Here is a 461,373-nt window from a genome sequence, read left to right as displayed (position 1 = left end):
TCGCCGCCGGCGGGGTCGAAGCCGTCAGCGTGCGCACGGTGGCGGCGCGCGCCGGCGTCAGCCCCGGCTCCGTCCAGCACCACTACGGGACGAAGCAGCAGCTCCTGGTCGCCGCGGTGGAACTCGTCGGCCGACGCGTCCGGGCCCGTCTCGAGACCGCCGCCGCCGACGCGGACCCGACGGAGCGCCTGCGCACCCTGGCCCGGCAGCTGCTCCCCCTGGACGACCGGCGCCGCGACGAGGCCCGGGTGTGGCTGGCCTTCGTCGCCCGCGCCGCCGTCGACCCCGAGATCGCCGCCCTGCACAGCCGTGAGTGGGCGGCCCTGCAGGCGGTCTTCGCCGCCCTGCTCGCCGCCCGTCGCCCCGGCGCGGCCGCCGTCACCCCCGCCGACGACGACGCCGCTGCGCACCTGCTCGCGGTCCTCGACGGCCTGGCCGTCGCCGGCATCGCCGAGGACGGCCGCATGGGCCCCGACCGCACCTCGCGTCTGCTCGACGACCTGCTGGAACGCTGGCCACTATCGTGACGCGGTGATCCCACCCGTCTTCGACGTCCTCCGGCGCCGGCCCGACATCGAGGCGCCCGAACTCGTCGCGGTCGACGCGGCGGACCGGCTCCTGCTCGACGAGGCCGCCCCGGCGCTCGCGGGCGCCGACGTCGCGGTGATCGGCGACGACTACGGGGCCATCACCCTGGGGGCGCTCGCGGGCCACCACCCGGCGCGGGTCCGCGTCCACCAGGACCGGCTGTCGGGGGAGCTCGCGCTCGCCGCGAACGCCGCGACCCTCGGCCTGGACGGGTTCCGCTCCCACCCCGTGCCGAACGCCGCGCTGGTGGCCGGCGCGGGCGTGGTGCTGGTGAAGCTGCCGCGCAGCCTCGAAGCCCTCGACGCCACCGCACGGCTCATCGCCCGGCACGCCGCCCCGGACGTCCGCGTGTTCGCGGGTGGTCGGGTCAAGCACATGACGCGCGGGATGAACGACGTCCTCGGGTACGCGTTCACCGAGGTGGACGCGAGCCTCGGCCGGCAGAAGGCCCGGGTGCTGCGTGCGTCCGGGCCCCGCGCCGACGTCGCCGAGGCCGCGCCCCGCCGGGTCCACCACGACGACGTCGGGCTCTGGGCCTGCGCGGTGGGCGGGGCGTTCGCGGGCGCCGGCATCGACATCGGGACCCGGGTGCTGCTGGAGCACCTCCACGTCGTGGCCCGGTCGGATCCCGGCACCGTCCTCGACCTCGGCTGCGGTACCGGACTCCTCGCCGCCGCGGCCGCCCGGGCGTTCCCCGCGGCCCGGGTCCTCGCCACCGACGAGTCCGCGGACGCCGTCGCCAGCGCCGAGCTGACGGCCGCGGCCAACGGCGTCGCCGTCACCGTCACCCGTGACGACGCCGGTGCGTGCATCCCCGACGCCAGCGTCGACCTGGTGCTGCTGAACCCGCCCTTCCACGCGGGCGCGACGGTCCACGCGGCGATCGCCTCGAAGGTGTTCCGGGCGGCGGCCCGCGTGCTCGCGCCCGGTGGCACGTTGTTGACGGTCTGGAACTCCCACCTCACCTACCGCGGAGAGCTCGAGCGCGTCGTCGGACCGACCCGCCAGGTCGCCCGCACCCCGAAGTTCACCCTCACGCGCAGCACTCGGGTGGACTCGGCTCAATGAAGGGCCCCGGCCGGTCGAAGAGATCCCATGACGTGCACCGCGGTGGGTGAGGAGGCCTCCTCGACCCTGCTCTCCTTCGCCGAGGCCGCGTCCCGGGTGCTGGAGCACCTCGAGGCGCAGCTCCCGCTGGGGATGTGGGCGGTCACCCGTCGCGACGGGGAGGAACAGGTCCTCCTCGAGGTCCGCGACCACCTCCACGGTTCGGTCAACGGTGACCGGGTCCCCTGGCGGGGGTCGCTGTGCGAGGCGATGACGCAGGGAGAGGCCGGTTCCACCGGGGCGACCCTCCTCGTGCCCGCCTACGCGGACCGGCCCGCGGTCCGGGAGTGGGGCGTCCGCGCCTACGTGGGCGCGGCGATCCGCACCGACGTCGAGGTCTTCGGAACCGTCTGCGGCTTCCACCCGCAAGAGCTCGACCCGGCCACCGTACGGGGACTGCAGCCGTTGCTGGACCTGCTGGCGGCCCTGCTCGGTCAGATCCTGGTCGCCGAGAAGCTGCGCGAACGGGCCTTCGCGCGCGAGGCCGAACTGCGTCGCCTCGCCACCCGCGACCACCTGACCGGGTTGGCGACGCGGGCGGTGTTCGCCGACCGGCTCGAGCACGCCCTGGACCTGCACCGCAGCACCGGCCGGGCCCTGACCGTCCTGCTCTTCGACCTCGACGACTTCAAGAGCGTCAACGACACCCTCGGCCACGCCGCGGGCGACGAGGTGCTGGTGGCGCTGGCGCAGCACTGGCAGCCGATCATCCAGCCGGGGAACACCCTGGCCCGGTTGGGCGGTGACGAGTTCGCCCTGCTGGTCGAGAGCGGGCTCAGCGTGGGCGAGGTGTCGAAGCGGGCCGAGGCGGTGCTGGCCGGCCGGCACGAGATCGCCGGCACGGCGATCACCGTCGGGGTCAGCGTCGGGCTGGCGCACCTCCCGGGGCAGGCACCCACCCTCGACGCCAAGGAGTTCCTGGGTCGCGCCGACGCCGCGATGTACGCGGCCAAGCGGGCCGGCAAGGGACGCCTCGTCGACTACGACACCCTCAGTGCTCCGGTCCCGTCCGCGCGCAGCTCCCACAACCCGTAGCGCACGACGTAGGAGTACTCGTCGTGGCGCCAGGCCGGCACGAACCGGTACGACCACGGCGACAACCCCGCCGCGGTGATCGCCGCGAGCTGCGCGGTGGCGTCGTAGGCGTGCATGTCGATCCCGGGCAGCCCGTCCTCGGAGAACGCGCGCCGCGAACTGCCCGGCGTGGTGCGGTCCTCGACGATCCCGACCAGCACCCGCGCCCCGGGCGCGCACACGTCGGCGAGGTTGCCCAACGTCCCCGGCAGGTCGCGGCAGAACTCCAGGCAGCCCACGGCGACGACGACGTCGAAGCGTCCCCAGGAACCGGGCAAGGGGTCGTGGAAGTCGTGCTGCTCGTAGCGACCGTCGGGCCGGCCGAGGTTCGCCTCCGCGAGCATGCCGGGGGAGAGGTCGGTACCCGTGACGTGGACGTCGGGGGCGAGGTCGCGGGTCAGCTGCCCCGGCCCGCAGCCGACGTCGAGGACGCGGCACTCCGGCGTCACCTCACGCAGCAGGAAGTCCGCGACGAGCGGGCCGTAGTGCTCCAGCGACCGCCAGCCCGGCACGTAGTGCGGGGCGAAGTCGTCGTAGTAGAGCTCGATGGCTTCGCTGTCGTTCACCCCCCGACCATCCCAGGCCGCACCCGGATCAGCCCCACCCGAGGGCGCGCAACCCCGCCGCGGTCACGGCGGCGAGCACCACGACGACGATGAACGGCGCCCGGCAGACCAGGGCGACCACCGCGACGGCGAGCCCCGCGGCCCGGGCGTCGAGGACGAGGTGCGGTCCGGTCGTGAACGTCTGCAGCACGACGAGCGAGGCCAGCAACGCGGCGGGCAGCACCCCCGTGACCCGACGCACGCGGGGTTCCTCGAGGACCGCCGGCGGCACGACGTAGCCGGCGAACTTGGCGGCGAACGCGATCGCCGCGGCCGCGAGCACGGCCACCCAGACGCTCACGCGGCAGCCTTCCCGCGCCAGCACCACGCGAGCACGGAACCCGCGAGCGCCGCCGCGATCACCGGCAGCCCCGGCGGGACGACGGGGACGAGCGCGGTGGTGAGCAGGGCGCCCACGACGGCGATCGCGACGGGTTCCCGCGCGCGCAGCCGCGGCCAGAGCAGCCCGGCGAACGCCGCCGACGCGGCCGCGTCCAGGCCGAAGCGCTTCGGATCCCCGAGGGCGTTGCCGGCCAGGGCACCGACGAGGGTCATGACGTTCCACCCGACGTAGACGCCGAGCCCGGTCACCCAGAAACCGACCCGCCGCAGCGCGGGGGCAGTCTGCGCGACGGCGACCGCCGTGGACTCGTCGATCGTCAGCTGGGGCACGACGATCCGCTGCCAGCCGCGCGGTCGCAGCGTCGGGTTGAGCTGCAACCCGTACAGCGCGTTGCGCAGCCCCAGCAGTGACGACGCCGCGACCGCCGCCCCGACGCTGCCGCCACCCCCGAGCACCCCGACGAGCGCGAACTGCGACCCGCCGCTGAACAGCAGCAGCGAGAGCAGGCAGGTCTGCAGCACGCTCAGTCCGCTGGTGACGCTGAGGGCCCCGAAGCTGACGCCGTAGAGCCCGGTCGCGAGGGCGACGGAGAGGCCTTGCCGGACGACCGCCGGACGGTCGGGGGGCGCGGGGGCGACGTCGCTCACGGCACCAGGATGCCCGGCCCTCAGTCCTCCAGGTGCAGCAGCCGCGGGTCGGAGACCAACGCCCGCAACGACTCCACCGTCACCGGGGAGCCCGGGGACAGCGTCGTCCCGAGGGTGAGGGTGTCGATCGAGGCGTCTTTGGATCCGGCCGCGGAGACGCGAGTGCCGCTCGGGCTCGTGGCCGTGGCGAACGGCGAGACGACGCTCACCTGGTGGTCGTCGTTCTTGCCGTCGGTCCCGACCCAGACGGTGCTCGTGAGGACCCCGCTGTCGACGCGGGTTCCGTCCGCGAGCCGCTGCGTGGAGCAGGAGTCGATACTCAGGCCGCGGTCGTGGTCCGTGCTGGCGCAGGTGGGGAACAGGCCGGGAGGAACGTCGCGCGACGAGGTCACCTCCAGGTCGAGTCGTGTCGTCGGGGTCGCGATGTCGTCCAGGAAGGACGCCTGCCACCCGTTCGTCGGTCCGTTGCCGTCCCCCCAGACCGCCGGGGCGACCGCGCCGCCGAACCCCGGCAGCACGGCGGCGACCGCGCTGTCGTACGCGCTTTGGGCCCGCTGCTGCCGTTCCTCCGGGGTGAGGGCCGGGGTCGTCGGTCGGGTGCTGGGCGCGGGGTCGAGCGGGGGCGGCGACGTGGCGAGGACCGCGCCCGCGGCGACGACGACGGCCGCGACCCCACCGGCGAGCACGCCCCGGCGCCGGCGACGACTGCGGCGCTGCGCCCCGGCGCGCGCCCGGTCGATGAGGTCGTCGGGCGGCGACGACGGCCCGGCGGCGGCGCGGAGCGAGGCCCGGAACGCGTCCGGGTCCAGCAGGTCCTGGTTCATCGCGTGCTCCCGGGGTTGAGGGTGGCGGGCTCCAGCAGTCCGGCCGACCGGAGCCGGGTCAGGGCCCGCGCGGTCTGGCTCTTGACCGTGCCCACGCTGACGTCGAGGAGGTCGGCGACGTCGTGCTCGGTGCGGTCCTCGAGGTAGCGCAGGACGACGACGGCCCGTTGGCGGGCGGGCAGTTGCGCCAGCGCGGCCAGCAGGTCGAGGCGGTGCTCCACGGTCGCTGTCCCCGATCGGGCGTCGGCCACGTCGCGGTCGGTGTCCCACGCCGCCTCGGGACGACGCGCGCGGTAGCGCCACCGGGAGGTGACGGCGTGGGTGAGGGACCGCCGGGCGTAGGCGTCCGGGTCGTCGATGCGGCCCCACCGCGGGTACATCCGTTCCAGGACGTCCTGCACGAGGTCCTGACCGGCGTGCGCGTCCCCGGCGAGCAGCTGGGCGATGCGTTCCAGCTGCGGAACGGCACCCCGGGCCCACGCGGTGAAGGCGTCGTCACGTTCGTGGTGCACGTCCACCGCCCTGTTCGTCCCTGATCACACTGCCCCGACGCCGCAGCAGGGGGAAAGGTTGTCAGGCCGACGCCCGGGGACGCGGAAGCGCCCGCCGGTCCGGGGGACCGACGGGCGCTGCGGGGTGACTCAGCTGCGCGACTGCTTGGCCAGCTCGCTCAGCACGCTGCGTTCGAGCGCCTGCGCCGCGCCCTCCTCGAGCTCGACGAAGCGCACCACGGCCTCGCCGGACTCCTCGTCCACGCGCAGCACCTCGCCGCGGGCGTGCACCTCGAACCCGTCGCCGAGTTCCAGGGAGACGTCGACGTCGGTGTGGGCGGGCATGTCCATCGCGCCTTCGATGCGCATGCCGGTGCGGGAGTAGTCGATGGTGCGGACGTCGGCGACGCCTTCGGCCATCGTCAGGTGCGCGGGGACGGAGGCGGGGGCGCGGACGGCGCCTCGTCGGGTCTCGGAGGCGAGCAGCATGACGCCGGTGAGGGCGAGTTCGTCGTCGCGGTGGGCCTGGGCGACGGCCTGGAAGACGGCGTGGGGGGTGACGGAGCCGGAGTCGCCGGCGTCGGTGCTGACCCAGACGCGCTGGCCGTCGAGGGCTTCGACGGTGTCGGGGGTCGCGCTGACGTGGCTGGTGATGACGAGGCCGGCGGCTCCCGCCGTCCAGGAGCGCACGGTGCCGGTGTGCCAGACGGCCGCGGCACCGGACGTCGTCGTCGTGGGCATGAGCGTGACCGTGGTGTCCACCGCCGGTCCTTCGGTCATGAGCATGCCGCCCTGCGCGCCGTCCATGCGATCCCCCAGCTGTGTGCGAATGTGTAACCGACTCAGCACGCTACGTCACATCGAGGGCCCACTCGACCCGAACGTCGCAGGTCACCGCCGGTCGGAGCCACGCTGAGTCACAACCGTCACTCCGTTCTCAGGGGCCCCAGGTCGACCGGCGCGGGACTGTTCTCCTCCCACGCCGAGCGCAGCAGTTCCTCGACGTGGTCGGCGCTCGCCGTCGCCAGCTCGACGCGTGTCACCCCCTGCACGTGGACCTCGGCGACGCCCGCCGACAACCGCACCAGCCAGGCCCCGCCGGCGCGGCGGAACTCCGTCCGCCCCGTGGAGTCGACCAGTTCGACGACCTCCGGGAGGGCCAGCGCCAGGGCGCGGACGTCCGGTTCCAGCAGCGAGCCGGCCGGCCCCTCCAGGACGAGCTCGTAGCCAGCGGGGGTCTGCAGCCGCAGCGTCCACTCGCCGCCACGTCGCTGGGGTTCCTCGGCCACGACCAGCCCCGCCTCCAGGGCCAGCGCCAGCACGGCCGTGACGTCGTCCACCTCGAGCTGCCAGGACAGGCCCGGCGGCGGGACCGCCACCTCGACGGAGCGCAGGCCGAACAGCACCGCATCGCGCTGCAGGGCGACGAAGTCGTCCTCGCGGTGTTGCACGTGGAACATCAGGGCCTCGTAGAAGGCGATCTCGGCATCGAGGTCGTGCACGGGCAATACCGGGAGGGCGCGCAGGAACTCCATGGGGGTTAGCGTCCTCCTGTGCTGCAGATCCCCTCCGTCGCCCTGCTGGCGGGTCGCCGATCGGCCCAGGGTCCCGCCGATCCGGCGCTGCGCGCCTACCTCAACGAACAGCTCGCCGCCGTGACCGGCGTCGCCGAGCAGCTGCGTCGCGCCGCCGCCTCCGACGCGCTCATCGCCGAGCGCACGACCCTGCTCCGGGTACGCCGTGACGTGGCCGCCGACCGCGCCGCCCTGCGCACCGCCATGCGGCGCCTCGGTGCCTCGACCGACTGGGCCGTCGTCGGCTTCAGCTGGCTCTCCGCCTACGCGGGCCGCCTCAGCCCCCTGCTGCAGCGCGTCCCCGCCGTCGACCGGGTGGCGAGCGTCATCCCCACCCACCCGACCCGCGAGTCGGTCGTCGAAGGTCTGCTCGCCCTGGAGGACGTGCTCGGCAGCCTGCACCGGCGTGCCGTCGCCGCCCGCCTGCTCGGTGAGCTCGTCGCCGACGATCGGGCCGACTGGACCCACCCCGTCCGCGGGTTGGCCGACCGTGCCCAGGCGCAGCTCGACGAGGTCGAGGCGGCCCACCGCCGGTGCGCGGCCCCGTTGCTGCGCCGCACCTGACCTCGGGATCCTGACCGGCTGAGGTCAGTCCCGCGCCTTCGCCGTCGCCGCGTCGTTGGCCTTCCGGACCGCCTGCACCAGTTCGGCCTTCGTCATCGACGACCGCCCGCGGACGTCGAGCTCGCGGGCGATCCCCAGCAGGTGCTCCTTCGTCGCGTGCTCGTCGACCCCGCCCGAGGAGCGTCGGTGGGTGTCGACGTTCCCCTCGGACTGCGGGTCCGACGGGCCCTTCCGGCCGTCCTCCTTGGTCTGCCAGTGGTCCCCGACCTTCTCGTGGGTGTGCTTGACCGCACCCCACGCGACCCGGTTGGCCCGGGCGCCGTCGTGGTACTGCTCCTCGGCGGAGTCGTGGGCCTGGGCGAACGTGTCCTTGGCCTTCTGGTCCGAGCGCTGCAGCGTGCTCGGCAACTCGCTCTCGACGGGCTTGCCCGATCGCGTCGTCTTCGGCATGGTCCCGACGGTAGGACGGGGTCGTCGCGCCGACATCCCGAGGACTCAGCGCGTGAGGGTGGGGACCTCGGCGTGCGCGCGCGGCCGCAGCGAACGCCACACCACCAACGCGGCACCCGCGGTGAGCAGAGCCCCGGCCACCGCCGTCGCGTCCAGACCGTGGGCGAACGCCGTCCGCGCCGAGTCCAGCAGCACCGACCCGTCGGGCAGGGCCGCCGACACCTCGACCGCCCCGCCGAGGGTCTCCCGCGCGGCGGACACCTGCTCCGCGGACGCGCTCGCAGGCACCTCGATCCGGCTGCGGTAGACCGAGTTCAGCACGCTGCCCAGCACCGTCGTCCCGAGCACCGCACCGACCTCGTAGGCCGTCTCCGAGATCGCCGACGCCGCACCGGAACGTTCCGCGGGCGCCGCGGAGAGGATCGCGTCGTTGGTCAGCGTCTCGGCCAGACCCGCCCCCGCGCAGAGCACCACGAACGCGACGGCGAGCTGCAGCGCCGCACCCGAACCGGATCCCGACCCCAGGAACGCCATGATCACGTAGCCGAGCGTCCCCAGCAGCAGACCGGTCGCGATGAGCAGGTCGAGGCGCAGGCGACGGGCCAACCGCGCCGCGAGCAGCCCCGACCCGAAGGTCACCACGGCACCCGGCAGCAGCAGCAACCCCGCGGTCAGCGGCCGCAGCCCCAGGACCAGCTGCAGGTACTGCGAGACCGCGAACAGCATCCCCGTCATCCCGCAGATGCTCATGAGGTTGGCCAGCACCGAGCTGCGGAAGACCGGCAACCGGAACAGGTCGACGTCCAGCAACGGGTCCGCCAGCGTCAGCTGCCGGCGCACGAACACCACGCCCAACCCGACGCCCAGGGCGATCGTCGCGACCGGGGTCGTCTGGACGCCGTGCTCGGCGAGGGTCTTGATCCCGTAGACCAGCGCGGTCAGCGCCAGGATCGAGACGACCACGCTCAGCACGTCGATCCGGCCGTGCGTGGCGGCCGTGGGGCGCTCGCGGACGAGCAGCGGCACGAGCACCAGCAGCGCGACCATGAACGGCACGTTGAGCAGGAAGACCGAACCCCACCAGAAGTGCTCCAGCAGCCAGCCGCCGACGATCGGGCCCAGCGCGCCACCGGCGGCGAACCCGCCGGCCCACACGGCGAAGGCCGTCCGGCGCTGCTCGCGGTCGGTGAAGGTGCTGCGCAGCAGCGACAACGTCGACGGCATGAGCGTCGCGCCGAAGACGCCGAGGGCGATCCGGGCCGCGATGAGGGCCGTCGCGGTGTCCGCGAAGGCCGCGACGAAGGAGACGACGCCGAACCCGGCGCCACCGATGAGCAGCATCCGCCGCGCGCCGTAGCGGTCACCGAGCGTGCCCATCGTGACGAGCAGACCCGCGATCGCCAGCGAGTAGCCGTCGACGATCCAGAGCAGCTGGGTGCCGGTCGGGGCCATCGCCTCGCTGATGGCCGGCAGCGCGAAGCTCAGCACGGTCATGTCGATCGAGATCAGCAGCACGGGCAGGACCAGCACCGCGAGCGCCGCCCACTGCCGCCGCGTCGTCGCGGGCACGCCCGGGTCCACCGGGAGCTCGGCGGGACGGCGTGCGGAGTGCTGGGTGGGCGGGGTCATGCTCTCGTTCCTCGAGTCGATGGTCCTTCTACTGTACCGTCCGGACGGTACAGTGCAAAGTCGTTTACCCTGCTCCGAATGGCCCGTGACCCCGCCGCGACGCGCGACCGCCTCGTCGACGCCTTCGCCGAGATCGTCGTCGGCAGCGGTGCCCGCTCGGCCACGCTGGAGGCCGTCGCCGCCGCGGCCGGCGTCTCCAAGGGCGGGCTGCTCTACCACTTCGGGTCCAAGGACGCCCTCGTCGACGGTCTGCTGGAGCGGCTCCGGAAGCTGGCCGCCGAGGACCTCGAGCAGATGCGCACCGCCCCCGAGGGACCCGCCGTCTACTACGTGCGCACCTCCGCCACCGAGGGCCTGCAGGGCGACGAGGTGGTGGACCCGCTGAGCCGGGTGATCATCGCCACCATGCGGCTGGCCCAGGAGGGCGACACCCGCACGGTCTCGGCCTACGCGGCGATCAACGAGGCCTGGCGCGAGCTCATCGAGGTCCAGGTCGGCGGCGACCGCGTGCTCGCGCGCCTCGTGCAGTGCATCGGCGACGGCCTCTGGGCCTCCTCCTCGATGGGCATCCCCACCCCCGACCTCGACGACGTCGTCGCCCGCGTCCAGCAGCTCGTCGAGTCCAGCCAACACGCCGACGGCGGGGCCTGAGCCACCCGTTCAGCCCCTCGCGCCGCATCGCACCGCCGCCGAAGTTCCAGGGGTAGGGCCCCTCGGGGCCACGGACGGACTCCACGAGGGGGCGACGCGGTGCAGCTCGAGCAGCGGGACGTGGCGAGCCGCTTCCTCGACCGCTTCCCGGACCCCACCTGGTCGCTCGACCGCGACGGACTCCTCGTCGGCTGGAACACGGCCGCCGAGAACGTCTTCGGTCGCACCGCGGGCGAGGTCCTCGGCACTCCCGTGCTCGACGTCCTCGGGCAGGTCCCCCCGAGCACCGGTCCCGTCGAGCTGCACGACTCCCTCGGCCGGCTCGTCCACGGGGCCGTCGTCACCTGGGACGTCGACGAGGTCCGCCACACCGCGCTGCGCGTCTCGACGGGCGACGCCGGGGTCGTCAGCCGTCGCCTCCTGGAGGGGCTGCTGGAGCACGTCAGCGACGCGATCGTCACCATCGACGCCGAAGGTCTCGTCCTGTCCCTGAACAAGGGTGCCGAGAAGCTCTACGGGGTCACGGCCCACGACGCGACCGGTCGTTCGGCCCGCAGCCTCGCGCGCAGCGTGGGGAACCCCGGTGACCTCGACGCGATGCGGACGGCCCTCGTCGCGGGGGAACCCTGGTACGGCGTGGAGGTGCAGCTCACGACCCACGGCGGCCGCGAGATCGTCGTCGACAGCGCGGCGACCGCCGTCCTCGATCCCGGCGGCGGCTACGTCGGCGCGATCCTCGTCAGCCGCGACATCACCCCGGTCCGCGAGCTCGAGCAGTCGTTGCGCGCCGCGACCCGGGCCCTGCGGGACCGGGCCTCGCAGATCGCGAAGGCCACCCACCGCGACTCGCTCACCGGCGTCGCCGCCCGCAGCCTGCTGCAGGAACGTCTCGCCGCGGCCCTCACCGCCGCCGCCGAGAACGACGAGCCGGTCTGGGTGCTCGCCACGGACCTCGACGGCTTCCGCGCCGTCAACGACTCCTACGGCCTGGCCACCGGCGACGCCGTCCTCATCGCCTTCGCCGCGCACCTGCGCGCCGCGCTGCCGCCGAGCGCGACGGCCGGCCGCCTCGGCGCGGACGAGTTCGCCGTCGTGCTCCCCGGCCTCGACGAGGAGGAGGCCGCCCGCCTCGCCCGTGCGGTCACCGGCTGGACCCCGCCCACTCCGCTGCCCACCCGCGGTCGACGCGGCGACGACCCCGACGTCGGCGTCACCGTCGCCGTCGTGCGCGCCACGCCGCTGGAGTGCCGCTCACCCTTCGACACCGGCGTGCGTTCGTTGTTGCAGCGGGCCGAGGACGCCGTCGCGGCGGCCAAGCGCCCCACCTCCTGATCCGGGCACGGCGACGCCGAACGCGGGTCCGGCGTCGCCGTGCCCGGTGCGTTCACGCCGAGGCGCTGGTCTCGTCCGGGTCCCGGCGCCAGGCGTAGTCCATCTGGCGTGCGGTGGCCACGGCCAGGTCGTGACCGGCGAGTCGGGCCACCAGGTGCAGGGCGAGGTCGAGGGCGGCGCTGATGCCGGCGCTGGTGGCCAGGTCGCCGTGGTCGACGAAGCGCACGTCGTCCCGCACGTGCAGGTGGGGCCAGCGGGCGCGCAGGTCGTCGACGTCCTCCCAGTGGGTGGTGACGGGGCGGTGGTCGAGCAGGCCCGCGGCCGCGAGGACGAAGGCGCCGGTGCACACGGAAGCGATCACGCGGGCGTGGCTGCGGCTGCGCTGCAGCCACGCCAGCAGCTCCCGGTCCCGGGCCGCGTCGTCCACCACGCCGCCGGGGACCAGGACCACGTCACAGGTGGGGGCGTCGTCGAGGTGGTGGTCGGCGCCCAGTCGCAGCCCCCCGCGGGCCCGTGCTCCCGGAGGCGCGTCGACACGCCTTCCGGTGGCGATGAGGGCCAGCTCGAAGGGGGCGGGTCGCCCGGCGCGGGCGGCGAGGCGGTTGGCGACGCCGAACACCTCGAAGGGGCCGCAGGCGTCCAGCACCTCCACCTCGTCGAAGAGCACGATGCCCACGCGGATCGCTGCGTGGGCACCAGCGGCCGAGGTGGCCGGGAGGTCGGGTGCGGGTCGCGGGGTGGGGGAGGTCACGAGGTCAGCGTGGTGGACGGCGCCGGCGGGGAGGAGGGGCAGGAACGCCGTGTCCGGTCGATTTCCTGCCACGTCTTCCTGCACGTCGCGTCGTGCGCACCCTCGACGAGGGCGGCGCGGAGCCGGGGAGACCGCTCCCCGGGGCACCTCCTACTGGACCAGTTCCGCGCGCGCCTCGTCGGCGGCGACGAGTTCGGCGTAGCGCCCACCCGCGGCGAGCAGGTCCGCGTGCTTCCCGCGTTCGACGATGCGGCCGTGGTCGAGGACCACGATCTGGTCCGCGTCGCGGACGGTCGAGAGCCGGTGCGCGATCGTCACGGTGGTGCGTCCGCTCGACAACCGCTCCAGCGCGGCGGCCATCGCCCGCTCGGTCCGGGTGTCCAGCGCGGACGTCGCCTCGTCCAGCAGCAGCACCGGTGGGTCGCGCAACACGGTGCGGGCCAGCGCGATCCGCTGCTTCTCACCACCGGAGAACCGGTACCCCCGTTCCCCCACGACGGTGTCGTAGCCCTGCGGCAGCGCGCTGATGACGTCGTCGACCTGGGCGATCCGGGCCGCGTTCCGCAGCTCGTCGTCGGTCGCGTCGGGCTTCGCGAAGCGCAGGTTGTCGGCGACGCTGGCGTGCAGCAGGAACGTCTCCTGGGTGACGACGCCGACGGTGTCGGACAGCGAGCGCGCGGTGAGTTCCCGGACGTCGTGACCGTCGATCGTCACCGCGCCGGAGCCGACGTCGTACAACCGCGACAGCAGGTACCCGAGCGTCGTCTTCCCCGAACCGGTCGCGCCGACGACGGCCAGCGAGGAACCCGCCGGCACGTCCAGGTCGATCCCGGTCACGGTGTCGGTCTCGGCGCCGGGGTAGGCGAAGGTGACGTCGGAGAACCGCACGTGCCCGCGGGGGTCCTCGAGGGCGACGGCGTCGGGACGTTCGACGACCTCGGGCGGGGTGTCCAGGTACTCGAAGACCCGCGCGAACAACGCCATCGAGGCGTGCAGGCGCACGACGATCCGCAGCAGCGCCCCCAGCGGCCGGAACAGCTGCCCCTGCAACGTGACGAGGGCGACGAGGGTCCCGATGCTCAGGGCCGTGCCCGTTCCCCGGATCCAGCCGCCGAGGAGGTAGGTGAGGGCGGGGACGGCCGCCATGGTCAGGGTGATGAGCGACCACTGCCAGCGGCCGGCCATCTCCGACCCCACCTCGAGGGCGGCGACCTCGTCGGACTGCCGGGTGAACCGTTCGACGACCTCGGGGGTGCGCCCGGTCGTGCGGGTCAGCAGGATCCCGGAGATCGACAACGTCTCCTCGACGGTGGCCGACATCTCCGCGAGCTGGCGCTGGCGTCGGGCCGTGATGCGTCGGCGCAACCGACCGACGCGGCGGTTCAGCCACACCGAGAAGGGCAGCACGCAGAACGAGAACAGCGCGAGCCGCCAGTCCAGCGCGAGCATCGCGACGACGGTGACGACGACGGTCGCGAGGTTCTGGACGAGGTCCGCGCCCGTGGAGGTGACGACGGTCTGCATCGCGCCGATGTCGTTGGCGATGCGCGACTGGACCTCACCGGTGCGGGTGCGGGCGAAGAACCCCAGCGACATGCGCTGCAGGTGCGTGTAGAGCGCGGTCCGCAGACCGTGCATGACGGCCTGCCCGACCCGGGTGGTGAGCAGTCCCTGCACGACGTCGAGCGCGGTGCTGACCGCGACGATGCCGATGAGCCCGGCCGCGAGCCAGGCCAGCAGGTGCAGGTTCCCGTCCGGCAGGGCGACGTCGACGACCTCGCGGATGAGGAACGGTGACGCGACGCCGGTGACGGCGGAGAAGACGATGAGAACGCCGACGACGGCCAGCGTCCGGCGGTGCGGGTGGAAGAGCCGCAGGACCCGGCGCACCTCGTCGCGCTGGGGGCGGCCCGGGTCGGACGTGTCGGCCTTGCCGGGCCGGAAGGGATCGCGGTTGGGATCTCCGCGCACGGGCCCACCTCCAAACAGATCGTGTGGATACCTCACGATGAGGCTACCTCACGATCCGGTAGGGTGTCGACGTGGACGACCTGGACGGCGAACTCCTCGAGACGCTGCGCTCCGTGCAGTGGCGCCTGCGCCGACGCAGCCACGGCGACGTCGAGGACCTCGCCATCACCCCCGCCCAGGGCCGGGTCCTGCGCGTCGTCGGCCGCTGCGCCACCCCGCCCCGGATGGGCGAGGTCGCCGCCCGCCTGCACATCGCGCCGCGTTCGCTCACCGACCTCGTCGACCCGCTCGAGGAGGCCGGCCTGCTGCGCCGCGCCACCGACCCCGGGAACCGTCGCTCGCTGCTGCTGGAACTGACCCCCGCGGGCACCGGGGTCCTCGAGGAGCTGGGCCGGCGCTCGCGGGACAGCGCGGCCCGGGCCTTCGCGGTCCTCGAACCCCCGGACCGCCGTTCGCTGCTGCAGCTGCTCCGGCGGGTCGAGGAGGCGCTGGGCGAGGAGCCCGGGTCCGCGTGAGGACCCCGGGAGGAGCCCGTCCGGCCAGTACAGTCGGCAGGTCACGCGAACCGTGAGGGAGGTACGACGCCCGTGCTGGACCCGACCCGCGTCCGTCTCGACCTGGCCATGGAGGCCGCGGGAGTCGCGTCGTTCGAGTACGACCTCGGCGCGGCCCGGCTCGTGGCCGACGACGCCCTCGCCGCGTTGTTCGAGCACCCCGAGGACACCACGGCCCGGGGCTACGAGGCCCGGCTGCAGGACGTCGTCGTCGCCGGCGACCTCGTCGAGTTCCGCGACGCCGTCACCACCGCCGTGCGCACCGGTGAGCCGCTCCACCACGAGTTCCGGTTCCGTCGTCGCGACGGGAGCCTCGGCTGGATGGGGGTCCGCGCGCGCGTCCTGGTCGAGGGTGGTGTCCCGCAACGGTTGCTCGGTGTCGCCTACGACACCACCCGCGACCACGTCCTCGGTCTCGCGAGCGCCCTCGAGTCCCTGCCCGCCGCCTACTACGCCCTCGACGGCGACCGCGTCCTGCGCCACCTCAACGCCGAGGCCGAACGGCTGATCGGGCGACCGCGCTCGGAACTGCTCGGGCGGAACTTCGGGGACGTCTTCCCGCTCTCGGCCGGTTCCCAACTCGACGCCGTCCTCCTCGAGGTCGCGCGCACGGGGAACTCCGCGAGCCTGGAGCTCCTGCACCCCGACCCGCTGGCCGTGTGGTGCGAGCTGCGCGCCTGGCCCGACGGGGCCGGGACCAGCGTCCTGCTGCTGCCCGCCGCGGCCCGTCGTGCCGCCGAGGAGGCCGCGGAACGCGCTGCGCTGCAGGTGCAGCTCCTCGCCGGCGTCGGTGCGCACCTGTCCGGGACGCTGGACGCGGAGACGGCCGTCGCGCGGCTCTCCGGGGTCCTCGTCCCGGTGCTGGGGGACTGGTGCATCGTCACCCTCGTCGACGAGAACGGTGAGCTGCGCGACGTCGGGACCCAGCACGTCGACCCCGCCCGGCAGGGGCTCATCGAGGACTACGCGCGCACCCGGTTGCGGTCGCTGCGCGGTGCCGAGGGCACGTCCTACGTGCAGGACGCCATCCGCAGCGGCCGCCCCGTGGTGCTGCCCGAACCCGCGGTCGACGCGATCTGCGCCGTCCTCGGCCCCGGTGAGGCGCAGGACCACGCCCGGGCGCTGGACCCGCGGTCGGCGATCGTGCTGCCGTTGCGGGCCCGCGGCCGGACCGTCGGCCTGGTCACCCTCGCCCGGGGCCGGCAGCGACGGGGTTTCGACTCCGAGGACGTCGCCACGGCCTCCGGGGTCGCCGAACGCGCGGCGCTGGCCCTGGACAACGCCCGTCTCTACGGTCAGCAGCAGCGCATCGCCGAAGGCCTGCAACGGGACCTCCTCACCCCGCCCGCGCAGTCCCCGCACTGGCAGACCGCCGTCCGCTACCTGCCCGCCGCCCAGGCCGCGCAGGTCGGCGGCGACTGGTACGACGCGTTCCCCCAACCCGACGGGGCGACGACGTTGGTCATCGGGGACGTCGTCGGCCACGACATCGGGGCCGCCGCCGCGATGGGCCAGTTGCGCAACCTGTTGCGCGGCATCGCCTTCGCGGCTCCCGACGGACCGTCCGGGCTGCTCTCGCGGCTGGACGCGGCGATCGAGGGCCTCGGGGTCGAAACCCTGGCCACGGCCCTCGTCGGACGGCTCGAACCCCGACGCGACGGGGTGTTCCTGGAGTTCTCCAGCGCCGGTCACCCCAGCCCCGTGATGCTGCGCGCCGGTGGCGTCGTGGTGCCCCTCGTCGTCGCCGACGGCCGCGACGGCCCCGACCTGCTGCTCGGCATCGACCCCGCCACCGCCCGCCACGACGGTGAACTCCTGCTCCGCAGCGGCGACACGATCCTGTTCCACACCGACGGCCTCGTCGAACGCCGCGACCAGTCCGTCGAGGTCGGCACCGCCCGCCTCCTCGAAGCGGTCTCCCGTCACGTCGACCTGGGTCTGGAGGAGCTGTGCGACGTGCTGCTGCGCGAACTGCTCCCCGCCCACCCCGAGGACGACGTCGCCCTCGTCGCCGTCCGGATCCGCTGACCGCGTGGACCCCGGGGTCGTCCTGCGCGGGTTCCGCCTCGACGACGCCGCGATGGCGGTGGAACTCTCGAGCGACCCCTACGTCCCGCTGACCGGTTCGTTGCCCGCGAACGCCGACGAGGCGCAGGCCCGGGCGTGGGTCGAGCGCCAGCAGGGGCGGCTGGCCGAGGGGATCGGGTGGTCGTTCGCGATCGCGGACGTCTCCTCCGACCGGGCCCTCGGCTCGGCCGGACTGTGGTTCACGGATTCCCCCGGGGTCTTCACCGTCGGGTACGGGGTGGTCCCCTCGGCCCGTGGACGGGGAGTGGCGACCGAGGCGTTGGCGCTGCTCGTGGAGTTCGCGGGGAACCTCCCCGCGGCTCGCCGACTGCTCGCCCACGTCGAACCCTGGAACTCCGCGTCGATCCGAGTGGCGGAACGGGTCGGGTTCCGCCGGGAGGGGAGGACCCGGCACGAGATCGGCGGCGGGCTCCGGGAGGTCCTCGTGCTGGTCCGGGAACGCTGACCTCAGCGGACGAGCGCCTCCACGTCCCGGACGTGGTGCAGGACGCCGTGCCGGTTCCGCAGCGCGACGTCGTGCGCGGTGAGGGAACCCCGCGAGGCGTGGCGGACGAGAACTCCGGCGGCCTGCGCCGCGACGACCACGTCGCACCAGTCGGCGGTCGCCCGCCGCACCGTCCACAGCGCGGCGCCCGCGTCGAAGGACCCGTACCGGCGGGCCCGCGCGAGGTCGTCGGCGTCGTGCCCCGCAGGGACCCGCGCGTCCCCCGCGAGGGCGGCCGCCAGGCGTTCGGCCCACGAGCGCAACGTGTCGGCGGTGTGCACGACGTACTCCGTGGCCGACCACCCGTCGGCCGGCGGCCCGGCGCGGGGGAGCAGTTCCGCCAATCGTTCCGGAACTCCGGCGATGTGCTCGACGGCGACCTCGAACGGCACGACCCAGGACGTCCCGCACTCCCGGCACGGGTCGCCGTGCACGTCCTCCCACCACGGGGTCACCCCAGGACCCACGGGTCCTCGATCCGCGACGCCGGGACGAAACCGGCCGCCCCCGCGGCGTCCGCGGCCGCGGCGAAACCCGTTCCGACCGCCTCGGGGACGTGGGCGTCGCTGCCGAAGGTCAGCAGCCGCCCACCCTCCTCCGGCCACCAGCCCAGGATCGTGCGGTGCAGCGGCAACCTCGTGTTGAGTTCCAGGGCCCGTCCCCCTGCGGCGAGGGACCGCAGGGCAGTCCGAAGTCCCTCCTCGAACTCCCGCGGGTCGAACGCCCCGGGCCAGCTGCGCACCGGGTAGTCGATGTGCGCGAACGTCGCGAACGCGTCCGACCCCGCGACCATCCGCGGGATCTCGGCGAGGTACTCGCGGAACACCTCGACCGGCTCCCGGTGCTCGAACAGCAACCAGGGTTCGGCGTGGGAGTCCCCGTCGGGCAGGCAGTGCAGCGAGCCGACGACCCGGTCGAAGCGACCGCGGCGCAGCAGGCCGGCGACCTCGTCACGGTGCAGGTGCGGTTGCCCGACCTCCATCCCGGTGAGGATCGTGAGGTCGGGGAACCGGGCCCGGCACTCCTCGATCGCGGCGAGGTACCCGTCGACGTCCAAGGGCGGCGCGTGCAGGATCCCGTCGGTGACGAGGTCGGGGTGCTGGTCCACGAGGAACCCGGCCCGGAAGGGTGTGAAGTCGACGTGCTCGGTGAAGGCGAGCGACGGCAACCCGATCTCGACGGCGCGGGCGCAGGTCGCCGACATCGACCCGACCGTCCGCGCGTCCCAGGAGAACTGGCTGTGGACGTGACCGTCGGCGGGCAGCACCTCCTCATCCGACTCCCGGTGGGTGCCGGTGTCAAACCCCGCGCCGACGCTCCCGTGCGCGGCGTACCCAGGCCCCCGCACCGGCGACCCCCGCGACCACGGCGGCCGCCCGGAACGCGTCCGCGCTCCCACCGGACTCCACGAGGAGACCCGCACCCGCGGTGCCGAGGGACGCCCCGAGGTTGGTCGCGGCGTTCACCCAGCTCGTCGCCTCCGAACCACCGTCCTGCCCGCCCAACCGGTCGGCGGCGGTGTAGGTGACGACCGCGAGGGGCGCGCCGGCGGAACCCACCACGATCAGGGCCACCACGAGGAGCACCGACCCGGACCCGAGGGCCGCGACGACTGCCGCGAGCGCGGTCACCGTCGCCAGGACGGCCAGCACCGTCCAGTCCGCCGCCCGCCGCAGCGGGAACCAGCGGCCGACGACGTGACCCCACGTGAGACCGGAGACCGCCGCCGAGATCGACAGCACCGCCAGCAGCAGCCCCGCGGTCACGGCGGAACCTTCTTGTCCGCGTGCGACGACGGCGACCTCGAGGGGGTCGTTCGCGAGTCCGGTGCCGAACGTGAAGAGCAGCAGGACGGCGTACCCCGGCCGGGTCAGCGGGCCCAGGAGGTTCCGGGTGCGTGACGGCCGGGCGGTGGTCGCAGCGGGCGCCGCGACCCGGGTCAGCAGGGGAGAACGGGACATCAGCATCGACCCCAGCACGTGGGTCCCGGCGGTGACGGCGAGCGCCCCCGCCGGTCCGAGGGTCACCGCCGTCGCGCTGGCCACCACCGGACCGACGGCGAACAGCGCCGACTCCACGACGGCGTCCAGGGCGTAGGCCCGCTGCCGGGCGGGCGGTCGGGGCGTGAGCCGGGCCCACGCGGCCCGGACCGTGGGCCCGACGGGCGGGGCGGCCACGCCCGCGGCGACGGCGGCCGCGCAGCACAGGACCGGTGAGGACGTGCGGGTCAGCGACAGCACGGCCACGGCGAAGCCGACGCTCATCCACGGGAGCACCCGGCGGGCTCCGCGCCGGTCGAGGAACCGGGACTTCAGCGGCATGGCGAACCCGGTGACGCCGTACGCGCCGAGCGCGGTGCCGGCCACCGCGTAGGAGCCGGTGGCGGTCTGGACCGTCAGCAGCAGGGACAGGACGAGGGTGGCGTAGGACAGCCGGACGAGACTCGAGGCGACGAACACCAGCGGCACTCCGGGCAGGGCCAGGAGCGTGCGACGGTCCGCCACCCGTTCGGGGTGGGACACGGGGGAGATCTCCCTCAGGGCAGGCCGGAACGCCGGCGTGGCCGGTCGTCCCGACGGGGGTCGGATGGCTCGTGCGGCGAGCCCGACCTATCCCTGGAGCGTGATCACGCCTCCACGCTAACCGAGCAGCGCGCCGGCACCGTCGTGGAGTGAGCCGTCGGTGGGACGAACCGGTCGTGAGGACGCCACGATCGGCGCACCCAGACCTCAACCCACGTGGTGACACCGGTGGGTGCGACGTCGCGACCGCTCACCCGAGCACCAGCGCCAGGTGCAGCGCCAACCGGTCCCGCCCGTCGTCCAGGTCGTACCCGCTGACCGCCGCGATCCGCCGCAACCGGTGGTAGAGGGTCTGGCGGTGGATCGACAGCGCGGCGGCCGTGCGCTGCGCGCTGCCGGCCAGGTCGAGGTAGGTCCGGGCCGTCTCCACCAGCTCCGGTTCGGTGGCGAACAACCGCACGGCCCGTTCGTCGCGCACGACGGTGGACAGCGCGACCGGGTCGGCGAGCGCGTGGAGCCGCAACGCCCCCAGCCGTTCCCACTCGCGCACTCCAGCGCCCCCGGAGCGCAGCGCGGCGTCGGCCTGCTGCCACCCGGTGTGCGCCTGGGTCGCGTTGACGATCCCGGAGACCCCGACGGCGACCCCCGCGGGGTGCTGGGACGACAGCGCGCCCGCCGCGCGCGCCGCGATCCCCGCCCCGTCGAGCGTTCCGGGGACGACCAGCGCCGCGCGGTGCCCGACCGCCGACACGAGCACGGAGCGGGGCAGCAGCCACCCGTTGACCGTCCCGGTCGGGCCGCCGTCGGCGGGGGCGAGGGCCACGACGGTCACGACCGGGGGCAGCAGCCCGTCGCGCTGCAGCTCCTCCACGGCCTGGGCCCGCGAGCCCGCGTCGCTGGACAGCAGTTCCCCGACGGCCCACGTGGTGCGGTCGGCGGCGCGGGCCCGGGTCGCGAGGTGCGCCGCGACGAGGTCGAGGGCGTCCCGGACCCGCTCCAGGTGGGTGGCCCGCACCCGTTCGTGCGGGTCCAGCAGCCACAGGTAGCCGTAGGTCACGCCGCGCCAGCGCACCGGTACGCACCACCGGGGGAGGCGCCCGGCGTCGGGGTCGCCCGGGATGCGCAGCGGCCCGGTCGCCCGGGCGATGCCGAAGCCCGCGAACAGCTGCTGCACGACCGGGTCGGAGCGCCGGCGCAGGATCGAGCTGCGGCGCACGTCGTCGATGACCTCGTCGTGACCGGAGGAGGCCACCAGCAGCAGGTCCCGGTCCTCCAGGGTCACCGGCGCCCCCGTCTGCTCCGCGACGGAGTCGACGAGGTCCTGGAGCTGGTCGGCCGGGTTCACCCGGCCATCATCCACCTGTACGACGAGAACGGTCGAAGGTCTGACGATCGTCAGTGGCCCCGGAGCCCGTGGGGTCCTAGCGTCGAGGTGTGTTCGGACAACTCCTCCTCGGCGTCGCCGGCAACCGCGGCGTGCGGTCCCTGGTGACCGGCAGCAGCCTCAGCCGCCCCGTCGTCGCCCGCTTCATCGCCGGTGACGACGTCGCCGCCGCCACCGCGGCGGTGCGCGCCCTGCACGGCGACGGCATCGCCGTCAGCCTCGACCGCCTCGGGGAGGACATCACCGAGGCGAGCCAGGCCGACGAGACCGTCGCGGGGTACCGCGACGTCGTCGAACGCCTCGCGGCCGAGGGGTTGGCCGCGGGCAACGAGATCTCGATCAAGCTCTCCGCGCTCGGTCAGGGCCTCGGTCCGACCGGTCCGCGAGCGGCCACCGAACGGGCCCACGCCCTCGCCGAGCTCGCCCGCGCCCACGGTGTCGACGTCACCGTCGACATGGAGGACCACACCCGCGTCGACGACACCCTCGAGACCGTGCGCGCCCTGCGCCAGGACTTCCCCCGCACCGGCTGCGTCCTGCAGGCCATGCTGCGCCGCACCGAGGGCGACGCCCGCGACCTCGCCGTGCCCGGTTCCCGGGTCCGCCTCGTCAAGGGCGCCTACAACGAACCCCCCGAGGTCGCGTACCCGGCGAAGGCCGACGTCGACAAGGCCTACGTCCGCTCCCTGAAGGTCCTGCTCGACGGCGGTGCCTACCCGATGATCGCCACCCACGACCTGCGCCTCGTGAATCTCGCCGAGTCGCTCCTGCGGGGCCGTCCCGAGGGGACCGCCGAGTTCCAGATGCTCTACGGCATCCGGTCCGGGGAGCAGCTCCGCCTCGCGCGGGCCGGGCACACCGTCCGCGTCTACGTGCCCTACGGCACCGACTGGTACGGCTACTTCTCCCGTCGCCTCGCCGAACGACCCGCGAACCTCGCCTTCTTCGCCCGCTCCCTCGTCGCCGGCTGACCCCGGCCCGGAAGGAAACCAGACGTGCACTCCGTGACCGACGTCCCCGCCCCCCGCAACGAACCGATCCACGGCTACGCCCCCGGCAGCCCCGAGCGGAAGCTGCTGCTGGAGTCCCTCGCCGAGCAGGCGGGCAACCCCGTGGAACTCACCCAGACCATCGGGGGGAAGTCCGTCCTCGGCGGCGGCGAGAAGGTCGACGTCGTGCAGCCGCACCGGCACGCGAGCGTCCTCGGGACGTTCGGGACGGCCACCAGGGAACAGGCCCGGCAGGCGGTGGACGCGGCGCTGGCGGCCGGTCCGGCGTGGGCCGCGATGGACTACGACGACCGCGCCGCGGTGTTCCTGCGCGCGGCCGACCTGCTCTCCGGTCCGTGGCGCGAGAAGATCGCGGCCGCGACGATGCTCGGGCAGTCCAAGACCGCGCAGCAGGCCGAGATCGACGCGCCCTGCGAACTCGTCGACTTCTGGCGCTGGAACGTCTCCTTCGGGCGCCGGCTGCTCGCGGAGCAGCCGGTCAGTTCCCCCGGCGTCTGGAACCGGATGGACCACCGTCCGCTCGAGGGGTTCGTCTACGCGATCACCCCGTTCAACTTCACCGCCATCGCGGGGAACCTGCCGACCGCCCCCGCGCTCATGGGCAACACCGTCGTCTGGAAACCCTCCCCGACGCAGACGCTCTCGGCGTGGTGGACGCTCAAGCTGCTGGAGGCCGCGGGACTCCCCCCGGGGGTGATCAACCTGCTCACCGGTGACGGCCGGGACGTCTCCGAGGTCGTCCTCGCGGACCGCGACCTCGCCGGGATCCACTTCACGGGGTCCACGGCGACGTTCCAGCACCTGTGGCGTGCGGTGGGCGAGAACATCGCGAACTACCGCACCTACCCGCGACTCGTCGGTGAGACCGGGGGCAAGGACTTCGTGCTCGCCCACCCCTCGGCCGACCCGGCGATCCTGTCCAACGCCATGCTGCTCGGCGCCTTCGAGTACCAGGGGCAGAAGTGCTCCGCCGCGTCCCGCGCCTTCGTCCCGCAGTCGGTCTGGGACGTCATGGGGGAGGAGTTCCTCGCCAAGGTCGACTCGCTGCGCTTCGGCGACGTCAGCGACCTCTCGAACTTCGGCGGTGCCGTCATCGACGCCCGCAGCTACGCGAAGAACGTCGCCGCGATCGAGCGCGCGAAGGCGACACCCGGCCTGACCGTCGCCGCCGGCGGGACCTACGACGACTCCGAGGGCTACTTCGTCCGCCCCACCGTCGTCCTGGGGCAGGACCCCACCGACGACGCGTTCTGCACGGAGTACTTCGGTCCGGTCCTCGCCGTCCACGTGTTCGACGACGCGCGCCCCGGGGCCTGGGAGGAGACGCTGCGGACGGTCGACGCGGGTTCCCCCTACGGGTTGACCGGTTCGGTCATCGCGACCGACCGCGCCGCCGTGGCCCACGCCTCCGAGGCGCTGCGCTTCACCGCGGGCAACTTCTACGTCAACGACAAGCCGACCGGCGCGGTCGTCGGCCAGCAGCCCTTCGGTGGTTCCCGGGCCTCGGGCACCAACGACAAGGCGGGTTCGATCCTCAACCTGCAGCGCTGGACCAGTCCGCGGGCCCTCAAGGAGACGTTCGTGGCGCCGACGGACCACGTGTACCCGCACATGCGGTGAGCTTCGGGGTGTCGTCCGGGCCGAACACGGGTAGTCATGGGGCATGAGCCAACCCACGGGGTCCACCCGGAGCGACGACCTGAGCGTCTCGCACGGACCGGGACCGGTCCAGTCCCCGACGCGCGCGGACGAGACCGTCGGGCAGCTGATCGGTCAGCTGACCGAACAGGTGTCCCACCTCGTCCGTGACGAGGTCGCGCTCGCCAAGGTCGAGCTGACCGAGAAGGGCAAGAAGGCGGGTCTCGGCCTCGGGATGTTCTCGGGGGCGGGCCTGCTGGCCTTCTTCGGCTTCGGTGCCCTCGTGACCACCGCGATCCTGGCGCTGGCGATGGTGGTGAGCGCCTGGCTCGCGGCCCTGATCGTCGGGGTCGTGCTGTTCCTCGTCGCCGGCGCCCTGGCCCTGGTGGGCCGCAAGGAGTTCCAGCAGGTCACCCCGGCGCTTCCGCAGGCGACGGTGGACAGCGTCAAGCAGGACGTCAACGCCGTGAAGGAAGGGTTCCAGCGATGAGCGACAGCCTCCCGAACAGTGCCGTCCCGACCGACCGCGCGGGGCTCGAGCGCGACATCGCCGAGACCCGCGCCCGCCTGGCCTCCACCGCGGACGCGCTCGCGGCCAAGGCCGACGTGAAGGCGCAGGCGAGCGCCAAGGTCGAGGACGTCAAGGCGAAGGTCCACGAGGTCAGCGCCGGCGCCCCCGGCTCCGGCGCTCAGCAGAGCGGTGTGCTGATCGCCGGCATCGTGGTGGTCACTGCGCTGGCCGTGTGGTTGGTCGTGCGCAAGCGCTGACCTCGTGGACACGACCCCACCCGTGATCCCGCTGGGTCTCCCAGCGGGATCACGGGTCAGGGGGCGAGGGCCTTGCGGACCAGGGGGGCGACCTCGGTGCCCAGCAGTTCGATGGCCCGCAGGACGTCGGCGTGCGGCATCGTCCCGGCGCTGACGTGCAGCATGAACCGGTCGATCCCGAGCTGTTCGTGCTGCTTCACGATCTTCTCCGCGACCTCCTCCGGCGACCCGACGAGCAGGGCGCCACGGCGGCTGCGGGCCGCCTCGTAGCTGGTGCGGGAGAAGTGGTTCCAGCCGCGCTCACGGCCGAGTCCGTTCATGACGGCCTGGTAGGGCTTGAAGTGCACGTCGGTGGCCTGCTGCGTCGTCGGGGCCACGAACCCGTGGGAGTGGGTCGCGATCCGCAGCGTCGACGGGTCGTGGCCGGCCCGGGCGCCCGCTTCGCGGTAGAGGTCGGCCAGCGGCGCGAACTGCTCGGGCATCCCGCCGATGATGGCGATGGCCAGCGGCAGGCCGAGGGTTCCCGCGCGCACGACGGACTGCGGGTTCCCGCCGACCGCGATCCACACCGGCAGCGGCTGCTGCACGGGTAGCGGGTACACGCCGAGGCCGGGGACGTCGGCCCGGAACCTCCCGCCGGACCAGTTCACGCGTTCGGGGTTCTCGCGGATCCTCAGCAGGAGGTCGAGCTTCTCGGCGTAGAGGTCGTCGTAGTCCTCGAGGTCGTAGCCGAACAGCGGGAACGACTCGATGAAGGACCCGCGGCCGGCCATGATCTCGGCGCGGCCGTTCGAGAGCCCGTCGAGGGTCGCGAACTGCTGGAACACCCGGACGGGGTCCTCGGAGCTCAGCACGGTGACGGCGCTGGAGAGCCGGATCCGCGTGGTCCGGGTGGCCGCCGCGGCCAGCACGACGGCGGGGGCGGACGCGGCGTAGTCGGGACGGTGGTGCTCGCCGAGGCCGTAGACGTCGAGGCCGACCTGGTCGGCGACCTCGATCTCCTCGACGATCTCGCGCAGCCGTTCCGCGTGGCTGAGCAGGGCGCCCGTCTCCGGGTGCTCGGTGGTCTCCGCGAACGCGCTGACGCCGATCTCCACGACTTGCCTCCAGGTAAAGTGCTTGAAGGCTCAATCATACCGCACGAGCGTGCCGCCGTCGAGCACCAGCTCACCGCGACCCCGCGTCCCGGACAGGTCCACCACCAGTCGCGACGGCCGGGCCAGGTGGTCCCGCGTCGGGAACCAGGCCCGACCGGGCGTGACGAGCACCAGCAGCCCGTCGTCGTCGCCGACGGCGCTGAACGTCTCCGACCCCGGACCCCCGAACGGCGCCGCCCCCACCTCGCGCGCCAGTCGCCGCCGGGCCTCCGCCACCGACGCCACCGGGATCCCCACCTCGCTGATCGCCAGCAGGTGCCCGGGCCCGAAGTCGTCGCCGCCGAGACGTTCCGGCCGTCGCCGACGCGCGATCAGTTCCAGGACGGTCCCGTCGGCGCCGAGGAAGTAGCTGGAGCAGGCGTCCCAGGACGGTGGCGCCTCGAACAGGTCCTGCCCGTCGTGGCCGAGGAGCTCCACCCGCTGCGCCAGCCAGTCGTGCGCCGCGCGGCCCGCGTCGCCCGGCACCGAGAACGCCAGGTGCTGCGTCGCGGGGACCGCGTCGGCGGCGGGAACCAGCCGCAACCGGCTCCGGCCGACCTGGACGAGCCCCCCGTCGACGGGCAGGCCCAGCACGTCGCGGAAGAAGGCGGTGCCGGCGGAGACGTCCGGCACGGGGAACTGCACGTGGTCGATGCGCACGCCGACACGTCACCAGCTCAAGCGAGCTTGAGGTCAACCCCCTCGTGCCGGATGCTGCCCGGGTGAGCGTGCGAGACGACCTGCTGAGCATCGGCACCGTGGCCGAACGCGCCGGACTCAGCGTCCCCGCGTTGCGCTACTACGAGGAACGCGGGCTGCTCAGCCCGGTCCGCGACGCCGGGGGGCGACGCCGCTTCCCCCGTCACGTCCTGCGGCGCCTCGCCGTCATCGCCGCCGGACAGCGCGTCGGCCTCTCCCTGGCCGACATCGGCGAGGCCCTCGACACCCTGCCGTCCGACCGGGCCCCCTCCGCCCGGGAGTGGTCGCGGGTCGGGGAGGTCTGGCAGCGGCTCCTCGACGCCCGCATCCGGGAGCTGCAGGCCCTGCGCACGTCGCTGACCGGGTGCATCGGCTGCGGGTGCCTCTCGCTGACCCGCTGCACCTTGTTCAACCCCCACGACGCCGCCCGCGACGAGGGCAGCGGCTCGCGCTGGTTGCGCGACGCCGAGCACGGCCCGGCGAAGCTCGGGAGGGAACCCGGGCCCTAGATCGCCGTTACATTGCCAGGGTGGTGTTCAGTCTGCCCTTCGGCTCCGCGGCAGACCTGCGGTCGGCCTACGAGGCCGTCGACTGGTCCGCGACGACCCTGGGGACGCCGGACGAGTGGCCCCGCACCCTTCGCCGAGCCCTCGAGCTGGCGCTCGAGACGCGGTTCCCGGTCCTCATCGCCTGGGGCCCCGACCTCACGATGCTCTACAACCAGGTCTACGCCGACACGATCGGCCGCAAGCACCCCGCGCTGGGACGCCCCGTCCGCGAGGTCTTCGCCGAGACCTGGGCGGAGCTGGAACCCCTCTTCGCCCGGGCGATGACCGGGGACGCCGTCTGGTTCACCGACATGCCGGTGATGATGGACCGCAGCGGGTTCCTGGAGGAGACGTTCTTCACGTTCTCCTACTCCCCGGTCCGCGACGACGGCGGGGCCATCGCCGGGGTGGTGGACATCGCGGCGGAGACCACCCGACAGGTGCAGGACCACCGTCGCCTCGAACTCCTCAGCCGCCTCGGCGACCTCGCCACCGAGCTGCAGCCGCCGCTCGAACTGGCGAAGCGCGCCCTGGACGTGCTGACGACGCTGCCCGCGGACCTGCGGGCGGTCGACCTCCAGCTGCCCGGCCACGAGTCGACGTTGCCGCCCCCGCCGTCCGTGCTGAGCCCCCGCCAGGTCCTCGTGCAGGACGAACCGGGTGCGCCGAGACTCGCCTGGGTCCGCATCCCGGCGGCCCTCGGGGGCGAGTCCCAGGGGGTCCTGGCGGCCGTGCTCAGCGACCACATCGCCCTCGACGCCACCTACCGCGACTTCCTCCGCCTCGTCGCCGCCACCGTGGGCGACGCCCTGTCCGCCGCCGCGTCCTACGAGGCCGAACGTCGCCGCGCGGACCTGCAGCAGTGGCAGGCCCGGCGCCTCGCCGGTCTCGTCGCCGTCGCCCAGGCCATGCCCGACGCCCAGGACGAGCACGACGTCCTGCAGGTCCTCGGCCGCGGCGCGATCGGCCTGCTCGAGGCCGACGGCATCGTGCTCGGGGTCCTCCAGGACCGCAGCCTGCAGGTCCTGGGCGACGTCGACGACCCCGCGGCCGCCGCGCTCGCGGGAGCCCTCGGCGGGGCACCGGTCGTCCGCGACGACGGCCCCGGCACGAGCGCCGCCTGGCCGCTGCGCCTGACCGACCGCGTCGTCGGCGCCCTCGGCCTCTCCTGGCGCCGGGACCGCGTCCTCACCGCCGAGGACGACGACCTCCTCAACGCCCTCGCCGCCTCCACCGCGCAGGCGCTGGACCGGGTCCGGGCGCTGCGCTCCGAACGCAAGGCGGCCGCCGCCGTCCGCAGCCTGGCGGAGACGTTGCAGCGCAGCCTGTTGACGTCGGCGCCGCTGCCCCAGCACCTCGAGATCGCCGTCCGCTACCTCCCCGCCGCCGAGCACGCTCAGGTCGGTGGCGACTGGCACGACGCCTTCCTCACCGCCTCCGGCACCACCTGCCTGGTCATCGGCGACGTCACCGGTCACGACCAGGACGCCGCCGCCGCGATGGGTCAGGTCCGCAACCTGCTGCGCGGCATCGGCTACTCCCTGGAGGTCTCGCCCGCCGCGGCGCTCGCCGCCCTGGACCGGGCGATGCGCGACCTCGGGGTCGGTGCGCTGGCGACCGGCGTGCTCGCCACGATCGAACCCCTCGACGGGTCGCAGGACTGGCGGCTGCGCTGGTCCAACGCCGGCCACCCCCCGCCGCTGGTCGTCTCGCCGGACGGTTCGAGCCAGCTCCTGCGGACCCGGCCGGACCTGCTGCTGGGCCTGGAGGCGGAGTTCGTCCGGGCCGACCACGTCCACGGCCTCCCGCCGGGCGCGACGGTCCTGCTCTACACCGACGGGCTCGTGGAACGCCGCGGCGCCTCGATCGACGACGGCCTGCAGTGGCTCGCGGAGACCGCCGCGGGGTTCGCCGACCGCTCGCCCGCCGAGATCTGCGACGCCGTGCTGGAACACGTCGCCGGCCACGCCGAGGACGACGTCGCGGTCCTGGCGGTGCGGGTCCGCCCGGACCCCCTCGACGAGGCCGTCATCCCGTCCTGAGGTCCCGGTCCCGAGTCCGCTGCGGGTGTCGGTAGCCGCCGTCCTCGAGTCCCGCCCAGCGTTCGAAGACGTTGTGGTGCGGGCGGTTGCGGGTCACCAGCGCGTTCAGGCCGTAGAGGGCGAGGAACGGGGTGGTGCCGAGCAGCGCGTACTGGTCGGCGTGGCGGAGCTCGTGGCGCCGTCGCTGCGGCCCGCCCAGCCCGCCGTGCAACCAGACGTTGCCGAGCGTCGTCCCGCCCCGGCCGTAGCTCCCGCGCGGCATCCCGGAGCACTCGACGAACAGGTCGTCGCCGAGGGCGATCGTCGCGCCGTGCGCGCGGGCCCACAGGAGGGCGAGGGTGCTGACCGGCAGGTTCCGCCAGGCGCGGAAGGCGGTCCATAACGCAGAACGGCCCCTCATGAGAGGGACCGTACCTGCTGTGCTGCGTGAGAGCGGACGACGAGACTCGAACTCGCGACCCTAACCTTGGCAAGGTTATGCGCTACCAACTGCGCTACGTCCGCAACGTGCGTCACCGACTCTACACGGCTGAAAGCGCCAGGGCGTACTCCGGCCACCACTCCCCGGCTGCGGGTTCACCCGGTCGGCAGGCGCCGTCGGACTCCCCGGGACGCTTCACCCACAGCCACGCGTCGACGAGACGCTCGCCCGTGGAGGTGCTCGGAACCCGCCCGATCGTGGCCCCGGCGGGGTTGCACCACGCGAACTCGTCGCCCGTGTCGGAGGCTCCGGAGCCGTTGCGGCTGGTGTCGACGACGAAGTGCGCGCCGCCCGAGAGCTTCGACAACCGGCGACCGTAGGCGACGTTCGCGGCGGTGGTCTCGAAGTTCGACACGTTGAGCGAGAAGCCCGCGGCCCGGTCGATCCCGCTGGCCTGCAACGCCACCGCCAGGACCGGGAGGTCCTGCACCCAGTCCGGGTGCCCCGCGTCGAGGTAGACGTGGGTCTGCGGCAGGGCGGTGAGGACCTCGACGGCCTGACGCAGCAGGCCGTAGCGCGCCCGCGGGTCCAGGTGGGGGCACCCGGTGATCGAGAGCGGGATCGCGTCCGGCTCGAGGACGACGATGGCGGGCCGGTCCCCGATCCCGGCGGCCAGTTCGCGGATCCAGTCGAGGTAGGCCGCCCCGTCGGCGGCACCCCCGGCGGACTGCGACCCGCAGTCCCGGTCGGGGATGTCGTAGGCGACGAGGACGGGCAGGCTCCCCGTCGCCGCGGCCGCCGTCGTCAGCCGTTGCGCCGCCGCACGGGGCGGGTCGCCGGTGAACCAGGTCGCCGTGGGCTCCTGCGCGAGGGGCCGGAGCTGCTCGGCGAGCCCGGTCCGGCCCTCGGCCTCGTAGGCCGCGAGCTGGCGCCGCGCCGAGGAGTCCGGGTCCGCGTACAGGGACTGCCCGCTGAGGGGTCCCGTCATCTCACCGGTGCCGCCGCCCCCGCAGGTCAGGGCGACCAGCAGACCGCCGACCACCCCGAGCGCGCTCGTGCGACGACGAGCCACGACACCCCCAGCACGCACAGCGGCGGGGCCGTCCCGCGGTCCCAGTAGACCCGGACGACCCCGCCCTGTGACTCTCCGTCACCTGCACGGCCCTCACTCACCCCCCGAACAGCCCTCACGGGTGGGCTCAGGCGACGCGGGCCCCACGGTCGGCGCGGGCGACGCTGAGGCGCACCCGGCCCACGACGTCGGGCCGGCCGAGGACCTCGAGCAGCTGCCCACGGATCTCCGCGGCAGCGGCGGCGACCTCACCGAGGTCCGCGCGGGGTTCGACGGTCGCCGAGAGTTCCGCGACGAGGTTCCCGCGGTCGTGCACGAGGCGGCCACTGGCCGAGCGGACCCCGGGAACACCCGTGAGGACCTGCGCGGCGGCCCGGGTCGGACCGTCACCGTTGACCTGGAACGTGCCCCGGCCACCGGAACCGGGTAGCAGCACCGCCCCGATCCTGCGCTGCGGCAGGTGCGCGAGCAGCCACCACAGCGCCAGCAGCGCGAGGACGACCGCGACCGCCCCGCAGGCCGCGGGGAACCACCCGGCGTCGAGCGCCGAGGTGATCGAGCCGGTGTCGAGGGTGGTGTCGGGCAGCAGGTCACCCGTCCACCAGGCCAACCCGGCGACCCCACCGGCGAGCAGGACGAGACCGAGGAGGACGGCGAGCGTCCGGTCCAGGGCGAGGACTCCGCGTTTCACGACAGCACCTCCGGTGCGTTGACCCGCACCCGGACGCGGGGAGCGCGGGACAGGGGGGCGAGCTGGGCCGCCACGGCCCGGGCGACGTCCTCGCGGACGTCCGCGGACGTGGCCTGCACCGCGACCGACACGATCTTGCGCGACGCGGTGGTCTTGGCCTCAAGCACCCCGTCGCAGCGACGGGCGGCGCCGGAGGCGAGGCGGGCGACGTCACGGGTGGAGAGGTGGACCCCGGCCGCGCCGGCGACCGAGATCGCGCGGCGGGAGCGGCGACCGAACCCGGTCACCACCAGCCACGCGCCCAGCACGATCGCGACGCAGCACACCGCGACGAGGGCGCCGGACGGCGCGAGACCGTCCAGGGACTTCGCGAGGGACGGGAGCCAGCGGCCCCCGCCGAACCAGCCCAGGCCGATCCCGGCCTCCCGGCCCAGCACGACGGCCAGCGCCAGCAGCAGCACGGCCAGGACGGGACCCACGGCGCCGATGCGACCGGAGCCGGTGCGCGCGGCGGCCGCGCGTTCGGAGCTGCTCACAACACCCTCCTGGTGGTCTCGGGCTGGTCGGTCACGTAGGTGGCGACGACGACCGACACGTCGTCGACCGTCATCCCGGCGTAGTGGTCGAGGGCCTCGGTGACCGCCGCCTGGACGCGGGCCGCGACCTGCGGGGCGGGCACCGGCCACACGGCGGCGACCTCGACCTTCACCCGGGCCCGGTGACCGGCGACGGTGCAGTCGACGTCGGGGTAGGAGCGCCCGAGGACGCTGTCCACGACGCCGGAGACGGCCGCCGCCGCGGTGCGGGGGTTCGCGCTCGAGGTGCGTCGCGTGCCCGGTACGGCGGCCGCGGCCTCGACGATGCGGGACACCGCGCGCTCGGAGACGACGAGACGCCCCCGCTCACCCGCTTCGACGCGCTCCGGCGCGAGGGTGTCAGCCACGACGGCCCGGCAGCAACGACGTCAGGTCGACCCGCCCCTCCAGGTGGGCACCGATCAGGTAACCGATCGCACCGAGCAGGACGCCCAGCAGCAACCAGCCGAAACCGGCGGTCGCGCCGATGAGGGCCAGCAGCAGGCCGGCGATCAGGCCCGTGGTGGAGGAGGACATGACAGTTCCCTTCGAGGGGGTTTCAGAGGTTTTCACGCGAGGTCGTCCACGTGGACGCGGACCTCGGGGCGGGCGCCCGCCGCGGTGAGGAGTTCACCGGCGGCGACGTGCACGGCCTGGGCGACCGTGCGGAGCGGCACGTCCGGCTGGAGCACGACGTGCACCTCGGTCGGTGCCTCGGTGCTGCCCAGCCGGATGCCGGCGACGCGGCGACCCGGCAGGTAGGTGCCGATCTCACCGAGCGCTCCGGCGTTCAGCCGGACGACGCCCGGGACCTGGAGCACAGCGGCCGCGAGGGCGTCGGCCAGTTCCGGGACGTCGCTGGGATCGGCGGGTGTCACTGGACGCGCGTGGTGGTGGTGCGCACCGGGGTCTCCTCGGCGTCGTCCTCGTCGGGCAGGTGCACGTCGGAGACCTCGAGGTTGACCTCGGTGACCTCGAGCCCGGTCATGCGCTCGACGGAGTTGATGACGTTGCGGCGCACCGCGGTCGCGAGGTCGGCGATGGCGACGCCGTACTCGGCGATCAGCTCGATGTCGACGGCGGCCTGACGCTCGCCGACCTCGACGGACACGCCCTGGGAGTGGTTGGTGCGGCTGCCGGGGATGCGCTCGCGCAGGGCACCGACGGCGCGGGCGGCGCCGCCACCGAGGGCGTGGACACCGGAGACGTCCTTTGCGGCGAGCCCGGCGATCTTCGAGACCACGGTGTCGGCGATGGTCGTCACGCCGTGCGCGGAGGCCAGGCTGGAGGGAGCGGTGGAGGTGGCGGTCGCCCCGGTGGAGGTGATGGTCGACTTCTGGTCGGCGGTCTGGGTCATGGGTTTCTCCTCGTGTCGTCCCGCGGCGTGGTTGCCGCGTTCACAGGGGGTAGAGGGAGCCGCCGGGGAAACGTCACGCGACCTTGAGTGTGACCTGCACCACAGGTTTCAACGGGTGGTCCAGCGCCGCCCGTGCTCTGATGCGGCAGGACGGAACAGGGGGTCGGCAGGTCGATGCACGACGGATCCACGGACGGGACCAGGGACGACGCGACCCTCACCGCGCTCGCCACCATGGGCGACCGCGACGCCTTCGCCGAACTCGTCGAACGCCACGGCCCCTCCCTCTACCGCTACGCCGCACGGCTCCTCGACGACCGCAGCCAGAGCGACGACTGCGTCCAGGAGACCTTCCTCGCGGCCTGGCGCGGTCTGAAGAACTTCCGCGGCGACTCCTCCGTGCGCACCTGGCTGTTCACCATCTGCCGCCACGAGGTGTTCCGCCGTTCCCGGCGCAAGAACGACGACCTCGTCCTCGACGTCGAGCTCGACGAGGTCCGCGACCAGATCCGCGACCTGCGCGCCGACCCCGCCCGGACCAGCGAGGCGGCCGCGCTGCGGGAGGCGCTCGACCTGGCCCTGCAGCTGCTGCCCCCGCGACAACGCTCGGCCTGGATCCTGCGCGAGGTCGAGGAACTGAGCTACGAGGAGATCGCGGAGGTCCTCGGCACGACGAGCACCGCGGTCCGTGGTCTCCTCGAACGAGCGCGCACCGCGTTGGCGAGCACCCTGGAGGGATGGCAGTGAACCGCGAACCGCGATCTGGTGACGAGGCGTTGGCCCTCGCGACCGCCGCGCTGCGCGCCCACACCGAGACGGGCTGGGTGGCCGTGCGCGCCGCCGTCCTCGACCGCGTCCGTCGCGCCTTCCGCCCCGCCGACCCCGTCGTCGGCGCCCACGAGCTCAGCGAGTTCCTGCTCAGCGGCGACGTCCTCGTCACCCAGCTGCGGCCCGCCGTCGACGCGGTGACGGGGGTCTCGGCGCTCGCGATCAGCTGCGCCACCGACGAGGCGCAGCACCTCGAGACGGTCGTCGTCGACGTCTCCGCCGGCTACGGCGTGCACCTCCCGTCGCTGGGTCGCGAGGTCCGAAGCGCTGTGCTGCAACGACTCCGGACGGTCCTCGGCGACGCGGCCCCGCAGGCGGACCAGGTGCTCGTCGACGTCCACGTCGCCGACGTGTCGCGGGCCCTCAGCCGCGGAGGCGAGCGTTGAGCCGGGCGGCCCGGCGGATCAGGTGCTCGCGCTCGGCCAGGTTCCCGGCCGCGAGCGCTGCCTGGGCGTAGAGCCGCGCGGCGCCCGCGAGGTCGCCGTCGCGTTCGTGCAGGAACGCCGCCACGGCCGCGTGGCGGGGGGTCGCGGCGTCGACCTCGGCGAGGGCGGCCAACCCGGCCCGCGGCCCGTCGGCCTCCCCGAGCGCGACCGCCCGGTTCAGCCGCACGACGGGGGTGTCGGTGAGGCGCAGCAGTTCGTCGTACCACTCCACGACCTGGACCCAGTCGGTCGCCTCCGTGCTCGTCGCGTCGGCGTGCAGGGCGGCGATGGCGGCCTGGGCCTGGAACTCGCCCAGGCGGTCCCGGGCCAGGGCGGCCTGCAGGATCGCCACCGCCTCGGCGATCGCGCCCGTGTCCCAGCGCGAGCGGTCCTGCTCCGCCAGCGGCACCAGCGACCCGTCGGGGGCGGTCCGCGCGGCGCGGCGCGCGTGGTGCAGCAGCATCAGGGCCAGCAACCCGCGGACCTCGGGGTGCTCGACGGCGAGCGAGAGCCGACGCGTCAGCCGGATCGCCTCCGCGGCGAGGTCGACGTCGCCGGAGTACCCCTCGTTGAACACCAGGTACAGCACCCGCAGCACGGTCGCCACGTCGCCGGGGGTGTCGAACCGGACCCCGGCGACCGTGCGCTTCGCACGGCTGATGCGTTGCGCCATGGTCGTTTCCGGGACGAGGTAGGCCGCGGCGATCTGCCGGGTGGTCAGTCCGCCGACGGCGCGCAGCGTGAGCGCCACCGCCGAGCTCGGGGTCAGCGACGGGTGCGCGCAGAGGAAGTACAGCTGCAGCGAGTCGTCCCGCGACGTCGTCGGGCCGGTGGCGGGTTCCCGGTCCCGGCGTTCCTCCCGCCGCCGGCGGGAGGACTCGGCGCGGGTGGCGTCGAGGAACCTGCGCCAGGCCACCGTGACGAGCCACCCCTCCGGGTCCCGCGGGCGCTCGGACGGCCACACCCGCACCGCCTCGACCAGCGCTTCCTGCACCGCGTCCTCGGCCGCGGCGAAGTCGGCCCCGCGGCGGACGAGGACGGTCAGCACCCTCGGGGTGAGGGTCCGGAGCAGGTCCTCGTCCACCGCCGCGCTCAGTCCCCGGTCGTGGTCGGGTTGGCCAGGAACGGGCGGAGCTCGAGCCACTCGTGGATCGGCCGGCCCCCCGCGCCGGGGGCCGCGGACAGTTCCCCGGCGAGTTCGACGGCGCGGTCGTAGCTGTCGACGTCGATGACCATCCAGCCCGCGATGAGGTCCTTGGTCTCGGCGAACGGCCCGTCGGTGACCGGCGGCCGCCCCTCCCCGTCGTAGCGGACCCAGGCCCCCTCGGGCGCCAGGGCCTGACCCTCGACGAACTCGCCCGACCCCACGAGGCGTTCGGCGAAGTCGTTCATGTACGTCATGTGCGCCGAGACCTCCTCCGGCGTCCACCGGTCCATCGACACGTCGTTCACCGGGGCCGGGGCGCCGCGGTAGTGCTTGAGCAGCCGGTACTTCGCCATCGTGGGTCTCCTTCGTCGGCGTGACCTCCACCGGTCACGGTCACTGCGGGGACGGAGCCGGTCCCGCGTTCTCGACATCGTGCTCGACATCGTGGCGCACCTCCTCAGAACGCGGCGCGCTCGCGGCTGCGCGGGTCGTCCACGGGATCCGCGGTCGACGCCTGCCGGGCCACCCGGCGCCACGGCCGCGCCTTCGTCACCGCCACCTCGACGTCGGGGGCGCCCTCGTCGAGCTCGACGGTGACCAGGTCGGTGGCCAGGTCGGTGCCCGGGTCGGTGTCCGGCGAGCACTGCCCGAGCCACCGGCCCCCGGGGGCGACGACCCCCGAGCTCGCCGACGCCTCCGCCTGCGGCGGCACGGCGAAGCTCACCCAGAACCCGTTGGTGGCAGCGTGCCCCCGGCACTCCAGCGCGAACGTCGCCGCGTTCCCCGCGCCGTCGCCGGTGCTGGAGAACAGCACGCAGTCCACGTCGAGCCGTTCGTACTCCCCGAACACCTCGGGGAAGTGGCACTCGATCCCCAGGGCGCAGCCGAAGCGACGACCGTCGACCTCGAAGGTGACGGGTTCGCGGCCGGGGGAGTACATGAACGTCGTCTTCGTGTGCGACATGAACCGCTCGTCGTAGCGGGTGTGGACCGCACCGGCGGCGGAGAGGACGTAGAGGCTGTTGTGCGGACGCAGCGGCGGGGTGAGCCGGTGCGTCGAGCCGAGGACCGTCCAGAGCGACAGTTCGCCTGCGAGAGCAGCGGTCTGCTCGAGTTCGGCGTGGAGGACGTCCCACGCGGTGGTGCTCCAGTCGGCCGGCCCGGGAGCACCCGGGGTGCTGGACACGACGAGCTTGTCCGGGAAGCACGTCGCCCCTTCGGGCAGGTGCAGCAACCGGGCGCCGGTGCGGTGGGCCCGCCGCATGAGGTCGCGGATCCGGGTCCCGGCGTCGCGCAGGGCGGCGGCGTCGGTGGGGTCGCCGTGCACGGGCAGCTGCCCCACGGCGAGACGGAACGGGTGGTGGTCGGTCACGGTGGTCTCCTCGACGGTGGGGAGGAAGTGCCGCAGGGCAGCCGTGTAGGACTCGCCGGTGCGGGCGGCGCGCGCACGCACGAGGCGCTTGAAGTTCTTGCGGGCTGTCACGTGGGCCTTCCGCGCCTCGAACCGGTGCCCCCCAGCGACGCGGCCGAGACGGAACGGACCACGACAGCGGACCCGAGGCGCGAACCCCTTTGCCTCCGCGGTGGGCCGAGCTGGGGTCGGCCGAGGAGGTTGGGCGTGAGCCACGCCGTACCTCCACCCTGCCCCGTCGGGGGGAGGTCGTCAACGCTCTCCTCGCTCCAGTCCCAGGAGGGTGGCGAGGGAGCGGGTCATCACCTCCCGCGGGTCGGGGTCCTCGGAACCGGCCCACCGCACGAGGGACGTCGACACCGCGGCGAGGACGGCCCGCGCGACCGCCTGCGTGGCGACGTCGTCGGCCCCGGTCCCCCGACGTCGCGCGACGAAGGCGGCGACGACGTCGGCGGCGGCCTCCTGCTCCACCAGGAGGTGGGCCCGCAACGACGGCGTCCCGCCGATGACCCGGAGCCGCTGACGCAGCAGGGCGGTGTCGTCTCCGGGGTAGCGCAGCGTGCGCGGCAGCGTCTGCACCAGGGCCTCGCGCCAGGTGAGCTGTTCCGGAGCGGCCGCCAGGGCGTCCCGGATCGCGTCGTCGGCCTCCTTGCGGCCTTCCCAGACGATGGCGCTCTTGCCGGGGTAGTAGGTGAACAGGGTCCGTCGGGCGATGCCGACCCCGCGGGCGACGTCGTCCATCGTCGTGGCCTCGAAGCCCTGCTCGACGAACAGGGCCAGTGCCACGGCGGCGATCTCCGCGGCGGACGTCGCGGGGGGTCGGCCGGGGTTGCGCCGAGGGGGTGGGCTCCCCTCGGGCGGTTGATGCACTGAGTGCTTCAATGTGCTCACCACGTCCGATCGTCGAAGGAGACGCCATGTCCACCACGCCTGCCGGTGCCGCTGCCCCGGAGTTCCCGCCGCAGTCTGCAGCGTCCGCGCCCGTCCCCGCGCACGTGCCCGGACGCTTCGCGGGGAGGACCGCCATCGTCACCGGGGCCGGGTCGGGCATCGGCCGCGCCACGGCGCTGCGCCTGGCCGCCGAGGGCGCGCGGGTCGTCGCCGCGGACGTCGTCGCCGAGCGCCTCGACGCACTGGTCGCCGAGAACCCCGACCTGGACCTCGTCCCCGTCGTGGGCGACATCACCGGCGAGGACGGCGTGCGGTCCGTGGTCGACGCCGCGGGCGGCCGGATCGACGCGCTGGCCAACGTCGCCGGCATCATGGACGCCTTCCTGCCGCCCGCCGAGGTCGACGACGCCACCTGGGACCGCGTCCTCGCCGTCAACCTGACCGCCCCGATGCGGCTGATCCGCGCGGTGCTGCCGGTGATGCTCGAGGCCGGTCACGGCGCGATCGTCAACGTCTCCTCGGAGGCGAGCCTGCGCGCCTCGGCCTCCGGCGTGGCCTACACCGCCTCCAAGCACGCCGTGAACGGGCTCACCAAGAGCGTCGCCGTCTTCCACGGCAAGCAGGGCATCCGGTGCAACGCGGTCGCTCCCGGGGCGGTGGCCACGAACATCGAGGCCCCCATGAGGTCCGAGCACGCGGCGCGGGTCGTCGGCCCGATCATGCAGGCCATCGTGCCCGCCCCGGCCACGGCCGAGCAGCTGGCCGCGAGCATCACCTGGCTGCTCAGCGACGACGCGGCCAACGTCAACGGCGTCGTGCTGCCCTCCGACGGGGGCTGGTCCGCCATCTGAGCGGGCCGCCGGACCCGGGTTCAGACGGTGGCGAGGACCTTCTCGGCGAAGGCCGCCGCGCGCTCGCGCAGCGCGGCCTCGCGCTGGGAGATGCTCAGACCCGGGTCCGGCTTCAGCGTCGGCGTCGGGCGCAGCACCCGGACGTTGTCCGCGCAGGCGAGGTCGGTGCAGACGTAGGTGCCGACGGTGTTCAGCTTCCGGCCCGAGGCGCCCGCGCGGGCGGCGACGAACAGCGACACCTCGCCGGGGGCGCGGGTCGTGCGGCACAGGTCGCACATCGCGGTCGTGCGGACGCCCTTGCCCGGGGTGGCGCGCAGCGCCAGACCCACGACGGCCCGGCCGAGCGGGACGAGCATCCAGCCCCGCTCGGGCGACTTCGGGTCGCGCCAGCCGACGACGTCGTGCGCGGGGTCGCTCCCGTGCACCCACTCGGGGACGCGCATGCGGTGCGCCTCGCCGCGCGAGCAGTTCGTCATCGTCGAGCGGATCGCGTCGTCGGTCACGTGACCGGCGTCCAGGGCCGAACCGTTGTGCGGCAGAACTGACACGTCATCTCCCTCGGAGGAAAAACCTCCGCGAGAGTACGCCCGTCAGCTCGCCGTCTCGAACCGGCAGGTCTCGTCGAAGATGTCCTGGCAGCCGCGGACGGCTCCTTCGAGGCGGTCCGCCGGGACCGGGCGGGAGAAGTAGAAGCCCTGGACGGTGTCGCACCCGGTGGCCTGCAACGCGTGCACCTGCTCCGGCTGCTCGACGCCCTCGGCGACGACCCCGAGGCCGAAGCTGCGGGCGGCGCCGACGACGAGGCGCACGAGTTCGACCGTCCGGGGGTCGTCGGAGTCCACGAAGCTCTTGTCGATCTTCAGGACGTCGACGGGCACCCGGGCCAGCTGCCCGAACGAGGTGTAGCCCGTGCCGAAGTCGTCGATCGCGACGCGGACGCCGATCGCGCGCAGCTCCGCCAGGCGCGACCAGGCGCCCTGGTCCTCGACCATGACGGTCTCGGTGATCTCCAGCGTGAGGCGGTCGGGGGAGGCCCCGGCGAGCGCGAGCGCCTCCCGGACGTCGTCGACGAGGCGGGGCGAGCGCAGGTGCCGCCCGGACACGTTGACGGCCACGCGCAGTCCCGCGCACTTCCCGCCGGCGGCGTCGAAGGTCCGCAGCTGCTCCAGCGACGTCTTCAGCGCCCACCGGCCGAGGTCGCAGATGAGGTCGGAGCTCTCCGCGATCGGGATGAACCTGCCCGGCGGGACGAGTCCTTCACCGGGCTTCTCCCAGCGGACGAGGGCCTCGACGCTGCGGACGCGACCCGTCGCGAGGTCGGTCACCGGCTGGTAGTGCAGGACGAGCTCGTCGGCGACGAGGGCGTGGCGCAGTCCCTCCTCGACGGCGGCCTGGGTGGCCAGCGCCTGGCGCAGTTCGTCGTCGTAGACCTCGACGCGACCGCGTCCGGCGGCCTTGGCGCGGTAGGCGGCGGTGTGCGCCTCCTGCAGGAGGCGGTCCGCGCCCAGGGTGTCGTCGAGCGCCTCGTCGGGACGGCTCAACGCCACCCCGATGCTGGCCCCGACGCGGGCCTGGGTCTCGCTGGACCCGGCGAGGCCGATCGGTGCGGACACCGTCTCGATGAGGGCGTGCCCGAGGTCGAGCAGTCCCCTCTCGTCCGGGACGGGTTCCACGAGCACCAGGAACTCGTCGCCGCCGAGGCGGGCGACGACGTCGACGGCGCGGACGCGTTCCCGCAGCCGTTCGGCCACCGTGCGCAGCACGGCGTCGCCCGCGCCGTGACCGAGGGAGTCGTTGACCGCCTTGAACTGGTCGAGGTCGATGAACAGCAGTCCGACGCGCTCGCCGGTGCGTCGGGTGCGGCGCAGGGCCCGGTCGGTCTGGGCGAGGGCCTCGGCCCGGTTGGGCAGGGTCGTGAGGGCGTCGTGGGTCGCCTGGTGGGCCAGGTCCTCCTGCAGCTGCTCCCGTTCGTGCATCGCCCCGAGGATCTGCTGGACGGAGGCGTGCACGACGCGACCGAGCGGGCCGCCGACGGGACGTCGCAGGATCTCGTCGTCGAGGTCGCCGTCGGCGACGGCCTGGGCCTGGGCCTGCACGGAGCGCAGGCTGGCCACGGCCGCGCCGAGACCGCGGGCGACGGTGCGGGTCTCCGGCGGGCCCTCGACGACGACGTCGACGAGTTCCCCGAGGCTGATCGCCTCGGCCGCCCCGGCGAGGCGGGCCAGCGGCCCGCCGATCGAGCGGCTGGTGTAGAGCGTGCCGCCGACGGAGAGCACGAGCAGGACGGCGGTGATGAGGGCGTACTTCACGAGTTCCTCGTGGGCCTGCGTGCGGTAGGCCTCGGCGGTGGCGACGGCCTGGCCGGCGGCGATGTCCAGCGTCGCGCGCAGGGCGTCGTCGCGGCCGACGACGGCTCGGCTGAGGGTCAGCAGCACTTCGGCGTCGGGCACCGTGGCGGTCGGGCTGGCGACGGCGGCGGCCAGGGTCTGGTCGATGGTCCGGGCGTCGCCGTCCGCGAGCGCCTCGATCCACCCCGACCGGACCTTCGCCTGGGCGGCGTTCAGGACCTGGTCGGAGGCGAGGCGGAACCCGGCCCAGCTGCCGAGGAACAACTGCCGGGCGGGGCCTTCGCTGCCGACGGGGGCGGCGACCAGACCGAGGTAGTAGGGGATCTCCTCACCGGCGAGCGTCGTCGCCCGGGCCGTCCACTGCAGGTCGGCGACGGACTGCTGGATCTGCTGGTCGGCCCCCTCGTCGGCCGCGAGGGCCAGGTGGTGGTCCACGGCCGTGCTGAGCGCGTCGACGAGGTAGCGGTACTTGTCGAAGAGCTGACGGTTGTTCGTCGTGCGCTGGCTGGGGGTCTCGCCGGCGCCCCAGGAGGCGCGGACGGCGGCGAGGCGGCCCGCGGTGGAGTCGACGACGACGCGGACCAGGGCGTCCTGGCGTGCGGAGGTGACGGTGGCGTCCGTGCGGGCCGTGGCGCCGCTGTAGAGGGTGTGCAGGCTGATCGCGAGGTCGTTGCGTTCGTCGGTGGTGCCCTCGGGCGTGCTCAGGTCGAGCATCTCGACGCTGGAGACCAGCGGGATGGCCTCTTCCGCGATGCGGGCGCGCAACCCGTCCAGGGCCACGGCGGCGCGGACCTGGCGGACGGCGTCCTCGGCGGCCTGGACCCGCTGGAAGCGGTGGGTGACCAGGATGGAGGCGAAGGCCGAGAAGCCGATGAGGGGCACGAGGACGAGGACGAGGAGCCTGGTGCGCAGGCTGATCGTGCGCCGGTCGCGCTGCTCGGGAAGGTCCGCCACCTGACATGGATCGACCGGCACGGGCCTCGTCCTGAGTCCGATGCGTCGGGGTGCGTGATCCGTCGCCCGTTCGGCCCATCGGTGGCCCGGGTGGTTGCTCTGAGTGATGGAGCGAAAGCTGTGGGGAGTGGTGGCTCTGTAACGTTTGTGCCATGGCCCTCGAGGCGGCAGACTCGTCGATCAGCTGGATTCTTCTAGAAGATTCGGCGATGGGCTGCGGCCTCGAGGGGGTGTGCCGTGCAGGACGGATCGACGGGCGTGGACCTGGCCCAGGTGGTGATGTCCGCTGCCGTGGGGCTGGCGGTGACCGACCTGCGTGGCCGGCTGCTCCGGCTGAACGACGCCTTCGCCGAGCTGCTGCACCGCAGCGTCGACGACCTGCAGGGTCGTGCGACCGCCGAGGTCCTGTCCTCGCCCGAGGGCGCCCACGACGTCGACGGGACCGTGGAGCAGCTGCTCCAGGGGATCCCGACCGTCACCGGTGACGTCCTCGTCCACCGCCGCGACGGATCGGTCCTGCGCGGCCAGACGCTGTCCTCGCTCGCCACGACCGGTGCGGGGACCTCCGTCGTGCTCCTGCAGCTGCTCGACGCCGGCACCCGCGGTCGTCGTCGGCCCGTGGGCGACCACGACGCCCTGACGCACCTGCGCAGCCGCTCGGCCGTCCTCGCCGACCTCACCACCCGCTTGCCGGCCCGGTCAGGACTCGTCGGGGTCCTGACCTGCGACCTCGACCGCTTCCGCGTCGTCAACGAGAGCCTCGGCCACCGCGTCGGTGACGAGGTGCTCGTGGGCGTGGCCCGCCGGCTGCTGGCCGGGGTCCGTTGTGGCGACGTCGTCGGGCGCCTCGGCGACGACGAGTTCGTCGTGGTGCTGGGCGGGCTGACCGACGTGGCCGAGGCCGTCGACGTGGCCCACCGGCTGACCCGCAGCCTGGCCGCACCGCTGGAGATCGAGGGGACCGACGGGCCGCGCGAGATCCGCTGCGCCGTCAGCACCGGCCTCGTCGTCGTGGACCTCGGGGCGCCGCCCTGCCCGAAGGCCGGGCCCGGGGTGCCGGCCCTCGACGCCGCGGCCCTGCTGCGCGACGCCAATACCGCCCTCGACGCCGCGAAGGCGGCCGGGGGCGGGTGCTGCCGGGTCTTCACCGGGGCCATGCGGGAGGAGGTGATCCGTCGCCTCACGGTCGAGAACGACCTGCGCCGCGCCCTGGAACGGGGTGAGCTGCGGGTCCACTACCAACCCGTCGTCCGCCTCGCCGACCACCGGCGCACGGGGTTCGAGGCGCTCGTCCGCTGGCAGCACCCGGACCGCGGGTTGCTGCTCCCCGCGGAGTTCCTGGACGTGGCCGAGGACTGCGGGCTGGTCACGGCCATCGACGCCGTCGTCCTGGAGGAGGCGCTGGACTTCCTCGTCCGCCACCCCGGGGACCGCGTGGCCGTGAACACCTCCGCCCGCCGGCTCGACGGGACCTTCGCCACCGCCGTCGCGCGCGGCCTGCGGCGCCGCGGGCTGGCGCCGGAGCGGCTCGCGGTGGAACTCCTGGAGACCTCGCTCGTCTCCGGTGACGCCACCACGGACGGCGAACTCGCCGACCTGGCCCGGCTCGGCGTCGCGGTCCTGCTCGACGACTTCGGCACCGGCTACTCCGCGCTGTCCTACCTGCGTCGCCTGCCCGTCTCCGGGCTGAAGCTCGACCGCTCCTTCGTCTCCGACCTGCCCGACGACGTGACGTCGGACCGCATCGCGGCCGCCGTCGTCGGCCTCGCCGACAGCTTCGGGCTGAGTTCCATCTGCGAGGGGGTCGAGACCGCCGCCCAGGCCGCGCACCTCGCCGCCCAGGGGTGGGAGTCCGCCCAGGGTTTCCACTTCGGCGTCCCCGCTCCCGAGGAGAGCTGGTTCCCCCGCGTCGGCGCACCGGTCCCCACCGTCCAGGTCTCCGCCTGACCCGTCCCGCGGCTGTCGACGTGAGGTGACCGAGGGCACACCCGCCCCGTGGATGGCCCCACCGCCCGGTGGCGTTGAAACGGGTGATGGACACCGTCGCCCGCACGAAACCCGTCCTCTGGGTTCCCCGCCACGTCCTCGTCACGGCGTCCGCGCACGCCGAACCGCACGGCCGCGCGATCCTCGACCGGCTCGTCGCCGCCGGCGTCGAGGACGTCCGCGTCCTGACCGCCGACCGGTTGCCGCCGTTGCACGGCGACGACGAGCGAGCCACCTACGCCCGAGCGAAGCGCACGCTGGCGATCGTCACGAGTTCGCCCACGAAACGTCGCCCCACCCCCATCCCCCCCAGCGCGGACTTCTCGTTCCCGCTCGCCGAGGGGTGCCCCGGGCACTGCCAGTACTGCTACCTGGCGGGTTCGCTGTCCGGTCCGCCGATCACCCGCGTCTACGCCGACCTCCCGCGGATCCTCGCCGGTCTCGACGAGGTCGTCGGGCGGGGTGGGGTGACGTCCGGCACCGAGGAACGCGGTCACGAGGGGACGACGTTCGAGGCGTCCTGCTACACCGACCCCCTCGCCCTGGAACACGTCACCGGGTCGCTGGCCGCGACGATCACCCACTTCGGCACCCACGACTGGCCGGGTCCCGTGCAGCTGCGGCTGACGACGAAGTACGACGACGTCGAACCCCTCCTCGACCTCCCGCACGGGGGCCGGACCCGCATCCGCGCCTCGGTGAACGTCGCCGACGTGGAACGTTTCGAAGGCGGTACGGCGAAGGTTCCCGCCCGGTTGCACGCGCTGGGCCGACTCGCCCGCGCCGGGTACCCGGTGGGCCTGACCATCGCCCCGATCATGCCCGTCGAGGACTGGCCCGCCCGGTACGCGGAACTCCTCGACGCCGCCGCGGCGGAACTCCCCGCCGACGCCGACCTGACCGTCGAGTGCATCACCCACCGGTTCACACCGAAGAGCAAGGACGTCCAGCTCGACTGGTACCCCCGGACCAAGCTGGACCTCGAGGAGTCCACGCGGTCGCGCAAGCACGGGAAGTTCGGCGCGGTGAAGTACGTCTACGACCGCGACACCATGCGTTCGTTGCGCGGCTGGTTCGAGTCCGCGATCGCCGAGCGCCTGCCGGCGGCCCGGTACCTGTACTGGACCTGATCCTCGCGACCGTCGCTCAGCCGGTCCGCCGCGGCCGAGAGCTAGTGGTCTGGTGCGAAAGTTCATGATCACTGAACTGCCGCAACAGGTCCACAAGTCGCTACCCGGTCCGTGATCAACGACACGGCACCGTCGGTGTGCATGGGAATGCTTCTGCCGACGATGCCGCGCCTCGACGATGCTACGCGGGCAGCGTTGACGAAGATCGCCACCGGACCCACCAGCCAACAACGCCACGCAGACCGCGCCCGATGGGTCCTGGCCCTGCACGACAGCGGTGGTGAAGTCCGTACCGTCGCCGACACCTTCACCGTCAGCCCCACCACCGTCCGCAAGTGGACCCGCCGAGTCGCCGCGGCAGGCGTAGACGGCCTGCAGGACGCTGAACGCAGTGGCCGGCCACTGCTCTACGACGACACCGCCGTCCGCGACCTCATCACCCTGGCCACCTCTCAACCTCCCTCGCCGGCGGCCTTGTGGACCCACGCCGCCCTGGCGGCAGAGATGGGTGAACGCAACTGGGGCGTCACGGCCTCCTGGGTCACCCGCACCCTGACCCGACTGCAGCTGAAGGTCCACCAGGTTCGCGGCTGGATCCATCGGCGCACCGACCCTGACTTCGACACAAAAGTAGCTGCCGTACAGCACGTCGTCGCTAACGCAGCGCTCGACCCGTACCCGGTACTGAGTCTGGACGAGAAGACCGCGTTCTCCGTCCGAACCCCCGTCTGCGCCGACACCTGCGATCGGCAGGGACGCACCCGCCGCGAGTTCGAGTACGTCCGGCGCGGGACGATCTCCTGGTACGGCGTCCAGGACGTCGCCACCGGCGCTGTCTCGATGCGGCGCGCCACCGCGCGGATGGACTCCGCAGCGTTCACCGATCTGCTCAAGAACCTCCAGGCCGAGCACGGTCCGGTCTTCACCCTGGTCATGGACAACGGGTCCGCCCACACCAGCAAACACACCCGACAGTGGCTCACCGAGCATCCGGGGGTCACGGTCGTTCACACTCCCGTGCACGCCTCATGGGTCAATCCGATCGAATCAGTGTTCGGGATCTGCGTTCGCCAGGTCCTGCGTCACGGAGTCTTCGAGGGCACCGATGACTGCGACGCGATGGTTCAAGCCTGGGCTGAACGCCGCAACAGATCGCTTCGTCCGGTCACTTTCACCTGGCAGAGCACCCCTGCTTGATCACGAACTTTCACACCAGACCACTAGGTTGGCCCGGTGGAGTTCACCATCACACAGTTCCTCTCCCTCGACGGCGTGACCCAGGCGCCCGGGGACCCGGACGAGGACACCGCCGGTGGGTTCGACCGGGGCGGCTGGTTCGTCCCCCACGTCGACGACGAGTTCCTCGAGACCGCCGTCGAGTGGATCGGTGAGGCCGACGCCTTCCTCCTCGGGGCGCGCACCTACGCGGCGTTCGGCCAGGCCTGGCCGCACGTCGAACCGCCGGACCCGTTCGCGCCGTCGATGAACGGCCTGCCCAAGCACGTCGTGACCACCTCCGCCCTCGACACCGGCTGGGGCCCGGTCACCGTGCACCGCGACCTCTCCACCGTCGCCACGCTCAAGGCGGCACCGGGCCGGGAACTCCAGGTGCACGGCAGCACCACCCTGAGCTGGTCGTTGCTCCAGGCCGACCTCGTCGACCGGCTGCGGCTCGTCGTCGTGCCCGTCGTCCTCGGTGCTGGGCGGCGGTTCTTCCCCTCCGCGGGGCCCGTCAGCGGGTGGGACACCGTGAGTTCCCGGGTCACCTCGACCGGGGTCGTCCTCTCGGTCCTGGAACGCAGCGACACCGTCGAGTTCGGCCGCTACCCACCCGAGTCGTGACCCCCGCCCGCACCGATGACGCCGACGTGCTCGCGATCGTCGACAGGTCCGGCAGCGACGAGCAGTGGTGGGCCACCGCCGGTCCGCGCGCGGCGGCGGACGTTGGCACGAGGCCGCCGAACTGGGAGGGTGGGAACCCCGCCGAAGGAGCCGACGTGACCCGGCAGACCATCTCGACCCCGGACGCCCCGACCTCGCCGTTCTACAGCCAGGGGGTGAAGGCCGGACCTCAGGTCTTCGTCTCGGGGACGACCGGCATCGACCCGAGCACCGGTCACCTCGCCGGTGACACGATCCAGGCCCAGACCCGCCAGGCGCTGACCAACTGCCGGGCGGTGCTGGCGGCCGGCGGCGCGAGCCTCGACGACGTCGTCGAGGTGGGCGTGCTGCTCGCCGCTCCCGAGGACTTCGCGGGGATGAACGAGGAGTACGCGCGGTGGTTCCCCACGGACCCGCCCACCCGCTACGCGGCCAAGCTGGGCGTCGAGGTCCCGGGACTGCTGGTCTCGATCCGGATGACCGCGTTCACCGGCTGAGCCTCGGCCTGCGGGTTCTCCCGACCTCCGGTCAGCTCGCGTTCCGCACCGCGTGGCGCACCTGCACCACGCCGTTGCCGAACCGCCGGTGCTCCAGCAGTTCGAGGTCGACGCGCAGCTCCCGGGGCAGCGCCGGCTTGCCGCCGCCGACCACGACCGGGCACAGCAGCAGCACGACCTCGTCGACCAGACCGTGCCGGAACGCCTCCGCGGCCAGCGTCGCGCCCCCGATGCTCAGGTCCGCGCCGGAGGCTTCCTTGAGCGTCCGCACCGCGTCGGGGTCGAAACTCCGCTCGATCCTCGTCCGGGCCGTGGACACTTCCCCGAGGGTGGCGGAGTAGACGACCTTGTCGGTGTCGCGCCAGATCTCCGCGTACTCGCGGACGACGTCCGGTTCCCCCCGCAACCACTCGTCGTCCTCCCAGACGCGCATGGTCTCGTACATCCGCCGGCCGTAGAGCGAGGTCCCGATGCGGCGTTCGTGCTCGTTCCAGAAGGAGTGCACCTCCTCGTCGGGCACCGACCAGTCGAAGGCGCCGGTCTCGTCCTCGAGGTAGCCGTCGAGCGACGTGTTCGCCGCGTAGATGAGCTTGCCCACGGGTGCCTCCGCTCTGGGGGCTCACAGCGTCCCGCCTGCCGGAGTCACCGGCAAGGGGTCACGCGAGGCGCCGCGTCGGCCACCGCGCGAGGTCGGCTTCGAGCAACGCCGGGTCGCGGGCCGGCGGGACCTCGTCCAGGATCTCGAGCCGGGTGATCCGCTCGATGCGAAAACCGCGGATCGCCTCCCGCAGACGGCACCAGCCGACGAGCAGCCACGCGTCGCCCGCGCGCAGCAGGCCCATGGTCTCGACGTCGCGGACGGTGGCCGTAGCGCGGTCGTCCTCGCCCGCGTAGTCGAGCCGCACGACGCGTCGGGCGGCGATGACGTCGGCGAGCATCCCGAGCGGGACGGCCTCCCCCGCCGGGGCGACGGCGTCGACGACCTGCACCCTTTCCAGGACGTCCTGCACGGGCGCGCGGTGGTCCTCCGCCACGACCGCGGCGATCTTCGCCTTCGCGCGGCGCGCGGCCCCGCGGTACGGCGAGGAGTCCAGCAAGGCGAGCCCGGCGAGGACCGCCAGCGACTCGGCGGCCGAGAGGTTCAACGGGGGCAGCGAGTACTCCCTCAGGACCGAGTAGCCACCCCTGGCCCCGTGGTCCGCGTAGATCGGCACCCCGGCCAGCTGGAGCGAGGAGACGTCCCGTTCGATCGTGCGTGCGGACACCTCGAACTCCTCGGCGAGCCGGGCGGCGGACCACGGTCGACGCGCTCCGCGGAGCAGGTCGACGAGGGCGTACTGCCGCTCCGCTCGTTTCACCTCCCGAGTCTCGCAGGGTCAGCTGCGCATGCTCCGCTGGCCGCCGACCGACCAGACCCGGGCGACCCGCCCGTCCGCCGCGAAGTCGAAGACGTCGACGCCGCCCGCCTGCTGCCCGCCCGCCTCGACGTCCCACAGCAGCCGGCCGTGGTCGCCGTCGACGGCGTCGGCGACCCTGCTGAAGACGGTGCCGGGGTTCTGCCCGTGCCACCACGCGAGGTAGCGCACGAAGTCCTCGGCGGTGCGGATGTCGTCCGCCGGGGTCGACCCGTCGGGTTCGGTCACGGCGAAGTGGATGCGGAAGTCGTCCGCGCAGATCTCCCGCGCGATGTCGCCGTCGGTGTTCCACATGGTCAGCCACCGGTCGAGCGAGTGCCGGGCGGTGGTCGTGGGGTTCGTGGTCTCGGTCATGCGCCAGTCTTCGACCCCCCGCGCGACAGCGGTGTGTCGGTGTTCCGAGGATCCGGTCGCACGCCGAGCACGCTCAGCCGACCTGCCCGGTGGCGGCGGTCCAGGTCAGGACGCCGCCCTGGAACTGCTGGCGGACCCCACCGGGGAACCCCACCTCGTCACCGACGGGGAAGCCCAGCGACGACTGCTCGTAGCCGAGGCTCGCCCAGTGGTCCAGGATCGCGCCGCGGACGGCGAGGACGTTGAAGGTGCTGTCGAACCCGTAGAGCATGCCGCCCTGGAACTGCTGACCCCATCCGGTGGTCCCGAAGGAGTTCGCGCGCGGCGTCGGGAACGCCTCCCCGGCCGGGTACCCGAGCGGGCCGGTCTCCCACCCTCGCGCCGTCCAGTAGCCGCGGAACCCCGTCCGGTCGGAGACGACGTGGAACCCGGTGGCCCGGCTGCGGTAGATCGAACCGTCGGAGCCCTGGACGAACTCCCCGGCCCCGTCCGGCGTGCGCGTCGGGAAGGTCTCGGGAGTGCCGACGGTCCGCAGCGGCTGGTTCGTCGACCCACGCCACGCCGTGAGGAACTCGCCGTTGAGGACGACGACGCCGAGCGGCGCCGCCGGGGTGACCCGCGTCGTCGCGAACGCCGTGCCCCCCTCGAACCCGATGGAGGTCGTCGACATCGTGAGTTCCCTCGGGTAGCCCAGCGGTCCGTTCTCGTACCCCGTGGCGGCCCAGTAGTCCGGGATCGGGCCGTTCCACAGGACGAGGCAGCCCGACCCCGGCCGTTCCACGAGGGTGCCGCCCTCGTACTGCTGCCGCCACCCCCCACCCCGCAACGGTCCGACGGCTTCGGCCACCGGGAAGTCCGTCGACTGGGGGAAGTAGTACCGGTCGGGTTCACCGAGGTTCCAGTTCGTGCAGCTGTCGTCGAGGAAGGGCGCAGCGACCGAGTGCGTCCCGGTCACCCCGCTGGTCGCGATGTAGCCGCCGGCGAAGCCCGTCGACCAGCGGTCGCGGTAGGTCTGCATCCACGTGCTGTGCCGGACCGCGCCGAGGATCCCGCTGGGGCCACCCTTCGTGCGGTAGAGGCGGGCGGCCTCCCCCGGGACGGCGTGGGCGGTCCCGTCCGGCCCGACCCAGAGGTCCCCGGCGGTGCCCGCGTAGGAGGTCGACCCGTCCGGCCAAGGTTGCGGCGTGGCGGACACCGTCCCCAGGTAGAGCGGCCGTCCGATCTCGTCGGCGCCGCTCGCGAGGTACCCGTCGCGGCCGGCCCAGTCGTCGCAGGACGTGACGCGGACCGTTCGGGACGCGACGACCGTGCCGTCCTCGTCGTAGGCGGTCACCGTGGTGGACCCCGCGGGCTCGGCGAAGTCCAGGGGGTAGGCCCGGTGGGGCGCGGGGTGCGGCCCGGGGTAGTCGTAGGGCGGCGTCGTGTAGCTGAGTCCCGAGCTCGTCGTCCAGCGCACGGCGTAGCTGTCGACCATCCGGACGCGCAGCGTGTCGCCGTCGGACGTGCACACCGGGTCCACCCGCATCGACGCCACCGACCGCGTTCCGCGCTCGACCGGTGCCGCGGCGGCCGTGGGAACCGTCACCGCCGTCGCCAGGACCACCAGGGCAGCCGCTGCACCCCGGACGTGACGCTTCCCCACCTCGACCACTGCCTCTCCTGTGTCACTTGGTGATCACGTTAGGTGAGCGAGGTCCGCCGCGGGCCGGTTCCGACGGTTCAGCCGCCGAACAGTCGCCGCCGGAGCTCCTCCGCGTGCCGTTGGACGGCCTCAGCCAGCTCGACCCGGCGCTCGTCCGTGACCGCCGTCCCTTCGAACGTCACCGCCAGGCTCGTCACCGGCCACCCGGCGTGGTCGGTCACCGCGACCGCCACCGACGAGAACCCGGGGGTGATCTCGCCGTCCTCGACGGCGTACCCCCGGGCCCGGGTCCGGACCAGTTCGGCACGCAACCCCGCGTGCGTCTGCGTCGTCACCCCGCGCCGGGTGAACGCCGACGCGTCCGGGAACAGCGCCCGCACCTGCTCGCGCGGCAGGGCGGCCAGCAGCGCCCGACCGCTCGCCGTCAGGTGCGACGGCAACCGCACCCCGACGTCGGTGACCAGCGCGGGCCGCCGGGGCGCGCGTTCCTCCACCAGGTACACGACCTCCCGGCCGACGAGCACCGCCAGGTGGGCGCTCTCCCCGACCCGGTCGACCAGCGTCGCCAGCACCGGCCGCCCCAGCCGGGTGACCGGTTCCTGCCGGACGTAGCCCGAGCTCAGTTCGAAGGCGGCGATCCCCAGCCCGTAGCGCCGGGCCTCGGGGAAGTGCAGGACGAAACCCTGCTCGGACAGCGTGCTCAGCAGCCGGTAGACGCTGGAGCGCGGGAGACCCAGCGACCGGGCCAGCGTCGCCGCGGCCACCGGACCCTGCTGCGCGGCCATGAAGGACAGGATGCGGAGCGCCGCCGCGACGGTCGGGGCCTCCGCGCTGGTCACCACGCCGTGAAGTGTCCAGCATCCTGGACACCAGCGCCGCGCCGGGCGGCGACGCGTCCCGCGAACCGGTGTCTGATGGCGGGTGTGAACACCGTCATCGTGTCCTCCGGACCGGTCTCGCCGGGCGACGTCGTCGCCGTCGCCCGCCACGGCGCCCGGATCGAGCTCGACCCGGCGGCCCTGACCGAGGTCGGGGCCTCGCGGAAGCGGATCGAGGCGCTCGCCGACGACGTCGAACCGCACTACGGCATCTCGACGGGTTTCGGCGCGCTCGCGACGAAGCACATCCCCACCGAGCAGCGGGCCCAGTTGCAGCGCAGCCTTGTCCGTTCGCACGCGGCGGGTTCCGGCCCCGAGGTCGAGACCGAAGTCGTCCGCGCGACGATGCTGCTGCGCCTCTCCACCCTGATGACCGGCCGCACCGGCGTCCGCGTCGCCACCGCCGAGGCCTACGCCGCGCTGCTGAACGCCCACCTCACCCCCGTCGTGTTCGAGCACGGCTCGCTCGGCTGCTCCGGTGACCTCGCCCCGCTCGCGCACTGCGCGCTGGCCGTCATGGGCGAGGGCACCGTCCGCACCCGCGACGGCGAGGAACTCCCGGCCGCGCAGGCCCTCGCGGCTTCGGGTCTGGAACCCGTCGTCCTCGCCGAGAAGGAGGGCCTGGCCCTCATCAACGGCACCGACGGCATGCTCGGCCAGCTCGTCCTGGCCCTCGACACCCTCGAGAACCTGTTCGCGACCGCCGACCTCGCGGCCGCGATGAGCGTCGAGGCGCTGCTCGGCACCGACGCCGTGTTCGCCGACGACCTGCAGGCGCTGCGCCCGCAGACCGGTCAGCGCATCGCCGCCGGCAACATCCGCCGGGCGCTGGCGGGCTCGCCCATCGTCGCCAGCCACCGGGGCCCCGAGTGCACCCGCGTGCAGGACGCCTACTCGCTGCGTTGCGCCCCGCAGGTCCACGGCGCGGGTCGCGACACCGCCGCCCACGCCCGGAACGTCGCGACCGCGGAACTCGCCGCGGCCGTCGACAACCCCGTGGTCACCCTGGACGGCCGAGTGGAGTCGAACGGGAACTTCCACGGCGCCCCCGTCGGCTACGTCCTCGACTTCCTGGCCATCGCGGTCGCCGACCTCGCGAGCATCTCCGAACGTCGCACCGACCGGTTGTTGGACACCAAGCGCAGCCACGGCCTGCCCGCGTTCCTCGCTCACGACGCGGGGGTCGACTCGGGGTTGATGATCGCGCAGTACACCTCCGCGGGGATCGTCAGCGAGCTCAAGCGCCTCGCCGTTCCCGCCTCGGTCGACTCGATCCCGAGTTCGGCCATGCAGGAGGACCACGTCTCGATGGGCTGGTCCGCCGCCCGGAAGCTGCGTCGCGCCCTCGACGGCCTCACCCGCGTCCTGGCCATCGAGGTCATGACCGCCGCCCGCGGTCTGGACCTGCGGGCTCCCCTGAACCCGGGACCGGTCACGGGAGTTGTCCTCGCCCGTGTCCGCGAGACCACCGCGGGCCCCGGACCCGACCGCTTCCTCGCCCCCGAGATCGAGGCCGTCGTGGCCGCGGTCGTCTCGGGCGAACTGCTCGCCGCCGCCCGTTCCGTCACCGAGATCGCCTGAGGAGAACCGCTGTGGAACACCTTCCCCGCCCCGTCCGCGCCCAGCGCGGCAACGCACTGCAGGCCAAGAGCTGGCAGACCGAGGCGCCGCTGCGCATGCTGATGAACAACCTCGACGCCGAGGTCGCGGAACGCCCCGACGACCTCGTCGTCTACGGCGGCACCGGCAAGGCCGCCCGCTCCTGGGAGGCCTACGACGCGATCGTCCGCACCCTCGAGACCCTCGAGGACGACGAGACGTTGCTGGTCCAGTCCGGCAAACCCGTCGGGGTGTTCCGCACCCACGAGTGGGCACCCCGCGTCCTCATCGCGAACTCGAACCTCGTCGGCGACTGGGCGACCTGGCCGGAGTTCCGCAAGCTGGAACAGGCCGGGCTGACGATGTACGGCCAGATGACCGCGGGTTCCTGGATCTACATCGGGACCCAGGGCATCCTGCAGGGCACCTACGAGACGTTCGCCGCCGTCGCTGACAAGAAGTTCGGCGGAACCCTCGCCGGTACGATCACCCTCACCGGCGGGGCCGGCGGCATGGGCGGTGCGCAACCGCTCGCGGTGACCCTCAACGAGGGGGCGGTCCTCGTCGTCGACGTCGACCGCGCTCGGCTGCAGCGTCGCGTCGACCACGGCTACCTGGACGAGCTCGCCACCGACCTCGACGACGCGCTCGCCCGCGCCGTGGCGGCCCGCGACGAACGTCGCGGCCTCTCCGTCGGGGTCGTCGGCAACGCGGCGACCGTGTTCACCGAACTCCTCGACCGGGGCGCCCCGATCGACGTCGTCACCGACCAGACCTCCGCGCACGACCCGCTCAGCTACCTCCCCGAGGGGGTCAGCGTCGAGGAGTGGCACGACCTCGCCGCCAAGGACCCGGAGGGTTTCACCCTCATGGCCCGGGCGTCGATGGCCAAGCAGGTCAAGGCCATGGTCGACTTCCAGGACCGCGGGGCCGAGGTGTTCGACTACGGCAACTCGATCCGCCAGGAGGCCGTCCTCGGCGGCTACGACCGCGCGTTCGAGTTCCCCGGGTTCGTCCCGGCCTACATCCGCCCGCAGTTCGCCGAGGGGCGCGGGCCGTTCCGCTGGGTCGCGCTCTCGGGCGACCCGAAGGACATCGAGCGCACCGACCGGGCGATCCTCGAACTGTTCCCGCACGACGAGAAGCTCCGCCGCTGGATCACCGCCGCGGGGGAGAAGGTGCACTTCGAGGGCCTGCCCGCACGGATCTGCTGGCTCGGCTACAAGGAACGTCACCTCGCCGGGCTGAAGTTCAACGAACTCGTCGCGAACGGCGAGATCTCCGCGCCCATCGTCATCGGCCGCGACCACCTCGACTCCGGTTCCGTGGCCTCGCCCTACCGCGAGACCGAGGCCATGGCCGACGGTTCCGACGCCATCGCCGACTGGCCGCTGCTGAACGCCCTGCTGAACACCGCCTCCGGGGCCACCTGGGTCTCGTTGCACCACGGGGGCGGCGTCGGCATCGGCCGTTCCATCCACGCCGGGCAGGTCACCGTCGCCGACGGCACCGACCTCGCCGCGCAGAAGATCGAACGCGTCCTCACCAACGACCCGGGGACGGGCGTCATGCGCCACGTCGACGCCGGGTACGAACGCGCCGCAGAGGTCGCGCGGGAACGGGGTCTGCGCGTCCCCATGTGGGAACAGTGAGCTCCTTCTGGTGCGAGTCGGCGTGGCTCGACGGGGGCCCCGTCCGCGGGGTCCGCGTCGAGTTCACGAACGGCCGCACCACCTCAGTCACCCGCGAACCCCGGCCGCTCGACGGTGATCGGGAACTCCGGGGACTGGTGTTCCCGGGTTTCGCGAACGCGCACTCGCACGCGTTCCACCGCGGCCTGCGAGGGAGGACCCACGCTGACGGCGGGTCGTTCTGGACCTGGCGCACCGCCGTGTACGCCCTCGCCGGCCGCCTCGACCCCGACGGCTACCGGGAACTCGCGACGGCCGCGTTCACCGAGATGGTCCTCGCCGGCTGGACCGCCGTGGGGGAGTTCCACTACCTGCACCACCGCCCCGACGGAACCCCCTACGACGACCCGAACGCGTTCGCCCTGGCCCTGCGCGACGCCGCCCGCACGGCCGGGATCCGCCTCACCCTGCTCGACACGCTCTACCTGACCTCCGCCCCCGGGAAACCCCCGCTGGCGGAGCAGCGTCGGTTCTCCGACGGCACCGCCCAGGCCTGGGCCGCCCGTGTCCGGGCGATCCCCACCGACGAGTTCTTCCGGGTCGGGGTGGCTGCGCACTCGGTGCGGGCCGTCGGCCCGGCTGACCTCACCGTCGTCGCCGAGACGGGCTGGGACCTCGGGGTCCCCGTGCACGTCCACCTCTCCGAGCAACCCGCCGAGAACGAGGTCTGCCGGCAGGCCTACGGCTGCACGCCGACGGAACTCCTCGACCGCGCCGGGGCCCTCAGCCCGGCGCTCACCGTCGTGCACGCCAACCACGTCACCGACGCCGACGTCGCGTTGCTGGGTGCCCGCCAGGTCTCCGTCGCGGCCTGCCCCACGACCGAGGCCGACCTCGGCGACGGTGTGGGGCGCAACCGCGCGCTGGCCGACGCGGGGGCGGTCCTCGCCCTCGGCACCGACCAGCACGCCGTGGTCGACCCCTTCCTGGAGACCCGCGGTCTCGAGGCCGCCGCCCGGCTCGGGTCGTTGCGGCGCGGGGTGTTCGACCCCGCGGAACTCGTTGCCGCGCTCACCACCGGCGGCCACCGCAGCCTCGGCCTGGAGGGCGGTTCGATCGTCGTGGGCCAGCCCTGCGACCTCGTCGCCGTCGACACGGACTCGGTCCGCACGGCCGGTTCCGACCCGGCCCAGGTCCCGATGACGGCGACCGCGCAGGACGTCACCGACGTCGTCGTCGCGGGGGAGTTCCGCGTCCGCGGTGGGCAGCACGAGACCGTCCCCCGCGAGCGCGTCGCCGAGATCCTCCGGAGCCTGACGTGAGCACCGTCTACACGGGGATCGGCGAACTCACCACGAACGACCCCGAGGTCGGGGGGGAGGACCTGCTCGCCCGGGTCCCCGACGCCGCCCTCGTCGTCGAGGACGGCCGGGTCGCCTGGACCGGTCCTTCCGACCGGGCTCCCGCCGCCGACGAGCGCGTCGACCTCGGCGGCCGCGCCGTCCTGCCCGGCTGGGTCGACTCCCACTCCCACCTCGTCTTCGCCGGCGACCGCACGAGCGAGTTCGAGGCCCGGATGGCCGGGAAGCCCTACGCGGCGGGCGGTATCGCCACGACCGTCACCGCGACCCGCGCCGCCACCGACGACCAGCTGCGCGCGGGACTGCGCCGGCACGTCGCCGAGGCGCTCGCGCAGGGCACCACGACGCTGGAGACGAAGACCGGTTACGGGCTGACCGTGGCCGAGGAACTCCGCGCGGCGCGGCTGGCCGCCGAGTTCACCGACGAGGTCAGCTGGCTCGGCGCCCACATCGTGGCCCCCGGCGTCTCCCCCGAGGACTACCTCGCCGAACTCGTGGGCCCCCAGCTCGACGCCGTGGCGGGCCACGTCCGCTGGGCCGACGTGTTCTGCGAGACGGGCGCCTTCGACGAGGAGCAGTCCCGCGCCGTCCTGCTCGCCGCCCGGGCCGCGGGCCTCGGCCTGCGTGTCCACGGCAACCAGCTCACGCAGGGACCGGGGGTGCGGTTGGCCTGTGAACTCGACGCCGCCAGCGTCGACCACTGCAACCACCTCGCCCCGGCCGACGTCGACGCCCTCGCCGCCTCGGACACGGTGGCGACCGTCCTCCCCGCCTGCGACCTCTCGACCCGGCAACCCCTCGCGCCCGCGCGTCGGCTGCTGGACGCGGGCGCGCAGGTCGCGATCGCCGCGAACTGCAACCCCGGTTCCAGCTACACCAGTTCCGTCGCGTTCTGCGTCGCGACGGCCGTCCTGCAGATGCACCTCACCGTCGCCGAAGCCGTCCACGCCGCGACCTTCGGCGGCGCGCAGGCCCTGCGCCGCACCGACGTCGGCCGCCTGACGGTGGGGGCCCGGGCCGACCTGCACGTCCTCGACGCCCCCTCGGTGACCCACCTCGCCTACCGCCCCGGCGTCCCCCTCACCCACGCCGTCCACCGCGCTCACCGACCGGACTGACTTCGCCGAACCGGCAGACCTCAGCCCCCGCACCGGTCCATGCTGACCCCGTGACCGACGTGTTCGACGCCCCCGACGTCCTGCTCTACGAGCACCGGGGGGCCTTCGCGGTCCGGCACCGCTACGAGATCGTCCTGCCCGACGGCACCCCGGCCGCCGCCGTCGAGGAGACCCTCGGCGCCGGGGGTGCCTTCTTCGGGAGGGTGGTCTCCTCGCGCTACCTCGTCCAGGACGCGAGCGGGGTCCTGCTGGCGATCGAGCGTCCCGGCGGCCTCGGGAAGTCGGAGTTCTTCGCCACCTGGGCCGACGGTCGACCGCTGGGCCGGGTGCGGCAGGAGAACAGCTGGGCCGCGCCCCGTTTCGAGTTCGCCCTCGCTGACGGCCGCAGCGGCCGGATGACCGGCGGCGGGTGGGGGAGCCGCGACTGGGACGTCGCGCTGCACACCGACCCGCGCCCCGCCAGCCTGCGGAAACCCGACGACGAACCCCGCCGGATCGCCACCGTCCACCGCGAGCACCGCTCCTTCGACCGGGTCCTCGTCGACGCCGACGCCTTCGCCCTGTCCACCGACCCGACCCTCGACCGCGACCTGCGGGCCGTCCTGCTCGTCGGGGTCGTCGCCCTCGACGCCGTGCGCGACGCCCGGAAGAACTCCGGCGACTGACTCAGGCCGGGCCGTCCGGGTAGGCCTCGCGGTACTCCTGCAGCGTCATCCCCAGCTGCCGGGCGCTGGCGGTGTCCTCCTCATCGGCGAACGCGTTCCAGTCGTCGACGACACGCTGGGTCAACGGCGAGCCGTAGGTGCCGCAGAAGTACGTCCTGTCCTCGGGTACGTCCGGTGGCGGGGTGCACTGCGGCTCCTCCGTCCAGAAGTCGTCCGGGTCGAAGCAGCTCATCCACGTCAGGTCTGAGTACGCGAACTCGTCCTCGGGATCGGCCGTCGCGAGTTCCTCGTCGGTGGGCTCGTGGGTCACGCACGTCCGGGTGGGCATCGAGGTCGCCATCGGGCCACCGGTGAGCCACTCGTCGTAGTCCGCCCACTCCTGCTCCGAGGCGGACTCGGCGGGCCGTGTCGTGGGGGCCGACGTGGGCGCGGACGCAGTGGGCGCCGACTCCGTCCCGCAGGCCGTCAGCGTCAGCGCGAGGGCGAACAGGGGCAGGACGACACGACGCACCGCAGCACGCTCCCAGCCTCCGCACGGCTCGCAGGCCCCGGCCACCGCCGTCTCACCCGTTCGGACCACCGCAGGAGACCGTCCAGGCCCGGGAGAGTGGATGGGAGGATCGCCGGGTGCACCCCGACGCCCCGCCCTTCGGTCTCCTCCTCGACGTCGACGGGCCGATCGCCAGCCCGGTGACGCGTTCGATCAGCGCGGCGGGGTTGCTGGACAGCCTGCTCGAACTGCTGGCCGCGGGAGTCCCCGTCGTCTTCAACACCGGCCGCTCCGACGACTTCCTGCGCACGCAGGTCGTCGGCCCGATCCTCGCCGCCGGCCTGCCCGCGCGCGCCCGGCTGCACGCCGTCTGCGAGAAGGGCGCCGTCACCTTCACCGTCACCGCCGCCGGGATGGGCCCCGTCGAGGTCGACGAGCAGGTCGCCGTCCCGCGCCCCGCCGTCGAACGCCTCGAAGCTCTGGCCCGCGCGCACTACGCCGACGTCGTCTTCGTCGACGGCGGCAAGCGCGCCATGGTCTCCCTCGAGCAGCGCCTCGACGTCGACTCCGCGACCTACCTCGCCCGCCAGCCCGAGTTCGAGGCGGCGGCGCTCGCGGTCTTCGCCGACCTCGACCTCGGCGCGACCTGGAAGGGCATCGACCAGCCCGACTCCGCCGGCCGGGTCGACTGGCGCATCGACCCGACGATCATCTCCACCGACATCGAGTCCGTACTGCTCGGCAAGGACCGGGGGGCCGAGATGGCGCTGCGCCTGCTCGCCGCCGACGGCCTGCCGCCCACCGCCTGGCGCACCGTCGGCGACTCCCGCACCGACTACGCGATGGCCGACTGGCTGCACGCGCAGGGTCACGTCGTCGCCCACGTCGACGTCCGCCCCGCCGACGGCGTGCCCACCACCCCCTACCCGGTGCTGCAGCCCCGCCACACCGTCAACGACCTCGCCGGCGCAGCCTGGCTCGCGCGCCTGGCCGCCGTCGTCCGCGGCGACGCCCCCGACGACCGCGACTTCGACGCGCCCCGTCCGGGTGGGGTGGTCGCTTAGGCTTCCGCCGTGGCTGAGCAGCGGATCGACACCCAGTACGAGGACCTCCTGCGACACGTCCTCGCCACCGGCACCCCCAAGTCCGACCGCACCGGCACCGGGACGCGCAGCGTCTTCGGCCACCAGATGCGCTACGACCTCGCCGCCGGGTTCCCGCTGATCACCACCAAGCGCGTGCACTTCAAGTCCATCGCCCTGGAGCTCCTCTGGTTCCTGCGCGGCGACGGCAACGCCCGCTGGCTGCAGGAGCGCGGCGTGACGATCTGGGACGAGTGGGCCGACGAGAACGGTGACCTCGGTCCCGTCTACGGCGTGCAGTGGCGGTCCTGGCCGACCCCGGACGGTCGCCACGTCGACCAGATCACCGAGGTCCTCGACACCCTGCGGACCAACCCGGACTCCCGCCGCATGATCGTCTCGGCCTGGAACGTCGCCGAGCTCGACAAGATGGCCCTCGCCCCCTGCCACGCGTTCTTCCAGTTCCACGTCGCCGACGGCAAGCTGTCCTGCCAGCTCTACCAGCGCTCGGCCGACCTCTTCCTCGGCGTCCCGTTCAACATCGCCAGCTACGCCCTGCTGACGATGCTCGTCGCGCAGGAGGTCGGCCTCGCACCGGGCGACTTCGTCTGGACCGGCGGCGACTGCCACGTCTACGACAACCACGTCGAGCAGGTCGAGGAACAGCTCTCCCGGACGCCGTACCCGTTTCCGCAGCTGACGATCGCCCCCAAGGGCCTGTTCGAGGTCGCCTACGAGGACCTCGAGGTCGTGGACTACCAGCACCACCCCACGATCAAGGCTCCCGTGGCGGTGTGATCCGGTGATCGGCCTGGTGTGGGCCCAGAGCGCCAACGGCGTCATCGGTGCGGACGGCCGGATCCCCTGGCGGATCCCCGAGGACATGGACCACTTCTCGCAACTCACCGCCGGCTCCACCGTCGTCATGGGCCGCGCCACCTGGGAGTCCCTGCCGCCGAGGTTCCGGCCGCTGCCCGAGCGTCGCAACGTCGTCCTCTCCCGGGACGCGGACTACGTCGCCGACGGCGCCGAGGTCGTCCACGACCTGACCACGGCGCTCGCGGGCACCGGTCGGGCAGATGGCGACGTCTGGGTCATCGGTGGTCAGGCCGTCTACCAGGCCGCCCTCGGGCACGCCGACGTCCTCGTCGTCACCGAGGTGGACCTCGAGGTCGAGGGCGACACGCGTGCCCCGCGGATCGGGGAGGAGTGGTCGCAGACGGAGACGGGGGAGTGGCGCACCTCCACGAAGGGGCCGCGCTTCCGGATCTGCACCTGGCACCGATCGGGCTGAACCCCTCGCGCCGGGACGGACTTCGTGGCACCGTGAGGCATCGAGCCCCTACGGGGCTCCCGGCCGGAGGAGTGCCTCGTGACCCTCTTCGTCTCGTTCTTCGTGATCCTGCTGGTGGCGGCCGTCGTCGGTCGTGTCTGCTCCTCGTCGCGGCCGGGTGACCGTCCGGGCGTCGAGCCGGACCGGGTCCACCTCCCCGACACCGGCCACCACTCCGGCTGGGCCCACGCCCAGGACCGCCGCCGCGACTGACCTCAGTCGCTGAGGTCGTACACCGTCGTCGTACCGACGGTCATCGCCGTGTGCGCCGCGGCCGCCCACGCCACGACGTCCGACGTCGCCGCTGACCTCGACCCGTCGGGGACCAGCAGGTACCGCACCCGTCCGGTCGCCACGTAGGACTGGAACTGCGTCAGGCTCACCGTCGCGTCGCCGGTCCGGAGCGCCAGTACCGCGGTACCGCTGGCGAGCTCGAGCGTCGCCGCGTCCTGCGGGGAGGCGACCGTGGCCGCCGACCAGGTCGTGCCCGCGGCCTGGAGCAACGACGTCGTCGACGTGTCCGCCGGGATGGTCGACGCGTCGTGCGCCCGGGCGCCGGCGCCGAGACCCGCGGACAGCACCAGGGCCAGGACCAGCACGACCCGCGGAGCGCCCCGCCACCGTCGCCACAGCCACGTGCCACCGAGCGCGAGGGCCGTCGCGGCCAGCGGAGCCAGCACCCCGGCCCCTGGGCCGATCCACACCCCCGAGGAGACCGGCGGACCCCCCGGCCACCCGGGTGCGACGACGAACCAGACCCCGACGCAGGCCGCCGCCGTTCCGGTGAGGACGGCCACGTCGAGGACCGCCCGGTGCCGAGGCGTCCAGCGCAGGAGCAGGGTCCCCACGAGCAGCGCCACCCCGAGCGCAGCCCCCCACCCCCCGACGAGCACCGCGCCACCCCCGGCCAGTCCCGCGCCGAGCGACCAGCGGGCCGAGCCCCGGTGGCGGACGAGGAGGTACCCCGTGACGCCCAGCAGCAGCGCCGTCTGGGCCTCGTCCCCGGAGCGCAGCAGCAGGGCCAGCACCGCACCGGCCACCAGACCCGCTGAGGGACCGGCGATCCGCCGGACGGTCACGGTCAGGACCGCCACGGCCAGGACGGCCAGGACGGTCGCGAGCACGGCGAGGTCCGCGGAGGCGGAGATCCGCAGCACCAGTCCGGAGAGCCATCCCGCCGCAGGCGCCCCGACGGAGGTCGCCGCCTGCGGGTCGAGGGTCCCGAAGAACCACGCCTTCCAGCTCTGCGACCCCGACCACGCGACGGCCCGGTCGAGCACGTCGATGCGGTCCGGCCGGAGCGAACGGACCACCACGGTCGCCGCGAGCAGGGCGAGGACCCCGGCCCGACCCCGCCGCGGTCCGGCGAGCGCTCGGGTGGCCACGGGAACGGGGATCTCCCGGACGGTGAGCGCGGCGACTGGGGTCATGCCTCCACGGTCCGCCGCCCACCGCGGTGTCACACCGGTGTTCCCCGTGCGGTCCCTGTGAGGCTGACCCGACCAGGTGGCGGCACGGAACAGTCCCGTCCTGCCGGAGGTTGCCCACGGCGTGAAGGTGGAGATCTGGTCCGACGTCGTGTGTCCCTGGTGCTACATCGGCAAGCGCCGCTTCGAGAGCGCGCTGCGCGCCTTCGAGCACCGCGAGGACGTCGAGGTGGAGTGGAGGTCCTTCGAGCTGGACCCCACGACGCAGTCGGTGACGACCCGCGCCGACGGACCCAGCGACGCCCACGCGCGCAAGCTGTCGGCCAAGATCGGCCGGCCGGTGGAGGAGGTGCGGGAACTCATCGCCCACGTCGACGCCGTGGCCGCCGCCGAAGGCCTGGAGTTCCACCAGGACGTCTCCGTCCCCGCGAACACCGTCAACGCCCACCAGTTGCTGCACCTGGCCCGCGAGCACGGCGTCCAGGACGCCGTGAAGGAACGCTTCCTGCACGCCAACTTCTCGGAGGGCGAGCCCCTCGGTGACGACGACACCCTGGTCCGCCTGGCCGCCGAGGCCGGACTGGACGAGGCCGAGTCGCGCGCGGTGCTGGCCGAGGACCGCTACGTCGACGCCGTGCGCGCGGACGTCGCCGAGGCCCAGGCCCTCGGCGCCCGCGGGGTCCCGTTCTTCGTGATCGACCGCAAGTACGGCATCGCGGGCGCCCAGCCGACCGAGCAGTTCCTGCAGGTGCTGCAGCGGGCCTGGCAGGAGAGCCGCCCCCTCACCCTCGTCGGTGGCGACGACGCCGAGGCCTGCGGCCCCGAGGGCTGCGCGATCTGACGCGGGGCTCGCGGTGGGGGATCGTTGCCTCCCCGAGGACACTAGACGTCCTCGGGGAGGCAACGATCCCGCCGGGAACCCCCGTCAGGCGACGTCGACCCCGAAGTCCTGCGCGATCCCCCGCAGCCCGGAGGCGTACCCCTGCCCGACGGCGCGGAACTTCCACTCGCCGTTGTAGCGGTAGACCTCACCGAACACCATCGCGGTCTCGGTCGAGGCGTCCTCGGACAGGTCGTAGCGCACGACCTCGCTGCCGTCGGTCCGGTTGACCATGCGGATGAACGCGTTCATGACCTGACCGAAGCTCTGCCGGCGCGCCTCGGCGTCGTGGATCGAGACCGCGAAGACGATCTTGTCGACGTCCTGCGGCACGGAGTTCAGGTCGAGCTCGATGCTCTCGTCGTCGCCCTCACCCTCACCGGTCCGGTTGTCCCCGGTGTGGCGCACCGAGCCGTCGGGGCTGGCGAGCTGGTTGTAGAACACGAAGTGGGCGTCCGAGAGGACCTTCCCGTTCGGGCCGAGCAGCAGCGCGCTGGCGTCCAGGTCGAAGTCCATGCCGGTGGTGGTCCGCACGTCCCACCCGAGGCCGACGAGGGCCTCGTTCAGGTCCGGTGCCACCTTCGACAGCGAGACGTTTCCACCCTTGGCGAGAGTCACACCCATGGCGCGAACTTATCCGAGCCGGCTGGACACCGCCTGGGCGGTGCGGGGGGGAACGGTGAGACGTTCGACCAGCAGCTCGACCACGACGTCGACGGACGGGGCGGGCAGTCCGAACAGCGCCCGGAAGTAGATCGGCGCCACCAGGTGGTCGAGGACCCGCGTGGCGCTGGGAACCTCCTCGCCGCGCTGCGCCGCACGGTCCAGGATCTCCTCGGCCTGCGAGCTGCGACCGACCAGACAGGCCGAGCAGGCGGACTCGAACCCTTCCGGTGCACCGGAGCCGGCGCCCGGCGCCGGAGGATCCGCGGGTCCGGCGGCGACCGCGGCCCGCAGCAGGGCGAGTTCCGCCGGACGTCGCGACTCGGTGACCAGCGCGGTGGCCCAGGCGTGCAGGTCGCCCCGCAGGCTGCCGGTGTCGGGGACGGCCCCGCTGGTGCCGAAGCGGACGAGGGCGGTGTCGGCCAGCAGGGCGGGGACGTCACCCCACCGTCGGTACACGCTCGTCGCGTTGACCCCGGCGCGGGCGGCGACCTGGGGGATCGTCAACGGTTCGCCCTCGGCCAGCAGGTCGAGCACGGCCTGGTGGACGGCGGCCGTCACCTTGGCGCTGCGCCCTCCTGGACGCGTCATCGTCGGTGCCACCCGTCCACCCTAATGCAGTTCGCGTTGCCTTTGTGCACGGTGGGGAGTAGTTTCCCGAAGACACCTCCCCGAGTTCCTGGAGCACCCGTGTCCACCGACACCCCCACCCGGACGGGTTTCTCCGTCGTCACCGTCACGCTGGGCCTGCTCGTCGCCGCGAGTTCCGCGCCGTCCCCGATCTTCCCCGTCTACGAGGAACTGTGGGGGATCGGCGCCACCGCCGTCACCGTCGTCTTCGCGATCTACGCGGCCGCGCTGCTCGTCGCGCTGCTCACCGTCGGCTCGCTCTCCGACCACCTCGGCCGTCGCCGGGTCGTCCTGGTCGCGCTCGTCGGTGTCCTCGCCTCGATGCTGGTGTTCAGCCAGGCGGACTCCGTCGGCTGGCTCGTCCTCGGCCGCGTGGTGCAGGGGTTCTCCACCGGTTCCGCGATCGGCGCGCTGGGTGCCTGGTTGCTCGACCTCGCGGGTCCGGAGCGGGCCGCGACGGCGCAGCTGGTCAACGGTGCGACGCCACCCGTGGGCCTGATGGCCGGCGGCCTGGGCTCGGGCCTCCTCGTGCAGTTCGCACCGGCCCCCACCGAACTCGTCTACCTGGTGCTCGCCGGGCTGCTCGTCGTCGCGGCCGTCGGGATCGCTGTGACCGCCGACGTGGTCGACCGCGTCCCCGGCGCGCTGGCCTCGCTGCGACCCGTCGTCCGGTTGCCCGCCGCCTCGCGCGCAGCGTTCACGACCTACCTCCCCGGCTTCCTCGGCAGCTGGGGCCTGGGTGGGCTCTGCATGGGGCTGGGGCCCTCGGTCGTGGTCGGAGTCCTCGGGATCGCCAACCACGTCGCCGGCGGGCTCGTCGTCGCGGCCGTCGCCGGGGTGGGGGCGGCGACGGGGATCTTCACCCGTCACGTCGCCCCGGCCCGGGTCATGACGCTGGGCATGTCCGCGCTCGTCGTCGGGCCGGTCCTGCTCGCCCTCGGGGCCGACGCCGCCTCCACCCCGTGGTTCTTCGCCGGCGCCCTCGTCGCCGGGATCGGGTTCGGGGCCGGGTTCCAGGGTGCGCTGCGCGGGGTCCTCTCCACGGCTCCCGCCCACGAACGCGCCGGGGTCCTCGCCGCCGTCTACGTCGTGAGCTACCTGGTCTTCGGGGTCCCCGCCGTCGTCGCGGGTCTGCTGGCCCCGCACGTCGGCCTGACCGCCGTCGTCGACGGCTACGCGGTGCTCGTCGTCCTGGCCGGCCTCGCCGGCCTCGTCCTCGGCGGGGTCCAGCGCGCCCGCGGGACCGCGACCCTCCCGGCCCAGCGCCGTCGACAGGTGGCCCCGGACGACACCGGAGCCCCCTCGCAGTCCTGACCCGCCGCTACGGTGGAGCGGTGACGTCAAGCGAACGGTCCAACCTGTCGATCACGGACTCGTGACTCTCCACGCCGGTCAGCACATCGCCTTCAGCGGCCACTTCCTCGAACCCCGCGCGGCCCTCGCGGCCCGCGCCGAGGAAGCGGGGCTCCACGTCGACCCCGACGTCACCGAGCGCACGGACGTCCTCGTCGCCAACGACGCGGGGTCCGGTTCGTCGTCGGTCCGCGCGGCCATCGCCCACGGCATCCCGCTCCTGGACGAGTACTCCTTCGACGACCTGCTCAGCTCGGCCGTCGCCGGCTGACCCGTCCGCCCGAGGCGTGTCCGAGCACGCTCACCGCAGATGTGACACGCCCGAAACACCATGAGCATGCGCTCGTGACCCGGAAGTGGTTGCCTTCCCCAGTCCATCTCGCGATGTTGCACTGTGGAAGGGGACCCGCATGTCCGTCGAAAAGGACACCGGATCAGGGGTCGGCGTCCAGCGCGACTTCTCGCACGAGGACGGTGGGCTGCACAAGGGCCTGAAGAACCGTCAGCTCCAGATGATCGCCATCGGCGGCGCCATCGGCACGGGGCTCTTCCTGGGTGCGGGCGGTCGTCTCGTCACCGCCGGTCCCGGTCTCTTCATCATCTACGGGGTCTGCGGCTTCTTCGTCTTCCTCATGCTGCGGGCCCTCGGCGAGCTCGTCCTGCACCGGCCCTCGTCGGGCTCGTTCGTCTCCTACGCGCGTGAGTTCTACGGCGAGAAGGCCGCCTTCGTCGCCGGCTGGATGTACTGGTTCAACTGGGCCATGACCGCGATCGTCGACATCACCGCGATCGCGACGTACATGCACTACTGGCAGACGTTCTCCTCGGCGCCGCAGTGGCTGCTGGCCCTCATCGCCCTCGTCGTCGTCCTCAGCCTCAACCTCGTCTCGGTCAAGATCTTCGGCGAGATGGAGTTCTGGTTCGCGCTGATCAAGGTCGTCGCGCTGACCGCCTTCCTGCTCATCGGCATCGTCTTCCTCGCCGGTCGCTTCCCGATCGAGGGGCAGACCACGGGGCTCAGCGTCATCAGCGACAACGGTGGCTGGTTCCCCACCGGGGCCGTCCCGCTGATCGTCGTGATCTCCGGCGTGGTCTTCGCCTACGCCGCCGTCGAGCTCGTCGGCACCGCGGCCGGGGAGACGGAGAACCCCGAGAAGATCATGCCGCGGGCGATCAACACCGTCATCGTCCGCATCGTCGTCTTCTACTGCGGCTCGCTGATCCTGCTCGCGCTGCTGCTGCCCTACACCGCCTACTCCAAGGACACGAGCCCCTTCGTCACGTTCTTCTCCAAGATCGGCGTTCCCGGGGCCGGTGACGTCATGAACTTCGTCGTCCTGACCTCGGCGCTCTCCAGCCTCAACGCCGGGCTCTACTCCACCGGCCGCATCGTGCGGTCGATGGCGCAGAACGGCTCCGCGCCGAAGTTCGCGGCCAAGCTCAACAAGGGCGGGGTCCCCTTCGGCGGCATCGCCATCACCGGGGTCGTCGCGGTGCTCGGCGTCGTCCTCAACGCCGTCGCCCCGGGCCGGGCCTTCGAGATCGTCCTCAACGCCTCCGCGCTGGGCATCATCGCCAGCTGGGGCACGATCGTGCTCTGCCAGATGCGGCTGCACTCCTGGGCCAAGAAGGGGATCGTCACCCGCCCCGACTACCGCCTCTTCGGCGCCCCGTACACCGGCTACGCGGTGCTGGTCTTCCTCGTCGCCGTCCTCGGGATCATGGCCTACGACAAGGACAGCCGCCCCACGGTCTACGCCCTCGGCGTGATCATCCCGCTGCTGGTCGTCGGCTGGTTCTCCGTGCGCAAGCGCGTCCTGGCCGCGGCCGAGGAGCGCATGGGCTACACCGGTGAGTTCCCGGTCAAGGCCAACCGACCGGGCGACGGCGGCAAGAAGTAGGGACCTCGCCCCGGAACGAACAGGACGCCGTCGCCCCCCGCGCCTTACGCTGCGGGGGACGGCGGCGTCCTGCTGCGTCCTGCCCGCCCGGCGCTGTGCGGTGCACCCTCGACGAGGCCCCCTGAGGACACCCTGCGCATGACCGCGCCCACCACCCGGCCCACCACCAGGCCCGCCCCCGCGCGCGCCACCCCCCGCACCCCCTCCACGTTCGGACTCGTCGTCCTCCTCGGCGCCATGGCCGCCCTCGGTGCGGTGACGATCGACCTCTACCTCCCGTCGCTGCCCGAGGTGGCGATCGACCTCGGCACCACCGAGGCGCGCACCCAGCTGACGATCACCGGGGTCCTCGTCGGCTCCGCGCTCGGCCAGCTCGTCGTCGGCCCGCTCTCCGACGCGTTCGGTCGCCGGAAGCCCGCCGCCGTCGGGTTCTGCGTCTACGTCGTCGCCACCCTGCTCTGCGCGATCGCGCCGAACCTGCCCACCCTCGTCGCCTTCCGGGTCCTGTCCGGCGTCGGCGCCTCGGCCGGGGCGGTCATCGGCATGGCTGTGATCCGCGACCTCTTCGTCGGACCCGCCGCGGCGCGGCTGCAGTCCCGCCTCGTCCTCGTCATCGGCGTGGCCCCGCTCTTCGCCCCCACCGTCGGGGGCGCGATCGCCGCCCACACGGGCTGGCGTCCGGTGCTGGCGCTGCTCTCCGTCGCCGGTCTCGCGGTCCTCCTCGCCGTGTGGCTCCGACTCCCCGAGACCCGCCCCGAGCTCACCGACACCCCCGCCCAGGCCCTCGCCGAGGACGAGCGCGCCCCCGTCACCCCGCCGCGGCGCGGCCGGGTCCGGCGCACCTTCACCGGCTACGGCGTCCTGCTGCGCGACCGCCGGTTCCTGGCCTTCGCGGCCATGCCCGGGCTCGCGCTGGCCACGATCATGGCCTACGTCTCGACCTCGCCCTTCGTCCTCAAGGACGGGTTCGGCCTCTCGAGCACCGGGTTCGCGCTCTTCTTCGCGGTCAACGGCACGGCCCTCATCGGCGGCACGCAGCTCAACGCGGGCCTCGTCGAACGCTTCGGCTCGGCGAAGCTGCTCCGCGTCGGCGTGCTCGCCGCCCTCGTCTTCGGTCTCGCGCTGACGGTGTCGCTGCTCTCGGGCACCGACCAGCTGCTGCTCTTCGCCGTGCCGCTCTACCTGCTGCTGCTCGCGCTCGGCCTGATCATGCCCAACGCCGTGACCCTCGGCCTGGAGCCCTACGGCGACAGCGCAGGGGCCGCGGCGGCGCTGGTGACCGCCCTGCAGTCCGGCATCGGCGGGCTCGTCGGGGTCCTCGTGGGTGTCCTCGGTGGCGACGAGCACGCCATGGGTCTCGTCGTCGGGGCCGCCGTCGTCCTCAACGTGGCCCTCCTGCTCTCGGTCTCCCGGAGGATCCGCCCTAGTGTGAGGTCATGAGTTCGATCACGGACGCCCAGCCCGCGGGCAGCGACGTCGACCCCTCGGTCCGACCCCAGGACGACCTCTTCCGGCACGTCAACGGCCACTGGCTGGCGACGACCGAGATCCCGGACGACCGCGCCGTCGACGGCGCCTTCGTCCGCCTCCGCGACGAGTCCGAGGCCGAGTGCCGCGCCATCGTCGAGGCCGCCGCAGCGGCGGCCGCCACCGGTGAGGCCGAGGCGGGCAGCGTCCAGCAGAAGATCGGCGACCTCTACGCCAGCTTCATGGACACCGAACGCATCGAGGCCCTCGGCGCCACCCCGCTGGACCCGGAGCTCGCCGCGGTCGACGCCATCACCGACCACGCCGACCTGGTCCGCCGGCTGGGCGCCTTCGAGCGCTCCGGCGTCGGTGGCCCGTTCGCCTACTGGGTGGACACCGACAACGCGAAGTCCGACGAGTACGTCGTCTACCTCACCCAGTCCGGTCTCGGCCTGCCCGACGAGTCGTACTACCGCGAGGAGCAGTACGCGGCGATCCGCGAGGCCTACCTCGGCCACGTGGAGCGCATCCTCACCCTCGGCCACCGTCCCGACCCGGCCGGTTCCGCCCAGCGCATCCTCGCCCTGGAGACGGAGATCGCGAGCCACCACTGGGACCGCGTGAAGAACCGCGACGCGAACGCGACCTACAACAAGGTCGACCGCGCGGGCCTCGAGGCGCTGCTGCCCGGCATCGACCTGGCCGGCTGGCTCGAGGCCGCGCAGCTGCCCGACTCCGCCTTCGCCCAGGTCGTCGTCCGCCAGCCCAGCTACCTCACCGGCCTGGCCGAGGTCCTCCTCGCGACGCCGGTCGAGACCTGGCGCGAGTGGCTCGGCTGGCGCATCCTGCACGGCGGCGCGGTCTTCCTCTCCTCCGACTTCGTCGACGAGAACTTCGCCTTCTACGGCACGACCCTGACCGGTGCCCCGCAGCTGCGCGAGCGCTGGAAGCGCGGCGTCGGGCTCGTCGAGGGCAACCTGGGCGAGGCGCTGGGCGAGCTCTACGTCGCCGAGCACTTCCCGCCCGCCGCGAAGGCCCGGATGGAGGAGCTCGTCGCGAACCTGGTCGAGGCCTACCGCCTCGACATCGAGGCCCTGGACTGGATGACCCGGGAGACGAAGGACCGGGCGCTGGAGAAGCTCGGCCAGTTCACCCCCAAGATCGGCCACCCCGACACCTGGCGCGACTACGCGAAGCTGACCGTGGACCGCCACGACCTGCTGGGCAACGTCCGTCGCGCCTTCGCCTTCGAGGTCGAACGCGAGCTCGCCAAGCTCGGCTCCCCGGTGGACCGCAGCGAGTGGTTCATGACCCCGCAGACGGTCAACGCCTACTACAACCCGGGCATGAACGAGATCGTCTTCCCCGCGGCCATCCTCCGACCGCCGTTCTTCTCCCTCGAGGCCGACGACGCCGAGAACTACGGCGGCATCGGTGCGGTCATCGGTCACGAGATCGGTCACGGCTTCGACGACCAGGGCTCCAAGTACGACGGTCTGGGCAACCTCAACGACTGGTGGACCGACGCGGACCGCGAGGAGTTCGGCAAGCGCACGGACGCCCTCGTCGCGCAGTTCGACGCCCTCGAGCCGCCGGAGACCCCCGGCAAGAAGGTCAACGGCTCGCTGACGGTGGGCGAGAACATCGGCGACCTCGGCGGGCTGACGATCGCCCACAAGGCCTACGAGATCGCCCTGGAGGGCGAGCCCGCGCCGGTCGTCGACGGCCTCAACGGCTCCCAGCGGCTCTTCTTCGGGTGGGCCAAGGTGTGGTGCGGCAAGGTGCGCCCCGCCGAGGTCGAACGTCGCCTCGCCGTGGACCCGCACTCCCCGCCGGAGTTCCGCTGCAACGCCGTGGTGAAGAACCTCGTCGAGTTCCACGAGGCCTTCGACACCCAGCCCGGTGACGGGCTCTGGCTGGACCCGGCGGAACGCGTCCGGATCTGGTGAGCGGCAGGGCCTGAGGGGGTTCAGTCGGCGAGCGCGACCTGGTCGCGCCCGCCCTCCTTCGCCTCGTAGAGGGCGCGGTCGGCGCGCAGCAGCAGTTCGTCGGGCGTGCTCCCGTGGTCGGGGCTGGTGGCGACCCCCGCGCTGATCGTCACCCGCAGCCCCTCGACCGCGAAGGGGATCTCCGCGCACGCACGACGCAGCGCCTCGGCCCGCGCGCGGGCCGAGGCGGTGTCGAGCTGGGGGAGGATCACGACGAACTCCTCACCGCCGTAGCGGACGAGGTCCTCCGGCCGGGCGTGCCCGCCCAGCGCGCGGGCCACCGCGACGAGGACGTCGTCCCCGACGGCGTGGCCGTAGGTGTCGTTGATGGCCTTGAAGTGGTCGACGTCGAGCAGCACCAGCGACAGCGGCTGCCCTGCGGTCGCGGCGAGGTCGAGCCGGGTCGTGAGGTCGTCGACGAAGCGCCGCCGGTTGCGCAGCCCCGTGAGCGGGTCCTTGGCGGCTTCCTCGGCGAGGTCGGCCTGCAGCTTCTCGATGGTGGCGACCTGGGCGCGCAGGGTCTCGTTGGCCTCCTGCAGCGCCCGGGCCGCGGCCAGCTGCTCGGTGACGTCCCGGGCGACGACGACCCGGCCCAGCGCGTTGCCCCGGTGGTCGCGGATCCAGCGGGTGCGGACGTCGATCTGCACACCGCTCGCCAGGGCCACGACGCTCTGCCCCTCACCGTCGCCGACGGCTCGCACGAGCACCGGGTCGACGGTCTCCCCGAACGGTCGCCCGACGACGGCGGCCTGCGATGGGCACCCCTCCCCGGCCAGCATCGCGCGGCCGGCGACGTTCACGTCCACGAGGCGCAGGCGAGCGTCGACGACGTAGACCGCGTCGGACACGGTGTCCACGACGAGGGAGCGGGCGACGGGGACCAGCCGCAGCAGGTCCTGGTGCAGCACCGCGTAGGCGAAGAGGACCCCCGTCACCGCGAACGCGACCGGGGTGATGTCGACGTCGAGGCGCGCGAAGGGGGTGAAGACGACGGTGAGGTTCGCCGCGAACGGCGCGGCGATGGCGACGAGCATCGTGCTGGCCTGCCGGCGCAGCAGCCCGCTCGTGGTGCGCCGCAGGTGCCAGATGGTGAGGGCGGCCGAGACGATGACGAGGTAGCTGTAACCGGTGTGCACCCAGAACAGCGGGCCCGCGGTCGTGCTGAGCCGTTCCGGGTCCCCGACGTGCGTGACGCTGGCGTGGAACCAGTGCGTCCACGGGTCCAGGGCGACCGTGATGACCAGCAGCACCGGCTCGACGCACAGCAGCAGCGTCCGCCGTCGCCGGAACGGACGTCCGGTGACGGCGTCGACGAAGAGCCGGAGGCTGAGCACGGTGCCGGCGACGGCCGCGAACTGCGGGACGACGAGCAGGTCCAGCCACGGTCGCGGCGTCCCGCTGTTCATCAGGACGACCACCACGCCCCAGGCGGTGACGGAGGCGAGGGCTCCGGTCAGCGGGAGCGCGGCCGGTGTCTCGTCCCGTCGGCGGAACGTCAGGATGCCCGTCGCCGCCGTGATGACGGCGGCGAAGGCGACCAGCAGCGCGAGGGGTGCCATCGACGCCCGGTCCTCCCGGATTCAGCCCGACCTCGGTGGCCGGTGCCTTCCAAGAGTGGCATCGACCGCCGACTTCCGGGAGCGCAGCGGCCGACCGGGTGGTTCAGCTCGCAAGGACCTCAGCGACTCGGGGGGTTCGGCGGCAGCCGGGGGTGCAGCAGGTGGGCGACGAGCGCGGTCCACCCGGTCTGGTGGGTGGCCCCGAGCCCTTCACCGGTGTCTCCGTCGAAGTACTCGTTGAACGAGATGTGCTCCTGCCACAGCGGGTCCTGGGTGGCCTCGATGCGTCCGCCGTCGGCCGGGCGCCTGCCCTCCACGGGCCGGAACAGCGAGACCAGGCTGTCGTCGATGAGGTCGGCCGCCTGGACGAGGTTGATCTGGTTGCCGGAGCCCTTGGGCACCTCGACCGTGAGGTCGTCGCCGTAGAACCGTCCGAGCGTGCGCAGCTTGTCCGCCAGCAGCACGTTGACCGGGAACCAGATCGGTCCCCGCCAGTTGGAGTTGCCGCCGAACAGTCCGGTACGGGACTCCCCGGGTTCGTAGGTGATCGACGACGTCTGCCCCTCCAGCGACGTGGTGATCTCCTGCTTGACCGCGGCGGAGAGGGAGCGGATGCCGTAGGCGGAGAGGAACTGGTCCTCGTCGAACATCCGGTCGAGCAGGCGGACCAGGCGCGGCTTGTCCACGAGCGAGAGCAGCATCCGCCGTCCCTCGGGGGTCGAGCGGGTCAGCAGCGGCAGCGTGAGGTCGGGGCGACGTTTCTGCAGCCACCGCAGCCGGGCCGTGAGGTCGGGAGTCTCCTCGGCGATCCAGGCCGGGACGTCGGTCGCGCCCAGGATCGGCAGCAGTCCGACCATCGACGGGACGCGCATGGGCTCGACGGCGCCGTCCGGGTGCAGCAGGACGTCGTAGAAGAAGCCGTCCTCCTCGTCCCACAGCGACACGTCGTGGGAACCGAACGACGTCATCGCCTGCGCGATGGAGAGGAAGTGCTCGAGGAACTTCGTCGCCGCGTCCTCCCAGGCGGGGTCGTGCCGGGACAGCTCGAGGGCGATCTTGAACATCTGCTGGCAGTAGAACGCCATCCAGCTCGTCGCGTCGGACTGCTCCAGGCGGTACCCCGGGGGGAGCTTCGCGCTGCGGTCGAAGAGACCGATGTTGTCCATCCCGAGGAAGCCGCCCTCGAAGAGGTTCGACCCGCTGGAGTCCTTGCGGTTGACCCACCACGAGAAGTTCAGCAGCAGCTTGGTGAAGACCCGGACGAGGAAGCCCTGGTCGCGGTAGCCGTCGAGCCGGTACACGTGCCAGGCCGCCCAGGCGTGCACGGGGGGGTTGACGTCGCCGAAGGCCCACTCGTAGGCGGGGAGCTGGCCGTTGGGGTGCATCGACCACTCGCGGCACATCAGGACGAGCTGCTCCTTGGCGAACTCGGGGTCGACGTGCGCGAGCGGGATGACGTGGAAGGCGAGGTCCCACGCGGCGAACCACGGGTACTCCCACTCGTCCGGCATCGAGATGACGTCGGCGAGCGAGAGGTGCGACCAGCTGGTGTTGCGCGCCCCTCGCTGCTTGCGTGAGTCCGGCGCGGGTTCGGTCTCGGGGTCGCCGTTCAGCCACTGCCGCACGTCGTAGCGGTAGAGCTGCTTGGTCCACAGGAGCCCCGCGTAGGCGCGGCGCGCGATGTGGCGGTCGGAGTCGCTCAGGTCGGGGTGGATGACGGTGCCGTAGAACTCGTCGGCTTCGCGCTGCCGGTCCTGCACGACCGCGTCGAAGCCGGCGCCGAAGGTGCTCAGTCCGGGGGCGTTGGGTGACAGGCGAAGTCTCACCTCGACGGTCTCGCCCGGCGCCACGCTGTCGAAGCTGTACCAGAACGCGGCCTTGGTCCCCGTGTGCCGGGGGTTCACCGCGTCCAGCTCCCCTCGGACGATGTGCCGGTCGATGCCGTCCTTGGTGAACGCGGTCGGGTTGTGGTCGGCACCGAAGAGGTCGACGAGGTTCGTCTCGTTGTCGCAGAAGAGCACCTCGGGGTTGCCCTCGGCGGAGACGTGGTACCGACCGAGGTGCCCGTGCTCGCACTCGACGTCCTCGAGCCCGCCGACGGCGAGCGTCGGCGGGAGCACCTGGGTCATCGTCCCGCGGCGACGGTCCCAGCCCCACGTCCAGGTGTTGCGGAACCACACCTGGGGGATCAGGTCGAGCGGGGCGGCCTCCGGTCCGTGGTTGGTCGCCTGGACGACCATGCAGAGGTCGTCGGGGCCGGCCTTGGCGTAGGTGACGGTGACGTCGAAGAAGCGGTTCTCGTCCAGGACGCCGGTGTCCCCGAGCTCGTACTCCCGCTCGTCGCGTCCGCGCCGTCCGTTCTCCTCGCGCAGCTGCTGGTAGGGGAACTCGGCCTGCGGGTAGCGGTAGAGCCACTTCATCCAGCTGTGCGACGGCGTCCCGTCGAGGGACCACCAGTACTCCTTGGCGTCCTCGCCGTGGTTGCCCTCGCCGTTGGTGAGGCCGAACAGCCGTTCCTTGAGGATCGGGTCCTTGCGGTTCCACAGGGCGACGCCGAGGTTGAGGAACCCGAAGCGGTCGCAGACCGCCCCCAGACCGTCCTCGCCCCAGCGGTACGCACGTGCCCGGGCCTGGTCGAACGTGAAGGCCGACCAGGCGTCGGCGTTGTCGGAGTAGTCCTCGCGGACCGTGCCCCACTGCCGGCCGGAGACGTAGGGCCCCCACAGACGCCAGGGACCGTCCGCACCGGGCGATTCCGCCATCCGCGCGTGCTCCGCGCTCCGGTGTTCAGGGGCCTGCTCGTGGGACTCAGTGGCCTCGCTCACCCCGACAGTCTGGCAACAGATCACCGACGAGGGGGACCGGAGTGTGGGAAGCGAAGGAAGTCGTTGCGCCACAGCACATCACCCCGGACAGACGTGGGCGATTTGCCTTGCCGTCACCCACCCGTCTAATGTTCCTCATGTCGCCACGAGCAACGGGGCGGCCGCTGCGGGTCACAAGCTCACAGAGGCCGGACTGAAGCTCTAGCGGCGCCGGAAGCCTTGATGGTGACTGGGTTGCAGTTTGGCCTGGTTGGTGGTTAAGGTGGGAAAGTTGCCCCTCTTCGGGTGGCCCTCTGTGTGGGGGTTGTTGTGGGTGGGTGCGTCCGGTTCTTGAGAACTCAACAGTGTGCCAAAAATGTTGATGCCATATATGTATCAACCCCCAATCGACTGTCACTGCGCTGCGTTTTCTGCGTGGGTGGGTGATGGTTTGGGGTTCCTTTGGGATTGATCTCCGCCTCTTTCACGCCAGTGGGGGGTGGGGTTTTCGAGTCCAAGGGTCAACTATGAAGTGCTAAAGATCTTGGCTGTGCTGCTGCTTTTGGTGGTGGTGTGGTCGTAGGTTTTTCGACGGAGAGTTTGATCCTGGCTCAGGACGAACGCTGGCGGCGTGCTTAACACATGCAAGTCGAACGGTGAAGCCCTTCGGGGTGGATCAGTGGCGAACGGGTGAGTAACACGTGAGCAACCTGCCCCTGGCTCTGGGACAACCACTGGAAACGGTGGCTAATACCGGATACGACCTGCCTCGGCATCGAGTGTGGGTGGAAAGTTTTTCGGCTGGGGATGGGCTCGCGGCCTATCAGCTTGTTGGTGGGGTAATGGCCTACCAAGGCGACGACGGGTAGCCGGCCTGAGAGGGCGACCGGCCACACTGGGACTGAGACACGGCCCAGACTCCTACGGGAGGCAGCAGTGGGGAATATTGCACAATGGGCGAAAGCCTGATGCAGCGACGCCGCGTGAGGGATGACGGCCTTCGGGTTGTAAACCTCTTTCAGCTCCGAAGAAGCGAAAGTGACGGTAGGAGCAGAAGAAGCACCGGCTAACTACGTGCCAGCAGCCGCGGTAATACGTAGGGTGCAAGCGTTGTCCGGAATTATTGGGCGTAAAGAGCTCGTAGGCGGTGTGTCGCGTCTGCTGTGAAAACTCAGGGCTCAACTCTGAGCTTGCAGTGGGTACGGGCACACTAGAGTGCTGTAGGGGAGACTGGAATTCCTGGTGTAGCGGTGAAATGCGCAGATATCAGGAGGAACACCGGTGGCGAAGGCGGGTCTCTGGGCAGTTACTGACGCTGAGGAGCGAAAGCATGGGGAGCGAACAGGATTAGATACCCTGGTAGTCCATGCCGTAAACGTTGGGCGCTAGGTGTGGGGTCCATTCCACGGATTCCGTGCCGCAGCTAACGCATTAAGCGCCCCGCCTGGGGAGTACGGCCGCAAGGCTAAAACTCAAAGGAATTGACGGGGGCCCGCACAAGCGGCGGAGCATGCGGATTAATTCGATGCAACGCGAAGAACCTTACCAAGGCTTGACATGCGCGGTGGAATCCCAGAGATGGGGTGTCATTTAGTTGGTCGCGTACAGGTGGTGCATGGTTGTCGTCAGCTCGTGTCGTGAGATGTTGGGTTAAGTCCCGCAACGAGCGCAACCCTCGTTCCATGTTGCCAGCACGTTATGGTGGGGACTCATGGGAGACTGCCGGGGTCAACTCGGAGGAAGGTGGGGATGACGTCAAATCATCATGCCCCTTATGTCTTGGGCTTCACGCATGCTACAATGGCCAGTACAGAGGGCTGCGATACCGTGAGGTGGAGCGAATCCCAAAAAGCTGGTCTCAGTTCGGATCGGGGTCTGCAACTCGACCCCGTGAAGTCGGAGTCGCTAGTAATCGCAGATCAGCAACGCTGCGGTGAATACGTTCCCGGGCCTTGTACACACCGCCCGTCACGTCATGAAAGTCGGTAACACCCGAAGCCGGTGGCCCAACCCGTAAGGGGGGGAGCTGTCGAAGGTGGGACTGGCGATTGGGACGAAGTCGTAACAAGGTAGCCGTACCGGAAGGTGCGGCTGGATCACCTCCTTTCTAAGGAGCATCAACCCCGTCACTGAGTTGAATCTCAGGTCTCAGGCCTCCTTCGTGGGGTATGAGGTGTGGTGGGGATGGGCCAGTTTCGTCGGCGTATGTTCGGCGGCTGGTGCTCAAGGGTGGAACATCAACACGGCATCTCTTCGACGTCTCGCGTCGCTAGTACCCCGGGTTTCGATCTGGGTGGAACGTGGGGTGGGGGTCGGGGGGTGTCTGGCGCACTGTTGGGTCCTGAGGGACCGGCCGGCTGGCGTGCTTTCGGGCATGGCTGGTGGTTGGTGTCTTGGTCTGGGCCTGCCCTGATCGTTCACATCGGCTCGAGAGTTTTCTCGGGTGTCTGGTGTCGGTCTCTACGGGGTGGGTGCGGGTTGTCTGTTGAGAACTGCACAGTGGACGCGAGCATCAAGTAGCGCTCCTTTGAGGGGCGTGAAAGTAGTGATGTTCGTCGAGTGATAATCCTCTGATGAGCGGGCTGTCATCTCACTTCGGTGGGTGGTGGTCCGTACTGTCTTTGTGGTTTGGGTTTTTATTGCAGTTTCGCCTTGACCTGCATGTCTGCTCTGCTGCTGTTGTCCTGCTTTCGGGTGGGTTGGTGGTGGTGGGTGGTGTGTGGTGGTCAAGTGTGTAAGGGCGCATGGTGGATGCCTTGGCATCAGGAGCCGATGAAGGACGTGGGAGCCTGCGATAAGCCTCGGGGAGTTGGCAACCGAATGTTGATCCGAGGGTGTCCGAATGGGGAAACCCGGCCGTCGTCATGGGCGGTCACCCGCACCTGAATGTATAGGGTGTGTGGAGGGAACGTGGGGAAGTGAAACATCTCAGTACCCACAGGAAGAGAAAACAAATAGTGATTCCGTGAGTAGTGGCGAGCGAAAGCGGATGAGGCTAAACCAGTTCCGTGTGATACCTGGTAGGGGTTGCGGGGTTGGGGTTGTGGGAGTGTTCTGGACTGGGCTACCACCTGGTCGGGGAGTGAGAAAGTCGTGGTGTAGCCGAAGGGCCTGGGATGGTCCGGCGTAGTGGGTGAGACCCCCGTAGGCGAAACATTGCGGCCTCCTTGGGAGCATGTCCCGAGTAGCACGGGGCTCGTGGAATCTCGTGTGAATCTGCCAGGACCACCTGGTAAGCCTAAATACTTCCTGATGACCGATAGCGGACAAGTACCGTGAGGGAATGGTGAAAAGCACCCCGGGAGGGGAGTGAAATAGTACCTGAAACCGTGTGCCTACAATCCGTCGGAGCAGGCTTGTACCTGTGACGGCGTGCCTTTTGAAGAATGAGCCTGCGAGTTAGTGGTGCGTGGCGAGGTTAACCCGTGTGGGGTAGCCGTAGCGAAAGCGAGTCCGAATAGGGCGTCCTATAGTCGCGTGCTCTAGACCCGAAGCGGAGTGATCTACCCATGGCCAGGTTGAAGCGCGGGTAAGACCGCGTGGAGGACCGAACCCACCAGGGTTGAAAACCTGGGGGATGAGCTGTGGGTAGGGGTGAAAGGCCAATCAAACTCCGTGATAGCTGGTTCTCCCCGAAATGCATTTAGGTGCAGCGTCACGTGTTTCTTGCCGGAGGTAGAGCTACTGGATGGCTAATGGGCCCCACCGGGTTACTGACGTCAGCCAAACTCCGAATGCCGGTAAGTGAGAGCGTGGCAGTGAGACTGCGGGGGATAAGCTTCGTAGTCGAGAGGGAAACAGCCCAGATCATCAGCTAAGGCCCCTAAGCGTGTGCTAAGTGGGAAAGGATGTGGAGTTGCGCAGACAACCAGGAGGTTGGCTTAGAAGCAGCCACCCTTGAAAGAGTGCGTAATAGCTCACTGGTCAAGTGATTCCGCGCCGACAATGTAGCGGGGCTCAAGTACACCGCCGAAGCTGTGGCATTCACATATTAATCTCTCTTCAGCAGTGATCTTTGTCTGTGGCCTTCGGGTTGTGGGTGGGGGTTGGGTGTTGGTGGGCAGGTGTGTGGATGGGTAGGGGAGCGTCGTGTGTGGGGTGAAGCAGCCTGGTGATGGGTTGTGGACTGCACGCGAGTGAGAATGCAGGCATGAGTAGCGAATGACGGGTGAGAAACCCGTCCGCCGATTGACCAAGGGTTCCAGGGCTAGGTTCATCCGCCCTGGGTAAGTCGGGACCTAAGGCGAGGCCGACAGGCGTAGTCGATGGACAACGGGTTGATATTCCCGTACCGGCGTAGAACCGTCCATGGTGAGGCCGGGGATGCTAAGCACCCTAAGCCGCCGGCGCCTTCGGGTGGTGGTTGGTGGAGCGTGTGATCCGATCCGGTAGTAGTCAAGCGTATTAACAGGGGTGACGCAGGAGGGTAGCTTCCGCGTGGCGATGGTTGTCCACGTCCAAGGGTGTAGGGCGAGGTGTTGGTAAATCCGCACTTCTGACTTCAATGTCGTGTCTGAGACCTGATGGTGACCCTTTCGGGGGGAAGTAGGGTGATCCCATGCTGCCTAGAAAAGCCTCGGCGCGAGGTTCGAGCCGCCCGTACCCTAAACCGACTCAGGTGGTCAGGTAGAGAATACCGAGGCGTTCGAGTGAATCGTGGTTAAGGAACTCGGCAAAATGCCCCCGTAACTTCGGGAGAAGGGGGGCCTGAGACGTGAAGCTCCTTGCGGGCTAGCGTTTGAGGGCCGCAGAGACCAGGGGGAAGCGACTGTTTACTAAAAACACAGGTCCGTGCGAAGTCGCAAGACGATGTATACGGACTGACGCCTGCCCGGTGCTGGAACGTTAAGGGGACCGGTTACCCACGCAAGTGGGGACGCTGAGAACTTAAGCGCCAGTAAACGGCGGTGGTAACTATAACCATCCTAAGGTAGCGAAATTCCTTGTCGGGTAAGTTCCGACCTGCACGAATGGCGTAACGACTTCCCCGCTGTCTCAACCGCGAACTCGGCGAAATTGCACTACGAGTAAAGATGCTCGTTACGCGCAGCAGGACGGAAAGACCCCGGGACCTTCACTATAGTTTGGTATTGGTGTTCGGGACGGCTTGTGTAGGATAGGTGGGAGACTGTGAAGCGGTCACGCTAGTGATGGTGGAGTCATCGTTGAAATACCACTCTGGTCGTTCTGGATGTCTAACTTCGGTCCGTGATCCGGATCAGGGACAGTGCCTGATGGGTAGTTTAACTGGGGCGGTTGCCTCCTAAAGAGTAACGGAGGCGCCCAAAGGTTCCCTCAGCCTGGTTGGCAATCAGGTGTTGAGTGTAAGTGCACAAGGGAGCTTGACTGTGAGACCGACAGGTCGAGCAGGGACGAAAGTCGGGACTAGTGATCCGGCCGTGGAGTGTGGAATCGCGGTCGCTCAACGGATAAAAGGTACCCCGGGGATAACAGGCTGATCTTGCCCAAGAGTCCATATCGACGGCATGGTTTGGCACCTCGATGTCGGCTCGTCGCATCCTGGGGCTGGAGTAGGTCCCAAGGGTTGGGCTGTTCGCCCATTAAAGCGGTACGCGAGCTGGGTTTAGAACGTCGTGAGACAGTTCGGTCCCTATCCGCTGCGCGCGTTGGAAACTTGAGAAGGGCTGTCCCTAGTACGAGAGGACCGGGACGGACGAACCTCTGGTGTGCCAGTTGTTCCGCCAGGAGCATGGCTGGTTGGCTACGTTCGGAAGGGATAACCGCTGAAGGCATCTAAGCGGGAAGCCTGCTTCGAGATGAGGTTTCCGTGCCCTGTTGAAGGGGTGGGAGGCTCCCTGTAGATCACGGGGTTGATAGGCCGGGTGTGGAAGCAGCGACGAGAGAGCTGTGGAGCTGACCGGTACTAATAAGCCGATCACTTGTCTACCACGCACCAGCTGCCGCCGTGTCGACTCTTTGGGTTGATGGTGGTGGGTTTGGTGGGTCGGGGTGAGTGTGATAACAATCCAACTAACGATTTCACTGCTGTTGTGGTGTTCGCGTCCATTGTGTGGTTCTTGGGAGAGAACTCGAACACATGCTCCAGTCCTATTCGTGGGGGTGGGGGGTGTGGTTTGATCCTGGCCTTTGTGGTCCGGTGGTCATAGCGGTGGGGAAACGCCCGGTCTCATTCCGAACCCGGAAGCTAAGCCCACCTGCGCCGATGGTACTGCTCGGGAGACTGGGTGGGAGAGTAGGTCACCGCCGGCCACTCACTCTTGTAGTGGGTAAGCGTGTGGGGAGCAACCCTTCTGGGGGTTGCTCCCCACACGTGTTTCCGGGTGTAGTTGCGTCCTTCCCGCGATGTCGTGGGGGGAGGTTGTTCAGCGTGTGGGGGTCCACCCGAGGTGGGGGGCGACGTGCTCGGCGACGGCGCGCAGCACGCGCTGGTGGACGTCGAGGGAACCCTCAGCGGGGAGCACGATGACGAGACCGTCCGTCTCCTCCGTGACCTCGTCGGCGAGCAGGCTCTCGACGATGCTCTCCGGGTCTCCGCTGAGGATCGAGCTGAACCGCACGGGAAAGGGCGACGGCTCCTTGGGCAGACCGTCTTCGGTCATCCCGGAGGTGTACCCCTCGATGAACGTCCGGTGGTCCTCGGCGTCCCGACGGTCGAGGAAGGGCAGCACGATGCGTCCTGCCGAGACCCGCGGAGAGCGCCGGCCTGAGTGGCCCGCGTCGGCGAAGGCCTTGCGGTAGCTGCGGATCTGTCGTGCCTGCACGACGTCGAAGGGTTCACCGGTCTCTTCGCTGTTCAGGGTGGAGACCTGCAGGTCGAACCCCTGGGTGCCGGCGCGCACGGCTGTTCGCTCGCTGCCGGCGCCGTACCAGAGCCGTTCCGACAACCCGGCGGCGTGCGGCGTGCTGAGCATGTCCCCGCCCGCGGGAGTGCCCATGTACTGGGCGGCCGCCCGGGCGATGGGCTCGCCGCTGATCGCACGGCGCAGCACGTCGATGCGGTGCTGGGCCTCCCCGGCGAAACCTCGCTCCGAGGCGCCGTGGATGGGGTCGAGCGCAGCGGCGAGCGGCGGGATCCCGTTGCTCAACCCGAGTTCGAGACGGCCTCCGCTGAGGAGGTCGACCGTCGAGGCGTCCTCGGCCAGGCGCAGCGGGTCTTCGTAGCGCATCGGAATGACACCGGTGCCCAGGTGGATCCGTCGCGTCACCTGCGAAGCCGCCGCGAAGAACGTCATCGGCGAGGACAGGAACGGCTCGTGGTGCCGGACGCGGACCCACGCCGAGTCGTACCCGAGGTCTTCCGCGTACCGGATGAGTGACAGGCCGTCCTGGAGCGCTCCTGCGGGGCCGCCGGAGCCACCGTCCGCGACGAACGTCAGGAACCCGAGCTCGAGCCGTCGGCCGTTGCGGGACATCTCGCCTCCAAAGTGTTTGAGGCTTTAACTATACCTCGTCCCGCAGGTGCGGGAGCCTCTGAGACATCGGCGCCCCAGACGGCCCGCTTGATCGGTGCCTGTGGACGAGTCGACGCCTCCCCGCCCGCCTGCCGGTAGCGTCCCGACCTCACCGGTGGAGGAGGAAGCATGCAGTTCGGCGTTGCGACCGAGGAGCTCGAACAGTCGGCGGCGACGTTGCGCGCGGACGCCGACGACGTCGGCACCCTCCTGGGATCGTTGGAGGCGGCAGGTGCAGGCGCGGACGACTGGGTCGTCGGTCGGGCGCAGCGTGCGGCCCGAGCCTTCTTCGACACCCTGGCCCAGGCCGCCCGAGGCGCCGACAGCGGGCTGCGCGAACTCGGGAACCGTGCCGCGTCCGGAGCTGGTGAGTACGACTCCGTGGAGGGGCGCCTGTTCGCACGACCGTGAGAACGCGTCAGCCAACCGGGTGGTTCGAGGGTTCAACGCTTGATGCGGCTCTCCGGAAGGCCGAACTCCTTGTCGTGGAAGAAGGACGACATGCCGCCCCGGGGATGCCCCCGACAGCGCACAGCCCTGTCGTGGGACGGCGCGTTCGCGGGCTGCTGCACGGTCTCGCCGTCGGTGAGGCCATCGGGTCGGGAGTCTCGACGAGAGGTGTCCTGCGCCACGGGGTCGCTACCCAGCTGGCCTGCTTCACCGCCGCCGCGAGCATCCGCACCTCTCTGCGCCGGTCGGTGACCGGAGCGGCCGACCCCCGGGCCGACCTGCTCGCCGCCTACCGTCGGTGGGCGCGGGTCTGGTCCGCACCCGGACGTTCGAGCACCACCGGTGTCGCCTGGCTCGAGGAGGTTCCCCTCCTCGCCCAGTCCGCTGGTGACCCGGGGGACACCGTCCGTGGACTGGCTACCGGTTCCGGGGGGACCCGCCTCGACCCCGTGACAACGGCAGACGGATGGCACTCGCTCGCCCGCGCGTTGCCGCTCGCGGCGCAGGTCGCTCGTGACCCCGCTCAGGCGGTGGACACCGCGATCGACTCCGCTGCCCTCACCCACGGACCCCGGACCTTCGCCCCGACCGGGCTCGCCGTCCTGCTCGCGGGAGCGGCGCTGCGCACGGGCGACGCCGTGGAAGCGGTCGGCGAGGGGATCAGCGCAGCGATCATGCAGGGCATCGACTTCACCGCCGTCTCGGTGGTCGACGACGCCGTCCGGGCAGCCCGGGAGACCCCGGCGTCCCCGCTCGTCCTGCGGGCCGCTGCGGGCGACGGGAGTTCGTCGTCGACGCTGTGGGGAGCGGTGTACTGCCTGCTCAGCCACCCCGAGGTGACGGGTGCCCGTGCCGCCCTCGCCCTGGCGGCCGCGGCACCCCACCCGGTGGCGGTCTCCACGGTCACCGGTGCCCTGGTGGGAGCAGTCCACGGTGAGACCGCCCTCCCGCAGACCGTCCTCACCCGCATCGACCTCGCCTACGTCATCGACCGGTTGGCCCGGGACCTGGTGCGGGAGAACACGTCCAACCCCGACGGCAGCTGGGGTGCAGCCAGCGACCCGACGTGGCGCGCCCGCTACGGGATCAGCTGAACCCGATCCCGGGGACGCCGAGCGAGTGACTGCCCGACCGTGCTGAACTGCCCTCCGGTCGAGACGGGGCTCGACTGCCGGACACGGGAAGTCGACCGGTGGGGATCGCGATCGCGGGCATCGCTACCGAGACCAGCACCGCACCCGCCTCGAGGACTTCCACGTCGATGCGCTGACCCGGTGGTCGTCCGTTCGTCACCGGCCGAGGAGGTAGACCTTCCGGAGGGTCTCGCTGACCGTCCACGTGGTGCGGCTCCCGGCGGCCAGCCGGCCGACGGTCCCGGGAGCGAGCACGAGGGGCGCGGCGACACCCTCGATCAAGACCTCGGCGCGTCCGGCGACGACGACGAACACCTCGTCGGTCTCGACGTCGTGCATCGTGCCCGTGGTCATCTCCCACACCCCGAGTTCCACCCCTCCCACCGTCCCGAGGTCGAGGGAACCCGTGGTGGGTGATCCGTCGACGACCTGTTCGGCACCCAGGGCGGAGTTCTCCAGCACGAGTTCTCGGGTGTCCAGGGCGCTGCCCGCGGGGAGTTCCACGGTGCGAGCGTAGACGGGCGCGCGAGCGCCTGGCCGGAGCAGTTCCGGCCAGGCGCTCGCGGTCAGCGGATGAAGAGCATCTCCTGGTAGGTCGCGAGCGGCCAGAGGTCGTCGGCGACGAGGGTCTCGAGTTCGTCGGCGGCCTCGCGGACGGCGGCCATCGCCGGGAGCAGGACGTCCTTGGCGTGCATCGCGGCCTCGACCGGTGTGTGGCCGGCCTCCTCGAAGGCGACGGCCTTCAGGGTGACGAGGGCCTTGCGCAGCGCGGTGATGGGCGTCGTGACCGCCTGCAGCAGCGAGGCGTCCGCCTCGACCCCGGCGGCCGTGAGCGCGGCGACGTTCTGGGCGAGCTGCGTCTGGTAGCGGATCGCGGCGGGCAGGATGCTCGTCCCCGCGACCTCGACGGTCAGCTTCGCCTCGACAGCGATGGCGAGCTCGTACTGCTCGACGGCGATCTCGTAGCGCGAGTGCATCTCGCGCTCGGAGAAGATGCCGTACCTGCTGAACAGCTCCACGGCCTCGTCCGAGATCAGTTCGGGCAGGGCGTCCATCGTCGTGCGCAGGTTCTTCAGACCGCGCGCCTCGGCCTCGGTCTGCCAGTCGTCGGAGTACCCGTCACCGTTGAACACGACCGCGCCGTGGTCGGTGATGATCTGCTCGAGGACCTTCTGCACGGCGTGGTTGAAGTCCTCGCCGGCCGCGACCCGCTCCTCGAGGTCGGTCGCGATGAAGTCCAGCGCCTCCGTCACGATCGTGTTGATGGTGTAGACCGGCGAGGAGATCGACTGCATCGAACCCGGTGCGCGGAACTCGAAGCGGTTGCCGGTGAAGGCGAACGGGCTGGTGCGGTTGCGGTCGCCCGGGTCGGTCGGCAGCACGGGCAGGGTGTCCACGCCGATCGTCATGGTGCCCTTCTCCTTGGAGGAGGTGGCACCGCCCTTGGCGACCTGGTCGAAGACGTCGGCGAGCTGCTCGCCCAGGAAGATCGAGATGATCGCCGGCGGGGCCTCGTTGGCGCCGAGCCGGTGGTCGTTGGTCGCCGAGGCGACCGAGGCGCGCAGCAGGCCGCCGTACTTGTGGACGGCGCGGATGATCGCGGCGCAGAACACCAGGAACTGCGCGTTCTCGTGCGGCGTGTCACCGGGCAGCAGCAGGTTGCCGACGGTGGAGGAGCCGAACGAGAAGTTCACGTGCTTGCCGGACCCGTTGACGCCGACGAACGGCTTCTCGTGGAAGAGCAGTTCCATGCCGTGCTCGCGCGCGACGCGCTTCATGGTGACCATGAGCAGCTGCTGGTGGTCGGCGGCGAGGTTGGACCGCTCGAACATCGGCGCGATCTCGAACTGGCCGGGCGCGACCTCGTTGTGCCGGGTCTTGGCGGGGATCCCGACCTTGAAGAGCTCACGCTCGGCGTGGAGCATGAACGCCAGCACGCGGTCGGGGATGGCGCCGAAGTAGTGGTCGTCGAACTCCTGGCCCTTCGGCGGCTTCGCGCCGAACAGCGTCCGTCCCGCGTTCAGCAGGTCGGGGCGGGACAGGAAGAAGTGCCGGTCGATGAGGAAGTACTCCTGCTCCGGGCCGGCGTAGGAGACGATCGTGCCCGGGTCGTCGTGACCGAACAGCCGCAGCACGCGGGCGGCCTGGGTGGCCATCGCCTGCTGCGAACGCAGCAGCGGGGTCTTGTGGTCCAGTGCCTCACCGGTCATCGAGACGAACACCGTCGGGATGCACAACGTGTTCCCGTTGGGGTTCTCCAGCACGTAGGCGGGGCTGGTGACGTCCCACCCGGTGTACCCGCGGGCCTCGAACGTCGAGCGCAGACCGCCGTTGGGGAAGCTCGAGGCGTCCGGTTCGCCCTGGACGAGCGTCTTGCCGGCGAACTCGGCGATCGAGCCGCCGTCGTCGTCGGGCTCGAAGAAGCTGTCGTGCTTCTCGGCGGTGGAGTGCGTCAACGGGTAGAAGACGTGCGCGTAGTGCGTCGCGCCCTTCTCCAGCGCCCAGTCCTTCATCGCCGAGGCGACGGCGTCGGCGATCGCCGGGTCGAGGGGCATCTGCTTCTCGATGGTCGCCATGACCGACTTGAAGACCGCCTTCGGCAGCCGCTTCTGCATGACGGCCTTGCTGAAGACGTTCTGGCCGAAGACCTCGCCCGGCGCCTCGGCCGCGATGAGGCTCGGGGTGGGGGCTTCGAAGGCGATGACCGCGTCGATCGCTCGGAGTCGTGCTGCGCTGCCGCTCATGGAGGGCTCCAGTTGCTCGCCTCGGACCGTGCGGACCCAGAGGACCGCACTCTTGTCGCAGACGCTAGGGCCTTCGAGGACGCCGCAGGTTTCGTCCGTGTGACGAGCGTGTGGCCTGGTGCTGTGAGACCACCCGCTCGTCACTCCGCGTCGACGTGCGGTCAGGGGACGAGGATGGCCCGGCCCCTCACCCGGCCCCCGTCGAGGTCGTCGACCGCGGTCTGGAAGTCGTCGAGGGCGTACTTCACGGTGTGCAGCTTCACCAGACCGCGCGCGGCCAGGGCCATGAGTTCCGTCAGGTCGTTGTACGACCCGACCAGGTTGCCGATGACGTTGATCTCCGCGGAGATGATGTCGATGGTGGGGACGTCGATGTTCTCGCCGTACCCGACGACGTGGTAGTCGCCGGCCTCGCGCAGCATCCTGATCCCCGCTGCGGTCGAGCCGCCCTCGCCGACGAAGTCGACGACGACCTCCGCGCCGCGGCCGTCGGTGAGTTCCAGGACCTGCTCGACCTGGGTCCCGTCGGCCACGACCGCGTGGTGCGCGCCGATCGAGCGGGCCAGCTCCACCGCGTCGGGGTTGCGGTCGACGACGATGATCTCGGCCGCGGTCATCGCCGCCAGCACCTGGATCCCGATGTGGCCCAGGCCACCGGCCCCGATGACCACGCACCGGTCCACCGGCCGCAACCGCTGGGCCGCTTTGGCGCACGCGTGGTAAGCCGTCAGGCCGGCGTCGGCCAGGGCGGCGACGTCGGAGGGTTCGAGGGAGTCGTCGATCTTCACGACGCTGCGGGCGGAGGTCTTGAGGTGTTCCGCGTACCCGCCGTCCACGTCGATGCCCGGAAAACCCTTGGCGACGCAGTGGACGTCGTCGCCCGAACGGCACGCGCGGCACAGTCCGCAGGTGGTGTTCGGGTGCAGGATCACCTTGTCGCCCTCGGCGACGTTGGTCACCGCGGAACCGACCGCGCTGACCCAGCCCGCGTTCTCGTGCCCGATCGTGTACGGCAGGGTGACCCCGGACTTCTGCGCCCACTGCCCTTCGAGGATGTGCAGGTCGGTGCGGCAGACCCCGGCCCCGCCGATCTTCACCACGACGTCGAAGGGGCTCGTCACCTCGGGGGTGGGAACCTCCTGCATCTGCAGCGGCTGGTGGTACCCCACGACGCGGACGGCTCTCATGGTGCTCATGACGTCGCCTCCCGGCGGACGGTGAGGGGTAGCAGCGGGTGGTCGCCGGGTTCGGAACCCTCGGGCCGGGGAACCTGGTCGGCCGCCGAACCCGGGTAGCGGGTGGCGAGCAGGCCCCGGCAGAAGTGCGCGTTGCCGTCGATGGAGATGCGGGTCGAGCGGGCGCGGCGCAGTCGCAGCGGGACCTCCGCGCGGGGGTAGGAGTCGCCGTGCTCGTCGACGAGGACCTTGGCGCCGGGTTCCGAGGAGATCCCCAGGGCGACGCGACGACGCAACAACGCCAGCGTGGTCCGCTCGTCCCGGAGGTCGGCGAGCGTCACCTCGCCGAGGTCCTCCTCGCGCAGTTCGGGGTCGGCGCGCAGCAACAGGGTCAGGGCGCGTTCCATGGCCGCGGTGTGCGCCTTGCGGCGGAACGTCAGGCGCAGTTCCTCCAGGTCCTGCTCGGCCTCGTGCCCGAACGTCCCGCGGTAGCCCGCGTCGGCGGCCAGACCGGCGTTGATGAGGTCGGAGTCGTGGTGGTCGTCGAGCTCCACCACGACCCGCTCGACCCAGAACAGGTCCACCAGGGCGTCCTTGGCGTCGGAGGCCATGAGGTAGGCGAAGTTCGGCGAGCAGAACGACGTGGGCAGTCGCAGGTGGACGCTCACCGACGCGCCGTCGACGTCGACGGCGCGGACGAAACCCAGGTCGGTGATGGGTTCGTCGAGTTCCGGGTCCAGGACGACCGACAGCGCGTCGGTGACCTCCTGCCGCCGGTCGAGGGTGGTGAGCGTCATCAGGCCACCGCCACGGCCTGCGGCTCCGCCATCGCCGGCGGGTTCGCGACCTGCAGTTCGGCCGGGACGTCGATGCCGTAGACGGCGGCGGCGTTCAGACCGAGGATCTTCTTCTTCTGGTCCGTGGTCAGCGGCGCGTACTCCGACATGTCCTCGGGGATCTGGAAGTCCACGAACGTCTCGACCAGCCACTTCGGTGTCCACAGCGCGTAGTCGCTGGAGAAGAAGATCCGGTTCTCGTCGAGCCAGTAGAGGAGCTCCCCGATGATCTGCGCGAAGTAGCGCGGCCGGGTGTGCATGAACGGGATCGCCACCGCCAGTCCCGCGTAGACGTTGGGTTCCTGGGTCGCGATCCAGCAGAAGTCCTCGAGGCGCGGCAGCCCGCAGTGCTCGACTATGAAGTTCAGGTCGGTGAAGTCCGTCGCGGCGTGGTCGACGTCGGCGACGTCGAACGCGTCGCGGTCCAGGGGGCGGATCGTCGGGCCCTTGTGGACGTGGATGTTCTTGATCCCCAGTTCGCGGCAGACCTCGAGGTAGCGGTACGTCCACGGGTCGGAGAGCTTGTACCCGCGGGAGTCGCCGTGCCAGTCGGCGGTGTAGAGCTTGACGCCCTTCAGGTGCATCTCCTCCGCGTCCTGGCGCAGCTGGTCGAGGCCGCGTTCACCGTCGCGCGGGTCGAAGTAGTGGTTGTAGGTCAGCTTGTCCGGGTTGGCCCGGGTGATCGCGAGCGCCTCCTCGGTCTGACCGAAACCCTTCCGGTAGAACTCCCCGAGCCGGGCCGGCTGGAAGATCGCGTGGTCGACGTAGCCGACGTCGAAGAGGTCGTGCATCAGGCGGTCACCGCCCTGGTACAGGTACTCCTCGTAGGGCCACAGCTCCGAGGCCGGGCTGAGGTTGCGGTGGTAGTCGTAGAAGCAGTCGATGAACTGCTTGCCGTGGACGTTGCGCTGGTTCTCGGGGCGGGCGTCCCACAGCGCGACGTGCGCGTCGAGGATGAAGTACTTCTCGCCGTCCTTGGTGTACATGCTGCTCTCCATCTCCGGTGACGGGGCGGTGCGTGGGCACGACCGTAGGGACGCCGGGGGTCGCTGCGGTGGTTCCGGTGTCTCACTTTGAGACGGCGACCCTCGTGCGGGCGGGTGCCGAGGTCGTACGGTGGGCCCACCACGAGGGAGGTGGGCGTGAGCGACGAGGCTCGACGGCAGAGGACCGGACGCGCCGACCCGCGCCCGGTGCGCGGCGGGGTCCGGGTCGACGACCGGCTGGCTGCGTCCTGGCGTCGCAGCGAGGACTACGGCGTGCGCACCGGGGACGTCGAACCGGTCTTCTCCGGGACGTGGGAACGGGAGTCGCTGTTCTACGAGTGCGGCCGCGAGGTGCTGACCGAGCTGCACCGCACGCTCGTCGACGAACCCGTCAGCCTCATGCTCACCGACGCCGACGGCCTCGTGCTCAACCGGCTCTCGGGCGACACCTCGCTGCTGCGCAGCCTGGACGCCGTGCACCTCGCCCCGGGGTTCGCGTTCTCCGAGCGCGAGGCCGGGACCAGCGGGCTCGGACTCGCGCTCGCCGACCGGTTGCCGACCGTCGTCCGCGCCGACCAGCACTACAGCGCCAGCCTCGTCGGCTACACCTGCGCCGCCGTCCCCGTGCTCGACCCGCTGAGCGGCCGGCTCGAGGGCAGCGTCAACATCACCACCTGGGCCGAGCAGCCCGGGAAGCTGCTGCTCGCCCTCGCGCAGTCCGCGGCCGGCGCGACGTCGGCCCTCATGCTGGCGCGTTCGCGCGGCCGCACCCCGCGTCCCGCCCCGCGCGGGGAGGTGTTCCACGTGCAGCACGGAACCCTCGAGCCGGGCAGCGGGACGGTCGAGGGCCTCTCCCGGGCCTGGCGCGAGGCGTTGGTGCAGTGCGAACGCTCCGTGCGCGAGGGACGGGTCGTCGTGGCGGTCGGGGAACGCGGTGCCGGTCGCTCGACCCTGCTCGCCCAGGCGGTGCGCCGGGTCCGCCCGCGCGACCGGATCCTGTCGGCGAGCCCACCCGCCCCGCAGGACCTCGAACGGTGGCTGGCGCTGTGGTCACCGGAACTCGGCAAGGCCGACACCGCCGTCGTCGTGTGCGAGGTCGACCACCTCCCGGCCCGGGTGGCGGAGGAACTGCGCGCCCTCATCGCCGCCGCCCGCACGCTGCGACCGGACCTCCCCGTCGTCCTCACCGCCGAGGACCTCGCGGAGGTCCCCGCTCCGCTCGCCGTGCTCGTCGACGCCGTCGTGGCCGTCCCGCCGCTGCGCGAACGACCCTCCGACGTCCTCCCGCTCGCCGCGCACGTCGTCCGGCACACCCGCGGCCGCGACCTCGAGATCACCCCCGCGGCGGCTCGGGCCCTGGAGAGCTGCTCCTGGCCGGGCAACGTCGACCAGCTGCACACCGTGGTCAGGCGCGCCGCGCTGCAGGCGGACACGATCGACGTGCGGCACCTCCCCGCCGAGGTGTTCAGCGGGTCCTCGCACCGGCTGAGCCGGCTGGAGACCGTCGAACGCGAGGAGATCGTGCGCTGCCTCACCACGCCCGGGATGAGCGTGAAGCAGGCCGCCGAGGAACTCGGGATGAGCCGCGCGACGATCTACCGGAAGGTCGCCCAGTACGACCTGCACATCCCCCGCTGACGTCGCCGGTCTCCTGCGGGTGGGGCGTCCCGCGCTCTCGTGACAACCTGGGAGCGTCCTGGACGCACGTCCGGGGCGTCGACGACGGAAGGATCCCGCGCGTGAGCGGTGGACTCGTGGCCCTGCTGGACGACGTGGCGCTCATCGCCCGGGCGGCGGCCGCCTCGATGGACGACATCGGCGCCGCAGCCGCCAAGGCCGGCGCGAAGGCGGCCGGGGTCGTCGTCGACGACGCCGCCGTCACCCCCCAGTACGTCCGGGGTCTCACCCCCGACCGTGAACTGCCGATCATCAAGCGGATCGCCATCGGGTCGCTGCGCAACAAGCTGCTGATCATCCTGCCGGTGATCCTGCTGCTGAGTCAGTTCGCGGACTTCCTGCTCACCCCGATCCTCATGCTCGGGGGCGCCTACCTCAGCTTCGAGGGCGCGGAGAAGGTCTGGGCCAAGGTCAGCGGTCACGGCCACGGCGCGGACGAGGGACCCAAGGACGAGAAGACCGTCGTCGCGGGCGCCATCCGCACCGACCTCATCCTGTCCGCGGAGATCATGGTGATCTCGCTCAACGAGGTGGCCGACCAGCCGTTCTTCGCGCGCCTGGTCATCCTGATCATCGTCGGCGTGCTCATCACCCTGCTCGTCTACGGGGCGGTCGGGCTGATCGTGAAGATGGACGACGTCGGCCTGAACCTCGCGCGTCGCGACGGCGCCGGCACCGCCCGGTTCGGTCGCGGCCTGATCGCGGCGATGCCGAAGCTGCTGACGTTCCTCACCGTCGTCGGCACGGCCGCCATGCTGTGGGTCGGCGGGCACATCCTGCTCGTCGGGACCGACGAACTCGGCTGGCACCCCGTCTACTCCTTCGTGCACCACCTCGAGGAGGCCGCGCACGACGCGACCGGCGCCCTCGGCGGTGTCGTCGGCTGGTTGGTGAACACGTTCTCCAGCGCGGTGATCGGGCTCGTCGTGGGTGCGGTGATCGTGCTCGTCCTGTCCGTCACGGTGCACCGCAAGAAGGCGCACTGACGCGGACCGCCGCGACGGATCAGGCGAGCGAGACGACCCCGAGCCGGCGGGTGGAGCTCAACTGCCCGGACAGGGGCCCCTCGTAGGTCCCCGCGGTGGGGGCGACGTCGGCGTAGTCGCGGCCGGTCGCGATGGTCAGGTACCCCCGACCGGCGCGGCGGTCGTTGCAGGGGTCGAACGGGATCGCGACGACGCGGTCCCCGGCGTCGACGAGCACCTCGAACCAGGCGTGCGTCCCGCCCTGGCCCAGCAGGTGGCCCGAGACGTAGCGGGCGGGCAGACCCAGCTCGTGGCAGAGCGCCAGGGCGATGTGCGCGTAGTCCTGGCAGACACCCCGGCCACCGGCGAGGGCCTGCGCGGCGGTCGTCGAGGTCCCGGTGATCCCGAACTCGTAGGTCATCCGGGCGTGCACGGCCGAGCAGATCCGCTGCGCCGTGTCCTCGGGGCGCTCGCCGTCGCGGTGGAGCTCCGCGGCCCAGTCGCGCAGCGCGGCGTCGGGGGTCGTGAGGCGGGTCAGCTGCCGCCAGCGGGCGTCGCGCAGCGCCTTCGACGGCAGTTCCGCCAGGCGGCGGTCGCCGGCGCGCTCGACGTGGGCCGTGAGCCGGAACTCGATGAACTCCTCGACCCGGTCGGCGCTGACCCGCACCACGCTGCTGCTGTCGCTGCTGCCGCCGTGGTGGCGGATGGTCTTGCGCGAGACCGCGCCCAGCACGTCGAGGGAGTGGTGGACCAGCGTCGCGTCGCCGTGGCGGGCCGGCGGGACGATGACGAGGCGCTGGCGCACCGACGTGACGGGCTCGGTGTAGTCGTAGCGGAACGTCTGCTCCAGGCGGTACGTGACCCGCGCTGCCCCCTCGAGGTCGAGGGCGCGGTGGTCGAGGAGGCCCGGCCGGGTGGTCACTCCGGCTGTCAACGTCATGAGATCTCCTCGGCGTGAACGACCATCGACTCCAGCAACGGTGCCCCGAACGTCGTCAACATGGCGACGTCGGACGCGTCGCGGCCCCGTCCGATCAGAACACGGCCCTTCATCCGGGTGTTGTTGCGGGGGTCGAACGTCCACCAGCGATCGCCCAGCCAGACCTCCATCCAGGCCGCGAAGTCACTGGGGGCGTCGGTCGGCTCGATGTCGATCTCGGGCAGGTAGCCGAAGACGTAGCGGGCGGGGATGTTCAGGGCCCGGCAGAAGGTGATGGCCAGGTGGGTGAAGTCGCGGCAGACGCCGTAGCCGCTGGCGTTGACGTCGGCCGCCGTGGAGAGGGCGGTGCTGCTGCCGTACTGGAACTGCAGGTGCTTGTTGACGTGGTCGCAGATGGCCTGGACCCGTCGGTAGCCGCGCGGGGTCTCGGCGAACAGGGTCCACGCCTCGTCGGCCAGGACGTCCGGGACGACGTAGCGACTGGGCAGGGTGTAGAGCAGCACCTCGTCCGGCAGGTCGGTCGGGGCGATCTCGGGTGCGTCCTCGTCGGCGTCCTCGGGCGCGTCCGCGACCTCGGCGACGGCGTCGTAGCGCAGGACCGAACGGCCGGCCGGGAGCGTGAAGCGCACGCACTCGTTGCCGTAGACGTCGGTGTACGTCCGGCGCTCCATACCGGGCTCGGTCACCCACTGCTCGTCACTGATGGCGACGTCTTCGTCACGTCGAGGTGTGACCTGGGCGATGGCCGGGACACTCCACTGCGCAGAGTGAACGAACTCGCACCCGATGTGCACACGTCTCGTCGTCATGCCCCACCCTCTCCTACCCGGGTTTCGTCGGTGTTTCCGACGGGCGCGCGACCCGGCGGCGATCGGGTCACGGGTCGAACCGGTACCCCATCCCGGGCTCGGTGATGAGGTGGCGCGGACGCGCGGGATCGTCCTCGAGCTTGCGCCTCATCTGCGCGAGGTAGACCCGCAGGTAGTTCGTCTGGTGGCCGTAGGTCGGTCCCCACACCTCGCTCAGCAGGCGTTGCTGACCGACCAGCCGGCCGGCCTGCCCGAGCAGGACCCGCAGCAGCCGCCACTCGATGGGCGTGAGCTTCACCGTCGCCCCGTGCCGGGTGACCGACGGTGCGTCGAGGTCGATGCGCAGGGCCCCGGCCTCGAACAGGGTGTGCTGCCGGACCGGCCTCGCGTCCCGCCGCGTGGCGGCCCGCAACCGGGCGATGAGCACCTCGAAGCTGAACGGCTTGGTGACGTAGTCGTCGGCGCCGGCGTCGAGGGCGGCGACGGTGTCCGCGGTCGACGTGCGGGCCGTGAGCACCACGACGGGTGTCCTGCCGCGTTCCCGCAGCCGGCTCAGCACCTCGAGGCCGTCCATGTCGGGCAGCCCGAGGTCCAGGAGGACGACGTCCGGCTCCCGCTCGGCCAGGGTCAGCGCGGTCCGGCCGTCGGCGGCGGTCGAGACGTCCCAGCCGCGGGCGCTGAGGTGGATGTCGAGGGTCCGCCGCAGCCCGGGTTCGTCCTCCACGACGAGGACGCGGCTCACACCGTGCCGACCGGGGATCCGGTGTCCGAGCGCGACCCGGTCTCGGCCAGTTCGTGGGCGTTCCCGGCGAGAGGGAGGTCGAGCACCATGGTCAGCCCCCCTCCGGGGGTGTCCTCGGCCAGGAGGCGACCGCCGACGGCCTCGGCCAGGCCGCGGGCGACGGCGAGACCCAGGCCGAGGCCCGCGCCGGAACGGTCACCCAGACGCTGGAAGGGGGTGAAGGCCTGTTCCTTCGCCGCCGCGGGCAGACCGGGTCCGTGGTCGACCACGAGCAGGCGAACCCTCCGGTCGGAGTTCTCGACGCTCTCCTGGACGTGGATCTCGACCCCGCTCCCCGGGCGGTCCCCCGCGGCCCTCCCGTGGCGCAGCGCGTTCTGCACCAGGTTCGTGACGACCCGCTGCAGGAGGCCGGGATCGGTGGAGACGAGGGGCAGGTCCTCGGGGACGGTGACGCGGTCGACACCCGGACCGACCTCGGCGACGACGAGTTCGAGGACGTCGTGCAGGGAGACCACGAGCATGTGCGGTTCGACGATCCCGCTCCGCACGCGGGTGAGGTCGAGCAGGTCGTCGATGAGCGCCTGCAGCCGGTCGGCGGAGTCGGCGACCCCGGCGAGCAGCTCCGCACGGTCGGCCTCGCCGAGCTGGATGTCGACGGCTCGCAGGCTGTCCACGGACGCCTTCAGCGTCGCCAGCGGGGTGCGCAGGTCGTGGGAGACGGCGGTCAGCAGCGCACCGCGGACGGCGTCGCCCTCTTCCAGCCGGCGGACCTGGGCGGCCTCGGCGCGCAACCGCTGCCGTTGGCGCAGCGCGGCGATCTGGGCGGCGAAGGCCTCCAGGACGCGTCGGTCGTCGGCGCTGAGGAGGCGTCCGCGCAAGGCCAGGGAGAACGTGTCCTCGACGACGACCTCGGCGTCCCCCTCGGCGGGGGTCGTGCAGACCGGGGCCCCGGCGGTGGTGGTGATGCGCCAGGGCGCCGCGGCGTCGTCGCGTTCGAGGAGGGTGACGGAGTCGACCGCGAAGGTGCGACGGGTGTGCTCCATCGCCTCGTCGAGGGGGTGGGTGGCGACGAGCGCCGTGCGGGTCAGCACCGACAACGCCTCCGTCTCGGCGCGACTGCGGGTGGCCTCGACCGTGCGTCGGGCGGCGCGGTCGACGGTGTTCGAGACCGCGACGGCTACGAGCAGGAAGACGGCGAGGGCGACGGCGTTCGCGGGCTGGGCGATGGTCAGCTGGTGCACGGGTGGGGTGAAGAACCAGTTCACCGCCAGGCTCCCGAGGAACGCCGAGGCCAGCGCCGGCCAGACCCCGCCGGCGAGGGCGGAGACCACGACGACGACGAGGAAGGCCATGAGGTCGGTGGCGAGTTCCTGCTGCGGGACGGCCACCAGCAGCAGCGTGACCAGCGCCGGGCCGACGAGGGCCAGCACCCACCCCAGCATCCGACGGTTGCGGGAGAGGGCCGCACGGGCCGGGGCGGGTAGCCGCAACGCCTGACCCTGCTGGTCGTGGGTGACGACGAGGACGTCGATGGCACCGGAACCGCGGACGACGGCATCGCCGACCCCGGAGCGGAACAACGAGGACAGGCCCCCGTGCCGGCTCGCGCCGACCACGATCTGCGCGGCGTTCAGACCCTTCGCGAACCCGAGGACGGATTCGGCGACGTCGTCCCCGACGACCTGGTGGTAGGTGCCGCCGAGGTTCTCGACCAGCGTCCGCTGGGCGGCGAGGCGGGCGGGGGAGGTGCGGACGAGACCGTCGCCGCTGGCGACGTGGACGGCGTGCAGTTCCCCCCCGGCCCCCCGGCCGGCGATGCGGGCGGCGCGGCGGACCAGCGTCTCGCCCTCCGCGCCGCCGGTGAGGGCGACGACGACCCGCTCGCGGGTCGGCCAGCTCGTCGAGATGCCCTGCTGGGCGCGGTACCGCTCCAGCCCTTCGTCGACGCGGTCGGCCAGCCAGAGCAGGGCGAGTTCGCGCAGGGCCGTCAGGTTGCCGATGCGGAAGTAGTTCGACAGCGCCGCGTCGACCTTCTCCTCGGCGTAGACGTTACCGTGGGAGAGCCTGCGCTGCAGCGCCTCAGGCGTCATGTCGACGAGTTGTACCTGCTCGGCGCGGCGCAGCACCTCGTCGGGCAGGGTTTCCCGCTGCACCACGCCGGTGATGGACTCGACGACGTCGTTGAGGGATTCGAGGTGCTGGATGTTGACCGTGGAGACGACGTCGATCCCGGCGGCCAGGAGTTCCTGGACGTCCTGCCAGCGCTTCTCGTGGCGGGAACCGGGAGCGTTGGTGTGGGCGAGTTCGTCGACGACGGCCACCTCGGGCTGGCGGGCCAGGACGGCGTCGAGGTCCATCTCCTGCACGGCGACACCGCGGTGTTCGACGCTGCGGCGGGGGAGCACCTCGAGGGAACCCAGGGCCGCGGCGGTCTGCGGACGGCCGTGGGTCTCGACCACCGCGACCACGACGTCCACCCCGCGTTCGCAGCGTCGACGGGCCTCGTCCAGCATCGTGAACGTCTTGCCGACCCCGGGCGCCGCCCCGAGGAACACCCGCAACCGTCCCCGGCGCTCGTTCGCGTACCGCTCCCTCAGCACCGGCCGACTCAGCCCTGTGCCAGGCGCTTCAGGGCGAGGTTGAGCTCGAGCACGTTGACGTGGGGTTCACCGAGGAAACCCAGCGCCCGGTCCTGGGTGTGCTCGGCGACCAGGGTGGCGACGGCCTGGTCGGTGAGGCCGCGGGCGGCGGCGACGCGGGCGATCTGCTGCTGCGCGTACTCGGGGGAGATGTCGGGGTCGAGACCGCTGCCGGAGGCGGTGAGGGCGTCCGGGGCGACGTCGGCCGGGGCGATCCCGTCGGCGGCGGCGACGGCCGCCCGGCGTTCCTCGACGAGCTTCGCCAGGTCGGTGGACTCGGGGCCGAGGTTCGAGGCCGAGGAGGCCAGCGGGTCGTACCCGTCGCCGGCGGCGGAGGGACGGGAGGCGAACCACTCGTCGCCGTCGAAGGTCTGGCCGATGATCGCCGAGCCGACCGGGGTCCCGCCGACGCTGACGACCTGGCCGTCGGCGCGGCCGGGGACGAATCGGCCCACGCCGTAGACGGCGAGCGGGTAGATCACGCCGAGCAGGAGGGTGGCGCCCACGAGGAGGACCAGACCGGTGCGGGACTGGCGCAGCAGGTTCGAGATGGAGGCCGAGGGGCGCAGCGTGGTGGTGGACATGGTGATCAGCCGATCCCGGGGATGGTGGAGATGACGAGGTCGAGGAGCTTGATGCCGATGAACGGGACGACGATCCCGCCGAGGCCGTAGACCAGCAGGTTGCGACGCAGCAGGGCCGCCGCGCTGGAGGGCCGGTAACGCACCCCGCGCAGGGCCAACGGGATGAGCGCGACGATGACGAGGGCGTTGAACACGACGGCGGAGACGATGGCCGACTCCGGGGTCGAGAGCCGCATGATGTTCAGCGCGTCGAGCTGCGGGAACGTCGTGACGAACATCGCCGGGATGATGGCGAAGTACTTGGCGATGTCGTTGGCGATGGAGAACGTGGTCAGCGCGCCGCGGGTGATGAGCAGCTGCTTGCCGATCTCGACGATCTCGATGAGCTTCGTCGGGTTCGAGTCCAGGTCGACCATGTTCCCGGCCTCCTTCGCGGCGGAGGTACCGGTGTTCATCGCCACCCCGACGTCGGCCTGGGCCAGCGCCGGTGCGTCGTTCGTGCCGTCACCCATCATCGCGACGAGCCGCCCACCGGACTGCTCCCGGCGGATGAGTTCCAGCTTGTCCTCCGGGGTGGCCTCGGCCAGGACGTCGTCGACGCCGGCCTCGAGGGCGATGGCCTGCGCCGTGCGGGCGTTGTCCCCGGTCACCATGACGGTCCGGATGCCCATGGCGCGCAGCTGCTCGAAGCGTTCGCGCATGCCTTCCTTGACGACGTCCTTGAGGTGGATGACCCCGAGGACGCGGGCCCGGCCGTCGCGGTTCTCGGCGACGACGAGCGGGGTTCCGCCGGCGGTGGAGATGTCCTCGACGGCCTGGTCGACCTCACGGGCGACGTCACCGCCGAGTTCGCGGACCCAGCGGGTCGCGGCCGCGGCTGCGCCCTTGCGGACCTGGCGTTCACCCTCGTCGGTGACGAGGTCGACCCCGGACATGCGGGTCTGGGCGGTGAACGGGACGAAGGTCGCCCCGGGCAGTTCCCCGTCCGCCCGGCCCCGCAGGCCGTAGCGCTCCTTGACCAGGACGACGACGGAACGGCCCTCGGGAGTCGCGTCGGCGAGGCTGGACAACTGGGCGGCGTCGGCGAGTTCCGTGATGTCGATCCCCGGCGCGGCGACGAGTTCGTGGGCCTGCCGGTTCCCGAGGGTGATGGTGCCGGTCTTGTCGAGGAGCAGCGTCCCGACGTCCCCGGCGGCCTCGACGGCCCGCCCGGACATGGCCAGGACGTTGCGCTGCACCAACCGGTCCATACCGGCGATCCCGATCGCGGAGAGCAGCGCCCCGATCGTGGTCGGGATGAGGCAGACCAGCAGGGCCACCAGCACGATGAGGGACTGCGGGCGTCCGGAGTAGATGGCCATGGGCTGCAACGTGACCACGGCGAGCAGGAACACCAGGGTGAGGCTCGCCAGCAGGATGTTCAGGGCGATCTCGTTGGGCGTGCGCTGACGCGAGGAACCCTCGACGAGAGCGATCATCCGGTCGACGAAGCTCTCCCCGGGTTTCGCGGTGATCCGCACCACGATCCGGTCCGAGAGGACCGTCGTCCCACCGGTGACGGCGCTGCGGTCGCCGCCGGACTCGCGGATGACCGGAGCGGACTCGCCCGTGATGGCCGACTCGTCGACGCTGGCGACCCCGTCGACGACGTCGCCGTCACCGGGGACGGTCTGGCCCGCTTCGACGACCACGAGGTCACCGACCCGCAACTGGCTGGAGGGGACGTTGACCTCGTCGCCGTGGAACCCGGTGGGGTCCACCAGCCGACGCGCGGTGGTGTCCGAACTGACTTTGCGCAGGGACGCCGCCTGGGCGCGGCCGCGACCTTCGGCGACGGCCTCGGCGAGGTTGGCGAAGAGGACCGTGATCCACAGCCAGGCGACGATGACCCAGGCGAAGACCGACGGGTCGGTGATCGCCAGCACGGTGGAGAGCGCGGCACCGATGGCGACGACGAACATGACCGGCGTCCGCACGAGGTGGCGCGGGTCGAGCTTCCGGAACGCGTCCGGGAGGGAACTCACGAGCTGGCGCGGGCTGAAGGCACCGCTCGCGATCCGGTGCGGTCCCGCGCTCGCGGGGTTTCCCGCCGCGGCGGGGTTCGTGGTGTCGGGGAGGGTCGGGGTGCTCATGCGAGTGCCTCTGCGAGGGGTCCGAGGGCGAGGGCGGGGAAGAAGGTGAGACCGGTGACGACGACCACGACGGCCGCGTGCATGCCGGCGAACGTGACGGTCTGGGTGGGCAGGGTCCCGGCGGTGACGCTGGCGGGTCGCTGCCGGGCGAAGGTGCCGGCGAGGGCGATGACCAGCAGCATCGGGAGGAACCGGCCGACGTACATGCACAGTCCGAGGGCGACGTTGTAGAACGGCGTGTTGACGCTGACCCCGGCGAAGGCACTGCCGTTGTTGTTCGCCGTCGAGGCGAAGGCGTACAGCATCTCGCTGAGACCGTGCGGCCCGGAGTTCAGCATCATCGCGCGGGTGGACTCGCTCGAGAGCGCGATCGCCACGCCGACGAGCAGCGCGAACGGGGTGGCCAGGATGTAGAGCGCGGCCAGGGTGATCTCGCGCTGGCCGATCTTCTTGCCCAGGTACTCCGGGGTCCGTCCGACCATCAACCCGGCGACGAACACGGTGATGATCGCCAGGACGAGCATCCCGTAGAGGCCCGAACCGACGCCACCGGGGGTGACCTCGCCCAGCATCATGTTGACCAGCAGGGCGCCGCCGCCGAGGGCGGTGTAGCTGTCGTGAAAGGAGTTCACGGCCCCCGTCGACGTCGACGTCGTCGCCGTCGCGAACAGGGCCGAGGCCCACTCGCCGAACCGGGTCTCCTTGCCCTCCATGGCCGCGCCGACGGCCTGCGGGACGGTGCCCAGGGCGTGGGTCTCGGCGTAGAGCGTGACGGCGCTGGAGACGGCGAAGATGCCGGCCATCACGGCGAGGATCGCGCCCCCCTGGCGCTGGTTGCCGACCAGCGTCCCGAACGTGCGGGGCAGGCTGAAGGGGATCGCGAGGATGAGGAAGATCTCGAACAGGTTGGAGATCGCGGTCGGGTTCTCGAAGGGGTGCGCGGAGTTGGCGTTGAAGAACCCACCACCGTTGGTGCCGAGTTCCTTGATGGCCTCCTGCGAGGCGATCGGGCCCCCGACGATCGATTGCGTCCCGCCGGTCAGAGTCGTGTACGCGGTCGCGCCGGTGAAGTTCTGCACGACCCCGGTGAGGACGAGGACGATCGCGGCGAGGAAGGCCAGCGGCAGCAGGATGCGCAGGGTGCTGCGCACCAGGTCCACCCAGAAGTTGCCGATGGTGCCGGTCCCGACGCGGACCAGGCCCCGGACCAGGGCGACCGCGACGCAGAGGCCGACGGCGGCGGAGAGGAAGTTCTGGACCGCCAGGCCGCCCATCTGCACCAGGTGCCCCAGCGCGGACTCCCCGGAGTAGGACTGCCAGTTCGTGTTCGTCACGAACGACACCGCGGTGTTCCACGCCTGGGTCGGTTCCATGCCGCCGAAACCCAGCGACAGCGGGAGGTGGCCCTGCAGGCGCAGGAACGCGTACAGGAAGAGGATCGAGACGGTCGAGAAGCCGAGGACGGAGAGCGCGTAGACCGGCCACCGGGTGTCGGCGTCACCGTCGACGCGCAGGACGCGGTAGATCCCCCGTTCCACCCGCAGGTGCTTCGCGCTGGTGAGGGTGCGGGCCATGTAGTCGCCGAGAGGAACGTGGACCGCGGCGAGCAGGACGACGAGGAGGCCGATCTGGAGCAGGCCGGCGGTGCTGTCGGAGAGCGTCATCAGTGGTTCCCGTCAGAACTTCTCGGGGCGCAGCAGCGCGTAGAGCAGGTATCCGGCGACGAGGACCGACAGGACGAGTCCGGTGGCCCCCTCGAGGCTCATCGGCGCTCCAGCGCGCGGACCAGGAGGGTCGCGGCGAGGGCCAGGACGAGCGTGAGGGCGGTGAAGCCGACATCCAGCACGGGGACTCCAGAGAAGGTGTGTGGGGCACGTGTGTGCTCGATCAGAGAAGCACCCGCGACACCGTGATCAGGCGATCCTGACGCCCTCTTGACGCCCGTCCCCGGATCTTGACGGCATCTTGACGGCCCCCACTGCGCGAGCTCGCCCACCGGGCCGGCGGGGGGACCGACACTGGGCCCGTGGCCAGAGCGCACCGACACCCGACCGACGACGCCACCCGGCACGCCCCGGAGGCCGGTGCGTCGCTGGCGGCGCTGCCGGTCGTGGCCTGCAAGCTGTACCGCCCCGGGACGGCGCCGCAGGTCGTGCACGACGTGACGCAGGCCCTGCAGCAGGCGCAGTCCTCCGGCGGCTTCGTCTGGATCGGGTTGAACGCCGCCTCGGCGGCCGACGTCCACCGGCTCACGTCGATCTTCGACCTGCCGGCGCTGGCGGTGGAGGACGCCGTGAACGCGCACCAGCGGCCCAAGTTCGAGCGCTACGGCGGCCAGAGCTTCGCGGTGCTGAAACCCGTCCGCTACGTCGACCACGACGAGGTGGTCGACGTCAGCGAGATCGCCCTCTTCCTCGGCCGGAACTTCGTCGTCACCGTTCGCCACGGTGACTCCACCGTCGTCGCCGACGTCCGTGCCGACGTCGACCTCCTGGCCTCGGAGCCGGTGGGTCCGGCCTCGGTCCTCTACCGCCTGGTGGACCGCGTCGTGGACGGGTACCTCGACGCGGTCGACGGCATCGCCGTGGACGTCGAGGACATCGAGGAACGGGTCTTCGGCGGCGCCGACGACGAGCACGCCGAACGCATCTACAAGCTCAAGCGGGAGGTGCTGGAGTTCAAGCGCGCCGTCGTCCCCCTGTGCGCACCCCTCCAGCGGCTCGTCGAAGGAGAGGCGTTCGTCCCCGGCGAGGTTCCCGGCCACGAGGAGCAGCGTCAGCGTTCTGCCACCTACCGGGACGTCCTGGACCACCTCCTGCGGGCCGCGGACGCCATCGACGGGTACGACCGTCTCCTCACCGACGTCCTCCAGGCGCACCTGGCCCAGGTCAGCGTCCGTCAGAGCCGCGTCGCCGCACAGCAGAACGAGGACATGCGCCGGATCTCGGCGTGGGCGGCGATCGCTCTCGTCCCCACCGCGATCGCCGGCATCTACGGGATGAACTTCGACAACATGCCCGAACTGTCGACCCGCTACGGCTACTTCGTCGTGCTCGCGGTCATCGTCAGCATCTGCACGGCGTTGTACGCCGTCCTCAAGGCGAAGAAGTGGTTGTGAGCGTCGGCGCCGAGATCGCGTCGGTCAGGACCCGCTGCTGAGCGCCGCGCTCCCGGCGGGGCCTCCGTCGGGCACCGGCTCGTCGTACCCGTGACCGACCGCCCCCACGTTCGGAAGCCGTTCGAACGCAACGCCTCGCCCGTCCGGGGTCGTGTCGGACCCCTCTGTCATCGTCTGTCCTGTTCGACAGGCAAGGAGAGACCCGATGACCGTCATCGACCCCACCGCGCGCTTCCCCCGCGCGGTCACCCGGCGCTACCGGCACCGCTACGCCGTGCTGGACGTCGAGACGACGGGTCTGCGCCCGGACGCGGGGGACAGGGTCGTCCAGATCGCCGTGACGCTGCTGGACCACCACGGGGTCGTCGAACGGAGCTGGTCGACGCTGGTCGACCCGCAGCGCGATCCCGGACCCACCCACGTGCACGGCATCACCGCCGAACGGCTCGTCGGCGCCCCCACCTTCGGCGAGATCGCGCCGCAGGTCGCCCAACTCCTGGCCGGGCGGGTCTTCGTGGCCCACAACGCCCGGTTCGACTGGAAGTTCGTGACCGCCGAGATGCGGTCCGCCGGTGTGGACCTCCCGGTCCGGGAACGGCTGTGCACGTGGAAGCTGGCGCAGCGGCTCGACCTCCCGGTGGAGAACCTGAAGCTCGCGACGCTCGCCCGGCACTGGGGTGTGCAGCAGTTGCGCGCCCACGACGCCGAGGACGACACCCGGGTCCTGGTCGAGGTGCTGCGGGAGGCGCTCGTCACGGCCGCGGAGCAGCGCGTGCGGCTGCCGGTGGTCACGCCGCGGGGGGTCGCTCCGCTGTCCCGGTCCGGTCGGATCCGTGCTCGGCTGCGGGGTTGGCTGCGCCTGCCGTGAGGTGAGCCGTGCTCGTCGGGGGGCGGCTTCCGTGCGATGGTGGGGGCGGACGCCCCTCCAACGAAGCCGCTGTCCGGCGGTCCGGTCGGCGCGCCGGGGGCGAGTTCGTCGGCTCTTCTGCACCTCGTGCAGCGCTCGATGAGGCGAGGAGCCCATCCGTGGCCGACTTCATGTTCTGCACCAACTGCCAGGACGACGCGCAGATGCAGCTGCCCATGAGCGCCCCTGACGGCGGTGTGATCCACACCTGCCTCGACGACCACGGCGGTACCGGTCCCTGGGTCTTCACCGTCTACCCCGCGATCGAGTCCACCCGGATCGTGCGGCGCACGGCCGCCCGGGTGGAGAACGGCGGCGTGACCGCCGACCTCCTCGAACCCTTGTCGCAGGTCTTCGAGGTCGGCGGCCCCTGGCTGGAGTTCGGCGTGGTCGAGGCCCGCCTGCGTGAGCGCGCCCCCGAGGTCTTCGCCAAGCACGTCGCCGAAGCCGGTCACACGATGTTCGGTCCGACCTCCAACACCGCGTCCGGTCGGATCGCGATGGCGCTGAGCGCCCTGCGCGCCCGCGGCAAGGTCGCCGGTTTCGTCGGCAAGAGCACCGGGACCCCGTGGCGTGGGCGCACGATCAGCCACTGGTGCCTGGACGGGAACACCCCGCGCACCGAGGTCCTGTCCTGGGTCCAGCACCGCGAGGCCCTCGGGCTGAGCGAGGACTGGACCGACGAGGACCGCGCCGGGCTCACCCCCGCTGCGGTGACCGTCGGCGTCTGAGTCAGCGCACGACGACGAGCGACCCCTGCGGCATGAGGTCGCGCGACCAGATCACGTCCATCGCCGCGTTCGTGACGCGCGCGCAACCGTGCGAGGCCGGGTAACCCGGGACGCTGGCCGCCCCGTGCACCGCGATCCCCTGGCTGGGGTCGAAGTAGCGCGGCCGGTAGAGCCGTCCGAGTTCCGCGTTCCGGATCCCGTCGACGCTGCGGTAGACGTGGAAGCTCCCCGCGGGGGTGTCCGCGAGGTCCGTGTGACCACTCGGTGAGCGGTACGTCTGGTAGGTACCGGTCGAGGTGTGGAAGATCGCGGCGATGCGGCCGTCGTCGGCGACGGTGAGGGTTCCCGCCCCACGGTCGACCTCGACGACGTGACCGGTGCGGACCCCGACCGCGGGCTGCGCGCCGCGTGCCAGGGCGGCCCGGGTGGCGGGTCCGACGACACCGTCGCGGGTGAGGCCGGCCGCCCCCTGCAGGGCCATCACGGCCTGCTTCGTGTTCTCCCCGAAACTGCCGTCCGGGGTGCCCAGCCAGTAGTTCAGGCCGGCCAGCCGCTGCTGCAGCGCGAGGACCTCGGGCCCGCGTGCGCCGGCCTTCAGCGACGTCTGGGTGAACGCGACGGTCTGCACCGCAACGGTCGTGGTCTTCGGGGTGGTCGGTGCCGCCTCGGCGTGGGTGAGGACGGCCAGTCCGCACGCGGCGAGCGCCGCGGTGGCGAGGGCGAGGCGAACGGTGCGCCGCAGGCGGGTGCCCTGCGCGGTCCGGTCGGTCGACGTCTCGTGCTGCGGACGGTGGGTGGTCATCTCGGTGTCCAGTTCTCGAAGGTCTGCCTCGGGACCCGGTGGTCCGGGTTCCGACGAGGAGACGCGCGAGGAGGGCTCCGTGTTGCACGTGCCGGGCCACGAGTTCCGCCGGTGGTCTCACCAGTCGTGCACGGTCCCGTCCGCGAGCCGGTTCACGGGCAGGTAGGCGGCCTCGTAGGGGTGCGCGGCGGCCAGTTCCTCGTCGAGCTCGACCCCGATCCCCGGCGCGTCACCGGGGTGCAGGTGTCCGTCGGTGAACGTGTAGGCGTGCCGGAACACCTCGTTCGTGAGGTCGGTGTGCCCGGAGTACTCCTGGATCCCGAAGTTGTGGATCGCGAGGTCGAGGTGGATCGCGGCCGCCGTCCCGACGGGGGAGATGTCCTCGGGGCCGTGGACGGCGCTCTTGACCTGGTACACCGCGGCGAAGTCGAAGAGCTTCTTCAGCGGTGAGATCCCGCCGAAGTGCGTCACCGCGGACCGGGCGTAGTCGATGAGCTGCTCGGTGATGAGGGTCTGGTAGTCGTGGACGGAGTTGAACACCTCCCCGACGGCCAGCGGGGTCGTCGTGTGCCGGCGGACGGTGCGGAAACCCTCCTGGTTCTCCGCGGGGGTGCAGTCCTCGAGCCAGAACAGGTCGTAGCGCTCGACGTCCTTGCCGAGCTTGGCGGCCTGCACCGGGGTGAGGCGGTGGTGGGCGTCGTGCAGCAGCGGGAGTTCCGGACCGAACTCGTTCCGCACCGCCTCGAGGACGCTCGGCAGGTGCCGCAGGTACGCCGGGGTGTCCCAGTCCTCGACGACCGGGAGCGCACGGTGCGTCGGGCGAGCGATGGCCTCGCCGGTGTGCACGCCGTAGACCGTCCGCAGCCCGGGCACCCCGGTCTGCACCCGCACCGCCTGGTACCCCTCGGCCCGGCGCGCGCGGACGGAGTCGAGGAGTTCCGGGACGTCGCGACCGTTGGCGTGGCCGTAGGTGCGGACCCGTTCCCGGGAGGCGCCACCGAGCAGTTGGTACAGCGGCAGACCCGCGACCTTGGCCTTGACGTCCCACAGCGCGACGTCGACCGCGGCGATGGCCGCCATCGTCACCGGCCCGCGCCGCCAGTACGCGCCCCGGTACAACGACTGCCAGGTGTCCTCGATGCGGTGCGGGTCGGTGCCCAGCAGCAATGGGACGACGTGCTCGCGCAGGTAGGCGACGACCGCCTGTTCGCGGCCGTTGAGGGTGGCGTCACCGAGCCCGGTGAGACCCTCGTCGGTGGTGAGCTTCAGGGTGACGAAGTTCCGGCCCGGGCTGGTGACGACGACGTCGGCGGCGACGATCCTCACGAGGAGGCTCCCGTCCCGGATCGGCGGTTCGTGGGGAGGTGGGGCACGCCGGCCAGGCTAGGCGGCGGGCTGTGCCCGAGGAAGACTTAGCTCACGCGGTCTCGACGGTGGTCCGGAGGTGTCCGTCGGCGGCGAGGGCGTTCTGGGAAGTGGTCACACCCCTGCTTCGGCGCGACGGGCGGCGGCGCGGAGCCGAGTCACTCGGATGGGCGTCTCCGTTCGCCCGGGTGGCGCAGGGGGTGCACTCACCGGTGATCGCCTCGTGGTCCGCAGGACCGTGTGGGGCACGATGGACCCGTGACCAGCACGCCCGTCCGTCGTCCCCGTGTCCGTGCCCCGCAGCTGGTGGGCCGCCGTTGGCTCAACACCGAGGGCGACCTGTCGCTGGCCGACCTGCGCGGCAAGATCGTCCTGCTGGACTTCTGGACGAGCTGCTGCGTGAACTGCCTGCACGTCCTCGACGAGCTGCGGCCGCTGGAGGAGAAGTTCGCCGACGTCCTCGTGACCGTCGGGGTGCACTCGCCGAAGTTCGCCCACGAGGCCGAGCCCGCGACGCTGGACGCGGCCGTCGACCGCTACGCCGTCCACCACCCGGTGCTCGACGACCCCCAGCTCACGACCTGGCAGGCCTACGCGGCCCGTGCCTGGCCGACGCTCGTCGTCGTCGACCCCACCGGCTACGTCGTCGCGTCGATGTCCGGGGAGGGGCACGCCCACGGGTTGGACGTCCTGGTCTCCGAGCTCGTCGCCGAGCACGAGGCCGCCGGGACGTTGCGCCGGGGCGACAGCCCGTACGTGCCACCGGCGCCCGCGGGGTCCGCGTTGCGGTTCCCGTCGCGGGTCGTGCGGCTGCCCGACGGCGGGGCCCTCGTCGTCGACACCGGTCACCACCAGCTCGTCGAGCTCGACGCGGACCTGGAGACCGAACGTCGCCGGTTCGGGACCGGCGCTCGCGGGTTCACCCCCGACACGTTCGCGGAACCCCAGGGGGCGGTCGTGCTGCCGCCCGAGGTCGCGGAGCAGGTGGGGTACGACGTGGTCGTCGCGGACAGCGTGAACCACGCGTTGCGCGGTCTGTCGCTCTCGACGGGTTCCGTGGTCACCGTGGCGGGGACCGGTTCCCAGCTCCGACGCCGCGAGGGTGGCGGGCCCGCGCTGGAACAGGCCCTCTCGACGCCGTGGGACGTCGCGTGGTTCGACGGTCAGGTCGTGATCGCGATGGCCGGGGTGCACCAGTTGTGGGCGTTCGACCCGCTCACGTCGGTCGTGCGGGTCCTCGCCGGGACCACCGCGGAAGGCATCAAGGACGGCCCGGCCGAGGAGGCCTGGTTCGCGCAGACCTCCGGCCTCGCGGTGTCGCCCGACGGCTCGACGGTGTGGCTGGTGGACGCCGAGACGTCCGCGCTCCGGTCGCTGCGGCGCAGTGGTTCGGTGGACCGTTCCGTTCCCGTGGTCTCCGACGACCGGATGGCGAACGTCGCCGCCGTCGCGGGTTCGGGCTACGTCGTGGAGACCCACGTCGGGCAGGGGTTGTTCGACTTCGGGTTCCGCGACGGTCCCGCCGCGGAGGCGTTGCTGCAGCACCCGTTGGGCGTCGCGGTCGCCGACGACGGATCGATCCTCGTCGCCGACACCTACAACGGCGCGCTGCGCCGGTTCGACCCGGCGACGGGCGAGGTCTCGACGCTCGTGCGGGACCTCGTGGAACCCTCCGACGTCCTCGTCGACGGCGACACGTTGGTGGTGGTGGAGAGTTCCGCGCACCGCCTGACCCGGGAACTCGCTCCCGCGAGCGTGCGGGTCGACGGGTCCGCCCACCGCGTGCAGCGGCCCCCGACCGACCTCGCACCCGGCGTGGTCTCCCTCTCGGTCTCCTTCACCCCGCCGACCGGGCAGAAGCTCGACGACCGCTGGGGCGACCCGACCCGCCTCACCGTCGCCTCGACCCCGCCGGAGCTCCTGGTCTCCGGAGCGGGTTCCTTCGAGGGGTTGTCGCGGACGCTGGAGTTCGCTCCCGGGGTCGAGAACGGGGTGCTGCACGTGAGCGTCCAGGCGGCCGCGTGCGACGGGGACCCGGAGACCGGGGAGGTGCCGGAGTTCGCGGCGTGCCACCTGTACCAGCAGGACTGGGGGATCCCGGTGCGGTTGGTCGACGGAGCGGCGGCGGAACTGCCGTTGGACCTGCGGGGGGCGTAGTCGGACAGGTTGCGCAGGAGTTCCGCGGGCGACTCCCGTGCACAACCCGCACGTGCTCCGACAGGCGGCCTGCGAACCCCGGAACCCGACCGTGCACCGCTGACCTGGATCGCGGCACGGCGTCGGTGCGTGTCCTGAGGCCCAGTGCGATTGGCTACCCTGACGTCCGTGTCGGACGCCACCGTGGACCCCTTCTCCAGCGCCTTCGGCCTCGCCGTCGGTGGCAGTGCTGCCGGAGCCGCAGAGAGCACCCGGTTGTCGTCGGCCGCCGGCAACCTGCTGCGCAAGGCGTTCGACTGCCTGAACACCGACGAAGCGCGGGCCCGCCGTCTCGTGGAGCGGGCGCTGGCGTTGCCCTACGACGAACACGAGCAGACGGTGCCGGCGGTGTGGGAGGCGTTCATGCTGCTCCACGAGGTGGTGCTTGATGAGCTCGAGTCGTCCGTCCCGGAAGAGCACGGCTGGTTGGACGCCGCAGCGGACGTCCTCGCCCGGCACACCGGCCCCGGCGCCGACGCGCTGCGCGGGGTGCTCGACTTCGACAGGTCCGCCGTGGAGCTCACCCCTGCGGAGGCTCAGCGGTGTCGGGAGCTGAACCGGGGCACGACGGAGGACACCTGGTTCGACGCCTCGCCGGGGGAGGTCACCGCGGAGACCGTGCTCGACGTCCTGCGCGTCGCGGCGGCGTTCCAGGAGGCCCTCGAGGTGGGACACGGCTGAGGCCGCTCCGCGGTCGGCTCACGTCGGTCGAGCTGCGCTTCCCGGCCGTCGTGGGCCGGCGACACCCGACACGGTGGCGGCTGCTCGGTCGCGCGGCAGGATGATCACGTGGAGACGATCGTCCGGACACCCCACGAGGTGTTCTACGCGCCCCAGCGCCTCGACGTACCGCTGTTCCAGCGGCCGTACGTCTGGACCCGCGAAGGACAGTGGGCACCCCTCTGGGCCGACGTCCGGCGGCTGGCCGAACTCGCTCTGAACGGTCCGGACACCGTGCCGCACTTCCTGGGGGCGGTCGTCCTGCAGAGCCGCCCGTACGTCGTCGGTGGCATCCCGAACCTCACGGTGATCGACGGGCAACAACGGCTCACGACGTTGCAGCTGCTGCTCGACGCCGTCCGTTCCGTCGCCCTCGAGGCCGGCGCGCACCAGGCCGCCGACCAGTTGCGCACGCTCGTCGAGAACGACGCGCCCTTCCGTGGGGTCGAGCACGACCGGTTCAAGGTGTGGCCCACGAACCGCGACCGCGACGCGTTCGTCGCCGCCATGACGGGCACCGGACACACGGGCCCGGCGGTGGGGCAGCAGCAGGTGGCGGCGGCACACACCTGGTTCCGCGACGTCGCCGAGGAGTGGATCGGGGACGAGGACGCCGTTCGGCGGGCGACGGCGCTGACCCACGTCCTGCGGACCAAGCTGCAGCTCGTCGTCATCCAGCTCGGCGTCGACGAAGACGCCCAGGAGATCTTCGAGACCCTCAACGCCCGCGGCACTCCGCTGTCGGCAGCCGACCTGGTGAAGAACTTCGTGTTCCAGCGGCTCGACGCCACCCCGAGCCAGGCGCAGACGATGTACGAGAAGTTCTGGCGGCAGTTCGAGACCCCGTTCTGGGAGAAGGAGGTCACCGTCGGGACGACACCGCAACCCCGATCGTCCGTGTTCCTCACCCAGTGGCTGACCGCGCGGGTGGCCGAAGAGGTGCCGCCGCGACAGGTCTTCACCCGCTTCAAGCACTACGCCCAGGTCGAGGCCAGCGAGGCGATGACGGACCTCCTCCCGCGGCTCCACGCCTCGGCCGTCGTGTACCGCGAGTTCATCGTGAGCGGCCAGCGGTACGACGGAGACCTCGACCGGCTGGGGTTGTTCGTCTACCGCACGGGCGCGTTGAACCAGGAAAGCGTCCGCGCGGTCCTGCTGTGGGCGCTGGATCCGGACCAGGAGCCGATCCCCGGGGACCAGCTCGACGAACTCCTGGGGTCGGTGGAGAGCTGGGCCGTGCGCAGATCGCTGCTGCGGCTCAGCACCGCCGGGTACGCGCGGTTGGTGGCGGAGCTCTTGCAGGTGCTGAGGAACTCCCCGCGGTCGGAGGCCGGCTCCGTGACGACACGCGTCCTGGCGCAGCAGACGTCGTCCGGGACGTACTGGCCACCGGACGCCGAGGTCCGTGATCAGCTGCGGACCTCGCCGGTCTACCGGCGTCTGCGACGCGGCCGGCTGCGCATGGTGCTCGAGGCGGTCGAGGACCACGCGCGCGGCTATGGCATCCCCGGGGCCAAGCGTTTCGCCGATTCCCGCGTGGGCCGGAACAAGCTGGCGATCGAGCACGTCCTGCCGCAGACGTGGGAGACGAACTGGAGCATCGGGGACAACCCCGTCGCGAAGCAGCGCCGGACCGAGCACGTCCACGTCCTCGGGAACCTGACCCTGGTCACGGGCAGCCTGAACAGCAAGGTCTCCAACGGTCCGTGGCTCGGGACCGGCGGGAAGCGCGAGGCTCTCAACGCCCACGACGTCCTCATGCTGAACCGGCGTGTTCGCGAGGCCGGCGAGGACGGCTGGGACGAGACGGTGATCGACGTGCGGACCGACGAACTGACCGGACGACTGCTCCAGGTCTGGCCCGCACCCGCCGGCCACGCCGTCCGTCCCGACCTCGGCAGCACCGACCTGGCGCACATCTCGGTCCGCGACCTGTTGCAGGCCGGTCTGCTGCAGCCGGACCAGCCGATCTACGCTCGCCGTGCGGAGCGTGAGCACGAAGCCCGGGTCCGGGCCGAGGGGTGGATCGTCGTCGACGGTGTCGCGTTCGAGACCCTGTCGGGTGCGGCCAAGGCCGTGGCCGGGCACGCCCTGAACGGTTGGTGGTTCTGGTCCACCGATCGCGCGGGGGTGACCACGCTGCGGAAACTCCGGGAGCAGCTCGCGGCGGGGGACGGCGTCGACGACGCGGCGGAGTGAACTGAAGCCTCGCCCGGAGCGCCGTCCGGGGTTCGTGCTCGACGACGGCTCGCTCGTGCACCCGGCCTTCGACCTCGTGGTCGCCGCGGTCGGTGACGCGCACGAACAGTGCCTCCTCGCCGGGTACGTGGACCGGTTCGGCTGGTGGGCCGGCGTGCGAACGCTGGACCGTCCCGGACGCCTACGACAGCGCTGCGGCGCTGATGGCGTTGGATCCCGCCTCCCGGGAAGCGATGCCGAACGGGTGACGGCGCTGCTCCAACTCGCCGCCTACGCGCACCTGCTCGAGCGGACGGGAATCCCGGTGCAACCGGAGGTGCACCTCGCCCACGGATCCGGGCAGCGGGTCTCGCGACGCGTCGGCGAACTCGTTCCCGTGTTCCTGATCCGCACCGAGCGACTGGTGCGGTTGCTCGAGACCCAGCGCGAGCGGCCGGGTTCCGTCGAGGTGCGGATGTGCGGGCGGTGCCGGGAGCGAGACCGCCGGGCTGGAACGGCTCCGCGTTCAGGACCTGTTGCACGTCGCGCAGGAGGATTCCGGGCTGTGCTCGTCGAGGTGTTCGCGCCCCCGACCGCCGGCTCGACGTGGCGCTGTCCCGCGCGCTGGGACCACCTGCCCTCGAGTCCCGACGGGCGGGCCGAGTGGGGGCGTTCCTGCGGATCACGGGCGGTGGGCCCGGCGGAGATCGGTGAGCAGTTCGGGGAGAACGGCCTCCTCGTCGACCCCGGACCCGTTCTCCTCCATCGCTTCACGGAGTTCCGGGTCCCACGGGGTCGCGACGGCCCGTCCGCGGAGCGGTCGCCCGACGTGCTGGTGGACGGCCGAACGGTAGCTGTCGGCGTCGAGCCGCCACGGCTCCGCCGGGCCGAGTTCCATCACGGTCCTGGCGATCGCCATCCCGCCCCAGTCGAAGTCGCCGTGGTGGGCCAGTCGGCCACCGCAGGCGAGGACGGCGCGCAGCAGTGCGACGACCGCTGCGCCGGGGCGCCCTGACGTGCACACCAGGGGAGGGGCCCCGGCCGCCAGCTCGTCCGCGGCAGCCGCGACGACGACGGGGTTCTCGCAGACGTGGACGGTGACCCCCGCGAGGTCGGGGAACTCGAGGGGGGACCGGGCGAGGTGGCGCAGGGTCAGCACCACCGGGGTCCCGGTGTCCCGCCAGGCGGTGAGCGCCCGGCCCGTGGGTGTCCCGTCGCCGGGCAGGCCGAGGCTGAGGACGGTGGAGGAGAGTTCGTCGCGGACCACGCCGAGCCGAGCCCACAGGGCCCGACGTCCCGCTGCCGAGACGGGGCGCTCCAGGTCGTGCCAGCGGGCGCCGGCGGCGAGGACGAGGTCGGCCAGCGGGCCGTCGTCGAGCGCGTGCGGGTTGTGGCACGTCCGCTGCGCGAAGGCTCCGAGTGCCTCGTCACGACCGGGGAGTGCGTCGAGGACCGCGGCGAGGGACGCGGTGAACCCTGCGGCGTCCGTCTGCGCGGCCAGCGTTCGCCGGAGGGGGCTGGCATCGCGGGTGGCGGCCCACCAGTCGGCCCACCGCTCCACCGCGCACACCTGGTCGAGCGGGGCGACGAGTTCGTCCCACGCGCTCGCCCGCTCGGCGAGCAGGTGCGCCCGGATCTGCACCGGACCCGTCAAGGTCTCGACGGCCGTGGCGAGGCCGGGGAGACCGGCAGTGCGCAGCACCGCGTCGACGTCCTCCAGGCGGACGCTCAGAGACCGACCGCGTCCTGCCGGGCGACCCAGCAGGGTCTCGAGCGCAGCCCGCTGCTCGGCCGAGGCTCGAGGGAGGGTGACGGTGCCCTGCGTCGTGCTCCCCGCCGCGAGGCGGCGCCGCACCCGGTCGACCAGCCAGCGGGTGTGGGGTCCACCCAGCAGCCGCTCCAGCCGGGCATCGCTCACGGGAACAGGCCCTCCTGGTCCGGAACGCCGGTCCGGGGCGCGACGACCGGCAGTTCCTGACTGACCGGGCGTGCGACCCGCTGCTTGCGACGCCCGTCCCACCGGTAGGAGGTGACGAGGACGGCGTCGACGCCCTCCCGACGGGAGACGTTGCTGATCGCGATCCCCGGCACCTGCGGGTAGCACGCCCACTCTCGTTCGCTGGTCATGACGACGTCGAGGTCGAACTCGGCCAGCAACCCGAGGTAGTCGGCCCGCGCGGTGTCGTCCACGCCGGCGAAGGCTTCGTCGAGGGTGATGATCCGGGGCGCGTGCGGGTTGCCTGCCGAGCGGTAGTGCGCCGAGGCCGCGGCGAAGAGGGGAACGCTGGCGGCGAGCACCTTCTCCCCGCCCGACGCGGGGCCGGACGCGGGCCGCCACTGCCCGTTTTGGTAGCGCTGCACGACGAACCGGTGCCACGACCGGTAGTCCAACGCGGTCGTGAGGTGTTCCAGCCACGTGCCGACCCCTTCGCGGTCGGCGCGCACGGCGTCGATGCGGTCCTTGAGGAAGGCTCCGACCGCGGACTGGTCGGAGAGCGACCAGGCATCGGCGCTCTGCCGCAACAGCCGTTCCCGCGCCTGGGTGAGACCCGCGGGACCGTCCTCGACGACACGCCACTGCATCCGCAACCGCATGCCGGTGCTCGTGGGGCGGCGTTCCAGTTCGGCGTTCATGTCGTTGACCTGGCGGTCGGCGGCTCCGATGAGTTCCTGCAGGGCGCTCGCGACCTCGGCGACGAGGTGGTTCTCCAGGACCTCGCGTTCCCGCGCGTCGAGGAGTTGTCGACGCTGCTCCGCGTCGGCGACGAGTTCATCGCGCAGCGCCGGCACGGTCCTGGGTCGTCCGGCGTAGCGGACCTCGACGCGGACGACGTCCTCGGACAGGTTGAGTTCCGCCGAGTGCCCGTGACGGGAGAGCGTGTCGGCGAGGGGTTTCACCTCCTCCGTCACGGTCTGCTGCACCCGGCGCCAGGCGTTGTCGTCGAAGGGGATCTCGAGGGCCTGTTCGACCTGGCGCGCCAGACGGACGGTGGGGTCCGGGGCCCACACCACTGCGGTGTCCGGGATCTCCAGCTCGGGGAGGGCGACAGCGAGGACACCCGTGCAGGCGAACCGGTACAGGCTCTCGGCGGCCGTCGCGCGTCGTTCGGTCTCCTGGGCGAGGTCGAGGTCGAGGCGCACGATCTCCCCCTTCGCGTGACCGAGCGCCTCGGTCGTCGTCGTGAGGCGGGAACGGGTGGTGCGTTCACTGTCCCGGGCCTTCCTACGGGCCGTCTCCACCTCCCCGAGGCGCCGGCGGAGTTCCTGAACGGCCGCACCCACCGTGGCCTCGAGTGTGGTGAAGCGTTCGGCGGCGGCGGCCTCCTCGCCGCGTCGGGTCGCCAGTTCCCGCTGCGCGGCTCTCGACTCCTCCTGCCGCAGCTGCGCGGCGCCCGACGTCGTGCTCACCCGAGTCGTGGCGAGCTGCAGGCGGACGCGGGCCGGGACGTAGCCGGCGACGGCCAGCCGGAACTCCGCCAGGGCCCCGGTGACCTCCTGGAGGCCCTCGCTGGTGAACGGCAGCCCGAGTTGTCCGGCGTCGTCCTCGCCGCCCGCGCGGCGGGAGAGGGCCCGTTCCCGGGCCGCGGTCACGTCCGCGCGATCGCGTTCGAGCTGCTCCTCCGCTTCGGTCACCGCGGTGCTCAGCGTGAGGACCAGCGAGTGGGCACTCCGCAGGGGGCCTTCGTCGGGAACCTCCGCGAGTTCGACGCCGAGGACGCGCAGGTGCTCCTCGACCTCGGTGATCTGCTCCTGGAGCGCGGCGACCTCGGACTGCAGGAGCCGGGTCTCTTCGTCGATCTCGCGCAGGCGTCGGCGGCGCGCCGCTTCCCGGGCGCCCCGACCCAGGAACTCCGCCTCGGGTTTCGACCACCGCCCCGTCAGGACCCCGAGCTGGTAGCTGCCGTCGACGTCGGCCCGCACCTCGCCCTCGCCCGTCCCGATGCACTCGAGCAGGGTCGTGAGGGTGGGGTCGGAGACCGTCGCCGCCCGAGGTTCCTCGCGGTCCACGGCTGGACGCAGCAGACCCGCCAGGGATCGTCGCGGTCGCCCGGTGGTGGGCACCAGCAGCGCCTCTCCGTCCGGGCTGGTGAGGTCGCCCGCGGGGGACACCCAGCCGTCGAGCAACCCGGAGGCCTCCAGGGCTCCCTCGAGACCCGCTCGCTCGAGGGCCGTCAGATCCTCCCGGAAGTCGACCAGGCGCCACAGGGGTGCTCCGTCACGGTCGCGGCCGGACCCGCGGAACCGCGCCGCGGGGGGCGAGCTGTCCTCTCCGGCGAGGAGTCGTCCGCGTTCGGCCTCCAGGGTGTCGATGGCGTCGCTCCGCGCCCTCTGCGCACTCCTCAGGTCCGCGTCGCGGCCCCCCAGCGTCCGACTGCGCCGTTCGACCGCTGTGGTGACGGCCGTGCGGGCCGGCGAGGCACCGGTCATCGACTCGGTCCAGACCTGGGTCCGGGAGAGCAGACCTTCCAGGTCGTCGACGCGGAGTTGCGACGTCGACGCGAGGTGCGCGCGCAGGTCGGCGACGTGCTCGGCGGCGCGGGTGGCGACGTCGGCCCGCGCGAGGGCGAGACGCTCCTGCAGTCTGGCGGCGGCGGCCTCCTCCCGGTCGAGTTGGGTCTGCAGCCGTCGGTGTTCACGCTCGAGGGAGGCGACCTCGTCGAGCAGGGCGGAGACGTGACGCACCTGCCCGGCACGCCGCGCGGTCTCGCGCTCCGCGCGGGTGCGCACCGTGGCAGGGTCGGTCGCCTCGAGGTCGTCGGTCGGCAGGCCGGCGGCGGTCGCGGCGGTCAGCACGTCGTGAGCGGCCGCGCTGGTCTCGGTGGCGGCCCGGTCGTGCTCGGTGCGTGCGTCCTCCAGCTCCCGCTCGGCGGTGCGTTCCCGGGCCAGCGCCTGATCGTGCAGCTCGGCTGAGGTCCGGGCTGCCTCACGTGCCCGCGTCGCGGCGGCCGCGACCTGCTGGAGGTCTGTCGCGGCCCGCGCGTCGTCACTGTCCTGCAGGGCCTTCTCCCGGGCCTGCAGGCGCTGCAGTTCCAGGTCGAGTTCCTCGAGCGTGGTCTCGGCCCTTCGGACGGCAGTTTCGGCCTCTTGCCGTTGCGCGTGCGCCAGGCCCAGCTGTCGACGGACCTCCTCGTAGGCGGACTGGGCCAGCCGGGGGGCCTCGGCGCGGCGGCGGGCTGCCGTGCACGCGTAGCGGTGGTAGTGCTCGAGGAACCGGCCGGCGGCGTCGCGGGCCTCGACCACCGCCTCGAGGTCCCGGCGGTCCTCCTCCAGCGCGCGGAACGCCTCCGCGACGTCGGCGAGAATGCCCCCGTCGATCGGGGGCAGCGCTTCGGTGAGCGCGGCCGACGTCAGCGCTTCGTCCGGTTCCTTCGTCAGTTGCGGTCGGCGCAGCTGGATCAGCAGGTCCACCAGAGCGGCGTACCGGTCCTCACCGAGCCGGAACAGCTTCTCGTCGAGCTGCTTGCGGTAGCCCTTGGCGGTGTCGTGGACGGTGCCCGTCGCTCCGATGGCCTCGGCGAGGCGGGCCTTGGCCAAGGCTGTGCGGGACGGGCTGATCAGCGAGAGCTCCGCGCCGATGCGCCGGGAGGTCGTGAAGAACCACGTCGTGACGCCGCTGCGACCGCGGACGGCCTTCATCCCGCAGCCGATCCCGAAGAACTCCGGGCCGGTCTCGGCGTCGAGCCGGCCGAACTCCAGCCACGCGTACCCGGTCCGTTCGGAGTTCTCGTGGGCTCCCCCGAGGAGCAGGTTCCACTCCATGTGCTTCTTCCGGTCACCGTCGGGCTCGACGCGGTAGGGCGAGGTATCCCCGTCCAGCAGGAACGGGAGCGTCAACGCGAGCACTTTCGACTTGCCCGCTCCGTTGTTGCCGCGCAGCAGGAGACGGCCGTCGTGGAACCAGAACTCCTCGGTGTCGTAGTGGTACAGGTCGACGAGACCGAGCCGCAGCGGTTGCCAGCGATCGAGGTGCGGGACGGGCAGGTTCACGGTGTCGAGCCTCCGAGGGGTCCGGCCGGGGTCAGTGCGTAGCGGTGCAGCGGGGGGAGGGCGCGGACGGCGTCGGTCTCGCGTCGGGCGAGGTGCAGTGCCTCGAGACGGTCGACCGCGATGGTGACGAGGCCCACCTCCGCCCCCGCCAGTCGGGCGTCCTTGCGCCAGTAGGCGGCGTACCGGCTCGCTTGCGACGCGACCATCGCGTGCAGCACCCGCACGGGGACGGCGTCGGGGTCGGCGTCCAGCAGCCGCTCGGCGACCAGCAGGGCCACGTGCCCGTCGGTCCCGTCCTCCGGCATCCGGAGGTCGGTGAGGTCGTCTGCGGGATCCACCATGGCGACCCCCTCGGCCCGGATCTCCGCGCGCAGTCCGGTGAACTCCTCGACGCGGTCCACGAGGGCGCGCCGCTGGCTGAGGAGGTAGGCCCGCTCGTCGGCGTCCAGTTCAGCCGCCAGCAGGACCGGGTCGTCCAGCAATCGGCGCGTGAGACGTTGCCGCAGTGCGTGGTTGCGGGCGTCGTCGGTGAGGGGTGGCGTGGTGGCGAGGAGTTCGGTCAACCGGTCCTCGGGTGCCACCTCGGCGAGCAACGACGGCCCCCGCGGTGCCACCAGCAGCGCGGCCAGCACGTGCCGGTCCACGTCGTAGAGGACGTCACCACCGCTCGCGACGAAGGCGTCCTCGTCCCCGCTGATGCGGCTGAGCACGCCCAGGGCGAGGAGGGCCCGGACCACGGCGACCAGGTCCCCACGTTCGTCGCGCGTCTCGAGGCTGAACGTCAGACCGACGCTGCTGAACTCCTCGTCGGTGACCATGAGCAGGACCTCCTCCGCCAGTTGGCCGAGGGTCGTCTGGGCCTCGGAGCGTTCCAGGGCGGCCAGCGCGAGACAGAGCAGGACGTAGCGGCGTCGGGTCAGCGGGCGGCCCTGGCGGTCCAGCGCGGGCCGTGTCCCGTCCGTCGCATCGGCCGGGACCTTCTCCAGCCGGGCGAGTTCCGGTTCCACCCGCAGCCGCCACCCGGTCTCCCGGTCGAACCACCTCCGCAGGTGGTCGGCGTGCCGGCGCACGAGGACGAACTCGTCGGCCTGGGGTCCCCGGGGCAACAGCAGGGGGTTCGCCAGCAGGGTCCGGGCCGCCCTGCGGCGTTCGCTGCTGCGGTCGAGTTCCAGCCGTCGGCTGAGTCGCTCGCTCACGCCGCACCGTCCGGTGCTTCGTCGTTGTCGACGATCACCAGGAGGCAGTCGTCGATCGTGAAGGCGCCGTCCGGAGTTCTCACGGTGGTCCTCCCGGCCTCGGCGACGGGGGTCAGGACGATGTCCAGCGAACCGTCGGCGGACGTCGCCCGGACCGGGGCGGACCGCCGGTCGGCGTGCCGGGCGGTGACGGCCTGCCCGAGCAGGCCGAGGAACAACCCGAAGGCCGGGGTGGAGAGTTCGGGAAGTTCCGAGAGCCGGGTGGCTCCGCTGCGGAGGAGTTCCGCGCGGGCAGCCGCGAGTTGGGCCACCTCGGCGTCGGCCTGCTCGGCCAGGTGCCGGCGGGCGAGGGACCGGTCGGCGACCTGTGCGATGCGACCGCGGCGTTCGTGGTGTCCGGTGCGACGGAACTGAGGACTGATCTGCAACGGTGGAGCCTGCGCCCACGGGGTGCTCGACGGCACGGGCTGCTCGTCGCGGGCGGTCAGCGAGTCGGTGTCGATGCTGAGGTGGCGTGCCGGGCTCACCCCGAAGGCGGCGCGCCACAACCGGTGCCGGGCGGCGTCGTCCGGCGCCTCGGCGAACCACACCGCGAGCCGGCGGAAGTCGGCCGAACGGTCCGAGCGGCCGGTGCGGCGTTCGTTGAGGACGGCGACGGCCCGCAGCAGTTGGGGGATCGCCGAACGGGCTCTGCGCCGGAGGAGGTCCTTCTGGCTCGGGCTCGACCGCGTTCCGCGGAACCAGTCGTGCAGGCCGCACCACCGCTGTCGCCACAGCAGCGTCAGCCGGGCCAGCTCCGCGGCGCGTGCGGAGTCGTCCTCGGTCCCCGGGGCCACGTCGGAGGCCTCACGTTCCGCGACCGCCACCAGCAGGCGGTCCACGTCGAGGTCCTCGGCCCGCGCGACCAGCCCGCTGATCTCTGCGCCGATCGTCACGAGGTCGGAGAGGAACCGTTCGAGGTAGTCGATGATGCGGTCCTTGTAGGCGAGGAACGCGTCGGTGTCGGCGTCGTGCAGGTCGATCGAGCGTTGCAACGACCCCATGAAGACCGACGCGTTGTCCGCCAACGACTCCAGCCGGGTCACGAGCACCGCGAGCAACACCGAGGCCTGCGCTGGATCGGGCTCGCCGGACTCGGCCAGGACGACCAGAGCGCGCAGGTGCTCGACGATGTCGCCGAGGGCGACGGCCTGCAGAGCTCCCCGTCGGCCCAGGTTCTCGTCGTAGGTCTGGAGGGCGCGTTCGGCGGCGAGACCCTCGGGGGTGAGCTGGTACAGGAACCGGGCCCGGTGGAAGTCCTCGACCGTCTCGACCCGCGCGGTGTCCGGATCGGCACGCAGGTTTCCCCAGTCGACCAGGCGTCCCAGGGCGGTGCTCACCCGGTTCAGGTCGAGTGGGTCCCGGCCGGTGAGCTCGGCGAGGACGTCCTCGGGGCGCAGGTGCAGGACGTAGCGGGCGCGGGCCTCCGCGAAGACGTCGAGGACCGCCCGGTAGGTCTCCGTCAGCTCCGTCCCCAGGTGGGCGAAGGGCTGGTACTGCACGTCGAGCTCGCCTCCGCTGGTCCGGTGGTGGTCGTGGCGACGACCTTACGACCCGCGGCGCGTCGAGTCGCGGTTCTCGAGCGTCAGGAGGTAGCTCCTCGCGCCGCCAGAAGGTAGCGTCGGAAAACGCCAGAAAGTAGCGTAGATGAGTAGTGGAAGGTTAGCGTCGCTGCATGGCTGCTGCTGGCGGGTACTCGCCTCGCGTCGTCGACGCGGAGCTCGCCAAGTACCTGGCGGGCTTGGCGGCAGTCGCCCTCGAGGGTGCGAAGGGCGTCGGCAAGACCCGCTCCGGTCTCCAGCACGTTGAGACGGTCGTCCAGTTGGACGACCCCGCCCAGCGCGATCTCGTGGCGGCCGACCCCGGCCGAGTTCTCCGGGGCGAGCCCCCGGTGCTCATCGACGAGTGGCAACGAGTCCCGCCGACCTGGGACGCGGTGCGACGGGCCGTGGACGACGGAACTGCGCCCGGATCGTTCTTGCTCGCGGGGTCGGCCGTGCCCAGGAACACCGGTGTCCACAGCGGTGCCGGTCGGATCGTGCGCCTGCGAATGCGCCCCATGACGCTGTCCGAACGTGGTGTCGCGCGGCCGACGGTCTCCTTGGCGCAGCTCCTGACGGGGCGACGGGGCGACGTCGCCGGCGCGACCGGCGTCGGGATCGACGAGTACGCCGACGAGATCTGTCGCTCGGGACTACCCGCTGTGCGGGCGCTGTCGCCGCGCCTCCGCCGAGCCCAGCTCGACGGCTACGTGGACAGCATCATCGACCGCGACTTCCCGGACCTCGGACGGGCCGTTCGCAATCCCGCCCCGCTGCGTCGCTGGATGTCGGCCTACGCCGCAGCCGTTTCCACGTCGACCGCGTACGACCGCCTGCTCGAGGCGGCGACTCCGGGAGACCTCGACAAGCCCGCCAAGACCACGACCACCGCCTACCGGGACATCCTCCAACGGTTGTGGTTCCTCGACCCCGTTCCCGCCTGGACGCCGTCCCGCAACCACCTCGCCCGCCTCGCGGCGGCACCCAAGCACCACCTCGCCGACCCGGCCTTCGCGGCACGACTGCTCGGCGTCGACGCCGCGGCGCTCGCGGGTGCCGAGCCGGCCCGGCGGCCCGGGCGAGAGGCGACGTTGCTGGGCCAGCTGTTCGAGTCGTTGGTGACGCTCGACGTGCGGGCGTACGCGCAGGCGGCGGAAGCCCGGACCGGGCACCTTCGTCTGCGCGGCGGGGACCACGAGGTGGACCTGATCATCGAGCGGAACGACGGCAAGGTCGTAGCCCTCGAGGTGAAGGTGGCCGGGGCGGTGACCGACGCCGACGTGAAGCACCTGACCTGGTTGCGAGGGGCGCTCGGTGAGAACCTGCTCGACGCCGTCGTCGTCACGACCGGCCCCGAGGCCTACCGCCGACGGGACGGGATCGCAGTGGTGCCCGCGGCGTTGCTCGGGCCGTGAGCCGTCAGGGGCTGCTCGCCGCCGGCGGTGGGACCAGGCTGTCGGCCATCCCCTGGAGCACCGTCAGCCCGACCACCATCCCGAGGAACCCGATGAGCCCCGCCATGGCCAGGGTGAGGAGCACGAGCAGCAGCCGCCGAGACCACGAGGGCCGGCGGTGCGTCCTCCGCGGGATCGGCCTGGGGCGTGCCGCCACCGGGCGCCTCGCTCGCGCGGGCGGTTCGTGGGGTGCGGGTGTCGGGGTGCCGACGTCGGCGGTGGTCACGAGCACGGGGCTGCGGGCACCGTCGAGGGTGGCCCGCAGGAAGGTCGCGATCCGCTCGACCTCGTCGGCCCCCAGTCGACGTTCCAGCCCGCGCACGACGGCGACGAGGTGGGCGCGCCCCACGACGGTGACCCCGGACGTCGTCGCCTGGGGCTGCTGGTCCTGGGCGACCAGGCAGAGCAGGCCCTGTGTCGTCGAGCGGACCGCCGGTTCCAGCAGCGCGGCGACGGCCGCGGCGGCGCTCGCGATCCCTTCCAGTTCCCGGTCCTTGCGCCACGACTCGTTGCGCAGCACACCGTCCCGGACGGTCACCTGCCCCGACCAGTTCTTCGCGTCGATGACGACGACCCCGCCGGGACCGACCGCGACGTGGTCGAGGTTCGCCTTCGGGCGGCCGGGCCAGTGGACGTCGTGCAGGACGAACCATCCCTCGGCCTCGAGCTCCCCGAGGGTCTCGGCGACCAGGCGCTCGCCTTCGGCCCCGGCGGACCACGCGTGGTGGCGTCGTTCGGCGGCGTCGAGGCGGGCTGTCGTGTCCTCGGTCGTGGGTTGGCGACGGAGCCGCTCCACGTGCGCCGCCGCGCGTCGGGCCTGCTCGTCTGCTCCTGCCCCGGCAGCCCCCATGCCAGGGGTTTCGGGAGCCGGTGCCGGCCGCTTGATGGGGCGTCACCCGGCTGGGGCAATGGCGGAAGGGGCTGCGGATCCGTTGTCGTCTCGATTCGGATGAGCGCCGCGACGGGCTGGGAAACAGGTGGTCAGAGCGGGACGGCGGTGCCGTCGTGGAAGTCGTACAACCCGGGAGCGCGCCACAGCGGAGAGCCCGCGCCCGTCGACCGGTACAGCCCGCGGGCCGCGCCGCGCACCCGCTCCGTCTCGACCGGCCAGCGCACCGGTGCAGAGATGACGACGAGGTCCGCCTCGGGCCGGGCCAGGACCTCCCGCACGTGGTCGAGGACCGGCAGTGTGGCCGCCTTGTCGCCGTTGCAACGCGGATCGGTGAGCACCAGGTTCCGCACCCCGTCGATGGCGACCCGCGACCACGGCAGCACGTGGTCGACGTGCACCGCCCCGGTGAGGGTCCTACCGCAGTAGAAGCAGCGGTTCTGCTGGAACTCCCGCAGACCGGGGGCCAGTCGTGCAACGGCCGTGCGGTCCGCGTCGAACAGGAACGCGTGCAGGTCGGGGATCTCGAGTTCGGCGCTGTTGTGGCGCTGGACGTCCTCGACCCACCACTGCTGCAGGACGGGTTGCAGCATCGGGGAAACCCGCGCCAAGGCCGTTGCGACCCCGGGAAACAACTCGATGGACCAGTCGTGCGCGTCGAGGTTCCCGATGCCGACGTCATCGCTGAGCCAGGAATCGTCGTACAGGAACGCGACCCCCGGCTCCCGACCTCCCGTCTTCTGCAGGCGGAACAGAGGCTGCCTGGCCAGGGTGATCGCGATCTTCCGCACCGTGGCCGTCCACTGGTGGGGCTCCTCGGTCCGGAACTGCGCCGGCGTGGACAGGCCCCGACGGTCGCTGTTCCGCCGCAGATCGGTGACCAGATCGATGACCGACACGGCGCCTGGACGGGTGTGCTGGATCTGCCGCAGCACCCCGTGCTCACCGAACACCCGGACCTGCGGCCAGTACGCCTCGACGACCCGGGACGCGAGGTCGCGGACGGGTACGCTGAGCGGCGCGTCGTCGGCGACGGGGTTCTCCAGGCAGTGTTGGACGAGGGCGTCCAGGGTCGCGAGCTTGTACGTCGAGACGCGACGGCCTGTCGCCAGGAGCTGGGCGAGGCGGGCGCCGAGGTCGAGCGGGTCCATGGTGTCTCCCTCCAGGACGTTTCTCGCGGTGGTCCATCGGGTCCGACCACGCCACGCGCAGTAGTGGACATGCCCTCGTACATCAGAAGAACCGGCGGAGGTACTCCCTCAACGTCGTGTCGTGGACGTAGACGTAGGTCCCCAGGATTCCTCGTGTCAACAGCACCGCGTAGATGTTCTTGACGAACTGGAGCAGCTCCTCGTCGGAGTACGTGATCCCGCGCTTGACGTTGTTCTGCTTCCCCTTGGCGTCGAAGTAGCTCGCCTTGTCAAAGACGAGGCGCTCGCTGGCGGGATCGAACCGCAGGTCGCCGCCGATGATGACGCCCGCAATGTTGAGGTCGTACCCCTGGATGGTGTGGATGGAACCGACCTCGTCGAGGGACGTTGTCGTGTTGACCCAGTCGACCTGCGTCTTGTTCCACCACAGCTCGACTCCGTCGACGACGATGTCGAAGGCCTGGGGATCCTTCTTGCTCGCCCAGGGCCACGCGTAGCCGGCCAGGAGACGAGCGAGACCGTGCGACGCGTCCTGCTCGATGATCGCTGTCCGCATGGCCTGCAGACTGTCGAAGAACCGGAGGTCGTACCCCTCGAACGTCTGGCGTTTCGTCACCGAGCCGTCGAGGACGCCGCGCACGTAGCCGACGTAGTCGGACCCAGCCTGGACGCGCATCTGGGACGTGAGCCGGTAGTGCCGCTTCGCCGTGTGTGCCGTCGACACCAGGGCGTCCAGAGCCGCTCGCGGCAGGTCCGCGGGGCGGACCGTCTGCGCTGCGTCGATGAGGTAGATCTGGTGCCGGCTGATCTTGTTGATCCAGTCGAGCTGCGTGAGTTCCGGGTCGTCGTGTCCGAAGAGCTTCTCGTTCACGACGCGGAAGTCGGCGTTCTGCGGACCGGAGCCGAGACTGGCCCGCTGGTTGAGGCGGTGTGCCTCGTCCACGATCAGCAGGTCGAACATGTCGTCCGCCTTGCCGGCCTCGAAGGCCGTGATGACCATGTCAGGGCCGAGGCCGGGCGTTTTCTTGAAGACCTTCCGGATCGAGCCGCGCAGGGACTGCTGCGGCACCACCAGGCCGACCCGGAAGTCCCGCAAGAGCTGCGGGTAGCCCTCGACGAAGAACTCGGAGAGCAAGGAGTCGCTGTCGACGGGTTCGCTCAGGTCCGCGTTCTTGATGTCGCTCAGAAGCTTCATCAGGTAGATCCCGACGACCGTCTTACCGGTTCCAGGATCGCCCTGGATCACGATGCGGCTGGACCGGTCGTGCTCGAGGTCGTCGAACAGTCCCGAGAGGATGTCCTCGACGGCGATCGCCTGGTCCGGGGTGAGGGCCTTGAAGGGCGACAGCTTGAAGAGGTCGGTGTTCTCGATCTCCTTGATGGAGCGGCTGAACGCACCCAGCTCGCGCAGCTCGTCGAAGATCGCCTCGAAGGTGGGCCGGTACGTCGAGCGGAGGTAGTAGTCGGCGTTGGTGATCCCGTCGTTCCGGTTGAGGACCTGGTACTTCTCGTCCCCGTGGAACCAGCGGATCAGGTGTGATTCCAGGTCGAGGCACACCGACTTGTTGAAGGTCGGGTCCAGTACGACGCGAGCGTGACGCAGTGCCTTCTTCGTCGTGTCGAGGTGCTGCTTGAAGCGCCCGGCGGCGTTCAGCGATTCGCCGACGTAGACCTTCCCCGCTCCGTCCAGCGTGTACACGACCGGCCAGTTGCGGTGCCGCCCGTCGAGCGCCTGCCAGGCCTTGAGGTCCTCGCCGGAGAACGTGAACTGCTGGATCTCAAAGTCGGTCATGCTTGGTGCTCCGCCCTCGCGCCTTCTCGACCGGGTACTTCAGCCGCGTCTCGGCGAGCTTCTCCACGACGACGGTGTCCGCGTCCATGCCGAGCGCGTCGGCGAGGAGGAGGCAGTAGGTGAACACGTCCGCCAGCTCACCCCGCACTCGCTGCGGGTCGGCCTCGGAGGACCACTGGAAGCATTCCAGCAGCTCGCCCGCCTCGATGGCGATGCTCTTCGCGAGGTTCTCGGGGGTGTGGAACTGAGCCCAGTCGCGCTCGGCCACCATCTCGCGCAGCTGCTCCTGCACGGTCCGTTCGTCCATGATCGGATCCTAGTTCTGAGCCTCGGTCAGGCGTCGCCGACTGCTGCATCGCGTACGCCGTGACTTCCGCGGGGATCGTGCCCTCACGCCGTCCACAAGCGGTCGAGTGGCAGGGCGTGCAGCCTGTCCTCGTAGGTGTAAGCGTGTTCGCCGAGGTAGAGCGCGTACCCCGCCACGAACTGCTCCCCGATCTGGTCCCGCAGGGCACGAAGGCCCCGGAAGTCATCACCCGGCAGGCGCCCACCGGCCTTGATCTCGATCCCGATCACCGTGCCGTCGTCCCTCTCGACGGCCAGGTCGACCTCAAGTCCGTCGTGGGTGCGCCAGTGGTGGAGCCCGTCGATGTCGTCCCGCCAGGACGCCTGTTTGGCGACCTCCATGACCGCGAAAGTCTCCAGCAGGTGACCGAACTGCTGAAGGGCCACCGCGGAGCGTTGTCCCAGCTTCTCGGGTGTCAGTCGCAGCAGCCGCGCGGCGACACCGGAGTCGACGAGGTGGACCTTGGGACGCAGAGCTGAGCGAGCGGAGGTGGTCCTCGCCCAGGCGGGGATGCGCTGGAGGAGGAAGACCGCTTCCAGCAGCTTCGTGTAGCCGTCGGCCGTCCGGTCGTCGAGGCCGACGCTGGCGGCGGCTGCGCTGACGTTGAGCACCTGGGCCGTCTGTCCGGCCAGCCGTTCCAGGAGCTGTGGGAGCGCGGCGGCCTGACGGACCCGGGACAGGTCGCGGACGTCGCGCTCGAGAGTCAGTCGTACGTAGTCGTCGAACCACCGGTTGCGGGCAGCGGTGGTCGGTCGCTCGACGGCCAGCGGAAAGCCGCCGGTGGTGACGCGACGGATGACCTCGTCGCGCCCGACGCGTGACGGACCGAGCTCGACCAGGGACTTGGGCGTTTCGAAGGCCATCGGCAGGAAGTGCTCCTCGTGCCGGTCGAGCTCGCCCTGGGAGAAGGGCCGAAGGGTGAGCCGGTGCAGGCGGCCGGTGAGTGACTGCGCTGCCGTCGGGAGCGCGTCGAAGCGCGTGGAGCCGGCCAGGACGAAACGCCCCGGTCGTCCGGCGTGGTTGAGCTCTGCCTTGATGGCGTCGAGGACCAGCGGGACCTTCTGGTACTCGTCGAAGCAGACCGGAGGGTCGCCGGCGGCGAAGAGCCGGAGGTCTCGGCTCACCGCTTCACGTGTGTCGAGGTCGTCGAGGTCGATGACCTCCACGCCGGCCTGGGTAGCCAGGTGGCGCAGGAGCGTCGACTTGCCGACCGAGCGCGGACCCTCGATGAGGAGAACCTGCTCCTCGGTCAACCTGGTGGCGGCGATGTCGGCCATGCGCCGACCCAGCTGCGCGTCTTGCACGCGACCAGTGTACGCGAGCTGCGGAAGCGAGGCCCGGGAATTGCGATTCTAGAGGCCTCTTTCCTGCGGAACTCGAGGGTACTGTGTTGCGGAAGTCGAGGCACAAGAGGGCAGTCATCTGCACTTGATCGCCGTCACGAGAGTCGCGGAGGACGGCCAGCTTCAGACGGTCAGGATCGTCCTCAGCCCTCGCATGTCACCACCCTCCGGCAGGATGACTCCAGAGCGTGAAGGGAGATCCACGTGGAAGAGACGAACACGGCGCACCGCCGCGAGATGGTCAGCCAGGTCAGTGCGCTGGTGGACTTTTTGCGCGCCTTGGCGACGATGGGCTCTGCCCCCGTCCGCGACGTCGACACGCACCCGCAGGTCCTCTGGCTCCACGACCTCCCGGCCGAGATCAGCGGTGACGCCACCGCCGGCCCGGGTAGCCGGCTGGCGACCTTCCCGGCCCTCGCCGCTGAGCCGCACCCACCGCTGCCCGAGGCCCTGGTCGACTGGGTCGACGCGACCCGACTGGCCGACCCGACGACCGCGGTCCCGTTGCTCGTCGACCCCACGGCCGACGCATCGGGCACCGTCGACGGCTTCGTCGGGGACTCCGGGATCCGCCGTGAGTACGCCCGCTGGAGCGGGGAGTGGCGTGCCTGGGCGGAGCACGAGCGGCGCTCGGCGCCCTCGCGGCGCTGGTACGAGGCCCTCAGCGGGATCCACCGCCAGCTCTCCCAGCAGGACGACCAGTTCGAACTCGTCCTGCAGACGGGGTTGCTCACCTGGGCACCGGACGGCGGCGAACGCACCCGCAACCACCTGCTGAGCACCCGGCTCTCCCTCGCGGTGGATCCCAGGACCGGGGCCATCGCGCTGCTCGTCGCGGATCCACCGACGCCCCGCCTGCACGATCGCGAGCTGCTCGACGGCGTCGAGGCCTTCGACGGCGCGCGGGCCGAGCCGGTGCGGGCGGAGGTCCGCGAGGGCCTGGAGGTCCCGCTGGACGAGTCCGTCCACGAGCTGCTCGAGCAGTGGCGGGCACTCGCCTTGCCCTCCTGCCGCGCCTACGCGAAGGATCTGACCCCACCCGCGCAGATCGACGCCGTGCCGGCGTTGACATTCGCTCCGGCCGTGGTGCTGCGCCCGCGCGGTCGGGCGAGCCTCCTCGCCTACTACGACCAGATGTCCGCGGCCCTGCAGGGCCCGGACGCCGAGGCACCCCTCGGTCTGGTCCAGCTGCTGCAGTCGATGGAACCCGAGGAGCGGCTGGCCTGGTTGGAGGCCGAGGACGGCTCGTCCAGCAGCGCCGTCGCGGCGGACCCGCTGTTCCCGTTGCCCGCCAACGACGAACAGCGCCAGATCATCGCCCGCCTCGGCCGGGACACCGGCGTCGTCGTCCAGGGACCACCCGGTACCGGCAAGACCCACACCATCGCCAACCTCGTCTCCGCACTCGTCGCCGAGGGGCAGCGGGTTCTCGTGACCAGCCAGAAGGCGCAGGCCCTGAGCGTCCTGCGCGAGAAGATCCCCACCGAGGTCCGCAACCTCTGCGTGTCCATGACCGACCAGGGGCGCGGTGGTTCAGTGGAACTCTCGCGCAGTGTGAACGCGCTCGTCGACCGCTACGGGACGTACGACGCCGTCCGGTACGCCCAGCGCATCGAGCGCCTGACGGGGGAACGCGCTGCGGCACAGTCCCGTCAGGTCGAGCTGATGGAGGAGATCCGGGCCCTGCGGGAGGCCGAGACCTTCGTCCACCCAGAGGAGACCGTCGCGCCCGGTTACGGCGGGACCCTGGCCGCGATCGCCGGGCGTCTGCGCGAACGCGACCACCGCCACGCCTGGATCCCGACACCGCTGCCGGCGGCGGCGCCCCCCAGCTTGCCCCTCGACCCCGTGGACGTGGCGGAACTCGTCCGGTTGACCGCGCTGAGCACCCCGGAACGACGGGCCCGGACCGCTCAGGTGATCCCCGCGACGGCGGACGTCCCGGCACCCGACGAGGTCGCCCGACTCGTCGCGGCCGAGCAGGCGACGGCCGCCGCAGCAGGTGCTGCTGCCTCTGACCTGGTGCGCGCAATGGAACCCGTGGACCGCGCCGTCCTGACCCAGCTCAACCAGCAGAACGAGGCGGTCCGCACGACGCTCGCCGGGCTGGCTCGAGGTGACGCCGGCGACGACTGGCAGCGACGCTGCATCGACGACTCGCTGCGCGACCGGAACACTTCGCTCTGGCAGGGGCTGCACCAGGTCTCGGGTCGGGCGGAGGAGCTGAACAGTTCCCTCGACGCCCTCGCGTTGCAGCAGATCGCCCTCCCCGAGTTCGACGCGTCCGGCCCGACGGGCAGGTCGGCACAGCTCACCGCAGGGCGGGCTCTCCGCACACATGCCGCGAACGGCGGCAAGATCCGCGCCAAGGGCCTGTTCCGTTCCCAACCGGAGAAGAACGCCGAACGACTGCTCGCCGCGACCGTCAACGACGTGGCCCCGAGCACCCCCGAACAACTCGACGCCGTCCTGACCCGGCTGACCGCGGAGGTGGAGGCCGATGCGCTCGTCGCACGCTGGGCCGAGGTCGGCCACGTCATCGGCACACAGGCGTCCGTCCGGTTCACCGTGTCCGCGTTGGTGGACGCCCACCTGGCGCTGTCGCGCGCAGTGCAGGCCCTGGCCGCGATGGCGGCCGTTCGCGTCCTGCTCCGCGACTCCGGCGTGACGGTTGCGCTGGAATCGAGGGAGGACTGGACGGCGTTCTCCGAGGCCCTCCCCGGGGTCGCCGCGCAGCTGGAGGCGCAGGACGCCCAGCTCGCCGTCGAGGCCGCCCTGGCCGGCGTTCGTCATCTCGCCGACGTCGAACGGTCGGCCCCCGAGGTACGCGACCTCGTCCAGGCCCTGGCCCTGCGCGATGTCCCCGGGTACGCGCAGGCCCACGCGGCGCTCGCGGTCGCCGCCGTCGAGGCCGAGAGCCAACGACGAGCCGACGAACTCGCCCGCGAGGTGAGTGCGCAGCACCCAGGGCTGCTGGCCCTCATCGACGCCACCGCCACCGACGAGGAGTGGTCGACCCGCCTCGGCGACCTCCAGGGCGCCTGGGCGTGGGCCAAGGCCCTGACGTTCTTCGAGGACCAGCGCCGTCCCGGCCGCGAGGCCGCGCTCGACCAGCAGCTCGCCGAGGTGACGACCTCGTTCGGTTCAGTGACCGGCGAACTCGCGGCCGAGAAGGCGTGGAACGCCACGCTCACCCGCATGACCTCGCACCAGTCGCAGGCGTTGCGCGCCTACCAGAGCGCCAGCGCCTCGCGAGGGGCCGGAACGGGGAAGTTCGCCCACCGGTTCTCCGCTGCGGCCAAAGAGGCCATGGCCGAGGCGCGCGGCGCGGTCCCTGCATGGATCATGCCGCTCGCCGAGGTGCTCGAGACGGTCCCGCCGCACAAGAACTCCTTCGACGTCGTCATCATCGACGAGGCCAGCCAGGCCAGCATCGAGACCCTCTACCTGTTGTGGCTGGCGCCCAGGGTCATCGTCGTCGGCGACGACCGCCAGTGCGCCCCGTCCCAGGTCGCCATGGGTGCGCTGCAACCGATCTTTGACAAGCTCGACAGCTACCTGTCGGAATTGCCGAACTACCTGCGGGTGTCCATGACGCCCAAGGACAGCCTCTTCAGCCTGTTGACCACCCGGTTTGGTTCAGTGGTGCGACTGCGCGAGCACTTCCGCTGCATGCCGGAGATCATCGACTGGTCCTCGCGCGAGTTCTACGCCGATGCTCCCCTCGTCCCGTTGCGGCAGTTCGGCCGCGACCGGCTCGCGCCGCTGAAGGTCCGCTACGTACAGGGTGCGCCCAGCGAGGGCGAGAACGCCAGGCTCCGCAACCCGCGCGAGGCCGCGGCCATCGCGCAGCAGGTCGCCGACTGCATCGCCGACCCGCGCTACGACGGCAAGACGTTCGGCGTCGTCGTCCTGCAGGGCCAGGCGCAGGTGGACGCGATCGAGAACGAACTGCGCAGCCGCATCGCGCCCGACGTGTACGAACAACGCCGCCTCCGGGTCGGGACGCCGCCGGACTTCCAAGGCGACGAGCGACACGTCATGATGCTCAGCCTCGTCGTAGGCGCCAACCGCAAGAACACCGCCCAGGTGCTCGAGGAACAACGCCGGCGCTACAACGTCGCTGCCAGCCGCGCCCAGGACCAGATGTGGCTGTTCCACTCGGTGACCCAGGACGTCCTGTCGCCCAAGGACCTGCGGCGGCTCCTGCTGGCCCACCTCAGCGACCCGCCCGCCGCCCGGTCGTCGGAAGACCTCGGCAACGTCACCGCCGGCGAGAAGCACCCCGCCTTCGACTCACTCTTCGAGCAACGCGTCTTCCTCGCGATCCGTGACCGCGGCTACCAGGTGACGCCGCAGTGGGAGGTGAACGGCCGCCGCATCGACCTCGTCGTGACCGGCGCGAGGGGCCGGCTCGCCGTCGAGTGCGACGGCGACGCCTGGCACACCAGCGCCGACCAGGTCGACAACGACGTGCACCGCGAACAAGAGCTCAAGCGCGCCGGGTGGCGGTTCTGGCGGGTTCGCGACAGCGAGTTCAACTGGGACCCCGAGCGGGCGCTGGAGAGTCTGTGGACGGCGCTCGCGGGCCGGGGGATCGAGCCGCACGAATCGACGGTCGAGGAAGAACCTCACATCGGGGTCATTACCGACGTGGCCCCAACTTCGGCGCCGACGCAGGTCGTTCCGGAGCGGGTTGTCGTCGAGGTGCCTCAGACACGTGTTGCTGCCCGCACTCTCTCTGTGTCGCCTGCGGAGGTTCGTGCGTGGGGGCGGGAGAACGGCTGGGAGGTCGGGGAACGGGGTCGGCTGCGGCCGGAGTTGATCGCGGCGTACCAGGAAGCGCACGTGCTGGAGCCGTAGTTCTGCGGGGTTCGGGTGCCGGGACGAGTTCATGGTGCGAGTCGTCGAGCAGGTCTCGTCCCGGGAGCACTGGTACGCAGCATCCCTCCTCTTCGAGGACGCTGGATCGGCGCAGGGAGGGGGAACTCTCCAACCCCGTCCGCCAGACGCTCCGCTGAACACGGAGTACTCCGGACGCGGTGCCCGTGAACGACACGAGGTCTTCGTTGCGTGTGGGGTGTTGTCGCGGGTGAACGACAGGCCGCGAGGGCGACCTTGGCTGATCGGCCGGCTGTGGACAACCGGAGCTGGTCTCGAGCGGTCGCCCGTACAGTCCTTGAGGTGCGGACGACCGTGACCTGGGAGGAACCCGGCCCGGCGCCTCCGCCCTCCACCCCGGCGGTCGCGGCGATCATGCGCAGGACGGGTCGGCGGGACACTGCGCCGGAGTTGGCGTTGCGTCGGGAACTGCACCGCAGGGGTCTGCGGTACCTCGTGGACCGGACCCCACCGGGGACCAACCGCCGACGTCGTGCGGACCTGGTGTTCCGCGGTGCCCGCGTCGCGGTGTTCGTCGACGGCTGCTTCTGGCACTCTTGCCCCGTCCACCTACACCTGCCGAAGGCCAACGCTGACTGGTGGCGCGTGAAGCTCGCGAGCATCACCGCCCGCGACCGCGACACCGACGCGCAACTGGCCGGTGCCGGCTGGCGGTCGCACCGGGTGTGGGAGCACGAGGACGTCGTCGAGGCAGCGGACCGGGTCGAGCGGCTCGTTCGAGGTGTACGGCGCCCTGTCCGGTGACTGTTCCGTGGGAGGCTGGATCACTGCCAGAGGCTGTCCACAGGCGCGATGTGCAGGCGATGCAGGCTACGGCGTGGCGTGTGGCGTCTTCGATGAGGATGACCGGATCCTCGGCCATCCGTTGCACTGCCGGGTCGGCGCACGCCTGCGTGCGGTGACGAAGCGGAGTCACCCGCAGTCCTTGAGGAACCGCTCTTCCATCGTCAGGCTGACTGCACCACCGTCGCAGCGGCGAAGAAGTCCATCGGCATCTCATGATGCAGCTTCCAGGTGATGGCGATCGGGCGATCTCCCCGGTGGCTCACGTACTCGGCCTCACCGAGGAAGAGGAAGGGGTCGGGGCCGAGGTCACCCGTCTTCGTGGGCCGTACGAAGAGCATGACGTGCGTTTCGTTCTCGCGGTGGTTGAGGTACCGCTGGCCCGTCACCGAGCTGACGCTGGTTGTCGACTGCGATTCCCAGTGGAAGAGGTCGCGGGTCAGCGGGTAGTCCTGGTACATCGTCGTGGGGGAGAAGTCAGCGTCGGACTTGTTGAGGGTGATGAGAAAGGCGTCCGTGTTCAGGTGGGGCGCCCAGAGAACACCTTCACGGAAGCGCTCCGGCGGACGTTTGTCGCTGATCAACCCGAGGGCTGCCACGATCTCGTTGCGGGAGTATCGCGCGTGAACGGCCAGAGGGACGCCGTGCAGGGAACCGGTGAGCTCGACGGTCGGTCGGCGGGCGCTGTCGAAGGCCAGGTCGACGACCTGCCCGAGTTCCGTGCTGACGGCTGACTCTCCGCCGACGCTCGCGAGCTGCCCGACCTGCCCGTCGGTGTAGGTCCCCGGTACCAGCGAGGCCGTCAGCATCCGTGCGAGGACCTGCTCGACGGGGCTGGTCGGCTGTTCTCCGCGGAGGAGGCGTCGGTAGACGCGGGCGCGTGAGCTGTCGTCGACGTGCGCGAACGCAGCGACCCGCTTGAGGAGCTTCTGCTCCAGGGCGCCGCCCGCAGGGACGTCGAGGCCAGCCTCACGGCAGAGCGTCGTCCACGAGCGGTCGTTCTTGAGAACTTCTCGCAGCGCGTGGCCCGACTCCGCCAGGAACTGCGAAAGATCGGTGGTACCGATGCTCCTGACCTCGTTGACCAGGGCCCGGCGCATCGGCTGGAGTTGTCGTTTCAGGCTGCTGAGCACTCGCTCTCGGACGACACGGTCCAGGACGATGGAGCAGCCTGCCGGTAGGAGAGGGAATCCCTTCTCGACTTGCTGGGACAGTCGCCCGCGCGCGAGGCCGGTCAAGGCCTGGAAGCGGGCGTCGAACCGGAAGCTCTCGTTCTGGTTGCCCACGAAGTCGAGCACGGTGAGGACGGCCTTCCCGTGGGCGGTCCGGAGTCCGCGGCCCAACTGCTGGAGGAAGACAGTGGACGATTCTGTCGGTCGCAAGAAGAGGACGGTGTCGACTTCAGGAACGTCGACACCTTCGTTGTACAGGTCCACCGTGAAGATCGTGGCGATCTCGCCTCGACGCAGCCGACCCAACGCGGTGCTGCGGTCCTCCACGCTGCTCTCACCGGACACGGCGACCGCGGGAATGCCTGCCGCGGTGAACACCCGTGCCATGTACTTGGCGTGCGCCACGGAGACGCAGAAGCCGAGTCCCTTGATCCCCGCGGGATGGCTGACGCGCCGTTCCAGTTCTCGAAGGACGATGCGGGCGCGGGCGTCGTTGCCCGTGTAGAGGTTCTCGAGCCCCTCAACGTCGTAGCGCCCCCGTGTCCACGTCACGGCCGAGAGGTCGATCTCGTCGTTCACACCGAAGTAGTGGAAGGGGACCAGGAGGTCGTCGGTCAGCGCGTCCCAGAGCCGCAGCTCCGTTGCGATCCGGCCGTCGAAGAGGGCCAGGACGTCCTGGCCGTCACCACGCTCGGGGGTCGCAGTGAGGCCGAGGAGTTCCAGCGGTGCGAAGTGTTCGACGACCCGGCGGTACGTGGGTGCCGTCCCGTGGTGGCACTCGTCGAGGACAACCACTTCGAAGGCGTCGGCCGCGAACGTCGCGATGCGTGCAGGCGTCAGCGATTGGACGCTGGCGAACACGTGACGCCCCTCGGCCGGCTCGTAGCCGCCGACGAGGAGTTCTCCGAAGGTCCCGTCCGCGAGGACCTGGCGGTACGTGCGCATCGCCTGTTCGAGGAGTTCCTTGCGGTGGGCGACGAACAGCAGCTTCAAGTCTCGTCCGTGCAGCCGGCACAGGTTGCGGTAGTCGAGCGCCGCCAGGACGGTTTTGCCGGTGCCCGTGGCCGCTACCACGAGGTTGCGGTGTCGGTCGTGGAGCTGACGCTCACCCGCGAGCTGCTCCAGCATCTCCTGCTGGTGTGGTCGTGGCGTCACCTCGATGGACGACATGTCGACCGGAGCGCCGCTGCGACCCGTCGAGCCCGCGTCCCGCAGCGCTGCATCGAGTCGACCTGCGTCGCGATCCGGGTCGTACGTCTCGAAGGCCGGGTTGGCCCAGTAGCTCTCGAAGGTGGCGTCGAACTTCTGCAGCAGCGCCGGGGTGGCCACGTTCGACAACCGAACGTTCCACTCGAGCCCATCGAGCAGAGCAGACCGAGACAGGTTCGATGAGCCGACATACCCGGTGTGGAAGCCCGTGTTGCGTCGGAAGATCCAAGCCTTGGCGTGGAGTCGAGTGCGCGTGGTCTCGTAGATGACCTTGACTTCGGCGCCGTAGTCCCGGACGAGGGCGTCGACCGTGCGTCGGTCCGTGGCGCCCATGTACGTCGTGGTGATGATGCGCACCTTCGCGCCACGATCGCGCAGGCGTTTCAGAGGCTCATCGAGTAGGCGCAGCCCGGACCACTTGAGGAAGGCGACGATGAGGTCGACGGAGTCGGCGCTTTCCAGTTCCGCACGGATCTCGCTGCCCAGTCCGGGTTCACCCGGACTGTTGGTCAGGAGTGCCGCCTCCGACAGGGGAGTGGTTGGGCGCGGCGGGACGATTCCTGTCGCGAGCGACAGCAGCTGCTGGAAGCGTCCCTTGTCGTCGAGCACCGGTGTGTGGGGCGTCGCGTTGAGGACTGCCAGGATGCCGCGGACGAGCTCGTGCTGCGAAGCCGTGCTGGACCGGGCTTGGAGGGCTTTGAGGATGGCCCGGTTGAGGTGCGCGCTGACGACGTGCGGGGCGTCCTCCTCGTCCACTGACCCCAGCTGAGCGGCCTCGTGTGCGCTCACGAGCTGCGCGGCCAAGCCCTCGGAGACGAGTTCCTCCCACAGCCCCCGGCTGAGTGGGCCGTCGATCGCGGACATCGTCACCTCGTGGTCCTTGGTTCCAGCCTGGACGATCAAGCTATCGGGCTCACCAGCAGTGATTCGCCCGGGGCGATGTCACGAGCCGCGGTGCTCTCTTCGTGGTGTCCCCCTGATGAGGGACGCCCACGCGATTGCCGGCACCCCGCCGGGTGAAAGGCGGTGCCGGGTTGACCACGTGCCTACTTTTCCGGTCATTCGACTCTTATACTGGGCACGTGGATCTCGGCCATCCCGTTCGAGTCGTCGTCCCGTCCTTGGATGGGCCGGTGCTCGTCGCGCTGGCCGGATTGACGGTTGCGATGTCTGGCCGTGAGGTCGCCCGCCTTGTCGGAACAGCGTCCCCAGCCGGGGTGCAACGCGTCCTCACTCGCCTCGCCGAGGAGGGGGTCATCACCGTCGAGCGCCGGAGGAACGCTGCGTACTACAGCGCCAACCGGAACCACCTCGCCTGGCCCGCGGTGGAGATCCTCGCCGACTTGCGCCGGGAACTCCTGCGCCGCATCGAGGAACGGGTCCGGTCCTGGGCCGTACCGGTCGAGACAGCCGCGGTCTTCGGTTCCCTCGCCCGAGGGGAGGGGAGTGTCGATTCCGACGTCGACCTCTTGCTCGTCCGTGCTGACGAGGTGACGGGGGAACGAGCCCTCGCCTGGGACGACCAGGTGGACTCCCTCGTGACCGCCGTCCAGTCCTGGAGCGGCAACCCGGCGCAGCCATACGACATCTCGGTGAGCGACCTCCGAGACCACGTCGAAGCCGACGAACCGATCGTCGGCTCGTGGCGGCGAGAGGCCATCACCCTGGTCGGTCGAGACCTCAGCGCCCTGCTGCGGAACGTGGCGCGGTGAGCCCGTCCGGTCGCACGAGCGACTGTTCCCCCGCTGAGGGGCACACCCGGCTGGAGCAGGCGCGAGCGTTCCTCGAGGTCGCCGAACTGGTCATCGACGAGACCGATGACGGTCTCGCCACCCCGCAGGTGGCAGCGTCGTTGGCGGTCCTGTCCGGCATCGCCGCGTCCGACGCGGTGTGCTGCAGCCGACTGGGGCAGCGCTCGCGAGGGCAAGACCACCGGCAAGCCGTCGATCTGCTCGCCACCGTCCGACCCGACGGGGTGGCGATGGCGAAGGACCTGCGGCGCCTCCTTGAGATCAAGGACCAGGCGCACTACGCCGCCACGATGGTCTCCGCCCCTCGCGCTGAGCAGGCCGTCCAGTGGGCGCGCCGGCTGTACGACCTCGCGGTGCGAGCCGGCTGAGGTCGATCGACGAGACCGGTCCGAGAGCGAGTGCCCTGGTGTTCTCCTCACCGTGTCGGCTTCCTCCGCCACAGTCGGCGACGGAGCGTCACTGCAGCGGGAAGTCGTCATGGCGGGTGTGCTGATCGAGCTGGGTGTCCGGTTCATCGCCTGGTACGTGGGCCTGCTGGTCCGCTGCTGGCGCGGGGTCTCCCGCTGGATGACCCCGCGGTGGCGCATCGACCCGCACGTGGAGCGCCTGCAGGCGTGGCGCTCCTGGCTCGGCTACGCCAGCGTGGTCGTCGCCGTCGGCTTGTCGGGGGAGGAGACGACGGGCTTGGCGGACAAGATGCTCACGGGGGCGATCGTAGGTTTCCTGCTGAAGGCGGCGGTCGCAGTCGTCGTCGTGCTCGTGTCCCTGGCCGTCGTCTCCCTCTGCAGCCACCGCACGCAACGTCGCGGACGCCTCCGTCCGGTGGTTCGTCCCCTCTCGCTGCTCGTGACCGTCATCGCCGTTCCACTGCTCGTGCTGCAGTTGAAGGAGTGGGCAGAGCGGCGACCAGCCGGCTCCGTCGCGGTCGAGCACCTCGCGCCGGTCCTGGTGAGCGGCGGCGTGGTCCTGTACTTCACCTGGCCCTTCTTGGTGGTGGCGGCCGCGGCCGTCGTGGTGCGCGGCGTCCGCCACCTCTTCTGCGCCGGTGACGTGCACCCGCTGCTGCCGTCCGTCCTCGCCTTCGCGGTGGCGCTCGCCAGCGGCGCGGAGAACGTCCACCAGGCCCTGCAGCCCGCCGTCGGCGTCGAGCGGACGTTGTCCCTCCTCGCGCTCGGGGGGGCCCTGACCGTCCTGGGGCTCACCGCCTACGAGCACCACCGGTTGCGGCGGTACCGGTTGCGGCGGCTGGGGTGGCGGTGGTCCGACCTGCGGGTGCCGCTGCACGAGCTGCCGGCCGCGCACCCGGTCCACCGGCTCGCTCAGAGGTCGACGTGAACCTGGTCGTCGTCCCTATCTTGTTCAAGCTTCAGCTTCAACCTTGATTATGATGTCGGCATGGGCCGACTCGTCAGCACGCAGTGGACCCCCGACCGGGACATCACCGGCGTGCCCCGACGCCACCGCCAACCCTGCCGCTACGACGCCTTCGTCCCCGCCCGCCTCGTCGGACGCGAGGTCATGCTGCCCGCCGACGTCGCCGCCGACGTCTCCGACGCCGAACGCGCCGTCCAGCAGCTCAACGCCTCTGGTCTGCCCTACCGCGGCTACAAAGCCATCGCCCGACTGCTGCTGAGAGCGGAGGCGGTCGCGTCCTCCCGCATCGAAGGGCTGGAGATCGGTGGCCGCCGACTGGCGCGCGCCGACGCCGCGCTGGAGCTCGACGGATCCTCTCCCGACCAGGGGGCGGCTGACGTCCTCGGCAACATCGACGCCATGCGAGCCGCCGTCGACGACGTCGCCCGACGGCCCCGGCTGGACGTGGACGCGATCCGCGACATCCACCGCGCCCTGTTGGCCGGCACTCGCGACGCGAGCTGGGCGGGAACCGTCCGCGACCGCCAGAACTGGATCGGTGGGTCGAGCTTCAACCCGTGCGCCGCCGACTTCGTGCCGCCACCCCCGGACGAGGTCGAGGCGCTGCTCGAGGACCTCGTCGAGTACGTGGACTCGGACGTCCACCCGCCGGTCGTCCAGGCCGCGCTGGCCCACGCGCAGTTCGAGACGATCCACCCGTTCGCCGACGGCAACGGTCGGACGGGTCGCGCCCTCATCCACGTCGTCCTGACCCGTCGCGGCCTGAGTCCCCACCACGTCCCGCCGGTCAGCCTCGTCCTGGCCACCCGGAGCCGGGACTACGTCGCCGGTCTCGAATCCTTCCGCGAGGACGGCCACACCGGGATCGCCGAGTGGATCGCGACCTTCGCCGCGGCGACGACCGAAGCCTGCGCACGGGTGTCGGGACTTACCGACGGACTGGCAGGACTCAGCCAGCGCTGGCGGGAGGCGGTGGGACCGCTGCGTGCGGGGTCGACGGTCGCCCAGTTGCTCGACGACGTCCTGCCGCAGACCCCGGTGACGACGGTCGCGCAGTTGGTCCGGCTGACGGACCGGTCGACCCAGGCCGTCAACGAGGCCGTCGACCGGCTGCACACGGCCGGAGTCCTGGTGCAGACGACCGCCGGCCGACGCAACCGCGCGTTCGAGGTCGACGGCCTGATCGACCTCATCACCGGGTTCGAGCGGTCACTGGCCTCACCCGTCGGGGACACCGCTGTCGAACCGCCTGCTCGCCCCGTTCCCCGGCGCTCGCCGAACCGCTGACCCCGGTCAGTCGCGGACCGACCGCAGGTGCGCGGTGGCGATCTCCTCCAGGTGCACCACGTCCCCCGCCACCGTCACCACGTCGAACCCCTCCGCCAACCGCTTGGCCGCGACGTCCCCGCTCGGAGTGTGGATCCCCACGCTCTTCCCCGCCGCCCGCCCAGCCGCCTTGATCCGCTCCAACGCCGCGTCGAACTCGTCCGAGATCGCGGGGTCGCCGGGGAACACGGCTCCCAACCCGAGCGACAGGTCCGACGGCCCGATGTACAACCCGTCGAGTCCCTCGACCGCGGCGATCTCCTCGACGTTCGCCAGCCCGTCCGCCGTCTCGATCATCGCCAGCACCAGCACGTCGCGGTTCGGCACCTCGGTGGAACGCCCCAATCGCAGTTGGGCCCGCATCGGTCCGAACGACCGGCGCCCCATCGGCGGGTACTTCGCGTTCTGCACCGCGAGCCGCGCGTCGGCGGCCGAGTCGACCAGCGGCACGATGATCGCGGACGCACCTGCGTCGAGGGCCTGGCCCATCCACGTGATGTCGTTTGCCGCCGCGCGCACGATCCCTACCGTGTCCACGTCGCCCAGCCGCGCACCGGCGTCCACGGCCATCAGCCCACGCAGCAGCCCGTCGTAACCCATGAGGCCGTGCTGCTGGTCGAGGCAGATGTAGTCGTAGCCGACACGGGCGAGGCGTTCGGTGGAGGCGGGTGAGTCGAGCATCACCCAGTAGCCGACGAGGGGTTCGCGGGCGCGGAACTTGCGGGCGAACTCGGGGGAGGCGGTGTGTTCGGGCACGGGTGGATCTCCAGACTCGTGGGTTGGTCACGGGCGGGAAGGCCCGACGGCATCTCACGCCGTCAGGACGGCGCTCGGCAAGGGGGAGGCGTTCGCCGGCCACGGCGATTGCGCAGTCCACGCAGACGGACTAGCGTGGTTCGCGCACGTTGTGCGTGATGGAGACCTCGGTCGGCGCAGCGTCGCGTCGGTCGCGGAGGAGGTTCGGTGGCTGGCTTGCTCGTCCTCGCGGACGACCTCTCGGGCGCCGCCGAGTCCGCAGGCGCGCTTCGCGTGCGTGGTTCGCGCAGGGCCGGCCCGGTGCGCATCGGCCTCTGGCCCACGCGGATCACCGACCACGACACCGTCCTCGACCTCGACTCCCGTCACCTCACCGCCCGGGAGACCGGAGCGCGCGTCGCCGAGGTCCTCCGGGTAGCACCCGGCCGGACGGTGGTCACGAAGATCGACAGCCTGCTCCGCGGCAACCTCGCCCCCGTCGTGCGTGCTCTGGGCGGGGCGGTCGTCCTAGCGCCCGCGCTTCCCGTCGCCGGTCGGACGGTGGTCGGTGGGCGGCTGCTCGTCGAGGGCCGGCCGCTCGCCGAGACCGCTGCCTGGGCGACGGAGGGGCGCGAGGCACCGGCGACGGTCTCCGACGCCCTACCGGGAGTCGCGACCACGACGATCACCCTCGACGTCGTGCGGTCGAGCGATCTGATCGCGCAGATCGCGCAGGTCCCAGCGGGAACCGTCGTCGTCTGCGACGCCGAGACCGACGACGACCTCGACCTGATCGTCACCGCCTCCCACGGCCGGCCGCTGGTCGGTTCGGCTGGACTGGTCGCCGCCGTCGCCCGCGCGCTCCCCGCGGAGGCGGCCCACGAGCAACCCGACGCACGGAACGTCCCGCGCCTCGTCGTGGTCGTCGGCACCGCCGAACCCACCGCGCAGCGCCAGGCCGAAGAACTCGTCGACGCCGGCGCCACCCCGGTCGACCTGCCGTGCGCCGACGTCCTGCGCGGCACCGCCGTCGCCCAGCTCGCCCAGGCCGTCTCGCGGAACTCCCTGACCGTCGTCCGGCTCACCGGGACAGCCCACGGCCGACAACTGTCCCGGGCGTTGGGTCGCGTCGTCGCCGATGCGGTCGGGCCCGCCGACCTCGTCCTCACCGGCGGCGAGACGGCCCGCCACGTCCTCGACGCCCTGCACGTCCCCTCGTTGCGGTTCCTCTCGCAGATCGAACACGGCGCCGTCCGCTCCGAGACCCCCGACGGTCGTCACGTCGTCACCCGCCCCGGCAGCTTCGGCGGCCCGGACAGCCTGCTCCGGATCGTGCGATCGCTGAACCCCGAACTCCTCCCACCTCTGGAAGGCCTTCCCATGAGCAGCAGCACGAGTCCCGCCATCGCCGTGACCATGGGGGACGGAGCCGGTGTCGGCCCGGAGATCGTCGTCGCCGCGCTCCTGCACCCGAGCGTCGTCGAGAACTCCCGATCCGTCGTCGTCGGGGACGCCGCCCGGCTGCGGCTCGCCGCGGACGTCCTCGGGGTGGACGTGAAGATCGTCCCGGTGGAGGGAGTCGCGGACGCCGTCTTCGAACCCGGTCGGATCAACGTCGTGGACCTCGAACTGCTGCCCGCCGACCTGGCCTGGGGACAGTTGTCCCCTGTGGCAGGGGACGCGGCCTACCACTACGTGCGGGTCGCCAGCGAGATGGCGATGCGCGGTGAGGTCCAGGCGATCTGCACCGCCCCGCTGAACAAGGAGGCGCTGCACCTCGGCGGCCACGTCTACCCCGGTCACACCGAGCTGCTCGCGGAACTCACCGGGACGGAGGAGGTGTCGATGATGCTCTCGACGCCGACCCTTAAGGTCATCCACGTGACCACCCACATCGGGTTGGTCGACGCCGTCGCCAAGATCGAACCGGGACTCGTCGAACGCACGATCCGCCGTGGGCACACCGCGCTCGTCGCCGCCGGGAACGCGAACCCCAAGATCGGCGTCTGCGCGATCAACCCGCACGCGGGGGAAGGTGGGTTGTTCGGCTACGGCGAGGAGGCCGAGAAGATCACGCCCGGCATCGAGGCCGCGCGCGCCGACGGGATCGACGCCCGCGGACCGCTGCCCGCCGACACGTTGTTCTTCCTGGCCGGCCGCGGTGACTTCGACCTCGTCGTCGCGATGTACCACGACCAGGGACACGGGCCGGTGAAGGTGCTCGGCATCGAGGCCGGCGTCAACATCACGGTCGGGCTGCCCGTCATCCGCACCTCCGTGGACCACGGCACCGCGTTCGACATCGCGGGGACTGGCAAGGTGGACACCCGCAGCATGGTCGAGGCCATGCGGCAGGCCATCGAGGTGGCCCCCCGCCCCACGCAGGACTGACAGGGAGACACATGCCCTCCGTGGCGACCGAGACCCGGCGTTCAGCCATCGTCGACCTCGCCCACGAGGGCCTCGCCAACGTCGAGACCCTCGCGTCCCGCTTCGACGTGTCTCCCTCGACCATCCGGCGCGACCTCGCGATCCTCACCACCGAGGGCCGCATCGCCCGCACGTACGGCGGCGCGATCCCCATCGGGGCGCACAGCGAGTCGACGCTGCGGCAACGCATGGACGAGGCGCACTCTGCGAAGGTCGCGATCGGGCAGTGGGCCGCGACGCAGGTCGCCACCGGCGACACCGTCCTGCTCGACGTCGGCTCCACCGTCGGAGCACTCGCGGCGGCGTTGACGGGAGCGCGAGGCCTGACGGTCATCACCGCCAGCCTCACCGTCGTCACCGAACTGAGCGACGCCGGCGGAGTCGTCGTCGAGTGCCTCGGTGGCCGGCTCCGACCGTTGAGCCAGGGCTTCCTCGGACCGCTCACCGAGGCGGCCCTGGAACGGGTCAGCGCCGACGCCGTGTTCCTGGGAACGGACGGGATCTCCGACGAGGGGGAGATCTGCGAGGCCGACCTGGGGCAGGTCCGCCTGAAGGAGCTCATGGTGCGCCGCGCCGAGCGGGTCTACGTCCTCGCCCACGGCGAGAAGATCGGTGCCCGCCCCTTCCACGCCTGGTTCCGGATCCCCCTGCCGTGGACGATCGTCACCGACACCACTGCGCCGACGGAGCGCGTCGCGGCGTTGCGAGCTCGCGGGGTCCAGGTCGTCGTCGTGGACGAGACGCAGGGATCCCGCTCGCCCACGGCCACCGAGTCGGTCGAGTGAGCTGCGGTGTGGTCGATGGCCTCCGGGTGAGGGTCGTGGCGCCTCTCCCCCGGGCGTTGTTCCGCAACGAGGAGCGGTAGAGGGTGACGATGCGTCCCCGTCGTCGGCCTGACCTGTTCGTCGAGAAGCTGCAGGCCTGGCGATCCTGGCTCGGCTACGCGTCGGTGGTTGTGGCGGTCGGGCTCTACGGCAGCGCCCCCGACGACCTGGGACAGCAGCTGTTCGAAGGGGCCGTGATCGGGTTCTTCGTCAAGGCAGTGGTCGCCGTCCCGATCGTCGCCGTCGCGATCGTGATCATCGCCATCGTGAGTCACCCCCTCAGCGGCTCGCCCGGATCGAGCCGGCCCTGCGGACGTTGGGTCTGCTCGGCGCCGCGATCGGACTGCCGTGGTTCGCGGTGACGATCGTCGAACGCTTGGACGGATCCGCGACCCGTCCGGACTTCCCGCTCCTGGGCCTGGCAGTGCTCGTGGTGTCGTCCTCGCGATACCGCTGCTGTTCGTCGGCGCGGCGTCCGCGCTCGTGCACGGCGTCCGGTACCTGTTCTGCGTCGGGGACGTGCATCCGCTGTTGTCATCGGTGCTGGCGTTCCTCATCGCGCTGTTCTCCGGGGCGGAGAACGTGTCAGGAGCCGTCGACCCCGGGCCAGGCGTGGAACTCGTCCTCGCCTGGCTGGCGGTCGGAGGATCGCTGGTCGTGCTCGGCCTGACGGTGTTCGAGCACCGTCGGTTGCGGCAGCACGGAAGCCGGTGGAGCGACGTACGTCGGGAGCTCAGGGACCTGCCTCGACGTGATCCTGTGCGCCGATGAGCGTGAGGGACCAGAACGGAGCGACCAGCCGGTCGGCGAAGGGGCATGACCGGTAGAAGTCCGGGCTGATCACCCTGCGGGCTCAGGTCAGTTGGTGGACTGCCGATGAAGAGTTCTGGGTACAGGGCTGCCGGGGAACCACCCGCAGTCGAACCGGCTCCGGTGGAGGCGATTTGCAGATGCCGTCAGGAGCCGCGTACTGTTCCTCATGTCGCCCCGACGGGGCGGAAAACCGGAGCTTCGCAGCTTGGGTGGTCCGCGTCTGACGGGTGGCGCCGGAAGCCTTGATCGCGGCTGGGTTGCAGTTTGGCCTGGTTGGTGGTTAAGGTGGGAAAGTTGCCCCTCTTCGGGTGGCCCTCTGTGTGGGGGTTGTTGTGGGTGGGTGCGTCCGGTTCTTGAGAACTCAACAGTGTGCCAAAAATGTTGATGCCATATATGTATCAACCCCCAATCGACTGTCACTGCGCTGCGTTTTCTGCGTGGGTGGGTGATGGTTTGGGGTTCCTTTGGGATTGATCTCCGCCTCTTTCACGCCAGTGGGGGGTGGGGTTTTCGAGTCCAAGGGTCAACTATGAAGTGCTAAAGATCTTGGCTGTGCTGCTGCTTTTGGTGGTGGTGTGGTCGTAGGTTTTTCGACGGAGAGTTTGATCCTGGCTCAGGACGAACGCTGGCGGCGTGCTTAACACATGCAAGTCGAACGGTGAAGCCCTTCGGGGTGGATCAGTGGCGAACGGGTGAGTAACACGTGAGCAACCTGCCCCTGGCTCTGGGACAACCACTGGAAACGGTGGCTAATACCGGATACGACCTGCCTCGGCATCGAGTGTGGGTGGAAAGTTTTTCGGCTGGGGATGGGCTCGCGGCCTATCAGCTTGTTGGTGGGGTAATGGCCTACCAAGGCGACGACGGGTAGCCGGCCTGAGAGGGCGACCGGCCACACTGGGACTGAGACACGGCCCAGACTCCTACGGGAGGCAGCAGTGGGGAATATTGCACAATGGGCGAAAGCCTGATGCAGCGACGCCGCGTGAGGGATGACGGCCTTCGGGTTGTAAACCTCTTTCAGCTCCGAAGAAGCGAAAGTGACGGTAGGAGCAGAAGAAGCACCGGCTAACTACGTGCCAGCAGCCGCGGTAATACGTAGGGTGCAAGCGTTGTCCGGAATTATTGGGCGTAAAGAGCTCGTAGGCGGTGTGTCGCGTCTGCTGTGAAAACTCAGGGCTCAACTCTGAGCTTGCAGTGGGTACGGGCACACTAGAGTGCTGTAGGGGAGACTGGAATTCCTGGTGTAGCGGTGAAATGCGCAGATATCAGGAGGAACACCGGTGGCGAAGGCGGGTCTCTGGGCAGTTACTGACGCTGAGGAGCGAAAGCATGGGGAGCGAACAGGATTAGATACCCTGGTAGTCCATGCCGTAAACGTTGGGCGCTAGGTGTGGGGTCCATTCCACGGATTCCGTGCCGCAGCTAACGCATTAAGCGCCCCGCCTGGGGAGTACGGCCGCAAGGCTAAAACTCAAAGGAATTGACGGGGGCCCGCACAAGCGGCGGAGCATGCGGATTAATTCGATGCAACGCGAAGAACCTTACCAAGGCTTGACATGCGCGGTGGAATCCCAGAGATGGGGTGTCATTTAGTTGGTCGCGTACAGGTGGTGCATGGTTGTCGTCAGCTCGTGTCGTGAGATGTTGGGTTAAGTCCCGCAACGAGCGCAACCCTCGTTCCATGTTGCCAGCACGTTATGGTGGGGACTCATGGGAGACTGCCGGGGTCAACTCGGAGGAAGGTGGGGATGACGTCAAATCATCATGCCCCTTATGTCTTGGGCTTCACGCATGCTACAATGGCCAGTACAGAGGGCTGCGATACCGTGAGGTGGAGCGAATCCCAAAAAGCTGGTCTCAGTTCGGATCGGGGTCTGCAACTCGACCCCGTGAAGTCGGAGTCGCTAGTAATCGCAGATCAGCAACGCTGCGGTGAATACGTTCCCGGGCCTTGTACACACCGCCCGTCACGTCATGAAAGTCGGTAACACCCGAAGCCGGTGGCCCAACCCGTAAGGGGGGGAGCTGTCGAAGGTGGGACTGGCGATTGGGACGAAGTCGTAACAAGGTAGCCGTACCGGAAGGTGCGGCTGGATCACCTCCTTTCTAAGGAGCATCAACCCCGTCACTGAGTTGAATCTCAGGTCTCAGGCCTCCTTCGTGGGGTATGAGGTGTGGTGGGGATGGGCCAGTTTCGTCGGCGTATGTTCGGCGGCTGGTGCTCAAGGGTGGAACATCAACACGGCATCTCTTCGACGTCTCGCGTCGCTAGTACCCCGGGTTTCGATCTGGGTGGAACGTGGGGTGGGGGTCGGGGGGTGTCTGGCGCACTGTTGGGTCCTGAGGGACCGGCCGGCTGGCGTGCTTTCGGGCATGGCTGGTGGTTGGTGTCTTGGTCTGGGCCTGCCCTGATCGTTCACATCGGCTCGAGAGTTTTCTCGGGTGTCTGGTGTCGGTCTCTACGGGGTGGGTGCGGGTTGTCTGTTGAGAACTGCACAGTGGACGCGAGCATCAAGTAGCGCTCCTTTGAGGGGCGTGAAAGTAGTGATGTTCGTCGAGTGATAATCCTCTGATGAGCGGGCTGTCATCTCACTTCGGTGGGTGGTGGTCCGTACTGTCTTTGTGGTTTGGGTTTTTATTGCAGTTTCGCCTTGACCTGCATGTCTGCTCTGCTGCTGTTGTCCTGCTTTCGGGTGGGTTGGTGGTGGTGGGTGGTGTGTGGTGGTCAAGTGTGTAAGGGCGCATGGTGGATGCCTTGGCATCAGGAGCCGATGAAGGACGTGGGAGCCTGCGATAAGCCTCGGGGAGTTGGCAACCGAATGTTGATCCGAGGGTGTCCGAATGGGGAAACCCGGCCGTCGTCATGGGCGGTCACCCGCACCTGAATGTATAGGGTGTGTGGAGGGAACGTGGGGAAGTGAAACATCTCAGTACCCACAGGAAGAGAAAACAAATAGTGATTCCGTGAGTAGTGGCGAGCGAAAGCGGATGAGGCTAAACCAGTTCCGTGTGATACCTGGTAGGGGTTGCGGGGTTGGGGTTGTGGGAGTGTTCTGGACTGGGCTACCACCTGGTCGGGGAGTGAGAAAGTCGTGGTGTAGCCGAAGGGCCTGGGATGGTCCGGCGTAGTGGGTGAGACCCCCGTAGGCGAAACATTGCGGCCTCCTTGGGAGCATGTCCCGAGTAGCACGGGGCTCGTGGAATCTCGTGTGAATCTGCCAGGACCACCTGGTAAGCCTAAATACTTCCTGATGACCGATAGCGGACAAGTACCGTGAGGGAATGGTGAAAAGCACCCCGGGAGGGGAGTGAAATAGTACCTGAAACCGTGTGCCTACAATCCGTCGGAGCAGGCTTGTACCTGTGACGGCGTGCCTTTTGAAGAATGAGCCTGCGAGTTAGTGGTGCGTGGCAAGGTTAACCCGTGTGGGGTAGCCGTAGCGAAAGCGAGTCCGAATAGGGCGTCCTATAGTCGCGTGCTCTAGACCCGAAGCGGAGTGATCTACCCATGGCCAGGTTGAAGCGCGGGTAAGACCGCGTGGAGGACCGAACCCACCAGGGTTGAAAACCTGGGGGATGAGCTGTGGGTAGGGGTGAAAGGCCAATCAAACTCCGTGATAGCTGGTTCTCCCCGAAATGCATTTAGGTGCAGCGTCACGTGTTTCTTGCCGGAGGTAGAGCTACTGGATGGCTAATGGGCCCCACCGGGTTACTGACGTCAGCCAAACTCCGAATGCCGGTAAGTGAGAGCGTGGCAGTGAGACTGCGGGGGATAAGCTTCGTAGTCGAGAGGGAAACAGCCCAGATCATCAGCTAAGGCCCCTAAGCGTGTGCTAAGTGGGAAAGGATGTGGAGTTGCGCAGACAACCAGGAGGTTGGCTTAGAAGCAGCCACCCTTGAAAGAGTGCGTAATAGCTCACTGGTCAAGTGATTCCGCGCCGACAATGTAGCGGGGCTCAAGTACACCGCCGAAGCTGTGGCATTCACATATTAATCTCTCTTCAGCAGTGATCTTTGTCTGTGGCCTTCGGGTTGTGGGTGGGGGTTGGGTGTTGGTGGGCAGGTGTGTGGATGGGTAGGGGAGCGTCGTGTGTGGGGTGAAGCAGCCTGGTGATGGGTTGTGGACTGCACGCGAGTGAGAATGCAGGCATGAGTAGCGAATGACGGGTGAGAAACCCGTCCGCCGATTGACCAAGGGTTCCAGGGCTAGGTTCATCCGCCCTGGGTAAGTCGGGACCTAAGGCGAGGCCGACAGGCGTAGTCGATGGACAACGGGTTGATATTCCCGTACCGGCGTAGAACCGTCCATGGTGAGGCCGGGGATGCTAAGCACCCTAAGCCGCCGGCGCCTTCGGGTGGTGGTTGGTGGAGCGTGTGATCCGATCCGGTAGTAGTCAAGCGTATTAACAGGGGTGACGCAGGAGGGTAGCTTCCGCGTGGCGATGGTTGTCCACGTCCAAGGGTGTAGGGCGAGGTGTTGGTAAATCCGCACTTCTGACTTCAATGTCGTGTCTGAGACCTGATGGTGACCCTTTCGGGGGGAAGTAGGGTGATCCCATGCTGCCTAGAAAAGCCTCGGCGCGAGGTTCGAGCCGCCCGTACCCTAAACCGACTCAGGTGGTCAGGTAGAGAATACCGAGGCGTTCGAGTGAATCGTGGTTAAGGAACTCGGCAAAATGCCCCCGTAACTTCGGGAGAAGGGGGGCCTGAGACGTGAAGCTCCTTGCGGGCTAGCGTTTGAGGGCCGCAGAGACCAGGGGGAAGCGACTGTTTACTAAAAACACAGGTCCGTGCGAAGTCGCAAGACGATGTATACGGACTGACGCCTGCCCGGTGCTGGAACGTTAAGGGGACCGGTTACCCACGCAAGTGGGGACGCTGAGAACTTAAGCGCCAGTAAACGGCGGTGGTAACTATAACCATCCTAAGGTAGCGAAATTCCTTGTCGGGTAAGTTCCGACCTGCACGAATGGCGTAACGACTTCCCCGCTGTCTCAACCGCGAACTCGGCGAAATTGCACTACGAGTAAAGATGCTCGTTACGCGCAGCAGGACGGAAAGACCCCGGGACCTTCACTATAGTTTGGTATTGGTGTTCGGGACGGCTTGTGTAGGATAGGTGGGAGACTGTGAAGCGGTCACGCTAGTGATGGTGGAGTCATCGTTGAAATACCACTCTGGTCGTTCTGGATGTCTAACTTCGGTCCGTGATCCGGATCAGGGACAGTGCCTGATGGGTAGTTTAACTGGGGCGGTTGCCTCCTAAAGAGTAACGGAGGCGCCCAAAGGTTCCCTCAGCCTGGTTGGCAATCAGGTGTTGAGTGTAAGTGCACAAGGGAGCTTGACTGTGAGACCGACAGGTCGAGCAGGGACGAAAGTCGGGACTAGTGATCCGGCCGTGGAGTGTGGAATCGCGGTCGCTCAACGGATAAAAGGTACCCCGGGGATAACAGGCTGATCTTGCCCAAGAGTCCATATCGACGGCATGGTTTGGCACCTCGATGTCGGCTCGTCGCATCCTGGGGCTGGAGTAGGTCCCAAGGGTTGGGCTGTTCGCCCATTAAAGCGGTACGCGAGCTGGGTTTAGAACGTCGTGAGACAGTTCGGTCCCTATCCGCTGCGCGCGTTGGAAACTTGAGAAGGGCTGTCCCTAGTACGAGAGGACCGGGACGGACGAACCTCTGGTGTGCCAGTTGTTCCGCCAGGAGCATGGCTGGTTGGCTACGTTCGGAAGGGATAACCGCTGAAGGCATCTAAGCGGGAAGCCTGCTTCGAGATGAGGTTTCCGTGCCCTGTTGAAGGGGTGGGAGGCTCCCTGTAGATCACGGGGTTGATAGGCCGGGTGTGGAAGCAGCGACGAGAGAGCTGTGGAGCTGACCGGTACTAATAAGCCGATCACTTGTCTACCACGCACCAGCTGCCGCCGTGTCGACTCTTTGGGTTGATGGTGGTGGGTTTGGTGGGTCGGGGTGAGTGTGATAACAATCCAACTAACGATTTCACTGCTGTTGTGGTGTTCGCGTCCATTGTGTGGTTCTCGGGAGAGAACTCGAACACATGCTCCAGTCCTATTCGTGGGGGTGGGGGGTGTGGTTTGATCCTGGCCTTTGTGGTCCGGTGGTCATAGCGGTGGGGAAACGCCCGGTCTCATTCCGAACCCGGAAGCTAAGCCCACCTGCGCCGATGGTACTGCTCGGGAGACTGGGTGGGAGAGTAGGTCACCGCCGGCCACTCACTCTTGTAGTGGGTAAGCGTGTGGGGAGCAACCCTTCTAGGGGTTGCTCCCCACACGTGTTTCCGGGTGTAGTTGCGTCCTTCCCGCGATGTCGTGGGGGAGGGATCTTCAGACCGCGGGGGTCCACCCGACGTGATCGGCGGCAACACCAAGACCTGCTCTGCCTCGGCGCAGAGAACCGTCGCGATAGCCGCCGGCCCGGGCGAGCTCAGGTGACAGATCAGGTGACAGATCAGGCGTGCTGTGCCGTCCACGAGGCGTGCAGGCGCGAGTAGGGACCGCCGGCGTGGGCGAGCTCTGCCGCTGAGCCGACCTCGACGACACGACCGGCATCGACGACGATCACGGTGTCCGCGGCTTCCGCCGTCGACAACCGGTGGGCGATGGCGACGGACGTCCGACCGCTGAGAACGCCCTCGAGGGCCCGCTGCAACCGGACCTCTGTCGCGGGGTCCACCGACGACGTGGCCTCGTCCAGGACGAGCAGGTCGGGGTCGGCGAGGTGGGCGCGGGCGAGGGCCACCAGTTGGCGTTCGCCGGCCGAGAGTCGTTCTCCGCGTTGGCCTACAGGGGTATCGAGACCTTCGGGGAGGCCGTCGAGCCAGCCGCCGAGGCCCAGGTCGACGAACGCAGCACGTACGTCGTCCTCGGTGGAACCGGGGCGGCCGCGGCGTACGTTCTCGCCGACGGTCGCGTCGAAGAGGAAACCTTCCTGCGGGACGGCCACCACGCGGTGGTGCAATTCCCTCGACGGCAGGTCGCGGGCGTCGACGCCGTTCAGCAGCACCGTCCCGGACGTGGGGTCGACCAAGCGGGTGATGAGGCGGGACAGCGTCGTCTTGCCGGAACCGGTCTCGCCGACGATCGCGGTGCGCGAGCCGGCGAGGAAGTACAGGGACACCCCGGCGAGGACGACCTTGTCGGTCCCCGGGTAGGAGTAGGCGACGTCGTCCACGCGCACGTCGATCGGGCCGGTGGGCAGCGTCCGCGGTGTCGCGGGTTCGGGCACGGTGACGGGGGTGTCGATGAGGTCGACCACGCGACGCCAGCCGGCGAGCGCGTTCTGCAGTTCGTTGAGGACCTCCGTCGCCGCTTGGACGGGGCCCACCCACAGCTGGGCCAGGAACAGGAACGCCAGCATCTTGCCGAGGGTGATGTCCCCGGCGAGCCCGAGCAGGGTTCCGAGGACGATGACGAGGGCGCTGACGAGACCGGACACGAAGACACCGGCGGTGAACGTCACGGCTGTCGCGGTCTGGGCCTTCACCGCCTGCTGGCGGTGCGCCTCGATCGCGCCGTCGATGCGGCGCCACGAGCGGTCCGACGCCGCGTGGGCGCGGATCACGTCAGCGCCCACCACCGTCTCCGAGATGGCGGCGAGCAGTTCGCCCATTCGGGCCCGGACCGCCTGGTAGGCGCGGGACACCGGGCGCTGCAGTCGTTGCCGGGCCAGGACGAGCGGGACGAAGCAGCCGATGACCACCAGCGCCAACTGCCACGAGTAGAAGAACATCAGCGCCGTCGCGAGCAGCACCTGGCCGGCGGACAGCACGAGGACGAGCATGCCCGTCTGCAGGAACGTCGAGATGGTGTCGACATCACTGGTCACGCGACTCACCAGGGATCCGCGCCGTTCGCCGCTCTGGGTCAGGACGGCGAGGTCGTGGACGTGGCGGAAGGCCCGCACCCGCAGGCTCGCGAGCCCCGCCTCGGTGGCCTGGAACAACCGGACGTTGACGAGCCACGCGGTTCCCGAGGTCACCAGCAGCACGAGGGCCGCCAGCGCGCAGAGGAGGACGACGTGCCCGACGTCGGGCCCACCGCCGGCCTCGACGCCGGTGTCGATCGTCTGCTGCACCGCGATGGGGACGGTCAGCTTCCCCAGCGTGGTCGCCGCGGCGATCGCGAGGGTCACCCCGAGGCCCTCCGCGAACTCCGGCGTGAGTTCCTTCGCCCGGGCGATGACCCCGCGCTCGACGGTCGTTGCGGTGCTCACGCGACTTCTTCCTCCTCGGCAGCGGCACGCGCCGCGGCTGCTCGTGCGTAAGCCGTCACCAGTTCCCGGTAGCCCGCGTCGCGTGCTTCCACCTCGGCGGCGGGCCCGCGGTCGACGACCCGGCCGTGTTCCAGGTGCACCACCTCGTCGGCGAGGGCGATCGTCGCAGGGCGGTAGGCCACGACGACGACCGTCGTCCCGATCCCCGTCCGCTCCAACCCGTCGAGGACGGCTCGCTCGACGGTCGGGTCGAGCGCGCTGGTCGCGTCGTCGAGCACGAGGAGTCGGGGTCGCCGCACCAGGGCGCGCGCCAGGGCGAGTCGTTGGCGCTGACCGCCGGACAACGTCGAGCCTCGTTCACCGACGAGTTCGTCCAGGCCCAGTGGCAACGACTTCACGAATCCCTCGGCCTGCGCGAGCTCCAGGGCCTCCCACACCTCGTCGTCGGTGACGTCGAGGCCGAGGGCGACGTTGCCGCGGATGGTGTCGTCGAAGACGAAGGTCGACTGGGGGACGAGCGAGGCGGCGCCGGCGATCGCGCCTTCGGCGAGTTCGCGCACGTCGACCCCGTCGAGCAGCACGTGACCGGTCGTCGGGTCGACCAGCCGCACGAGGAGACCGGCCAGCGTCGACTTCCCCGCACCCGTGCCGCCGACGATGGCGACCGTCGTACCGGCGGTGACGTCGAGGGTCACGTCCGAGAGGACGGGCACGGGGGCCGGGTGGGGTTTCGCGGGTTCCTCGGCGAGCGGGTCCACGGCCGGGGCCGGGTGGCGGTAGGACAGGTCCGTCGTCGAGACGGTCAGCGGGCCACCCGCGTCGACGGGTCGGGCACCCCAGGGGGTCGTCTCGTCGGACTGGAGCACGTCCTGCACCCGGGCGTCGCCGGCGACCGTGCGGGGGAGGTCGGCCAGCAGCCAGCCGAAGGAGCGGACAGGGAAGGCGAGCAGGCCCAGCAGGTAGGCGATCTGGACCAGGTCGCCGACGGTGGTGGTCCCGGCCGCCACCCGCACCGTTCCCAGCACCAGGACCATCAGGGTCCCGAGCGAGGGGAGGGCTTCGATGATGGGGTCGAAAGCGCCGCGGGTCCGGCCGGCGGCGACGTTGGCGTCGCGCAGGCGTTCGGCGTCCCCGCGGAACCGGTCGACCTCGTCGTCGGCCAGGCCCAGGGTCTTCACGACGAGGGCGCCCTCGAAACTCTCGTGGGCGGTCGTCGACACCTCACCGCGCAGGTGCTGCACCCGGACGACGAGCGGGGACATCCGGCGCTGGTAGGCGATGTTCGCGATCACCAGCGCGGGAACCACGATGAGACCCACCGCCGCGAGGACGGGGTCGGCCGAGACCATCGCGATCCCCGCGAAGAGGATGAGGACGGCAGTCCCCAGGGCGAAGGGCAGCACGAGGGTCGCCTGCCACATGGCCTCGACGTCCGAACCCGCGGTCGCGAGCAGCCGTCCGGCGGGGTGGGCGTGGTGCCAGGCCAGCGGGAGATCGAGGTAGCGACGGGACAGGAGCCGTCGGTAGCGGGCCTGCAGGGCGTAGGTGAAGGCGCCACCGAAGATGCGGCGCAGCAGGACGCCGCCGACCAGCACCAGCGTGATCGCCATGAGCGTCGCGCCGGCCAGCCACACGTCACCGGCGCTGATCGAGGCGCTCCCGGTGAGGGCGGGGACGACGATCCGGTTCGTGACGCGCCCGATCATCCATCCCGAGGCCGCGTTGCCGATGCCGTAGATGAGCGAGCCGACGATGGCGATCCGGAAGGGGCGCGGCTCCTCGCGGACGCCCCGGGCCAGTGTCTTCACGCCGATGATGAAGGTGCCGCTCACTGGTAAACCCTTTCACAGGAGGGTCTGCCCCGCGTCTCAGCCGACGGCTCGATGTTTCTCCGAAACACCGGGCGGAGACCCTTGACCGTAGATCGTGCACGATCTACGGTTTACGACATCAGCTCACCGCAGAGCTGAGGTCGAGGAGGTGATCCACGTGCCGCACCACCCGTTCTCCACCACCCCCCTCAGGAGGGCTGTCTACGATGACGTTCGTGGATCAGCCGACGACGCGACGGTCTCTGGCGCCGAGCCGGCAGATGCTCGCCGACCACGTCTACGACGCGGTCCTCGACCTGCTCATCGACGGCGAACTGCAGGCGGGCGCCACCCTCGGGATCGACGGTCTCGCCCGGCAGTTCGAGGTCTCGCAGACACCCGTCCGCGAGGCGCTCGCCCGCCTGGAGTCCACGGGACTGGTCCGCCGGACCGCCCTCAAGGGCTACCGGGTCGCCCCCGTGGCAACGCCCGAAGAGCTCGTCCGGCTCATGCAGGCCCGGCTCGTCCTGGAGCCGGCGCTCGCCGAGCTCGCCGCGCACCACCTCACCCCCGAACTCCTGGCCGAACTCGAGCTCGCCGTGCACGACCTCGCGGCGGCACCCCTCGGGCCGTCGTTCCACGAGTTCCGGCAGTACTGGGAAGCCGACGAACGGTTCCACCGGATCATCGCCCGGGCCACCGGGAACGAGTTCCTGATGTCGGCGTACACCGCCCTCGGCGGCCAGATCCAACGGTTCCGCCTCTTCGGGGGCGGCGGGGTCACCGACTCCGACCACTGCGTCGCCGAGCACACCCGTGTCCTCGCCGGACTCCGTTCCGGTGACCCGGCCGTCGCCCGTGCGGCGATGGCCGCACACATCACCGAGGCCCGGGACCGCGCGCTCGGGGCGTACGACGCCCCCGACGCCGCCCACGCCTGACCCACTGCTCCACCCCCTCCACCACTCCCGTTCGCGACGTCGCGATCACCCACGCCCGGAAGGCGCCCCATGAGCACCAGCACTGCTCACAACCCCGGCCTGTCCACCGACACCAACCACTTCCCGCGCTCCGCACCCAGCGACCCCACCGCGCCGCACGTCGGATCCGCGACCGTCGTCGTCGACGCGTCCCGCGAGACCGGACCACTGGCCCGCATCTGGGAGAGCATCGGCTACGACGAGATCAACTGGACCTACACCCCCACCGGCCGTCGGCTGCTGAAGACCTTCGGGGAACTCTCGCCCCGGCCGTTCCTGGTGCGCCCGCACTACGTGTTCTGCTCGGGCACCGGCTTCGGGATCCCGCACTGGGGCAACGGGAACGTCTACCACGAGGACGAGCACGGGAACCCGGTCTACGACTTCACCATCGTCGACCAGACCTACGACTCCATCGTCGAGGCCGGTCACCACGTCCTGGTGGAACTCGCGTTCACCCCGCGCGACCTGCTGCCGCCGGAGGCCGACGAGCTGAAGGTCGTCTCGAGCCCCACCGTCTACAGCAACTACGAGGCCGGGGCCTGGGCCTACCCGCCCAAGGACTTCGAGAAGTGGCGGGGTCTGGTCGCCGAGCACGCCCGGCACTGCCTGGAGCGCTACGGGGCCGACGAGGTCCGCGAGTGGCTCTGGGAACTGTGGAACGAACCGGACATCTTCTACTGGAAGGGAACACCGGAACAGTTCTGCGAGCTCTACACCGTGACTGCCGAAGCCGTCCGCAGCGTCCTGCCGGACGCCAAGGTCGGCGGGCCGGCCGTCACCGGCGGTGGCGTGGAGTTCCTGCGCACGTTCCTGCAGCACACCTCGGAGCACGACACCCCCCTCGACTTCGTCTCCTTCCACACCAAGGGGTCGGCGTTCACGCCCTGGCGGGTCTACGGCCCGACGGGTGCCCCCGCACCGGAGCAGCAGAGCCCCTCGGCGCACAAGATGCTCTACGAGATCCGCCGCATGCAGCAGGTCATCGCCGAGTTCCCGCAGTACCGGTCGCTCCCCGCCATCGTCGACGAGTGCGACGCGGGGGTCCCCGCGCACTTCAGCGTCTACGACAACGCGAACTTCCAGTTCCAGAACACCGAGTACTACCCGGTGTTCCAGGTCAAGCTGTTCAAGAAGATCCTCGACCTCAACGAGTCCGAGGAGGTGAAGGTCGAGCAGGCCACGTCCTGGAGCTTCTACTTCGAGGGCGAGCGGTTCTTCGAGGGCACCCGGAGCTTCCTCACCGCGGGAGGCATCGAGAAACCCTTCCTCAACGCCTACCGCATGATGGCCCGCCTCGGCGGCCGGCGGTTGGCGGCGACCTCGGACGCCATGAGCCCGGCCGAGGACCTCGACTCCGGTGACGGCCGCAGCATGCGCGAGGAGGTCGACGTGCTGGCCTCCAGCGACGCCGCGGGCCGGGTGACCGTCCTCGTGTGGCGGCACACCGACGACCAGTACCGCAGCGACGACGGACCGGTGCCCGTGGACCTGCGGGTCGAGGGCCTGTCCGGTCGGGACTACTCGCTGAGCCACCACCGCATCGATGCCGTCCACAGCAACTCCCACACCGCGTGGACGGGGTTGGGGAGCCCGCAGAACCCGAGCGAGCAGGAGATCGCCGCGATCAGGGCGAAGCAGGGTCTCGAGGAACTCGAACCCACCCGGTCGGTCACCGTCGAGAGCGGTACGTTCTCGACGACCGTCGCGCTCCCGCTGCCCTCGGTCTCGATGTTCGTGCTGGAGCCGAGGTGAGCACCCCGTCGCTGGCGGCGGTGCGACTCGCCGACGACGTCGTGATGCCGCAGCTGGGACTCGGGGTGTTCCAGGTCCCTGCGGCGGAGGCGCAGCGGGTCGTCGAGGATGCCCTCGCCCTCGGGTACCGGCACGTCGACACCGCCGCGGCCTACGCGAACGAGGCGGGAGTGGGGGCCGCCCTGCGGTCCTCCGGGGTCGCCCGCGACCAGGTGTTCCTCACCTCCAAGCTGCGCAACGGCGACCAGGGGTTCGAGCAGACCCTGCGCGCCTACGACGACTCCTGCGAGCGGCTCGGGGTCGAGTTCCTCGACCTCTACCTCGTCCACTGGCCGAACCCCGCGGCAGGTCGCTACCGGGACAGCTGGGCCGCGCTGCAGCGCCTCCACGCCGAGGGCAGGGTGCGGGCGGTGGGGGTGTCGAACTTCCTCGTCGAGCACCTCGACGCCCTCGACGGGCCACCGCCCGCCGTGAACCAGATCGAACTGCACCCGACCTTCCAGCAGCGGGACCTCGTCCGCACCTGCACGGAACGGGGGATCGTCGTGGAGGCGTACTCCCCGCTCGGGCAGGGAGCCGACCTGGACGACCCCGCGGTGCAGGACGTGGCCCGGGCGCACGGCGCGAGCCCCGCGCAGGTGGTGCTGGCCTGGCACCTGCACCGGGGGCACGTCGTCATCCCGAAGTCCTCGCGCCGGGACCGCATGCAGGAGAACCTCGACGCGGCCCGGCTCGAACTCACCGACGCGCAGGTCGCGTCGATCACGGCCCTGGAACGCGGGCACCGCATCGGTGGCGACCCGACCACCTTCTCGCTCAGCCAGATCCGGTAGGAGGTCCTTCGATGGCGAGGACGATCACCCCGGTGGACACGCCCGTCACGACCCCGGCGCCCCGTCCGGGACGCCCGCGCAGACGCGGCGTCGACACCCGACGACAGACGATCTGGGTGTGGGCGTTCCTCACGCCGACGATCGTCCTGTACGGGCTCTACACGCTGTACCCGATCGTCGCCAGCTACTGGTACTCGCTGGTGGAGTGGAACGGGTTCAGCTCCGACCAGAGGTTCGTCGGCGTCCAGAACTACCGCGCCGTGCTGGCCGACCCCGCCTTCTGGTCCTCGGTCAAGATCACCCTGGTGTTCATGCTGCTGGTGGCCCCGGCCCGGATCCTGCTGAGCCTGCTGCTGGCCATGGTCCTCAACTCACCGAAGCTGCCGCTGCGCAACCTGTTCCGGACCGTGTACTTCCTGCCCGTCGTCACCACGACGGCCATCGTCGGGGTCGTCATGCAGTTCGTGTTCGACCCGGCCAGCGGGCCGTTCACCGCGTTCCTCAAGGCCATGGGGGCCGAGAGCGGGATCGACTTCCTGGGTGACTCCGGGACCGCGCTGGTCACGGCGGCCGCGGTGTACGTGTGGAAGTTCTTCGGGATCACGATGGTCTACTGGCTCGCCGCGCTGCAGACCGTCCCGACCGAGCTGTACGAGGCGGCGCGCATCGACGGCGCCGGCGCGGTGAAGCTGTTCCGATACATCACCCTGCCGCTGCTCACCCCGTTCCTGCTCATCATCACGGTGCTGACCGTCGAGGACACGTTCCACGCCTTCGACCTCATGCAGACGATGACCGGCGGGGGACCGTTCTTCTCCACCGAGATCATCGAGATCTACATCTACCGCTGGGCCTTCAGCGCCTCGATCCCGCAACTGGGGTTCGCGTCGGCCGCAGCCGTCCTCTTCGGGTTGTTCGTCATGGCCGTCGGTGCGTTGCAGGCCTGGGCCCTCGTCGTCTCCCGTCGGGCCCGGAAGGAGTTGTCGTGAGCACCCTGACCCCGCCCCTCTCGCGAGGACGGCGCATCGCCCAGCGGGCTCCGTGGTGGGGGGTCGTCCTGCTGCTGACCGTCCTCGCCGTGGTCTGGATCTACCCGTTCGTGTGGATGGTGTCGGCCTCGCTGAAGAGCTCGCTCGAGGTCTTCACCGCCGGTCTGAAGATCGTCCCGCAGGACTTCGCCTGGGAGAACTACGCCCGGGCCTGGAGCGACGCGCACTTCGGGCGGTACATGCTGAACACGGTCATCCTGACCGTGTCGACCGTCGTCATCGTCGTGGTGCGCTGCGCGTTGGCGGGCTACGTCCTGGGTCGCTACCGGTTCCGCGGGCAGAAGGTCATCATCGGCATCCTGGTGGCGACCCTGTTCGTGCCGACCGGGTACACGATCATCCCCATCGTCAAGCTGTCGATGGAACTGGGTCTGCTGAACTCCCTCACGGGGATGGTCCTGGCCCTGTCCGGGGCGGCGAACGTGTCCGCCATCCTCATCTACGCCGGGTACTTCCGGCAGCTGCCGAAGGAGCTCGAGGAGGCCGCCACCGTCGACGGGGCGGGCTTCCTGCGGACCTTCTTCCAGGTCATGCTGCCGTTGTCGATGCCCGTGACGGCGACCGTCGCCCTGCTGACCTTCCTGGCCACCTGGAACGCGTTCTTCCTGCCCCTCGTGTTCTCGTTCAGCGATCCGGACCTGCGGACCCTGTCGGTCGGCATGCAGGCCTTCGTCGGGGAGAACGCCACCGACTGGTCCGGGATGGCGGCGGCCGGCGTCATCTCCATCGTGCCCATCGTGGCGCTGTTCCTCTTCCTCCAGCGGTACTTCGTCGAAGGCATCGCCGGCGCAGTCAAGTCCTGAAGACCCTCCCGCACGACCACTCTCGATGAGGAGAACCGTCATGCCCCAGATCTCCCGCCGCTCGCTGCTCGCCGGCGGCGGCGCACTCACCGGAACCGCGCTCCTCGCCGCCTGCGGTGGCGGCAGCAGTGGCGGCAGCGGGGGTCCAGGTGCCCCCGTCACCCTGCAGTGGTGGGACCACTTCAGCGCCCTGCAGAAGTTCCACAAGGGGTGGGCGGCCACGGAGTCCAAGGCCCTCAACGCCTCGATCGAGTACACCTACAACGACGTCAGCAAGTCCACCGAGGCGCTGCAGCTCGCGAACCAGTCCAAGCAGCTGCCCGACATCTACAGCAACGTCGTGGGCCTGCCGTTGCCGGCGCTCGTCGCCGAGGGGTGGTTGCACGAGATCACGCTGTCGGACGAGGCCAAGGCGTCGCTGCCCGAGGGGGCCTACACCGAGGGCATCACGACGATCGACGGCAAGCTCTACGGTCTCCCGCTGTTCAGCTACCAGCAGTACGCCGCGGCGCAGTGGTTCAACGTCGACATCATCTCCGGCGCCGGACTCGACCCGGACGACCCGCCCACCTCCTACGACGACTTCCGCAAGAACCTTCAGGCCATCAAGGCCAAGGGGGGCGACGCGGCCCCCATGGTCCTGGCTCTCGGTGGGGTCGCGCGCATGCGGGAGCAGATCGACGACCTCGCCCAGGCTGGTGGTTTCCCCGGGTTCCAGGGGATGACCTACACGACCGGGGAGTTCAGGTACGACGACGACAGCTACGTCGACGCGATCGAGTTCTGGAAGGAGCTCAACGACTCCGGCCTCATCCTGGCCGGCAGCGGCAGCCTCACGGTGGCCGACGCCCGCACCCGCTGGGCCTCGGGCATCGCCGGGTACTTCCCGGACGGGCCGTGGTGCGCGGGCGGTGCGAAGAACGTCGTCCCCGAGTTCGTGGACAAGATGGGGGTCGGTCCGATGCTCACCCCCAGCGGGGGACCGGTGACGACCTACCGCGGCACGCCGGCCGCGCAGTTCTTCGTGGCCGGCAACACCAAGAACCCCGAGCAGGCGATCGCCGTCATCGAGTCGATGACCACCACGGAGTACCAGAAGGGACTGGCCAGCGGGATGGACCAGCCCCCGACGGACCTGAGCGTCGTCGAGTCGGCCGACGTCATCGCCCCGTACAAGGAACTCGCGACGTGGTTCGCCGCGTCGGTGAAGCGGGCCCCGGAACCCATCGTCCGCAACCCGGCGGTCAGCGCCGTCCAGTCCGCGCAGAAGCCGATCAGCCCGCACCTCGGCGACATCGTCCAGGGCTACCTGGGCGGGGACGTCAAGGACCTCAAGGGTGCGTTGCGCGGCCTGAACGACGCGTTCAACACCGACCTCGACGCCGCCATCGCCACCGCCACGGCGGGCGGGGCGCAGGTGTCGCGGGCCGACTACGCGTTCTCCGACTGGGTACCCGGTCAGGACTGGGTCCGCCCGGCCTGAGCGGCCTGTGGACAACTCTCGGGGTCGGTCCCGGTGTTCGCCTAGCGTGGGTCTCCGTCGAACGGAGGAGCACCGTGAGCAGACACCCGGGGCCGACCCCGAGCCCGTCCGGGGACCACGCGGTCCGCCGGGTGGAGCGGGCGTTCGCGGAGTGGCTGACGACGCACGAGCCGTCACAGCACGTCGGGGTCGGGGACCTCGCGCTGCGTCTGCAGGTGCTGCGCACCTCCCGCCGCGACCTGGCGCGCCGACGGGGCGACCGGCATCCGGACCGGGTGCTGACGACGCTCGTCCCGGACGACGTCGAACTGCTCGTCGCGCAGTCCCGTCGTGCGGCCGAGTGGTGGGGGCTGGAGTCGGTGGCCGAGGTGCGGGCGACGTGCCGGTCGTGGCTGGACTACCTGCGGTTCCTCGTCGAGTCCGGGCGGTGGGAGGGAGATCGGGGGACGGCGGCGGCGGTCCGCGACGCACTGCTGCGCCGGCTGCGCACGGAACGGGGTGAGCTGCTCGCGAGCGGAGGCCACACGGTGCGGACCTCGTTCCCGGTGGAACTGGCGCAGCTGCAGCGGACCCGGCTGGTCCGGGAGGCCGAGGACGTCCTGCGGGGACGCACACCGGGCACACCCCGGCTGCGGGCCCAGCTCGAGGACCTGGGCTTCGGCCAGGAGGACGGTCGGCGCGGTCCGCGGTGGCCGTCCTGGGACTCCCCGCAGGAGGCGGACGCCGCCTGCGCGCGGCGGCGACTCGTCGTGGCCGAGGTGGTGCGCGTGGTGCGGACCCTGCACCACGGCGACGACGACGACCACGCGCGGACGCTCGCCCTGGCGACGTCGGAGAGCCCGGCCGACGTCGCCGAGGGCGGCCGACGGCTGGAGGCCGCCGTGTCGGCGGGAGCCCTGGCCGGGCTCGTGCGGGCCGGCGTCGTGCCCGTCGCCCGGCCGTGGCGCATCGCCCGCGGGCTGCAGCACTCCGTGCACGTCGCGCTGTCCCGGCTCGTGGACGAGGGAGTGCTCGACGGGGAGCTGCGGCGGCCCGTGCTGGCGGTGGCGGGGTGACCTCGGTGGTGGTCCGCACCCGCGCGGGATGACACCCTGGTGCGGTGGCAGCTGCAGACCGGCCCCCCGTCAGTGAGTCCTACGAGCTCGGCCAGCGCGCGCTGGGCGACCTGCGCGGTGACTTCGTCGCGTGGCTCGAGGAGAACGTCGAGGTCGACGAGGAGGTGGGCGCCGCGGCCGTCGCCGAGGCGCTGACCGTCGGGGCGGGTGGTCTGCTGACCGTCCGGTCCGGAGCCGTGGTCTCCCGGCTCACCCCCGTCGACGTCGAGGCCCTCACCGCCCAGGTGATCCCCGCGATGGTCTCCGACAGCGGCACCCCGGAACCCGCGGAGATGCAGGAGGACCTGGAGGCCATCTGGTACCAGTTCCTCGCCTTCCTCGGCGAGACCGGGCGCTGGACCGGGTCCCAGGGCGACCTGGAGACCAGCCTGACCCTGCTGGCCGGTGAACCGCCGGAGCTGGCGGAGGTGTTCGCGGCGGCGGCGGACGGCGTCGACGAGGGCGAGGAGGACGCGACGGTCCTGGCCTCCTTCCCGGTCCGCGCGGCGCAGGCCGTCCTGGCCCACGTCGGTGAGGGTCTCGTCGTGCCCGACGACGCGGAACTCGCGCCGGACTCCGTCACGGCGGTCCTGGCCCTCTTCGAGAACCCCATCCCGATCACCGCCGACCAGGACGGTGCACCGCAGGACCTCGAGGACGTCCCGTGGTTGCGCCAGGTCGTCCTCACGATGATCGACCTCGACCTGCTCGACGGCGACGACGAGACGCTGCTCGTCCCCGGGGCGGAGGCGCAGGGGTGGCTCGACCCGACGCCGGAACCGCGCGAACTCCGCCGCCTGCTGGTGGGCCGGTTCGTCCTGGACGACCCCGGAACCCTCGACGGTGGGTTCTCGATCACCGAGGCCGTGATGCCGACGGTGCTCGCCTCGGCCGTGGCCGGGAACCCCTTCGACGACGCGGCCCTCGACGAGCTCGTCGTCAACGCCGACGTGCTGGGGCCCGCCGCGGGGGTCGCGGTGGAGGAACTGCGGGAACGCCTCTCCGACCTCGCCGTGTTCGGCGTCCTCAGCGAGTCCGCCCCCTGGACCGTCGCCCGCGGGTACTGGCCGGCCCTCGCGGCCGCCGCCGAGGAGGACGGCGACGAGGACCCGCTCGGCGACCTGTTCGGCGACGGGGAACCGCACTGGCTCGAGAACGTCATGGGTCAGCTCGGGGTCGGCGACGACCAGGTGCAACAGATCCGGAACATCCTCGGCGGACGGTAGTCGCCGGGGCCGTGGTTCAGTCCGCCTCGACGGCGAGTTCGGCCCAGACGGTCTTCCCGTCGTCCCCGACGAGAACTCCCCAGGCGTCGGCGACGGCTTCCACGATCCCGAGTCCCCTGCCGCCCAGGGCGTCCGGCCCGGCCGTGCGTTCCTGGGGGTGGCGGGGCGAGGAGTCGTGCACCGAGATCGTGAGCCGGCGTGCGGCACCGTCGAAGCGCAACGAGAGACCGGCGCCGCCGCCGGTGTGCACGAGGGCGTTGGTGACGAGTTCGGACAGCACGAGCTCCGCCTCGTCGAGGAGTTCGTCGGTGGACCAGGCGAGGAGCCGGTCGCGGAGGAACTCCCGCGCCGAGGCGACCGCGCGGATGTCCGGGGGCAACCAGAGGGAGGCGTCGAGGCGGCCCGAGTCCGTGCCCGTGAACGTCGCGACGAGCATGGCGGCGTCGTCCGTCAGGGCGTGCGGGATCGCGGCCATGATGGTGGAGGCGAGCCGTTCCGCGGGCTGGTCGGGCTCCTCCCGCAACGTCGCGCGCAGCGTGTCCCGCAGGGTCGCCTCACCGACCTCGGAACCCTCGCCGAGGACCTCCACCACTCCGTCGGTGTGCATCACCAGCGCGCTGCGACCCAGCAGGCGGTACCGGGTCGTCGGGTACTCCGCCTCCGCCAGGACCCCCAACGGGGGACCGGGGTCGACGTCGATCTCCCGGTACCCGGACTCGTCGACCACGAGGGGCGGTGGGTGGCCCGCCGTCGCGACGGAGAGGAGGCCCGTCGAGGTGTCCAGGCGCGCCAGGCAGCACGTCGCGAACAGTTCCGCACCGAGTTCCAGCAGCAGCCGGTTCGTGCGCCGCAGGACCGTCGAGGGGTCGTGGCCCTCGCTGACGTAGGCGCGCACCGCCGTCCGCACCTGACCCATGAGCCCGGCCGCGCGGGTGCTGTGCCCCTGCACGTCGCCGATGATGAGGGCGATGTCGTGGCCGGTCTGCACGGCGTCGTACCAGTCGCCGCCGATCTCGGAGCCGGCCAGCGCCGGGGCGTAGCGCGCCGCGACCTGCAGCCCCTCCTGCTGGGGCAGCCACGTCGGCAGCAGACCGCGTTGCAGGTCACGGGCCAGGGTGGCGAGCGCCTCGTGCGACGTCGCCAACTCCGCGCGTGAGGACCGTTCCGCGTCGAGCAGCTGGGCCCGCTCCAGGGCCACCGCCACCTGGGAGGCGACGGCGGCGAACAGCTCCAGGTCGGCGTGCTCGAGGGGGGAGCGGTCACCCCAGCCGACGCTCAACGCGCCCAGGACCTTCTCCCGCCCCGCCAGCGGGACGACGAGCGTGACGCCGATCTGCTCCGGCTCGACCCCCGTCAGGTCCCGGTAGCGGGCGATGTCGTCCCCGCTCACGACGACCGGTGCGCCCGTGCGGACGGCCTCGGAGATCGGGTTGTCCGCTGACCGGTGCACCCGGCGCAGGTGGTCGTGCTCCGGCGGCAGCGGCGGCAGCCCGTCACCGCGCAGTTCCTCGCCCTCGAGCACGTAGACCCAGGAGGAGCGGCAGTCGAGGACCTCGATGACCGCGGCCGGGATGCGCTGGGTGATCTCCACGGCCGTCGCGCTCGTCTGCAGCAACCCGGTGACGCGTTCCAGCAGGGTCGAACGGGAGGCGGTGGCGGCGGCGAACCGCTCCGCGGCGCGGAGCAGCGTCGCCTCCAGCGCCATCCCCAGTGCCGACGCGACGATGCCCGCGGCCGCTTCCTCGTCCGCGGTGAACGGATCGGTGCGGGTGAGGACGACCGCGCCCCGGGTCGAGGACGTCGAGAGCGGTGCGACGACGACGTGCGCGGGAACCTCGGCGATGCCCGGCAGCGTGGTGCCGTCGCACCGGGCGACGGACGCAGCCGCCGCCTCGGCCGCGAAGGGCGGGTCGGCGACGTCGAGGAAGGCGTCACCGTCGACCAGGTAGAGCGGAGGGTGCGATGACGCGCCCGCGAACCAGACGACGCAGTGGTCGGCGCTCAGGGCCTGGCGCCCCGCCCGCGACGCGGTGCGCAGCAGGCCGCGGAGATCGCCCGCCGTCTCGGGGGCGTTGATCGCCCGGAGGTAGACGTGCAGGCCGTGGAGCACCTCGGCACCGTACCCACCCCGGCTGTGCTTCTCTCGTCGGTCGGTGGCGATCGTGGTGGCGGGGGGTCAGGCGGGAGGAGCGAGGCTGGAGGGTCCGCCGGAGAGGACGGCGGCCGCCAGCGCCCGTGAGGCGGGACGGTCCTGGGTCTTGGGGTTCGTGAGCAGCACGAGGTCGATCTGGCCCAGTTCCGGCAGCTTGTGCTGGGGGCCGAGGGGCACCAGCTGCACGGGCACCAGCGAACTGGCCAGGCAGGAGACCCCGATGCCGGCGGCCACGGCCGCGATGAGGCCGTTGACCCCGCGGCAGACGCAGGCCGAGCGGTAGCCGATGCCGACGCGGTCCAGCGCCTCGTGCATCGCGGTCCCGCTCAGCGAGGGGGAGGGGTAGACCGCCAGGGGCACCGGCTGGCTCAGGTCGAGGCGGGTCTGGGGGTTGCCGACCCACACCAGCCGCTCGCGCCGGACGAGCTTCCCCTCCCCGGAACGGGGTGGCCGCTTGCCGATGAAGATGTCGAGCCGGTCGTTCTCGAGGCGGCGGTGCAGGGTTCCGGACTGGTCGACGGTGAGTTCCAGGTCGACGCGCGGGTTCTCCGTCCGGAAGTCGCGCAGGATGTGCGGCAACCGGGTCAGCGCGAGGTCGTCGGACATCCCGATCCGCAGCCGACCCACCGGCCGGGCCCCCGTGAAGTACGCCGCGGCCTGTTCGTGGGAGGCCAGGATGGAGCGGGCGAACCCGATCATCGCCTCACCGTCCGGGGTCAGCGTGACGGAATGGGTGTCGCGGTGGACGAGGTGACGGCCGACGGAGTCCTCCAGCTTGCGGACGTGCTGGCTGACCGTCGACTGGCGGACCCCCAGCCGGGCCGCGGCCTGGGTGAACGAGTGCGTCTGCGCCACAGCGAGGAACGTGCGCAGCTGAACCGGCTCGAACGTCCCCGTGGGCACCTGGCCTGCGGTCATGGTCCTCCGCCCCGTCGCGGGTCATCACGACACGTGATGACTGATAAGCCGTCAACCGGGCTGCAGCATAGCGCTGCATCGGCCGATGATGGTGACGCACAGTGGTCGGAACCAGATGGTCAGCTCGAGAGGTACTCAGGTCGTGACACCGGCAGCCGCCGAGGCAACTGCAGATCCCACCGGAACCACCGCACGAGAGTCCAGGGGCCGAGCGACGTTCGCCGCCCTGCGCGTCCGCAACTTCCGGATCTACGCCACGGGGCAGGCCTTCGCCAACACCGGCGTCTGGGTCCAGAACATCGCCCTCGACTGGCTCACGCTGGAACTCACGCACTCCCCGGCCGCCGTCGGCATCACGATGGCGCTGACCTTCCTGCCCATCCTCGTCTTCGGGATGTACGGCGGGATGATCGCCGACCGCTACCCCAAGCGGAACATCCTGCTCATCACCCAGCTGTGCAGCGCGAGCATCGCCACCACGCTGGCCGTGCTCACGATCAGCGGGAACATCACCGTCGGGACCATCTACGCCCTGGCCGTCGTCACCGGGTTCGTCATCGCCCTCGACAACCCCACCCGGCAGGCCTTCGTCGGCGAAGTCGTTCCCGCGGAGCACATCCGCAACGCGGTCGCACTCAACGCGGCGGTCTTCCAGACGACCCGCCTCGTCGGCCCCGCCGTGTCGAGCGTCCTCATCGGCACCGTCGGCTCCGGCTGGGCGTTCGCCGTCAACGCCCTGCTCTACGTCGGCCCGACGATCACCCTCGCCAGCATGAACACCGCCGAACTGCGCCCGGTCACCGCGCTGCCGCGGGCCAAGGGGCAGCTGCGCTCGGCCCTGCGCTACGTCGCCGACCGCCCGCACGTCGGCTGGACCATCGCCCTCGTCGGCGTCTTCGGCACCTTCGGCCTGAACTTCCCGGTCGTCCTCACCGCGATGGCCTCGGAGACGTTCCACGCCGGCGCCGGGCTCTACGGCACCTTCAACATCGTCCTGGCCGTGGGATCCATCGCCGGAGCGCTGATCGCGGGCGGACGCAGCCACTCCCGGCTGCGGTTGATCCTCCTCCTCGGCGCGGCGTTCGGCGCCGCCCAGACCCTCGCCGCGTTCGCCCCGAACCTCGCGACGTTCATGGTGGTGCTCGTCGTCATGGGCGTCACCAACCTCGCCTTCCAGGCCATCGCGAACTCCTCCGTCCAGCTCTGGGTCGACCAGGAGTACCGCGGCCGCGTCATGGGTCTCTACGTCCTCGTCTTCATGGGCGGCACCCCCATCGGCGGACCGATCGTCGGCTGGATCACCGAGCACGTCGGGGTCCGCGCCGGGATGGCCGTCTGCGGAATCGTCCCGCTGGCCGTCGCCGTCGCGATGGCCGGTGTCCTGGCCGCGCAGCCCGTCCTCGCCCGTCGTCGGGAGACCGCGGCGGCGCTCGCCGGGTGACCTTGGCGGGCCTTCCGCCGTGATGGTTGTGCGAGTGCAGCGGAAGACGCTCTCCGCGCTCAAGGCGGCCACGAAGATCCCGATACACCCAGGGTGCCGCTCCGCTCCACGCCGACCTCGAGGTGGAGTGCGCCCCGGTGCGTCCTCACCGTCGCGGTGCTCGGCTGGGTCGCCTACGCGCTGCTGACCCTCTTCGCCCACGACGCCGGACGGACGCTGGACACCTGGCTCGGTTCCACGGTCGAGCTCCTCGCCGTCGCCGGGCTGTGGATGCGGACCCGGATCGCCGACGGCGAAGCACGGGCCTGGCGGGAGTTCGCCGTCGGCTGGTCGATCTACACGGCCACCGAGATCGCCGTCGACGTCCTCGACACCGTCAACGGCAGCGACGTCGCCCTCACCGCCCTCGAGGCCGGCTACGTCGTCGGGTACGTGTTCTGGCTGCGGGCCGTCGGGCGACTGCTCTGGCCGCACCGGGTGCAGCGTCGCGGGTACGCCCTCGAAGTCGTGACCGTGCTCGTTCTGCTCGCCGGTCTGGTGACCCGTTTCGTCGCCGCCCCGCTCGCCGCCCTCACCGGGATCCCCGCCTTCGACGCCGGGTGGTGGCTGTACCTGCCGTCGGGGGACCTGATCCTCGCCGTCTGCGCCGTCGTCGTCGCCGCCACCAGCGGCAGCGACCGCCGGTGGTGGGTCCTGGCCGGCGGGCTCGCCGTCTTCGACGCCGGCGACATCGGCTACTCCGCCGTGCTGCTGGCCAGCGGCGGGACCGCCCCGACCTTCGGGATCGGGTTCGACGTCGCCTGGGTCGGTGGTCTCCTCGCCGTCGCGATCACCGCCTGGATGCCGGCTCGACCCGTCCGCACCACCCACCGCGACGGCCGGACCCTGCAGGTCGTCCCGCTCGTCACGGTCCCCGGGGCCGCACTGCTGCTGTTCGCGGTCGCGGTCGGCCGTCCCGACCCCCTCACCGCCGGCCTCGCCCTCGTGGCGCTCGCCGGCGGCATCGGGTTGTTCGTCGCCGGACAGCGGGACCTGCTGGACCTGGAGCGGTTCCGGCGCGCCGCGCTCGTCGACGACCTCACCGGCGCCCCGAACCGGCGGGCGCTGCTGGAGGAGGCCGACCGGCGGGTCGGGGAGGGCGGGGACCTGGTCCTCGCCCTCTTCGACCTCGACCGGTTCAAGGCCGTCAACGAGTCGCTGGGTCACGCGGCCGGCGACGACCTGCTGTGCCAGGTCGTCGCCCGGTTGCGTGCCGCGCTGCCCTCGGAAGCGGTCGTCGCCCGGCTCGGGGGCGACGAGCTCGCCGTCCTGCTGCCCCGCGACCTCGAGGCGGCCGCGGAATCGGTCCGGGCCGCGCACGCCCGCGTCAGCGGCACGTACTCCTTCGACGGTCAGCGCATCCACGTCGGGTGCAGCGTGGGGGTCGCCGCCCACCCCGGTCACGCGGGGACCGCGGCGGAACTCCTGCACGTCGCCGACCTCGCGCTCATCGCCGCCAAGCGGCACGGTGACCGGGTGGAGGTCCACTCCGCCGCGACCTCCGGCGGACTCCCCGGAGAACTGCTCCTCGTCGAGCAGCTGCGGACCTGCCTCGACCTCGACACCGAGGCCGACGCGGACGACCGGCTGCGGGCCGGGGCGCTGCTGCTGCACTTCCAGCCGCAGGTGCGCACCGACGACGGTGAGGTCGAGGGGGCCGAGGCCCTCGTGCGCTGGCAGCACCCCGACCACGGACTCCTGCCCCCGCTGACGTTCCTCGGTCTGGTGGAACGGCACGGGCTGATGCACGCCCTCACCGCCTGGGTCATCGACGAGGCCGTCCGCGTCGCGGCGACCTGGCACCGCGACGGCCGCGCGGTGCGGGTCGCCGTCAACCTCTCCGCCACGAACCTCGGGGACGTCGACCTGCCCGCCCGGGTCGCCCGGGTCCTGCAGGCCCACGGCGCGCCGACCACGGCCCTGGCGCTCGAGATCACCGAGACGGTCGCGATGGAGGGTTCCGGGGTGAGCCTCGCGGTGCTGCGGGAGTTCTCCGAGATGGGGTTGTCGCTGAGCATCGACGACTTCGGGACGGGCTACTCCTCGCTCGGGTACTTCCGCCAGCGCGAGTTCGACGAGGTCAAGCTCGACCGCAGCTTCGTGACGGGGATCGGCACCGACCCGCGCGCCGAGGCCGTGATCGTCTCGACCATCGAGCTCGCGCACCGGCTCGGGGCGCGGGTCGTCGCGGAGGGCGTGGAGGACATCGACACCCTCCGCGAACTCACGCGCCTCGGCTGCGACCTCGTGCAGGGCTACCTGCACAGTCCCGCCGTCCCGGCCGCCCAGTTCGAGCGGTGGTGCGACGAGCGCCGCGCGCAGGTCACCCTCGACCCACGGCCCTAGTCGAACCGGATCCGCCCCGCCTCCCGGTGCCGCACCGCCTCCGCCAGCCGGGCCTGCACCTGCGCGAGCGGCACCCGGACCGCCGGACGGCCGATGGCGAGGGCGTCCGCCGCGACCTCGGCGTCGCCGACCACGGCGACGACGGGCACGCGCCGGGCGCGGGCGTCCCGGATCCGACGGGGCAGCGGACCGTCGTCGACCACGTCGACGCGCACCCCCGCGAACCGGGCGGCGAGGGCGCGGGCGTGCTCGCCGTGCCGGTCGCCGCTGACCGGCAGCAGCCGGAGCTGGACCGGCGCGAGCCAGAACGGGAGCCGGCCCCCGTCGCGTTCGAGCAGCATCGCCACGAGGCGCTCCATCGAGCTCAGCAGAGCGCGGTGGACCATCACGGGGCGGTGCCGGCGGCCGTCCTCGCCGACGTAGTGCAGGTCGAACCGCTCCGGCTGGACGTGGTCGACCTGGACGGTGGAGAGGGTCTCCTCCCGACCGGCCGCGTCGGCGACCTGCACGTCGATCTTCGGGCCGTAGAACGCGGCCTCGCCGACGCCGATCTCGTGCTCGTCGTCGCCGAGGGCCTCGCGCAGTTGGTCCTCGGCCCGCTGCCACCGGTCGTCGTCGCCGAGGTGGCCGCCGCCGGGCCCGCGCACGGACAGGCGCAGCCGGCGGATCTCCAGCCCCAGCACGGCGTAGGCCTCCCGGATCGCGTCCAGGGCGGTCCGCACCTCGGCGACGACCTGGTCGGGTCGGCAGAAGACGTGGGCGTCGTCGAGGCTGATCTGGCGCACGCGGCGCAGCCCGACGAGGACGCCGGAGAGTTCGCTGCGGAACATCGACCCGAGCTCGGCGTAGCGGACCGGCAGGTCGCGGTAGCTGTGCGGGCGGGCGGCGTAGACCTGGGTGTGGTGCGGGCAGTTCGCCGGTCGCAGGACGAAGTCCTCGTCGCCGACCCGCACGGGCGGGAACATGTCGGCGGCGAACTTCTGCCAGTGCCCCGAGCGTTCGAAGAGCCCGCGCTTCGCGAGGACGGGGGTGTGGACCCGCCGGCAGCCGCTGCGCAGCGAGAGTTCCAGGGCGAAGCGTTCGAGTTCCCCGCGGACGACACCGCCGTCGGGCAGCCACAGCGGCAGACCGGGCCCGACGAGGGGGGAGGTGTCGAAGAGGTCGAGTTCGCGGCCGAGGGCCGAGTGGTCACGGGACAAGGGGTTCTCCTCAGGGTGGAGGGGAACCTGCCGGTGGCACGAGGAGAGCCCCGGGGAAGGTCCCCCGGGGCTCGGAAAGTCGGATCAGCTCAGCGCTGTCCGCGACGCCGGAGGTGCACCGGCGTCGTCGTGTCGGACGGACTGAACTTCACGAGACCGAGCGTGCCACGATGTGGTGGTGGACGTCGAGGGGTTTCCGGTGCTGCGCTTCGACCCGGCGGACCCCGCCGACGCGGACGAGCTGTTCCCGATCATGTCCGACCCCGAGGGGTGGTGGTTCGACCCGTCGGGTCGCCACGTCGAACCCGCGACGACCCGCTCCTGGCTGGAGCGGGCGGCGGCCCGGTGGTCGAGCGACGGGTTGAGCTACTGGTCGGTGCGCCTGGACGCCACGGGGGAACTCGTCGGTGTCGGCGGGGTCCAGAAGCACCGGACCGGGATGTGGAACCTGTCGTACCGCATCGCCGTCCCCCACCAGCGGAGGGGTTTCGCCGTGGCGCTGGGCCGGGCCGGGCTGGACGCCGCCCACGCCGCCGAACCCGAGACCGTCGTCGTGGCCTGGGTCCTGGCGACCAACGAACCCTCGCGGCGGGTCGCGCGCCGCCTCGGGTTGCGCCCGGAGGGACCCCGCGTGGACGCCAGCGACGGGGTGGTGCGGATCGCCTACGTCGACCGGGAACTCAGCCCAGGGCCCGGCGCAGGGCGCTGACGCCGAGTTCTCCGGAGGTCCGGGCGACGGTCGAGGTCGCCACCATCTGGTAGCCGTGGAACGCGCCGGGGTAGACGTGGAGTTCCGTCGGAACCCCGGCCCGGACGAGGCGCAGCGCGAACTCGACGTCCTCGTCGAGGAAGAGGTCGAGGCTGCCGACCTCGAGGAACGTGGGTGGGAGCCCGGTCAGGTCCTCGGCGCGGGCGGCCGCCGCGTACGGGGAGACCCCGTCGCTGCCGGGTTCCGCGCCCAGCAACGTGCGCCAGCCGAAGGCGTTCGAGGCCCGGGTCCAGACGAACTCCCCCGTGGTCGGGTTGGCCTCCCGGGTGACCGTCCGGTCGTCGATCATGGGGAAGACGAGGTACTGGAACGCGACGGGAACCTCGCCCCGGTCGCGCGCGAGCAGGCCGAGCGCGGCGGCCAGTCCGCCACCGGCGCTGCCACCCCCGATGGCGATCCGGCTGCGGTCGACCCCGAGGTCGTCGGCGTTCCCGTGCAGCCAGCGCAGCGCGGCGTAGCAGTCCTCGACCGGCCCGGGGTGCGGGTTCTCCGGGGCCAGTCCGTAGTCGACCGAGACGACGACCATCCCGACGCCCAGGGCGAGCTGGGCGGCGTTCAACTGGTCGCTGTCGGCGCTGCCGACGACGTAGCCACCGCCGTGGATCCACACCAACGCCGGGGCGCCCGCGGGCAGTGCGGTGGGGCGGGTCACCAGGACCCGGACGTCGGGGGCGGCGTCACGCGGAACCCGGACCTCGTCGACGGTGAGTCCCGGCGGGAGCTCCGGCAGGGGCAGCTGCGCCGCCGCGGCGCGCACCGCGGGGAGTTCCTCGACGGTGAAGTTCCGGGCCGGCAGCAGGTCGAGGATGTCGCGGAGTTCGGGATCGACCAGGTGGAGCGTGCTCACGGTGTTTCCTCCTGAGGGGTGGGGACGAGGACGCGGAACCCGGCGGTGCCCGTGATCTCGCGGTAGGGCTGGGTCGGGAAGACCAGGTGGGTGCTCGAGGTGCCGCCGGCGAACACCTCGACCGAACAGCGGTCGAGGTGGACCGCGAGTTCTGCGGTGCCCGGCGGCAGCGGGGAGCGGGTCACGCGGGGGAAGGACGGGTGGAAGTCGACGAGCCCTGAGGTTCGCCGGTCCACCACGAGCTCGTGGCCCTCGACGGCGACGCGGAGGACCGCCTCGCCCGCGCCGAACTCCCAGGAGGCGTCGCCCGCGAACCGGCAGACCACGACGCAGTCGGTGCCGGGGAGCTCCCCGACCTCGTGGACGAGTCGTCCGGTGACCTCCTCCGGAACCCGTTGCCGCAGGGTCGGCGATCCGTCGACGGTGCACAGCGACAGTTCACGGGGCAGCGTCATCGCACCCCGCCACGGGGCGGTGGGGGTCGAGCCCGCGTAGTCGGGATCGGCCATCCAGCCCAGCAGGACGCGGCGGCCGTCGGGCGCGTCGGTCCAGGTCGCCGCGGCGTAGACGTCCGGGCCGGCGTCCAGGCTCCGCGGTGGGCCGACGTCGAGGTGTACCCCGTCGAAGGAACCGACGCGGTACACGACGTCCGACCCGTCGGGGCCGTTGACGCTGAGCAGGAGCACCCAGCGGACGTCGTCCGGGTCCCCGGAGTCGTCACCGTCCAGGGGGAGCGGGAACAGGTCGGGGCACTCCCAGATCCCGGTGGTCGTGCCGTCGTCGAAACTGCTCAGGAACTCCCAGTCGAGGAGGTCCTCGGAGCGGTACAGCACGACGAGGCGTTCGTCCGCCTCGACGGCGACCATCACCCAGTGGTCGTCGTACCGGAACACCTTGGGGTCGCGGAAACCCGTCGACGCACGGTCCAGGACGGGGTTCGACGCCTCCTTCGTGAACGTCACGCCGTCGCTGCTCCAGGCGAGCGACTGCGCCTGCCTCCCGTCGTCGTAGGCGCTGGTGTAGATCGCCGCGATCCGTGACCCGTCGACCACTGCGCTGCCCGAGAAGACGGCCTCGGGGCCTTCGTGCGGGATCGCCAGCGGCAACCGGTCCCAGTGCACGAGGTCCGCGGAGGAGGCGTGACCCCAGGACATGTTCCCCCAGTCCGGCCCCTCGGGGTTGTTCTGGAAGAACAGGTGCCAGCGGCCGTCGTGGAAGAGCAGCCCGTTCGGGTCGTTCAGCCACGTGTCCTCGGCGGTGAAGTGCGCGTGCGGGCGGAAGTCCACGCCGCGAAAGCTACCCGTCGCGTCGGAGCGAGGAACCAGCGGTCAGGCGGTGGCGACGACGGCGGCGAGCAGCGCCGTGCGTTCCAGCAACCCCGACACCGTGGCGTGCTCGGACCGGGCGTGCGCACCACCGCCGACCGCGCCGAGGCCGTCGAGCACGGCAGCCCCTGCGGCGGAGGCGAAGTTGCCGTCGCTGGCCCCACCGACGGCGATCTCGGCCAGGTCGATCCCGAGACCCGCCGCCACGTCGCGGGCGCGTTCGTAGAGCGCGGCGGTTCCCTCCGTGCGGACCATCACGGGACGGTTCCACCTCCCGGTCAGTTCACAGGTCACCCGCTCGTCGCCGGTGTCGAGGTTCGCGAGGACGCTGTCGATGCGCGTCTGTTCCGCCGGGTCGGTGACCCGGACGTCGAGGCTCGCCCAGGCCGTGCCGGGGGTGACGTTGGGGCGGCTGCCCCCGGTGACGACCCCGACGTTGAGCGAGGTCCCGGCGTCGAGGTCGGTCGCGGCGTGGACCTGCGGGACGATCCGGGCCAGCGCCAGGACCGCGCTCGCCCCGGCGGTCGGGTCGAGGCCGGCGTGCGCCTCGACGCCGGTGAGGTGGACCTGGAAGAGGCCGACGCCCTTGCGAGCCGTCTTCACCGCACCCCCCGGCCCGCTGGCCTCGAGGACCAGGACCTCGGCGGCGGAACGGGCGACGTCCTCGATGACCGTGCGGGCCACCGGTGAACCGACCTCCTCGTCGCCGTTGAGCAGCAGGCGCACCGTGCGTCGCGGAACCCCGAAGTGCTGCAACGCCTTCAGTCCCCAGACCAGCTGCACGAGACCGGACTTCATGTCGAACACCCCGGGGCCGCGCAGGACGTCGTCCTCGAGCGAGAACGGCATCCCCGCCAGGGTTCCGACCGGCCAGACCGTGTCGTAGTGGGCCAGCACCGCGACGGGCGCGCCGGGCAGGTCGCCGGGCAGGTCCAGCACGACGGTGTCGCCGTGTTCCCCGCCGTCCGTCACGGTCCGGGCGGAGGGTTCACCGAGGTGGCCGGTGATCCACGCCTCGACGAAGGCGAGCCCGCGCTCGAGGGCGGCCCGGTCGTCGGAGGGGGTCTCGATCTCCACGTAGGCGCGGAGTTCTTCGAGCATCTCGTCGCGGTGCCCGTGCACCCAGGCGGTCAGGTCGGCGGCGGGGACGGTCAGCGGCCAGGTCGCGGAGGACGTCACCCGGCCCATCCTGCCGCTCGGTCGGGGAGCAGCGCCTCCAGCAGGCTCGTGAGTTCGGTCTCCACCTCGTCGAGCGGAGCCGTCGAGCGGTGGCCGCGGGCCAGGATCAGCGCCCCCTGCAGGGAGGCCTGGACGAGGGTGGCGAGGGTGGCGGCGCGGGCGGCGGCCAGGCCCCCGTTCTCGAGGACGGCGGCGAGGTCGTCGTGCCAGGCGCCCGCGTAGTCCGACACGACCGCCCGGAGCGTGGGGTTCGCGGCCGAGGTGTCGACCGTCGTCGCGGCGAACGGGCAGCCGCGCCGGAAGTCCTCCGCCACCAGCAGGTCGCGCCAGCTCGCGAGGATCCTGCGCACCGTCGTGACCGGGTCGGCTCCTTCCGCGCGGGCGGCGCGGACGGTGCGCCGGCTCGCGGAGTCGGCCTGGGTCAGCGCCTCGGCGACCAGCTGGTCCTTGCCGCCGGGGAAGTAGTGCTGCAGGGAACCGCGGGGGGCGCCGGCGTGGGCGACGACGTCGCGCAGTCCGACGCCGTGCACGCCGCGTTCCTGGATGAGTTCGCGGGCGCTGGCGACCATCCGCTCCCGCGCCGTGGGGGTCTCCGTCGTTGTGTCCATGACAGTCGTCATGCTACAACGTCCCCATGAGATATGACAGTCGTCATAGCGCGAGGGACCGCAGCCCGTGGTGGACGGTGGCGGTCGCCTGCCTCGGCATGACGATGAGCTTCCTGACCATCACGGCCACCCTCACCGCGCTGTCCTCGATCACCTCCGACCTGGGGCTCGGGCCCGTCGAACTCGTGTGGACCAGCAGCGCCTACGCCCTGGCCCTCGCCGCGTTCGTGCTGTCCTCGGGCGCGCTCGGCGACCTCCTCGGGCGCCGGACCGTCCTCCTCGCCGGGACCGCGGTGCTCGGCGCGGGTGCCGTCCTCACCGCCTCGGCCGCCAGTGCCGCGGTGCTCATCGTCGGCGAGGTGGTCATGGGGGCCGGGGCCGCACTCATCGTGCCCAACAGCCTCGCCATCGTCTCCGGCGCCTTCACCGACCCGCGCCGCCGCGCCTCGGCCGTGGGGGTCTGGGCCGCCTGCTCCGGGATCGGCCTGGCCGTCGGGCCGATCGCCGCCGGCCTCCTGCTGTCCGCGTTCAGCTGGCACGCCGTGTTCCTCGTCGACGTCGTCGTGGCGGTGCTCGTCCTCGCCGCCGCCCCCTTCGTCGTCCCGAACACCCGGGTGGCCGGTCGCGGGATCGACCTCCCGGGGACCGCGCTCGCGACCCTCGCCGTGGCGGCCCTCGTCGTCGGCGTCGTCGAAGGCGGCCGCTCGGGGTTCGGGTCCCCGGTGCCCGTCCTCGGGTTCGTCCTGGCCGTCGCGGCCGGGGCGGGCTTCGTCCTCGTGGAACGGGTCGTCGCCCGACCGGTCGTGGACCTGGCGGCCTTCGCCGCACCGCGCACCGTCGGGGCCCTGCTCGTCTCGGCCGTGGCCCTCTTCACCTTCACCGGGCTGGGGTTGCTGACCACGCTCGAGATGCAACGGGCGCAGGGGCTGTCCGCCCTCGCCTCCGGTGTCCGGCTGCTCCCGCTGATGGCCGCCTACGTCGTGGCCAGCTCGCTGGCGGCGCTCGCCGTCCGGCGCGCCGGGATCCGGCCGGTGCTCCTCCTCGGACTGTTCGCCACGGCCGTCGGGACCCTCGTCCTGCACCAGACCGGGCTGGGGAGCGCCTACGCGCCGACCGCCGTCGGGTTCGTCCTCGTCGGTTCCGGCCTCGGCCTGCTCATCGCCCCGACCACGGCGCTCGTCGTCGGCAGCGTCCCGGCCGAGCGGACCGGAATGGCCGGGTCCGCCGTGACCACCGTCCGCCAGGTCGGCGGCGCCCTCGGGGGGAGCGTCCTCGGGACCGTCGTCACGAACCGCCTCGCCGGCCACCTCTCCGACGGTGACGCCGCGCCGCTCGCCCTCAGCGCCGCCGTGCACGACGGGTTGCTCGTCGCCGCCGGAGTCCTCCTCCTGACCCTCCTCGCCACCGCTGTGCTGTTGCGCGCACCGCGGGCCTCGACCACCACAGCGATCGAAACCCCCGAAGGGATCCCAGCATGAAGATCGACGGAACCACCGCACTCGTCACCGGCGGACTGCGTGGCCTCGGCGCCGCGTTCACGGCCGAACTCCTCGCCCGCGGCGCGAAGAAGGTGTACGCCACCTCGCGCGGCACCGCCTCGCGCGGCACCGCCTCGCACGACGACCCCCGGGTCGAGACCGTCGCGCTGGACGTGGACGACGCCGCCGCCGTGGCCGCCTTCGCCCGGACCGCCACCGACGTCGACCTGGTGGTGAACAACGCGGGGCTCGCGACCGGCTCGAACCTGCTCACCTCACCGCTCGACGACGTCCGGCGCGAGTTCGAGACGAACGTCTTCGGGGTGCTCCACGTGGCCCGCGCCTTCGCGCCCGTCCTCGCCGCGAACGGTGGCGGCGCCCTGCTGGACGTGCACTCGGTGCTCTCCTGGGCGACGACCGGTTCGGGTTACGAGGCCAGCAAGGCTGCCGCCTGGGGGGTGACCAACGGGCTGCGGGCACTGCTCGCTCCGCAGGGGACCCTGGTGACCGGGTTGCACCTCGGCTACACCGACACGGACATGATCGCCCACCTCGACGTCCCCAAGAACGACCCGCGCGACGTCGCCCGCGCCGCGCTCGACGGGATCGGGCGCGACGCGACCGAGGTCCTGGCCGACGAGGTGTCGCGGCAGGTCAAGTCCCTGCTGTCCGGCGATCCGGCCGCCCTGGTGCTCTGAGCGGGACCTCCTCGTCGGGTGCCCCGGGCAGGCCCGCTGGACGCGCCCCGGAGTCGGCACGCGACCCTGGGGCCCGCCGCGTTCCCGCACCGTCGCCCGACGAGGAGCTGTCCCCGTGTCACGTCCCACCCCCGACCTCCCGGCCGCCGGAGCCGTCCTGCCCGCCGACGCCGACCGCGCCGTCCTCGTCGGACGCCTCCACGACCCGGACGTCGCCGGCCCGTGCGTGGTCGTCGTGCGCGGGGGACGGGCCCACGACATCACCGCGGTCGCGAGCACGGTGAGCGAACTGCTCGACCGCGAGGACGTCGTCGAGCTCGTCCGGGCGGCACCGGCGGGACGGAGTTGGCCGATCGACGACCTGCTGGCCGCGACCACGGCCGGCCACCGCGACCGACCGCACCTGCTGGCCCCGGTGGACCTCCAGGTCCTCAAGGCGGCCGGGGTGACCTTCGTCTCGAGCATGCTCGAACGGGTCGTCGAGGAGCGGGCGGCCGGCGACGCCACCCTGGCCCGCGAGGTGCGTGACCGCCTCGCCGAGGTCATCGGCGGGGCGATCTCCTCGGTGCGGCCGGGATCCCCCGAAGCCGAGCGGGTCAAGCAGGTGCTCCGCGAGGAAGGCCTCTGGTCGCAGTACCTGGAGGTCGGCATCGGGCCGGACCCGGAGATCTTCACGAAGGCCCCGGTCCTCTCGGCCGTCGGCAGCGGGGCGACGATCGGCGTGCTGGCCCGGTCGACCTGGAACAACCCGGAGCCGGAACTCGTCCTGGTCGCGTCCTCGCGGGGGCGGGCGGTTGCCGCCACCCTCGGCAACGACGTCAACCTCCGGGACTTCGAGGGCCGCAGCGCCCTGCTCCTGACCGAGGCCAAGGACAACAACGCCTCGTGCGCGATCGGACCGTTCCTGCGGCTCTTCGACGAGGACTTCACCCTGGCCGACGCCGTCGCCCAGGACGTGCAGCTCACCGTGCGCGGGCGGGACGGCTACACCCTGAACGGCGTCAACTCCGTGAGCGAGATCAGCCGGGCACCGGAGGAACTGCTCGCCCACGCCTGGGGCCCCCACCACCGCTACCCCGACGGGTTCGTCCTCTTCACCGGGACGATGTTCGCCCCCACCGAGGACCGGGACGCACCGGGCCAGGGGTTCACGCACGCTCCGGGCGACGTCGTGACGATCAGCTCGCCTTCCCTCGGCACCCTGGTCAACACGGTGGACACCGCGGAGAACGCCCCCGACTGGACCTTCGGCATCCGTGAGCTCATGCACAACCTGGCCGCCCGCGGCCTCCTGGGCGCCCCCGGGACCGCGGGCTGAACGGCACGCGCGCTCAGAGGTCGGGGGCGGCGAGGACCTCGTACGCGTCGAGTTCCGCCAGGAACCCCTCGCGGACCTCGTCGCTCGCCCAGGAGACCTCGATCGCGTTGCGCTGCAGCTGGATGAGGTCGTCGAAGTCGAGGGCCGCCGCGCGGGTGAGGGCGATGAGGTTCTCGGTGACGTAGCCGCCGAAGTAGGCGGGGTCGTCGGAGTTCACCGTCACCTTCACCCCGCGGCGCAGCAGGTCGGCGATGACGGGGGCCTTGGAGTCGTCGGTGACGAACGAGTTCGAGATCGGACAGCAGGTCAACCCGATCCCGCGCTCGGTCACCAGGGCGAGCAGACGCGGGTCCTCGACGACGTTCGTGCCGTGGTCGATGCGGTCGACCCCGATGTCCTCGATCACCTGGCGCAGGTGCTCGGTGGTGTTCTCCTGGTCGATGTCGCAGTGCGCGGTGAGCCTGAACCCGGCCGCGCGGGCCTTCGCGAAGAGGTCCGCGAACTTCGCGGGCGGGTTGCCGCGTTCGTCGGAGTCCAGGCCGATCCCGACGATCTGGTCGCGGAAACCCATCGCCGCCTCGATCGTGGCCTCCGCGCTCTCCAGCGGCAGGTCGCGCACGATGCAGAGGATCAGACCGGCACTGAGCCCGAACTCGCGCTCCGCCTCGAGCACGGCGTCGTGGTAGCCGAGGACGACGTCCTCGAAGGCCACCCCGCGGGCCACGTGCACCTGCGGGTCGAAGAACACCTCCGCGTGCCGGACGTTCTGCGAGGCCGCCTTGCGGAAGTACGCCATCGCCAGGTCGCGGAAATCGGCGCGGGTCACCAGGACGTCCATCGCCGGGTAGTACACGCCGAGGAACGAGGCGAGGGAGTCGAAGACGTAGGTCGCGCGGACCTCCTCCACGCTCTGCTGCCCGATGTCGATCCCGTTGCGGCGGGCGAGTTCGAGCTTGAGGTCGGGTTCCAGCGTCCCCTCGAGGTGCAGGTGCAGCTCGACCTTGGGAAGTCGGGCGGTGAAGGCGGCGTGGTCCGCGACGTCGTTCATGGCCGTCATCCTGCCCGCTCGCCCGACCCCCGGCGCGCCCGCCGGTCCCGGCTCCGCGCAACACGAACGCAACACGACGGCAACGCGCGGGGCGATCGCGGCACCGAGGATCGGAGCACCCGGCGTCCGTCCTCCCACGCCGCGACCGAGAGGCCTCCGATGACCCAGCCCCGCCCCCGCCGCGGCGTCCTGCCGGGTCCTGCCGGCGGTCACCCCGCATGAGCGGGGCACTCGTCGAGACCGAGACCGAGACCGGGCCCCCGCGGACGACGGTCCACGAACGCGTCCGCCGCTCGCTGCGCGACGACATCCTCTCCGGCGTCCGGAAACCGGGGGAGCACCTGCGCCAGAGCGCCCTCGCCGCCGACCTCCAGGTGAGCGTCGCCCCCGTGCGGGAGGCGCTGCGCGACCTCGCGGCGGAGGGCTACGTCCGCTTCGACCCGCGTCGCGGCGCCACGGTGCGGCTGGTGGACCTCACGGAGCTCCTCGAGATCCGGATGCTCCTCGAGGCGGTGGAACCGCTGGTGGCCCGGTTGGCCGCGGAACGCGTCACGGCCGAGGAGCTCGCCCGGATGCGCTCGGTGCAGGAGCGCCTGGAGCAGGTCCGGACGCCCGAGGAGCACGCCCCCCTGGACGCCGCCTTCCACGACCTCCTCACGGCGGCGACCCGCTCCCCGCGGCTGCAGGCGCTGGTGGAGTCGCTCAACGGGTCCTGGCACCTGGCCGTCGCCGCGGCCCTCGACGCCGTCCCGCACCGCGTCGCCGAGGCCGTCGCCGAGCACCGCCCCGTCCTGGCGGCCCTCGCGGCGCACGACGCCGCGGCGCTCGCGAGCGCCTGCCTGGCCCACCGGCGTCCCGCGTGGGACGCCGTCGAGGCCGTCGTCCGTCGAGGGGCGCAGGACCGCGCGCTCCCGGGGGGTTCCTGATGGCGGGCCCCTCCTCCCGGGGTGTGCGCTCGGCGACGTCCCACCCGACCCCGGGAGATCCCCCGGACGTCGAGCTCGACCCCCGGCTGAGCGATCCCCAGGCGGCCCGGCTGGTCGCCCGCCGCGAGCGGGAGACGGGCCGGCTGGTGCCGCGCCACGTGGCCGGCATCGCGGTGGCCCGGGCCCGGGCCCGGCAGGACGCGCCGGGACCGGTCGAGGACGCCGCGCTCGTGGTGCGCGACGTCACCGTCCGCGGGGCGGCCGGTCCGCTGCCGGCGCGCACCTACCTGCCGCGCACCGGGAGTCGGGCCAGCGTCCTCTACCTGCACGGCGGGGGGTGGGCGCTGGGGGAGCGCGACGTCGACGACTCGCTCTGCCGCGCGATCGCGACGGGCGCCGGGGTGGCGGTGCTGAGCCTGGGGTACCGGCTCGCGCCGGAGCACCCCTACCCGGCGGCGCTCGAGGACTCCGCGACCCTGCTGGGTGCGCTGGCCGACGGGGACGTCGAAGGGTTCGGGGGGCCGCTCGTCGTGGCGGGTCTCGGCGCGGGAGGCCAGCTCGCGGCCGTCCTGGCGTTGCGCTCGCGGTCGGGGTTCGTCCCGCCGATCGTCCACCAGTCGTTGTTCTGCCCCGTCCTGGACTGCGACCTCGACCGACCGTCCCACCGGGAGTTCGGAGCGGGCCTGGGACTCTCCCTGGAGGACCTGGCGTGGTTCTGGCGGATGTACGTGCCGGACCGCGCGACGCGTCGCCGTCCGGACGTCTCGCCGCTGCGGATCCCCGACGCGAGCGGTCTGGCCCCGGCGACGGTCGTCGTCGCGGGTGCGGACCCGTTGCGCGACGAGGCGTACGAGTACGCCGAACGGCTGCTCGCGGCGGGGGTGGACGTCCGCCGCGTGCTCGTCGAGGGGGTGCCGCACGGTTTCGTCGCGGTGCCGGGCCTGGTGAGCGCCGCCGGTGCGGTGCGGGCGGCGACGGACCACCTGGCCACCACCCTCGACCGCCGTCCGCCCGCGGGACCACGGGTCGTCGACCTGCGCGACCGGGCCGTCACCCTGCCCACGACGGGCGTCCCCGCAGGTGGGGGGCTCGCGGCGGGCAGGTGAACCGGGCGGAGGTCGACCGACCGGCGGAACGGCCCCACGGCGACGCAGAGTAGGGCAACATCTCTCTTCGTGAGCGTCGTCTCGTCAGGTGCCGTGCTGCGGGTCCCGCAGCCGCGCGCTGCGGACGTCCGGCACCCGGTCACCGGGGAGGGCTGACGCGTGGCGCAGGAGTTCCCGGTCGACGCCGTGACCCTGCGACGGGCCAACCGGGCGAGCTGGGTCCTGGTCTTCGCGGCCCTGGCCTACGGGGTGGTGTGCCTCGGCGTGGCCCTCGGACTCCTGCCCTCGGGCAGTGGCCGCTTCGCGGACACGACCCTGGGCAACGGCGTCGAGGTCGCGGCCCTCGTGGCCCTGGGGTGGCGGGCCTGGCACTGCCGGCGGATCAGCCCGTTCTGGGCCGTGCTGGCGCTCGGGGTGGGGGCGTACTGCGCCTCCGAGATCGCCTTCGACGTCGCCGAGGCGGTCCTCGGTCGCGGGGTGCGCGGGATCACCGGCCTGGACGTCGGCTACGTGGTGGGCTACGGGGCGATGCTCGTCGCGATCGTGCGGCTGGTCTGGGTGGGGGCGAAGCGCTGGCGCGTCGGGTACGTCGCCGAGGCCCTCGGGATCGTCCTGCTCGTCGCGGCCCTCGCCCAGGAGTTCCTGGTGCGGCCCCTCGTCGGCGCCAGCGGGCTGCCGTCCGCAGCGGTCACGACCTGGGTGATGCTCGTCGTGGTCGACGCGCTCCTGCTGGTGGGCAGCGTCCTCACCGCCCTGCGCACGGGCGGGCGGTGGTGGTTGCCCGCCGCGGGCTTCGCCGCGTTGGTCGCGGCGGACACCACGTTCGCCGTCGTCTCGATCGCCGGCCGCTACGCCCCGGGCAGCGGCGTCGACGGGATCGCCGTCGTCGGGATCGCCCTGCTCGGGGTCTCCGCCCTGCAGGTGCGGACGGCCGTCGGCCCGCGCACCCGTTCCCGGATCTCCATCGTGATCACGCCCGCGGTCGTCCTGCCCGCCTGCTTCGCGCTGCTCGTCGTGGACCACGTGCACCCGTTGACGGACTCGGCGATCTGGCTGGCCGCGGGGGCCGCGGCCGCCGCCGTCGTGCGGATGGTGCTCTCCCAGCAGGAGCTCCTGGAGCTCGCGACGCTGCGCCGCGAGGCCCTCACCGACGACCTGACGGGCATCGCGAACCGCCGGGCGCTGCTCGCCGACCTGGAACGGCGGTGCGCGAGCGAGCAGCCCTTCGGTCTCGCGCTCGTCGACCTCGACCGCTTCAAGGAGGTCAACGACGGCCTCGGGCACGCCGCCGGTGACGAGCTCCTGCGCCAGGTGGTCCGTCAGCTCGTCCAGGCGGCCCCGGCAGCCGTCCTGGTCGCCCGGTTGGGCGGGGACGAGATCGCCCTGCTGATCCCCGACGCCGACCAGGCGAGCGCCGTCGCCGACGCCGTCGCCCTGCACACCGCGATGGTCCGTTCCTACGACCTGCTCGGGCACCGCGTCCACGTCGCCGCGAGCATCGGGGTCGCGGGCTACCCGCACGACGCCCAGCGCCCGTCCGACCTGCTGCGGTGCGCGGACATCGCCATGTACGAGGCGAAGACGCTGGGCGGTCGGGTGTGCGCGTTCGGGTCGGGTGAACCCGGGGGGACCGCCCGTGGCCGGGGCAGCCTGACCCTCATGACCCAGCTGCGCTCCGCCCTGGGCCTCGCCGACCCCGGTGAGGTGCCCGGGGCCTGCGGGCACCTGCGCGTGCTCTTCCAGCCGCAGCTCGACGTCGCCGACGGCGCCGTCGTCGGAGCCGAGGCCCTGGTCCGCTGGGACCACCCCGACCTGGGCCTGCTCAGCCCCGTGGAGTTCCTCGACGAGGCCGAACGGCACGGGCTGATGGGCCACCTCACCCACCAGGTCCTCGACGACGCGCTCGCCGCGGCGGCGTCCTGGCGCGTCGAGTTCCCCGGGTCGCGGTTGCGGCTGGCGGTGAACCTCTCGGCGACGAACCTGCTCGACGTCGACCTGCCCACCCGGGTCGCGGAACTCCTGGGCCGGCACGCGGTGGAACCCGCCGGACTCGGCCTGGAGATCACCGAGACGGTCCTCATGAGCCGGTCCCCCCGGACCCGCTCCGTCCTCGACGGCCTGCGGGAACTCGGGGTCGCGTTGTCGATCGACGACTTCGGGACGGGGTACTCCTCACTGGCCTACCTCAAGGAACTCCCGGTGGCCGAGGTGAAGCTCGACCGGGGTTTCGTCGCCGACATCGCCCGCGACCCGCGCTCGGCCGCGATCGTCGCCTCCACCATCTGGCTCGGTCACGAACTCGGGGTGCGGATCGTGGGGGAGGGGGTCGAGGACCTGGCGACGCTGGAGGTCCTGCGCGAGATGGGCTGCGACACGACCCAGGGGTTCCTGCACGCCGAACCCCTGTCGGCCGCGGCGTTCCGCGACTGGCTGACGGTCCGCCTCGCCGGGGTGGGGAGTGCGCCATAGGGTTTCGGCATGAACCAGGTACCTCTCGTGAAGTTGCACGACGGCGTCGAGATCCCCCAGCTGGGGTTCGGCGTCTGGCAGGTTCCGCCGGAGCAGACCGCGGAGGTCGTGCTGCAGGCCCTGCAGGCCGGCTACCGCCACATCGACACCGCCGCCGGGTACGGCAACGAGGCCGGTGTCGGTGACGCCCTGCACGCCAGCGGGATCCCCCGCGAGGACGTGTTCATCACCACCAAGCTCACCAACGAGGAGCACGGCCGGGACAAGACCCTCGCGGCCTTCGACGCCTCGATGTCCAAGCTGGCGCTGGACTACCTCGACCTCTACCTCATCCACTGGCCGACGCAGGCCGACGACTACGTCGAGACCTGGAAGGCGTTCGAGGAGATCAAGGCGTCGGGACGCGTGCGCACCATCGGCGTCTCGAACTTCCAGAAGACCCACCTGCGCAAGCTCCTCGACGAGACCGGCACCGTCCCCACGGTCAACCAGGTCGAGGTCCACCCCTACCTCGTCCAGGACGACCTGCGGGCCTTCCACGCCGAGCACGGCATCGCGACCGAGGCGTGGAGCCCGCTGGCCCAGCGCCTCGACCTCGTCGCCGACCCGGTCGTCACCGGCATCGCGGCGGAACTCGGCCGCACCCCGGCCCAGGTCGTCATCCGCTGGCACCTGCAGCAGGGCAACATCGTCATCCCCAAGTCCGTGACGCCGGAACGCATCGTCTCGAACTTCGACGTCGTCGGCTTCGAGCTGAGCGGTGACCAGGTCGCGGCGATCAGCGGGCTCGAACGCGCCGAGCGGACCGGGCCGGACCCGGACGTCTTCGGCTGAGGACCGCTCCCGGTCACTGCAGGGCGAGCTCGAACCAGACGGTCTTGCCCGCCCCCGCAGCGTCCGAACCCCACCGCAGGGCGAGGGTGTCGACGAGCGCGACGCCCCGCCCTCCGGTGGCGGTCGGGGGGACGTGGTGCACCTCCGGCGTCCCCGGCCCGCCGTCGCTGACCGAGACCCGCACGGACCCGACCGCGCGGCGCAGGCGCAGCTCGATGGGCTCCCCGCCGTAGCGCACGGCGTTGGTGACCAGCTCCGTGGTGAGCAGCTCCAGCGTCTGCCGGACGCGGGTCGGGAGGTCCACGGCGGCGAACTCCTCGCGCAGCCAGGACCGGGCGCGCCGAGCAGCCGACGGGTCAGCCCGCAGCTCCAGACGCGTCATGCCACTCCCGTTCGTCCCCACTCGTGTGGAGTCAACTCTGGCACCCGGTCCCACGTCGGCAACCGGGACGCCCCCCGATCGCCCGACCGGTGCTGGGGAGCGCACGCACCGGGCATGATGCTCCGGTGGAGGAACGGGTTCGCGGACTGAGCAGCACCACCCTGCTTCCCGCGCACCCGGACGCGGACTTCGACCGGTTCGCCCGGCTGGGGACCCTCGCCCTCGGCACGCCCGTGGCGCTGGTGTCGATGGTCAGCCGCGATGGTCAGGTCTTCCCCGGGGCGGTCGGACTGCCCGAACCGTGGCAGACCCGGCGCCAGACCCCGCTGACCCACTCGTTGTGCCAGCACGTCGTCACCTCCGGCAAGGTCTTCGCCGTCGAGGACGCCCGGCTCGACCCGCTGACCGCCGACTCCCTCGCCATCCCCGACCTCGGCGTCGTGGCCTACGCGGGCGCGCCGCTGCGTCTGCCCGACCCCCGGACCGGGGTCGCGGACCCGACCTCACCCGTCGTGGGGGTCCTCTGCGCCATCGACGGGGCACCGCGGCGCTGGACCGCCGAGCAGATCGAGGTGCTCGAGGACCTCGCCGCCGCCTGTTCCGCCGAACTGGGCCTGCGCGTCCTCGAGGAACGCAACCGGCTGCTGCTCAACCTCGCCGACGCCCTCGTGGGAGCCCGGACCGTCGCGGAGGTCAGCGCGACCGTCGCCAACGTCACCCGGTCCTGGCTGGGCGGGGCCTGGAGCGGGCTGCTGCTGCCCGAGGCGGGCAACCGGCGGCTGCGCTTCGCCGACCTCACGACCCTCCCCCCCGGCACCGGGGCCGGGTGGGAGCTCGTCGACCTCGACGCGCCGCTGCCCATCGCCTGCGCCGCCCGCGAGCGCCGGCCGCTGCTCTTCGCCGACGTCGACGAGCTGCTCGCCGCGTTCCCCGCCGTCGGGGCGCAGGCGACGCTGCCCGTCTTCGCGGCGTCGGCGTACCTGCCGCTGCTGGTGCAGGACCGGCTGATCGGCGTGCTGTGCCTGGTCTGGGACTCCGAGCGCCTCACGCTCGCGGACGAGGCCGACGTGTGGAGCGCGTTGGCCCGGTTCACCGCCCAGGCCCTGGACCGCGCGACGCTGGACGCCGAACGGCGTTCCCGGGCGGAGGTGCTGCAGCGGTCGTTGCTGCCGCGGTTGCCGGCGTCCACGGGTGAGCTCGCGGTGCGGGGGCGTTACGTCCCGGCCAGCCGCGAGGAAGAGATCGGCGGCGACTGGTACGACGTCGTCGTCGGGCCCACGGGGGACACGACCCTCGTCCTGGGCGACGTCACGGGCCACGACATGGTGGCCGCGGCCACGATGGGGCAGGTCCGGGGACTGCTGCGGGCCTTCGTGTGGGACCGGGAGGGAACGCCCCCGGAGCTGGTGTCGCGCCTGGACCGGGGGATGTCCGGTCTCGGGGTGGACGGGTTGGCGACGCTGGTCCTCGCCCGGGTCGAGGCCTCCGGTGCGGGGTACCGGTTGCGGTGGACGAACGCGGGACACCCGCCGCCGGTGCTGCTGCACCCCGACGGGACGACCGAACTGCTCCACCGCCCCGCCGACCTGCTCGTCGGGTTGCTGCCCGAGGTCGAGCGCCACGAGCACGTCGTCGACGTCCCGCGGGGCGCGACGCTCCTGCTCTACAGCGACGGGCTCATCGAGCACCGCGGGCACAGCCTCACCGGCGGGATCGAACGCGTCCGGTCCTCCCTGACCCGCCACGTCGGCGCGGGCCTGGACGTGCTCCTCGACGAACTGCTCGCCGAACTCGTCGGGACGCGCGGCGAGGACGACTGCGCGCTCCTCGCCGTGCGTTTCCCCTGACTCAGAGGGGCGCGGTCAGTTCCAGGTTGATGTCGTCGGGGTCCTGCAGGGACAGGATCGCGATGCCCATGTCGGTGAGTTCGACGATCTCGCCGTGCGCGACACCGCGTTCGGCCAACCGTTCGGCCGCCGCGGCGAGCTCCGCCGTCGTGGCCACGGCGAGGCTGAGGTGGTCGAGGCCCACCCGGGTGGAGGCGAAGGTGTCGCCGGCCGGGGCGACCGGGCGCAGGCCGAGGATCTGGTCGCCTACCGCGAAGGCGCACCCGCCGAACATCTTCTCCGGGTCCTCGCGAACTCCGGTCTCGTCGACGCGGTCGCTGAAGTCGACGACGGGGTGGACTCCGAAGACGTCCTCGTAGAACGACTTCGAGCGGGCGATGTCGGTGACGGTGAGCCGGACGTGGTGGATGCCCGTCGGGCGGGCGGAGGGCGCGTTCGTCATGGCGCCACGTTCACCCCCAGCGCCCGTTCCCGCGCGGCGGAACTAGCGTGGGCGCGGTGAACGGTTCCCTCACCGACGTCCCCGGCCTCGAGGTCGGCCACGTCACCCGCCGGGGCGACGGCTGGCTCACCGGCGTCACCGCCGTCCTCGTCCCCCCGGGCACCGTCGGCGGGGTCGACGTGCGCGGCGGCGGGCCCGGGACCCACGAGACCGACGCCCTCGACCCGCGGACCCTCGTGCCGACGGTCGACGCCGTCGTGCTCGCCGGAGGTTCCGCCTACGGCCTCGTCACCGCCCACGGCGTGCAGCGGTGGCTCGCCGAGCGGGGCCGCGGGTTCCCCGTCGGTCCCGGCCCGGGCGAGGTCGTCCCGATCGTGCCCGCCGCGGCGGTCTTCGACCTCGGTCGCGGTGGGGTCTTCGGCCACCACCCCACCGAGCAGATGGGCTACGACGCAGCCGCTTCCGCCCACCCCGGCCCCGTCGAGCGCGGGATCGTGGGCGCCGGGACCGGTGCGGTCGTCGGGGGCCGGTTCAAGGGCGGGGTGGGGTCCGCCTCGGCGCGTTCGGGCGAGGTGGTCGTGGCGGCGCTCGCGGTCGTCAACGCGGTCGGGCTGCCCGTGGCGGGGCCCGCTGCCGGACCCGTGGAACCGGGGCCGCTGAACACCACGCTCGTCGTGGTCGCCACGAACGCGCTGCTCGACCCGGCAGAGACGTCGCGGACCGCGACGGTCGCCCACGACGGCCTGGCCCGGGCGCTGAACCCCGTCCACACCCTCGCCGACGGCGACACCGTCTTCGCGCTCGCGACGGGGACGGTCCCGCTCGCGGCGGAGCGGGCCGCCCGGGTCCGCGAACTCGTGGACCTGCAGCGGGTCACCGCCGACGTCGTGCGGGACGCGGTGCTGGACGGCATCGCGAGCGCCGAGACGGTCGGTCCGTTCGCGCGCTACCCGGGCTGAGGTTCAGGCGCCCGCGTGGCGCAGGTCGATGGTGCGGGCGACGGGGCCGGCGCTGCGGACCCGGCCCTTGCCGGAACCCTTCGCCTCGTACATCGCGGCGTCGGCCTGCTGCAGGACGCGCGCGGCGTCCTGGTCGAGGTCCGCCATCGCGAGCCCGACGCTGATGCCGACCGTGAACTCCCAGCCGGCGACGGGGAAGGGGTCGGTCATCGCGGCGACGACGCGTTCGGCGACGGCGGCCGCGGCGGCCTCGTCGGGCAGGTCGGGGCAGACGACGGCGAACTCGTCGCCCCCGAGGCGGGCCACGGTGTCGCCGGGACGGACGGCCGCGGCGAGTCGTTCGGCGACGCCGATGAGGACGTGGTCGCCGGCGGCGTGGCCGCCGGTGTCGTTGACGGGCTTGAAGTCGTCGAGGTCGCAGTAGAGCAGCGCGACGTGGTTGCCGCTGCGGTGGGCGGCGGACAGCGCGTGCCGCAGCCGGTCCTCGAGGAGGGTGCGGTTGGGCAGGCCGGTCAGCGGGTCGTGCAGCGCGGCCTCGCGCAGGCGGCGCTGGACGAGGCGGCGCTGGGTGACGTCGGCGACCTGGACGACGGCGCCGACCTCGCCCGGACCGTTCTCGCCCGGGGTCGGCCAGGCCGCTGCCGCCAGTTCCAGCCAGACCTCCCCGTCACCGTGCTGCAGTTCGGCGTGCCAGTGGGCGTTGCGACCGGCGACGACCTCGTCGGCCATCTCGGCGACGGCCGCGACGAAGGTCCCGCGCTGGTCGGGGTGGACCTGCTCGGCCCAGTCGGAACCGACCTCCACCTCGACCCCGAGCATCGACTGCAGACGGTCGTTGACGCGGGCGACGACGGCCGAACCGTCCGGGCGCAGCCGCAGCAGTGCGACCCCGAGGAGGGCGTCGTCGAAGGTCCGGCGGAACACCTCCTCGCGGCGGGAGGCGGTGACGACGGCCCGTTCGCGGGAGCGCACGACCAGCGACATGACCAGCGCGACGGCGCCGGAGGTGAAGAGCAGCGCCTGCAACGCCACCGGCCCCTGCCCGCCGGCGGGGTGCACGCCGGCCCCGGCGGTCGCGATCACCGCGACGACGAGCTGGCAGGAGAGCGCGCGGCCGACCCCGAGACGGGCTGCGCCCCAGAGGATCGGCAGCACGACGAGGAACGACCAGGGTCCCACGGCACCGCGGTGGAGGACCGCGGCGGAGACGACGGCGGAGAGGATCAGGACGAGCAGCCACTCCGAGATCGCGGCCCGGGCGCGGTGGTCCCCGGTGCCGGCCCGCGGCGGGCGGGGCATCAGCATCAGCGGTGCGACGAGCAGGATGCCCAGCAGCTGGCTGAGGGCGTAGGCCACCGCGCTGCCGGACTCCGAGGTCTGCAGCAGCAGCGCGGCTGCGGCCACCCCGGCCAGTGCGCCGGCGGTCAGGCGCCACGCGTCACGACCCCGTCGCAGGCGCAGACCGGTGCGCGAGCTCGCAGACTCCCCTCGGCCGAGCACGGAGACGACGGCAGCGCCGACCCCGCACTGCAGCGCCTGCGCGCTCGCGATCACCGTCGTGCCGTCCTCGACCCCGCCGGGGAGCTTGCTCGCGGCCAGGGCCCCGACGAGCGTCCCGGCGACGCACCACCACCGCCGGGCCGGTCGGCGCACCGCCAGGGCCAGCGCCGCCCCCGCGGCCGGCCACCAGACGACGTCCGCCGCGTGATCGGCCCGGACCAGGAACGGCGCCACCACCGACAGGACCGCCACGACGACGGCGGTCGTGACCCCGAGCCGGACGCCGCCGCCACGCAGGCGCTGCGGCTGCTCCGTCCGTTCGTCCGAACGGTCGACGGTGTGGCCACCCGTCCGGAGGTCGTGGACTCTCGCGATCATGACCCCCTCCTCGGCAGGTCCGGCCGCGGACTTGAGTACTCCGTCCGGGTGAATCCGAATCGTGACCACGCCGGTACCGGACCGTCGTCGACCCGCTCCCGCGGCGGGGGAGCGACGCGCGCCCCGAGCGACCCGCCGCATCGGCGATCCTGGGGCGGTGAGCAGCTCCGGGATCCCGCACTCCTCCCACTGGGGGGCCTTCCACGCCACCTCCGACGGCGAGGGGCTGCGGGTCACCCCGCACCCCGACGACCCGGCGCCGTCGTCGTTGCTGCACAACGTCCCGGTCGCGGCCACCCCCACGGCGCGGGTGCTGCGACCGCACGTGCGCCGCGGCTGGTGGGAGGACGGACCCGGACCCGACGAGCGCCGGGGCCGCGACGAGTTCCTCGCCGTCGGGTGGGACGAACTGCTCGACCGGGTCGCGGCCGACTACACCCGGGTGCTCGCGGAGCACGGCCCGCGGGCCGTCTACGCCGGGTCCTACGGCTGGGCCAGCGCCGGCCGCTTCCACCACTCCCAGAGCCAGCTGCACCGGTTCTCCAACGTCCTGGGCGGTGCCGTCCGCTCCACGTGGACGTACAGCCACGGTGTCGGTGAGGTGCTGATGCCGCGGATCGTCGGCAGCCAGGAACCGCTGATCTCGCCCACCGCGTGGAGCAGCGTCGAGGCCCACACCGACCTCGTCATCGCCTTCGGCGGGCTGCCCGCGAAGAACTCCGAGGTCGCCAGCGGCGGCATCAGCCGGCACGAGGTGGCCGGGCGGCTGCGGTCGGCGAAGGCGCGCGGCGCCGAGTTCGTCCTGGTGTCCCCGCTGCGCGACGACCTCGCCACCGAGCTCGACGCCGACTGGCTCGACGTCGTCCCGGGGACCGACACGGCGCTGCTGCTGGCGATGTGCCACGTCCTGCTCACCGACGGCACCTGCGACGCGGACTTCCTCGCGACGCACACCGCGGGTTCGCCGGAGTTCCTGCACTCCCTGCGCGGGGGCGACGACGGGATCGAGAAGACCCCGGAGTGGGCGGCGGAGATCTGCGGGATCCCCGCCGGGCGCATCCGCGACCTCGCCCGCCGGGCCGTCCGCGGCCGGACCATGGTCATGGTCAGCTGGTCCGTGGCCCGCGCCCGGTTCGGGGAGCAGCCCCTGTGGGCCGCCGTCGCGTTCGCCGCGATGATCGGCCAGATCGGCCTGCCCGGGGGCGGTTTCGGGCACGGCTACGCCTCCACCGGTGGCGTCGGGAAACGCGCCGGCAGCTACCCGCTGCCGACGTTCCCGCAGTTCGCCGACCCGTTGCGGGTCCGCATCCCCGTCGCCCGCATCTCCGACGCCCTGCTGCACCCCGGCGAACCGTACGAGGTCGACGGTCGGCACGAGGACTACCCGCACCTGCGGATCGTGCACTGGGCGGGGGGCAACCCCTTCCACCACCACCAGGACCTGCAGCGCCTGCAGCGCGCGTTCCGCGCGGCCGAGACGGTCATCGTCCACGACCCGTTCTGGACCTCCACCGCCCGCCACGCCGACGTCGTGTTCGCCGCGACGACGACCCTGGAACGCGACGACATCGGCGCCGCCCGCTACGACGACCGGCTCATCGCGATGGGCCGGGTGCACGCCCCCCTCGGCGAGGCCCGCGACGACCACGCCGTCCTCGCCGACCTCGCGCGGCGCCTCGGCGTCGGCGACCGGTTCACCGAGGGGCGCACGGCGCAGGAGTGGGTCGAGCACCTCTACGAGGAGTGGCGTTCCGGCCCGGCGTCCCGGGCCGGGATCCTCGCCCCGACCTACGCCGAGTTCGTCGCCGCGGGGGAGTTCGCCCTGCCCGTCGAACCCGGCGAGAAGGTCATGTTCGCCTCCTTCCGGGCGGACCCTGAGACGTTCCCGTTGCGCACCCCCAGCGGCCGGATCGAACTGCACTCGAGCACCATCGCGGGTTTCGGCTACGACGACTGCCCCGGCCACCCCGTCTGGCTGGCGCCCGAGGAGGAACCCGACGGGGAGTTCCCGCTGCGGTTGGTGGCGAACAACCCCGCCACGCGACTGCACAGCCAGCTCGACCACGGCGCGACGTCGCAGGCGGGCAAGGTCGCCGGCCGCGAACCCGTCCGCATGCACGCCCGCGACGCCGCCGCCCGGGGACTGCACGACGGTCAGGTCGTCGTGCTGCGCAGCCGCCGCGGCAGTTGCCTGGGGGGACTCGTCGTCTCCGACGCCGTCCGGGAGGGCGTCGTGCAGATGTCCACCGGTTCCTGGTTCGACCCCGTCGCGGGGGCCGCGGCCGGGGTCACCTGCGGGTACGGCAACGTCAACGTCCTCACCCGCGACGTCGGTTCCTCCCGGCTCGCGCAGGCCTGCACCGGTCAGCACGCGACGGTCCAGGTCAGCGCGTTCGACGGCGTTCCGCCGCGGGTGACGATCTTCGACCAGCCGTAGCGGCGGAAACGGCTGGCCCCGGGGTCGGGGAACCCGGCAGGCTCGGGACGTGCTCCCCGTCGACCTGCACCCCTTCGCCGACCTCCGCCTCGTCGTGCCGGACCCCGAGGGTGACGTCGAACTGCGCACCGGGGACCTCGACGGGGTCGTGGAACTCGCCGCCGTCGCGGCCCGCGGCGTCCACGCCCCCGACGCCATGCCCTTCGCGAACCCCTGGACCGACGGCGAACCGGCCGAACGCGCCCGCCGGACCCTGCGCTGGCAGCTCAGCGGGTGGAGCGGCTGGTCACCGGAGGCGTGGCGCCTCGACTTCGTCGTGCGCCGGGGCGGGGTCGTCGTCGGGACGCAGTCCCTGGAGGCGAACGGGTTCCCCGTGCTGCGCGAGGTCGTCACCGGGTCCTGGCTCGGCCTGGAGCACCAGGGTCGCGGGACCGGGCCGCTCATGCGGGCGGCCGTCCTGCACCTGGCGTTCGAGGGGTTCGGCGCGGTCTGCGCCCGCAGCGAGGCCTACCTCGACAACCCGCGCTCGCTCGCGGTCTCGCGCCGGCTCGGCTACCGGGAGGACGGACAGCACCGGAGCGTGCGCGGGGGAGGTGTCGCGGTGCAGCAGCGCCTGCGCCTCGACGTCGCCGACTGGGCGGCCGGACCCCGCCGCGAGGTGCGCCTGCAGGGCGTGGAACCCGCCCGCGCGGCGCTCGTCCCGGGTGTCCCATAGCGCGCCGGCCGGTGAACTTCAAGGTTTCGTCCCGTGGGTGCTGCGTTCGGGTCCGAGCGCTGCTCCGCGTGGGGCATCATGGAGCCCCGAACACGGTGCGCCCTCGTCCTGAGGCGCGGCACCGCCGAGGTGCGGAGGTGCCGCAGGTGACGACCGAGGGCTGGCCTGACGACAGGCTGACCTCATCCGACGCTCCTTCGCTCGTCCGTCACCACGCGGGACCCGCTGACGATCCGGACCGGTACGAGCTGCTCGGTGAGGCCGAAGGCGCCGACGAGGCGTGGCACGTGATCGACCACCGTGCCGCGACCGGTGAGGCGCTGTTCACCCTGGCCGCGTTGCGCCCGACGGTCACCGACGGCCTCGAGGTCGTGCACGAGGGCGACGACAACGGCGACGACGTGGTCACGACCCCGCCCGAGGTGCTGTGGCGCGAACGCGCCGCCGGTCTCGCCCGGGTCCGCCACGCCCGCCTGGCCGGGGTCGTCTCCACGTTCGCGGGCCCCGCCCCGCACCGGCCGGGCCGGGCCGACCCCGACGCCCGGGAGTGGAACTACGCCGTCCTCGAGCAGGCCGCGGGGCGCTCCGTCGCCGACTGGCTGCGCGACGACCCGGGCGCCAGCGTCGAGGAACGCTTCACCGTCCTCGCGACCGCCGCCGGCGTCCTGCAGGAACTGCACCGCGGTTCCGAGGACGCCCCGCCCGTCGTGCACGGCGACATCACCCCGCGTTCGGTCCGCCTCGGCGGGTTCTGGCCCGCGGACGGGGTCCGGCTCTCCGGCGCCAGCCTCGGCGGCCTGCGCCGCGGTCCCGTCGCGCAGCGCTCCGTCGGCGCCTACACCGCCCCGGAGGTCCGCGAGGGGGCGCTGCCCTCGGCCGCCAGCGACGTCTTCGGCTTCGGTGCGACCGCCGTCCTGATCCTCACCGGCATGCCGCCCTCGACCTCCCCGGACGGTGTCCTCGACCCCGCCCTGGTGAAGCGGCAGCTCGCCGCGGCGACGCTGACGGCCCAGCACCCGGGACTCGGCCACCTCCTGCTGCAGGCGCTGTCCGCCGACCCCGCCCAGCGCCCCGACCGCCTGCCCGCGTGGGTGAACGGGATGCGCGCCTTCGTCGAACCGCGTCCTTCGCTGGACCCCTACGACGGCACCGACTTCCCGCCCGCGGTCCTCGCGGCCCCGGTCGCGCGCGAGGCACGGTCGCTGCCCAAGCGGCCGGTCGTCGTCGTGGTCGGCGCGTTGCTCCTGGCCACCGCGGGGACGGCCGTCGCGATCGCGGCCGTGCAGCAGGGCCGGTTGAAGGACGTCCCCAACCCGGTCGCGATCGTCCAGCCGCCCCGGACGGCGGACTCCCTGCCGACGTCGTCGGCGCCGGCCGCTCCCGCGGCCACCGACGGGTCCTCGAGCACGTCCTCCGGTGCGCAGGCCCCCTCGACCCGGCGGTCGTCGTCGTCCACCTCCGCCACGACGGGGGCCTCGGTCCCACCGACCGACCCCGCCCTCGTGCCGCCGCCCTCGCTCCCCCCCGCGGCCGCACCGCCCGCGCTCGCGCAGACGACCGCGCCCGTCGTCCCGCCGGCCGCGACGCCGACGACCTCGGTGATCCCGCCCTCGGGTGGAGTCGGCGGGGGGATCGGCGCCCCGCCGCTGCCGCAGGGGACCCGCACCCCGGGCGGACCCTCCAGCACTCCACCGACGTCCACCCCGCCGACGTCCACCCCGCCGACGTCCACCCCGCCGACGTCCACCCCTCCCACGACGACCGGCCCGACCTCGCCCGGCGGCACCGGGTCCCTCCCGCCGAGCAGCACCCCACCGGGCGGGTCGGCGTCCCCGTCGAGCAGACCGACGATGACCTTGGGCGGCCTGCCGACCCCCGTCGGCGAGCCGACCCCCTAGCCGACCTCCCGGTCGACCCTCAGTCCGCGACCCGGGCCCGGCCGCGGCCCTGCGTCAGCGCGCAGACGCCGTAGCCGACGCCCAGGACCACGGCGACCCCGCCGAGCCGGCCGTCGGCGGGCACGAGTACGACGGCCGCGGCGCACGCCAGGCAGTAGCTCACGTTGAACACCAGGTCGTAGGCCGTGAAGACCCGCCCGCGGAAGGCGTCGTCGACCGTGCGCTGGACGACGGTGTCGACGCCGATCTTCGCGCCCTGACCCCCGAGCCCGAGGAGGCCGGCCGCCACCGCCAGCGCGACCGGCGACTGCGTCAGCCCGATCGCGACCTGGGCCGCACCCGCCACGAGCAGGCAGACCCGGATCCAGGCGTGGACCCGTCCGCGCCGGGCCCCCCACGGCGCCAGGACCGCCGCGGCCCCCGACCCCGCCGCGACCGCCCCCAGCAGCAGCCCCAACGCGGCCAACCCGGCCGCCGGGTCGTCGACGTCGGCCACCGTGGTGCGGCACAGCACGACCATCGCCACCGTCGTCAGCCCGAAGGACCAGCGGTGCCACGCGATCAACCCCAGGGCACCCGCCGCGGGAAGCCGGTCGCGCAGGTGCGCCACCCCCGCCACGACGTCCGCGACGTCGGCGCGGAAACCCCGCGCGGACGTCCCCGCGGAACCCGGTGGCGGCCCCAGCAGCTCCCGGGGGAAGAGCAGCGCCAGGCCACCGGCGACGACGTAGCCGATCGCGGCGACCAGCAGCGCCGCGACGTCCGCCCCGCCACCCGGCCCGACGACGGCCGTCACCCCGACCGCCGCGACGGCGCCGGCCCCGGCCGCGACGGTCCCCGCCGTCGGGGTCACCGAGTTCGCCAGGACGAAGCGCTCCGGCGCCACCACGTGCGGCAACGCCGCCGACAACCCCGCCAGCAGGGCGCGGTTCACCGACAGCACCGCCAGGGCCAGCACCCCCACCGCCACGTCGCCGGCCCCCGTGAACAGGGCCCCGGCCGCGACGAGGGCCAACCCGCCCCGCAGCAGGTTCCCGTGGCCCAGGACCGAGCGGCGGGACGTACGGTCCAGCAGCACCCCCGCCCACGGGCCGACGACGGTGAACGGCAGCAGCAGCACGGCCGCCGCGAACGCGACCCCCGCCGGCGTCGCCTGCCGCTCGGGGGAGAAGAAGAACAGTGACGCCAACCCGGCCTGGAAGATCCCGTCACAGGCCTGCCCCGTGAGGCGCACCCCCATGAGGTGGCGGTAGCGGCCGGTGCGCAGCAGCCCGCCCAACTCGTGCAGCATCCCGTTCTGCGACGTGGTCTCCGCGGTCGGCACGCGCCACACCGTAGCGATCACCGGGCGACCTCGGGAGGGTTGCCGAGAGGGCTGTGGAGGTGTGGTGCACACCCGGTCGGCTCAGCACCGGCGGCGGGCGGCACCCGCGGCTCGACGCATACTGGGAGGGTTGAGCACCCAGGGCGTGGTGCCGAAGGCCGCGCCGCGCGCAGCCGATGGATCGGCAGCACCCAGGACGCGACCGGCGCGGGAGAGAGTCCCCGCGCCGACGCGCACGACCGCCGGAGGACCAGACACACGTGGCCGCACGACGACCCGCACCCAGCTCGCCGACCCCGCGTCGGGGCGCTCCGAAGCGTCGTCCGCGCCGCCGCACGATCCTCGGCTGGCTCCTCGGGCTCTTTCTCACCGGCATCGCGCTCGCCGTCGGCGGGTTCGCCGCCGCCTACGCGCTGGTGAAGGTCCCCGACCCGAACAAGCTCGCCGACGCCCAGACCAGCACCGTCTACTACTCCGACGGCACCACCGTGATCGGCACGTTCGCGGCCCGCAACCGCGAGAACGTGTCGCTGGACCAGGTGCCGGACAGCGTCCAGAAGGCCGTCCTCGCCGCCGAGGACCGCAGCTTCTACGACAACCGCGGCGTGTCGCCGACGGGCATCGCGCGGGCGGTCTGGACCAACGTGAGCGACGGGACGAGCCAGGGCGGCTCGACGCTCACCCAGCAGTACGTCAAGAACTACTACCTCTCCGCCGAGCAGTCCTACAAGCGGAAGTTCGAGGAGTTCTTCATCTCGCTGAAGATCGACCAGCAGCAGACGAAGGACGAGACCCTCGAGAACTACCTGAACACCGTCTACTTCGGTCGTGGCGCGTGGGGGATCCAGGCCGCGTCGCAGGCCTACTTCGGGGTCGACGCCGCGCAGTTGAACGTCTCGCAGGGCGCGCTGCTCGCCGCCCTCCTGAAGGGTCCCGGCAACTACGACCCGCGCAAGGGCGAGACGCAGGCCGCGGCCGCGAAGGCGCGCGTCGAGTACGTCCTCGACGGGATGGTCACCGAGGGCTGGTTGTCGGCGGCCGACCGCGCGACCGCCGGTCTGCCCGACACCATCGAGCAGCAGCCGAACACCCAGTGGTCCGGCTCGAACGGGTACCTGCTGAAGACCGTCGAACTCGAACTTTCCAAGACGGTCGGGCTGTCCGAGGAGGACATCGAACGCGGCGGGCTGAAGATCGTCACGACGTTCGACGTGAACTCCCAGAAGGCGGCCGAGGCCGCCGTCGCGGACCAGTTGCCGGCGCAGCGGCCGGAGGGTTTCCACGTCGCGCTGTCCGCGATCGACCCGAAGACCGGTGGGGTCAGGGCCATGTACGGCGGTGCGGACTACCTCACCACGCAGTTCAACGACGTCACGCAGGCCAGGGCGCAGGCCGGTTCGACGTTCAAGCCGTTCGCCCTCGTGGCCGGGTTGGAACAGGGATACTCGCTGAAGACCACCTTCAACGGGTCCAGCCCGCAGACGGTGGACGGGAACCCGTTCAAGAACTTCGGTCGCGAGCAGTTCGGCACCATCGATCTCGTCACGGCCACCGAGCACTCGGTCAACACCGTCTACGCCCAGCTCAACGAAGAGGTCACTCCCGCGAAGACCCGGGACGTCGCCGTCGCAGCCGGGTACCCGGAGGACTCCGCCACGGGGACGGCCGGGGACCAGTACATCGCCAACGTCCTCGGCACCGCGTCGCCGCACCCGATCGACGTGACCCAGTCCTACGCGACGTTCGCGGCCCAGGGCACCCGCACCCCGTGGCACACCATCGCCAGCATCGACGACACCTCCGGCACCCGGACCTACACCGCGTCGCCCACGACGACGCAGGCGTTCCCCGCCGACGTGGCCGCCGACGCCACCTACGCCATGGAGCAGGTCGTGCAGTCCGGGACGGGTTCCTACGCCAAACGGCTGAACCGTCCCGCCGCGGGGAAGACGGGCACCACGAACGACAACCTGGCGGCCTGGTTCGCGGGGTTCACGCCGAACCTCGCCGCCTCCGTCGCGTTGTTCCAGACCAGCCCCGACGGCACGAAGAACGTCCCCCTCGACCTCGGTGGCGGTGAGGTCACCGGTGGTTCCTACCCGGTGCGCATCTGGACGACCTTCATGAAGGCCGCCCTCCAGGGCGTCGACGAGGAGGACTTCCCGGCGCGCGCGAACGTCGGCGTCTCGAAGGGGTCGACGTCCAGCGGCTCGTCCTCCTCGAGGTCGTCGTCCTCGACCACCTCGCAGTCCCCGACGGACAGCCCGACGGACTCCCCGACGGACACCGCGACGCAGACCCCGACGGACTCCCCGACGGGTGACCCCACCAGCAGCCCGACCGGGACGCCGTCCGGTTCCCCCAGCAGCTCCTCGAGCTCTTCCTCCTCGTCGTCCTCGTCCTCGTCGAGCAGCAGTTCGTCCTCGTCCGGGGGCAGCGGTGACGGCGGGAACCCCGGTGGCCAGGGCGCTGCGGCCGCGACCCAGGACGCCGCGGCCGCCACCGGTGCCGCGAGCGCCGCGAGCGTCGGGTAGGGGAAGCTGAGGGGGTGAGCACCGAGTCCCCCGGTCACACCGGCCCTGCCACCCCGGCGAAGCCTCCGCAGGTCCCCTCGGTCCCGCCGACCGCGGTGGACGCCCTGGCCCGTGCGGGCAGCGAGGTCCTCGGCGGTCCGGCCGGCCGTCGCCTCGCCGGTGACGGCCCGTGGTGGGCGCGAGCGCTCCCCGTCGCGGTGTCGCTGACGGCGGTCGCCGTCGCGCTGGGCGCCGTCGGCAAGCACCACTGCCGCACCCTCGGCTGGAACACCCCGGACCAGTTCGTCCACGCCTGCTACACCGACCTGCCGGTCGTCTACACGTCCTCGGGACTGGCGAACGGCCTCGGCCCCTACGCCGACGGTGTCTCGTTGAACCAGCCGCCGGTGACCTCCGCGCTGGCCTGGCTCGTCGCCCGGTTCGCGCCGCACGAGGTGACGGTCACCGCGCAGCGGGTCTACTTCGACCTCTCGACGGTCCTGCTGCTCGTGGCGGCCCTGGTCGTGACGATCGCGGTCTGGACGATGGCCGGTCGCCGTCGCGGCTGGGACGCGCTGCTCGTGGCCGTCAGTCCCGTGCTGGCGCTCTCGGCCCTGCTGTCCTTCGACCTCGCCGGCGTCGCGCTGGCCACCGCCGGGATGGCCTGCTGGGCCCGACGCCGTCCGGTGCCGGCGGGGATCCTGCTGGGTCTCGCCGTCGCGACCCGCACCTACCCGGTGCTGATCCTGCTCGCGATCGTGCTGCTCGCGGTGCGCACCGGCCGGTTCCGCGGGGCGGCGACGACGGTGGGCGCCGCGCTCGCGGCGTGGCTCGCCGTCGACCTGCCGTTCGCCGTGACGAACGTCGACGCCTGGAGCGCCTACCTGCGGGCGTTCTTCGACCAGCGCGCCGGGTACGGATCGCTCTGGGTCCTGCCGCAACTGGCCCAGCAGGCCGTCGACGCCACGAACACCTCCGGTCTGCCGGGCCCCGCCGTCGTGGTCCTGACCATCGGTGCGTGGGTCGTCTGGACCGTCCTCGTCGGGGTGTTCGTGCTGTGGGCGCCGCGACGTCCCCGGCTGGTGCAGGTCGCGTTCCTGCTGGTCGCCGGCTACTGCGCGCTCGGGGTGTCCTTCCCCCCGCAGGCCGCGTTGTGGCTGCTGCCGCTGGCCGCCCTGGCGGTCCCCCGCTGGCGCGACCAGGTGCTCTGGTGGGTGGCCGAAGGGGCCTACTTCGGGGCCGTCTGGCTCTACATCGCGGGGCAGACCAACACCAACCGGGCGTTGCCGCCCGAGTTGTACGCGATGGTCCTCCTCGTGCGGCTGGCCGCGATCGCCTGGCTGGTGGTCTGCGTCGTGCGCGAGGTGCGGACGCCGTCGACCGACGCCGTCCGCGCGACCCGCGGACTGGACGACCCGACCGGTGGCGACTTCGACGGGGCGCCCGACGCGCTGGTCGTGCGCGTCGCCTGAGGCGCCGTCCGCCGCCGTCCGCGTCGTCCGTGCGTGCACAGGCCCGACCGCGGCCCCCGCCTGTGGAGGACCGCAGGGGCCCGTCCGGCCGCTGCGGCAGGGTGGGCGTCCTGGGGCCGGTAGACTCGTGTGGTTCCCCGACCGTTCGCACCTGTGAGCGGGTGGGGGAAGACACGCACCGAGACCCTCCTGCCACGGAGAGACCGTGGCCGCATGAGACCGAAGGAGGTGGGGAATGAGCGCGCGTCAGTACGAGCTCATGGTGATCCTCGACGCGGAACTGGAAGAACGGACGGTCGCCCCGTCCCTCGACCGCTTCCTCAACGTCGTTCGTCAGGGCGGTGGCGAGGTCGGCAAGGTCGACATCTGGGGCCGCCGTCGGCTCGCTTACGACATCAAGAAGAAGTCCGAGGGCATCTACGCCGTCGTCGAGCTCACCACCGAGCCCGCCGTCGCGCAGGAGCTCGACCGCCAGCTGAACCTCAACGAGGGTGTGCTGCGCACCAAGCTTCTGCGAGCCGAGGCTGCCTGATGGCGGGTGAAACCGTCATCACGCTGATCGGGAACCTCACGAACGACCCCGAACTGCGCTTCACCCCGTCGGGTGCCGCGGTGGCCAACTTCACGGTCGCCTCGACGCCCCGCACGTTCGACCGTCAGTCGAACGAGTGGAAGGACGGCGAGACGCTGTTCATGCGTTGCGCGATCTGGCGCGAAGCGGCGGAGAACGTCGCCGAGTCGCTCACGCGCGGCACGCGGGTCGTGGTGACCGGTCGGTTGCAGTCGCGGACCTTCGACACGAAGGAAGGCGAGAAGCGGACCGTCATCGAGATGCAGGTCGACGAGGTCGGCCCCTCGCTGCGCTACGCCACCGCGAAGGTCAACAAGACCTCCCGCGGCGGTAGTGGTGGTGGCGGCGGTTTCGGTGGCGGCGGTGGCGGAGGGTTCTCCGGCGGCTCCGGCTCCGGCGGCGCCAACTCCGGCGGGGGCAACTCCGGCGGCGGTGGCGGCGGCTGGGGTGGCGGTTCCGGCGGCAGCGCCCCGCAGCAGCAGGACGACCCCTGGGCGACCGGCCCGTCCGGCGGCGGAAACGCTTCCGGTGGCGGCGGTGGCTGGGGCGGCGCGTCCAACGACGACCCGCCGTTCTGAGCGACTGGACTGCGGCATTCAGAGAGACCGGTGACCCGGAGGCCAGTCCTCCGCGACCCGCGTCTCATCGACCTCACGACAGCGACCCCGTCGCCGTCCGCCAGGTCGCACACAAGACGTCATCCCAGGTCTGAACCCCTGGGCTCTCACGAGAGGGGAGCACCACGATGGCCAAGGTGCCCGTGCGCAAGCCCAAGAAGAAGCAGAACCCGCTCAAGGCCGCCAAGATCGAGGCGGTCGACTACAAGGACACTGCGCTGCTGCGCAAGTTCATCTCCGACCGCGGCAAGATCCGCGCTCGTCGGGTGACCGGTGTGTCCGTCCAGGAGCAGCGTCAGATCGCCAAGGCGATCAAGAACGCTCGTGAGATGGCGCTGCTGCCCTACAGCAGCTCCGCGCGCTGAGAAGGGGGAACGAGATGAAGCTCATCCTCACCCACGAGGTCTCCGGCCTCGGGACCCCCGGCGACATCGTCGAGGTCAAGGACGGCTACGGCCGCAACTTCCTGCTTCCCCGCAACCTGGCCACTCCGTGGACCAAGGGTGGCGAGAAGCAGGTCGAGACGATCAGCAAGGCCCGCAAGGCCCGCGCGATCGCCAGCCTCGACGAGGCCAAGTCCGTCAAGCAGTCGCTCGAGGCTCGTACGGTGGCGTTCGCCGCTCGTACCGGTCGCGGTGGCCGCCTGTTCGGTGCGGTGACCCCGTCCGACGTCGCGAACGCTGTGAGCGCCGCCGGTGGGCCGTCGATCGACAAGCGCAAGGTCGAGATCCTGCAGCCGATCAAGACGACCGGTCAGCACAAGGCTCTCGTCCGTCTGCACGCGGACGTCTCCGCGACGGTGACCATCGACGTCGTCGAGGCCACCGCCTGAGAGCGGTTCAGCACTGAACGAAGGCCGGTCGCGCGCTGCGCGGCCGGCCTTCGTCGTTCCCACGGCGGGCCCGATCCGTCCGCCGTCCCCGAAAAGCGGTGGTCCCCGATCGCGCGGCGTCGATACCGTCGTCGCTTCCTGCCGGTCGACCGAGGGCGAGCCGTTGTCCGTTCTGTGAGAACTCCCGAGAGCTGATGTGTCGCGCGCCGGCTCCGTGCCGCGTGCTCCTCCTGCTTGCGGAAACTCACCGAACGGTGCCCCTCCATGCCCACGACCTGGGCGGTCACGCCCACCTGCCTGCCCCTCATCGTCCGTCGTTGCCCCCGGTGCGGTCACGACCGCTTCGCGCCCAGCGGGAGGTTCCGCGTCAACGCCAGCGGCAAGCTGCTCGACGCCTGGCTCCTGGCGCTCTGCACGACCTGCGGCGAGACCCTCAAGGTCCCCGTGCTGGAACGGGTGCACGTCCGCCGGGTGCCGGCGGACCTGCTGAACCGCCTGCACCGCAACGACGTCGACCTGGTCGCGGATCTGCTCCACGGGGCGCCGGCCCTCCGCCACGTCGTCCTGGACTGGACGGGCGCCTGGCGGCTGGACACCGGCGGAGCGTCGGTCCCGTCGGACCCGAACGCGGTGCTCGAGGTGTTGGTGCGGGTGGAGGCGCGGATCCCCGTCCGACCGGTCCGTCTCCTCGCCGCCGGGCTCGGGCTGTCGCGGGCCCAGGTCGAGCGGTGGGTCGAGAGCGGGACGATCGTCGCGTCGGTGGACCTGCGCGGCAGGGTGTCCGGCGACTTCGCCTTCCTGCTCAAGCGCTGAACGCACGACGGCCCGGCCCCCCGCGGGGGACCGGGCCGTCGTCCCGGACTCAGTCCTCGGGAACCTCGCCGAACGGGACCGTCACCGGCAGGTCCTCGACCACCGTGCGGTCGTGGGCGGCGTAGGTGAAGGTCTGTTCCTTGCCTTCGCCCTCGGTGTCGACGGCGACGACGTGCCCGGCCCGGAACTCCCCGAAGAGGATCTTCTCGGACAGGACGTCCTCGATGTCGCGCTGGATGGTGCGGCGCAACGGACGAGCCCCCAGGACCGGGTCGTAGCCCTTCGTCGCCAGCAGGACCTTCGCCGACGGCGTGAGCTCGAGACCCATGTCGCGGTCCTTCAGGCGGTCCTCGACGCCGGCCAGCATGAGGTCCACGATCTGGACGATCTGTTCCTGCGTCAGCTGCGGGAACACGACGATGTCGTCGACGCGGTTGAGGAACTCCGGCCGGAAGTGCTGCTTGAGCTCCTCGTTGACCTTCGACTTCATCCGGTCGTAGTTCGTCTGCGTCGTCTGCGACCCGGCGGCGAACCCCAGCCCGGAGGCCTTGGAGATGTCCCGCGTCCCCAGGTTCGTCGTCATGATGATGACGGTGTTCTTGAAGTCGACCATGCGGCCCTGGGAGTCGGTCAGACGACCGTCCTCCAGGATCTGCAGCAACGAGTTGAAGATGTCCGGGTGCGCCTTCTCGACCTCGTCGAAGAGGACCACCGAGAACGGCTTGCGCCGCACCTTCTCCGTCAGCTGACCGCCCTCCTCGTAGCCGACGTAGCCGGGAGGGGAGCCGAACAGCCGCGAGACGGTGTGCTTCTCGGAGAACTCCGACATGTCCAGCTGGATGAGGGCGTCCTCCTCACCGAAGAGGAACTCCGCCAACGCCTTGGCCAGCTCCGTCTTCCCGACCCCGGTGGGGCCGGCGAAGATGAAGGAGCCACCGGGACGTTTGGGGTCCTTCAACCCCGCACGGGTGCGTCGGATCGCCTGGGACAGCGCCTTGATGGCGTCGTCCTGGCCGATGACGCGCTGGTGGAGCTCCGCCTCCATGTTCAGCAGGCGGGTCGACTCCTCCTCCGTGAGCCGCACGACGGGGATGCCGGTCGCGGTGGCGAGGACCTCGGCGATCAGTTCCTCGTCGACCTCGGCGACGACGTCCATGTCACCGGCCTTCCACTGCTTCTCGCGCTCCTTGCGCTGCGCGATGACCGTCTTCTCCCGGTCCCGCAGCGAGGCCGCCTTCTCGAAGTCCTGCGCGTCGATCGCGCTCTCCTTCTCGCGGCGGACGTCGGCGATGCGCTCGTCGAACTCACGCAGGTCCGGCGGTGCGGTCATGCGGCGGATGCGCAACCGGGCGCCGGCCTCGTCGATCAGGTCGATCGCCTTGTCGGGCAGGTAGCGGTCGTTGACGTAACGGTCGGAGAGGGTGGCCGCGGCGACGAGCGCCGCGTCGGTGATGGTCACCCGGTGGTGGGCCTCGTAGCGGTCACGCAGCCCCTTGAGGATCTCGATGGCGTGGGCCAGCGTGGGCTCCGGGACCTGGATCGGCTGGAAGCGACGTTCCAGGGCCGGGTCCTTCTCGATGTACTTCTTGAACTCGTCCATCGTGGTGGCACCGACGGTCTGGAGCTCACCACGAGCCAGCATCGGCTTGAGGATGGAGGCGGCGTCGATCGCGCCCTCGGCGGCACCGGCTCCGACGAGGGTGTGGATCTCGTCGATGAACAGGATGATGTCGCCGCGGGTCCCGATCTCCTTGAGCACCTTCTTGAGGCGCTCCTCGAAGTCACCGCGGTAGCGCGAGCCGGCGACGAGCGCCCCGAGGTCGAGGGTGTAGATCTGCTTGTCGCGCAGGGTCTCGGGGACCTGTCCGCGGGCGATCTCCTGGGCGAGCCCTTCGACGACGGCGGTCTTGCCGACCCCGGCCTCGCCGATGAGCATCGGGTTGTTCTTGGTCCGTCGGGACAGGACCTGCATGACGCGTTCCGTCTGCTGGTCGCGACCGATGACCGGGTCGAGCTTGCCCTCACGGGCGGCCTGGGTCAGGTTGCGCCCGAACTGGTCGAGCACGAGCGAGCCCGCGGGGACCCCTTCGCGCTGCTGATCGCCGCCGCCGGCACTCATGGGCTCCTTGCCCTCGGAGCCCGACAGCAGCTGGATGACCTGCTGGCGGACCCGGTTGAGGTCGGCGCCCAGCTTCACCAGCACCTGGGCGGCGACGCCCTCACCCTCGCGGATGAGCCCGAGCAGGATGTGCTCGGTGCCGATGTAGTTGTGGCCCAGCTGCAGCGCTTCGCGCAGCGACAACTCCAGGACCTTCTTGGCGCGGGGGGTGAAGGGGATGTGACCGGACGGGGCCTGCTGGCCCTGACCGATGATCTCCTGCACCTGGGCCCGGACGGCGTCCTGCGACACCCCGAGCGACTCGAGGGCCTTGGCGGCGACGCCTTCGCCCTCGTGGATCAGGCCGAGCAGCACGTGCTCGGTCCCGATGTAGTTGTGGTTGAGCATCCGCGCTTCTTCTTGGGCCAGGACGACGACCCGGCGGGCGCGGTCGGTGAACCTCTCGAACACGACGATCTCCTCGGCTCACCGTCCCCTGCCTTCAGCCCGAGGACACAGTCCCGAGCATGCGTGCCGTTGGCGGGGGTGGCAAGCCCGAGAGGGCCCCGTTCGCTGAGGGCGTCGTCACGTCGGGGTCGCCGGTCGGGTCGGAGTCGCACCTCGACCCGTCCACCACGGGCCTGGCGTTGCGCCACGGAGGTGCCCGGCGCTCCTCGCGCGCCCCGTGGAGGCGCTCGCCCGGGGGCGCCGTTCCGCGATCAGTCCGCACCCACCGCGGCGCGCAGGTCGTCGAGGCACTCCTGCACGACGTCGGCGAACTCGGGTTCGCCACCGCGGTCGATCCAGCGGTCGTAGGCCGAGGTGAAGATCGTCGTGCCCGTCCGAGCGGTCAGTTCGGCCTGCTGCGCCTCGACCCCTCGTCCCTGCAGGGTCCTCGAGAGGGCGGCGGCGAGCGAGGCCGTCTTGAGCAGGTCCCGCTCGCGGAGCTCGGCCGAGGAGGCGACGAGCTCGCGGACCGCGCCGGCGAACTGCCGGTACTCGGTGAACAGCGCGGCGCCCCGGGTCAGGGCGGCGGTGACGGCCCTCAGGGGGGCCACCTCGGCGGGGGTCGCGGTGAGCGTCAGGACAACGGTGTCCTCGAGGGCCTGTGCCCGGGCGAAGACCACGTCGCGCTTGTCGGTGAAGTGCCGGAAGAACGTGCGCTTGGTCAGGCCCGCGCGCTCGGCGATCTCGGCGACGGTGACGGCCTCGAAGCCGCGCTCGAAGAAGAGGGCCATCGCCGCCTGCTGCAGCCGGTCCCTCGTGTCCGGGTCCCAGCGCGTCATGGGGTGATCCTACCGGGGATGACACCGGGTGACATCGCTGCTAGCTTCTCCATGTCACCGGGTGACATCACCTGGTCCGTCCGGAGAGGACACCACGCATGACCACCTGGTCCGCAGCCTGGATCGACGAGCGCTCCGCGCGCCTCGTCGTCCGGCCCGCCCCCGCCACTGCCGCGGGAGCCGACGAGATCGTCGTCCGCAACCACGCCGTCGCCGTCAACCCGTTGGACTGGATCGTCCAGGTCGCCGGGAGCGTGGCCTACCGCTGGTTGCGCTACCCCTTCGTCCTCGGTTCCGACGTCGCCGGTGAGGTCGTCGAGATCGGTTCCGCGGTCACCCGCTTCGCCGTCGGCGACCGGGTCCTCGCTCACGCCGTGGGCAGCGACAAGGACAGCAACCGGGCCGCCGAAGGGGGGTTCCAGGACCGGACGGTCGTGCTGGAACGCCTGGCGAGCGCGATCCCCGACGACCTGCCCTACGAAGACGCCTGCGTCCTGCCCCTCTCGGTCTCCACGGCGTCCTGCGCCCTGTTCCAGACCGACCTGCTGGCCCTGCGCCACCCCGTGGCGGACCCGGTGCCCACCCGGGAGGTCGTCCTCGTGTGGGGCGCGTCCACCAGCGTCGGGCTCAACGCCGTGCAGCTCGCCGTCGCCGCCGGGTACCAGGTCGTCGCGACCTGCTCGCCGCGCAACGCGGACCTCGTGCGCTCGCTCGGCGCGGACCAGGTCGTCGACTACGCCGGCCCGACCGCGGTCGACGACGTCGTGGCCGCCCTGGCCGGACGGCGGCTGGCCGGGACGCTCGCCATCGGTGAGGGTTCCTCGTCGGCCTGCGTCGAGGTCGTCCGTCGCTGCGAGGGGCGGAAGTTCGTGGCGATGCTCAGCACCCCGGTCTCCTTCGCCGGGGTGGGCGAGGGGGCCGGCCTGCCGCGCACCCTGCTCCGGATCGCCCGCTCCACCCTCGCCCTGCAGGTGAGGAGCCGTCGCCTCGGGATCGTCACGAAGTTCGTGTTCGGGAGCACGCTAAAGGCGAACGAGGTCGCCGAGGCCGTCTACGAGGACTTCCTCCCCGCGGCCCTGGCCACGGGTCGCTACCGCGCGGTCCCGGAGCCGCTGGTGGTCGGGACCGGGCTCGGGGCGGTGCAGGAGGCCCTGGACGTACAGCGACGCGGGGTCTCCGCGCGGAAGGTCGTGGTCTCGCTCGTCCCGACGGCTGTGTCCGATCCCCGCTAGACCCGGCGGGGCCCGGCGGGGTTCCATCGAGGCGTGGACACCGCACCCGTGGACGAGCGGGACCTCGCGTTCGCCGAGCGCTACCGCGCCATCGGCGCCCGCGACGTCCGCTTCGACGGTCAGTTCTTCACGGCCGTCTCCACGACCGGGATCTACTGCCGACCGTCGTGCCCCGCCCGCACCCCGAGACCCGAGAACGTCACCTTCCACCTGACCTCGGCCTCCGCCCACGCGGCCGGGTTCCGGGCGTGCAAGCGGTGCCTGCCCGAGGCGACCCCGGGAACCCCCGAGTGGAACCTGCGCCGCGATCTCGCGGCCCGCGCGATGCGGCTCATCGGCGACGGGGTCGTCGACCGCGAGGGTGTCGACGGGCTCGCGACGCGTCTGGGGTACACCTCCCGGCACGTCCAGCGGATGCTCGTCGCGGAACTCGGCGCCGGCCCGCAGGCGCTGGCCCGCGCACGACGGGCCCAGACGGCGCGGTCGCTGCTGGTGGGCAGCGACCTGCGGATCGCCGACGTCGCCTTCGCCAGCGGGTTCGGCTCGGTGCGGCAGTTCAACGACACCGTCCGTGAGGTGTTCGCCGTCGCGCCCGGGGAGTTGCGCGCCCGCCGTCCCGCCTCGACCGGCGCGGCGGCCGGGCAGGCGGTCCGGCTCGACCTCGCGCTGCCCGTCCGGCACCCCTTCGACGCGCCGGGGGTGTTCGGCTTCCTGGCCGTGCGGGCCGTCGAGGGGGTGGAGACCGCCGACGTCTCCGACGGGGACCGGTTGCGCTACGCGCGGACCCTGTCGTTGCCGGCCGGTCCGGGGGCGGTGCGGATCACGGCGTCGCGGACCGCTCCGGGGTCCTGGCAGGTGCGCGCCGAACTCGAACTCGGTTCGCTCTCCGACGTCGCGACCGCCGTCGCGCGGGTCCGCCGCCTCCTCGACCTCGACGCCGACCCGGTCGCCGTGGACGCGGCGCTGGCGGCTGATCCCGCCCTCGCCCGCGCGGTCGCCTCGACGCCGGGGATCCGGGTGCCCGGGGCGGTGGACGCGCACGAACTCCTCGTCCGCAGCGTCGTGGGGCAGCAGATCTCGGTGGCCGCCGCGCGCACCCACCTCGGTCGGCTCGCGCGGGCCCTCGGAACCCCGCACCCGTCGAGGTTCCCTGGGCTGGACCTCCTGTTCCCGACCCCGGAGCAGATCGCGGCGGGGGTCGTCGAGACAGGGGCCGACCGTGCGTTGCGCCTGCCCGCCCGGTCGGTCCGCACGGTGGTCTCGGCGGCGCGCGACCTCGCCGCGGGGGACCTCGTCGTGGACGTCGGGGTCGACCCGGACGTCCTGCGCGAGAACCTCTCGGCCCGCGTCGGCATCGGACCGTGGACGGCTGCCCACGTCGCGATGCGGGTGCTCGGTGACCCTGACAGCTGGTTGACCGGCGACGTCGCCCTCGCCGCGGGGGCCCGCTCGCTGGGACTCCTCGACCCCGGTCTCCCCAGCGCCACCGCCCACCGACGGCTGCGCGAGCACGCGGCCCGCTGGGCGCCCTGGCGTTCCTACGCCGCCATGCACCTCTGGACCACCGACCGCTGGACCACCGATGGAAGGCCGCCACGATGACCACCGCAGAAACCCTGACGACGCCCGACGGACCCTTCTCGGTGGTCGTCGCCGACGACGCCGTCCTCGCCGCCGGCTGGACGGACTCGATCGACGAGCTGGTGGCCCTCGTGCACCCGCAGCTGCGCACGGCGACGGGTTCCCCCGCGGTGCTGCGGGCCGCGCAGGAAGCGGTCCGGGCCTACTACGACGGCGACCTGGACGCGCCGGCCGCGGTCCCCGTCCGGCAGCGGTCGGGGGAGTTCCGCGAGCACGCCTGGAAGGTCTTGCGCGACGTCGAACCGGGGGAGCGGATCTCCTACACCGAGTTCGCGGAACGCTCGGGTCGGCCCGCGGCCGTGCGGGCGGTCGCCGGGGCGTGCGCCAGGAACGCCGCGGCCCTGTTCGTCCCGTGCCACCGGGTGCTGCGGTCCGGCGGCGCCCTCGGGGGTTTCCGCTACGGAACCCCGCTGAAGACCGCGCTGCTCGACCGCGAGGCCCTCACGCGCCCGTGACCATCCAGGCGCCCCCACGTTCGCGGCGGACGAGGGTCAGCAACCGGGCCAGCGTGTAGACACCGGCGAACCCGACCCACAACCAGACGAGCCCGGCCCGTCCGGTCGGCACCAGCCACAGCACGGCCAGCGCCGCGGGGACGTAGCAGGCGAGGGTGACGACCCCGGCGCGGGCGAGGTAACGACCGTCACCGGCGCCGATGAGCACCCCGTCCAGGACGAACACCCAGCCCGCCGCGGGCAGGCAGACCCCGAGGACCACCAGCGCTGCGCTCAGGTAGCCGCGGACCTCGGGTTCCGGGGCGAAGAACCCGGCGACGGGGGAACGCGTGACGATCAGCAGGGCCCCCAGGAGCACGCCCACGCCGACGCCCCACTGCGTCATCCGGCGGATCGTCGCCCGGACCCCGTCGACGTCCGCGGCCCCCAGCGCGCGGCCGACGAGGGCCTGCGCGGCGATCGCCAGGGCGTCGAGGGCCAGGGCCGTCGTCGTCCAGACGGTGTTCGCGACCTGGTGCGCGGCGATCCCGGCGTCACCCTGGGCCGCGGCGACGAACGTCGTCAGCAGCGCCGCGACGCGCAACGTGACGGTGCGGACGAGCAGCGGGATCCCGTCGACGGCGTTGCGCAGCACCCCCAGCGGGTGCGGACGCACCCGCGCCCCGGTCCGCAGGACCCCGCGCGCGACGACCGCTGCGAGGGTGATCGCCATCAGCACCTGCGTCGTCGCCGTCCCGATCGCCGACCCCGCGATGCCCCAGCCGGCGCCGTTCACCAGCAGCAGGTTCAGCGCCACGTTGAGGAGTGCTCCGGCGCTCGCGACGACCAGCGGGGTGCGGGTGTCCTGCAGGCCGCGCAGGACCCCGGTGGCGGCCAGGACCACGAGCATCCCGGGCAGCCCCAGCAGGCTCCAGTGCAGGTAGGTCAGCGCGGAGGGTCGCGCCGCCGCGGAGACGCCGAGGAGGTCGACGAGCGGACCGGAGAGGAGGCGGGTGACGACGGCCGTGACGACGCCGAGCCCGAGGGCGAGCCACATCCCGTCGACCCCCTGGCTCAGCGCGCCCTTCGCGTCCCCGGCGCCGAGGCGGCGGGCGACGCTCGCGGTGGTGCCGTAGGCGAGGAAGACGAAGACGCTGACGGCGGTCCCGAGCACCGCGCCGGCGATACCCAGCCCAGCCAGCGGGAGGGTGCCGAGACGACCGACGATGGCGGAGTCGGCGAGCAGGAACAGGGGCTCCGCGACGAGGGCACCCAGGGCGGGGACGGCCAACCGGAGGATCTCGGCATCACGCTGCGTCACCTTGAGCCGCCTTGACAGAGCGTTACCGAACTGCAACGTGACCGACTTCCCTTCACCCGAACGGTTCTTTTCGTCTCCACACGCGGTGGACGGCATCGTCGCAGGTCAGCGGGGCGTCCCGGAAGTTGTCCACCGCTTTGGCCGAGTTTGTCCACAGGGTTGTCCACCCCCTGTGCACAACGGTCCCCACGTCATCCACAGGCTGTCCACCGCCCTGTGCACAGGGCCGTTTGACCAGCCGGGGGACGGTCGGTCACTGTGCCAGGGAGTGGGTCGGAGGGCGTGTCGGAGGCGTGCCGTAGGACTACGGCGAGCGATTCGTCGCGGGGACGTATCCGGGGATCCCGGGGACTTGGAGCTGGCTTCTGTGACCACGTACGACGAGCCCCCCGCGGACTTCGACTTCCCCGACGAGGGGTCGTCCGGAGGTCGCCGCAACGGTGGCCGGGGTGGCCGCAAGGGCGGCGACCGCGACGGCGGACGCGGCGGGGAGTCCTTCGACCGGATGCCGCCCCAGGACATCGCCGCCGAACAGGGCGTGCTCGGCGGAATGATGCTGTCCAAGGACGCCATCGCCGACGTCGTCGAGGTCATCAAGAGCCAGGACTTCTACCGTCCCGCGCACGAGCTCATCTACGAGGCGATCCTCGACCTCTACTCGCGCGGCGAACCCGCCGACCCGGTGACGGTGTCGGCCGAGCTGACCAACAAGGGCGAGCTCACCCGCGTCGGCGGCACCCCCTACCTGCACGACCTCATCTCGACCGTCCCCACCGCCGCCAACGCCGCGTTCTACGCGCGGATCGTCGGCGAGCGCGCCGTCCTGCGCCGCCTCGTCGAGGCCGGCACCCGGATCGTCCAGATGGGCTACGGCTCCGAGGGCATGGACGTCGAGTCCGTCGTGAACTCCGCGCAGGCCGAGATGTACGCCGTCACCGAGAAGCGCACCAAGGAGGACTACGCCGTCCTCGGTGACGTCATCGAGGGGACCATCGACGAGATCGAGGCCAGCTCCCACCGCGGCGAGGGCATGGTCGGCGTCCCCACCGGCTTCGCCGACCTCGACAGCCTGACCAACGGCCTGCACCCCGGTCAGATGATCGTCATCGCGGCTCGACCGGCGGTCGGGAAGGCCCTGGCCCTCGACACTCCCCTGCCGACGCCCACGGGTTGGACGACGATGGGGTCGGTCGCGGTCGGCGACGACCTGATCGGCGCCGACGGTCGGCCCACGCGCGTGGTCGCCGCGACCGAGGTGTTGGAGGGGCGCCCCTGCTACGAGGTGCACTTCTCCGACGGCAGCGTGATCGTCGCGGACGCGCAGCACCAGTGGGCCGTGCACCGGAGCGTCGGTCCGGTGATCCGCACGACCGAAGAACTGCGTGCCGACCTGCAGTCGGACGTGGTGCAGATCGCACCGGTCCGGGGCGACGTCGAGTTCCACAAGGTCTCCGAGGTCCGACCCGTCGCCTCGGTCCCCGTCCGTTGCGTCGAAGTGTCGAACGACGACCACCTCTACCTCGCCGGCCGCTCGATGATCCCGACGCACAACTCCACCCTCGGACTGGACATCGCGCGGGCGGCGTCGATCAAGCACGGTCTCGCCTCGGTCATCTTCTCCCTCGAGATGGGGCGCAACGAGATCGCGATGCGCCTGCTCTCCGCGGAGGCGCGGGTCCCCCTGCAGAAGATGCGCAAGGGGAACATGGACGACGCGGACTGGACGCGGTTCGCGCGGACGATGGGCGCCATCAACGAGGCGCCGCTCTACATCGACGACTCTCCGAACATGTCGCTCATGGAGATCCGCTCCAAGTGCCGCCGGTTGAAGCAGCGCGCGGACCTGAAGCTCGTCATCGTCGACTACCTCCAGCTGATGACGTCCGGCAAGAAGGTCGAGAGCCGCCAGCAGGAGGTCTCGGAGTTCTCCCGTGCGTTGAAGCTGTTGGCCAAGGAGATCGAGGTCCCGGTCATCGCGCTCTCGCAGCTGAACCGTGGGCCCGAGCAGCGCACGGACAAGCGGCCGATGGTCTCCGACCTCCGCGAATCCGGTTGCCTGACCGCGGAGACGCGCGTGCTGCGTGCGGACACGGGTGCGGAGACCACGATGGAGGAGCTCTTCGCCCTGCAGGCTCGCGACGTGCCCGTCTGGTCGCTCGACGAGTCACTGCGCTACGTCCGTCGGCACCTGACCCACGTCTTCCCGACCGGGGTCAAGCCGGTGTTCAAGCTGAGGATGGCGTCGGGCAAGGAGGTTCGCGCGACGGCGAACCACCCCTTCCTCACCTACGACGGGTGGAAACCGCTCGGCGAGCTCTCCGTCGCCGATCGTCTCGGTGTGCCGCGTCACGTTCCCGCCCCCGAGCGGGTCGCGAGCTGGACCGACGAGCAGGTCCTGCTCCTGGGGCACCTCATCGGTGACGGGTCGTTCGTGCGCAGGCAGCCCCTGCGCTACGCGAGCGTGGACGAGGAGAACCTCTCGGCGGTGGCCGGGGCCGCCGCCGCGGCGTTCTCGATCGTGGCGATCCGTGACGAGTACGCGGCGGCTCGCTGCGTCACCCTGCGGCTGCCGGCGCCGTACCGGCTGACGCACGGCCGCAGGAACCCCTTGGCCGAATGGCTCGACGAGCTGGGTCTCTTCGGCAAGCGGAGCTACGAGAAGTTCGTGCCGCAGCAGGTGTTCCACCTCCCGAAGCAGCAGATCTCGCTCTTCCTGCGGCACCTGTGGGCGACCGACGGCAGCGTCACCCTGAACCAGTCCGGGCGCAGCGGGCGCATCTACTACGCGTCCACCAGCCTGCAGCTGATCCGCGACGTCTCACGCCTGCTCCTCCGGTTCGGCATCTCGACCCGGGTGCGCGTCACGACGCCGAAGGCGAACTACCGCCCCGGGTACACCCTGGACGTCTCGGGCGTCGACGACCAGCGCCGCTTCCTGCAGGAGATCGGGGTCCACGGTGCCAGGGGCCTCTTGGCCGACCAGTTGCTGGACGTCATCCGGGACGTGTCCGCGAACACCAACGTCGACACCGTGCCCCGCCAGGTGTGGGACGACGTGCGCCGGACGCTGACCGAGAAGAACATCACCCACCGCGAGTTCGCCACCGCGATGGGAACGTCGTTCGGGGGCAGCTCCCTCTGGAAGCACGCGCCGTCGCGGGAGCGTCTCGGTCGCGTCGCCCAGGTCCTCGACAGCGCTGAGCTGGAGGTGCTCGCCGTCAACGACCTGTTGTGGGACGAGATCGTCTCGATCGAGGCCGACGGCGAGGAACAGGTCTACGACGCGACGGTCGCGGGCGGACACAACTTCATCGCCAACGGCATCGCGGTCCACAACTCGATCGAGCAGGACGCGGACATGGTCATCCTGCTGCACCGCGAGGACATGTACGAGAAGGAGTCCCCGCGGGCGGGTGAGGCCGACTTCATCGTCGCCAAGCACCGCAACGGCCCGACGGACACCATCACCGTCGCCTTCCAGGGGCACTACTCGCGCTTCGTCGACATGGCCACCTGATCGACTGGTGCGTTTCGCGTCCTCCGGAGCCGGATCGGACGCGAAACGCTCCAGTCGACGAGGGTGGTCAGCGCCGGCGTGCCTCGCCGGTCGGTGCGCGGCTCCAGACCACGACGCGCGACCCGTCGTCCTCGTCCGAGGTGTCGGCGAACACCTCGGCCGAGAAACCCGCGGGGATGAGTTCCACCGCGGCCGGGACCTGGTCCTCGTCGAGTTCGCTCAACGAGATTCCGCGCCCGGACAGGACCCCGTCGAGACCGGCGAGGACCCGCCGCAGCACGTCGAGGCCGTCGGCGCCCCCGTCCAGGGCGGAACGCAGCTCGCCCTCCCGCATCTCCGGCGGGAGGTGGGCGATCTCGGAACTCGGGACGTAGGGGACGTTGGCGAGCAGGACGTCCACCCGCAGGCCCTCGGGAACTCCGCCGAAGAGGTCGCCGGGGAAGACGTCGGCACCCGGCAGGTTCTCCCGGGCGCAGGCGACGGCCGCGGGGTCGACGTCGGTGGCGTGCAGTTCGACCCCCGGGACGCGGGCGCGCAACGCGCCTCCGAGTGCTCCGGTCCCGCAGCCCACGTCGAGCACCACGTCACCGGGTCTGGTCCGGGCCACGGCGATCTCGACGAGGAACTCGCTGCGGTGGCGGGGGACGAAGACGCCGGGGGCGACGGTGAACCGCAGCCCGACGAACTCCGCCCACCCCAGGACGTCCTCGAGCCGTTCGCCGGCGATCCGTCGCAGCACGAGCCGTTCGGGGTCCGCCGTCGCGAGGAGCAGCTCTGCCTCGCGCTCGGCGAACACGCACCCCGCGGCGCGCAGCCGGGCGACGACGTCCTCCAGCTCCACGGTCACCACCGGAGTCTGGCACCACCTGCAGGGGGTCGGGCGGGGCGCACGGAATCCCCGGGCCGCTCCGGAGGTTGGCTCCAAGAGGAACCAGTCCCGTTCGAAAGGTCGCACCATGTCGTCGCTCGTGCTCTCGGTCCTGGACCTCGCCCCCATCGCACCCGGGGAGTCGGCGGGCGAGAGCATCGCCGCGAGCGTCGCGCTCGCCCAGACGGCGGAGGCCCACGGCTACCGACGGGTCTGGTACGCCGAGCACCACAACATGCCGTCCATCGCGTCGTCCGCTCCTGCGGTGATGATCTCGCACATCGGTGCGAAGACGACGTCGATCCGCCTCGGCGCGGGTGGGGTCATGCTCCCCAACCACTCGCCGCTGGCCATCGCCGAGCAGTTCGGCACCCTCGAGGCGATGTACCCGGGGCGCATCGACCTCGGTCTGGGTCGCGCGCCCGGCTCGGACGAGGCGACGACGTACGCGTTGCGCCGTGACCCCGCGGCCTCTGCCCAGTTCCCCGAGGACGTCGCCGAACTGCGCGCCTACTTCGCGGGCCAGTCGCGCGTCCCCGGGGTCGACGCGGTCCCCGGGACGGGACTGAAGGTCCCCCTCTACGTCCTGGGCTCCTCGACGTTCGGCGCGCACCTGGCCGCCGCGCTCGGTCTGCCCTACGCCTTCGCCTCGCACTTCGCCCCGCAGCAACTCGGTGCGGCGGTCGCGGCGTACCGCAACGAGTTCCGCCCCTCCGAGCAGCTCGCCGAGCCCCACGTCATCGCCGGTGTGAACGTCGTGGCCGCCGACACCACCGACGCGGCCCGCGAGTCCTTCGCCGGGGTGCAGCGCCGGTTCGCGACGTCGCTCTTCGGCCGCGGCCGCACGTTCAGCGAGGCCGAGGTCGACATCCTCATGGAGACCGCTGCGGGCCAGCACGTCCGCCAGATGCAGGCGTACGCGGCAGTCGGTACCCCCACCGAGGTGCGCAGCTACCTCGAGGAGTTCGCCGCCTCCACCGGCGCCGACGAACTCATCGTCGCCCACCAGGCGCTCTCGACCGAAGCGCGGCTGCGTTCGGTGCAGCTGACCGCCGAGGCGCTGCAGCCCGTGGGTGTGTGACCCCTGGGAGGTGCGCGGAGTCAGGTGGTGAGCGCGCGGCAGGCGAGGTGCAGCGCCAACCGCTGGTCGGGGTCGCCGAGGTCCACGTGCAGCAACTGCTCGACGCGCGCGGTCCGCGCCGCGACGGTGTTGCGGTGCACGCCCAGGACGGCCGCCGTCTCCGTCACCGACGACTCCGCGTCGAGGTAGGCCGCGAGCGTCCGCACGAGTTCACCGTCCGGGGCCCCGAGGGGCGCCAGCAGGCTCTGCGCCGCAGGTTCGAACGTGTTCGTCCGGGTCCAGGCGAGCAACGTCTGGGCCACCCCCAACTGGTCGACGTGCAGGAACCGCCCCCGTTCCGGACGGTTCCCGGCCAGTCGGGCCGCGTCCGAGGCCTCGGCCAGGGTCGCTGCGATCCCACCCGGTCCGGGGTGCGGACGGCCCACCCCGGTCGCGCACCCCGTGGACCCCTGCAGCTCGCGGTGCCCGGCCCGCAACGACGCGGCCAACGTCCGGACCTGTTCCGCGCTCGGTTCCCGGGGCGCCGTCCACCACCCCGTCCAGCCCGAGTCCTGTTCCACGAGCACGAGTTCCGTCCCCGTCGCCGCGAACGCCGCCAGCGCGTCCGCCCGCAGCCCGGCGTTGTCGACGCCGTCACCCGTGCTGACGTGGACGCCGACGTGCCAGCCGTCCAGCGGCCACCCGGTGGCCGCCGCGCGACGACGCAGGAGTGCCGAGGCGTCGTCCCCGCCCCGCAGGACGTCGGCGAGGAGGGCTGTCCGGGCGCGGGCGTCGCGTTCGAGGACCAGCCGGTCCATCGCGAGCCGACCGGCCAGGGCGACCGCGCCGGCGACGAGGCAGTCGGCCGCGGTCTCGCCGACGTCGTCCCGTTCGTTCGGCACCCAGGCCACCAGCCACCGCTGCACCCCCGGGATGCCGGGCAGCAGCACCGGCTGCGCGAGGGTGGTACCGCCGGCCAGGACCGCCCGCTGCGGCACCGCCTCACCGGGCCGGGGGATCGCCAGCCCGGCCTCCTGCGGGGAACCCTCGAGGTGCTGACCGCCCCGGTCCAGCACGGCCACCGGGACCCCGAGGGCCTCCGCGACCAGGGTGACGAGCCGGGCGGGTCCGTCCCCGCGGCCCGAGGCCAGCCCGGTGTGGACCCGGAGCACCGTGCGCGCCCGGACCACCTCGGGGGCGGCCAGCGCGACCGCGGCCTCCGTCAGCAGCTCCAGGAAGGACCCCTCCGAGCCGAGGACGCAGACCTCCAGTCGTGAGCACAGCAACCGCGTCGGCGCCGGCAGGTCCGTCGTCGTGGGCAGCAGCACCGCGCCGGCTCCGGCGTCGGCCGCCCGTCGCAGCAGGGCGTCCAGCCGCCAGGCGCTGCCTTCCGCGGCCGGGTCGGACGCGGTCGCCACCAGGACCCCCACCCGAGGCTCGACCCGATCGGTCACCAGCACGACCGACCCGACCCGTCGCCCGGTCGGACTGCCACCGAGGACACGGACCCGGCCACGCCAGCCCGGCAGGTCCAGCAGCGAGGCCAGCGGGAGCATCACGGCGACACCGCCGCGGGGAGGAGGACGGGATCGACGTCGATGCCGAACGCCCGGGGAGCCACCGCGTCCAACCGCGGTGCGTCCCGCCAGAACGCGGGACCCGGCAGGTGCAGGGCGACGACCTCCGACCCACGGGTCGCCCGGTCGCACGAGATCGCCTGCAGACTGCGCCGTTCCAGCACGGCGATGACGTCCGGGGTCGTGGCCACCGGGGCACCGTCCTCGAAGGCCACGAGGTACTCGTTCTCCATCTCCAACCGCAGCAACCCGGAAGTCCGCCGATCGCGCAACGTCAGGCTGCCGCGGCCGAAACCCCGCGCGGAACTGCGCACCACCTCGACGACGCGCCCCGCGCCCAGCACGCGACCTCCCGTCGCCGCCTCCAGCCGTGCGGGTGCGGCGGCCTCCGGAAGGTCCAGCAGTCGCCGTCCCACGTCGAGGCAGCGCCGGGTCGTCGTCGGTGTCCCGCTGCGACGCAGCACCTCCAGGGACATCGGTGGGAAGGCCACCGCCGCCCAGCCACCACTGGACCCCAGGACGCTGCGGACCGTCCGCTCGACCTGGGCCGGTCGGGCGTGGTCGAGCACGACGAGCGAGCCACCCGGCGGGCACAGCACCAACGGCGTCAACGGCAGGCCGTCCACCGCGATCGAGAACTGGTCCAGGCGGGGCAGGGCCCGGCCGCAGAGGTCCACGTCGACGACGGGGAGCCCCACGTCCGTCGCGACCAGCAGGGCCGTCAGCGCGTTCGCCCCTGCCGCCTCGATGCTCGCGAGGGCCTGCGCGCGCGTTCCCGTCCAGCGTTCCACGGCGCGCAGGGCCGTCGTGAACTCCGCGCCGCCCGGCAGTTCCTCGGCCAGCACGATCGTCGCCCCGACCAGCCCGACGGGGACCACGACCGTGTCGTCCGGCGCGTGCTCGGGATCGAGGAGTTCCACCCCCTGGCCCATCGAACGGCTCAGCAAGATCGCCGTGTCCTGCGTGTCACCACCGCCGCCCGAACCGAACAGGGCCGCGCCGCGGACCAGCGCAGGCACGTCGGACGCGGTCAGCAGCACGGCGGCAGCGTGCCACGGACCGCGTCCACCCGTGCAGCCGGTTCAGCCGACGGGAACGGCGGACAGTTCCTCGACCGGGGTGAACGCCAGGTCCAGCCCGAACGCCGCCGGCCCGAACGTCGCGAGCGCCGCCGGGGTGCGCATCAGGTCCGGCGTCGAGATCCCGACCACCACGACCCGCTGTCCGTAGCGCAGACCCTCCGTGGTGATGGGTTCCCCCGTGGAGTCGTCGAGGACGCAGATGAGGTCCGGCACCACGCAGACGACCTCGCCGTCCCGGCGGGCGATGAGGTGCTCGTTCTGGAACTGCAGTACCAGCGTCCCGCCGTCGGGACCCGTCATCAGGGTCGAACCCCGGGCGAAACCTCCCGTCGTGCGCCGCTCGACGTCGCTCACCTTCCCACGGAACAGGACACGCAGGTGGCGGTAGATCGTCGTCGCGAAGAACTCCTGCAGGGCCTGCACCGGATCCGCGTGGGCCTCGCGGGCCTCGCGGATGGTCCGTCCGGCCCCGAGCGCCAGGGAGAGCGTCCTCGGCACCGCCGTGCGCTTCGCGTCGGCCCCGCTCATCGGGTACTCGGCGATCAGAGCGGCCCCACCGAACTGGATCGTGACGGCCCGGGAGAGCCGTTCCATGCGCACGTCGTCGGCGCCGGTCTCGATGAGCACCGTCTCCTCCCGGTCGCTGGCGACGACCATGGGGGAACCGTGCACGCCGTAGACGCTGAACGTCTCCATCTGCAGTTCCGGGAACGCGCGGCCCATGCCGTCGGCGTCGACGACGGGCAGGCCGGTGCGGGCTGCGACGAGCAGCGGGATCATCGAGTTCAGCCCGCCGCACTCGATCGGCATCGTGGCCCCCGCGGTGCGGCCCAGGTGCTTCTCGAGGCGGCGCAACGCCACGACGGGTTCGCTGCCGCGGGGCACCTTCTCGACCATGACCGTCGGAGCGCCCATCATCGCGGTGGGCACGATGAACAGGTCGTCGTCGAGGCCGTCGGGGTCGAGGACGGTGATCGGCCCGTGCTCGCGGATCGCCTCCTGGACGAGCAGGCGTCCGATGTAGGGGTCCCCGCCGCCGCCGGTGCCGAGCAGGGCCGCCCCGCGCGCCAGGTCGGGCAGGTGGGACTCGTCGAGGATCCAGTTCACGCCGGCACCCCCGCCGCCAGGTCGATCAGGACGGGTTCCACGTCGTAGCCGAACACCCGCGGCCCGGCCAGGGCCAGTCCGGCGTCGCTGCGCCAGCGCGGGTCGCAGGGCGAGGCGATGACGGCGACCCGGTGGCCGAAGCGCAACGTCTCGGTGGTGACGGCCTCCCCGCTCGCGAGGTCGAGGGTGCTGATGAGGTCGGGGACCGTCGCGACGAGCTCACCGTCCCGTTCGGCCACCAGGTTCTCGTTCTGGAACTGCAGCAGCAGGGTCGAGCCGGTGAACTCCGCCGTCCCTTCCAGCCGCGCCTCGCCCCGGGCGAAGCCCGTGGTGGTCCGCCGCGCCACGTCGACCACCTTGCCGGTGAACAGCAGGCGGCCGCCGAGGTGGTCCACGACGGGGGCGACGGGGTCGTCGGACCCCTTGGCCGCCGTGATGGTCCGTCCGATGGCGGCGGCCAGTGACAGGGTTCCGGGCACCAGCGACCGCCGGGCCTCCGCGCCGGACATGGCGTAGTTGCTGATCATCGCCGAGCACCCCATCTCGACCGTCGCGGTCCGGGCCAGGCGTTCGGCCCAGGTGTTGTCGATCGTCTCGAAGATCCCGGCGTTGCCCTTCTCGTCCACGATGGACATCGGGGTCCCCTTGATCCCGTAGAGCGTCGGCAGGGTCATCTGGAGTTCCGGGAACGCCCGGCCCATGCCGTCGGCGTCGACCAGGGGGAGACCGAGTTCCGCCGCGGCGACGACCGGGATCAGCGAGTTCACCCCACCCGCCTCGTCGCAGGCGATGTGGGTGACTCGCAGGCCGAGGTGGCGGGTGAGGACCTCGACGGCCCGGCCCACCTGCTCGGTCGAGGGGAGCTTCTCGACCATGACCGTCGGGGCACCCATCATCGCGACGGGCAGCACCACGGCGTCGTCGGGCAGTTCCGCCAGGGCGGTGAGTTCGACCGGACCGTGCCTGCGCACCGCGGAGCGGGCCAGCAGTTCCCCGATGTGCGGGTCGCCGCCCCCACCCGTCCCGAGGACGGCGGCGCCGCGCGCGACGTCGGCGAGGTCCTCGATCCTCAGCCGCTGCAACCGGTGTCCCCCCGTCGGATCAGACACCGGCCACCTCCGGCGCTCCGGCCCGCGCCCCGTGCAGCTGCAGGTCCCCGACGGCCTTGACCCGGATGCGGGTGGCCCCACCGGGAAGGTACGGCAACGGCACCTCGTCGACCTCCAGGACCTCGACGGAGTTCGGGGTGGCCCCGGCGGCCACGGCCCGTTCGACGGCCTCGGCGCGGGCGGCGTCGAGGACCTCGTGGCGACGGCCGGGTTCGATCGTGAACACGCGGTCCACCTCACCGCTCACCTGGGCGATCGCGGCACCGATGGCGTTCGCGACCGCGAAGTTCTCCGGTCGCAGGACCTCACCGCTGCCGGCCAGCACATCGGGGAGCAGGACGGAACCTCCTCCCACCGCCACGACGGGCAGGGGAGCGGACGACGTGCGCATCCGGTCCACGGCGTCGGCCACGTCGGCCGCGATGCGCTCGAGCGCGGCCCGCACGAGGGAACGGTCGAGGTGCGCCACGAGGGACGCGTCGCCGATGTCGGCGCGCCCGGCGGCCACGGCGATGTCGGTCGCGGTGAGGGTGGACCCACCGAAGACGAGCGCCTCCTCGGTCAGCCGGTACCCGACGGACCGTGACCCGACCGCGGCGGAGTCCGGGGTACCGGTGACCAGGCTGCCGCCGCCGATCCCGATGGAGAGGACGTCGGGCATCCGGAAGTTCGTCCGGATGCCGGCCACGCTCACCTCGGTGGTGGCCTCCCGCGGGAAACCCCGGGTGAGCACGCCGACGTCGGACGTCGTGCCCCCGACGTCGATCACGGCGCAGTTCCCGACCCCGCTGAGGACCGCGGCCCCACGCATCGAGTTCGTCGGCCCGGAGGCGAACGTCGAGACGGGGTAGCGGCGGGCGTGCTCGACGTCCATGAGCGTGCCGTCGTTCTGGCTGAGGTAGATCGGGGCGAGGATGCCCGCGCCGAGGACGGACGCCGTCAGGCCGTCGACGATCCCGGCCGCGAGCTCGCGCAGGGCGGCGTTGACCACGGTCGCGTTCTCCCGTTCGAGCAGGCCGATGCGACCGATCTCGTGCGAGAGCGAGATCGCCATCTCCGGGAGTTCCGCCGCGATGACCTCGGCGGCGCGGAGTTCGAACTCGGCGCTGACGGGGGAGAACACCGAGGTGATCGCGAGGCTGCGCACCCCGTGGGCGGCCATGTCGGCGGCGTGCCGGCGCAGTTCGTCCTCGTCGAGGTCGGAGATCTTCCGGCCGTCGAACTCGTGCCCGCCGTGGGCGAGGTAGGCGCGACCGTGGACGGCCTCGACGAGCCGTTCCGGCCAGTCGACCATCGGCGGCAGCGAGGCCGTCGCCGGTAGTCCGAGCCGCAGGGCGGCGGTGGGGGCCAGTCGCCGGGCTTCGACGAGGGCGTTGATGAAGTGCGTCGTGCCGATCATCACCGCCCGGACGCCGATCGGGTCGAAGGCGTGCTTGCCCTGCAGCGTCGCGAGAGCCGCGACGATGCCGCCGGAGACGTCGGAGGTGGTGGCCGTCTTCACGGCGGCGAGGACCTCGCCCGCGTCGCCGAGCAGGACCGCGTCGGTGTTCGTGCCGCCGACGTCGATGCCGATGCGCATGGAACTGCCTCTCTGGTGGATCTTCGGATCAGGCCGGGGCGGGGGTGTTCTCGACGGCGGCGGTCGACTCGCCGTCGGTGGTACGGCTGCTGCCGACCTCGCGCAGCAACCCGGTCTTCCCGGCGACGACGTAGAGGACGAAACCGACGACGAGCGAGTTCACGCTGCCCAGGCCGACGGTGACGAAGTGCCCGATCAGTGAGGCGACCAGCCACACGGCGAGGGTGGCCGGGACCCAGGTCGGCGACGTGGACGGCACCGCACCGCCGTCGGCGCGGGAGGACTCGAGGACCCCCCGCCAGCGCTTCACGACGAAGTACTCCGCGACCATGATCCCCGCGATGGGCGGGAAGACGACGCCGAGGATCGTCAGGAAGTCGGTGAGGCGACCGAGGATGCCGCCGGCCGCGAGCAGCGATCCGACGACCCCGAGGACGGCCGTGGTGAGCGCACGGTTGACGGGCCTCCCGGTCAGCGTCCCGATGAAGTTCACGACGCCCAGACCCGAGGAGTAGAGGTTCCAGTCGTTGATCTTCACGGTGCCGAGGACGACGATGAGGACGCCGACCCAGCCGACGGAGGACGTCAGGATGGTCGTGATCTGGTCGCTGCCGACGGCGTGGGCGAGCAGGACCCCGGCCATCCCGATGACGTACTCACCCAGGGTCACACCGACGAGGGTCTGTTTGACGACGTCCGCGGTGCTGCGGTTGAACCGCGTCATGTCGGGGGTCACGACGGCACCCACGATGAAACCGCCGGCGACGATGGTCGTACCCGCCGCGACGCTGATCTGCGGTCCGGGGGCGGCCTGCGAGATCAGGGTGCCGACGTCGTGGCTGAGGAGTTCACCGATGATCGCCCAGCCGACGAGGACCAGGAACAGGGGGACGGTGACGTAGGCGGTCCAGGCCATCTTGTCGAAACCGGCGACGCAGATCGCGGTGACGACGAGACCGAACAGCAGCGACCAGCCCCACGCCGGCAGGACGCCCAACGTCGCGGCGAGCCCCTGGGCCGAGACGGCGGACTGGATGCCGAACCAGCCGATCAGGCTGATGCCGATGGCGAGCCCGATGAGGGCGGAGCCGCCGCGGCCGAAACCGAGCCAGCGCGCCACCATCGAGGTCGACATCCCCTCGCGCGCCCCGATGATCCCCACGAAGACGGCGACGACCTCAAGGATCACGGCACCGAGGGTGAAGGCCAGGAACGCGTTCCAGAACGTCATGCCGAAACCCAGGGTGGCGCCCAGCAGGAACTGGCTCAGCGCCGACATCTGTCCGAAGCGCTGCACGGCGACGGACCACCACGAGTACCGGGCGGTGTCGGGCACACGCCCCAGGGCGTGGTCGTCGACGGCGGAAGCAGTGGCCATCGTGAACTCCTCGGTCGGCGGGCGGGGTGCGCCGAACGCTAGGGGGCGTGCTCTCGACTGTCAGTAGGCTCCCTGCACACCGGAGCGGTCCCACCTGGGCCAAGTGCACAGCCGCAACGTCTCGCCCCCTCCGGTGCGGGACGGGAGACTCACCGCCGTGGGAGCTGACGCGTGGCAGGGCTGGTGCGAGGAGCGCGATCGCGCCGTCGCCGGGGTGCCGGGGAACCTGGCCCTGGTGGCGTTCCTCCCGGTGGGTGCGGAACCCGTCCCGGTGGAGCAGGTACCCGGTGCCACCGTGCGCGACGCGGGCGGCGGGGCCCTGGTCTGGACGGCGGCCGACGGGACGTCCGTGCGGCTGGCCGGCAGCGGGCAGCAGGCGCGCCGGATCCACCGGGAGCGCTGGTGGTTCGAGGCGTTCTCGCTCGACGGCCGGGACGTGGAACTGCGCGTCTACGACGAGTCGGCGCCGGCCCTGGCGGCCTTCGGTGGCATCGAGCGGTGGGACTTCGACGAGCGCTGGGTGCTGCCTGCCGTCTTCACTCCCGCCCCTGCGGTCGACGAGGTCCCCTGGGGTTTCACCCGCGTCGTCGACGACGGTCACCGGAAGCGCGTTCCGGGCACGGTCGACCTCGACCTCGACGGGATGCGGCACCGGCTCACCGTCTTCCTGGACGGGACCACCCCCGTGCTCGTCTTCGCCGACGCCACGACCGGGACGGAGTCGTACCGCCCGGGGCGCTTCCTCGTGCTCGACGTCACCCCCGGCCCGGTTCCGGTCTCGTTCGAACTCGACCTCAACCGTGCCTTCCTACCGCCCTGTGCGTTCTCGGACGCCTACTCCTGCCCCGTTCCGCCCCCGCAGAACCGGCTTCCCGTGGCCGTCCGGGCCGGCGAACGACGGGTGCGCCCGACGGGTGCGCCCGACGGGTCCCACGTCTGCCTGATCCGTCGACGGTGCGGGAACCCGCCTGACCTCGGGTCTGCGGTTCCCCGTCAGTCCTCCGGCGGGTAGCGCTCGGACAGCTCCCGCCCGATCCGCCCCAGCTCCCGGCGCACCGGCCCCGGACCCTCCACGTCGAGGCTGGATCCCCAGCCGGCGAGGTGGCGGGCCAGGTCCAGCGGGGCGGGTGCCGCGAGGGCGCAGCGGGTGCGTCCGTCCCCGAGGTCCTCCTCGTCGGTGCAGTGCCGGCCGAACTGCTCGCGCAGCACGGGGAGGAACCGGTTCGGCACCACGACGGTGGCGCCGCTCAGCGCCCGGCGCCGCTCGACCTCGTCGACGACGCGCTGCCACTCGCGGGCGAGGTCGAAGGCGGTGGGGTGCTCGAAGCGTTCCCCGGTGGCCTCGACACCGCTGATCCGGTCCACCCGGAACGTCCGCCGACCCGACTCGCCGTCGGCCACCAGGTACCAGACGTCGTCCTTGTCGACGAGGCCGAGCGGGTCGAGGAGTCGTTCGCTCGTGCCGCGCCGGTTCGCGTAGGTGAGGCGGACCCGGGTGCGGGCGACCACGTGCCGCTGCAACCGTTCCACCAGTGCGGGGCGGGTGCGTTCGGCGGCTCCCCAGCGGGCCGGGTCGACCACGACGGCCTGCCCGGCGGCCTCGGCGTCGGCGCGGAAGGTCGCGGGCAACGCGCGGACGAGCTTGCGCAGCGCTGCCCGGGCGACCGGGTCGGTCGCGGTCGGTCCGACGGTGAGGAAGAGGGCGCGGGCTTCGTCGCCGGTGAGGCCCGAGAGGTCGGTGCGGGCGCCGCCGACCAGCGACCAGCCACCACCTCGACCGGGCTGCGGGTAGACCGGGATCCCCGCGGTGGACAGCGCCTCGAGGTCGCGGCGGGCGGTGGCCAACGAGGTCCGGAGCTCGGCGGCCACCTCCGCGGCCGTCACCCGCCCCCGCGACTGCAGGAGCAGGAGGACGGCCACGAGCCGGTCTGCGCGCACGTCAGGAGTCTGCCGTGGAAAGTGCTCAGGAGGTGAGCACTTCAGGCGCCAGGGTGGGGACCACGAACCACCCGAACCGATGGAGGACCCGATGTTGCGAGGGATGTCGACCGTGGCGCTGCTGGCGAACGACTTCGAGGGGGCCAAGCGCTGGTACACCGAACTGCTGGGGGTCGCGCCGTACTTCGACCAGCCCTGGTACGCCGAGTTCCGCATCGGCGACTACCAGCACGAGCTGGGCATCCTCAACGGGGAGTTCGCCGGGCAGCTCGGCGGGGTGCCGTCCACCGACCGGCCCGGTGGCGTCGTCCTCTACTGGCAGGTCGACGACCTCGACGCGGCGATCGAGCGCACCCTGGAGCTCGGGGCCACGCTGTTCCAGCCCGCTCGCGAGTTCGGGGAGGGTTTCACCGGGGCCTCCGTCGTGGACCCGTTCGGCAACGTCCTGGGGTTGATGCACAACGCGCACTACCTCGAGGTCCTCGCCGCCGGGACCCCGGCCCCGGTCCGGTGAGCGACGCGGCCCCGCCCGGGAGGAGTCCGCGTGGGAGCATCGGGACGTGCCCTCCGTCGCCCCGCACGCCCTCCGCATCCCCGCCTCCGCGATCCGCCGGATCTACGACCTGGCGCAGGGGATCGACGACGTCGTCTTCCTCAACGTCGGGGAACCCGACCTCCCCGTCGCCCCGCACGTCCTCGCCGCCGGGGCCCGGGCGTGGGAGCAGGACGTCACGAACTACACGCCCAACGGCGGGATTGCCCCGCTGCGGACGGCGATCGCGGCGAAGCTGAGGCGGGACAACGGTCTCGACGTCACGCCCGACCAGGTGTGGGTCACGGCCGGCGGGATGCAGGCCCTGCACCAGGCGATGTCGCTGACGCTGGACGCGGGGGACGAGGTCCTGGTCCCCGACCCCGGGTACGTGAACTTCGCCATGACGGCGCGCCACGTCGGCGCGGTCCCGGTGCCCTACCGCCTCGACCCCGCACGGGGTTTCCGCCCGGACCTGGCGTCGTTGCGGGCGGCGATCACCCCACGCACCCGGGTGCTGCTGGTGAACTCCCCGTCGAACCCGTTGGGCACCGTCTACGAGGCGGAGGTCCTGCGGCAGTTGCTCGACGTCGCCGCGGAGCACGACCTGTGGGTGATCAGCGACGAGGTGTACGAGCAGTTCACCTACGGGACCCCGCACGTCAGCACCGCGTCGCTGGACACCGACGGACGCGTGCTCAGCGTGTTCTCGTTCTCCAAGACCTACGCCCTCACCGGGGCCCGGGTGGGCTGGCTGGTGGCGCCGCCGCAGTGGGACGCGTTGCTGCGCACCGCGCAGGAGGCGACGGTCAGCTGCGTCAACGCGCCCGCCCAGTTCGCCGCGCTCGCGGCGCTCGAGGGAGACCAGCAGGTCGTCACCGACGCCCGCGAGCACTACCGCGGGAACCTCGAGGCCGCGTGCGACCTGCTCTCGCGCAAGGGGATCCGGTTCCAGCGTCCGGCGGGGGCGTTCTACCTCTGGATCGAGGTCGCGCACGCCAGCGGCGGCGACGTCTCGACCTGGTGCGAGCGGTTCCTGGTGGAGCACAAGGTGGCTGTCGCACCCGGGTCGGCGTTCGGTTCCCAGGGTGAGGGGTGGATCCGGGTGTCGCTGGCCGGGACCCGCGACGACGTCGTGACCGGGCTCTCCCGGCTTCCGGACCGTTCCTGATCCGGTCGGGACCGGCCGGGGTGAGCCCCCGGCCGGTCCCGCTCCTCACCAGGCGTAGGCCTCCGGTGCGGGCTTGCTGCCGTTCGGGAACGGCGCCGGGAACAGCTCGTCGAGGCGCGCGAGCGCCTTCTCGTCGAGGACGAGGTCGATGCTGCGCAGGGACTTCGTGAGTTGCTCGACCGTGCGGGGCCCGATGATGGGGGCGGTCACCGCGGGCCGCGTCAGCAGCCAGGCGATCCCGACGTCCGCCGGGTCCTCACCCAGTTCGCGGCAGAACCCCTCGTACGCCTCGAGCGTCGCACGGTTCTTCTCGATGCCCTCGGTGTTCGCGGTGCCCCGGCCTTCGTCGCCCTTCGCCTGCTTGGCGAGGACCCCACCCAGCAGACCGCCGGCGAGCGGCGACCAGGGGATGACGCCGAGGCCGTAGTGCTCTGCGGCCGGCAGCACCTCGAGTTCCACCCAGCGCGACATGAGGTTGTAGAGCGACTGCTCGCTGACCAGGCCGACGACCTTGCGTTCCGCGGCGCTGGCCTGCGCGGCAGCGAGGTGCCAGCCGGCGAAGTTCGAGGAACCCGCGTAGAGGATCTTGCCCTGCTGGCGCAGGACGCTCATGCCCTCCCAGATCTCCTCCCACGGCGTCGCGCGGTCGACGTGGTGCATCTGGTAGAGGTCGATGTGGTCGGTCTGCAGCCGCTTCAGCGAGGCGTCGCAGGCCTGGCGGATGTTGTAGGCGGAGAGCTTGCCGTCGTTGGGCCAGTCGGTCATGTCGCCGTACAACTTGGTGGCGAGGACGGTCTTCTCGCGGCGCCCGCCGCCCTGGGCGAACCAGCGCCCGACGATCTCCTCCGTCTCTCCCTTGTGGCTGCCGTAGCCGTTGGCGCTGTCGAAGAAGTTGATGCCGTGCTCGTGCGCTGCGTCCATGACGGTGTGACTGTCGGCTTCGCTCGTGCGCGGGCCGAAGTTCATCGTTCCGAGGCACAGCGGCGAGACGCGCAGCCCTGTGCGTCCGAGGTGTCGGTACTCCATGCCGGAACCCTACGCGGGCGAGGTGGTGCGCGACAGGGGGCGCTGCGATCGTTCCCAGGTCACCTCGTCCCCGGTCACCGTCAGTCGAGACGTTCCAGCCAGCGTCGCAGCAGGGCGCTCTCCTCGGGTTCCAGCGCCTCCGTCGGCGTGACCTCGAGGGCGGCGCGCAGTTGCCGGGCGGCGGCCGAGGTGCCCCCCGTGCCGACGGCCGGGGGTTCCGCCAGCAACGACGCGAACACGGTGTCGCGCATCCGGTGCGAGAGCTCCGCGTCGAACAGTTCCGGTTGGGCGATCCGGTTCAGGGCGGCTCCCACGTTGGCCGAGAGGACCACCTGGGCGGCGTCGCGCGGTTCCGCGCGGAGCCCGCCGGTGGCCGCGACGCGGGTGAGGGCCTTCGCGAGCAGGTCGAAGACCCGTCGGCGCGCGAGCGACCGGGAGCGGGGGCGCGGGACGAACATCAACTGGTAGAGCGCCGGGTTGGCCGAGGCCCAGTCCATGTGGTCGTCCCACCCCAGGCGCAGGTCGGCCACCGGGTCTCCCGATTCCGGCAACTCTGCCTTGCGGGCCGCGTAGCGCTCGAAACCGGTGTCGGCGAGGGCGTCCAGCAGCCCCTTCTTGTCCCCGAACTGGCGGTAGAGGACCGGCTGGGTCACCCCGGCGGCCTCGCACACGGCACGGGTGGCGATGTCGTGGTCCTCGGAGGCCACGAGGAGGCGCTCGGCCGCCTCCAGGATCGCCGCGCGCGTCTCGGTGCTCATGTAGCGATGGTACGTGATGAGGGTAGCGATGCTCCAGAGTGCGTGCTACGGTCGCTGTATCGACGATACGTACAAGACGTATCGACGCTATGAGGAGGTTGTCGAGATGACCGACCAGCGCGTGGCCATCGTCACCGGGGGATCCCGCGGCATCGGCCGCAGCATCGCCACCACCCTCGCCGCCCGCGGGCAGGCCGTCGTCGTCGGCTACGCGGGTTCCGCGCGGGCCGCGGCCGACGTCGTCGAGGAGATCACCGCAGCCGGCGGGAAGGCCGTCGCCGCCCAGGCCGACGTCGCCGACGAGCACGCCGTCGCGGCGATGTTCGACACCGCGCAGGAGACGTTCGGCGGGATCGACGTCGTCGTGAACTCGGCCGGACGGTTGTCGCTGTCCACCATCGCCGACCTCGACCTCGACGACCTCGACGCCCTGCACCGCACCAACGTCCGGGGCAGTTTCGTCGTCGCCCGCGAGGCCGCCCGCCGCGTCCGCGACGGGGGCGCGATCATCGGCCTCTCGACCTCCGTCGTCGGTCTGCAGCTGCCCACCTACGGCGCCTACGTCGCCAGCAAGAGCGCCGTCGAGGGGATGACCATGATCCTGGCGCGGGAACTGCGCGGGCGGGACATCACCGTCAACGCGGTCGCGCCCGGCCCGACGGCGACCGAACTGTTCCTCGACGGCAAGGACGACGCCACCGTCGCGCGGATGGCCGCGCAACCGCCCCTGGAACGCCTCGGACAGCCGACGGACATCGCCGAGGTCGTGGCCTTCCTCGCCGGACCGGGACGCTGGGTGAACGGACAGGTCGTCCGCGCGAACGGCGGGATCGTCTGACGTCTCCGCACGTCCCCCGCTGAGCACCCCCGCGCAGGAGGACCAGGAGAACGCGGTCGAGGAGGTCGTCGACGGCGGTTCAGTCGGTCGTCGGCGCGACAGCGGCCGTGGGCACGACGTCCCAGTGCTCGACGATCTTCCCGCCGGCGACGCGGAACACGTCACCCGCGGTGATGTCCTGCGGGTTCGGCGACCCCACGGGCCGGGAGAAGGTCCAGACGAGATCGCCGTCCGAGAGGGACACCGCCGACTCCTGCGGAGGGAAGGCGGCGCCGGCGAAGAACTGCTTGAGAGACGCGGTCCCGTCGGGCACCAGCGGGTTGTGCTGGAGGTAGCCTGGGTCGAAGGAGCGGTCGAGCACGCTGGGGTCCTGGTCGCGGAACAGCGTGTCGTAGGCGCCGACGGCGAACGCGCGCTGCGTCTCCTCGCCCTCCTCGCCGGGCGGCGCGCCCGTCGCCGGGTAGGCGTCGTCGAACATGGTGTGGCCGCTGGCCCCGGACGCGGGAACGTCCTGGGCCAGGGCCCAGTGGGAGGTGACCTTCCCGCCGGCGAGACGGTAGAGGTCGATGTGCGCTCGACCGCTCCAGGGCTGTGACGGATCGGCGGTCTCGTGCCAGTGGACCGCCACCAGGTCGCCGTCGGCGGCCGTCCGGGCGATGACGGCCTGCTGACCGGCCTGCAGACCGGGCGGATCGGTCGTGAAGATCTTCTTCACGACGGCCAGGTCGGCGTCCTCCGTCGCCCGGTCGGCCCGGTCCGGCTGGCTGGCGGTGGGTGTCGCGGACGTGGTGGTGGAGGACGGCTGCGTCGCCGGCGCGTCGGTGGAGCTGCACCCGGAGATCAGCACGGCGATCGCGGCACCCGCGGTGAACAGCGTTCGGCGAGAGGTCCTCATGCCCTGCGGAACGGTGTCCGGTGCCGTGGCGTTCGGACGAGGGCCGGTGATCCGGCTCACACGCCGTCAGGGTGTGACGGAGTCCAGCCAGCCGGACGGGAACCCCGTACGGCGTCGGGCCAGGGCCTTCGCCCGGGGGACGGAGAGTTCGGCGAACGGCTCGACGTCGAGTTCCGTCCCGGCCCGGGTGAAGGTACCGACGACGTTCCCCGCCACCACCACCGTCCCGCGGAAGATCCCGTTCCCGCCGGGGGTCACCCGCTCGGCGTAGCCGGGAGCCAGGACGTGCGAGCGGTCGGCGTAGCCGAGCAGGAACTCGTCGAACCCGGGCAGCAGGTGCAGGTCGCGCACGGCCCGGCGGTGGGTGGCGAGCAGTTCGGGAACCTCGGCATGGACGAGGTGCTCGACGTCGTCGACGAGAACCGCCTCGAACTCGTCGCGCACGGCGGCGAAACCCCGCCGGGCGGTGCCGAGCGGCAGTCCCGTCCAGGCGGCGAGGTCCGCCGGGGTCGCGGGCCCGTGGGAACGCAGGTAGCGACGCGTCCACTCCGCCAACGGGTCCTCCGGTGTCCGCCGAGCCCGCACCCAGTCCCCGGCGAGCACGAACGTCTGTTCACGACCGGCCAGCGGTCCCTGGCAGAGGACGCCGAGCAGACAGAGGTGGAGGAGCAGGTGGTACCCGCGGCCGCCCGTCGTCGCCTGGCCGTGCCGTGCGAACTCGGTGAGGAGGTCGGCCCGGGTGGAGCGGCCCGTTCCCGCCAGGAACTCCGCGGCCACGCGGTGCGCGGTCTCGAGGTCGGCGTCGGCGATCCCCAGGTCCGCGCGACGACGTCTCGTCGCGGTGACCGTCCGACCCGCGCACAGCTCGAGGACCCAGAACAGGTCCGCCGCGGCGATCAGGTGCAGGGTGCCGCGCATCGGCCAGGACCGCACGACCTCGCCCGCGTCCAGCGCCCTCGCCAGGTCGGCCGTGGTCCGGGCCGGCGTCCGGATCGCGACGGCGGTCGCGGCGCCGCGCAGGTCCTGGGCCTGGACGGCGGCCAGGTGCCCGACCACGGCGGTCGCCGACGCGAGCACCGGGACGACCCGTTGCGCCACCAGCCGCCAGGTCCCGACGTCGCGTGCCGCCAGCCGTGTCACCCGGACAAACTACCTGCGCACCGACCCCGATCCGCCGACCACCAGCCCGCGGTGATCCCGGTCTCCTCCCGGCGGGGACCGACGTCGACCGAGCCTCAGGGACGGAGGGAGATCGCGGCGACCGCAGGTCGGACGAAGAAGCCCGGCTCGGGTCAGGGTTTCGGTGGGCTGACCAGCACGTCCTGCTCGGCCACCGCCCACCACATCTCGTGCAGCTCGTGGTAGCGGCTGCCGGGTTCCGTCCGGCCCTCCCACGGCTTGTCGATGATGTAGTGGATGTTCTTCACCTCGTCGAGGTTCCACAGCGCGGGGTGCTGGTGGGGGAGGGTCTTCAGTGCGTTGTAGACGTAGGGCATGGGGCGCCAACGGCCGGCGAAGAACTCGTTGAGGAAGTCCTGCTCGGCGAACTGGTACTGCGAGAGGTCCGTGAGCCCGCTGAGGCGGGTCAGCATCGACGTGAACGCCTCGTGGTCGGGTTCGATGACGAGGAACCCGCCGTTGAAGTAGTTGTCGACCTCGTCGGGTTCCTCGGTGTGCTCGATCCCGCGGCAGTGCGTGTAGAAGCAGTTCTGCGGGGTCCACGACGCGGGGTAGCTGGCGATCCGGTTGGGGTTGCACCGGCAGGCGTGGCAGGCGGCGACCCCGCCGTCGGGGAGGTCGAGGTCGAACAGTTCGTCCATGCCGGCCACGACGAGCATGTCGGCGTCCAGCACCACGAGGCGTTCGAACTCGACCAGGTCCCAGGCGCCGAGCTTCGTCCACACCTCCGCGAACCGGGCGTTGGCGTACCGCGCCTCGAGACGGCTGTCGGGCCGCAACGGCGGGAGTTCGCGGACGAGGCAGCCGTCGTCGACGAGTCGTTGCCGGCTGGGGTCGTCGATGTTCGGGGTCACCATCACCACGAGCGGGTGCCGGGTTCCCGAACGTCGCAACGAGGCGTGCAGGACCTGCACGCCCACCAGGTACTCCGGCTGCGTCAGCAGCGTGGCCCACGCCTTCATGGATGCACTCCCTGTTCGGTGCTGGATCTGTGTGGTGCGAGATCTGCGTGGTGCTGGATCGGTCGGTTCTGGTCGGGACGTGGTCGACGAGGCCTCGGTCGGACCGGGTGGAGCGCAGATCAGTCGAGCAGGTCGTCGGCGAACGCGTTGGCGAAGCGGTGCCCCGGGTCGAGCTCGTCACGCACGCGGCGGAAGTCGTCCCACCGCGGGTACAGCGAGCGCCAGTCGTACAGCGGCTTCTCGAAGTACTTGCCCCAGTGCGGACGCCCGCCCTCGGTGGCCAGCACCTCCTCCACCGCGCGGAGGAAGTCCATGCCCCCCTCGGACAGGGTCCCGTCCTCGGCGTAGTAGACGACGAAACCGAAGTACACCGTCTCCTGCCCCTGCGACGGGCTGAGCCACGCGGTCGAGGGGCCGGTGCAGCGCAGGATGATCGGGTAGTGCATGTGCGGACGGGTCCGCGCGTGCCACTCCTTCAGGACGGCGATGACCTCGCCGGCACGGTGCAGCGGAACCCCGATCTCCACGTTGATCTGCGGGGTCGCGATGCCCCGGCAGAACACCTGATACACGTCACCGGTCACGTCGGAGAAGTCCTTGAAGCGGTTCACCGTGCGGTACGGCTTGCCGTTCTCGTCCGTGATCCGGGTGTCGCCACGCATGTTGGCCAGGGCCTGGTCCACGGTGCTGTTCATGGCGTCGCTGGTCTGGTCACGTTCGATGAGGCGCCGGCCGCCCGCCTCGTACTCGCGGTACTCCTCGGGAGTCGCCTCCTGCGCCGTCCACACGTGGACGAGGTTCTCGTCCGGGAACCACCACGCCTTGCTCATGGCGTGGTCGCGGTTCCACGTCAACAGCTGCGTCTCCAGGCCGTCGGCGCTGACCGCGTCCTTGACGCAGGTGTAGACGATTGACGGAACGGTGCGCAGCGTGACCGCGCTGACCGCGCCGAGGACCCCGAGGCCGAGCTGGACGGCGGGGAACGAGGGGTGGTCGCGGTCGAACTCGGCGACGGAGCCGTCGGCGAGCACCATCCGCACGCTCAGCACCGCGTCACCGATGGACGACTGACGCAGACCCTGCCCGTGCGTCCCCGTCGCCAGGGCGCCCGCCAGGGTCTGGGAGGCGATGACGCCGGGGGAGGAGGGCAGCATCCGGCCCATCGACGTCAGCACGCCGTAGATCTCCTGCAGCGACGTCCCGCCGGCGAACGTGGCGCTGTCCTCGTCGGTGCCCAGCAGGCCGCGCAGGCCGCTGGTGTCGATGAGCCGGTCGCCGCTCGCGGCGAGTTCCAGCATCCGGCCGGCGGACATCCGGGACCCGGTCAACCTCAACCGGCCCGCGCTCGAGGTGACCGCCTCGCGGAGTTCGGCCTCGGTGGTCGGCGACACGACGGCCGTCGACGGCGCGATGGCGGCGTTGCGGGCCCAGTTCCAGATTTCCGTCCCGTCGTCGGTTGAAGTGCTGCGACGGGGGTAGAGAGCCAAGGGGACGTTCATCGACGACTCCTGACGTGTGCGGACTTCGACCGGGCGGACGATCGGCCCGGGTGGCTCGGGGAACCTAACCCCCCTCGGGCCGGAGCGGCTCGGCGAGGACGCCGAAGGTGGCGCACGTCTCACTCCACCCTGCCCGCCCGCCGTGCGTCCGTCGTCCCTCTCGGCTACAAACTCCATGTGATGAACCCCGACGGCAGGACCGGTCTCCGCGCCGTCCTCTTCGACCGAGACGGGACCGTCGTCCACGACGTCCCGTACAACGGTGATCCCCAGCAGGTCCGCCTCGTCGACGGGGCGGTCGAGGTCTTCGCCCGGCTGCGTTCAGCGGGACTGCGCACCGGAATCGTCACCAACCAGTCCGGTGTCGGCCGCGGGTTCATCACCCGCGAACAGGCCGACGCCGTCACCGCGGAGGTGGTGCGCCAGATCGGCGGGGTCGACGTCGTCCGCACCTGCCCGCACGCCCCCACCGACGCCTGCCGTTGCCGCAAACCCGCGCCCGGTCTCGTCCTGGACGCCGCCGCCGCGCTCGGCCTGCGGCCCGACGAGGTCGCCGTCATCGGTGACTCGCCCACCGACGTCGGGGCCGCCGACGCCGCCGGGGCCCGGTCCGTGCTGGTCCCGGGCCCGCAGGCCGCCGACCTCACCGCCGCGCTCGACCTCCTGCTGAACCCCGTGCTCGCGAACCCGCTGGCCGCCCGGTGACCGGCCCGCGGATCCTCGCCGTGCGGCTCGACAGCGACGGCGACGTGCTGATGACCGGGCCGGCGATCGCCGCCCTGCGCCACGGACCGGACGGGGTCGAGGCCTCGCGCGTCGACCTGCTCGCCGCGCCCCCCGGGGCGGGCGCCGCCCGGCTGCTGCCGGGGGTGGACGAGGTCCTCGTCGCCGACGTCCCGTGGTCCGGCTACCACCCGCCCGCCCCGGACGCCGAGCCGCTGCTCGCGCTCGTCGAGACCGTCCGGGCCGGGCGCTACGACGAGGTGGTCGTCTTCACCTCGTACCACCAGAGCGCGATGCCGATGGCCCTCATCGCCCGCCTCGCCGGGGTCCCCCGGGTGGTCGCGGCCACCGACGACTACCCGGGCAGCCTCCTCGACGTCCGGCACCGCCGCCCCGGCAACCCCGACGGGACCGGCGGGGAGCACGAGGTCGTCGCGAGCCTGGGCCTGGTCGTCACCTCCGGGCGGACCATCCCCGCCGACCCCCGGATGGCGCTGCGGCACCCGCTGCCGGAGCTGCCGGCGGACCTGCTCGCCGAACTCGGTGACGACCTCGCCGCCGGCCGCGTCGTCGTCGTCCACCCCGGCGCGTCCGTGCCGGCCCGGGCTCCCGACCCGGCGGTCGCTGCCGCGGCCGTGGCGGCCCTGGACGCCGAGGGCTGGCGGGTCGTGGTCACCGGTGGGCCCGGCGAGGTGGACCTCGCCGCCCGGGTCAGCGCCGGACGCCCCCGGGTCGTCGACGCCGCCGGGCGGACCTCGTTCGGGCAGCTCGCGACGCTCCTGGAGGCCGCCGCCGTCGTCCTCGTCGGCAACACCGGCCCCGCGCACCTCGCCGCCGCCGTCGGGACTCCCGTCGCGAGCTGGTTCTCCGCCGTGATGCCGGTGGAGCGCTGGGTGCCGTTCGGGGTCCCCGTGGTCGTGCTCGGTGACCTCTCCGCCCCCTGCCGCCTCACCCGGGCACAGGTCTGCCCCGTCGCCGGGCACCCGTGCCTCGACGTCGCCCCCCAGAAGGTGCTCGACGCCGTCGAGGCCCTGGCCACCGGCAAGGTCCCCGTCCCCCCGCCGTCGGCACCGCTGCCCCCGCAGGGCGACGTCCGGCCCGGTGCGGAGCAGGCGCTGTGAGCCGAGCGCACGAGCAGCAGCCCCCTTCCTCGAGCACCCAGGAGCACCGATGACCGACCCGACGCAGGACCGTCCCGCGGTGCAGTGGCTCGCCCGGCACCAACCGCAGGTCGCCGAGGCCATGACGAGCCTCGTCGCCCAGGGTGAGGTCCTCGACGGCTGGGCGGCGCGGCTCGTCGACGTCTACGTCCGCGGCGGCCGCCTGCTCGCCGCCGGCAACGGCGGCAGCGCCGCCGAAGCCCAGCACCTCACCGCCGAACTCGTGGGCCGCTTCGAAGGCGAGCGGCGACCGCTGTCGGCGATCGCCCTGCACGCCGACACCTCCAGCACCACCGCCATCGGCAACGACTACGGCGGCGAGGAGGTCTTCGCCCGCCAGGTCGAGGCCCACGGCCGCCCCGGTGACGTCCTGGTGCTGCTGTCGACCTCCGGCAGGAGCGCCAACGTCGTCGCCGCCGCCGAGCGGGGACGCCGGTGCGGACTGCTCGTCCTGGCCATGACCGGCCCCGGTCGCAGCGCGCTGTCCGAGGTGGCCGACGAGACGTTGTTCGTCGGGGTCGAGGGCTCGTCCACCTCGGCGGTCCAGGAGGGTCACCTCATCGCCCTGCACGCGCTGTGCGCCGCCGTGGACGCGCACCTGCGGGGGGAGACGGCCCTCGCGCTCCCCACCACCTCCGGCACCGCCGCGTCGAGCACCGCCCCGCCCTCGGACGCCTCGTCCGCGGCCCGCACCGTCGAGGTGGCCCGGGGGTCGGGAACCCGGCACGTGGTCGTCGTCGGCGACAGCGTGCTCGACGTCGACCTCCTGGGCCGCAGCGACCGCATCGCCCCCGACGCCCCCGTCCCCGTCGTCGACCTCACCGACCGTCAGGAGAGTCCCGGTGGGGCCGGGTTGACGGCCCTGCTCGTGGCCGCGGGGGGCGCCGGCGTCGTCGGGACTACCACGACGCTGGTGACCCCGCTCTCCGACGACGACGCCGGTCGACGCCTGCGAGCCGGTCTGGAGGACGCCGCGCACCCCGTCACCGTCGTCGGGATCGGTCACCGCGGTGCGACCCGCACCAAGACCCGTGTCCGGGTCGCGGGGCAGTCCCTCGTCCGCCTCGACGAGGGCGGCCCGGGCACCCCCGAGGCGGTCGACGCCGGCGCCCTGGCCGCCGTGCTCGCGACCGCGGACGTCGTGCTGGTCAGCGACTACGGCGCCGGCACGACCCACGACCCCGTCGTCCGTGCCGCGCTCACCGAGGTCGCCCGCCGGGTGCCGGTGGTCTGGGACCCGCACCCCCGCGGTGGGGCCCCGGTGCCCGGGGCCGCGCTCGTCTCCCCGAACCTGTCCGAGGCCTCGGCCGCGGCCGGTTCGCTCGCCCCGACCGCGCCCGACGAGCTGGCCGAGCACCTCGCCACCCGGTGGGGTGTGCAGGGCGTCGTCGTCACCACGGGTGCGCAGGGCGCGTGGCTCGCGGCGCCGGGCACCGAGGCGATGTTCGTCCCCGCGCCCGTCGTGGCCGTCGGTGATCCCTGTGGCGCCGGCGACCGGTTCGCGGCCTCGGCGGCCCTGTCGCTGGCCGCGGGGCGGTTGCCGTCGCAGGCCGTGGTCACGGCGGTCCAGGACGCCTCGGCGTGGGTCGCGGCCGGGGGCGCCGCCGGCTGGCGGGCCGCCCAGCACCAGCCCCCCGCCGACCCGGCGCCCGTGGCGGGTGGGTCGGGGGACGCCGTCGCGCGGGTGAGGGCCGCGGGCGGGACCGTCGTGGCCACCGGCGGGTGCTTCGACGTCCTGCACGCCGGGCACGTCGCCTGCCTGGAGGCGGCCCGACGGCTCGGTGACACCCTCGTCGTCCTGCTGAACTCCGACGCCTCCGTGCGGCGGCTCAAGGGCCCCGGGCGCCCGGTCAACGACCAGGTCGACCGGGCCCGGGTCATCGCGGCGCTGGACTGCGTCGACGCCGTGGTGGTCTTCGACGAGGACGACCCGAGGGAGGCCCTCGCCGCGCTGCAGCCCGACGTGTGGGCCAAGGGCGGTGACTACGGCGGGGCGGAACTGCTCGAGGCGCCGCTGGTGCGGAGCTGGGGCGGACGCGTCGTCCTGCTGCCGTACCTCGCGGGCCGGTCCACCACCCTCACCCTCGCCCGGGGCGCCGCGTTGCCCACCGGCCCGGCCGGAGAGCACTGACGATCGTCCCCGCCTCGGCGACCACCCCCTCCGCGATCTCGTACCGGACCGCTCCCGTCACACCGGTGCGAGATCGTCGAGGGGGTGAGGTGGGTGCCGTCGGCGGTCGATGAGCGCAGGTGGCACGAACAGCGACCACGAATCGTGAGCAGGTGCCGCGGTCGGGCGTCGAACCTCGAGCTCAGCGCAACAGGTTGAGACCCGAGACGACCGAGGCGCCGAGCACCCAGTTCTCGAACTTCTTCTGGTCCAGCCGCTTCGCGATCCACCAGCCGATCAGCGTCCCCACCACCACGGCGGGCGCGAGGCGGAGGTCGAGCTGCAACGAGTCCAGGCTGAGGAGGCCCAGGCCGATGCTGAACGGCACCTTGAAGCAGTTCACGATGAAGAAGAACCAGGCGCCGGTGCCGAGGAACGACATCACGCCGAGCCCCATGGTGAACAGGTAGATCGACATCGGGGGGCCACCGGCGTTGGCGACCATCGTGGTGAACCCGGCGAGGAAACCGAAACCCAGGGACGTGAGCCGGCGGCCGCGGACGGTCATCGGCACGACCGCCTCCTGCTTGCGCAACCGGTGCTGGCGCAGCAGGTGGATCGCGACGAGGAGGATCAGCAGCACGCCGATCGAACGGCGCATCACCGTGTCGTCGACCACGCGGACGAAACCCGCCCCGGCGACGACGCCGAGCGCGACGTAGGGGAAGAGGCGGACCAGCAACCCCCAGTCGGCGTGCCGGCGGTAGATCGAGATGGCGAACACGTCGCCGAGGATCAGCAGCGGCAGGATGATCCCGGTCGACTCCTTCGCCGGGAGGACCGCGGCGAAGATCGCCACCGCGATGGTGCCCGCACCCCCGATGGAGGTCTTCGAGATCCCGATCACCAGGGCCGCCAGGTAGAGGGGGATCAACTGCGGCGTCGACAGGTCCAGCACCGTCGGAGCCTACGGTCCGCCCCGGCCCTTCCGGAGGGCGGTGTCGGAACCAGGAGGCAGACTCGGGGGATGGGTGCGGAGGTGGGGGAGCGGGTACCGCTGCGGGGTGGTCGTCCCGATCCCACCCGGCCGAGCGTCATGCACCTCGACCTCGACGCGTTCTTCGCCGCCGTCGAGCAGCGCGACAAGCCCTCGCTGCGCGGGAAGCCCGTCGTGGTGGGCGGCACCGGCGGTCGGGGGGTCGTGGCCACGGCCAGCTACGAGGCCCGGGTCTTCGGGATCGGGTCGGCGATGCCGACGGCGCGGGCGCGTCGGCTCTGCCCGAACGCCGCCTACCTCGCGGGTCGTTTCGAGGCGTACCGGACGGTCTCGCACCAGGTCATGGAGCTCGCGCACGCGCTGTCCCCGCTGGTCGAGCCGTTGTCCTTCGACGAGGCGTTCGTCGACCTCTCGGCCGTCCACGAGGGCCTCGACGTCACCGCGGTCACCGACATCGCGGAACGCTTCCGGGCCGACGTCCGCCACCGCACCGGCCTCACCGTCTCGGTCGGGGTGGGGGCCAGCAAGCTCGTGGCCAAGATCGCCTCGGACCTGCGCAAACCCGACGCCCTCGTCGTCGTGCCCCCGGCCGAGCAGCAGGCGCTGCTGGCGCCGATGAGCGTGCGGAAGATCCCCGGCGTGGGTGCGGTGACGGGGGACCGGTTGATCCGGTCGGGGTTGAAGACCATCGGGGACCTCGCGGTCGCCGACGAGGGGGAACTCGTCCGGATGCTGGGAAAGGCGCACGGCAGCGGGTTGCTCGCCTTCGCCCGGGGGGTCGATCCGCGGCCCGTGGTCTCCGAACGCGAGGCGAAGTCGGTCTCGGCGGAGGAGACGTTCGCGGTCGACCTCACCGACCGGGCGGACCTCGACGAGCGGATCCGGCGGATGGCCGACCGGGTCGCGGCCCGGCTGGCGACGTCGGGGGTGTCGGGGCGGACCATCACGATCAAGGTCCGCCGCTACGACTTCAGCACCCTGAACCGCTCCCGGACCCTGCCGCACGCGAGCAGTTCCGCGAAGGAGATCAGCCACCACGCCACCGAACTCCTCGACATGATCGACGTCGCCGACGGGGTGCGCCTGCTGGGCGTGGGGGTCTCGGGGCTCTCGGAGTACAGCCAGATCGACCTGCTCGCCGAGATCGAGGAGGACCCCGTACCCCTGCCCGACGAGGACGAGCCGGAGGACGGCGTGGAAGGCGTCGTGGAGGGCGGTTCGCCGGACCCCTACGGCCCGCCCGCCGCGACGGGGTGGCGCCCGGGGCAGGACGTCACGCACACCGGGTTCGGCGCCGGCTGGGTGCAGGGTTCCGGCGCGGGCCGGGTGACCGTCCGGTTCGAGGGCCCGCACACCCCGGTCGGGCGCATCCGGACGTTCCGCGACGACGACCCCGACCTGGCCCCCGCCGACCCGCCCGTGTTCACCCCGGAACCGTCGTGAGACCTGCGGTCGCCCAGCGGCTCCTGGAGGTCCCCGGCGGCCTGGCGGCCGATCCGCTGCGCCGGTTCCTGCGCGCCCACGTCGTCCCCGGGGCCGAGCGGCACCTCGACGGGGTGCACGAACGGGTGGTCCCGACCCGTCGCGGTCCGGTGGAGGTCCGGATCGACCTCGGCACGTCGCCGCGGTGCGCGACGGTCGTCCTGGACGCTCCGGGTGACGTCGTCGACGAGGTGACCCCTCTCGTCCGCCGCTGGCTGGACCTCGACGTGGACCACGTGAGCGCCGAGGCGTGGCTGGGCGCGGATCCGCTCCTCGCGCCCCTCGTCGCGGCCCGCCCCGGGCTACGGTTCCCGCGCGCCGTCGTCGGCGCCGAGACGGCCGTGCTGACCGTCCTCGGCCAGCAGGTCTCCCTCGCCGCGGCCTGCACGTTCGCCGGGCGCCTCGTCGCGGCGTACGGGACACCGGTGGACACCCTGGTCGCCTTCCCCGGACCGCAGGCGCTGGCCGCGGCCGGCGCCGAGGAGATCCAGGCCGTCACCGGGATCACCGGCGCCCGGGCCCGCACCCTGCACGCCCTCGCGACGGCCATCGCGGACGGTCTCGACCTCGAGGCCGCGGCGCTCGACCCGGTCCGGGCGGCGGCGGCGCACGCCGAACTCCTCGCCCTGCCCGGCATCGGGCCGTGGACGGCGGACTACGTCGCGCTGCGCGTCTTCGGCGACTCCGACGCCTTCCTCTCCGGTGACCTCGTGCTCCGGCGGGCGCTCGGCGGGATGAGCGCGAAGGCGGCCGTGGCGCGGGCGGAGCCGTGGCGGCCGTGGCGGGGCTACGCCCTGCTGCACCTGTGGACGGCGGAGGTCTTCGCTCCCTGACCCTCACAAGATCGCCACACCGGCGGTGTTCCCACTACGGTGCGTCCGTGAACGGAACCGTGGTGGTCACAGGCGGTAGTCGCGGGATCGGTGCGGCGGTCGTGCAGGCGCTCGCGGCCCGGGGGATCCGGACGTGCTTCAGCTACTCCACGCACCGCGAGGCCGCGGACGTCATCGCCGCCTCCGCCGCCGACCTCGGGACCGAGAGCCTCGCGGTGCAGGCCGACGTCTCGATCGAGTCCGACGTGCGGCGGCTGTTCAACCGGGCCGAGGAACTCGGCCCCGTCGTCGGTCTGGTCAACAACGCCGGCATCACCGGCCGGCAGTCGCGGGTCGTCGACATGGACGTGGACCGGATCCGGCGGGTGCTCGAGGTCAACGTCGTCGGTGCCTTCCTGTGCGCCCGCGAGGCCGTGCGACGCATGAGCCGCACCGGCGGCGGCACCATCGTCAACGTCTCCTCCCGCGCGGCGGTCCTCGGCAGCGCCGGGGAGTACGTCGACTACGCCGCCTCCAAGGGCGCCGTCGACACCCTGACCGTCGGTCTCGCCCAGGAGGTCGCCGAGGACGGGATCCGCGTCGTCGGGGTGCGGCCCGGTCTGATCCGCACCGACATCCACGCCGGCTCCGGTGAACCCGGCCGCGTCGAACGGCTGCAGAAGAACGTCCCCCTCGGCCGGGGCGGGGAACCGGGGGAGGTCGCCGAGGCCGTCGTCTGGTTGCTCTCCGACGCCGCGAGCTACGTGACCGGGACGACCATCGACGTCAGCGGCGGTCGCTGACCCGGCCCGTCGCGGCTGGGACACTGGCCGCACGACCACCCGGTCAGCCAGCTTCCCCCGCCAGGAGATCCCCGTGAACCAGGACCGACGCTCCCGCCGTCGCCTCGGCCAGTACCTCGTGCTGCTGGTCCTCGTCGTCGTCGGGCTGGTCCTGCTCGCCCGCGGACAGGACCTGTGGGCCTGGGGCGCCTTCGGTGCCGCCGGCGGCGGCGTCATCACCATCGCGCAGTCCCGCCGCCGGGAGGGTCGGGACCGCTAGGGCAGGAGCAGGTGCGGCCGCGCGAGCACGCTGTCGCGGAACGCCGCCGTCACCCGCGGCAGGGGTTCGTCGCGCCACACCAGACCCAGCGTCCGGGTCGACGACGGTCCCTCCAGCGGTCGTTCCACCACCCCGACGAAGGCCTCGGAGGTCCCCGGGTGGGCGGCCGGGACCACCGCGACGCCCAGTCCCGCCGCGACCAGACCGCGGAGGGTGTGCGCGTCCTGGCCCTCGAACGCGATCCGGGGCACGATCCCGGCCTGCGCGAACATCGCCTCCACCGTTTCGCGCAGGCCGTAGCCCGGTTCGAAGAGCACGAACTCCTCGTCGGCCACGGCGGTCAGCGCGATCGGCCCGGGCACCCCGAGCGGGTGGTCCCCCGGCACCGCGAGGACCAACGGCTGGTCGACCAGGGCCGCGCAGGCCAACCCGGGTCGCCGCGGCACCGGTGACGTCAGCACCAGGTCGACCTCGCCGGCCGTGAGCTGGTCGAGCACCGCGCCGGCCGCGCCCTGGTGCAGCTGGAAGCGGACGCCGGGGTGGTCCTGGCGGAAGGCCCGCACCAGCGCCGGGACCGCGGCCGCCCCCAGGGTGTGCAGGAAGCCGAGCGCGATCCGGCCCGTGGTGGGGGAGTCGTCGTCGCGGACCGCCCGGATCCCGCGGTCGAGGTCGGCGAGCGCCCGCGCCGCCACCTCGGCCAGTGCGCGCCCTGCGGCGGTGAGGCGGACCCCGCGCCCGTCCGGCACGAGGAGCGGGACCCCGACCGCGTCCTGGACCCGCGCGAGGGTCCGGCTGACGGTCGGTTGCTGCAGGCCCAGGGCGTGCGCGGCGCGGGTGACGTGCTCGTGCTCGGCGACGGCCACCAGCACCTGCAGCGGGCCCACCAGCTCGCGGAGTGCGTCCTTCACCCTCGAAGTGTGCATGAGTCCGCACCGCTTCATGCATTGGACGCATCGGTACCGTGTTCCTACCGTCGGGGGGTGAGCCTCGACGACCGCACCCGTCCCGACACGCAACCGTGGGCCGGTCACGAACGTGGGACCCCCGGGTACCGCCGCGTCGTCATCGCTCTCTTCGCCGCGGGGGTCGCCACCTTCGCCCAGCTCTACTCCGTGCAGGCCGTCCTCCCCGCCCTGGCCACCGGGCTCCACCTCGACGCGTCCCGCTCCGCCCTCGGCGTCTCCGTCGCCACCGGGGCGCTCGCGGTCTCGGTGCTCGGCTGGAGCGCCGTCGCCGACCGGCTCGGGCGGGTGCCGGCCATGGTCGTCTCGATCGTCGCCGCGACCCTGTTCGGGCTCGCCGTCCCGCTGGCCGGCGGTCTCGCCCCGCTGCTGCTGCTGCGCGCGCTGCAGGGGGCCGCGCTCGGGGGACTGCCCGCGATCGCCATGGCCTACCTGGCCGAGGAGGTCCACGCCCGTGAGGTCGCGCTCGCCGCGGGGGCCTACGTCTCGGGGAACTCCGTCGGCGGCCTGACCGGCCGGATCGTCTCCTCCAGCGTCGCCGACGTGCTCGGGTGGCGGTGGGGCGTGGCTGCCGTCGCGTTCGTCGGGGTCGCCGCGACGGTCCTGTTCTGCCTCGTCGTCCCGCGCTCGCGGGGTTTCGTGCGCACCGCTCGCGTGGCCGGTCCCTCGCTGGCCGTCCGGGTGCGGGGTGCGCTCTCCGACCGGGGACTGCTCGTCCTCTACGCCCAGGCCCTGCTGCTGATGGGGGCGTTCGTCACGGTCTACAACTACCTCGGCTTCCGCCTGCTGGAACCGCCGTTCTCGCTGTCCCAGGCCGTCGTCGGGTTGCTGTTCGTCGTGTACCTGGCCGGCACGGCCAGTTCCTCGCTCGCCGGTCGCCTCGCGGGGCGGGGTCGGTTGCGCGTCCTTGTCGGCTCCGCCGCCGTGTTCGTGCTCGGGGCGCTGCTGACGCTGTCGAGCTCGATCGTCGTGGTCGTCGCGGGGCTGGTGCTGCTCACGGCCGGGTTCTTCGCCGCGCACGCCGTCGCCAGCGGCTGGGTCGGGGCGCGCGCCCGCCCGCGGTTCCGGGCCCAGGCCTCCGCGCTCTACACCTTCGCCTACTACGCCGGGTCGAGCGTCGTCGGCTGGCTCGGCGGGTTCGCGTTCGCCGACGGCGGCTGGGGCGTCGTGGTCGGGGTGGTGGTGGCCCTGGTGGTCGCGGCGGCGCTGCTGGCGACCCTCACCCTGCGCGCTGAGGACACGCGCGGCAGCATGGTCGCGTGACCGACCTCGCCCCGCTCGCAGACCTGCTCGCCGACGGGCGGGTCCTCGTCCTCGAGGGGGCCGGGATGTCCACCGGCTCCGGGATCCCCGACTACCGCGGCCCCAACGGGTCGCTGACCCGGCACACACCGATGACCTACCAGGAGTTCACGGGTTCCGCCGAGGCCCGTCGTCGCTACTGGGGGCGCAGCCACGTCGGCTGGGAGCACTTCCGGCGCGCCCGGCCCAACGAGGCCCACCGGGCCGTCGCGGCCCTGGAACGAGCCGGTCTCGTGACCGGGACGATCACCCAGAACGTCGACGGTCTCGACCTGGCCGCCGGCACGCGGGAGGTCGTGGAACTGCACGGGAACCTCGACCGGGTGGTCTGCCTGAACTGCGCCGAGGTCACGGCCCGCGCCGAACTCGCCGTGCGGCTGGCGGAGGCGAACCCGGGGTTCGGTGCCCGGGTGGAGGAACTGCACGCGCTGAATCCCGACGGCGACGCCGACCTGAGCGACGCCCAGCTCGAGGGTTTCGTCACGGTGGCCTGCCGCCGGTGCGGCGAGGACGCGCTCAAGGCGGACGTCGTGTTCTTCGGGGAGACCGTGCCCAAGGACCGGGTCGCGCGGTCCTTCGAACTCCTCGACGCCGCCCGCGTGCTGCTCGTCCTCGGGTCCTCCCTCGCCGTCATGTCCGGGTACCGGTTCGTGCTGCACGCGGCAAAGAACGCCCAGCCCGTGGCGATCGTCACCGCCGGCCCGACGCGGGGCGACGAGAAGGCCACGCTGAAGGTCGACGCTGCGCTGCAGGAGGTCCTGCCGGAACTCCTGGGCCGGTTGGGGGTCACCGCCGCGGTCTAGCCTGGTCGGGTGCTGGCACGTCGCGAAGGCCGGGGAACCCCGCTGCTGCTGATCCACGGGGCGGGGGTCGACCACCGGGCTCTGCTGCCGCTGGAACAGCTCTTCACCACCGACCCGCACCTCGACGGGACCTGGGAACGCTGGTACGTCGACCTCCCGGGATCGGGGGAGAACCGCTGGCACCCGGGGATCGACAGCAGTGACGCCGTGCTGGACCAGCTCGACGGGTTCGTGGGTGCCGAACTCGGCGACCGGCGGTTCGCCGTCCTGGGGAACTCCTGGGGCGGGATGCTGACCCGGGGTCTGGTGGAACGCCGGGCCGCGCAGGTCCTCGGGATGGGCCTGCTCTGCCCCGCGGTGGTCGCCGACCGGACCCGCCGCGACCTGCCGCCGCGACCGGTGCTGGTCCACGACCCCGACCTCCTCGCCGGTCTCGACCCGGGTGACCGTGCGGAGTACGAGCAGGTCTCGGTGGTGCAGACGGCCGAGAACTTCGCCGCGTTCTCCGAGTCCGTGCTCGCCGGGGTGCGGGGGCTGCACCCCGGTTCCCTCGAGGCGATCGAGCAGAACTACGCGCTCACCGTCGAACCCCGGGCGGTGTTCGCCCGTCCCTCCCTGGTCGTGACCGGCAGGCAGGACGACACGACCGGCTACCGCGACCCGCTGGCGCAGCTCGAGCAGTACCCGCGGGCGACGTTCGCCGTGCTGGACACCGCCGGTCACAACGCGCTGCTCGACCGCCCCGCGGCGTGCCGGGCGCTGGTCGCCGACTGGCTGGAACGGATCGAGCTCACCCCCTGAGGGGTGGACGGAACCACCCTCCCCCCGCCGCCCTCAGCGGCCGGCCGAGACGGGCGCGGGGCCCGTCGGGTCACGACACCAGGTCCGTGCTGAGCCGCCACAGGGCCCTGGCCGTGTCGGGGTCCACGGCCCACCGCTTCACACCGTGCGGGTGCTCGGCGAGCGTCGCGTCGTCGGGGACGACGTGGGCCTCGCGGCACTCGTCGAGGTAGCGGCCGCCGACGGCGGCGAACTCCGGCGAGACCGCGGCGACGAGGATCGTCGCCGCCCCCTGGGCGGAGGTCTTCCAGGAGAACGTCCCCGCGGCCTCCGCGGCCGCCAGCGAGGCCCGCTGCACGGGGGAGAAGCTGCGCTGCAGACCCGTCGCCACCCCGCCCGGGTTCACCGCGTTCGCGACGACGCCGTCGTCGCGCCAGCGCCGCGTGGCCTCGACGGCGAAGAGGGAGTTCGCCGACTTGGACCGGGCGTAGGCGATCTGGGGGTCGTAGGGCCCGTGCTCGAAGTGCGGGTCGGCGAGGTCGACGGGGGCCCGCATGTGGGCGGTCGAGGACACGACGACCACGCGGGAACCACCCCGTGCCGCGGCCGCGTCGGCCAGGTGCCGGTGCAGGCCGGTGGTCAGGGCGAAGTGCCCGAGGTGGTTGGTGGCGAACTGCAGTTCCCAGCCCCGCCCGGTGCGTTGCAGGTCGGAGGTGACGAGCCCGGCGTTGTCGACCAGGACGTCGAGCAGGGAGTTCCAGGCGTCCACGAACGCGGCCACGCTCGCGGGATCGGCGAGGTCGACGGCGCGGACTGCGGGCGCCCGACGACCCGTCTCGCTCGCGATGCGGCGGGCGACCTCGGAGCCGGCGGCGACGTTGCGCACGGCCAGCGTCACCTCGGCTCCCGCTGCGGTGAGGGCGCGGGCGGTCTCGAGACCCAGCCCGGAGGAGGCCCCGGTCACGATCGCACGGCGACCGTCGAGGTCGACGCCCTCGACGACGTCCGCGGCGGTGCTGGCGGCGTCGAAGCGGGTGGTGATGAGTTCCGGCACGACGGTGTCTCCAGGGGTCGATTCGAGCGTTCTCGCTTTACAGAGTAGGCTGAATCTGTAAAGTACGCCGAGGTGAGGGGTCCGTTCGTGGAGCAGGTGAGCGCCGGTCCGGACCGCCGCGAGAGCGTTCTGGCGATCTCGGTGGAGGCCTTCCTCCGCTACGGCTACCGGAAGACCTCGATGGAGGACGTCGCCCGGGCGGCGTCGATCTCGCGTCCCGGCCTGTACTTCCTCTTCAGCTCCAAGCAGGAACTCTTCGCCGCCGCCGTCGAACGCGCCCTGCAGCAGGACCTGCAGCGGGTGGCGCAGGCGCTCGGGGACGGTGCGGTGCCGCTGGAGCAGCGGTTGGTGGACGCCTTCGACGCCTGGACGGGGCGCTACCTCGGGGCGGTCGGGGGCGAACTCCTCGCCGTCGTCGAGGCCCACCGCGAGGTCATGACCGCGGACGCCCTCGACGCGCCGCGTCGTTTCGCCGGGCTCGTGCACGACGCCGTGTCGGTGGCGGACCCCGCTCGACCGCCGCGAACCACCGACGCCGTCGTGCGCACGATGATCAGCGCCGCCATCGGGGTGAAGCAGCAGACGTCCTCCCGGGAGGCCTTCCGGGACGAGATCCGTGTCGCGGTCGAACTGCTCCTACACTCGAGGGGCCATGCAGTGTGACTACTACGACGCCCACGTGTGTCGTTCCTGCACCCTGATCGAGCTCCCGTACCCGGACCAGGTGCGGGACAAGGAAGAACACTGCCGAGAACTGCTCGCCGACCACGCCGGCCTGCGCTGGCTGCCGAGCGTCCGCAGCCCGGAGGCCGGGTACCGGAACAAGGCGAAGATGGTCGCCGGCGGCACGCTCGAGCGGCCGACGCTGGGCATCCTCGACGCGGCGGGCCGAGGTGTCGACCTGCGCGAGTGCGCCGTCTGCGCCCCCGGCATCCGCGACGTCCTGCCGGTGCTGGCCCGGTTCGTCACCCGCGCCGGGCTGGTGCCCTACGACGTCCCCCGTCGCCGGGGGGAACTCAAGTACGTCCTGGTCACCGAGTCCCCGACGGGTGAGCAGATGGTCCGCTTCGTGCTGCGGTCCCAGGACCGGGTGGCCGCCCTGCGCAAGCACCTGCCCCGGCTGCTGGCGGAGGCTCCGCAGATCACCGTCGCGACCGCCAACCTGCTGCCCGAGCACAAGGCCGTCGTCGAGGGGGACGTCGAGATCCCCCTCACCGAGCGGACGACGTTGCGAATGCCGATGGGCGCCGTGGACCTCGACCTGCGCCCGCAGAGCTTCTTCCAGACGAACTCCCTGGTGGCGCAGGAGCTCTACGCCCAGGTGGCGCGCTGGGTCGACGAGGTCGCGCCCGCGAGCCTGTGGGACCTCTACTGCGGGGTGGGCGGCTTCGCGCTGCACTGCGCCGCACCGGGTCGAGCGGTGACCGGGATCGAGGTGAGCGCCGAGGCGGTCGAGAGCGCCCGCGCCGCCGCCGTCGGTCTGCCCGACGTCGAGTTCTCCGTCGGCGACGCGACCAGGTTCGCCCTCGACGCGCCGGAACCGCCGGAACTCGTCGTCGTGAACCCGCCCCGGCGGGGGATCGGCGCCGAGCTCAGCGGGTGGCTGGAGACCTCCGGTGTCCGCCACGTCGTGTACTCCAGCTGCAATCCCGTGACGCTCGCGAAGGACCTCGCGGCCATGCCGTCGCTGCGACCGGTGCGGGCCAGGATGCTCGACATGTTCCCCAACACCCAGCACGTCGAGGTCGTGGTCCTGTTGGCCCGGATGGCTGCACCTCGCGGACCTCGGAGCGTTGCTTGAGCTTTCCTTGGCCTGGTCGGGCCGAGGAGAGCCCAACGAGGGCACGTGAGGGGCACACGTACTCGCACTTTCACCATCGCCTCTGACTCTCGGCGATTGGTTCAGATGGTTCTGCAACCGCCTCATCGTCATCAGCCTGGTCGTGCTGGCCGTCTCGACGATCTGGTACTGGACTGTCGACGGCATCAGCCTGATCGCGCTGCTGCTGGCCTTCACGGGCATCCTCGACACCACCACCACCACCACCACCACCATCATCGGCGGCAGCCTGCGCCTGATCTTCCTACGTGGTCGCGGACACGGCGGGGAAGACCCGTCCTCAACCTCGGGGGCGGTGGCGTGGGCGACGCAGGAGGCTTCTGACCTTCAGCTTCACCCGCACCCGCCATTGCGTCCCGTCCTGCGGGCCGACCCCGTGCACGGCGACGACCTCGTCCCGGGATCACGTCGCCTCCACCTACGCCCTCGCGGCCTGGTCGTCGACGGCCTCGATGACGACGGAGGCGCGGTGAGGCCGGCCCTCAGGGGCTGCTGGAACGTGACGCGGTAGGTCTCCACGGTGCGCAGCACGGATCGGCCACCGGCATCGTCGGATCAGTGCGTTCAACGCGTTCATCCCGCGAGGACGCGTCCGGGCCCTGCAGGCTGGCGCCAGGAACGATCTGGGCGAGGAGCAGATCATCGAGTTCGTCAACGGCGTCGACCGCGGCAAAGTCTCCGGGCCGGCCACCCCGGCGCGGCACCCACAGGTCCAGAGCTTCGTCAGCAGCGAGTTCGACCGTGGCTCCCTCGAGGAGGAGTGGAGTCTGAACCGCCTACCCCTACCTCGACACTGAGGGCTTGCTCGCCACGCAGTGGTTCGGAGACGACGACCTGCCGATCCAGTCGAGCCGACGCCGGCCGGCCGCGGACAGCGCCGAAGCTCAACACCTTGCGCTCGCGGCGGCCTACGAACGCTTGTTCGACAGGGCGCTGGGTGGTATTTTTTCTGGTATGAATTCGCACCCGGGTCCCGATGAGGTGCTGGCCGACCTCGGAGACAAGTTCGTTCAGGCCTTCCTGGAGGCGATGGACGTCACTCGCGACGATCTTCAGGACTTCCGAGGCTGGCGCTCGAGCTGGTTCCCGACCTTCACTGAGCGATTCCTGGGAAACTTCATCCACGAGCGCATGTGGGCGGAGATGGTCCAGCGCGTCGACGACCTGCCCGGCCTGCAGATCGTCGACAAGGAACCTCGACGCGAGATCGAATGTCACGGTCGCTACACCGTTCGCTTCAAGCGGCACCGTCCTGGCGACAAGATCGCCACCTACGCCACCGAGGGCGCACTTGCTTACTGGACGAACCGGGTGACGTTGCCCGGTCTCGAACTCGTCAGCCTGGCGATGGGGTACCTGTGGGACGCCGAACTGCGGCAGATCGGCGACACCGTACTGTCCTTTCGCGACGGCAAGGACAACCCCCTCTGGGCGATCACGTTGAACCCGCCCGTCGCTGGCACCGCTGGTATCACCTGGAACTCGATCGACCCGCAGCTGCCCTCGATCGACCTCAGCGACATCCTGGACGAGACTGGCGAAGAAGACGGGGAGGCGACTGGATCATGAGGCAGACCGGCGACGTCATCCTCACGGTTCGCCGGGCGCTTGGATTGACGCAGGACGACCTGTGCGAGCAGTTGGGTGTGACGCAAGCCACGCTCTCACGCTACGAGCACAACGAACGGGAGCCCGACGAAGCGATGCTTGAGAAACTCGGCGCCGCCCTCGGAGTTTCCGTGCCGTTCCTCAAGCACCCGTTCAAACTGCAGGGTGCTATCGCGGCCGATGCTCACATGCGTCGACAGAAGACGGTCAAGGCGTCGGACTGGAAACGTCTCGAGGCGCAACTGAACATGCTTCGCATGCGTTCGGCGTTTCTCCTGGCGCGGGTGTCCATCGATGCTGAGAATCAGGTTCCATCGTTCGACCCGATCGATACAGCGCCTGAACAAGCAGCCAGAATGGTCAGAGCTCAGTGGCGGATGCCGATAGGCCCTGTTCGCAACCTCACCCGATGGCTGGAGGCCGCTGGCATCCTCGTGATGCAGCAGGACTTCGGGACTCAGCGCATCGATGGGGCGTGTCAGTGGGCGGCAGCGAACCCTGTCGTACTCATCAACGAGGGTCTTCCGACTGATCGCCGCAGATGGACTTTGGCGCACGAACTGGGCCACCTCGTACTGCATTCCCAGTACGTTGATGAGGACATGGAGAAGCAAGCCGATGCTTTCGCTGGCGAGTTCCTGATGCCCGAGCACCTGATCAAATCGCCACTGAGGAACCAGTCAATCCCGCGCCTGCTCGAGTTGAAGGTGGAGTGGGGTGTTTCCATGCAGGCCCTGTTCATGAGGGCTGTTGCACTCAAGTTGGCCACCCGTGAAGATCAGACCCAATTCTTCAAGATGATGAATGCGCGAGGCTGGAAGCGACAAGAACCTGGAGCGGATCGTCTTCCCGATGAACAGCCAGCGCTGGTGGCATCCATAGGAGACCGCCTCCGCGAAGCTGGGCTCAGTGACGACAAGATCGGGCAGTTGACCGGTGCCCGTGGGCACGAGGGAGCCCGGCCCTTCGTGCATCCACGGACACGGCTGCAGGCAGTCTGAGTACAGAGGTGCGTCCCCATCCGACGTGATCAGGTGGGGGCGCCCTCGGCGTCGGCTCTGACGGGATTGCCGTCGACGCGCGTGTCCAATCCCTTGAACATCTCGTCGTGAACCTCGACGAGCATGTGGCGTTCGTCGAGGGCCGGTATCGGCTGCCGCACACGTGCTCGCACACGGCCGCGTCGTTGCTGGTGCAGGAGGGAGAGCCCCGCTGTACGAAGTGCAGCGACAACCGGCCACTCCCATCCAGCGGTAGGCACACCTGTCCCCGGGCCGCCGCACCAGCGTCTTGGGTGCCTGGGAGAAGCGGCGGACGCACGGGGCACGAGGCAGGCACCCAGCTCGGCAGGCAACCCATTCGGACGCGGCCCATGTCCACTCCCTGGAGGGGGTGAACCTGTGCCCGCAGACCCAGCACGTCGAGGTCGTCACGCTGCTGGAACGCCGTTAGCCCAGCACTTCCAGGCGGAACTCGGCCAGGTCGTCGAGCTCGAGCCCCTCCTTCGTGCGGACAGCCTTCTTCACGGGCAGCACGTAGGTCTCGGTGACGCCGGGGAAGATCGACGTCGTCCACGTGGAGCGGCCGCAGGTGACCCGGACGGGGACGGCGCCGAAACCGGACCGCGGTCGCGGGACGTCCCGGACCTCCTCGCTCAGCTCTCCCGGCAGGCTCACGAACACCCACAGCTCCGTCCGCGCCTCCCACCGCCTCGACCGCGCCGAGAACCCGAACTCCATGCCCGCATCCTCCCCGACCGGGAGTTCCGGCAGGATCGGGGTGTGGAGGACTTCCTGGGGGACCTGGCGGGTCGCGTGGCGATCGTCACCGGCGGGGGACGCGGCATCGGCTTCGCGTGCGCGCAGCGGCTGGCGCGGTCGGGGGCGTCGGTGGCGCTGCTGGACCTGCGTCCCGAGGTGGCCGACGCGGCGGCGCGTCTCGCGACCGAGCACGGGGTCGCCGCCCTCGGGGTGGCGGTCGACATCACCGACCCCGACGCCGTGACGGCCGCGGTCGCCGAGGTGAGCGCCACCCTCGGTGTCGCGACGGTGCTGGTGACGGCGGCCGGGATCCCCGGCAACGACGACGCCTTCGACGTCACCCGGGAACGGCTCGAGCAGGTCATGGCCGTCAACGTGACGGGGACGCTGCTCGTGGCCCAGGCCTTCGCGCGGACGTGCCGGGACGCCGACCGGGGCGGCAGCGTCGTCGTCGTGGGGTCGATCTCCGGACGGATCGTCAACGTCCCGCAGCGCCAGAGCGCCTACAACGCGTCGAAGGCCGCGGTCGAGTCCCTGATGCGCTCGCTCGCGCTGGAGTGGATCGGGTTCGGGGTGCGGGTCAACGCCGTCTCGCCGGGCTACGTCCGGACCGAGATGACCCGCTGGGACGTGGAGAACCTGCCCGAGCGCGCCGCGGAGTGGCGCTCCCGCATCCCCGCCGGCGACCTCGGCCGACCCGAGGACGTCGCGAACGCCGTGGCGTTCCTCGCGAGCTCGGCGTCGAGCTACGTCGTCGGTCAGACCCTGGTCGTCGACGGGGGCTACACGATCCTGTGAGTCCTCAGGACGGCGTCGCGGTCCCGTCCAGCCACCCCTGCAGGACGGTGCAGAGCGGCTGCAGGTCCCGGTCGAGCTCGGGCACCAGCTCCTCGGTGGGGTGCTCGACGGCCAGCCAGCGGCGCAGCACCGAGAGGTAGGCCGCGTGCACGGCCCCCGCGACGGCCTGCGGGGCGATGTCGAGGACGGCCAGGTCGTGGCGGCGGGCCACGAACGAGGCGACGTGCTCGCGCCAGTGCGCCCACTGTTCCGACTCCCCGGAACGCAGTTCGGTGGACTCGTCGATGACCCGGAAGCGCTGCATCCACATGCCCTGGCCGTCGATCACCCGGTACAGGGCGCCGAGGACGGCCCCCCGGACGAGGTCGAGGGTCGCGTCCTCGCGGGCGGCCGCCTCGTCGAGCAGCCCGGCGAAACCTTCGGTGTACTCGTCGAAGCGCCACCAGACGATCGAGGCTTTCGAGGGGAAGTACCGGAAGAAGCTCGTCTTGCTCACTCCGGCCCCGGCGGTGATCTCCGCCAGGGTCGTCTCCTCGAAACCCTTGCGCAGGAACAACTCCACCGCGACGGTCTCGATCTCCTCGCGGGAGGAGGCCGGAGGGCGTCCGCGGCGTGGGGCGGGGGTCTCCACCTGTTGCTCACTCACGTCCGACAGCGTGCCACAAGCACCTGCGCCCAGAGCCACTCCGGGGGAGCTGTCCACCGGACGGGCGGTCACCGACAGGTGTCGACCACGCTCGGGACCGCGGGAGCCGTCGATGCCATAACCTCGCACCGTGGTGACTGTGACGACCGGTGCGGCGGAGCGGACGACCTACGTGGTCGTTGACGGCGAGAACATCGACGCGACGCTGGGTGCGTCGATCCTCGAGGGACGGCCGGCCCCGGAGCAGCGGCCGCGCTGGGAGCGGCTGATGGACTTCGCGCGCACCACGTTCCAGCAGCCCGCCAAGGGTCTGTTCTTCCTCAACGCCTCCTCCGGGCACCTGCCGATGTCCTTCGTGCAGGCCCTGCTGGCGCTGGGCTACCAGCCGATCCCGCTGGCCGGCGGCCCGGGCGAGAAGGTCGTCGACATCGGCATCCAGCGCACGCTGGACGCCCTCGTCGACCGCGACGGCGACGTGCTGCTCGGCAGCCACGACGTCGACTTCCTGCCCCAGATCGACCGGCTGCTCACCGGCGACCGCCTCGTCGGGATGGTCGGGTTCCGGGAGTTCATGAACTCCCAGTACGCCGGGCTGCACGAGCGCGGGCTGAAGGTCTTCGACCTCGAGGACGACGTCCGCGCGTTCAACGTCGTGCTGCCGCGGGTCCGGATCATCCCCCTCGCGGACTTCGACCCGTTGCGCTACCTCTGAGGTTCACCCCTCGTCGAGGTCGGCCTCGGCCCGTTCCGGGCTGCCCTCGGCGAGGCCGCGCTCGATCGAGGCGCGGAACACGAACCACAGCACGACCCCGGCCAGCAGCACCGCGATCTCGGTGACGGTCAGCGCCCAGACGATCCCGCTCAGCCCGAACCAGACGTGGAACAGGATCACGGTCGGGACGAACAGGACGCCCTGCGTCAGCGACATGACCGTCGCGGGCACGGCCTTGCCCGTCGCCTGGAACAGCGACGTGATGAGCCCGGTGAACCCGTTGGCGACCATCGCGACCAGCTGGGCGGTGATGATCGTGGCGCCGATCGAGAGGACCGAGCGGTCGGACACGAACGCGGAGAACACCTGGTCGCGCAGGACGAACACCGTCACCGCGAAGACCAGCGCGATCCCGCCGACCGTCACCGCGGAACCCCGCACCGCCGCGAACAACCGGTTCCGGTCGCCCCGGCCGAAGGAGTGGGCGAGCAACGGCAGGACGCCGAGGGTGACGCCCATGACGAGGAACTCCGGCACCTGGGCGATGCGGACCGCGACGCCCATGGCGGCCAGTGGGCCGTCACCGTAGTTCGCGGCGAGGTTGTTCAGGACCAGCGACGTGACGATGAGGAACGCCGCCTGCAGGAGTTCCCCGACCCCCACCCCCAGAACGGGTCTCACGACGTCACCGGCGAGGGTGAACCACTTCGGGGCGAGGCTGACGTGGTCGCTGTTGCGGGTGAGCCAGATCGCGAAGTACACGACCGTGACGAGGTTCGCGAGGCCGGTCGCGAGGGCGGCCCCGGCCACGCCCCGGTGCAGGACGAGGATGAACAGGGCGTCGAAGGCGACGTTCGCGACGGTTGAGGCGATGAGCCCCACCATGACGGTGCGGGAGGCGCCCTCGGCCCGGACGAGTTGTTCCAGGCACATCGCCGCGGCGAGCACGGGAACGAACGCGAGCAGGACGGCCACGAATTCACGCGTCGCGTGCAGGGCGGTCGCGTCGGCGCCGAGCAGGGTCACCAGAGGGTGCAGCAGCAGCAGTCCGAGGACGGCGACGACGATCCCGACGACGACGGAACCCCAGAGGGCGAAGGACGACGCGCGCCTGATCCCGGCGGCCTGGGTGGGATCGTTCTCGGCCGCACCGAGCAGGCGGGACACGAGCGTCCCGCCGCCGACGCCGAAGACGTTCCCGACGGCCATGACCAGACCGAGGATCGGCGATCCGAGGGTGACCGCGGCGAGCAGGGCGGTGTCGTGCTGGGCGCCGATGAAACCGGCGTTCACGACGTTGTAGAGCGCGCCGACGATCAGCGCGGCGGCCATCGGCACGCACAGGTGCAGGAGCGCGCTGACGATCGGGGCGGAGGTGAGGTACCAGCGGTTGGTGCCCACCTCCGGGGAGGTGTCGGGTGGGTTCACGGCGGGCTCCGTTTCCGGGCAGGGTGGAGCGCACGCCGACCGGGGTGGGCGCGTCGCAGGAGGTGGGGGACTAGCGGGAGGGACGTTCCAGGTCGGCGGTGATCTTGGCGAGCAGGGCGTGCAGGGCGTCCCGCTCGGCCGGGTCGAGCGGGGCGAGGATCGTCTCGTCGGCCGCGGCCATGGCGGTGTCGAAGCCCGCGATCACCTCGGAGCCGGCCGGGGTGACGAAGGCGCGCTTGCTGCGTTCGTCGCCGGGCGCCGTGCGTCGCTCGACGAGACCGCGGGCCTCGAGTCCCTTGAGCAGGCTCGAGACGCTCGCGGCACTGGTCCGGGTGATCTCCGCGAGGTCGCGCTGGATCGCCCCGGGGTTCTGGGTGAGGTAGCCGAGCACGAAGGCCTGTTCGCGGCTGACCTCGCGGGAGCGGATCCAGTCCTCGCCCGCCTTGCGCTGAGCCCACCCGATCCAGCGGACCAGGTCGAGGGTGCTGGTGAGCTCGGGTGCGTCCATGGTCAGAACGCTAACTGTTAGAGCCCTGACCGTCAACCCTCGAACTGATCGGACCACCTCCTCGCCGGTCAGCGCGCGAGCTTCAGGACCGTCTCCAGGGTGTCGGCCTCGTCCGCCGTCTTGTCGTCGCGGTAGCGGACCACCCGAGCGAAGCGCAGGGCCACCCCGCCGGGGTAGCGCGTCGAGCGCTGCAGGCCGTCGAAGGCGATCTCGACGACCTGCTCGGGGCGGACGGTCACGACGTACCCCTGGTCGTCCGTCTGCAGTTCCCGGAACCGGGCGGTCTGCCAGCTGAGCATCTCGTCGGTCATGCCCTTGAACGTCTTGCCCAGCATGACGAAACCGCCGGTCTCCGGGTCGCGGGCACCGAGGTGGATGTTCGAGAGCCACCCCGAGCGGCGGCCGGAACCCTTCTCGACGGCCAGCACCACGAGGTCGAGGGTGTGGACGGGTTTCACCTTCACCCAGGCGCCCCCGCGGCGACCCGCCGCGTAGACGGAGTCGAGGTCCTTCACCACCACGCCCTCGTGACCCGCGGCGACGACGTCGTCCGCGAACCCGCTCGCCGCCTCCGCATCGGCGGTCACCAGGCGGGGAACCCGCCAGCGTGGCGGGACGAGACCGTCGAGGGCGTCGAGCCGCTCGCGCAGCGGGACGTCGAGGAGGTCGACGCCGTCGAGGTGCAGCACGTCGAAGAAGTACGGGGTGACGATCGTCCCCGACGTCTGAGCGGTCCGGGACGCGGTGTCCTGGAACGCCTTCGGCCGGCCGTCGTCGTCGAGGGCGAGGGCCTCGCCGTCGAGCACGAACTCGCGCGCGGGGAGTTCCCGGACGATCTCGACGATCTCCGGCAACCGGGTGGTGATGTCGTCCAACGTCCTGGTCGCGATCCGGATCCCCTCGGGACCGCGGTGCACCTGGATCCGGATGCCGTCCAGCTTGGTGTCCACCGCCACCTCGCCGGTGAGACCCCCGACCGCTTCGGCGACCGACGTCGCGCTCGAGGCGAGCATCGGCAGCAGGGGCCGGCCGACGTGCAGCCGGAAACCGGCGAGTTCCCCGGCACCGCCGTGCAGGGCGGCGACGACGGCGTCGACGGTCGAACCCGCCAGCATCGCCGCACGCCGCACGTCCGGTCCGGGAACTCCGGCGACGACCGCCGCGGCGTCCTGGACCAGCGCGTCCAGCGCCCCCTGGCGCAGTTCCCCGGTCACGACGCCCCGGAGCCAGCGCTGCTCGTCGGCGGTCGCCCGGGCGAAGAGGTCGTCGACGGCGGCGGCACGCTTCGCCGCGGAACCGGCCCCGCCCAGGGCCGAGATGCCCTCGAAGCGGTGGTGCACGTCGTCGACGGTCAGCGACGCCGCCTCGGCCGGATCGGGGAGAGCGCTGAGCCCGCGCCACCCCAGACCCGTCCTGCGCTGGCGCAGGCTGCCCCCGAGGTAGGAGGCGACCACGGCGGCCCGGTCGGTGTCGTCGCGGTCCAGCCGTCCCAGCAGGTCGGCGAGAGCGGCGACCTTCGCCGTCCGCGAGCGGGTGGCGGCGACGGTGGTCGAGGTGGCGACGACGTCGGCGAGCAGCACGGGATCATCCTGCCCTCGGCCCCGCGGGACGGCCCTCCCGAGGGTGCCTTCCGGTCCGCACCGATCCGTGGCAGGGTCGGTGATCTTGCCCACCCCGGAGGTGCACGTGTTCCGCAACCTGGTCGACCACCCGGCCGTCCTCATCGCCTTCCCGCTCCTGGGGCTGATCGTGCTGGCGGTGGTGGTCTACCTCGTCTACCGGGTCGTTCGCGCCGGCGTGCGGGACGGCCACCGCGACGCCGACCGGGGGCGGGACCCGAGGGACTGACAGGACGCCCGGCCGTGTGTGATCGTGTCCGGGTGCGGTGGTGCCGGGGCGAGAGGGCTCGTCGAGCGTCGGTGCACCGACGCCGGTCGAGCAGCTCCGGGGTCACCCCGGGGACAGCACGAGAGGTTCGGCACGACGTCGCAGGGACGTCAGCGCGCTCCGCGCGCCCTCGTCCCCGCAGCACAGGACCGGTCGCCCGGCACCACCGCGCGCACGCATGACCGACCGTTCCGCCGATGCCGTCGTCGTCGCCCTGGCGGCCGCGTTCCTCGACGGACCCTGGACCCCCGAGGGCCTCACGCACCGCGGTCGGGCCGCCGTCGGGTCGCCGAGGGCGGGATGGGTCGCGAAGGTCGCCGCCGCGGTCCTCGCGCAGTTCCACCGGCCGCCGCACGACGCGCCGCGGGAACTCCACGCCTGCATCCTGCGCAGCACCGCGTACGGGAGCGCGAAGCGCGCCGCCGCGAGGCGCGGGGCCCCGCTGCGGATGGCGCACCTGGCGGTCGGGACGACCCGCATGCGCGGCAACCGGTTCGGTGTCCCCGAACTGCACACCGTCCTCGACGTCGCGGAGTTCCTCGAGGTCGAACCGGAACACCTCGACTGGTTCGCGGACCTGCGGCGCTACCAGGTCCGGACCGCCGGCCGGGCGCTGCACCACTACCGGTCCGCGTGGACCGCGAAACGCGGCGTCCCGCGGCTGCTGGAGGCGCCGAAACCCCGGCTGAAGCACCTGCAGAGGCGGGTCCTGCGCGAGGTCCTCGACCGGGTGCCCGCCCACGACGTCGCCCACGGGTTCGTCCCCGGACGGTCCGCGCTGACCGGGGCGTGGGACCACGTCCAGGCCCGCACGGTCGTGCGGTTCGACCTGGAGGGTTTCTTCGCCTGCGTCCCGGCGTCGCGGGTCTACGGCAGGTTCCGGCTGATGGGCTACGCCGAACCCGTCGCCCACGTCCTCACCGGACTCACGACCCACGTGACCCCGTTGACCGTCCTGCGCACGATGCCCGACGGCGGGGCCGCTGACGCGCGGTTCCGATTGCGGCGCAACCTCTCCGAAGCGCACCTCCCGCAGGGGGCGCCGACCTCGCCCGCGTTGGCGAACCTCTGCGCGCACGCGGTGGACCGGCGGTTGGACGGGTTGGCGCGCGCGGTCGGGGCGACGTTCACCCGCTACGCCGACGACCTGACGTTCTCCTCCACGACCGGGCTCGACCCGGCGACGTTGGCGCGTTCGGTGAGCCGCATCGTCGCCGACGAGGGTTTCGTCCTGAACCCGGCGAAGACCCGCACCCGCGGCCGGGGCGCCCGGCAACTGGTGACCGGGCTCGTCGTCAACGACCACCCGAACGTCCCGCGCGACGAGTTCGACCGGTTGAAGGCCGTCCTGCACAACTGCGTCGTGCACGGCCCGGCGTCGCAGAACCGGGCCGCGCACCCCGACTTCCGCGCCCACCTGGAGGGGCGCGTCAGCCGGGTCGAGTTCGTCAACCCCGCGAAGGGGAACCGACTGCGTCGGAGCTTCGAGCGGATCCCGTGGTGAGCAGGCCGTGCCGGACGAGCCAGCGTTCGAAGACGATCGTCCCGAAGGGCGGGAACCCCGCGACGAACCCCAGGAGCGTGACCCGCAGACCCCACCCCAGCCGGCGAGCGGCCCACACCGTGGACAGCAGGTAGATCACGAAACCCACGCCGTGGATCATCCCGACCACCGGGACACCACCCTCGTGCGGGGCCTTCACGATCCACTTCAGGAACATCGCGACGAGCAGCGCGGTCCACGAGATCGCCTCGAAGGTCGCGATCACGCGGAACCAACGGGCGGCGAGCGGCCCGGACGTCATGGGGGTCCTCCTCCTGGCGGGGTCGTTCCCCCAAGTCTGACGCCCCGTAGGAGACCCTCGGACCGCCCCCGGTGTGTGATCCCTCACCCCGAGCGGCCCGGTCAGGAGAAGACGGTCCGGTGCCACTCCTTGCGGGCGGTGCCGGTGCGGTCGAACATCACGTGCTTGACGGCCGTGTACTCGTCGAGGGAGTAGGTGGACATGTCCTTGCCGAAGCCCGACGCCTTCACCCCACCGTGCGGCATCTCGCTGATGATCGGGATGTGGTCGTTGATCCACACGCACCCGGCGCGCAGTTCCGCGCTGGCCCGCATCGAGCGGTAGACGTTCTGCGTCCAGGCCGAGGCCGCCAGCCCGAAGGGCGTGTCGTTGGCGAGGGCGAGGCCCTCGTCGTCGGTGTCGAAGGGCAGGGCGACCAGCACCGGACCGAACACCTCCTCCTGCACGATCTCGGAGTCCTGCGCCGCGCCCACCAGCAGCGTGGGGGAGTAGAACGCACCCGGACCGGACGGCGCGTGGCCCCCGGTCACGACCTTCGCCCCCGCGTCGACGGCCCGCTCGACCATCCCGGCGACCTTGTCGCGCTGGCGGACGTGGATGAGCGAGCCCATGTCGGTGGCGGGGTCCGTCGGGGACCCGACGCGGACCCCGGCCATGAGTTCCGCGGTCCGGGCCACGAAGTCGTCGAACAACGGCCGCTGCACGTAGGCGCGGGTGGCCGCGGTGCAGTCCTGGCCCGCGTTGACGAGGGAGGCCGCGACCGCTCCCTGGGCGGCGGCCTCGAGGTCGGCGTCGTCGAACACGACGAACGGCGCCTTGCCGCCGAGTTCGAGGTGGACGCGCTTCCCGGTGCGCGAGGCCACCTCCATGACCCGTCGCCCCACCGCGGTGGAACCGGTGAACGAGCTCATGGCGACCCGCGGGTCGCCGACCAGGGCCTCCCCGGCCTCCGGCCCGGTCCCGGTGACGACGTTGAAGACCCCGTCGGGAAGGCCGGCGGCGCTGAAGACCTCGGCGAACAGCAGGGTCGTCAGCGGGGTGTTCTCGGCGGGCTTCAGGACGACGGTGTTCCCCGCGGCGAGCGCCGGCAGGACCTTCCACGCGGCCATCTGCAGCGGGTAGTTCCACGGGGCGATCGACCCGATCACGCCGAGGGGTTCGCGGCGCACGTAGGAGGTGTGGTCGCCGTCGTACTCGCCGGCCGCCCTGCCCTCCAGCACCCGGGCGGCGCCGGCGAAGAACACCGTGTTGTCGACGCTGCCGGGGACGTCGAACTCGCGCGACATCCGCAGCGTCTTGCCGGTCTGCGCGGTCTCGGCGGCGGCGAACTCCTCGCTCCGTTCCGCCAGCAGTCGGGCGGCCGTCGCGAGGACCTCGGCCCGGGCCGCCGGGGTGCTGCGCGACCATCCGGTGAAGGCCCTCGCCGAGGAGGCGACGGCCTCGGCCACGTCGGCCGCGGTCGCGGCGGCGCCCGTGGCGATCACCGCGCCGGTGGCGGGGTCCTCGACGACGAGCTGCTGCCCGTTGCCGGTCCTGCGGGATCCGTCGATGTACTGGAAGTCGTCCACGGGAGGCTCCTCGGGTGCGGATTCGTGGGCGCCAGACTGCCTGATCGACGGATCGCGCGGAAGAGCGGGTCGGGGACGGACCCGTCAGATCAGGACGCCGTCGCTCTCCTGGCCGTCCTCGGCGTGCGTGCGCTGCACGAGACCGGGGACGTCGTCGGCCGCCATGGCGCTCCCGAACCAGTGCCCCTGGGCGCGGTGGACGCCGAGGGCCAGCAACGGTCCGAGCTGCTCGGAGCGTTCGACGCCTTCGGCGAGGATCCGCAGGTCCATCGCCCGGCACAGGGCCGCGATGCCCTCGAGCAGCGACGTGTCCCCACTGGTCACCAGCGTCGTCAGCGAACGGTCGAGCTTCACGGTCGAGATCGGGAACCGGCGCATGTAGGACAGCGAGGTGTAGCCGATGCCGAAGTCGTCGAGGTCGAGCTGGAACCCCGCGGCGACGGTCTCGCGCAACGACTCCGCGATGCGGGGGTCGTCGGGGAGTTCCTCGTGCTCGGTGATCTCGAGGTGGATCCGTTCGGGGGCGATGCCGTGCGCGGCGGCCAGGGTGGTCATCCACCGGGCGAGGCCGTGGCGGTGCAGGCTGCCGACCCCGAGGTTCACGGCGAGGTGCAGCGGCGGGACGCCGAGGGCGTCCCACTGCGCGAGGTGGCGCACCGCGCGCGTCGCGACGTGCTCGTCGAGGCGGGCCCCGAGACCGGCCGCCTCGGCGTGGTGGAGGAACTCGTCGGGCACGAGGAGCCCCGCACGCGGGTGGCGCCAGCGGACGAGCGCCTCGACCCCGACGATGCGCACGGACGACCCCTCACCGAGTTCGACGATCGGCTGGTGCACGACGACCAGTTCGCCGACGTCCGCGGGGGACCCGTCGTGCAGCAGCAACCGGCGGAGTTCCTGCTGCATGGTGAGCCCGCCGAGGACCCGTTCGCGCAGTTCGGGCCGGTAGACCTGGGCGCGGCCCTTGCCGGCCTGCTTCGCCGCGTACATCGCGATGTCGGCGTCGACGAGCGCGACCTCGAGGGTCACCCCGGCGGGGAGCGGTGCGATGCCGATGCTGGCGCTGACCTGGTACGGCAGCCCGCTGAACTCGAAGGGCGCGTCGAGGGCCGTGAGCATCAGGTCGGCCGGTCCCTCCTCGTCGTCGGGCCCGGTCCAGCAGACGACGATGAACTCGTCGCCACCGGTGCGCGAGACGACGCCGCGCACCCCCACGGCCCGCTGCAGCCGGTGCGAGACCTCGACGAGCAGGGCGTCGCCGACGGCGTGGCCGCGGGTGTCGTTGATCTGCTTGAAGTCGTCGAGATCGACCAGGCAGAGGTGCAGGTCCTCGCCGCGCAGGCGCTGCTGCAGCTCGCGGGTGGCGTTGGGCAGACCCCGGCGGTTGACCAGGTCGGTGAGGGGGTCGCGGTCGGCGCTGCGTTCGGCGCGGCGCACCGCGAGCGAGGCGAGGGCGACGCCGGCGCAGGCGAGGACGTAGCCGCTGGGCGCGACCACCTGGACCGCGACGTCGGGGAGGACGTGCAGGTTCCCGAGGCCCCACAGCACGGGCACGGCGAGGAACACCGGGACGACGGTGAGCAGGCGCTGCCCGTCGCGGCGCAGGGTGCCGCCGGCGTGGGGGGTGCCGAAGTGGCGCATGCTCGGGTGCCAGGCGGCGGTGGCGAGCAGCACCATGGCGAGGCACTCCAGCGCGGGCAGGACGCGTGCCTGGCCGAGCAGGTCGCCGCGGGCGGTCACCAACGAGGCGATCGCGAGCAGCCCACCGGAGGCGGACAGCACGAGCGCGGTGGCCGGGGCCATGCCGGTGCGGGTCGAGAGGATGCGCAGCAGGACGACGACGAGGACGACGTCGGCGGCCGTGCCGATGAGGACCGCCGGTTCGTCGCCGAGTCCGGTCTCGTGCAGCATCCCGAGGACCTGCACGACGACGAGTCCGCCGCCGCAGAGGGTGAGGAGGACGTCCGGCCAGGTCGTGCGGGACGACCCTTCGCGGCGCAGCGTCCGGACGACGAACGGCACCAGGGCGAGGCCCACGACCTGGACGCCGACGACTCCCCAGCGGGCGACCCCGAGGTCGCCCGGACGCAGGACGGCGGCGACGGCGGCGACGAGGCCGGTCGTCACCAGGGCGAGGACGGCCGCCCAGGCCTGCGGCAGGGTCGGCCGGTGCCGGCGCACCCCCAGCGCGGTCACGAGCAGGGCGGCGGCGTGGACGAAGGCGACGACGAGATCGGCCGGTCCGGGACCCGTCGCGTCGGGCAGGAACGCCACGGCGAGACCGAGGAGGCCCAGGACGGCCAGCACCGCGGCGGCTCGCTTCGACATCGGCTCCCCTTGGACGTCCTCGCTCCCAGAGGCCCGGGACCACTTGACGTATCGGCGGGTCCCGGGTCCGACTCATTCGCCCGATCGGGGGTGCACTCCCGGTGGTGGACACGGTGGGTGACGGGAACACCCCGTGGGGGGCCCGGGGTTGGCGCCGACATGAGCACACCCACGACCCCCCGCCGGCTGAGCCTCTGGGGCGGCGGCCCCTGGCAGGACCCGACCCGCGTGGCGGAGGCCCGCGAGGTCGCCGCGGAGGTCGAGGAGCTGGGGTTCGCACGGCTGTGGTTCTCCGGCGGCTTCGCACCGGGGATCCTCCCCGCGTTCGGTGAACTGCTGTCGGCGACCACCTCGCTGGGCGTCGCGAGCGGCATCGTGAGCATCTGGACGGCCACCCCGGCGCAGTCCGCCGCGGCGTTCGCGGACCTCGAGCGCGACCACCCGGGACGGTTCCTGCTGGGGCTCGGGAACTCCCACGCCCCCGCCGTCGAGGGGCAGGGGCGGGCCTACGAGAAGCCGTTCACCCGGACGGTGGAGTACCTCGACCAGCTCGATGCGCTGTCGCCGTCGGTCCCCGCGGACCGGCGGGTCCTGGCGGCGCTCGGCCCGAAGATGCTGGACCTGGCGCGGACCCGGACGGCCGGGGCCCACCCGTACTTCACGACCGTCGAGCACACGGTGTCGGCGCGCGAGGCCCTCGGCCCCGAGCCGTTGCTGGCCCCGGAGGTGGCCGTCGTGCTGGAGACCGACCCGTCGAGGGCGCGGGCGATCGCCCGCGAGTACGCGGCGGTGTACCTGGCCCTGCCGAACTACACGAACAACCTGCGCAGGTTCGGCTGGGGCGACGCGGACCTGCTGGACGGCGGCAGCGACCGGGCCATCGACGCCCTCATCCCCTGGGGCACGGTCGAGCAGGTCGCCGCGCGCCTCGAGGAGCAGTTCGCGGCCGGGGCCGACGAGGTCCCCGTGCAGGTGCTCGGTGGCGGCGGGGACTTCCCCCGCGAGCAGTTCCGCCTGCTCGCGGAGGCCTTCGCCGGCTGAGGCCACGGGGCTTCGAGCGCCCTGGACCCCGCGGCGCGTTCAGTCCACGTCGAGGATGGACCCGATCCCGGTGACGTCCAGCAGGAAGCGCACCTGGTCCGGTGCGTGCCGCAGGCGCGGTCGGCGGGGCGCGATGCGCTGGGTGAGCCTCACCAGGAAGGCGATGCCCGAGGAGTCCATGAACGTGACCGCCCCGAGGTCGACCACGACGACGTGCTCGGCCTCGGCCCCGTCCAGGACGACGCGGGAGCACAGGGCGGAGAGTTCCCCCTCCAGGCCTGCGTCCACCTCGCCGCGCAGAGCGATCGTCGTGCACCGCGTGACGGGGTCGACGAGGAGGGTGCCCACCGCGTCGCCGGGGCTGGTGGTGTCCTGGCGTGAGCTCACCGGCCGCCGACCCCCCGACGACGGCCCGCAGCCCGCTTCGTGGAGGCGCGGTTGCGACGGCCGGCCAACGCCGACGCCCCCCGCAGGCCCCGGGACAACGCGGTCGGGCCCTCGGAACGTTCGAGCCTCCCGGCGATCGCCCCCATCGTCCTGATCCCCAGGGGTACCGCCACGGAGGCGATCACCCAGCGGCGCAGTCCCTGCGAGAGCAGAACCCACATCGTCGTCGTCCTTTCGAAGCCGCACCCGGGGCGGATCACGACCCCGGTCGACGTTGTGAGTGCTCGAACCCCTCGTTCGTCACGCCGTCGAGACCGTGACGTGCGTCACTTCCCTGGGTCTTCTAGTAGTCAAGAGTTCAACTGGCTCGTGGGCTCGGGAGGTGGTCCCATTCCTCGACGCAGTCGTTCCCGGCGCACGAAGAGGCATGGCGATGGTTCCCACAGCTCGACCCGGAGAGTCCGCGGAACCTCTCGTCGTCCTCGACGCCGGTGCGCTCCGCGGGACCTCACCCCGGTGGGGGACCAAGGAGGTCAAGGGCACGAAGGAGCACGGCGCCCGGGCCGTCGGCCCCGACCTGCTCGCGGAGGCAGTGGCGATCGGGGCGGGTGCCCCACCTCCGCACGGCCGACCCCCGGGCGCCGGGGTCGGGGGAGGACGTGCTGCCGCAGGAGGGGGACCGGTGGAAGGACCGCAGGACGTGACGAGTGGTGGACCCGGGGGCGAGGCCCCGTCCGGGTGGGACCTGGAGGGCGTGCCCGACGAGGCACTGGCCCGCCGGGCCGGGCTCGGTGACAAGGCGGCCTTCGCCGTCCTCGTCGACCGGCACGGCCCGGGGCTGCACCGCCACGTGTCGAGGATGCTGCGCGACCGCGGTGCCGTCGAGGACTGCCTGCAGGAGACGCTGATCGCGGCCTGGAAGGGCCTGCGCGGGTTCCGTGGTCAGGCCAGCGTCCGGACCTGGCTGTTCACCATCGCCCGGCGACAGGTCTTCGCCCACGGCCGGCGCGTCCCGGAGTCCGGCTCGCTGCCCTACGTCGACCCCGCCGAGGTGCTGGACCGGATCGCGGACCTGCGAGACGATCCCGCCCGGACCAGCGTGGAGTCCGGGTTGCTCGAAGCCGTCGACGTCGCGCTGACCCTGCTCCCCGAGCGGCAACGTTCGGCCTGGCTGCTCAAGGAGGTCGAGGGTTTGAGCTACGCGGAGATCGCGATCGTCCTGGACGTCGGCCCCACCGTCGTCCGGGGCCTCCTCGCCCGCGCGCGGACGACCCTCGCGAGCACGTTGGAGGACTGGCGGTGAGCGGCGAACCCCGGGTGGAGTTCCAGGACCTCGGCGCCCGGCTGATCCGCCGCCACACCGAGAACGGCTGGGTGGCGCTGCGCGACGACCTGCTCGACCGCGCCCTGCGGAGCTTCCGACCCTCCGCGCCGGTCCGCGGTCGTCACGGCGGCGGTGACTTCTTCGTCGCCGCGGACGCGCTCGTCGCCCTGCTGCGACGCAGCGTCGACGCGGAACCGCAGGCCGCGGCCTCGGACATCACCTGCGAGACGGACGGGTCGGACGTCCTCGTCTCGGTCACGATCCGGCTCGTCGCCGCCTACGGAGCGCACCTGGTGACCCTCGCCGACGCGGTGCGGGCCCGGGCCCTGGTGGAGCTGCAGGAGGTCCTCGGGGTCCTCGCCCCGGAGATCGCCCGGATCCACACCCACGTCCACGTCGAGGACGTCCACCGCGACCCGCGGATGCTCTGAGCACGGCTTCCCGGGCGGTGGGCGCCGGTGTCCGGGACGCGTACTGTGCGAGAACCGCACGAGGCGCTGAGCCCCGTACGTCACCCGGTCCGAGCAGGAGGGCGCACGGCTGGAGTCGACGGCCACGCGGTACCCCGCCGTCCGCGGCGAACACCCGGCCCCCGGGTGGACAGGAGACGCACCATGGACAAGTCGCCCCGCAACACCAGTGCGAAGAAGACCGGCAAGTCCCTCAAGGAGAAGCGCGTCGACAAGAAGGCCAAGAGCGCGTCGCGCAGCGCCTCCGACGCGGTCAGCGACAGCGTCAAGGGCACCAAGCGCTGAGACCGGTGCCGCCGCGCAGCACCGGTGCTGCGCGGCGGCGGTCAGTCGTGCGTCGAGGTCTCGTGACCGCTGTGGCCGACGGGTTCGAGCTGGAAGGTCGCGTGCTCCACGGCGACGGGGAAGTGCTCGGCCACGCACTCCTGCAGCCGGTCGAGGATCTCGGGTGCGTGACCGTCGCGGAAGCAGGACTCGTCGAGGACGACGTGCGCGGACAGCACCGGCAGGCCCGAGGTGATCTGGCTGGCGTGCAGGTCGTGGACCGCGTGCACGTGCGGGAGTTCCAGCAGGTGCCGGCGCACGTCCTCCAGGTCCAGTCCCGGCGGGGTGGACTCCAGCAGGACCGCCGTGGTCTCCCGCAGCAGACCCAGCGTGCGCGGGACGATGAGGACGCCGATGAGCAGCGACACCAGGGCGTCGGCGCGGGTCCAGCCCGTGAGGGCGATGACCCCGGCGGCGACGATGACGGCCACCGAGCCGAGACCGTCGTTGACGACCTCGAGGATCGCGGCCCGCACGTTGACGTTGCGCTCACCTCCGCCGCGCAGGAGCAGCCACAGGGCGATCACGTTGCCCAGCAGGCCGATCACCCCGAACGTCAGCATCGCGCCGGAGTGCACCTCCGGTGGCTCCAGCAGGCGTCGGACCCCTTCGACGAGGACGAAGACGCCGATGGCCAGCAGCGCGGCGGCCTGAAGCGTCGCGGCGAGGACCTCCGCACGCCGGTAACCCCAGGTGCGCTGGGCGGACGCGGGACGCGCCGCGAGCGTCGCGGCGATGAGGGCGATGACCAGACCCGCGACGTCGGTGAGCATGTGCCCCGCGTCGGCCAGCAGGGCGAGGCTGCCCGAGACGAACGCCCCGACCGCCTCCGCGACGAGGACGGTGGCCGTGACGGCGAGCGCGGCCGCCAGCCTCCGACGGTTCTGCTCGGCCGCCCCGTGACCCCCGTGGCCGTGGCCGTGGCTCACGACGCGACCTCCTCGTGGGCGTGTTCGGGGCAGACCTCGTCGTTGACCGCGAGGACCACGCCGAGCAGGTCGCCCAGCGCGTGCGTCATCCGGGCGTCGGCGATCTCGTACCGCACGCGACGTCCCTCCGGCACGGACACGACGAGGCCGCACCCGCGCAGGCAGGCGAGGTGGTTGGACAGCGACTGGCGCGAGACCCCGAGGAGTTCCGCGAGTTCCGCCGGGTACCCGGGCGCCTCGCGCAGCGCGAGCAGCAGCCGGGACCGGGTGGGGTCGGAGAGGGCGTGGCCGAAGCGGGCCAGGACCTGCGCGTGCGTCGCGATCACCACTCGACAGTACATCGCCGGATGAACTGACGGGGCCCGGCGAGACGGGTAGCTTGCGCAGCACCCACCACTGCTCACCGCTGCGCACCCCGGAGGAACCCACGTGACGATCGAGGACACCGTGCTCGGACACCCGCAGGCGGTTCCCGGGCCGCACGGCGACGTCGACCTGCGCGTCTACCGACCGGCCGGCACCCCCGACGCGGCGCTCGTCTGGGTCCACGGCGGCGGGTTCGCCGCAGGGGACCTCGACATGCCGGAGTCCGACGCCGTGGCCCGTGCCCTGGCCTGCGCCGGGGTGCTCGTCGTCGCCGTCGGCTACCGGCTCGCGGGCCCCGGCACGTTCTACCCCGTCCCCTCCGACGACGTCCTCACCGCCTGGCGGTGGGGCCTGGAGCACGCCCTCGGGGCGGGGGTCGCCCGTGACCGCGTCCAGTTGGGCGGGGCCAGCGCGGGCGGGAACCTCGTCGCCGGCGCGGTGCTGCGCCTGCTCGCGGCCGGAGAACCCGTCCCGGCGGCCGTCTTCCTGGCCTACCCCACCCTGCACGCCGTCCCACCGCTCGCCTCCCCGGTCGCGGACGCCGCGGTGCAGCGACTCCCGGAGGACGAGCGCTGGCCGGTGCCCACCGTCGAGGCGATGTACCGCGGTTTCGTCGGTGGGGACCCCGCGACGGCGCCCGCCGCCGCCGTCCCCGGCACCGCCGACCTCACGGGTTTCCCGCCCGCCTTCGTCCTCACCAGCGAGGTCGACGGCCTGCGGGGTTCGGCCGACGAGTTCGTCCGGCGGCTCGCCGCGCAGGGGACGTCGGTGCTGTCGGTGTGCGAACCGGGGACGGAGCACGGGCACCTGAACCGGCCGGGTCCGGAGTTCGATGCCAGCCTCCGCCGGGTGGTGACCTGGCTCCGCAACGCCCCCGAGCTGGCGGGCTGAAGAACATCCACGGAAAGGGTAGGAAACTTTCCTAACCCCTGCTAGCGTCCTCGCACGGTCAAGCTCCGACGTGGGTGGGAGGTCCTCGGCATGGCGACGCACGACGACCTCCCGGGAACTCCGCGCCTGCTGCGGGCGATCAACGACCGTGCGGCCCTGCGTCTGCTCCTGGAGCACGGCCGGTTGTCCCGCACCGAACTCGGCACCCTCACCGGGTTGTCCAAACCGACCGCCTCACAGATGCTCACGAGGCTCGAGGCCGCCGGTCTGGTCCTGCCCGTCGAGGGGACCGCCACCGGCGGCCCGGGGCGGGTCGCCCAGCTCTACGAACTGAACCCCACCGCCGGGTTCGCGCTCGCGGTCGACGTCACCCCGGAATCCACCCGGGCCGTCGTCGTCGACCTCCTCGGGAACCATGTCGGCGACGCCGACCTCCCCCGCACGGGGGACGACGCGGTGGACCTCTTCCGCCGGGCCCGGGAACGGGCGCTGGCCGCCGCGGGTGTCGGAGCCACCGACATCACGCACACCGTCGTGGCCCTGCCCGGCGCCTACGACAACGCCACCCGCACGCTGCGCCACGCCCGGCACCTGCCCGGCTGGCACCGCGACGGGGTCTTCGCGGAACTCGGGGAACTCCTCGAGGGCCGGGTCGAGTTCGAGAACGACGTCAACCTGCTGGCCCTGGCCGAGCTGCACCAGGGCGCCTCCGTGGGCACGGGAACCTCCGTCCTGCTCTGGTCCGCCAGCGGCATCGGCGCGGCCGTGGTCGTCGGAGGTCGTTTGCACCGCGGGGCCACCGGTAGTGCCGGGGAACTCGGGTACCTTCCCGTCCCGGGTGCGCCGCTCGTCCGCGAGGTGAACCAGGACACCGGGGGGTTCGAGCAGTCCGTCGGTGAACCGGGACTCCTCGAACTCGCCCGCCGCCACGGGGTCCCGGGCGGGAGCCCGGAACAGGTCGTCGCGGCGGCGTCCCCCGGCGGGGAGTTCCTCGCCGAGCTCGCGACCCGCTACGCCACCGGGATCGCCGCCGTCGTCGCGGTGCTCGACCCGGAGGTCGTCGTCTTCTCCGGGCCGGTCGCCGAGGCCGGTGACGAGGTCCTGCGCGCGCTCGTGGAACGGGAGATCGCCGCCCTGGCGATGCGTCCCGTCCCCGTGCGACTCGGCACGATCCTGCACGACCCGGTGCTCACGGGAGCGACGCACGTCGCCGTGACCCGACTGCGCGACAACGTGTTCGACTCCGCCGGCGCGCCCGACGCGCGTTCCGGCGAACGCTCCGCCGGCTCCTGACGGACCACTGCACGACCACCCCGTCCCGCGGGGTGGCGCGTCGCCGTACCTCGATCCCGACCCCGTGAGGGTTCCCCAGAGCTCCCGCCACTTCGTCGTACCCGGCAACGGGTGCGCAGAAAGGACCGGACGTGTCGAAACTCCCCGCTCGCCGCCCCGCGCTCAACCGCCTCGGAGCAGCGCTCACCGTGTTCTCCCTCGCCGCCCTCGGGGCATGCGCACCGTCCTCGAACGGCGGCGACGGCACCAGCGCCGACGATCAGCAGACCATCACCTTCTGGCACGGCTGGAGCCAGGACACCGAGACCGCCGCGATCGACGCCAACATCGCGAAGTTCGAGGAGTTGCACCCCAACATCGAGGTCAAGACCGTCGGTGCGGTCACCGACGACAAGATCCTGCAGGGCATCCGCGGGGCCGACGCCCCCGACGTCGTCTCCTCCTTCAACACCCTCAACGTGGGCGCCTTCTGCGGCGGCGCCCTCGTCGACCTGAACCCGCTCATGGCGAAGGACGGGATCGACAAGGACACCACCTACGTCAAGTCCATGACGCAGTACAGCTCCTACGACGGGGTCCAGTGCACCGTCCCGCTGCTGAGCGACAACTACGGACTGTTCTACAACACCGACATGTTCGCGGCGGCCGGGATCCAGGGACCACCGAAGACCTGGACGGAACTCCAGCAGGACGCGATGAAGCTCACGAAGGGTTCGGGGGACAGCTACTCCCAGCTCGGCATCATGCCGAACCTGCACGGGTACGAGAACGGCACCGGGCACTCGATGGTCCAATGGGGAGCCACCTACTTCGACGCCGACGGCAAGGCCGTCATGTCGAAGGACCCCGCCGTCACGAACTTCCTGACCTACTGGAAGGGCCTGGAGGACTCCCTCGGCGGGTACGTGAACCTGGAGAAGTACCGGACGACCTTCGGTGAGGAGTTCTCGCCCGAGAACGCCTTCGAGGCGCAGAAGGTCGCCATGCAGATCGACGGTGAGTGGCGGACCCAGAACCTCGCGACCGACCAGGTGCCGTTCGGGTGGGCCACCGCCCCGATGCCCGTCCCCGACGACCGGCTCGACGAGTACGGCCGCGGGTGGACCTCGGGCACGGTCGTCGGCATCCCCGCCCGGAGCAAGCACCAGCAGGCCGCCTGGGAACTCGTGAAGTTCCTGACGACGGACACCACCGCCCTGGTCGGTTTCGCCAACGCCATCCACAACGTCCCCTCCACCTACGCCTCGCTGCAGTCGCCGGACCTCGTCAAGGACGAGAAGTTCCAGACCTTCCTCGACATCGCGGCGAACCCGCTGACGACCTCGCCGGTGGTGACCAAGGACGGCGACCAGTACCTGCAGATCTTCGAGGACTTCGCCTACCGCTGGGAGTCGGGTGAGGTGACCGACCTCCAGGCCGGCTTGCGCGAGGTCGACCAGCGCATCGACGCAGCGATGGCCCAGGCCGGTGAGTAGCGCACTCGCCGCCGGCCGGCGTCGGGGGGTCTCCCGCTCGCGGTGGGTCGTGCTGGCCTTCGTCTCCCCGTTCGTCCTCGGCGTCGTCCTGTTCTTCGGCTACCCGCTGGTCTCGACGATCGTGTACTCCTTCGAGAAGTACGACCAGATCAACCCGCCCACCTGGGTGGGGACGCAGAACTGGCACTACGTCTTCGACGAGTACCCGAGGTTCTGGACGGCGCTGCGGAACACGGCCTGGCTGGTCGTGGTGATGGTGAGCCTCCGCCTCGTCTTCGGGCTCGCGGTGGGGATGCTCATCGTCCGCGTACGCGCCGGGGTGGGGATCTTCCGAACCGTCTTCTACCTGCCCTACCTGGCGCCCCCGGTGGCCTCGACGCTGGTGTTCGTGTTCCTGCTGAACCCCGGTAGCGGGCCGGTGAACGGTCTGCTGGAGGCGGTGGGCATCCCGGCCCCGGCCTGGTTCACCGACCCGAACTGGTCGAAACCGGCGTTGGTGCTGCTGTCGCTGTGGGGCATCGGGGACCTCATGGTCATCTTCACGGCCTCCCTGCTGGACGTGCCGCGCGAGTTGTACGAGGCGGCCGAGCTCGACGGCGCCGGGGCGTTCGGCCGGTTCCGCTTCATCACGTTGCCGACGATCCGGCCCATCCTGCTCTTCACGACGGTGACGGGCGTCATCGCCACCATGCAGTACTACACGCAGGCCCTGGTCGCCGGGCAGGCCGCGAGCGGTCAGCTGAGCTCCGCGGGCAGCCGGGTCGAACCCGGCTACCCGAACGGTTCGACGCTGACGCTGCCGCAACTGGTCTACAACCTCGGCTTCCAGAACTTCGACACCGGCTCGGCGAGCGTCATCGCGGTGGTGATGTTCGTCCTGGCCATGGCGTGCACCGTCCTGCTGCTGAAGGCCGGCGGCGGGTTCCTCAAGACCGGGAGGATCGGATGAGCACCGGAGTCCTCACGAAGCCAGGGCCCGTCGAGGTCGTCGCGACCGACCGCGGGTGGCGCCGGTTGGGCCGCACCCGGACCCAGGTCCTGCTGTGGATCGCGACGCACGCCGTCGCGGTCGGCCTGGCCGTCCTGTTCCTGGCCCCCATCGCGTTCCTGCTGCTCACCTCGGTGATGTCCGACCGACAGGCGTTGTCGGGGTCGTTGTGGCCGGACACCTGGCAGTGGTCGAACTACCGCCGGGTCTGGGACACCCCGAACTTCCTGCTCTGGTGGCGCAACTCCCTGGTCTACGCCGGGGTGGGCACGCTGCTCGCGATCACCTCCAGCGTGTTCCCCGCCTACGCGCTGGCCAAGTTCCGCTTCCGCGGGTCCAACGCCCTGATGGTCGTCGTGGTGGCGGCCATGATGCTGCCGCCGCAGGTCGTCGTCGTCCCGATGTACGTCGTGTGGTCGCAGTACTTCGGGCTGACCGGGTCGCTGTGGCCGCTCATCATCCCGCTCGCCTTCGGGGACGCCTTCTCGATCTTCCTGCTGCGCCAGTTCATGCTGACGTTGCCGGACGAGGTCGTGGACGCCGCCAAGGTCGACGGCTGCGGGGAACTGCGGACGTTGTGGCACGTCGTGCTGCCGATGTGCAAGCCGGCCGTCGTGGCGACCTCGCTGTTCCAGTTCTTCGCCCTGTGGAACGACTACTTCGGTCCGCAGATCTACGCCAGCGACGACCCGCGCGCCTGGACGTTGTCCTACGGGCTGCAGACGTTCAAGGGTGCGCACTCCACCGACTGGAACGTGACGATGGCGGCCACCGCCCTCGTCGTGCTGCCGGTGGTCCTCGTGTTCTTCCTCGCCCAGCGCGCCTTCGTCGAAGGCGTCACCCTGACAGGAGTCAAAGGATGAAGATCGTCGTCGTGGGTGGTGGCTCCACCTACACACCGGAACTCGTCGACGGGGTCGCCCGCCTGCAGCACGAGCTGCCGATCTCGGAGATCGTGCTCGTCGACCCCGACGTCGGGCGCCGCGACCTGCTGGCGGGGGTGTCCCAGCGCATCCTCGACGCGCAGGGTGCGCCCGTCCGGGTGCGGGCGAGCGCCGACGTCGCCGAGGCGGCCGACGGGGCCGTGGCCGTCCTGCTGCAACTGCGGGTCGGCGGGCAGGCCGCGCGGGCCCGGGACGAGAGCTGGCCGCTGGAGTGCGGCTGCCTGGGCCAGGAGACGACCGGGGCCGGTGGCCTCGCGAAGGCGCTGCGGACGGTACCCGTCGTCCTCGACATCGCCGAGCAGGTCCGGCGGGTGAACCCCGACGCCTGGATCGTCGACTTCACCAACCCGGTCGGGATCGTCACCCGGGCGCTGCTGACGCAGGGCCACAAGGCGCTCGGGTTGTGCAACGTCGCCGTGGGGTTGCAGCGGTTCTTCGCCGCTCGCCTCGACGTCGCCCCGGAACGGATCTCCCTCGACCACGTGGGGTTGAACCACCTCACCTGGGAACGTGCCGTCCGGGTCCTCGACGAGGACGGCGGCCCGGGGGAGGACGTGCTGCCGCGCCTGCTCGTCGAGGACGGGGAGACCATCGCCAAGCACCTGCACCACCCGCTGGAACTCGTCCGGGCCGTGCGGGCGCTGCCGTCGTACTACCTGCGCTACTTCTACGAGCACGACACCGTCGTCCGCGAGCAGACCGGGGTCCCCTCCCGCGCCGAGCAGGTCGCGGGGATGGAGGCGGAACTGCTGGAGATGTACGCCGACCCCGCCCTGCACGAGAAACCCGAACTGCTGCAGCACCGCGGGGGCGCGTTCTACTCCGAGGCCGCGATCGCCCTGGTCGCGTCCCTGGTGAACGACCGCCGTGACGTCCAGGTCGTCAACACGTTCAACCGCGGCACCTACGGGTTCCTTCCCGACGACATGGTCGTCGAGATCCCCGCCGTGGTGGGAGCGCACGGTGCGACACCCGTCGTCCCCGCGCCGCTGGACCCGGCCAAGGCGGGGCTGGTCGCGCACGTCGCGGCCTACGAGCAGCTCGCGCTCGAGGCCGCGCTGCACGGGGGACGGGACCGGGTCGTCGAGGCGTTGCTGGCGCACCCGCTGATCGGGCAGTGGGACCAGGCCACCTGGCTCGCCGACCGGTTGCTCGCCGAGAACGCCCGGTTCCTGGCGTGGGCGTGAACGGTGACGACCCGGTGGTGGTGGCGCTCGACGCCGGGAACTCCAAGACGGACACGGTGGTCGTCGACGCGGAGGGGACGGTCCTCGCGAGCGCCCGGACGGGCGGGTTCCGGCCCAGCGCGGTCGGGCTGGCCACGGCGTTCACCGAACTCACCGACGGGATCGAGCTCGCGTTGCGGCGCGCGGGCGACCCGCCGGTGGAACTGCTGGCGGCCTACCTCGCCAACGCCGACCTCCCTGCCGAGGAGGAGCGCTACGCAGCCGACCTGACGGCCCGCGGCTACGCCCGGCGCGTCGTCGTGGGCAACGACACGTTCGCGTTGCTGCGGTCCGGGGTCGTGGCCGGAGCGAGCGCCCCGCAGGGGGTCGCAGTCGTGTGCGGGGCGGGGATCAACTGCGTCGGGCTGGCCCCGGACGGTTCCACCGCGAGGTTTCTCGCCCTCGGCCCGACGACGGGGGACTGGGGCGGGGGTGGCACTCTCGTCAACGAGGTCATGTACGCCGCGACCCGGGCCGAGGACGGCCGGGGTCCCGAGACCGCCCTGCGGCCGGCCGTGGCGGACCTCTTCGGTCTGCCGACCGCCCTGGACGTCGCCCTCGCCGTGCACCTGGGCAGGATTCCCGCCCCGGACCTGCACGCGCTGGTCCCGGTGCTGTTCGACGTTGCCGCGGCGGGGGACGTGGTGGCCCGTGCCATCGCACGGCGACAGGCCGAGGAGGTCGTCGCGATGGCCCGGGTCGCGCTGCAGCGGTTGGGGTTGGATGCCGCGCCGGTCGACGTCGTGCTCGGCGGCGGAGTCCTGGCGGGGGGTCACCGCGTGCTGCTCGACGCCGTCCGGGAGGGGGTCCTCGCGGTCGCACCCGGCGCCCGGTTCGTCGTCCCGGATGCACCGCCGGTGCTCGGGGCGGCGTTGCTGGCCCTCGACGGACTGGGGTTGGGGAGCGAGGCCCGGGCCCGGGCCGAGCGGCGGTTGCGGTCCGGGGCGGTCGCGGCGGCGCAACCGGTCTGAGCGGTCGGTCCTCCGGGACCTACCGGCCGGCGGATCCCCCTCCTCGCGGCAGCAGGACGACCTTGCCGACGATCGTCCGCGACTCGGCCAGGCGCATCGCCTCCACGATCTCCTCGAGCGGGAACGTCGCGGCGACGTGGGTGGTCAGCCGACCGTCGGCGAGGCGGGCGAAGACGTTCCCGAGGTCCTCGCGGATCCTCGCCTGGAACCGTGCGGGGTTCCGGCGGCCGGCCCAGACGTTGAAGAACGTCGCGCGTCGGCCGTCGGGCCGGACGTTCCACCAGGCGAGTCGGGCCATGAGCTTCAGGATGGGCCAGGTCGGGCTCCCGCTGCCGTCGCGGGTCGCGGCGGTCCCGTAGGAGACCAGGGTCCCCCCGCGACGCAGCAACCGGTGGGAGGCGAAGAGGCCCGCCCCGCCGACGTGGTCGAAGACGGCGTCGACCCCGTCGGGGGCAAGGGCCCGGACCTGCGCCTCGACGTCGCCGCGGTAGTCCACGGGTTCGACCCCGAGGTCGCGCAGCGCGTCGTGGTGGCGTGGCGAGGCGGTGCCGATCACCCGGGCACCCGCGTCGCGGGCGAGTTGGGCGAGCACCGTCCCGACGCCGCCGTTCGCGCCGTGCACGAGGACCGTCTGACCGGCCCGGACCTTCGCGGACCGGTGCAGCATCGACCACGCGGTGATCCCGTTCACGACCAGGGTCGAGGCTTCGGCGGGGTCGACGCCGGCCGGCACCGGCACCAGGTCCTCGGCCGGGACGAGGGCGTGGGTGGCCCAGCCGCCGGTCTTCGTCATGGCCGCCACGCGCTGTCCGAGGAGTCCGGCGGGGGTGCCGGGTCCGAGGTCGACGACGGTCCCCACGAGGTCGTAGCCGGGGGTGAAGGGGAACGCGGGCTGGTCGTAGTAGCGGCCCCGGCGCATCTGCTGCTCGGCGTAGGAGATGCCGCTGGCCTCGACGGCCACCAGCACCTGGCCGGTGGTGGGCGCGGGGAGGTCGACCTGCTCGAGGCGCAGGCCCTCGGGGTCGACGACGCCGGGGAGGACGACTCGGGTGGTGGTCATGGTGGTCTCCTTGTGTGTGATTGGTCAGTCACTTCATGGAGCACGCTGAAGAGCGCTGCGGTGCAGCGCTCTTCAGGGGTGGCGGATGCCGTGGGTGAGGGTGTCCGCCCACGCGTGCGGCAGGTCGTGGAGGTCGGCCGTCACGACGAGGTGGCACAGCTGGCCGTAGGCCAGGAAGCGCTGGACGGCGTCGGGGTCCGCGCCGGAGAGGTCGGTGGCCGTCTGCGTCACCAGGGCGAGACCGCGGCGCACCGCGTCGCGGATCTCGGGGACGTCGCAGGAACTCTGCGCGTGCACCTGCAGCATCAGCAGGTCGCGGTCGGCGATCAGCTGGGCGTAGGCGCCGCCCATCGCGTGCAGGATCCCCGCGGGGGAGGGGTCGGCGGCCTGCTCGGCCCCTTCGTGCAGGGCCCGTGCGACCAGCGAGTAGCAGTGGTCGAGGGCCGCCGTGAAGAGGCCGAGCTTGCCGTCGAAGAGCCGGAACACGTAGGCGGGGGAGATCCCCGCCTCCGTCGCGACGGCTGCCACCGGGGTCGCGTGGTAGCCGCTGCGCGCGAAGACCCGGACCGCGCCGGCCACGACCAGGGCGCGCTGGGCCTGTGCCGTCGACCTCGTCGCTGTCATGTGTGTGATTGAACAGTCACAACAGCTCGACGTCAACCCCCCGTCACGTCACCAGCTCAGGCGGGTCGCGGTCAGGCCGCCGTCGACGTCCAGCGTGACGCCCTGCACCATCCGGGCCGCGTCCGAGACGATGAAGGCCACGGCGTCCGCGACGTCCTGCGGCGCAGCAGGTACCCCGGCCGGAGTCGTCGCCGCCTGGGCCAGCACCACCTCGCGGGCGTAGTCGTTGCCGGGCGTCAGGGTGATGCCCGGGGCGACGGTGTTCACCCGCACCCCGCTGGGGCCGAACTCGGCGGCCCAGGTCCGGGTCATCTGCTCCACCGCGGCCTTCGTCGCCGTGTACATGGCCCCGAACGCCACCCCTGTCCGCGACATCCACGACCCGATGTTGACGATCGCACCGCCACCGTGGGCGACCATCGCCGGAGCGATCTCCCCCACGAGGACGTGCGGGGCGCGGACGTTCACCGCGAGCATCGCGTCGAGGTCCTCGTCGGAGGCGCTCGCGGTCGGGCCGACGGGGTAGATGCCGGCGTTGTTCACCAGCACGTCGATGCGACCCCCGAGCAGCTGCGTCGCGGTCTCGACGAGGGCGCGGAGTTCGGCGGCGGGACGGGAGAGGTCGGCGGCGAGGAAGTCGGCCTTCGCGCCGGCGGCGCGCAGTTCCCCGACCAGGCGTTCGCCGCGGGTCGTGTCGCGCCCGCTCACCAGGACGTGGGTCCCGGCGGCGGCGAGGGTGCGGGCGATGGCCTCGCCGATCCCGCTGGTGGATCCGGTGACCAGGGCGGTTCGGTTCGGGGTCTCGTTCGTCGTCATGACCACAGTCCAACCGGGTTCGGTGAACCGGACCAGAGCCTGTCCAACCTGGTCACGGCAGGACCAGGTCGATCCTGGTGGCGGGTCGTACCGTGGAGGCGTGCCTGCCGACCGTTCCGCCCTGGGGGCCTTCCTGCGTTCGCGCCGTGACCGGCTCACCCCCGCCCAGGCCGGGATGACCCCGTTCCCCGGACCGCGGCGGGTTCCCGGTCTGCGCAAGGAGGAACTCGCGGTCCTCGCCGGGCTCAGCCCCGACTACTACAGCCGGCTGGAACAGGGCCGCCAGGCGAACGTCTCGGTGGGGATCCTCGACGAACTCGCCCGCGCGCTCCGCCTCGACGACGTGGAACGGCAGCACCTGCACGACCTGGCCGCCCCCGCAGGGCGACCCGGCGCGGTCCGGGAACCGCCGCAGGTCGCCGACCCGGGGTTGTTGCGGGTGATGACGACCCTCGACCACGTTCCCGTGCTGCTGCTGGGCGACCGCTCGCAGGTCCTGGCCCGCAACGCGTTGCTCCGCGAGGTGCTGGGGGACCCGATGGAACCGGGGCGGGTGTTCTCCGACTGGTTGCTGACCGATCCCGTGGCCCGCGAACGCATCCTGAACTGGGTCGAGTTCGCCCAGTACGCCGTCGCGGCGCTGCGCCGGGAATCCGCCCGCCGCCCGCACGACCGCCGCCTGCACGCCGAGATCGCCAGGTTGCGCACCGACCCGGACGTCGACCGCTGGTGGGAGGACCACCGGGTGCGGGACTACGCCTCGATGACCAAGCGGATCCAGCACCCCGCCGCGGGGTGCCCTGACGTTCGGGGTGGAAGTGCTCGTCGGTCCGCTGGACCCCGGGCAGCGGTTGATCGTCTACACCTGCGAACCGGGTTCGGCGACGGCGCTCGCCCTCCCCCTGCTGACGTCGTGGGCACTGGATCCGGTTCCGCCGCGAGGATGAGGAGCGGTCCGCCGGAGCGTGAGGTGCGTCCGTTCAGGCCGAGCGGCGGATTTCCGCGAGGACGAGACCGGTCGCCGTCTCGCGGTCCAGGTCGACCCCCGCCGCGCGGAGCGCGCGAACGGCCGGCCCCTCCGGGTGGTCGAGGATCGCGAGCAGGAGGTGCTCTGTACCGATGTGGCTGTGCTGCAGCGAGATCGCCACCCGCAGGGCGTCGGTGAGGGTTTCCCGGCCCGTGCTGTCGAACGGCAGGTGGCCGGGACCCGTTCCGCCCAGGAACCTGCGTCGGCGGGGTTCTCCGTCGAGCGCACCGGGCCCGAAGGACTCCTCCGCCCGGCGTCGCACCTCGTCCACGTCGATCCCGAGTTCCCGCAGCGCAGCCGCGTCCGCGGCCGGCCCGGCGGAGTCACGGACGAGGGGAGCGAGGGTGGCGGCGTCGGCGCCCGCGCCGACGAGGACCCGCTGCGCCCCCGAGGGGGTGGCGAGCAGGGACAGCAGGAGGTGCTGGGACCCGATGCCGGCGTGGCGGAACTCCCGCCCGACGGTCTGGGCGTGCACGACGGCCTCGCGGGCGGGTCGGGTGAACCGTTCGAACACAGGTTTCTCCTCCGGGTCAGAGTTTCCGGGAGTGCTTCTTGTGGACGGCCTGCTTGCTGACGCCGAGGGCCAGGGCGATGTCCGCCCACGACCACCCGAGATCACGGGCCCGGGCGACCTGGAGGTCCTCGAGCCGCTCGAGCAGGCGTCGGAGGGCGGCGACGGCGCGCAGGCCCACCGCCGGGTCGGGATCCGTCCCGCGGGTGACCAGCAGGTCGGTGCCGTCCGGTTCGCTCATGCGTCAACTGTGGTTGACGATCGTGGGGTTGTCAACTGTGGTTGACGGGCGGCTCGGGTCACGTGGAGGTCTCTGGTCTCCTGTGTAGGGTCCCGATCTACTTTGCGCCGTCCCACGTCAGTTTGCGCCTACTTTGCGCCCGCGCAAAGTAGGCGGGACGCGATGACCGGCTCCGGGACGGTCGGTGACTTCCACGACAGCGGGATGACCGGTAGATCCTCGAGTACCCAGACAGGCCTATCCGCTCGAGAGTGCAACGGACAGTGCCTCGGCGCTGGCATCGTCGACGTCATGACGGAGCCGACCCACGACCAGAGCTACCAAAGTGCGAGGTGGGACGCACCCCTCACCGCTCTGCCTCTGCCACCGCAAGCGGAGCACGTCCTGGACTCTCTGCTGCCCATGCGTGGACTCAGCCGACGCGGCTACAACCGCCCACCGGACACTCTCGCCGAGGCCTGGCAGCTCGCCTCCCGGGCGATGTTCCGGGACTGGTTGGGGTTCGAGCCGCCCACCCTGCCCAGCCTCGCCGAGGACCACGAACTGGTCGAGCACTTCGTCGTGCAGCCTTCCCAGCCGCTCCCCCCGCGTTGGGCCATCCCCTCGGGGACCAACGTGACCTTGAGCGTGCTCTACGCACCAGCCGCCTACGAGTGGGGTGCGCCTGGTTCCTACGCCGCCGCCGCTGAACGGGGCATGGTCCCCGTGTCTCTACTGACCGGCTACGGCGCACCGTGGCCGCAGGCGCCACGACCGACGTGGGAAGTCCGTGAGAACTCCGGCAGCGGGGACTCCGTCGTCGTCCCTGTCGGGGACGCCCTCATCGGAGTGCAGCGCCGTCAGGAGGCGTTGACGCGCTTGGCGTGGTCTGCGCCGGTGCCGACTCCGGGGTTCAACGTGACGGTGTGGGCGTACTCGCCGCCGAGGGAGGCGGTGACCGCGTTGGTCAAGGATTGGAAGTCGATACGGCTGCGTCCCCTTCCGCATCCTCGCTAGGACCTGGTGGACACGGCCGGCCAAGATCAACGTCCACGACAGCGGGATGACCGTGCGATGAGGGTCCACGGGTCGCTGGCCTAACCGTGTGAGAGAAGCGACGCGCCTGACGGCAGCACTCCCTCCGAGGCACGCTGTTGACGTGATCTGGATGTTGCTCCTCGCTACGGCAGCCTTGTCGGCGGTCGCTGGTCTGCTCGTGATGCGCGCCAACCCCGGTCGCAGACTGCCTTGGTCCGGTCGAGTCGCGCCGTCGTGGTCCTACACAGCGGATGCAGATCCCTGGTCCGCGAAGGCAGCTCGCCTTACATCCCTGATGCTCGCCATCTTCACGGCTTCCCACGGGGACGCCGACGTCGGCGATGGCCTGTGGTTGTGGGCCCTGGCTGCGGTGATCGTTCCACTGTTGGTGGTCTACGCGGTTCACAACCATCGAGTACGACCACCGGACTGAACGACCACGCACCATGACTCGTCCGTCTTGGTGATCATGCGCTCCTCGCCGTGACTGCGACGTCGCCGACCGCACGCACCGCGGGGTGAGCGGGCGTTGGTCAGCGATGCCGAGAGCGAGCCACGATGACCGTCGCGAATGAACGAGCGGCAACGACGCTGAAGAAGAGAGCAAGGACGAGCCGCAGGCCCCACCAATCGGCTCCGATGAGCAGCAAGATCCACGACAGGACCGCCGCGAGGCCCATGAGACGGCCCACCACCAAGGCTCGTTGCGGTGTGTCCGCGGACTGCCACCACGGTCGCTTCGTCGGCTGATGCGAGGGACTCAGTTGGTTGGACGGGTCACTGTCGTTGCTCACCACAACAGATTGAGGTCTGAAGGCTTGCGTTCGCAGCCCGAAGGACGGTCCGCGTGCTCTTCGCAGCTTCACCCGCTCTTCGACTACTTGTTCACTGGACCCACGGTGACAGCCCGGCCAGGCTGTGCCGAGGTGCCCGGCGTGACGCTCTCATTTCGACTGCCCACCAGCTTCACCGGTGTGGCTCCCTCTTGGCATGCGGAGCGTCGGGCACCGCCCGGCGGGGTGTGGCTCAAGAAGGGACTGTTGCACTCGAAGTAGTACTGCCCATCCTTGCCAGCAGTGACGGCCGGATCGTCTGGTCTGGCCGCAGGCTCGAGGTGGGGAACGAGGTGGACGCCACGATGAACGTCATCATCGGGATGGATCCGCACAAACGTTCAGCAACGATCGAGGTGCTCGGCCCCGGCGAGCAGGTCCTGGCCGGTGGGCGGTTCGGCACTGACACCTCCGGCTACCGCGAGATGCTCACCGCCGGCCGAGCATGGCCGCAGCGGACGTGGGCGGTCGAAGGGGCCGGCGGCATCGGCAAACACCTGGCTCAGCGTCTGCTGGCCGATGGTGAGCAGGTGGTGGACGTGCCAGCGACGTTGTCGGCGCGGGTGCGGGTGTTTTCCACCGGCAACGGCCGTAAGACCGACGCGACCGATGCCCACTCCATCGCCCTGGCCGCGGTGAGAACGTCGACCCTGCGGCGGGTCCAGGCTGATGGGGAGAACATGGCACTTCGCCTGCTGGTGGATCGCCGCGACGAGCTCGGGGTACTGCGAACTCAGACGGTCAACCGAATCCACAAGCTACTGCTGGAACTGCTACCCGGTGGGGCAAAGACGTTCCTGACTGCGGCGCAGGCCAAGAAGCTGCTGGCCACGGTCAAACCGCGTGACGTCGTCGGCAAGACCCGGCGGGCGTTGGCGGTGGAGAAGATCGCTGACCTGACGGTCATCGACGCCAAGATCAAGGCGGCGAAGAAGCAGCTGAGCGAGCTGATCACCGCGACCGGGTCACGGTTGCTGGAGCTCAATGGGATCGGCCCGTCGGGGGCGGCGCGGTTGCTGGGTGACGTCGGCGACATCGCCCGGTTCCCGACCAAGGCTCATTTCGCGTCCTGGAACGGGACCGCCCCCATCGATGCGTCCAGTGGTGACAACAGCAGGCAGCGGCTGTCGCGGTTGGGCAACCGTCGGATCAACAGGGTGCTGCACATCGCTGCGATCGTGCAGATTCGTCATGACACCGAGGGGCGGGCCTACTTCCGGCGGAAGTTGGCGGCGGGGAAGTCGCCTTTGGAGGCGATCCGGTGCTTGAAGCGGCGTCTGTCCGACGTGATCTATCGCCAGATGGTCGCTGACGCTGCAGCCGTCACGACCCCGGTCGAGGCTGACGCAGCACCCGCCGTCTTGGTCGAGGAAGACGCTCAGCAGCAGGTGCTGGTGACGGGCCCGGGAGGACAGGCGGGGGCGTCTGCTGGCTCCAGCGCGACCGGCTCGTACCCCGGTGCCGGTTCTTCGGAGAAGTCACTTCCCGGGCCCGCAGCACCCATCGTCGCTACTGGAAGCCGACGCCGCAAGACCCCCACTTCACGGGCCGGTTGACACAGAAGGGGTCCAAGACCGCGACGTCGCCAGCCGCTCGAGACTGCGCACAACTCGTCATGTCTGGTAGATCGATAGCGGGTTCAGCTGCTGCTGACCAGGCACCCGCACGGTGACGAGGAAGTCGTTGCGGGTTGCGACCACGATCTCTCCGGTCCACGGGTCCTCGAGGTGGCCATCGTCGTCACCGAAGCCGCAGAGCGCTGTTCCCCCGGGCACGCGAAGGACGGGTCGAGTACTCCCGTCGTCCAGGACGACCTCGACGTCGACCACTCGTCCTCGGACGCGCTCGAAGGGGTGAGCGACCTCCAGGTCGTGGTGGGTCGCGGCTGGGCACCGGGTTCGGTGATGAGGAGGCACGTGAAGTCGACCACCTGGTCACGCTCGACGGGACCTCCGCAAGGGTGAGTCCCCTCGAGTGGTGTAACTCCGGCCCGCCTCAGGACCCGCCCCAGCGTGTCCCACCAAGCAGGTGAGGGCCACCGCGTGAAGCTCTGCGAGTACCCGCCAAGGAACTCGTAGAAGGAGATCAACGCGATGGCCCTCATGGACCAGTCTGCCCTGTCCACCCTCACCGAAGCACTCACCACTGCCGACGACGGCACCTTCATGCGCCGAATCCTGCAAGGCGCCCTGCAAGCCCTCATCGATGCCGAAGCCGAGCACCACATCGGCGCCGGCCACCACGAACGCTCAGCCGGGCGCACGACCCAGCGCAACGGCACCCGCGACCGCCTCGTCGCCACCACCGCAGGTGACCTCGCACTGAAGATCCCCAAGACCAGGACGGGGTCGTTCTTCCCGACCCTGCTGCACCCTCGCCGGCGCATCGACCGGGCCCTGCGCGCCGTCGTCATGGAGGCCTACGTCCACGGCGTATCCACCCGCAAGGTCGACGACCTCGTCGAGGCCCTGGGCGCTGAATCGGGCATCTCCAAGTCCGAGGTGTCCCGCATCTGCGCCGACCTCGACACCGAGGTCGCCACCTTCACCAGCCGCCCGTTGGACGCGCAGGCGACCCCATACGTGTTCCTCGATGCGACGTACTGCAAGGCCCGCGTCGGCGGTGACCAGCACGGCAAGGGCGCACGTGTCGTCTCTCAAGCAGTCGTCATCGCCACCGGCGTCACCGCGGATGGACACCGGGAAGTATTGGGCTGCAACGTCGGAGACGCCGAGACGTTGGCGTTCTGGAAGGAGTTCCTGACCTCACTGCGCGAGCGGGGTCTGCACGGGGTGCAGCTGGTGATCTCCGACCAGCACCGCGGTCTGGTCTCGGCGATCGAGCAGAGCATGACCGGCGCGTCCTGGCAGCGATGCCGGGTCCACTTCATGCGCAACGTCTTGAGTCGGGTCACGAAGGGGCAGTCAGACGCGGTCGCGGCGATGGTCCGCACCATCTTCGTCCAGCCCACCGCGGAGGCTGTCGGTGAGCAGGTCCGCGTCGTCGCCGACACCCTGCGCGCGCAGTTCCCTGCGGTCGCGGAGATGCTGGATGAGGCCGGTCCGGACGTGACGGCGTTCGCGGTGTTCCCCGAGGCGCACTGGAAGAAGATCTGGTCGACGAACCCGATCGAACGCCTGAATCGGGAGGTCAAGCGCCGCACTGACGTGGTGGGGATCTTTCCCAACGCCAAGGCCCTGCTGCGTCTGGCCGGGTGCGTGCTGATCGAGGCCCACGATGAGTGGCAGTCCGGGGAACGTCGCTACCTCTCCGAGGCCTCCATGGCCTTGCTGACTCCGCCCGAACCCACCGTCCTGCCCACCGCCGCGGTCACCGTGAACCCCGACACGGTCACCCCGCTCGACAGGACCGCCGCCCTCACGGCATAGTCCGAAACCGCAGCGCTTCACGCGCAGGAGTTACACCACTTCACGGGACTCCATCAAGTCCGGTAGCTGCTCAGGCGGTCCCTTGAGCGGCACGCCGCTACGGTGCGTGCGTGGACTCGACGCTGTGGGGCGCGATCATTGCCGGCGCCGTCGGGGTGATCGCTCTGTTCGTTCAGGGCCGACAGAACCGCATCTCGACGAAGGTGGCCGCCGAGCAGAACCGCCTGACGCTGGCAGCCGCGGATCAAGCCAATCGCGACACGCAGGCCGCCGCCGCGCGCGCGGAGCTGTGGGCACGCTTCCACTGGGCGGTCGAGGCGGTGTCACAAGCGGGCAACCCAAAGCTTGAAGAAGCTGGGTGGGTGGTCTTGACGTCGTTGTCCCGTGACCCCTCGGCATCCAGCGTCGATCGGGGGATGATGTACGACGTCATGGTTGAGCTGGCGAGGTTGAGTGGAGGGCCAACAACGTGACGGTCACGACGGAGACAGCGAGTCGCGCCGACGTGCTCGCCGCGCGTGCGCTGGTGGCGATGGGTGACGCGGCCGGTCGACCGGTGGATGCGCGGACACGTGAGCTCGCCAAGCTGGACCCGGCCACGCGCGGATCTCGTCGACGTACTCCAATGGCGCCGGCCTCGCAGCGGCCGGATTTCCCGAACCCAGACGACTACGACGATGTTGTCAAGGTTGACGCCGACGAGGTGAAGCGCGACGTGGCGGCAAGTAATCGGGCGGCAATGGCTTCCTATAACCGCCTGCACGCGTTGTTCCGCGGGGACGGTGCGATGGCGAGGTCTTTTGTCGAGGGTCTGGCGCCGGAGGATAGGGCGTTGCTGGCCGCTTCGCTGGCGTTGCCGAGCGAGGGGCTCGAGTAGTCCTGAACTGCGGTCTCGTGAAGTAATTCACCCGCCAATGTTATGAGGAAAAATTACCGGCCCATCTCGACGCTGCCGAGGTCGGGCTCTGTTGATGGCTGACCTGCGCGATTTTAGTCTTTTGCCGCATTGCCGACGGGGTTGTCGAGCCGTTAAGTAGGTATTGACTCCCCGTCTATAGACGGCCCGGTCGGAAGACGGTTGGAAGGGTGTTGATGGCGGCTGCGGCGGCGTTGTTTCCATCGCAGACAGTCATTAACGGTTCCAAGGCCGGCTTATCCATGGCGCGGAATCCATCGTCGTCTCGACTGGCGACGACCCAATCGAGCGCCTGAGCCGTCATTGCCTTATTGACTAGATCAGCCAATTCTGCGGACTCTCTTGCTGTCACGTGCTGCGCCTCGATGCCCCCATCGAACGCCTCATTCTGCAAGGGTCCCCACCAGAGGAGGGCTTTGGGGCTGATAGGTAAGATCAACTCAAGGGCCACGCCGATCCCTTGGGTTTGTGTCGGGCGGAAATGCACCGTACGATGAATTTCCTTCCTGCGTTTAAGTTTCTTTCTGGCTTCTCTGTTTACTTTGGCTTTGAACTGTTCGTCTGTCAGAAAGCAGTCAGGTAAGTGTCCCGCCTCTCGAGTGGCTCCGTTGATAAGTAGGGGCTCGTCTCCGATGCGTAGTCGAACGTCTTGCAAGAAAACAACCTCTAAAGGACGGAAAGCAAAGAAGTGAATGAGATCACCAGCATGCTTCATCGATGCGACCAGCAGGTCGTTCTGTGGAGGCGTGACCCGAAGTTCGCGCAAGTCCGCATCGGCCAGCCTTCCTTGCGCGAGGGTCTTTGCGAACCACTCGCCGTGCAGCTCCAGCTCGCGCCGCCGTCGAGTCGTGCGTACTGCTTGAAAAGCGGCGAACTGGGCTAGCGCGTATTTCTCTTCGGGCGTGGTCATAATGGTCGTACTGAAAGGAGACAAGAGTCGCTTTGTGATGTCTGCAATGGGAGACTCAATTGTGCCTAGGAGGGATTCGAAAGTAGAGTTCCGCTCGCCGTCTCTATCGATGAAGGTGTAGAAGTCCCGTACGGCGAGATCCTTCACGTTGCGAGTTGAGTAGCTGTTGCTGAGCCGACTGTAAACTTCGACCTGATTCTTTCTCGACCATCTGTCAAGAAGAAATCTAGGAACTGTGTGATGAACCGAGCCGACATAGCGTCGAGGGTCCACGTCGGCGAGCCACTCATTGGCCTTCAGCTGGGTAGAAACCTCTACCGGTTCCTGATCCAGGCGCTTCAAAGCTTGCTGCAGCGAAAGCGCCTTGTGCAGGCGGTCTTGATAAGGGACAAGGGATGGCTCTTTGTTGGATGTCGACATGGTTTGACCTTACGTCATGGGTGTGACACGGCCGCCTTCCTCGACAGCGGAAATCAGGCTGATCACTAGGAGCCTTTGATTGTCATTCAGGTCCCCTCGATAAGTTGGCAGTAAGAATATCGGCGTCCCCTGGAAAGTGTAGAGTCGGTCTAGTGGACGTCAGGGGCCACTGGCTCAAGCTCTGGATCTCCAAAGGTCCATGCCAAACTACGCAATGACGCTTTCGACTGCTGGGACTGCCCACTTGGAGCTGAGGATGGCTCCGGTGAAGATCGCTGTCCGAGGACGTCAACACTTCGCGGCCCTGGATGCTTAGTAGGCCATGAAGCAACCTCACGACGAGCCAGACGGGCTTGTCTTCGACGACTGGTACCGCCAGGAGTACCCCCGGGTACGCCAGGCAATCACCCTAGCCATCGCCGACGCGACGCTGGGTGAAGAGGCCACCGCTGAAGCTTTCGCGCTGGCCGTCGTGCACTGGGCGCGGGTACGGGTCATGGACTCACCCACCGGCTGGGTCTACACCACCGCCCTCAGCCAGGTCCGTCGCTCCTGGCGGCGAGCCGCGCTGGAGCGCCGTCACGCCGCCCGCACCCGGCTGGGCGAGTACCTACCCCCGCCGCTGCCGGATACGACGCTGTGGCAGGCCGTGGCCGCGCTGTCCCCGCGGGCTCGCACCGCGGTGGCGTTGCGCTACGTCGCGGACCTGCCCGAAGCCGAAGTGGCGCAGGCGATGAACGTCTCGCGCGGCACCGTAGCCACCACTCTTTCGCGGGCTCGTCAGCAGCTCGCCGCCCACCTGCAGACTCTTGGTGAAGGAGACCGGCGATGAACCGCCAGCACACCCCCAGCAGCGCCGACGGCCCCCACGACCTCAGCGGCGCCGACGAGCTCGACTTCCTGCACGACCTGGCTCAACTGCACGACCAGCAGGTACCGCCGGTGGAGCAGGTGCACCGCCGCGCCGGCGCGATCCGCACCGCCCACCGCCGGGCCCGCGCAGGGGTGGGGGTCGCCGTCCTGGCCACCGTCCTGGCTGTCGGCGGTGTCGTCCTGCCGCAGGACTCCGCCCCCGGCATGAAGGGCAGCGCCACGGTGGCCGCTGCCTTCATGGGCGTCATCCCCGCCCGGGCCGCCGACGGCAGCGACGTCAACTGCCGGGTTGGGGTGGCCAGCGCCCTCGACCGTGCGCAGTGGGTGAGTACCCCGGTGGCGGCGATGACCACCCTGCTGCCGGAGACGGCCGTGGGGGCTCCGCTGCGGGCGGTGGCCGCAGGGCAGGCGGAGGGGACCTGCCCTGCGCCGACGCCGGCGGCGGTGCTCTACGCCCAGGACCCGCAGTTGAAGGGGCTGACGTTGTGGGCCGACGTGGCCGATCCGTACACCGGGCAGGACGGGCTGCGCACCGTGGAGCTGCGCGGGACCACAGGTCAGCTGTTTAACCCCAGCCCCGACAGCTTCAACCTCAGCTGGGTCGCTGCCGACGGCACCCGCTGGCTGGCTGAGGCCAGCGGTATCGATGAGGACACCTTCGTGCGGACGCTGAACGGGTTCCAGCTCGACGGCGGGGAGCTAAGCATCGCCAGCGTGCCCGCTGGCTGGGAGCAGGCTCCAATCCCGGTGCGCAGCACGCAGACGACGGAGTTCGACTGGCGGGTGGAGTACGGGTCGCCGGGGGCGAAGTGGACCCCGGACCGGGTCACGCTCGAGGTGCAGCGGGCCGTGGACTCGCCCGCAGTCGCTCTTGCCCGGTTCGCGGCCGGGTCGACCTTGACCAGCGTCAACGGTCACCTGGCCGTCTGGAGCACCAACGGCCCGGCCGGCAGCGACATCGGCGCCAGCCTGCAGTGGCAGGACGAGCAGTTCACGTACGTTCTGAGGGGGGAGGGGGGTGCGCAGCGGCTGCAGGCGATGGCTGAACGGGCCGAGCACGTCGCGATCATGGACCCCCGCATCCAGGACGCACCCGACGCGCGTGACGTCCCCGACGAAGGGCACTGACCAACACCTGCTGCCGTGCGCGCCGCCAGTGCGGGGTCGCAGTCATCGACTGCGGCCCAGCACTCACGGCGTCGGCGCGGTCATCAGCGACAGGGGTGATCTTCATGCGCGACGACCGATCGCTCTTCAAGCAGGAGCGGTCCGTCTTAACGAGTCATGATCGCGCCCGTATCGCGGGATGACCGGACGTTCCTCACCAGCCCCCATGCTCCGGCCGGCCGGCCTAAGGCCACCTGTCGACTCAAGGTCTAGGTGCGCGGTGCCGAGGAGGGCTGAACCGTCACCTGAATGGAGCAGAACCATGAGAGCAAAAGCTGTCACCACCCTTGTGGTCACGGCAGTCTGCCTGGCGGTTGCCGGAGGCTTTGCCGCTGAGCACCGAAGTGGCGGACTACCCGAACACGAGCCAGTGTCCTCGCAGACCCAAGACGCCCCGGTTTCGCAGCTGGGCCCGCAGCTTGGCTCGCAGGGGGTCGCGCCGGCGTCGGGTGTGACTCATGACGTCTTCGACAACGTGTCAGCGGCGGCGCACTGACACCACTGGTGCGGCGGGCGGTTGCCGAGCCGTCCCCATGGATCGACGTGGACCTGGCCAAAGCACGAGAGTGCGCACTTCGCGGGATGACCGTGAAGTCCGGGCTCAGGCGGGTTGCGGAGTTCGCCCGACCCGTCAGGGGCGCGTGTCGGAGACGGCGACGCGATAGGCGGTGACGGGGCCGCCGGTGATGTCGAGGGTGACGACTTCCGCCGCAGCGCCGTTGAGGGCGTAGGACTGGCGTTTGCTCTCCGGCTGGCACGGACCGTCTGCGTGGTACCCGTCATCGACGATGCCCGCAGGAGACCAAGAACGCTGGTCTCGGTGCTGCACGACGAGGCTGCTGCCGGTCGGGCCCGCGCAGTCGATGACCAGGAAGGCGTGACCGTTGCTGGGCAGGGTCGCGGTCAGCGAGTTGTGCACCTCCTGCAGCGAGGAGGTGGGGTCGGCGTTGAGCACGGTCGTGGTCAACGCCGACCCTGGGGGTAGCTGCGGCAGGAGGGGGACCGGTTGCGCTGGCGAGCCGGTCGTCGTCACCACGACGGCGAGACCGGCGGAGACGACTCCCGTGATGAGGAGCTGCAACCGCTGTCCGCTACGAGTCGCCATCGAGTTCTCCTGGTGCGGTGTCTGCTGAGCTGATCAAGGAGCAGGCTGACATATCGGTCCTCCCCGCGCAGCGACTTCTGATCTTGAAGCCCACCTGCGACTACCGCGCGCTTCTCGTCACGAGCGCGACAGCGCGGTCATCGCCATGTGCGGTAAGTCGCTTGGTCGGTTGGTCGGTTGGTAGGACCGCAGCGGTGGTGAGGGCTCGAAGCGGAGCGCCGAGGAAAACGAAAAGCAGTTGAGACGATGGCCGCGAAAAGTAGGTGAGACGCGCGGTCGCGTCCCTGCTCAGAGCAGCCGCGGACGCAAGATCGAACGGGAACCTACATCCTGACCCCGCCGACCACCCCGGGAGGAATCGGCACCGACTCCTCCCGGGGTTTCGGGGAACGCGGGGTGGATCCGTTCAGCGGATGGAGCGGTCCGCCTGGTCGAGCCGGGCTCGCAGCTCGTCGCGGGTCCGGCGCCGCGGCTCGGCGGGATCTCCGCTCTCGGTGTAGACCCCGGCGTAGGCGGGCTGGTCGCGCTGGAAGCGCCAGCTCTCGGCCAGGGGGCCCGTGTCGAAGACGTCGTAGCCGATGGCCTCGATGAACTCGGTGACGACGCGTTCGGCCGCCTCGTCGTCCCCGGCGATCGTGAGCGTCGCGCGGTCGGGTGCCCCGGCGGGACGCTGCAGCTCCCCGAGGTTCTGCGCGAAGATGTTGTTGAAGGCCTTGACGACGCGGGCGCCCGCGAAGTGGCGTTGCACGAACTCGCTGGTGGTCAGCTCGTGGCTGTCCAGGACGGCGATGTCGCCGTCGCGTTCGGGGTAGTAGTTGCAGGTGTCGATGACGACCTTGCCGTCCAGGGACTGCGCCGGGAGCTCCGGGACGCGACCCAGCGGGATGGTGACCACCACGAGGTCCCCCGCAGCGGCGGCCTCCGCGGTCGTCGCGGCGCGTGCCCGGGGCCCCAGCTCGGCCACGAGGCCGGCCAGCGACTCCGGGCCGCGGGAGTTCGCGATGACGACGTCGTACCCGGCGTCCACCGCCAGACGGGCGAGGACGCTGCCGATGTTTCCACTGCCGATGATGCCGATGATGCTCATGTCCCGTGCAAGGCGCCCCGGGAGGAGGGCATTCCGCTGCGTCCGGCGGACCGTCGGGGTCGTCGACCTCGCTCAGGTGAGCGGTCCGAGGTGCCGATGGGCCCCGGGAGCGGCCCGACGGCCGCCAGGAGCACAGGAGACATCCGCATGACTGAGGGGATCGTCGGTCCCGACGTCCAGGCCGGAGGCCCACGATGAGAACGACCACCCGCCGCACCGCCGGCACCCTGCTCGCCGGTGCCGCCCTCCTCGGCGCTCTCGCCGGGTGCGGCGCCGACGCCCCCGGCACGACGGCGGCCGCGGCGCCGGCCGACGGACCCCACGTCGCGTTCCTCGTCCCGTCCACCTCCCTGCGGTCGATGGCCTACGACGTCCCGAACTTCTCGGTGGAACTGGCCGAGAAGTGCCCCACGTGCGTCGTCGACGTCCAGAGCGCCCCCGACCAGGCGACCCAGAACACCCAGGCGCAGCAGGCGATCGCCGACGGCGCCAAGGCCCTCGTCGTCGTGGCGCTCGACGGGGCGAAGGCCGGAGACCTGGTGAACGCGGCCAGGTCCGCGAGCGTGCCCGTCGTCGCCTACGACCGCCTCGTCAAGGGCGCGCCCATCGACTACTACGTCTCCTTCGACGGCAACGCCGTCGGGAAGCTCGGTGGCCAGGCGATCCTGGACGCCGTCGGCGAGGACACCGCGGGCGGGGCGATCGTGATGCTCGAGGGTGACCCCGCGGACAACAACGCCGGGTTGTTCGCCGCCGGGGCGCACTCCGTCCTGGACGGCAAGGTCGACATCGCCACCGAACGCTACGTGACCGGGTGGAGTCCCGACGAGGCCGCCGTGCAGATGCGGTCGGCGCTGAAGGACCTCGGGAACCGCCGTCTCCTGGGCGTGTACACCGCCTACGACGGGCTGGCCGCCGGTGCCCTCCAGGCGCTCGGCGACGCGGGTCTGAGCGGGGTTCCCATCACCGGGCAGGACGCCGAGACCGCTGCGCTGCAGCGGATCCTGGGCGGTACGCAGACCATGACGATCTACAAGGACCTCCCCGCCCAGGCGCGGACGACGGCCGACCTCGTCGACGACGTCCTGAAGGGGCGCACCCCCGAGACGACCGGCACCACCGACAACGGCGCGGGTGCGGTTCCCACCGTCCTGCTCCAACCGCAGGCGGTCGGGAAGGCCGAGGTGCAGAGCAAGGTGCTCGCCGACGGGTACACCACCGTCGACGCGTTGTGCGCCGGTGCGGCCAGCGCCGCGTGTGCGTCGGCGGGGATCTCGGCAGCCGGCTGACGAGGACAGGAGTTCCGACCGGGGTTCCGGTTCTCACCCGAGTCCGGCCCGCGGGTCGTCCGCGCGGGAACCCGGTGACCGTCCACGCCGCGGAACTCGGCGTCCAGCGCATCGGGTTGCGGTGCGATCTTCTCGGTGGTCGAGGCCTGGCCGGAGAGGCGGAGCGGCGCGACGGTGGGAAGTGTCAGTGCCCGCCGCCGAGGTGACCGGCGAGTCGCTGGTGAAGGGTCGAGCTGGCCTCGTTCAGGCCGGTGATGCGCAGCGTCTTGCCGCGGGCGGCGTACTTGGTCTCGATCGCGTCCAGCGCGGCGACGGTGGAGGCGTCCCACACGTGAGCACCGGAGAGGTCGACGACGACGTGGGCGGGGTCGCCGGCGTAGTCGAACCGGGTGACGAGGTCGTCGGAGGAGGCGAAGAACAGCGCGCCGGCCACCGAGTAGGTGCGGGTCCGAGCGTCCGGGTCCAGCGTGCTGGTGACCTCGACCAGGTGCGCCACCCGCCGGGCGAAGAGCAACGCTGCGAGCAGGACCCCGACGATGACGCCGATGGCGAGGTTCCCGGTGGCGACGACCACGACGACGGTGGCGACCATGACGGTGGTCTCGCTCTTGGGCATCCGCGCCAGCGTGGCCGGGCGGACGGAGTGCCAGTCGAAGGTCCCGACCGCCACCATGATCATCACTGCGACCAGGGCCGCCATCGGGATGACGGCGACGACGTCCCCCAGTCCGACGACGAGGACGAGGAGGAAGACCCCGGCGAGGAAGGTGGAGGCGCGGGTCCGGGCGCCGGCCTTCACGTTGATCATCGTCTGGCCGATCATGGCGCACCCGCCCATGCCGCCGAGGAAGCCGGTGACGATGTTCGCCACGCCCTGTCCCCAGGCTTCGCGGCTCTTGGGGGAGCGGGTGTCGGTGACGTCGTCGACGAGTTTGGCCGTCATCAATGACTCCATCAGACCCACCAGCGCCATGCCCAGGGCGTAGGGGGCGATGACGGAGAGGGTGTGGAAGGTCAGCGGCACGTTCGGCAGCAGCGGGAAGGGCAGGCTGTCGGGCAGTCTCCCCTCGTCGCCGACGTTCGGGATGGCCAGGTGGGCGGCCACGGTGACCACGGTGAGCAGCACGATCGCCACCAGCGGTGCGGGCACGGCCCGGGTCAGGCGGGGGAAGAAGACCATCAGGGCCAACCCCACGGCGATCATCGGGTAGACGATCCACGGCACGTCACGCATGTGCGGAACCTGGGCGAGGAAGATCAGGATGGCCAGGGCGTTCACGAAGCCGACCATGACGCTGCGCGGAACGAAACGCATCAGCTTCGCCACCCCCAGCACGCCGAGGACGACCTGGAGCAGTCCGCCGAGGACGACGGTGGCGAGCAGGTAGTCCAGGCCGTGGTCGCGGACCACGGGGGCGATGACCAGGGCGATGGCCCCGGTGGCGGCAGAGATCATCGCGGGACGCCCGCCGAGGACGGCGATGGAGACGGCCATGGTGAAGGAGGCGAAGAGCCCGACGCGGGGGTCGACGCCGGCGATGACGGAGAAGGAGATGGCCTCCGGGATCAGGGCCAGCGCGACGACGAGGCCGGCGAGGGCTTCGGTGCGCAGGACCCGGGGCGTCAGCCACGACGGCCGACGGTGCGGGGTGGTCGGCGCGGGGGCGGCCGGGGACGTGGTGGGGAGGGCCAAGGGGGTGCTCCGTTCACGGGTGTCCAGGAGACGGCACCGACGCTGGGCGAAGGTGACCGGCGTTGCGTGGGTAGGTCGGTGCTCGGGAGGCGGCGAGCGGCGCACCGGCTGCCGGGTCGTTCCCCTCGTTCCCGACCCGCCGGCCGCACCAGAGCGGGATGGCCGCTGTGCCGGCGACGACGACTGCGTGACGACTGCGTGACGAGGTGACCCGATCGGTCGACGGGCGTCTCGTCTGCCGCCAACTCTACCCTAACGTAAGAGTAGAGTCTGGGTCCTGAGAGGCGTCCCGATCGGCTCACCGATCGCTGCGTCCACCACCCCGGGGCCCAGCTCACAGAGGGCCGGGTGAGGAGTCCCCGGGCTGCGCCGGTGCTGCCGCTCCGTCGCTGCTCGGCCGGTCGGCTGCTCCCGGCCGCACTTCGTCGGCATCGGCGATCTCCGTGGCACGAACGCCGTCGAGAAGCGGTCGTGGTGGTCCCGAGCTCGACGCTGCGCAGACGAGGTCGGGGTGGATGCTTGACTACCCGGATGAGCGCAGCAGGCACCGGCCGTCAGGTCCGGGAAGAGGGTCGGGGGCCGCTCATGCAGATCGGGGAAGTCACCGAGCGGGTGCAACTCTCCCACCGCACGGTGCGGCACTACGACGACGAGGGGCTGCTCACCCCGGTCCGCAGTGCCGGCAACTTCCGCCTGTACGCCGAAGCCGACGTCCAGCGCCTCCTCCTCATCCGTCAGCTGAAACCCCTGGGCTTCTCCCTGGACGACATGCGCCAGTTCATCGCCCTCTCGGACACGCTGCGCGATCACCCCGACGACGAGGAAGCCCGGGAGCGGTTGCGCACCTTCGTCGACACGGCTCAGCAGCGCCGCGACGAGATGGCCGCCCAGGTGAAGACCGCCGACGTCTGGCTCGAGGGCCTGCGCGCCCAGCTCTGAACGACCCGCTCCCGCCACGCCGCTGCAGGCCGTGGTGCAACGACGGTGAGACCGCCGGCAGGCGCCCCACTGCGGCTCGCCGATCCGGAGAGATGCCAGCCCGTCGTCAGGGGGAGGTGCTGCGCGCCCGGTCGAAGCAGGCGGTCGTCGTGGCGCGGGCCCGCTCCAGACCCAGGGTCAACCCGTTCCGGCGGTGCTCGTCGGACAGGATCTCCACCCCCCACGGACCGTTCCACCCGAGGTCCTCGAGGAGGCGGATGAACCCCGTGACGTCCTGCACGCCCTCCCCGCAGTAGCGCCGTCGATCGCGGGTGTCCTCGAACAGGTCGCCGACCGGGTCGGCGTCCGCGTCGCTCAGTTCGACGGCCGCCACCTGTTCCAGGGTCAGGCTCCGTCCCAGTTCCGCCAGTGGGGTGCCCGCGCGGAACACGTGCCAGAAGTCGACGGCGAGGCCGGCGGCGGGGTGGTCGACCGCGCGGACCAGGTCCGCGCCGGCCGGCAGGGAACCCACCCTCGAGAACGGCAGGGGTTCGAGAGCCACCCGGGTGCCCACGCCGGCCGCCTCGACCGCCAGGCGCCGCAACGGTTCGACGAGCGGGGACAGGTCGCTCCAAGGTTCGCCGAACGCGGTTCCCGCCTTGACGAAGGGGGAGCCGAACGCGCTCGCGGCCTCGAGCAGGAGGTCCCAGCGCTCGCGCCAGGCCTCCTCCGGCAGCCACCAGTCTGCGATCAGTTCGACCTCCAGGTGACGCAGCCCCCGCCCCCGGGCGTACTGCGCGACCTGGTCGAAACCTGTCGTCGACCTCATGAGTTCGAGGTCCTCGTGGGCGAAGCCGAGTCCGGCCCACCCGCCGGCGGCGACGGCGTCGATGCGTTCGAACGGGGTGAGGGGGGAGACCTCGGAGGGGTCGAGAGGACGCGCGGTCCCAGCGGTCGTCCAGCACGTGGCGACCAGCTCGGGTGCGGCCATGTCGGTTCCGTTCGCCGTGAGGGATGCCGTGGGAGGGATGCAGTGGGAGGGGTCACGAGGGTGGATCGAGCGTACCCAGGGCTCGCGATCCCGGCGGTCCCTCAGGGGACTCCCAGCCCTCCCGTTCTTGACCCGTTCAAGCTGGGCGGGCAGGATGGCCGTGTGCCCACCACCGAGGAGCTCGAGCGCGTGCTGCGCGGCGCGGGCCTGCGGGTGACGCAGCCGCGCCTCGCCGTCCTCGACGCGGTGCACGCCCTGCCCCACGCGGACACGGAGGCCCTCATCGGCGCCGCCCGGTCCCGCGTGGACGGGGTCTCGCACCAGGCGGTGTACGACGTGCTGCGGGTCCTGACCGACAACGGCCTGGTGCGACGCATCCAGCCACAGGGTTCCGTGGCCCGCTACGAGGCACGGGTGCACGACAACCACCACCACCTCGTGTGCCGGGTGTGCGGGGACATCACCGACGTCGACTGCGCCACCGAGCAGGCGCCGTGCGTCACGCCACCCCTCGTCGACGGTTTCGACGTCGACGAGGCCGAGGTCATCTACTGGGGCCGGTGCCGGTCCTGCGCGACGACCCCGGCCCCTTCCACCGATTCCTCCGAACCCGTTCCCTCAGCAGAGAGAAGCACTTCGTGACCGAACTCGACAAGGCCCAGTCCCAGTCCACCAGCGAGAGCGAGAACCCGGCGATCAAGTCGCCGACGCCGGCCACGAACGGCCGGCCCCGCACCGCGCAGGACTGGTGGCCGAACCAGATCGACCTGTCCGTGCTGAACAAGCCGTCGCGCGACTCCGACCCGCTGGGGGAGGACTTCGACTACGCCGCCGAGTTCGCCAAGCTCGACGTCGCGGAACTCAAGCGCGATCTCGTCGAGGTCATGCACACCTCGCAGGAATGGTGGCCGGCGGACTGGGGTCACTACGGCCCCCTGTTCATCCGGATGTCCTGGCACGCCGCGGGTACCTACCGCATCGCCGACGGCCGCGGTGGTGGCGGTGAGGGCGGGCAGCGCTTCGCACCGCTGAACAGCTGGCCCGACAACGCCAACCTCGACAAGGCGCGTCGCCTCCTGCTGTCGATCAAGCAGAAGTACGGCCGCAAGATCTCCTGGGCCGACCTGCTGGTCCTGGCCGGGAACGTGGCCCACGACGACATGGGCCTGAAGACCTTCGGTTTCGCCTTCGGCCGTGCCGACAACTGGCAGCCCGGTGAGGTCTTCTGGGGCCCCGAGGACACCTGGCTCGGCGACGAGCGCTACCAGGACGACACCCCGCTGGACCTCGAGGAGGGTCACCTGGCGGCGGTCACCATGGGCCTGATCTACGTGAACCCCGAGGGCCCGAAGGGACAGCCGGACCCGCTGGGCTCGGCCCACGACATCCGCGTGACGTTCGGGCGCATGGGGATGAACGACGAGGAGACCGTCGCGCTCGTCGCAGGCGGCCACACGTTCGGCAAGACCCACGGCGCCGGGAACCCCGAACTGGTCGGCGTGGAACCCGAGGGCTGCCCCGTCCACGGCAACGGCCTGGGCTGGAAGAGCGAGTTCGGCACCGGCAAGGGTGCGGACGCCATCACCAGCGGTCTCGAAGGGGCGTGGACCCCCACGCCGACCCAGTGGGACAACACCTACTTCGAGACGATGTTCTCCCACGAGTGGGAACTCACGACGAGCCCTGCCGGGGCCAAGCAGTGGAAGCCGAAGGACCCCGCGGCGGGCGACCTCGTGCCGGACGCGCACATCGAGGGCAAGCGCAACGCCCCGATGATGCTCACCAGCGACCTCGCGCTCATGGCGGACCCCGTCTACCACGAGATCTCCAAGCGCTTCTACGAGAACCCCGAGCACTTCGCCGACCAGTACGCCCGCGCCTGGTTCAAGCTGCTGCACCGCGACATGGGCCCGCGCAGCCGTTACCTCGGGCCGGACGTCCCGGCCGAGGAACTGGTCTGGCAGGACCCGACCCCCGCCGTCGACCACGAACTCGTGGGTGAGGCGGAGGTCGCCGACCTCAAGCAGCGCCTGCTCGCCGCGGGGCTGAGCGTCTCGCAACTGGTCCACACCGCCTGGTCCGCGGCGGCGTCCTTCCGCGGCACCGACAAGCGGGGTGGCGCCAACGGCGCACGCCTGCGTCTGGAACCGCAGCTCGGCTGGGCCGTCAACGCGGGCGTCGCCGACGTCCTGCCGGTCCTCGAGCGCGTCAAGGACGAGTTCGAGGCGGCGACGGGGAAGAAGGTCTCCCTCGCCGACCTGATCGTCCTCGGCGGGAGCGCCGCGGTGGAGAAGGCCGCGCTCGACGCGGGCGTCTCCCTCACGGTGCCGTTCTCGCCCGGCCGCACGGACGCCACCCAGGAGCAGACGGACGTCGAGAACTACCGCTGGCTCGAGCCGCGGGCCGACGGGTTCCGCAACTGGATCGACCCGTCGAGCAAGCTGCACCCCGAGACGCTGCTGCTGGACCGCGCCGGGATGCTCGAGCTGACCGCCCGCGAGATGACCGTCCTCATCGGCGGTCTCCGGGTGCTGGGCGCGAACACCGGCGGCGTGCAGCACGGGGTGTTCACCGAGACCCCGGGCGTCCTGTCCCAGGACTTCTTCCGCAACCTCCTGGACCTGGGCGTGCAGTGGCGGACGGCCACCGACACCGAGGGCGTCTACGAGGGCCTGGACGCCGCCGGCGACGTCGTCCGCACGGCCACCGCCGTCGACCTGGTGTTCAACTCCAACTCCATCCTGCGCGGCATCGTGGAGGTCTACTCCGCCGACGACGCGCAGGAACTGTTCGTCCGGCACTTCGCCGCGGCGTGGCAGAAGGTCATGGAGCTCGACCGCTTCGACCTGCGCTGAGCACCACCCGGGAGTTCTGAACCAGGGCACCGGAAATCGGGGACGCCCCGGCCCGCGCACCGCGGGCCGGGGCGTTCCGCTGCCCGGCGGACCCTGGCCACGACCCACGACTGGCGGGCTCACCGTCTGGCGCGGAAGGTGGCCCCGTGACCACCCCCCGTCGAGCTCCCCGCCCCACCGATCCGGTCACCCACGCGGAGGTCCTCGTCGTCGGCGGTGGCAACGCGGGCATCTCGCTGGCCGCCAAGCTGCTGCGCGACGGTGCCCAGGACGTCGTGGTCCTCGAGCCGTCCCCGGTGCACCGCTACCGCCCGTTGTTGAACTACGTCGGGGCGGGTCAGGCCGCCCCGGCCGACGTGGAACGGCCCATGGCCTCGGTGGTCCCGGACGGCTGCCGGTGGGTGCAGGACGCCGTCGCGTCGGTCGACGCCGAGACCCGCACGGTGCGGACCCGGCGGGGGGCGAGCATCGGCTACACCACGCTCGTGCTCTGCCCGGGCATGCGTGAGGACTGGGCGGCCACCCCGGGTCTGCAGGACGCCTACAGCTCCGGCTGGGCGGGATCGACGTACGTCCCGAGTTCCGCCCCCCTGGTGTGGCCGGCGCTGACGGGGATCCGCACGGGTCCGGTCGTCTTCTCGATGCCGCCGGAACCCGCACCCTGCGCGCCGACGGCGTTGAAACCCCTCTTCATGGCCTGCGACCACTGGCGCCGCCGCGGCGTGCTGGCCGACCTCGACGTCACCCTGGTGATCCCCGAGGAGCAGGCGCTGGGGGTGGCCGGGGCCGACGAGCACCTCGAGGTGGCCTTCGCGTCCTACGGCATCACGGTGCTCCGTCGCTCGCGGGTGCAGGCCGTGGACCCGGTGCTGCGTGCGGTGGACATCGTCACGCCGGCCGGGACGCGGCGGGTGGACGACGTCGCCTACGCCCACCTCGTGCCCCACTACCGCGCCCCGGAGTGGATCACCGAGAGCGGCCTCGGCGACGCGGGCCCGGCCGGACTCGTCGACGTCGACCCCGCGACCCTGCGGCACCAGCGCTTCGGGGACGTCTGGGCCATCGGGGACGCCGCCTCGATCGGCACCCGGTCCTCGGGCGGGGCCCTGCGCAAGCAGGTCCCGGTCGTGGCCCACAACATCGCCGCGGCCGCCCGGGGACGCCGGCTGCGTTCCTACGACGGGTACACCGTCATGCCGGTGACGACCGCCCGCGACCGGCTGATGCTGGTGCAGGCCGACCGGAAGGGCCCGCGCCCGCTGAAGCTCCCGGACCCGTTCGCGCCGCGCCGGGCCGCGTGGTGGCTCGACCGCTACGTGCTTCCGCAGACGTACTGGCACCGTCTGCTGCGCGGCAAGGTCTGACCGGCCCACCCGACCGGGGGAGTCTTGCCCGGTCGAGGTCCGGTGTGTTCCACTCACCCCGCTCCACCTCACGACCCACCGACCGGCGGGTGCACGGCCTGCGCGGCGCAGGTGAGACGTCCTCTCCTGAAAGCGCAGTCGTGTCGTGAAGCAGATGCACCTCGGAGTCTTCGAAGTCCTCGGTCCCCAGGTCGGCGGGACGCTCAGCTGGCCCCACCCCCGCTCGGCCGGTGCGAACTTCACCTCGCTCGAGCACTGGGTGCACCTCGCCCAGGTCATCGACCGGGCGGGTTTCACCTTCCTGTTCCTGGCCGACACCTTCGGCTACCCGACCGCCGACGGCGAACTGGCGGAGACGGCGGCGGCCCGGGGCATCAACTTCCCGACCCTGGACCCGGCGGTCGTCGTCACGGCGTTGGCGCGGGAGACGGAACGCCTCGGGTTCGTCGTCACCTCCCCGACCGGCCTCGACCACCCCGTGCAGACCGCTCGGCGTTTCGCCACGCTCGACCACTTCACCGAGGGCCGCATCGGCTGGAACATCGTCACGGGATCGGCGCAGGACGTCGTCGCCGAACTCTTCGGGCACGACGAGATGGTCCTGCACGACGAGCGGTACGCGATGGCCGACGAGTACGTCGACACCGCCCTGAACCTCTGGGAGGGAAGCTGGGAGGACGACGCCCTGGTCGTGGACCGTGCGGCCGGGCTCTACGCCGACCCGGCCAAGATCCACCGGGTGTCGTTCGCGGGCCGTTGGTTCCGGTCCTCCGGCTACTTCGCCTCCCCGCCCTCACCCCAGCGGACACCCGTGCTGTTCCAGGCGGGGACGTCGGAGCGCGGACGGGCCTTCGCGGCCCGCAACGCCGAGGCGGTGTTCGTGCAGGCCACCACGATGGACGCCACCGCGCAGGCCGTCGCCGACATCCGGGCCGAGGTCGCCGCCCACGGGCGGGATCCGCAGTCGGTCACCACGATCATCGGGGTCACCGTCGTGGTCGCCCCCACCCACGCGGAGGCGGTCGCCCGACGCCGCGAGTTCGAGGCGTTGCAGTCGGACGAGATCGTCGCCGCGCTCTACTCGCACAACACCGGCATCGACCTGCTCTCGCTGGACCCGGACGGAACCCTCGAGCAGGTCCTCGGTCGGGGAGCGGCGGGCCAGACCGGTCAGACGAACATCACCCGGTTCACCGGTGGTGACGGCGAACCCGCGAAGACCGTCCGCGAGGTGCTCGACGCCCTGCGCGGCCGCGGGACACGGGGTTTCGCGATCACCGGGGACCCCGTGGAGGTCGCCGACGGGCTCGAACGGATCCTGGACGCCACCGACCTCGACGGGTTCATGCTGGAGCCGGTCTTCGCGCCGCGCGACGTCGAGGACTTCGTGGAACTCGTCGTGCCGGTCCTGCGCGAGCGCGGTCGTCTGCCCCAGGTCCCCACGACGGGAACCCTGCGGGAACAGTTGTCCGGTCGGGGTTCGGCCCACCTCGCCGCCGATCACCCGGGAGCGTCCCGTCGAGCGAGACCGGGAGGGGCCGAACCCGCACGGACTACTGCTTCAGCGCCTGCACCAGCAGGTCCGCCGCGGCAGCGGACGACCCCGGGTTCTGACCGGTGATCAGCACCCCGTCCTCGAGCACGTAGGAGCCCCAGTCGGCGCCCTTGGAGTAGTCGCCACCGAGGGCGACGAGTTCGTCCTCGACCAGGAACGGCACGACGTCGGTGAGGCCGACGCCCTCTTCCTCCGAGTTGGTGAAACCGGTGACCCGCTTGCCCTTCACGACCGGGGTCCCGTCCTCGTCCACCACGTGGCGCAGCACGCCCGGTGCGTGACAGACCAGTGCGGTGGGCTTGCCGGCCCGCAGGAAGTCCTGGATCAGGCTGATCGAGTGCTGGTCCTCCGCGAGGTCCCACAGCGGCCCGTGGCCGCCGGGGTAGAACACGGCGTCGAAGTCGGCCGCGTCGACGGTGGACAGGACCTCGGTGGAGGCGAGCGCGGCGAGCGCCTCGGGGTCGTTCTCGAAGCGGCGGGTCAGCTCGGTCTGGGAGTCCGGTTCGTTGCTCTTGGGGTCCAGCGGGGGCCGGCCGCCCTTGGGGGAGGCGAGCGTGAGTTCCGCGCCGGCTTCCTTCAGCCCGTAGTACGGCGCGGCGAGTTCCTCCAGCCAGAAGCCGGTCGTGCGGCCGGTGTCGCCGAGCTGGTCGTGGGAGGTCAGGACGATCAGGACCTTCATGGGGAGTGCGCCTCGCTGGGTTTGGTGGGTACGGCCGGTGGTCCGGCGGTGGTGGGAACACTAGACGACCGGTCTAGTCGCGTCTAGTCTCGTCGTCGTGACCCTCGACACGCCCGGTTCCTCGACCGCCGTCCAGCCGCTCGGGCCGGGTGCCTGGCGGCGCCCCGCGTTCGGGGCGCTGGTCGTCGCCTGGGGCGCGAACATGTTCGCCTCCCTGCTCCAGACCTACCGGGGCGATCTGAGCCAGGTGCAGGTGACCACGCTGTACGGCGCCTACGCGCTGGGGCTGATCCCGGCGTTGCTGGTGCTGGCCCGGCTCTCCGACCGGTGGGGACGACGGGCCGTGCTGGGTTCCGGACTCGTCCTGTCCGCCGTGGGAACCCTGGTGATCCTCCTGTCCGGCAACGACTTCGCCGGCATCCTCGCCGGCCGGGTGCTGGTCGGGGTCAGCGCCGGTGCCGCACTGGCCCCGGCCACCGCCTGGATCCGGCGGCTCTCCGACGACGCGGGCTCCGGGGCCGCCGGTGCCCGCCGGGCCGCGAGCGCGCTCACCGGTGGGTTCGCCCTGGGGCCGCTCGTCTCCGGGATCGTCGTCCAGTGGTTCCCGGCGCCCCGCCCCGTGGCCTACCTGCTCCACGTGGTGCTCGTCGGGGCGGCCCTGCTGGCGCTGCGCGGAACGCCGGAACCGCCGGCCGCCCGACCGAGCGCCGGCACGATCCCCGGACCCGGTCTGCGCACCGTGCTGGGCGGGCGGCTGTTCTTGTTCGCCATCGTCACCACCGCACCGTGGGTGTTCGGGGCCGCGACCACGGCCCTGGCGGCACTACCCGTCCTGGTGCCGCTCGGTGGCTACGGTGCGGTCGGCAGCGGGGTGATCGCCGCCACGACGCTCGGCGCGGGCATCCTCGTCCAGCCGCTGGCGCAACGTCTCGAGCGACGATCTCCCGCCACGCCGTTCCGGGTCGGGGTCCTCGCGGTGGTCGTGGGCATGCTGGTCGCCACCGTCACGGTCGCGACCGGGTCGGTGGCCCTGCTGGTCGCCACGGCGGTGGTCCTCGGCTCCGCCTACGGCCTGCTCCTGGTCAGCGGGCTCCGACTGGTCCAGGCCCTCGCGCCGGACCAGCACGCGGCGGTGGCGACAGCCGTGTTCTACGCCCTGACCTACGTGGGGTTCGCGGCTCCGGTGGTGATCCAGGCCCTCGCGCAGGTCTGGAACCCCGAGGCGGTGCTCGTGGGCGTCGCCGCCCTCGCGGTCCTGAGCCTGGTGTCCACCTCGCTCGCGTGGACCCGCCGCCGCGCCGAGGCCTGAGTAGGCTCCGCCCGGTGAACCCCGACGTCGTCCAGCGCGCGTACTCGGCGCTCGCCGACCGCTACGTCGAGACCCTGGGAACCATGGACGTCGTGCACCCCGACGACCTCCGGCTGATCGAGCGACACCTGGGGCGTCGCCGCGGCCCGGTCCTCGACCTCGGGTGCGGCCCGGGGCACCTGACCGCCCACCTGCACGAACACCTGCACGCGGCCGGGGCCGACGTGACGGGGATCGACCTGGTGCCGGAGTTCGTCGCCCACGCCCGCGCGATCTACCCCGGGGTCCGGTTCGAGGTGGGTTCGCTGACCGGGCTCGACCGGCCCGACGGGACGGTCGCCGGCGTCCTCGCCTGGTACTCGCTGATCCACGTCGAACCCGCCGACCTCGACACGGTCCTCGCTCAGCTCCGCCGGATGCTGACGCCGGGAGGTTCGCTGGTCGTCGGGTTCTTCGACGGCGAGGTGTGCGAACCGTTCGCGCACACCGTGATCACCGCCCACCGGTGGCCGATTGACGAGTTCGTCCGCCGACTGAGCGCGGCTGGGTTCGAGGAGGTGGAGCGGGCGCAGCGGGGCCAGGAGGGCAGACGGCGTCCGCACGCCGTCGTCGCCGCGCGAGCGGTCTGACCCGTGGACGTCCCCGCGGGTCTCCTCGGGAGCCCGTCGTTCGCCGGTGGAGCCGGCGCACGGTGGTTGTCCGGGTTGCCGTCCCTGCTGGCCGGGGTGAGCGAACGCTGGCACCTCACCGTCGAGGACGGGGAACCGGTGCGCCACGGAGCCCACGCGGCGGTCGTCCCCGTCCGACGGGGTGGGGAACGGATGGCGCTGCGGCTCGCCCCGCCGGAACCGGGGGTCGTGGCGGCCCTCGAGGCCTGGGACGGTGACGGTGCGGTGCGGCTGGTCGCGGCCGACGAGGACCGGGGGGCGCTGCTGCTCGAACGCCTCGACCCTGCGCGGTCACTGCTCGACCTGCCGCCGGTGGAGGCCGCCCGCGTGGCGGGCCGGCTCGTCCGTCGGCTCGCCGTCCGTCCACCGCCCGGGTTGCCCACGACCTCCGGGCAGGCACGGGCCATCGCGACGGAGTGCCGGGGTGTGCCGGACGAGTCGATCCCGGAGGTGTGGCGGGACGAGGCCGCGAGGTGCGCCGGGGAACTGGCGCGCGGGCGCGGGGAACCCGTTCTCGTGCACGCCGACCTCACCCCGGAGAACGTCCTGCACCGCCCCGGCGGGGGTTTCGTCGCGGTGGACCCCCGGCCGGTGGCGGGAGACCCGGAACGCTCCCTCCCGGAGTTCCTGCTGCGCAGCGTCGACGGGTGCCCCGGTGAGGGGGAGTTGCCGGAGGTGTTCGACGCCTTCGTGACCGCCGGTGACCTCGACCCGGGACGAGCGCGCCGCTGGCTGGTCGCGCGCACCGTGCAGTACTGGGCGTGGGCACTGGGCGCGGGGCTGACCGAGGACCCGGTCCGGTGCCGCCGGCTCCTCGCCGAGTTCTCGCAGGCGCAGCCCGGTGGTGGGCCCACCGGAGCGCCTACCGTGGTTCCGTGAGTTCTTCCCCGGTCCTGCCCGTCCTCCTCGACCGGGTTCCCGAGCGGTACGAACTGGACGAGGCGTTCCGGGCCGCGTTCGCGGCCAGTGCCGGTCGTCGTCTCCTGGTGTCGCTCATCGGCCTGGTCCTCGTGCTCGCCGGAGGCGCCCTGCTGCGAACGCCGTTCCTGGCGCTGGTCGTGGCCGAGGACGGTGTGCACGTGCGGACCGCGAGCGGCTCGACGTCGCACACCGTCCGGGTCGACGTCCGCGGGATCGCGGAGCGACCGCACGTCCTCGTCCTGGAGCTCGGTACCAGGCTGTTCCTGGCCGTCCCGCGGCGGGTGTTCCCCTCCCCGGAGGTCGTGGAGTTCGTGCGCCGGACCGTCGCCGAGCGTGCGCCGGGACCCACGCGCTGACCGATCGCCGTCACCGGAGGTAGCGTCCGGGGGTGGAGACGATCGAGTTCCGGGTCCTCGAGGAGCAGTTCCCGACGGGTCTGCACTCCTCGATCGCCCCCTTCCTCAGCGGTGTTCCCCTCGCGGCCCTGCTGCGCAAGGTCGAACTCCCGGCCGCCCGACGGCGGGGGGACCCCTCCCTGGCCGGCTGGTACGCCGGGCTGACCGGGACCGGGATCCGCTGGCCCTCCCGGTACTACCTCGGGGAACCCGCCGCGGGCTCGGGGACCGTCCTGCTGGGCTGCACCTGCGGCGAGGCGGGGTGCTGGCCCTTCTCCGCCGTCGTGCGGGTCGAGGACGACACGGTCACCTGGTCCGACTACCGTCACGGGTTCCTGGACGCCGACTACCGCGAACTGCGACCGTTCACCTTCGACCGGCGGCAGTACGAGGACGCCGTCCGGGCGACGGCCGACTGACCCGACCCGAGGAGGACCCGTGCCGACCAGCCCGGGCACGGACTACACCGGCGACGACTTCTACTGCGACGTCGCCCTGCCGGACCCGCAGGCCCTCCGGGTCGTGCACGAGGACGACGAGGTCCTCGCCTTCCACCACACGAGACCGTTCTGGCCGACCCACGTCGTGATCGTCCCGAAACGGCACATCGCGTCCTTCACGACGGTCACGGCCGCCGACGAGTCGACGGTCCGTGCGCTCCTGCGCGTCGTGCAGCGGATCGCCCGGGAGGTGGAGGTCCGCGAGGGCGCCGCAGCGGTCCTCACCAACCTCGGCACCTACCAGGACTCCAAGCACTTGCACGTGCACGTCCACTCCGGACGGCAGCTGCGGGACTGACCCCTACTCACCGTCGCCGAGGACGAACGGGTACACCGCGTCCGCGCCCGCACGACGCACCTGCCGGGCGGCGACCGTCAACGTCCACCCGCTGCGGGTGCGGTCGTCGACGAGCAGGACGCGCTTGCCGGCGACGGGGGCGTCGTCGGGGAGTTCGAACCGTCGCGCGACCTGGGACAGGCGGTGGGCGGAGTTCACGTCGCTGCGGGTCGGGGAGTCGTCCAGCAGGCGGAACGTCGCGAGGACCGGGAGACCGGTGTAGCGCGAGAGACCGTCGGCGAGGTGAGCCACGAGCTGGGGCCTCGACGCCGAACACAGCGCCACGATGCCGTCGAGGGCCAGGTCGCGGGCCCAGTCGTCCAGGACCGCCGCGGCCGCGTGCCGCAGCGGGACGGGGGTCTCGCCGTCGGGAACACCGGTGGCGAAGAGTTCGCGGACGGCGTTGCCCCAGCCGAGGTCCGTCGTGCGCGCGACCGCACGTCCGGTACCGGGCTGTTCGGCCGGTGCGATCTTCCCCGACACGGCGACGTCGAGGGCCTTCATGCCCGAGGGCCACATCTTCTTCGGTTCCAGCGGAACCCCCGGCCGGTCGAGGTCGGCCCCGGCCCGGGTGACGGCGCTCTCGTCGACGTCGCGCGACACCTGGAACCCACCGCAGTTGTCGCAGCGTCCGCAGGCAGCGGCGTCCGGGTCGTCGAGGGCGCGGCGCAGGAACTCCAACCGGCACCCCGTCGTGGCGACGTAGTCGATCATCGACTGCTGCTCGACCTCACGGGTCTGCGCGACCCGGGCGTAGCGTTCGGTGTCGTAGTTCCACTCCGCGCCCGTCGCCTGCCACCCACCGCGAACCCGCTTGACCGCGCCGTCCACGTCGAGGACCTTGAGCATCATCTCCAACCGGTTGCGGCGCAGCGTGACCCGTGCCTCGAGGGCCGGGGTGGACATCGGTGTTCCGGCGTCACCGAGGACGCTCAGCGCGAGCCGGACGTCGTCCTCGGCGGGGAAGCCGATGGAGGCGAAGTAGCGCCAGATGTCGCGGTCCTCGGCGCCCGGCAGCAGGACGACCTCGGCGTTGTCGATGCCACGACCTGCACGCCCGACCTGCTGGTAGTAGGCGATCGGGGAACTCGGCGCCCCGAGGTGCACGACGAACCCGAGGTCCGGCTTGTCGAAACCCATCCCCAGGGCGCTCGTGGCGACCAGCACCTTGATGCGGTCGTTCACCAGGTCGTCCTCGGCCTGCAACCGCTCGGCCGGGTCCGTCTGCCCCGTGTAGGGCACGGCCTCGATCCCGTGCCTGCGCAGGTGCGCCGCGACGTCCGCGGCCGCCGACACCGTGAGCACGTAGATGATCCCGGAACCCGGGAGTTCCGGCAGGTGCTGGACCAGCCACGCGAGGCGGTGGGCGTGCGTGGGCATCGACACCACGGCCAGCCGCAGCGACTCGCGGTCGAGGGAGCCCCGCAGGACCAGGACGTCCTCGAGGGTTCGCGTCCCCGTCACCGACAACTGCTCGGCGACGTCGGCCGTCACGCGCTCGTTCGCCGTCGCCGTCGTCGCGAGGACCGGGATGCCCTCGGGGAGGTCCGCCAGCAACGTCCTGATCCGCCGGTAGTCCGGTCGGAAGTCGTGGCCCCAGTCGGAGACGCAGTGCGCCTCGTCCACGACGAGCAGGCCCGTCGTGGCGGCCAGCGGCGGGAGGACCTCGTCGCGGAAACCGGGGTTGTTGAGGCGCTCGGGGGAGACGAGCAGGACGTCGACCGCCCCGTTGCGGACGTCCTCGTAGACCCGGCCCCAGTCCTCGCCGTTCGTGGAGTTCACCGTCACCGCGTGCACCCCGGCCCGTTCGGCGGCCGCGATCTGGTTGCGCATCAGGGCCAGCAGGGGGGAGACGATGACCGTCGGACCGGCCCCGCGGGCGCGCAGCAGCGCCGTCGCGACGAAGTACACCGCCGACTTCCCCCAGCCGGTGCGCTGCACGACGAGCGCGCGGCGACGATCCGCCACCAGGGCCTCGATCGCCGTCCACTGGTCCTCGCGCAGCCGCGCGTCGGGGCTGCCGACGAGCCGCTGCAGCACCTGCTCCGCCTCGGCGCGCAGGGCGGTGCGGTCGAGGGTCGTCGCGGAGGGGGCGGTGGCGGCGGGCATGGGCAGGACTCTGCCACCGACGTCCGACACGGGCCCACCGCCGTCCACAGGTGTCCGGGACCGGGGCGGGGATCAGACCGGCGGCTGCGGGTCGTACTGGATCCCGCGCCGCACCTCGCGCGCCCGTTCGACCCCGGCCAAGCGCGACACCAGGTGCAGCGCCATGTCGATGCCCGCCGAGACCCCCGCGGAGGTGATCACGTCACCGTCGTCGACGAAGCGGTCGTCGGGGCGCACGTCGATGCTCGGGTCGAGCTCCGCCAGCACGTCCAGGGAACCCCAGTGCGTCGTGGCGGGGCGGCCGCGCAGCAGACCCGCCGCCGCGTAGACCAGCGACCCCGTGCAGACGCTCGTCATCAGCGGGACGGCCTCGCGCTGCGCGCGGACCCAGTCCAGGTGCTCGGGGTCGACGAGCTGGGGGCGGGTGCCGCGACCCCCGGGGTGGAGCAGGACGTCCAGCGGCGGGGCGTCGGCGAAGGAGTGGTCCGCCCCGACGAGCAGGCCCTTCGCGCACCGCACGGGTCCCCCCGTCCGCGACAGGCAACTCACTGACCAGCCGTCGTCGGGGAAACCACGCGCCCAGAAGGCGAGCACCTCCCAGGGACCGACGGCGTCGAGCTCCTCGACACCGTCGAAGAGGACGATGCCGATGTTCCGCGTCTCTGCAGGAGTGGTCACGGCGCCAGTCTGCCGCCCGGCGGGACGGGACCCGCCGCGAGGAGCGCGACCGCGCGACCCCGCCGCCGCAGGAGCCGTCGGAGGTACGGCGCGAGGACGACCCGGGCGACGACACAACCGGTTGCGCCGCAGGGGAGCGCCACGTCCATCCGGTCGTGCATCAGGGTTCTTGCCGGCCCCGCGCGCACGAACAGGTGCTCGTGCCGCATCCGGGCGAACGGGCCGTCGACCTGTTCGTCGACGAAGAACCCCGGGCGTTCGTGGGTGGTGATCCGGCTCGTCATCGTCCACCACACCCCGAGGTGGTGCGCGGAGAACGTCACGTCGTCGCCCAGCTGCAGGACCCGTCGACCGGAACTCGTCGAGGCGGTCTCGGAACTCCCGGCCAGCGACGCCGCGTGCACGTCGACGTCGAGCTCCAGGTCGAAGACGACGCCGGGTTCCGCCTCGACGACGGTGACCACCTCGATCCGGGTCACCCGGCCCTCCCTCCTCACGCGGGCGCCGAGAACACCAGGGAGTACCGCCAGAACAGGTGTCGACGGATCGCCGCCCCGGGGGTCTGACGAGCGGCCGCGGCCCGCACCTGCGTGAGGGTCGACACCGCAGGAGCCGTCGGGGCGGAACCCGCGACCCGACGCTGCCGCAGGTTCTTGACCCAGCCCACCACGAGGTTCGCCGGCACGGCGAGCAGGCTGAGGGCGACGTCGCTGCGGGACTCCTCCCGGTACACGCCGAGGACGACGAGGGTTCCGCCGGGGGCCAGGAGCTCGCGCAACCGGCGCAGCGCGGGTTCGAAGGGGACGTGGTGCAGCACGGCGAGGGCGGTGACGACGTCGTAGCCGGGTTCCAGGGCCGCGTCCCCGAGGTCCGCGACGCGGTAGTGGACGCGGTGGTCGACGGGGAGGCCGGAGGTGAGTGCGCGGGCCGTCGCGACGACCCGTGCGTCGCGGTCGACGGCGTCGACGTGGCGGGCGCTGCCCGCGAGCCGACGGGCGAACTCGCCGGTCCCGCAGCCCACGTCGAGGGCCCGGCCCACCGGCCCGGGCAACCGGCGCAGGATCCACCGGTGGTGGTGGGCGTTGTGGTCCCAGGGGTGCTCGCGCATCCACGCGTCGCACCCGCGCAGGACGATCCCTCCGAAACCCCGCACCGGACCTCCCTCGTGGGGAGGCAGTCAAGCACGCCCGCACCGGTCGAGGGGCGGCTCGCCGTCACCGATCGGCCACCGCGACCTCCGTCGCGCACGAGCCGCGGTCCGAGCACGGGTCGACGACCCGTCGTCGCGCTGCTGCTGGTCGCACGGGACAGCAGCGCGGCCGCCCCCCCGCCGCCTCGCCGTCACCGAGCGGCTCGAGGCGCCGGGCGGCCTCGCCTCCCGCCCCACCACGGGCCACCTCCGGCTGCCGCCGCGACGTTCCTCGGGGCAGCCCCTGCTGCTGCGCGGCGCCGTCGCGGCCGGCGCTCCGGTCGAGGAGGTCCGGGGCGTGAACGCCCCCACCGGCTCCCACCGGTGGGCGAGCTCGTGGGGTCGGGGAGCCGGTGCCGGAAGTCGGTGCTTCACTGCCTGGGTGCGCTACGTCGTGATCGGGGCAGGAGCGATCGGCGGGACGATCGGTGGACGACTCGGCCAACACGGTCACGAGGTCGTCCTGGTCGCCCGTGGGTCCCACGCGGACAGGTTGCGGGAGAAGGGGTTGCGACTCCTCACCCCCACGGGTCCGGTGGAGCTCAACGCCCCTGTGGCCAACTCCCCGGCCGACGTCGTCCTCACCCCCGACGACGTGCTGGTGCTGGCCGTCAAGGTCCAGGACGCCGCCGGTCTGCTCGCCGACTGGGCGGCCGCCCCGGTCGGTGACTCCACCGCCGGGCACGAGCTGCCGATCGTCTGCGCGCAGAACGGCGTCGAGGGGGAACGGCTGGCCCTGCGGTGGTTCCGCCGGGTCGTCGGCGTCTGCGTGTTCCTGCCCGCGACGCACCTCGAACCGGGCGTCGTCAGCTCCGAGGGGGCCCCGGTGTCCGGTGGTTTCGTCCTCGGTCGCTACCCCCGCGGTCGGGACGAGCTCGTCGAGCAGATCGCCGCCGACCTGGCCGGCGCCGGGTTCGCGACGATCGTCAGCGACGACGTGATGGCCGCGAAGCGCGGCAAGCTCATCGACAACACCGGCAACGCACTCGACGCCGTCTGCCGTCCCGAGGACGGCAGCGACGCGTTGCGGGAGGAGGCCCGGGCGGAAGGGCTCCGGGTCCTGGAGGCCGCGGGAACGCCACCGCTGGGCCGGGCCGAGGCCCTGCCGGAACTCGCCGAGATCGGCTTCCACACCGCCCCCGTCGCGGGCAGCGAACGGCTCGGGTCCTCCAGCTGGCAGAGCCTGCACCGCGGGGGCTCCGTCGAGACCGACTGGCTCAACGGCGAGGTCGTCCGGCTCGGTCGCGAGCACGGGGTGGCGACACCGGTCAACGAGGCGCTCCAGGTCCTGGCCGACGCCTCCGTGCGGGGAGGCCTCGGGCCCAGGGCCTTCGGGGTGCAGGACGTCAAGGCGCTCGTGGCGAGCGTCGGGGGGGACCAGGCGGCTGCCACCGGGACCCACCTGAGAGGGTGAGCCCCATGCGCGTCGACCACGTCGGCTTCGCCGCGGGCCCCGAGGGGCTGCAGGAGACCGCCAGGTCCCTGGCGGCGCGACTCGGCGTGCGCGTCGTCGACGGGGGTCCCCACCCCCGCTTCGGCACCCGCAACGTCGTCCTGCCGCTGTCCGGGGGCAGCTACGTCGAGGTCGTCGAGGTCCTCGACCACCCCGTCGCCGAGAAGGCGCTCTTCGGGCGGGCCGTGCGCGAACGGACGCTGCAGGGCGGGGGCTGGTTCAACTGGTCGGTCGTGGTCGAGGACCTGGCCTCCTTCGCGGAACGCCTGGGCGAGACCGCCGAGGAGGGTGTCCGGCGCCGTCCCGACGGGGTCGAGCTGCGCTGGCACCAGATCGGTGCGCCCGCGCTCAGCGAGGAACCGCAACTGCCGCTGCTCATCGAGTGGGACGGGCCGGACACCCAGCACCCCTCGGCCATCGCGCTCGCGGGCGGCAGCCGCCTGGCGGGGCTCACCATCGCCGGCCAGCGCGAACGGGTCCGCGGCTGGCTCGGCCTGCCGCCGGACTTCAGCGCCGACCGCATCGACTTCACCTGGCTCGACGTCGTCGGAGGACCGCGCAGCACGGGACTGCGCTCGGTCCGCTTCGAGACCCCGCGCGGAACCGTCGAGATCTGATGGACTGGTTGCCCGGCTGGATCCCCTCGATCACGGCCTCGGCCATCGCGCTGCTCGTCGTCGACCTCGTGGTGCGCCTCACCGCGATCGCCGTGGTCCCCGTCAACCGGCGTCCGAGTTCCGCCCTGGCCTGGTTGCTGACCATCTTCTTCATCCCCTACATCGGGGTCGTGGCGTTCCTGATCATCGGCAACCCCAAGCTGCCCCGCAAGCGCCGCCGCAAGCAGCGGGAGATCAACGAACTCATCCTGTCCTCGACCAAGGGGATGGACCTCGTCTCCTCCGACCACCCGTGGCCGCCGTGGCTGACCGGGATCGTCGAGCTGAACCGCAACCTCGGGGCGATGCCGCTGGTCGGCGGCAACCAGGCCCAGCTCGAGGGGGAGTACGACGAGGCGATCCGGGCGATGGCGCGCTCGATCGACGGCGCTCGCGACTACGTGCACGTCGAGTTCTACATCATGACCAAGGACCCCACGAGCGAGCCGTTCTTCACCGCGCTCGAACGCGCCGTCGAGCGCGGGGTCAAGGTCCGGTTGCTGCTCGACCACGTGGGGTCGTTGCGCTACCCCGGCTACCGCCGCACGATCCGCTTCCTCGAGGACGTCGGCGTCGAGTGGCACCCGATGCTCCCGGTCCAGCTGCACAAGCTGAAGTACCAGCGTCCCGACCTGCGCAACCACCGGAAGCTCCTCGTCATCGACGGCGACGTCGCGTGGATGGGGTCGCAGAACGTGCTGGACCGCAGCTACAACAAGCGCGGGAACCTCAAGCGCGGACTCCAGTGGCAGGACCTCATGGTGCGCCTCGAAGGGCCGATCGTCGCCGGGGTCGAGGCCATGTTCATCACCGACTGGTACTCCGAGACCGACGAACTCCTGGAGACCGAACGACCCGAGGTCTCCCCGGTCGGATCACCCGGGCGCCTCGAGTGCCAGGTCGTCCCCAGCGGCCCCGGGTTCGACGGCGAGAACAACCTGAAGCTCTTCAACGCGCTGCTGTACTCCGCGCAGCGCACCATCTCCATCACCAGTCCGTACTTCGTGCCGGACGAGTCCATGCTCTCCGCCATCACGACGGCCGCCGAACGCGGGGTCGACGTCGAACTGTTCGTCTCCGAACTCGGCGACCAGGCCCTCGTCCACTACGCCGAGTGCTCCTACTACGAGAACCTGCTGCGCGCCGGGGTCCGCATCCACCGCTACCCCGCGCCGTACGTGCTGCACGCCAAGCACATGACCGTCGACGAGGAGGTCGCGGTCATCGGTTCCTCGAACATGGACATGCGCTCGTTCCTGCTCGACCTGGAACTCACGCTGATGGTGTGCGGGCGGGAGTTCTGCGACGACCTGCGCCGGGTCCAGGACGAGTACCGGGCGAAGTGCACGGAGCTCACCCTCGAGCAGTGGCTCGCGCGACCGCGCTGGAACGTCATCAAGGAGAACCTGTCCCGCCTGACGTCGGCGCTGCAGTAGGCCGGTCCAGTCCCAGCCTCGCCAGTTCGAGGTCGGCCAGCGCCCGCACCGCCGCCGGGTCCTGGCCCTGCCAGGCGGCGGCCGGATCCGCGTGCACGGCGAACAACCGGTCCGGCGGGCTCGACGCCAGAGCGCGCAGAGCCAGGACGCGGTCGCCGCCACGGGTGCCGACGAGCCGCCCGGCCTCGCGCGCACGTCGCGCCCACCGGAGGCGTTGGGCCAGGCGGACCGCCGTGACGCACAGGATCGGCAGCAGAGCGGTCAGCACACCGAGCAGCGTCGCCACGTGCAGGACGGACTCGATCTGCGCATCGGCGGCACCGGCGAGCGAGGTGGCGCTGTCGGCCGAGCGGTCCAGGACCCCGGCGAGGTCGTCGCCGATCAGCGGGGTCCGCGCGGCGGTCCGCCCGGCGGCGGTGAGACGGTCCGCGAGGTCGCTCGAACCCGCGGAGAACTGCCGTGCGGGGTCGACGGCACCGGCGATGACCCCGTGCACGGTGGTTCCGGCGAGGACGCTCGCCAGCACGGCCAGCAACCACAGCAGGTCGGCTGTGAGCTGCCGGTTCCGGCGGGCGCGACGGTCGGCGTAGAGCTTCACCCGGCGCGCTCCACGACGCCGGTCCGGTTGTCGTGCAACGGGTCGAGCTGGGTGTCGAGCGGCTCCGGGACGTCGGGGACCACGGTGGAGGAGGTGGTGTTCCTGGTCAGCCGGTCCATCGAGGGACGTTCAGCGGAGGTCGTCGCGCACGGTCCGGCGGCGAGCGCTGCGGACGACGAGGACCAACCCGACGATCGCGATGATCGGGCCGAGCACCGCCCAGAGCGTCTTGCCGCTCATTCCCGATCCACCGAGCACGTCCAGACCCTGCAGGGTGAAGAGGACCCCGGCGGCGGTGATGACGATCCCCACGATGGTCCCCACGATTCGGCTCATCTCCGCGACGCTACAGCATTCAACAAAGCGGGGTAGGTTTCCGTCATGACGCCGTGGAAGCGGGTGCACCGGGGCCCGCCGGTGAGGACCGGTGCGGCGGAAACCGTGCTGTCCGACCGGGACGGTGCGCCGGTGGGTCGCCGGATCGCGCTGGGACTGCTGGGGCTCGGGGCGCTGGGGGTGGTCACCGGCACCCGCGCCCAGGACCTCGCCCTGCGCGTGCTGGCTCCGCTGCAGAACCGCGACCCGACCGGACTGCTGTCGCTGCTGCCGGTGGGAAACACCTTCCGCTTCTACTCCGTGACGGCCAGTGCGCCGGTGCGCGACGAGGCGTCCTACCGGTTGCACGTCTCGGGTCTCGTCGAGCGTCCGCTCGAACTCACGGTGGCCGATCTTCGAGCCATGCCGCAGGTTGAGGTGGTGCGTGACTTCCAGTGCGTCACCGGGTGGCGGGTGCCGCAGGTGGCGTGGAGTGGCGTGCGGGTCTCGGTGCTGCTGGAGGCGGTCGGCGTCCAGGAGGCCGGCACCGCCCTGCGTCTGACGTCGTTCGACGGGACGTACACCGAGAGCCTCACCCTGGAACAGGCCCGGTCGGCCGACTGCATCGTGGCCCTGCGGATGCTCGGTGCGAACGTGACCCACGACCACGGCGGCCCCGTCCGCCTCTACGTCGCCCCGATGTACGGCTACAAGAGCCTGAAGTGGCTCGAAGGGATCGAGGTGACCGCGCAGGTGCAGCCGGGGTACTGGGAGCAACGCGGCTACGACGTCGACGGTTTCGTGGGTTCCTCGAACGGACGTGAGATCGATGAACGGACCTGAGGCCGGCGCCGCTCCCGGTGTCGACGGCCTCGAACGCGGCCGGGTGCTCCCGCGTTTCGCGGCTCCTACCCGGTGGGTCCACGGGGCGACCGCGGTGTTCACGATCGTCTGCGTCCTCAGTGCCGCGGTGCTCTACAACGGAACCCTCGCCGTCGCGGTCGGCCATCGTGGGCTGGTGGAGCACGTCCACGTCTACACCGGGTTCGCGTTGCCCGTTCCGCTGCTCGTGGGCGTCGTCTTCCGCAGCTACCGCGAGGACGGCCGCCGGCTCAACCGCTGGACCGCGCGCGACTGGTCCTGGCTGCGCCGTCGCACCCGCCGGGACGGAACGCTCCAGGTCGGGAAGTTCAACGCCGGGCAGAAGGCGAACGCGGCGCTCTCGGTCGGCTCGATCGCCGCCCTGCTCGTCTCGGGTCTCACGATGTGGTTCCCGCAGCTGGCGGGCATCGCCTGGCGCAGCGGGGCGACCTTCGTCCACGACTGGTTCGCGCTGGCCTTCGGACTGCTCGCGGTCGGACACGTCGCGATGGCCCTGCGCGACCCGCACGCGATGACGGGTATGCGTACCGGGCGGGTGCCGTTGCGCTGGGCCCGCCGCGAGCACGGCGCCTGGGCGCGCGAACTCGCCGGGGAGCCACCGCTCGTCCCGGACCCACCCTCGAGCACCTCGCGCGACCACTGACACCTGTCGCCCGACCCTGACCTCGCGTCAGCCGAGGAGTTCGTCCACCCAGCACCACCGCCACGCCTCGCCCGGTTCGGCGCTGACCATGGCGGGGTGCGCGCTCTCGCCGAAGTGGGCCCGGGCGTGCCGCAGCTCGGAGGAGTCGCAGCACCCGGTGTACCCGCAGGCCAGGCAGGTCCGCAGGTGGACCCAGGCCACCCCGGCCGCGACGCACTCCGCGCACTCGGTCGGCGGCTCGCCGTAGCGCTCGGTCGCCTCGTCGCGCGAGCACCCGGTGCGCAGGTGGGCGCAGCCGCCGTCACCGCGCGGGGCGAGCCGGCGGTCGAGGGCGAGGGGTTCGAGGTCCTCGAGGCGGTCCAGCAGGGCCTCCTCGAAGTCGACGTCCGCGAGCGCCCGCTGCAGCACCTCCGGTTCCGCGGTGCCGCGGTCGCGGGCGGTGACGACGATGGTGCGCTCGGCGGCGAGCATCTCCAGGCGGAGGCGGTGGTAGACCGCCGACGGGGTCATCGAGTCCGACAACGGCCGGCCGAGGCGTTCCCAGGCGGCGTGCGAGCGCGACTTCGAGCGGCCGCGCAGCTGCATCACCACGTGCCGGGGTTCCTCCCCGGTGAGCAGTTCGTCCAACCGCCGCATCCCGGCCTGGGCGGCCGCGTCGCCCAGGGCCGCGGCCTGCAGGGCGTCCTCCGCGGGGTCCGGTGCGGGCAGTCCGACGCGGCGCACCACCCAGGGCAGGCTGAGGCCCTGCACGAGCAGGGTCCCGACGACGACGGCGAACGCGGCGAGGAGCAGGACGTCGCGGCCCTCGACGTCCTCGGGGATGAGCTGCGCGGCGGCGAGGGTGACCACCCCGCGCATGCCGGCCCAGGACAGCAGCAGCGAGATCCCCGGCGACCAGGCCTTCGGGCGCAGGTGCGGCACGGCGTGGAAGACCCCGGCGGAGGCGAAGACGAACACGAACCGGGCCGCGATCGTCGCGACGAGCACACCGAGGCAGACCAGCAGGATGCGACCACCGGAGAACCCGCTGTCGGCGGCTCCGCGCAGCAGCAGCGGGAACTGCAGACCGATGAGCACGAAGACCGCGTTCTCCAGCAGGAACGCCACCGTCCGCCAGTTCAGCGTCTCCGCGACCCGGGACGCGGCCGTCTGCACCGTCGGTGAGACGTGCGCCATCGCCAGCCCCGTCACCACGACGGAGAGGACGCCCGACACGTGCAGCGCCTCGGCGGGCAGGAAGGCGAGGTAGGGCGCGACGAAGGAGACCGCGGTGTCCAGGACGGGGTTGCGGATCCGGGTCCGCACCAGGGCCAGGACGGCGGCGACGACCCCGCCGATGAGCACCGCGCCGACGACGGCGAGCAGGAACTCGCCCCCGATGTGCAGCGGGGAGAGCTCCGTGGTGAGGGCGGACGTCGCCGCGGCGAGGGCGATGAGGGCGGAGGCGTCGTTGAGGAGGCTCTCCTCCTCGAGGAGGGTGGCGACCCGGCGGGGCAACCCCAGGCGGCGGCCGATGGCGCTCGCGGCGACGGCGTCCGGCGGGGCGACGACGGCTCCGAGCGCCATGCACGCCGCGAGGGCGACCCCCGGCAGCAGCAGCGACGTCGTCCACCCCACCGCGAGGGTGGTGAAGACGACGAGCACCACCGACAGCAGGACCGTCGCCGTCTTGTTGCGGGTGAAGTCCACCAGTGACGTGCTGGCCGTCGCCGCGTAGAGCAGCGGGGGCAGCAACCCGTTGAGGACGACCTCGGAGCCGAGGCTGAAGTCCGGGACGGCCGGCACCAGCGAGACGACGGCGCCGACCACGACGAGGACGAGGGGGGTCGGCCAGCCGAAGCGGTCGCAGACCGCCGACACCAGGCACACCCCGACGGTCAGCGCCACGAGCGCGATCGCGATCTCCACGAGCGGACCCTACGACCCCCCGACCGGTGGGTGGTGGGCTGCGCTCAGGGGCGCAGGACGGTGATCCCCGCGGTGGTCGCGGCGCCGACCTCGGCGAGGGCGCGCGGACCGGCCTCGAGGGGCAGTTCGCGGGTGACGAGCTCGGCGAGGGGGAACCGGCCGGAACCCACCAGGGCGAGCAGGCGCGGGTAGTCGTGGGCCGCCATCCCGTGGCTGCCGAGGACCTGGAGCTCGCCGGCGATCACGAGGTCCATCGGGACGGAGGGTTTCCCCGCTGCGGCCGGCAGCAGCCCGATCTGGACGTGACGACCGCGACGGCGCAGGGACCGGACGGAGTTCTCGCACGTCACGGGCAGGCCCACGGCGTCGATCGAGACGTGGGCTCCGCCGTCGGTCAGGTCGCGAACCGTCTGCACCACGCTGTCTGCGGAGCTGTCCGCGACGACGTGCTCGGCACCGAACGCGAGCGCCAGGTCGCGTGCGGCGGGGGAGGGGTCGACGGCGACGACCCGGGCACCCGCCGCGGCGGCGATCGCGATGGCCGACAGGCCGACCCCGCCCGCGCCGTGGACGGCGACGAACTCGCTCGGTCGCACCCGTGCGACGTCGCTGACGGCGCGGAAGGCCGTCGCCACCCGGCAGCCCAGGGCCGCGGCGGTCGCGGCGGAGAACCCCCCGGGCAGCGCGACGAGGTTCACGTCGGCGTGGTCGAGCGCGACGAGTTCGGCGAAGGACCCCCAGCCGGTGAACCCCGGCTGGGTCTGCGCGCGGCACACCTGCTGCTGCCCGGCCGCGCACTCCGGGCAGCGCCCGCAGGCGGTGACGAACGGGGTGGTCACCCGGTCGCCGACCGCCCAGTTCCGCACGTCCGCGCCCACGGCGACGATCCGGCCGGCGAGCTCGTGACCGGGGACGTGCGGCAGCGTCACGTCGTCGTCGTGGCCCTGCCAGGCGTGCCAGTCGCTGCGGCACACCCCGGTCGCCTCGACCGCGACGACCACCCCGTGCGGTGCCGGGGTGGGGTCGTCGACGGTGGCGAGGCGGGGGGTCCCGCCGAACTCCTCGATCAGGACCGCGCGCACGTCACGCCTCGTCGAGCGGGTGGTCGAGCACGCTGACGAGCGCCGACGCGTCGCCGGTGTAGTCGCCGGGGGTCAGCAGCGACAACCGGGCCGCTTCACCCTCGGGCAGGCCGAGACCCGCGACGAACTCCCGCAGCTTGGCCTGGTCGACCTTGCGGCCGCGGGTGAGTTCCTTGAGGCGCTCGTAGGGTTCGGGCAGCCCGTGCACGCGCATGACGGACTGGACGGCCTCGCCGAGGACCTCCCAGTTCCCGTCGAGGTCGGCGGCCAGGGCGGCCGGGGCGGCGTCGAGCCCGGCGAGGCCGCGCTGGGCGTTCTCGATGGCCAGCAGCGAGTGCCCGAACGCGACGCCGATGTTGCGCTGCATCGAGGAGTCGGTGAGGTCGCGCTGCATCCGCGACGTCGTGAGGGTCTCCTCCAGCACCCGGAACAACCCGCCCGACACCTCGAGGTTGGCCTCGGCGTTCTCGAAGCGGATGGGGTTCACCTTGTGCGGCATCGTCGAGGACCCCACGGTGCCCTGGCCGCGGACCTGCGCGAAGTAGCCGAGGGAGATGTAGGTCCACACGTCGGTGCAGAGGTTGTGCAGCACCCGGCCGAAGCGGGAGACGTCGGCGTAGAGCTCGGCCTGCCAGTCGTGGGACTCGATCTGCGTCGTCAGCGGGTTCCAGGTCAGGCCGAGACCGGTGACGAACTCGTGGGAGGCGGCCGGCCAGTCCGTCGTGGGGACGGCGGCCTTGTGCGCGGCGTAGGTCCCCGTCGCGCCGTTGAACTTGCCGAGGTACTCCGCACCGGCGATGCGCGTGAGCTGGCGGCGCAGGCGGTGGGCGAGGACGGCGAGTTCCTTGCCCAGCGTCGTCGGCGTCGCGGGCTGGCCGTGGGTGCGCGAGAGCATCGGCAGGTCGCGCAGGTCGTGGGCCATCGTGACGACGTCGTCCACGAGGCTCGTCGCGGCCGGCAACCAGACCTGGGCGACGGCGTCACGGACCATCAGCGCGTAGGAGAGGTTGTTGATGTCCTCGCTCGTCGCGAAGAGGTGGGTCAGCTCAGCGATGTCGACCAGCGAGGTGCCTTCGAGGCGACGCTTGATCCAGTACTCGACGGCCTTGACGTCGTGCACGGTGACCCGCTCGATCTCGCCGAGCTCGGTGACGGCCGCGGCGTCGAAGCGCAGCGGCAGTTCGCGCAGGAAGGCGATCTCGTCGGCGGTGAGCCGGCGCACGCCCGGGACCACGTCGTGGGTGCCGAGGAAGACCAGCCACTCGACCTCGACGTGGATGCGACGACGGTTCAGCGCGGCTTCGGAGAGGTGTTCCGCGAGCGGCGCGACGGATCGGCGGTAGCGGCCGTCGAGCGGGCCGAGCGCGGGCTCGCCCAGGCTGGCGGGGGCGTCGGACGGGGAGGCGGCAACGGCCGAGTCGGTCACGTGCCTCATGGTCCCACGCCCCCGCGGGAGTCAGGTCTCGTCGACGGAGGACTCCTTGTGGGCGGCCTCCTTGCCGGACTTGCCGCTCTTGACGATCACCTGCGGGTCGTCCTCGGAGGCCTTGCGGTGCTTGCCGTAGAGCTCGAAGTCGTCGGTCTTCTCCTCGACGACCTCCCCTTCGGTCCTGCCCTGCGGGGTGTTCCAGCTGACCTCGTCGCCCTTCTTCACCATGGTTCCACCGTGGCGTCGACCCGGTCCGTGCGCACCTCAGGGCAGCGGGGTCCGCCGCCGCACGGCCTCCCCGGCCCGATCGGGGTCGAGCTCGACGGGGGAGTGCAGCACCCCCGGCCCGCGGGCGATCCTGCCGTCGCTCAGCGGGGTGCAGCGCAACCCGCCGCGGCCGCGCAACGCGGCGTGGGCGCCGTCGGCGACCATCCGGTCCATCCACGCGCACGGGGCGGCCGGACGTCCGCCGTGGACGGTCACCGACCCCACGGCCGTCACCAGGTCGAAGTCGTGCCCCCGCAGCGGGTCCAGCTCGACGCCGCGGACCACGACGTTGCGCCGGGCCAGCAGCGGGTCCGGGACCGCGGCCAGTCCGAGGTCGTGGGCGACCGCCTCCCACGCCTCGATGGCCAGGAACGTGATCGCGGCGTCCATGTGCGCGGCCTTGCCGAAGAACCGGTCGCCGCGGATCCCCTTGCCCGCCACGACCTCCACCGTGTCGAGGTCGTGGGTCTCGACGTCGGCGGCGCCCTCGCGGGGACGGCCGAAGTAGGCGTGCTCGGGGGAGACGAGCAGGTGCAGGACCTCGACGGGGTAGCTGTGCGTCACAGGGCCGACACCCTCTGCGCGGCCTCGAGCGCCTGCGCGGCGTACGCGCCGCCGAAGAGGACGGCGTGCACCAGCAACGGGTGCAGCTGGTGCAGCGGGACGCGCTCCCGCCGGCCGTCCGGGGTACCGGCCGCCTCCCCGTAGGCGTCGAGGACGCGCGCCAGGTGCGGCAGCCCGAACAGCTCCAGCATCGCGAGGTCGGTCTCGGGGTGCCCGCCGTGGGCGGCGGGGTCGATGAGGACGGCGCCGTCGGCGGACCACAGGACGTTGCCCGACCAGAGGTCGCCGTGCAGGCGCGCCGGCTTGCCCGCCCCCGCGACCAGGGCCGGGTCCTCGGCCGTGAGCCGCTCGCAGACCCGTTCCACGACAGCCACCTCGGCGGCGTCGAACGTGCCCGCGTCCCGCGCCAGGCGGAGGTAGGGCTGCACGCGCTGCTCGGCGTAGAACGTCCCCCAGCCCGCGTCGTCCCTGGTCACGTCCCTGGTCATGGGCCTGGTCATGGGCAGCGGGAGGGTCGCGATCCAGGCGTCGCCGTCCATGCCGGGAGGTGGAGCCCCGAAGCGCGGCGCCCCGGCGGCGTGGGTGCGGGCGAGGTCACGTCCGAACCGTTCGGCCGCCCGTGCGTCGGGACGCTGCTCGCGGACCCGCTCCAGGACCAGGGCGTCGGGGCGCACCTCGAGCACCGGGCAGACGGCGACCCCGCCGGCGTCCGCGAGCCACCGCAGCCCCGCGGCCTCGGCGGCGAAGGCGGCGGCGGGTACCCCGGTCTGCTGCTTCACGAAGGCGGTGGACGGCACCGGTCCATGGTCACCGCGGTCTCCACAGCGGGCACGTCGGGCCGGGCCGTCCACAGACCGTCGCCGGTCCCCGACGACGCCACCCTCGCCTGCCTACCGTCCACGGGCTGGGGTTCCACGGAGGGAGAAGGACGGATGGATCTGGGGCAGGTGGCGTTGACGCGCCGGGTGGAGGAGGTGGCCGAACGGGTGCGGTCGGTGCACCGGCAGCTGGGTGCGGTGGGCACGGGCGACTGGACGGGACTGGCGGCGGCCCGGTTCCGGGCGCGGCTGGGCGACGCGGTCCAGGAGGTCGCCGGGGTCGCCGAGACGTGCGACCGGTTGTCGGGGAGGGTGACCGAGCACGTCCGCGCGCTCGAGCTGGTGGCGTCGTGAGCGCGGGCCTCACCGTCGACACCGGGTACGCGGTGGACCCCGACGCCCTGGACGCGGCCGCCGCCCGCCTGGCCGCACTCGCCGCCGACCTCGGCGTGGTGGGACTGGACCTCGTCTCGATCGCCGTCGACCCGGCGTTCGCGGCGAGCGTCGCGTTCGCCCCGGCCAGTGCGGCGCGGGTCGCCACGGCGATCGGGGACCTCCTGGTCGGGCGTCGGACCCCCGTCGCGGCGGCCGCGACGCTGGCCGCGCTGGCGGTCGAGGTCGAGACCGCGGCCCTGCGCTACCGCGTCGGTGACGAGATCGCCGACGCGGTCGTCGCCGTCGCCCGACGGGCGGTGGCGCAGGCCGTCGTGGAGTGGGCTCCCGAGATCGCCGGCGCCACGGCCGTCCTCGTCGGCGCGGACGTGCTGCGGCACGTGGGGATCGCGGAGTACCGGGTCCTGGCCGGGGCGGTGGCGCAGGTCCTGCGGACCGGGACCGTCGACCTGTCGGAGCTCGGCGCGGACGTGGGCGAGGAGTTCGCCGGCGTCGACGACGCGGTGGCGGACGACCTCCGCGGGGTCGGCCGGTTCCTCGCGGCGCACCCGGAGGTCGCCCAGGAGGTCGTGGCCACGACCCCGTACCTGCTGGAGGCGGCGGGGTTCCCCCGGGTGGACGGGGTCGCGGGCGTGGCCGGGGCGCTGACCGCCCTGGGCGCGGTCGCCCCGGTGTTCCGGGAGACCGGCGTCGCGGTCCGTCCCACGGCCACGGCCCGGGCGACGCCCAGCCGGCCGCCGCGCGGGATCGCCGAGGTGCTCGACGGCGTCGCGCACCAGTCGACGGGGTACGAGGGGCAGGCCTCCGTGGGCGGCCGCCTGGCTCCTGCCGGGACACCCGCGCCGGGTGGGATCCGGCTGGAACGGGTCACCCAGGCCGACGGCGGCGTCGCGTGGGTCGTGGAGATCCCCGGGACCCAGACCTGGACACCGGTCCCGGCGGCGGGCGGGACCCCGATGGACCTGACGACGAACCTGCGCGCGGTCGCCGGGGAACCGACGGCGACGGCCGACGCGGTCGTGCAGGCCATGCGGCAGGCGGGGGTCGGCGCAGGTCAACCGGTGATGCTCGCCGGGCACAGCCAGGGTGGGTTGACCGCGGCGGCGTTGGCCGCCGACCCCGCGGTGCGGGCGGAGTTCGACGTCACCCACGTCGTGACGGCGGGTTCCCCGATCGACGGGATCGACGTCCCGGACTCGGTCGAGGTGCTCTCGCTGGAGCACACGGGCGACCTCGTACCGGCTCTCGACGGCGAGACCGCCGCGGGTTCGGCGCACCGCACCGTCGTCGCCCGCGACGTCGGCGACGACCCCCGCTTCGCCGCCGACATCGCGCAGGACCCGCTGAAGGCCCACGGCTGGTCGGCCTACATCGCGACGGCACAGCTCGTCGACGGATCGGGAGATCCTGCGCTGCAGGGTTTCCGCGACTCCGGGAGCGCCTTCTTCGACGCCCCCGGAGCCCGGGTGGAGACCTTCGACTACTACGCCGAGAGGGTCGAGCCGGCACCGGCGGTCGCGAGCAGGGTGGAACCCCAGCGCTCGACGTAGGCGGCCAGGGCGGGGGTCTCGGCGCCCTTCTCCTCCGCCTCGCGGTCGATCAGGTACAGCCCGGGGGCGGGGCACGCCGCGCCCAGCTCGGACAGCACCGGCTTGAGCAGGAGCTCGGGAGCCAGCGCGTGCGTGGGGGCGGCCCCCAGCATCAGGGGGACCGCGGTGACCCCGCGCAACCCTTCGCCGCCCGCGAACTGGTCGAGGAACAGCTTCAGCAGCCCGCTGTAGGTCGCCTTGAAGGTGGGTGAGGCGACGACGAGCAGGTCGGCGGAGGCGACGTCGGTCACGGCCTGCGCCACCGTCGGGTCGCCCCAGCCGAGCAGCCCGGGGCCGAGGGTGGCCACGTCGACGACCTGGTCCACCTGTCCGACACCGGCGGGGCCACCGGAGAGCAGCCGCGCGGTGGTGGTCGCGGCGGTCAGGGTGCGCGAACCGACCTTGGGGTTGCCGCAGACGACGACGGTCCGCATCAGGCGGTGGCCTTCGGGGTCAGGGTGCGGAAGGCGGAGGAGTGCCACACCAGGGGTTCGGTGTCGGGGGCGTTGCCCATGGCGTGGACCTGCAGGAGGACCACGTCGTGGTCACCGGCGGGGACCTCGGAGTAGATCGAGCACTCGAGCCAGACGGGAGCACCGTGGACGAAGTTGGCGCCGGAGTCGAGGGTGGTGGTGTCGATGCCGGCGAAGCGGTCGGCGGCCTTGGAGGCCAGCTGGCGGGCCGCGAGGTCGTGGGCCTCGCCGAGGACGGAGACGCCGATGCGGCCACCGGCGGTGGCGCCCGCCTTCAGCTTGGGCCAGCTGGTGGAGGTGTGCTGCACGGCGAAGAGCACGAGCGGCGGGTCGAGCGAGATGCCGACCTGGAAGGAGGAGGCCACCAGCACGACGGGTTCGGGTCCGTCGCCGCTGTCGACGATCGCGGAGAGGGCGGCGACGCCGGAGGGGAAGAGCGCGAAGGTGGTGCGCAGGGCCATCGGGTCGTCCTCGAAGGCGACCAGTTCGAGGGGAGTCGTTCCAGGGGCGTCGGACACGGGCGGTACCTCTCCAGCGTGGGTCGAGTGGTGATGACGTGACGTTGACAGAGTCAACCGCAATTGTTTCCCGAGCGTTTCGCCGAAGTGATCGAACTCATTGCGCCGCGCGGTCGCGGTCCTGGAGCGGTGTTCGGGGGAGGTCGCTGGTTGGATCCGTACCGTGAGCGACTCCGCAGTCACCCCGGCCGAGACCGCCCGCAGCGGGCCCGTGACCGGCTACGACGTCGCGCGGGCCGCGGGCGTCTCCCAGTCCACGGTCTCCCGCGCCCTGCGGGGGGACACCCGCGTCGTCCCGCAGACGCGCGAGCGCGTCCGGCAGGTGGCCCGCGAGCTCGGCTACGTCGTGAACCTCTCGGCCCGCAGCCTGATCACCCGCCGGACGGCGACGATCGCGATCGTCTCCGGGGATCTGCGCAACCCCTCCTTCCCGCTGCTCGTGCAGACGCTGCAGGAGCAGTTCCACGCGCGCGCGCACCGGGTGCTGCTGTTCGCCGACCACGACGAGGAGTCCGGACGCTTCGAGGAGGACCTCCACTCCCTGCGGGGTGGACTGGTCGACGGCATCGTCTACCTGTCGGCGCGCACGGACTCCGCGGCGGTCGCCGAGCTCGTCGACGTGGGGTTGCCGCTCGTCGTGCTGAACCGCGACGTCGACGGCGAGCTCGGCGAACGGGTGGACCGCATCACCTCCGACAACGTCGGGGGTGGGCGACTCGTCGCGCGGCACCTGTGGGAGCGGGGAGCGCGCCGGATCGCGGTCGTGGCCGGTCCGCAGGACAACCCCAGCCTGACCCGGCGGGCCGCCGGGTTCGCCGAGGAACTGGGCCGGCACGGGGTGTCCGTGGACCCGGCGCACGTCCGGCGCGGGCCCGTCAGTCCCGCCTCCGGGCTCACCGCCGCCCTCGAGCTGCTCGACGTGCCCGCCGACGTGCGCCCGGACGCGGTGTTCGGCCACACCGACTACATCGCCCTCGGGGTCCTCGACGCCGCGGGGCGTCTGGGGCTGCGGGTTCCGCAGGACCTCCTGGTCGTGGGCTACAACGACCTCGACTGGGCCGGCTGGTCGATGATCGACCTCACCACGGTGCGCCAGCCCCTGGTCGAGATGGCCCGGGTCGCGGCCGACGCGCTGTTCGCCCGGATGGCCGACCCCGACGCCCCGCACCTCGTCCGCGAGTTCGGCGTCGAGCTCGTCGAGCGCGGCTCCACGCGCCGCTGACGCGCCCGGGGGGACGGGGACGACGGCGAAACACAGCGTTCACCTGAGCGAGACGAGCGAGCAACACCGCCCTCGTACATTCGCAGTCACGGCTGCAGCAGACGACCAGGAGGTTCCTCGTGGACATCGGCGTGTTCATCCCCATCGCCAACAACGGGTGGCTGATCTCCAAGTCCTCCCCGCAGTACATGCCCACGTTCGACCTGAACAAGCAGGTGGTGCAGAAGGCCGAGGCGTACGGTTTCGACTTCGCGCTGTCGATGATCAAACTGCGCGGGTTCGGCGGCGAGACGGAGTACTGGGACCACGCGCTGGAGTCGTTCACGTTGATGGCCGGCCTGGCCGCCGTCACCGAGAAGATCAAGCTCTACGCCTCGACCGCGATCCTCACCCTGCCGCCGGCGCTGGTCGCCCGCATGGTGTCCACGATCGACTCGATCGCCCCCGGCCGCATCGGGGTGAACATCGTGACGGGGTGGGCTCCGGGTGAGTACACGCAGATGGGCGTCTGGCCCGGAGACGAGCACTTCCAGAACCGCTACGCGCGCGCCCGGGAGTACGTCCAGGTCCTGCGGGAACTCACCGAGACGGGTCGTAGCGACCTCGAGGGCGAGTTCTACCGGATGGACGACTGCGTCCTGTCGCCGAAGCCCGGACACATCGACATCGTCGCGGCCGGGCAGTCCGACACCGGCATGCAGTTCTCCGCCGAGCACGCCGACTACGACTTCCTGCTCGGAACCGGTGTGAACACGCCGCAGGCCATGCGCGACACCGCTGAACGCTACGTCAAGGCCGTCGCGGCCTCGGGTCGTGACTCCGGTGCGCTGGCCCTGTTCATGGTCATCGCCGACGAGACCGACGAACTCGCGATGGCGAAGTGGCACGACTACCACGACAACGCCGACCTGGCGGCGCTGAACTACCAGGCCGACGAGGCCGGTGCCGACGCCACCGCCGGTGAGGGTTCCACCGCGAAGACCATCGCCCTGCCCGAGGGGGCCGTGAACTTCAACATGGGGACCCTCGTGGGTTCCTACGCATCCGTCGCGCGCATGCTGGACGAGGTCGCGCAGGTCCCGGGGGTCAAGGGCATCATGCTCACCTTCGACGACTTCCTCGGGGGCATGGACGACTTCGGTGAACGCATCCAGCCCCTCATGCGGAGCCGGGCGCAGATCCCGTCCCCCTCACCGGCCACGGCCTGACCCGTAACACCGGCCCGAGGAACCAGCACGAGAACCGGCACCAGGAACCAGCACGTCCGATCGATCGAACGGGGTAGGGCGTTGCTCGAGCAGTTGAGGACCGAGGCGGCGTCCGACGTCGAGTTCCAGGGGTTGCTGGCCGGTCGCCGGGCCCGCCCGCACCCCGCGTCACCCTCGGTGGAGGTCCCCGAACCGGCTGCAGCACAGGAGTTCCTGCGCACGGCTCCCCGCCCCGAACCCGCCACCGGTCCGGTGCCGGAGCCCCCCGAGGGGACGCTGGGCGTCGCCGGGTTGCTGCGCGCCTACGCCGCCGGCGGTGCCGATCCGGTCGTCGTGGTCGAGGACGTCCTGGCCGCGACCGGTCCGGACGGTCCCGCCCCCACGGCGTTCCTCGCCGTCTGCGCCGGGGCCCGCGAGGCGGCGCGGGAGAGTTCCCGGCGCTGGACGAGCGGACAGGCCCGCCCGCTGGAGGGGATCCCCTTCGGGGTCAAGGACATCGTGGACGTCGCCGGAACGGTCGTGACCTGCGGCTCGCACCAGACCGGTGACCGCGTCGCCACGAGCGACGCGACCGTCGTGGCCCGGTTGCGGGCCGCGGGGGCGATCCCCGTCGTCATGACGGCGACCACCGAGTTCGCGTGCGGGCTCGCGGTCAACGCGCGCTACGGTGCGGTCGAGAACCCGTGGCGGCCGGGCCGCTGGACCGGGGGTTCCTCGACGGGTTCCGCCGCGGCCGTCGCCGCTCGCGTCCTGCCCTTCGCCCTCGGCACCGACACCGGGGGTTCCGTGCGCGTCCCCAGCGCGCTGTGCGGGATCACCGGCCTGAAACCCACCCACGGTCTGGTCCCCCGCACCGGGGTGGCGGCGTTGTCGTGGACGCTCGACCACGTGGGTCCGATGACCCGCAGTGCGGCCGACGCCGCCCTGGTGCTGTCCGTCGTGACCGGCCCGGACGGGTCGGACCCGACCGCCGCCCACGACGTGCCCCGCGTCGGACCGGCCCAGGTCTGGGCGCAGAGCGGGTTGGTGGGCCGGCGGATCGGCCGGGTCCGCGGCTGGTTCGAGGAACGCTGCGACGCGGCCGTCGTCGCCGCGGTGGACGCCGCCGTCGAGGTCCTGCGCGCGCACGGGGCACTCGTCGTGGACGTCGACCTCCCCACCGCCGGCGACGCGTACGCCGACGCGCTGGTCGTCCTCTCGGGGGAGCTCACGGCCACCCAGGAGGCGAACGTCGAGCGCCTGGAACTCTTCGACGCCGGAACCCGCAAACGCCTCGGCCGCGGTGCCGCCGCCAGCGCGGCGGACTACCTGCGGGCGCTGCGCGGACGGGCCGTGGCCCAGCGCGAGCAGCTCGCGGTCATGGACGCCGCGGGGGTGGACGTCCTGCTCACCCCCGGCGTCGGGACGACCGCGCCGCACCTCGACGACCTCAGCACCGACGTCGACGGCGAGCGCGTCCCGCTGCAGGAGATCGTCCCGCGCAACACCTCATCGTTCAACCTCACGGGTTTCCCCGCCCTCGTGGTCCCCGCCGGCCGCGGCCGCGACGACCTGCCCGTGGCCGTGCAGTTCGTCGCGCGCCCCTTCGCGGAGGCGGTGCTGCTCGGGGTGGGGGTGGGTTTCCAGTCGGTCACCGAACACCACCTCGCCGCCCCGCCCGGCCTCGTGGCGGTCGTGCCGGCGTGAGCCCGCGCAACCCCTGGACGGTCTTCTCGGCCACCAGCACCGGTGTCGTCGCCGTGTTCCTGAACATCTCCGGGGTGAACGTCGCGCTGCCGACGATCGCCCGGGAACTCGGGGCGAGCGCGGCGCAGTCGAGCTGGGTCCTGCTGTCCTACATGCTCGTCACCACGGCCCTGATCCTCGCCATCGGCCGGCTCGCGGACATCGTCGGGCGCCGCCCGCTCTACCTCGCGGGCTACGTGGTGTTCACCCTCGCCACCGCGGCCTGCGCGCTGGCGTCCGGTCCGGAACTCCTCATCACCGCACGGACGGTCCAGGCCGTGGGGGCGGCCGCGCTGGTCACGAACACGACGGCGCTGCTGACCGACACCTTCCCCGCCGCGTCGCTGGGGAAGGGGCTGGGGCTGAACGCGACCGTCGCGGCGGTGACGCAGGCGATCGGCCCGCTGGCCGGGGGGGCCGCGACGACCCTGCTCGGCTGGCGCGGCACGTTCCTGGTGACGTTGCCGATCTGCCTGGTGGGCCTCGTCTGGTCCGCCGCGGTCCTCCCGCGGACCGCCCGCAGCACCGCCCCGCGGGAACGCTTCGACGGCGTCGGGGCGGTGCTGTCCGCGCTCGCCCTGGCCGCGACGTTGCTGACGCTCTCGCCCGACGTCCTCGCGGCGACGGGTTTCGACGGGGTCGGCCCGGCGGTGGTCTGCGGCGTCGTGGCGGCCCTGCTGTGGGTGCTCTTCGTGGCGCGGCAACGGCGGCGCCCCTCGCCCCTGGTGGACCTGGGCGTCCTGGTGCACCGCATGCGGGGCCCGCTCTACGCGGCGGTCCTGCTGAACGCGGCGGCGCAGTACGCCGTCGTCGTCCTGGCCTCCCTCGTCCTGCAGTCCACCGGCCGCCACGACGCCCTCGCCGCGGGCCTGCTCGTGAGCCCGCTCGCCCTCGGGACGACCGTCGCGGCGGTCGTGGCGGGGAACCTCGTCGGGCGGGTGGCGGCCCGGACGATGGTCACCGCCGGCAGTGCGGTCGTCCTGGTCGGGACGTTGCTGCTCGCCCTCGTGCTGACCCCGGACGGGGCCTACGCCGGCGTCTTCGTCGGGCTGTTCGCCGTCGGGGCCGGCACCGGGCTGTTCATGACCCCCGGGACGAGCCTGCTGATGCTCACCGTCCCCGCCGCCCAGCGCGGCATCGCGAACGGTGTCCGCTCGGCCCTGCAGAACGTCGGGTTCCTGCTGAGCACGGCGGTGGCGCTCGGCATCGCCACCGGAGGGCTGTCCGGCGCCGACCGCGCCGACGCCTACTCCGGTGCGCTGTCGGCGGCGCCCTCGGCGCTGGGCAGCTTCGGTGACGGGGTGCGGGCGGCCCTCGTCGTGCTGTCCGTCCTCGCCTTCCTGGCCCTGGCCGCCTGCGTGGCCCTCCCCGTCCGGCGCAGCACCCGCGTCGCGTCCACCACCCCCGAGGAGACCTGAGACATGAGCGTCGACGACTACGCCGGGGCCGGGTTCGGTGCCGGGCTCACCCCGGGAGCGCGACCCGCCCTGCTGCTGGTGGATCCCGCCTGCGCCTACACCGACCCCGGCTGCCACGTCTACGCCGGTCCGCCGGCGCTCGCGGCGGCCGAGGCCATGCGGACCCTGCTGGCGAGCGCCCGGGCGGCCGGCGTCCCCGTCGTGATCACCCGGGTCGCGATCGCGGCCGACGGCAGCGACGCGGGGGTCTTCTTCCGCAAGGTGCCGGGGCTGCGCGCGTTCGGGCCGGGCAGTCCCTTCGCCGCCTACGTCGACGGACTGGCCCCGGAGGCGGGGGAGGTGGAGATCGTCAAGCAGTACCCCAGCGCCTACTTCGGGACCGACCTGGCCGCGCGGCTGCACGCCCTCGGGGTGGACACCGTCCTGATCGGGGGGTTCAGCACGTCGGGCTGCGTGCGGGCGAGCACGCTCGACACCCTGCAGCACGGGTTCACGCCCGTCGTCGTCACCGAGGCCTGCGGGGACCGGGACGCCTCGGTGCAGGCGGCGAACCTCTTCGACATGGGCCAGAAGATGGCCGAGCTGTGGGACCTGGGCACGGCGCGGGCCTACCTGGAGCGGGTGGGGGGCGGGGTCTCCGTACCCTGACGCCCATGACGACGATCCCCGGCACCTCTGCGGCTCCGCGGTTGCGGGCGAACATGGCGGGAGTCCCGGCCTACGTCGCCGGGAAGCCGGCCGTGGCCCGTGAGGGGCTGGAGGTCTTCAAGCTCTCCTCCAACGAGAACCCCTACCCGCCGCTGCCGAGCGTGCTGACGGCGATCTCGCGGGCCGCCGCCGACGTGAACCGCTACCCCGACCCGGCCGCCACGGCGATGCTCACGGCCGTCGCGACGCGCTGGGGCGTCGCGGTGGAGAACCTCGCGGCGGCGACCGGCAGCGTGCGGTTGCTGGCCCAGCTGGCCGAGATCACGTGCGCCCCGGGCGACGAGATCGTCTACGCGTGGCGGGCGTTCGAGTCGTACCCGATCGTCGCGGCCATCTCCGACGCCACGACGGTCGAGGTGCCGCTGACCGCGGACGCCCGGCACGACCTGCCGGCGATGCTCGCGGCGATCACCGGGCGGACCCGGTTGGTGATCCTGTGCTCGCCGAACAACCCGACGGGCCCGGCGCTGCGCCGCGGTGAGCTGAGCGGGTTCCTGGACCGGGTGCCGGCCGACGTGCTGGTCGTCCTGGACGAGGCCTACCGCGAGTTCGTCGACGACCCGGACGTGCCGGACGGTGTCGAGGTGTTCCGCGAGCACCCGAACGTCGTCGTGCTGCGGACCTTCTCCAAGGCCTACGGGCTGGCGGGCCTGCGCATCGGGGTCGCGCTCGCGCACCCGGACGTCGCGTCGACGTTGCGCCGGTCGTCCACGCCGTTCGGGGTGTCCGCGATCGCGCAGGCCGCGGTCGTCGCCTCCTTGCAGACCGCGGCCGAGGCGGAGCTGATGGAGCGGGTGGGGGCTCTGGTCGCTGAGCGGAACCGCGTCGTGGCCGGGCTGCGGGAGCAGGGCTGGGACGTCCCCGCGGCGCAGGGCAACTTCTTCTGGCTGCCGGTGGGCGAGCGGGCGCTCGAGCTCGCGGACGCCTTCGCCGCCGAGGGGCTCGTCGTGCGGGCCTTCGCGGGTGCCGGTGTGCGGGTGACGGTGGCCGAGACCGCCGCCAACGACCGCTTCCTCGAGGTGGCCGCCACGCTCGTGTCCTGACTCCCCGGGGGGTGCCCGGTCGGTGGCGGGAGGGTTCGGGTTCGGCCCCGTGTGGCGGTTCCCAAGCTACGGACCCGTAACGTACGCTCCCGTAACGTACGGAACCGTAGGTTCGCCGCGGGGACGTGCACCACAGGCAGCACCGAACGACCCCCCGACACGCGGAGGACGCACGTGAGCGACGCAGCGGAAGGCCCGGACCGGGCCGAGCACGAGGTACCCGGACGGCACGACGACATGGTCCAGCTGCTGGACCAGCACGGCGTCCGCCGTGAGCACCCCGAGCACGAGGTCGACCTCGAACCGGAGGAGCTCCTGGGGCTGCTGCGCGACATGGTCGTGCTGCGCCGCCTCGACACCGAGGGCGAGGCGCTCCAGCGCCAGGGCCAGCTGGGTCTGTGGGTCGGGACCCGCGGCCAGGAAGGCGCGCAGGTCGGTTCCGCGCAGGCCACCCGCCGCCAGGACCACGTCTTCCCCACCTACCGCGACCACGGTGCCGCGCTGGCCCGGGGCATCGACCCGGTGCACGTCCTCAGCCTCTTCCGCGGTGTCGACCACGGCGGGTGGGACCCGGTCGAGCACGGCGTCCACCCCTACACCCTCGTGATCGCCGCGCAGCTGCTGCCGGCCGTCGGCTACGGCATGGGCGTCCAGCGCGACGGGGCCGTCGGCACCGGCGACCCCGCGCGCGACACCGCCGTCGTCGCCTACCTCGGTGACGGCGCCACCTCGCAGGGCGAGGCGTCCGAGGCGCTCAACTGGGCCGCGGTCTTCCAGGCCCCCGTCGTCTTCTTCTGCCAGAACAACCAGTGGGCGATCTCCGAACCCGTCGCCCGCCAGTCGACCGTCCCGCTGCACCGCCGCGCCGAAGGGGCCGGCATGCCCGGGGTCCTCGTCGACGGCAACGACGTCCTCGCCGTGCTCGCCGTGACCCGGGCCGCGCTCGAGCGCGCCCGCAGCGGCGGTGGCCCCACCTTCATCGAGGCCTACACCTACCGCATGGGCGCGCACACCACCGCTGACGACCCGACCCGTTACCGCCTCTCCGCCGAGACCGAGGCCTGGCGCGAGAAGGACCCGATCGACCGGTTCCGGACGTACCTGCGCTCCGAGGGCATCCTCGACGACGACTACGAGGCGGCCCTGGACGCCGAGGCCGACGAGTTCGCGGCCCGACTGCGCGCGGGGGTCATCGCCCTCGTCGACCCCGAACCGGTGTCGATGTTCGACCACGCCTACGCCGAACCGCACCCGCAGGTCCTCGCCGAACGCGACGAGTTCCTCGCGGCCTGGGAACAGCACGACCGCGAAGCTCACGGAGAACTCGTCGGAGGGGCGTCCTGATGGAGACCATGCCGATCGGCAAGGCGATCAACGCCGGCCTGCGGGCCGCGATGGACCGCGACCCGCGCGTGCTGCTCATGGGGGAGGACATCGGCCCCCTCGGCGGCGTCTTCCGCGTGACCGACGGTCTGCAGAAGGACTTCGGCGAGCACCGCGTCATCGACACCCCGCTCGCCGAGGCCGGCATCGTCGGCAGCGCGATCGGGATGGCGCTGCGCGGGTACCGCCCCGTCTGCGAGATCCAGTTCAACGGTTTCGTCTTCCCCGCGTTCAACCAGATCACCACCCAGCTGGCGAAGCTCCGGGCCCGGTCCCACGGCAAGCTGTCGGTGCCCGTCGTCCTGCGCATCCCCAGCGGCGGCGGCATCGGTTCCGTGGAGCACCACTCCGAGAGCCCCGAGGTGCTGTTCGCCCACACCGCGGGTCTGCGGGTCGTGATGCCGAGTTCCGCGCACGACGCGTACTGGATGATCCAGCAGTCCATCGCCTCGGCCGACCCGGTCGTCTTCCTCGAACCCGAACGCCGGTACTGGGAGAAGGGCGACGTGGACGTCGACCTCGGCCCGGGTGAGGTCACCCCGCTGCACAGAGCGCGGGTCCTGCGCGCCGGGACCGACGCGACGCTCGTCTGCTACGGCCCCACGGTGAAGCTCGCCCTCGACGCGGCCACCGCCGCGGCCGAGGACGGCACCAGCCTCGAGGTCGTGGACCTGCGCTCGATCTCCCCGCTCGACGTCGACACGGTGGCGGAATCGGTGCGTCGCACCGGGCGGCTCGTCGTCGTCACCGAGGCGCCGGTGTTCCACGGCCCGGGTGCCGAGGTCGCGGCCCGGATCCAGGAGGCGTGCTTCTACTCCCTCGAGGCGCCGGTCAAGCGGGTCGGCGGGTACCACCTGCCCTACCCCGCGGCCCGGATCGAGGAGCACTACCTGCCGAGCGTCGACCGCGTCCTCGACGCCGTCGAGCAGTCCCTCGCCGCCTGAACCGCCTGAACCCCGACGCCCGGAACCCCCCGCACTTCGAGACCCCAGAAGGACTCCGTTGAACCAGCGGTTCGCCCTGCCCGACGTCGGTGAAGGACTCACCGAGGCCGAGATCGTGACGTGGAAGGTCAAACCCGGTGACACCGTCGCCGTGAACGACGTCCTCCTCGAGATCGAGACCGCGAAGTCCCTCGTCGAACTGCCGAGCCCCTACGCCGGGGTGGTGGCGGAACTGCTGGTCGCCGAGGGCGACACCGTCGAGGTGGGCCGGGACATCGTCGTGGTCGACGACGGGACGAAGACCGCACCGGCTCCCGCCGCACCCGCCGCAGCCGCTCCCGCGCAGGACAGCGGGTCGGGGGCGACGCTCGTCGGCTACGGCACCCGGGAGACCGTGGGCCGGCGCCGCCGCGGCGCCGTACCGAGCGTGGAAGCGCCTGCCCCGCAGGCGGTCCCCGCGGTTCCCGCGGCCCCGGTGGCCCGCGACGTCGTCCCGCACGTCCTCGCGAAACCCCCGGTCCGCAAGCTGGCCCGCGACCTCGGCGTGGTGCTGGCCGACGCGACCCCGACGGGCCCCGGCGGCACGGTGACCCGGGCCGACGTCCTGGCGCTCGTCCCCACCGCACCCCCCGAACCCGAACGCCGCGTCGAGCAGCACGCCCGGGAACGGCACGTCCCGATCCGCGGCGTGCGCAAGGCGACCGCGGCCGCCATGGTGGAGAGCGCGTTCTCCGCCCCGCACGTCACGGTGTTCACGACCGTCGACGCGACCCGGACGATGAAGCTCGTCCAGCGGTTGAAGCTCGACCCCGAGTACGCCGGGATCAAGGTCTCGCCGTTGCTGCTCGTCGCGAAGGCCCTGATCGTGGCCGTGCAGCGCAACCCCGACATCAACTCGACCTGGGACGAGAAGAACCAGGTCATCGTGGTGAAGAACTACGTCAACCTCGGGATCGCCGTCGCGACGCCGCGGGGGCTGCTCGTCCCGAACATCAAGGACGCGGACGAGCTGTCGCTCAAGGACCTCGCCGTGCGCCTCAACGGCCTCGCGGGGACGGCGCGGGAGGGCAAGGCGTCGCCGAAGGACCTCGCCGAGGGGACCATCACGATCACCAACGTCGGGACGTTCGGCATCGACACCGGAACGCCGATCCTCAACCCGGGCGAGGCCGCGATCCTCGCGGTCGGCAAGATCCAGCAGCGGCCGTGGGTGCACAAGGGGAAGATCAAACCCCGTTACCTCGCGACGCTCAGCCTCTCCATCGACCACCGGATGCTCGACGGCGAGAGCGGTTCGCGAGCGCTCGCGGACATCGCCGCCATCCTCGAGGACCCGGCGCGGGCGCTCACCTGGAGTTGATCCGGCACCGACTCGGTGATCACTCCGAGTGAGGTCTTCTCACCGGGGTGTTCGGAGGTCTACCTTCTTCGGTCAGGGAGCCTGTGAGGTTCCCGTGACCGAGGAGAAGTGCAATGGTGCAACGCCTCCGTTCTGCAGCAGTGTTCCTCGTGGCCGCCACCGCCTCGGTGGTCCTGGCCGCCCCCGTCCACGCCGCGCCGGCCCCCGCGCCGGTGACGGTCGTCGCGACCGGTTTCGACGACCCGACGGGCCTGTCGAACTGGGCGGGGAAGTTCTACGTCTCCGAGAGCTCGACCGGTGAGATCAGCGGGTTCGCCCCCGGGACACGTCCCTACACCCGGCTGAACAAGATCCCCGGACCGTCGGGGGTCGACCGGAAGTTCGACACGTTCTACTTCGTCACCGGCGAGGCGGGCACCCCCGGCGCGTCGACGCTGTACTCGACGGTCACCGGGAAACCCCGGCACAGGATCGCCGACCTCGCGGCCTACGAACTCGCCAACAACCCCGACGGGCAGCAGCAGTTCGGACCCGACGGGGCTCCGCTGGACGCGCTGAGCAACCCGTTCGCCGTCCTCGCCGGCCGCGGTTTCGACAACCGCGTCTTCGTCGCCGACGCCGGGGCGAACGCGGTGCTCGTGGCCGCCCCGGACGGGAAGGTGAGCACGTTCTTCGTGCCGCCGGTCGTCACGACGGGTGCCTGCAAGGGACGCCCCAACAACGATCCGCAGCACACGGGCTGCGACCCGGTCCCCACCGGTCTGGCGTGGGGCCCGGACGGCAACCTCTACGTCTCGACCCTCTCGGGGGAGGCGCCCGGACAGGGCCGGGTCTACGTGCTCGACCCCTTCGGCGGGAAGGTCCTCGGGACCATCTCCGGGTTCAGCTCCCCGACGGGGGTGGCGGTCGGGGACTCCGGGGCGGTCTACGTCTCCGAACTCCTGGAGGGACTGCCTGCGGGCGACGGGCCGCCGCCGGCCGGTTTCGACCCGAGCACCGTCGGCCGGATCGTCCGCGTCGACCGGGCGGGGGTGCGCACCGCGGCGCAGGTGACGATGCCGCTGTCGCTGAAGGTCGTGGACGGTCAGCTGTATTCCACGGCGTGGAGCACGGCCGGGATCTTCGGGTTCGGCGCGCACCTCGGCCAGGTCGTCCGGGTGGACGGCTCGGCGTTCGTCCGGAGTTGAGGGTTCCCGGTCAGCGTGCGGTGACGGAGAGCTTCACCGGGCCGCCGCTGACCGGGACGCTGTCCTGGTCGGCGTCCCAGCCGTAGTAGAGGCCGATGAGGTAGGTCGTGCCCTGCTGCAGGGTGACCGGGGTGTCGCAGTCCCACGGGTCGTCGTTGGTGACGAGCCGGGTCCCACCGTCGGCCAGCACCTCGAGGATCCCGGCCTGCTGCGCCCAGCTCCCGTGGGTGTCCGCGTCGGCCCAGCCGGTGGCGGGGGAGACGGAGATCGCCGGAGCCGGGCCCGTGGCGGTCGCGCGGTAGCTGTACCAGACGGTGTTCCCCTGGGTCGGGGACCAGTTCGAGAGTTCGCAGTGCTCGTAGTCCTTCAGCGCCGGGCCGTCGGCGTCGGCCGCGGAGGTGTCGGCGGTGGTCGTGAACGGCAGTGCGGAGATGGGGTGCGCGTTCTCCAGCCGGTCGTTCGACGGCGCGGTCGCGGACGGTCCGGCGATCGTGACGTCGAAGCGGGCGCCACCGGTCGGGGCGCTGAAGTAGGCGACGACGTCGACGGGGCGGCTGGCGCGCGCCACCGTCCCGCCGGTGCAGGCGAGGACCGCGCCGCTCCAGTGGTCGATGACCGCGGTGCCCGCGCCGCTACCGGTGACCGTGGCGACGAGGGACCCGGTGGCCTTCTTGCCGACGGCGAACCACTGCGGGGCGCTGAGGGCCCGGCCGTCGTTGCAGGCCGCGGCCACCGCCCGGTTCGCCCGGACCGTGCCGTGTCCGCCGGTGCCGGTGCCGTCCGCGCTGCCGCTGCCGCTGAACGGGAGGGTGCGCACGGTGGCCGCCGTCGAGCTGGAGGTGGCGGCCTGGGCCGGCGCCGCGGCCACGACGGCGCCGACGAGGGCGGCCCCGACGACGATTCCCGACCACCGCGTGCGGCGGCGGGCGGCGACGGACGGACGTGCGTTCATGAGATCCCCCTGATTTGACTCTCTGTCACTCCCCAGGAGGAAGTTACGGCGTTAGGGTGATCGCCCGGGCACTTTCCGTGACATTGCTGCCGAAGATCATGACGAGGCGACCCGGCCGCAGCTCAGCGGGCGGTCACCGAGACGTCGATCGGTCCGCCCGTGAGGGGGACCGAGTCGCTGTACTCGTCCCAGGTGTAGGCGACGCCGATCAGGTAGGTCTTGCCCTTGGTGAGCCGCACGGGGGTGTCGCAGTCCCAGGGATCGCCGTTCGTGACGAGCCGGGTGCTGCCGTCGGGGCGCAGTTCGAGGATCCCCGCGCGCAGACCCACCCCGGCGTCGGTGTTGCCCGCGGTCCAGTTCGTCGACGGGGACACGGAGACGACGGGCGCCGGACCGGTCTTCGCCGGGCGGTACCGGTACCAGACCGTGCCGGCCTTGACGGGGTTGATCGCCGAGAGCAGGCAGTGCTCGTAGTCGATGAGGTCGGGACCGTCCGCGTCGGCCAGGGAGGTGTCCACGCGGGACGTGAACGGCAGGGCCGGGACGGGCTGGGCGTCGATCACCTCGTCGTTGGCCGGTGGCGCGGAGGCCGCCGGGACGATGGTCGTGACGAGGTCGAACGGGCTGTAGGGCGAGTAGCCGTAGGGCACGGTGGTGAAGCCCACCACGTCCACGGGGCGGCTGGCCCGGGGCAGCGTCTGTCCCGTGCAGGCCAGCACCTCACCGCTCCAGTGGTCGACGACGGCCGAACCGGTGGGGAACTGGTCGATCCCGCGCGGGTACCAGACCCCGTCGACGACGACCCGCAGCGAACCGGTCGGCTGCTTGCCGAGGGTGTACCACTGCGGCGCGGAGATCGGGTTCCCGCCGTTGCAGGCCGCGCTCACGGCGGCGTTCCCCCGGACCGTCCCCCGACCGCCGTCCCCGTTGCCGTACTCGTCGCCGTGACCGGTGAAGGGCAGGGACCGCACCGTCTTCAGGGTGGGCCGGGCGCCGGCGTCCAGGGCGTTCGCGGAGCCGGCGAGCGCGGTCGTCGAGCCCGCGACGAGCGCGAGGGTGGCGAGGCCGTAGGCCGTGCGTCGCAGCACGGCGGCGGTGGCGGTGGCCCGTCCTCGGGCGGCGCCCGCGCGTCCGAGCGTCCGTGCCGTCCCCGCGAGCACCGCCCGCCCGGAGCGCCGCTTCTGTCCGTGCGTCATCGTTGTGACCATCTGTTCTCCCTGGACGACGCTCAGTAGTATCCAGGGTAGAAACTACGCTGATCGGGTGAAGATCGCGCTGGTTCGTTCAGATTCCCGGTGCACCTGCCGACGGAGTCAGAGCGGCTGGATCCCGAAGGCGTCGGCCAGTTCCTGGATGCGCCGGGCGCGGCCGAGGCGCGGGAGGTCGGACCCGTCGCGGACCACCCCGCCGCTCTTCTCGAAGTTCTCGATGAAGTCGCGGGCCCAGGTGGCGTCGGAGACGTTGGGGCTCATGACCTCGTTGATGACGTTGGACTGCTCGGCGTCGAGGCAGAGCTTGCCCATCATCCCCATCGCGACCCCGACCGAGGAGGCCTCGCGCAGCTCGGGGTGGCCGCCGCCCGTGGTCGGGCCGTCGATCGGCCCGGGGAGCTTGCCGATCGCGCTGGCGATGACGAGGCGGCTGCGGGGGTAGGCCATCGCGAGGTCCTCGGCGCTGGCGCCGGTGTCGCGGCGGTAGTCCCCGGAGCCGAAGGCGAGGCGGAAGGTGCCCCGGGCGCAGGCGATCTCGCGGGCCTCCTCGATGCCGAGGGCGGACTCGCACAGCGCGACGACGGGGGTCTGACCGCCGAGGGCGTGGTAGGTCGCCTCGACCTGCTCACCGGCCTCGGTCTTGGCCAGCATCACGCCCAGCAGGTTGGGGACACCCTTGAGGGCGTCGACGTCGTCGCGCCAGTGCGGCGTCGTCACGTCGTTGATCCGGACGAAGGCCTCTCCGCCGTCGGTCAGCCAGCGGACGGCGTCGTCCCGGGCGGAGTCCTTGTGGCTCGGGTCGACGGCGTCCTCGAGGTCGAGCACGACCTGGTCGGCCCGGGAGGCGGCGGCCACGTCGAACAGCTCGGTCCGGGTGGCGTTGACGAGCAACCACGTGCGCGCGTAGCGGGGCTCGACGATGTGCACCTTGCGTTCAGCGGTCATGGGCACCGACGGTAGCGCCGACGCGCCGCCGGGTCCGTCCCCACGCCCGTTCGAGTGGCCAGTCTCACGCCCAGGCGGCGAGGAGGTGGCTCGTGAGGGCGTCGAGGTCGGGGCCGCGGCCGGTGGTGAGGACGGAGTAGACGAGCGGACCGACCAGTTCGGCGACGTGGAGGTCGTCGGTGAGGCGGTCCCGTCCCAGGTGCGTGCCGACCCGCTCCAGGCAGGCCCGGGCGCTCGGGGCCAGGATGTCGGCGCGCGCGACGAGGTCGTGGACCCTCGTGTCGTGCTGCGTCTCCCCGAGCAGGACGCGGTAGCAGGCGCCGGCGTGGGAGTGCAGCAGGAACGCCTCCAGCAGGCGCAGGTACCCGTGCACCTCGCGGTGGGCGTCGGGTTGCGGGGCCGTCGCCAGTTCCTCGCGGGCGTCGTCCACGCAGGCCTCGAGGAGGATCTCGGCCGTCGTCGACCACCACCGGTACACCGTCTGGCGCCCGACCCCCGCCCGTTGCGCGATCCCCTTCATCGTCACCCCGGCGTAGCCGACCTCGACGAGGAGGTCGTCGACGGCGCGCAGGACGGCGTGGCGGGCGGACTCGCTGCGGGGGCGGCCGACGGGTCCGGTGGTCATCCCCCGACCATACCGGTACACCGTGTCTCGGAACGGTGGTAGTTTGCCGAGGCACTGACCCACCGTCGAGAGGAGGGCCCGCCCGTGTGCGCCGGCTGCGGAACCCCCACCCACGTCCCGGAACCCGTCGCCGCCGGGCCCGCGCCCGTCCGGCGGTTCGCCGCCCTGCGCCACCGCGACTGCGGTCCCTACCTCGTCGGCGGGATGCTGTCGATGATGGCCGACAACGTCGAGCACGTCATCACCTACTGGGTGCTCTGGCAGCAGTTCCACTCCCCGGCGCTGACGGGTTTCCAGGTCATCAGCCACTGGACGCCGTTCCTGCTGCTCTCGGTGTGGTTCGGTGGACTGGCCGACCGCTACGACTGCCGGCGGGTGATCCAGGTGGCCCAGCTGCTGTTCATGGCCGTCTCGATCTCCTGGGGCGTCCTGTTCGTGACCGACCACCTCAGCATCCCCGCCGCCTGCGTCCTGCTGGTGCTGCACGGAACGGCGGGCTCGCTCTGGCGACCGGCGGAGCAGATGATGCTGCAGGACTTCGTCGGGCGTGACGAACTCCCCAGCGCCGTGCGGATGAACTCGACGTTCCAGGGGCTCGGCGTGCTGCTGGGCCCGGTCGCCGGGTCGGCGCTGCTCGTCGGGTTCGGACCCGAGACGGGGATCTTCGTCAACGCCCTGATCTACCTGCCGCTCACGGTCTTCCTGCTGCGCACGAGGTTCACCGGTCACACCCGTTCGGGGATCGTCGCCCGCGAACGCATCGGCGCGCTCGGTGCCCTGCGCTCGGCCCGGCAGGTGGTGCGCGACCCGGAGATCGCCGGCGCGATCGCCGTCGCCGGTCTCACCTCGCTGTTCATCGGCTCCGCGCTGCAGACGGTCATGCCCGAGTTCGCCGAGCAGTTCGGGACGGGAACCGCCGACACCGCCTACGGGGTGCTGCTGTTCGCCAACGGCCTCGGTGGGGTCGTGGGCGGGATCGTCCTGGAGGCCACCGGCTGGGTCCGCCCGAACCTCGCGGCGGCCGTCGTCTCGACGTTCCTGTTCGGTGCCGCCGTCGCGGCGTTCGCGGTCAGCGGGAGCCTCCCGCTCGCCGTGGGGGTCCTGGTCGTCGGCGGCCTGGCCAACATCGTGTCGGTCTCGGTGACGCAGACGATCGTCCAGCTCAAGGCCGATCCGGCGGTGCGGGGCCGGACCATCGGCGTCTACTCGATGGCGTCGGGTGGGTTGCGGGTCGGGGGCGGTTTCACCGTCGGACTGCTCGGCGCGGTCGTCGGCGTGCACACCTCGGTGTTCGCCGGCGGGGCGGCGCTCGCCCTCGGGGCGGTGGCCGCCGGTCTCCTGGTGGCGCGGAGCCGGCGGCCGGTGGTCAACGCCGGCTGAGGACGCGGCGGCGGGCGGCGACGAGGTCGGTGACGGCCTGCTCCTGCGAGGTGGTGCGCAGTTCGCCGTCCTCGACGACGATCCGACCCTCCACGGTCGACAACGCCAACGGCGGGGTCGGGCCGATGACGAGCGCGACGACGGGGTCGTCGAGGTCGGCGTGACCGAGGCCGCGCAGGTCCCAGAGAGCGAGGTCGGCGCGCTTGCCGACCTCGAGGGAACCGATCTCCTCCTGCCGTCCGAGGCAGGTGGCACCCCCGATCGTGGCGGCGCGCAACGCGTCCCGGGCGCTCATGGTGTCGGGCCCGCCGCGCAGGCGGGCGGTGTAGACCATCTGGCGCAACTCGTCGGCGAGGCTGCCCTGCTCGCTGGACGCGGCGCCGTCGACGCCCAGGCCGACGGTCACCCCGGCGGCGAGGAGGTCGCGGGTGCGGGCCGTCCCCGCGCCGAGGCGGGCGTTGGAACTCGGGCAGTGCGCCACCGAACTCCCCGTCCGGGCCAGCGTCGCGATGTCGGAGTCGGAGAGGTGGACGCAGTGCGCGAGCCAGACGTCCGGCCCGAGCCACCCGAGGTCCTCGAGGACCTCGACCGGGCGGGCGCCGAAGGTGCGGGCGCAGAACTCCTCCTCGTCGTCGGTCTCGGCGAGGTGCGTGTGCCGGCGGATGCCGAGTTCCGCCGCCTGCGTGGCCGTCTGCCGCAACAGGTCCGGGGTGACCGAGAACGGCGAGCACGGAGCCGCCCCGATGCGGACCATCGATCCCGCCGAGGTGTCGTGGTGGCGCGCCACCGCGTCGGCCGTCGCGGTCAGCACGGTGTCGATCGTCTCGACGACGGAGTCGGGTGGCAGACCGCCGGCGGAGTTCCCCAGGTCCATCGACCCGCGGGTGGGGGAGAAGCGCAGCCCCACCGTCCGGGCGGCCTCGATGCTCGCGGCGAGCTGGTCGCCGCCGTCGTGGGGGTGCAGGTAGTGGTGGTCCATCGACGTGGTGCAGCCGGTGAGGGCCAACCGTGCGAGGCCGGCGCGCGCCGCGGCCTCGACGTCGGTCGCGTCCAGGCGCGCCCAGATCGGGTAGAGCGTCGTGAGCCAGTCGAAGAGTCCGCTGTCGACGGCGAAACCCCGCGTCGCCCACTGGTAGAGGTGGTGGTGGGTGTTGACGAGGCCCGGGGTCACGAGGTGGCCCCGGGCGTCCACGACGCGGTCGGCGGTCGTCCCGGCCGGCGGCTCACCCGCGCCGATCTCGGCGATCACCCCGTCGCGGACGAGGACGTACCCCTGGGGGTGTTCGGTCCCGGCGGCGTCCACCGTCACGACGGCGGCCCCGGTGATGAGCAGGCTCGGCATGGTGGCGATCCTGCCCCACCGGGGCCGTGTCGTCTCAGCCCCACCGGGGCCGTGTCGTCTCAGCCCTGTCAGGGCTGCGGCGTGGAGGGAGGTCAGCGGCGACGCGGCGCGCGGTTCTCCGAACCGATCAGCCAGGCCTGCTTCTCCAGGCCGAGGATGAAACCGTGCAGCAGGTCGGCGGTCGAGGGGTCCTCGGCGTCGATCGGGTCGTGGACGCGGCGGATGGTGTCGATGGTGCGTCGCGTCATCGCGACGATCGCCTCGACGGCGGCGGAGGTGGAGATCTCGTCGGCGCCGAAGTCGCCGATGCTGGTGGTGCTCGCGACGGTGCCCGGGCGGGCGTCGGGGATGCCGCCGACGGCGCGCATGCGCTCGGCCGCGTCGTCCGCGTAGGTGCGGGCGGCGTCGATCAGCTCGTCGAGCTGCAGGTGCAGGTCGCGGAAGTTCGCGCCGACGATGTTCCAGTGGGCCTGCTTGCCCTGCAGGTGCAGTGCGGTGAGGTCGACGAGGACCTCCTGCAGACCGCTGTTCAGACGCGAGCTGGCGTTGAAGCCCGCGACCTTCTCCTGGGTGAGGCCGGCGGTCTTGACGTCGTCGACGGTGGTCACGGTGTCCTCCTGGGTTTCGGTGGGGTCAGCGGGTTGGGCGGGTCAGCGGGTCGCGGTGGGGGCGCAGTTCACGCACAACCCCGACCAGGTGATGTCGGCGTGCTCGACCACCGCGAAGTCCGGGGTCGACGCCGGGGTCAGGCAGGCGGCCCGCCCGGTCGCGCAGGCGACGTCGGAGACGGCACCGCACTCGCGGCAGACGATGTGGTGGTGGTTGTCGTCCACCTCCGTCTCGTAGCGCGGGGCGGACCCGACGGGCTGGATGCTGCGGAGGACGCCCGTGCGGGTCAGGTCCTCCAGCACGTTGTGGAGGCTCTGGCGGGACATGCCGGCTCCCGCCTCCCCGAGCAGTTCCGCCACACCCGCGGCGGTCTGGTGCGGGTGGTCCTCCAGGACCTGCAGGACGGTGCGGCGGGGTGCGGTGCTGCGCAGTCCTGCGGTGCGCAGCAGCTCCTCGGTCGCGGTGTCGTCCAGCGGGCTCATGACGACGAACCTACCTCTTCTTTTGCTTTTGTCAAAATAAGGTGAGCCTACGCATGGCAAGGGAAGGCTGTCTTCCGTGACGACGGGGACGCAGGACGGCCCCGGAACGCGGGTGCGTTCCGGGGCCGTCCTGCGTCAGGTCAGCGCGTCAGTTCTGCGCGCCCAGCTGTTCGCGCGCCGGTTCGGCGGCCTCCTCGGGAGCACCCGCGTGGCGACCTCGCGGAGCCGAGGCCTCCTCGCCGAGGGCGGCCTCGATCGAGGACTCGTCGAGTCCGAGTTCGCGGAGGTTCTCCACGGCGGTGTCGAACGCGGCCTCGCGGCGTCCCGCCTCGAGGGCGAGTTCCGCCATGGCGAGCTGCGCGGCCTTCGCCTGCTGCACACCGCTGCGGATGCGTTCGGCCAGTTCTCCCGGTGCCATCCCGTCCACGGCAGCGACCGTACCGGCGGAGGAGGGAGAGCCGCCAGTGGACGGCGCCTTCCCCTGCGCGGTGAGGGCCACGGCCTCGGTGGGGGCGCCGGCGGCCTCGACGGGGGCCGCGGCGGCACCCTCCGGGCCGGGACCGGCCGGAGCCGCACCGGGTGCGCCCCGCAGCGGGAGCGCCGGCAGGAACAGGACGGTGATGAAGCCGAGCAGCATGACGCACGCCGCGACGAGGTAGATGAGGCTCGTCGAGTCGGTGAAACCGACCTTGAACGGGTGGGTCACCGCGTCGGGCAGCGTCGAGAGGATCGACGTGTTGTCCGTCGCCTTGGCCAGCGTCGCCTGCAGCCCGGGCTGGTCGAGGTTCGCCTGCGCGAGCCCGGCCTGGAAGGCCGGCGTCGGGCCGGCCTTGGCGTACTCGTCGGCGATGTGGCCGCCGAGCGAGGAGAACAGGATCGACAGGAACACCGCGGTGCCGAGGGTCCCGCCCATCTGGCGGAAGAACGTCACGGAACTCGTGGCGACACCGATCTCGGTGCGGGCGGCGGCGTTCTGCACGGCCAGGATGATCGGCTGCATGTTGCCGCCGAGGCCCCAGCCCATGAGGAGCATGCAGATCATGGTCTGCCAGATCGGGGTGTCCGCGTTGACGCGGGAGAACCCGAACAGCGCGATGACCATGAGGCCCGTGCCGATCACCGGCAGGAACTTGTACTTCCCGGTCCGGGCGATGACCTTCCCGGAGATCATGCTGGCCGACATGATGCCCAGGACGATCGGCAGCATCTGCAGACCGCCCTCCGTCGGGGTGGAACCCTTGACGACCTGCAGGTACTGCGGCAGGACGGCGAAACCACCGAACATGCCCATGCCGAGGATCAGGCTGCTGAGGCTGCCGACGAAGAACGTGCGACCGCGGAACATGCGCAGCGGGAGCAGTGCCTCCTCGCCGTAGGCGCGTTCGGCGAGGATGAACCCGATGAGGCCGACGAGGCCGACGGCGTAGCAGATGATCGACCCGGCGCTGAACCAGCCCCAGGTGCGGCCCTGTTCGGCCACGAGCAGCAGCGGCACGAGGCACATGACGAGGGTGAGCGCACCCGGCCAGTCGATGCGGTGCTTGGTGGAACGCTTGGGCAGCTTGAGGTTCTTGAGGACCACGAACAGGGCCAGGGCGCCCAGGGGCACGTTGATCCAGAAGATCCAGCGCCATCCGGTGAGGCCGAGGATCGACGACTGGCCGGAGAGGAAACCGCCGGCGATGGGGCCCAGCACGCTCGAGGTGCCGAAGACCATCATGAAGTAGGCCTGGTAGCGCGCACGCTCACGGGCCGGGACGATGTCGGCGATGATCGTCAGCGCGAGCGACATCAGACCGCCGGCGCCGAGACCCTGCAGGGCGCGGAACCCGGCGAGCTCGTACATCGAGGTCGAGATGCCGCAGAGCGCGGAACCCACGACGAAGATGACGATGGCGGCGATGAAGAACGGCCGCCGTCCGTACATGTCCGACAACTTGCCGTAGAGCGGCGTGGAGATCGTCGATGTAATGAGGAACGCCGTCGTGGCCCAGGCCTGCAGCGAGAACCCGTCGAGGTCGTCGGCGATGGTGCGGATCGCGGTCGAGACGATCGTCTGGTCGAGCGCACCGAGGAACATGCCCAGCAGCAGCCCGTAGAGGATCGCCAGGATCTGCCGGTGCGTCAGCACGGGCATCTCCGGGGCCGAGGGGGAGTGCGCCGGTGACGAACCGGCGGTCGTGTTGCTCATGCGTTCTCCTGGGCGGCGGGGGTGGAGGTGGGGCGGAGGCATTCGGGGTGGGCCCCTTCGAGGCCGTCCACGAACCGGGCGAGCAGGCTGGTGAACACCGTGAGCTCGCGGGCGTCGAAACCGTCGACGGCCGCCGCGAGCTGTTCGAGGCGGCGCTGCTTCATGGTCGCGACGACGTCGTGGCCGGCGTCGGTGACCGCGAGCAGGCTGGCGCGACGGTCGTCGGGGTCGGGGAGCTTGCGGAGCAGGTCGCGCTTGATCAGCTCGCCGGTCTGGCGGCTCGTCGTGGACGGGTCCGTGCCGAGGCGTTCGGCGAGGGCGCTGACCCGCAGGGGTCCGGCGTCGGCGAGCACGAAGAGGACGACGTGCATCGCACGTTCCACCTCCGACTGCCCGCGCGCCATCCGGGCCTTGAGGGAGTGCAGGGCACGCACCTGGCGGCTGACCTCGCCGGAGAGCGCGGCGAGCTGCTGCTCGTGCGTGGGCACCGGCGTCGCAGGGGTCGGCTGCGCCGCGGTGCGGGGAGGCTCGGTGGTCGTGGTCACCGCCGTGCGCTCCGGGTGGGAGAGGTCATGCGTGGGCTCCAGGGAGGTGGGCTGACGTTGCCGGTGCGTTCCGCCGCTCACTGGGTGTAACGGTGAGTGCGGGCGGGACGAAGTACCACCCGGGAGATGACCGCCCAGACGGTGTCTGTGAGGTCATCGGACGCGGTGGTCGGATCCTTGACTGCTACATGCAACTACAAACAAGTTACCAGCCGCAAGCACGTATCGGGGGGTACAGCGTGGTGATGGATCAACAGGCCCGGTCCGGGTCCTCGCACGGGCTTCTGCATGCGCCGACGCGACGGACTACGCCGTTCGAGCGACGCTGCGCTACGGTGCTTGGTAACCCTACGTACCGGGAGAGTCACGGAGTGTCGTTTACGGACTGGTCGCACGAGACGACGCTGGCACCCGTCCCGATGTCCTCGCGCGCGGCCCGGCACTTCGTCGCCGACTGGTGCATCGCCGAGGGGATCTTCGGGGACGTCGTCGACACGCTGCTGCTGCTGACCGCGGAACTCGTCACCAACGCCGTCCTGCACGGCCGCAGCGAGGTCGTCCTGCGCGTCGGGCACGCCGGATCGCACGTCCGCGTCGGCGTCGGCGACGAGAACACCCGCCTCCCGCAGCGCCGCGACGTCGACCCCGAAGCCCTCAACGGCCGCGGCATGGCCCTGGTCGAAGCGCTCGCCGACGCCCACGGCGTCGACGTCGAGAGCTACGGCAAGACCGTCTGGTTCGACGTCGCGACCGCCGTCGCCCCCGTCCGCGCCAGCGCCTGACCCTCCGGGTCCCCTGGCGGTCCACCCGTCGGCCGGTGTGACCGAGGACGCCCCGGACGGGGCGGGCGATCCTCAGGGTGACGACCTACCCTGGCCACGTGGCCGCACCTACCCGCCCGGCCCGCAGCGCAACCCCGATCACCGGCGCCCTGCTGACCTCGGCAGCCGTCCTCCTCGCCGCGCTCGCGGTCCTGCTCACCGCTCTCGCCCTCGGCGGCGGACTCGCCGTCCCCGCCCTCGGTGACCCGGGAGCCCTCGTCCGCTACGGGCTGCCGATCGCGCGCACCGTCCACGACCTGTCCGCGGCGCTCGCCGTCGGCGGGTTCGCGGTGGCGACGTTCCTGCTCCCGCAACCCAGCGACGCCTTCACCCGCGCCGTGCGGATCGGCGGGGTCGCCGCCGGGGTGTGGGCCGTGGCCGCGCTCCTCGTCCTGGTCCTCACGGCCATGGACATCATCGGCGCGGCCCCCGGAGGATCGGACTTCGGCGCGCAGTTCGCGCAGTTCGCCCAGTCGATCGACCTCGGACGCGCCCTGCTGGTCACGACCGTCCTCGCCGCCGTCGCCGCGACGATCGGAGCCGCCGCGACCGGGCCCACCGGCGCCGCCTGGGGGACGGCGGTGAGCGTGATCGCGCTCCTCCCGCTCTCCCTGTCCGGGCACGCGTCGGGGTCGTCCTCGCACGAGACCGCCGTCAGCTCACTGGCCATGCACCTCATCGGCGTGACCCTCTGGGTGGGGGGACTGGGGGCCGTGCTCCTCGTCGCCCCCCTGACCGGTCGTTCCGCCGGGCCCGCGAAGGGGCGCCGTGCCGTCGACCTGACCACCCTCGCGACCCGGTACTCCACCCTCGCCCTGTGGTGCTTCGCGGCCGTCGCCCTGTCCGGGGTCCTCAACGCCTCCGTCCGCCTCGGCGGCTGGTCCGGACTGGACTCGGCCTACGGCGCGCTCGTCGTCGGCAAGGTCGTCGCCCTCGTCGGGCTCGGCGCGTTCGGGGTCTGGCACCGCCGCCGCACGATCCCGCTGCTCGCCGAGCGGCCCCGGGCCTTCCTCCGCATCGCCGCCGGCGAACTCGTCCTGATGGGCGCCGCGACGGGCCTCGGCGTCGCGCTGAGCCGCAGCCCCACCCCCGTCCCGGACAGCGACCCCAGCTCCTCGGCCGCCGCGACGCTGCTGGGTGAGCCCGTCCCGCCGGCCTTCACCATCGTGCGCTGGTTCACCCGGACCAGCCCGGACCTGCTGTGGCTGACCATCGGCGGTCTGCTGCTGGTCGGCTACCTCGTCGGGGTCCGGCGGCTGCGCCGGCGCGGCGACGGCTGGCCCGTGGGCCGGACGATCTGGTGGGTCGTCGGCTGCCTCGCGCTGCTCTTCGTGACCAGCGGGGGTCCGGCCGCCTACGGCCGGATCAGCTTCAGCACGCACATGATGCAGCACATGCTGCTGACGATGGCGATACCGCCGATGCTCGTCCTCGGAGCCCCCGTCACGCTCGCGATGCGGGTCCTGCCCGCCCGCCGCGACCACTCCCGCGGCGCCCGCGAGTGGCTGCTCGTGGTCGTCCACTCGCGCTACTTCGCGATCCTGGGGCACCCGCTGGTGGCGGCCGTGCTCTTCGCCGGATCGATCATCGTCTTCTACTTCTCGCCGCTCTTCGAGCTCGCGCTGCGCACCCACGTCGGGCACGAGCTGATGATGGTGCACTTCCTGAGCACGGGGTACCTCTTCGCGTCCGTGCTCATCGGCGTGGACCCCGGCCCGCAGCGGCCCGCCTACCCGCTGCGGCTCATCCTGCTGCTGGCGACCATGGCCTTCCACGCCTTCTTCGGCGTCTCGCTGATGGTGGGCACGACGCTGCTCGCACCGGACTGGTTCGCCCACATCACCCCGACCGCGAACCTGCTCGCCAAGCAGCAGGAGGGCGGCGACATCGCCTGGGGCATCGGTGAGTTCCCGACCCTGCTGCTGGTGCTCGGGGTGGCCATCGGCTGGTCCCGCTCGGACACCCGCGAGAACCGCCGCAGCGACCGCAAGGCCGCCCGCGACGGCGACGCCGAGCTCAACGACTACAACGCGATGCTGCAGCGCCTCGCCGACCGCAAGGAACCCCACTCCTGAGGGACCCCGCCGTGACGGGAGTCACGACGGGTGCCCGATGATGGAACCTCGACGTCGTCGCCAGGAAAGGACCAGCGCAGCCATGGCTGAGCCCATCGACAGTCCCGCGCGTCGTGAGCCGATCGACTTCACCGTCGAGGCGCTCGGACCGCGCACCGTCGACTCCCCGCTCGCCCCCCGCCTCCAGGCCCGGCGCACGACGCACCACTACATCGAGGAGACCGACCGCGTCCTCTTCGACGACACCCTCTCCAAGGTGTCCCGTCGCGACGGGGACCTCGAGGACCTGCCCAGCCTCGAACCCACCGGGCCGCGGAAGAAGATCTTCTTCGACCCCTCCAAGACCCGCGTCGGGATCGTCACCTGCGGTGGGCTCTGCCCGGGCATCAACAACGTCATCCGCGGCCTGGTCTCCGAGCTCACCACCCACTACGGCGTCCGCCGGATCCACGGGTTCAAGAACGGCTACCAGGGCTTCATCCCGCGCTACGGCCACGACGTCGTCGACCTGACGCCCGAGTCGGTGGGCAACATCGACGGTGAGGGCGGCACGATCCTCGGGACCTCCCGCGGCCAGCAGGACGCCGTCGAGGTCGTGGACTGCCTCGAGCGCATGGGCATCTCGATCCTCTTCGTCATCGGCGGCGACGGCACCATGCGCGGCGCGCAGAAGATCTCCGCCGAGATCAAGGAACGTGACCTCAAGATCGCGATCGTCGGCATCCCGAAGACGATCGACAACGACATCCCCTTCATCGACCAGAGCTTCGGCTTCCAGTCGGCCTTCAGCGAGGCCACCCGGTCGATCCGCTCGGCGAAGGTCGAGGCGCGGACGGCGCCCAACGGCGTCAGCATCGTCAAGCTCATGGGGCGCCACTCGGGCTTCATCGCCTGCTACGCCGCGCTCGCCCAGAACGACGCCGACTTCGTGCTGATCCCCGAGGTGCCGTTCAGCCTCGAGGGCCCCGGCGGGTTCCTCGAGAAGCTCCGCGAGAAGGTCGCGACCCAGGGCCACGCCCTCGTCGTCGCTGCGGAAGGTGCCGGGCAGGAGCTCTTCGACGACGACGGACTCAAGGACGCGTCCGGGAACAAGAAGCTCCAGGACGTCGGCCGGCTGCTGCGCCAGGCCATCACCGACGACTTCGCCAAGCACGACCTCGAGCTCAACATGCGCTACATCGACCCGAGCTACGTCATCCGCAGCGTGCCGGCGAACCCCTACGACAGCGTCTACTGCATCCGGCTCGCGCACGCCGCGGTCCACGCCGCGATGGCCGGCCGGACGAACATGGTGGTCGGGCGGTGGCGCCGACGCTTCGTGCACATCCCCATCGCCCTCGCCGTCTCGGCCCGCAACCAGGTCGACCCGCACGGCGACCTGTGGTGGTCGGTGCTGGAGGCGACGGGTCAGCCGTGGTCCTTCGGCGAGTTCGCCGCCGAGCACGTCAGCGCCTTCGGCGGCCAGTGACCGCACCCCGGGTGGGGTCGGGGTGTCCTACTTCGCCTCCGACCACCGCCCGACGATCGAGACGTCGGCGACGAAGCGCACCCCGCTGCCCGCCGACCAGCGGGCGGCGGTCTGGTCCAGGGCGGCGGTCAGGAGTTCTGCGGCCTGCCGCGCCTCGGCCTCCGGGACGTGCAGCAGCAGTTCGTCGTGCAGGCACAGCACGATCCGTCCCCCGGTGCCGGACAACCCGGCCCGGACCGTCGCCGCCCACGCCTTGAACAGTTCCGCGGCGGCACCCTGGACGACGGCGTTGCGGGCGAACCGCCCCCGGGCGGCGATCGCGGCCCCCGCGTCGCCGCCGTCGGCGATCTCGTACATCCGCACCCGCCGCCCGCCGTAGGTCCGGACGTCCTGCCCCTGACGACCGGCCTCCTCCGCCGCGCGCAGGTAGCCCAGCGCGCTCGGGTACGCGCGGTCCATCCGCTTCAGGGCCTCGCCCGCCGCGCCGGAGGTCTGCCCGTACATCGCGGCCAGCACGGCGACCTTGGCCGTGGGGCGGTCGACGGCGAGCGCGGCGGCGACGGGGGCGTAGAGGTCGTCGGCCTGCGTCGCGGCGACGAAGCCCGGGTCGTGCGAGACGGCCGCGAGGACCCGGGGTTCCACCTGCCCGAGGTCCGCCCGGACGAGGACGTGTCCCCGCTCGGCCGCGACGGCGGGGCGGAGTTCCGCCGGCAGGTTGTGCAGACCGGCCTGTGCCGTCATCCGCCCGGCCGCCGCGTCGGCCGAGGACCACTCGCCCCGCAACCGGCCGTCGGGACCGACGTGCTCGTCCAGCCACCGGTAGCCGTACGTGGTCGCCAGTCGTTCGCCCTTGCGCCACGACAGGAGGGCCGCGATCCCCGGGTGCGCGTCACGCAGGCGTTCCAGGCGCCAGGCCCGGGTGTCGGTGACGTCGAACCCCAGACCGCGCAGCCCCGACAGCACCTGGGCGGGGTTGCGCAGGTCGATCTCCCCGAGGTGTTCGCGGACCGGTGCGTCGCGCAGGGCGCGCAGCCGCTGCTCGTCGCCGGGGGAGGAGGGGCGCGGGCCCACGGCGTCGCTGACGATCGCCTCGGCGGTGCTCCGGTCCACCGGCAATCCGGTCCGTGACAGTTCCACGGCGAGCACGGCCGCCGCCGACTCCGCGAACGCGGTCTGGACCGCCAGGGGTGGCCCGCCGGGGGTGACCCGCCCGTCGGGCAGGGTGGCGAGGACCCGGGACTGCGCTACCGCGACGGCCAGCGCCAGTTCGGCCCAGCGCGCGGCCCGCTCCAGCCGCAGCGGCAGGTCGACGTCGAAGGCCGACCCCTCGGCCCAGGTGGGTGACACCTGGCCGTCCTCGCGGACGGGCTCGTCGTCGGCCCCCGCCCCGTCGAGGTCGAGGAGGCCGGTGCCGTGGGCGGCGAGAGGCCGCCGCGAGGGTGGTGGGGGAGCGGGACGGTCGTGCGCGCCCGCCCAGACGGCGCCGGCGTCCTCGCGCGCGCCGCCGAACGCCAGCCGGTGCACCGCGGCGAGGTCGTGACACCGGGCCAGGTGCACCGGAGCGACGCGGCCGAGCGCGGTGGACGCCGACCACCACGTCCAGCGGGGCGCGAACTCCGCCTCCAGCGCGCGTAGCAGGTCGGCGGGTTCGGTGGTGGCCACGGCCCAGCGGTGGCCACCCGCGGCCAGCCCGAGACCGCCGGGCACGACGACGAGTCCCAGCTCCGGCACCCGGCCCAGAGCGCGCAGGTCAGTCGTCACGTCCACCCGGACAGTCTGTCTCTCGCCTCCGACACCGGTGGACGGGGTCTGGGAGGGAGATCACAGCACCTGGGACAAGAAGCTGCGCAGCCGCTGCGTGCGGGGGTCACCGAACAACTCCTGCGGCGGGGCGTGCTCGACGACGAGACCGCGGTCCATGAACACGACCTCGTCGGCGACCTGGCGGGCGAACCCCATCTCGTGGGTCACCACGAGCATGGTCATGCCGTGTTCGGCGAGTCCCTGCATGAGGGCCAGGACGCCCTTCACGAGTTCGGGGTCGAGGGCCGACGTCGCCTCGTCGAACAGCATCACCTCCGGTTCCATGGCCAAGGCGCGCGCGATGGCGACCCGCTGCTGCTGACCGCCGGAGAGGTTCGCCGGTCGGTGCCCGGCCTTCGCCGCCAACCCGACCTCGGTCAGCCGCTCCACCGCGATCCGCTCGGCTTCGGCGGCCGAGAGCTTCCGGACCGTTCGCAACGGCAGGACGATGTTCGCGAGGACGGTCTTGTGCGGGAACAGGTTGAAGTGCTGGAACACCGTCCCGACCCGACGCCGCAGGACGTCGGGGCTCTCGCCCAGCATGCTGCGGCCGCCGAGCAGCACGTCACCCCCGGACGGTTCCTCGAGGCGGTTCACGCAGTGCAGCAGCGTCGACTTCCCGGAGCCGGAGGGGCCGATGACGCAGGCCGTGCGACCTGCGCCGACCGTCAGCGAGACTCCGCGCAGGACCTCGTGGTCGCCGAAGGACTTCGTGAGTCCGCGCACCTCCAGGCTGGAGGCGTGGACCTCGGGAACCGTGTCCGACCCGGTCAGGGGTGTGGTGGCGTTCACCGGCCTGCCCTTTCCGCGACCTCACGGTCGCTGCGTTCGATCTCGATGGCGCGGGGGTCGATCTCGGTGACGTGCTTCACCCGAGCGCCCGTCCGCAGGCGGTCGTCGGTCCAGTTCACGAGGTAGGTCAGCGGGACGGTGATGACGAGGTAGCACAACCCGACGGTGACCAGCGGGGACAGGTTGCCCGAGGTGACGGCCGCGTCCTGCCCGACCCGGAACAGTTCGCGCTGGCTGGTCAGCAGGCCGAGGAAGTAGACCAGCGAGGAGTCCTTGATGATGGCGATGAACTGGTTGACCAAGGCCGGCAGGACGCGTCGGACCCCTTGCGGGACGACGACGAGACGCATCGCCGAGGCGTAGGACATCCCCAGGGCGCGACAGGCCTTGAGCTGGCCGGCGTCGACGCTCTGGATGCCGGAGCGGAAGATCTCCCCGATGTAGGCCGAGGCGATGAGGCTCAGGGCGAGGATGCCCAGCGGGTAGGGGTTTCCCCGGAACCACTGCGACGTCAGCGGGGCCAGACCCTGACCGATGAGCAGGATGGTGAGGATCGCCGGCAGGCCGCGGAACACGTCGGTGTAGACGCGGGCGGGAACGCGCAGCCACCGGCGTCGTGAGACGCCCATGACCGCGACGACCATGCCCAGGACGATCCCGACGACGGTGGCGGAGGCCGCGAGCACGAGGGTGTTGCGGAGACCGTAGGCCAGCACGTCGGGGATGACCGCGACCATCGCCTCGGGGTCGAAGAAGCTCCGCAGGACGTTGTCCAGCACGTCGTCCCCTCAGCTCGCGGCCGGCTGGAACTGCTCGGGCACGGGCTGGTCGGGGAAGTACCGCTTCTCGATCTCCAGCCAGCTGCCATCGGCGATCATGTCGGTGATCTGCTGGTTCAAGCCGTCCAGCAGTGCGCTGTTGCCCTTCTTGACCGCCATGCCGACCGGGAAGTCCGGCACCGGGATCTCCATCGCCACGTGCAGCGCACCGTCGGAGGAGGCGACGTAGTCGTTGGCGGGTGGCAGGTCGAGGAAGTGCGCGTCGACCGTACCCGCGGTGAGGGCGGAGATCGCGGAGTTGTTGTCCGGGAAGCGGACGATCTCCGCACCGGGGAAGTTCTCCTGGGCGTAGGCGTCCTGGATGGTGCCCTGCACCAGCCCCAGGCGTTTGCCCGAGAGGCTCTCCGCGGCGTCGGTGATGCCGCTGTCGGCGGCGGTCACGATGCCGAGGTAGCCGATGAAGTACACGTCCGTGAAGTCGACCGACTTCTTGCGTTCGGCGGTGGCGCTGATCGAGGCCACGCCCACGTCCACCTGGCCGTTGGCGACGGCGGGCAGGATGGCGGAGAAGTCCTGGGCGACGAACTCCGGTGTCAGGTCCATCCGGGAGGCCGCCTCCTCGAGGACCTCGACGTCGAACCCTGTGTACTTCCCGTCCTCGGCGTAGGCGTAGGGCTTGGTGTCGCTGGTCGTCCCTACCCTGATGGTCCCCTCGCGCAGCGTTCCCGCGGCGGTGGACTCGGCGCTGCCGCACCCGGTGAGGACCACGACGGCGGCAGAGGCGAGGAGGAGGAGGTTCCTGCGGCGCAGAACGTTCACGGTGAGCCTTTCGAGAGGGTCAGCGGAGGACGAGCAACGAGGGACGGTCGACGTGGACGCGGTCCGGGTCGGCGAAGGACATGTCGCTGTGCGGTTCCTCCCCGACCGCCATCCGGGCCAGTGCGTCGCCCACGCCGGTGGCGTGCTTGAAGCCGTGGCCGCTGCACCCACCGCCGACGAGCAGTCGGGAGTCGCCACCGGGACGGCCGACGAGGAACTGGTGGTCCGGGCTGTTGGTGGTCAGGCAGGCGATGACGGACTCGGGCTGCGGGTCCACCCCGGGGAAGGTGCGGGCGACGAGCGCGGAGATCTCGGCGACGTCGCGTTCCCAGGAGATCGCGCGGTCCACGGTGTCGGGGTCGCAGTCGGTGAAGTTCCGCCCGACGTCCTGCATGCCGATCTTGACGCCGTGGCCGAGCATCGCGCCGTGCCCCCAGACGGCCATGTCGCCGTCGAGCTCGCGGATGAAAGCGGGCAGGTTCGCGATGTCGAAGGAGGGGTCCGGGGTCGGCGGCCGGAACCAGAGCATCGGGGTGCGCCGGGGTTGCAGCGGGAGGTTCGGGACGAGCTTCGACAACCACGCGCCGGCGGTGACGACGACCTGCCGGACTCGCCAGCTCCGTGCGCTGGAGTGCAGCACGACTCCGCCCGGGACCAGTTCCACCTCGAGCACGCGGGTGTCGGCGTGGACCCGCGCACCGAGCGTTCGGGCTGCGGCGACGGCGGCCCGCACCCCCTCCTCGGGACGGGCGACGCCGGCGTCGGGGTCCCAGACTCCGACGTGGGTAGGGTCGACGTCGGCGAACTGCGGGAAGCGTTCCGCGACCTCGGCCAACGACATCTCGTGCGCGGCGAGACCGTGGGTCGCGGCGGCCTCCAGGGTCCCGGCGACGACCGAACCGTCCTTCGGGCCCAGCATGACCGCCCCGACCTGGTCCAGCAGCGTCCGCCCGCTCGAGGCCTCCAGCTCGCGCCAGAGATCACGGGAACGCTGGGCGAGGGGGACGAGCGCCGGGTGTTCCAGGCAGGCGACGCGGAAGAGGCGGGTGGCGCCGTGCGTGGAACCGAGCTCGTGGCCGATCCCGAAGCGCTCGATCCCGATCACATCCACACCTCGAGCCGCCAGGCGCCACAGGGTGGAGGATCCCCAGGCGCCGAGGCCGACGACGGCGACGTCCGCGTCGAAGGACGGGGTGGTGCTCACGTGCGACTCCTGACCGTCCGAGAGTATCGAAACACCCTCGAAACATCCGCGAAACAATTGCGGCACAAGGTTTTTCGTTGTGCTGGGTCATTGGTAACCCATCGGGGGGTGTTCGCTCCAACACCGGTTGGGCCCTGCGCTCATACCACCGGGATATGTTGGCGACCGTGGAGTCCCGGGAACTGCGCCACTTCGTGGCGGTGGCGGAAGAGCTCAGCTTCACCCGCGCGGCCGCCCGGCTGGGCATGGCGCAGCCCCCGTTGAGCCAGTCGGTGGCGCGGTTCGAGCGACGGCTCGGGACGCAGTTGTTCGTCCGCGGTGCCCGGCGTGCGCCGACGTTGACCCCCGCGGGTCGGGTCCTGCTGCGGGAAGGACGACGCATCCTGGAGGCCCTCGACGAGGCCGAGCACCTGGTGCGCTCCCTGGAGCACGAGGTCGAACCGTTGCGGGTCGGTTGCATCCCCTCGGTGATGTCGGGGGTCATGCCGCAGGTCGTCCCGCAGTTCCAGCTGGAGCGGCCACGCGGCGGCATCTACCTCTACGAGATCGAGGAGCGCCAGCTCCTCGACGACGTCCGCGCCGGGGTCGTCGACGTCGGGCTGTGCCGGTTGCGCGAGGAGGAGCAGGGGCTCGACGTCGAGCTCCTGCTGCTGGAACCCCTGGTCTGCGCGGTACCCGCCGACCACCGGCTGGCCGCGCTCGACGCGGTGCCGCTCGCGGAGCTCGCGGGCGAGGAGTTCGTCATCTTCCGGCGCGAGGACGCGCCCCGCGCCTACGACGCCATCGTCGCCGCCTGCCACCTGGCGGGCTTCTCACCCCGGACCTCGTTGCGCGGGGTCCACGACCTGTCCGAGTTGTCGATCATCGCGTGCGGACTGGCGGTGACGCTGATGCCCCGGTGCAGCACGGTCGTCTCGATGGCCGGTGTCGTCTACCGGCCCCTGGTGGAGGACTGGGCGGTCACGCCGCTCGCCCTCGTCCGGCGCGCAGGCGTCCGCTCCCCGGTCCTCGAGGAGTTCGCCGGCCTGGTGCGCGAGGCCGTCGAGGCCACGCGCGGGCCGGGCCGGCGCACCAGGTCGTCGTGACGACGGTCCGGGATCAGGCCTTGGGTGCCGCCAGCTCCAGCGCGATCCCGTCGGGGTCGCGGAACTCCAGGAGGAACATCGACCCGATGTCCTTCACCGCACCGTGCGGCGCGCCGAGGGAGTCGAGCACCTCGACCGCCGCGTCGAGGTCGGCGCGGGAGGCCACCGACAGTGACAGGTGGTCCAGTCCGACCCGGTCCGGGGAGAACCCGTCGCTCCCGGGTGCGACGGGACGCAACCCGAAGAGCCCGCTCGGGGAGTCGTAGATGATCCCGCCGAAGAGGAACCAGAGCTGTTCGCGGGTCGCCTCGTCGGCGTCCGCGGGCATCTCCACCGCGACGTCCCAGCCGAAGAGGGTGTCGTAGAAGTGCCGCGACGCGGCGAGGTCGCGGACGGTGAGGCGGAGGTGGCTGATGCCGGTGGTGGTGATGGTCACGCACGCACTGTCGCACCGTCGGAGCCGCCCGGCAGTCCGGACCGGCGGGGGAGTAGGACTGTCGTCGTGCCCCGTGCCACCGATCCCGTCACCGGTCCTGCCACCGGACCCTTCGCCGACCTCGACTCCTTCCTCGCCCTGCCCCGCCTCAGCGGGCTGGCCCTGTCGCCGGACGGCTCGCGGCTGGTGACGACGGTCGCCACGCTCGACCGCGAACGCACCCGGTGGCGCGGGGCGCTCTGGGAGGTCGATCCCACGGGAGGACGACCGGCCCACCGGCTGACCCGGGGTTCCGCCGCGGAGGGGGCACCGGCGTTCGTCGCCGACGGCACGTTGCTGTTCACCTCCGCACGTCCGGACCCGGACGCCGAGTCGAAGGACGACGCCCCGGCGGCGTTGTGGGCCCTGCCGGTCAGCGGGGAGGCACGAGCCGTCGGGTCGCGCCCGGGAGGCGTCGCGACCCCGCTCACCGCGCGCCGGGGGGACCGCGTGGTGGTCACGTCGTCGACGCTGCCGGGGTCCGACGACGCGACCGAGGGTCCGACGTCGGACGCCGCCCGGCGCACGGCCCGCAAGGACGCCGGCGTCAACGCCATCCTGCACGCGGGCTACCCCGTGCGGTACTGGGACAGCGACCTCGGACCGGACGAACCGCGCTACCTGACGGCCGACGTCCCGTCTGAGTCTGCTGCGGGAGAACGGGATGCGTGTCGTTGGCGGGACCTCACACCGACGCCGGGACGCCGCTACGACGAGGCCTCGGCCGCGCTGACCCCCGACGGCCGGGAACTCCTCACCACCGAGACGGTGTTCAGCGGGCACGGGACGCAGTACGTCCGCGTCGTGGCGATCGCCACCGACGACGGTTCCGTCCGCGTCGTCGCCGAGGACCCCGAACTGGAGTTCGGAGCGCTGTCGGTGTCCCCGGACGGTCGCTGGGTAGCCGCGGTCGCGGAGTCGGTCTCCACGCCGACGCTGCCGCCCCGCCTGCGGCTGGTCGTCGTGCCCTTCGACGGTTCGGCCCCGGCCCGCGACGTCGTCGTCGACTGGGACGTGTGGGGTGCCGCGCCGCAGTGGGGGCCGGGTTCCGACGAACTCTTCCTCGCCGTCGACGACCACGGCGCCGCACCGGTGTTCCGGGTGGCGCTCGCCGACGGGTCCCGGACCCGGCTGAGCGGTGACGCGGGCGCCTACGGGTCGTTGCAGGTCTCCCCCGACGGCGCGCACGTCTTCGCGGTGCGCTCCGCCGTCGACGCCCCGCCCGCGGTCGTGCGCCTCGACGCGCGGGTGGCCGGTCAGGAACCGGTCGTCCTCCGCGGGCCGACCACGGTGCCCGACCTGCCCGGATCGCTCACCGAGGTCACCGCGACCGCGCTCGACGGCAGCCCGCTGCGGGCGTGGCTCGCGCTCCCGGCCGGGGCGGGCGACGCCGCACCGGCACCGCTGTTGCTGTGGATCCACGGCGGTCCGCTCGGGTCGTGGAACGCGTGGTCGTGGCGGTGGAACCCGTGGTTGGCCGTCGCCCGCGGCTACGCGGTCCTGCTGCCCGACCCCGGGTTGTCGACGGGCTACGGCGCGGAGTTCCTGGCCCGCGGGTGGGGCGGCTGGGGCGATCAGCCCTACACCGACCTGATGGCGGTGACGGACGCGGCGCTCGAGCGTCCCGACCTCGACGCCGCCCGGACGGCCGCGATGGGCGGGTCCTTCGGCGGTTACATGGCGAACTGGATCGCCGGTCACACCGACCGGTTCCGCGCGATCGTCACCCACGCCAGCCTGTTCGCGCTCGACCAGTTCGGCCCGACCACGGACGCGGCCTGGTACTGGTCGCGGGAGATGACCCAGCAGATGCAGGCGGCCAACGACCCCGCCGCGCACGCCGCGAAGATCGTGACGCCGATGCTCGTCATCCACGGGGACAAGGACTACCGCGTCCCCATCGGCGAGGGTCTGCGGTTGTGGTGGACCCTGAACCAGCAGTGGAGCGGTGACCCGGCCGAGCTGCCGCACCGGTTCCTCTACTTCCCCGACGAGAACCACTGGGTGCTCACCCCGGGCCACACGGCGCTCTGGTACGAGACGGTGTTCGCGTTCCTCGCGACCCACGTGCACGGGGTGCCGTTCCGGACGCCGGAGCTGCTGCGGTGACTCGACGCCGTCCTGGCCCCGTCCTCCACCACCCGCGATCGTGCCGGGTGTCCCGGATGCGGGGCCGGGGCGCGCGACCTACCGTTCCGGGGCCAGCTCTCGTGAACTCCCCGCAGGAGGACCAGTGCCCGTCTCCGCCAGTGGAACCATCGACCTCGGCGGCAAGACCGTCCACCGACTCGGCTACGGCGCCATGCGCATCACCGGCCCCGGTGTCTGGGGTCCGCCGAAGGACCACGACGAAGCCGTCCGTGTCCTGCGCCGGGCCGTCGAACTCGGCGTCACCTTCATCGACACCGCCGACTCCTACGGCCCCTACTACTCAGAGGACCTCATCAAGGAGGCCCTCCACGACGGTTCGGGGTACGGCGACGTCGTCATCGCCACCAAGGGCGGTCTGACCCGTTCCGGCCCCGACGTCTGGCCGCCGCTGGGTCGCCCCGAGTACCTGCGCCAGTGCCTCCTCATGTCGCTGCGCCGCCTCGGTGTCGAGCGGATCGACCTGTGGCAGTTGCACCGCATCGACGCGAAGGTGCCGGCGGAGGAGCAGTTCGGCGAGATCAAGTCCTTCGTCGACGAGGGCCTCGCGCTGCAGGTCGGGTTGTCCGAGGTCGGCGTGGACGAGGTGAAGGCCGCGCAGGCCGCCGGGTTGTCGATCGCCTCGGTCCAGAACCGATACAACCTGGGCGACCGTCGTGCCGAGGACCTGCTCGAGTTCTGCGAGGAGCAGGGGATCGCCTTCATCCCGTGGGCCCCGGTCGACGCCGGAACCCTCGCCCGACCGGGCGGACCGCTCGACGAGATCGCGAAGCAGCACCGCGAGGCGTCCACCTCGCAGCTCGCCCTCGCCTGGTTGCTGCGGCGCTCGCCCGTCATCGTCCCGATCCCCGGGACCTCGACCGTCGCCCACCTCGAGGAGAACCTCGCCGCGGCCGACGTCGAACTCACCGACGAGGAGTTCGAGACCCTCGCCACCGCCGGCCGCTGACCCCCGACCCTGATCCCGCTGGGTTCCCCAGCGGGATCACGGGTGGTCAGACGTCGAGGAGGCCGGCGTCGTGGGCGACGATCGCGACCTGCACCCGGTTGTGGGCCTCGAGCTTCGTCAGCAGACGCGACACGTGCGTCTTCACGGTCGCCTCGCTCATGAACAGTTCCTTGCCGACCTCGGCGTTCGACATCCCCTGACCGACGCAGGCGAGGACCTCGCGTTCGCGTTCGGTCAGCAGGGTCAGCCGTTCGGTCGCCTCGCGACGACGGGGGTTCACGGCGTCCGCGGCGTAGTGCCCGACGAGGCGGCGGGTCACGGTGGGGGAGAGCATCGCCTCGCCGGCGGCGACGATCCGCACCGCGGCGACGAGTTCGCGCGGCGGGGTGTCCTTCAGCAGGAAACCCGTCGCCCCGGCCTGCAGGGCCTGGAACACGTACTCGTCGAGGTCGAACGTCGTGAGCATCACGACGCTCGGGGCCTGCGGGCGTTCGGTGATGGCCTTCGCCGCGGTCAGCCCGTCCATCACGGGCATCCGCACGTCCATCAGCACGACGTCCGGGCGGTGCGCCGCGACCCCCTCGACGGCCTGGGCCCCGTTCTCGGCCTCGCCCACGACCTCGATGTCGGTGGCGCTGGACAGGATCATCCGCAGCCCCGCCCGCACCAGGGCGTCGTCGTCGACCAGCAGCACCCGGGTGGGCCTGCCGTCCTGCTGCGACCCGTCGGGTCCGCTCACCGGGTTCTCCTCGTCACTGTCGGCACTCTCGGCCTTCACGGTTCCTCGGCCCGACCGGTCCCGGCCGGGGTCCGGACGATCCTCGCATCCGGCGGCGTCCAGGCCGCGGATCCCTGCCGCCGGGGACGGCCGTCCGCGGCGGCCCACGGCAACCGGGCCCGCACCGCGAAACCGCCCCCGGGCTCCGGACCGGAGGTGATCGTCCCGTCCGCCAGCCCCACCCGCTCCGAGAGCCCGACGAGACCGGAACCGGCCCCGGGCAGGCCCGTCGCCTGACCGCTGGGCCGCGCGTTGACCACCGACACCAGCATCTCGCGGCCGACCTCACCGGAGATCGTCACCACGGTCTGCGCCGACGGCGCGTGCTTGTGGACGTTCGTCAGCCCCTCCTGCACGACCCGGTACACGGTGCGCCCGAGTTCGGCCGGGACGTCGGCGTGCACGGGGACGTCGGTGCGGAACTCCGCCGCCACCCCCGCCTCGCGGGTCGACTCGACGAGCCGGCGGACGTCGACCAGCGTCGGTTGCGGGGCGAGTTCGGCGGCGGACGTCGCGGCCGACGACGTCCCGGGAGCCCGCAGGACCCCGAGGACGCGGCGCAGGTCCTCCAGGGCCGAGCGCGCCGTCTCGCGGATCGTCGCGGCCGTCGACTCGACCTGGTCCGGCCCGACGTCGGGACGCACCTCCAACCCGCCCGCGTGCAGCGCCACCAGCGAGATCCGGTGCGCCAGGACGTCGTGCATCTCCCGCGCGATCCGGGTGCGTTCGGCCAGCCGGGCCTGCTCGGCCCGCAGCACCTGTTCGTGCTCGGCCCGTTCGGCGCGTTCGCGCAGCGACCGGACGAGATCACGACGGGCGCCCACGAACGCCCCGACGAACGTGCCCAGGGACACCCCGATGAGCGACCAGGTGATCGCGAGCGTCCAGCCGTCGGCGGAGGTCCGCAGGCTCGAGGACGTCACCGCCACCCCGGCCACGACCGCCGCCAGCACGAGCAACCGGTCCCGGCGCCGGACCGCCAGGGTCAGGAGCGCGAGGAAGAGCGCACCGTCGAAGGCGAACAGGAACGCCACGGCGAAGGTCACGATGCACAGCAGGACCGGGTGGCTGCGCCGCCACCACAGAGCCAGGCACGTCGCCACGACGACGACGGCCATGCCCACCTGGACCGGGGTGACCGAGCCCCACGGGATCCCGTGCGAGACGAACGCCGGCGGGCCGCCCGCTTGGCTGCGCTCCGGGCCGACGACGACGGCGTGGAACCAGGCGAACCCGAAGAACAACGAGACGAGGATGGCCAGCACGTCCCGCACCCGCGGCGCGAAGCGCCAGCGGGTGACCCACGGGTCGACGGGAGTGACGAGGGCGCTCACCGGGTCAGCCTAGGGACGTGGCCCGGTGTCCGACGTCCGTCGATCGTCCCTGATCGCCTCCCGCCTCCGTCGCTCGGCCGCGCACCGCGGCGAACCGTGGGGTGCCGCGGGGGAGGCCCGCCCGTAGCATCCGGCCGTGCCCACGCAACCGCCCACCGATCAGCCCCGCCGGATCGCCTTCCTCGGTCTCGGCCGCATGGGGCGCGTCCTCGCCGGCCACCTCGTCACCGCCGGACACGACGTCCACGTCTGGAACCGCACGCCCGGAGCGGACGCGGAACTCATCGCCGCCGGCGCGAGCGCCGCGCGCGACGCCCAGGAGGCCGTGACCGGGGCCGAGGTCGTGGTCACCGCCCTCTTCGGGCCCGCCGCCGTGCGCGAGGTCGTGCTCGACGGGCTCGACCCGGCCGCCGGGACGTTGTGGATCGACGTCACCACGATCTCGCCCGCCGACGCCGCCGAGCACGCCGCCTGGGCGCACGACCGTGGCGTCCGGCACGTCCACTCCCCGGTCGTCGGATCGCTGGGGCCGGCCGCGAACCGGTCCCTCGGCGTCCTCGTCGGCGGCCCGGACGCCGACGCGGCGCTCCCCTTCGTGTCGCTGTGGGCCGACCCCGAACGTCTGCAGGTGCTGCCCGAGGCGGCGGCCGCCGCGACCGGCAAGCTCGTGGCGAACCTGGCGCTCGCGGTCTCCTTCCAGGGCCTCGTCGAGGCCGTCCGGCTCGGCACGTCCGGTGGGCTGGAACTGGAGCAGGTCCTCACGACCCTCAAGGGCACCGGGCTGGGCCTCATCGCGGGGATGAAGGGGGACAACCTGCGCAGCGGGGAGTTCGGGAACACGCAGTTCTCCGCGGACCTGCTGCTCAAGGACGCCGGGCTGATGCTGGACACCTCGACGCTGCCGCTGCCCGCGCTGACGGCGGCGGCCCAGGCCCTGCTCGAGGCCCAGCGCGCCGGTCACGGTGACGACGACTTCTCCGTCATCGCCCGGCACGAGCCCCGCTGAACTGGTTCCCCACCACCCCGAGCAGCTCCAGGGCCTCCGCGGCCGCGGAGCCCTGCGGCGCGGTGAAGAGCACGACCTCCTGGTCCCGGTCGGGGACCAGGAGGACGCTGCAGTCGAGGTCGAGGCGCCCCACGACGGGGTGGTCCACCGCCTTGGCGAGGTGCCGGGTGACGACGACCTCGTCGTCGCGTTCCCACCGTTCGACGAACTCCGGGCTACCGGACCGCAACTCCCGCAACAGGATGCGCAGACGGCGGTCGCCGGGGTAGCGGGCCAGGGCCGAGCGCAACCGGGCCACGGCGTAGCGGGCGAAGTCCTCACCGTGCGACAGGCCGTAGTGCCGGGTCGCGGGGTCCAGGCCCAGGAAGTAGCGGCGCAGCAGGTTCCGCTCCTTCGGCGCGACCGCCGAGAAGTCCTCCAGCAGCGCCGCGGCCAGCGGGTTCCAGGCGATGACGTCGAACCGCGCGTCGAACACCAGCACGGCGGTCCCGGGCAGCCGGTCGAGGAGCTCCCGCACGTGCGGGGGGACGTCGGTGGAGATCTCGTCCGGACGGTCCAGCGGTTCCCCGGCGAGGTCGAAGAGGTGTCCGCGTTCGGCGTCGGACAACCGCAGCGCCCGGGCCAGTTCCGTCAGCACCTGCCGCGAGGGCCGCGAGCCCCGCGCCTGCTCCAGGCGGGTGTAGTGCTCCGGAGAGACGTGCGCGAGGGCGGCGACCTCCTCCCGACGCAGGCCCGGGGTCCGGCGACGGCCCACCGGGAAACCGGCGTCGTGCGGGGCGATCCGTTCCCGCCGGCTGCGCAGGAAGTCGGCGAGTGCTCTGCGGTCCACGTCCCCAGGGTGCGCCCCGGACGCCGACCCAGCCAGGTACGCGGTGTACCTGGCTGTCCCCGTCCGGCCCGCGCACGGTGGGGACATGACCGAGAAGATGTTGCAGGACAAAGTGACCCTCATCAACGGAGCGAGCCGGGGGATCGGTGCCGCCGCGGCCCGGCTGTTCGCCCGGGAGGGCGCGACGCTCGTCCTCGCCGCCCGCAGCGACATGACCGCCCTCGTCGAGGAGCTGCGCGAGCACGGCGCCACCGTCTCGAGCGTGACCGCCGACCTCGGCGACGTCGCGGACGTGCGGCGGGTCGTCGACGTCGTCCTCGAACGGCACGGCCGCCTCGACGCGGCCTTCAACAACGCGGGGATGAACGTCCCCCCGCAGGGCATCGCGGAGTTCTCCGAGGAGGACTTCGACCGGGTCCAGCGGCTGAACCACAAGGGGGTGTTCTTCGCCGTCGCCGCCCAGGTCCGGGCCATGCGCGCCGGCGGTGGCGGCGCCATCGTCAACACCTCCAGCATCGGGGCGCTGCACGCGAACCCGATGTTGCCCGCGTACGGAACGGCGAAGCGGGCCGTGAACTCCCTCACCGCGAGCGCCGCGGTGACCTACGGGCCGGACGGGATCCGGGTGAACGCCATCGCGCCGGGCCTGACGTTGACGGACATGGTGCGGGACTGGGAGGTCGCGAGCCCCGGGATCATCGAGGCCGGGACCGCGGCGATCCCGTTGGGGCGCATCGCCCGACCGGAGGAGATGGCCGAGGCGGCCTGCTGGCTGCTCAGCGACCGGGCGTCGTTCGTCTCCGGGGCGGTCCTGCCGGTGACGGGTGGTCAGGGGGCCTGACCCGGGTGTCCGAGGACCGGGAGGTCAGAGGGTGAAGGCGCCGGTGAGCTGCTTCAGGCGGGTCGCGGCCCGGGAGACCTCCGAGGCCGTGGTGGCGGTCTGCCGGGCACCACTGGTGGTCTGCTCGGCAGCGGCTGCGACACCGGAGATGTTCAGCGCGATCTCTTGACTGCCGGTGGACACCTCGCTGACGTTGCGGACCATCTCGTTCGTGGTGGCGGACTGTTCCTCGACGGCGGCGGCGATGGTGGACTGCAGGGCGTCGATGCGGGCGATGACCTCGGTGATCTGGCCGATGGCACCGGCCACCTGGTCGACGTCGTTCTGGGTGGTGGCGACGCGGGCGGTGATGGACTCGGTGGCGCGCGCGGTCTGCTGGGCCAGCTCCTTGACCTCACCGGCGACGACGGCGAAGCCCTTGCCCATCTCCCCGGCGCGGGCCGCTTCGATGGTGGCGTTGAGGGCGAGGAGGTTGGTCTGCTGGGCGATCGAGGTGATGAGCTTGACGACGTCGCCGATCTCCTGGCTGGACGTCGAGAGGCGCTGCAGGGTCTGGACGGCACCGTCGACGGCGCCGACGGCGGAGGCTGCCGTGGTCGAGGCGTCGGCGGTGGAGGTGGCGATCTCACCGATGGCCGCGGTCATCTGCTCACCGGCAGCGGCCACGGTCCCGATGTTGGCGCTGATCTCCTCGGCGGCCGCGGAGACGACCTGGGTCTGGGCGGCGGACTCCTCGGCGCCGGAGGAGAGCTGGGTGGCCACGGCGGAGAGTTCCTCGCTGGAGCCGGCCAGGACGTCGGCGGTGGCGGTGATCTCGGTGAGGGTCGCGGTCAGCTTGTCCATGGTCGTGTCGACGGCGTGGGCGAGCTGGCCGATCTCGTCGGCGGCGGGGTGAGCCACGCGCTGGTCCAGGCGACCTTCGGCCAGCCCCCGGACGACGGCCGCCGTCCGCGCCAGCGGGCGGGTGATGGAGCGGGCCACGACGACGGCGATGACCGCGGCCACCAGCAGCGCCACCACACCGAGCCCGACGAGGAGCAGGAACGACTGGTGGTAGCGCGCGGCCCCCAGGGCCGAGGTGGCCTTGGCGTTGTCGACCTCGGCCTTCTGGATGCGGTCCAGCGTGGTGTTGATCCGGGTGGCCAGGGGCAGGATCTCGCTGTCGCGCGCCGCCTTGAAGGCGTCGAGGTTTCCGGCGGTCGCGGCGGCCACGAGGTCCTTGCGGGCCTCGCGGAACGCCGCCAGGTCCGCGGCGAAGGAGTCGCGGTCGGCCTGGGTGGAGACGGGCGAGGTGTCGAGGTAGCCCTTCCACGCCGTGTCGAGCGTGGCGTCGTCGGAGGCCAGCGCCGACTGCGCCGTGCCCAGCGCGGCCGGGTCGGAGGCCAGCGCGGTGGAGGTCAGGTCCAACCGCGTCTGGGCGAAGGCGTACTTCACGGTCCCGCTGTACTGCACGCCGGGGACGACGACGTCCGACATCGCCGCGATGGTGGCCTGCGAGGTGTGCAGGGTCTGCACGCCCAGGCCGACCGCCGCGATCAGGAGGAGGCAGACGGCCCCGAAGCCGAGAGCGAGCTTGCCGGCGATCTTCAGGTCACCCAGTCGTTTGCGCATGTGCATCAGTTCGACGTACCGCACTAGTTGCTTGAGAGTTCAACTGGTGTGACGAGGTCCTGTCACCCGGACGAACCAGCGGATGGGCGTCTGGCCGTGCGCGCCGCCGGATGAGTGCTCACGGCCACCGCGGTGTCGCCGTCACGGGGTTCTCGTAGCCTCGGGGTCCGGGGCGGGGGAGCGGGTGAACCAGCTCCTCCCGGCGCCCTCCTCGTAGCGCCAGTAGGTCACCGCCACCGGACCGCCCCCCTGCACACGGGTCACGAAGGTGAACCCCTCGTCGAAGACGGGGTTGTGCGCGTACACGTCGTCCTCGACGGCGATCCCGTCCCCGCTCTGTCCCTCCAGCGGGACGAACCGCCACGAGCCGTCGGTCTCGTGGCGGGCGATGACGGCGTCGACGCCGCCGCTCATCGAGCCGCCCTGCAGGTAGACGACGGCGTCGGGGTAGAGACCGCCGGTCAGGTAGTGCCACTCCGGCGAGCGTCGGGGCAGCAGGGGTTCGTCGGCGGTGACGCTCCCCGCCGGCTGGAAGGCCGACCCGTCCCAGGCCCAGAACGAGATCGAGGTGCTGATGTCGTCGGTCGTGCTCGCCAGCACCGCGAGGTCGGGGGAGTCCTGACCCACGGCGGGCGCGAGCGCCGACGTCTGCGCACCCTGCTGCCGGGCCAGCTGCGGCAGGGCCTCCTGCGCTGCCGGATCGGCGACCGGTGCCGTCGTCGTGGGGCTGCTCGCGCTGCTGGGACGGGGGCTGGTGCTGGAGGGCTGGACAGCGGGCGAGTCGCCCGACCCGGCGCTGCACGCCCCGAGGGCCACGGTCATCGTCGCGACGGTCAGGAGCTGGGTGAATTTCCTGGAGCTCACGTGCAACAGACGCACGGAGCAGCGCGTCTGTTGCACGGAGACGCCGGACAGTCCGGCTCTCGCAGAGGGGGACCGGCATGAGCGAGCACAGGAGGGGAGTCGACGAGGCGGAGGTCGTCCGCGCGTTGCAGCGCGCAGGATCGGCGGACGCCGGGGTCGACGTGAACGCTCTCGCGGCGGGTGCGCGGGGGCGCGCCCGCACGATCCGACGGCGTCGGCAGGGGATGGCCGGCGTCGTCGCGGTCCTCGCCCTCGGGGTGCCGATCGGGATCTCCCAGTGGCCCGGCACGCCGCCGACCGTCGTCCCGATCGCGACGGCGACCCCGTCGCCGAGCACCGTGGCGGCCATCCCGGACGCGCTGCTGCCGACGACGCCGGAGGCGACGGCCGTCCTACCGGGGGTGGAGCCCCTGGACGACCCCGCCCCGACGACCGACACCGGTTTCTGCACGGACGTGGCCTACGACGGAGCGGCGAGCGTCGTCGACTCACGCGGTCTCAGCTGGGGCGGGACGCCGTCGGTGGCCCAGCCCTATCCCGAGAACGCCTCGGTGCGGGTGATGCTGTTCCGGGGTGCGGCCGCCGAGGACTGGATGGCCGGCGTGGAGACCGACGCACAGGCGTGCAGGCAGCAGGGCGACGAGACCGCGCCGTGGCAGCTCGCGGACCAGGTCGGTGTCCGGGCCGACCAGGTCGTCGCCGGAACGGCGCTGTACCAGCAGTCCGGCACCAACCCCATGTGGCGTTCCGCGGTCGTCGCGCGCCAGGGACAGCTCGTCGTGCGGGTCGACCTGGAGAGCTACCAGCCGACCAGCAGCGACGCCCTCACCCAGGCCGCCGACCTCGCGACGACCGCCCTCGCCAAGGCCGCGGCGCTGCAGGACGCGGGCGGTGCGCCACGATGACCGTGAGCACCCGCAGTGACCAGGAGGTCGCCAGGTTGACCTTCGAGGAGTTCGTCGAGGCCCGTGGTCCTGCGCTGGTCCGCCTGGCGCGCGGGTTGCTGCGCGACCCGCACACGGCCGAGGACGTCGTGCAGGACGTGCTGGCGAAGGCCCTGCTCAAGTGGGGCCGGGTCAGCACGGCCGACGACCCGGTCGCCTACGTCAACCGCATGGTGGTCAACGCCTCGACGTCGTTCTGGCGCCGGGCGGCCCGCCGGGAGCACGCGACGGAGGTCCTCCCCGACGCCGGTCTCGCGGACTCCACGAACCAGATCGCCGACCGGGACGCGCTGCTCGAGGCGCTGCGCAAGCTGCCGACCAAGCAGCGGACGGTCCTCGTGCTGCGCCACTTCGAGGACTACTCCGACGAGCAGATCGCCGACCTGCTCGACGTCACCACGGGCACCGTGCGCAGCAACGCCCACCGCGGGCTCGCCGCGATGCGCGAACACCTGTCCTGACCGCACCTCAAGCCCGCCACCCGTTCGGCCGATGAGATGGGAGCAGTGCTTCTAGAAGCTTCGTGATTCGGGGGGGACCGACGTGTTCGGACGCAAGAAGGGCTCGGTCTCGGCCGGCGGCGCGGTCTTCACCGGTCCGATGCCCCGCGACGTCGAGGCGCTGGAGGCGGTCCTCGCGGCCCTCGACTCCGGCATCACCACCGAGCTCGAGGCGCAGCTGGCCTGCGTCCGGGCGCTCGTCGAGGCGCTGGACCTCTGCTACGGAGCGATCTGGGTGCCGGGTCCCGACGGCCGGTTCCGCCTCGCCGGTGAGGTGGGTTCGCTGGCCCCCGCCCTCGCCGGGTCCCGCTCGACGTTGATCACGCCGGGGGAGGGCTGCGGCGGTCGGGCCATCTCGACGCGCGAACCGGTGCAGTGCGACGCCACCCCGGACGCCCTGAACTCCCCGCGCTGGCACCTGGCCCACGCGGCCGGGGCGGGCAGCGGCGCCAAGGTCCCCATCGTCGAGGACGGCCGGGTCATCGGCCTGCAGGAGTACTACTCCTACAACGAGCTGCCGTTCTTCGGCGGCCGCGCCGAGAAGTGGCGGGCCATCGCCCGCGTCGCTGCGCACGCCCGTCGGCGCGCGCTCGACACCGCAGGCCTGCAGGAGACCCTCAACGACCGGGCCGCCGTCACGTCCGTCGTGTCCAGCGTCGGTGACGCCCGCAACCAGGACGGCGCGCTGCGCCGGGCGCTGGAGACGGTGCGCGAGGCCTTCGGCTGGGCCTACGGGTCCTACTGGGCGCTCGACCCCGCCAGCAACACCCTCAAGTTCCAGGTGGAGTCGGGTTCGGCCGGCGAGGAGTTCCGCCGGGTCACCCTGTCCGCGAGCTTCGCCGAGGGGGTCGGCCTCTCCGGTCGTGCCTGGCGGGCCCGTGACCTCGTCTTCGTCCGCGACCTCGCCGAGATGACCGACTGCGTGCGGGCCCCCGCGGCGCAGCGTGCCGGGGTGAAGTCCGGGGTCTGCTTCCCGATCGTGTCCGAGGGGCAGGTCGTGGGGACGATGGACTTCTTCACCACCGACGTCATCGACCTCTCCGAGTCCCGCTCCTCGGCGCTGCGCAACGTGCAGCAGCTGGTGTCCCAACGCCTCGACGTCCTGCGCCGTTCGGAGAACGACGCGGCGTCCTCGGCGGCGCTGCTGGACACCGTCTCCCGGTTGCGCGACGCCGTCACGGACGCCGGCCGGGTCGCCGACGCCGCCGTCGGGCAGGCCTCGAACATGACCGGTGAGGTCGACGCCCTCACCCAGGCCTCGGCCGCCGTGGGGGAGGTCATCAAGATCATCTCCGCCATCGCCGACCAGACGAACCTCCTCGCGCTCAACGCGACCATCGAGGCCGCCCGTGCCGGTGAGCTCGGCCGCGGTTTCGCCGTCGTCGCCAGCGAGGTCAAGGACCTGGCGCGGGAGACGGCGGACGCCACCCAGCGGGTCGCGCAGCAGATCGCCGGGATCCAGGCCTCGAGCAACGCGGTGTCCAGCGGCATCAACGAGACCGCGGCGATCATCCGCGAGCTCGACACCGTCCAGGCCCGCATCTCCGACGTCATCGACGAGCAGGTCGAGATGGCGACGGTCTACGAGCGTCGCTGACGCACCCCCAGAACCCGCCGCGCTGCTGTCCGCCCTGAGCGGACAGCAGCGCGGCGGCCCCAACTCCGGGCGTAGCTTCACGAGGGTTCCCTCGCCTGGAGGTTCCCGTGCCGAAGCTGACCCTGGTCCCGACCCGTGCGTCCCGTGACCGGGTCCGTCGTCGCCCGGATCCGCTGCTGCGTCACGCGATCGGCGTGGTCCTGCGCACCGAACGGCTGGAGCAGCACCGCACGCTCTCCGACGTCGCGGTCAGGGCCAGGGTGTCGCTGCCGCACCTCTCCGAGGTCGAGCGCGGGCGCAAGGAACCCTCCTCGGAGGTGCTGGCCGCGATCTGCTCGGCCCTGGAACTCCCGCTCGCGGAACTGCTGCAGCGCACCGGTTCCTACGTCACCGACGTGACGAGCGCGACGGCCTTCGCCCCCGCGTCCACCGCGCCCACGGTCTCCCTCTCCCTCGTCGCCTGACGAACCGCTCTCACGCGGGCAGCGCCGGGGGCGGGGTGATCACCCGGTCGGCGACGCCGTAGGCGACGGCCGCGGCGCCCGGCAGGACGAGGTCGCGGTCGAGGTCGGCGCGCAGCCGCTCGACCGGGTGACCGGTGTGCCGCGCGAGGACCTCCTCGATCTCCGAGCGGATCCGCAGCACCTCCTTCGCCTGGATCTGCAGGTCCGCGGCCGTTCCCTGCGCACCGCCCGACGGTTGGTGCAGCAGGACCCGCGAGTGCTCCAGCACCGAGCGCTTCCCAGGAGCGCCGGCGGCCAGCAGCACCGCGGCGGCCGACGCCGCCTGCCCGACGCAGAACGTCGCCACGTCCGGCTGGACGAACTGCACGGTGTCGTAGATCGCCATCAACGCCGTCGCGGAACCGCCGGGGGAGTTGATGTAGAGGTTGATCTCCGCCGTCGGCGACTCCGAGGCGAGGTGCACCAGCTGGGCGATGACGACGTTCGCGACCCCGTCGTCGATCTCGCCGTGCAGGAACACGATCCGGTCCGACAGCAACCGGCTGAACACGTCGGAGGTGCGTTCCCCGCGGGCGGTGGTCTCGACGACGTAGGGGATCGGGTAGCTCATCTGCGCAGCCATGTCACAGCCCCACCTTCCGGGCGCTGCCCAGCCGGACGTCGGTGACCCCCGTGACGACGTGGTCGACCATCCCGTACCGCCGGGCCTCCTCGGCGGTGAACCACCGGTCGCGCTGGGAGTCGAGCTCGATCGTCTCGACGTCCTGACCGGTGTGCTCGGCGATGAGGCGCTGCATCGTGGCCTTGGTGTGGGCGAGGTTCTCGGCCTGGATCGCGATGTCGGCCGCGGTGCCGCCGATCCCGCCCGAGGGCTGGTGCATCATGACCCGCGCGTGCGGCAGGGCGTAGCGCTTGCCGGCGGTCCCCGCGCAGAGCAGGAACTGCCCCATGCTGGCGGCCATCCCCATCACCAGCGTCGAGACGTCGTTGGGGATCAACCGCATGGTGTCGTAGATCGCGAGCCCGGCGCTGATCGAGCCCCCGGGGGAGTTGACGTACAGCGCGATGTCGCTCTTCGGGTCGTCGGCCGACAGCAGCAGGAGCTGCGCGGCGACGCGGTTCGCGATCGCGTCGTCGACCTCCTGCCCCAGGACCACGATGCGTTGGAACAGCAGGCGTTGGGACAACTGGTCGTCGAACGGGCCGGCCAGGGTGGTCGTGCTCATCGGTGCCTCCCTCGGTGAGTGGATGACTCCACCGTCGGCCCGCCCCGGTCGTGCGGGAAGGGTTTTCTGCCGGGAGGAGATCCACCACCGGCGAACGCGGTGGGGGTGGTGCGGGTGCCGTTCGGCGTGCGGGGTGAGCGCCGGGGGAGGACGGTGGGGCCCTTCGACCTGGAGGTCCACCGTGTCCGATCAGCCGTCCGTCCCGCAGGACGTCAGCACCGTCGCGAAGTTGCTCAAGGGCAGCCGCACCGCCTTCCTCACCACGAGCGACCTGGACGGGAGGCCGATCAGCCGTCCCATGGCCGTCCAGCAGGTCGACTTCGACGGGGACCTGTGGTTCTTCGCCGAGCGCACGTCCCGGAAGTTCGAGCAGCTGGCCCGCAACCCCCTGGTGAACGTCACCGTCGCCACCGACAGCAGCTGGGTGTCGCTGACCGGGAAGGGGATGCTGGTGGTCGACCCCGCCCGCAAGGCCGACCTGTGGAACGCGGTCGTCGAGGCGTGGTTCCCCGACGGGAAGGAGGACGCGGACGTCGTCCTCCTCCACGTCACGGGGGAGTCGGCCGAGTACTGGGACACGCCCGGTGGTCGCATCGCCTCGCTCGTCAGCTTCGCCAAGGCCAAGGTGACCGGTCAGCCGTACTCCGGCGGGGAGAACGAGACCGTCGAGCTCTGAGCGACGGGGTCAGTGGGCGATGACCGGTGCTGCGTCGGGGTCGATCGAGGGAGCGCCGCGGCGCAGTAGCAGCACGGTCACGACGGCGCCGACGGCGAAGAAGCCCGCCGACCACCAGAACGCCGTGTGGTAGCTCGCGACGGCGGCGTGCGCCGCGTCCGCCGCCGTCGGGGCACCGGTGACGTTCTCGCTCAACCAGTTCGACGCGGCGCTGCCGGCGAAGGCGGACAGCAGGGCGGTCCCGATCGAACCACCGATCTGCTGGGACGTGTTGGCCATCGCCGAGCCGACGCCCGCGTCGGAGGCCTGGATGCCCAGGGTCGCCGTCGCCATGGCCGAGGCGAACACGAAACCCAGACCGAGCCCGGTCACGAGCAACCCCGGCAGGATCGCCGAGGCGTAGGCGGAGTCCACGTCGATCCCGGTCAGCCAGACCATCCCGAGCGCGGCGAGCAGCAGGCCCGTCGGGGTCAGGGGTTTCGGCCCGAAGCGCGGCATGAGCACCGAACCCACGACGCCCGCGGCGACGGAGATCGCCGCGATCATCGGCAGGAACCCCAGGCCGGTCTGCACGGGGGAGTACCCCAGCGTCGAGGTCATGTAGTAGGTCAGGAACAGGAAGATGCCGAACATCCCCGCGCCGACGACGGCGATCCCGATGAGCGCCCCGCCGCGGTCGCGGTCGAGGACGACGCGCAACGGCAGCAGCGGGTGTTCCGCGCGGGACTGCCACCAGCAGAACACGGCGAGCAGCACGACCCCGGCGGTGAGGAAACCCCAGGTGGACGGCGCGGCCCAGCCGTTCGACTCCGCACCGGCCAGGCCGTAGACGACCCCGACGAGGCCCAGGATCGCGAGGACCGTTCCGGCCCAGTCCAGGACAGGACGGTCGGGGGACTTCTCGTGCTTGAGCAGCAGCGCGCCCGCGATCACCGCGACGACGGCGAGGACGACGTTGATGTAGAGGCACCAGCGCCAGGACAGGTGCTCGGTGAGGACCCCGCCGAGGAGCAGGCCGATGCCACCGCCGGCGCCGGAGACACCGCCGAAGATGCCGAACGCCTTGGTGCGGGCGGCGGGGTCGGTGAAGGTGGTGGTCAGCAGCGACAGGGCGGCGGGGGCGAGCATCGCCCCGAACGCGCCCTGGAGGGCGCGGGCCACGATGAGCAGGCCGAAGCCCTGGGCGGCACCGCCGAGGGCCGAGGCGAGCCCGAACCCGACGAGCCCGACGAGGAACATGGGTTTGCGCCCGACGAGGTCGGACAGCCGACCGCCCAGCAGGAGGAGGCTGCCGAACGCCAGCGCGTAGGAGGTCACCACCCACTGGCGGTTCTCGTCGGAGAACCCGAGGGCCTGCTGCGCGGTCGGGAGCGCGATGTTCACGATGGTCGCGTCGAGGACGACCATCAGCTGGGCGAGCGACAGGACCGCCAGCACGATCCACTGCGCCTTGCCGGGGGCCGCGGTCACGGCCACGTGCGCGCCGTCGCCGGGCGTGCGGGGACGGGGGGTCCGCGCTCCGTCCGCGGTCGTCGCGTCCGGTCGCGCGAGGTGGCGACCCTGCTCGGTACTGCTCATCCTGGGGTTCCTCCAACTCAGCGGAGACGACTTCTCCGCTTCGCGTCGAGGGTACCAGCGAAAAGGGAGAACACACCTCCGCTTCGGCGTAGGATGCGGCCGTGGACACCGACGACACGCTCCAGCGACCGCTGCGCCGCGACGCGGAACGCAACCTCCGGCGCACGCTCGAAGCGGCCGTCGAGGTCTTCGCCGAGCGCGGACTCGCCGCCACCCTCGACGACGTCGCCCACCACGCGGGTCTCGGGGTGGCCACCGTGTACCGGCGCTTCGCCGACAAGGACGCCCTGGTCGAGGCGCTGTTCGAGGACCGCATCCGCGCGCTCGTCGGTCTCGCCGAGACCGCCTGTGCCGCAGAGGACCCGTGGGACGGTCTGGTCACCTACCTGGAGGCGGCGAGTTCCCGGATGGCCGCCGACCGGGGCCTGCGCGACGCGGTCCTCTCTCCCGCGCACGGTCGGGTCGGGGTCGCCCTCGCCCGCGCCGAGCTCGGGCCGCTGGTCGACCGGCTGACCGCGCGCTGCCGCGAGGCCGGGGTCCTGCGACCAGACGTCGCGGGGACCGACGTCGCCACCCTGCTGCACGCCGTCCAGGCGGCGGCCCAGATCGGCGGCACCGTGAGCCCCGAGCACTGGCGACGGACCCTGGGCGTCCTGCTCGACGGACTCGCCCCCGCCCGCGACCGCCCCCACCAGCTGCCCGGAGCGCCGCTGTCGGAGGAGGAGTTCCACGAGGCGATGACCCTGCGGCCGCGACGCTAGACCGTGCGCTCAGGCCTTCCAGCCGCCGTCGGAGAACAGCAGCTGCGCGTTCATCCACCCGCCCTGCTCGGAGAGCAGGAACGACACGAGGTTGGCGGTGTCTCGCGGGGTACCGTTGCGGCCCAGCGGGTTCCGCTCGAGGACACTGGCCCGCAACCCCTCGTCCATCCAGCCGGTGTCGACCGGTCCGGGGTTCACGACGTTCGCCGTGATCCGCAGGTCCTGCAGTTCCCGGGCGGCGGCGAGCACGATCCGGTCCAGCGCACCCTTGCTCGCGCCGTAGGGCAGGTTGTGCACGGTGTGGTCGCTGGTGAGGGCCACGATCCGGCCCGCGCCGGGCTCTCCCCGGTAGCGACGGGCGAACTCCGCGACGAGCAACCACACCGCGCGGGCGTTGACGGCGACGTGCCGGTCGAAGCTCTCCACGGTGGTGTCGAGGATCGAGGAGTCCACCGACTCGCAGTGCGCCATGACCAGAGCCGTCACCGGCCCCAGCGCGGACTCGGCCGCGTCGAAGAGTTCCGCGGGTGCCTCGGGCCGGCTCAGGTCGGCCTCGACGGCCACCGTCGTGGCGCCGTGCGCGCGCAGCTCCGTGTGGACCTCGTCGGGATCGTCCTCCCGGCGGCCCCAGGGCATCCGATCGTCGTAGGCGGTCCAGTGGCTGGTCGCCACGTCCCACCCGTCTGCGGCGAGGCGCCCGGCGATCCCCGCCCCGATGCCCACCCGTCGTCCGACACCCGTCACGAGAACCACCGGTCGCTGGGCCACCCGGTCACTGTGGCGGAAACCCCCCACCCGCGGGCAAGGGGTTTCCGCGCGAGTCACTGCTGGTAGTGCTCGACCTCGCTGACCGGCCGGGCCTCGGCCGCGTCGGGGCTCTCCCCGGCGTGGCGACGGGCGTCACGCTGGCGCAGCAGGTCCCAGCACTGGTCGAGGGCCTCCTCGGCGGCCTTCAGCTGCGCGTGCTCCTCGGCGGCGGTCAGTTCCCCGGACTGCAGCGCCTGCCGCAACCGGTGCTCCTCGGCGACGAGGTCGTTGATCTTGACGTGGATGTCGTGCTCGTTCACAGGGGTCTCCTCTCGGTCGGAGGAGATCATCCCGCCTCGGCGTCGCGATCGCGAGCCCCGCACGCGGACGGGCACGGGGTCAGCCCTGGTCGACGCGGTGGACCACGGACCAGCTGGGCCAACTCCCCTCGCGCGGACGTGCGGAACTACTAGCATCCACGCGTGCAGTCACCTGATCAGCTGGTCGACGAGGACGTCGACGCCGTGCTCGCGGGGTCCCGGGCGGTCGTGAGCATCAGCGTGCGTTCGCTGGCCGACGCCCTCGAGTCCCTGACGCTGCAGCAGTACCGCGTGCTGGTGCTCATCTGCAGCCGCGGGCCGTTGCGCAGCGGTGCGATCGCGGCGGCGATCGGCGTCCACCCCTCGACGTTCACCCGCGCCGTCGACCGGCTGGTCACGGCCGGCTGGGTGACCCGCGAGGACAACCCGGACACCCGCCGCGAGGTCCTGGTCGCGCCGACGGACAAGGCGCGCGTGCTCGTGGGGCAGGTGCTGGACCGGCGGCGCACGGAGTTCGAGGAGGTCCTCGGGCGTCTCGGCGCGGAGGACCGGGCCGTCGTGCGCGACGGGTTCGCCCGGTTCGCGGCGGCCGCCGGCGACGTCGACGTCCCCGACGCCACGGCGCTCGGTTACGAGGGCTGAGGCTGCGTCTCCCGCACGTCCACCGTCACCGGCCGGTGCGCCTTCGTCTGACGTCGGCCGTGGTGGCGGCGGCAGAGGACCTCGTACTCGACGGTTCCCACGTCGCCCACGTCGAGGGTCCCCTCGGGGTGACCCCCGTTGACGACGTCGCCGACGACGACCTGCTCGCCGGCCACGACCATGACCCCGTCGACCGTCCGTGCGTTGTGGGTGGCCCGTCGCCCGCACCAGCACAAGGCCTCGACCTGCGGGACCTGCACCCGGTCGGCGAGCTCGATGAAGCGGGCCGAGCCGGGGAAGAGCCTGGTGCGGAAGTCGGCGGTGATCCCGAACGCGAAGACCTCGATGTCGAGGTCGTCGACGAGGCGCGCGAGCTGCTCGACCTGCTCCGGGTCGTAGAACTGGGCCTCGTCGCAGACCACGTAGTCGAGGGGTTCCTCGGCGTGCCGGCGGCTCACCTCGGCCCACAGGTCGGTGGTCTCCCCGACCTCGAGAGCCGGCCGCGCGAGACCGATCCGGCTGGAGATCGTCGCGGTCCCCGCCCGGTCGAAGCGCGTGAAGAGCAGTCCTCGACGCCCCTGGACGCGGTGGTTGTGATCCGTCTGCAGCGCCAGCGTCGACTTCCCGCAGTCCATCGTTCCCGAGAAGAACACCAGTTCAGCCACGAGGGGCCATCTTGCCGCACCACCGCGCCCCACCCGTTCCGCTGGGACGGGTGGGGCGCGTGAGGTGGGGCGTCAGGCGTCGCCGGCGGTGACGGCCTGGGCCTCGGCGGGGGTGTGCGGGGCGGGGTCGTCGTGCACGACGACGAGGTGGTGACGCCCGCTCTGCAGCACGACCAGCCCGACGAGGACGCCGACGCCGCCGAGGACGAAGGGGGACCAGTCGGTGAAGACCTCGCCGAGCTCACCCGCGGCCCAGGCGGCGATGGCGCCGCCGATGAACCGGACGAAGGAGTAGGCGGCCGACGCCGTCGAGCGCGGGACCGGCGAGACCTCCATGACCAGCTCGGTGACGATGGTGTTGTTCACGCCGAGGAAGAGCCCGGCGACGATCGTCCCGACCACCAGGACGGCCTTGTCGTGGACGAACACGGCCTCGAGCAGCAGGACGACCGCGAACAGCGCGAGCATCGCCGTCACCACGGGGACCGTCCCGAACCGGCGCTGCAAGCGTGGGGCGATGGCCACCGAGGCGATCGCCAGGCAGAGGCCCCACCCGAAGAACACCAGCCCCAGCCGGATGGGTGAGGAGATCTCGAGGGCGAACGGGGTGTAGGCGAGCAGGGTGAAGAACCCGAAGTTGTAGAGGAACGCCATCGACGCGACCGTCCGCAGGCCCTTGTGGCCCAGCGCCCGGATCGGGTCGGTGATCGACACCTTGACGGCGGGTTTCGGGGTGGCGGGGAGCAGGGTGACGATGGCGACGAAGGCGATGGCCATCAGGACGGCGGTGCCGAAGAACGGTCCGCGCCAGGACACCTCACCGAGCAGGCCACCGACCAGCGGACCGGTCGCGATGCCGAGCCCGAGCGCCGCCTCGTAGAGGATGATCGCGTTCGCCATCCCGCCGCTGGCCGCGCCGACGATGGTGGCCAGGGCGGTCGCGATGAACAGCGAGTTCCCCAGCCCCCAGCCCGCACGGAACCCGACGATCTCGCCGATGGAACCGGAAGACCCTGCGAGAGCTGCGAAGACGACGATGAGGACGAGGCCGGTCATGAGGGTCTTCTTGGCCCCGAACCGGCTGGAGACCCACCCGGTGAGCAGCATCGCGAGACCGGTGATGCCCAGGTAGGACGTGAACAGCAGCAGCGTCTGGGCCTTGGTGGCGCCGAGTTGACCGGCGATGGCCGGCAGGATCGGGTCGACGAGACCGATGCCCATGAAGGAGACGACGGCGGCGAAGGCGACGGCCCAGACCGCGATGGGCTGCTTCAGCAGTCCGGGTTTCACATCGGTGTCGGAGGACGACACGGGAATCCTTCCAGGTGGTGTCAGCGGGGTGCGGGGACGCCTGCGCGGACCGACCCCGAGAGCCCCTCGAGGAGTTCGGTGACGCGGGCGAGTTCGGTGAGGTCGTCGGGGCCGCGGTCCCCGACGGCGCGGACGAGGGGTTCGCGGAGCAGGACCCGGTGCCGCGCGAGTTCGTCGCGGCCGGCGGGGGTCACGGCGACGAGCACCGCCCGGGCGTCGTCGGGGTCGGTGCTGCGGCTCGCGAAGCCCGCGGTGGCGAGGCGACCGACGAGGCCGGTCATGCTCGGCTGGGCGCAGTGCTCGAGCTCGGCGAGGCGGCTGACGCGCAGCGGGCCGTGCCGGTCGAGGTTGCCGAGGACCCGGGCCTGGGTGAGGGAGAGGCGGGTGTCGTCGGCGGCCGCGGTCACCGCGCGGGTCAGGTCCGCGCAGGCGAGGAGCAGGCGCTGGGCCAGGTCCTCACGTAGTTGCATAGGGACACTATATGTCGTTCTCGGTGGGTCGTCGACCCGGGAACGGGGCGGGTGAGGTGACACGCGAGCACACAGCGTGGTGAGCTTGTCCGGTGAGTGACGATCAGCCGGTCGAGCAGACCGACGAGGACGCCCAACGACGCCGTCGGGACGACCGGCGCAGTCTCATCGACCTGACCCGCGTCGAGCGGGGCGAGCCCGAACGGCGCCGGCTGCCCGGCGTCGAGCGCCGGGGGCCCGACGAGGAGACCCCCGACGACTCAGCCGGAGAGCGCTGAGAACGCCTCCACGTCGCGGATCTGCCCGGAGACGATGATCACGTCCTCGGCGGCGAGGACGGTCTCCGGGGTGGCGTAGGTGAACCCCGTGCCGGGGGAGTGGTGCGCGACGACCGTCACGCGGTAGGTGCTGCGCAACCTCACCTGACCGAGGCTCTTGCCCACGATCGGCGCCGGCGGGGTCGTCTTGACCATGGCGAAGCCGTCGTCGAACTCGATGTAGTCGAGCATCCGGCCGCGCACCAGGTGGGCGACCCGCAACCCCATCTCGTGCTCGGGGCGGATCACCTTGTGGGCCCCGAGCTGCGTGAGGATCCGGGCGTGGGACTCGCTGATCGCCTTCGCCCACACGTTCCGGATCCCGAACTGCAGCAGCAGCGACACGGTGAGGATGCTCGCCTCGAGGTTCGTCCCGATGCCCACGACGGCCCGGTCGAACTCCTGCACCGACAACTGCCGCAGCGCCTCCTCCTTGGTGGAGTCCGCGACGACGGCGTGGGTCAGCGAACTCGCGAGCTCGTCGACGAGGGCCGGGTCGTTGTCGATGCCGAGCACGTCAACCCGACCGTCCTCCATGAGCTCCAGTGCGAGGGACCGTCCGAACCGGCCGAGGCCGATGACGACGACGGAACGGGGACTCGCCAGAGCCGAGCGCTTAGCCAATGATCGGTCTCCCTTCGGGGTACTCGTACATGCGGGTCCGTTCGCGCAGCGCGAGGGCTGCGCCGAGGGTGATCGGCCCGAGCCGGCCGATGAACATCAACAACGCCAGGATGACCTGTCCGGAGTCGGGGAGCTGGACCAGCAACCCCGAGGAGAGCCCGACGGTGGCGAACGAGGACACGACCTCGAAGACGACCATGTCCAGCGGCGCACGGGTCATCTCGACCAGGAGGGTGGTCGCGACGACGACCACCGCGACGGACACCAGGGCGACGGTGAGGGCCTGGCGCACCACCCGGTCGGGGACGCGACGGGCGAAGATGCTGACCGTGGGCTCGCCGCGGGCCTCCGCGTACACGGCCACCGCGAGCAGCGCGAACGTCGTCACCTTGATGCCACCGGCCGTGCTCGCGGACCCACCGCCGATGAACATCAGGACGTCCATGACGAGCCACGAACCCCCGTTCAGCTGGGTGATGTCGACGGAGTTGAACCCCGAGCTGCGGGTCGCCGAGGCCTGGAACAGCCCGGCCAGCGGGCGGGCCCACCAGTCCAGCGGGCCCAGCGTCGCGGGGTTGTGCCACTCGTTGACGGTGAGGAACAACGTGCCGAGCACCAGCAGCGGGACGGTCGTCGCGAGGGTCAGCTTCGTGTGCAGCGACCAGCGCCGCGGCAACCGGAACTGCCGTCTGAGCTCGAGCAGGACGGGGAAGCCGAGCCCGCCCAGGAACGAGGCGACGACCACCGGCAGGCACATCCACGGGTCGCTCACGAAGTCGGTCATGCTGTTCCCGCGCAGCACGAACCCCGCGTTGTTGAAGGACGAGATCGCCAGGAACGTCCCCTCCCACAACGCCGAGGAGAAGGGCCGCCCGTAGCCGAGGAACAACCGCGCGGACAGGACGACGGCGGTCAGGAGTTCCAGTGCCACCGAGACCCGCACGACGCCGAGCAGGACCGTCCGCACGTCGCCGAGGTCCAGCCCGCGCGACTCCGTCGCCGTCAGCAGGCGCGAGCGCAGCCCGAGGCGGCGCGAGGCGAAGACGCCCAGCAGCGAGGCGGACGTCATGATGCCGAACCCGCCGATCTGGGCGAGGGCGAGGATGACGACGAGCCCGACGTTCGACCAGTGCTCCCGGGTGTCGACGACGACGTGGCCGGTCACGCAGAGCGCGCTGATGGCGGTGAACAGCGCTTCGACGAGCGTCGCGCCGCCCTCACCGCGCCGGGAGACGGGGATCAGCAGCAGGACCGTGCCGACCGAGGCGACGGCCGCGAAGGCCAGTGCCACGACCTGGGCCGGGTGGCGCATGATGCGCGGTCGACGCGGGGAACTGGCGTCCACCGGCAGGGCCTCCGCTTGCGTCGATCGCACGACGCGGGCGCGTCGACCGGGTCAGGCTACCCAGGTCCTAGTCCTCGCCGGGCACCTCGAGCAGTTCCAGGATGTCGGCTCGGCCGAAGAACCGCGCCGATTCGAGGGCGTTGGGCGTTCCGAGGTAGGGGTCGGCGTCGGCGGCCACGAGGGCGGCGACGACGTCGCGTTCGCCCTTGAAGACGGCGCCGGCCAGCGGGGTCTGGTCGCGGGCGTTCACCCGGTCGGGGTCGGCGCCGCGTTCGAGCAGCGCGATCACGGTGCGCGGGTGCCCGTGGTAGGCGGCGAGCATGACCAGGGAGTTGCCCTCGCTGTCGGTCGAGTTCACGGGGATGCCGAGGTCGAGGTACCCGCACAGCTCCCGGGCCCGGCCGTTGCGGGCGTGCTCGAAGACGCGGTGTGCGAGTTCGAGGGCTCGTTCCTCGCCCTCGTCGGCCGGTCCGACCGGGTCGGTCCGGGGTGGCCCGGCGGGGGTCTCCTCACGGCGCTCCGTCACGCCACGAGGGTAGGACGGGGGCAGGTCGGAGTGCATCCCGGTCGCGTGTCCCGCGTCAGGATCGTTCGAGAACTGAACCGACAGTGACCATGGCGCCACTCAGTGCTGCCAGGTAGGCGCGGGACACCTCGTAGACGGCGTGTCCGGCGTCGGCGATCACGAACGGTTCGTCGTCCTCGTAGGCGAGCACGGCCCGCAGGGCCGAACCGGCCGGCCCACGGCGCTCCACGAGGGCGTTGCGCACCGTCCGGGAGACGCCGGTCGTGTCGACGAGCTCGTCGTCGCGCATGCCCAGCACGCCGGCGACCCCGGAGAGCAGCCCCACGGTGTAGGCGAGGTCCTCGTGGGCCGGGGAGAGCCGTGCGCAGGCCGAGGCCCGGGCGAGCACCATGGTCAGGGCCTCGGTGTCGACGCTGGTGACCCCGCCGAGGAGCATCAGCACGACCCAGGAGCAGAGCTGCTGGCGCCCGAGCAGGACGATCGCCTGGCGCAGCGAGGTGATCTCGCTCTTGGAGCCGACGGCGGCCGACATGACGGTCTTGAGGACGCGCAGGCTCAGGGCCGGGTCGGAGGCGACGAGATCCTCGATCTCGCGGATCGGGACCTCCGCACCGGTGAGGGCCCGTACCAGGCGGAGGCAGACCAGCTGCGACGGCGTGAGGCTCACGGCCTCCAGCGTCACCGGCCGCTGCAGGCCGTAGCCCTGGAACAGGTCGACACCCGCCTCGCGGCAACGGGTGAACAGCGCGTCGTCCTCGATGCGCTCGACGACGATGAGGGCGGTCGGGGCGTGCTCGCGGGCGAGGGCCAGGACGTCGTCGAAGGTGTCGCCGGCGGCCTCGATGTCGATCTTCACGTAGTCGGCGAGGCCCAGGGCGGGCAGTCGGCCGACCTCGCCGATGAAGTCGTCGATGGCGATCCGGTAGCCCTGGTCCTTGACCCGCCGCAACCCGGCCATGACCTCGTCGTCGACCTCGACGTTCTCGAGGAGTTCGAGGACGACCTGGTGCGGTGAGCAGGGGATCGGGAGTTCGCCCGTGAAGAAGCCGCGGGTGAGGTTGATGAAGAGCAGCTTGTCCCCGGCGATCTGCTCGACGCCGAAGTCGCCGAACGTGGCGCTGATGACCTGCGACGTGGCGTGGTCCTGCTCGGACCCCTCGGCCAGTTCGGCGCTCGCCCGACCGTGGTTGCGGAAGAGCAGTTCGTAGGCCACGAGCTGACGGTCCCGGTCGTAGATCCCCTGGCGGCCGACGCGTACGGGCGCGACGGACCCCGGCAGGTCGTCTGCGTCTGCAGGCGGGGAGGGCCAGTGGCTGCTGGCGGCTTCCCCGTGCGTCGTCACCACGGGCTTCACCTGAGTGTCAACGGCTCGTGCGGCCCGCTCCTGAAGCCTTCGAGCGCGAACCTTGGGCCGAACGAGCGCGTGATCTTCAGCTCCTCGACCCGGTGACGGGGTCAGCTCGCGATCTCGACCGCTCCCACGGCCGTCGTGCGCCCGGCGCCGTAGGTCTCGAACCAGGCCTCGACGACGTCGCGCGCGGACTGGTCGTCGCCGACCAGGAGGGTCGTGCGTCCCAGAGGGCCGGCGGCGAGGGCGTCCACGAGGTGACCGCTCAGACCCGGCGCCAGCAGGAGGTCCTGCGCGGGCAGACCGCGTTGGAGCGACTCGACGGCCACGGCGGCGGCCGTCCCGAAGCGGTCGGCACCCTCGGCGCGGTGCGGCGTCGGCAGGGTGGCGAGAGCCTCCGGGAGGACGCCTTCGGGGCCGCCGACCACGGTCGTCGACGTGGCGCCACGCGCCCGCAGGGCCGCACCGGCGGGGACCGGGTCGGCGTCGTCGACGAGGACCAGGGCCTCACCCAGTCGGGCCGCCGGGCCGGCCGCCGCGAGGGCGTCGACGAGGTGCGCGTCCTCGCCCGAGGCGGCCCAGGCGTGCGTCGCCGTGGGCATGAACGCGGCGACGGCGCGCGAGGTCGCGTACCGGTCGGCGCCGGCGATCCGCTGCACGTCGCCGATCCCGAGCGCCCGCAACCGGTCCGGGGTCGAGGTGGACAGGGCGTCCTCGCCCCCGACGAGCAGGACGGAACGCACCGCGTGCTCGCGCAGGTAGGCGGCGGTGGCGGCGGGGACCTCGTCGCGGGTGGCGAGCAGGACCGGCGCCGCGAGGCTGCGCGCCAGCGGCCCGGCGGACAACGCGTCGACGAGGTGGCGGTCCGCCCCGCTCACGAGGACGGCGACGTCGGCCTCGGGGAACCCGTGCTCGGCCACCGCGACGGCCGTCGCGAACCGGTCCGCGCCGGCGAGGCGGACGACCTCGTTGGGCGTCCCGCTGGGCAGTGGGGCACCCCGGTGGGCCGTGCCGCAGCCCGGGTGCTGCACCGGCGGAGCGGGGGAGCACAGCGGGGTGAGCGTCTCGGAACCGGCCTGGGGCGCCGCGGTGGCCGGAGCGGACCCGACGACGAGGGTGAGCGCCGCGAGCAGGGCGACCGGCAGGGCCCGTGCGGTCCGGGAGCGGTGGATCGGCGTGCGGGTCACAGGGCTCTCCAGGGGGGTCGCAGACCCGACCGCGGCGTCGTCGGGTGTGACCAGTGTGGCAGCTGTGACTCGCTCAGATCGTGGTGCGGTGGAAGTTCTGCGCCGACCGGCTCGGCGTCGGACCGCGCTGACCCTGGTAGTGCGAGCCCGAGCTGCTGCTGCCGTACGGGGTCTCGGCGGGGGAGGACAGCTGGAAGAAGCAGAGCTGCCCGATCTTCATGCCCGGCCACAACGTGATGGGCAGCGTCGCGACGTTGGAGAGCTCCAGCGTCACGTGCCCGGAGAACCCCGCGTCGATGAACCCCGCCGTGGAGTGCGTCAGCAGCCCGAGCCGCCCGAGGCTGCTCTTGCCCTCCAGCCGGGCCGAGATGTCGTCGGGCAGCGACACGACCTCGTACGTCGAGCCGAGCACGAACTCACCCGGGTGCAGGATGAACGGGTCCTCCGCGGGCACCTCGACCAGGCGGGTGAGGTCGGGCTGCTCCTGCGCCGGGTCGATGACGGAGTACTTGTGGTTGTCGAAGAGCCGGAAGTAGCGGTCCAGGCGCACGTCGACGCTGCTCGGCTGGACCATCGAGGGCTCGGACGGTTCGAGGACCACGCGGCCGGAGGCGAGCTGGGCGCGGATGTCGCGGTCGGAGAGCAGCACGGCGTCACGGTACCGTCGGTTGGACCACCTCCCGGTGTCCGTTACGATGGCTGTGCCCGGTCCTCGTGACCGTGTTCGCGGGTGTAGTTCAATGGTAGAACTTCAGCTTCCCAAGCTGATAGTGCGAGTTCGATTCTCGTCACCCGCTCCAGTGCGAAGGCTCAGGTCAGCGGCACGATCGCTGGTCCTGGGCCTTCGTCGTTCCGGGGGACCGTGTGCGCCCCAGCTCCCCCCGCCCTTCCGGCCGTGATCTTGCTGGGAAACCCAGCAAGATCATGATCGGGGGTGGACCTCTTCGGTGCCCGACGCCGTCGTGGCGAGCACGGCCCACGTCGTCTTCCCCGACCCGTCCGCGCCGTTCGTGCCCCGGGACGTCACCGCGGTCACGCCCCACCGCAGGGACAACGCGTCGACCAGGGCCAACCCGCGTCCGGAGGTCGCGTCGTCGGCCGCGGCGCGGGGGTGGGGTCGGGAGGAGCCCGCGTCGGTCACGGACACCGCGAGCACCGGCGCGGACGCGGGTCGGGTGTCACCCGTCAGCAACGACAGGAACGGGGTCGAGGCGTCGACCGTGAGGACGATCCCGCCGCCTCCGTGCCGGACGGCGTTGCCGACCATCTCAGCCGTCACGAGTTCGACCGCGTCCTGCGTGGGGATGTCGAGACCACGTCGACCGCAGACGTCCACGACCCAGTGACGGGCCGTCGTCACCGCCCGGGGGTGCTGTTCGAGTGTCAGGAACTCCACGCCTCGCACCTCTTCGTCCTCGCCCACGCAGCGCTTCGGAGCGGGCGGGGGCGTGGATGGGTGGAACGCGGCGGCGAAGAGGCCGAGAGGGTGACGCGAGGGACCCGTCCCCTCGGCTCATCAACGAGGACGCGCAGCGAGGTGGAGGGACCACTCGAACACGCCGGCGCCGGACGGGAGGCGTAACCTCCCCGACGGACGAGGAAGTCGAGACGCGGAGAGAGAACCCCCCATGGCGTTGCGCGTGCTGTTCATCGGCGGTACCGGGATCATCAGTTCGGCGTGCTCGACGCTCGCCGTCGAACGCGGGATCGACCTCACGATCCTCAACCGGGGCAGCGGCCGGCGGGAGGTTCCTGCCGACGCGAAGGTCCTCACGGCCGACGTCCGTGATCCGGCGGCGGTGCGAGAGGTGCTGGGGGACAGCGAGTTCGACGTCGTCGTCGACTTCGTCGCCTTCACCCCCGACCACGTCCGCGCCGACGTCGAGCAGTTCCGCGGCAAGACCGGGCAGTACGTCTTCATCTCCAGCGCGAGCGCCTACCAGAAACCCGTCGCGCACCTCCCGATCACCGAGTCGACGCCGCTGCACAACCCGTTCTGGCAGTACTCCCGCGACAAGATCGCCTGCGAGGAACTGCTGACCCGGGCCTACCGCGAGGAAGGTTTCCCCGCGTTCGTCGTGCGCCCCAGCCACACCTACGACCGGGCGTCGATCCCGCTCGACGACGGCTGGACGGCCATCGACCGGATGCGTCGCGGGAAGCCCGTCGTCGTGCACGGGGACGGCACGTCGACGTGGGTGCTGACCCACCACACCGACCTCGCGAAAGGTCTCGTCCCGCTCCTCGGGGAACCCGCCGTCGTCGGCGACGCGGTGCACATCACCGGTGACGAGGTCCTCACCTGGGACGGGATCGCGCGCCGGCTGGCGACCGCGGCGGGTGTGGCCGAACCCCGTCTCGTGCACGTCCCCAGCGAAGTCATCGCGCGGGAGACGCCGGGAGGTGCCGCGGGACTGCTGGGGGACAAGGCGCACTCGGTGGTCTTCGACAACACCAAGCTCAAGCGGCTCGTCCCGGGTTTCGCGGCGACGACGTCGTTCGCGGAGGGAGCCCGCGAGATCATCGCCCACCACGACGCGAACCCGGCCCTGCGGGTCGTCGACGACACCGTCGAGACCCGGCAGGACCGGCTGGTGGAACTGTTCGGCTGAGGATCAGTCCTTGAAGGCGTCCTTGACGTGCTCGCCGCGCTGCTTCAGGTCGGCGGCGGCCTGGTCCTTCTGACCCTCGTGGCGCAGGGCGTCGTCGTCCTTCGCCCCGCCGACCGCTTCCTTCGCCTTGCCGGCGACGTCCTGGGCGGCGTTCTTGATCTTGTCCGCAGCGCTCACGGTTCCTCCTCCAGAACACCGGGGAGGTGGCGGACGGACGTCCGCGCGAGCCCGTTCCCGGTGCGGTCACATCGCAGCACGCAGCGGACGTGACCGCACCCGGAGATCAGGAGTTGGCCTTCACCGCTCCGTCGTCGCCCGGGCCGAGACCCGGAGGCAGCTCACCGAAGCTCTTGCGGTACCAGGCGGCGGCCTGGCGTTCGACGATCAGCCGGGTCAGGCCGATGATCGCGCCGGAGGCGAGCGCCCAGACGACGGCTTCCTTCCACGCGACGTCCGGGTCCTCCGGGTTGTCCGGCGGCGGGGACTTGGTCACCGAGACCCACACCTTCTTGGTGACGCGGCTCGCGACAGCCGTCGCGATGATGCCGGCACCGGGGCCGACCAGCTTCCAGACGATCGAACTCATGGCCCGAACCCTGCCCTACAGCAGGTCCAGGAGCCACCCCAGGACCGGCGTGAGGGCGGCGGCGCTCGCCCCGAGGACCGCGATCACGACGATCAGGGTCATCAGCCGGACCGCCCGGGAGGGGCCGCCGTCGGGTCCACGCATCATCCGGAGCACCCGGCCATGGTCGCAGTTCCCCACCGGTGGTCCGGCGGGCGATCCCCGCCCCGATCACGAGTCGGGAGGGAGGACGGGGGTAGTAGGGTCGCGGGACAACGACAGGGGAGCGCCGGGTGGCGCTGAGAGTGCGGGTTCCCGCAGACCCTCGAACCTGATCCGGGTCACACCGGCGTAGGGAGTCGGGACGTCCTCGACCCGCGGCCACGGTGGCGGCGGGTCCCCCTCCTGGACCACAGGAGGACCACCATGAGCACCACCCTCACCCGCTCGCGCGGGACCGCGCACTGGCGCACCGTCGACCTCGTCACCGCCGCCGTCCTCGGCGTCGCGTTCGGCGTCGTCTTCTGGGGCTGGGACGTGCTGTACCTCGCCGTCGAACCGCTGTTCGCGGCGCTGCCGCCGCTCAAGGGCCTCGTCGCCGGGGTCTGGCTGCTGCCGGCCGTCGTCGCCGCCCTCGTGATCCGCCGCCCGGGCGCCGCGCTGCTCGCCGAGATGGTCGCCGCGACCGTCGAGGCGCTGCTCGGCAACTACTGGGGCATCACGACCCTGGTCTCGGGCACGATCCAGGGCGTCGGGGTCGAGATCGCCGTCGCGCTGTTCGCCTGGCGCCGCTTCGGACCGCCCGTCGCCGTCCTCGGCGGGATCCTCGCCGGGGTCCTGGAAGGGCTCTTCGAGCAGTTCTACCGCTACGACGGGACCTGGGACCTCGGCTGGCGCCTCTTCTACGTGGGCACCTTCGCCGTCTCCGGCGCCGTCGTCGCCGGCCTGGGCGGCTGGCTGCTGGTGCGGGGACTGGCCCGTTCCGGCGCGCTCGGTGCCTTCGCCGCCGGCCGCGAGCACCACGGCCGCGCCCGCGACCGTGGCTGACCTGACCCTGCGCGGCCTGACGGTCACCCCCGCGGGGTCCCGTCGACCCGTGGTGGCCGACGTGGACCTCGACCTCCGGCACGGGGAACGGGTCCTGCTCGTGGGGCCCAGCGGGGCGGGCAAGTCGACCGTCCTGCGGGCGCTCGCGGGACTCCTCGAGGACGACGTCGACGCGAACGGCGAGGTCCTGCTCGACGGTCGGGCTCCGCGCGCCGGGGAGGTCGGGCTCCTGGTCCAGGACCCCCTCGACGCCGTCGTCGCCGAGCTCGCCGGCCGGGACACCGCGTTCGGGCCCGAGAACGCCGGCCTGGACCGGTCGCTGATCTGGCAGCGGGTGGCCCGCGCCCACGCGGCCGCCCGCTACACCGCCGGTCGCGACCGCGAGGTCGTCACGCTGTCCGGGGGGGAACGCCAGCGGCTCGCCCTCGCCGGGACGCTGGCCGCCGACCCCGGCGTGCTGCTGCTGGACGAACCCACCTCGATGCTCGACGCCCCCACCGCCCGGGCCGTGCGCGCCGCGGTGCTCGAGGCCGCCCGCGACCGCGGGCTCGTCGTCGTCGACCACGACCTCGCCGGGTGGGCCCCGCACGTCGACCGCGTCGTCGTCCTCGGCCGCGACGGCCGGGTCCGTGCCGACGGCCCCCCGGACCGGGTCCTCGCCGACCCGGCCCTGCTGGCCGACGGGCTCTGGCTGCCCGGGGCTCCCGCCCCGCAGCCGCTCGACCTCCCGGCGGGGCTGCTCCGCCCGGACCTGCACGTCGTGGGAGACGTGCTGCGCGGCAACGGGCTGGGACTGGTCCGCCGCCGCCGTGGACTGCGCCCGACCCCACCCGTCACCGTGCTGCACGACGTGGACGTCACCCTCCGCGCCGGCGTCACGACCCCCCTGACCGGCGACAGCGGGTCGGGGAAGTCCAGCCTGCTGGCCGTCCTCGGCGGGCTCGAGCGCCCCACCGGCGACCTCGTCGCCGCGACCGGGTTCGCCCCCCCGGGACGTCCCGCACCGCACACCTGGCGCTCGCGCGACCTGGCCGCCCGGACCGGGTGGGTCCCGCAGTCCCCGGAGCACTCCTTCCTCGCCACCGACGTCCGGGGCGAGGTCCGGGCGACCCCCCGGGTCCTCGGTCGGGACACCGCCCGGGCCGACGCCCTGCTCGACGTCCTCGGCCTGCGGGAGCGCGCCGACGTCAACCCCTTCCGGCTCTCCGGCGGCGAACAACGACGACTGGCGCTCGCGGCCGCCCTGGCCGCCGGCCCGGCGCTGCTGCTCGCCGACGAACCGAGCGTCGGGCAGGACCGGGGTACCTGGGCCGTCGTCGCGGGACTGCTCGCGGGTGCGGCCCGGGACGGGGCCGCCGTCGCCGTCAGCACGCACGACGCCGGTCTGGTCCACGCCGTCGCCACGGGCGCCGGGGTCCACCTCGTCGCCGGTCGCAGCTCGCGCGGGGCGGCGGCGGCGTGAAGGACGGTGAAGTCCTCCACAGCGATGTCCACAGGACTGTGCACACACCTGTGGACAAGGTTGTGGGACTGCACCCCACACCTGTGGACGACGGGGTTCCACCGACGGCCGCGCAACGGCGCAGCGCCGGTCCCGGGCCTCTCGTCCGGCACTGCGGACCCCTGCCGCTGCTGGCCGTCGGGGTGCTCTGCGCCGTCGGCGCCTTCGCCGTCCAGGAGTGGTGGCAGGCGGCCGGAGCCCTTGCCGTGCAACTGCTCTGCCTCCCGCTCGTCGTCGGTGACCGGCGCGCGTTCCTGGTGCGGTCGTTGCCGCTGCTGGTCGCCGCGGTCTCCGTCGGGTGGTCCACGGTCGTCGCCGGCAGCAGTGCCGAACCCCTGTGGACGGCGTTGACGGCGTCCCTGCGCCTGCTCGTGCTCGTCCTCCCCGGTGCGCTCCTGCTCGGCTGGATCGACCCGGCCGAGGCCGGCGACCACCTCGCCCAGCGGCTCCGGCTGCCCGGACGCGTCGTCGTGGCCGTCGTGACCGCCCTCGGTCAGCTCGACACCCTCGCCGCGTCCTGGGCGCAGATCGCCGCCGCCCGCCGGGTCCGCGGGTTCGGCCCCGGACGGGGCCCGCTGTCGCGCTCGCGGTGGTCGGCCTCGACGGCGTTCGGGTTGCTCGTCGACGCGGTGCGGCGGGCGGGACGGACGTCCGTCGCGATGGACGCCCGGGGGTTCGCCGGCGACACGGCGCTGCGCCGCAGCTGGGCGCTGCCCGCTCCCTGGCGACGCGCGGACACCGTCCTGGTGATCGTCGGGGTGGTCGTCGCCGCCCTGCCGCTGGTGCTCCGGCTGGTGGGGGGAGCGTTCGTCACGTCGGTGGGCTGAGTGTCGGGCTGAGCCTCAGGTGAGGTCCCACAGGTCGGCGAGCATCCCGCCGTCGGGAGTGTGTCGCTGCGGCGCGGGGGAGTCGAGGACGACCAGCAGTTGAGCCACGGTCCCGGTGACGTCGGCGGGGAGGAGGGTGATCCCCTCGGGGTGGTCCTCGCCCTGGCCGTGCGGGAGGTCCAGGACCACCGGGAGCTCCGCGGCCCGGACGACGTCGGCGGCCTCGGTCACGCACCCGCCGATCCAGCGGTGCACGCGCACCGGTCCCGAGAGACCCATCGAGGGGCCGCTGAGCACGAGCAGGTCGTCCCCGTCGGGGCAGAGGTCGCGGATGCCGAGGCCTCGCAGGTCGAGCAGGTGCAGCCGGTAGGTCGTGCCGTCCGCGAACTCCTCCAGGACGAGGCGGCCCGGGTTCCTGCGGTGGGTGCGGGGGCGCAGTTCCAGCAGGACCGCCCAGCCGCGCAGCACCGGCCCGCGCAGACCGACCCAGAGCCGGTCGCCGTCGGGGGAGTGGTGGACGGCGATGCCCTCGATGTCGAGGCCGTTGTCCTTCGAGGGGATCGCGAGGAACGGTGCGATGAGGTCGTCGTCGGCGAGGTGGGTGCTCAGGTCGTCGTCGTGGGCCCCGAGGACGGCCGCGGTGCGGGTCTCGCCGTCGACGTCGACCTCGCGGGCGGGGAGGCCGGTCGCCGGGTCGATCGGCAGTCGGACGAGGACGAACCGGTTGGGTTCGCGCACGACCCGGCCGAGGCGCCGGCGGGCCTTGTCGTCGTGGTCGCGGATCCGCTTGCGCTTCAGGCTGTGCGAACCGACGGCCCACAGCCAGGGGCCGCTGCGGGCCAGGCCCTCGACGTCGGCCTCCTCGTCGTGCGGTCCGGGCAGGTCGACGAGTTCGGCCAGGGGAACGCTGACCTGACGGTCGTAGCCCTGGACCCGGCCGTCCTCGACGACGGCCGTCAGCCGTTCGACCGTGGCGGTCTCGTCGCCCGCCACCCAGAGGTGGGGGCCGTCGGCGCGGACGGCGGAGAGGTTCACGTGGGTCATCCCGGCCTTCGACGCCTCGTCGAAGTGCAGGGGCAGCCGGCGCAGGGGTTCCACGTCCTGAGAGCGAACGGTTCTCCCCCCGAGTTCCCCCGTCGGGAACAAGACCCCCTCCTCGTGAGTTGAGCCCATCAGACTCAAGTTGCCGACGTTCCGGCTTGACAGATCCGGGGCGTTGGGCAGACTTGAGTGGAGAACGCTCAACACTCACCCAGCGCAGGAAGAGGGCTTCAAGCCATGGCACGTGCGGTCGGCATCGACCTCGGGACCACCAACTCCGTCGTCTCCGTCCTGGAGGGCGGCGAACCGACGGTCATCGCGAACGCCGAGGGTGGGCGCACCACGCCCTCCGTCGTCGCCTTCGCCAAGAACGGTGAGGTGCTGGTCGGCGAGATCGCCAAGCGCCAGGCCGTCACCAACATCGACCGCACCGTCCGCTCGGTCAAGCGTGAGGTCGGCACCAACTGGACGACCACGATCGACGACAAGAAGTACACCCCGCAGGAGATCAGCGCCCGCGTGCTGCAGAAGCTCAAGCGCGACGCGGAGAGCTACCTCGGCGAGGCCGTCACCGACGCCGTCATCACCGTCCCCGCGTACTTCAACGACGCGCAGCGCCAGGCCACCAAGGAGGCCGGTGAGATCGCGGGCCTCAACGTCCTGCGCATCATCAACGAGCCCACTGCCGCCGCTCTCGCCTACGGGCTCGAGAAGGGCAAGGAGGACGAGCTCATCCTCGTCTTCGACCTCGGTGGCGGCACCTTCGACGTCTCCCTCCTCGAGGTCGGCAAGGACGAGGACGGGTTCTCCACCATCCAGGTCCGCGCCACCTCCGGTGACAACCACCTCGGTGGCGACGACTGGGACCAGCGCGTCGTCGACCACCTGCTCAAGAAGGTCTCCAGCGCCTACGGCATCGACCTGTCCAAGGACAAGATCGCGATGCAGCGTCTGCGCGAGTCCGCCGAGCAGGCCAAGAAGGAACTCTCGACGGCCACCAGTACCGGCATCTCCCTGCAGTACCTCTCGATGAGCGAGAACGGCCCCGTCCACCTGGACGAGACGCTGACCCGCGCCCAGTTCGAGCAGATGACCCAGGACCTGCTGGACCGCACCAAGAAGCCGTTCCACGACGTCATCAAGGACGCCGACGTCAAGCTCGCCGACATCCACCACGTCGTGCTCGTCGGTGGTTCCACCCGCATGCCGGCCGTGACCAATGCCGTCAAGGAACTGCTCGGCGGCAAGGAGCCCAACAAGGGCGTCAACCCGGACGAGGTCGTCGCCATCGGCGCCGCGCTGCAGGCCGGTGTCCTCAAGGGCGAGCGCAAGGACGTCCTGCTCATCGACGTCACCCCGCTCTCCCTGGGCATCGAGACCAAGGGCGGGATCATGACCAAGCTCATCGAGCGCAACACCGCGATCCCGACCAAGCGCTCCGAGGTGTTCACCACCGCCGACGACAACCAGCCCTCGGTCCTCATCCAGGTGTTCCAGGGTGAGCGCGAACTGGCCCGCGACAACAAGCCGCTCGGCACGTTCGAGCTGACCGGCATCGCCCCCGCCCCGCGTGGTGTGCCGCAGGTCGAGGTCACCTTCGACATCGACGCCAACGGCATCGTGCACGTGAACGCGAAGGACCGCGGCACGGGCAAGGAGCAGTCGATGACCATCTCCGGCGGCAGCGCGCTGTCGAAGGAGGACATCGACCGCATGGTCAAGGACGCCGAGGCGCACGCGAACGAGGACAAGCAGCGCCGCGAGGAGGCCGAGGCCCGCAACCAGGCCGAGGGTCTCGTCTACCAGACCGAGAAGTTCGTGGCGGACAACTCCGACAAGCTCCCCGAGGACGGCAAGGCGAAGGTCGAAGCCGCTGTCGCGGAACTGAAGACCGCCCTCGCCGGCACCGACGCGGCCGAGATCAAGGCCAAGTCCGACGTCGTCGCGCAGGCCTCGCAGGAACTCGGCTCCGCGATGTACGCGGCGGCCCAGTCCGAGGGTTCCGCCGACGCGGGCGCCTCCGCCCAGGGGTCGTCGTCCTCCAACGACGAGGACGTGGTGGACGCCGAGGTCGTCGACGACGAGAAGGACAAGTGATGGCGGAGGACCACCAGCAGGACGAATCCGTCGTGGTCCGCGACAACCGCAGGCTCGACCCGGAGACGGGTGAGGTCCGGGGCGCTCCCGCGGCCGAACCCGCTCCGGCCGCGCCCACCGTGGGCGGCCCGAACGACGGCGCGGCCGAGGCCGACCTCGACGCGGCGCAGAGCCTCGCGGCCCAGCGCCTCGACGAGCTCCAGCGGCTGAACGCGGAGTACGCGAACTACCGCAAGCGCGTCGAACGCGACCGCGACGTCGCCAAGAACACGGCGCTCGCGGGCGTGGCCGAGTCGCTGCTGCCGGTCCTCGACGACGTCCACCTCGCGCGGCAGCACGGCGACCTCACCGGTCCGTTCGTCGCCATCGCCGACAAGCTCGAGGCGACGCTCACGCGGTTCGGCCTCGAGCGCTACGGGGAGGCCGGGGAACCGTTCGACCCGGCCGTCCACGAGGCGCTCATGCACAGCCACTCCGACGAGTACGAGGTCGCGACGTGCGTCCAGATCCTCCAGCCGGGGTACCGGTTCGCGGAACGGGTGCTGCGTCCGGCCCGCGTCGCGGTGGCCGACCCGCAGGGATGAACTCGACCAGGTCTGAGGAGGGGGGACGTTCGTGAGCATGCAGGACTGGGCGGAGAAGGACTTCTACGCCGTTCTCGGCGTCGCCCACGACGCGGACACGGCGGAGATCAAGAAGGCCTACCGCAAGAAGGCCCGGACGCTGCACCCGGACGCCAACCCGGGTGACGCGGCCGCCGAGGCGAGGTTCAAGGAGGTCGGGGAGGCGTACGCGATCCTCTCCGACCCCGAGCAGCGCCGGCAGTACGACGGTGTCCGCGCGATGGTCGGCGGCGGGGCCAGGTTCTCCTCCGGGGGTTCCGGGCCCGGCGCGGCCGGTGGCGGCGCGGGGTTCGAGGACCTCCTCGGCGGCCTGTTCAACCAGGGCGGCGGGCGTGCCCCCGGCGGGGTGCGCTTCGGCACCCCCGGTGGGGGTTCCGCGGGTGGTTTCGAGGACCTGCTCGGGGGGTTGTTCGGTCAGGGCGGTGGCGCGGGGTTCCCGGGCGGTCAGGCTCCGCCGCAGCGCGGTCAGGACCTCGAGGCCTCGGCCCGGGTGTCCTTCCGTGACGCCCTCGACGGCAAGACCGTGTCGCTGCGGGTCCCCGACCCGCGCGGCGGCCCGGCCCGCAACGTCAACGTCCGGCTGCCCCAGGGTGTCCGGGACGGGCAGAAGGTCCGCCTGCGCGGCAAGGGGATGCCCGGCCCCGGCGGCACGGCGGGCGACCTGCTGGTCGCCGTGAACGTCGAACCGCACCCGGTGTTCAAGCGGGACGGTGACGACCTGCGGATGACTCTGCCGGTCTCCTTCGACGAGGCCGTGCTGGGCGCGACCGTCGAGGTCCCGACCCTGGACGGCGTGGCCGTCAAGGTGAAGGTTCCGGCGGGAACCCCGTCGGGACGGTCGTTGCGGCTCAAGGGCCGCGGTGTCAAGCGGTCACGCACGGACGACGACCGGGGCGACCTGTTCGTCACCCTCGACGTCGTCGTGCCGCAACGTGTCGACGGGGCGGTGCGCGAGGCCGTCGAGGCGTTCGCCGCGGCCACCGCCGGCGAGGACCCGCGGGCCGGTCTCGCCGACCGCGCCCGCAGCTGACCCACCCCGTTCCACCCGTGATCCCGCTGGGAAACCCAGCGGGACCACGGGTGGAGAGGGCCGAGACGAGAGGAGAGGGAGTGTGTACGACGACGACACCGCGTTGTTCGTGATCTCGGTCGCGGCCGAACTCGCGGGCATGCACCCGCAGACGCTGCGTCAGTACGACCGCCTCGGCCTCGTCTCGCCCAGCCGGGCGCGGGGCCGCGGGCGGCGCTACTCCGCCCGCGACGTCGCGCAGCTGCGCGAGGTGCAACGGCTGTCCCAGGAGGACGGCGTGAACCTCGCGGGCATCAAACGCATCATGGACCTGGAGAACCACGTGCTGGCCCTCGGTCAGCGGGTCGAGGAACTCGAGGCCGAGGTGGCGCTCGTGCGGTCCCAGGCGCGGCGGATCTTCGCGGCCGGGATGGCCGGGGACATCGTCGCGACCCCGATGGGTCGTCGCCCTGAGTCACAGCGTTCCAACGCCCTGGTGGTGTGGCGGCCTGAACCCCGCCGTTGACCCGGCCCCCGCCCCCGGTGTGGGGCATGATCTGGCCGTGACGTCATCGCCGACCGGTTCCACGGTCCTCGCCATCGGGTCCTACACCTCCGCCACCGGGGGCCGCGGTCAGGGCATCACGCTGGTGCCGCGCGACCCGTCCTCCGGCCGGCTCGGCCGTCCCGGTCACGTCGCCGACTGCGCTTCACCCTCCTTCCTCGCGACCGGAGCTCCCGGTCTCGTGCACGCGGCCCACGAGGTCGACGAGGGTTTCGTCTCCACCCGCCGCTACGACGGCGGCCGCTGGGAACTGCTCGGTGAACAGTCCAGCGGGGGTTCGTCGCCCTGCCACCTCACCGTGACGCCCGACGTCGTGCTCGCCGCGAACTACGGCGGGGGCGTCGGGGTCCTCGGTCTGACCGGGGGAGTCGTCACCGGACTGCGACAGACATTGCACGGCAACGGTTCCGGTCCGGACCGCGAACGCCAGGAGGCGTCGCACCCGCACTCCACGCGGCTGCTGGCGCCGGACGCGTTCGCCGTCCTCGACCTCGGGACCGACGAGGTCCGGGTCCACACCCTCGGCGCGGACGGCGCCTCGCCCGACCCGGTGCAGGTCGTCGACCTGGCGCCGGGGACCGGGCCGCGGCACGCCGTCGTCGACGCCGGCCGGGTCCACGTCGCGGGTGAACTCGACGCGAGCGTCACCTCGTTCACGCTGCGGGAGGGCCGGTTGTCCGACCCCGTCCGCACCTCCGCGCTGGTCGGCTCCGGCGACGAACCCGTGTACCCCTCGGAGATCGCGCTCGCGCCGTGGGGTCTCGTCGTCGCCAACCGCAGCGCCGACGTCATCACCTTGTTCGAGGTCGTCGACGGCGTCCCCCGTGCCGTGCGCGACGTGACGATCGGGGTCGCGAACCCCCGCCACGTCCTGGTGATCGGCCACCACCTCTACGTCGCCGCCCAGGACTCCGACGCCGTCGTGCACCTCACGCTGGACGACGACCTGACCGTCGTCGACCGTTCGGTCGTGGAGGTCGGCTCGCCGACGTACGTGCTGCCCCTCTGAGCCCACTGGACCGCGCCCGTCCGCCGCGGCAGGCTGGTGCGCAACGAAAGGGGGTTCCGGTGGCGTCGGACGAGGAAGTGCTCACCGGTGGTGGGGTCAACGAGGTGGTCCGCACGGGGGACGCCGTACGTCGTCCCACCGGCCCCCACACCCCGAGGGTCCACGAGTTGTTGCGCCGTCTCGAGGACTTCGCCCCCGTTCCCCGGGTCCGCGGGCTCGTCGACGGTTTCGAGTTCCTCGACTTCCTGCCCGGGACCGTCCCGAACTACCCGGTCGGTGACGAGGCGGCCTCCCGGACGGCCCTCCTGAGCGCTGCGGAACTCCTGCGCGACTACCACCGGGCGACGGCGGTCTTCGCCGCGGAACTCCCGCGCGACGGGTGGCTGTTCCCCGCGCAGGACCCCGTCGAGGTCGTCTGCCACGGCGACTTCGCCCCGCACAACTGCGTGCTGCAGGGGGAACGCGTCACGGGGCTGATCGACTTCGACACCGCACGACCGGGTCCACGCCGCACCGACCTCGGTGTCGCCGTCTACCGCTGGGTGCCGCTCTCGGACCCCGGCCACGACGGCGTCCGACCCGGCACCGCGGAACAGGCCACCCGGCTGGCGGAGTTCTGCGACGCCTACGGGGCGACGGCGGCGGACCGGGCCGGCGTCGTCGACGCCGTGCTCGAACACCTCGACCTGCTCGTGCGGTACATGCACGAGCAGGCCGCCGCGGGCAGCGCCGCGTTCGCGTCCCACGTCGCCGACGGCCACGACCGGCTCTACGTCCGGGACGACGCCCACGTGCGGGCGAACCGGTCAGCGTTCGAGGACGCGATCCTGCGCTGACGTGAGCGGCAGCGCGTCGGAGATCCGGGTGGGGGTGGACGTCAGGCGATGGCCTGCGCGAACAGCGGCACCGCGTGGTCGAGGGCGTAGCCGAGGCCCAGGGTGGTCCCGCTGGAGAACGCGTTGGCCTGGGTGGTGTCGTCGAACACCACGATGCGCCCGTCCCGGGTGGCCTGCAGGTTCTGGATCCCCGGGTTCGCGGTGATCTCCGCCGTCGTGGCGCCGATGGGGAACACGACCACGAGGTCGGCCTCGAGCTGGTCGAGCTGCTCGTCGGAGAGCGACACGTAGAAGCTGGCGTCGGTGGAGAGCGCCTGCACCGTCGGGCTCTGGGTGAAACCGAGTTCGGTCATGAAGTCGACGCGACTGTCGCCGGTGACGTAGGCGCCGAAGGCACCGGAGAAGAACGCGGCGACGGAGACGGTCTTGCCCGCGAACCCGGGGTTCGCCGCCGCGACGTCCTTGAACTTCGCCTCGAGGTCGGCGATCAGCTTCGCGCCCGCGTCGCTCGTGCCGAGGGCGGCGGAGACGAGTTCCACCTGGTCCTGCCAGGAAGTGCCGTACGTGACCTTCTGGCCGGGCGGCGGACCGACCGTGGGGGCGATCTGCTTCAGCTCGTCCTGCTGGGCCTGGGCGTTGCTCTGCCGGGTGTTGAGGATGACGTCGGGGGTCAGCGCGGCGACGGCCTCGTAGCTGAGTTCGGTGGTGCCCAGCACCTCGGGGGTCTGCTTCACCAGGTCGCTCGCCCAGGGGCCGACGCCGTCGCCCCCGAAGGCCAGCCAGTCGGAGGTGCCGACGACCTGACCCCCCAGGGCCAGCACGGTCTCCATGTCTCCCCAGCCGAGCGCGACGACGTTCTTCGGGTTCGCGGGGACCTCCACGGCGCCGAAGAGGGTGTCGATCGAGGTGGTCGAGGACGCCGTCCCGGAGCTGCTCGCGGAGGCGCCCGCGTCGTCGGACGAGCCGCAGGCGGCGAGGGCGGTGAGACCCGCGACGGACGTGCCGGCGAGCAGGGTGCGGCGGGACAGCGACGGCACGGAGGCTCCGATCGGGGGGACCACCCCAGCGGATGCGACTGAGGACAGCCTGACCATACCCGACCGGCATCCCGTCGGCAGAGCGCGCGGGCCCCCCGGCGGGTGGCCCGCGCGCTCGTCGTCAGTGCGCCCCGAGCACCGCGGCCACCTCGGGGATGCGGTCGACGTAGCCGTCGAGGAGCTTGCGCCCGACCGTCACCGAGTCCACGAGCGGGTGCAGGGCGAACGCCTGCAGCGCCTCGTTCCGGTCGCCGGTCAGGGCGGCCGCGATGGTGTGCCGTTCGACGGCCTTCACCTGCTGCATGAGGCCCAACTGGTGCAGGGAGGGGGCGGACGTGGTCAGCGGGTGGACCCCGTTGGCGTCGACCGTGGTCGGGACCTCGACGACCGCGTCGTCGGGCATCCCGGCGATGGTTCCCCGGTTGCGGACGTTGAGGATCATCGTCGCGCGCTCGTTGCGGGTGATGGCGGCCATCACGCCCAGCGCGACGCCCGCGTAGCCCTGGTGCGAGGGGTCGGTCTCGACCTGGTCGGTGTGCACGGGTTTCCCCTGCTCGCCGCCCTTGGCCTCGGCCATGTAGCTCGCGCTGCGCGCGGTCACCGTCTCGCGCCAGAACGCCGCGGCGTCGGCGCCCTTGGACCGGACCTCGCGGTAGAAGCTGTCCTGGGTCTCGAGCAGGAACTCCCCGCGGGTCGTGCCCGAGTCGACGATCGCCCGCACCGCGTCACGGGTGAAGTAGTAGTAGTAGAGGTACTCGTTCGGGATGAGGCCCATGGTGCGCAGCCACTCCGGCCCGAAGACGATGCCCTCCTCGAGGACCGAGAGCTTCTCGTCGTCGGCGAGCAGGGTCGGGAGCACGTCCACCCCGTCGTACAGGACCCGGCGCATCCACCCGAGGTGGTTCAGGCCGACGTAGTCCATCTGGACGCGGCGGTGGTCCAGGCCGAGGACACCCGCCACGCGACGTCCCAGACCCGACGGGGTGTCGCAGATCCCGAGGACCCGGTCACCCAGGACGCCCTGCATGGCCTCCGTGATGATCCCGGCCGGGTTGGTGAAGTTCAGGAAGTAGGCGTTCGGAGCCAGTTCGCGGACCTTGTGCGCGATGTCGACCATGAACGGGACGGTCCGCAGGGCGTAGGCCAACCCGCCCGGACCGGTCGTCTCCTGACCGATGACGTTCAGGTCCAACGCGACCCGCTCGTCGCAGCAACGGGCGGCGAGACCGCCCACACGCACTGCGGCGAAGATGAAGTCGCTCACCGCCAGCGCCTGGTCCAGGGAGGTCGTCGGCACCAGCCGGGGCGCGTCGGGGAACTCCCGGGCGAACTGGGACAGGACGAGGACCATGCCGTCGAGGCGGTCCTGGTCGGTGTCGTACAGGGCCACCTCCTCCACCCGCGGGGTTCCCTGGTCGCGCAGGAGGGCCTGGTAGACGTAGGGGGTTCGGAACCCGCCGCCGCCGAGGATGCAGAGCTTCACGTGATGATCACCTTTCCGCCGGCATCGCGGCAGAGTTGGAGGGGGGCGGGGTCGGCGCCCTCGGTCGTGATGAGGACGTCGACCTCGCTGACGGAGCACAGCCGCAGGGAGCCGGTGCCCGGGAACTTGGTCTCGGTGGCCAGGAGGACGACCTTTTCGGCGGCCTCGATCATGGCGCGTTTGACGGGTTCCTCGACCGCCATGTCGTCCACCACGCGACCGTTGTTGCGCACTCCGGTGCAACTCAGGAGGACGGTGTCCGCGTTGAGGTGACTCAGCACCTGGCGGGTCACCGAGCCGACGAGGCTCTGGTGGTTGCGCCGCACGACGCCGCCGAGCAGCACGAGCCGGACGGCGTCGTCGTCGCGCAGGACGTCGAAGACGGCGAGGTTGGAGGTGATGACGGTGAGGTCGCGCCCCCGGAGGAGTTCGGCCACCAGCGGGGTCGTCGTCCCGACGTCGAGGATGACGACGTCGCCGTCGTCGATGGAGGCCGCGGCCGCGGCGGCGACGCGTTCCTCCAGTGGGCGGTCGGTCGTGGCGACGAGGTCGAGGGGGCGTTCGCGGTTCTCGCTGCCCCCCTCGAAGGACGCGGCGCCGGTCGCCGGCTGGGGTCGCAGGACCTCCGCCCGCAGAGCCTCGCCCGCGGTCCGGTCCTCGAGGGCGATGGCGCCACCGTAGGTGCGGACCAGTTCGCCGTCCTCGTCGAGCACCTGCAGGTCGCGGCGGATCGTCGACTCGCTCACCTCCATCCGCTCGGCGAGGTCACGCACGCTCGTCGCGCCCTCGTGGTCCACCGCGTAGAGGATGCGTCGGCGCCGCTCAGCGGAGATCACCGCATCACGGTAGGACGTTCGCGCGAACTTGACCAGACTCGTGCAGAGAACGCCGAGATCGTCAGGTCACGGCCGGAAGGTCGGCAACGTCTCGTCCCTGACTCTGCGCGTCCTGCTCGTACGATCGGCGGATCGCCCTCGCCCCCGCACGCTGAGGAGCACCCGTGCCCACCGCCGTCCCCGCGTCGCCCGGACCGTCCGTCGAGGCCGACGTCGTGTTCGGCGGCACCGTCTTCTGCGACCTGGTCCTCTCGGGAACAGCGCTCCCCGGACCGGGCGAGGAGGTCTTCGCCGACGGGTTCGCGCTGGTGGCCGGTGGTACCGCGAACCGCGCGGTCGCGACCGCGCGGCTCGGGATGCGCACCGGGATCCTCGCCGTGCTGGGGACCGACGTCCTGGGTCAGCGCGTCCACGACCTCCTGGCGCGCGAACCCGGACTCGACCTGCGGTGGCTGCAGCGCACGTCCGGCCTCCAGACCCCGGTCACCGTCGCCGTGACCGACGAGCACGACCGGGGTTTCATCACCTACCTCGAGGACGGCGCCAGGGTGCCGCAGGAGTGGCCCGGGCCGCTGCCCGCGGTGAAGGCCGCCCACGCCGGGATCGCCTCCGGCGTCCCCGGCTGGATCGCGGAACTCCGCCGGGCCGGGACGACGGTCTTCGGCGGCGTCGGCTGGGACGGTTCAGGCTGCTGGTCCGAGGAGGTCCTGCACCGCTCGGCCGAGGTGGACGTCTTCGTCCTCAACGAGGTCGAGGCGCTCAGCTACACCCGCACCGACTCCGTCGAAGCGGCCGCGAAGGTGCTCACCCGCCACGTCCGCTCGGTCGTCATCACCCGGGGCGCGGACGGTGTCACCGCCGTGGACGCCGGCTCCGCGGGTGTCGAGTCCTGGGTCCACGTGCCCGCCGTGCCCGTCCGGGCCGTCGACCCCACGGGGGCCGGTGACGTGTTCACCGCCGGGCTGATGACCGGTTCCGTCCTCGGCTGGGACCTGCGGACCCGCGTCGCGTTCGCCGGCCTCGTCGCGACCCTCTCGGTCCGCTCGCTCGGGGGTTCCGCCAGTGCTCCGCGCCCTGCGGACGTCGCGGAGTTCCTCACGTCGCGACGACCGGCAGGTGACTGGACCACGGTTCTCGACTGGGCCGCCCGGGCGGCAGTCGCACCGTCCTGAGCGCTACCCGTCCCGGAGGACCGACCGAGGTCAGCGCTCGATCTTGTCCAGCTTCAGCATCTTCGTGATGACGCTGTCGAGTTCCTCGTCGCGGAAGATCTTCTTCCAGTCGTCCTTGACGATCGACTCGCGGCCGTAGTCCATGGCGATGAGGCACGCGTCGGAGAACGGGTTCGACCCGCGGAGGCTGTTGGTCAGCGCGATCTGCACGTGACCGAAGAGCATCGCCTTGGCGGCCTCCTCGGGGACGCCCACGGTGTGGACGGTCTCGTGCAGGGCTTCCTTGAGCAGGGCGCCGATCATGCAGGCGATGGTCTCGACCAGGGTCGGTTCGAGGACGGCGAGCTGCTTCACGGTGACCCAGTGCACGGTGTCGACGGGGCCGTACATGATCCGGATGACGTCCTCGGCGATGTCGCGCTTGCCGAGGTCGTCGCTCTCGAACGCGGCGACGACGTTCTGCAGCGCGCCTTCCCCGCCGAAGTTGTCGGCGTACTCCTCGGGCCGGGTGCGCTCGAGGAACACCGACGGGTGGCAGGGGTGCGCGACGGCCTGCAGGACGTCCTCGCGCTGGGCGAGGAGGTTCGCGTAGGCGGCGGCCGGGTCGAGGGTCAGCAGGATCGAACCCGCCTTCATGGCCGGGACGACGGACGTCGAGACGACGCCGAGGACGGTGTCGGGGACGGCGAGGATGACGACGTCGGCGCCGTCGACGGCCTCCTCGGTGGAGACGGCGGTGCGGCCCTCGGCGGCCATGCGTTCCTTGCCGGCCGGGGAGTTCTCGGCGTAGCGCAGGGTGTGTGCGGACTTCATGAGGTTGCGGGAGACCCGCATTCCCATCTTGCCGCCCGCGCCGACGACGGCGATGACGACGGACGGGGTGACGGCGGGGGCTTCGGTCGTTGCGGTCATGGTGTTCGACTCCTCGGGGTTTCTCAGGCGGTGGTGGTCTGGGGGGAGGGTTCCTCGAGCGCGGCCCGGCTGCGCCGGGACATGACGAGGAGGATGACGGCCGACAGCACGAGGAAGCCGCCGGTGATCATGAGCGGGATCTTCTCGTCGCCCGTGAGGTCCTTCAGCCACCCGGTGACGTAGGGGGCGGAGAACCCGCCGACGTTGCCCAGGGTGTTGATGAAGGCGATGCCCGCGGCAGCCGCGGCACCGGTGAGGAACTGCGGCGGCAGCGACCAGAAGTTCGGCAGCGCCATGAAGATCCCGCAGGCCGTGACGGCGATGACGAGGATCGTCAGGTACGGCGAGTTCATGTACAGCGCGACCGGGACGCTCAGACCGGCGACCAGGGTCGGCAGCGCGATGTGCCAGCTCTTGAAACCGTGCTTCGCGATGTGGCGCGACCACAGGAACAGGGCGATCGCCGCGGGGACGTAGGGCACCGCGTTGACGAGCCCCTTCTCGAAGACCGAGAACGTCGTGCCGAAGCGCTCCTGGAACCCGGAGATGATCGTGGGCAGGAAGAACGCCAGCGAGTACAGGCCGTAGATGAGACCGAAGTAGGCCAGGGCCAGCGCCCAGACGCGACCCTCCCTGAGGATGCGGCGCGCGGGGACGTGCCCGCGGTTCTCGCTCTCGGTCTGCTCGGCGTCGAGTTCACGGCGCAGCCAGGTGCGCTCGGTGGCGCTCAGCCACTTCGCGTCCTCGGGCTTGTCGGTGAGGTAGAACCAGCACGCGATCCCCATGACGATCGCCGGGATGCCGACGCAGAGGAACATGAAGCGCCAGCCCTCGAGGCCGAGGACGCCGTGACCCTGCTGCATGAGCAGACCCGCGAGCGGGGCGCCGATGACCGTGGTCAGCGGCTGCGCCAGGTAGAAACCGGCGAGCGCCTTGCGGCGGTACTCGCGCGGGAACCACAGGGTGAGGAACAGGATGGCGCCGGGGAAGAACCCTGCCTCGGTGACGCCGAGGAGGAACCGCAGGGCGTAGAGCTGTTCGGTGTTCTGCACCCAGGTGAACAGCGTCGCGACGATGCCCCAGGTGATCATGATGCGGGCCAGCCACTTGCGGGCGCCGAAGCGGTGCAGGGCCAGGTTGCTGGGGACCTCGAGGAAGATGTACCCGAGGAAGAAGATCCCCGACGCGAACCCGAACTGGGCCGCGGTGAGGCCGAGGTCGTCGCCCATGCCGTTGGGCTCGGCGAAACCGATGGCCGTCCGGTCGAGGTAGTTGATGAAGAACATCACCGCGACGAAGGGGATGAGCCGGACCGCGGCCTTGCGCAGCGCGGTGCTACCGGCGGTGGGGGAGGTGCTGGTGTCCATGGGAAGGCGTGCTCCCTTGCACGGGTGGTGGTCGTGGTCGCCGTCGTGGTCGCCGTCGTGGTCGGACCGGTCGGCTCCAGGAGACTGTCGCACCGTCGTGCAGATTGGTCAACCGGTTGTGCGCCTCAGTTGCCCGTCTGGTAGCTCGCCAGGGTCGCCAGCGATCGGACGGTCCAGTCGGCCTCGACCGCACGCGTCGTCGCGGCGTCACCCTGGGGCACCAGCCAGTGCTCGAGGACCTGGTGGACCGTGGCCGGGTCGGGCTGGACGACGGCGAGCAGGTCGCGGAAGTCGAGCTGTCCCTCGCCGAGGGGGCAGCTGGCCAGGGTGAAGCCCGCCCACCCGTCACGACGCGTGAACGTGAAGTCCTTCACGTGGATGTTGACCACGCGGGGGGCGAGTCGGCGCACGACGTCGCGGGGGTGCTCGAGGTTGGCGACGCAGTTGGCCGGGTCGAGCACGATGCCCAGGTGCGGGGAGTCGACCTCGTCGACGATCGCGAGCAGGTCGGTGGTCGGGATCTGCTCGTAGGTCTCCAGGCCCAGCGTGACGCCGGCGGCCGCGTACTCCGGGACGACCTCGCGCAGGCGGTCCACGCTCTCGCCGGCGGTGGGTCGGTCGCTCACTCCGCCGTGCTCGGAGTAGACCATCGTGCGGACCGTCCGCACCCCCAGGGCGAGGGCGTGCGCGAGGTGCGTGCGCAGGTGCTCGACCCCGGTGCCGCGGGTGCCCGTCTCGAGGATCAGGCCGCGTTCCGCGGCGGCCGTGCGCAGCGTGGCCGCGAGCTCGGGGGTGAGGGCCTCGAGGTCGGGGTGGTCGCAGACCTGGAACACCTGCCCGCCGAGGTCGGCGATCTCGTGCAGCATCTCGACGAGGGAGATCGGCTGCGGTGCAGTCGGGTTCCAGCGGTGGCTGTACGCGTAGGTGGACACTCCGACGGCCACGATGCCTCCTTGGGTACCCCGGGTCTCCGGAGCTCGATTGGTCAACCGGTTGCAGGGTATCGCTCCGGAAGGGGTGGGCGCGAGGAACAAGACGACGCCCGATCCGCTTGAACCGGGTGAGTGCGCACTGCGCGCCCGTGCGGGGCCTCCACCGCTGCGACGCCGCGGGAGCCGCCCCCGGCCCTGGTCACCCGGACCACCGCCGCCGAGCATCGAGGGAGAACCTGGACATGACTGATCTGCAGTGGCGTGTGGTGCTGGCCGCCGACGAGGCCGGTGTCTCCTACAAGAACGCGATCAAGGCCGACCTGCTGAAGGACCCCCGGGTCAAGGAGGTCCTCGACGTCGGCGTCGACAGCGACACGGACAAGACGGCCTACCCCCACGTCGCCGTCGCCGGGGCGCGCAAGATCGCCGCGGGTGAGGCGGATCGCGGGATCTTCGTCTGCGGGACGGGCATGGGCGTGGCGATCTCGGCGAACAAGGTCCCGGGGATCCGGGCCTCCGTCGCGCACGACTCCTTCTCCGTGGAGCGTCTGGTGCTCTCCAACAACGCCCAGGTCCTGACCCTGGGTGAGCGGGTCATCGGCAAGGAGCTCGCCCGCCGTCTGGCGAAGGAGTTCCTGGGCTACGTCTTCGACGAGACCTCCGCCTCGGCGGAGAAGGTCGACGCCATCAGCGGCTACGAGACCACCGCGAACACCGACGCCGACGTGGCCGCCTCCTCCTGCTGAGCCCCCGGCCCGGCGCCGCGTCCTGACTCCCGTCCCCGGGTGACAGGATGCGGCGCAGGATCGGCGCAGGGAGGCGTGGACGGTGCAGCGGGATCTCCTGCTCGGGGTCGACATCGGCACCGGCAGCAGCAAGGGCGTGCTGACGACCCTCGATGGACGGGTCCTGGCCCGTGCCTCGCGCCGGCACCGGACCGACAACCCCCGCCCCGGCTACGTCGAGCACGACGCCGACGCCGTGTGGTGGGACGACTTCTGCGCCGTCTCCCGCGAACTCACGGTCCGCGCCGCTGACCCGACCGACGTCGCCCACGGCCGGGTGGTGGCCGTCGGCGCCAGCGGCATCGGCCCCACGGTCCTCCTCGCCGACGAGCACGGGCGCCCGTTGCGTCCCGCGATCCTCTACGGCGTCGACACCCGCTCCGTCCAGGAGGCCGCCGACCTCGAGGAGCGCTACGGCGCCGAGGACCTGTTGCGCCGCTGCGGTTCCACGATGTCCACCCAGGCCGCCGGCGGGAAGCTGGAGTGGCTGCGCCGCCACGAACCCGACGTGTTCGCCCGGGCGCGCCACTTCTTCATGTCGAACTCCTACCTCGCCTTCAAGCTCACCGGCGAGTACGTCCTGGACCAGCACTCCGCCAGCCAGACGACCCCGCTCTACGACCGCCACGAGGCGGCCTGGATCGAGGACCGCTGCGAAGAGGTCGCCGAGGGTCTGCCCATGCCTCGGCTCGTCTGGCCCTCCGAACGGATCGGCACCGTGACGGCCGCGGCGTCCGCGGCGACGGGGATCCCGCTCGGCACGCCCGTGGCGGCCGGCACCTGCGACGCGTGGGCGGAGGCGGAGAGCGTCGACGTCGGCCGGCCCGGGGACCTGATGGTCATGTACGGCTCCACGACGTTCTTCATCGCCGTCACCGACGGTCCCCGGGTCCACCCCGCGCTGTGGGGGACGGCCGGGGTCCGTCCGGGGCAGGACACCCTGGCCGCGGGCATGGCGAGTTCCGGCAGCGCCGTCGAGTGGTGGCGGGAGACGAGCGGTTCACCCGACGTGATGGACCTCGTCGCCGAGGCCGCCGCCGTACCGCCGGGTTCCCACGGGCTGCTCGCGCTGCCCTACTTCGCCGGGGAGCGCACACCGTTCGCGGACGCCGACGCCCGAGGCGCGTTGCTGGGCCTGACGTTGCGCAGCACCCGCGGCGAGGTCGACCGGGCGCTGCTCGAGGCGACCGCCTACGGGGTGCGGCACAACCTCGACGTGATGCGGGACGCGGGCGTCGACATCCGCCGCGTGGTCGCCGTCGGGGGTGGGACGGGATCTCCGTTGTGGCCGCAGATCGTCACCGACGTCACCGGCCTGCGCCAGGAACTCCCCGCCGAACGGGTCGGGGCCGCCCTGGGGGACGCGAAGTTCGCCGCGGTCGCCCTCGGCGCCGTCGACGTGGACGCCACCTGGAACCGCGTCGAATCGGTCACCGAACCGGATCCCGTGGCCGCCGAGGTCTACGCCGAGCTGTACCCGGCCTACCGCCGCCTGCACGAGGTGACGGCGGACCTCCAGCACCAGTTGTCGGCGCTGGAACGCCGCACCCGGCGCTGAGCCCTCACCCGATCCGGGCGAGTTCGGCCCCCTCGTGGAACTGCCGGCCCGGCGTCGCGGTCAGCTGGATCCGGCCCGCGCGGTGGGCGAGCAGCGGGGTCTCCATCTTCATGGCCTCGATCGCGCCGAGGTGCTCACCCACCCGGACCTCCTGGCCGTCGACGACGTCCCAGCCCACCAGACTGCCGCCGACCGGAGCGCTCAGCACGGCGTCGTCGGTCACCGCTCGCGGGGCGACGGGTGCCGGGTTCGCCTGAGCGAGACCCGCGGGCAGGGCGAGGGTGAACCGCCGGCCGTCGAGTTCCACCCAGGTGCGGACCACCGCGTCGTCGGAGGGGGGAAGCGGTCGGTCCGCGGCGAGGTCGCCGAGCCAGTCGCACTCGGTCTCGATCCAGCGCGTGTGCACCGCGAAGTCGTCGGTGAACGCGGGGTCCTCCAGGAGTCGGCGGTGGAAACCCGCGACGGTCGGGAAACCGTCGAGGCGCAGTTCCGCCAACGCCTGGCGGGCCCGGCGCAGCGCGTGCCGACGGTCGCGGCCGTGGACGACGAGCTTCGCCACCAGCGAGTCGAACGCCGGGGCCACGACGGAACCCGTCGTGACCCCGCTGTCGACGCGGACCCCTGGACCGCCGGGCAGGTCGAGACGTTCCACCGCGCCGGGGGTGGGCAGGAAACCCCGACCCGGGTCCTCGGCGTTGAGGCGGAACTCGAACGCGTGCCCGCGGGGTGCGGGGGTCTCCGTGACCTCCAGCGGCAGGCCGTCGGCGACGAGGAACTGCTGGCGCACCAGGTCGATCCCGGTGGTCTCCTCGGTGACCGGGTGCTCCACCTGCAGGCGGGTGTTCACCTCGAGGAACGAGACCACCCCACCCGCCCCGACGAGGAACTCCACCGTCCCCGCGCCGCGGTAGTCGACCGCGGCGCAGATCTTCTGCGCCGCAGTCACGACGGCCTCGTGCTGCGCCGCGGTGAGGAACGGTGCCGGGGCCTCCTCGACGAGTTTCTGGTTGCGCCGCTGGACCGAGCAGTCCCGGGTGCCGACGACCACGACGCTCCCACGGCCGTCACCCACGACCTGTGCCTCGACGTGTCGCGGGCGTTCCAGGTACTGCTCGACGAAGCACTCACCGCGTCCGAACGCGGCCACGGCCTCGCGGACGGCGGAGTCGTAGGCCTCGGGGACCTCCTCGAGGTCGTGCACGACGCGCATCCCCCGACCGCCACCGCCGAACGCGGCCTTTACGACCAGGGGCAGCCCGTGCTCGCGCGCGAACGCCAGGACCTCCTCGACCCCGGACACCGGCCCGGGGGTGCCCGCGGCCAGCGGTGCGCCCACCGAGCGGGCGATCTCGCGGGCGGCGGTCTTGTCGCCGAGCCGTTCGATCGTGTCGGGGGTCGGACCGATCCACGTGAGCCCGGCGTCCTCGACGGCGCGGGCGAACCCCGCGTCCTCGGAGAGGAACCCGTACCCGGGGTGGACGGCGTCGGCACCGCTGGCGCGCGCCACCGCGAGGAGCTTCGCCGCGTCGAGGTAGGTCTGCGCGGGGGTGGTCCCGGGCAGCGCCCACGCCTCGGTGGCGGTGCGGACGTGCAGCGCGTCGGCGTCGGCGTCGGCGTAGACCGCGACGGAGGCGATGCCGTAGTCGGCGCAGCCGCGGGCGATGCGGACCGCGATCTCGCCGCGGTTGGCGATGAGGACCTTCTTCACGCCGACGTTCCTCCTGGTGTCGTGGGGCGGAAACGCATGCGGGCCCCCGGAGGGACCTGCGCGAGCAGGTCGAGGTGGTGGGCGGCCACGCAGGCGATGACCGGGTAGCCGCCGGTGACGGGGTGGTCGGCGCCGAACACGACGGGCCGCCCGTCCGGCGGGACCTGGATCGCACCGGGAACCGTTCCTTCGCTGGGCAGTTCGCCCGGCACCCGGCGCTCCAGGGGTTCTCCGTCGAGACGCAGGCCGACCCGGTTGGAACGCGGGGTGACCGTCCACTCCTGGGTGGCGAAGCGGTCGAGCGCCCCGGTCGTGAACCAGTCGTCGCGCGGGCCGAGCCGCACGTCGATCTCCACCACCTCCCCGCCAGCGGGGAGGTCCTGCACCGCAGCGGTCCCCAGGGTGACCGGACTCCGGGGCGAGGGGCCGACGGGCAGGTGGTTCCCGGCCCGCACCGGGTCCGGTCCGGTACCGGAGAGGAGGTCGGTGGAGCGGCTGCCCAGGACGGGCGTGACCGCGAGGCCGCCCCGCACGGCCAGGACCGACCGCAGCCCATGGGCGGGACTCCCGACGAGGAGTTCCTCGCCCGCGTCGAGGGCGAACGCCCGGTCCGCGGCGACCGGGAACGTCGCGGTCGGGGTCGTGACGGTGAGTTCCGCGGGGGCGCCGGTCAGGGCGAGGACGAGGCGTCCGTGGGCCCGGACCCGCAACCCCCCGGCGACGACCTCGAGGGCGGCGAGGTCCGGTGCGTTCCCGACGAGGCGGTTCGCCCGGCGCAGCGCGGCGCGGTCCAGCGCACCGGACCGGGAGAGGCCTTCCGCGGACCGGCCGGGACGGCCGAGGTCCTGGACGAGGGTCTGCGCTCCCGGGGCCACGACCTCGAGGAACGGCGCCTCGACGGGTTCGCACCGCACCGGCGGGGGCACCGCGGGGACGGGCGGCTCGGGGGTCTCGACGAACCGGACGCGCATGCCCGGCCGCAGCAGGGCCGGTTCGGCTCGCTCGACGTCCCACGTCGTGGCCGACGTCCGTCCCAGCAACCGCCAGCCTCCCGGACTGGCCCGGGGGTAGATCCCGCCGAACCGGCCGGCGAGGGCGACGGACCCGGCGGGGATGGTCGTCCGGGGCGTCCCGCGGCGGGGGACGTCGAGGACGGGGTCGTCCCCGGCGAGGTAGGCGAAACCCGGCGCGAAACCCGTGAACGCCACCGTCCAGGTCGCGGCGGTGTGCCGGCGGACGAGGTCGGGGACGTCGATCCCGCACGTCCGGGCCACCTCGGCGAGGTCTTCGCCGTCGTAGTGCACGGGGATCTCGACGAGGGTTCCGGTCGCTGTCGCGCCACGGGACAGGGACCGGTCGCGCACCGCGGCGGCCAGGGTGGCGGCACTGGTCAGCAGGGGCTGGAAGCGGATGAGGACGGTGCGCGCGGCGGGGACGAGTTCCGTCGTCCCGGGCGGGGGCCCGGCGGTCAGCGAGGCGTGCAGGGCGAGGGCTTCGTCGAGGTCGGCGACCTCGACGAGGAGGCCGTCGGACCCGCAGGGGAGGAACCGCACGGTCAACCGGCGAAGGCGCGGACGGTGACGCCCGCACCCTCGAGTCCGCTGCGCACGGCCCGGGCCATCTCGACCGCGCCGGGTGAGTCGCCGTGGACGCAGATGGACTCGGCCGCGACGGGCACCTCGGAACCGTCCACGGCCGTGATGGTCCCGTCGCTCACCCACCGCACCATCCGGTCGGCGATCTCCTGCGGGTCGTGCAGCACTGCCCCGGGAACACGTCGGGAGAGGAGGTTCCCCTCGGGGGTGTAGGCCCGGTCGGCGAACGCCTCGGCGACGACCGTGAGTCCCGCGGCACGGGCCCGCTCCAGCAGCGGTGACCCGGCGAGGCCGACGAGGGGGAGGGACGCGTCGAAGCTGAGCAGTGCGGTGATGACCGCGCGGGCGTGCCGTTCGTCGTGGGCGATGGTGTTGTAGAGGGCGCCGTGGGGTTTCACGTAGTCGACCTGCGCGCCCAGCGTGCGGGCGACGCCGGACAGGGCGCCGAGCTGGTAGACGACGTCCCCGGTGAGTTCGTCCTCGCTCGCGTCGACGTAGCGGCGGCCGAACCCGGCGAGGTCGCGGTAGGAGACGTGGGCGCCGATGCGGACCCCGCGCTGCTTCGCGCTCGCCACGGTGCGGGTCATGGTGGCGGGGTCCCCGGCGTGGAACCCGCAGGCCACGTTGGCGCTGGTCACCGTGGCGAGGACCGCGTCGTCGTCGCCGAGCTCCCAACGGCCGAAGCCTTCGCCGACGTCGGCGTTCAGATCGATGGTGGCCACGGAGCGATCCTGCCGATCGTTCAACGATTCCGCAAGAGGTCCCGCTGGTACCGTCCACGACGTGGAACCCCAGGACCGCTCCGGTCGCGCGCACCGGGTCGCCGACCTGGTGCGGGACGGGATCCTCGACGGCAGCTACGGCGTGGGCTCGCGGTTGTCCGAACCCGAGCTCTGCACGGCCTTCGAGGTCTCGCGGAACACGCTGCGCGAGTCGTTCCGGATGCTGGCCGAGGAACGGCTGGTGGTCCACGAGCTCAACCGCGGGGTGTTCGTCCGCGTCCCCAGCGAACAGGACGTCCACGAGCTCTACGACGCCCGGCGACTCGTGGAGTGCGCCGCCGTCCGCGACCACGGCCGGCGCACCGACGGCCTCGCCGACGTCGCCGAGACCCTCGAACGCGCCGAGCGCCTCGCCGCGGCGGGGGACTGGATCGGGGTCGGTACCGCCGACATCGACTTCCACCGGGCCCTGACCGCACTGGGCAGCGTCCGCATCGAAGGACTCATGCAGAGCATCTGGAACGAGATGCGTCTCGCCTTCCACGTCGTCGGTTCCCCCGAGGACTTCCACGGCTCGTACCTCGCGCGCAACCACGTCGTCCTGGACACCCTGCTCGAACGCGGTGGCGTCGCGGCGGCCAGGGAGTTGCGCAGCTACCTCGACGAGGCCGAAGGGCGCGTGCTGCAGGCCTACCGCGACCGCCGCTCCGCCTGAACGGCCTCGGCCGCGGCACGGACCAGCGCGATCGTCTGGTCGACGACCGCGCGGCGGTCCTCCTCGAACGCGGCGTCGGTGATCGCCGCGGGGTCGACGGGGTCGACGATCGCCGAGACGTGCAGGTGGCCGCCGGGGACGTCGTCCGCCCCGAGGGCGAGCCGCAACCGGTTCGAGCGGTACATGCTCTCGTTGCTGAGGTAGTCGCCGCCCGTCCCGGCCGCCGCGGTGCTGCCGGGCGAGGGGTCGGGGTTCGAGCGCAGCGCCGCGGGGTCGGGGAACGACCCGGCAGGCCACTCCCGGATCCCCTGCTTCAGCACGACGGGCCAGGGGCCGGTGCCTGCCGCGACCATCGCCGCGTGTGGCAGGGTCGTCCCGATCCACTCGGGGTTCTGGTCGGGCTGGGCCCAGCGGGCGGCGCGGCCCACCGGCCCGAAGTGCTGGTCGCGGCTGTTGTCCGGGGTGCCGCCGCGGGCGTTCGCCGCCCACTTCTCCACGTCCATCCGCCCGCGGCTGGTCATGCTGATCGTGGTGATCAGGTCCGCTCCCGCGAGCAGGGCCGGGCCGAAGGCGTCTTCGACGATCCCCTGGTCGAAGTCGCCGTAGTTCACCGGGAGCACGACGGACCGGACGACGACACGCCCCGCCGGGGTGTCGAAGGTCGCGCCGTCCAGCTGCAGCGCAGCGCATCCGGACGGGTTGGAGTGCCGGACGTCGGCGTCGAGGCCGTAGGGGTCGAAACCGCTCACCGCGACGCGCAGGTCCCCTGCGGCGGCTCCCGGCCAGAGCGGGCGGTCGATGCCGCGGGAGGTCCGGTCCAGGACGTGCAGCAGGGCGAGGCGCTGGTGCTGGACCTCCAGGACGTCGTTGTCGAGGCTGCGCAGCACCGAACCCGTCGCGGTGCGGGCCCAGTACAGCGGGCGGTCGTCGTAGGGGTCCAGGCCGTCGGAACCCGGTCGGTTCCCCGCCCGCCGGACGGCGCTCTCCCACAGCCGGGTGCCGTGGTCGCGCACGACGGCGTGGAGGGCGTCGAGGGTGCTCGCCGTGCTCGCGGCGGCCGTGAACTCCGCCACGAGCGTCGAGAACCCGGACGCGGTGAGGACCTGCTCGGCGACCGGGGCGGTGAGCCGGGATTCCTCCACCGTCGGCGGGAGCGGACGGGACGGGCTGTCGTGGGGGGTGCGGTTGGTGGTGGGCATGTCGACGTCACCTCGGGGGCTCGACCGGGAGTTGCCTGCGGAAACTGGTCCGACCGTACCCCTTGCGCGATCGTTGAACGATCCCTAGCGTCGCCGGGAACACTCGACCTCCCGTTCGTCCTCCGGAAAGGCGCGGAAGTGCTCGTTCTCCTCGGAATCCTCGTCGTGGTCGCGGGTTTCGCCCTGCGGCTCAACCCCATGCTCGTCGTCACCGTCGCCGGTCTCGTGACCGGTTTCCTCGGCGGGATGACCCCCGTCGAGGTGCTGAACGCGTTCGGGACCGGTTTCGCCGGTTCCCGGTCCGTCAGCATCTTCCTGCTCGTCCTCCCCGTGATCGGGATGGTGGAACGCAACGGTCTGCAGGAACAGGCCCGGCGGCTGGTGTCGAAGATGTCCCGGCTGAGCACGGGCGGGATCCTCGCGGGCTACTTCGTGATCCGCCAGGTCACCGCGGCCATCGGCCTGATGAGCATCGGCGGCCACGCCCAGACCGTCCGGCCGCTGGTCGCGCCGATGGCCGAGGCCGCGGCCGTCCGCCGGTTCGGGCCCCTCCCCGACGCGGTCTCGCAGCGCATCCGCGCGTTCGCGGCCAGCACCGACAACGTGGGCGCGTTCTTCGGTGAGGACATCTTCGTCGCCGTCGGTGCCGTGCTGCTGATCACCTCCTTCGTCGACACGACCTACGGCTACACGCTCGAACCCCTGCAGCTGGCGCTCTGGGCGATCCCGACCGCGGTGGTGGCGCTGCTGGTCCACGGCACCCGCAGCCTGCTCACCGACCGGGGGCTGGCCCGGGAGATGGCGAAGTTCGGGACGTCGGAGGTGGCGGGGTGATCCGCGTCGAGTGGTTCTACTGGGTGATGGGGTTCTTCTTCCTCGTCGTCGGCGCCCTCGTCGCCCGCGACCGGAGCAACCCCCGCCGGGCCACGAGCGGCGCGTTCTGGGCGTTGCTCGGCCTCTGCTTCCCCTACAGCTCGTTCGTCGTGGCGCAGACCGCGCCGGGGTGGCCGCTCGGACTCGCGATCGTCGCCATCGCCGCGATCGCGGGGACGGGTCGGTTGGCGCGCAGCGGGTCCGCCGCGGGCGGAGGGACGGCCGCGGTCGTCGACGGCCCCGCTTCCCCGGCCGGTCGTGCGGGGACGACGCTGCTCGCGACGCGCGAGGTGCTCGCCGCCCGGTTCGGGAACCGTCTCTTCGTCCCGGTCCTCATCATCCCGGTCGTGACCGCGTTGTGCGCCACGGTGGGCAAGGACATCACCGTCGGCGGTCAGCCGTTGCTCCAGAGCGGCAGCGAGACCGTCATCGGTCTCGCCGCGGCGGGGATCATCGCGGTCCCGGTCGGGATGTGGTTGTTCCGGCAACGGACGCCGGCCCTCGCCCTGACCGAAGGACGTCGCCTCACCGAGGACCTCGGCTGGGCCCTCGTCCTGCCGCAGTTGCTGTCGGTGCTCGGGCTCGTGTTCGCGACCGCCGGGGTCGGGGACGCCATCGGCACCACGGTCTCGGCCGTCCTGCCGGACGGCGCGCTGCTGCCGGCGGTGATCCTCTACTGCGTCGGCATGGCGGTGTTCACCGTCGTCATGGGCAACGCCTTCGCGGCCTTCCCGGTGCTCACCGCGGCGATCGGCTACCCGGTGCTCGTCGAGGCCATGGGCGGGAACCCGCCGGTGGTGTTCGCGATCGGGATGCTGTCGGGGTACTGCGGGACGCTCTGCACCCCGATGGCCGCGAACTTCAACGTCGTCCCCGTGGCGTTGCTGGAACTGAGGAGCAACTACGCCGTGATCCGGCAGCAGATCCCGACGGCCGTCCCGCTGCTCGTCGCGAACGTCGTCCTGATGTACTTCCTGGCCTTCTGATGCTCGCCCCGCTCGCCGGGCGGTTGGCCCGGACGGCCGTGGCGAACGTGCGGCGGGAGTTCCCCCACGCGCCGGGGACGGAACTCCGGGGTCCCGGGGACCTGGTCCGGCCGAGGGCGGCGCACCCGGCCTTCCACGGGTGCTACGACTGGCACTCCGCCGTGCACACGCACTGGCTGCTGGTGTTCCTCCTCGAGCACCACCCCGAGGAGATCGACGTCGAGGCGGTGCGGGCCGTTCTCGACGACCACCTCACCGCGGCCGACCTCGAACGCGAGACCCTCGCCCTGGTGACGTCGCCGGGTTTCGAACGGCCCTACGGCTGGGCCTGGCTGGTGACCCTCGCCGCGCAGTGCCGGGCCTGGACCGGTGCGAACCCCGCCTGGGGATCGGCGCTGCGCCCCGCGGCCGACGCCGTCGCCGACCTCGTCCTCGACTGGCTGCCGCGGGCGGGGCGTCCGGTGCGCGCCGGAACCCACGCGAACTCCGCGTTCTCGCTCGGCCTGCTCCTCGACGCGGCTCCCGTGCTGGGCCGGGACGACCTGGCCGACGCCGTGCGCGCCACGGCCACGGACTGGTTCCTGCCCGACCGGGACGCCCCCCTGACCTGGGAACCGTCGGGAGAGGACTTCCTCTCGCCGGGTCTGGCCGAGGCCGACCTGGTGCGACGGTTGCTCCCCGCCGAGGAGTTCCCGCCGTGGCTGCAGGGGTTCTGGCCGGGACTGGCGCAGGGGGAACCCCGGACCCTGCTCGAACCGGTCGCGGTGCCCGACCGGTTGGACGGCCGCCTCGGCCACCTCGACGGGCTGAACCTCTCGCGCGCGGCCGCCCTGGCGGACCTGGCCGCCGCGCTGGACCCGACCGACTCGAGGCGGGGCGTCCTCTCCGGGGCCGCCGACGTGCACCTCGGGCGGGGCCTGGAGGCGTTGTCCGCCGACGGCTACGCCAGCACTCACTGGCTGGGGACGTTCGCGGCGCGGGCCCTCGCCGCTCGGGCGGGCGACCTCGGCGGACCTCGGCCACGATGAGCGGGTGCGCCGGCTGTCGAACGACGACGTGGCCTGCTGGCTGGTGAAGTCGGCCGGTCGGCCCGCGGAACTGGAGCCGGCGGGATGGCAGGCGGTGCGACGATGCCTGCGCCCGAGCTACCGGCTGGGCCTGATGGCCGCCGGGCAGCCGTGCCTGCTGTGGGTGAGCGGAGCGCGCGACCCCGGGGTCGCGGCGGTGGGACGGCTCGCGGGGGTCCCGGGCGACGACGACCGGGTGGAGCTCGACCTCCTGCCCCTCAGAGCGCCGGTCGAGCGGTCCGCGCTGCTCGCCGACGGCCGGTTCCGCGCGGCGGAGGTGATCCGGATGGCGGCGGGGAGCAACCCCTCCTACCTGCGCAGCGACCAGCTCGCGGCGGTGCTGGAACGGCTCGCCGACGACGACCGGGACGCGTGGGGTCTCACGCCGCCGTGAGGAGCTTGGCGGCCGTCGCCGGGTCGGTGACGAGGTGGTTGAAGAAGCCGCCGCGGGCGCCGGCGAGGACGCTCGGCACCTTCACCGCCCCGTAGACGACGGCGATGCGGTGCGGGACGGCCCGCAGCACGTCGAGCGGGATCGCGATGAGGCGGTCGGCGCCGTCGTAGGAGATCTCCACGCCGTGCGCGTCGTAGAAGCGGGAGGCGACGTCGCCGACGGCGTCGCGCAACGGGGTCTCCGCGGTGGGGACGAAGCTCGGGATCGAGTCGCGCTGCAGCGGAGGGGCGCCCACGCCCATGACCGCGCACCGGGCGCTCTCCCAGAGCGCGGTGAACCGCTTGAACTCCGGGTCCGCGACCAGGCTGCGCCGCAGCCCGCGCCCCGGGAACGCGGGAGCGTGCAGGAACCGCGGGGTCCCGCCCACGGCGGCGGCGACGCGACGGGTGATCTCGTTGGTCTGGTACCAGGCCTCGGCCTCGTCCTGGCCGCCGACCATCGGGGCCACGACGACGCCCGGCAACGCGGGCAGTTCGCGTCGGGCGATCTCGTAGGCGGTCCGCCCCGAGGAGACCAGGAGCACGTCCCCGGCGACGAGGCCGAGGCCGGCGAGCAGCACGGCCAGGACGGGCGAGACGGCCTCGGCCACGTGCTGGGTCGTGGTGGCGGGCGACAGCCAGACCCCCTCCAGCCCGAGGGCCGTGCGCAGCCGTTCCGCGAGGTCGTCGGGGTCCTCCCGGGGGAGCGGCAGCACCTCGATGCGGACCAGTCCCCGGTCCCGCGCCTCCTGCAGCAGACGGCTCACGGTCGCGCGGGACGTGCCCAGTCGCTCCGCGATCTCGGCCTGGGTCGCGTCCTGCAGGTAGTAGAGCGTCGCGGCGGTGTGCGCCAGCGCCAGTGGGAACCGGCTGTCTCCCTTGGGTCCCTTGACCACGCCCCCACCTCCTGTGTCGGCCGCCACGCTACCCAGCGGCGGGGAGGGCACTCGAGTCGGCCGTGCACATGTGTGCTGGACATCTGTGCTGGCCGGTCCTAGGGTCAGGACAGGACGGACCCGTGAGGGGTCGACGGACTCTGCGAGGGAGCAGCTGATGACCGGCACTGAACCACAGACCATGCGAGCCGTCGTGGTGCACGGACCGGAGGACTACCGCCTCGAGGAGATCCCCGTCCCGGTCGCGGGACCGGGGGAGATCCTGCTGAAGGTCGAGGCCGTCGGCATCTGCGCCAGCGACCTGAAGTGCTACCACGGCGCCGCGAAGTTCTGGGGCGACGAGAACCGCCCGGCGTGGACCGAGACCGGGGTCGTCCCCGGACACGAGTTCACCGGCCGCGTCGTCGGGATCGACGCCGAGGCGACCGCCCGCTGGGGCGTGTCGGAAGGCGACCGCGTCGTCGCCGAGCAGATCGTCCCGTGCTGGAACTGCCGCTACTGCAACACCGGCAACTACCACATGTGCCAGCCGCACGACATGTTCGGGTTCAAGCGCCGCACCCCGGGCGCCATGGCCGAGTACATGGTCCTGCCGAAGGAGGCGCTGGTCCACAAGGCGCCCTCGGACCTCCCGCCGTGGCAGGTCGCCTACGCCGAACCGCTGTCCTGCGCGCTGCACGCCGTCGAGCGGGCGAACATCCGCTTCGACGACACCGTCGTCATCGCCGGCTGCGGCCCGATCGGCCTCGGCATGATCGCCGGTGCGGCCGCGAAGTTCCCGAAGCGCATCATCGCCCTCGACGCGCTGCCGCAGAAGCTGGAACTGGCGAAGAAGTGCGGGGCCGACCTCACCCTGAACATCACCGAGGTCGACGTGGTCCAGACCGTCAAGGACCTCACTGACGGCTACGGTGCCGACGTCTACATCGAGGGGACCGGTCACCCGTCGGCGGTGGCGCAGGGCCTGAACCTGTTGCGCAAGCTCGGGACCTTCGTCGAGTACTCGGTGTTCAAGGACCCGGTGTCGGTCGACTGGTCGATCATCAGCGACGACAAGGAACTGAACGTCCTGGGGGCCCACCTGGGGCAGAACACCTGGCCCGCCGCGCTCAAGCTCATCGCCTCGGGCCGGCTGCCGCTGGACGAGATCTGCTCCCACCAGCTGCCGCTGGAAGAGTTCCAGAAGGGACTCGACCTCGTGGCCGACTCGGCGAACTCCGTCAAGGTGTCCATCGTCCCGGGGTTGTCGTGACCCCGCAGAGCACGACCGACGCGCCGTCGGAGGGCCGGCTGCAGCGACTGGGCATCCCCCCGGTCCTCCGCTGGGGTTTCGTCGGGGTCCTGGTCTTCATGACCGGCAACGGCGTCGAGTCGAACTTCCTGACCCCGCACCTGGTCGACGTGCTCGGTCGACCGGAGAGCGCCGTCGCGAGCATCATCACCTACTACAGCCTCTGCGTCCTCGTCGGCAGCTACGTGTCCGGGGCCCTGTCCGACCTGTTCGGGCCGCGCCGGGTCATGGCCCTGGGTTTCGTCGTCTGGGTCGTCTTCGAGGTGCTGTTCCTGCTCGCCCTGCAGGCGGAGAGCTTCCCGCTGGCCGCGGCCGCCTACGCCGTCCGGGGGTTCGGGTTCCCGCTCTTCGCCTTCGCGTTCCTGGTGTGGGTGAACATCACCACCCGGCCAGAACGCAACGGCGCGGCCGTCGGCTGGTTCTACGTCGCGTTCACCGGTGGTCTGCCGACGCTGGGCTCGCTGTTCGCCGTCGGGGCGATCCCGCTGTTCGGTGGCGGCACCCCGGGTGAGACGGGCGCGATGGTCGCCTCGATCGGCCTCGTGGTCATCGGGTTCCTCATCGCCTGGCTCGGCGTCCGCGACCCGCGCGGGAACCAGCGGATCGCCCCGGCGGAGGAGTCAGCCGCACAGGTCCTGACCTCGGGCGTCCGTCTGGCGTTCCGGCAACCCAAGGTCGGCATGGGGTTCCTGGTGCGACTCATCAACACCGCGCCCGAGTTCGGGATGTTCATCGTCCTGCCGGCCGTCATCGCCACCGAACGCGGCTGGGGCCAGTCCCGCTGGCTGGTCATGACCGTGTGCGTCTACGCGACGAACATCCTGGTGAACGCCATGTTCGGCGCGATCGGGGACAAGATCGGCTGGCAGCGCACCGTTCAGTGGTTCGGGATCGTCGGATCCGCCTGCGGTCTCGTGCTCTGGTGGTACGTGCCGCAGCTGGTTCCCGCCGGCAGCACCTGGGGTTACGTCCTGTCCGTCCTCGCTGGCTGCGTCTTCGGGATGCTCCTCGCCGGTTTCGTGCCGATGGGCGCGATCATGCCCGCGCTCGCCCCCGACCACAAGGGTGCCGCGATGGCGATGTACACCACCGCCGCCGGTGGGGCGACGTTCCTCGGATCCGCCGTCGTGTGGGTGGTGCTGCAGCTCGGTGGCAGCAACCAGGCCGTCGTGTGGTCCTTCGTCGGCCTCTACGCCGTCGCGTTCGTCCTGGTGCAGTTCCTCCGGGTTCCCCAGGTCCGCGCGACGCACGGGAAGCTGGAGACGGTCACCGCCTGACCGACCCAGGCCATCGAGGGAGCCCATCGCCACCCGGCGGTGGGCTTCCCGCGTCCGGTCCGTCCTGCGGGAGGACGACGGGGAACCAGTGGGGCCTTCGAGGGCCACCCGGCCTCGCACAGGCGCTCACCCGGCACCCCCAGCGGCCCCGGCTCAGGGAGCCTCGCCGGCGTCGGCGACCTCCTCCTCCGGACGGGGCGGCACGTCCTCGTCCTCCTCGAGCTCGGGGACGGGCGGGTCGGCGGGGTCGAACGTCGGCTGGCTCACGCCCCGACGCTACGACGCCCGGGACGCCGGCGCAGGGTGACGTCGGGGCGGTACCGCGACGACGTCGAGGTCGCGGGCGACGTGGACCGTCGTCCCGGCTCCGACCTCCGCGATCGCGGCCCGGGCTTCGAGTCCGAGTTCCTCCAGGTCGGGGTAGCGCTGCGAGAAGTGCGCCAACACCAGCGTGCGCACTCCGGCACGGGCGGCGGCGAGCCCGGCCTGACGGGCGGTCAGGTGCCCCCGGCTGAGGGCCAGGTCGGTGTCGCGGTCGGCGTACGTGCACTCCAGGACGGCGAGGTCGGCGTCGCGGACGACCTCCTCGACGGCCGGGCAGAGGCGGGTGTCCATCACGAAGCCGAACACCTGCCCGGGGCGTTCCACGGAGACGTCGCCGAGGCGGACCCCGCGGAGTTCACCCCGTCGTGCCAGTTCCCCGACGTCGCGACCGCTGATCCCCGCGGCGGCGAGGGCGTCGGCGTCGAAGGACCGGCCCGCGGGTTCGGCCAACCGGTAGCCGATCGTGGGGACCCGGTGGTCCAGGGCCTGCGCGGTCAACCGGCACCCCGCGACCTCGGCCACGTCGACGGGCTCGTCCAGGGTGGGAACCCCCTCGACGGTGACCGCCACGTGCGCGTCGGCGACGACGGCGAGCGCGTGGAGGTGCTCGAACGCGTCGACCGGCCCGTGCAGGGTCACCGCACGTCCCGGTCCGTCCTGGGCCATCCGGTTCAGGACGCCGGGGATGCCCAGGCAGTGGTCGTTGTGGCGGTGGGTCACGCAGATCCGCTCGATACGGGGTGCGGAGACCTCGGCGTGCAGCATCTGACGCTGGATGCCTTCGCCGGGGTCGAAGAGGATCGAGGTGCCGTCCCAGCGCAGCAGGTACCCGTTGTGGTTGCGGGTCCTGGTGGGTGCCTGCCCGGCGGTGCCGAGGACGACGAGTTCGCGGGGGCTCACCCGACCATCCTGCCGAGTCGGCCGCAGGACGGCGCGACCGCGCAGCCCCGCGCTGAACTCCTCCGGTCGTTCCACGGGGACCAGGGTGCGGGCGCCGTGGACCCGGGCGTCGGTGCAGTTCGTCGCCGAGGTCGCTCCGTCCGACGACGAAGGACCTCAGGGTTTCCGCGGCGCTGTGCCGTCGCGCGTCGTCGAGGCAACGGCTCAGGAGTTCCACGAACGTGCTGTGCCACGACGCCGCCGTCGGGCCGCCCCCGTGCTGTGCACCGCCAGGCGGGTGGGGACCAGCGTGGTCGACGGGGTGGTGCTCATCGTCGCGTTCCGTTCCGGACGTCGGTACCTACCGGGGCGAGCGCCCCGGCGCGTCGACACCCGAACCCAACCCGTCGTGCCACCGGCTGCAGGTAGTGCCGGTCGGCTACTCGCTGTGCTTCACAGGTGACTCCAGGCGGGTCTCGATGGCGAGGACAGGTGAACCTGCTCCTCGTTCGGCGGCTGCTCGGTGGCGGATCGTGGTCGGCCGGGACCCCGGTCCGCAAACCTTGCGGGACCGGCGGTGACCACCCCGTCGGGCCCCACCTCGTCTGGAGAACCGACCATGCGCACCAAGACCCTCGCCTCCATCGCCGCCGTCGGGCTCGCCGCCGTCGCGGTCGCCTCCGCGAGCGCGGCCTCCGCCACCGACGCCCCGCAGACCGACCGCCACGCGCGCACCCTCTCGGCCGACACCCTGCGCAGCGTCGAGACCAAGTCGTCGCAGACGGCGGCCGGCAACCTCCGCGTCTCCGGCGCGGACCGCTACGAGACCGCGGCCCAGATCTCCGCCCTGGGCGGCTGGGACCACGACACCACGTCCGCGGTGTTCCTCGCCTCCGGGACCTCGTTCCCCGACGCCCTCGCCCTGGGCAACACCTTCTCGGGGTTCGGTCCCGTGCTGCTGACCGAACGCGACAGCCTGCCCGCCGCGACCCGGGCCGAGCTCGCCCGGATCCGCCCCTGCTTGATCATCGTCGCCGGTGGGGCCCCGAGCGTCTCCGACGCCGTCTTCGCCGACGCCGAGCAGTACGTCGACCACGCCGGGTGCGACATCTCCTGAGCGTCCCCGCTCTGCCGCGACGGCGGCTTCAGTCTCCCGTGCCGGGTGAGGCGAAGACGCCGTCGGGGTCGACCGTCTTCCGCACCTCTCGCAGGCGGGCGAGGTTGTCGCCCCAGCAGGCCGTCGCCCGGTCGGGGAGCCCGGCGTCGGCGTAGTTCACGTAGGCCGCGTTCCCGGTCCACCGGCTCAGCGCCGCACGGGTCCCGGCGACCACGGCGTCGAAACCCGCGGCGTCCTGCCGTCCCGTCCAGGTGGCGGTGTGCTGGACGGTGGCGAGGGCGGTGCGCCAGGGGAACGCCGTGGCGTCGGGGGCGACGTCGGCCACCGCGCCCCCGAGGGCGTCGAACGACATCCCGGCCTCGACCAGACCGGCCGGTGGTGCGTCGATGACCGCCTGCACCGCAGCGACTCCCGCCTGGACCCCGGCGTCCGGGAGTTCCCGGCCGAGCATCGAGGAGGTCGCGGCGAAGGGTTGCCGGTGGTCGCCGTCGAGGGCCTTCGTCGTGCACGCCGCCGCGTCCAGCCCGGAACACCCCGCCTCGTAGGCCATCGCCGCGGCGTAGTCGAGACGGCGGTGGGTGTTCGCGGCGGGCGCGGGGAGGCGGCCGAGGAGACCCGCGAGGGCGGTGTCCAGGGAGGCCGACCCGGTCCACGCCCCGGAGACCTGCACCCGGTCGCCGTCGCCGGGGTTCGCGAGGAGCTTGCACGTGGACCACAGTTCCCGCGGTGCGTCCGGCAGCCACGCCTGCCAGGCGGCGAGGACGTCGGCCGCGCGTTCCCACGGCCAGCGCAGGAAGAACACCTCCACGTCGGGAGCGGGACGCAGCGCGAACTCCCACGACGTCACCGCGGCCAGTCCGGGGCCGCCGCCGCGCAGCGCCCAGAACAGGGCGTCGTCCCCGTCGACGGTCTGCTGCCTCCCGTCCGCGGTGACGACCGTCGCGGAGCGCAGCTGGTCGCAGGTGAGCCCGAACGAGGGGGCGAGCACGCCGACCCCGCCGCCGAGGGTGAGTCCGCTGACGCCCACCGTGGGACACGATCCGGCGCCGATCGCGAGACCCCGGGAACCCAACTGCGAGTAGACGTCGATGAGGGTGGCGCCCGCCCCGACGCTCGCCGTCGTCCCGTCGGCCGACACCTCGACGGAGTTCAGCGCCGCCAGGTCGACCACGAGCCCGTCGTCGGCGGACCAGCCGCCGTAGGAGTGACCTCCGTTGCGCATCCTCAGCGGGGTTCCGGAGTCGGCGGCGAAGGCGACGCAGGCCGCCACGTCGTCGGCGGTGCGGACGGGGGCCACGGCCTGCGGGGCGGCCGTGAAGCGGGGGTTGTAGAGCAGGTTCGAGGGGTTCCAGCCCGTGGTGTCGGGGCGCAGCAGACCGCCGGGCAGGCGGGCGGACAGGTCGTCCCAGCTCGGCGTGGACGTGGATGTGGGCGTGGGCGTCGTGGTCGGACGAGCCGGTGGAGCCGGGCGGTCGCAGGCGGCCGTGGCCAGGGTGAGCCCGACGGCCAGGACCGTCCTGCGGGTCGTGGTCGCTGAGCGAGCGGTGGGTTCACCCATCGCACCAGCCTCTCACCGGGCCGGATCACCCCGGGGAGATGGGCGGGTAGTCGGTGTAGCCGGCGGCTCCCGTCCCGTAGACGGTGTCCGGGTCGTACGCGCTCTCGGGGTGGCCTCCCTGCCAGCGCGCCACCAGGTCCGGGTTCGCGATGAACGGGCGGCCGACGGCCACGACGTCCGCGGTCCCGTCGTCCAGCAGCGACTCCGCGTCCGCCCGCGTGGTCTCGGTGCCGAACCCGCTGTTGAGCATCAACGGTGATCCGCTGCGCGCCCGCAGGTCCTGGACCAACCGGCCGGCCGGGTCGTCGTGGAGGACGCTGAGGTAGGCGAGGCCCAGCGGCGCGAAGGCGTCCACCAGGTGCCCGTACGTGGCCGACACGTCGTCGAGGTCGGGTTCCCGTGCCCCCAGGCGGTCGTGCTGCGGCGAGATCCGGACCCCGACCCGGGACCGCCGATCTCCGCGGCCACCGCTTCGACGACCTCGTGTGCGAGCCGGGTGCGGCCGGGGACGGATCCACCCCAGCCGTCGCCGCGCCGGTTGGAGGTCGGAGCCAGGAACTGGTGCAGCAGGTACCCGTTGGCGCTGTGCACCTCGACGCCGTCCAGTCCGGCCTCGGCGGCGAGCCGGGCGGCGAGGACGTGCGCGGCCACGACGTCCACGTTCCCCCGCGATCCCGGGCTCGGGTAGGTCGCCTCGGCCACGAGTTCCCCGGGGACACCCGTCACCCCTGACCGCAGCCGGGTCGTGGGGGCCATCACGATCCGGTTGGGCAGTTCGAGCGCGCCCAACCGGATCGGGGAGAACGAGCCGCCCACGTCAGACCCGGCCCGCGGGCACGAGACCGTCGAGGTACTGACCGAACGTCGTCGTGGCGCTGAGGAACTCGCCCTCCGGTACGAGGTCGCCTCCGGCCAGCTGCAGGGCCAGGGCGTCGGACACCGGCAGGGTCTCCACCTGCCGGCTCACCCCTCGTCGCGCGAGGACGCGACGGGCCATGTCGGCCACCCACAGGGCGTCGGGACCGGCGATCGGGGGCACGGTGCCCCGCGCCGGACCCGTCACGAGTTCCACCAGGCGGGTGGCCACGTCGATCGCCGCGACCGGCTGGGTCAGCATCGGTGGGACGTACACGACCGGTCCGTCGGCGACGTCGAGCAACTGGGCCGCGAACTCGTGCAGCTGGGTCGCGCGCAACAGGGTCCACGGCAGCGGGCCCGTCGTCACGAGTTCCTCCTGCCGACGCTTCCCGTGGTAGTAGCCGAGGTCCACGACGTCGGCACCGACGATGGAGAGGAACGCGATGTGCCCGACGCCGGCCTCGTGGGCGGCGGACAGCAGGTTCCTCGCGCTCGCGGAGAAGAACGCCTCCGACTGTTCGCGGCCCGCGTCGGCGCGGGTGTTCGACAGGTCGAGGACGCGGTGGCAGTCGACGAGACGCCCCTCCAGACCCCTCCCGGTCGTCAGGTCCACGCCCGTGGAGGTCGTCAGCACGACGACCTCGTGGCCCCCGCGTCGCAGCAGGTCGACGGCGTGGCGTCCGATGGTGCCGGTCCCGCCGGCGACCGCGATCCTCATCGCCGACCACCGGTCGCGTTCCCGGGCACGGTGAGCCACTCGGCGTAGGTGGTCGTGGAGGTCGTGGCGTCGGGGGCGGGAACGAGCGAGTCGTCGTCGAGGACGACACCGAAGTACGGGGCCGCGGGGTCGGTGACGACCTTCTGGTCCGAACCGGCCGCCGCCAGCCCGATCCGGACGAACTCGTCGAGGTGGAGCTTCTCCGGACCGGCGATCTCGAGGAAACCCTTCACGGGTTCACCCGCCGCGGTGCGGGCCACCGCTGCGGCGACGTCCGCGGAGGCGACGGGCTGGAACAGCGCGGGCGAGATGCGCGCGTTCCCCTGGTCGTCGGTCGAGGACGCCGCGATGCCGCGGGCGAACTCGAAGAACTGCGTCGCGCGGACGACGGAGTACGGGACGCCGGAGTTCCGGAGGAGTTCTTCCTGCGCGGCCTTCGCCCGCAGGTACCCCGAACCGGGGTGACGGTCGTTGCCGACGACGGACAGGGCGACGTGGTGGCCCACTCCGGCGGACTCCTCGGCCGCGAGCAGGTTCCCCGTGGACGTGGTGAAGAACCGCAGCACGTCCGCGTCGGCGAAGGAGGGGGAGTTCGAGACGTCCACGACCACTGCGGCGCCGACCAGGACGTCGGCGAGACCCGCCCCGGTGAGGGTGTCGACCCCCGACGCGGGGGAGGCCGGGACGGCCTCGTGCCCGTGGGCCGTGAGCAGCTGGACGACCTGGGAACCGATGAGCCCGGTTCCACCGATGACGACGATCTTCACGAGGAGCACCTCCGGAGAATGACTCGGACATCCTTTGTCCGGGTTCATCAACTCAGACAATGACGGTCCGGGTCAAGTACTCTGAGCAGGTGAAGATGTCCGACGGTGTCGAGTGGGCCGTGCACTGCTGCGTGGTCCTCACGGCCGCCTCCGGTCCGGTGCCCGCGGCGCGCCTCGCCCAGTTCCACGACGTGTCCGCCAGCTACCTGGCCAAGCACCTGCAGGCCCTCTCTCGGGCCGGGATCATCGCCTCCGTGCAGGGCAAGGACGGCGGGTACCGCCTGACGCGCCCCGCCGACGAGGTCAGCGTGCTCGACATCGTCGAGGCCGTGGACGGGGCGCGTCCGGCGTTCGTGTGCACCGAGATCCGACAGCGCGGGCCGCTGGCCTCCCCGCCCGAGGCCTGCACGCGCCCGTGCGGAGTCCTGCGCACGATGGCCGCGGCCGACGAGGCGTGGCGGGCGTCGCTGCGGGCGACCTTCGTCGCGGACCTCGCGCGGGGGATGGACGAGCAGTACGGCGTCGGCGCGATGGAACCCGCCCGGGCCTGGCTGGCGGCTCCGCACTGACCACCGCGCGCGACCGTCCCACGCAGGGTTGAGCGGAACAAGCTCAACTCTGGCATGGTTGTACCCAACGTCACTCACCCACCTCACGACCGGAGGTAGCCCGTGGACCTCAAGCTCACCACCCGCGCCCAGGAGGCCCTGGCCGACGCCGTCGGCCGGTCCACGTCCGCGGGTCACGCGCAGGTCGAACCCCTGCACGTCCTCGCCGCGCTGCTCGAGCAGGAGAACGGCGTCGCCGGTCACCTGCTCGCCGCCGTCGGGGCCGACCAGGCCCTGCTCACCCGCCGGGTCGAGGGCGCGCTCGCGTCGCTGCCCAGCGCGTCCGGCTCGTCCGTCAGTCAGCCGCAGCTGTCGCGTCCCGCCCTGCAGCTCATGCAGGACGCCGGCGACGAGGCCCGCGCGCTCGACGACGCCTACGTCTCCACCGAGCACCTCCTGCTCGGCGCCGCCGCGTCCACGTCCGCCGCCGGTGAGGCCCTGCGGGCCGTCGGCGCCACGCGCGACGCGCTGCTCGACTCCCTGCCCGGCGTCCGCGGTGGGGCGAAGGTCACCTCGCCCGACCCCGAGGGCACCTACAAGTCCCTCGAGAAGTACGGCATCGACCTCACGGAGCAGGCCCGCGAGGGCCGCCTCGACCCCGTCATCGGCCGTGACGCCGAGATCCGCCGCGTCGTGCAGGTGCTCTCGCGCCGCACCAAGAACAACCCCGTCCTCATCGGCGAGGCCGGCGTCGGCAAGACCGCCGTCGTCGAGGGCCTGGCCCAGCGCATCGTTGCTGGCGACGTCCCCGAGTCGTTGCGCGGCAAGCGGTTGATCTCCCTGGACCTGGCCAGCATGGTCGCCGGGGCGAAGTACCGCGGCGAGTTCGAGGAACGCCTCAAGGCCGTCCTGCAGGAGATCCAGAACTCCGGGGGACAGGTCGTCACGTTCATCGACGAACTGCACACCGTCGTCGGCGCGGGCGCCGGCGAGGGCGCCATGGACGCGGGCAACATGCTCAAACCCATGCTCGCCCGCGGCCAGCTCCGCCTCGTCGGCGCGACCACGCTGGACGAGTACCGCGAACGCATCGAGAAGGACCCGGCGCTCGAACGGCGCTTCCAGCAGGTCTTCGTCGGCGAACCCTCCGTGCCCGACACCATCGGCATCCTGCGCGGTCTGCGGGAACGCTACGAGGCCCACCACAAGGTCTCGATCTCCGACGCCGCCCTCGTCGCCGCCGCCACGCTCTCCGACCGCTACATCACCGGCCGGCAGCTGCCGGACAAGGCCATCGACCTCGTCGACGAGGCCGGGTCCCGGCTGCGGATGGAGATCGACTCCTCGCCCGTCGAGATCGACGAGCTCCGCCGCTCCGTCGACCGGATGAAGATGGAGGAACTCGCGCTGTCCAAGGAGGGTGACGCGGCCAGCCGCGAACGCCTCGAGACGCTGCGCGTGAACCTCGCCGACCGCCAGGAGCAGCTCACCACGCTCACCGCGCGCTGGGAGCAGGAGAAGGCCGGGCTCAACCGCGTCGGCGACCTCAAGCACCAGGTCGACGAACTCCGGTCGCAGGCCGAGCGGCTGCAGCGCGAGGGTGACCTCGGCCGCGCCAGCGAGATCCTCTACGGACGCATCCCGGCCCTCGAGCGTGAGCTCGAGACCGCCCAGGCGGCCGAGGAGAACGTCTCCAGGACCGCCCCGATGGTCGCCGACGAGGTCGGACCGGACGACATCGCCGAGGTCATCGCCGGTTGGACGGGCATCCCCGCCGGCCGGCTGCTCGAGGGCGAGACCGCGAAGCTGCTGCGCATGGAGGAGTTCCTCGGTGCCCGGCTCATCGGGCAGAGCACTGCGGTGCAGGCCGTCTCCGACGCCGTCCGCCGTTCGCGCGCCGGGGTCAACGACCCCGACCGCCCGACCGGCTCGTTCCTGTTCCTCGGACCCACCGGGGTCGGGAAGACGGAACTCGCCAAGGCGCTCGCCGACTTCCTCTTCGACGACGAGCGCGCCATGGTCCGCATCGACATGAGCGAGTACTCCGAGAAGCACGCCGTCGCCCGTCTCGTCGGGGCCCCTCCGGGTTACGTCGGCTACGAGGAAGGTGGGCAGCTCACCGAGGCCGTCCGCCGTCGGCCGTACTCCGTCGTCCTGCTCGACGAGGTCGAGAAGGCGCACCCGGAGGTGTTCGACATCCTGCTCCAGGTCCTCGACGACGGGCGCCTCACCGACGGTCAGGGCCGCACGGTGGACTTCCGCAACGTCATCCTGGTGCTGACCTCGAACCTGGGGTCGCAGTACCTGGTGGACCCGGAACTCTCGAAGGCGACCAAGCACGACGCCGTCATGACCGCGGTGCGGCAGAACTTCAAGCCGGAGTTCCTCAACCGCTTGGACGACGTCGTGGTCTTCGACCCGTTGTCGACGCAGGAACTGTCGCGGATCGTCGAGATCCAGGTGCAGAAGATGGCCGACCGCCTGGCCGACCGTCGCCTCACCCTCGAGGTGTCCGACGCCGCGAAGGACTGGCTGGCCATCACCGGCTACGACCCCGCCTACGGCGCGCGGCCGTTGCGCCGCCTGGTGCAGCGCGAGATCGGCGACAAGCTCGCCCGGGCGATCCTGTCCGGCGAGGTCCGCGACGGCGACACCGTCGAAGTCGACGTCGCCGGCCGCAGCTTCGACCTGGACGACCCGGGGGCCGGCGACGCGCCGGGCCTCGTCGTCCGGCGGGCGGACACCGCGCTGACCGTCTGACCCGCGCAACTCGCTGGACATGACCACCAGGCTCCGAGAGCCTGGTGGGCATGCACGCGTCCGGAGGAAACCGACTGCGCTGGAACGACCTGCCCGCAGCGGTGCACGCCGTCGTCGCCGAGGTTCTCGGTTCGCCCGTGGTGTCGGCGCAGTCGCAGTCCGGGGGGTTCTCGCCCGGGTCGGCGGACCGGGTCCTCGCCGCGGACGGGACCCGAGCCTTCGTCAAGGCGGTGAGCCCCGCGCAGAACAGCGACACCCCGGCCATGCAGGAACGCGAGGCGAGGATCACCGCCGCCCTCCCGGCCGGGGTTCCCGCCCCGGGGTTCCGCGGTGCGCACTGGGTGGAGGACTTCCACGTCCTCGTCCTGGACGAGGTTCCCGGACGGCAACCGGAACTGCCCTGGCGGCCCGACGACCTCGACCTCGTGGTGGTGGCGCTGGAGCGGCTCGCGCGCACCGCGACCCCCTGTCCGGTGCCGGACCTGCCCACGGCGACCGAGTCGCTGGCCGGGCAGTTGCCCGGGAGCGCCCGGGAACTCCTCGGCGGGGACACCCTCGTCCACCTCGACCTCCGGGCCGACAACGTCCTGATCACCGAGGCAGGTGCGGTCCTGGTCGACTGGCCGCACGCCTGCGTCGGCCCGCCCTGGCTGGACCTGCTCGCCCTGCTCTTCGAGGTCGATCGGCTGGGCGAGGAGGACCTCGCCGAGCGGGTCCTCGCAACGTCCGCCCTCACCCGCGACGTCGATCCCGAGGTGTTGACGACCGTCCTGGACGGGTTCTCGGAGTTCTTCCTCGGCCGCGCTGCGCAGCCGGCGCCGCCCGGGTTGCCGACGTTGCGCTCCTTCCAGCGGGTGCAGGGCGAGGCCCTGCTCCGGTGGGTCGAACGGCGGCGGACCGCAGCGCGGTGACGCGGCTCACATCCGTCCGGCCGTGGATCGCTGCGCCGGGCTGTCCGCCGAGGAGGACGCCGCCAGTGCGCGGTACTGCGGGCTGAGGAGGGCCACCACCGTCGCGACCAGACCCAGCAGCCCGATGGCCACGAAGACCAGAGCGATCGCCCGGGTCTGCCCGGTTCCGAACCAGTCGCCGATCGCCTCCGCCCCCGCGTCGTCGGTCATGAACGGGACGACGAGGAACTGGGTGATCGGACCGACGAGGAACGCCGTGACGGGAGCGGCGGACTGCTCGACGCTCTGCGCGAACCCGAACACCCGGCCCTGGCGCTCGTAGGGCACCACGCGTTGCAGGACCGTCTGCTCGGTGGCCTCCGCGAAGGGCATGAGCAGCATGAACACGACCATGGCCAGCGTGAGCGTCACGATCGAGGACGCCAGCGGGAACAGCATCGTCACCGTCCACGAGACCAGGTTGACCAGCAGCAGGAGTCGCACCGGGCGGCTGCCGAGACCGAGACGCGCGACGAGCAGCCCCCCGACGATCATCAGCGCGCTGAGCCCGCCCCAGAGCAGCCCCCACACCTGCACCGACACCAGCGACAGCCCGTAGGCGTCCATGAGGGCCATGAACCCGCCGCCGATGAAGTTGTTGAAGCAGCTGAAGGCGATCAGCGGCACGAGTCCCGGGACGCCCCGGACCAGCCGCCACGTCCCGCGCAGGTCGACCCCGGCCCCGGCGCCGGACGCCCCGGCGTCGACGGTCCGGTCCTCGGGCACCTCCACACGGGCCAGGTGCAGCACCGAGGCGGTGATCACGACGATCGCCAGCAGCAGGACGTGCAGCATGCCACCGGAGGCGACGAGGACACCGCTGATGACGGAGGTGACGAGCATCGAGGTGCCGGTCACCGTCCCCACGAGGCCGTTCGCGCGGTCGCGCACCTCCGCGGGCACCAGCAGCGTGACGAGCGTGGGCAGGGCGATCCCGCGCGGGTTGCCGGCCACCACCCCCAGCACGCACAGCACCACGAAGGCCCACAGCTGCCAGGACGCGACGTCGGAGAACGTCCCGTCGGGGGTCGCCAGGTACACCGCCAGGCACACGCCGTAGACCGCGACCGAGACCAGCGCCGAGGCCTGCAGCACCGAGCGCTTGCGGTGGTGGTCGACGAGGCTGCCGAACCAGATCCCCGTCGCGGCGGTGGCCACGACGAAGATCCCCGCGATCGTCCCGGTCGCGAAGACCGAGCGGGTCGCGAGGAACACCCAGAACGTCACGGCGAACCAGACCGTGTAGTTCACGACGCTGACGATCGCGTTGCTCACGAGCAGGTGCGCGAACACCCGCTGCGGGCCGGAACGCAGGTCGAGGCGGGGCGAGGGGACCTCGGGTGTCGACACGGTGGGCTCCTGCCGTCGGAGAAGGGGCTGCCCGTGGTGACCCGATCGCCGCGCGGAAGTCATCGGTGCCCTCCGGCGCGTCGTGACCAGGCCCGCGCAGCGGGGATGATGGAGGGGTGAGCGCCGACATCGAGACCCCCGGACAGATCAGCGACGTCAGCCCCGCGCAGATCGTGGCCGAGGCGGCCCGTCGTCGCACCATCGCCGTCATCAGCCACCCCGACGCCGGGAAGTCGACGCTGACCGAGGCGCTCGCGCTGCACGCCAACGCCATCCGCGAGGCCGGCCACGTCCACGGCAAGGCGGGCCGGGCGGGGGTCGCGACCGACTGGCAGGACATGGAGAAGCAGCGCGGGATCTCGATCAGCTCCGCCGTGCTCCAGCTCTCCTACCGCGACCAGGTCGTCAACGTCGTCGACACCCCCGGTCACGCGGACTTCTCCGAGGACACCTACCGCGCGTTGACCGCCGTCGACGCCGTGATCATGCTCGTCGACGCGGCCCGCGGCATGGAGGTGCAGACTCGCAAGCTCTTCGGCGTCTGCAAGCAGCGCGGGCTGCCCGTGATCACGGTCGTCAACAAGTGGGACCGGCCGGGCCGGGAGGCCCTCGAGCTGCTCGACGAGGTCGAGTCCGTGACCGGGCTCAAGCCGACGCCGATGACCTGGCCCGTCGGGATCGCGGGCGACTTCCGCGGGCTCCTCGAACGGGGGACCGGCGAGTACGTCAAGTACACGAAGGCCCCCGGTGGAGCCACCCGCGCGCTCGAGCAGCGGATGAGCGGTGAGGAGGCCGCCGCCCTGGAGGGCGCGTCCTGGCAGCAGGCCCTCGACGAGCACGACCTGCTCACGGCCACCGAGGCCGACCACGACGAGGAGGCGTTCCTCGGGTTCCGCACGACGCCGGTGTACTTCACCGCCGCGGTCGCGAACACCGGTGTCGGCCAGGTCCTCGACGCGATCGTCGACGTCGCCCCGCACCCGCACGACCAGGACGACGTCGCCGGGCACACCCACGCCGTGACCGAGAGCTTCAGCGCGCAGGTCTTCAAGACCCAGACCGGCATGAACCCCGCCCACCGCGACCGGCTCGCGTTCGCCCGCATCCACTCCGGGGTGTTCCACCGGGGCATGACCGTGCGCGACGACAAGAGCGGCCGTCCGATGGTCCTCAAGCACGTGCAGACGGTGTTCGGTGCGGACCGCTCCACGGTGGACGTGGCCTGGCCCGGTGACGTCATCGGCCTGGTCAACGCCCGCCACGTCAACGTGGGCGACACGCTGTCGGAGAACGGCCGCATCGCCTACCCGCCGCTGCCGGTCTTCGCCCCGGAGCACTTCCGCACCGTGCGCCCCTCCGACCTCCGCGTCGGCAAGCAGTTCCGGCAGGGCCTGCGCGAACTCGACGCGGAAGGGGTCGTGCGCGTCCTGACCTCCGACTCCCGCGGGGACGGCGAACCCGTCATCAGCGCGGTCGGCGCCCTGCAGTTCGACGTCGTGCAGTACCGCATGACCCACGAGTTTCGCTCGCCCGTGCTGTTCACCGAACTGCCCTACACGACGGCCCGCATCATCGACGCCGAGGACGCCCCGCTGCTGCGCGCCCACCGGGGCACCGAGGTCGTCCACAACGCCGACGGCCGCACGTTCGCCCTGTTCACCGACGAGTGGCGCGTCCGCAGCTTCGAACGCGACAACCCCGACGTGCGCCTCGAGGAGCTCGTCGCCACCAGCGACTGAGCCGCGCCCGTCCGGACGACTCCCCAGGGTCGAGTCGTCGAACTCCACCGCGAACCGCCGCGCTGTGCCACTGTGGTCGGGTGCGCACACGGTGGATCGGTGCCGCGGCGGTGACCGCCGCCCTCGTCCTCACGCCCCTGCCCGCCACCGCGCGGGTCCCGGGGCACGAACTGGCGTTCACCGGGTGGGTCGGGGACGACGTCCGGCAGCGACTCCTGGTCCTCGACACCGCGACGCAGGAACCCCGGACCGTCGCGCCGGGTGGGATCGCCGACCTGGTCTGGTCCGCCGACGGCTCGCGCCTGGCGTGGATCGGTTTCCAGGAGCCGACGGGTTCCGTCGTCGACACCGCGACGACCCTCTACTCCGCCCGGCCGGACGGGACCGGTCGTCGCACCCTGTTCGCCGGGTCCAGCCTCGGGGACGTCGCTGCGGCACCGGACGGGAGCTTCGCCGTCGCCCGCTCCGACGTCCGGGAGATCGTCGACTGCTCGACCCACCCACCCGTTCCCGCCGCCGACATCACCCTGGTCTCGCCCGAGGGTCGCGCCCGCCGGCTGACCCCGACGCCGGTGGGGACCTTCGACCTGCAGTTCTCGCGGGACGGCCGCGACCTCGTGTGGTCGTCCAGCGACGGTGACCCGTGCGGTTCGACGGGTTGGCCCCACCTCAACCTCACCGACGTGGACACCGGGGCCACCCGGGTGGTGACCGGCGCCCGCAGCCTGCAGTCCCCGACGTTCTCCGGTGACGGCCGGACGGTGATCGCCTCGACGTCCGACGAGTTCGGTCAGGACCTCGTCCGCGTCGACGTCGCAACCGCTGCAGCGCAACGGGTCGAGACGCCGGGTTTCGCCGAGGAACACCCCGTGGTCTCGCCGTCCGGGGACGCGGTCGCCGTGGTCCGGACCGCGGTGGTTCCTGATCCCGGGACGTACTTCCGGCCCACCGAGGACCCGCACGTCGTCGTCCTCGACCTCCGCGGGAACCTGCTGCAGGACCTCGGGCAGGTGCACCTCGGGGTCGACCGCCTCGCCTGGAGCTCCGACGGTTCGACCGTCGCCGTCGCGGGGGACAACTTCGTCCCCTCCGAACCCGGGAGCGACGTCGGCTCGGCGGATCCGGCGATCTGGTCGTTCTCCGTCGCCGGTGGAGGGCCCGTCCGGCTGAGCTCGACCGCAGGGTTCGCCAGCGCCGGACTGGCGTTCCGGCCGACGTTCCCGGACCCGCCCACGATCGAGCGTCGCACCCGGGGGCGGCGCTGACTCAGCTCCGGGTGAACCGTCCCGGTGTCGTCCCGAGGACCCGGCGGAAGTGGCGGGTCAGGTGCGACTGGTCGTGGAACCCGGCGAGGGCGGCGACCTCGGCGGGACGGTGACCGGTGAGGAGCAACGCGCGGGCCAGGTCGACCCGACGCGAGGTCAGGTAGGCGTGCGGCGGCATGCCGACCTCGCGGGTGAACGTGCGGACCACGTGGGCGGCGGAGACCCCGAGCCCTCCCGCGACGGACGCCAACGTGATCCCGTCGACGACGTGCTCGTCGAGCAGCGACCGCACCCTACGGGCCAGGGGGACGTCGCGGGCCGTCACGGGGGGAGTGCGGCGCAGGTGCGCGGTCAGCGCCTCGACCAGGACGGCGGTCCGGGCCTCCGCCGCGAAACCCTCGGAGGGGTGCAGGAGGAGGGGGTGCAGTTCCCGCAGCGCCGCCGTGAACCCCGGATCGGGGACCTCCGGTGCGTCCGCGGCGCGACCGGCGAGTTCAGCGGGAATCGCGGAACCCTCGAGGTAGACGACGCGCTTGCGGAACCCCGTACTCGTCGCCGCCCGACCGTCGTGCGGTACGTGCGGGGGCAGCAGCGTGACCAGGGAACCCGTCCCGTGGGTGCGGTGGTCCAGGTCGTAGCGGACGGCGCCGGAGTCCACCAGCAGCAGCGTCCAGGTGTCGTGGGTGTGCAGCGGGTAGGCGTGCCCGACGAAGCGGGCGTGCAGGACCTCGGCGATTCCCGGGACGTCCGGGCGCCAACTGCGGACCAGCTCACCCACGTCACGAACGTACAAGACGGACGTCGCGCGGGGGCCGAGGATCACCCCGTGACCGACCCGAGCGAACCCGTCCGCTTCGACACCAAGATCGCCGTCCTCGTCCGCGACGACCTGGCGACCTGGCAGCGGCTCAACGTCACCGCGTTCCTGGCCAGCGGCATCACCGCGGCCCATCTCGACCTCGTGGGAGCGCCCTACGCCGACGCCGACGGCACCGCCTACCTCCCGTTGCTCGGGCGGCCCGTCCTCGTGTTCGAGGGCGACCGGGACGCGCTGCGGGCCGCGCACGGCCGCGCGCTGGGCCGGTCGCTGCCGCTGGCGGTGTTCACCGCCGACATGTTCAGCACCGGTCACGACGACGCGAACCGGGCCGCGGTGGCCGCGGTGGCCGGCTCCGACCTCGACCTCGTGGGACTGGCGCTGCACGGTCCCCGCAACGCCGTCGACAAGGTCCTCAAGGGCTCCCACGTGCACCCCTGACCCCTGGCCCGCGGTTGCCGGACGGCGCGGTTCTGGTGGAGTGGCTGCGTGAACCGCCTCGACGTCCTCGACTGGCGCCGCCGCGTCGGCGCCCTCTACACCGACGTCCGGTCCGCGCAGGACCCCGCCGCCGGGCACGCGCAGTGGGTCGCCGGCCGCGACGACCTGTTCGCCACCCACCCCGCGAGCCCGCTGCTGCCCCAGGACCGCGCGACCTTCACCGGGCTGCCCGTCGCGGCCTACGACCCGGCGATGCGTTTCGTCGTGCCCGTCGACGACGCCCCGCCGCTCACGCGGCAGGCCGTCACCGGCACCGACGGCACCGTGCACTTCGAACGCGTCGGAACCGTCGCCCTGCAGAACGTCGGGACACTGGACGTGTGGTGGCTGGACCAGTACGGCGGTGGCCTCTTCGTCCCGCTGAAGGACCCCGGCCCCGGCTACGGCGGCGGTCGCTACGTCCTCGACACCGTCAAGGGCGCCGACCTCGGGGGTGACCTCACGAGCCTCGTCGTCGACCTGAACTTCGCCTACCCGCCCAGCTGCGCCTACGACCCCGAGTGGGCCTGCCCGCTCCCGCCGCCAGGCAACGTCGTCGACGTCGCCGTGGCGGTCGGGGAGGCCGCCGGGGCCTGGTCGGTCTGACCCGGCCCGGGCGGGTCGGCTACTCGAGCCGGACGACCTGGGCCGGTACCACCGACCCCTGGGCGGGAACGGCGGTCAGGACGCCGTCGCGCAGGTCCACCGTCCGTGGCGCCCGGCCGCGACGCCACGCCCCGAGCAGCTGCTCGGTGGCATCGTCGTCGCCGGCGCAGCGGAACATCCCCAGCGTGTAGATGCGGGAGGCCTCCTCGCCCTGGCGGTGCCAGGAGAACTCCTCGCCCAGGTGCAGGTAGACGTCGACGTCGTCGCCGCGGGTGTCGAGGACCTCGTCGGCCAACGCGACCGCCTCCCGCAGGTGGCCGCACACCAGCAGCGCCGCGACGACGTAGCACCGGGTGTCCGGGGCCACCACGTCACCGGTCGCCAGGGCCTGGTTGGCCAGGCGCAGGGCCCGCCGGGCGTCGCCCGCGAACGCCGCGTGCTCGCTGGCCGCGACCAGCAACCGACCGCGGGACACCGAGTCCCCCGGCACGGCTCGCCGGGCCCAGGACTGCAGCAGGTCCGCGACGGCCCGTTGGCCCCGGGCGTCGTTCGCCGCGTTCAGTTCGACCTGCTCGAGGTCGTCGCAGCTGACAGGTGCTCGCACCGTTCGAACCTAGTGAGGTGCAGCGCCCGAGTCTCCCCCGCAGGAGCCGATCGGGCAGGGTTCACGCGTTCGGCGCAAGCTCCACGATCACCGGGGCGTGATCCGAGGCGCCCTTGCCCTTGCGCTCCTCGCGGTCGATCGTCGCGCCGCTCACCCGCGCCTGCAGCGCGGGGGAGCCCAGCACGAAGTCGATCCGCATGCCCTGACGCTTCGGGAAGCGCAGCTGCGTGTAGTCCCAGTACGTGAACGTCCCCGGGCCCGGGGCGTACGGGCGGACCACGTCGGCGAACCCCGCCTCCACCAGCGAGGAGAACGCCTTCCGCTCCGGCTCCGACACGTGCGTCGCGCCCGCGAAGACGTCGACGTCCCAGACGTCGTCGTCGGTCGGGGCGACGTTGAAGTCACCGACGAGCGCCACCGGGGCGTCGGGGTCCTCCGCCAGCCAGGCCTTCCCGGCCTCGCGCAGCTGCTCCAGCCACAGCAGCTTGTAGGCGTAGTGCGGGTCCTCCAGGGAGCGGCCGTTGGGCACGTACAGGCTCCACACCCGCACCCCGCCGCAGAGCGCGCCGATGGCCCGCGCCTCCGCGACCGCCGGGTCCCCGAAGTGCGGGACGTCGAGGGAGAAGGCCGTGCTGACGTCCTCCAGACCGACCCGGGACACCAGGGCGACACCGTTCCACTGCGACAGGCCGTGGTGGGCGACCTCGTAGCCGAGGTCGCGGAAGGCCTGCTCGGGGAACTGCTCGTCCTTGCACTTGGTCTCCTGCAGAGCGACGACGTCGACGTCGCTGCGCTCGATCCAGGCGATGACCCGGTCGAGGCGGGCGCGGATGGAGTTCACGTTCCAGGTGGCGAGGCGCACGCGGCGGCACGTTACAGGCGAGGCCCCCACGTGCTCGGACCGGAGCCGGACAGCACCTAAGCTGCGGTCCCGTGAGCACACCGAACTCCAGCGAACGCGACCGCCTCGCGGAACTCATCGCGGCCAAGGCCGTCGTCCGCGGGACGGTGACGCTCTCCAGCGGCAAGGAGGCCGACTACTACGTCGACCTGCGCCGGATCAGCCTGGACGGCGAAGCCTCCGCCCTCGTCGGTCCCGTGCTGCTGGACCTGGTGCAGGACTGGGACTTCCAGGCCGTCGGCGGGCTCACGATGGGCGCCGACCCGGTCGCCTTCGCCATGGTCCACGCCGCCAACGCCCGCGGGTGGGCCGCCGCGCACGACGGCGCCCCGCTGGACGCCTTCGTCGTCCGCAAGGCCGAGAAGGCCCACGGTCTGCAGCGCCGCATCGAGGGCCCCGACGTCGCCGGGCGCAGGGTCGTGGCCGTCGAGGACACCTCCACCACCGGAGGGTCCGTCCTCACCGCCGTCGAGGCGCTGCGCGCAGCGGGGGCCGAGGTCGTCGGGGTCGTCGTCATCGTCGACAGGAACACCGGCGCCCAGGAGAAGGTCGAGGCCGAGGCCGGCGTGCCCTACCGCTTCGCCTACGGCCTCAGCGACATCGGGCTCGCCTGATGGGCGCCACCGGGGCCGTCGTCCTCGTCGTCGTCGTCCTGCTCGTCCTCGTGATCGCCCTGTGGGTCGTCGCGACCCGCGCGGCCCTGGTCCGGATGCGCGACCTGGCCGTCGAGGCCGGCGCGCTCGCCGATCAGCGCCGCAGCCGCCTCGCCGACCTGGCCACCCACCTCGCCGCGCAGGAGGCCGCCGCGGCCGAACCGGACCCGCAGACCGTCCGGGCGCTCGCCGACGCCGAGCACCGCCTCGCCGGGGACATCGCCTTCCACTCCGCGGCCGTGCGCGCCTACGACCACCGCCTCGCGGGTGTCCCCACCTCCTGGGTCGGTGCCGTCTCCGGCCTGCACCCGCTGGGCGCGAGCGCCGAGCAGCAGCGCTGAACGCCTTCGAGGCCGCCCTCCCGCTCCTGCGCTGCCCGCTCTGCGCGGGCCGCTTCGAGCTGACCGGGCGGACCCTCGGATGCGCTGCGGGACACCGGTTCGACCTCGCCCGTCAGGGTTACGTCAACCTCGCCGTCGGGTCGAAGGCGACCGGTGACACCGCGGCGATGGTCGCCGCTCGTGAGGAGTTCCTCGGCGCCGGGCACTACGCACCGATCGCCGCGGCGCTCGCCGACCGGGGCGTCGCGGGGTTCGTCGTCGACGTCGGCGGCGGGACCGGGTACTACCTCGCGCACGTCCTGGAGCGCACCGGCGGGTCCGGGGTCGTCGTCGAGGTCTCGGCCGCGGCCCTGCGCCGAGCCGCCCGTGCGCACCCCCGGGCCGCCGCGGTCGGGGCGGACGTCTGGCGCGGACTGCCCTTCGCCGACGCCTCCGCCGACCTCGTGACGACGGTCTTCGCCCCCCGCTCGGTCCCGGAGGTGGTCCGGGTCCTGCGGCCCGGGGGCCGGTGGGTGATCGTCACCCCGTTGCCGGAGCACCTCGGTGAGGTCCGCGACGTGCTCGGCATGGTCGGGGTCGAGGAGCGCAAGGCCGAACGGCTGCACACCGACCTCGAGGGGTTCGTCGACCTCACCGAGGCGGAACTGCGGGTGCCCCGCCGGTTCGACCGCGCTGCGCTGCGGGCTCTGGTGCTCATGGGGCCCAGTGCCCACCACGTCGACGCCGCGGCCCTCGAGGAGCGGCTCGCCGGGTTGCCCCACGTCGTCGACGTGACCGTCGCCGTGCGGCTGACGGCCGTCACGAGACCCTGAGCCACCCGCCCGGGGACCGGGGCTCACGGCCCGGTGATCAGGTGGCGTTCCCTACGGTGCGCACGGCCCGTCGCGGTGCCCCGAGCTCGGTGGCGAACCCGCCCGCGGCCAGGTGGGCGGCGAGCGCTCCCGTCCCCTCCGGGGCCAGGGCGAGCGTCGCGGACCAGCCCTCGCCGCCCCACACCACGTCCTCGACGTCGAAGCCGTGCCGCAGGTCGGCCTCCAGGCGGCCGCCGTCGGCGAGGCTCGCGCGCACTTCGACGAGGTCGACCCAGCGACGGCGCAGCACGCCGGCCTCGGCGAGCGCACCGGACACGGCGGAGCCGTAGGCGCGGACCAGCCCCCCCGTGCCCAGCAGGACACCGCCGAAGTACCGCGTGACCACGGCGAGCACGCCGGTCACCCCCGCACCGTTCAGCGCGGCCAGCATCGGGGCACCCGCCGTACCGGCCGGTTCGCCGTCGTCGTGCGAGCGCTGCTGCGTGCCGTCCTCGCCCAGGACCGAGGCCGTGCAGTGGTGACGGGCGTCGGGGAACTCCTTGCGGACCCGGGCGAGCACCGCGTCGACACCGTCGACGTCGCGCACCGGCTCCAGGGTCGCGACGAACCGGGACCGCTCCACGCTCGTCTCGGTCCGCACCGCGCGGGCCGGGACGGGCAGGGGGTCCCTCACGCGCGCGCCCGTCGACGCCGCCGGATCCAGGCCGCGAGAGGCACGACGAAGGAGAAGACGATGGCGGTCCCGGCGATCGCGTACGCCGTCGTCCGCACCCAGGGGTGGGAGTCGGCGGCGTGACCGGCGAGCACCAGCAGCGCGCCCCAGCACAGGGCGCCCACGACGTTCGCGGAGGCGAACTTGGCGTAGGGCATCGCGGCCGTGCCGGCGATGATCGGCGTGAACGCGCGCAACCACGGGATGAACCGGCAGGCCACCACCGCGAACCAGCCGTACTTCGCGTAGAACGCCTCGGCCCGGGGCAGGTGCCGGGCGGCCTTCCGGGCCCGGCGCAGCAGCCAGGGCCGACCCAGCCGGCGTCCGGACCAGTACCCGACGGTGTCGCCCAGGACGGCCGCCAGCGTCACCCCGACGACCAGGACGGTCAGCGAGACGGGGGAGTCGTCGCGGGCGGAGATGAGACCGGCCGTGAAGAGGACGCTGCTGCCGGGCAGCCAGAACCCGATGAGGGTGCCCGTCTCGGCGAACACGATCCCGAAGACGAGGACGTACAGCCCGACCGCGCCGAGGTCCTCGAGCTGAGGGTCGGCGAGCTGTGCGATCCAGTCGGACACCTCGTGATCCTGCCAGAAGGCAGGTCGACCTCAGTCGTCGGCCAGCAGGGCCAGCCTGCGGCGTTCGTCGTCGTCGAGGCGCCGGGGACGACCCTCGTCGAAGTCGTAGGCGACGCACACCGTGGAGGCGCGGACGTAGGTCCGGAGCTCACCGACGGCGTCGGTGTCGGGTTCGAGGAGCTCGTAGTCGACCTCGAAGCTGGCTCCACCCGTTCGGCCCACCCAGAGGTCGACGGCGACCGGGGCGAGGCGGTAGTCCAGCGGTCGCAGGTACTCGACGGTGTGCTTCGCCACGACCATCCCGGTCGCCAGCATCGGCGCCGAACCGTCGGGGGACTCCAGCCCGAAGGCGCGCACGCGGGCCTCCTCGAGGAGCCGCATGATCTCGACGTTGTTGATGTGGCGGTAGGCGTCCATGTCCCCCCACCGCAGGGACAGGGACAACCGCCGACGAGCCACCCGGACATCCTGCCGGGTGGCGGCTCAGCGCTGGTTCTCGGGGGTCTTGCCGTTCGACTGCGCCGGCAGCGAGGCCGTGCGGTGGCGCTCCTTGGCCCGGGCGCGCAGGAACTCGATCCCGACCGGGATGAGCGAGAGCACGACGAGCAGCAGCAGGCCCAGTTCGAGGTTGTTCCGGATCAGCGTGATGTTGCCCAGCGCGTAGCCGAGCAGCGTGATGCCGGTCGCCCAGAGCACGGCGCCGATCGCCGAGAACGTCAGGAACGTCCTGCGGGACATGGCACCTGCGCCCGCGGCGAGGGTGATGAAGGTGCGGACGACGGGCACGAACCGGGCCAGGATGATGGCACGGGCCCCGAATCGCTCGAAGAACTCGCTGGTCTGCTGGATCCGCTTGGGGGTCAGCAGTTTCGAGTTCGGCCGGTCGAACAACGCCGGCCCCGCCTTGCGTCCGATCTCGTAGCCGACGACGTTGCCGAGGAACGCCGCGACGGACAGCAGCAGGCAGGAGAGCCAGATCGGTTCCCGCAGGACGTCGGAGTGGGTGAACAACCCGACGGTGAACAGCAGGGAGTCGCCCGGCAGGAAGAACATGAACAGCCCGCACTCGACGAACACGATGGCCATGGCGACCCACAGAGCGGCGGGGCCGAGGGTGTCCAGGAACGTCTCGGGGCTGGCCCAGTCGGGCAGCAGAGCGGGTGCCGCCGCCGGCAACGAGGTGGACAGCGCGGTCGTGAACTCGGCGAGCAGGGGCACGTGCCCCAGGGTAAGTCTCTTTCGGAGCCCCGTGGACGTCCCGGGCTGGAGATCAGCCCAGAGGATGACCCGTCCGGGCCGGCATCAGCCCCATGGCCGATGCCCGGTCCGTGATCCCGTTGGTGGTCCCGCGGGATCACGGATCGGAGGCGGTCAGACCGTGGCGGCCGTGGGGTCCCAGTCGTCGGGGAGCGGGGCCGCGGCCTCGACGGTGCTGCTCACGGGCACGAACGCGCCGCTCTGCGCGGACTCGGCGATCGACTCCATGACGTCGACCACGTGGTGGGCCAGGGCGCCCTGGACGCGGTGCGGACGTCCCGCCCGGATGGCGCGGGCCATCTCGAGGACCCCGGTACCGCGGGTGGACAGCGCCGTCGTGGAGGCCAGGACCTCCCACTCCTCACTGCCGCGGCGGCGGATCTGGACGTCGCCGTCGAAGGTGTTCGGGTCCGGCAGGGCCAGGGTCGCGTCGGTGCCGGTGATCTCCACGAACCCCGCCCGGGGGAGGGGGGAGTCGAAGCTGAAGATGCTCTGCGAGCTCTGGCCGCTGCGGAACTGCGCGATGGCGCTGACGTGGGTCGGCACGGTCACGTCGAAGGTCTCGCCCGCCTTGGGCCCCGAGCCGATGACGCGCTGGGACCGCGCCGTCGAGGCGATGGCCGCGACCGAGGCGACCGGGCCGAACGCCTGGACCAGCGTCGTGAGGTAGTAGGGCCCGATGTCGAACAGCGGACCGGCCCCGGTCTGGAAGAGGAACGCCGGGTTCGGGTGCCAGGACTCCGGACCGGGGGACTGCATCAGGGTCAGCGCCGTCAGCGGGGTCCCGATGTCGCCCCGGGCCAGCGCCTTGAGCGAGGTCTGCAGCCCCGCGCCCAGGAACGTGTCCGGCGCACAGCCCAACCGGACACCGGCCGCCTCCGCCGCGTCGATCAGGCGCTGACCGCCCTCGCGGTCGAGGGCGACGGGCTTCTCCGACCAGACGTGCTTGCCGGCCGAGATCGCCGCGAGCGACACCTCGACGTGGGCCGCGGGGATCGTCAGGTTCACGACGATCTCGACGTCCGGGTTGCCCAGCACGGCGTCGATGCCGCCGTGGACCGGGACACCGTGCTCCGCGGCCCGGGCCGCGGCGGCCTCGGGGAAGAGGTCGCCGATGGCGTGGACCCGCACGTCGGGGAACGCCGTGAGGTTCTCCAGGTAGGTGCCGCTGATGACGCCGGCGCCGACGATGCCGATCCCGACCGGTCCTGTGCGGGTCTCGCTCACGACAGGGCCTTCGTCAGGTAGTCGTAGCTGCCCTGCACGGCGTCGAAGACATCGCCGGTGGTGTCGTCGAGCTCGACGACCCCGAGGTCGACCCCCGCCGAGGCCGCGAGGATCGCGGCGACGTCGAGGTCGCCGGACCCGAAGGCGACCTGCTTCTTCGTGTCCCGGCTGCCGTCACCGTCCTTGAGGTGGACCGCGCGCACGCGCTCGCCGAGGCGGCCGAGCAGGTCGGGGACCTCGACGCCGCCGACGACGACCCAGTAGGTGTCGACCTCGAGGGCGACCCCGTCCGCGAGGTGGTCGGCGAAGACCTCGAGGGCGGGGCGGCCGCCGATCTTCGTCTCGAGCTCGAACTGGTGGTTGTGGTAGCCGATGGTCACCCCGGCGTCGGCGGCGCGGAGCGCGGCGGCGTTGAGCTCGGCGGCGACCGCGGCGACGTCCTCGGCGGTGGTCCAGCGCGCGGGGTCGACGTGGGGTTCGACGACGAGCGTCGTCCCCGTCTTCGCGGCGGCGACCAGCACGGCCTCGATGTCACCGCCCACGACCTTGGCGTGGGTGCTCGGTGCGGTCAGCCCGGCCTTCGCCAGTGCCGGGGCGAGCTCGTCCGCCTTCTCGGTGAGGCCGAACGGCTCCACCTGGCGGAAGCCGAAGCCGGCGAGGCGGGCCAGGGTGGCGTCGAGGTCGGCGGCGAGCGCGTCGCGCACCGTGTAGAGCTGTACGGAGATCTTCGACGTGTCGAGTGTCTTGTCGGCCATGAGTGGGGTTCTCGTCCTCTCGCGTGCTGCTCGCGGGGCGACCGTCCCTGGACGCCCACGTCCCCGGTCCGAGGAACCGAACCGGTTCAGCAACCGTACGGCCGTGACCCGTGCGGGCGCCAGACCCCGTTACGATCCGGCGGTGAGCGAGGGACCCCGCACCGCCCTGACCGAGGACGAACTGGCCTTCCTGCACGAGACCTTCGACCTGGCCCGCGAGGGCGAGACGGCGGAGCTGACCGCGCGGGTCGACTCCGGGGTCCCGGTCAACCTCACGAACTCCGGCGGGGACACGCTGCTGATCCTCGCGGCCTACCACGTGCACACCGAGACGGTCCGGGCCCTGCTCGAGCGCGGCGCCGACCACTCCCGGGTGAACGACAAGGGCCAGACGGCGATCGGGGCGGCGGTCTTCCGCCAGGCCACCGACATCGTGACGGAGCTGCTGGACGCCGGGGCCGACCCGGAGCTGGGCCGCCAGTCCGGTGTCGCGGTGGCGCAGGTGTTCGCCCTGCCGGAGATGACGGCGTTGCTGCGGGCCCCGCGAAACTGATCCGCACCTGCGGTCTTCGTGCGGACTGCTAGCCGTAGTTGCGGCTACAGTCGGGTCGTGCCGCTCTACCGCATCCGTGACGTCGCCGACCTGCTCGGCGTCTCCGACGACACCGCCCGCCGCTGGGCGGACGCCGGCGCACTGGCGAGCAGCAAGGACGAGAACGGCCGGACCGTCGTGGACGGAGCCGTGCTCGCCGCGTTCGCGGTGCAGCACGCCGCCTCGGCCGCCACCGACACCACGGGCGTGACGCGCTCGGCGCGCAACCACTTCGTCGGACTGGTGACGCGGGTCGTCGCCGACGGCGTCATGGCGCAGGTCGAGATGCAGTGCGGTCCGCACCGGGTCGTCTCGCTCATGAGTCGCGAGGCCGCCGAGGAACTCGGCCTCGAACCCGGTAGCCGGGCCACGGCCGTGGTCAAGGCGACGACGGTCATCGTCGAGACCCCCGAGGGGAACCGCTCGTGAGGATCCGCCCACTGCTCGCCCTGGTCGCCGCAGGTGCTCTGCTCGCCGCCTGCGGTTCCAGCGACGACGCCGCGACCCCGGCGGCGACGTCGAGTTCCGCCACGACGACAGCGGAGGCCCGGACCCTCACCGTGTTCGCGGCCGCGTCGCTGAAGAACTCCTTCACCGCGATCGGCAAGGAGTTCGAGGCCGCGAACCCGGGCGTCACCGTCACGTTCAGCTTCGCCGGTTCCTCCGACCTCGTCACCCAGATCACCGAGGGTGCCCCGGCGGACGTGTTCGCCTCGGCCGACGAGAAGAACATGGCGAAGGTCACCGACCAGTCGCTGACCGCGGCCGATCCGGTCGACTTCGCCACCAACGTCCTCGAGATCGCCACTCCCGCAGGCAACCCCGCCGGGATCAAGACGTTCGCGGACCTGGCGAAACCGGGGGTGAAGGTCGTCGTCTGCGCCGCGCAGGTTCCCTGCGGTTCCGCGACGCAGACCGTCGAGACGTCCTCCGGGGTCACGCTCAGCCCGGTCAGTGAGGAGTCCTCGGTGACCGACGTGCTCGGCAAGGTCACCTCGGGCGAGGCGGACGCCGGCCTCGTCTACGTCACCGACGTCACCGCCGCGGGCGACGAGGTCACCGGGGTGGAGTTCCCCGAGTCCGCCAGTGCGGTGAACACCTACCCGATCGCCACCCTGAAGGACGCGAAGGACGCCGACCTCGCGTCGGAGTTCGTCACGTTCGTCACCGGCACCGCGGGCGAGAAGGTCCTGCAGGACGCCGGGTTCGGCGCGCCGACGAAGTGACCCGGCGCGGCGGTGCGGTGGAGGGGAGTGCGCTGCCGCGGTGGGTGTTCGTCCCGGCGGCGGTGGGGTTGCTGCTGTTCCTCGCCCCGCTCGCCGGGATCCTGTCGCGGGTGCCGTGGGCGGGCTTCGTGCCGCTCATCACCTCCGACTCCTCCCGCGCCGCGCTGCTGCTCAGCCTGAAGACGGCCTCGGCCAGCACCCTCGCCTGCCTCGTCCTCGGGGTCCCGATGGCGTTGGTGCTGGCCCGCAGCGACTTCCCCGGGATGCGGGTGCTGCGCTCCATCGTCCTGCTGCCCCTCGTGCTGCCGCCCGTCGTCGGCGGGCTCGCGCTGGTCTACACCTTCGGCCGCAGGGGCCTGTTCGGGTCCACGCTGGAGGGTTTCGGCGTCACCGTCGCCTTCACCACCGTGGCCGTGGTCATCGCCCAGACGTTCGTGTCGCTGCCGTTCCTGGTCCTGAGCCTCGAGGGAGCCCTGCGCACGGCGGGCCGGCGCTACGAGGCCGTCGCCGCGACGCTGGGCGCGAGACCCGGTCGGGTGCTGTTCCGGGTGACGTTGCCGCTGGTGGTGCCGGGGCTGGTGTCCGGTGCGGTGCTGGCCTTCGCCCGCGCCCTGGGGGAGTTCGGCGCGACCCTGACGTTCGCCGGCAGCCTCCAGGGCGTGACCCGGACGTTGCCGCTGGAGATCTACCTCGTCCGCGAGACCGACCCGGACGCCGCGGCCGCGTTGTCGCTGCTGCTCGTCGTCGTCGCGGTGGTCGTCGTCGTGGTGGTCCGCGGACGGCAGGGGCGGGGGGTGTTCTGATGGCCGGTCTGGAGGTCGCCGTCCGGTTCGCCCCGCGGGACGTCGACCTCGAGTTGTCGGTCGCCCCCGGGCAGGTCCTCGCCGTCCTGGGGCCGAACGGCGCCGGGAAGTCGACGCTGCTGGGACTGCTCGCAGGGTTGCTGCGACCGACCGCGGGACGGGTCGTCCTCGACGGCGAGGTGCTGGTCGACGACCGCGGGACCTTCGTCCCCCCGCACCGCCGCGGGGTCGGCCTGCTCGCCCAGGACGCGATGCTCTTCCCGCACCTCAGCGTCGAGGCGAACGTGGCCTTCGGCCCGCGCAGTGCCGGTAGCTCCCGCACCCACGCCCGCGAACGGGCCCGGCAGCTGCTCGGGGACGTCGGGATGACCCCCTTCGCGGGCCGTCGCCCCCACGAACTGTCCGGCGGTCAGGCCCAGCGAGTCGCGATCGCGCGGGCGCTCGCCGCCGAGCCGAGGCTGTTGCTGCTGGACGAACCGATGGCCGCGCTCGACGTCACCGCCGCCCCCGAGGTCCGGCAGGTCCTGCGCCGGGTCCTGCGCGGCACCGGGCGCTGCGCGGTCCTGGTGACCCACGACCCCCTCGACGCGCTGGCCCTCGCCGACCAGGTCGTCGTGCTCGAAGCCGGTCGGGTCGCTGAACGCGGTCCGGCGCAGCAGGTCCTGTCCTCGCCGAAGAGCGCGTTCGGGGCCAGGCTGGCGGGTCTGGTGCTGATCCCCGGGACCATCACCGCGGACGGCCTGGCCACCGCGGACGGCACCGTGGTGCACGGGCTGGTCACGGGCGCGGTGGGGGAGCACGGCGTCGCCCTCTTCAGCCCCTCCGTGGTGTCGGTGCACGCGAGCGACCCCGGCGGGAGTCCGCGCAACCGGTGGTCCGCGACGGTGCTCGACGTCGTTCCCCGCGGGGAGGTCGTCCGCGTGCGGGCCCGACCGGACGCGCCGGCCGGTCACGACGTCCTGGCCGACATCACCGTCGCGGCGGCGGCGGAACTCGACCTGGCCCCCGGCAGCCCCGTGCACCTGGTCGTCAAGGCGACGGCGGTCCGGATCCTCGCCAGCGCCTGACGACGACGGCTCGCCCGTCCCGCCGACCCGGGGGAGCTCGTACTGCGACGATCGTCGGACGCGGGGTCTCTCAGGGTTCCCCTAGGTTCGGGGGATGCTCGTCCTCGACAAGATCACCAGGACCTTCGGGGACCGTCTCGCTCTCGACGGCGTCAGCATCAGCGTTCCGGACGGACGCATGGTGGGCTTCGTCGGGGCGAACGGTGCCGGGAAGACCACCACGATGCGGATCGCCCTCGGCGTGCTGGCTGCGGACTCCGGGACGGTGACGTTCCGCGGGAAGGTCCCCGACCTCGCCGTCCGCCGCCGGTTCGGCTACATGCCGGAGGAACGCGGTCTCTACCCCAAGGGCAGGTTGCTGGAACAGCTGGTGTTCCTGGCCCGGCTGCACGGGGTGGACCGCGGGGTCGCCGCGAAGCGGGGCCAGGACCTGCTGGAACGGCTCGGGCTGGGTGACCGGTCCGGCGACAAGCTGGAGTCGCTCTCGCTGGGGAACCAGCAGCGGGTCCAGGTGGCGGCCTCCCTGGTGCACGACCCGGAACTGCTGGTCCTCGACGAACCGTTCTCCGGTCTCGACCCGATCGCCGTCGACGCGATGGCGGACCTGCTGCGGGAGAAGGTCGCGGCGGGGGTGGGTGTCCTCTTCTCCAGCCACCAGCTCGACCTCGTCGACCGGCTCTGCGACGAACTCGTCATCCTGCACGCCGGTCGGGTCGTCGCCGCGGGAGAACCGGAGAAGCTGCGCCGGGAACGGGCCGGATCCCGCTTCCGGCTCGTCGCCGACGCCGACCTCGGCTGGCTGGACGACGTCCCCGGCGTCCGGGTGCTGGAACGGCGTGCCGACGGGACCGTCCTCGAACTCCACGGTGATCCCGACCTCGACCAGCGGGTTCTCGCCGAGGCCCTCCGCCGCGGCCCGGTCCGCTCCTTCGCCCCGCTGCTGCCCTCGTTGTCCGACCTGTTCCAGGAGGTGTCCCGGTGAAGGCCCAGTGGTGGATCATCGCCCAGCGCGAGATGACGGAGAAGTTGCGGGACAAGGGTTTCATCTTCTCGACCGTCCTGCTCTTCGTCCTCGTCGCCGCGGCCTCCGTCCTGCCCGGGGTGATCTCCGGAGGTGGCGACGACTACGACGTCGCGGTCACCGCGCAGGCGCAGCCGTTGGTGGTCGCCCGACCCGGCGAGGACCCGGACACCCGGATCGAGCTGAAGGAGGTCGCCGACGACGCGGCCGCCGAGGCCGCCGTCCGGGCCGGGGACGTCGACGCCGCCGTGGTGGTCGGGGACACCAGCGCCGTCATCCTGGGTGACCGCAACGTCTCGGACACCCTGGCCGGCGTCCTCCGCACCCGGATCGGTTCCGCCCAGACCGTGCTGGGTTTCCAGGCCTTGGGGGTGGACCAGACCGAGGTCCAGCGCGTCCTGTCGTTGCCGCCGCCGTCGACGCGACTGCTCGACCCCGACGCGGTGGACCCGTTGCTCGTCTACCTTCTCGGCCTCGCGTTCGCTCTGCTGTTCTTCCAGATCGTCGTCCTCTTCGGCTACTCGATCGCGCAGAGCGTGGTGCAGGAGAAGCAGACCCGCGTCATCGAACTGCTCGTGACGACCGTCCCGGTGCGGCAGTTGCTCATCGGCAAGATCCTCGGCAACGGGATCCTGGCCTTCGGCCAGATCCTGCTGCTCGTCGTCGCCGGGGTGGCGGCCCTGCGCATCGCCCAGCCGGAACTGCTGGACAGCATCCCGGGCATCCCCAGCGCCGCCGCGTGGTTCCTCGTCTTCTTCGTCCTCGGCTTCGCGATGCTCTCCTGCCTGTGGGCCGCGGCGGGCGCGATGGCGAGCCGGCTCGAGGACCTGCAGTCGACGGCGACCCCGGTGCAGATGTTCGTCATGCTGCCGTTCTTCGCCAGCTTCCTCGCCAACGAACCCGGCCCGCTGCAGACCGCGTTGAGCTACATCCCGTTGTCCTCGCCGATGGTCATGCCCAAGCGAGTGGTCCAGGGGGACGTCGCCCTGTGGGAACCGTTGCTCTCGCTGCTGATCATCGCGGCCACCGCCGTGCTCTTCGTCACCGTCGCGCGCCGTCTCTACGAGAACAGCCTGCTGCAGACCGGCCGCTCGCTGGGTTTCCGGTCCGCGTGGAAGAAGGCCGTCTGAGCCTTGCGATGATGGTCCGGTGAGTGACGAGGTCCAGGAGCAGCGGGTCGTCGGCGTGGGGCCCTGGGAGGGGACCTGGCCCGACGACCCGCGCTTCGACCCCGAGCTGCTGCTCGAGGGTGACCGGCGCAACGTGGGTGACGAGTACCGGTACTGGTCCAACGCCGCGATCGTCGCCGACCTCGACACCCGCCGGAACCCGCTGCACGTGGCGGTCGAGAACTGGCAGCACGACGCGAACATCGGTTCCGTCGTGCGGACCGCGAACGCCGTGAACGCGGCCGGTGCGCACGTCGTGGGCCACCGGCGGTGGAACCGGCGCGGCGCGATGGTCACCGACCGGTACCTGTCGGTGCACCACCACGCCGACGTGGAGGCCCTCGTCGCCTGGGCCGCCGAACGGGGGCTCCCGATCGTCGGCATCGACAACGTCGAGGGATCGGTACCGCTGGAGACCTACGACCTCCCGCGCGAGTGCGTGATGCTCTT

Annotated in this window: 426 protein-coding genes, 2 tRNA genes, 6 rRNA genes, 2 pseudogenes and 1 riboswitch (2 of these 437 only partly in view); of the genes and pseudogenes, 228 read left to right on the top strand and 208 right to left on the bottom strand. The window is 72.0% G+C overall.

What is annotated here, in order from left to right:
- The 3 genes in view from OG218_RS13085 to OG218_RS13075 are tightly spaced (at most 27 nt apart) and all read left to right on the top strand, a layout consistent with a single transcriptional unit that may run on beyond the window.
- Window positions 1–527, top strand: the 3' portion of a protein-coding gene (locus OG218_RS13085; protein WP_328293661.1) for a TetR/AcrR family transcriptional regulator. It extends 43 nt beyond the left edge of the window; only the last 527 of its 570 coding nucleotides appear in the window; the start codon falls outside the window, past its left edge; it ends in the stop codon at window positions 525–527.
- A gap of 7 nt (window positions 528–534) precedes the next feature.
- Window positions 535–1,656, top strand: coding sequence for a class I SAM-dependent methyltransferase (locus OG218_RS13080; RefSeq protein WP_380162319.1), 1,122 nt, complete (start codon window positions 535–537; stop codon window positions 1,654–1,656).
- A 27-nt stretch (window positions 1,657–1,683) separates the two neighbouring features.
- Window positions 1,684–2,730, top strand: coding sequence for a GGDEF domain-containing protein (locus OG218_RS13075; RefSeq protein ID WP_328293659.1), 1,047 nt, complete (start codon window positions 1,684–1,686; stop codon window positions 2,728–2,730).
- Here OG218_RS13075 and OG218_RS13070 read toward each other — a convergent pair.
- From OG218_RS13070 to OG218_RS13040, 7 genes are all read right to left on the bottom strand, one after another.
- On the bottom strand, window positions 2,676–3,335 hold the full coding sequence (locus OG218_RS13070) for a class I SAM-dependent methyltransferase (RefSeq protein WP_328293658.1): 660 nt from the start codon (window positions 3,333–3,335) through the stop codon (window positions 2,676–2,678). The genes OG218_RS13075 and OG218_RS13070 overlap by 55 nt on opposite strands.
- Before the next feature lie 28 nt (window positions 3,336–3,363).
- Complete coding sequence (locus OG218_RS13065) at window positions 3,364–3,675, bottom strand: AzlD domain-containing protein (RefSeq protein WP_328293657.1); 312 nt, start codon at window positions 3,673–3,675, stop codon at window positions 3,364–3,366.
- Complete coding sequence (locus OG218_RS13060) at window positions 3,672–4,364, bottom strand: AzlC family ABC transporter permease (protein ID WP_328293656.1); 693 nt, start codon at window positions 4,362–4,364, stop codon at window positions 3,672–3,674. The genes OG218_RS13065 and OG218_RS13060 overlap by 4 nt, the downstream gene beginning before the upstream one ends.
- Before the next feature lie 20 nt (window positions 4,365–4,384).
- Window positions 4,385–5,188 (bottom strand): hypothetical protein, encoded by an 804-nt coding sequence (locus OG218_RS13055; RefSeq protein ID WP_328293655.1) that lies wholly within the window; start codon window positions 5,186–5,188, stop codon window positions 4,385–4,387.
- Entirely contained in the window at window positions 5,185–5,706 is a 522-nt protein-coding gene (locus tag OG218_RS13050; RefSeq protein WP_328293654.1) for a SigE family RNA polymerase sigma factor, read from the bottom strand. The genes OG218_RS13055 and OG218_RS13050 overlap by 4 nt, the downstream gene beginning before the upstream one ends.
- Before the next feature lie 123 nt (window positions 5,707–5,829).
- Window positions 5,830–6,486, bottom strand: coding sequence for a PilZ domain-containing protein (locus tag OG218_RS13045; protein ID WP_328293653.1), 657 nt, complete (start codon window positions 6,484–6,486; stop codon window positions 5,830–5,832).
- A gap of 119 nt (window positions 6,487–6,605) precedes the next feature.
- On the bottom strand, window positions 6,606–7,214 hold the full coding sequence (locus OG218_RS13040; protein ID WP_328293652.1) for a hypothetical protein: 609 nt from the start codon (window positions 7,212–7,214) through the stop codon (window positions 6,606–6,608).
- Window positions 7,215–7,232: 18 nt separating this feature from the next.
- On the opposite strand from OG218_RS13040, the gene OG218_RS13035 reads away from it, so the two are divergent.
- Window positions 7,233–7,817, top strand: coding sequence for a hypothetical protein (locus OG218_RS13035; RefSeq protein ID WP_328293651.1), 585 nt, complete (start codon window positions 7,233–7,235; stop codon window positions 7,815–7,817).
- A 24-nt stretch (window positions 7,818–7,841) separates the two neighbouring features.
- Here the strand turns inward: OG218_RS13035 and OG218_RS13030 are convergent, their stop codons facing one another.
- Both OG218_RS13030 and OG218_RS13025 read right to left on the bottom strand, forming a co-directional pair.
- Complete coding sequence (locus OG218_RS13030) at window positions 7,842–8,267, bottom strand: ChaB family protein (protein ID WP_328293650.1); 426 nt, start codon at window positions 8,265–8,267, stop codon at window positions 7,842–7,844.
- A 45-nt stretch (window positions 8,268–8,312) separates the two neighbouring features.
- On the bottom strand, window positions 8,313–9,896 hold the full coding sequence (locus OG218_RS13025; RefSeq protein WP_328293649.1) for an MFS transporter: 1,584 nt from the start codon (window positions 9,894–9,896) through the stop codon (window positions 8,313–8,315).
- A gap of 78 nt (window positions 9,897–9,974) precedes the next feature.
- Between OG218_RS13025 and OG218_RS13020 the strand changes: the two genes are divergently transcribed.
- Both OG218_RS13020 and OG218_RS13015 read left to right on the top strand, forming a co-directional pair.
- Complete coding sequence (locus OG218_RS13020) at window positions 9,975–10,547, top strand: TetR/AcrR family transcriptional regulator (protein ID WP_328293648.1); 573 nt, start codon at window positions 9,975–9,977, stop codon at window positions 10,545–10,547.
- A gap of 99 nt (window positions 10,548–10,646) precedes the next feature.
- Complete coding sequence (locus OG218_RS13015) at window positions 10,647–11,879, top strand: sensor domain-containing diguanylate cyclase (RefSeq protein WP_328293647.1); 1,233 nt, start codon at window positions 10,647–10,649, stop codon at window positions 11,877–11,879.
- 52 nt (window positions 11,880–11,931) lie between these two features.
- Here the strand turns inward: OG218_RS13015 and OG218_RS13010 are convergent, their stop codons facing one another.
- On the bottom strand, window positions 11,932–12,630 hold the full coding sequence (locus OG218_RS13010) for a DJ-1/PfpI family protein (RefSeq protein WP_328293646.1): 699 nt from the start codon (window positions 12,628–12,630) through the stop codon (window positions 11,932–11,934).
- A 150-nt stretch (window positions 12,631–12,780) separates the two neighbouring features.
- Window positions 12,781–14,601 (bottom strand): ABC transporter ATP-binding protein, encoded by a 1,821-nt coding sequence (locus OG218_RS13005; protein WP_328293645.1) that lies wholly within the window; start codon window positions 14,599–14,601, stop codon window positions 12,781–12,783.
- Between the two features lie 71 nt (window positions 14,602–14,672).
- Here OG218_RS13005 and OG218_RS13000 point away from each other — a divergent pair, with 71 nt between their 5' ends.
- The 3 genes from OG218_RS13000 (at window position 14,673) to OG218_RS12990 (ending at window position 17,688) form a co-directional block, all read left to right on the top strand.
- Complete coding sequence (locus tag OG218_RS13000; protein ID WP_328293644.1) at window positions 14,673–15,116, top strand: MarR family winged helix-turn-helix transcriptional regulator; 444 nt, start codon at window positions 14,673–14,675, stop codon at window positions 15,114–15,116.
- A gap of 72 nt (window positions 15,117–15,188) precedes the next feature.
- On the top strand, window positions 15,189–17,183 hold the full coding sequence (locus OG218_RS12995) for a SpoIIE family protein phosphatase (protein WP_328293643.1): 1,995 nt from the start codon (window positions 15,189–15,191) through the stop codon (window positions 17,181–17,183).
- Between the two features lie 4 nt (window positions 17,184–17,187).
- Window positions 17,188–17,688, top strand: a complete 501-nt coding sequence (locus tag OG218_RS12990) for a GNAT family N-acetyltransferase (protein ID WP_328293642.1) — start codon at window positions 17,188–17,190, stop codon at window positions 17,686–17,688.
- Window positions 17,689–17,690: 2 nt separating this feature from the next.
- Here the strand turns inward: OG218_RS12990 and OG218_RS12985 are convergent, their stop codons facing one another.
- The 4 genes from OG218_RS12985 to OG218_RS12970 form a co-directional block, all read right to left on the bottom strand.
- Window positions 17,691–18,182 (bottom strand): hypothetical protein, encoded by a 492-nt coding sequence (locus tag OG218_RS12985; RefSeq protein ID WP_328293641.1) that lies wholly within the window; start codon window positions 18,180–18,182, stop codon window positions 17,691–17,693.
- Window positions 18,179–18,991: a PHP domain-containing protein gene (locus OG218_RS12980; protein WP_442906498.1), complete on the bottom strand. Its 813-nt coding sequence runs from the start codon at window positions 18,989–18,991 to the stop codon at window positions 18,179–18,181. The genes OG218_RS12985 and OG218_RS12980 overlap by 4 nt, the downstream gene beginning before the upstream one ends.
- Window positions 18,992–19,025: 34 nt before the next feature.
- The gene (locus tag OG218_RS12975) at window positions 19,026–20,249 is read right to left on the bottom strand and encodes an MFS transporter (RefSeq protein ID WP_328293639.1); all 1,224 of its coding nucleotides are present in this window, start codon (window positions 20,247–20,249) and stop codon (window positions 19,026–19,028) included.
- A 250-nt stretch (window positions 20,250–20,499) separates the two neighbouring features.
- Window positions 20,500–21,594 (bottom strand): PucR family transcriptional regulator, encoded by a 1,095-nt coding sequence (locus OG218_RS12970; RefSeq protein WP_328293638.1) that lies wholly within the window; start codon window positions 21,592–21,594, stop codon window positions 20,500–20,502.
- A gap of 89 nt (window positions 21,595–21,683) precedes the next feature.
- On the opposite strand from OG218_RS12970, the gene OG218_RS12965 reads away from it, so the two are divergent.
- The 4 genes from OG218_RS12965 to OG218_RS12950 are packed head-to-tail and all read left to right on the top strand — an operon-like array spanning window position 21,684 to window position 25,049.
- Window positions 21,684–22,604: a proline dehydrogenase family protein gene (locus OG218_RS12965; protein ID WP_328293637.1), complete on the top strand. Its 921-nt coding sequence runs from the start codon at window positions 21,684–21,686 to the stop codon at window positions 22,602–22,604.
- A 24-nt stretch (window positions 22,605–22,628) separates the two neighbouring features.
- Window positions 22,629–24,263 (top strand): L-glutamate gamma-semialdehyde dehydrogenase, encoded by a 1,635-nt coding sequence (gene pruA, locus OG218_RS12960; protein WP_328293636.1) that lies wholly within the window; start codon window positions 22,629–22,631, stop codon window positions 24,261–24,263.
- A gap of 43 nt (window positions 24,264–24,306) precedes the next feature.
- On the top strand, window positions 24,307–24,771 hold the full coding sequence (locus OG218_RS12955) for a phage holin family protein (RefSeq protein WP_328293635.1): 465 nt from the start codon (window positions 24,307–24,309) through the stop codon (window positions 24,769–24,771).
- Window positions 24,768–25,049 (top strand): DUF3618 domain-containing protein, encoded by a 282-nt coding sequence (locus tag OG218_RS12950; RefSeq protein WP_328293634.1) that lies wholly within the window; start codon window positions 24,768–24,770, stop codon window positions 25,047–25,049. The genes OG218_RS12955 and OG218_RS12950 overlap by 4 nt, the downstream gene beginning before the upstream one ends.
- Window positions 25,050–25,105: 56 nt before the next feature.
- On the opposite strand, the gene OG218_RS12945 is transcribed toward OG218_RS12950, so the two are convergent.
- The gene (locus OG218_RS12945) at window positions 25,106–26,146 is read right to left on the bottom strand and encodes an LLM class flavin-dependent oxidoreductase (protein ID WP_328293633.1); all 1,041 of its coding nucleotides are present in this window, start codon (window positions 26,144–26,146) and stop codon (window positions 25,106–25,108) included.
- A 30-nt stretch (window positions 26,147–26,176) separates the two neighbouring features.
- Window positions 26,177–26,845 (bottom strand): VOC family protein, encoded by a 669-nt coding sequence (locus OG218_RS12940; protein WP_328293632.1) that lies wholly within the window; start codon window positions 26,843–26,845, stop codon window positions 26,177–26,179.
- A gap of 62 nt (window positions 26,846–26,907) precedes the next feature.
- Here OG218_RS12940 and soxR point away from each other — a divergent pair, with 62 nt between their 5' ends.
- Entirely contained in the window at window positions 26,908–27,393 is a 486-nt protein-coding gene (soxR, locus tag OG218_RS12935; RefSeq protein ID WP_328293631.1) for a redox-sensitive transcriptional activator SoxR, read from the top strand.
- A gap of 20 nt (window positions 27,394–27,413) precedes the next feature.
- Window positions 27,414–29,474, top strand: coding sequence for a SpoIIE family protein phosphatase (locus OG218_RS12930; protein ID WP_328293630.1), 2,061 nt, complete (start codon window positions 27,414–27,416; stop codon window positions 29,472–29,474).
- On the opposite strand, the gene OG218_RS12925 is transcribed toward OG218_RS12930, so the two are convergent.
- From OG218_RS12925 to OG218_RS12885, 9 genes are all read right to left on the bottom strand, one after another.
- Window positions 29,461–29,874, bottom strand: coding sequence for a hypothetical protein (locus OG218_RS12925; RefSeq protein ID WP_328293629.1), 414 nt, complete (start codon window positions 29,872–29,874; stop codon window positions 29,461–29,463). The two genes, OG218_RS12930 and OG218_RS12925, sit on opposite strands and share 14 nt — an antisense overlap.
- Window positions 29,875–29,905: 31 nt before the next feature.
- Window positions 29,906–29,978: transfer RNA gene (locus OG218_RS12920), tRNA-Gly, on the bottom strand.
- 17 nt (window positions 29,979–29,995) lie between these two features.
- Window positions 29,996–30,967 (bottom strand): glycoside hydrolase family 6 protein, encoded by a 972-nt coding sequence (locus tag OG218_RS12915; protein WP_328293628.1) that lies wholly within the window; start codon window positions 30,965–30,967, stop codon window positions 29,996–29,998.
- Between the two features lie 127 nt (window positions 30,968–31,094).
- Window positions 31,095–31,658, bottom strand: coding sequence for a hypothetical protein (locus OG218_RS12910; protein ID WP_328293627.1), 564 nt, complete (start codon window positions 31,656–31,658; stop codon window positions 31,095–31,097).
- The gene (locus OG218_RS12905) at window positions 31,655–32,194 is read right to left on the bottom strand and encodes a DUF6286 domain-containing protein (protein WP_328293626.1); all 540 of its coding nucleotides are present in this window, start codon (window positions 32,192–32,194) and stop codon (window positions 31,655–31,657) included. The genes OG218_RS12910 and OG218_RS12905 overlap by 4 nt, the downstream gene beginning before the upstream one ends.
- Window positions 32,191–32,601 (bottom strand): Asp23/Gls24 family envelope stress response protein, encoded by a 411-nt coding sequence (locus OG218_RS12900; protein WP_328293625.1) that lies wholly within the window; start codon window positions 32,599–32,601, stop codon window positions 32,191–32,193. The genes OG218_RS12905 and OG218_RS12900 overlap by 4 nt, the downstream gene beginning before the upstream one ends.
- The gene (locus OG218_RS12895) at window positions 32,594–32,770 is read right to left on the bottom strand and encodes a DUF2273 domain-containing protein (protein ID WP_328293624.1); all 177 of its coding nucleotides are present in this window, start codon (window positions 32,768–32,770) and stop codon (window positions 32,594–32,596) included. Before OG218_RS12895 ends, OG218_RS12900 begins: the two co-directional genes overlap by 8 nt.
- A gap of 32 nt (window positions 32,771–32,802) precedes the next feature.
- Window positions 32,803–33,111, bottom strand: coding sequence for a hypothetical protein (locus OG218_RS12890; protein WP_328293623.1), 309 nt, complete (start codon window positions 33,109–33,111; stop codon window positions 32,803–32,805).
- Window positions 33,108–33,590 (bottom strand): Asp23/Gls24 family envelope stress response protein, encoded by a 483-nt coding sequence (locus tag OG218_RS12885; protein WP_328293622.1) that lies wholly within the window; start codon window positions 33,588–33,590, stop codon window positions 33,108–33,110. Before OG218_RS12885 ends, OG218_RS12890 begins: the two co-directional genes overlap by 4 nt.
- 174 nt (window positions 33,591–33,764) lie before the next feature.
- Here OG218_RS12885 and OG218_RS12880 point away from each other — a divergent pair, with 174 nt between their 5' ends.
- Both OG218_RS12880 and OG218_RS12875 read left to right on the top strand, forming a co-directional pair.
- On the top strand, window positions 33,765–34,337 hold the full coding sequence (locus OG218_RS12880) for an RNA polymerase sigma factor (protein ID WP_328293621.1): 573 nt from the start codon (window positions 33,765–33,767) through the stop codon (window positions 34,335–34,337).
- The gene (locus tag OG218_RS12875; RefSeq protein ID WP_328293620.1) at window positions 34,328–34,804 is read left to right on the top strand and encodes a hypothetical protein; all 477 of its coding nucleotides are present in this window, start codon (window positions 34,328–34,330) and stop codon (window positions 34,802–34,804) included. Before OG218_RS12880 ends, OG218_RS12875 begins: the two co-directional genes overlap by 10 nt.
- Here OG218_RS12875 and OG218_RS12870 read toward each other — a convergent pair.
- The 4 genes from OG218_RS12870 to OG218_RS12855 form a co-directional block, all read right to left on the bottom strand.
- Complete coding sequence (locus tag OG218_RS12870) at window positions 34,782–35,927, bottom strand: RNA polymerase sigma factor (protein ID WP_328293619.1); 1,146 nt, start codon at window positions 35,925–35,927, stop codon at window positions 34,782–34,784. The two genes, OG218_RS12875 and OG218_RS12870, sit on opposite strands and share 23 nt — an antisense overlap.
- Window positions 35,928–35,935: 8 nt before the next feature.
- Window positions 35,936–36,343 (bottom strand): YciI family protein, encoded by a 408-nt coding sequence (locus OG218_RS12865; RefSeq protein WP_328293618.1) that lies wholly within the window; start codon window positions 36,341–36,343, stop codon window positions 35,936–35,938.
- 104 nt (window positions 36,344–36,447) lie between these two features.
- Window positions 36,448–37,473 (bottom strand): carbon-nitrogen hydrolase family protein, encoded by a 1,026-nt coding sequence (locus tag OG218_RS12860; RefSeq protein WP_328293617.1) that lies wholly within the window; start codon window positions 37,471–37,473, stop codon window positions 36,448–36,450.
- Between the two features lie 180 nt (window positions 37,474–37,653).
- Window positions 37,654–38,187, bottom strand: a complete 534-nt coding sequence (locus OG218_RS12855; protein ID WP_328293616.1) for a TetR/AcrR family transcriptional regulator — start codon at window positions 38,185–38,187, stop codon at window positions 37,654–37,656.
- 131 nt (window positions 38,188–38,318) lie between these two features.
- Between OG218_RS12855 and OG218_RS12850 the strand changes: the two genes are divergently transcribed.
- On the top strand, window positions 38,319–39,143 hold the full coding sequence (locus tag OG218_RS12850; protein ID WP_328293615.1) for an SDR family NAD(P)-dependent oxidoreductase: 825 nt from the start codon (window positions 38,319–38,321) through the stop codon (window positions 39,141–39,143).
- 20 nt (window positions 39,144–39,163) lie between these two features.
- Here OG218_RS12850 and OG218_RS12845 read toward each other — a convergent pair whose 3' ends face one another.
- Entirely contained in the window at window positions 39,164–39,691 is a 528-nt protein-coding gene (locus OG218_RS12845; protein ID WP_328293614.1) for an FBP domain-containing protein, read from the bottom strand.
- A 42-nt stretch (window positions 39,692–39,733) separates the two neighbouring features.
- Entirely contained in the window at window positions 39,734–42,445 is a 2,712-nt protein-coding gene (locus OG218_RS12840; protein WP_328293613.1) for a putative bifunctional diguanylate cyclase/phosphodiesterase, read from the bottom strand.
- Window positions 42,446–42,682: 237 nt separating this feature from the next.
- Here OG218_RS12840 and OG218_RS12835 point away from each other — a divergent pair, with 237 nt between their 5' ends.
- The 5 genes from OG218_RS12835 (at window position 42,683) to OG218_RS12815 (ending at window position 47,939) form a co-directional block, all read left to right on the top strand.
- On the top strand, window positions 42,683–44,392 hold the full coding sequence (locus OG218_RS12835; RefSeq protein WP_328293612.1) for a putative bifunctional diguanylate cyclase/phosphodiesterase: 1,710 nt from the start codon (window positions 42,683–42,685) through the stop codon (window positions 44,390–44,392).
- Window positions 44,393–44,478: 86 nt separating this feature from the next.
- Window positions 44,479–45,561 (top strand): spore photoproduct lyase family protein, encoded by a 1,083-nt coding sequence (locus OG218_RS12830; RefSeq protein ID WP_328293611.1) that lies wholly within the window; start codon window positions 44,479–44,481, stop codon window positions 45,559–45,561.
- A gap of 141 nt (window positions 45,562–45,702) precedes the next feature.
- Window positions 45,703–46,758: an IS630 family transposase gene (locus OG218_RS12825; protein ID WP_328293610.1), complete on the top strand. Its 1,056-nt coding sequence runs from the start codon at window positions 45,703–45,705 to the stop codon at window positions 46,756–46,758.
- Between the two features lie 36 nt (window positions 46,759–46,794).
- On the top strand, window positions 46,795–47,403 hold the full coding sequence (locus OG218_RS12820; RefSeq protein ID WP_328293609.1) for a dihydrofolate reductase family protein: 609 nt from the start codon (window positions 46,795–46,797) through the stop codon (window positions 47,401–47,403).
- Complete coding sequence (locus OG218_RS12815; RefSeq protein ID WP_328293608.1) at window positions 47,400–47,939, top strand: RidA family protein; 540 nt, start codon at window positions 47,400–47,402, stop codon at window positions 47,937–47,939. The genes OG218_RS12820 and OG218_RS12815 overlap by 4 nt, the downstream gene beginning before the upstream one ends.
- A gap of 31 nt (window positions 47,940–47,970) precedes the next feature.
- On the opposite strand, the gene OG218_RS12810 is transcribed toward OG218_RS12815, so the two are convergent.
- The 5 genes from OG218_RS12810 to OG218_RS12790 form a co-directional block, all read right to left on the bottom strand.
- On the bottom strand, window positions 47,971–48,537 hold the full coding sequence (locus OG218_RS12810) for a dihydrofolate reductase family protein (protein ID WP_328293607.1): 567 nt from the start codon (window positions 48,535–48,537) through the stop codon (window positions 47,971–47,973).
- A gap of 58 nt (window positions 48,538–48,595) precedes the next feature.
- Window positions 48,596–49,297, bottom strand: coding sequence for a helix-turn-helix transcriptional regulator (locus OG218_RS12805; protein ID WP_328293606.1), 702 nt, complete (start codon window positions 49,295–49,297; stop codon window positions 48,596–48,598).
- Window positions 49,298–49,315: 18 nt separating this feature from the next.
- Window positions 49,316–49,708 (bottom strand): nuclear transport factor 2 family protein, encoded by a 393-nt coding sequence (locus OG218_RS12800; protein ID WP_328293605.1) that lies wholly within the window; start codon window positions 49,706–49,708, stop codon window positions 49,316–49,318.
- Window positions 49,709–49,781: 73 nt separating this feature from the next.
- Entirely contained in the window at window positions 49,782–51,359 is a 1,578-nt protein-coding gene (locus tag OG218_RS12795; RefSeq protein WP_328293604.1) for an LGFP repeat-containing protein, read from the bottom strand.
- A 68-nt stretch (window positions 51,360–51,427) separates the two neighbouring features.
- Window positions 51,428–52,192, bottom strand: coding sequence for an IclR family transcriptional regulator (locus OG218_RS12790; protein ID WP_328293603.1), 765 nt, complete (start codon window positions 52,190–52,192; stop codon window positions 51,428–51,430).
- A 72-nt stretch (window positions 52,193–52,264) separates the two neighbouring features.
- On the opposite strand from OG218_RS12790, the gene hutH reads away from it, so the two are divergent.
- The 5 genes from hutH to OG218_RS12765 are packed head-to-tail and all read left to right on the top strand — an operon-like array spanning window position 52,265 to window position 58,602.
- Window positions 52,265–53,809, top strand: coding sequence for a histidine ammonia-lyase (gene hutH / locus OG218_RS12785; RefSeq protein ID WP_442906389.1), 1,545 nt, complete (start codon window positions 52,265–52,267; stop codon window positions 53,807–53,809).
- Between the two features lie 11 nt (window positions 53,810–53,820).
- Complete coding sequence (gene hutU, locus OG218_RS12780; protein ID WP_328293601.1) at window positions 53,821–55,479, top strand: urocanate hydratase; 1,659 nt, start codon at window positions 53,821–53,823, stop codon at window positions 55,477–55,479.
- Window positions 55,476–56,780 (top strand): formimidoylglutamate deiminase, encoded by a 1,305-nt coding sequence (locus OG218_RS12775; RefSeq protein WP_328293600.1) that lies wholly within the window; start codon window positions 55,476–55,478, stop codon window positions 56,778–56,780. The genes hutU and OG218_RS12775 overlap by 4 nt, the downstream gene beginning before the upstream one ends.
- Window positions 56,777–57,937, top strand: a complete 1,161-nt coding sequence (hutI, locus tag OG218_RS12770) for an imidazolonepropionase (RefSeq protein WP_328293599.1) — start codon at window positions 56,777–56,779, stop codon at window positions 57,935–57,937. Before OG218_RS12775 ends, hutI begins: the two co-directional genes overlap by 4 nt.
- Window positions 57,938–57,987: 50 nt before the next feature.
- Complete coding sequence (locus OG218_RS12765) at window positions 57,988–58,602, top strand: hypothetical protein (RefSeq protein ID WP_328293598.1); 615 nt, start codon at window positions 57,988–57,990, stop codon at window positions 58,600–58,602.
- A 1-nt stretch (window position 58,603) separates the two neighbouring features.
- On the opposite strand, the gene OG218_RS12760 is transcribed toward OG218_RS12765, so the two are convergent.
- Window positions 58,604–59,113 (bottom strand): hypothetical protein, encoded by a 510-nt coding sequence (locus tag OG218_RS12760; protein WP_328293597.1) that lies wholly within the window; start codon window positions 59,111–59,113, stop codon window positions 58,604–58,606.
- A gap of 116 nt (window positions 59,114–59,229) precedes the next feature.
- Here OG218_RS12760 and OG218_RS12755 point away from each other — a divergent pair, with 116 nt between their 5' ends.
- The 4 genes from OG218_RS12755 (at window position 59,230) to OG218_RS12740 (ending at window position 61,720) form a co-directional block, all read left to right on the top strand.
- Complete coding sequence (locus OG218_RS12755; RefSeq protein ID WP_328293596.1) at window positions 59,230–60,156, top strand: hypothetical protein; 927 nt, start codon at window positions 59,230–59,232, stop codon at window positions 60,154–60,156.
- A 9-nt stretch (window positions 60,157–60,165) separates the two neighbouring features.
- On the top strand, window positions 60,166–60,972 hold the full coding sequence (locus OG218_RS12750) for a thymidylate synthase (RefSeq protein ID WP_442906388.1): 807 nt from the start codon (window positions 60,166–60,168) through the stop codon (window positions 60,970–60,972).
- 4 nt (window positions 60,973–60,976) lie between these two features.
- Window positions 60,977–61,468, top strand: coding sequence for a dihydrofolate reductase (locus OG218_RS12745; RefSeq protein ID WP_328293595.1), 492 nt, complete (start codon window positions 60,977–60,979; stop codon window positions 61,466–61,468).
- 78 nt (window positions 61,469–61,546) lie between these two features.
- On the top strand, window positions 61,547–61,720 hold the full coding sequence (locus OG218_RS12740) for a hypothetical protein (RefSeq protein WP_328293594.1): 174 nt from the start codon (window positions 61,547–61,549) through the stop codon (window positions 61,718–61,720).
- A 2-nt stretch (window positions 61,721–61,722) separates the two neighbouring features.
- On the opposite strand, the gene OG218_RS12735 is transcribed toward OG218_RS12740, so the two are convergent.
- On the bottom strand, window positions 61,723–62,937 hold the full coding sequence (locus tag OG218_RS12735; RefSeq protein WP_328293593.1) for a hypothetical protein: 1,215 nt from the start codon (window positions 62,935–62,937) through the stop codon (window positions 61,723–61,725).
- Window positions 62,938–63,058: 121 nt separating this feature from the next.
- Between OG218_RS12735 and OG218_RS12730 the strand changes: the two genes are divergently transcribed.
- A complete protein-coding gene (locus OG218_RS12730) occupies window positions 63,059–63,775 on the top strand; it encodes a DsbA family oxidoreductase (RefSeq protein WP_328293592.1) in 717 nt (238 codons plus the stop codon).
- 84 nt (window positions 63,776–63,859) lie between these two features.
- Here OG218_RS12730 and OG218_RS12725 read toward each other — a convergent pair whose 3' ends face one another.
- A complete protein-coding gene (locus tag OG218_RS12725; protein WP_328293591.1) occupies window positions 63,860–64,438 on the bottom strand; it encodes a TerD family protein in 579 nt (192 codons plus the stop codon).
- A 9-nt stretch (window positions 64,439–64,447) separates the two neighbouring features.
- Window positions 64,448–65,080 carry a TetR-like C-terminal domain-containing protein gene (locus tag OG218_RS12720; RefSeq protein ID WP_328293590.1) on the bottom strand — a complete coding sequence of 211 codons (633 nt, stop codon included), beginning with the start codon at window positions 65,078–65,080 and terminating at the stop codon, window positions 64,448–64,450.
- A gap of 87 nt (window positions 65,081–65,167) precedes the next feature.
- Between OG218_RS12720 and OG218_RS12715 the strand changes: the two genes are divergently transcribed.
- The 5 genes from OG218_RS12715 to OG218_RS12695 all read left to right on the top strand — a co-directional run bounded on the left by OG218_RS12715 (window position 65,168) and on the right by OG218_RS12695 (window position 71,777).
- The gene (locus tag OG218_RS12715; protein ID WP_328293589.1) at window positions 65,168–66,421 is read left to right on the top strand and encodes an MFS transporter; all 1,254 of its coding nucleotides are present in this window, start codon (window positions 65,168–65,170) and stop codon (window positions 66,419–66,421) included.
- Window positions 66,422–66,482: 61 nt separating this feature from the next.
- The gene (locus OG218_RS12710; RefSeq protein ID WP_328293588.1) at window positions 66,483–66,731 is read left to right on the top strand and encodes a BRCT domain-containing protein; all 249 of its coding nucleotides are present in this window, start codon (window positions 66,483–66,485) and stop codon (window positions 66,729–66,731) included.
- A 139-nt stretch (window positions 66,732–66,870) separates the two neighbouring features.
- A complete protein-coding gene (locus tag OG218_RS12705; protein ID WP_328293587.1) occupies window positions 66,871–68,361 on the top strand; it encodes an amino acid permease in 1,491 nt (496 codons plus the stop codon).
- 69 nt (window positions 68,362–68,430) lie between these two features.
- Window positions 68,431–69,801 carry a multidrug effflux MFS transporter gene (locus tag OG218_RS12700; protein ID WP_328296238.1) on the top strand — a complete coding sequence of 457 codons (1,371 nt, stop codon included), beginning with the start codon at window positions 68,431–68,433 and terminating at the stop codon, window positions 69,799–69,801.
- The gene (locus tag OG218_RS12695; RefSeq protein WP_328293586.1) at window positions 69,798–71,777 is read left to right on the top strand and encodes a M13 family metallopeptidase; all 1,980 of its coding nucleotides are present in this window, start codon (window positions 69,798–69,800) and stop codon (window positions 71,775–71,777) included. Before OG218_RS12700 ends, OG218_RS12695 begins: the two co-directional genes overlap by 4 nt.
- Before the next feature lie 20 nt (window positions 71,778–71,797).
- On the opposite strand, the gene OG218_RS12690 is transcribed toward OG218_RS12695, so the two are convergent.
- Together OG218_RS12690 and OG218_RS12685 are read right to left on the bottom strand one after the other, a co-directional pair.
- Entirely contained in the window at window positions 71,798–73,375 is a 1,578-nt protein-coding gene (locus OG218_RS12690) for a histidine kinase N-terminal 7TM domain-containing diguanylate cyclase (RefSeq protein WP_328293585.1), read from the bottom strand.
- Window positions 73,376–73,494: 119 nt separating this feature from the next.
- The gene (locus tag OG218_RS12685; protein ID WP_442906497.1) at window positions 73,495–76,137 is read right to left on the bottom strand and encodes an MGH1-like glycoside hydrolase domain-containing protein; all 2,643 of its coding nucleotides are present in this window, start codon (window positions 76,135–76,137) and stop codon (window positions 73,495–73,497) included.
- Window positions 76,138–76,767: 630 nt separating this feature from the next.
- On the opposite strand from OG218_RS12685, the gene OG218_RS12680 reads away from it, so the two are divergent.
- The 3 genes from OG218_RS12680 to rrf (OG218_RS12670) all read left to right on the top strand — a co-directional run bounded on the left by OG218_RS12680 (window position 76,768) and on the right by rrf (OG218_RS12670) (window position 82,410).
- Window positions 76,768–78,286: ribosomal RNA gene (locus OG218_RS12680) — 16S ribosomal RNA — on the top strand.
- 617 nt (window positions 78,287–78,903) lie between these two features.
- A 23S ribosomal RNA gene (locus OG218_RS12675) occupies window positions 78,904–82,087 on the top strand.
- 206 nt (window positions 82,088–82,293) lie between these two features.
- Window positions 82,294–82,410 (top strand): 5S ribosomal RNA (rrf, locus tag OG218_RS12670).
- The 16S, 23S and 5S rRNA genes sit together here, the layout of an rRNA operon.
- A 113-nt stretch (window positions 82,411–82,523) precedes the next feature.
- On the opposite strand, the gene OG218_RS12665 is transcribed toward rrf (OG218_RS12670), so the two are convergent.
- Window positions 82,524–83,573 (bottom strand): LLM class flavin-dependent oxidoreductase, encoded by a 1,050-nt coding sequence (locus OG218_RS12665; RefSeq protein WP_328293583.1) that lies wholly within the window; start codon window positions 83,571–83,573, stop codon window positions 82,524–82,526.
- Window positions 83,574–83,741: 168 nt separating this feature from the next.
- Here OG218_RS12665 and OG218_RS12660 point away from each other — a divergent pair, with 168 nt between their 5' ends.
- Together OG218_RS12660 and OG218_RS12655 are read left to right on the top strand one after the other, a co-directional pair.
- Window positions 83,742–84,023 (top strand): hypothetical protein, encoded by a 282-nt coding sequence (locus OG218_RS12660; RefSeq protein ID WP_328293582.1) that lies wholly within the window; start codon window positions 83,742–83,744, stop codon window positions 84,021–84,023.
- Between the two features lie 131 nt (window positions 84,024–84,154).
- Window positions 84,155–85,156 (top strand): ADP-ribosylglycohydrolase family protein, encoded by a 1,002-nt coding sequence (locus tag OG218_RS12655; protein WP_328293581.1) that lies wholly within the window; start codon window positions 84,155–84,157, stop codon window positions 85,154–85,156.
- Between the two features lie 195 nt (window positions 85,157–85,351).
- Here OG218_RS12655 and OG218_RS12650 read toward each other — a convergent pair whose 3' ends face one another.
- The 5 genes from OG218_RS12650 to OG218_RS12630 form a co-directional block, all read right to left on the bottom strand.
- Entirely contained in the window at window positions 85,352–85,699 is a 348-nt protein-coding gene (locus OG218_RS12650; RefSeq protein WP_328293580.1) for a cupin domain-containing protein, read from the bottom strand.
- A gap of 62 nt (window positions 85,700–85,761) precedes the next feature.
- Window positions 85,762–87,939, bottom strand: coding sequence for a glutamine synthetase III family protein (locus OG218_RS12645; RefSeq protein ID WP_328293579.1), 2,178 nt, complete (start codon window positions 87,937–87,939; stop codon window positions 85,762–85,764).
- Between the two features lie 161 nt (window positions 87,940–88,100).
- Complete coding sequence (locus OG218_RS12640) at window positions 88,101–89,126, bottom strand: NAD(P)-dependent alcohol dehydrogenase (RefSeq protein WP_442906496.1); 1,026 nt, start codon at window positions 89,124–89,126, stop codon at window positions 88,101–88,103.
- A gap of 5 nt (window positions 89,127–89,131) precedes the next feature.
- Entirely contained in the window at window positions 89,132–89,911 is a 780-nt protein-coding gene (locus OG218_RS12635; RefSeq protein ID WP_328293577.1) for an iron-sulfur cluster assembly protein, read from the bottom strand.
- The gene (locus tag OG218_RS12630) at window positions 89,911–90,936 is read right to left on the bottom strand and encodes an amidohydrolase family protein (RefSeq protein WP_380258524.1); all 1,026 of its coding nucleotides are present in this window, start codon (window positions 90,934–90,936) and stop codon (window positions 89,911–89,913) included. The genes OG218_RS12635 and OG218_RS12630 overlap by 1 nt, the downstream gene beginning before the upstream one ends.
- A 156-nt stretch (window positions 90,937–91,092) precedes the next feature.
- Here OG218_RS12630 and OG218_RS12625 point away from each other — a divergent pair, with 156 nt between their 5' ends.
- Window positions 91,093–92,574 (top strand): helix-turn-helix domain-containing protein, encoded by a 1,482-nt coding sequence (locus tag OG218_RS12625; RefSeq protein ID WP_328293575.1) that lies wholly within the window; start codon window positions 91,093–91,095, stop codon window positions 92,572–92,574.
- A 101-nt stretch (window positions 92,575–92,675) separates the two neighbouring features.
- Window positions 92,676–93,599: a DUF808 domain-containing protein gene (locus OG218_RS12620; protein ID WP_328293574.1), complete on the top strand. Its 924-nt coding sequence runs from the start codon at window positions 92,676–92,678 to the stop codon at window positions 93,597–93,599.
- Between the two features lie 19 nt (window positions 93,600–93,618).
- On the opposite strand, the gene OG218_RS12615 is transcribed toward OG218_RS12620, so the two are convergent.
- From OG218_RS12615 to kdpF, 8 genes are all read right to left on the bottom strand, one after another.
- A complete protein-coding gene (locus OG218_RS12615) occupies window positions 93,619–94,518 on the bottom strand; it encodes a transglutaminase family protein (RefSeq protein ID WP_328293573.1) in 900 nt (299 codons plus the stop codon).
- On the bottom strand, window positions 94,515–95,204 hold the full coding sequence (locus OG218_RS12610; RefSeq protein WP_328293572.1) for a transglutaminase-like domain-containing protein: 690 nt from the start codon (window positions 95,202–95,204) through the stop codon (window positions 94,515–94,517). The genes OG218_RS12615 and OG218_RS12610 overlap by 4 nt, the downstream gene beginning before the upstream one ends.
- Window positions 95,205–95,394: 190 nt before the next feature.
- Entirely contained in the window at window positions 95,395–96,069 is a 675-nt protein-coding gene (locus tag OG218_RS12605; protein ID WP_328293571.1) for a response regulator transcription factor, read from the bottom strand.
- Window positions 96,066–98,669 carry a DUF4118 domain-containing protein gene (locus tag OG218_RS12600; RefSeq protein WP_328293570.1) on the bottom strand — a complete coding sequence of 868 codons (2,604 nt, stop codon included), beginning with the start codon at window positions 98,667–98,669 and terminating at the stop codon, window positions 96,066–96,068. The genes OG218_RS12605 and OG218_RS12600 overlap by 4 nt, the downstream gene beginning before the upstream one ends.
- Before the next feature lie 8 nt (window positions 98,670–98,677).
- The gene (kdpC, locus tag OG218_RS12595) at window positions 98,678–99,292 is read right to left on the bottom strand and encodes a potassium-transporting ATPase subunit KdpC (protein ID WP_328293569.1); all 615 of its coding nucleotides are present in this window, start codon (window positions 99,290–99,292) and stop codon (window positions 98,678–98,680) included.
- A 5-nt stretch (window positions 99,293–99,297) separates the two neighbouring features.
- Entirely contained in the window at window positions 99,298–101,424 is a 2,127-nt protein-coding gene (kdpB, locus tag OG218_RS12590; RefSeq protein ID WP_328293568.1) for a potassium-transporting ATPase subunit KdpB, read from the bottom strand.
- Window positions 101,421–103,088, bottom strand: a complete 1,668-nt coding sequence (gene kdpA, locus OG218_RS12585) for a potassium-transporting ATPase subunit KdpA (RefSeq protein ID WP_328293567.1) — start codon at window positions 103,086–103,088, stop codon at window positions 101,421–101,423. The genes kdpB and kdpA overlap by 4 nt, the downstream gene beginning before the upstream one ends.
- 12 nt (window positions 103,089–103,100) lie before the next feature.
- Window positions 103,101–103,190 (bottom strand): K(+)-transporting ATPase subunit F, encoded by a 90-nt coding sequence (gene kdpF, locus OG218_RS12580; protein WP_328293566.1) that lies wholly within the window; start codon window positions 103,188–103,190, stop codon window positions 103,101–103,103.
- Between the two features lie 260 nt (window positions 103,191–103,450).
- Between kdpF and OG218_RS12575 the strand changes: the two genes are divergently transcribed.
- From OG218_RS12575 to OG218_RS12565, 3 genes are all read left to right on the top strand, one after another.
- Window positions 103,451–104,542 (top strand): magnesium and cobalt transport protein CorA, encoded by a 1,092-nt coding sequence (locus tag OG218_RS12575; RefSeq protein WP_328293565.1) that lies wholly within the window; start codon window positions 103,451–103,453, stop codon window positions 104,540–104,542.
- A gap of 205 nt (window positions 104,543–104,747) precedes the next feature.
- A complete protein-coding gene (locus OG218_RS12570; RefSeq protein WP_328293564.1) occupies window positions 104,748–105,410 on the top strand; it encodes an exonuclease domain-containing protein in 663 nt (220 codons plus the stop codon).
- Between the two features lie 158 nt (window positions 105,411–105,568).
- The gene (locus OG218_RS12565; protein WP_328293563.1) at window positions 105,569–106,180 is read left to right on the top strand and encodes a hypothetical protein; all 612 of its coding nucleotides are present in this window, start codon (window positions 105,569–105,571) and stop codon (window positions 106,178–106,180) included.
- 1 nt (window position 106,181) lies between these two features.
- Here the strand turns inward: OG218_RS12565 and OG218_RS12560 are convergent, their stop codons facing one another.
- A complete protein-coding gene (locus tag OG218_RS12560) occupies window positions 106,182–106,982 on the bottom strand; it encodes a L,D-transpeptidase family protein (protein WP_328293562.1) in 801 nt (266 codons plus the stop codon).
- Between the two features lie 117 nt (window positions 106,983–107,099).
- The gene (gene manD / locus OG218_RS12555) at window positions 107,100–108,308 is read right to left on the bottom strand and encodes a D-mannonate dehydratase ManD (RefSeq protein WP_328293561.1); all 1,209 of its coding nucleotides are present in this window, start codon (window positions 108,306–108,308) and stop codon (window positions 107,100–107,102) included.
- A 297-nt stretch (window positions 108,309–108,605) separates the two neighbouring features.
- Here manD and OG218_RS12550 point away from each other — a divergent pair, with 297 nt between their 5' ends.
- The 3 genes from OG218_RS12550 to OG218_RS12540 all read left to right on the top strand — a co-directional run bounded on the left by OG218_RS12550 (window position 108,606) and on the right by OG218_RS12540 (window position 113,462).
- Window positions 108,606–110,504, top strand: coding sequence for an NHL domain-containing thioredoxin family protein (locus tag OG218_RS12550; RefSeq protein WP_328293560.1), 1,899 nt, complete (start codon window positions 108,606–108,608; stop codon window positions 110,502–110,504).
- Window positions 110,505–110,672: 168 nt separating this feature from the next.
- Window positions 110,673–111,224 (top strand): hypothetical protein, encoded by a 552-nt coding sequence (locus OG218_RS12545; protein WP_328293559.1) that lies wholly within the window; start codon window positions 110,673–110,675, stop codon window positions 111,222–111,224.
- A 108-nt stretch (window positions 111,225–111,332) separates the two neighbouring features.
- Complete coding sequence (locus OG218_RS12540; RefSeq protein ID WP_328293558.1) at window positions 111,333–113,462, top strand: GmrSD restriction endonuclease domain-containing protein; 2,130 nt, start codon at window positions 111,333–111,335, stop codon at window positions 113,460–113,462.
- Between the two features lie 661 nt (window positions 113,463–114,123).
- Here OG218_RS12540 and OG218_RS12535 read toward each other — a convergent pair.
- From OG218_RS12535 to OG218_RS12520, 4 genes are read right to left on the bottom strand one after another with little or no spacing between them, the layout of a single operon-like run.
- On the bottom strand, window positions 114,124–115,359 hold the full coding sequence (locus OG218_RS12535; RefSeq protein ID WP_328293557.1) for a TIGR02679 family protein: 1,236 nt from the start codon (window positions 115,357–115,359) through the stop codon (window positions 114,124–114,126).
- Entirely contained in the window at window positions 115,356–119,429 is a 4,074-nt protein-coding gene (locus OG218_RS12530) for a TIGR02680 family protein (protein ID WP_328293556.1), read from the bottom strand. Before OG218_RS12530 ends, OG218_RS12535 begins: the two co-directional genes overlap by 4 nt.
- Window positions 119,426–120,625, bottom strand: coding sequence for a TIGR02678 family protein (locus OG218_RS12525; RefSeq protein ID WP_328293555.1), 1,200 nt, complete (start codon window positions 120,623–120,625; stop codon window positions 119,426–119,428). The genes OG218_RS12530 and OG218_RS12525 overlap by 4 nt, the downstream gene beginning before the upstream one ends.
- Window positions 120,622–122,166 carry a TIGR02677 family protein gene (locus OG218_RS12520; protein WP_328293554.1) on the bottom strand — a complete coding sequence of 515 codons (1,545 nt, stop codon included), beginning with the start codon at window positions 122,164–122,166 and terminating at the stop codon, window positions 120,622–120,624. The genes OG218_RS12525 and OG218_RS12520 overlap by 4 nt, the downstream gene beginning before the upstream one ends.
- 173 nt (window positions 122,167–122,339) lie before the next feature.
- Between OG218_RS12520 and OG218_RS12515 the strand changes: the two genes are divergently transcribed.
- Window positions 122,340–123,620, top strand: coding sequence for an ATP-binding protein (locus OG218_RS12515; RefSeq protein ID WP_328293553.1), 1,281 nt, complete (start codon window positions 122,340–122,342; stop codon window positions 123,618–123,620).
- A gap of 4 nt (window positions 123,621–123,624) precedes the next feature.
- Here OG218_RS12515 and OG218_RS12510 read toward each other — a convergent pair whose 3' ends face one another.
- The 5 genes from OG218_RS12510 to OG218_RS12490 all read right to left on the bottom strand — a co-directional run bounded on the left by OG218_RS12510 (window position 123,625) and on the right by OG218_RS12490 (window position 129,141).
- On the bottom strand, window positions 123,625–124,455 hold the full coding sequence (locus OG218_RS12510; protein ID WP_328293552.1) for a nuclease-related domain-containing protein: 831 nt from the start codon (window positions 124,453–124,455) through the stop codon (window positions 123,625–123,627).
- Between the two features lie 185 nt (window positions 124,456–124,640).
- Window positions 124,641–125,699: an HNH endonuclease domain-containing protein gene (locus tag OG218_RS12505; RefSeq protein ID WP_328293551.1), complete on the bottom strand. Its 1,059-nt coding sequence runs from the start codon at window positions 125,697–125,699 to the stop codon at window positions 124,641–124,643.
- Window positions 125,700–125,781: 82 nt separating this feature from the next.
- The gene (locus tag OG218_RS12500) at window positions 125,782–127,491 is read right to left on the bottom strand and encodes a DNA/RNA helicase domain-containing protein (protein ID WP_328293550.1); all 1,710 of its coding nucleotides are present in this window, start codon (window positions 127,489–127,491) and stop codon (window positions 125,782–125,784) included.
- Window positions 127,478–127,798, bottom strand: a complete 321-nt coding sequence (locus OG218_RS12495) for a nucleotide pyrophosphohydrolase (RefSeq protein ID WP_328293549.1) — start codon at window positions 127,796–127,798, stop codon at window positions 127,478–127,480. The genes OG218_RS12500 and OG218_RS12495 overlap by 14 nt, the downstream gene beginning before the upstream one ends.
- 83 nt (window positions 127,799–127,881) lie before the next feature.
- The gene (locus OG218_RS12490) at window positions 127,882–129,141 is read right to left on the bottom strand and encodes an ATP-binding protein (RefSeq protein ID WP_328293548.1); all 1,260 of its coding nucleotides are present in this window, start codon (window positions 129,139–129,141) and stop codon (window positions 127,882–127,884) included.
- A gap of 243 nt (window positions 129,142–129,384) precedes the next feature.
- Between OG218_RS12490 and OG218_RS12485 the strand changes: the two genes are divergently transcribed.
- Window positions 129,385–134,043 carry an AAA domain-containing protein gene (locus tag OG218_RS12485; RefSeq protein ID WP_328293547.1) on the top strand — a complete coding sequence of 1,553 codons (4,659 nt, stop codon included), beginning with the start codon at window positions 129,385–129,387 and terminating at the stop codon, window positions 134,041–134,043.
- Between the two features lie 393 nt (window positions 134,044–134,436).
- Window positions 134,437–134,826, top strand: a complete 390-nt coding sequence (locus OG218_RS12480; protein WP_380162331.1) for a very short patch repair endonuclease — start codon at window positions 134,437–134,439, stop codon at window positions 134,824–134,826.
- A gap of 203 nt (window positions 134,827–135,029) precedes the next feature.
- Here OG218_RS12480 and OG218_RS12475 read toward each other — a convergent pair whose 3' ends face one another.
- On the bottom strand, window positions 135,030–138,110 hold the full coding sequence (locus OG218_RS12475) for a DUF3427 domain-containing protein (protein WP_328296237.1): 3,081 nt from the start codon (window positions 138,108–138,110) through the stop codon (window positions 135,030–135,032).
- Between the two features lie 353 nt (window positions 138,111–138,463).
- Between OG218_RS12475 and OG218_RS12470 the strand changes: the two genes are divergently transcribed.
- The 4 genes from OG218_RS12470 to OG218_RS12455 all read left to right on the top strand — a co-directional run bounded on the left by OG218_RS12470 (window position 138,464) and on the right by OG218_RS12455 (window position 141,658).
- The gene (locus OG218_RS12470) at window positions 138,464–138,958 is read left to right on the top strand and encodes a nucleotidyltransferase domain-containing protein (protein WP_328293545.1); all 495 of its coding nucleotides are present in this window, start codon (window positions 138,464–138,466) and stop codon (window positions 138,956–138,958) included.
- On the top strand, window positions 138,955–139,365 hold the full coding sequence (locus OG218_RS12465; RefSeq protein WP_328293544.1) for a hypothetical protein: 411 nt from the start codon (window positions 138,955–138,957) through the stop codon (window positions 139,363–139,365). Before OG218_RS12470 ends, OG218_RS12465 begins: the two co-directional genes overlap by 4 nt.
- A gap of 109 nt (window positions 139,366–139,474) precedes the next feature.
- On the top strand, window positions 139,475–140,332 hold the full coding sequence (locus OG218_RS12460) for a hypothetical protein (RefSeq protein ID WP_328293543.1): 858 nt from the start codon (window positions 139,475–139,477) through the stop codon (window positions 140,330–140,332).
- Window positions 140,333–140,392: 60 nt separating this feature from the next.
- Window positions 140,393–141,658: a Fic family protein gene (locus OG218_RS12455; RefSeq protein ID WP_328293542.1), complete on the top strand. Its 1,266-nt coding sequence runs from the start codon at window positions 140,393–140,395 to the stop codon at window positions 141,656–141,658.
- Window positions 141,659–141,664: 6 nt separating this feature from the next.
- Here OG218_RS12455 and OG218_RS12450 read toward each other — a convergent pair whose 3' ends face one another.
- Entirely contained in the window at window positions 141,665–142,453 is a 789-nt protein-coding gene (locus OG218_RS12450; RefSeq protein WP_328293541.1) for an HpcH/HpaI aldolase family protein, read from the bottom strand.
- Between the two features lie 207 nt (window positions 142,454–142,660).
- Here OG218_RS12450 and pdxA point away from each other — a divergent pair, with 207 nt between their 5' ends.
- The 7 genes from pdxA (at window position 142,661) to rrf (OG218_RS12415) (ending at window position 152,732) form a co-directional block, all read left to right on the top strand.
- Window positions 142,661–144,823, top strand: a complete 2,163-nt coding sequence (pdxA, locus tag OG218_RS12445; protein WP_328293540.1) for a 4-hydroxythreonine-4-phosphate dehydrogenase PdxA — start codon at window positions 142,661–142,663, stop codon at window positions 144,821–144,823.
- A gap of 11 nt (window positions 144,824–144,834) precedes the next feature.
- Window positions 144,835–145,647 (top strand): DeoR/GlpR family DNA-binding transcription regulator, encoded by an 813-nt coding sequence (locus tag OG218_RS12440; protein ID WP_328293539.1) that lies wholly within the window; start codon window positions 144,835–144,837, stop codon window positions 145,645–145,647.
- An 83-nt stretch (window positions 145,648–145,730) separates the two neighbouring features.
- On the top strand, window positions 145,731–146,048 hold the full coding sequence (locus OG218_RS12435) for a hypothetical protein (RefSeq protein ID WP_328293538.1): 318 nt from the start codon (window positions 145,731–145,733) through the stop codon (window positions 146,046–146,048).
- A gap of 157 nt (window positions 146,049–146,205) precedes the next feature.
- On the top strand, window positions 146,206–146,457 hold the full coding sequence (locus tag OG218_RS12430; RefSeq protein WP_328293537.1) for a hypothetical protein: 252 nt from the start codon (window positions 146,206–146,208) through the stop codon (window positions 146,455–146,457).
- A 632-nt stretch (window positions 146,458–147,089) separates the two neighbouring features.
- Window positions 147,090–148,608: ribosomal RNA gene (locus OG218_RS12425) — 16S ribosomal RNA — on the top strand.
- Between the two features lie 617 nt (window positions 148,609–149,225).
- Window positions 149,226–152,409 (top strand): 23S ribosomal RNA (locus OG218_RS12420).
- Between the two features lie 206 nt (window positions 152,410–152,615).
- Window positions 152,616–152,732 (top strand): 5S ribosomal RNA (gene rrf / locus OG218_RS12415).
- Between the two features lie 237 nt (window positions 152,733–152,969).
- Here the strand turns inward: rrf (OG218_RS12415) and OG218_RS12410 are convergent.
- Both OG218_RS12410 and OG218_RS12405 read right to left on the bottom strand, forming a co-directional pair.
- Window positions 152,970–154,733, bottom strand: a complete 1,764-nt coding sequence (locus OG218_RS12410; protein ID WP_328293536.1) for an ABC transporter ATP-binding protein — start codon at window positions 154,731–154,733, stop codon at window positions 152,970–152,972.
- Window positions 154,730–156,565 carry an ABC transporter ATP-binding protein gene (locus OG218_RS12405; RefSeq protein WP_328293535.1) on the bottom strand — a complete coding sequence of 612 codons (1,836 nt, stop codon included), beginning with the start codon at window positions 156,563–156,565 and terminating at the stop codon, window positions 154,730–154,732. Before OG218_RS12405 ends, OG218_RS12410 begins: the two co-directional genes overlap by 4 nt.
- Before the next feature lie 206 nt (window positions 156,566–156,771).
- Between OG218_RS12405 and OG218_RS12400 the strand changes: the two genes are divergently transcribed.
- From OG218_RS12400 to OG218_RS12365, 8 genes are all read left to right on the top strand, one after another.
- Window positions 156,772–157,485 carry a GntR family transcriptional regulator gene (locus OG218_RS12400; protein ID WP_442906387.1) on the top strand — a complete coding sequence of 238 codons (714 nt, stop codon included), beginning with the start codon at window positions 156,772–156,774 and terminating at the stop codon, window positions 157,483–157,485.
- A 69-nt stretch (window positions 157,486–157,554) separates the two neighbouring features.
- Window positions 157,555–159,279 (top strand): GH39 family glycosyl hydrolase, encoded by a 1,725-nt coding sequence (locus OG218_RS12395; RefSeq protein ID WP_328293533.1) that lies wholly within the window; start codon window positions 157,555–157,557, stop codon window positions 159,277–159,279.
- On the top strand, window positions 159,276–160,112 hold the full coding sequence (locus tag OG218_RS12390; RefSeq protein ID WP_328293532.1) for an aldo/keto reductase: 837 nt from the start codon (window positions 159,276–159,278) through the stop codon (window positions 160,110–160,112). The genes OG218_RS12395 and OG218_RS12390 overlap by 4 nt, the downstream gene beginning before the upstream one ends.
- A gap of 32 nt (window positions 160,113–160,144) precedes the next feature.
- On the top strand, window positions 160,145–161,101 hold the full coding sequence (locus tag OG218_RS12385; protein ID WP_328293531.1) for a carbohydrate ABC transporter permease: 957 nt from the start codon (window positions 160,145–160,147) through the stop codon (window positions 161,099–161,101).
- On the top strand, window positions 161,098–161,964 hold the full coding sequence (locus OG218_RS12380; protein ID WP_328293530.1) for a carbohydrate ABC transporter permease: 867 nt from the start codon (window positions 161,098–161,100) through the stop codon (window positions 161,962–161,964). The genes OG218_RS12385 and OG218_RS12380 overlap by 4 nt, the downstream gene beginning before the upstream one ends.
- Before the next feature lie 40 nt (window positions 161,965–162,004).
- Window positions 162,005–163,447 carry an ABC transporter substrate-binding protein gene (locus OG218_RS12375; protein ID WP_328293529.1) on the top strand — a complete coding sequence of 481 codons (1,443 nt, stop codon included), beginning with the start codon at window positions 162,005–162,007 and terminating at the stop codon, window positions 163,445–163,447.
- A gap of 74 nt (window positions 163,448–163,521) precedes the next feature.
- Window positions 163,522–164,502, top strand: a complete 981-nt coding sequence (locus tag OG218_RS12370) for a hypothetical protein (RefSeq protein WP_328293528.1) — start codon at window positions 163,522–163,524, stop codon at window positions 164,500–164,502.
- 44 nt (window positions 164,503–164,546) lie between these two features.
- Window positions 164,547–165,767: a hypothetical protein gene (locus OG218_RS12365; protein WP_328293527.1), complete on the top strand. Its 1,221-nt coding sequence runs from the start codon at window positions 164,547–164,549 to the stop codon at window positions 165,765–165,767.
- A 16-nt stretch (window positions 165,768–165,783) separates the two neighbouring features.
- Here the strand turns inward: OG218_RS12365 and OG218_RS12360 are convergent, their stop codons facing one another.
- Together OG218_RS12360 and OG218_RS12355 are read right to left on the bottom strand one after the other, a co-directional pair.
- Entirely contained in the window at window positions 165,784–167,877 is a 2,094-nt protein-coding gene (locus OG218_RS12360) for an ATP-binding SpoIIE family protein phosphatase (RefSeq protein ID WP_328293526.1), read from the bottom strand.
- 66 nt (window positions 167,878–167,943) lie between these two features.
- Entirely contained in the window at window positions 167,944–168,837 is an 894-nt protein-coding gene (locus OG218_RS12355; protein ID WP_328293525.1) for a LysR family transcriptional regulator, read from the bottom strand.
- A gap of 142 nt (window positions 168,838–168,979) precedes the next feature.
- Here OG218_RS12355 and OG218_RS12350 point away from each other — a divergent pair, with 142 nt between their 5' ends.
- Complete coding sequence (locus tag OG218_RS12350; protein ID WP_328293524.1) at window positions 168,980–170,278, top strand: MFS transporter; 1,299 nt, start codon at window positions 168,980–168,982, stop codon at window positions 170,276–170,278.
- Window positions 170,279–170,371: 93 nt separating this feature from the next.
- The gene (locus OG218_RS12345; RefSeq protein ID WP_328293523.1) at window positions 170,372–172,663 is read left to right on the top strand and encodes a putative bifunctional diguanylate cyclase/phosphodiesterase; all 2,292 of its coding nucleotides are present in this window, start codon (window positions 170,372–170,374) and stop codon (window positions 172,661–172,663) included.
- Here the strand turns inward: OG218_RS12345 and thrS are convergent.
- Entirely contained in the window at window positions 172,660–173,862 is a 1,203-nt protein-coding gene (gene thrS, locus OG218_RS12340) for a threonine--tRNA ligase (RefSeq protein WP_328293522.1), read from the bottom strand. The two genes, OG218_RS12345 and thrS, sit on opposite strands and share 4 nt — an antisense overlap.
- A gap of 178 nt (window positions 173,863–174,040) precedes the next feature.
- Between thrS and OG218_RS12335 the strand changes: the two genes are divergently transcribed.
- Window positions 174,041–174,571, top strand: coding sequence for a GNAT family N-acetyltransferase (locus OG218_RS12335; protein WP_328293521.1), 531 nt, complete (start codon window positions 174,041–174,043; stop codon window positions 174,569–174,571).
- On the opposite strand, the gene OG218_RS12330 is transcribed toward OG218_RS12335, so the two are convergent.
- Genes OG218_RS12330 through OG218_RS12315 form a run of 4 tightly spaced genes read right to left on the bottom strand, consistent with a single transcriptional unit; the run spans window position 174,543 to window position 178,590 of the window.
- Window positions 174,543–175,478: an alpha/beta hydrolase gene (locus OG218_RS12330; protein WP_328293520.1), complete on the bottom strand. Its 936-nt coding sequence runs from the start codon at window positions 175,476–175,478 to the stop codon at window positions 174,543–174,545. The two genes, OG218_RS12335 and OG218_RS12330, sit on opposite strands and share 29 nt — an antisense overlap.
- Window positions 175,475–176,764 carry a glycoside hydrolase family 32 protein gene (locus OG218_RS12325; protein ID WP_328293519.1) on the bottom strand — a complete coding sequence of 430 codons (1,290 nt, stop codon included), beginning with the start codon at window positions 176,762–176,764 and terminating at the stop codon, window positions 175,475–175,477. Before OG218_RS12325 ends, OG218_RS12330 begins: the two co-directional genes overlap by 4 nt.
- 42 nt (window positions 176,765–176,806) lie before the next feature.
- Entirely contained in the window at window positions 176,807–177,982 is a 1,176-nt protein-coding gene (locus OG218_RS12320) for a M20 family metallopeptidase (protein ID WP_328293518.1), read from the bottom strand.
- Window positions 177,979–178,590 (bottom strand): TetR/AcrR family transcriptional regulator, encoded by a 612-nt coding sequence (locus tag OG218_RS12315; RefSeq protein WP_328293517.1) that lies wholly within the window; start codon window positions 178,588–178,590, stop codon window positions 177,979–177,981. Before OG218_RS12315 ends, OG218_RS12320 begins: the two co-directional genes overlap by 4 nt.
- 98 nt (window positions 178,591–178,688) lie before the next feature.
- Here OG218_RS12315 and OG218_RS12310 point away from each other — a divergent pair, with 98 nt between their 5' ends.
- The 3 genes from OG218_RS12310 (at window position 178,689) to OG218_RS12300 (ending at window position 182,084) form a co-directional block, all read left to right on the top strand.
- Window positions 178,689–180,068, top strand: a complete 1,380-nt coding sequence (locus OG218_RS12310) for an MFS transporter (RefSeq protein ID WP_328293516.1) — start codon at window positions 178,689–178,691, stop codon at window positions 180,066–180,068.
- Window positions 180,065–180,766 carry an SDR family oxidoreductase gene (locus OG218_RS12305; protein ID WP_328293515.1) on the top strand — a complete coding sequence of 234 codons (702 nt, stop codon included), beginning with the start codon at window positions 180,065–180,067 and terminating at the stop codon, window positions 180,764–180,766. Before OG218_RS12310 ends, OG218_RS12305 begins: the two co-directional genes overlap by 4 nt.
- Window positions 180,767–180,881: 115 nt before the next feature.
- Window positions 180,882–182,084, top strand: a complete 1,203-nt coding sequence (locus OG218_RS12300) for a fumarylacetoacetate hydrolase family protein (RefSeq protein ID WP_328293514.1) — start codon at window positions 180,882–180,884, stop codon at window positions 182,082–182,084.
- Window positions 182,085–182,097: 13 nt separating this feature from the next.
- Here the strand turns inward: OG218_RS12300 and add are convergent, their stop codons facing one another.
- Complete coding sequence (add, locus tag OG218_RS12295) at window positions 182,098–183,132, bottom strand: adenosine deaminase (protein WP_328293513.1); 1,035 nt, start codon at window positions 183,130–183,132, stop codon at window positions 182,098–182,100.
- A 218-nt stretch (window positions 183,133–183,350) separates the two neighbouring features.
- Here add and OG218_RS12290 point away from each other — a divergent pair, with 218 nt between their 5' ends.
- The 4 genes from OG218_RS12290 to OG218_RS12275 all read left to right on the top strand — a co-directional run bounded on the left by OG218_RS12290 (window position 183,351) and on the right by OG218_RS12275 (window position 188,467).
- Entirely contained in the window at window positions 183,351–184,058 is a 708-nt protein-coding gene (locus OG218_RS12290) for a GntR family transcriptional regulator (RefSeq protein WP_328293512.1), read from the top strand.
- The gene (locus OG218_RS12285; protein ID WP_328293511.1) at window positions 184,058–185,164 is read left to right on the top strand and encodes an alpha/beta hydrolase; all 1,107 of its coding nucleotides are present in this window, start codon (window positions 184,058–184,060) and stop codon (window positions 185,162–185,164) included. Before OG218_RS12290 ends, OG218_RS12285 begins: the two co-directional genes overlap by 1 nt.
- A 159-nt stretch (window positions 185,165–185,323) precedes the next feature.
- On the top strand, window positions 185,324–187,633 hold the full coding sequence (locus OG218_RS12280; RefSeq protein ID WP_328293510.1) for a putative bifunctional diguanylate cyclase/phosphodiesterase: 2,310 nt from the start codon (window positions 185,324–185,326) through the stop codon (window positions 187,631–187,633).
- Between the two features lie 9 nt (window positions 187,634–187,642).
- Entirely contained in the window at window positions 187,643–188,467 is an 825-nt protein-coding gene (locus OG218_RS12275; protein ID WP_328293509.1) for an aldo/keto reductase, read from the top strand.
- A 13-nt stretch (window positions 188,468–188,480) separates the two neighbouring features.
- Here OG218_RS12275 and OG218_RS12270 read toward each other — a convergent pair whose 3' ends face one another.
- Window positions 188,481–188,849 carry an ATP-binding protein gene (locus OG218_RS12270; RefSeq protein WP_328293508.1) on the bottom strand — a complete coding sequence of 123 codons (369 nt, stop codon included), beginning with the start codon at window positions 188,847–188,849 and terminating at the stop codon, window positions 188,481–188,483.
- 125 nt (window positions 188,850–188,974) lie between these two features.
- On the opposite strand from OG218_RS12270, the gene OG218_RS12265 reads away from it, so the two are divergent.
- Window positions 188,975–190,696, top strand: a complete 1,722-nt coding sequence (locus OG218_RS12265) for a GAF domain-containing SpoIIE family protein phosphatase (RefSeq protein WP_328293507.1) — start codon at window positions 188,975–188,977, stop codon at window positions 190,694–190,696.
- 1 nt (window position 190,697) lies between these two features.
- Here the strand turns inward: OG218_RS12265 and OG218_RS12260 are convergent, their stop codons facing one another.
- Window positions 190,698–191,138, bottom strand: coding sequence for a VOC family protein (locus tag OG218_RS12260; protein ID WP_328293506.1), 441 nt, complete (start codon window positions 191,136–191,138; stop codon window positions 190,698–190,700).
- A 56-nt stretch (window positions 191,139–191,194) separates the two neighbouring features.
- On the opposite strand from OG218_RS12260, the gene OG218_RS12255 reads away from it, so the two are divergent.
- Window positions 191,195–192,097, top strand: a complete 903-nt coding sequence (locus OG218_RS12255) for a P1 family peptidase (RefSeq protein ID WP_328293505.1) — start codon at window positions 191,195–191,197, stop codon at window positions 192,095–192,097.
- Between the two features lie 3 nt (window positions 192,098–192,100).
- Here the strand turns inward: OG218_RS12255 and OG218_RS12250 are convergent, their stop codons facing one another.
- A complete protein-coding gene (locus OG218_RS12250; protein ID WP_328293504.1) occupies window positions 192,101–193,975 on the bottom strand; it encodes a diguanylate cyclase domain-containing protein in 1,875 nt (624 codons plus the stop codon).
- Between the two features lie 157 nt (window positions 193,976–194,132).
- Here OG218_RS12250 and OG218_RS12245 point away from each other — a divergent pair, with 157 nt between their 5' ends.
- The 3 genes from OG218_RS12245 (at window position 194,133) to OG218_RS12235 (ending at window position 199,025) form a co-directional block, all read left to right on the top strand.
- Window positions 194,133–196,412 (top strand): molybdopterin-dependent oxidoreductase, encoded by a 2,280-nt coding sequence (locus tag OG218_RS12245; protein ID WP_328293503.1) that lies wholly within the window; start codon window positions 194,133–194,135, stop codon window positions 196,410–196,412.
- A 49-nt stretch (window positions 196,413–196,461) separates the two neighbouring features.
- Entirely contained in the window at window positions 196,462–197,127 is a 666-nt protein-coding gene (locus OG218_RS12240; protein ID WP_328293502.1) for a GNAT family N-acetyltransferase, read from the top strand.
- 287 nt (window positions 197,128–197,414) lie between these two features.
- Entirely contained in the window at window positions 197,415–199,025 is a 1,611-nt protein-coding gene (locus tag OG218_RS12235) for a hypothetical protein (RefSeq protein WP_328293501.1), read from the top strand.
- Between the two features lie 19 nt (window positions 199,026–199,044).
- Here the strand turns inward: OG218_RS12235 and OG218_RS12230 are convergent, their stop codons facing one another.
- Window positions 199,045–200,349, bottom strand: a complete 1,305-nt coding sequence (locus OG218_RS12230; RefSeq protein ID WP_328293500.1) for an MFS transporter — start codon at window positions 200,347–200,349, stop codon at window positions 199,045–199,047.
- Between the two features lie 260 nt (window positions 200,350–200,609).
- Here OG218_RS12230 and OG218_RS12225 point away from each other — a divergent pair, with 260 nt between their 5' ends.
- From OG218_RS12225 to OG218_RS12195, 7 genes are all read left to right on the top strand, one after another.
- Window positions 200,610–202,883, top strand: coding sequence for a transglycosylase domain-containing protein (locus OG218_RS12225; RefSeq protein WP_328293499.1), 2,274 nt, complete (start codon window positions 200,610–200,612; stop codon window positions 202,881–202,883).
- A 14-nt stretch (window positions 202,884–202,897) separates the two neighbouring features.
- A complete protein-coding gene (locus OG218_RS12220; RefSeq protein WP_328293498.1) occupies window positions 202,898–204,334 on the top strand; it encodes a glycosyltransferase family 87 protein in 1,437 nt (478 codons plus the stop codon).
- 235 nt (window positions 204,335–204,569) lie between these two features.
- Window positions 204,570–204,866, top strand: a complete 297-nt coding sequence (gene rpsF, locus OG218_RS12215) for a 30S ribosomal protein S6 (protein ID WP_328293497.1) — start codon at window positions 204,570–204,572, stop codon at window positions 204,864–204,866.
- The gene (locus OG218_RS12210) at window positions 204,866–205,483 is read left to right on the top strand and encodes a single-stranded DNA-binding protein (RefSeq protein ID WP_328293496.1); all 618 of its coding nucleotides are present in this window, start codon (window positions 204,866–204,868) and stop codon (window positions 205,481–205,483) included. The genes rpsF and OG218_RS12210 overlap by 1 nt, the downstream gene beginning before the upstream one ends.
- Before the next feature lie 167 nt (window positions 205,484–205,650).
- The gene (rpsR, locus tag OG218_RS12205) at window positions 205,651–205,887 is read left to right on the top strand and encodes a 30S ribosomal protein S18 (RefSeq protein WP_012085900.1); all 237 of its coding nucleotides are present in this window, start codon (window positions 205,651–205,653) and stop codon (window positions 205,885–205,887) included.
- Window positions 205,888–205,901: 14 nt separating this feature from the next.
- Complete coding sequence (rplI, locus tag OG218_RS12200; RefSeq protein ID WP_328293495.1) at window positions 205,902–206,354, top strand: 50S ribosomal protein L9; 453 nt, start codon at window positions 205,902–205,904, stop codon at window positions 206,352–206,354.
- Between the two features lie 264 nt (window positions 206,355–206,618).
- Window positions 206,619–207,167, top strand: a complete 549-nt coding sequence (locus OG218_RS12195; protein ID WP_328293494.1) for a DUF1062 domain-containing protein — start codon at window positions 206,619–206,621, stop codon at window positions 207,165–207,167.
- Window positions 207,168–207,216: 49 nt separating this feature from the next.
- On the opposite strand, the gene OG218_RS12190 is transcribed toward OG218_RS12195, so the two are convergent.
- A complete protein-coding gene (locus OG218_RS12190) occupies window positions 207,217–209,736 on the bottom strand; it encodes an ATP-dependent Clp protease ATP-binding subunit (protein ID WP_328293493.1) in 2,520 nt (839 codons plus the stop codon).
- Window positions 209,737–209,984: 248 nt separating this feature from the next.
- Window positions 209,985–210,551, bottom strand: a complete 567-nt coding sequence (locus OG218_RS12185) for a TetR/AcrR family transcriptional regulator (protein WP_328293492.1) — start codon at window positions 210,549–210,551, stop codon at window positions 209,985–209,987.
- 98 nt (window positions 210,552–210,649) lie between these two features.
- Between OG218_RS12185 and OG218_RS12180 the strand changes: the two genes are divergently transcribed.
- The 3 genes from OG218_RS12180 to OG218_RS12170 are packed head-to-tail and all read left to right on the top strand — an operon-like array spanning window position 210,650 to window position 213,879.
- On the top strand, window positions 210,650–211,783 hold the full coding sequence (locus OG218_RS12180; protein ID WP_328293491.1) for a zinc-binding alcohol dehydrogenase family protein: 1,134 nt from the start codon (window positions 210,650–210,652) through the stop codon (window positions 211,781–211,783).
- Window positions 211,784–211,816: 33 nt separating this feature from the next.
- On the top strand, window positions 211,817–213,385 hold the full coding sequence (locus tag OG218_RS12175) for an AlkA N-terminal domain-containing protein (protein WP_328293490.1): 1,569 nt from the start codon (window positions 211,817–211,819) through the stop codon (window positions 213,383–213,385).
- Window positions 213,382–213,879, top strand: a complete 498-nt coding sequence (locus OG218_RS12170; RefSeq protein WP_328293489.1) for a methylated-DNA--[protein]-cysteine S-methyltransferase — start codon at window positions 213,382–213,384, stop codon at window positions 213,877–213,879. The genes OG218_RS12175 and OG218_RS12170 overlap by 4 nt, the downstream gene beginning before the upstream one ends.
- Here the strand turns inward: OG218_RS12170 and OG218_RS12165 are convergent.
- A complete protein-coding gene (locus tag OG218_RS12165; protein ID WP_328293488.1) occupies window positions 213,866–215,179 on the bottom strand; it encodes an MATE family efflux transporter in 1,314 nt (437 codons plus the stop codon). The genes OG218_RS12170 and OG218_RS12165 overlap by 14 nt on opposite strands.
- 505 nt (window positions 215,180–215,684) lie before the next feature.
- Between OG218_RS12165 and OG218_RS12160 the strand changes: the two genes are divergently transcribed.
- The gene (locus OG218_RS12160; RefSeq protein ID WP_442906495.1) at window positions 215,685–218,696 is read left to right on the top strand and encodes a replicative DNA helicase; all 3,012 of its coding nucleotides are present in this window, start codon (window positions 215,685–215,687) and stop codon (window positions 218,694–218,696) included.
- A gap of 67 nt (window positions 218,697–218,763) precedes the next feature.
- On the opposite strand, the gene OG218_RS12155 is transcribed toward OG218_RS12160, so the two are convergent.
- Entirely contained in the window at window positions 218,764–219,537 is a 774-nt protein-coding gene (locus tag OG218_RS12155) for a putative protein N(5)-glutamine methyltransferase (RefSeq protein WP_442906494.1), read from the bottom strand.
- A gap of 115 nt (window positions 219,538–219,652) precedes the next feature.
- Between OG218_RS12155 and OG218_RS12150 the strand changes: the two genes are divergently transcribed.
- Window positions 219,653–220,645, top strand: a complete 993-nt coding sequence (locus OG218_RS12150; RefSeq protein ID WP_328293485.1) for an LLM class flavin-dependent oxidoreductase — start codon at window positions 219,653–219,655, stop codon at window positions 220,643–220,645.
- A 20-nt stretch (window positions 220,646–220,665) separates the two neighbouring features.
- Here the strand turns inward: OG218_RS12150 and OG218_RS12145 are convergent, their stop codons facing one another.
- From OG218_RS12145 to OG218_RS12120, 6 genes are read right to left on the bottom strand one after another with little or no spacing between them, the layout of a single operon-like run.
- Window positions 220,666–222,180 (bottom strand): PucR family transcriptional regulator, encoded by a 1,515-nt coding sequence (locus OG218_RS12145; protein ID WP_328296236.1) that lies wholly within the window; start codon window positions 222,178–222,180, stop codon window positions 220,666–220,668.
- Window positions 222,180–223,241 carry a DUF917 domain-containing protein gene (locus tag OG218_RS12140; RefSeq protein WP_328293484.1) on the bottom strand — a complete coding sequence of 354 codons (1,062 nt, stop codon included), beginning with the start codon at window positions 223,239–223,241 and terminating at the stop codon, window positions 222,180–222,182. The genes OG218_RS12145 and OG218_RS12140 overlap by 1 nt, the downstream gene beginning before the upstream one ends.
- A 42-nt stretch (window positions 223,242–223,283) precedes the next feature.
- A complete protein-coding gene (locus OG218_RS12135; protein WP_328293483.1) occupies window positions 223,284–224,390 on the bottom strand; it encodes a DUF917 domain-containing protein in 1,107 nt (368 codons plus the stop codon).
- Complete coding sequence (locus OG218_RS12130; RefSeq protein ID WP_328293482.1) at window positions 224,387–225,499, bottom strand: DUF917 domain-containing protein; 1,113 nt, start codon at window positions 225,497–225,499, stop codon at window positions 224,387–224,389. Before OG218_RS12130 ends, OG218_RS12135 begins: the two co-directional genes overlap by 4 nt.
- On the bottom strand, window positions 225,492–227,078 hold the full coding sequence (locus OG218_RS12125) for a hydantoinase/oxoprolinase family protein (RefSeq protein ID WP_328293481.1): 1,587 nt from the start codon (window positions 227,076–227,078) through the stop codon (window positions 225,492–225,494). Before OG218_RS12125 ends, OG218_RS12130 begins: the two co-directional genes overlap by 8 nt.
- Before the next feature lie 28 nt (window positions 227,079–227,106).
- The gene (locus OG218_RS12120) at window positions 227,107–228,456 is read right to left on the bottom strand and encodes a purine-cytosine permease family protein (RefSeq protein ID WP_328293480.1); all 1,350 of its coding nucleotides are present in this window, start codon (window positions 228,454–228,456) and stop codon (window positions 227,107–227,109) included.
- Between the two features lie 157 nt (window positions 228,457–228,613).
- Between OG218_RS12120 and OG218_RS12115 the strand changes: the two genes are divergently transcribed.
- Window positions 228,614–229,468: a DUF1684 domain-containing protein gene (locus OG218_RS12115; RefSeq protein ID WP_328293479.1), complete on the top strand. Its 855-nt coding sequence runs from the start codon at window positions 228,614–228,616 to the stop codon at window positions 229,466–229,468.
- On the opposite strand, the gene OG218_RS12110 is transcribed toward OG218_RS12115, so the two are convergent.
- Window positions 229,450–230,394, bottom strand: a complete 945-nt coding sequence (locus OG218_RS12110; RefSeq protein WP_328293478.1) for a helix-turn-helix transcriptional regulator — start codon at window positions 230,392–230,394, stop codon at window positions 229,450–229,452. The two genes, OG218_RS12115 and OG218_RS12110, sit on opposite strands and share 19 nt — an antisense overlap.
- A 91-nt stretch (window positions 230,395–230,485) precedes the next feature.
- Between OG218_RS12110 and OG218_RS12105 the strand changes: the two genes are divergently transcribed.
- Both OG218_RS12105 and OG218_RS12100 read left to right on the top strand, forming a co-directional pair.
- Window positions 230,486–230,908, top strand: a complete 423-nt coding sequence (locus tag OG218_RS12105; protein WP_442906386.1) for a VOC family protein — start codon at window positions 230,486–230,488, stop codon at window positions 230,906–230,908.
- 46 nt (window positions 230,909–230,954) lie between these two features.
- On the top strand, window positions 230,955–232,097 hold the full coding sequence (locus OG218_RS12100; protein ID WP_328293476.1) for a pyridoxal phosphate-dependent aminotransferase: 1,143 nt from the start codon (window positions 230,955–230,957) through the stop codon (window positions 232,095–232,097).
- A gap of 45 nt (window positions 232,098–232,142) precedes the next feature.
- Here the strand turns inward: OG218_RS12100 and OG218_RS12095 are convergent, their stop codons facing one another.
- Window positions 232,143–233,123, bottom strand: a complete 981-nt coding sequence (locus tag OG218_RS12095; RefSeq protein ID WP_328293475.1) for an aldo/keto reductase — start codon at window positions 233,121–233,123, stop codon at window positions 232,143–232,145.
- 80 nt (window positions 233,124–233,203) lie between these two features.
- Complete coding sequence (locus OG218_RS12090) at window positions 233,204–233,881, bottom strand: TetR/AcrR family transcriptional regulator (protein WP_328293474.1); 678 nt, start codon at window positions 233,879–233,881, stop codon at window positions 233,204–233,206.
- A 106-nt stretch (window positions 233,882–233,987) separates the two neighbouring features.
- On the opposite strand from OG218_RS12090, the gene OG218_RS12085 reads away from it, so the two are divergent.
- Window positions 233,988–234,719, top strand: coding sequence for an SDR family oxidoreductase (locus OG218_RS12085; RefSeq protein ID WP_328293473.1), 732 nt, complete (start codon window positions 233,988–233,990; stop codon window positions 234,717–234,719).
- A 79-nt stretch (window positions 234,720–234,798) separates the two neighbouring features.
- On the opposite strand, the gene OG218_RS12080 is transcribed toward OG218_RS12085, so the two are convergent.
- The 4 genes from OG218_RS12080 to OG218_RS12065 all read right to left on the bottom strand — a co-directional run bounded on the left by OG218_RS12080 (window position 234,799) and on the right by OG218_RS12065 (window position 239,254).
- Window positions 234,799–235,614, bottom strand: coding sequence for a nuclear transport factor 2 family protein (locus OG218_RS12080; RefSeq protein ID WP_328293472.1), 816 nt, complete (start codon window positions 235,612–235,614; stop codon window positions 234,799–234,801).
- A gap of 66 nt (window positions 235,615–235,680) precedes the next feature.
- A complete protein-coding gene (locus tag OG218_RS12075; RefSeq protein ID WP_328293471.1) occupies window positions 235,681–236,754 on the bottom strand; it encodes a winged helix DNA-binding domain-containing protein in 1,074 nt (357 codons plus the stop codon).
- Window positions 236,755–236,906: 152 nt separating this feature from the next.
- Window positions 236,907–237,755, bottom strand: coding sequence for a glycosyltransferase family 8 protein (locus OG218_RS12070; RefSeq protein ID WP_328293470.1), 849 nt, complete (start codon window positions 237,753–237,755; stop codon window positions 236,907–236,909).
- Between the two features lie 119 nt (window positions 237,756–237,874).
- Window positions 237,875–239,254, bottom strand: a complete 1,380-nt coding sequence (locus tag OG218_RS12065; protein WP_328293469.1) for a D-arabinono-1,4-lactone oxidase — start codon at window positions 239,252–239,254, stop codon at window positions 237,875–237,877.
- 180 nt (window positions 239,255–239,434) lie between these two features.
- On the opposite strand from OG218_RS12065, the gene OG218_RS12060 reads away from it, so the two are divergent.
- The 3 genes from OG218_RS12060 to OG218_RS12050 are packed head-to-tail and all read left to right on the top strand — an operon-like array spanning window position 239,435 to window position 243,268.
- Window positions 239,435–239,959: a D-glycero-alpha-D-manno-heptose-1,7-bisphosphate 7-phosphatase gene (locus OG218_RS12060; RefSeq protein WP_328293468.1), complete on the top strand. Its 525-nt coding sequence runs from the start codon at window positions 239,435–239,437 to the stop codon at window positions 239,957–239,959.
- 20 nt (window positions 239,960–239,979) lie between these two features.
- Window positions 239,980–241,098 carry a glycosyltransferase family 9 protein gene (locus OG218_RS12055; protein WP_328293467.1) on the top strand — a complete coding sequence of 373 codons (1,119 nt, stop codon included), beginning with the start codon at window positions 239,980–239,982 and terminating at the stop codon, window positions 241,096–241,098.
- A 49-nt stretch (window positions 241,099–241,147) separates the two neighbouring features.
- Window positions 241,148–243,268, top strand: coding sequence for a PfkB family carbohydrate kinase (locus tag OG218_RS12050; RefSeq protein WP_328293466.1), 2,121 nt, complete (start codon window positions 241,148–241,150; stop codon window positions 243,266–243,268).
- A 181-nt stretch (window positions 243,269–243,449) separates the two neighbouring features.
- Here OG218_RS12050 and OG218_RS12045 read toward each other — a convergent pair whose 3' ends face one another.
- Window positions 243,450–244,202, bottom strand: coding sequence for a sulfite exporter TauE/SafE family protein (locus tag OG218_RS12045; RefSeq protein ID WP_380162343.1), 753 nt, complete (start codon window positions 244,200–244,202; stop codon window positions 243,450–243,452).
- Between the two features lie 72 nt (window positions 244,203–244,274).
- Here OG218_RS12045 and OG218_RS12040 point away from each other — a divergent pair, with 72 nt between their 5' ends.
- From OG218_RS12040 to OG218_RS12025, 4 genes are all read left to right on the top strand, one after another.
- A complete protein-coding gene (locus OG218_RS12040; RefSeq protein WP_328293464.1) occupies window positions 244,275–245,687 on the top strand; it encodes a DNA polymerase IV in 1,413 nt (470 codons plus the stop codon).
- Window positions 245,684–246,559, top strand: a complete 876-nt coding sequence (locus OG218_RS12035) for a DNA-3-methyladenine glycosylase 2 (protein ID WP_328293463.1) — start codon at window positions 245,684–245,686, stop codon at window positions 246,557–246,559. Before OG218_RS12040 ends, OG218_RS12035 begins: the two co-directional genes overlap by 4 nt.
- 47 nt (window positions 246,560–246,606) lie before the next feature.
- Window positions 246,607–247,341 (top strand): SDR family oxidoreductase, encoded by a 735-nt coding sequence (locus OG218_RS12030; RefSeq protein ID WP_328293462.1) that lies wholly within the window; start codon window positions 246,607–246,609, stop codon window positions 247,339–247,341.
- Between the two features lie 73 nt (window positions 247,342–247,414).
- The gene (locus OG218_RS12025; RefSeq protein WP_328293461.1) at window positions 247,415–247,600 is read left to right on the top strand and encodes a hypothetical protein; all 186 of its coding nucleotides are present in this window, start codon (window positions 247,415–247,417) and stop codon (window positions 247,598–247,600) included.
- Here OG218_RS12025 and OG218_RS12020 read toward each other — a convergent pair.
- Complete coding sequence (locus OG218_RS12020; RefSeq protein WP_328293460.1) at window positions 247,597–248,508, bottom strand: LysR family transcriptional regulator; 912 nt, start codon at window positions 248,506–248,508, stop codon at window positions 247,597–247,599. The genes OG218_RS12025 and OG218_RS12020 overlap by 4 nt on opposite strands.
- A 72-nt stretch (window positions 248,509–248,580) precedes the next feature.
- On the opposite strand from OG218_RS12020, the gene OG218_RS12015 reads away from it, so the two are divergent.
- The 3 genes from OG218_RS12015 to OG218_RS12005 are packed head-to-tail and all read left to right on the top strand — an operon-like array spanning window position 248,581 to window position 251,468.
- Window positions 248,581–249,825: an MFS transporter gene (locus tag OG218_RS12015; RefSeq protein WP_328293459.1), complete on the top strand. Its 1,245-nt coding sequence runs from the start codon at window positions 248,581–248,583 to the stop codon at window positions 249,823–249,825.
- Entirely contained in the window at window positions 249,822–250,667 is an 846-nt protein-coding gene (locus OG218_RS12010; RefSeq protein WP_328293458.1) for an NAD-dependent protein deacetylase, read from the top strand. The genes OG218_RS12015 and OG218_RS12010 overlap by 4 nt, the downstream gene beginning before the upstream one ends.
- A gap of 9 nt (window positions 250,668–250,676) precedes the next feature.
- Window positions 250,677–251,468 (top strand): alpha/beta fold hydrolase, encoded by a 792-nt coding sequence (locus OG218_RS12005; RefSeq protein ID WP_328293457.1) that lies wholly within the window; start codon window positions 250,677–250,679, stop codon window positions 251,466–251,468.
- Between the two features lie 70 nt (window positions 251,469–251,538).
- Here the strand turns inward: OG218_RS12005 and OG218_RS12000 are convergent, their stop codons facing one another.
- Window positions 251,539–252,501: an SDR family NAD(P)-dependent oxidoreductase gene (locus tag OG218_RS12000; protein WP_328293456.1), complete on the bottom strand. Its 963-nt coding sequence runs from the start codon at window positions 252,499–252,501 to the stop codon at window positions 251,539–251,541.
- Between the two features lie 72 nt (window positions 252,502–252,573).
- On the opposite strand from OG218_RS12000, the gene OG218_RS11995 reads away from it, so the two are divergent.
- The 5 genes from OG218_RS11995 (at window position 252,574) to OG218_RS11975 (ending at window position 256,950) form a co-directional block, all read left to right on the top strand.
- Window positions 252,574–253,164: a TetR/AcrR family transcriptional regulator gene (locus OG218_RS11995; protein ID WP_328293455.1), complete on the top strand. Its 591-nt coding sequence runs from the start codon at window positions 252,574–252,576 to the stop codon at window positions 253,162–253,164.
- The gene (gene rlmC / locus OG218_RS11990) at window positions 253,154–254,302 is read left to right on the top strand and encodes a 23S rRNA (uracil(747)-C(5))-methyltransferase RlmC (RefSeq protein ID WP_328293454.1); all 1,149 of its coding nucleotides are present in this window, start codon (window positions 253,154–253,156) and stop codon (window positions 254,300–254,302) included. Before OG218_RS11995 ends, rlmC begins: the two co-directional genes overlap by 11 nt.
- Window positions 254,303–254,444: 142 nt before the next feature.
- Window positions 254,445–254,852 (top strand): hypothetical protein, encoded by a 408-nt coding sequence (locus OG218_RS11985; RefSeq protein ID WP_328293453.1) that lies wholly within the window; start codon window positions 254,445–254,447, stop codon window positions 254,850–254,852.
- A 290-nt stretch (window positions 254,853–255,142) separates the two neighbouring features.
- Window positions 255,143–255,910 carry a hypothetical protein gene (locus OG218_RS11980; RefSeq protein WP_328293452.1) on the top strand — a complete coding sequence of 256 codons (768 nt, stop codon included), beginning with the start codon at window positions 255,143–255,145 and terminating at the stop codon, window positions 255,908–255,910.
- On the top strand, window positions 255,907–256,950 hold the full coding sequence (locus tag OG218_RS11975; RefSeq protein WP_328293451.1) for a helix-turn-helix domain-containing protein: 1,044 nt from the start codon (window positions 255,907–255,909) through the stop codon (window positions 256,948–256,950). Before OG218_RS11980 ends, OG218_RS11975 begins: the two co-directional genes overlap by 4 nt.
- 447 nt (window positions 256,951–257,397) lie before the next feature.
- Here the strand turns inward: OG218_RS11975 and OG218_RS11970 are convergent, their stop codons facing one another.
- A complete protein-coding gene (locus OG218_RS11970; RefSeq protein ID WP_328293450.1) occupies window positions 257,398–257,688 on the bottom strand; it encodes a DUF1905 domain-containing protein in 291 nt (96 codons plus the stop codon).
- Between the two features lie 42 nt (window positions 257,689–257,730).
- Between OG218_RS11970 and OG218_RS11965 the strand changes: the two genes are divergently transcribed.
- Window positions 257,731–258,507 (top strand): SDR family NAD(P)-dependent oxidoreductase, encoded by a 777-nt coding sequence (locus OG218_RS11965; RefSeq protein ID WP_328293449.1) that lies wholly within the window; start codon window positions 257,731–257,733, stop codon window positions 258,505–258,507.
- Between the two features lie 4 nt (window positions 258,508–258,511).
- On the opposite strand, the gene OG218_RS11960 is transcribed toward OG218_RS11965, so the two are convergent.
- Entirely contained in the window at window positions 258,512–259,153 is a 642-nt protein-coding gene (locus tag OG218_RS11960) for an acyl-CoA-like ligand-binding transcription factor (protein WP_328293448.1), read from the bottom strand.
- 130 nt (window positions 259,154–259,283) lie between these two features.
- On the opposite strand from OG218_RS11960, the gene OG218_RS11955 reads away from it, so the two are divergent.
- Window positions 259,284–259,865, top strand: coding sequence for a nuclease (locus OG218_RS11955; protein ID WP_328293447.1), 582 nt, complete (start codon window positions 259,284–259,286; stop codon window positions 259,863–259,865).
- Between the two features lie 3 nt (window positions 259,866–259,868).
- Here OG218_RS11955 and OG218_RS11950 read toward each other — a convergent pair whose 3' ends face one another.
- The 3 genes from OG218_RS11950 to OG218_RS11940 all read right to left on the bottom strand — a co-directional run bounded on the left by OG218_RS11950 (window position 259,869) and on the right by OG218_RS11940 (window position 263,381).
- Window positions 259,869–261,293 carry an MATE family efflux transporter gene (locus OG218_RS11950; RefSeq protein WP_328293446.1) on the bottom strand — a complete coding sequence of 475 codons (1,425 nt, stop codon included), beginning with the start codon at window positions 261,291–261,293 and terminating at the stop codon, window positions 259,869–259,871.
- A gap of 70 nt (window positions 261,294–261,363) precedes the next feature.
- Window positions 261,364–261,801 carry a MarR family winged helix-turn-helix transcriptional regulator gene (locus OG218_RS11945; protein ID WP_328293445.1) on the bottom strand — a complete coding sequence of 146 codons (438 nt, stop codon included), beginning with the start codon at window positions 261,799–261,801 and terminating at the stop codon, window positions 261,364–261,366.
- A 68-nt stretch (window positions 261,802–261,869) separates the two neighbouring features.
- Window positions 261,870–263,381: an ATP-dependent DNA ligase gene (locus tag OG218_RS11940; protein WP_328293444.1), complete on the bottom strand. Its 1,512-nt coding sequence runs from the start codon at window positions 263,379–263,381 to the stop codon at window positions 261,870–261,872.
- A gap of 79 nt (window positions 263,382–263,460) precedes the next feature.
- Here OG218_RS11940 and OG218_RS11935 point away from each other — a divergent pair, with 79 nt between their 5' ends.
- Complete coding sequence (locus OG218_RS11935; RefSeq protein WP_328293443.1) at window positions 263,461–263,649, top strand: hypothetical protein; 189 nt, start codon at window positions 263,461–263,463, stop codon at window positions 263,647–263,649.
- Between the two features lie 217 nt (window positions 263,650–263,866).
- Window positions 263,867–265,192, top strand: a complete 1,326-nt coding sequence (locus OG218_RS11930) for a reverse transcriptase family protein (protein ID WP_328293442.1) — start codon at window positions 263,867–263,869, stop codon at window positions 265,190–265,192.
- Here OG218_RS11930 and OG218_RS11925 read toward each other — a convergent pair.
- The 3 genes from OG218_RS11925 to OG218_RS11915 all read right to left on the bottom strand — a co-directional run bounded on the left by OG218_RS11925 (window position 265,137) and on the right by OG218_RS11915 (window position 269,386).
- Window positions 265,137–265,493, bottom strand: coding sequence for a DUF3817 domain-containing protein (locus OG218_RS11925; RefSeq protein ID WP_328293441.1), 357 nt, complete (start codon window positions 265,491–265,493; stop codon window positions 265,137–265,139). The two genes, OG218_RS11930 and OG218_RS11925, sit on opposite strands and share 56 nt — an antisense overlap.
- 101 nt (window positions 265,494–265,594) lie before the next feature.
- Complete coding sequence (locus OG218_RS11920; protein WP_328293440.1) at window positions 265,595–267,061, bottom strand: gamma-aminobutyraldehyde dehydrogenase; 1,467 nt, start codon at window positions 267,059–267,061, stop codon at window positions 265,595–265,597.
- 84 nt (window positions 267,062–267,145) lie between these two features.
- Window positions 267,146–269,386 (bottom strand): putative bifunctional diguanylate cyclase/phosphodiesterase, encoded by a 2,241-nt coding sequence (locus OG218_RS11915; RefSeq protein ID WP_328293439.1) that lies wholly within the window; start codon window positions 269,384–269,386, stop codon window positions 267,146–267,148.
- 159 nt (window positions 269,387–269,545) lie between these two features.
- On the opposite strand from OG218_RS11915, the gene OG218_RS11910 reads away from it, so the two are divergent.
- On the top strand, window positions 269,546–270,427 hold the full coding sequence (locus OG218_RS11910; protein ID WP_328293438.1) for a TIGR03620 family F420-dependent LLM class oxidoreductase: 882 nt from the start codon (window positions 269,546–269,548) through the stop codon (window positions 270,425–270,427).
- Window positions 270,428–270,466: 39 nt separating this feature from the next.
- On the opposite strand, the gene OG218_RS11905 is transcribed toward OG218_RS11910, so the two are convergent.
- Window positions 270,467–270,814 (bottom strand): STAS domain-containing protein, encoded by a 348-nt coding sequence (locus OG218_RS11905; protein ID WP_328293437.1) that lies wholly within the window; start codon window positions 270,812–270,814, stop codon window positions 270,467–270,469.
- Complete coding sequence (locus OG218_RS11900; RefSeq protein WP_328293436.1) at window positions 270,811–271,035, bottom strand: hypothetical protein; 225 nt, start codon at window positions 271,033–271,035, stop codon at window positions 270,811–270,813. Before OG218_RS11900 ends, OG218_RS11905 begins: the two co-directional genes overlap by 4 nt.
- 206 nt (window positions 271,036–271,241) lie before the next feature.
- Between OG218_RS11900 and OG218_RS11895 the strand changes: the two genes are divergently transcribed.
- The 3 genes from OG218_RS11895 (at window position 271,242) to OG218_RS11885 (ending at window position 272,893) form a co-directional block, all read left to right on the top strand.
- Window positions 271,242–272,117 carry an RNA polymerase sigma factor gene (locus tag OG218_RS11895; protein ID WP_328293435.1) on the top strand — a complete coding sequence of 292 codons (876 nt, stop codon included), beginning with the start codon at window positions 271,242–271,244 and terminating at the stop codon, window positions 272,115–272,117.
- Window positions 272,114–272,569: a hypothetical protein gene (locus OG218_RS11890; RefSeq protein WP_328293434.1), complete on the top strand. Its 456-nt coding sequence runs from the start codon at window positions 272,114–272,116 to the stop codon at window positions 272,567–272,569. Before OG218_RS11895 ends, OG218_RS11890 begins: the two co-directional genes overlap by 4 nt.
- Window positions 272,570–272,752: 183 nt before the next feature.
- A complete protein-coding gene (locus OG218_RS11885) occupies window positions 272,753–272,893 on the top strand; it encodes a hypothetical protein (protein WP_328293433.1) in 141 nt (46 codons plus the stop codon).
- 41 nt (window positions 272,894–272,934) lie between these two features.
- Here OG218_RS11885 and OG218_RS11880 read toward each other — a convergent pair whose 3' ends face one another.
- Both OG218_RS11880 and OG218_RS11875 read right to left on the bottom strand, forming a co-directional pair.
- On the bottom strand, window positions 272,935–273,861 hold the full coding sequence (locus OG218_RS11880) for a cation diffusion facilitator family transporter (RefSeq protein ID WP_328293432.1): 927 nt from the start codon (window positions 273,859–273,861) through the stop codon (window positions 272,935–272,937).
- A complete protein-coding gene (locus OG218_RS11875; protein ID WP_380160211.1) occupies window positions 273,858–274,202 on the bottom strand; it encodes an ArsR/SmtB family transcription factor in 345 nt (114 codons plus the stop codon). The genes OG218_RS11880 and OG218_RS11875 overlap by 4 nt, the downstream gene beginning before the upstream one ends.
- An 88-nt stretch (window positions 274,203–274,290) precedes the next feature.
- Between OG218_RS11875 and OG218_RS11870 the strand changes: the two genes are divergently transcribed.
- From OG218_RS11870 to OG218_RS11840, 7 genes are all read left to right on the top strand, one after another.
- A complete protein-coding gene (locus OG218_RS11870; protein WP_328293430.1) occupies window positions 274,291–275,118 on the top strand; it encodes an alpha/beta hydrolase in 828 nt (275 codons plus the stop codon).
- Window positions 275,119–275,208: 90 nt separating this feature from the next.
- Window positions 275,209–276,411 (top strand): ROK family transcriptional regulator, encoded by a 1,203-nt coding sequence (locus tag OG218_RS11865; RefSeq protein WP_328293429.1) that lies wholly within the window; start codon window positions 275,209–275,211, stop codon window positions 276,409–276,411.
- A 131-nt stretch (window positions 276,412–276,542) separates the two neighbouring features.
- Window positions 276,543–277,886 (top strand): ABC transporter substrate-binding protein, encoded by a 1,344-nt coding sequence (locus tag OG218_RS11860; RefSeq protein ID WP_328293428.1) that lies wholly within the window; start codon window positions 276,543–276,545, stop codon window positions 277,884–277,886.
- Window positions 277,879–278,835: a carbohydrate ABC transporter permease gene (locus tag OG218_RS11855; RefSeq protein ID WP_328293427.1), complete on the top strand. Its 957-nt coding sequence runs from the start codon at window positions 277,879–277,881 to the stop codon at window positions 278,833–278,835. The genes OG218_RS11860 and OG218_RS11855 overlap by 8 nt, the downstream gene beginning before the upstream one ends.
- Window positions 278,832–279,737 carry a carbohydrate ABC transporter permease gene (locus OG218_RS11850; protein ID WP_328293426.1) on the top strand — a complete coding sequence of 302 codons (906 nt, stop codon included), beginning with the start codon at window positions 278,832–278,834 and terminating at the stop codon, window positions 279,735–279,737. Before OG218_RS11855 ends, OG218_RS11850 begins: the two co-directional genes overlap by 4 nt.
- A complete protein-coding gene (locus OG218_RS11845; protein WP_328293425.1) occupies window positions 279,734–281,005 on the top strand; it encodes a 6-phospho-beta-glucosidase in 1,272 nt (423 codons plus the stop codon). The genes OG218_RS11850 and OG218_RS11845 overlap by 4 nt, the downstream gene beginning before the upstream one ends.
- The gene (locus OG218_RS11840; RefSeq protein WP_328293424.1) at window positions 281,002–282,015 is read left to right on the top strand and encodes an N-acetylglucosamine kinase; all 1,014 of its coding nucleotides are present in this window, start codon (window positions 281,002–281,004) and stop codon (window positions 282,013–282,015) included. The genes OG218_RS11845 and OG218_RS11840 overlap by 4 nt, the downstream gene beginning before the upstream one ends.
- 19 nt (window positions 282,016–282,034) lie before the next feature.
- Here OG218_RS11840 and OG218_RS11835 read toward each other — a convergent pair whose 3' ends face one another.
- From OG218_RS11835 to OG218_RS11825, 3 genes are all read right to left on the bottom strand, one after another.
- A complete protein-coding gene (locus OG218_RS11835; protein WP_328293423.1) occupies window positions 282,035–283,075 on the bottom strand; it encodes a medium chain dehydrogenase/reductase family protein in 1,041 nt (346 codons plus the stop codon).
- Window positions 283,076–283,147: 72 nt separating this feature from the next.
- Window positions 283,148–283,699, bottom strand: coding sequence for a TetR/AcrR family transcriptional regulator (locus tag OG218_RS11830; RefSeq protein ID WP_328293422.1), 552 nt, complete (start codon window positions 283,697–283,699; stop codon window positions 283,148–283,150).
- Window positions 283,700–283,747: 48 nt separating this feature from the next.
- Entirely contained in the window at window positions 283,748–284,515 is a 768-nt protein-coding gene (locus OG218_RS11825) for an SDR family NAD(P)-dependent oxidoreductase (RefSeq protein WP_328293421.1), read from the bottom strand.
- Between OG218_RS11825 and OG218_RS26645 the strand changes: the two are divergent.
- A pseudogene (locus OG218_RS26645) lies at window positions 284,445–285,251 on the top strand (helix-turn-helix transcriptional regulator); the annotation flags it as partial. The gene OG218_RS11825 and the pseudogene OG218_RS26645 overlap by 71 nt on opposite strands.
- A gap of 244 nt (window positions 285,252–285,495) precedes the next feature.
- On the opposite strand, the gene OG218_RS11815 reads toward OG218_RS26645, so the two are convergent.
- Window positions 285,496–286,056, bottom strand: a complete 561-nt coding sequence (locus tag OG218_RS11815) for a Clp protease N-terminal domain-containing protein (RefSeq protein WP_328293419.1) — start codon at window positions 286,054–286,056, stop codon at window positions 285,496–285,498.
- 16 nt (window positions 286,057–286,072) lie between these two features.
- Entirely contained in the window at window positions 286,073–286,294 is a 222-nt protein-coding gene (locus OG218_RS11810) for a helix-turn-helix domain-containing protein (protein WP_328293418.1), read from the bottom strand.
- Window positions 286,295–286,696: 402 nt separating this feature from the next.
- Between OG218_RS11810 and OG218_RS11805 the strand changes: the two genes are divergently transcribed.
- Both OG218_RS11805 and OG218_RS11800 read left to right on the top strand, forming a co-directional pair.
- Entirely contained in the window at window positions 286,697–287,290 is a 594-nt protein-coding gene (locus OG218_RS11805; RefSeq protein ID WP_328293417.1) for a hypothetical protein, read from the top strand.
- A 1,159-nt stretch (window positions 287,291–288,449) separates the two neighbouring features.
- Window positions 288,450–289,700: an IS110 family transposase gene (locus OG218_RS11800; protein WP_442906493.1), complete on the top strand. Its 1,251-nt coding sequence runs from the start codon at window positions 288,450–288,452 to the stop codon at window positions 289,698–289,700.
- 57 nt (window positions 289,701–289,757) lie between these two features.
- Here OG218_RS11800 and OG218_RS11795 read toward each other — a convergent pair whose 3' ends face one another.
- Window positions 289,758–289,973, bottom strand: coding sequence for a hypothetical protein (locus OG218_RS11795; protein WP_328293415.1), 216 nt, complete (start codon window positions 289,971–289,973; stop codon window positions 289,758–289,760).
- Between the two features lie 264 nt (window positions 289,974–290,237).
- Here OG218_RS11795 and OG218_RS11790 point away from each other — a divergent pair, with 264 nt between their 5' ends.
- The 3 genes from OG218_RS11790 (at window position 290,238) to OG218_RS11780 (ending at window position 292,410) form a co-directional block, all read left to right on the top strand.
- Window positions 290,238–291,533: an IS256 family transposase gene (locus OG218_RS11790; RefSeq protein ID WP_328293414.1), complete on the top strand. Its 1,296-nt coding sequence runs from the start codon at window positions 290,238–290,240 to the stop codon at window positions 291,531–291,533.
- Window positions 291,534–291,643: 110 nt separating this feature from the next.
- On the top strand, window positions 291,644–292,006 hold the full coding sequence (locus tag OG218_RS11785) for a hypothetical protein (RefSeq protein ID WP_328293413.1): 363 nt from the start codon (window positions 291,644–291,646) through the stop codon (window positions 292,004–292,006).
- On the top strand, window positions 292,003–292,410 hold the full coding sequence (locus OG218_RS11780) for a hypothetical protein (RefSeq protein ID WP_328293412.1): 408 nt from the start codon (window positions 292,003–292,005) through the stop codon (window positions 292,408–292,410). The genes OG218_RS11785 and OG218_RS11780 overlap by 4 nt, the downstream gene beginning before the upstream one ends.
- A gap of 175 nt (window positions 292,411–292,585) precedes the next feature.
- Here OG218_RS11780 and OG218_RS11775 read toward each other — a convergent pair whose 3' ends face one another.
- Window positions 292,586–293,779, bottom strand: coding sequence for a DUF4238 domain-containing protein (locus OG218_RS11775; RefSeq protein ID WP_328293411.1), 1,194 nt, complete (start codon window positions 293,777–293,779; stop codon window positions 292,586–292,588).
- A 322-nt stretch (window positions 293,780–294,101) separates the two neighbouring features.
- On the opposite strand from OG218_RS11775, the gene OG218_RS11770 reads away from it, so the two are divergent.
- Together OG218_RS11770 and OG218_RS11765 are read left to right on the top strand one after the other, a co-directional pair.
- On the top strand, window positions 294,102–294,611 hold the full coding sequence (locus OG218_RS11770) for an RNA polymerase sigma factor (protein WP_328293410.1): 510 nt from the start codon (window positions 294,102–294,104) through the stop codon (window positions 294,609–294,611).
- A complete protein-coding gene (locus OG218_RS11765; RefSeq protein ID WP_328293409.1) occupies window positions 294,608–295,780 on the top strand; it encodes a hypothetical protein in 1,173 nt (390 codons plus the stop codon). Before OG218_RS11770 ends, OG218_RS11765 begins: the two co-directional genes overlap by 4 nt.
- A 670-nt stretch (window positions 295,781–296,450) precedes the next feature.
- On the opposite strand, the gene OG218_RS11760 is transcribed toward OG218_RS11765, so the two are convergent.
- The gene (locus tag OG218_RS11760; protein ID WP_328293408.1) at window positions 296,451–296,924 is read right to left on the bottom strand and encodes a hypothetical protein; all 474 of its coding nucleotides are present in this window, start codon (window positions 296,922–296,924) and stop codon (window positions 296,451–296,453) included.
- 406 nt (window positions 296,925–297,330) lie between these two features.
- On the bottom strand, window positions 297,331–298,011 hold the full coding sequence (locus OG218_RS11755) for an NADPH-dependent F420 reductase (RefSeq protein WP_328293407.1): 681 nt from the start codon (window positions 298,009–298,011) through the stop codon (window positions 297,331–297,333).
- 194 nt (window positions 298,012–298,205) lie between these two features.
- Here OG218_RS11755 and OG218_RS11750 point away from each other — a divergent pair, with 194 nt between their 5' ends.
- Window positions 298,206–299,300 carry a sugar ABC transporter substrate-binding protein gene (locus OG218_RS11750; protein WP_328293406.1) on the top strand — a complete coding sequence of 365 codons (1,095 nt, stop codon included), beginning with the start codon at window positions 298,206–298,208 and terminating at the stop codon, window positions 299,298–299,300.
- Between the two features lie 184 nt (window positions 299,301–299,484).
- On the opposite strand, the gene OG218_RS11745 is transcribed toward OG218_RS11750, so the two are convergent.
- Window positions 299,485–300,993, bottom strand: coding sequence for a SulP family inorganic anion transporter (locus OG218_RS11745; protein WP_328293405.1), 1,509 nt, complete (start codon window positions 300,991–300,993; stop codon window positions 299,485–299,487).
- 531 nt (window positions 300,994–301,524) lie between these two features.
- Between OG218_RS11745 and OG218_RS11740 the strand changes: the two genes are divergently transcribed.
- Entirely contained in the window at window positions 301,525–301,932 is a 408-nt protein-coding gene (locus tag OG218_RS11740; RefSeq protein ID WP_328293404.1) for a MerR family transcriptional regulator, read from the top strand.
- A 106-nt stretch (window positions 301,933–302,038) separates the two neighbouring features.
- Here the strand turns inward: OG218_RS11740 and OG218_RS11735 are convergent, their stop codons facing one another.
- Window positions 302,039–302,902 carry a sugar phosphate isomerase/epimerase family protein gene (locus OG218_RS11735; RefSeq protein ID WP_328293403.1) on the bottom strand — a complete coding sequence of 288 codons (864 nt, stop codon included), beginning with the start codon at window positions 302,900–302,902 and terminating at the stop codon, window positions 302,039–302,041.
- Window positions 302,903–303,064: 162 nt separating this feature from the next.
- On the opposite strand from OG218_RS11735, the gene OG218_RS11730 reads away from it, so the two are divergent.
- The 4 genes from OG218_RS11730 (at window position 303,065) to OG218_RS11715 (ending at window position 308,742) form a co-directional block, all read left to right on the top strand.
- Window positions 303,065–303,544 (top strand): Fur family transcriptional regulator, encoded by a 480-nt coding sequence (locus tag OG218_RS11730; RefSeq protein WP_328293402.1) that lies wholly within the window; start codon window positions 303,065–303,067, stop codon window positions 303,542–303,544.
- Complete coding sequence (gene katG / locus OG218_RS11725) at window positions 303,541–305,757, top strand: catalase/peroxidase HPI (protein ID WP_328293401.1); 2,217 nt, start codon at window positions 303,541–303,543, stop codon at window positions 305,755–305,757. The genes OG218_RS11730 and katG overlap by 4 nt, the downstream gene beginning before the upstream one ends.
- Before the next feature lie 146 nt (window positions 305,758–305,903).
- Window positions 305,904–307,121: an NAD(P)/FAD-dependent oxidoreductase gene (locus OG218_RS11720; protein WP_328293400.1), complete on the top strand. Its 1,218-nt coding sequence runs from the start codon at window positions 305,904–305,906 to the stop codon at window positions 307,119–307,121.
- Between the two features lie 154 nt (window positions 307,122–307,275).
- Window positions 307,276–308,742: an NtaA/DmoA family FMN-dependent monooxygenase gene (locus tag OG218_RS11715; protein WP_328296235.1), complete on the top strand. Its 1,467-nt coding sequence runs from the start codon at window positions 307,276–307,278 to the stop codon at window positions 308,740–308,742.
- Here the strand turns inward: OG218_RS11715 and OG218_RS11710 are convergent.
- The gene (locus OG218_RS11710; protein WP_328293399.1) at window positions 308,675–309,355 is read right to left on the bottom strand and encodes a type 1 glutamine amidotransferase domain-containing protein; all 681 of its coding nucleotides are present in this window, start codon (window positions 309,353–309,355) and stop codon (window positions 308,675–308,677) included. The genes OG218_RS11715 and OG218_RS11710 overlap by 68 nt on opposite strands.
- Window positions 309,356–309,452: 97 nt before the next feature.
- Here OG218_RS11710 and OG218_RS11705 point away from each other — a divergent pair, with 97 nt between their 5' ends.
- From OG218_RS11705 to OG218_RS11680, 6 genes are read left to right on the top strand one after another with little or no spacing between them, the layout of a single operon-like run.
- Entirely contained in the window at window positions 309,453–310,664 is a 1,212-nt protein-coding gene (locus OG218_RS11705; protein ID WP_328293398.1) for an MFS transporter, read from the top strand.
- Between the two features lie 14 nt (window positions 310,665–310,678).
- Window positions 310,679–311,293, top strand: a complete 615-nt coding sequence (locus OG218_RS11700; protein ID WP_328293397.1) for a class I SAM-dependent methyltransferase — start codon at window positions 310,679–310,681, stop codon at window positions 311,291–311,293.
- Between the two features lie 3 nt (window positions 311,294–311,296).
- Entirely contained in the window at window positions 311,297–312,211 is a 915-nt protein-coding gene (locus OG218_RS11695) for an aminoglycoside phosphotransferase family protein (RefSeq protein ID WP_328293396.1), read from the top strand.
- Window positions 312,208–312,609: a YcxB family protein gene (locus OG218_RS11690; protein ID WP_328293395.1), complete on the top strand. Its 402-nt coding sequence runs from the start codon at window positions 312,208–312,210 to the stop codon at window positions 312,607–312,609. Before OG218_RS11695 ends, OG218_RS11690 begins: the two co-directional genes overlap by 4 nt.
- A 32-nt stretch (window positions 312,610–312,641) precedes the next feature.
- Window positions 312,642–313,067, top strand: coding sequence for a hypothetical protein (locus OG218_RS11685; protein ID WP_328293394.1), 426 nt, complete (start codon window positions 312,642–312,644; stop codon window positions 313,065–313,067).
- A gap of 19 nt (window positions 313,068–313,086) precedes the next feature.
- Window positions 313,087–313,446: an HIT domain-containing protein gene (locus OG218_RS11680; protein ID WP_328293393.1), complete on the top strand. Its 360-nt coding sequence runs from the start codon at window positions 313,087–313,089 to the stop codon at window positions 313,444–313,446.
- 3 nt (window positions 313,447–313,449) lie between these two features.
- Here the strand turns inward: OG218_RS11680 and OG218_RS11675 are convergent, their stop codons facing one another.
- The 4 genes from OG218_RS11675 to OG218_RS11660 form a co-directional block, all read right to left on the bottom strand.
- On the bottom strand, window positions 313,450–315,594 hold the full coding sequence (locus OG218_RS11675) for a RecQ family ATP-dependent DNA helicase (protein ID WP_328293392.1): 2,145 nt from the start codon (window positions 315,592–315,594) through the stop codon (window positions 313,450–313,452).
- A gap of 72 nt (window positions 315,595–315,666) precedes the next feature.
- On the bottom strand, window positions 315,667–316,272 hold the full coding sequence (locus OG218_RS11670; RefSeq protein WP_328293391.1) for a DJ-1/PfpI family protein: 606 nt from the start codon (window positions 316,270–316,272) through the stop codon (window positions 315,667–315,669).
- Entirely contained in the window at window positions 316,269–316,751 is a 483-nt protein-coding gene (locus OG218_RS11665; protein ID WP_328293390.1) for an SRPBCC family protein, read from the bottom strand. Before OG218_RS11665 ends, OG218_RS11670 begins: the two co-directional genes overlap by 4 nt.
- A gap of 14 nt (window positions 316,752–316,765) precedes the next feature.
- Entirely contained in the window at window positions 316,766–317,425 is a 660-nt protein-coding gene (locus OG218_RS11660) for a class I SAM-dependent methyltransferase (RefSeq protein WP_328293389.1), read from the bottom strand.
- 418 nt (window positions 317,426–317,843) lie between these two features.
- Here OG218_RS11660 and OG218_RS11655 point away from each other — a divergent pair, with 418 nt between their 5' ends.
- Genes OG218_RS11655 through cls form a run of 3 tightly spaced genes read left to right on the top strand, consistent with a single transcriptional unit; the run spans window position 317,844 to window position 321,006 of the window.
- Complete coding sequence (locus OG218_RS11655) at window positions 317,844–318,875, top strand: ketopantoate reductase family protein (protein WP_328293388.1); 1,032 nt, start codon at window positions 317,844–317,846, stop codon at window positions 318,873–318,875.
- Window positions 318,876–318,880: 5 nt separating this feature from the next.
- Window positions 318,881–319,531, top strand: a complete 651-nt coding sequence (locus OG218_RS11650) for a VOC family protein (RefSeq protein ID WP_328293387.1) — start codon at window positions 318,881–318,883, stop codon at window positions 319,529–319,531.
- On the top strand, window positions 319,531–321,006 hold the full coding sequence (cls, locus tag OG218_RS11645; RefSeq protein ID WP_328293386.1) for a cardiolipin synthase: 1,476 nt from the start codon (window positions 319,531–319,533) through the stop codon (window positions 321,004–321,006). The genes OG218_RS11650 and cls overlap by 1 nt, the downstream gene beginning before the upstream one ends.
- On the opposite strand, the gene OG218_RS11640 is transcribed toward cls, so the two are convergent.
- From OG218_RS11640 to OG218_RS11630, 3 genes are read right to left on the bottom strand one after another with little or no spacing between them, the layout of a single operon-like run.
- On the bottom strand, window positions 320,966–321,604 hold the full coding sequence (locus tag OG218_RS11640; RefSeq protein WP_328293385.1) for a hypothetical protein: 639 nt from the start codon (window positions 321,602–321,604) through the stop codon (window positions 320,966–320,968). The genes cls and OG218_RS11640 overlap by 41 nt on opposite strands.
- Window positions 321,601–321,723 carry a hypothetical protein gene (locus OG218_RS11635; protein ID WP_328293384.1) on the bottom strand — a complete coding sequence of 41 codons (123 nt, stop codon included), beginning with the start codon at window positions 321,721–321,723 and terminating at the stop codon, window positions 321,601–321,603. Before OG218_RS11635 ends, OG218_RS11640 begins: the two co-directional genes overlap by 4 nt.
- A gap of 10 nt (window positions 321,724–321,733) precedes the next feature.
- Window positions 321,734–321,940, bottom strand: coding sequence for a hypothetical protein (locus OG218_RS11630; RefSeq protein WP_328293383.1), 207 nt, complete (start codon window positions 321,938–321,940; stop codon window positions 321,734–321,736).
- Window positions 321,941–321,985: 45 nt separating this feature from the next.
- On the opposite strand from OG218_RS11630, the gene OG218_RS11625 reads away from it, so the two are divergent.
- Both OG218_RS11625 and OG218_RS11620 read left to right on the top strand, forming a co-directional pair.
- On the top strand, window positions 321,986–322,762 hold the full coding sequence (locus OG218_RS11625; RefSeq protein WP_328293382.1) for a molybdopterin-dependent oxidoreductase: 777 nt from the start codon (window positions 321,986–321,988) through the stop codon (window positions 322,760–322,762).
- On the top strand, window positions 322,749–323,444 hold the full coding sequence (locus OG218_RS11620; protein ID WP_328293381.1) for a cytochrome b/b6 domain-containing protein: 696 nt from the start codon (window positions 322,749–322,751) through the stop codon (window positions 323,442–323,444). The genes OG218_RS11625 and OG218_RS11620 overlap by 14 nt, the downstream gene beginning before the upstream one ends.
- A 27-nt stretch (window positions 323,445–323,471) precedes the next feature.
- On the opposite strand, the gene OG218_RS11615 is transcribed toward OG218_RS11620, so the two are convergent.
- The 6 genes from OG218_RS11615 to OG218_RS11590 are packed head-to-tail and all read right to left on the bottom strand — an operon-like array spanning window position 323,472 to window position 329,491.
- Entirely contained in the window at window positions 323,472–325,352 is a 1,881-nt protein-coding gene (locus OG218_RS11615) for a cation:proton antiporter domain-containing protein (RefSeq protein ID WP_328293380.1), read from the bottom strand.
- A 44-nt stretch (window positions 325,353–325,396) separates the two neighbouring features.
- Window positions 325,397–326,434, bottom strand: a complete 1,038-nt coding sequence (locus tag OG218_RS11610; protein WP_328293379.1) for a zinc-dependent alcohol dehydrogenase family protein — start codon at window positions 326,432–326,434, stop codon at window positions 325,397–325,399.
- A gap of 1 nt (window position 326,435) precedes the next feature.
- On the bottom strand, window positions 326,436–327,860 hold the full coding sequence (purB, locus tag OG218_RS11605) for an adenylosuccinate lyase (RefSeq protein ID WP_328293378.1): 1,425 nt from the start codon (window positions 327,858–327,860) through the stop codon (window positions 326,436–326,438).
- Between the two features lie 30 nt (window positions 327,861–327,890).
- Entirely contained in the window at window positions 327,891–328,091 is a 201-nt protein-coding gene (locus OG218_RS11600) for a DUF2945 domain-containing protein (RefSeq protein WP_328293377.1), read from the bottom strand.
- A 36-nt stretch (window positions 328,092–328,127) separates the two neighbouring features.
- Window positions 328,128–328,694 carry a molybdenum cofactor biosysynthesis protein gene (locus OG218_RS11595; RefSeq protein ID WP_328293376.1) on the bottom strand — a complete coding sequence of 189 codons (567 nt, stop codon included), beginning with the start codon at window positions 328,692–328,694 and terminating at the stop codon, window positions 328,128–328,130.
- The gene (locus OG218_RS11590; RefSeq protein ID WP_328293375.1) at window positions 328,691–329,491 is read right to left on the bottom strand and encodes a fructosamine kinase family protein; all 801 of its coding nucleotides are present in this window, start codon (window positions 329,489–329,491) and stop codon (window positions 328,691–328,693) included. The genes OG218_RS11595 and OG218_RS11590 overlap by 4 nt, the downstream gene beginning before the upstream one ends.
- 135 nt (window positions 329,492–329,626) lie before the next feature.
- Here OG218_RS11590 and OG218_RS11585 point away from each other — a divergent pair, with 135 nt between their 5' ends.
- Window positions 329,627–329,866 (top strand): hypothetical protein, encoded by a 240-nt coding sequence (locus OG218_RS11585; RefSeq protein ID WP_328293374.1) that lies wholly within the window; start codon window positions 329,627–329,629, stop codon window positions 329,864–329,866.
- The gene (locus OG218_RS11580; RefSeq protein ID WP_328293373.1) at window positions 329,863–331,455 is read left to right on the top strand and encodes a hypothetical protein; all 1,593 of its coding nucleotides are present in this window, start codon (window positions 329,863–329,865) and stop codon (window positions 331,453–331,455) included. Before OG218_RS11585 ends, OG218_RS11580 begins: the two co-directional genes overlap by 4 nt.
- On the opposite strand, the gene OG218_RS11575 is transcribed toward OG218_RS11580, so the two are convergent.
- Together OG218_RS11575 and OG218_RS11570 are read right to left on the bottom strand one after the other, a co-directional pair.
- Entirely contained in the window at window positions 331,389–331,928 is a 540-nt protein-coding gene (locus tag OG218_RS11575; protein ID WP_328293372.1) for an NADPH-dependent FMN reductase, read from the bottom strand. The two genes, OG218_RS11580 and OG218_RS11575, sit on opposite strands and share 67 nt — an antisense overlap.
- The gene (locus OG218_RS11570; protein WP_380162349.1) at window positions 331,928–332,428 is read right to left on the bottom strand and encodes a flavin reductase family protein; all 501 of its coding nucleotides are present in this window, start codon (window positions 332,426–332,428) and stop codon (window positions 331,928–331,930) included. The genes OG218_RS11575 and OG218_RS11570 overlap by 1 nt, the downstream gene beginning before the upstream one ends.
- 220 nt (window positions 332,429–332,648) lie before the next feature.
- Between OG218_RS11570 and OG218_RS11565 the strand changes: the two genes are divergently transcribed.
- From OG218_RS11565 to OG218_RS11520, 10 genes are all read left to right on the top strand, one after another.
- Window positions 332,649–333,707 (top strand): LacI family DNA-binding transcriptional regulator, encoded by a 1,059-nt coding sequence (locus tag OG218_RS11565; protein WP_328293370.1) that lies wholly within the window; start codon window positions 332,649–332,651, stop codon window positions 333,705–333,707.
- A gap of 119 nt (window positions 333,708–333,826) precedes the next feature.
- Window positions 333,827–334,915, top strand: coding sequence for a pyrimidine utilization protein A (gene rutA, locus OG218_RS11560; protein ID WP_328293369.1), 1,089 nt, complete (start codon window positions 333,827–333,829; stop codon window positions 334,913–334,915).
- An 81-nt stretch (window positions 334,916–334,996) separates the two neighbouring features.
- Entirely contained in the window at window positions 334,997–336,601 is a 1,605-nt protein-coding gene (locus tag OG218_RS11555; protein WP_328293368.1) for an amidase, read from the top strand.
- Window positions 336,598–338,058 carry an MFS transporter gene (locus tag OG218_RS11550; protein WP_328293367.1) on the top strand — a complete coding sequence of 487 codons (1,461 nt, stop codon included), beginning with the start codon at window positions 336,598–336,600 and terminating at the stop codon, window positions 338,056–338,058. The genes OG218_RS11555 and OG218_RS11550 overlap by 4 nt, the downstream gene beginning before the upstream one ends.
- A gap of 3 nt (window positions 338,059–338,061) precedes the next feature.
- Complete coding sequence (locus tag OG218_RS11545) at window positions 338,062–338,706, top strand: isochorismatase family protein (RefSeq protein WP_328293366.1); 645 nt, start codon at window positions 338,062–338,064, stop codon at window positions 338,704–338,706.
- A gap of 5 nt (window positions 338,707–338,711) precedes the next feature.
- Window positions 338,712–339,809, top strand: a complete 1,098-nt coding sequence (gene hisC / locus OG218_RS11540) for a histidinol-phosphate transaminase (RefSeq protein WP_328293365.1) — start codon at window positions 338,712–338,714, stop codon at window positions 339,807–339,809.
- Window positions 339,810–339,983: 174 nt separating this feature from the next.
- Window positions 339,984–341,153: a pyruvate dehydrogenase (acetyl-transferring) E1 component subunit alpha gene (pdhA, locus tag OG218_RS11535; RefSeq protein ID WP_328293364.1), complete on the top strand. Its 1,170-nt coding sequence runs from the start codon at window positions 339,984–339,986 to the stop codon at window positions 341,151–341,153.
- Window positions 341,153–342,136 (top strand): alpha-ketoacid dehydrogenase subunit beta, encoded by a 984-nt coding sequence (locus OG218_RS11530; RefSeq protein WP_328293363.1) that lies wholly within the window; start codon window positions 341,153–341,155, stop codon window positions 342,134–342,136. The genes pdhA and OG218_RS11530 overlap by 1 nt, the downstream gene beginning before the upstream one ends.
- 58 nt (window positions 342,137–342,194) lie before the next feature.
- Complete coding sequence (locus tag OG218_RS11525; protein WP_328293362.1) at window positions 342,195–343,496, top strand: dihydrolipoamide acetyltransferase family protein; 1,302 nt, start codon at window positions 342,195–342,197, stop codon at window positions 343,494–343,496.
- Between the two features lie 113 nt (window positions 343,497–343,609).
- Window positions 343,610–344,683: a ScyD/ScyE family protein gene (locus OG218_RS11520; RefSeq protein ID WP_328293361.1), complete on the top strand. Its 1,074-nt coding sequence runs from the start codon at window positions 343,610–343,612 to the stop codon at window positions 344,681–344,683.
- 10 nt (window positions 344,684–344,693) lie between these two features.
- On the opposite strand, the gene OG218_RS11515 is transcribed toward OG218_RS11520, so the two are convergent.
- The 4 genes from OG218_RS11515 to OG218_RS11500 form a co-directional block, all read right to left on the bottom strand.
- Complete coding sequence (locus OG218_RS11515; RefSeq protein ID WP_328293360.1) at window positions 344,694–345,635, bottom strand: hypothetical protein; 942 nt, start codon at window positions 345,633–345,635, stop codon at window positions 344,694–344,696.
- 122 nt (window positions 345,636–345,757) lie between these two features.
- Entirely contained in the window at window positions 345,758–346,831 is a 1,074-nt protein-coding gene (locus tag OG218_RS11510) for a hypothetical protein (RefSeq protein WP_328293359.1), read from the bottom strand.
- A 117-nt stretch (window positions 346,832–346,948) separates the two neighbouring features.
- Window positions 346,949–347,791, bottom strand: a complete 843-nt coding sequence (locus OG218_RS11505) for an HpcH/HpaI aldolase/citrate lyase family protein (protein ID WP_328293358.1) — start codon at window positions 347,789–347,791, stop codon at window positions 346,949–346,951.
- 64 nt (window positions 347,792–347,855) lie between these two features.
- A complete protein-coding gene (locus OG218_RS11500; RefSeq protein ID WP_328293357.1) occupies window positions 347,856–348,416 on the bottom strand; it encodes a TetR/AcrR family transcriptional regulator in 561 nt (186 codons plus the stop codon).
- An 84-nt stretch (window positions 348,417–348,500) separates the two neighbouring features.
- On the opposite strand from OG218_RS11500, the gene OG218_RS11495 reads away from it, so the two are divergent.
- A complete protein-coding gene (locus OG218_RS11495; RefSeq protein ID WP_328293356.1) occupies window positions 348,501–349,796 on the top strand; it encodes an MFS transporter in 1,296 nt (431 codons plus the stop codon).
- Here OG218_RS11495 and OG218_RS11490 read toward each other — a convergent pair.
- From OG218_RS11490 to OG218_RS11470, 5 genes are all read right to left on the bottom strand, one after another.
- Window positions 349,783–351,138: an 8-oxoguanine deaminase gene (locus OG218_RS11490; RefSeq protein WP_328293355.1), complete on the bottom strand. Its 1,356-nt coding sequence runs from the start codon at window positions 351,136–351,138 to the stop codon at window positions 349,783–349,785. The genes OG218_RS11495 and OG218_RS11490 overlap by 14 nt on opposite strands.
- 92 nt (window positions 351,139–351,230) lie before the next feature.
- Window positions 351,231–351,746 carry a Dps family protein gene (locus tag OG218_RS11485; RefSeq protein WP_328293354.1) on the bottom strand — a complete coding sequence of 172 codons (516 nt, stop codon included), beginning with the start codon at window positions 351,744–351,746 and terminating at the stop codon, window positions 351,231–351,233.
- Between the two features lie 42 nt (window positions 351,747–351,788).
- Window positions 351,789–352,229 carry a Fur family transcriptional regulator gene (locus OG218_RS11480; RefSeq protein ID WP_328293353.1) on the bottom strand — a complete coding sequence of 147 codons (441 nt, stop codon included), beginning with the start codon at window positions 352,227–352,229 and terminating at the stop codon, window positions 351,789–351,791.
- 148 nt (window positions 352,230–352,377) lie between these two features.
- Window positions 352,378–354,420, bottom strand: coding sequence for an MDR family MFS transporter (locus tag OG218_RS11475; RefSeq protein WP_328293352.1), 2,043 nt, complete (start codon window positions 354,418–354,420; stop codon window positions 352,378–352,380).
- Window positions 354,417–354,965: a MarR family winged helix-turn-helix transcriptional regulator gene (locus tag OG218_RS11470; RefSeq protein ID WP_328293351.1), complete on the bottom strand. Its 549-nt coding sequence runs from the start codon at window positions 354,963–354,965 to the stop codon at window positions 354,417–354,419. Before OG218_RS11470 ends, OG218_RS11475 begins: the two co-directional genes overlap by 4 nt.
- Window positions 354,966–355,336: 371 nt before the next feature.
- Between OG218_RS11470 and OG218_RS11465 the strand changes: the two genes are divergently transcribed.
- From OG218_RS11465 to OG218_RS11455, 3 genes are all read left to right on the top strand, one after another.
- Window positions 355,337–355,747: an ATP-binding protein gene (locus OG218_RS11465; RefSeq protein WP_328293350.1), complete on the top strand. Its 411-nt coding sequence runs from the start codon at window positions 355,337–355,339 to the stop codon at window positions 355,745–355,747.
- A gap of 98 nt (window positions 355,748–355,845) precedes the next feature.
- Window positions 355,846–357,861 carry a bifunctional copper resistance protein CopD/cytochrome c oxidase assembly protein gene (locus tag OG218_RS11460; RefSeq protein ID WP_328293349.1) on the top strand — a complete coding sequence of 672 codons (2,016 nt, stop codon included), beginning with the start codon at window positions 355,846–355,848 and terminating at the stop codon, window positions 357,859–357,861.
- 82 nt (window positions 357,862–357,943) lie between these two features.
- Window positions 357,944–359,329 carry an ATP-dependent 6-phosphofructokinase gene (locus tag OG218_RS11455; RefSeq protein WP_328293348.1) on the top strand — a complete coding sequence of 462 codons (1,386 nt, stop codon included), beginning with the start codon at window positions 357,944–357,946 and terminating at the stop codon, window positions 359,327–359,329.
- Between the two features lie 27 nt (window positions 359,330–359,356).
- Here OG218_RS11455 and OG218_RS11450 read toward each other — a convergent pair whose 3' ends face one another.
- The 5 genes from OG218_RS11450 to solA are packed head-to-tail and all read right to left on the bottom strand — an operon-like array spanning window position 359,357 to window position 364,726.
- Complete coding sequence (locus OG218_RS11450; protein WP_328293347.1) at window positions 359,357–361,096, bottom strand: DNA polymerase; 1,740 nt, start codon at window positions 361,094–361,096, stop codon at window positions 359,357–359,359.
- Between the two features lie 54 nt (window positions 361,097–361,150).
- The gene (locus OG218_RS11445) at window positions 361,151–361,924 is read right to left on the bottom strand and encodes an amino acid ABC transporter ATP-binding protein (protein WP_442906385.1); all 774 of its coding nucleotides are present in this window, start codon (window positions 361,922–361,924) and stop codon (window positions 361,151–361,153) included.
- Window positions 361,921–362,661: an amino acid ABC transporter permease gene (locus OG218_RS11440; RefSeq protein WP_442906492.1), complete on the bottom strand. Its 741-nt coding sequence runs from the start codon at window positions 362,659–362,661 to the stop codon at window positions 361,921–361,923. The genes OG218_RS11445 and OG218_RS11440 overlap by 4 nt, the downstream gene beginning before the upstream one ends.
- Window positions 362,662–362,712: 51 nt before the next feature.
- Window positions 362,713–363,522, bottom strand: coding sequence for an ABC transporter substrate-binding protein (locus tag OG218_RS11435; protein ID WP_328293345.1), 810 nt, complete (start codon window positions 363,520–363,522; stop codon window positions 362,713–362,715).
- 19 nt (window positions 363,523–363,541) lie between these two features.
- Entirely contained in the window at window positions 363,542–364,726 is a 1,185-nt protein-coding gene (gene solA / locus OG218_RS11430; protein ID WP_328293344.1) for an N-methyl-L-tryptophan oxidase, read from the bottom strand.
- Between the two features lie 167 nt (window positions 364,727–364,893).
- On the opposite strand from solA, the gene OG218_RS11425 reads away from it, so the two are divergent.
- Window positions 364,894–365,811, top strand: a complete 918-nt coding sequence (locus OG218_RS11425) for a LysR family transcriptional regulator (RefSeq protein WP_328293343.1) — start codon at window positions 364,894–364,896, stop codon at window positions 365,809–365,811.
- A gap of 13 nt (window positions 365,812–365,824) precedes the next feature.
- Here the strand turns inward: OG218_RS11425 and OG218_RS11420 are convergent, their stop codons facing one another.
- Window positions 365,825–366,247 (bottom strand): VOC family protein, encoded by a 423-nt coding sequence (locus OG218_RS11420; RefSeq protein WP_328293342.1) that lies wholly within the window; start codon window positions 366,245–366,247, stop codon window positions 365,825–365,827.
- 66 nt (window positions 366,248–366,313) lie between these two features.
- On the opposite strand from OG218_RS11420, the gene OG218_RS11415 reads away from it, so the two are divergent.
- The gene (locus OG218_RS11415) at window positions 366,314–368,395 is read left to right on the top strand and encodes a S9 family peptidase (protein WP_328293341.1); all 2,082 of its coding nucleotides are present in this window, start codon (window positions 366,314–366,316) and stop codon (window positions 368,393–368,395) included.
- Between the two features lie 124 nt (window positions 368,396–368,519).
- Window positions 368,520–369,383 carry an aldo/keto reductase gene (locus OG218_RS11410; protein WP_328293340.1) on the top strand — a complete coding sequence of 288 codons (864 nt, stop codon included), beginning with the start codon at window positions 368,520–368,522 and terminating at the stop codon, window positions 369,381–369,383.
- A 46-nt stretch (window positions 369,384–369,429) separates the two neighbouring features.
- Here OG218_RS11410 and OG218_RS11405 read toward each other — a convergent pair whose 3' ends face one another.
- Together OG218_RS11405 and OG218_RS11400 are read right to left on the bottom strand one after the other, a co-directional pair.
- A complete protein-coding gene (locus OG218_RS11405; RefSeq protein WP_328293339.1) occupies window positions 369,430–370,122 on the bottom strand; it encodes a response regulator transcription factor in 693 nt (230 codons plus the stop codon).
- Between the two features lie 35 nt (window positions 370,123–370,157).
- The gene (locus OG218_RS11400; RefSeq protein WP_328293338.1) at window positions 370,158–371,495 is read right to left on the bottom strand and encodes a sensor histidine kinase; all 1,338 of its coding nucleotides are present in this window, start codon (window positions 371,493–371,495) and stop codon (window positions 370,158–370,160) included.
- Window positions 371,496–371,631: 136 nt separating this feature from the next.
- Here OG218_RS11400 and OG218_RS11395 point away from each other — a divergent pair, with 136 nt between their 5' ends.
- Window positions 371,632–372,501: an NAD(P)-dependent oxidoreductase gene (locus tag OG218_RS11395; protein WP_328293337.1), complete on the top strand. Its 870-nt coding sequence runs from the start codon at window positions 371,632–371,634 to the stop codon at window positions 372,499–372,501.
- Here OG218_RS11395 and OG218_RS11390 read toward each other — a convergent pair.
- A complete protein-coding gene (locus OG218_RS11390; RefSeq protein WP_328293336.1) occupies window positions 372,476–373,330 on the bottom strand; it encodes a helix-turn-helix transcriptional regulator in 855 nt (284 codons plus the stop codon). The two genes, OG218_RS11395 and OG218_RS11390, sit on opposite strands and share 26 nt — an antisense overlap.
- Window positions 373,331–373,415: 85 nt before the next feature.
- Here OG218_RS11390 and OG218_RS11385 point away from each other — a divergent pair, with 85 nt between their 5' ends.
- Window positions 373,416–374,171 carry an SDR family NAD(P)-dependent oxidoreductase gene (locus OG218_RS11385; RefSeq protein WP_328293335.1) on the top strand — a complete coding sequence of 252 codons (756 nt, stop codon included), beginning with the start codon at window positions 373,416–373,418 and terminating at the stop codon, window positions 374,169–374,171.
- A 24-nt stretch (window positions 374,172–374,195) separates the two neighbouring features.
- Here the strand turns inward: OG218_RS11385 and OG218_RS11380 are convergent, their stop codons facing one another.
- Both OG218_RS11380 and OG218_RS11375 read right to left on the bottom strand, forming a co-directional pair.
- Window positions 374,196–375,782: a methyl-accepting chemotaxis protein gene (locus OG218_RS11380; protein ID WP_328293334.1), complete on the bottom strand. Its 1,587-nt coding sequence runs from the start codon at window positions 375,780–375,782 to the stop codon at window positions 374,196–374,198.
- A 141-nt stretch (window positions 375,783–375,923) separates the two neighbouring features.
- The gene (locus tag OG218_RS11375) at window positions 375,924–376,646 is read right to left on the bottom strand and encodes a hypothetical protein (protein WP_328293333.1); all 723 of its coding nucleotides are present in this window, start codon (window positions 376,644–376,646) and stop codon (window positions 375,924–375,926) included.
- Between the two features lie 77 nt (window positions 376,647–376,723).
- Here OG218_RS11375 and OG218_RS11370 point away from each other — a divergent pair, with 77 nt between their 5' ends.
- From OG218_RS11370 to OG218_RS11355, 4 genes are all read left to right on the top strand, one after another.
- Complete coding sequence (locus OG218_RS11370; protein ID WP_328293332.1) at window positions 376,724–377,551, top strand: hypothetical protein; 828 nt, start codon at window positions 376,724–376,726, stop codon at window positions 377,549–377,551.
- Between the two features lie 2 nt (window positions 377,552–377,553).
- A complete protein-coding gene (locus OG218_RS11365; protein ID WP_328293331.1) occupies window positions 377,554–378,051 on the top strand; it encodes a SigE family RNA polymerase sigma factor in 498 nt (165 codons plus the stop codon).
- Between the two features lie 82 nt (window positions 378,052–378,133).
- A complete protein-coding gene (locus tag OG218_RS11360; protein ID WP_328293330.1) occupies window positions 378,134–379,687 on the top strand; it encodes a methyl-accepting chemotaxis protein in 1,554 nt (517 codons plus the stop codon).
- A gap of 107 nt (window positions 379,688–379,794) precedes the next feature.
- On the top strand, window positions 379,795–380,151 hold the full coding sequence (locus OG218_RS11355; protein ID WP_328293329.1) for a helix-turn-helix domain-containing protein: 357 nt from the start codon (window positions 379,795–379,797) through the stop codon (window positions 380,149–380,151).
- A gap of 10 nt (window positions 380,152–380,161) precedes the next feature.
- Here the strand turns inward: OG218_RS11355 and OG218_RS11350 are convergent, their stop codons facing one another.
- Together OG218_RS11350 and OG218_RS11345 are read right to left on the bottom strand one after the other, a co-directional pair.
- On the bottom strand, window positions 380,162–380,773 hold the full coding sequence (locus tag OG218_RS11350) for an ATP-dependent Clp protease proteolytic subunit (protein ID WP_328293328.1): 612 nt from the start codon (window positions 380,771–380,773) through the stop codon (window positions 380,162–380,164).
- 1 nt (window position 380,774) lies between these two features.
- On the bottom strand, window positions 380,775–381,377 hold the full coding sequence (locus OG218_RS11345; RefSeq protein WP_328293327.1) for a ClpP family protease: 603 nt from the start codon (window positions 381,375–381,377) through the stop codon (window positions 380,775–380,777).
- Window positions 381,378–381,558: 181 nt separating this feature from the next.
- On the opposite strand from OG218_RS11345, the gene OG218_RS11340 reads away from it, so the two are divergent.
- Window positions 381,559–382,053 carry a pyridoxamine 5'-phosphate oxidase family protein gene (locus OG218_RS11340; protein ID WP_328293326.1) on the top strand — a complete coding sequence of 165 codons (495 nt, stop codon included), beginning with the start codon at window positions 381,559–381,561 and terminating at the stop codon, window positions 382,051–382,053.
- Window positions 382,054–382,062: 9 nt separating this feature from the next.
- Here the strand turns inward: OG218_RS11340 and OG218_RS11335 are convergent, their stop codons facing one another.
- Complete coding sequence (locus OG218_RS11335; protein ID WP_328293325.1) at window positions 382,063–383,631, bottom strand: MFS transporter; 1,569 nt, start codon at window positions 383,629–383,631, stop codon at window positions 382,063–382,065.
- Window positions 383,632–383,732: 101 nt separating this feature from the next.
- On the opposite strand from OG218_RS11335, the gene OG218_RS11330 reads away from it, so the two are divergent.
- On the top strand, window positions 383,733–384,392 hold the full coding sequence (locus tag OG218_RS11330; RefSeq protein ID WP_328293324.1) for a TetR/AcrR family transcriptional regulator: 660 nt from the start codon (window positions 383,733–383,735) through the stop codon (window positions 384,390–384,392).
- A 9-nt stretch (window positions 384,393–384,401) separates the two neighbouring features.
- Here the strand turns inward: OG218_RS11330 and OG218_RS11325 are convergent, their stop codons facing one another.
- Both OG218_RS11325 and OG218_RS11320 read right to left on the bottom strand, forming a co-directional pair.
- The gene (locus tag OG218_RS11325) at window positions 384,402–385,160 is read right to left on the bottom strand and encodes an SDR family oxidoreductase (protein WP_328293323.1); all 759 of its coding nucleotides are present in this window, start codon (window positions 385,158–385,160) and stop codon (window positions 384,402–384,404) included.
- 53 nt (window positions 385,161–385,213) lie between these two features.
- The gene (locus tag OG218_RS11320; RefSeq protein WP_328293322.1) at window positions 385,214–385,459 is read right to left on the bottom strand and encodes a DUF2630 family protein; all 246 of its coding nucleotides are present in this window, start codon (window positions 385,457–385,459) and stop codon (window positions 385,214–385,216) included.
- Between the two features lie 162 nt (window positions 385,460–385,621).
- Here OG218_RS11320 and OG218_RS11315 point away from each other — a divergent pair, with 162 nt between their 5' ends.
- Complete coding sequence (locus OG218_RS11315) at window positions 385,622–386,101, top strand: MarR family winged helix-turn-helix transcriptional regulator (protein WP_328293321.1); 480 nt, start codon at window positions 385,622–385,624, stop codon at window positions 386,099–386,101.
- Here OG218_RS11315 and OG218_RS11310 read toward each other — a convergent pair.
- The 3 genes from OG218_RS11310 to OG218_RS11300 form a co-directional block, all read right to left on the bottom strand.
- On the bottom strand, window positions 386,089–386,766 hold the full coding sequence (locus tag OG218_RS11310) for a thymidine kinase (protein ID WP_328293320.1): 678 nt from the start codon (window positions 386,764–386,766) through the stop codon (window positions 386,089–386,091). The two genes, OG218_RS11315 and OG218_RS11310, sit on opposite strands and share 13 nt — an antisense overlap.
- 72 nt (window positions 386,767–386,838) lie before the next feature.
- Window positions 386,839–388,077, bottom strand: a complete 1,239-nt coding sequence (locus OG218_RS11305; protein WP_328293319.1) for an MFS transporter — start codon at window positions 388,075–388,077, stop codon at window positions 386,839–386,841.
- A gap of 20 nt (window positions 388,078–388,097) precedes the next feature.
- Window positions 388,098–388,547, bottom strand: a complete 450-nt coding sequence (locus OG218_RS11300) for a MarR family winged helix-turn-helix transcriptional regulator (RefSeq protein WP_328293318.1) — start codon at window positions 388,545–388,547, stop codon at window positions 388,098–388,100.
- 92 nt (window positions 388,548–388,639) lie between these two features.
- On the opposite strand from OG218_RS11300, the gene OG218_RS11295 reads away from it, so the two are divergent.
- Complete coding sequence (locus OG218_RS11295; RefSeq protein WP_328293317.1) at window positions 388,640–388,825, top strand: hypothetical protein; 186 nt, start codon at window positions 388,640–388,642, stop codon at window positions 388,823–388,825.
- Here OG218_RS11295 and OG218_RS11290 read toward each other — a convergent pair.
- From OG218_RS11290 to dcd, 6 genes are all read right to left on the bottom strand, one after another.
- Window positions 388,808–389,488: a potassium channel family protein gene (locus tag OG218_RS11290; RefSeq protein ID WP_328293316.1), complete on the bottom strand. Its 681-nt coding sequence runs from the start codon at window positions 389,486–389,488 to the stop codon at window positions 388,808–388,810. The genes OG218_RS11295 and OG218_RS11290 overlap by 18 nt on opposite strands.
- Entirely contained in the window at window positions 389,481–390,833 is a 1,353-nt protein-coding gene (locus OG218_RS11285; protein ID WP_328293315.1) for a TrkH family potassium uptake protein, read from the bottom strand. The genes OG218_RS11290 and OG218_RS11285 overlap by 8 nt, the downstream gene beginning before the upstream one ends.
- 67 nt (window positions 390,834–390,900) lie before the next feature.
- Window positions 390,901–391,359, bottom strand: a complete 459-nt coding sequence (locus OG218_RS11280) for an ankyrin repeat domain-containing protein (protein ID WP_328293314.1) — start codon at window positions 391,357–391,359, stop codon at window positions 390,901–390,903.
- 55 nt (window positions 391,360–391,414) lie between these two features.
- Complete coding sequence (locus OG218_RS11275; protein WP_328293313.1) at window positions 391,415–392,704, bottom strand: EAL and HDOD domain-containing protein; 1,290 nt, start codon at window positions 392,702–392,704, stop codon at window positions 391,415–391,417.
- Window positions 392,705–392,814: 110 nt separating this feature from the next.
- Window positions 392,815–393,894 carry a cell wall-binding repeat-containing protein gene (locus OG218_RS11270; RefSeq protein WP_328293312.1) on the bottom strand — a complete coding sequence of 360 codons (1,080 nt, stop codon included), beginning with the start codon at window positions 393,892–393,894 and terminating at the stop codon, window positions 392,815–392,817.
- Between the two features lie 73 nt (window positions 393,895–393,967).
- Window positions 393,968–394,543, bottom strand: coding sequence for a dCTP deaminase (dcd, locus tag OG218_RS11265; protein ID WP_328293311.1), 576 nt, complete (start codon window positions 394,541–394,543; stop codon window positions 393,968–393,970).
- A 77-nt stretch (window positions 394,544–394,620) separates the two neighbouring features.
- Between dcd and OG218_RS11260 the strand changes: the two genes are divergently transcribed.
- A tRNA-Gly gene (locus OG218_RS11260) sits at window positions 394,621–394,694 on the top strand.
- Between the two features lie 122 nt (window positions 394,695–394,816).
- Here OG218_RS11260 and OG218_RS11255 read toward each other — a convergent pair.
- The gene (locus OG218_RS11255; RefSeq protein ID WP_328293310.1) at window positions 394,817–395,290 is read right to left on the bottom strand and encodes an ATP-binding protein; all 474 of its coding nucleotides are present in this window, start codon (window positions 395,288–395,290) and stop codon (window positions 394,817–394,819) included.
- A 232-nt stretch (window positions 395,291–395,522) separates the two neighbouring features.
- On the opposite strand from OG218_RS11255, the gene OG218_RS11250 reads away from it, so the two are divergent.
- A complete protein-coding gene (locus tag OG218_RS11250; RefSeq protein ID WP_328293309.1) occupies window positions 395,523–396,506 on the top strand; it encodes an NAD-dependent epimerase/dehydratase family protein in 984 nt (327 codons plus the stop codon).
- Between the two features lie 3 nt (window positions 396,507–396,509).
- Here OG218_RS11250 and OG218_RS11245 read toward each other — a convergent pair whose 3' ends face one another.
- The 3 genes from OG218_RS11245 to OG218_RS11235 form a co-directional block, all read right to left on the bottom strand.
- Window positions 396,510–396,683: a CsbD family protein gene (locus tag OG218_RS11245; protein ID WP_328293308.1), complete on the bottom strand. Its 174-nt coding sequence runs from the start codon at window positions 396,681–396,683 to the stop codon at window positions 396,510–396,512.
- 106 nt (window positions 396,684–396,789) lie between these two features.
- A complete protein-coding gene (locus OG218_RS11240) occupies window positions 396,790–397,092 on the bottom strand; it encodes a DUF4235 domain-containing protein (protein ID WP_328293307.1) in 303 nt (100 codons plus the stop codon).
- Between the two features lie 15 nt (window positions 397,093–397,107).
- Window positions 397,108–397,248, bottom strand: coding sequence for a hypothetical protein (locus tag OG218_RS11235; protein ID WP_328293306.1), 141 nt, complete (start codon window positions 397,246–397,248; stop codon window positions 397,108–397,110).
- 93 nt (window positions 397,249–397,341) lie between these two features.
- Window positions 397,342–397,446: riboswitch (TPP riboswitch) on the top strand.
- 51 nt (window positions 397,447–397,497) lie between these two features.
- Here OG218_RS11235 and OG218_RS11230 point away from each other — a divergent pair.
- From OG218_RS11230 to OG218_RS11220, 3 genes are all read left to right on the top strand, one after another.
- Window positions 397,498–398,118: an ECF transporter S component gene (locus tag OG218_RS11230; protein WP_328293305.1), complete on the top strand. Its 621-nt coding sequence runs from the start codon at window positions 397,498–397,500 to the stop codon at window positions 398,116–398,118.
- Entirely contained in the window at window positions 398,111–399,580 is a 1,470-nt protein-coding gene (locus tag OG218_RS11225; protein ID WP_328293304.1) for an ABC transporter ATP-binding protein, read from the top strand. The genes OG218_RS11230 and OG218_RS11225 overlap by 8 nt, the downstream gene beginning before the upstream one ends.
- Before the next feature lie 62 nt (window positions 399,581–399,642).
- Window positions 399,643–400,446, top strand: a complete 804-nt coding sequence (locus tag OG218_RS11220; protein ID WP_328293303.1) for an energy-coupling factor transporter transmembrane component T family protein — start codon at window positions 399,643–399,645, stop codon at window positions 400,444–400,446.
- A 15-nt stretch (window positions 400,447–400,461) separates the two neighbouring features.
- Here the strand turns inward: OG218_RS11220 and OG218_RS11215 are convergent, their stop codons facing one another.
- Window positions 400,462–401,490, bottom strand: coding sequence for a DUF3616 domain-containing protein (locus tag OG218_RS11215; protein WP_442906491.1), 1,029 nt, complete (start codon window positions 401,488–401,490; stop codon window positions 400,462–400,464).
- 234 nt (window positions 401,491–401,724) lie between these two features.
- Here OG218_RS11215 and dnaK point away from each other — a divergent pair, with 234 nt between their 5' ends.
- The 6 genes from dnaK to OG218_RS11185 all read left to right on the top strand — a co-directional run bounded on the left by dnaK (window position 401,725) and on the right by OG218_RS11185 (window position 407,626).
- Window positions 401,725–403,584 (top strand): molecular chaperone DnaK, encoded by a 1,860-nt coding sequence (gene dnaK, locus OG218_RS11210; protein ID WP_328293301.1) that lies wholly within the window; start codon window positions 401,725–401,727, stop codon window positions 403,582–403,584.
- Window positions 403,584–404,168 (top strand): nucleotide exchange factor GrpE, encoded by a 585-nt coding sequence (grpE, locus tag OG218_RS11205; protein ID WP_328293300.1) that lies wholly within the window; start codon window positions 403,584–403,586, stop codon window positions 404,166–404,168. The genes dnaK and grpE overlap by 1 nt, the downstream gene beginning before the upstream one ends.
- A 31-nt stretch (window positions 404,169–404,199) precedes the next feature.
- Window positions 404,200–405,237, top strand: coding sequence for a DnaJ C-terminal domain-containing protein (locus OG218_RS11200; RefSeq protein ID WP_442906384.1), 1,038 nt, complete (start codon window positions 404,200–404,202; stop codon window positions 405,235–405,237).
- Between the two features lie 82 nt (window positions 405,238–405,319).
- Window positions 405,320–405,742, top strand: coding sequence for a heat shock protein transcriptional repressor HspR (locus OG218_RS11195; RefSeq protein ID WP_328293299.1), 423 nt, complete (start codon window positions 405,320–405,322; stop codon window positions 405,740–405,742).
- A 37-nt stretch (window positions 405,743–405,779) separates the two neighbouring features.
- On the top strand, window positions 405,780–406,790 hold the full coding sequence (locus tag OG218_RS11190) for a beta-propeller fold lactonase family protein (protein WP_328293298.1): 1,011 nt from the start codon (window positions 405,780–405,782) through the stop codon (window positions 406,788–406,790).
- 59 nt (window positions 406,791–406,849) lie between these two features.
- Window positions 406,850–407,626 (top strand): aminoglycoside phosphotransferase family protein, encoded by a 777-nt coding sequence (locus tag OG218_RS11185; protein WP_328293297.1) that lies wholly within the window; start codon window positions 406,850–406,852, stop codon window positions 407,624–407,626.
- Window positions 407,627–407,667: 41 nt separating this feature from the next.
- Here the strand turns inward: OG218_RS11185 and OG218_RS11180 are convergent, their stop codons facing one another.
- The 3 genes from OG218_RS11180 to OG218_RS11170 all read right to left on the bottom strand — a co-directional run bounded on the left by OG218_RS11180 (window position 407,668) and on the right by OG218_RS11170 (window position 410,982).
- Window positions 407,668–408,687: an iron-siderophore ABC transporter substrate-binding protein gene (locus tag OG218_RS11180; RefSeq protein ID WP_328293296.1), complete on the bottom strand. Its 1,020-nt coding sequence runs from the start codon at window positions 408,685–408,687 to the stop codon at window positions 407,668–407,670.
- A gap of 97 nt (window positions 408,688–408,784) precedes the next feature.
- Complete coding sequence (locus OG218_RS11175) at window positions 408,785–410,146, bottom strand: 6-phospho-beta-glucosidase (RefSeq protein ID WP_328293295.1); 1,362 nt, start codon at window positions 410,144–410,146, stop codon at window positions 408,785–408,787.
- Window positions 410,143–410,982, bottom strand: a complete 840-nt coding sequence (locus OG218_RS11170) for a DeoR/GlpR family DNA-binding transcription regulator (RefSeq protein ID WP_328293294.1) — start codon at window positions 410,980–410,982, stop codon at window positions 410,143–410,145. The genes OG218_RS11175 and OG218_RS11170 overlap by 4 nt, the downstream gene beginning before the upstream one ends.
- Window positions 410,983–411,146: 164 nt before the next feature.
- On the opposite strand from OG218_RS11170, the gene OG218_RS11165 reads away from it, so the two are divergent.
- The gene (locus OG218_RS11165) at window positions 411,147–412,154 is read left to right on the top strand and encodes a carbohydrate kinase family protein (RefSeq protein WP_328293293.1); all 1,008 of its coding nucleotides are present in this window, start codon (window positions 411,147–411,149) and stop codon (window positions 412,152–412,154) included.
- Window positions 412,155–412,184: 30 nt separating this feature from the next.
- On the opposite strand, the gene OG218_RS11160 is transcribed toward OG218_RS11165, so the two are convergent.
- The 3 genes from OG218_RS11160 to OG218_RS11150 form a co-directional block, all read right to left on the bottom strand.
- The gene (locus tag OG218_RS11160; RefSeq protein WP_328293292.1) at window positions 412,185–413,066 is read right to left on the bottom strand and encodes a phosphogluconate dehydrogenase C-terminal domain-containing protein; all 882 of its coding nucleotides are present in this window, start codon (window positions 413,064–413,066) and stop codon (window positions 412,185–412,187) included.
- A gap of 23 nt (window positions 413,067–413,089) precedes the next feature.
- A complete protein-coding gene (locus tag OG218_RS11155; RefSeq protein ID WP_328293291.1) occupies window positions 413,090–414,433 on the bottom strand; it encodes an MFS transporter in 1,344 nt (447 codons plus the stop codon).
- Between the two features lie 125 nt (window positions 414,434–414,558).
- Window positions 414,559–415,377 carry a sugar phosphate isomerase/epimerase family protein gene (locus tag OG218_RS11150; RefSeq protein ID WP_328293290.1) on the bottom strand — a complete coding sequence of 273 codons (819 nt, stop codon included), beginning with the start codon at window positions 415,375–415,377 and terminating at the stop codon, window positions 414,559–414,561.
- Between the two features lie 230 nt (window positions 415,378–415,607).
- Here OG218_RS11150 and OG218_RS11145 point away from each other — a divergent pair, with 230 nt between their 5' ends.
- On the top strand, window positions 415,608–416,111 hold the full coding sequence (locus tag OG218_RS11145; RefSeq protein ID WP_328293289.1) for a ribose-5-phosphate isomerase: 504 nt from the start codon (window positions 415,608–415,610) through the stop codon (window positions 416,109–416,111).
- An 82-nt stretch (window positions 416,112–416,193) separates the two neighbouring features.
- Window positions 416,194–417,708: an FGGY-family carbohydrate kinase gene (locus OG218_RS11140; protein WP_328293288.1), complete on the top strand. Its 1,515-nt coding sequence runs from the start codon at window positions 416,194–416,196 to the stop codon at window positions 417,706–417,708.
- Between the two features lie 4 nt (window positions 417,709–417,712).
- Here OG218_RS11140 and OG218_RS11135 read toward each other — a convergent pair whose 3' ends face one another.
- From OG218_RS11135 to OG218_RS11125, 3 genes are read right to left on the bottom strand one after another with little or no spacing between them, the layout of a single operon-like run.
- The gene (locus OG218_RS11135; RefSeq protein ID WP_328293287.1) at window positions 417,713–419,416 is read right to left on the bottom strand and encodes an acetyl/propionyl/methylcrotonyl-CoA carboxylase subunit alpha; all 1,704 of its coding nucleotides are present in this window, start codon (window positions 419,414–419,416) and stop codon (window positions 417,713–417,715) included.
- A complete protein-coding gene (locus OG218_RS11130) occupies window positions 419,413–420,969 on the bottom strand; it encodes a 5-oxoprolinase/urea amidolyase family protein (RefSeq protein ID WP_328293286.1) in 1,557 nt (518 codons plus the stop codon). Before OG218_RS11130 ends, OG218_RS11135 begins: the two co-directional genes overlap by 4 nt.
- A 2-nt stretch (window positions 420,970–420,971) precedes the next feature.
- The gene (locus OG218_RS11125) at window positions 420,972–421,733 is read right to left on the bottom strand and encodes a LamB/YcsF family protein (RefSeq protein WP_328293285.1); all 762 of its coding nucleotides are present in this window, start codon (window positions 421,731–421,733) and stop codon (window positions 420,972–420,974) included.
- Window positions 421,734–421,794: 61 nt separating this feature from the next.
- On the opposite strand from OG218_RS11125, the gene OG218_RS11120 reads away from it, so the two are divergent.
- Entirely contained in the window at window positions 421,795–422,448 is a 654-nt protein-coding gene (locus tag OG218_RS11120) for a GntR family transcriptional regulator (RefSeq protein ID WP_328293284.1), read from the top strand.
- Here OG218_RS11120 and OG218_RS11115 read toward each other — a convergent pair.
- Complete coding sequence (locus tag OG218_RS11115) at window positions 422,424–423,647, bottom strand: hypothetical protein (RefSeq protein ID WP_328293283.1); 1,224 nt, start codon at window positions 423,645–423,647, stop codon at window positions 422,424–422,426. The two genes, OG218_RS11120 and OG218_RS11115, sit on opposite strands and share 25 nt — an antisense overlap.
- Window positions 423,648–423,785: 138 nt before the next feature.
- Here OG218_RS11115 and OG218_RS11110 point away from each other — a divergent pair, with 138 nt between their 5' ends.
- From OG218_RS11110 to OG218_RS11095, 4 genes are read left to right on the top strand one after another with little or no spacing between them, the layout of a single operon-like run.
- On the top strand, window positions 423,786–424,481 hold the full coding sequence (locus OG218_RS11110; RefSeq protein ID WP_328293282.1) for a DUF969 domain-containing protein: 696 nt from the start codon (window positions 423,786–423,788) through the stop codon (window positions 424,479–424,481).
- On the top strand, window positions 424,478–425,506 hold the full coding sequence (locus OG218_RS11105; RefSeq protein ID WP_328293281.1) for a DUF979 domain-containing protein: 1,029 nt from the start codon (window positions 424,478–424,480) through the stop codon (window positions 425,504–425,506). The genes OG218_RS11110 and OG218_RS11105 overlap by 4 nt, the downstream gene beginning before the upstream one ends.
- Window positions 425,506–426,534 (top strand): DUF2891 domain-containing protein, encoded by a 1,029-nt coding sequence (locus OG218_RS11100; RefSeq protein WP_328293280.1) that lies wholly within the window; start codon window positions 425,506–425,508, stop codon window positions 426,532–426,534. The genes OG218_RS11105 and OG218_RS11100 overlap by 1 nt, the downstream gene beginning before the upstream one ends.
- A 4-nt stretch (window positions 426,535–426,538) precedes the next feature.
- Complete coding sequence (locus OG218_RS11095; protein ID WP_328293279.1) at window positions 426,539–426,967, top strand: hypothetical protein; 429 nt, start codon at window positions 426,539–426,541, stop codon at window positions 426,965–426,967.
- Here the strand turns inward: OG218_RS11095 and OG218_RS11090 are convergent.
- Window positions 426,954–427,901: a sugar-binding transcriptional regulator gene (locus OG218_RS11090; protein WP_328293278.1), complete on the bottom strand. Its 948-nt coding sequence runs from the start codon at window positions 427,899–427,901 to the stop codon at window positions 426,954–426,956. The two genes, OG218_RS11095 and OG218_RS11090, sit on opposite strands and share 14 nt — an antisense overlap.
- A 157-nt stretch (window positions 427,902–428,058) precedes the next feature.
- Here OG218_RS11090 and OG218_RS11085 point away from each other — a divergent pair, with 157 nt between their 5' ends.
- Together OG218_RS11085 and OG218_RS11080 are read left to right on the top strand one after the other, a co-directional pair.
- Entirely contained in the window at window positions 428,059–429,153 is a 1,095-nt protein-coding gene (locus OG218_RS11085) for an alcohol dehydrogenase catalytic domain-containing protein (RefSeq protein WP_328293277.1), read from the top strand.
- The gene (locus OG218_RS11080; protein ID WP_328293276.1) at window positions 429,150–430,469 is read left to right on the top strand and encodes an MFS transporter; all 1,320 of its coding nucleotides are present in this window, start codon (window positions 429,150–429,152) and stop codon (window positions 430,467–430,469) included. Before OG218_RS11085 ends, OG218_RS11080 begins: the two co-directional genes overlap by 4 nt.
- A 276-nt stretch (window positions 430,470–430,745) precedes the next feature.
- On the opposite strand, the gene OG218_RS11075 is transcribed toward OG218_RS11080, so the two are convergent.
- The gene (locus OG218_RS11075) at window positions 430,746–431,693 is read right to left on the bottom strand and encodes a ribonuclease Z (protein WP_328293275.1); all 948 of its coding nucleotides are present in this window, start codon (window positions 431,691–431,693) and stop codon (window positions 430,746–430,748) included.
- A 598-nt stretch (window positions 431,694–432,291) separates the two neighbouring features.
- Between OG218_RS11075 and OG218_RS11070 the strand changes: the two genes are divergently transcribed.
- A complete protein-coding gene (locus tag OG218_RS11070) occupies window positions 432,292–432,789 on the top strand; it encodes a cell wall-binding repeat-containing protein (protein ID WP_328293274.1) in 498 nt (165 codons plus the stop codon).
- 28 nt (window positions 432,790–432,817) lie between these two features.
- On the opposite strand, the gene OG218_RS11065 is transcribed toward OG218_RS11070, so the two are convergent.
- The 4 genes and pseudogenes from OG218_RS11065 to OG218_RS11045 all read right to left on the bottom strand — a co-directional run bounded on the left by OG218_RS11065 (window position 432,818) and on the right by OG218_RS11045 (window position 436,690).
- Complete coding sequence (locus tag OG218_RS11065; protein ID WP_328293273.1) at window positions 432,818–434,347, bottom strand: FAD-binding oxidoreductase; 1,530 nt, start codon at window positions 434,345–434,347, stop codon at window positions 432,818–432,820.
- 25 nt (window positions 434,348–434,372) lie between these two features.
- A pseudogene (locus tag OG218_RS26640) lies at window positions 434,373–435,103 on the bottom strand (oxidoreductase).
- Between the two features lie 61 nt (window positions 435,104–435,164).
- Entirely contained in the window at window positions 435,165–435,923 is a 759-nt protein-coding gene (locus OG218_RS11050; protein ID WP_328293272.1) for an SDR family oxidoreductase, read from the bottom strand.
- On the bottom strand, window positions 435,920–436,690 hold the full coding sequence (locus tag OG218_RS11045) for an SDR family oxidoreductase (protein WP_328293271.1): 771 nt from the start codon (window positions 436,688–436,690) through the stop codon (window positions 435,920–435,922). Before OG218_RS11045 ends, OG218_RS11050 begins: the two co-directional genes overlap by 4 nt.
- An 89-nt stretch (window positions 436,691–436,779) precedes the next feature.
- Here OG218_RS11045 and OG218_RS11040 point away from each other — a divergent pair, with 89 nt between their 5' ends.
- The 3 genes from OG218_RS11040 to OG218_RS11030 all read left to right on the top strand — a co-directional run bounded on the left by OG218_RS11040 (window position 436,780) and on the right by OG218_RS11030 (window position 440,909).
- The gene (locus OG218_RS11040; protein ID WP_442906383.1) at window positions 436,780–437,259 is read left to right on the top strand and encodes an RrF2 family transcriptional regulator; all 480 of its coding nucleotides are present in this window, start codon (window positions 436,780–436,782) and stop codon (window positions 437,257–437,259) included.
- A 102-nt stretch (window positions 437,260–437,361) separates the two neighbouring features.
- The gene (gene clpB, locus OG218_RS11035; protein ID WP_328293270.1) at window positions 437,362–439,998 is read left to right on the top strand and encodes an ATP-dependent chaperone ClpB; all 2,637 of its coding nucleotides are present in this window, start codon (window positions 437,362–437,364) and stop codon (window positions 439,996–439,998) included.
- A gap of 50 nt (window positions 439,999–440,048) precedes the next feature.
- The gene (locus tag OG218_RS11030) at window positions 440,049–440,909 is read left to right on the top strand and encodes a phosphotransferase (RefSeq protein WP_328293269.1); all 861 of its coding nucleotides are present in this window, start codon (window positions 440,049–440,051) and stop codon (window positions 440,907–440,909) included.
- 6 nt (window positions 440,910–440,915) lie between these two features.
- Here OG218_RS11030 and OG218_RS11025 read toward each other — a convergent pair whose 3' ends face one another.
- Window positions 440,916–442,298: an MFS transporter gene (locus OG218_RS11025; protein WP_328293268.1), complete on the bottom strand. Its 1,383-nt coding sequence runs from the start codon at window positions 442,296–442,298 to the stop codon at window positions 440,916–440,918.
- 116 nt (window positions 442,299–442,414) lie between these two features.
- Here OG218_RS11025 and OG218_RS11020 point away from each other — a divergent pair, with 116 nt between their 5' ends.
- Together OG218_RS11020 and OG218_RS11015 are read left to right on the top strand one after the other, a co-directional pair.
- Window positions 442,415–444,037 carry a peptide chain release factor 3 gene (locus OG218_RS11020; RefSeq protein WP_328293267.1) on the top strand — a complete coding sequence of 541 codons (1,623 nt, stop codon included), beginning with the start codon at window positions 442,415–442,417 and terminating at the stop codon, window positions 444,035–444,037.
- A gap of 80 nt (window positions 444,038–444,117) precedes the next feature.
- Window positions 444,118–445,302 carry a TolB family protein gene (locus OG218_RS11015; protein ID WP_328293266.1) on the top strand — a complete coding sequence of 395 codons (1,185 nt, stop codon included), beginning with the start codon at window positions 444,118–444,120 and terminating at the stop codon, window positions 445,300–445,302.
- A gap of 1 nt (window position 445,303) precedes the next feature.
- Here the strand turns inward: OG218_RS11015 and OG218_RS11010 are convergent, their stop codons facing one another.
- Window positions 445,304–446,080 carry a helix-turn-helix transcriptional regulator gene (locus tag OG218_RS11010; protein ID WP_328293265.1) on the bottom strand — a complete coding sequence of 259 codons (777 nt, stop codon included), beginning with the start codon at window positions 446,078–446,080 and terminating at the stop codon, window positions 445,304–445,306.
- 48 nt (window positions 446,081–446,128) lie between these two features.
- Here OG218_RS11010 and OG218_RS11005 point away from each other — a divergent pair, with 48 nt between their 5' ends.
- On the top strand, window positions 446,129–446,560 hold the full coding sequence (locus OG218_RS11005; protein WP_328293264.1) for a DUF2000 domain-containing protein: 432 nt from the start codon (window positions 446,129–446,131) through the stop codon (window positions 446,558–446,560).
- 48 nt (window positions 446,561–446,608) lie between these two features.
- Complete coding sequence (locus OG218_RS11000; RefSeq protein ID WP_328293263.1) at window positions 446,609–447,205, top strand: DUF1684 domain-containing protein; 597 nt, start codon at window positions 446,609–446,611, stop codon at window positions 447,203–447,205.
- 19 nt (window positions 447,206–447,224) lie between these two features.
- On the opposite strand, the gene OG218_RS10995 is transcribed toward OG218_RS11000, so the two are convergent.
- Both OG218_RS10995 and OG218_RS10990 read right to left on the bottom strand, forming a co-directional pair.
- On the bottom strand, window positions 447,225–447,809 hold the full coding sequence (locus OG218_RS10995; protein WP_328293262.1) for a hypothetical protein: 585 nt from the start codon (window positions 447,807–447,809) through the stop codon (window positions 447,225–447,227).
- A gap of 61 nt (window positions 447,810–447,870) precedes the next feature.
- A complete protein-coding gene (locus OG218_RS10990) occupies window positions 447,871–448,671 on the bottom strand; it encodes an exodeoxyribonuclease III (protein ID WP_328293261.1) in 801 nt (266 codons plus the stop codon).
- Between the two features lie 71 nt (window positions 448,672–448,742).
- On the opposite strand from OG218_RS10990, the gene pyrE reads away from it, so the two are divergent.
- The 3 genes from pyrE to OG218_RS10975 are packed head-to-tail and all read left to right on the top strand — an operon-like array spanning window position 448,743 to window position 450,516.
- Window positions 448,743–449,324 (top strand): orotate phosphoribosyltransferase, encoded by a 582-nt coding sequence (gene pyrE / locus OG218_RS10985; protein ID WP_328293260.1) that lies wholly within the window; start codon window positions 448,743–448,745, stop codon window positions 449,322–449,324.
- Window positions 449,324–449,704: a hypothetical protein gene (locus OG218_RS10980; protein ID WP_328293259.1), complete on the top strand. Its 381-nt coding sequence runs from the start codon at window positions 449,324–449,326 to the stop codon at window positions 449,702–449,704. Before pyrE ends, OG218_RS10980 begins: the two co-directional genes overlap by 1 nt.
- On the top strand, window positions 449,701–450,516 hold the full coding sequence (locus tag OG218_RS10975) for a putative RNA methyltransferase (RefSeq protein WP_442906490.1): 816 nt from the start codon (window positions 449,701–449,703) through the stop codon (window positions 450,514–450,516). Before OG218_RS10980 ends, OG218_RS10975 begins: the two co-directional genes overlap by 4 nt.
- A 37-nt stretch (window positions 450,517–450,553) precedes the next feature.
- On the opposite strand, the gene OG218_RS10970 is transcribed toward OG218_RS10975, so the two are convergent.
- The 6 genes from OG218_RS10970 to OG218_RS10945 all read right to left on the bottom strand — a co-directional run bounded on the left by OG218_RS10970 (window position 450,554) and on the right by OG218_RS10945 (window position 455,045).
- Window positions 450,554–451,189 carry an IMPACT family protein gene (locus tag OG218_RS10970; protein WP_328293257.1) on the bottom strand — a complete coding sequence of 212 codons (636 nt, stop codon included), beginning with the start codon at window positions 451,187–451,189 and terminating at the stop codon, window positions 450,554–450,556.
- Window positions 451,186–451,806: a DedA family protein gene (locus OG218_RS10965; RefSeq protein WP_328293256.1), complete on the bottom strand. Its 621-nt coding sequence runs from the start codon at window positions 451,804–451,806 to the stop codon at window positions 451,186–451,188. Before OG218_RS10965 ends, OG218_RS10970 begins: the two co-directional genes overlap by 4 nt.
- A gap of 30 nt (window positions 451,807–451,836) precedes the next feature.
- Window positions 451,837–452,265, bottom strand: a complete 429-nt coding sequence (locus OG218_RS10960) for an acyl-CoA thioesterase (protein WP_328293255.1) — start codon at window positions 452,263–452,265, stop codon at window positions 451,837–451,839.
- A gap of 24 nt (window positions 452,266–452,289) precedes the next feature.
- Entirely contained in the window at window positions 452,290–453,024 is a 735-nt protein-coding gene (locus OG218_RS10955; protein WP_328293254.1) for a DedA family protein, read from the bottom strand.
- A gap of 153 nt (window positions 453,025–453,177) precedes the next feature.
- Entirely contained in the window at window positions 453,178–454,290 is a 1,113-nt protein-coding gene (locus OG218_RS10950) for a Gfo/Idh/MocA family protein (RefSeq protein WP_328293253.1), read from the bottom strand.
- Entirely contained in the window at window positions 454,287–455,045 is a 759-nt protein-coding gene (locus OG218_RS10945; protein ID WP_328293252.1) for a sugar phosphate isomerase/epimerase family protein, read from the bottom strand. The genes OG218_RS10950 and OG218_RS10945 overlap by 4 nt, the downstream gene beginning before the upstream one ends.
- Window positions 455,046–455,187: 142 nt before the next feature.
- On the opposite strand from OG218_RS10945, the gene OG218_RS10940 reads away from it, so the two are divergent.
- From OG218_RS10940 to OG218_RS10905, 8 genes are all read left to right on the top strand, one after another.
- Entirely contained in the window at window positions 455,188–455,598 is a 411-nt protein-coding gene (locus OG218_RS10940; protein WP_328293251.1) for an ankyrin repeat domain-containing protein, read from the top strand.
- Window positions 455,599–455,655: 57 nt separating this feature from the next.
- The gene (locus OG218_RS10935; RefSeq protein WP_328293250.1) at window positions 455,656–456,066 is read left to right on the top strand and encodes a TOBE domain-containing protein; all 411 of its coding nucleotides are present in this window, start codon (window positions 455,656–455,658) and stop codon (window positions 456,064–456,066) included.
- A gap of 2 nt (window positions 456,067–456,068) precedes the next feature.
- Entirely contained in the window at window positions 456,069–456,863 is a 795-nt protein-coding gene (modA, locus tag OG218_RS10930; RefSeq protein WP_442906489.1) for a molybdate ABC transporter substrate-binding protein, read from the top strand.
- Entirely contained in the window at window positions 456,860–457,666 is an 807-nt protein-coding gene (locus OG218_RS10925) for an ABC transporter permease (RefSeq protein ID WP_328293248.1), read from the top strand. Before modA ends, OG218_RS10925 begins: the two co-directional genes overlap by 4 nt.
- Window positions 457,666–458,733: a sulfate/molybdate ABC transporter ATP-binding protein gene (locus OG218_RS10920; protein ID WP_328293247.1), complete on the top strand. Its 1,068-nt coding sequence runs from the start codon at window positions 457,666–457,668 to the stop codon at window positions 458,731–458,733. The genes OG218_RS10925 and OG218_RS10920 overlap by 1 nt, the downstream gene beginning before the upstream one ends.
- A gap of 94 nt (window positions 458,734–458,827) precedes the next feature.
- The gene (locus OG218_RS10915; protein ID WP_328293246.1) at window positions 458,828–459,715 is read left to right on the top strand and encodes an ABC transporter ATP-binding protein; all 888 of its coding nucleotides are present in this window, start codon (window positions 458,828–458,830) and stop codon (window positions 459,713–459,715) included.
- Complete coding sequence (locus tag OG218_RS10910) at window positions 459,712–460,884, top strand: ABC transporter permease (RefSeq protein ID WP_328293245.1); 1,173 nt, start codon at window positions 459,712–459,714, stop codon at window positions 460,882–460,884. Before OG218_RS10915 ends, OG218_RS10910 begins: the two co-directional genes overlap by 4 nt.
- Before the next feature lie 19 nt (window positions 460,885–460,903).
- Window positions 460,904–461,373, top strand: the 5' portion of a protein-coding gene (locus OG218_RS10905) for a TrmH family RNA methyltransferase (RefSeq protein ID WP_328293244.1). Its footprint extends 163 nt past the window's final position; the window shows 470 of its 633 coding nt (coding positions 1–470); the start codon lies at window positions 460,904–460,906; its stop codon lies beyond the right edge, outside the window.

Origin of the sequence: Kineococcus sp. NBC_00420 (assembly GCF_036021035.1) — a bacterium.
Lineage (GTDB): Bacteria > Actinomycetota > Actinomycetes > Actinomycetales > Kineococcaceae > Kineococcus.
The sequence above is the reverse complement of the archived record's forward strand: the minus strand, read 5'-3'. Positions and strand labels throughout refer to the sequence as shown.

What these genes read in the sequence shown, in the direction of transcription:
- OG218_RS13075 (WP_328293659.1), top strand. Translation starts at nt 1,684, where the DNA reads ATGACGTGCACCGCGGTGGGTGAGGAGGCCTCCTCGACCCTGCTCTCC.
- OG218_RS13055 (WP_328293655.1), bottom strand. Translation starts at nt 5,188, where the DNA reads ATGAACCAGGACCTGCTGGACCCGGACGCGTTCCGGGCCTCGCTCCGC.
- OG218_RS13045 (WP_328293653.1), bottom strand. Translation starts at nt 6,486, where the DNA reads ATGGACGGCGCGCAGGGCGGCATGCTCATGACCGAAGGACCGGCGGTG.
- OG218_RS13040 (WP_328293652.1), bottom strand. Translation starts at nt 7,214, where the DNA reads ATGGAGTTCCTGCGCGCCCTCCCGGTATTGCCCGTGCACGACCTCGAT.
- OG218_RS13030 (WP_328293650.1), bottom strand. Translation starts at nt 8,267, where the DNA reads ATGCCGAAGACGACGCGATCGGGCAAGCCCGTCGAGAGCGAGTTGCCG.
- OG218_RS13025 (WP_328293649.1), bottom strand. Translation starts at nt 9,896, where the DNA reads ATGACCCCGCCCACCCAGCACTCCGCACGCCGTCCCGCCGAGCTCCCG.
- OG218_RS13020 (WP_328293648.1), top strand. Translation starts at nt 9,975, where the DNA reads ATGGCCCGTGACCCCGCCGCGACGCGCGACCGCCTCGTCGACGCCTTC.
- OG218_RS12955 (WP_328293635.1), top strand. Translation starts at nt 24,307, where the DNA reads ATGAGCCAACCCACGGGGTCCACCCGGAGCGACGACCTGAGCGTCTCG.
- OG218_RS12950 (WP_328293634.1), top strand. Translation starts at nt 24,768, where the DNA reads ATGAGCGACAGCCTCCCGAACAGTGCCGTCCCGACCGACCGCGCGGGG.
- OG218_RS12925 (WP_328293629.1), bottom strand. Translation starts at nt 29,874, where the DNA reads ATGAGGGGCCGTTCTGCGTTATGGACCGCCTTCCGCGCCTGGCGGAAC.
- OG218_RS12895 (WP_328293624.1), bottom strand. Translation starts at nt 32,770, where the DNA reads ATGTCCTCCTCCACCACGGGCCTGATCGCCGGCCTGCTGCTGGCCCTC.
- OG218_RS12885 (WP_328293622.1), bottom strand. Translation starts at nt 33,590, where the DNA reads ATGACCCAGACCGCCGACCAGAAGTCGACCATCACCTCCACCGGGGCG.
- OG218_RS12880 (WP_328293621.1), top strand. Translation starts at nt 33,765, where the DNA reads ATGCACGACGGATCCACGGACGGGACCAGGGACGACGCGACCCTCACC.
- OG218_RS12875 (WP_328293620.1), top strand. Translation starts at nt 34,328, where the DNA reads ATGGCAGTGAACCGCGAACCGCGATCTGGTGACGAGGCGTTGGCCCTC.
- OG218_RS12865 (WP_328293618.1), bottom strand. Translation starts at nt 36,343, where the DNA reads ATGGCGAAGTACCGGCTGCTCAAGCACTACCGCGGCGCCCCGGCCCCG.
- OG218_RS12850 (WP_328293615.1), top strand. Translation starts at nt 38,319, where the DNA reads ATGTCCACCACGCCTGCCGGTGCCGCTGCCCCGGAGTTCCCGCCGCAG.
- OG218_RS12830 (WP_328293611.1), top strand. Translation starts at nt 44,479, where the DNA reads ATGGACACCGTCGCCCGCACGAAACCCGTCCTCTGGGTTCCCCGCCAC.
- OG218_RS12825 (WP_328293610.1), top strand. Translation starts at nt 45,703, where the DNA reads ATGGGAATGCTTCTGCCGACGATGCCGCGCCTCGACGATGCTACGCGG.
- OG218_RS12800 (WP_328293605.1), bottom strand. Translation starts at nt 49,708, where the DNA reads ATGACCGAGACCACGAACCCCACGACCACCGCCCGGCACTCGCTCGAC.
- hutH (WP_442906389.1), top strand. Translation starts at nt 52,265, where the DNA reads ATGGCGGGTGTGAACACCGTCATCGTGTCCTCCGGACCGGTCTCGCCG.
- OG218_RS12735 (WP_328293593.1), bottom strand. Translation starts at nt 62,937, where the DNA reads ATGACCCCAGTCGCCGCGCTCACCGTCCGGGAGATCCCCGTTCCCGTG.
- OG218_RS12725 (WP_328293591.1), bottom strand. Translation starts at nt 64,438, where the DNA reads ATGGGTGTGACTCTCGCCAAGGGTGGAAACGTCTCGCTGTCGAAGGTG.
- OG218_RS12705 (WP_328293587.1), top strand. Translation starts at nt 66,871, where the DNA reads ATGTCCGTCGAAAAGGACACCGGATCAGGGGTCGGCGTCCAGCGCGAC.
- OG218_RS12695 (WP_328293586.1), top strand. Translation starts at nt 69,798, where the DNA reads ATGAGTTCGATCACGGACGCCCAGCCCGCGGGCAGCGACGTCGACCCC.
- OG218_RS12690 (WP_328293585.1), bottom strand. Translation starts at nt 73,375, where the DNA reads ATGGCACCCCTCGCGCTGCTGGTCGCCTTCGCCGCCGTCATCACGGCG.
- OG218_RS12685 (WP_442906497.1), bottom strand. Translation starts at nt 76,137, where the DNA reads ATGGCGGAATCGCCCGGTGCGGACGGTCCCTGGCGTCTGTGGGGGCCC.
- OG218_RS12665 (WP_328293583.1), bottom strand. Translation starts at nt 83,573, where the DNA reads ATGTCCCGCAACGGCCGACGGCTCGAGCTCGGGTTCCTGACGTTCGTC.
- OG218_RS12660 (WP_328293582.1), top strand. Translation starts at nt 83,742, where the DNA reads ATGCAGTTCGGCGTTGCGACCGAGGAGCTCGAACAGTCGGCGGCGACG.
- OG218_RS12645 (WP_328293579.1), bottom strand. Translation starts at nt 87,939, where the DNA reads ATGAGCGGCAGCGCAGCACGACTCCGAGCGATCGACGCGGTCATCGCC.
- OG218_RS12640 (WP_442906496.1), bottom strand. Translation starts at nt 89,126, where the DNA reads ATGAGAGCCGTCCGCGTCGTGGGGTACCACCAGCCGCTGCAGATGCAG.
- OG218_RS12635 (WP_328293577.1), bottom strand. Translation starts at nt 89,911, where the DNA reads ATGACGCTCACCACCCTCGACCGGCGGCAGGAGGTCACCGACGCGCTG.
- OG218_RS12630 (WP_380258524.1), bottom strand. Translation starts at nt 90,936, where the DNA reads ATGTACACCAAGGACGGCGAGAAGTACTTCATCCTCGACGCGCACGTC.
- OG218_RS12615 (WP_328293573.1), bottom strand. Translation starts at nt 94,518, where the DNA reads ATGACGTTGACAGCCGGAGTGACCACCCGGCCGGGCCTCCTCGACCAC.
- kdpC (WP_328293569.1), bottom strand. Translation starts at nt 99,292, where the DNA reads ATGTCCACCACCACGCTGCGCCCCTCGGCCTCCATCTCGAACCTGCTG.
- kdpB (WP_328293568.1), bottom strand. Translation starts at nt 101,424, where the DNA reads ATGAGCACCCCGACCCTCCCCGACACCACGAACCCCGCCGCGGCGGGA.
- kdpA (WP_328293567.1), bottom strand. Translation starts at nt 103,088, where the DNA reads ATGACGCTCTCCGACAGCACCGCCGGCCTGCTCCAGATCGGCCTCCTC.
- kdpF (WP_328293566.1), bottom strand. Translation starts at nt 103,190, where the DNA reads ATGAGCCTCGAGGGGGCCACCGGACTCGTCCTGTCGGTCCTCGTCGCC.
- OG218_RS12570 (WP_328293564.1), top strand. Translation starts at nt 104,748, where the DNA reads ATGACCGTCATCGACCCCACCGCGCGCTTCCCCCGCGCGGTCACCCGG.
- OG218_RS12560 (WP_328293562.1), bottom strand. Translation starts at nt 106,982, where the DNA reads ATGACCACCCACCGTCCGCAGCACGAGACGTCGACCGACCGGACCGCG.
- OG218_RS12515 (WP_328293553.1), top strand. Translation starts at nt 122,340, where the DNA reads ATGGCTGCTGCTGGCGGGTACTCGCCTCGCGTCGTCGACGCGGAGCTC.
- OG218_RS12505 (WP_328293551.1), bottom strand. Translation starts at nt 125,699, where the DNA reads ATGGACCCGCTCGACCTCGGCGCCCGCCTCGCCCAGCTCCTGGCGACA.
- OG218_RS12500 (WP_328293550.1), bottom strand. Translation starts at nt 127,491, where the DNA reads ATGACCGACTTTGAGATCCAGCAGTTCACGTTCTCCGGCGAGGACCTC.
- OG218_RS12495 (WP_328293549.1), bottom strand. Translation starts at nt 127,798, where the DNA reads ATGGACGAACGGACCGTGCAGGAGCAGCTGCGCGAGATGGTGGCCGAG.
- OG218_RS12480 (WP_380162331.1), top strand. Translation starts at nt 134,437, where the DNA reads ATGCGCAGGACGGGTCGGCGGGACACTGCGCCGGAGTTGGCGTTGCGT.
- OG218_RS12475 (WP_328296237.1), bottom strand. Translation starts at nt 138,110, where the DNA reads ATGTCCGCGATCGACGGCCCACTCAGCCGGGGGCTGTGGGAGGAACTC.
- OG218_RS12460 (WP_328293543.1), top strand. Translation starts at nt 139,475, where the DNA reads ATGGCGGGTGTGCTGATCGAGCTGGGTGTCCGGTTCATCGCCTGGTAC.
- OG218_RS12455 (WP_328293542.1), top strand. Translation starts at nt 140,393, where the DNA reads ATGGGCCGACTCGTCAGCACGCAGTGGACCCCCGACCGGGACATCACC.
- OG218_RS12440 (WP_328293539.1), top strand. Translation starts at nt 144,835, where the DNA reads ATGCCCTCCGTGGCGACCGAGACCCGGCGTTCAGCCATCGTCGACCTC.
- OG218_RS12400 (WP_442906387.1), top strand. Translation starts at nt 156,772, where the DNA reads ATGACGTTCGTGGATCAGCCGACGACGCGACGGTCTCTGGCGCCGAGC.
- OG218_RS12395 (WP_328293533.1), top strand. Translation starts at nt 157,555, where the DNA reads ATGAGCACCAGCACTGCTCACAACCCCGGCCTGTCCACCGACACCAAC.
- OG218_RS12375 (WP_328293529.1), top strand. Translation starts at nt 162,005, where the DNA reads ATGCCCCAGATCTCCCGCCGCTCGCTGCTCGCCGGCGGCGGCGCACTC.
- OG218_RS12355 (WP_328293525.1), bottom strand. Translation starts at nt 168,837, where the DNA reads ATGACCGCAGGCCAGGTGCCCACGGGGACGTTCGAGCCGGTTCAGCTG.
- OG218_RS12315 (WP_328293517.1), bottom strand. Translation starts at nt 178,590, where the DNA reads ATGGACACAACGACGGAGACCCCCACGGCGCGGGAGCGGATGGTCGCC.
- OG218_RS12310 (WP_328293516.1), top strand. Translation starts at nt 178,689, where the DNA reads ATGACGATGAGCTTCCTGACCATCACGGCCACCCTCACCGCGCTGTCC.
- OG218_RS12305 (WP_328293515.1), top strand. Translation starts at nt 180,065, where the DNA reads ATGAAGATCGACGGAACCACCGCACTCGTCACCGGCGGACTGCGTGGC.
- add (WP_328293513.1), bottom strand. Translation starts at nt 183,132, where the DNA reads ATGAACGACGTCGCGGACCACGCCGCCTTCACCGCCCGACTTCCCAAG.
- OG218_RS12290 (WP_328293512.1), top strand. Translation starts at nt 183,351, where the DNA reads ATGAGCGGGGCACTCGTCGAGACCGAGACCGAGACCGGGCCCCCGCGG.
- OG218_RS12285 (WP_328293511.1), top strand. Translation starts at nt 184,058, where the DNA reads ATGGCGGGCCCCTCCTCCCGGGGTGTGCGCTCGGCGACGTCCCACCCG.
- OG218_RS12275 (WP_328293509.1), top strand. Translation starts at nt 187,643, where the DNA reads ATGAACCAGGTACCTCTCGTGAAGTTGCACGACGGCGTCGAGATCCCC.
- OG218_RS12270 (WP_328293508.1), bottom strand. Translation starts at nt 188,849, where the DNA reads ATGACGCGTCTGGAGCTGCGGGCTGACCCGTCGGCTGCTCGGCGCGCC.
- OG218_RS12260 (WP_328293506.1), bottom strand. Translation starts at nt 191,138, where the DNA reads ATGACGAACGCGCCCTCCGCCCGCCCGACGGGCATCCACCACGTCCGG.
- OG218_RS12250 (WP_328293504.1), bottom strand. Translation starts at nt 193,975, where the DNA reads ATGATCGCGAGAGTCCACGACCTCCGGACGGGTGGCCACACCGTCGAC.
- rpsF (WP_328293497.1), top strand. Translation starts at nt 204,570, where the DNA reads ATGAGCGCGCGTCAGTACGAGCTCATGGTGATCCTCGACGCGGAACTG.
- OG218_RS12210 (WP_328293496.1), top strand. Translation starts at nt 204,866, where the DNA reads ATGGCGGGTGAAACCGTCATCACGCTGATCGGGAACCTCACGAACGAC.
- rpsR (WP_012085900.1), top strand. Translation starts at nt 205,651, where the DNA reads ATGGCCAAGGTGCCCGTGCGCAAGCCCAAGAAGAAGCAGAACCCGCTC.
- rplI (WP_328293495.1), top strand. Translation starts at nt 205,902, where the DNA reads ATGAAGCTCATCCTCACCCACGAGGTCTCCGGCCTCGGGACCCCCGGC.
- OG218_RS12195 (WP_328293494.1), top strand. Translation starts at nt 206,619, where the DNA reads ATGCCCACGACCTGGGCGGTCACGCCCACCTGCCTGCCCCTCATCGTC.
- OG218_RS12185 (WP_328293492.1), bottom strand. Translation starts at nt 210,551, where the DNA reads ATGACGCGCTGGGACCCGGACACGAGGGACCGGCTGCAGCAGGCGGCG.
- OG218_RS12180 (WP_328293491.1), top strand. Translation starts at nt 210,650, where the DNA reads ATGACCACCTGGTCCGCAGCCTGGATCGACGAGCGCTCCGCGCGCCTC.
- OG218_RS12170 (WP_328293489.1), top strand. Translation starts at nt 213,382, where the DNA reads ATGACCACCGCAGAAACCCTGACGACGCCCGACGGACCCTTCTCGGTG.
- OG218_RS12160 (WP_442906495.1), top strand. Translation starts at nt 215,685, where the DNA reads ATGCCGCCCCAGGACATCGCCGCCGAACAGGGCGTGCTCGGCGGAATG.
- OG218_RS12150 (WP_328293485.1), top strand. Translation starts at nt 219,653, where the DNA reads ATGTCGTCGCTCGTGCTCTCGGTCCTGGACCTCGCCCCCATCGCACCC.
- OG218_RS12145 (WP_328296236.1), bottom strand. Translation starts at nt 222,180, where the DNA reads ATGCTCCCGCTGGCCTCGCTGCTGGACCTGCCGGGCTGGCGTGGCCGG.
- OG218_RS12125 (WP_328293481.1), bottom strand. Translation starts at nt 227,078, where the DNA reads ATGCGCATCGGCATCGACGTCGGCGGCACGAACACCGACGCGGTCCTG.
- OG218_RS12120 (WP_328293480.1), bottom strand. Translation starts at nt 228,456, where the DNA reads ATGGCCACTGCTTCCGCCGTCGACGACCACGCCCTGGGGCGTGTGCCC.
- OG218_RS12105 (WP_442906386.1), top strand. Translation starts at nt 230,486, where the DNA reads ATGTTGCGAGGGATGTCGACCGTGGCGCTGCTGGCGAACGACTTCGAG.
- OG218_RS12095 (WP_328293475.1), bottom strand. Translation starts at nt 233,123, where the DNA reads ATGGAGTACCGACACCTCGGACGCACAGGGCTGCGCGTCTCGCCGCTG.
- OG218_RS12090 (WP_328293474.1), bottom strand. Translation starts at nt 233,881, where the DNA reads ATGAGCACCGAGACGCGCGCGGCGATCCTGGAGGCGGCCGAGCGCCTC.
- OG218_RS12085 (WP_328293473.1), top strand. Translation starts at nt 233,988, where the DNA reads ATGACCGACCAGCGCGTGGCCATCGTCACCGGGGGATCCCGCGGCATC.
- OG218_RS12080 (WP_328293472.1), bottom strand. Translation starts at nt 235,614, where the DNA reads ATGAGGACCTCTCGCCGAACGCTGTTCACCGCGGGTGCCGCGATCGCC.
- OG218_RS12070 (WP_328293470.1), bottom strand. Translation starts at nt 237,755, where the DNA reads ATGAAGGCGTGGGCCACGCTGCTGACGCAGCCGGAGTACCTGGTGGGC.
- OG218_RS12065 (WP_328293469.1), bottom strand. Translation starts at nt 239,254, where the DNA reads ATGAACGTCCCCTTGGCTCTCTACCCCCGTCGCAGCACTTCAACCGAC.
- OG218_RS12060 (WP_328293468.1), top strand. Translation starts at nt 239,435, where the DNA reads ATGAACCCCGACGGCAGGACCGGTCTCCGCGCCGTCCTCTTCGACCGA.
- OG218_RS12050 (WP_328293466.1), top strand. Translation starts at nt 241,148, where the DNA reads ATGACCGACCCGACGCAGGACCGTCCCGCGGTGCAGTGGCTCGCCCGG.
- OG218_RS12040 (WP_328293464.1), top strand. Translation starts at nt 244,275, where the DNA reads ATGGGTGCGGAGGTGGGGGAGCGGGTACCGCTGCGGGGTGGTCGTCCC.
- rlmC (WP_328293454.1), top strand. Translation starts at nt 253,154, where the DNA reads ATGCAGTGTGACTACTACGACGCCCACGTGTGTCGTTCCTGCACCCTG.
- OG218_RS11975 (WP_328293451.1), top strand. Translation starts at nt 255,907, where the DNA reads ATGAGGCAGACCGGCGACGTCATCCTCACGGTTCGCCGGGCGCTTGGA.
- OG218_RS11970 (WP_328293450.1), bottom strand. Translation starts at nt 257,688, where the DNA reads ATGGAGTTCGGGTTCTCGGCGCGGTCGAGGCGGTGGGAGGCGCGGACG.
- OG218_RS11945 (WP_328293445.1), bottom strand. Translation starts at nt 261,801, where the DNA reads ATGGACGCACCCGAGCTCACCAGCACCCTCGACCTGGTCCGCTGGATC.
- OG218_RS11930 (WP_328293442.1), top strand. Translation starts at nt 263,867, where the DNA reads ATGACCGACCGTTCCGCCGATGCCGTCGTCGTCGCCCTGGCGGCCGCG.
- OG218_RS11925 (WP_328293441.1), bottom strand. Translation starts at nt 265,493, where the DNA reads ATGACGTCCGGGCCGCTCGCCGCCCGTTGGTTCCGCGTGATCGCGACC.
- OG218_RS11915 (WP_328293439.1), bottom strand. Translation starts at nt 269,386, where the DNA reads ATGTCGAAGCGAGCCGCCGCGGTGCTGGCCGTCCTGGGCCTCCTCGGT.
- OG218_RS11910 (WP_328293438.1), top strand. Translation starts at nt 269,546, where the DNA reads ATGAGCACACCCACGACCCCCCGCCGGCTGAGCCTCTGGGGCGGCGGC.
- OG218_RS11900 (WP_328293436.1), bottom strand. Translation starts at nt 271,035, where the DNA reads ATGTGGGTTCTGCTCTCGCAGGGACTGCGCCGCTGGGTGATCGCCTCC.
- OG218_RS11895 (WP_328293435.1), top strand. Translation starts at nt 271,242, where the DNA reads ATGGCGATGGTTCCCACAGCTCGACCCGGAGAGTCCGCGGAACCTCTC.
- OG218_RS11885 (WP_328293433.1), top strand. Translation starts at nt 272,753, where the DNA reads ATGGACAAGTCGCCCCGCAACACCAGTGCGAAGAAGACCGGCAAGTCC.
- OG218_RS11875 (WP_380160211.1), bottom strand. Translation starts at nt 274,202, where the DNA reads ATGTACTGTCGAGTGGTGATCGCGACGCACGCGCAGGTCCTGGCCCGC.
- OG218_RS11865 (WP_328293429.1), top strand. Translation starts at nt 275,209, where the DNA reads ATGGCGACGCACGACGACCTCCCGGGAACTCCGCGCCTGCTGCGGGCG.
- OG218_RS11850 (WP_328293426.1), top strand. Translation starts at nt 278,832, where the DNA reads ATGAGCACCGGAGTCCTCACGAAGCCAGGGCCCGTCGAGGTCGTCGCG.
- OG218_RS11845 (WP_328293425.1), top strand. Translation starts at nt 279,734, where the DNA reads ATGAAGATCGTCGTCGTGGGTGGTGGCTCCACCTACACACCGGAACTC.
- OG218_RS11835 (WP_328293423.1), bottom strand. Translation starts at nt 283,075, where the DNA reads ATGACCACCACCCGAGTCGTCCTCCCCGGCGTCGTCGACCCCGAGGGC.
- OG218_RS11830 (WP_328293422.1), bottom strand. Translation starts at nt 283,699, where the DNA reads ATGACAGCGACGAGGTCGACGGCACAGGCCCAGCGCGCCCTGGTCGTG.
- OG218_RS11825 (WP_328293421.1), bottom strand. Translation starts at nt 284,515, where the DNA reads ATGACGACGAACGAGACCCCGAACCGAACCGCCCTGGTCACCGGATCC.
- OG218_RS11810 (WP_328293418.1), bottom strand. Translation starts at nt 286,294, where the DNA reads ATGAGCGAACCGGACGGCACCGACCTGCTGGTCACCCGCGGGACGGAT.
- OG218_RS11805 (WP_328293417.1), top strand. Translation starts at nt 286,697, where the DNA reads ATGCGTGGACTCAGCCGACGCGGCTACAACCGCCCACCGGACACTCTC.
- OG218_RS11800 (WP_442906493.1), top strand. Translation starts at nt 288,450, where the DNA reads ATGAACGTCATCATCGGGATGGATCCGCACAAACGTTCAGCAACGATC.
- OG218_RS11790 (WP_328293414.1), top strand. Translation starts at nt 290,238, where the DNA reads ATGGCCCTCATGGACCAGTCTGCCCTGTCCACCCTCACCGAAGCACTC.
- OG218_RS11775 (WP_328293411.1), bottom strand. Translation starts at nt 293,779, where the DNA reads ATGTCGACATCCAACAAAGAGCCATCCCTTGTCCCTTATCAAGACCGC.
- OG218_RS11770 (WP_328293410.1), top strand. Translation starts at nt 294,102, where the DNA reads ATGAAGCAACCTCACGACGAGCCAGACGGGCTTGTCTTCGACGACTGG.
- OG218_RS11765 (WP_328293409.1), top strand. Translation starts at nt 294,608, where the DNA reads ATGAACCGCCAGCACACCCCCAGCAGCGCCGACGGCCCCCACGACCTC.
- OG218_RS11760 (WP_328293408.1), bottom strand. Translation starts at nt 296,924, where the DNA reads ATGGCGACTCGTAGCGGACAGCGGTTGCAGCTCCTCATCACGGGAGTC.
- OG218_RS11755 (WP_328293407.1), bottom strand. Translation starts at nt 298,011, where the DNA reads ATGAGCATCATCGGCATCATCGGCAGTGGAAACATCGGCAGCGTCCTC.
- OG218_RS11750 (WP_328293406.1), top strand. Translation starts at nt 298,206, where the DNA reads ATGAGAACGACCACCCGCCGCACCGCCGGCACCCTGCTCGCCGGTGCC.
- OG218_RS11740 (WP_328293404.1), top strand. Translation starts at nt 301,525, where the DNA reads ATGAGCGCAGCAGGCACCGGCCGTCAGGTCCGGGAAGAGGGTCGGGGG.
- OG218_RS11735 (WP_328293403.1), bottom strand. Translation starts at nt 302,902, where the DNA reads ATGGCCGCACCCGAGCTGGTCGCCACGTGCTGGACGACCGCTGGGACC.
- OG218_RS11715 (WP_328296235.1), top strand. Translation starts at nt 307,276, where the DNA reads ATGCACCTCGGAGTCTTCGAAGTCCTCGGTCCCCAGGTCGGCGGGACG.
- OG218_RS11710 (WP_328293399.1), bottom strand. Translation starts at nt 309,355, where the DNA reads ATGAAGGTCCTGATCGTCCTGACCTCCCACGACCAGCTCGGCGACACC.
- OG218_RS11675 (WP_328293392.1), bottom strand. Translation starts at nt 315,594, where the DNA reads ATGCCCGCCGCCACCGCCCCCTCCGCGACGACCCTCGACCGCACCGCC.
- OG218_RS11650 (WP_328293387.1), top strand. Translation starts at nt 318,881, where the DNA reads ATGCGCGTCGACCACGTCGGCTTCGCCGCGGGCCCCGAGGGGCTGCAG.
- cls (WP_328293386.1), top strand. Translation starts at nt 319,531, where the DNA reads ATGGACTGGTTGCCCGGCTGGATCCCCTCGATCACGGCCTCGGCCATC.
- OG218_RS11635 (WP_328293384.1), bottom strand. Translation starts at nt 321,723, where the DNA reads ATGGACCGGCTGACCAGGAACACCACCTCCTCCACCGTGGTCCCCGAC.
- OG218_RS11630 (WP_328293383.1), bottom strand. Translation starts at nt 321,940, where the DNA reads ATGAGCCGAATCGTGGGGACCATCGTGGGGATCGTCATCACCGCCGCC.
- OG218_RS11625 (WP_328293382.1), top strand. Translation starts at nt 321,986, where the DNA reads ATGACGCCGTGGAAGCGGGTGCACCGGGGCCCGCCGGTGAGGACCGGT.
- OG218_RS11620 (WP_328293381.1), top strand. Translation starts at nt 322,749, where the DNA reads ATGAACGGACCTGAGGCCGGCGCCGCTCCCGGTGTCGACGGCCTCGAA.
- OG218_RS11600 (WP_328293377.1), bottom strand. Translation starts at nt 328,091, where the DNA reads ATGGTGAAGAAGGGCGACGAGGTCAGCTGGAACACCCCGCAGGGCAGG.
- OG218_RS11585 (WP_328293374.1), top strand. Translation starts at nt 329,627, where the DNA reads ATGGATCTGGGGCAGGTGGCGTTGACGCGCCGGGTGGAGGAGGTGGCC.
- OG218_RS11575 (WP_328293372.1), bottom strand. Translation starts at nt 331,928, where the DNA reads ATGCGGACCGTCGTCGTCTGCGGCAACCCCAAGGTCGGTTCGCGCACC.
- OG218_RS11570 (WP_380162349.1), bottom strand. Translation starts at nt 332,428, where the DNA reads ATGGCCCTGCGCACCACCTTCGCGCTCTTCCCCTCCGGCGTCGCCGCC.
- OG218_RS11545 (WP_328293366.1), top strand. Translation starts at nt 338,062, where the DNA reads ATGAGCGTCGACGACTACGCCGGGGCCGGGTTCGGTGCCGGGCTCACC.
- hisC (WP_328293365.1), top strand. Translation starts at nt 338,712, where the DNA reads ATGACGACGATCCCCGGCACCTCTGCGGCTCCGCGGTTGCGGGCGAAC.
- OG218_RS11530 (WP_328293363.1), top strand. Translation starts at nt 341,153, where the DNA reads ATGGAGACCATGCCGATCGGCAAGGCGATCAACGCCGGCCTGCGGGCC.
- OG218_RS11520 (WP_328293361.1), top strand. Translation starts at nt 343,610, where the DNA reads ATGGTGCAACGCCTCCGTTCTGCAGCAGTGTTCCTCGTGGCCGCCACC.
- OG218_RS11515 (WP_328293360.1), bottom strand. Translation starts at nt 345,635, where the DNA reads ATGAACGCACGTCCGTCCGTCGCCGCCCGCCGCCGCACGCGGTGGTCG.
- OG218_RS11510 (WP_328293359.1), bottom strand. Translation starts at nt 346,831, where the DNA reads ATGACGCACGGACAGAAGCGGCGCTCCGGGCGGGCGGTGCTCGCGGGG.
- OG218_RS11505 (WP_328293358.1), bottom strand. Translation starts at nt 347,791, where the DNA reads ATGACCGCTGAACGCAAGGTGCACATCGTCGAGCCCCGCTACGCGCGC.
- OG218_RS11500 (WP_328293357.1), bottom strand. Translation starts at nt 348,416, where the DNA reads ATGACCACCGGACCCGTCGGCCGCCCCCGCAGCGAGTCCGCCCGCCAC.
- OG218_RS11490 (WP_328293355.1), bottom strand. Translation starts at nt 351,138, where the DNA reads ATGCCGAGCCTGCTCATCACCGGGGCCGCCGTCGTGACGGTGGACGCC.
- OG218_RS11480 (WP_328293353.1), bottom strand. Translation starts at nt 352,229, where the DNA reads ATGAGCCCGCTGGACGACACCGCGACCGAGGAGCTGCTGCGCACCGCA.
- OG218_RS11475 (WP_328293352.1), bottom strand. Translation starts at nt 354,420, where the DNA reads ATGAGCAACACGACCGCCGGTTCGTCACCGGCGCACTCCCCCTCGGCC.
- OG218_RS11455 (WP_328293348.1), top strand. Translation starts at nt 357,944, where the DNA reads ATGGCTGAGCCCATCGACAGTCCCGCGCGTCGTGAGCCGATCGACTTC.
- OG218_RS11440 (WP_442906492.1), bottom strand. Translation starts at nt 362,661, where the DNA reads ATGGTCGCGGTCATCCCCGACGTGCTGGCCTACGGTCTCCGCAACACC.
- OG218_RS11385 (WP_328293335.1), top strand. Translation starts at nt 373,416, where the DNA reads ATGACCGAGAAGATGTTGCAGGACAAAGTGACCCTCATCAACGGAGCG.
- OG218_RS11380 (WP_328293334.1), bottom strand. Translation starts at nt 375,782, where the DNA reads ATGCGCAAACGACTGGGTGACCTGAAGATCGCCGGCAAGCTCGCTCTC.
- OG218_RS11370 (WP_328293332.1), top strand. Translation starts at nt 376,724, where the DNA reads ATGAGCGAGCACAGGAGGGGAGTCGACGAGGCGGAGGTCGTCCGCGCG.
- OG218_RS11350 (WP_328293328.1), bottom strand. Translation starts at nt 380,773, where the DNA reads ATGGCTGCGCAGATGAGCTACCCGATCCCCTACGTCGTCGAGACCACC.
- OG218_RS11345 (WP_328293327.1), bottom strand. Translation starts at nt 381,377, where the DNA reads ATGAGCACGACCACCCTGGCCGGCCCGTTCGACGACCAGTTGTCCCAA.
- OG218_RS11335 (WP_328293325.1), bottom strand. Translation starts at nt 383,631, where the DNA reads ATGAGCAGTACCGAGCAGGGTCGCCACCTCGCGCGACCGGACGCGACG.
- OG218_RS11300 (WP_328293318.1), bottom strand. Translation starts at nt 388,547, where the DNA reads ATGCAACTACGTGAGGACCTGGCCCAGCGCCTGCTCCTCGCCTGCGCG.
- OG218_RS11250 (WP_328293309.1), top strand. Translation starts at nt 395,523, where the DNA reads ATGGCGTTGCGCGTGCTGTTCATCGGCGGTACCGGGATCATCAGTTCG.
- OG218_RS11240 (WP_328293307.1), bottom strand. Translation starts at nt 397,092, where the DNA reads ATGAGTTCGATCGTCTGGAAGCTGGTCGGCCCCGGTGCCGGCATCATC.
- OG218_RS11230 (WP_328293305.1), top strand. Translation starts at nt 397,498, where the DNA reads ATGAGCACCACCCTCACCCGCTCGCGCGGGACCGCGCACTGGCGCACC.
- OG218_RS11215 (WP_442906491.1), bottom strand. Translation starts at nt 401,490, where the DNA reads ATGACCCACGTGAACCTCTCCGCCGTCCGCGCCGACGGCCCCCACCTC.
- dnaK (WP_328293301.1), top strand. Translation starts at nt 401,725, where the DNA reads ATGGCACGTGCGGTCGGCATCGACCTCGGGACCACCAACTCCGTCGTC.
- grpE (WP_328293300.1), top strand. Translation starts at nt 403,584, where the DNA reads ATGGCGGAGGACCACCAGCAGGACGAATCCGTCGTGGTCCGCGACAAC.
- OG218_RS11160 (WP_328293292.1), bottom strand. Translation starts at nt 413,066, where the DNA reads ATGACCGCAACGACCGAAGCCCCCGCCGTCACCCCGTCCGTCGTCATC.
- OG218_RS11155 (WP_328293291.1), bottom strand. Translation starts at nt 414,433, where the DNA reads ATGGACACCAGCACCTCCCCCACCGCCGGTAGCACCGCGCTGCGCAAG.
- OG218_RS11145 (WP_328293289.1), top strand. Translation starts at nt 415,608, where the DNA reads ATGACTGATCTGCAGTGGCGTGTGGTGCTGGCCGCCGACGAGGCCGGT.
- OG218_RS11115 (WP_328293283.1), bottom strand. Translation starts at nt 423,647, where the DNA reads ATGCCCACCACCAACCGCACCCCCCACGACAGCCCGTCCCGTCCGCTC.
- OG218_RS11100 (WP_328293280.1), top strand. Translation starts at nt 425,506, where the DNA reads ATGCTCGCCCCGCTCGCCGGGCGGTTGGCCCGGACGGCCGTGGCGAAC.
- OG218_RS11085 (WP_328293277.1), top strand. Translation starts at nt 428,059, where the DNA reads ATGACCGGCACTGAACCACAGACCATGCGAGCCGTCGTGGTGCACGGA.
- OG218_RS11070 (WP_328293274.1), top strand. Translation starts at nt 432,292, where the DNA reads ATGCGCACCAAGACCCTCGCCTCCATCGCCGCCGTCGGGCTCGCCGCC.
- OG218_RS11065 (WP_328293273.1), bottom strand. Translation starts at nt 434,347, where the DNA reads ATGGGTGAACCCACCGCTCGCTCAGCGACCACGACCCGCAGGACGGTC.
- OG218_RS11050 (WP_328293272.1), bottom strand. Translation starts at nt 435,923, where the DNA reads ATGAGGATCGCGGTCGCCGGCGGGACCGGCACCATCGGACGCCACGCC.
- OG218_RS11030 (WP_328293269.1), top strand. Translation starts at nt 440,049, where the DNA reads ATGCACGCGTCCGGAGGAAACCGACTGCGCTGGAACGACCTGCCCGCA.
- OG218_RS10980 (WP_328293259.1), top strand. Translation starts at nt 449,324, where the DNA reads ATGGGCGCCACCGGGGCCGTCGTCCTCGTCGTCGTCGTCCTGCTCGTC.
- OG218_RS10945 (WP_328293252.1), bottom strand. Translation starts at nt 455,045, where the DNA reads ATGGCCGACAAGACACTCGACACGTCGAAGATCTCCGTACAGCTCTAC.
- OG218_RS10920 (WP_328293247.1), top strand. Translation starts at nt 457,666, where the DNA reads ATGGCCGGTCTGGAGGTCGCCGTCCGGTTCGCCCCGCGGGACGTCGAC.
- OG218_RS10915 (WP_328293246.1), top strand. Translation starts at nt 458,828, where the DNA reads ATGCTCGTCCTCGACAAGATCACCAGGACCTTCGGGGACCGTCTCGCT.